Below are 453,536 nucleotides of genomic sequence, written 5' to 3'. Positions count from 1 at the left end.
AGCTCCGTCACGCGATTGGCGATTTCTGCGATTTCGTCGTCCTCGGCATCGACGCCGTGTTCCTCGAGCGTCGCCGCGACGCCCGCACGGCCGGTGTGTTTCCCGAGCGCGAGTCGGCGCTCCCGCCCGACGGTCTCGGGCGCGTAGGGTTCGTACATCTTGTCGTCCTTGAGCGTTCCGTCCGTGTGGATGCCGCTCTCGTGGGTGAAGGCGTTCTCGCCGATGACGGCCTTGTTCGGCGGGAGCTGAACCCCCGTCGCTCGAGCGACGGTCTGTGCGAGCTCGTACAGCTCCTCGAGTTCGAGCGTCTCGAGCTCGTAGACGTGTGAGAGGGCGATCGCAACCTCTTCGAGGGCGACGTTGCCGGCGCGTTCGCCGAGCCCGTCGACCGTACAGTGGACGAGATCGGCGCCGGCCGAGACGGCCGCGAGCGCGTTGGTCACGCCCAGCCCGAGGTCGTCGTGGGTGTGGGCGCTGACCGGACCGAGTTCGGCGAGCCGGGAGACCGCCTCGTGGGTGTGTTCCGGCCCGGTGTGGCCGACGGTGTCGGCGAAACAGAACCGATCTGCGCCGGCGTCGAGGGACGTTTCGGCCAGCTCCTCGAGGTAGTCGAGATCGGCCCGGGAGCCGTCCTCGCCGATGACCTCGACCCAGAGGTCGTTCTCTTTGGCGTAGGCGACGAGCTCGGCGGTCTTCTCGAGGTTGTCCTCGCGGGAGGTGCCGACCTTGCCCTCGACGTGGCGGTCGCTCGCGGGGACGACGATATGGACGCCGTCGACGTCGCACTCGAGCGCGAGGTCGATGTCGCCTTTCATTCCGCGACAGAAGCTGGTGACGCGCGCGTCGAGATCGAGATCGGTCACCCGCGAGATCGCCTGTCGTTCACCCGCTCCCGTACAGGCGCTGCCGGCTTCGATAACGGAGACGCCGGCGCGCTCGAGCGAGCGGGCGATCTCGACTTTCTCGTCGGGAGACAGCGAGACGCCCGGGGCTTGTTCGCCGTCGCGAAGCGTCGTGTCGAGAAGGCGTACTGTACGGTCCGATGCGATCGTCTGTTCGGGAGAGTGAGTTACAGGCAAGAGTGGTGAACTACGGGTACTGCGGTTACGTTCGTGGGAGAATTTCGCATCCAGCCGGGTCGCCCCGACTTCCTCTATCCTCGTCGTGCGGCGTTGAGACGGAATCTCGTGCCATTGTACTGTGGGCTAACGTATCATGCTGACTTAAATCCGCCGGTCACGGCTCGGTGCCGTCTTCGAGGTGGAGTTCGCGGAAGGGATCGACCGTCACTGGTCAATCCTGCAGTTCGCGACCCCGGTTACGACCGTCTCACTCCTCGAGGACGAGCCGATCGCCGGGGTCGACGTCGGCTGCGGTACCGGCCGGAAGCTCGACGATCAGGTCCGCGTCCTCGCGAGCGAACCCTCGCCACGGGCGGAGGGTTTCGACGCGCTGGACGACGCCGTCGACGACCCAGACCGTGTCGATCGGGAAGAAGACGAACAGCATGTGAAGGTCGCGGGTTTTGATCGAATCGAACTGGAACGCCAGCGCGTAGTCGTCCGGTATGGACCGGCGGAACATGAGTCCCAGCGTCTGGCTCACGAGCGAATCCGCGAGGTCGACCGTCGTCGCCAGCGTCTCGCGGTCCCGTTTCGCACTCGAGTCGTCGTCCGTACTGGGGTGGTGGACGAGTCGCACGCCCCCGAATCGGTGCGGCGAGGGCAAAAGCGTTCTCGCCGGTGGCCGGCCCGACTCGGCGTCGGGTAAATCCGGGACGATTCGTATCCGTGTCACAGTCAGAGAAGCGCAACGGCGACGATGCTGGCCGAAGAGATCGTATTGAGCAGGACGTGTGTCACCGTGCTGCTCGCAGTGCCCCACCGGTGACGAACGATACCGAAGAGAACCGCGAGCGTCAGCAGCGACGTGAGACGGACGATCGACAGATCGACGATCACGTGTTTGAGAGCGAATAGGACTGCTGTTACCCCGATGCCGGCGGCAACACCCCGGTCGTCGACGAGCTCCGTCTGGACGATTCCCCGCCAGACTTGCTCTTCCGCGATCGGGGCGACGATCCCGTTCCCGACGAGGAAGAGCACCGCGAGCGCAGGCGTGGCTTCGAACGCGCCCGTCAGTTCCTCGGCGAAGGCCCCACTCGTTTCCTCGAGTCCGAACAGCGCCGCGTCGATCTGGGCAGCGCCGGCGAGCAAGCCGAATCCCACGACCGCAGCGAGAACGCCCATCCCGAGGGATCGGAGTCCCCACTCCCATCCCCACGAGTTGCGGGTCTGCCCGTGCCCGAGGGCGTACCGGCTAAGGACCGCCGCGATGAGCGGAAATCCGATCGCGAGAACCAGATAATCCGCCAACAGCGGTTCGACCCCGACGGCAGCGGCGGCCGAAACGAGTCCGCGCCGAAGCAGGAACTCGAGGACGATCCAGCCGGCGACGACGACCCCCGCGATTTCGACCGATTTCGATCGAGCCATACGATGACATCAAGGTCATCATATATTTATTTTTCAATTTCAATCGAAGCTAGGAAATCGGCCCACCACGGGCCGTGCTCCGGAGCGACACTCCGGGGATCGACGGCCCGATGAGTACGGCACCGCCAGGTGCCGTTAGTCTTCCTCGGCGGGTTCGATATCGACTCGAGGACCCGGTTATTCCCCGAACGAAAACGCCGAGCCGTCGGCGTCCGTCTCGCTCGGATCGAAGTCGTCGTCCGTCGGGTCTGAGCCGGCACTGTCGGCTGCGGCGTCGATCGTCTCCGGAAGCGAGTCGACGGCCGCCCCACTCCCATCGGCGTCGGTGTCGAACCGATCGAGCGCCTCCGAGAGCGCCACTGCCTGCTGTGAGAGGTCGCCCGCCGATTCGGATACCGCCGTCAGTGCGGACGTCTGTTCTTCGGCCGAGGCGGCGACGGTTTCGGCTTCGGCGGTCGTCTCTTCGGCGATCGTCGCGACCTCGTCCACCATTGCGACGACTTCCTGCGTCGATGACGCCTGTTCTTCGGTCGCCGTCGAGATCGACTGGACGCCGTCGTTCGTCTCCTGGGCGTACTCGGCGATTTCCTCGAGCGAGGAGACGGTGTCCGTGACGAGGTCGTGAACGCGTTCGATTTCCTGACTCGTTCGGTCGACCTCCTCCGCCGACTGTTCCGTCTGATCCTGGATCCGTTCGAGCCTGGACCCGATCTCGTCGGTCGCGTCTTTGACGTCCTGCGAGAGCTCCTTGACTTCGGCGGCGACCGCGGCGAACCCGCCATCGTCGCCGTCCGCCGACGCGGATCTGGACGCTTCGATGTTGGCGTTGAGCGCGAGCATGTTGGTCTGCTCGGCGATGTCGGCGATGCTATCGGTCAGATCGTCGATCTGCGCGACTTCCTCGCGAAGCTGTTCGAACTCCTCGACGACCGCGTCTCGCTCCGTCTCGAGGTGTTCACAGGCATCGATCGCTTCCTGCGCGGCGTCGTGCCCCTCGCGACTGGTCCGTGCGGTTCGTTCCGCGGCGGTTGCGACCTCGTTCGACGTGGCGGCGATCTCTTCGGTCGTCGTCGAAAGCGTGTTCATCTCCGCGTCGACCGAGCGGAGCGATTCGTACTGGTTGTCCGCACCGTTGGAAATCTCCTGAATCGACTCGCTCACCTGTTCGCTCGCGGATTTGACTTCCTCGCTCGAGGCGGTGACCTGTTCGCTGGCGGTCGCGACGTCGGTGGCGAACCGACTGATCTGTTCGACGGTTCCCTCGAGTTCGGTGAGCATCTCGTTGAAGTCGGTCGCGATGGCCTGCATAGTCTCGTTTTCCGACGTCCCCGAATCCATCCGAACGGTGAGATCACCGTCCGCGGCCGCTTCCATCACGTCGCAGTACGAGGCCGCCGCCTCCTGGAGATCCTCGTTGATCTCCTCGACGCGCTCGCGTTCGCGTTCGGCGTCCGCCCGCGCCGCTTCGGCTTCGGTGATCTTCTGTTTCAGTTCGTCTCGCATCGAGGCGAATCCGTCGTACAGCCGACCGATGTTGTCGATCCGCTCGGTTTCGACCGCGACGTCGAGGTTTCCATCCTCCATCTCACCGACGGCTCGAGTCAGCCGATCGATCGATCGCGCCGTGGTCCGACCCAGTACGGCACCGAGCAGGCCGATCAGGAGGACGCCGCCGAGCGTGATTCCGGTACCGAACCGGTTGACCGCGTTGACGAAGCCGAACGCGTCCGACTCGGCGGTATGGACGAGGACCGTCCACCCGTCAGCGGTCGTGTGATAGCCGACAACGTAGCCGTCGGGGGCGAAGTTATACGGCTCTTCGTGAAGTATCTCCGGGGGCTTTCCGTCGATTTTCGTCGCGCCCGGTCCCTCCCGTGCAGATTCGAGGAGGGCGTCGTTACCCTCGTAGGGTTCGAAGAACGTCACTGCTTCCCGGCCGTCTTCGTAGCCGAGGTAGGCGTCATCGCCGACGATTCTGCCCTCTTCGTCGACGACCGTCATGACGGTATCCGAGTCCGTACTCGAGAGCACGTTCGACGACCGGTCCGCGAGGTTGAACGTAATGACGAGCGCTCGATTCTCGCCGACGCCGACGTAGTACGAGACGACGGGGCGGGTGTCGAACGCCAGTCCCGACTCGTCGGGCATCGCGTACGGGTCAGTCCGCTGGATACTGTGTTGCGAGAGATCACCCTCGAGCTCCTCACTGGCGGGGAACTGTAACTCCTCGAGGGTCGCGGCGTCGGTGTCGACGCCCTCCCGAATCTCACCTGTGGACGTATCGACGTACATCGCGTTCATCCGGGCTTCCGGGAAGTCAGAATAACTATCCTGTAGGTACGCTTCGATCGCTGCGTCGTCGCCCGTGCCGAAAACGGGAGCGTGGGACGTCGATGCGACGAGTTGTGCGTTCCGATCGTCCCAGTTATCGATCGCCTGGGCCTCCCGTACTGCAGTATCTTGCTGGTCGTCGAGCGTCGTCGTTTCGACGCTGTCGGTGAGCGTAGCCGTCGCGACCAGCCCCAGTGAGCCGACCGAGATCGCCATGACGAGCAACACGATTCCGAATTTTAGCGCGTAACTCCTCCGGATAGGTGCGGGTACGACGTTCCGTAGGTCCCCCATCATAACTGATGACTCCCGCCACTGTTCTTATTCTTTACGAATTATTACATCATACATTACTCTGCTGGTAAGGGCCGAGACGCTCGGAGCATTCAAATCGATTCGAGTCGAACCCGGAAACCGGTATGGAGAAAACGCCACGGGGAACGTCCGTCGGCGTCGACGACCCCTACGAGTTCGCGGGCCTCTGTGACTATCTCACCGGCGAGGGCCAGTGTCGGTACGCACTCGAACACTACCAGCAGGACCCTCAATTCGCCAGCGAGCGCGCGGACGGCGACTACGAGTGCCCCGTCGTCGACCCCGAATCGGACTGGTCGTGGGCCGACTGTCCCCACTTCCGCTCGCGCAACCGCGACCGCGAGTGCGTTCGCTGCGGGCTCGAGGAAAAGCGGATGGCTCACGACGACGAACGACCGCTGCTCGAGGAACACCACCTCTCCTACGATCGCGGCGGCGAAACCCTCTCCCACGAGATCACGATTTACCTCTGTCGGTGGTGCCACGCCAAAGTCCACAACTCGTGGGCGCGGATCACCGACGATGCCGCGCCGGACCCCGACGCGATCGCGGCGCTCGAGGAGCGGCGCAGCCAGGAACAGTCGGAACTGGGGTTCGAGTCGGCAGCCGAGCGGTACGACGACGACCGGTACTCGGGGTAGAGCGGAACGGTTCAACGGTCAGGCCAGTTTTCGCGCGAGCCCGTAGACTGCATCGCGCAGCCGATCCGGGAGATAGCGAGCGTACAGTCCGTATTGGGCGAGCGGCCCGACCGGATACCGCGCCGGCGGATCGGGACTGGTCGCCGAATCGAGGATCGCGTCGGCGACGTCTTCGGGTTCGGAGGCGAAGGGACCGCCGCTCCCGCCGCCGATCAACTGAGCGTCGTCGTAGAGTTCGTACAGCGATTCGTAGGCCGGGGTCCGTTCGTCTCCGGGGAGCTCCTCGTCGACGCGGTCGGTGAACTCGGTCTCGACCGGACCGGGTTCGATCAGGACGACGTCGATGTCGAACTCGTCGACCTCGGCGCGGAGGGAATCGCTCATCGCCTCGAGAGCGTGTTTCGACCCCGAGTACGCGCCCGAGCCGGGGAAGGAAATCCGCCCGGCGACGCTCGAGACGTTGATGATTCGACCCTCGCCCTGGGCGCGCATGTGTGGCAGTGCGGCGCGGGTGAGCCGATGGGGGCCGTAGACGTTGACGTCGAACTGCCGGTGGAGGTCGACCGTCGCGACGTCCTCGAGCGGCCCCATCTGGGCGTACCCGGCGTTATTGACGACGCAGTCGATGGAGCCGGCGACGTCGACGGTCTCCTCGACGACCGACGCGACCTGTTCCGGATCGGTGACGTCCAACTCGAGGGTGTCGCAGCCGGCCTCCCCGAGGGCTTCGATGTCGTCGACGTTGCGCGCCGTCGCGAACACCTGCCAGTTCTCCTCGAGGAAGGCGCGGGCGGTCGCGCGGCCGATCCCGGACGAGCAGCCGGTGATGAGGACCGACTGCTTGCGTGTATAGCGGTTGTCGCCGGTCCCGGCAGTGCTCTCGCGACTGCGGTCGTCCTCGACGACGGAGCCCTCCGGCTCGTCGTCTGCTGTCCCTTCGACGTCCTCAGCGGTGGCCATGTGTGACCGGTTCGAGAGACGATACCTAAGTATCGACGGTTTGTCGCGCTGATCGTAATTTTCGTGTATCAGTACGATCGCTCCGAGTCAATTACCGGAGTGGAGCGGCAACAACCTCGAAAGCATCCGGCTGGCTCGAGTCGTCTGCCGACGTGCGCTCCCCGGCCCAGCCGGTCCCATTCGTTCCCACCCGCCGCGGGCGGATGGTCGTCTGGCTGGAGACGGCGGCTGGTCTACTCGGTGAGGCTCTTCTTGGCTTCGTTGGCGTACTGATCCGCCAGTCGAACCGGCTCGGGGAGTTTGTACGACGAGGCGAGCTCGAGAACGACGTCGGCCGCCGTCTCGGGCCCGACGCGGTGGCCCGGGCTGACGTAGAGCGGGTTGATGTACCGGTTCGGCGAATCGTACTGGCGCGTCTGGACGGCGTAGCCCAGCAGCGTGCCGTCTGGCGCGTCGACTCGAGCGTTCGATTCGATGCCGATTAACGACCCTTCCGGCAGATCGTCGGTGTCTTCGAGGGGGGTACCACAGAGCAGGCTCTTCGCGACCCCGATGCTCGGTACGTCTCTCACGACGCCCATGTGGGTCGCGATTCCGGCCTGCCGGAAGTGAATGCGACCGCTGCCGTCGAACAGGAGCAGATCCGGGTCGGCGGACAGCTCCTCGAGCGCGGCGAGGATCGGCGCTCCTTCGCGAAAGGAGAGGAGGCCGGGGATGTAGGGGATCTCGAGCGACGTCACCGCGTGCACGCGCTCGATCACTTCCCCGCCGCGCATCGCGACGACGGCGCTCAGGGCGCGGTCCTGATCGCCCTCGTCGTTCGTGAGAAACGACTGGTCGATGCCGACGACGACAGACGGTTCGGCTCCGCTCGCGGCCGCCTCGAGCGGGTTCGAAAGACCTCCGAGATCGAACGAGAAGTCGTCCTCGAAGACGGCGACGTCGGCGATCTCGCGTTGGAGGTCCTCCATCTCCTCTCGCGAGAGGGCCGCGTCGGGTGCGAGGTCGGGACGGGGCTGGGTCATCGATTGGGCGGTGATAGGCACCGCGTGAAAATCAGTTACGGGGTTTCGGGAATCCTCGGACTCAGAACCGACCGCGTCCGGGACCGCCGGGGCCGCCCGGACCGCCCGGACCGCCACCGCCGCCGAACTCGAGGCGGTTCGGCGCGCTGACGTTCCGGTTCTGTTTGACGTACTGCCCGTAGGCGAGCCCGATCACGAGGCCGACGAGGTGGGCCATGTGTGCGATACCGCCGCCGCCGGTGGCACCCGTGAGGAAGAAGATGCTAATGAAGGCGTAACCGGCAGTGAGCAACCAGATCGGGACCGGGATGAGGAACCAGAGGTACACCTTGAGATCGGGGTTCAGGATCGTCAGCACGCCCATGATAGCGAGTGCAGCGCCGCTGGCTCCGAGAACGGCGGTCGCGTCGCCCTGTGCGGCCGAGATCCCGACCTGTCCGAGTCCGGCGAGGACGCCGCTGACGATGAATAGGATCGCGAATTTCTTCGAGCCGACGTACCGCTCGACGAGCGGCCCGAAGAAGAATATCACGATGCTGTTACCGACAATATGCATGAAATTGACAGGGCTATGAGCGAAGATCGACGTAACCCACGTCCAGACATACTCGATATTCGACGAGCTGAGCACGAACAGCGATTGGTGGAGAGACTGACCGCCGACCAACAGCGTGATCCATTGCCCGAGGAACGTGAGCCATATCAACGCGAGGAACGTGTACGTCGCGTTCCCGCGGAAGTACGCTAACGGTCCGCCCGGGCCGGTATCGATCGGGACCTTGTCGGCGAGGCTCGAGGCCCGAGACGTACTCCCGCCCGAATTCACGTCGTCGTCGAAGCCGCTGTCGAAGACGCCCTGGGGGTCGTTCCAGTTTTGCAGCCCCGAGCAGTCGTGGTTCTCGGGGAGCCGATGGTCGGCACAGTAGGTGCCGCCGCAGTGCCGACAGTTGTACGGCATGTTTTCGTCCTTCCCACACACGTCGCACTTGGCCATTGACCGGGGGTATGTGCGGCGTCGCTAAGGGATTTGGGATTTTTCGCGAGATTTTTTCGGATCGGTCGACCCACTCAGTAGTGGTGGTAGCGTGTCATCGAACGCGTTCCCCGTCTGCTCGACCGCCACCAGGGACTGTACATTTTTGCCTCCCCGTCCCTCACACTCGAGTGTGCAGGAGTACGAGCGCAAGCAACTGCTCGAGCGCGTCGAGCGCGAGGGTGCAACCGTCGGCGCGGACATTCCGGAGACGATCGTGATTCAGGGGGAGGAGATCGACCTCCGGACGTTCGTCTTCGAGATCAAGCGCCGCGAGACGGTGCCCTCCGGGGAACGCGAGCGCGTCGAGCAGGCCAAAAAGAACCTGCGACGCGAGCGCCTCGACCGACTCGAGCGGATCGAGGAGGGCGATATCACCCGCGAGGAAGGCGAAGAGATCGTCCAGAGCATTATCGGGATCGACCGAGCGCTGAACGCCCTCGAGAGTCTCGGGCCGACGGACCTCGAGCGCGAACAGCAGGTTCAGAAAGCGCAGGATCGGAAGCGCTGGATGTCGTTCCTGAAGAAGGCGCTGGGTCAGGAAGACGACGCCAGCGCACGGAGGGGGCGCTGATGGCGACGAACGCCGAAATCGCCGGCCGCTTCGAGGAGTTCGCCGACCTGCTCGAGGCCGACGACGTCGAGTACAAGCCCCGCGCGTACCGCCGCGCGGCCGAGAACATCCGGTCGTACCCGTCGCCGATCGCCGACCGGATCGAGGCCGGCGACCGCGAGGCCGTCGAGAACATCGACGGCGTGGGCGACGCCATCTCATCGAAGATCGTCGAGTACGTCGAGACCGGGACGATCGAGGAGCTCGAAGAGCTCCGCGCCGAACTCCCCATCGACATCGCGGACATCACGCGGATCGAGGGTGTCGGCCCCAAGACCGCGGGCACACTCTATCGCGAACTCGGCGTGCAGACGCTAGACGACCTCGAGGAGGCCGCGGAGGCCGGCGAGATTCAGGACGTGAAGGGGTTCGGACCCAAGACGGAGCAGAACATCCTCGAGAACCTCGAGTTCGCTCGGACCGTCGGGCAGCGCCAACTACTCGGCGAGGCGCGACCGCTCGCCGACGACGTGCTGGCGTTCCTCGAGTCGATCGACGCGGTCGAGCGCTGCGAGGTGGCGGGCTCGATCCGCCGGTGGCGCGAGACGATCGGCGACGTGGACGTCCTCGCGGCGACCGACGCGGGCGAAGACGTGATCGAGCGGTTCGTCGCGTGGGACTCGGTCGACGACGAGATCGAATCCGGCCCCGAGAAGGCCAGCATCCGCGTGGGCGAAATCCGCGTGGACCTGCGCGTGGTCGTTCCCGAGGAGTTCGGCTCGGCGCTGCAGTACTTTACGGGGAGCAAGGATCACAACGTCGCCCTGCGCAACTACGCGATCGACCGCGACATGAAGTTGAACGAGTACGGTGCCTTCGACGTGAGCGAAGTCCCGGATGCGGAGGCCGGCCAGCGCGTCGGCGACCGCGTCGCGGGCGAAACCGAGACCGGAATGTACGAAGCGCTCGGCTTGCCCTGGATTCCGCCGGAACTCCGAACGGATCGCGGTGAGATCGCCGCCGCGGAAAACGGGGCGTTGCCGGATCTCGTTGGGCACGACGACATCCGCGGCGATCTCCACACACACACCGAGTGGTCGGACGGGAACACTACTATCGAGGCGATGGTCGAGGCCGCCGCGGATCGGGGCTACGACTACTTCGGGATCGCGGACCACGCGGAAGGCCCCGGTATCGTCGGCGGGATGGGGCTCTCCGACGCCGAGATCCTCGAGCAAGTCGAGGCGATCCGCGAAGTCGCCGCGACGGCCGAGATCGAGGTCTTCGCGGGAATCGAGGCCAACGTGGACGCCGACGGTGAGATCGGCCTCTCCGAGGACGTGATCGAGGCCTTGGACGTGATCGTCGCCTCGACGCACAGCGCGCTCGATCAGGACGCGGAGACCGCCACCGAGCGGCTCGTTCACGCCGTCGAGAACCCGGCGATCGACGTGCTCGGCCACCCCAGCGGCCGCATGCTCAACGAGCGGTCCGGGCTCGACTTCGACGCGACCGCGCTCGGGAAGGCCGCCGCGGAACACGACACCGCACTCGAGGTCAATAGCAACCCTCGCCGGCTGGATCTCTGGGGGAGCGCCGTCCAGGCCGCCCTCGAGGAGGGTGCCGCGATCGCGGTCAACACCGACTCACACCAGCCGTCGACGCTCGAGTACATGCGCTGGGGCGTCCACACTGCGCGTCGCGGCTGGGCCGAACCCGCCGACGTGATCAACACGTGGGAGCTCGCGGAGCTGCGCGAGTTCCTCCACTGACCGGCTTGGGATTGCCTCATGCGACTCCTCATCGACGTCATGTGCGGCGGGCTCGTCTCATACCTTCGAATGTGCAACCACGACACCGTCTACGCCGGGGACCGCGGGCTCGAGGCTGACGACGACCTGCTCGCCGCTGCTCGGGCCGAACACCGGGCGGTCGTCACGCGAGACGTCGAGCTCGCGAGTCGCGCAGACGAGTCGATCCTCCTCGAGTCACGCGACGTCGAAGCCCAACTCGCGACGCTCGACGCGGCGGGGCTCGACCTCTCGCTGGCGGCCGTGCCAGCGTTCTGTGGCCGGTGTAACGGTGCACTCGAGGGCGTCGATCGGGAAGAATCGACGCCGGAGTACGCGCCCGATCCCGGAGCGGATGAGACGTGGTGCTGCCGAGACTGTGGACAGTACTTCTGGCGCGGGAGTCACTGGGATCGGGTCGCGGAAACGCTCTCCGGGATTCGAACGCGGGGCGGGGAGTCGACGGACGAATCGTAGCTCAGTCGAAGCCGTCAGTTCCGGGTAGCAGGTGTTCCTCGAGGACTTCCTCGTCCAGTTCGATGCCCAGCCCCGGCTCGGTCGGGACGTCGATGTAGCCGTCGTCGATCAGCGGCTCGTCGCGCGCGAGCAGGTCGTCCCACCAGTCGACCTCGAGCGCGTGATATTCCAGCACGTCGGCGTTGGGAACGGCCGCACAGAGGTGAACGCAGGCCACTGTCCCGACGGGGCTACAGACGTTGTGCGGCGAGAACGGGATGTAGCGCTCCTCGGCGCGTTGGGCGATGCGTTTGGACTCCGCGAGTCCGCCACAGGTGGTCGGATCCGGTGTGATCACGTCCACCGCGTACTCGTCGATCAGTTCGCTTAGCTCGTGGATGCGAAATCGGTTTTCGCCGGTGGCGAGCGGCGTGTCGGTCCGCCGGGCGACCTCGCGTTGGGCCTTCGTTTCCTCCGGGGGAACGACGTCCTCGAGCCACATGAGGTCGTAGGGCTCGAGTTTCCGTGCGAGGCGGGTCGCGCTCTCGACCGTGTAGTCCCAGTGGCAGTCGAAGGCGAGGTCGATCTCGTTACCGATCGCTTCGCGAACGGCGGCGACCACCTCGACTTTGTGAGCCAGCGCGGCGTTCGTCAGCCGGCCGTTGTAGGGGTCCGGGTCGTTGTCCCGCTCCATGTCGAGATCGAACTTGATCGCGTCGAACCCCATGTCGACGACGCGCTCGGCCTCCGCGGCGTAGGCCTCGGGCGTGTACGCCTCGGCGTCGGCGTACTCGGTAAAGCCCCCGTCGTCGACCGCGTACGCTTCGCCGGCGTGGCAATCGCAGTAGATTCGGATCCGGTCGCGGTAGCGGGAGCCAAGAAGCTGATACACTGGTAGGTCCAGAATCTTGCCGGCGGCGTCCCACAGCGCGATTTCGATGCCCGAGGCGGCGGTGACGACCTTGCCCGTCGTCCCGCCGTGTCCCGACATCTCCTGGACCATGTACCGGAACAGCCGCTCGACGTCGAGTGGGTTTTCACCGACGAGAAACCGGTTCGCGTACTCGACGAGTTCCGGGACGCCACCGCCGCGATACGCCTCGCCGAGCCCCGTTACGCCCGCGTCGGTGTGGACCGCCACGAGGTTCCACTCGAAGTTCCCCTCGACGACGGCCGATTCGATCCCAGTGATTTCGACGTCGTGGCCGCCAGGCCGATCCGTCGCGTGAGTCGAGAAGTCTCTCACTGCCGATCAACTCTGCGGCGAGTTCCGTCGGTGATACCAGTAAACGCGTTCGCGGGGAGATGGGGAGTCGAACTCATAGTTACAGGTAGTGCCATTCGTTACCACGTGTATCTTCCGATCGGGAGGCAGTCAGCTCGCTCCCTCGGGATCGGCAGCAATCACTCGAGAGATCAGACGTCGCGTTTCAGAACAACAGCCTCGGACCGTCTTCAGTACACGGCCACGTCATCGAATCGACCGTCGTAGGCGATGTGGTGGGGATGGGTCGGCTCCGTCCCCGAGAGAAAGAGGCGATCGACCTTTTTCCAGGTGTTTTCGTAGACGAGGTGGCTGAGCTCCGCGACGGTCGTCCCCCACCGCTCGAGGCCGTTGTCGTAGACGATTCGACGGGCGACGCCGTTCTCGAACGCAGTCAAGAGGTCCGACTCGCCGTCGATCCGCGACTCGAAGACGGTGTGAGCGATGCCGACGGATCGCGGGAGGTGTGCGTACGAGGACGTAAACGGCGGGATCGAGAGGGTGTCGGCGAGTTCGCGCGCACGACGATTGTTCGATGGAAAGTGACGAGGATTGAAAATTTCGATCGCGTCGATCGTTTCCGCGTAGGTCCGGAGGTCCCGTTCGGAGAGGCTCACGTTCGCGAACTCCGGATGCGGGACCAGCACGGTCGCGTCCTGGCGATCGAACTCGGCCATCGCCGCCTCGAGCGATATGAAGTCCGGGACGGGATCCTCGAGGCCGATCGCGAGGACGTGTTTGCGATTGCGCCACGTGCCGGTGAACACCTCGCGGCCGGGGATCACCAGCAGGTCTTCGTCGGAGTACGACGCCGCTCGGTCGCGGATCTCCGGGAAACGAACGAAGTGAGGTGCGTACACGAGCGCGTCGAGGTCGGCCTGCTTGGCCCGTTCGACGATCGTGTCGTTGAGCACCTTCACGTGACAGTCGACTCGGAACGTCACTCCATCGGTCACGAGAGTTCCTTTTGCGACACCCGAGTTATGAATTCTGATTTGGTGGCCACTCGATGGTCGCCTTGATCGCGTCGACGATCGGAACGACGGGTTCGTCGGGCTCGATCGCGATGAAGAGCCCGTCGTCGCCGATGTACACCCGGAGAACCTTCAGGAAGTCCATCGCAGTGGTGATGTACTCGACGCGCTCTGCCTCCGGAAACAGCGTATTCTTGAAGAGTTTGCTCTGCATGAAGTCCATGTGGACGTTCGTGTGGATCCGCTCGAAGTGCTCGAGCATCGCGTCCCGACTGTCGTACATCGAGATCGTCCGATCGTCGACGTAGAGCGGACGAAAGGACTCCGTATCGTACTCACAGAACGTAAACAGCGGCCCGGAAACCGTGTCCTGAACCGTCTTTCGGACTCGATCGGCATCGAATTCGGTCAGTTTCGACCTGTTTGTCGCGGGCATGCTGCAGACGGAGGGAGGCGGCGACTAAACGGTACCGGGCACGTGTGTTCTGGCTGATAGACGTTGCTGCGAAAAGATCATTAGGGCGGCCGTTCGAGTGACAGTATCGAATGGCCTGGGAATGCGGGATCGACGGCTGTGGAGCGGTCTTCGAGGACGTCGAGTCTGCCGTCGTCCATCAGGCGACGGAGCACCAGCGACGCGAGTGCGAAGTCTGTGGTACCGTCGTCCCCGACGGCTATCTCGCGATCCGCCACGCCTTCACTGAGCACAGCCGCGCCGAATACGTCCGTGCGTACGGTGCCAGCTCCGAGGAAGTTCGCGAACGCGAAGAACTGCTCGAGGAGGTCGCGTCAGTCGCGGACATGCAGGCGATCGCGACGGAACTGAAACGGTAGCGTTCGGTCGGCGGTACCGCTATCGACGCCGGTATCTCTCTCGGGGTATTCCCCGATCCCGGCACTACTGGCGGCCGCTCGCGGAGCTCAGTAGTTGTCGACGATTTTCGCCACGCAGCCCGAACTCTCCTTGTACGCCGAGTGGCCCGACACCGAATCGCTCACGTCGACGTCGTCGTAGTTGTCCGGACGGGTGTCGTCGCAGTACCAGCCGCTGCAGTCGGCCGGTCCGCCGCCGAGTTTCGCGATCCAGTCGTTGGTCGAGTAGTAGTTGTGTACCTCGCCGGCGGAGTCCCGAATCGCATCGTAGAAGTCACCGCATTCGCAGGGAGCGTCCGAGTCTTCGTAGGAGCCGATACTGTCGGCCGTGTCGATGGTAAACGCGCCGTCGATCGCCGCCAGCGTTTCCATCTGGACGATCCCACCCATGGAGTGACCGAGGATGCGGATCGTCGTGTCCGGATTCGCGTTCGTGTACTCCTCGAGCCACCCGGCGAACAGGTCGCCGGTCTCTCGGGCGCTATCTTCGGCCGACCACGGGAGCCCGCCATCGTCCCAGGTGACTGCGGTTACGGTTTCGGTGTACCCGACGCTCCTGGCCGTCTGCTGGAACGTTTCCGCCCCGGCGACGCTGTCGGACGACCCCGTGTAGCCGTGGACGACGAACACGACCTCGTCTTCTCCCTGTGGCGCGTCCGAAATCGGTGGTACTCCGTCACGGAAGTCGACTTCCATGATTTCGTCGGTGTCGGCCGCTACCGATCCCGACGCGACGCTCAGTCCAGTGGCTGCGACGACCGCCGTTGTCGTGGTCCGGAGGAGCCCTCGTCTCGAGATGTCGTTCGTGGTATCGCTGTTCCCCGCAGCCGAATCACGTTGTCTGTCGAATGTCATCGGTTGTCGTTCGCTTCGTGATAGCGAACATCACGTTATTTCGTGCGGACATATAAATTTCTTTCATGTTGTAAGCCAGTTGTTTTATAAACGATCTGGGGCGCGTTCAGCCGAAACTCGTCGTTCGTGAAACGAAGTGAGAAACCCTCCGGAGAACGGACGCTTAGTGGTCGTTACAGTCTGTTCGCGGGCTGCGGGACGGTTTCACCTCCCGACAGTCGCGGCGCAATGCGCCGCACGGCGGCCCTTCACACGGTCTGACGAACTACCGTTCGTCACTATCCAGCACGCGAATCTGGTCCCCTCGCACCGTCACGGGGATCGGGACCGTCGCCTCGTACAGTTCGACCGTCACCTGATCTTTGCCCTCGTCGATCCGCTGGACCTGCGCTTTCTCACCCTTGAACGGGCCCGCGATAAGTTCGACGATGTCTCCCTCGGCGATCCCCTCGACGTCGGGTTTCGGCGAGAGGAAATGCTCGACCTCGGAGATGTCCGATTCGCCGGGAACGATGCTCCGCGCGTGCGGAATGTCCTCGAGAACGCGATTGAGAACGGCGTCGCCTTCGGCTTCGACCATCACGTAGGAGGTCAGCGAGTCGGGAGCGAGCGCGGCGTGAATCTCCGCCTCCTCGCGGTTGATGATCATGTCCGCGACGGTGCGCTCCTGGCTCGCCGTCGTTTTGACAGCGAAGATGCCCATTAGATGCCACCACCGCTCGTCAGGAACAGCATAATCGCGCCGATCAGGAATCCAATCAGACCAACCAGAAGGACCCCTGCACCGGCAATTTTCGACACCTGGAGGAACTCCTCAGTAGTGGGTGTCGTCGCCATTTTCAACACCCGGATGTACGAGGTGAGGTCGTACGGAACGTCCATGTCTGTCTATTCACAGCGTAGGGTCTTTTATCTGTCTTTCGTGTCCCCGTAACGACGACCGCCGGAACGGTGGTCCGCTTCGGGCTCTCCGTACTCGACGAATCCGGGCTCCGTCGTCAGGCGCTGATTACGGTCCGATCGGCGGTCCCTGGCCCGGTTCGCCGCCGATCGGCGGCTGCGGCTGCTCGAATTCCTGCCGTGCGGCGAGCGTCAACTCGACGGTTTGCCGTTCGCCGTCCCGGACGACCTCGAGTTCGATCGTATCGCCGGGCGAGGTCTGGAGAGCGAGGTACGACTGGAGCTGTGCCTGAGTCGTCACCGCCTGCCCGTCGATGGCGACGATCACGTCACCGCTCGACGGTTGGCCGCGCTGGGCGGGTCGGAGGACGCCGTCCGCCGGTGCGTTCGGAACGACCTCCCCGACCAGCACGCCGATCGCTTCTTCGAGGCCGATCGCGTCAGCGATATCCGGGCCGACGGGAATCACGCCCACACCCATATACGGGTGTTCGTACGAGCCGTCCTCGAGTAGCGCGGAGACGACCCGGTTCGCGAGGCGGGCTGAGATCGCGAATCCGATCGTCTGGTCGGCACCTGCGAAGACGACGCCGATCACCTCTCCCTCGAGGTTTACTAACGGACCGCCGCTGTTCCCCGGATTGATCGGCGCGTCCGTCTGGATAGTGGCCGGGATCGATGTCCCGGCGGGACTGGGCAGTACCCGATCGACGCCGCTGACGATTCCCTGCGAGACCGAGGCGTTGAGTCCGAGGGGGTTACCGATCGCGAGCACCTCCTGGCCGATGGCGGGTTCGGAGTCGACGAGGGAGAGTCCGGCGGCGATGTCGGGCATGTCCTCGACCCGCAGGACGGCGAGGTCGCTGTATGCGTCCGCCCCGACGACCGACGCGGTCCGCCACTCCTGATTGTTGAACTGGATTTCGATACCGCCCTCGCTGGCACCCTGAACGACGTGGTTGTTAGTGACGATGTGCTGTTCGTCGATGACGAATCCGGAACCGAGTCCCCCGCCGCCGCGACCGATACCCGTCGGAGCGACGGTGACCAGTACGACGGAGTCGATCGTGTTGCGATACGTCTCCGTGTACGGGCTATCGAGGGCGTCACCATCGGCCTCTCCGGTCTGACCGGCGTCACTCGAACCGTCGGTTTCGTTCTGTGCCGTGCCGACTCCGGCCCCGCCGATCCCGAGCGCCGTGACGGCTCCGGCGGCGCGCAGTACGCGTCTCCGAGTACATCGATCTGAGTCTGCCATTACGCTCCACTCCCACCCCGACGAACGGGATAAAACGAGTACCGGCAACAGTCGGGTATACTCCGTCCGGTTAGGTGGCCGCTCGTAGGAGTCACGTGTATTCTCGTGGGAAAGACTTCGTGTCGGGAGATTTCACTCCTCGAGTTCCCGAATCGTGACCGACTCCGCCTCGTAGTCCTCGAGGAACGCGCCGGTGCCGCCGATGGTGTAGCGCTCGCCGTCGACCTCGAGTTCGAACGCGTTCTCGATCGGTAGCGTCGACGTGACCGGTCGGACGAGACTCTGGCGGACGTCGACGACCTCGCCGGAGAGCGAGGACGGGAGGTCGCGTTCGCCGACCGCGGAGCCAGTAATCGACGCTTCGATCCGCGTATCCGTCGCCCGATGGAGAGCGATCTGGAAGACCGCGTTTCGGAATCCCTCGTAGGAACAGGGGAGGTCGCGAGGCGTGGTAACGTATCGCTCTTCAGCGGTCGGCCAGTAGTTCGCCAGGAAGGACCCGGCGAGAACGGGCACTAACTGATCCTGGGAGAGTGAAATCGCCCGCGTATCGCTCGTGGACGTCGTCAGTATCTGACTCGGGGCGAGCAGTCCGTGCCGCCCGTCGACCGTCAGCATCGTCGGCACGAGCGCGTCCCACGTGCGGACCGTGCTGGCCGTTCCGGCCAGCGATGCGATGTCCTGATCGCCCTCGGTTGCGCCGAGCAGGAGGAGGACGAGGACGCCCCGATCGACCGTCTCCTCGAGCGTCGATCGTATTCGCGGGAGGATCTCCGCCGGCAGGGAGAGGGTCACTTCCGTTTCGGCGTTCGAGAGCAGCGTCTCGATTCGCTTGAGTACAGTCTGACGGGACTTTATCACCTCGAACTGCTCGCCCGAGCGCTCGGTCGTCGTGTACCGCGATTGCAGCTCCGGTTCGATCTCCTCGACGCTGTCCGTGAGTCGCTCGATCACGGTCTCGGGCTCGACCGGTCGAATCAGCGTCGGTACCGAGTGATCGTCGACTTCCGCGAACCCGCGTTCTTCCAGTTCCTCGCTGATGCTGTAGACGTACCGTTTGGATACGTCGGCGGCGTCGGCGATCGTGCTGGCTTTCGATTCCCCGTGTTCGAGGATCGCGAGGTAGGTGTCGGTTTCTTTCTCCGACAGTCCGAATCGCTTGAGCAACCCGGCAAGCTCGTCGTCGTCCATAGATGGTCAGTACGTGACTGATTGAGCGGTCGTTGTAAAATATGCTCGGTCCGATCAGCCCTCGAACTGACGGGGATCCGACTTGGTACGACGAGTAGCGACCTCGGAGGGGTGGACGAAAAAGTAGGAATAAATTTTTCAACAAAGTTTATTGCCCCGGGCCTGATCTGAGAGAACGATGGAACTACACGGTGCCCTCAACGACTTCAAGCGCTCGCAGGGGGATCCACAGCGATTTCCCGGCGAGCGACGGTCGACGACGGGACTCTTTTCCGGCCTCGACGAGCGGCTCGTCCACGTTTCGCGCGACGGCTCGGTCAGGGACTACTCCTATCCCCTCTCCGGTCTGACCGGCATCGAACGCTCCCGGTTCGGACTCGAGCGGGACGGTGACGTTCACTGGTTCGATAGCGACGGGACTGACCAGCGCTACGTCGGACCGACGGCGGTCGTCGAGACGACCCACACCGTCGGCGAGTCGACCTGCGTCCAGTACGATCTCACGATCGGGCGACTCCACCTGACTCACTTCGCGCTCGAGGAGGGAGCGGGGGCCGAGGACGTCAGCCTGCACGCCTGCCTCGGATTCGCTCCGGAGGGGCGGGCAGGCCGGATTGGACAGCTCTGGCACGGCAATGCCGTCGAGATTCACCACGACACCGAACACGACTTCCTCGCTGCCTCCGCCGAACTCTCCGTGACCGGGCAGGTCCCCGAGCGATTCGCGGAGTTACTCGCGACGGAGCCGGCCGACTTTCCGCGGTCACCGACCGACGACCGCTACGAGGAGGCCCGCCTCAGTCCGATCGTACTGGGCGAAGTCGAACTGACGGAATCGTCCCCAGATGCAACTATCGTGACGCTACTCTCCGACGGCGGCGACCGGGCCGACGCGCTCGAGCGGGTGCGAACCGCTGCGGCCGAGTACGCCGATCGGGAGGCGATACTCGAGGCGGGCCGCGAGCAGGCCCGGGACAAGCTTCCCGACCCAGATCACGATATCGAGGGGGGAGTTGCTGATCTCCGTGCGCTCGCGCTGTTGCGCGCGCCGACGGGAGCCCGGATGGCGGGCCCCGAGTTCGATCCGTTCTATCGGTACTCCGGCGGCTACGGCTACACCTGGTTCCGCGACGACGCCGAAATCTCCCGATTCCTGCTCGACGCGGATCGGCGGCTCGGACTCGGGCTCGAGGACTGGCACGCGAAGAGTGCCCGGTTTTATGCCGAAACGCAGTTGTCGGACGGGACCTGGCCCCACCGAGTGTGGCCGTCTAACGGCGACCTCGCTCCCGGGTGGGCTCACGGCCGAGTCGAGGAAGGAGACTCCGAGGAGTATCAGGCCGACCAGACCGCGAGCGTCGCGGCCTATCTGGCCGCGTCTCTCCGTCACGTCGATCCGACCGACGAGCGGGTGCGGGAAACGCTCGCGGCCGCCCTCGACGGACTGAACGACTCCCTCGCGGCCGACGGCCTGCCCGTACGGGTCCAGAACGCCTGGGAGAACATGACCGGCCGATTCGCACACACCGCGGCGACGTTCCTCGAGGCGTACGCCGCGATCGCTCGAGCACCGGTCGACGACGCGCTCGCAGCGCGGGCGCTCGAGAACGCCCGATCAGTCTACGAGAGCCTGGACGACCTCTGGCTCCCCGAACGCGGAATCTACGCCATGCGGACGGCAGACGGCGACGTGGACGACCGAATCGACGGGAGCACGCTCGCGCTGGTTTCGGCGCACCGCGAGTACGATGCGCTCGAGGACGTCGACGACGAGCGGCTCGACCGGGTGGTCTCTCACGTCGAGACGACGCTCGACGAACTCTATCGGAACCCGGAGGGACCGGTCGAGGGACTCGCTCGGTTCGAGGGTGATCCCTGGCGAGTCCGCGACCAGGGCGCGGCAAAGATCTGGACGGTAACGACGGCCTGGGGAGCCAATGCCGCCATCACGCTGAGTGAGCTACTGGCTGCACACGGTCGGCACGAGGAGGCGCAGGCGTTCGAAGAGCGCGGTCGGACGCTGCTGGCACTCGTCAGTCCCGGCGGAGCGCTCCGTCGGTCGGGTGGATATCTCCCCGAGCAAGTGTTCGACGACGGCACGGCCGACAGCGCGACGCCCCTCGGGTGGCCCCATGCGATCCGACTCGCAACGGCGAGCGCGCTGGACTCGGCGGACTCGTCACCGCTCGCGGACACTGAAACTCCTCCGCAATCTCACGAGTAACGACGGAACAGCGCCGTTGCTTGGCCACAGGTTCTCTCGGTACGATAGAAGCGGACGATAGCGGCAGTTCGAGAGCGCAACCTCGCTCAGTCAGACGTGACTGCCCGTGCATCGGGCTCCTCCTCGAGGACGTTCCGGCCCGTTTCCGGATCGAACAGGTGGACGTCGGACTCGTCGAACGTGAGCGTCACCTGATCGCCCGGCTCGAGGTCGACGTCCGAGTCGACGCGGGCGATGAATTCGCTGCTCACGTCCAGGTGGAGGAAGTTGTCGGAGCCGACGGGCTCGACCACGTCGATAGCCGCCGTGATCGTATTGGCCGCCCCCCTGTCTGCGATCCGTACGTTCTCCGGACGGATGCCGAGCGTGTACTGACTCGCGTCGAGCCCATCTTCGTGGCGTCCGACGTACGCCCCCGAAAGCTCGAACTCGAACCCGCCGTCGGGACCGGTCAGGCGAAGTCGATCACCCGCCGGTTCGACGGCGACGTCGACGAAATTCATCGACGGCGAACCGACGAAGCCGGCGACGAATTCGTTAACCGGGTTCTCGTAGACTTCGGTCGGCTTCCCCTGTTGCTGGAGTTCGCCGCCGTCGAGGATGACGATTCGGTCGCCCATCGTCATCGCCTCGTGTTGGTCGTGCGTGACGTAGACGGCGGTGATCCCGAGCTCGTTCTGGAGGCGCTGGATCTCGGCGCGCATACTCGTCCGGAGTTTTGCATCGAGATTGCTGAGCGGTTCGTCGAACAGGAACAGGTCGGGTTCCCTGACGATCGCGCGGCCGAGCGCGACCCGCTGTTTCTGGCCACCGGAGAGCTCGTCGGGTTTGTCCTCGAGCAGCTCCTCGATGTCCATCATCTCGGCCGTCTCGACGACCCGCTGCTCTCGTTCGGACTCGGTCAAATCGGTGCTCATCCGGAGCCCGAACGCCATGTTCTCGAAGACCGTTTTGTGGGGATAGAGTGCGTAGTTCTGGAACACCATCGCGACGTTCCGGTTCTTCGCGTGGACGTCCGTGACGTCGTCATCACCGATTTCGATCCGTCCGGACGTGGGTTTCTCGAGGCCGGCCAGCATCCGCAGCGTCGTCGTTTTGCCGCAGCCTGACGGCCCGACGACGGTCACGAACTCGCCGTCCTCGATCTCGAGGTCGAGGTCGTTGACGGCGATGACGGAGCCGGCGTCGTATTCCCTCCGCAGCGATTCGACCGTTACTCGTGCCATTTCACTGGTCGTTCGGAGAGGGGGCGTAAAACCTTTTCCCAAATAGTGGAATTTAAGAAGTAATATTACACCAAATATCTCCATCCCTCGTCGGTTGCACCCAGAGCGGAGAATCATTTGACCAGATCCGCCGTTACATAGATGTATCTCAAGTATAGTTAGGTGATAAAACTCGATACAGACCGGCGAAAGAGTCGATACAGTGGGCAAAAAGCCGCGTTCGTCCAGTATGGAGCGCGCCAGCGAGTCGCCATCCTAACAATTAAATATATGAAGATATTATTCATCACTGATTGCCCATGACACTGCATCGCAGGAACGTACTGGCGGGGATCGGCGGGGTTGCATCACTGACAACAGCGGGATGTCTCGGCGGAGCGCTCGGCGGAAGCTCCCAGGAGACGACGCTCTGGAACCAGTTCACGGGGAGCGAGCAGGACAGCCTCGAGACGCACCTCGAAACGTTCAACGAGGGACGGGACGATCCGATGGTCTCCGAGAACCTCTCGGACGTCAAAAAGCAACTCAAAACGGCGATCCCGGCAGGAAACGGGCCCCACACCTTCCCGTGGGCCCACGACCGCATCGGCAAGTATCAGAGTCAAGACTTCCTCTACGACGGGAGCGGCGATCTCGAGCTCGACCTCGAAGCGACGTTCACCGAAAACGCCGCCTCCGCAGTTCAGTGGGAGGACGGCGTGTACGGACTCCCCTACGCGTCCGAAACGGTGTCGCTCATGTACAACCCCGATCTGGTGGACGAACCACCGGAGACCCTCTCGGAGATGGTCTCCATCATGGAAGACCACCACGATCCCGAGAACAGCACGTGGGGGCTCTCGTGTCCACCGAAGACGGCGTACTTCGTCAGCGCGTTCTTGCACGCCTTTGGCGGGCGGATCTACAACGAGGAGAGCCGCGAACTCGGTATCGAAACCGACGAGTTCCTCGAGGGAGTCGAACTCCTCCAGGATTCCATCTGGCCGTACGTCGCGGACGATACCACGTACAACGGACAGATGCCGCCGTTCGCCGACGGCAACGCACCATTCGCGATCAACGGCCCGTGGCAACTCGGTAGCTTCCGCGACAGCGGCGTCGACGCGACCGTCGCACCGCTTCCCGACGTCGACGGTGGTAGCCCAACGCCGTACACGGGCGTACAGACGTGGTACTTCACGGCACAGCTTGACGGGGCGGACGAGGCGTCGCTCGACACGACGCTGGAGTGGGCCGAGTGGTACACGACCAACGAAGACGTGATCACCGGTAACGCACGGAATCACGGTTTGATCCCCGTTCACTCGGATTACGTCGACTCCGACGAGCTCGGCGACGACGTCCCGATGTTCGCTGAAACCGTCGATATGGGGACTCCGATGCCAGCCGATCAGCGTATGGATACTGTGTGGACGCCGTTCGAAAACGCCCTCGAGCGAGTATTCAACGATCAGGCGGAGCCCGACGTGGCGATGAAATCGGCTGCCGACGAGATCCGCAGCCGCTGGGAGTAACTGACTGCGCTCACTACGCAACTTTATGTCAACATCGTCATTCCTCAGCCGTGTGTCAAAGCGGGGTCAGCAACCGCTTTCAGGTACCCTGGACGATCTGTTCGGGCTCCTCCTCGTATTTCCCGGTGCCGTCCTCTTTGGCTCGTTTATGCTGTTCCCGATCACGTTCCTGATTTACCTGTCGCTGACCGACGCGACCCACGCGGGGACGGTCATCGGTGGCGGGTCGAACGTAGTCGGCCTCGAGAACTACAGGGCGCTCTACACGGACATCCAGTTCTGGAATTCGTTAGCCATCACCTGGCTGTTCGTCGTGGTGAGTCTGGTGATCAAGATCGCGCTCTCGATCGGACTCGCGATGGTGCTCACGCACGCCCGCGTCGTGGGCAAGCGGTTCATGCGGGCCATCGTCATCGTTCCGATGGGATTCCCGACGATCTTTACGATCACGGTCTGGAAGGGGCTGTTCAGTAGCGCCCGGTTCGGTCCGCTGAACCAGTTACTCGACTACTACAACGGTGTCGTCACTGGCCTCGTAAGCGCAGTGGATGCGGTCGTCGTCTTCGCGACGATCAACGCCCCCGAACTACTGCTTGCCGACGTCCCTGTTTCGTGGCTCAGCGGTGGCCGATGGAGCGCCTTCTTCGCGTACGTCACGACGGAAGTGTGGCTGGCGTATCCGTTCATGGTCATCATCATCGTGAGCGCGCTGCAGGACGTTCCGGGCGAACTCCACGACGCGGCGAAGGTCGACGGCGCGGGGTTTCTCCATCGGTTCCGTCACGTCACGCTCCCATCGATCAAACGACCGGTCATGTTCGGCGCGATCCTGACGGCGGCGACGTCGTTTCAGCAGTTCCTCGTCCCGTGGATCTTCAATCAGGGCGGTCCCTCGCGGCAGAACGAACTCCTCCTCGTCTACGGCTACCGTGAGGCGACCGCTCTCAACGAGTACGCGTTCGGCTCCGCGATCATGGTGACTGCCATCGCGTTCATCGGCATGTTCATGTGGCTCGCAGTGCGGAAAGGCGACCTCGCCGAGGGGGTGAACTCGTAATGACGCCATCCGAATCTGAGACGCAGGCCGACGACCGGCTCAGGAATCGACTCCGGAATCCGTGGGACACCGCCAAGACGGTCGCCGGGACCGGCGGTGCCATCGGCATTCTGCTGGTCCTCATGTTCCCCGTCTACTGGGTCCTCAGCGCATCGCTTTCCCAGGGTTCGGGCCTAATGAGCACCGAAGGGATATTCGCCGATCCGTCCACCTACAACCTCGAGGCTTACCGGTGGGTGCTCTTCGAGTCGGCGTTCCGAGACGCACTCGTCAACAGCCTGGTCGTGGTGACCGTCACCGTCCTCGTCTCGATGTCGGTCGTCATTCCGGGCGCGTACGCGCTCTCGCGGCGGAAATTCATCGGTCGCGAGAAGATCCTCTACGGCTACGTCCTGTTTACGCAGGTCGGCGCCGGCCTCTCGATCGCGACGCTGATCGCGCTGTACGCGCTGTTCGTCAATCTCGGACTGAGTAACAACCTTCTCGTGCTGGGGCTGTTCTACGCGGCCGGAGCGATCCCGTTCAACACGTGGTTGCTCAAGACCTTCATGGACAACATTCCGGTCTCCTACGAGGAGGCCGCGATCGTCGACGGTGCCGGCCGATGGGACGTCATCCGCGAGGTGATCCTGCCGCTGTCGAAACCCGGCATCGCCGTCGTGCTGGTCTTTACGTTCCTGGCGGGGTGGAACGAGTTCATCATCGCACAGACGTTGCTCCGACCGAACAACTACACGCTCGCGGTCGAACTGTTTTCGCTCGCCCAGTCCGGCCGGTTCGAGACGCCGTGGACCCAGTTCTCGGCGTTCGCGATCCTGTTCGCATCCCCGGTCGCGATCATCTACTTCTTCGCTCAGAATTACGTCGAGAGCGGCCTCTCCTTCGGCGGGATGGAAGGCTGAGGCGGCTCTCGAACGACCGTTTCGTTCGCAGTCGATTCGTTACCGCAACTACTCAACTATGTAGATACGATCGTCTCGATCTCAACCGTTCGGCGGTCGCGAAGCGGGGCTCAATTGCTCTCCTCGCACTCGAGGACGACTACGGTTTCGACCGAGAGTGTCCGATCTCTATCGATACCGCCACCGACGTTCGCCCCGGTTAGGAGATCGGTTTCACCGACCGGTTCGTCGACCTCGACCGTTGCAGACCCCGTTCCGAAGTGGAGTACCACGACGACGCGGCGACCGCTTTCGGAGTCCGTCCGAGCGAAGGCGACGGCGGCGTCGGTGTCCGAGTCGTACCCGATGCGCTCGAGGTCCGCGCCGGCTTGTAACGCCGGATGCGATTTCCGAAGGTCGATCAATCGCTCGTAGTGCTCGAGCAGGCCCTCGTCGAACGCGTCCCAGTTCATCGGGTCGCGCCGTCCCGTCACGCCGGTTTCCTGCCCGTAGTAGAGCATCGGCGAGCCGGGGAGCGTGAACGTCGACGCGCCGGCTGCCAGTTGCGCGTCCCGCCCGTACTCGGTGAGATATCGGTCGGTGTCGTGGTTCTCCACGTACAGCAACCACTCCGAGTCGGGGTGGGCACCGCGGCGCTGCCGGTCCTCGATCGCCTCGAGGATCGCGTCGGCGGTCGTCGTGTCCAGCCCGGCCGCGGAATCGGTGAACTCGTCCGCGACCGCGTTGTCTTCGTCTTTCGTCCCCTTCTCGTCGGACTCGCCGGTTCCGTGGTCCGTGATCGACTCGCCCAACTGCTCGAGCGTGTCGTGGAGGACGTCGTCGTGGTGCATGTGGAACCGGCCGCCCCCCATCTCGGTATCGGAGGGGAGCGTCTCGTCCAGCAGGAAAAAGTCGCTGTCCGTGCCCGCCAGTCGATCGGACACTTCGGTCCAGAAGCTCAGGGGGACGCCCCACGCGACGTCGGCCCGAAAGCCGTCGACTTTGTCGGCCCAGAAGTCCACGACCTCGAGCAGGTACTCCCGGACTTCCGGGTTACCGTAGTTCAGGTTGGGGATGCCGTCCCAGCCGAAGTAGGTGTCCGCGTCCCGCTCGTCGAAATCGACCCAGCGATACCAGTCGCGGTAGCGCTCGTGATCTGGGTGGGCCTCGTCGACGGCGGCCTCGTAGAACGGATGCGTGTCGGCCGTGTGGTTGATCACGAGATCGAAGACGACCTTGAGATCCCGGTCGTGACAGGCGTCGACCAGCGCCTCGAAGTCGGCTATCGTGCCGAGGTCGGAATCGACCCGGAAGTAGTCCCGCGTGTTGTAGCCGTGGGGGCCACCGAACTCCATCGGCGTCCCGAACCCGCTCTCGGCCTCGAGAAACGGCGTCAACCAGAGGACGTCGATCCCGAGGCGCTCGAGATGGTCGAGTCGCTCCGCGATCCTCTCGAACGTGGGATCGTCCTGATCCGGGAATCGGCGCGTGAAGATCTCGTATACGATCGCGTCGACGGCCCACTCGGGCGGTTCGAACGGATTGTCGATGCTGACGGCTGGTTGGCCCGGCCGGTCCGCATCGGGAACCAACTCGATCGCGTCCGGCACCGAATGTCGTTCGTCTACGGCCACCGCGTAGACGCGAGTCGGTTCGTCGATCGCGCTGACGGGAATCGTGCCGTCGGCCTCGAGTACGTCCTCGTTCCGGTCGTCGACGTAGAACTCGATATCGGGGTCGCCGTCACCGACGACGTTGGCCGTCGCAGAGAGCTGAATCCGATCGTCCTCGAGCGTCGCGTCGAGTTCGACCTGCGGTCGCGGCGCGTCTTCGTCCGCCTCGGGAAACGCGCGGACCGTCAGCTCGTGCGTTCCGTCGGGTGCCTCGAGCGCGAGCGTGTACTCGCCCGGCACGTCCGGTTCGAACTCGGCGACCGGGCCGTCTGTCGGTGCAGCGTTCGAACCAGCCGGTGACTCGAGGACTCGCCAGTCGTACGCGCCCTCGGTGCCCGGGTTCCACGGGGCCAGCGAGTCGCGCGTCTCCATTTCGTTCCCGTTCGGGTCGACGATTCCCTCACCGACAGTGACGAAACGGGGCGGGCCGGGATGGGACGACCCGTCGCCGCTCTCGAACGCGTCGGATTCCGTTTTGCCGCCGTCCATCCGTATCCGCTGGCTGTCCATAGAGTACCTTCCAGTATCGAGCGTAAATCTGTGTTGAAATAGTACATATATTTTGCGCCAGTCGACTCGTTGACGACCGATTCACACTCGAACACGTGGGGCCCTTCCGTCGAGCGGAGAAATCGTGATCTTATTCGTGAGGTGATGGTTCTCGATAAATGATGACTGACCAAGGGTTCGATATACTCGAAGTAGTTCCTGAAGGACACCCTCGCCCCCAGGTGTTCCACGAAATCGAGCAGGAAATGGAAGTGTGGATAGGCGCAGACTCGTCCGGTCACGACCTCGATCACGCCAGACGCGTGTTCACTATGGGCGTTCGGTTGGCCGATCGGAAGGTCGCCGATGTCGATATCGTCGGAGCCGCAGCCCTCACTCACGATATCCACCGGTCTATGGGTGCAGACGGCGAGTACGTTCATCCCAACGAGTCACTATCAGCGGTGAAGTCCGTACTCGAGGCGACGTCGTTCCCGGACGAGAAGCTTCCGTCGGTAGTCCACTGTGTCGAGGTTCACGAAGAGTACGAATTCGAGGGCGACGAGAATCCGGCCGAAACGATGGAGGCCCGCATCGTACAGGACGCGGACAACCTAGATGCGATGGGAGCGGTCGGTATCGCGAGGAACTTTGCGTTTACCGGCGTGGTCGGTAACCGGCTCTGGGCTCCGGATGCCGAGGAGAACTCCGGACTCGGTCACTTTACCGATAAACTACTGCATCTCAAAGCGGAGATGAACACCGACGAAGCGAGGGAGATCGCCGAGGAACGCCACCAGTTCCTGGAGGAGTTCAGCGATCGCTTCAAAAGGGAATGGCAAGGGAAACTATGAGAGCGTGGTTCTGCGACTACGACCGGGCGTCGAATACGGGATAATCCCATCGGAACCGCCGATAACTGGTGTGGTCGAATACCGTCCGAAATCGGAGATCAGGGGCGGTGGTTACGCTTCGTCGAACAGCTCTTCGCCGTCGACCATGTGTTCCTCGACGGTATCCATATCGAGCGTCACGCCGAGGCCCGGCTCTTCCGGAATCTCGATGTAGCCGTCCTCGATGACGTCCTCCTCGACGAGGTCCTCCCACCAGCCGAGCTCGTAGGAGTGGTACTCGACTGCCAGCGAGTTCGAGATCGCCGCGCCGACGTGGGCGCTGGCGACCGTCGCCACCGGCGAGGCGACGTTGTGCATCGCAACCGGCATGTAGTACATATCGGCCAGGTCGGCGATCTTCCTCGTCTCGCGCATGCCGCCGACCTTGGGCATGTCCGGCGCGATCATGTCGACGGCCTGCTCCTCGATCAGGCGGCGCTGGCCGTGCTTCCGGTAGACGTTCTCGCCGACGGTGATCGGCGTCGACGTCGACTGCGTGACTTCCCGCTGGACGTCGTGGTTCTCCGGCGGGACGGGGTCCTCGAGCCACCAGACGTCGTAGTCCTCCAGGCGCTTCGCGAGACGTTTCGCGCTGCCGCCGGAGAAGGTCCAGTGACAGTCGAAGGCGACGTCGGCTCGCGAGCCGACGCGTTCGGTGACCGCTTCGACGATCGAGACCTTGTGGTCGATTTCGGGACCGCGGAGGTGTCGGTTCGCGCGGTCCTTCTCGTGGCCGCTGGGCACGTCGAGGTCGAACTTCAGGGCGTCGTATCCCAGCTCCTCGACGACCCGCTCGGCCTCGTCGGCGCAGGCGATCGGATCGGCTTCCTCCTCGGTGTGGCAGTCACAGTAGACCCGCATCTCGTCGCGGTACTTGCCCCCCAGCAGCTGGTAGGCCGGCACGTCGAGGATCTTGCCGGCGAGGTCGTGGAGCGCGACCTCGATGCCGGAGATCGCGGTGACGGTGACGCCGCCGATCGAGCCCTCGCCGGACATCTTCTGGACGAGGTGCTCGGTGAGTCGGTCGATGTCCAGCGGATTCTCCCCCTGCAGGAACGGCGTCATCCGTTCGATCAGTTCCGGCGCCCCGGCACCCCAGTAGGCCTCGCCGGTGCCGACGACTCCCGCGTCGGTGTAGATGCGGACGAGCGTCCACGGGAAGTTCCCGTCGACCATCGTCGTCTGGATGTCGGTAATTTCGACGTCCCGTCCGCCGCCGCGCTCGCGCGTGACCCCCATCGTCTCCGAAGAGAGGTCTCGCATCGTGTACTCTGCGTTCGGATCGTGTAAATCTGAGTAGTCGACTCCCATGGATGGATATTCACTCCGAAGATAGTAATAGTTTCTACCTTCTCTCGGCAAGGTTTCGGACGCGGACTCGATCGGCGGGCGACTCGCTTCGGTGACACCATACGGACCGAGGATCCTGAACTCACTGCTTGCAACGGGGCCGGTGACCCTCGATCGAGACTCAGCGACTACGGGCAGCTCTCACGCGTTCGAGTTCGTCGGTTACGTCCTCCAGCTCGACGTCCAGCGCCGCAGACGCGGCGAGTGCGGCCCGTTTTTCGGCCGTCCGGTGATCGATCGCCTGCGGTCCGACGGCGAATTCGATTCGGATCACGCCGTCGGTCGGCCTCGAGCGGCCGAGCACGGTCACGGGGCCGACCTCCCGAGTGTTCCGAACGTGGGTACCGCCGCAGGCCGTGACGTCCCATGGATCGGCCGAGCCGTTCATATTGGAGAGTCGGTTCCGATTGCGGTTGTCGTTCTCGTCTTCGATCGTGACGACGCGAACTCGTCCCTTCTCGACGGCGGCGGCGTCGAGTTCGGCATCGACGGTGATCCCGTCGCGCTCGCGTGCCCTCGAGAGCGGCATATCGTCCCACGATACCGGTCGCGATTCCCAGACCACGCGGTTGACCAGTTCGTCCAGTTCGATCAGCGTCTCGTCGTCGAGGGTCGCGCTCGTCTCGAGGTCGACACTGGCGGTTTGCGCCCCGATATCGAGTCCGACGCACGTCGGTTCCTCGAGCAGTCGCCGCGCTGCACCGGCGAGGATGTGACTGGCCGTGTGGGCCCGCATGCAGTACATCCGGAACGACCAGTCGACCGAACAGAGGACGCGGTGGCCCGTCCGAAACGACGGCTCCTCGGCCAGCACGTGAACTTGCTCGCCGTCGGCGTACTGGACGTCCGTGACGGCGATGTCTCCGATGGTCCCGCGGTCGGCCGGCTGCCCGCCGCTCGCCCCGAAGAAGTGGCTGCGCTCGAGCCAGACCCGTCGGCCGTCGATCGACGTTACCTCGGTTTCGAACCGCGTGGCGTACGGTTCCGCTGCCGCCCGTTGCCCGGTCATCGGTTGAAATGTGTCGTCAGCGGTTAAAAGTCTGCTCGCCGATACTGTCACCGGAGACGAACGAGCCGTCGCCTACTCCGCGAGCGTCACGTCGAGTCGGTCCTCAAGGGCCTCGATCAGGCCGCCACCGATGCCGGCCTGCGCTGCCCGCCCCTGTTCGACCGCGAGGACGTCTTTCTCCGACGCATCGAGTTCCGCCGCGAGCTCCTCGCGCTGGAGCCCGGCGTCCTGTCGGGCCTCGACGAGCGCGTCGCCGTAGTCCGAAACCAGGTACGGCAGCGGGTCGTCGTCGTAGTTCGTTCCCTCGCTCTCCCAGTGTTCGGAGTCACCGTCCCAGACCGGGTTCGCTTTCGCGACGTTCTGGGCCGCCTTTCGTTTACGGCTCGGTCCGTCGTCGGCGCCCGCGTCCTGCTCGCTCCGGTTCTCGGTTCGGTCTTGGCCGCGCGCTTTGGAATCGTCGTGTGGCGCACAGTCCGGACAGACCTCGAGTTCGGCTCCGGCGACCGATGCGAGCGTGAGCGAACTACTCTCGGCACCACAGAGTTCGCAGTTCGTCCCGCCACCGCTACCGGACGAACCGGTCGAGTATTTGGCCATGCGAGTGTTTGGCATCTGTCGCATTTCAACTAATCGGTAGCGCGGACCTCGATGACGAGTCCCACTCACACGGTCGATAGTGTCGGACTCGGCTCGTCTCCTCCGAGCGACGGACCACGCCGCGCCATCGCGGCAGTGAGACCGGTCAGAGAGCCGGACCGAAATCGTTCATCACCGCGCGAACGAGTTTCGCCTCCGCTTTCTGAAGGTGACCGCTGGCCGTCGCAGGAGCGCATTCGAGTTCCGCAGCGATGTCCTCGTGGGTCACCCGACGGGGCCGTTCGTAGTATCCCATCTCGAAGGCGACCGAAAGCGCCTCGCGTTGTCTGTCGCTGAGCGCTCGCACCGGGTCGTCGAGTTCACCCCTGAATTCTCCGATTTCGTCGACCCGAATCTCCATCACGTCGGACGATTCCTCGAGTGCTGCCTGAATCTGCTGCGGGTCGCCGACCCCGCTGCCGTACATCTTGCCGTCCCGGTAGATGATCGGCGTCCGAACGATCAGCTCGAGGCGGGAACTCGCTCGCAGGATGCTGTCGTACATCGGCATCTCCAGCGAGCGCGCGACGACGAGTGCGTAGGTGCGGCCACGGCTCGATTCGGACAGCCGTACCGACTCGAGACCGTCGATCTCGGACGCTCGCTCCGCGAGGACGGTCGCATCGCCATCGATCGAGAACAGGTAATTGTCGACGCCGTCCAGCGTCGTGTTCACCTCGAGAACGCGCGCTTCCTCGATCGCAGGCGTATTGGCGAGGAGATTGAAAAACGCCGGTGCCCTGTCGGGGTCCACACGAACGGTGACTCGGAGCCGTTTCATACGTCATCTCGTCCGGTGACGTCCCATAAATCCCGCTTCTATACGTGGCCGAATCCTCTCGATAAATGGACGGCTTCCATACGATGATGCGAACGAACCCGCCAACGGTACCGGCTGACACGATCCGGTGGAGAGGCGACGAGACGCAGCGGAGCAGTGTCCACTCGTCGATCGATCGACCCGGAAACTCGAGCGTGAACGGGATATCAAAGAGGGTGCGTGGCCTCCGGATCGATCCAGTGTCCGACCGGCGACTCGGGCCGAGCGAGGAGGTGAGATCGTGATGTCGTGGATCGATCGCATCGCGACGGTGGTCACCGAATATAGCTGGATCGTCATCGCCGTGATGGTGCTGACGACGGCTGCCGTCGGCGCAGGAACGGGCGCGATGGAAGAGTCATCGTCAGTAACCGGACTCCCGGACGATTCGGAGGTCTCGAGGGCGTACGACGACGTCAGGGCCGACTTCTCTCCCCGGGAGGCCAACACGACGACGTCGGTGATCGCGATCAGCAACGAGAGCGGGAACGCGCTCTCGAAGGCGACGCTCGTGCGGACGCTTCGATACCAACAGAAGCTCCGGGAAAACGGGACGCTCAACGCCACGCTGGTGGACGACCGGCCGACCGTCAGCGTGGCGAACCTCGTTGCGACGGCAGCGATCGCGAGCGACCGTCGGTACGCTGACCGGAACGCCACACCCGCGACGACCGGGCGGGGGACTTCCCCGCCGCTCGAGGAGCAGATCGCACGACTAGAGTCGATGGACGACGCCGAGGTGGCGGCCGTCGTGCGACGGGTACTGGACCCCGAGCGTCCCACGGCCGCGAGTCGGACGGCATCGCGGCTGCTGCCACGGACGTACGAGCCGGGATCCGCGACGGCCGCGAGTCACCTCCTCGTGCTCACGCAGGACACCGACGGGGCAGTGCAGGTCGACGTGGCGCTTTCGAAACCGGTCTCGGACGGGCAACGGGCGGCCTGCTCGCTGGCCGCGACCCAGCCCGGACCCGAGACGTACTACGTGTTCGGCGGCGGCCTCGTGAGCGGCCAGCAGAGCGCTGCGATATCCGATAGTCTCGCGATGCTGGGGCCGCTGGCGCTGGCTTTCGTCCTCATTTCGCTATCGGTCGCCTACCGTGACCCGATCGACGTGGTGCTCGGGTTGGTCGGTGTCGTCGCCGTGTTGGTCTGGACGTTCGGCGCGACGGGCTGGCTCGGTATCGCGTTCAATCAGACGATGATCGCCGTCCCGATCCTGCTGATCGGGCTCTCGGTCGACTACGCGCTGCACGTATTCATGCGGTATCGAGAGGAACGCGCCGCGGACGAGATCGGGGCGAGAACCGCAATGGCCCGGGCGCTGGGACGCGTGGGCCCGGCCCTCGTGGTAGTCACGGTGACGACGGCGATCGGGTTCCTCGCGAACCTCACGAGTCCCATGGGTGATATTCGCTCGTTCGGGCTCGTCGCCGCCATCGGAATCACTGCGACCCTGATCGTCTTCGGGCTGTTCGTGCCGGCCCTCAAATCCGCGATCTCCTCGCGTCTGGGTCGGTTGGGATGGGATCGGACCCCGTCGCCGCCGGGATCGGCCGGGCGCCTCCGGCGAGCGCTCGGCGCGAGCGCGTCGATCGCCAGCGCTGCACCGCTGGCAGTGGTCGTGTTCGCCCTCGTCCTCAGCGCGGGTGCCGCGTACGGGGCGACGGGGGTCGACGTTGCCAGCCCGGACGAGGCCTTCATGGCCGACGATCCGCCGGAGTGGACCGCTACCCTCCCGGATGCGGTCCAGCCCGGCGAATTCTACCTCAAGGAAAATCGCCGCTATATCGACTCACGCTTCCAGACGCCCGATACGCAAGGCTACGTTCTCGTCGAGGGGAACGTAACCGATCCGGAGACGCTCGAGCGAGTCGCCGCCGCCGAACGAACGACGAGGCGATCCGAGGCCGTCGCGACTGGCCCGAACGGAGCGGAGACGTTCGTGACGCCGCTGTCGGCGATGGAGCGGGCTGCGGCGCAAAATCGGACGTTCAACGAGACGTTCCACGCCGCCGATACCGACGGCGACGGCGTCCCCGACGCCGATCTCCGAACGCTCTACGACGAGTTCTACGCGGCGACGCCGGACCTCGCAGCACGGACGATCCACCGCACGGACGAAGATCGGCACGCGTCGGAAGACGGTGCGAGCGGGAGATACACTGCAGTTCGGCTCCGGATGGCCCTCGACAGAGACGTCGACCGGGCGACTGCCGTTGCACCGCTCCGCGATAGCGCAGCCGCGTTCGACGATACCGACGGTGTCGACGCGACTGCGACCGGTCAGCCGGTCATCGCGAAGGAGCTGAACGACCGCCTCGCGATGACGTTGCTCGAGAGTCTGGGGCTCACCCTCGTCGTCGTCCTCGGATTCCTGCTGACCAGCTTCCGGCTGCGAGAGGGAACTGCCTCGCTCGGAGCCGTTACGCTCGTCCCGGTCGCGTTCAGCGTCAGCTGGCTGCTCGGAACGATGGCGCTGCTCGATATCCCGATCGGACTCGTCACCGCTCTCGTCGGGAGTATCTCCGTCGGGCTCGGCGTCGACTACGCGATTCACGTCAGCGAACGATTCGCGGAGGAGTATGGCACTCATGGCGATGCGGAGGCGGCCCTCGCGAAGACCGTGACGGGGACCGGTGGTGCGCTATCGAGCAGTGCCGTCACCACGGCCGCTGGGTTCGGCGTGCTGTCGTTCTCGCTGTTGCCCGCGCTTCGCCAGTTCGGGTTCATCCTCGCGGTCGGGATCGGGTACTCGTTCCTGGCGAGCGTATTCATCCAGCCGAGTCTGCTGCTGCTCTGGACGCGCTACGGCTCTGGATCGACCGTGGCAGAGAACGTAGACGGCAGGACGGCTGAGAACGCCTCCCATCGATAGGTCCACCGCAGACCCGAATCGTCCCCGAACTGACACTCCCGATCGGTTCGGCGCTGTTTTGTTCCCGTGAGAGGCCGTTACCAGCCGACGTGTTTCTTGAGCGTTGCCCGCAACGGGAGCGCTACTCCACCGCCGATCGGGAGGAGCACGAACGCGACGAGATCGACGGGCAGCGTACCATAGCTGGCCGCGGACAACCCCACCCCAGCGAGCGGTACGAGCACCGGAAGCACGTACAGATACGACGGCGTCCAGCCCGGTCCGCGCCTGGTGTGGCGGACGACGACGCCGAACAGCAACGGCATGAGCAGGGCGCCCGCGAGCAGCGGGCCGCCGACGAGCGTCGCGGTGACACCCACTGCGAGCGCGACGACGATGGTCTCGTCGATCGTCACCGGCCCCCAGCTGTGCTCCCGAGCGACGACGCGGACGACGAGCAACGCACCGACCGCGACCGCCACGACGCCCGCGAGCGCACCGTACCACAGCGTCTGCTCCAGCGGCGGCGCCACGATTTCGACGCCCCGGAGAAACGCGACCGAGGTCTCGAGTCCGTGCCGGCCCTCGGTAAGCAGGGCCCAGATCCCGGCCGGATCGGCACCCACTGCACGGAGCTCGGCCCAGAGCGATTCCAGTGGTCCCCGATTTTCGATTCCGAACTGGCCGAGGCCGGCGGCGTAGACGAGTACCGAGAGCCAGAGCAGCGGCAGCGAGAAGTTCTGTCGCCGCCACCAGCGGGCGAGGGCGTTATCTCCGGTACCGGATCGCGTTGCCGTTCGACCGGATCGACCAGTACTCGAGGTGGTCGCGCCGCTCGTACTGCCGGTTCGACTGGTCGTCGCCGAGCCGCTACCTCCGGTCGCACTCGAGGCGCCACCGGCGGTTCCGGCCGAGGCCGATGCCGCGCCAGCAGCCGCCTTCGACCCGCTCGAGCCCGTTGCGGACGACGATCGGCCGGCGGTCGTCGATCCCGACGCCGTCGAGGCGGCCGCCGCCGACGTGGTCGCCGACGCGTCGTCGCTTTGCCAGACGTCGGGGGAGGGGAGGCCGCTGGTTCGCTTCGCGACGTAGTCTTCGTGGCCGAGACGGTCGTAGGCCTGTCGTTCGACCGGATCGCCGAGGATGTCGTAGGCGGTCTTGACCGCGGTGAACTGGGCCTGTGCGCGGTCGTCGTCGTTCAGGTCGGGGTGGTAGACCCGGACCTGATCGCGGTAGGCGTCCTTGATCTCGTCTTGGGAGGCGTCGGGCGAGATTTCCAGCAGGTCGTAAAAGTCCTCAGTCATGTGAGCATAGGGCGATTGGTTTGCTACGGTGATTGTCGGGGCGGGGTTATAATTTCGGTGTTCTGTCCGGTTCGGTTGCGTATCGTCGTCGCTCGAGGATTGTGGGTATTTCGGCCGTTCGGCTGCGGTTCCGCGAGACCCGTTCCCCTCAGGAGAAGTCCGTGAGTGACGACTGACCGGCCGCTCGGTCGTCACGGTCCGGGTTTGCGCCCGGATCGGAGTCGTCGGTCACCTCCTCGTCTGCCCCTGTTTCGGTACCGGTCGCGTCGCCTTCCCACCCGTCGAGGCTCGCCTGATCGGCGGCCGCGAACTCGAGGTTGGCCACCCGGACGCCGAGTTTGCGGACGGGCTCGGTTTCGAACTCGGTGAACAGATCGCGAGCGATTCGGTCGACGAGGTCGGGGTCGTCGACCGGACCGGGCAGGGACCGTTCGCGCGTGTTGACGTCGTACGGCGGCGTCACGGCTTTAACGCCGATGGTCCGGTAGAGTGCGCCCTCCCGCCGTGCGCGGTCAGCCACGGCCGCCGCGAGCGTTTCGATCAGCTCGTATTTCGGTGACGGGTCCTCGACCGGGTCGGCGAAGGCCGACTCGCGGGAGAAGCTCTTCGGATCGCCTTTCGGCTCGACCCGGCGGTCGTCCTCGCCGCGCGCGCGGCCGTACAGTTCTCGGCCCCGTTCGCCGAAGCGTTCGACCAGCGGCTCCGGGTCCGTTTCGGCGACGTCACCCGCGGTCTCCAGACCCATTTCCCGGAGTTCGCGGGCGGTCACGGGTCCGACGCCGTGAAGCAGCTCCACCTCGAGCGGCGCGAGAAACTCGCGGATCTCGCCGGGCTCGACGACGGTGAGCCCGTCGGGTTTGTCGAAGTCGCTGGCGATCTTGGCCGTGCTCATCGTCGGGGCGACGCCGACGCTGACCGTGACGCCGACTTCCCGTCGGATACGGTCCCGGATGTGGCGAGCGAAGCCGTCGGCGACGTCCCAGGCGGTCCTGTCGGTCACGTCGAGGTAGGCCTCGTCGATGCTCACCTCGCGGACGACGTCGGCACAGTCGTGGAGGATCTCTCGGACGTCGGCTGCGACCGATTCGTAGTAATCCATGTCCACCGGCCGGTAGTAGCCGGTTTCCCCGCGCTCGAGGTCCGATTCGTCGAGCTCACCGTTTTCGAACGCCGCGCGTCGGGGGAGTCGCTCGAGCGCCGTCGAGATCGCCTGTGCGCTCTCGACCCCGAACTCGCGGGCCTCGTAACTGGCGGTGGCGACCGCGCCGTTGGTCGCTCCCGCCTCGTACCCCATCCCGACGACGAGCGGTTCGTCGCGAAGTTCCGGCTCGCGCAGTCGCTCGCAGGAGGCGTAGAAGCAGTCGGCGTCGACGTGGCAGACGATCCGGTCTTCCTCGTCCGCTTCGTCGACGCCCGGTAGCCGCGGCCCGTCGGACATTCGTCTATCGGTCGATTCGTCCGGACCGACGTGAACGTTGCGCCCGGCGGCGGCTGTCACGAACCCCCTAGGCCCAGTCAGTTGTACTCTCGCCAGCGGTATCCGCAGTCGGTACACTTGAAAAAGCGCGTCGGCGGTTCGTCGGCCGACGCGGTCTGTTTGAGCGTGTACCACGCCTCTTCGGCACCGCACTCGTCGCAGATGACGTCCGTCGCCTTCGGTTTCCCTTCGAAGTTCGCCTCCTCGCTGGACTCGATCACGTCGTCGTCGGTCTGGGATTCCGTCGTGACGAACGCGTCCTCCTGCTCGCGGTCCCGTTCGTTCGAGGCTCCGCAATCGTCGTTCGTACAGACCATGCGCTCGCCCTGAGCTTTCATCATCGAGCCGCAGTCGTCACAGAACTGCATATCCGTCGTGTACGGACTCGGCACGCAAAAATACACCACTTGACGGCACGACACCCGAGTGGACGCGTTAGCGCTCTCGCTCAAGCGCCTCGTCCTCGAGCACGAACGGACAGTCCGCGACTCGGAACGTCGTCACCGTCGGGATCGAGAGGATGTCGGCCCCCTCGTGACCGCAGGCGACGTTCGGCGGCTCGGAGAAGTGTTCACAGTCCTGGCAGTACGATCGCTTCTCGACCTCCCGGATTTCGCGCTCCGCCGACCGGGGCTGCTCGCCCAGTTCGTCGCCCTCGAGTCGTTCCCAGAGGCGATCGCCGTCGATCTCGGTCGTCTCCTGGCGGTCGAACAGGTCGTCGAAGTCGGGCGTGCTCGACTGCGAGCCATCCGAGCCGTCCGTCTCCTCGACGGTCGCGGCAAGCTCTCCGAGCGGGGCGGACCGATCCGGCGTCTCCGGAGATCGGCCGGCGTCGGCATCGGCCGGTGAGTCCCGGCCCTCGTCGTGAGTGAACTCGGTACCGTCGGTGTCGTCGCTCGGGTTCGATCGGTCAGTCATTAGGTGTCGCCTCCGGAATCGGGGTGCGTCGACCCGTCAGGATCGGTATCCTCGGGTTCGGCGTCCGCTTCGACGGCATCGAAAATCGCGTCCGGTGACGACTCGTCCGACGGTTCGATCCGTCCCTCGAGCGCCGGCTGATCGCCGGTGAGGAGTCGATTCGAACCGAAGAGGGACGAGTTCTTCTCGACGTCGATAACGCCGCTCGCACAGTGGGGACATTCGGGCGCGGTCAGCAGTGCGATATCGACGCTCGAGCCACAGTCCGTACAGGTCGCCGTTCTGATCCCGAGTCGGTTGGCGGCCAGTTTGAGATCGTCGGCGGCCGCCCGATTGCGGTTCCGTGCCGTGAATTCGTCCCGTCGATCTCTGAGGTCGACTACGGCCCGAGCCAGGAGCGTCGACCGCTCGGCGAGTTCGTCGGTCTCCGCGAGGAGGTCCTCGAGGACGGTTTCGAAGTTATCGAAGCCGCTTTCGACGGTGTTCTCGAGTGCGGTGAGTTCGTCGCGAATCGACTCGAGGTCGTCGTCGGACGGATACTCCGGATGGTCGTGCTCCGCCGGTGCCTTCGCGTCGGTCTCGCGTTTGACCTGTACCACTCGGGACCGGACGTCCTCGAGCAGCTCGTCGAACTCCTCGCGCTGGGCCTCGAGTCGATCCTGTACGTCGACGAGTTCGTCGCGATCGGCGAGGTCGAGGTCGTCGTCCGTCGCGACGGTCCGTGCGGCAGTCACCAGACGACGACAGATATCCTCACGAGTCTCCCCTCGTCGGGTCGCTTCCTCGGCCAGCCAGTCGTCGACGTCGGCGGGCAGTGTGAACGAAACGCCGCCGTCGTCGTGGTCCTGGCTCGACATCTGCCTCTAGTTGGGATATCAGCCGTATAAGCGTTGGTCCAAACTCAGCTGCTGAGTCCGACGATCGAGTCGCGGTTCGCTACCTTACCGGATCTTGCGGACGTTGCTGATATCGAACCCGCCGTCGTGGATCTCCGTTTCGAACCGAACGATGTCCTCGTCCTCGAGCCGGGAGAGCACGCCGCGGAACTGTTCGACGACGAGCGTGCGGGCTCGCTCCGAGCCGCCGCTCTCCCACTCGAACAGCAGTGTCCCGTCGGTGGCCTCCTTGAGCTGCCCGAGCTCCGTCGGACCGAGTAGCTCCGCGTTGACGAGCAGGAGTATCACGCCGCCCCAGCGATGGGATGCGCGTTTGAGTCCCTTCAGCAGCACGGTCAGGTCCGACCAGCCGAGCCGGTCGTCGGCCGCCGCGACCAGATCCGTTATCGAGTCGATCACGACGAGGTTCCCCGTCGCGTGCTCCGTCAGGTACTCTCCGAGGGCCTCGAGGACGTCCGTGCGGTCGTTGTGACTGCCGAGTTCGGTGATATCGGCCATGCCGTCGGCGTACCAGTTCGTCGGAACCGGCGTCAGCTGGAAGTACTCCTCGGCCAACTCGACGAACCGAACGTCGTCCATCCCGGCACCGACGAGTTCGTCGTCCATGACGAACTCCATCTCGCTGACGACGGCGCTCCGTTCGTCGGTAAACGAGACGTAGTGGACGGCCTCGGGGACCGTCACCTCCGGCTCCAGGTCGCCGTAGTAGAGGTCGAACAGGTCGGGATCCGCGTCGACGAGTCCGTTCATCGCGGCGCTCGTGTAGCAGAACTCCCGTGCGCCGGCACCGGATTCGCCCGCGAGGAGGACGACGCTGCCGGCGGGCGCGCCGCCGCCGATCATCCGATCGAGCCGTGAGATTCCGAGCGGCATCCGCTCCATAGGGATTCGTTCGGTCGGACCCGTTTACCTGTTGTGGCAGTAGTCGAAATCGAATACGTGGAGATCGTAGCTGTCAACGGTTGAACTGCTCATCTCAGTCTCGTTACTGTCGGTCGGTATCGGTCCGAACTCGAGCCCCGTTCTCCGCCGTCCCCGTGAGAATAACACGTCCCTCGAGCCCGCGATCCGCGAGCGCGTCTTCGGCGGCGGCTTCGGCTTCCGGCGCATGCGCGATATCGGTCACGCCGTAGACGACCGGCCCCCACGACGACTGGCCGATGCCGGAGAGGACCTGACAGTCCTCGAGCGCTTCGACGAGTTCGCCCGCCGGCGGTCGGAAGACGCCCCCCTGCGCGTCGGCGTACCACGCGCCGTTCTTGCGGCCGATTTCGGCGATCGCCTCGCCGAAGGACTCGAGGCGGCCGGCGGCGGCGGCCGGCAGCAGTTTGCGGGTGACGACGCCGGCGATCTCGTCGGCGATCGCGGGATCGGCGCGTTCGACGACCGCGCGCATGCTCGCGTCCTCGTCGTCGCCGCTGCGACCGGGGTCGGCCTCGGGGACGACGACCAGAAACCGCCACTCCGATGGGAGGGAGTGTCGCGCGACGACCGGCGGCACAGTCCAGTCGCCCTCCGCCGGGGGCTCGGTGGTAAACCGGTTCGTCGGATGGCCCGCGTCCACGACGAACCCGCCGTCCTCGAAGGTAGCGACGCCGACGCCGCTCCGCCCGCCCCGTCCCATCGCCGGCGCGTAGTCCCGAATCCGCGGCTCGATTCCGTGTGCCCGCGCCGTGGCCGTCAGCACGGCGAGCGCGAGCTGGGTCCCGCTACCGAGGCCGACGTGTCGCGGCAGGGATTCCTCGAGCGTGACCGCGACACCGGAGACGTCGAGAACCTCGACGGCCCGGCTCGCGTAGGTCCGGACCAGCGGATCGTCGGCCTCGACGCTCGCGGCGGGTTCGGCGGTAACGGTGACGCGCGGTTCCGCGAGTCCGACGCCGATGCCGCCGTAGAGTCGCTCGCGGGCGAGCGAGAGGTTCTGGAAGCCGACGTGGAGACGCGCACCCGCGCTGACGGTCGCCATGTCGCGGCATAGGGGAAGCGCCGTCAAGGGGATTTCGACGGTGGCAAGGAGACGGACATGCGCAGGATCGGGAAGCGACGACACCGTTTCCCGGCATCGATCACCGGTCGCGGGAATCAGTACGGGGCGTAGAACACCCACCCCTCGGGCGGAACCGATATTTCGACCCAGCCGTCGCCGTTGACCTGTACGTCCTCGGTCGTGCCGCTGTAATCGTTGAGGGTTTCGTCCCGCCAGGTCGTGTACACCCACTCGCTGCGCCACTCGTCGGTATCGTTGTTCAAGCCGACGAGCAAGTTGTTCTCCCGCTCGTAGATCGCGAGGTCGGAATCCGCGTGCCGCCAGTGGGTGGGACCACCGGCGAGGGTCGTCTTGACCCACACCATGTTGGTGATCGCGTCGTCATCGAGGATCTCGTCCGGATACAGGTTGTACACCATCGGCGTCCCCTCGAGCGTGAGGACGTGGGTGTGTGCCAGGTGGTACTGCGGCGGCGCGCCCTCGTCGTGATTCCCGACGAAGGGCCAGGCGTGCCACGGGTCCTGTGCCGTGAGGCCCGCTCCCTCGAGTCGACTCATGTCGCCGTAGTCGAAGACGTCGTTCATCACGAAGTACAGCGGATAGTCGAAGGCGTCCATGCCGGTGTCGACGTAGTTCTGTACGTAGTCGACGCTGCCGTCGAACACCTCGCCGACGCGGTTCATGTCGAACTCGTCGGCCCAGGGGTTGGCGTACTGATCCCAGAACTCGGCCTCGACGTGCTTGACCGCGTCGTACCGGTAGCCGTCCGCGCCGAAACTCGCGATCTTTTCCATGTAGCGGTACAGTTGCTCGCGGACGTACGGTGCAGTGTCCTCGTGGCCGTGGGTCTCGAGCTGCGCGAGGTCTTTCAACCCGAGGAGATTCCCGTGTTCGACCTGGTGCTCGTCGTCCCAGTCGTCGATCGACCCGACGTCGGTGTGGAAGTGTTCCTCGTCGAAGCGCGGGAAATCGTACCCGCGATTCGCCGCCATGTGATTCATGACGCAGTCGACGTACACCTCGAGGCCGTTTTCGTGGGCGGTATCGATGAGCCGCTGCAGTTCCGCCTCGGTGCCGAACTCGCTGTCGAACGATCGGTAGTCGACGGGCTGGTAGCCGAGCGGCGGGTCGTTTCGACCGTCCTGGTCGTCCCACGTCAACTCGCTCTCCTGGGGCGCCTGGATCCAGATCCCGTCGTAGCCGCGGTCGGCGACCCGCGAGAGGTCGTCCGTAATCGTCGGCCACGTTTCGTGAAAGTACTGGAAGAACACCCGCTCACCGGCGGCCGTCGCGGTCGAAGCGGCCCCCGCACCGGCGAGAGAGAGCCCGGCTATCGCGGCGCCGCGGACGAAGGTGCGTCTACTGACCGTTCCGTGGGTTCGGGTGTGGGACGATTGTGTGGTGTCATCTGTCATACAGGCCCGATGTATTATTTCCTCATTCATATAACCAGTGTATATAATTTTTATACATAAAGTTTGTATGTATCTGGCCAAACTGCGGTAAAACCGCCGTATTCCCGTTCGATCGTACCAGTAGCGGCCATCGGAAACCGATTCGGGTCACGCCGGCATCGTGCACGTTTCGTGTGAGTCCACGGAGATTCGAGGACGCTCGACTGGACACAGCGGTTATGTTACTCCCGCCATCAGTCTCCGACGATGTCGGATCCCGACGCCTCGGTCGTCGTCCCAGCCCGTGACGAGGGACGGCGCCTCGAGCGAACGCTGGAGTCCCTCGCCGCCCAAACGTTCGACGGACGTCTCGAGGTGATCGTCGTCGCCAGCGGCGCACGAACGGTGGCCGTCGCTCGAGCGCGTTCGATCGTCGATCAGGTCGTGATCGACGACCGGCAGGAGGGCCCCGGTCCGGCGAGAAATCGGGGTTCGAGTGCGGCAGATGGGGAGGTCCTGCTCTTCACTGATGCCGACACCGTCGTTCCGCCGTCGTGGGTCCGCCGACACTGCCGTCACTACGCCACCCCCGACGTCGTCGGCGTCGGCGGCCCGCTCCGGCCGCTCGAGGACGGACTCCGACACCGCGTCCTCTTTCGGCTCCTCTCGGACTGGTGGTATCGCGCGTGCTGGCCGGTCGGCTTCGTCCAGCAACCCGGCTGTAATTGCAGCGTGCGTCGAACGGCCTTCGAGGCGGTCGACGGGTTCGACGACTCGCTCGGCTTTCTCGAAGACACCGACCTCTCCTTGCGACTGCGCCGCGAGGGGACCCTCGTGTACGATCACGCCTGCCCCGTCGACACCTCGAATCGGCGGCAAGAACGCGTCGGATACATGCGGCTCTGCTGGATCTATCTCGTCGGCTACCTCGAGTACGTCCTGCCCGGCCGGTCGCCGACGCGGGAGTACTTTTGACACGTCGACGATGACGGATCGACTATCCGCCTTCTGAGACGAAGATGTTCGCGTCGCAGGGGCCCACACGAACGATTGACCGAGAAAGGACGACTTATACGGGTTCCGAGTCAAGGGACGGGCATGAGTAGCGACGACCAGTTCGACTACGGGAAAGACGAGCAGTTGCGGAGCCGCGAAGTAACGGAGGGGCCGGACAAGGCACCACACCGCGCGATGTTCCGCGCGATGGGGTTCGACGACGAGGACTTCGGATCGCCGATGATTGGCGTCCCCAATCCAGCGGCAGACATCACGCCGTGTAACGTCCACCTCGACGACGTCGCCGAATCGGCCCTCGGGGGGGTCGACGAGGCCGGCGGCATGCCCATCGAGTTCGGCACGATCACGATCTCCGACGCCATCTCGATGGGGACCGAGGGGATGAAGGCGTCGCTGATCTCTCGGGAACTCATCGCCGACTCCGTCGAACTGGTTTCGTTCGGCGAGCGCATGGACGGACTGGTCACCATCGGCGGCTGTGACAAGAACATGCCGGGGATGATGATGGCGTCCATTCGGACGGACCTTCCCTCCGTCTTCCTCTACGGCGGCTCCATCATGCCCGGCGAACACGAGGGGCGAGAAGTCACCGTACAGAACCTCTTCGAGGGCGTCGGTGCCGTCGCTGACGGCGAGATGTCCGGCGAGGAACTCGACGAGATGGAGCGCAACGCCTGCCCCGGCGCGGGCTCCTGCGGTGGCATGTTCACCGCCAACACGATGGCCTCGATCTCTGAGGCGCTCGGCTTCGCGCCGCTGGGCAGCGCCAGTCCGCCCGCCGAGGACGAATCGCGCTACGACGTCGCCCGGAAGGCCGGCGAACTCGCCGTCGAGGCCGTCGAAGCACAGCGCAAGCCCTCCGACTTCCTCAGCAAGGAATCCTTCGAGAACGCCATCGCCCTGCAAGTCGCCGTCGGCGGCTCGACCAACGCCGTCCTCCACCTGCTGGCGATGGCCGCCGAAGCCGGCGTCGACCTCTCCATCGAGGAGTTCGACGAGATCAGCCAGCGCACCCCCAAGATCGCCGACCTCCAGCCCGGCGGGTCGCGAGTGATGAACGACCTCCACGAGGTCGGCGGCGTCCCGGTCGTTCTGAACGCCCTCTACGAGGCCGATCTCCTCCACGGCGACGCACTGACCGTGACGGGCAACACGATCGGCGAAGAGCTCCAGCGAATCGATCCGCCGGCGATCGAAGACCTCGACGTCGACTTCCTCTACACCGTCGACGAGCCGAAAAACGAGCAGGGGGCCATCCGCATCCTGACGGGCAACCTCGCGCCCGGCGGCTCGGTTCTCAAGGTTACCGGCGACGACGAACTCCACCACGAAGGCCCCGTCCGGGTCTTCGAAGAGGAGGAGAACGCGATGGCGTACGTCCAGGAAGGACACGTCGAGAGCGGCGACGTGATCGTCATCCGCAACGAGGGGCCACAGGGCGGCCCCGGAATGCGCGAGATGCTCGGCGTCACGAGCGCGGTCGCCGGTCAGGGCCACGCCGAAGACGTCGCACTCATCACCGACGGTCGCTTCTCCGGCGCGACGCGCGGATTCTCGATCGGCCACGTCGCCCCCGAGGCGTTCGCCGGCGGCCCCATCGGTCTCATCGAGGACGGCGACGTGATCACGATCGACATCGCCGAGCGCACCCTCGAGGTCGACCTCGACGACGAGGAACTCGCGGCCCGACGCGAGGAGTGGGACCAGCCCGAACCCAACTACGAGAACGGCGTGCTGGCGAAGTTCGGCCACGCTTTCGGGTCGGCAGCCAACGGTGCCGTGACCAACCCCGGCGTCAAGGAAGAGTAAGCGACCGGTCGAACGGGACCGGTACACTCGATTCTTACGCGCTCACCGAATCGACCCCTTCGATTTCCTGCACGAGTCTTTCCCGCCTTTGTGACCGACTACCAGTTAGAGCGACGTATGTGTAAATACTGTCTCGAATGCGACTGGCAACTCAGCACTGCCGACGGCTACACCGAAAAGGAGGTCTCGGAGAAGGCCATCGAACACTTCGTCGAGACGGGACACACGGTCGATTCGCTGCGACTGCCGCCCCCGGTCGTCCTCGAGAACTGATCGGGCCCAACCGAGAACGCGCTCTAGCGACCTCTCATCCCCGGCGCTCGAGGATTCGATCGATGATCAGCCGCGTCGACAACAGCTGCGCGTCGTCGTCCGTCTCACGTGCGCTCGCCCGGCGAACCTCGCAATCGATCCCGCGGCGATCCAGTTCGGCCTGGATCGCCTCGTCGTCGTGGTGTTGATCGTGGCCGAGCGCGATCACGTCCGGATCGATCTCCTCGATCGGGACGAAGATGTCCTCCTCGTGGCCCAGCAGGGCCTCGTCGACCGCCTCGAGCGCGCCGACCACGTCGCGGCGCTGTGTGGCCGGACAGATCGGTTGCTCCTTGTGGTCGACATTGGTCGAGCGGGCGACGATAACGGACAGTTCGTCGCCCATCGCGGCGGCCTCCTCGAGGTAGTGAACGTGGCCGGGGTGGAGGATGTCGAACGTTCCCTGAGCGATGACCCGCCGCGTCATGTGTGCCTCGCCGTCGATCCTGCCGCGTGCGGTTTCCGTGGCGATCCCGTCGTCGGTCGTGCGGTAGTCACTGGTGCCATCGTCTCGAGTAGCGAAGCGCTCATCGTCGCAGTTCCTCGTCGATATCCGCCTGCGTGAAGTCGAAGAAGTCCTCGGTGTCGGGCAGGTCGACGTCGACCACGTTCAGCGTGGTCGGCTGCCCCTGTGAGTCGAACGCCTTCCAGTCCGTCCGCCGGTAGGGCGCGCCGATGATGATGTGGACGCTCCCTCGACCGAACGTGTCCAGATCCGCATTACTGGGCTTGATGACGCCGTTTGGATGGGAGTGAATGCTCCCTAACGCTTTCACGTCGTTCGGAATCTGGTTCGTCTTGACGGTCGCGCTGACGCTGTTGGTCTCGGTGCCGGGTACCACGAGAATGTCCGTGATTACCAGGCCCTCCCGGTCCAGATCCAGGCGATCGGCCTCGGTCCCCCGGAGGAATCCCATGTACTCGTTCGGATGGGTCTCTTCGGAGGACTCGAGGGCGAACTCGAGGGTCTCCTCGGCGATGCCGAGAATCTCGCTCGAGCGAAACAGCGCGTCGAACAGCCCCATACACCCCTCTGGGGCCTTGCGGTTGCTAAACGTTCCGATGGGCGGCCCGTTGACTCCGAGAAGCGACGCTACTCGTCGTCGGGAACCGCACTTTTCGGAATGAGGCCGTCGATTTCGGCTCGCAGTACGTTCTCGTCGTCCTCGTTCGTACAGACCGCCGAGCACTCCACGTCGTAGTAGTCGTCGCGTTCGGTCACCGACTCGAGGCGACAGGTGCAGGAGATCCGCTCGCCGGTGTGAACGGGCTGGTGGAACTCGAATTCCATACTGCGAGCGATGTAGTTGAGATCGCCGCCGATCTTGGTCGGCAGGGTCGCGGTGAGCAGTCCTTGGACGGTCAGCCGACCTGCCTCATCTGGCTCGGTGTGGATCGGCTGCTGGTCGCCGGACAGCTCGCCGAACTCGCGTACGTCCTCGTGATCGAAGGTTCGTTCGAAAACGTACTCGTCGCCTTCCGCAGGCGGATGTGAGACGTCCATATACGGACATCCCGCCGATGTCGTTTGTAGCTATTGCTCGAGTGGGCAGGGATCGTTCGGGTTCCCGTACAGTTCGGACCTGATCAGGCCGGTACGTATCAGCCACATCGATATCGCTGCAGGTCACGACACGATCGTACCGGAGATCATCCTCCTGTCGGTCACTCGATACGGACATCGCGGGGGTAGTCGCCACGAAGTCGGCGCATCGGCTCGAGCATCGTCTCGTCACTGGTGGCACTCCCGCGGTACGTTTCGAACGGATCATCACCATCCACAGATATATCTTCGTTTCGCGACAGACGGAACGGCGATTGTCGAATGTACCGCATGATAGCTGAGTAGCATTTCCATCGAGACGGTACCAGCGAGAGCCATACCACCACATTGTCAGCACGAAACGGTCACGAATGAGAGACTGGCCCAGAACAGCGCCTCGAGTCGCCAGCACGTCTTGACAAGGGTTATACGCGACCGTCTCGAACAGCGAATCAAGATGACGCGTGACTCCGCCGGGGAACCCGGCGCAGACGACGGGGATTCCGTCGTTTACGATCTCGCTTCCGATTGTACCGCTGACGACGTCGAACAAGGCCAGTCCTATCTCGCCGAAATTAACGGCATCGTCGACTACGGCGTCTTCGTAGATCTCTCCGATTCCGTCTCCGGACTCGTCCACGAATCCGTCCTCGAGGGCACCTTCGCCGTCGGCGACGAACTCGTCGTCGAACTCGAGAGCGTCCGCGAGAACGGCGATCTCGCCTTCGAACCCGTCGATATCGAGGACTACACGGTCGAGGAGGTCGGCCACGACTACTCGCTGACCGGCACGGACCGCCTCGAGAGCGCCATCGGCGAGCAAATCCACGTCGAGGGAACGGTCACCCAGGTCAAACAGACCGGCGGCCCGACGATCTTCCACGTCTCCGACGAGTACGGCGTCGTCCCCTGTGCCGCCTTCGAGGAGGCCGGCGTCCGCGCCTACCCCACCATCGAGGTCGGCGACGTCGTCCGCGTCACCGGGACGCCGGAACACCGCGAGGGATCGGTCCAGATCGAGGTCGACGGCCTCTCGAAACTCGAGGGCGAGGACGCCGAGGGGGCCCGCGAGCGACTCGAGGACGCCCTCGAGGAGCGCGCCGAGCCCCACGACGTCGAGCCGCTGATCGACTGGCCGGCCTTCGAAAAACTGCAGCCGAACCTCGAGGAAGTCGCCCGACTGCTCCGTCGGACGGTCCTCGAGGGACGTCCGATCCGCGTGCGTCACCACGCCGACGGTGACGGCATGTGCGCCGCCGTCCCCGTCCAGATCGCCCTCCAACGGTTCATCGCCGACGTTCACGAGGACGAGAACGCACCCCGCCACCTCATCAAGCGGCTGCCGGCGAAGGCGCCGTTCTACGAGATGGAAGACGCGACCCGTGACCTCAACTTCGCGCTCGAGGATCGCGAGAAACACGGCCAGCAACTGCCGCTCCTCCTGATGCTGGACAACGGCTCGACGGCCGAGGACGTGCCGGCCTACGAGACGCTGGCCCACTACGACATCCCGATCGCTGTCGTCGACCACCACCACCCCGACCCCGACGCCGTCGAGGATCTGCTCGACGCCCACGTGAACCCCTACCTTCACGACGAGGACTACCGGATCACGACGGGGATGCTCTGCGTTGAGCTCGCGCGGATGATCTACCCCGAGCTGGGCGACGAACTCCGTCACGTCCCCGCCGTCGCCGGCCTCTCGGACCGCTCGAAGGCCGACGCGATGGACGACTACCTCGCGCTCGCCGCGGAGGAGGGGTACGACGAGGATCGCGTCCAGGACGTCAGCGAAGCGCTGGACTACGCCGCCTTCTGGCTGCGCTACAACTCCGGCGACCAGTTGATTCAGGACCTGCTCCAGGTCGACAGCGACGACGAGGAGCGCCACCGCGACCTCGTCGAGTTCTTCGCCGACCGCGGCCGCGAGGAAGTCGACGAGCAACTCGAGGACGCGATGCCCCACCTCGAGCACGAGACGCTCGAGAACGGCGCGCACCTCTACCGGATCGACGTGGAAAACTACGCCCACCGCTTTACCTACCCCGCGCCGGGGAAGACGACGGGCGAGATCCACGACCGGAAAATCGAGGAGACCGGCGATCCGGTCATCACGGTCGGCTACGGGCCAGACTTCGCCGTGCTCCGCAGTGACGGCGTCCGACTCGACATTCCGAACATGGTCACGGAACTCGAGGCCGAAATCGCGGGCGGCGGCGTCTCCGGCGGCGGCCACCTCGTCGTCGGCTCGATCAAGTTCGTCTCCGGCAAGCGCGAGGAAGTGATCGACGCCTTAGTCGAGAAGATGGCCGAGGCCGACATCGACGAAGCGCTCTCGAGTGCGGCACCGATCGACGACTGACCGCCGGGCTGCCGTTCGATTTTGGGTTTCGACGATACAACTCGAGGAGTGGCTACAGCGATTCGATCCTCGATAAAAAAACGGGGTCCGTCGCACCCCAACCCTTCCCTTAGTCGGAGCCGGGCCCGGTTTTCTCGAGCAGGCTGCCGGAGACCGGACAGCCACAGGGCGTGGCCCTGTGGGTCGTCGGGCCGTAGCTCACGACCACCGCGACCGGTGTGTCACACCGCGGGCACGGAACCGGCTGTCGCCGTCGCGACGAATTGTCGGCGGCGATCGAATCGGCGTCCATCGTCAGTTCGTCGTCGGGGGACGGCTCGTCATCGGCGCTCATCGATCGCTCCGAGTCCGTGTCCGTCGATGGCGGTGCCACTCGAGCGATCGTCGTTCGATGACGGCCGATAGTCGATCGACTGCGTCCGATACTCGTCTGCGATACCGTCGTCGTGCGAGACGTTTATGTCTCGGTGGGAGTAAGTGAAACATGGCTTCGAGCCGTTGCGGTTGGAAGCCAGTCTCGGGTGTCTCAGCACCCGGGGCGTTTCGACGCACGCCCCCGCTGGAGCTGACTTCCAGCTATTCATACGAGAAAGTTAAACTTATATCTATTGGAATTTATTCGCAGATAGAATGCTGTTCGTCTGAGAGGGAGGCCGCGACTGCTCTCTGTAACGGTCTGAGTCAACGGACGCGCTTTCGAACCTGTTAGATGATCCTCACTCGATCATTGACTCCTACTATTTATCGTAGTAAATTTTTAGTGACTGTATCGGCATGTATGAGATGGCATGGTTGATGAGAAATCACACCAAACATTGGAGACGTACGGGCGACGCGGGGTACTCGGCGGCATGGCATCGCTGCTCGCGGCGTCGGCGTATTCGCTGAACGTATCCGCGGAGGCCGCATCGCCGGTCTGGGAGGGCGACGATTCGTCGACTCGAGTCGTCCCCTCGCCCGACGGGAGGGTGCTGGTCGTCATCGACGTGGAGGACGGCACGCCGACGTACAGCGTCCGGTTCGACGGGCGAACCGTCGTCGATTCATCGCGGATCGGGTTCGAGTTCCAGAACCAGCCCGCCTTCGGCGTCGGCAGCGACGCGGCCGACCTCGAGGTCACGGGCAGCGAGTGGGACCGGGTCGATAGCACGTGGGAACCGGTCTGGGATCAGTACGACGAGATCGAGGAGCGCTACACCGAGCTCCGGATCGGCCTCGAGGAGACCGAGGGACCGGGCCGGGGCGGCACCCTCGAGATCCGAGTGTTCGAGGACGGCTTCGGGTTCCGGTTCCTCTTCGACGAGCGCTTCGGCGAGGAGTTCGTCATCACCTCGGAGCGAACGGAGTACTCCTTCGCGGGCGATTACGACTCGTGGTGGGTCCCCGGCGATTACAACAGCTTCGAGTACGAGTACGAAGCGACACCCCTCAGCGAAATCGGCTCGACGCTCGAGTCGGAATTCGGCGGTTCGTTCGACGGCGTTCACACGCCGATGACGATGCGGACCGACGACGACCACTACGTCAGCGTCCACGAGGCGAACCTCGACGACTACGCGTCGCTGGCGATCACACCGCAGGAGGACGGCTCCACCGATTTCGAGGCGGCGCTGGCCCCGCTTCCGGACGGCACGAAGGTGTCGGCCTCCGCGCCCCACGTCACCCCGTGGCGGACGATCCAGCTCGGCAGGCGGCCGGGCGATCTCATCGAGTCGAACCTCATCGTCAACCTCAACGAGGACTACAGCGACGACGTGTTCACGCGGGGAACCGACTGGATCGAGCCCCAGAAGTTCATCGGGGTCTGGTGGCTGATGATCACCGGTCGCGCAGACTGGGAGTACCAGGGGCCACAGACCGGCAACCACGGCGCGCAGACTGGCCGCGCGAAGCAGTACATGGACTTCGCGAGCGAGCACGACATTCCGGGCGTGCTCGTCGAGGGCTGGAACCAGGGCTGGTCGAGCTACCCGGGCGATGGCAGCGAGTTCAGCTTCACGGAGTCGTATCCCGACTTCGATCTCGAAGGGGTGACGGACTACGGGTCGAGTCTCGAGCCGTCGACGCAGATGACGATGCACAACGAGACGGCGGGGGACTTCCGGAACTACGAGTCACAACTGGACGAGGCGTTCGGGCTGTACGACGACCTCGGCATCCGGACGATCAAGAACGGGTACGTCTCCGACAGCGGTGATCTCTCCGGGGAGGGATACAGCCACCACAATCAGGTGCTGGTCAACCACCACACGCTGGTCGCGGAGACGGCGGCGGCCAACCGGCAGATGCTCGACGTGCACGAGCCGATTCACCCGACCGGTCGCCGGCGAACGTATCCTAACCTGATGACCCGCGAGGGCGTGAAAGGACAGGAGTACGACGCCTTCGGGAACGTCAGCCCGGACCACCACGTCACGTTCCCGTTCACGCGCATGCTCGGCGGCCCCGTCGAGTACACGCCGGGAATCTTCGACATGGAGTCGGGCTCCGGCGGCATCGAGACGACGCGGGCCAAACAGCTCGCGATGTATCCGACCTACTTCAGCGGCCTCCAGATGGCCGCGGACTTACCGAGTTCGTACCTGGCCGACCAGCCCGCCACGCTGGGCGTGGGCGAAGTCGCGCAAGCCCAGCACGCCGACCTCGACGGGTTCGCCACCCAGTCGGAGTGGGCCAACGCACAGGGTGAGGCGTACGTTCCCTTCGACGCCAACAGCGTCGACAGCGGGTCGACGGCCACCTGGACGCTCGAAGACGCCCCCGCCGGCGAGTACGACGTCCACCTTCGAGCGGCCAACTACGAAGCCGACAACGGGCTCGGCTTCGAGGTCGACGCAACGGCTACACTCCAGATCGACGGGGAACCGGTCGAACAGCTATCGATCCCCGGAACGGACTACTGGGACGTCTGGACCGCCACGGCGACGACGGTCTCGCTCGAGTCCGGCGATACCGAACTCTCCCTCGCGCTCACGGACGAGGACACCGGCGGCTTCAACCTCGATGCGATCGCCGTCACGGAGCCCGGCGCGTCGATGCCCGAGCCCGACGAGCCGCCGATCACCGGGCCGACCGTCCCCGCGTTCCAGTTCATCGAAGACGTCCCGGCGGCGGGCTGGGACGACACGCGCGTTCTGGATGCGTCGATCGGCGACTACATGATCACCGCCCGGCAGAAGGGCGACGAGTGGTACGTCGGTGCGATGACCGACGAGAACGGCCGCGCGCTCGAGATTCCCCTCGACTTCCTCGACTCCGACTCCGGTCACTGGTGGGAGGACGGCGACCACGGCTGGTGGGACGATGACGACGACCGCGGCTGGTGGGACGACGACGATGATCACGACTGGGGAGAGGATGACGGCCCCGGATGGTGGGATAACGACGACCGTGGCTGGGGTCGAGGTCACGGAAACGGAACCGGCAACGGTCATCAGAAGGGCCGCGGCAAGGGCCACGAGAAGGGACGTGGCAACGGTCACCGAGAGGAACGCGCTCGCGGCCAACGAAACGGACGCGGGCAGCATCGAGGCCGTGGACACGGGAAAGACAAGTACGTCGCGGAGATCTACTCCGACGGCGTCGATGCCGACTACGACGGCAATCTCGAGGACGTGCGCATCGACGAGGCAATCGTCGACGCATCCACGACGCTGCTGGCCTCGATGGTCGGTTCCGGCGGCACCGCCGTTCGGCTCCGACCGGCAACGGAGGAGGACCTCGAACAGCTCCCGAATTACGAACGGCCCACCCAGGAGGTCGACGTATCGATCGACGGCGAAACCTTCGTGCGGGAGCCGTTCGTTTCGGCGACCGGCTCCAACGACGGCGACTACATCGGCGGGACGACCGTCGAGCTCGTCGTCGACGGCGACGTCCGAAGCCTCGAAAACGTCCGGTTCGGGCCGGGTGCGACCAACGAGTCGTTCGGGTTCGGAACGGCGATCGACACTGCAGGAACGTACGACGTGACCGTCCGAACCCCCGACGGCGAAACCCTCGCCAGCCGGACCGTGACGGTGACGCCGCCGGAGACCGTCGCATCGTTCACCGACTCGAGCGGCGACGATTACGGCCCAGGGGAGTACACGTACCCGACCGCCGGCGCGTTCGAGGACGGCGTCTTCGACCTCCAGTCGTTCGAAGTCACGCGGACCTCGAGCACCGTCCAGTTCTCCTTCGCGGTCGAGACCTTGAACAACGCCTTCGGAAGCGATCGCGGCTTCTCGCCACACATGTTCGTCCTGTGGCTCCGCGATCCGACCGAAGACGGCGGGAGTACGACCGAGGTCGGCGACCTCGGGCTGGCTGCGGAGTTCGAGTCGGATTGGCACTACCGCCTCGAGGTCAGTGGCTTCACGAAGAGCGCGGTCGACGCGGGCGGGAATCCGCTGACCGACACCGACGGCAACGAGATCAGCGTTCGGGACGACGTAGACACCGAGGCGAACACCGTGGCGCTCTCGGTCGATCAGGCCGCGTTCGGTGGAGCCGATATTTCGGACCTGGAAGTCGTGGCGATGGTCCAGTCCGAGGACCGCGGGACGCTCCGTCCCGTCGCCGAAGACGCGGCGGACTACGTGTTCGGCGGTGCAATCCCCGGCGCGGCCGAGAACGCGCCGCGCATCATGGACGTGGTGACGCCGGACGACACCAGCCAGGCCGACGCGCTGGCCTACTCGGCCGATCAACCGGCGATGCTACCGTTCGTCCCGCTGGGCGACGGCTGATCGTCGCTCCGTGATCGCAACGACCGCCCCTCGGCGACGGTCGCAGCCGATCACGTTCTCACGGGCGTTACAGTAACGGAAATACGCGCCTGACCGGGCTGGTTCGAATCGGTACGAGAAATTCGAGAGCGGAAGTCGTTCGATCAGTCCGCGCCGTGACGCGGCGTGTACCCGCAGTCGTTGCAGGCGAGCGACTCGTATCGAGTCGACAGCGGACCCGAGCATTCGGGGCAGTGGTAATCTGTTTCGAGGGAATGTTGATTGATAGTCATGTAGGTGACGAGGGTACGAGCGAGCTTAAGCTCACCTATTATGAAGTTAGAAGTGTCCATTGTGACTAGAACACGTATGGATATCGCTGTCGGAACGAAACGAGGACGCGATATCTCGTCGGTTGAAGAACACCGATCCCGTGGTCGTTAAAACTGGTAGCGTCGCTCGTCGTCCATCGACGGGTACTGATCCGCACCGGTCATCTCCTCGAAGGTCATGCCCGACAGGTATTCGTCGTAGGTCACGTCGTAGGCCGACCGGAGCTGGAAGTCGAGCTTCCCCGTGTCGACGGTCGACTGAAAGAGCATGTGAATGGCCCGCCGGACGAGTTCGTCCGTTTCCTCGGGCTCGAGCGCCGTCTCGAGCAAGGCCAGTTCGTTCCGCGTCTCGCGGTCGAGCGAGACGGTGAGGTCGTCGCCGATGTCCGTGTACGACTCCGTCACCTCGTCGTTGAGGTCGTCGAGGCTCATACGGGAGGGGACTCGAGCGGGTCGGATAGGCCTTTCGTGGTCGCCTCGAGTCGACGGCGTCGAGATCGGTCGTCGACTCAGCGGTCTGTCCCACAATAGGCGCAGGTCGGAGCGCGGTCATCGATACGCTTCCCGCAGTTGTCACAGTTCGTCCACGTTCTGTGACCGGATCCGTCCGAGCGAGTCTTCTCAAACAGGGTGATGAGGGAACCGACACCGATCAGCAAGAAGCCGAGGATCATCCACCCGGTCGGTCCGATCGCTCGGAGAAACAGGACGACGAACGGGCCTACGAGGATCGCGAATCCAGCGACGATCAGCCAGGATCCGATCGAGTGTGAGCCCATAGTAAACAGCACACATTATTCTGCGATAAAATCTATTGTGATTCGTATCGCCCGGCCGTCGCCGACGGACCGCCGATTCCGTCTGGGTAGGTGGTAGCAATCGTGAGCGCCACCGTCGTCGAACCGCCGAATTGCGACACTGACTTACAGCCGACCGCGTAACGTCCGTCGATGACAGCAGAGGCCGAGGAGTGGGCGTTGCCGGCCGACCGCGAGGCCGTTCGCGAGGCGTTGATCGAGTGGTACGAGGACGACCACCGTGAGTTTCCGTGGCGACGGACCGACGATCCCTACGAGATCCTCGTCAGCGAGGTGATGAGCCAGCAGACGCAGCTCGGTCGCGTCGTCGAGGCCTGGGAGGAATTCCTCGAGCGCTGGCCGACCACCGCTGCGCTGGCCGACACCGACCGCGCCGACGTCGTGGGATTCTGGACGGACCACAGCCTGGGGTACAACAACCGGGCGAAGTACCTCCACGAGGCGGCCCAGCAGGTTCAGGAGGAGTACGACGGGGACTTCCCCGAGCATCCCGACGAACTCCAAGAGCTGATGGGCGTCGGCCCGTACACGGCCAATGCGGTCGCGAGCTTCGCGTTCAACGACGGCGACGCGGTCGTCGACACGAACGTCAAACGGGTGCTCTACCGCGCCTTCGACGTACCGGACGACGACGGGGCCTTCGAAACGGCGGCGAGCGAACTCATGCCGGCGGGGCAGTCTCGAGTCTGGAACAACGCGATCATGGAACTGGGCGGCGTCGCCTGCGAGCAGACGCCACACTGCGACGAGGCCGGCTGTCCGTGGCGGGAATGGTGTGGCGCGTACGCAAGCGGTGATTTCACCGCTCCCGACGTTCCTACCCAACCGAGCTTCGAGGGTAGTCGCCGGCAGTTCCGAGGCCGGATCGTCCGGACGCTCAAGGAGTACGACGAACTCGAGCTCGACGCGCTCGGGCATCGCATTCGCGTCGACTACGCACCCGACGGCGAGTACGGCCGAGCGTGGCTCGAGGGCCTCCTCGACGATCTCGAGTCGGACGGACTGGTCGATCTCGAACGCGACCATACCGACGGCCCCGTGGCGCGGTTACAGCGGTAGCGACAGTCGGTCGTTCCCGAACACTCGACTATCGAGTACAAAATATCTCGGACGTCTCCCTGCCCCGTCAGAGACTATCGACTCGAGAAATCGATCCAGGAGACTCGACCGGCATTATCGACGACGCCGTTCGCGAGAACGACGGACGGCGGTCGTCGTGCATTCCCTGTCGGCCAGTGCTCGTCGATGGCCACTCGAACGGAGGCGGCGTGGATACTTGTAGCTGGTCGGGAGTTACAGGGACTGAAAATACGATCGACTGAGCCAGTGAACCGTTCTCGTCGCTCGCAAAGAAATGTCGGAGATAAGCCACAACGAGCAGAACAATCGAATTGCGATAGCAAAGATCGGCACGATCGTAGTACAGGGGCCTCGCGGACCGACATATAATTAACCGACACCCTCGAGCAAAAGTGACAGTCATCGGAATTGGGTGGCGGGAAAGGCTACCGGAAACACAATCCGTGTATACGTCTTTGTGGTGGCTTTCGATGATGACCACAGTCGTCGAACTCGGGATCCCGACCGATCGACTCGGATTCGCTCGCACGTTCGATCGAGTGTCGACGTTCGAGTTCCAGGTCGGCGGCATGATCGGTGGTTCACCGCCGCTCGTCTGGACGAGCGGGCCGGACCGGGACTCGGTTCGGCGGGCGCTCGAGGACGATCCGTCCGTCGACGTGATCGCGAGCGTCGCCGACGACGCAGAGGGATCTACGACGGACGACGAGACCGCTGTCGGCCCGAACGACCGCTGGCTGTTTCGGCTCGCGTTCGGTGACGGCGTCAAGCTATTCGAGGAGATCGTCACGGAAAACGACGGTGCGATACTGACCGCTCAGGGCCGAGAGGAACGCTGGATGGTGAAATTACTCTTCCACGACCGGGAGTCGGTCTCGGCGTGTCACGAGTTACTCGAACAGTACGACTTCGCAGCGGACGTCTGCCGAATCAGTGGCGTCAACGACCTCGCGACCGCGCGGACTCCCCTGACCGAAACCCAGTACGAGACGATCTGTAAGGCCCACGAACTCGGCTATTTCGACGTGCCCAGAGGGGTGACGCTCAAGGAACTGGCCACGGAACTGGGTATCTCACATCAGGCGCTATCCGAACGGCTCCGTCGGAGCCACGCTGCGCTCGTCAGTGCGGAGCTCTCCGATCGAAGCGCACCGATGGAGATCGATCCCTGAGTATGCCGACAGTCGTCCCCTCGAGCCAAACAGATCGGCAAATCGAACGACCGACACCACCGATATCTGCGCTTATATGTGTAAACAGCCATATTACTACCAGTATGTGGGGAAAGTTAGTCGATTTATGATTTGTTGATCCAATAGATAGCTTTATTATCGAACAAGACAACAGTTGAGTGTCGGCGTGGTCCGACCACCCGACGCGCTAGCATCGCTGTCAACGCCGGTGGATCACCCGTGCTCAATCACCGATCCGCGGTCATTCGTGGCTGTGTGACCGCCTCGATGCCGGACTGCTGATGGGTCGTCTACCGACCCTCCTCCTCTCTTCCTTGCCGACGGGGAATTGCGATCGGGACCAGCCCGTAGTTTTATATATCCAACATGAATACGATCCGGAAGAGTCGACGTGTTCGGACGTAGTCGGACGACCGCCACTAACGAACCGACTCGAGACCCCGAGACAGTCGATGGTTCGTCGGAGTTGTCACTGGACGATGTCCATCACTTGCTTCAGACGAAACGGCGTCGGGACGTGCTCCGATACCTCCGTGAGGCAGAGGAACCCGTTCGGTTACGTGAACTCGCGGAACAGGTCGCAGCCTGGGAACAGGGAACGACCGTCGACGAACTCACCTCGGACGAGCGCCAGCGCGTGTATATCTCGTTGTATCAATCCCACCTTCCGAAGCTCGACAATCACGGAATCGTCGACTACGACAAGGACCGCGGGCGGGTCGAACCGACGTCACGGACGTCGCTACTCGATTCGTATCTCGAGCCGCCCACCGGATCCGACTCGTCCGACCGGTGGCCACGACGGTACGCCGGGACGGTCGTTTGCTGTACACTGCTGATCGGAGCGATCGCGACGGGACTCCTCCCGATATCGGATCTCGTCGGTGCGGGGTTCGTTCTCGCCGCGTTTGCTATCGTTACGAGCGCACACGTCTGGTCGACCGGTGCCTATCGTCAGTAGTCCCTCGAGAGAGCGGCCCGACCGAACCCGGGAGCCAATCGACGACCGTCAGTCGGCGCGGGAAGCGAGTGTCGCGGTCGATTCGGCGGACCGCTCGAGGAGTCGGCGGGCGTGAAACGCGACCGAAAAGTCCTGCGGGCTCGGGAGGGCACAGGCGAGCCAGCCGATCGCCGCCGCAGCGACGACCGGTGTTTCGGTCGTCACGTGGCCAGCGACCCCCAGTCCGAAGACGGGAACCGCGAGCGAGAGGGGTGCGAGCGCCGCAAGGCGGAGAACCCAGGCGGGCTCGTTGCCGGTCGGGCGGGGAGAGACGGCAGCCCAGGGACGGGTCAGGAGGAGCGCGATGACTCCGTCGGAACGGCCAGGGAAATAGGAGACGGAGTACTCGACCCGCGCGAATCGCAGGACGATCGCGTGTGTCCACTCGTGGGCCACCAGTCCGACCGCTACCGCGAGGACCAAGGCACAGCCAGCAACCACCACGTTCGATCCGATCATGCGGAACGCGAGACGCACACTGTCAGATGCCAATCGGGTGGGACAGCGCTCATCTCACGCACTCGAGTCGATACCCCGCTGGTGGAAGGTCCTCCGCCTGTACCAGTTGTCCGCTTAAGTACCAGACGTCCGTTCGAGCCCCCCTGTGACTGACGGAGAACGGCGTTGGTCTCGGCTCGAGCGGGCACTCACTCGCGAACCCCCATACCGTGAGTGACATCGGTCGATGTGTACGGCCCGTTTCGACGTGGCTTTCGACCGGACAAGGATTAAGTAATGTTTCGTGGTAGCAGTTATCATGTCGTCAACTGATACGCTCGAGTTCGGCCACGCGGACCGCAAGGAGATCTACGAGTACGTCGAGCGACACGGGGCGGTCGACCCGGACGAGACCCAGGAACACCTCAATCTCGATCCGAGCGGGTTCCGACACCACGTCGCGATCCTCAAACGTGACGGCCGGATCGAGGAACAGGACGGCACGCTCAGAGTGACGATCGATGCAGGTGCCGAAGAGGAGTACGTCTCCGAGGCCCTCGAGTTCCACATCCGTCCGGCGCGTCAGGAGGACCTGACGGGCATCGTCGGCGCGATCCGACAGGTCGCGGAAGAGAAGACGTACATCGAGGCCGAGAGCGTCGCCGACGAGATCGATCACGAAGACGCGTTGCTCCGGCACAACGAACTCGAGTCCAGGATGTTCTTCGTCGCCACGGTCGAGGACGACGTCGTCGGCTGGGTTCACCTCCACGCGCCGGAACTGGAGAAGTTGAGTCACACCGCCGAGCTCACCGTCGGCGTGCTCGAAGAGTACCGCGGCCACGGCGTCGGCTCGCACCTCCTCTCGCGGGGCCTCGAGTGGGCCGGCTCCAACGGCTACGAGAAGGTCTACCAGAGCGTCCCGTCGACCAACGAGGAGGCGATCGCGTTCCTCGAGGAACACGACTGGGAGACCGAGGCGATCCGGGAGGACCACTACAAACTCAACGGCCATTACGTCGATGAGGTGATGATGGCCGTCGAGCTGTAGCCACGTTCAGATCGGTGAACGTGTCGGACCGCGATCAGTCCGTTTTATACGACAGTCCGTGGAACCGAGAGGCATGCGTTTCGCTACCCCCGTACAGTACCGGTGGGAGGGATGGGGGGAATCGACCGCTGCCATCGTCGCGATGGGGCTCGCACTGGCGGTCGCCGGAATCGTCCGGACGCTCGAGACGCCGGTCTCGCAACCTGCCCTCGCGTTCGAACTGTTCGTTTCGCTGCTCGTCCCGACGGGGCTGGCAACGGGCGGCGTCTGGCTAGCCCGTCGTGACGTTCCGTCCGACGCGCGCGACAGGGTCGCGACTCGCGTTTCGATCGGGATCGTCGCCGCCTGCGCGCTCGCTCTCTGGCTCGTCGGCTACGTGACACTCGAGGGCGGCGCGGTCCGCGACCCGATCGCGCTGGTGACGATCCTCACCGCGGTCGGCGGCGCGACCGGCTTCGCGACCGCCGTTGGGACGTCGCTCGAGGCCACCAGCGTGGACTCGGCCGACGCGCGGGAACACCCGCCGGACGAAGACACCGAATCGTCGTCGGCGACGACACCGGAGGCGGCACCGCCCGCCGATCGGCCGACCGAGACGCCCGCCGGAGTAACCGAGTTGATCGGTCCAGCGGTCGCCGACACACCGACGTCAGCCCGTGCCGCGGCCACTGGCGGAGAAACGGCGACCACGAGCGCGTCGACGACGGCACCGGCGTCGCACCCTCGTCCGTCGCCGAACGCCGAGGCGGGCCCCCGTTCCGGAGATTCCGCAAGGTCCCCGTCGACTACCACGACCGTCTCGACGGCGACTCGGGAACCGGGCGTCGATACCGTCGCGTCGGTCCCCGCGACCGCGAACGAGGTCCTCGCCGTGCTCCGGAACGAACGCGCCCGAATCGCCCTCGCCGTTCTCTACCACGAATGGGACGACGAGACGCGATCCGTGGACGATCTCGCCCGCGCCGTCTCGTATCACGTCGACGATTCAGCCGACGCCGTCGAGGCCGGCCTGCGGCACGCGACGCTTCCCCGACTCCGAGCGATCCGGGCCGTCGACTGGGATCCCCACGCGAATCGCGTCTCGGCGTCGGACCACGCCGTCTTCGAAGAAGGGGTCCGAGAGGCGTCGGTCCTCCTCGAGTCGTTCGAGCCGGGAACCAGATAGCAATCCGCCGGGACCGCTCCCCCGAGCGGTCCGCGGCCCATACCGGGCGATGAAACGGCCCGTCGTCGTCACCGATCCGGAGTTGTGGAATCGAAAGGTAGTTTTCCCGGACCCTGCTACCCTGAGCCATGCTTTCGATCGCGCTTGCCGGGAAACCGAACGCCGGCAAGTCCACGTTTTACACCGCGGCGACGATGGCGGAGGTAGACGTCGCCAATTATCCCTTCACGACGATCGACGCCAACCGCGGCGTGAGCTACGCCCGGACCGAGTGTCCCTGCCTCGAGCGCGACGAGCGCTGTAACGCAGACAACTGCGAGGACGGCAAGCGCTACGTCCCGATCGAACTCCTGGACGTCGCGGGACTCGTTCCCGGTGCCCACGAGGGGAAAGGCCTCGGCAACCAGTTCCTCGACGAACTCACGAACGCGGACGTGATCGTCAACGTCGTCGACGCCTCCGGCGGGACCAACGAGAAGGGCGAACCCGTCGACATCGGCGACCACGACCCGCTCGAGGACATCGACTTCATCGAGGAGGAGATGGACCTCTGGCTGGCGGGCATCGTCGAGCGAAACTGGGAATCAGTAGAACGCAAGTCCCGCTCGCCCGACTTCGACATCGACGACGCGCTCGCGGACATGCTCTCGGGCTTCGGTGCATCACCGAAACAGATCGCGATGGTCCTCCGGGACCTCGACTATCCCGACGACCCCATCCAGTGGGAGGACGACCACCGCGAAGCGCTCGCTCGGGACGTTCGCCAGCGAACCAAGCCGATCGTCGTCGCGGCGAACAAGATCGACGTCGCACCCGAGGAGAACGTCGAACGACTGCTCGAGCTCGACAAGCCCGTGATCCCCACGACGGCGGAGGGAGAACTCGCGCTCCGCCGGGCGGCCGACAACGACCTGATCGAGTACGACCCCGGCGACGAGACGATCGAGATCGGCGACGGCGTCACCGACGCACAGCGCGGGGCGCTCGAGGACCTCGCTGACACGATGGCCGAGTGGGGCGGGACGGGCGTTCAGGCGGCGCTCGATCACGCGGTGTACGACCTTCTCGACCACCTCACCGCTTACCCGGTCGAGGACGCCTCGAAGTGGTCCGACGGCAGCGGCAACGTCCTCCCCGACGCGTTCCTGCTGCCCCAGGGGTCGACGCCCATCGATCTGGCCTACAGCGTCCACTCCGATATCGGCGACGGCTATCTGCACGCGGTCAACGCGAAATCGAACCGGGAGATCGGCGAGGAGTACGAACTCGAGGAAGGCGACGTGATCAAGATCGTTTCGACCGCCTCTTGACGAAGAAACGTGAGTCGGAGTTCGTCCAGTACTGCACCGAGTCGTCACGAGGGACGGAAGCCGATTCGCAGAGGGGTTCTCTCGTCCTCGAGCGCCCCCCAATTCAGCAGGCGTACGATTTATTTGAGGGTTCGTGGTGAGAGCCATCCATGGCCGAAAAGCAACTCTCCGAGGAACAGCTCACTCGTGACGAGGCCGCCGACCGACTGCGAGCGCTGGCCGACGAGCTCGAGGGTGATGGATCGGCGCAGGTCCAGACCGGGAACAAGACGACCGAACTTCGACCGCCGGCCACGATCGCCTACGAAGTGGGAATTCGCGAGCGGTCGTCGATCCTGCGCGGGGGGCGTGAGACGGTGACGATCAAGATGGACTGGAAGCCAGCGAACGTCTCCGAGGAGTCTGCAGAGTCGGAGGAAGAGTAGCGGTCGGCACTGTGAGAACCCCTGCCGAATTCTATAGATTTCCGCAGTATCACGGCTTCTATCGGGTAGAGATGCAGTTTTACTCGCTGGCGTTCTATCCCTACTATGACTCCCCGTCCCACCCGCGTTTCCCGTCCCCTGCGCGAACGAGACACCGCGTCGCAGTTGGCCGCCCTCAGCGACCGTCTTGAGGCCGCTGAGCGCCGACAGCGCCAGCTACAGAACACCATCGCCGCGGTCGGCCGGGAGGCCGGCGTCTCAGTCGGCTGCCTGTGTGGTCACTGCGAGGAGAGCTTCACGCTCATCAAAGCCGGGAGCATGTTCTGTCCGCGGTGCGGACACCGCCGGTCGCTGTAGCACCACCTCGAGCGGCTCCGTTTCGGGCGATCGCTCTTCGAGCGCAGTAGTGATCACACCAGCCGACCGATCGGATCGAACCGAACGGCGGCGACGAGCACGGCGAGGAAGACGTACGAGCCGCGGATGAGCAACATGGTCGCCAGTTCGGGGTCGGCTCGCCGCGCGATACCGGCGACCGCGGCGAACGCGAGGGCCGCCACAAGCGCCGTCAGCGGGAAGATGCGAGCGGCCGCGAAGGCGACGACGGCCACTAACGCGACGGTCATCAGGCCGTAGGCGATGTCGTAGGCGCGATCGGGACCGAACGCCACTGCGACGGTCCGCTTCTCGATCGACCGGTCGTACGCGTAGTCCTGGGCGTCGTCGATCACCTTGATCCCCGAGAGGAGCGTGAGGAAGACGAGCGCGAATCCGAGGGGGACAGCGGTGATCGTCCCCGCCTGCACGTAGAATCCGCCGAGCACCGACAGGGCGATGCCGAGCGGATACCCGGTCGTCGCCGTCAGGGGATTCGTGTCGAGCTGCGGGGCGTGGTGGTAGGCGATCAGCCACGTCGGAAGCGTCACCGCGACCGCGATGCGATCGACGAGGACGCCGAGGGCGAGACAACACAGCGCGAACGTCGCCGTCGACAAGGCGAGCGCGAGTCGACATCCCGTTTCGGTCAACGGGTGGTCGTCGTCCTCGCCGCGGATGTGAAAATCGACGTACCCGTCCTTCACGTGGGCCGTGTAGACCGCCGCGAACATCGCGACGACGTGAACCGCCGCGAGGACCGGATCGACGTTGCCGGCGAGGATCGCGCCGAACAGCGACGCGGCCAGCGGCGGCGTCATGAAGACCGGATGGACCTGCGACCAGACGGCTCGAGCCGTCGGACCGACGCCGGTGCCGTCTCTCGCGATAGCCATACTCCGGTCGACAACGAACTGACGTATAATACTCCGGTCGGGGCCGCACGCGCTGGGATCGAACTTCCGAGACACACAGTTTGATGTGCCGTGCAGTACCACGAAAAAGCATGACAGATGGTTACACCGGTGCGGATCTCTTCACTGACGCCCTCGAGTCCTACGGGGTCGACTACGTCTTCGGCAATCCGGGGACGACGGAACTGCCGATCATGCAAGCGATCGGCGAGAGCGACCTCGAGTACAGGCTCGGGCTCCACGAGGACATCGCGGTCGGGATGGCCGGCGGCTACGCCCAGCGGCGGCGGTATCACGCCCACCACGACGACTCGATCACGCCGGTCGGCGTGGCGAACCTCCACATCGCTCCGGGGCTGGCTCACGGGCTGGGCAACCTCTACGCGGCCAAGATCGCCGGAGCGCCACTGGTCGTGACGGCGGGCAACCACAGCACGGATTTCCGCCACGAGGAGCCGATTCTCTCGGGCGATCTGGTCGACATGGCCGACCAGTTCTGCAAGTGGTCCGACGAGGTACTCGACGTCTCGGCGCTGCCGACGATGCTCCGGCGGGCCTTCCGCGTCGCGATGACGCCCCCGACCGGGCCGGTCTTCCTCGGACTGCCCCTCGACGTCATGCTGAGCGAAACCGACGCCGAACCCGAACGACTCGGCTCGATTCCGAACGCGGGGAGCGGCGATCCCGTCCAGCTCGAGCGCGCGGCTGAGCTGCTGGCCGAGGCCGACGATCCGGTGATGGTCGTGGGCGACCACATCGCCAGATCCGGGGCGGACGCCGTCGCCGCGGCGGTCGACCTCGCGGAGGCGACGGGGGCACGGGTTCACGGCGAGATCCTCTCGTGTGAGGTCGACTTCCCGACGGACCACGAGCAGTGGGTGTCCTACCTCCCGACCAGCGAGGACCTCGCCGCGATGTTGATGGACACCGACACCATCCTCTTTGCGGGCTGTTCGACGAACACGACGCTGACCCGCCACGAGGAGGCGCTGGTCGACGACGACACGACCTGCATCCACCTGAGCGACGACACCTGGCAGATCGGCAAGAACCAGCCCGCTGACGCGGCCGTGATCGGGGATCCCGGACTCGTCATGGAGGGGATCACCGAGCGCGTCCAGGGGAAGCTCTCGGACGACATCGTGACCGACCGACTCGACGCGGTCGCGGACGTCAAAGAGATGGTCGAGGCCAAGATGGCGGGCTACGGCGAGGGCAGTGCGGCGGACGACCCGCGCTCCTCGAAGGCCGAACTGGTCGACGCCATGGAACGCGTCGCGGGCGATGCCGCAATCGTCGACGAGGGCGTCACCTCGAAGTACGCCATGCTGACCCGGTGGGACCTCGCCCCCGAACAGTACATCTCGAACAAGGGCGGCGGCCTCGGATACGGACTCCCGGCAGCGGTCGGTGCCGCCGTCGCCGAGGAACAACGCGACGACCCTCGCGACGTCGTCGGCTTCATCGGGGACGGCTCCTACCAGTACTACCCCCACTCGATTTACAGCGCAGCTCGCTACGATCTGGACCTGACGGTCGTCATTTCGGACAACCGCAACTACCGCATCCTGAAGGACAACACGCTCAACATCATGGGCGGCGAGGAGGACGACTACGAGTTCGTCGGGATGGACTTCGACCCCGCCGTCGACCTCGTCAAAAACGCCGAGAGTCACGGCGCACGCGCCGAACTCGTCGAAACGCCCGACGAGATCGAGGGAACACTCGAGGACGCGCTCGGTCGCGAGGGAACGGACGTGCTGGACGTCTTGGTTCAGGACTGACGGTCGCCGGACGATGCTGCCGACGACCGCGAGGCCGCCTCACTCGGCGACCTCGAGCGCCCGTCCGAGCGCGACGGCCGTTGCCTCGTCGTACCAGTCGGTCACGAGTTGACAGCCGACCGGATCACCGCCGTCGCCCACCGTCGCGACCGGGACCGAGAGCGCCGGGTGGCCGGTGAGGTTGAACGGACCGGTGTTGGCGATCGTCCGCAAGAGGTCCGCGTCCTCGCTGATCTCGCCGGAGTCGGGCGCGGTCATCGGCGTCGTCGGCAGCACCAGCGCGTCGTAGTCCGCGAGGCGATCGTCGACGACCGATTCGAACGCTCGACGGACGTTTCGTGCGGCGACGTAGCCCGCGCCGTCGTCGGCCGCGTTCAGGGCTCGCCCGACGACGAGCCGTGCGCGCACGTTTTCGCCGAGTTCGTCCGCGTCCATCTCAGCCACCGCCTCGCGCCAGGGCTCGCTGTAGCCGGTCCCGACGCCGTAGTCCTGCCCCGCCTGCGCGACCAGCGTCGTGAACTCCGCGGCGGTGACGGCGGCGTTGACCAGCGACTGCGTCTCGAAGCCGGGGAGTGACACCGGTTCGACGGTCGCGCCCGCTGCCGCCAGTCGGTCGGCCGCTCGCTCGACGGCCGCAGCGACCTCGTCGTCGGCTCCCTCCTGGGCCTCGGTGACGAGTCCGACCGTCAGTCCGTTGATCGCGCGATCCAATCCGTCCGTGGGGTTGGGTTCTCGCATGCCGACCGACGACGGATCGCGCCGGTCGGGGCCGTTGATTGCCTCGAGGACGGTGGCCGCCGTCTCCACGTCGGGCGCGAGCGGGCCGACGTGGTCGAGCGAGGTCGCCAGGTCCGCGAAGCCGAACCGCGGCACGGTCCGGAACGTCGGTTTGAACCCGACCACGCCGCAGAAGGAGGCGGGGATGCGGATGGAGCCGCCGGTGTCGGTGCCCAGCGCCGCGTCGACCAGCCCGGCGGCGACGGCCGCCCCGCTCCCGCTCGAGGAGCCGCCCGGCACGCCCTCGGCGCCCGGATTCTCGACGGGCCCGTGCGCGCAGGTCTCGCTCGTGGTGAAGTAGGCGAACTCGTCCATGTTCGTCGTTCCGACGAGGTCCGCGCCCGCCGCGAGCAGCCGCTCGGTGACGGCAGCGTGATACTCGGGCTCGAAGGCGAGCGCAGCCGAGCCACACGTCATCGGTACGCCGGCGACCGCGATGTTGTCCTTGACCGCGAGTTCGATCCCCGCGAGCGGGCCCGACTCGGCACCGGATAGCTCGCATCGATACAGGAAGGCGTTGTACTCGTCGGCGGCCTCCCTAACGCTCGCCGCGGGATCGGCGTCGGCAGCCGCTGGCTCGAGATCGTCCAGCAGTGCGGCGGTCGCCTCTGCCCCGGCCGCGTACTCCTCCCGCTCGGCCTCGGTGAGGGAGAGCCCGTAAGTCGTTGCCGCCGCCTCGATCGCCTCGAGAATGGTATCGTCTATCACGGTGAATGCTGACAGTACCCGCGTATTAACGATTGGGTCGCCGGCAGAGCGCGGGGCCGTCAGGAGCGCCAGTAGGCCGGCGTCAGGATTACCAGCACGGAGAGGATCTCGAGCCGGCCGATCCACATGAGAAAGACCATGTACAGCTTCGCGGCCCCCGAAAACGGCTCGTAGCTGTTCATCGGGCCGACGACGCCGACGCCCGGCCCGACGTTTCCGAGCGTCGCGATGGTGGCGCTGATCGCCTCGAGCGCCGACAGCGAGAGGCCGGGGGTTCGATAGGCGTCCAGGAAGAGCAGGACGGTCGAGACGGCGAACAGCGAGAGGAAGAGCAGGATGAAGACGAAGATGCTGTGAATCGCGTCCTCGTCGATGACGTCTCCCGACGTACCCATTCGGACCGGACTGACCGCCTGCGGATGGACGACCCGGAACAGTTCACGCCGAATCGACTTCCCGACGACGTACCAGCGGATGATCTTGATCGAGCCGGCAGCGGACCCAGCCGATCCCCCCAGAAACATCGCGAACAGCAAAATCACCTGCGTCGACTCGCTCCACGTGTTGAAGTCCATGCTGGCGTAGCCGGTCGTCGTCACGATCGCCAGCGTCTGGAAGAGCCCGTGGCGCAGCGATCGCTCGAGGCTCCCCGGAATTACGCCGACGTTTTCGGGGACCGCGGCGAAGCCGATCCCGAGGAACAACAGGACTGAGAGGAGCCCGCCGACGATCCCCATCGACAGGATGTACGACCTGAACTCGGCGTTGTCGGTCAGGCGCCTGGGCTCGCCGCGCCAGGCGTACCAGTAGAGTGCGAAGTTCGTTCCGGCGACGATCATGAAAGGCATGATCGCCCACTGGACGATCGGTGAGAAGGCCTCGATGCTGCGGCCTTCCGGCGAGAAGCCGCCGGTCGGCAGCGTCGTGAGCGCGTGGGCGACGGCGTTGTAGAACGTCATGTTCTCGGCCAGTCCGAGCAGCTGGAGCCCGTAGTAGACGACCACCGCGGCGAGCGTGAACCAGGCGTAGATCAGCCAGAGGGCTCGCGCCGTCTGTCTGATTCGGGGCGTCAACTTCTCGACCTGAATCCCCGGCGATTCCTCCCGAATGAGCTGTGTCCCACCGACGGAGAGCTCCGAGAGGATCGCGACCATGAGCACGAGGATCCCCATCCCGCCGAGCCACTGGGTCAGCTGTCTCCACATCATGATCGATCGCGAGTGCGTCTCGACGGAGATCTCGCCCATCACCGTCGCGCCGGTCGTCGTGAACCCGCTCATGCTCTCGAAGAAGGCGTTGACGGGATAGGCGATCGTCCCCGTCCCCGCGACGAGGTACGGGATCATTCCGACGAGGGGGACGGCGAGCCACGTCAGCGCCACCATGAGGAACGCCTCGCGGTGCTCGAGCGAGGGATCCGGCTCGAGACGCTCGAGGCCGATCCCGACGGTGACAGCGACGACGAGGGCGACGAGAAACGGCAGCGGACTCTCCCGGTAGTACAGCGCGACGACGGTCGGAAAAAGTAGCGTCAGGGAGAGATACTTCAGTACGGTTCCGACGAGGCTACAACTGGACCGGACGTCGACGTGAATCCTGCGTGTCATAGGTATCTGGGTTCGCAGCGGAGCGCGAACTCATCGCTTTCTCGACCGGCGTGGTTATTTGGTCGGAACCGCGGAAACTCAATAAAAACTGCGTTACGAACGGGTCGCACCACACAGAATGACGGCCAGCGATCCAGTGCGATTCTATCAGTCGGGACCGCGGACCCGGTCGCCGTCGGCCGTCTCCGGGAATACCTTCCCCGGATTGAGCGTGTCGTTCGGGTCGAGCGCTCGCTTGATCGTTCGCATGGCCTCGACCGCGCCGGCGCCGTGTTCCGGCTCGAGGTACGCCTGTTTCCCCTGGCCGATACCGTGCTCACCAGTCGCGGTTCCGCCCATCTCGATCGCGAGTTCGACGAGCCGCCGATAGAGTTCCTCGCCGCGTTCGACCTGATCGGGGTCGTCGGGATCGACGAGCACGCTGTAGTGGAGGTTGCCGTCGCCCGCGTGGCCGAAGCACGGCACGAGGAGGTCGTACTCGTCGGCGAGCCGCTTCGCTTCGTGAACGGTTTCGGGATAGGAACTGATCGGCACCGTGACGTCGCCGGGGTGGAGCGACTCGAGGTCGGGATCGTAGCTCGCGACGGCGAAGGCGAGCTCCCGGCGCGCCTCCCAGAGCTCGTCCATCCCCTCGTCGTCGTCGCTCATCTCGAATCGGACGACGTCGTGATCCTCGAAGATCGCCCGGCAGAGCTCGATCTCCTCCTCGACGCCGTGGTTGGCGTGGAACTCGAGGAAGACCATCGGCGCGTCGGGCAAGTCGCTGCCGAGGTAGTCGTTGGCCATCGTCGCGCTCAGCCCGTCGACGAGTTCGATCCGGGCGACGCCGACGTCGGTCCGGACCGCGTCGAAGACCGCCTCCGCCGCGTCGTCGAGCGTCTCGAAGATCGCCCGTCCGCCGCGGATCTGTTCGGGCCGACCGGCGAGTTCCAGCGTGGCTTCGGTGACCACCGCGAGGGTCCCTTCGCTGCCGACGACGAGATCGGTCAGGTTGTAGCCGCTCGAGGTCTTGATCGCCCGCGATCCCGTCTGCACGACGGTGCCGTCGGCGAGCACCGCCTCGAGGCCGAGCACCCAGTCTGCGATCTCGCCGTAGCGGACGGTCTGCATTCCGCTGGCGTCGGTCGCGATCATTCCGCCGATCGTCGAGATGTCGCCCGAGGAGGGCAGCGGCGGGAAGAAGAGGCCGTCACCGGCGACGTACTCGTCGACGTCCGAGCCGATGATTCCCGGACCGACGTCGATCTGGAAGTCGTCGGGCCGGTAGTCGACGACGTCGTCCATCCGCGTGCAATCGAGACTGATTCCGCCGTGGGCGGGAACGGCGTTCCCCTCGAGTCCGGTCCCCGCAGCGTAAGGTGTAACCGGAACACCGCGGTCGTTTGCGGCGGCGAGCACTGCCGACACGTCGGCCGTATTCTCGGGCCAGACGACGGCGTCCGGCAGCACGCCGCCGCCCTCGTTTTGCTCCGTCCCCCAGTCGGCCGCGTGCGATTCCCGGCGTCCGTCCGCGAACGATAGCTGATCGTCCGCGAGGTCGAGGTCCTCGAGGAACGAACAGTCGTGTGCCATACGACCACGTTAGTCACTGGCAGTATCAACGTTTCCCACCGGTTCGAACGGTGAGGGAACGCCCGACGCTCAGGACCGGGTCGGCAGCGGAAACCGTCACGGTGCTCGCGACCGAACGCACGACTGTGAGCGACGACTCATCACCCGCTTCGGCCGGCGATGATGTATCCGCGTCCCTCGAGGCGCAGACCCGCGCGCTCTCCCGCCACCTCGAGGCGACGGCCGAACTCCCGATCGATCGACGGACGAACCGCTGGCTCGGCGAGGCCGAGGCGGTCGCTCGCGACCTCGCGACGAGTGAACTCGATAGTGAAACCACCGTCGAGCGCCTCGAAACGGTCCGACGCCTGCTCGCAGAGGTCGACGACACTGGCCACCCGGGCGCTGACGATCACCTCGAGGCGGCGACACGGGTCTGTATGGAGATTCTCGAGGGCATCGAGCAGGAGGACCCGACGAGTTCCTGACCCCGGCCGTCGCTCGAGGGCGGCCGTGGGCATTGGTCTCCGCGCGTCGGTCAGCGCAGACAACACATGTCGAAACTCCCGCTGGCGGGGACTGGAATCGAGCGCGACGGCTACTCGTGACTGGATGGAAACGCTACAATTTTATGTGAATGCATGACGCGGTCATGGATGATGACACATCGAGACGCGACGCGAGCGCCGACGCGGAGGGGAGCACAGTGAACGCCGAACTGGACCTGCTGGTCAGGCTGGGCGACTACGACCGGCCGCAGGGCGTCGCCGATCGCGCCGTGCAGGCCGAGGACCTGGGCTTCGACCGGATCACGGTCGGGGAGACGACGGGCTGGAACATCGTCCCACCGCTGACGCTGGCGGCCGATCGAACCGAGGATCTCGGCATCTCCAACGACGTCATTTCGCCGTACGGTCGAACGCCGTCGATGCTCGCCCAGACGGCGCTGACGATGCAGGCCGCCGCCGACGGCCGGTTCCGATTCGGAATCGGCCCGAGTTCGCCCGCGATCACGGAGCGCTGGCACGGCCAGGAGTTCGACCGGCCGCTCCGACGCACGCGCGAAGTGATCGAGATCATGCGGGCGGTCTACGAGGAGGGCAATCCCGCGTACGATGGCGAGATCTTCGATATTCCCGGGCTGGACTACGAGCGCGGCCCGAGCGAGAACCCGCCGCCGATCGACGTCGGTACGCTCGGCCCCAAGGCCACCGAAATGGCCGGCCGCTTCGGCGACGGCTGGGCACCCCAGCTGTTCACGAGAGACGGGCTTCGGGATCGACTCGAGGACCTGGAGCACGGTGCCGAACTCGGCGGGAAAGACCTCTCGGATCTGCGAGTGGCCCCGATCGTCCGCGGTATCGCATCGGAGGACCGCGAAACAGCACGTGCGAAAGCCCGTAGCACCGTCGCCTTCCTGCTCGGGGCGTACGGCCCGTATTACGGGAACTCGGTCGCTGAGCAGGGCTATCCCGACGTCGTCGACGAGATCCGGGCCGCCTGGGAGGAGCGGGACACCGACGCGATGGCGGCGGCCCTCCCCGAAGACGTACTCGACGAACTGGCTCCGGCGGGCACGCCAGACGAGGTCCGCGAGTGGGTCGAAGAATACAGCGAGATCGAGGGCGTCGACGCCGTTCGGCTGGGGTTCGTCAACGGGATGGACGAGGAAGACAAACGGACGACGATGGAAGCGGTCGCCGAGCTGTCCTGACTTCGCCCCGTTCCTCCCCTCGCGCTTCTTGCGGTATCCCACGGGCTCGATGATCGACGCGACGAGTCCCGACAATGACAACGGGAGGTAGTGTTTCGATCAGACTCACACGTTGTATATATACGAACCGAGGCTTACCGTCCGTATGATCCCACTACTGAACTCACCCGAAAGCCTCACTGCGTTCGGTGATACGCGTGCCGACGCCGTGGATACGGCGCTGGATCTGTTGGCGAATCAGCGACGACGCGAGGTGTTGGAATACCTCGAGGAGACTGGCGGCTCCGCTACCCTCACGGAACTCGCAGTCGAGGTCGCTACCCGGGAGGCGGGCGCGGAGCCGAACGCGATTTCGGATCACGGTGACGTTTCCGCGAGGGATCGTCGCGCCGTCCGTATCTCGCTGCACCACACCCACATTCCGATGCTGGCGAACGCGGACGTGGTCGACTACGACACCGAGACGGAGACTGTCACGCTCCACGACCGCGGACGGGCGCTGCTCGACCAGCGGGATGCCCTTTCCGAGCCACGTCAGTGAGACCGCAGTGAGGCGACGGTCCTGACGACCGCTACGGCTCGATGACGAGTTTTCCGAGGAAGCTGTCGTTCATGACGGCGCGCTGTGCGTCAGCGGCGTCTTCGAGATCGTAGCGCCGCGCCACGTCGATCGAGAGCTCCCCGGCGTCCATGAGGTGAGCGGCACCCCGGAGCGGGACGCGCAGATCCGGCGTGTTGAACATACTCATGAACTGGTAGGAGACGTCCTTCGACCGGGCAGCCCCGTCGTTCGTAAAGCCCGGATCGGGGCTGTTCTCTCCGATTCCGACGACGCGCCCGCCAGTCGCCGCGACGTCCGCGTCGAACTGGAGGTAGTCGTCCAGCCGGTGATCGAGGATCGCATCGACGCCGCCGTCGGAGGCCTCGAGGACGGCGTCCGCCAGGTCGTCGCGGCTATAGTCCAGTACCGTTTCGGCCCCGTAGTCGGAGATCGCGTCGTGGTATGCCTCGGACGCGGTGGTGATCACTCGGGCACTAACGGCGGCCCCAATCTGGACGGCTGCGTGGCCGACGCCGCCGGAGCCACCGTGGATCAGACAGTACTCCGCCGGCTCGAGGTCGGCGTGGTCGATCAGCGCGCGCCAGGCGGTGACGGCGGCGACGCCCGCGGCGCCCGCTTCGGTCACGTCGGCACCGTCGGGAAGGCGGACGACGCGGTCGGTCGGAACCGTGGCGAACTCGGCATAGGATCCCTGGAATCCACCGTTTCCGATACCGGTCCCGTAGACGCGATCGCCCGCTTCGAACTCCTCGACGGCGTCGCCCATCTCCACGACGGTGCCCGCGAAGTCGACGCCCGGCGTGAACGGCACGTCGACCGGCGCGTACGATCCGTCTCGGAAGTACGTATCGACCGGGTTGACGCCCGCGGACGCGACCTCGATCAGGAGTTCGTCCTCGGCCGGGTCCGGTCGATCGATCTCGTCTACCTGCAGGACGTCGGCGTCGCCGTGCTCGTGAAGGCGGACAGCTCGCATGATACTCGAGACGATGGAACGAGACCGTATAATGGTACACGTGTCGGCAGCCGGAGCCGCGAGCGGTCCGCGCCGACTCCGTCACTGGCGGCTCGGCTGTTGCACCGGCAAGTAGAACCCTTGTATACGCGACTAGCCTCGCCTTCGGCATGAGTGACGCAGACAGCCAGCGGCTCGCGGACACCACGGTCGGGATCTTTCTCGCGCCCGAAGGCACGGAGGAGATCGAGTTCACCGAACCGAAGACGACCGTCGCCGACGCCGGTGCCACCGTCGACGTGCTCGGCAGCGAGACGGGAGAGGCGCGGACCGTGAACGACGACCTCGAGGAAAGCGAGAGCTACGAGATCGAGAAGACCTTCGCGGAGGTCTCCGGGGACGACTACGACGCGCTGATCGTCCCGGGCGGGACCGTGGGCGCGGACACGCTCCGCACCGATGAAGACGGCGTGGAACTCCTGCGACGACACCTCGAGGACGGGAAGCCGGCGGCCGTGATCTGTCACGGCCCGTGGACGCTGATCGAAGCGGACGTCGTCGACGGGCGAACGCTGACCTCCTACCACAGCCTGCAGACCGACGTCCGCAACGCCGGCGGCGAGTGGGTCGACGAGGAAGTCGTCGTCGACGACGGACTCGTGACGAGTCGGAACCCGGACGATCTCGAGGCCTTTTGCGAGACGATTCTCGAGGAGTTCGCGTCCGAACAGCGCTAAAAGCTGCTACTGACGGGCGTTTGCTGTGGCGCACGCTGAGCCGCGGTGAACGTGTGAACCGCGGCTCGACATCGTGCGAGGGATGAGCGAACGCCGTGAGGCGTGAGCGAATCGGCTGGGGAGGGCGTGGCAAATCCGTGTTGCCAGCGTGAGCAGCGCTCTGCTCGCCATTCTAACTCAGATATTCTGCCAATCGTGGCGGCACGGATTCGCCACGTCCTCCCCAGCCGATTGCGGTCCTCGCTCCCAGCGGTCGCTGCGGTCCTCATCCCTCGCACGGTGTCATCAGCCGCCCTCGTTAGCACTCGGTCGGCTGGTAGCGCGCGCCACCACGCGCCCATCTGTTGGTACGAAATGGAAGCGCGAATCAGAAACGCTATCGAACTGCCCGCGTCGCGTCGGCCATGATCTCGAGCGCCTCTTTCAACTCCTCCGTCCCCGTCGCGTACGAGAGTCGCGCGTAGCCCTCACCGTTCGCGCCGAAGGCGTCGCCGGGGACGACGACGACGCCGCGCTCGAGCACTTCTTCACACCAGCCGTCGGGGACCTTCGGCATCGCGTAGAACGCCCCCTCGGGCGTGGGGACCTCGAGGCCGGCGTCCGTTAGCCCGTCCAGTACGAGGTCGCGCCGCTCCTCGAAGGTATCGACCATCTCCTGCACTCGATCCTGCGGCCCGGTCAGGGCGGCCTCCGCGGCGTACTGTGCTGGTGCGGAGGCGCAGGCCTGCCCGTACTGGTGGACCCGGAGCATGCGTTCGATGCGACGATTGGAGCCGACGACCCAGCCGAGTCGCCACCCCGTCATCGAGTAGGTCTTCGAGCAGGCGCTGACGACGACGACGTTGTCCGTCTCGGCGAACTCGAGCGGCGAGTGATGCTCGCCCTCGAAGACGATGTGTTCGTAGACCTCGTCTGAGATGCAGAGCACGTCGTGCTCGTCGGCGATGCGGGCGAACTCGCGCATGTCGGCCTCGCTCTGGACGGCTCCCGTGGGATTCGCGGGACTGTTGACGACGAACGCCGCCGTCTCGTCGGTGATCGCGTCCTCGACCGTCGCGGGATCGAGCGTGAGGTCTTCCCGGAGGCCGACCGGTTTCGGCGTGCCGCTGGCGATGTGGGTCAGCGCGTCGTAGGAGACGAAACCGGGATCGGGGAAGATGACCTCCTCGCCCGGGTCAACGTGGGCCTCGAGCGCGAGGTGCAAGGCTTCGCTACCGCCCGAGGTCGCGATCACGTCCGCCGGATCGACCTCGAGTCCGTAGTCTCGGTCGTACTTCGCCGAAATCGCCTCCCGGAGCTGCGGGGTTCCCTTGTTCGACGTGTAGGCGTCGGCCTGCCCGGCCTCGATGGCCTCGATCGCGCCGCGGCGGGCGTGGGCGGGCGTCGGAAAGTCCGGTTGTCCGAGTCCGAGGTTGATCGCGTCGTCACCGGCAGCCTCGAACACTTCGCGAATGCCGCTGATCGACACCTGCTCGACTCTGTCTGCGAATTCGGTCATGACTAAGTGGGAGGGGGCGATCCCGATAACTCTTGATAAAGTTGCGAGCGCATACCCCCGTCTTTAGGCGCGGGAGGAGGTCAAGTGTTCGTCAGTCTCGATTCAGCACCGACTGTCACGGATTCCTGACGCTCTTGTCTACGAAACGGAAGATGCCACAAGGAATATACCGCTCGTACGGCATTCTCGGACAATGACACCCTCTCGACGATCGCTGCTTGCCGCAGGCGCGACAGGGACGGTCGCACTGACCGCCGGCTGTCTCGGGTTCGTCCTCGGCAACGAGCCGCTCGAGTTCGACGCCGACCGCGTAGCGCCTACTGACCAGAAACTCGACGAAACGGGCTACGAAGAGCAAGAAGTCAACGAAGAGACGATAGAGCGGTCCGAAGAGATCGGCGGCGTCGAACGCGATTTCAAAGCGTCGCTCTGGACGTCGGTCTACACGAAGACGGTCGAGTACGCCGGCCAGGAGCGCGAGGGAAGCGCGTTCGCCGCCGTCTCGATACCCGGGATGACGGTCGCCGGCCGATCCGTCAATCCGCTCGCGGACATGTCGAACAAGGAACTGCTCGAGGAGTTCCTGAGTCAGCTCGAGGGAGAGAACGGCAGTATCGACGATATCCAGCACGACGAGACGTTCTCGCTCGATATCCTCGGTGAGAGCCGCGACGTCGACGCCTTCACGGGCGAAACGGAGATGGACGGGCAGACGATCGAGATCGAGATCAAGGTCACGTCGTTCGACCACGAGGACGACCTGCTCGTCTTGCTCGGGGTCTACCCGAAACGACTCACCGAGGAGTCGGCGAACGTCGAGGAACTCATGGAGTCCGCCGAACACCCGCTCGATAGCTGATTCTGACGCCTCGCTGGCTTCGCTCGAGATAGCGCGTTTCGGCGGCCTACCGTTCGTTCAGCATCCCCATCGCTGCTCGCACGCTGAAAAACGAAAAATCCGTGGTCGGAAGACCGCGGTTAGTAGAACTCGCGGACGAGGTCCATCGCGTCGTCGGGCGCGCCGTCGGGGATCTCGGACATGTCCTCGGTGACGCCGTGTTCTTCGTGGTACGGGACCGAGTTTTCGTTCTGGTACATGACTCCCTGATATTCCTTGTCGGAGTCAAGGATGACTCCCTTGGCGGCCTCGTAGTCGTTCGGATCGTGGTCCTCGTCCTGGAGGTCCACGAGGTTGTCGCGGAAGTAGTCGTACGTGTCGACGTCGTTGAACGTGACACACGGGCTGAAGACGTTGACGAAGCCGAAGCCGTCGTGCTCGATGGCTTTCTCGATGATCTCGGCGTGGCGCATCGCGTCCGAACTGAACGACTGAGCGATGAAGCTCGCTCCGGAAGCGAGTGCGAGTGCGAGCGGGTTGACCGGCGGCTGCTTCGGCCCTTCGGGGGTCGTGCTGGTCTCGAAGTCCGACCGCGAGGTCGGCGAGGCCTGTCCCTTCGTCAGGCCGTAGATGCGGTTGTCCATGACCACGTAGGTCATGTCGACGTTCCGGCGGACGGCGTGGACGAAGTGACCGGCACCGATCGAGTAGCCGTCACCGTCGCCGCCGGCGACCATGACCTCGATGTCGGGACGGGCCATCTTGACGCCGGTGCCGACCGGGAGCGCACGGCCGTGGACCCCGTGGAGGGCGTAGCTGTGCATGTAGGTCCCGATCTTGCCGGAACAGCCGATCCCGGCGACCACGAAGGTGTTGTCGGGATCGTTGCCGGTGTTCGCGAGGGCTTTCATCATACCGTTCATCGTCCCGAAGTCGCCGCATCCGGGACACCACGTCGGCTGCTTGTCGGACTTGAAGTCGGTGAATCGTACGTCGGAGCTCATTATGCTGGTACCTCCTCGGAGAGTTTCTCGGTAATCGCGTCTGCGAGTTCGTCCGCCTTGAATCGGACGCCTGTATACTTGTTAATGCGCTTTACACGGGTAAGCACGTCGCGTTCGATCACGTCCGCGAACTGCCCGGTCGCGTTACACTCGACGACGATCGTGTCGTCGGCGGCCTCGATCTCCTCTGTCAGGTCCGGCCGCGGATAGATGTAGGGCACCGAGATGACGCGGACGTCGATCCCGTCGTCCTCGAGGTAGTCGAGCGCTTCGACGAGCGCGCCTTCGTTCGAGCCCCACGAGATGATGAGGTTCTCGGCGTCGGCGTTTCCGAACTCCCGGTAGTCCCAGTCCTCTTGCTCTCGGGCAGTCTCGACCTTGCGATACCGCTTGTCGACCTGATGAACCCGTTCGTCTTCCTCCTCCGTCCGGCGGCCGAGCTCGTCGTGCTCGAGGCCGGTGGACATGTGGGCGGCGTCGGTCGTACCGGGGATGGCTCGCGGGCTGACGCCGTCCTCGGTGACGGCGTGGGCCCGGAAGTGGCCCTGGGCGTCGAGCCACTCGTCGACCTCGTCTTCGTCGACGAGCTTGCCGCGGTCGATCTCGACTTCGTCCATGTCGAACGCTTCCGGCGGGAACGTCTGTTCCGTGACCGACATCGCCAGGTCGGAGACCAGGAAGACGGGCGTCTGGTACTTCTCGGCGAGGTTGAACGCCTCGACGGTCTTCCAGAAACACTCGGTGATCGACGTGGGGGCGACGACGAACCGCGGAACCTCACCGTGGCCGCCGTACAGCGCCATGTTGAGGTCGCCCTGTTCCTGCTTCGTCGGCATCCCGGTCGAGGGGCCGGAGCGCTGGACGTCGGTGATGACCAGCGGCGTCTCGCTGGTCGCGACCAGACCGAACGTTTCGGTCATGAGGTCGATCCCCGCGCCCGACGTCGCGGTCATCGATCGGGCACCGGATCGTGCGGCACCGAGTGCCATATTGATCGCCGACAGCTCGTCTTCGGCCTGCACGACGTGGCCGCCGTAGTCGTCGATACGGCCCGTCAGGTACTCCATGATCGACGTCGCGGGCGTGATGGGGTAGCCGGCGTAGAACCGACAGCCGGCCGCGAGTGCGCCCATCCCGATCGCCTCGTTCCCGTTGAGCAGCACGTAGTCGTTGTCCGTCGTCTCGATGTTGTAGCCGAGGTGGTCCAGATCGTAGTTCTCTCGGACGTACTCCTGCCCTACTCGGGCGGCTTCCTTGTTGTTCTCGACGATCTTCGAGCCCTTGCCGCCGAAGCGCTTCTCGAGGGCCTCGTCGAGGTACTCGACGTCGAACCCGGTGATCTCGCAAGCGGCACCGAGCGCGACGATGTTGCGCATGATCGCGCCGCCGGCCTCCTCGGCCAGCGACTTCAGCGGTACGTCGACGGCGGTCATCTCGTCGGGAATCTCGGCCTCCCAGGAGCGTTCGCCGTCGTAGATGATGGCGCTGCCCTCGTGGAGCTCGTCGAGGTTCTCGTCGATCGTCCGCTGGGTGAGCGCGACCAGAATATCGAGCCGGTCGACGACGCTCTGAACCTGATCGACGGAGGTGCGGATCTTGTAGGAGGTGTAGCCGCCACGGATCCGCGACGCGAAGTCTTTGGAGGTGAATACGTGCCGTCCGGCTCGGGAAAGGGCCTGAGCGAAGATTTTCCCCGTGGAGTCGATACCGTCCCCGGCCTCGCCTCCAACCGCCCAGTTGAGATCCTCTGCCATGTTGTGCTGAGACTTGCCCCCCATAAATGAAAAGGCTTCTGAAACCCCAGTCGGACGGCCGCAACAGCGGGAAATATGTTCGATAGCGGGGGACAGTTCCATTAACCAGTATAGATTTCGGCGATAACGTTTCGCGGCGGAAAAACTGACAACTCCGTGTGCGTGTATTCTCATAGTCCAGGATATTTCACGGTCCAGATTCGTAACTGCTGTCACCGCGAGGTCGCGGAGGGAACAGAACGTCTTTTCAACCGGCCGCCGAACCAGTTCGATATGGAAGGGACGCCAGTCAGCATCGAATCGGTCACCGAAGTCGGTCCCGATACGGTCACGCTCGAGCTGGAGACGCCCGATGGGTTCGACGCCCTGCCGGGGCAGTTCGTCTTGCTCCGAGCGAAACCGGACGACGAGGTACTCTCCCGCCACTACACGCTCTCCTCGCCGTCCGTGGGGGAGACGTTCGAACTCACCGTGGGCGTCGATCCCGACGGCGATCTCTCGCCGTGGCTCGCCGACCTCGATACCGGCGAAACCGTCCACATCGACGGACCGTTCGGCCGGATCACCTACGAGGGCGAGAGCGATATCGTCGCAGTCGCCGGAGGCCCGGGAATCGGCCCATCGGTTGCGGTCGCCGAAGCAGCCCACGATGCGGGCCACGAGGCCGTCGTGATCTATCAGGCGGACGAGCCAGCACACACCGCTCGACTCGACGCGCTCGAGGACGCGGGCGCGACGGTCATCATTGTCGCCGGTGATAGGACGGACGAACTGGCCGATACGATCGCGAGACACCGCGATGCAGGCCAGCTGTACGCCTTCGGGTTCGACGACTTCGTCACGTTCGTCGCCGACGCGATCGAGGACGCCGGCGGCGACTCGGACGACGCGCTGATCGAAAACTTCGGCTAACGACCGGCGGGAATCTCGGTCGATCTCCCTCGAGTCACCGACGCGACGGACTCACTCCTCGGGCGCTTCGGACAGTCCCAGTTTCAGGAACGCGAGCGCCGCCCCGAGCAGCGCGGTGTTCTTGGCGAAGTGGAAGAACTCCTGTTGTCGCATCTCGGGATCGTCCATCTCCCAGAAATCGTGCATCATCGGGGTGGTTCCGGCGAAGAACGCCGCCACCGCAGCGGCTGACGCGACGGGCACCCGCCACAGCGCCACGCCGAGACCGCCGAACAGGAGCCCCCCGCTCGCCGCCGGGACCGAAAGCGACGGGACCGGCGCGCCCTTCGACTCGGCGTACTGAATTCGGCCCTCGAGGTTCCGGAAGTTGTCCGTCGCCATGACGGCGAGAACGGCACCGAACAGGACGCGTCCGAGTCGAAACAGTCCGCTCTCGCCGATCGAGTCGGCCGTCGAGTCGGACTGACGGAGCGGCGTTCGCTCGCTGGTCCCCGTCTCACGGTGTATCAGGCTACGCATGGATCGGACTAGACGCGCGACGGCTTTCAGTCCGACCGTGACATGTGCCTGTCTCGGGAATGCTGACTTCCGGGCGAGAAAATAGGTTAGAACGCCTGACAAAGGTGTTTATCCCTCATCGTGGTCGAATCAGGTATGCGACGGCGAACCCTCCTCGCTGGGACGACCGGCGTACTCTGCGGATTGGCCGGGTGCACGAGTTCCGAGTTCGAGCGACTCAGTGCAGCGAGCGATATCGACGGAGACGAGATAGACGGGAACTCGAGCAACGAATCCGACCGGAGCGATACGGATTCCGAATCGGACACGCCGATCGAGGTCGGGAACCCCGACGACGTTCCGTTCCCAGCTGCACACCCGCCACACGAAGTCGTCCTCCGGAATCCAGGTGACACCGAACGAGCGATTTCGGTAGTGATCGCGACCGACAGTGACGAGCAATCCGATGGAAGCATCGATGATACCAGTGATGACGGCAGCGGCGATGACGATCCGCTACTCGAGCGCGAGTTCGACCTGCCGGCAGGAGAACGGATCGCGTTCGCCCTCGTCGAACCGCGTTCGTACGCGATCACCGTTCGAACCGACAGCGACGATGGGACGGGCGAGTCGACCGTGACTAACGGGATCGACCGGCAGCCGTTCGATTGCGTCCGATCGCGAACGACGATAACGCTCCGCGAAACCGGCGTTCGGACCGAGTCGACCTCGACGTCCGCTCCCTGTCCGGTACCGGCGGTCGCGGACGCGTCGCTCGAGATCGACGATCGGACGTGTGCGGGCCGGATGGACGGCCATCAGGCGGTCGTCGAGTTTGCGGACGAGGCCGTGATCGTCGACGGTGATATCACGCTTCCAACGCCCTGTCACGGCGTCTCGGTGACGGAGACGGCGTACGACGAGCGCCGCGACGTCCTCGCGATCACCGTCGCCGTCGGCGATCGGGACGCGGGCACCTGTATCGACTGTCTCGGCGTCGCCGACTACGAGGCCCGAATCGACCTCGACGGCCGCTATCCCGGCCGGGTCACGGTTTCCCACGAAACCGCCTCCGAAACGAAGGAAATCACGGCGGTCGACTATCCGGGAGACGTGTGACGAGCATCGATCGACGGTCGGTTTCGGAACTCTCGAACTCGGGACAGCCGCCGTCCGATTCGGTCAGTGTTCGACGAGTTCGATCAGGATGCCGCCAGTGTCTTTCGGGTGCAGGAACGCCACCGAGTGGCCCCACGCGCCCGGTCGCGGCTCCTCGTCGATCAACGCCACCTCGTGATCGCGGACCGTCTCGAGGGCCCCCTCGATGTCGTCGGTCGCGAGCGCGAGGTGGTGAATTCCCGCGCCGTTGTCCTCGAGATACCGCGAAACCGTCCCTTCTTCGAGCGGCTCGAGCAGTTCGAAATAGCCGTCGCCACACTCGAGGAAGACGACGCGGAGCCCGTCGAACTCCTCCTCGTGGGCGACCTCGAGGCCGAAGAGGTCGCCGTACAGTTCCGCAAGCGCCTGTGCGTCGTCGGTCGCGATCCCGGCGTGATCGAAGTGCATGTGATTGTACTGTTCGGGGTGTCCGTGTTACTGTTATGATTTTTCGTCGGAGACGACCGGGCCTCGCGGTGACGGACCGGTGGCCTCGCGATCGTCAGTTATCTGGGCGGTATCGACGCGTTGCGACAGCGCAGAAAAGGGTGATCGCGAGGGCGACCTACTCGTCGCTCGAATCGCTACTCGTCGGTCGTCAGATTACCGTCGGTCTCGTTCGCAGCCGTCACGTTACCGTCGGTCTCGTTCGCAGCCGTCACGTTACCGTCGGTCTCGTTCGCAGCCGTCACGTTACCGTCGGTCTCGTTCGCAGCCGTTTCGTTCCCGCCCTCCATGTCAGCACTCTCCTGCGGCGGTGAGAGGGACTCGCCTTCCTCGGGCGGAACGATCTCGAGGACCCGACCGGTATCACCTTCGGGGACACCGACCTGGTTCACGAGGACGTAGACGTTGCCGTCGTCGTCCTGCCCGAACTGTCGGACGAAGAAGGGGAAGGTGTCGCCTTCGATGCCCGCGACCTGGAGTTCTTCCATCTCCCAGAGCTCGTCTCGCGGGACGACCTGCTCCTGACCGTCACCGTCGGCGGTCGGCATGTCGCCACCGGCAGTCTCGTTGGTGGCGTTCGTCTCGTTCTCGAGGCCTTCCTGTTCGACATCCGGGACGTCGGTCGCGTTGGTGGCGTTGGTGTCGTTAGTCTCGTTCACGAAGCCTTCCTGTTCGATTTCCGGGACGTCGGTCGCGTTAGTAGCGTTGGTCGCGTTAGTCTCGTTGCCGCCGGCCTCGTCGGGCATCTGTCCGGCACCGTCTTCCGGCTCCGAGGCGGCGAGGAGTCGCCCCGCTGGGGACTGGCGCGCCGGGTCCGCCGTCCAGTCGCCGAAGATGTACTTCCCGTTCAGCTCCTGCACGGCGTCGGCCTCGTAGACGTGACCGCCGACGATCGCGATGCCGACGACTTGCTCCTGATAGACGTGGGGGTACTCGACGATCGGGTCCTGGAACTCCTGCCCGTCGTACGGCGGCTCATCGGGGGCCGAGTCCGGACACTCCTCCGGCGGCTGGCCGGGCGTCTCCGGGCTGAAGCAGTGGGTCCCCTCCTTGACGTTCCAGCCGTAGTTCCCGCCCGACTCGATGATGTCGATTTCCTCGAAGAGGTCCTGCCCGAGGTCGGCGACGAACAGCCGGTCGTCGCTGTCGAACGAGATGCCGAACGGGTTCCGGAGGCCCCAGGCGTAGTGTTCGGGGAGGGCGTTCTCGGCGTCGACCAGCGGGTTGTCGTCCGGAATACCGTACGGTCGATCGTCGCCCTCAGTGTCCACGTCGATCCGGAGGACGCTGCCGAGCAGGTTCTCGCTGACGTCCTGCCCGTTCCCGCCCTCGTTGTCGCTGTACCAGTCGTCGACGTGACCCAGCATGGCGTCGTTGGCACCACCGCCGTCGCCCATCGGGACGTACAGGTAGCCGTCTGGCCCGAACGCCATCGGTCCCGAGTTGTGATTGTACTGGGGCTTCTGGAACTCCATGATTACCCGCTCCGACTCGGGATCCGCCGCGGTCATGTCATCGTTGGCCTGGAACTCGGAAACGACCTCGACGTGGCTCCAGCCGTCCGGCGTCTCGTCGTTCGGCGGCGCACTGTAGTGGACGAACAAGCGCCCGTTCTCCGAGAAGTCGGGATGGGGGTCCACGCCGAGCAGCCCTCGTTCGTCGTACTCCGAGTTCGGATCCGCGTAGTCGCCCTGGAAAGTTCCCAGCTCGACCATCCGATCGCTCACGTCGAGGAACGGCTCGTCCTGCAGTCCGTCGTCGGTGACGACCCAGAGTTCGCCGGTCTGGTCGGTGACGAAATAGCGGCCCTCGTCGGCGACCGCCATGTCCGTCGGCGCGGTCATGCCCTCCGCGATCGTCTGGACGCCGATCTCGGTTCCCGACTGGAAGAAGCCCTCCATCTGGCCGGCCGCCTCCTGCTGGCCACCGCCGCCGCTACTGAGTTCGATGCTCCCCCGCATCGTGTTGGGGTGGACGACACAGTAGTACTCGGCCATTTCGCTCGTCGCCTCGAACTCGAGTGTCTGCGTTTCTCCCTCGCCGGAGATGATCTCGGTGCTCTCGAGTTCGTTCCCCTCGGAGTCGAGGATGGCGATGTTGTGGGCCGCGCCGTCGACGTTCTCCCAGGTGATCTCGTAGGTCGTTCCCTCCTCTAACTCGAGGGTCGGGTTCGTCTCATCCTCGATATCCGAAGGAGACCGTCCTATCCAGCCGCTCGTCTCGCCACCGAGTTCGATCGTCTCGGTGTCCTGACCGACGGCGACGCCGCCCAGCGCGGCGACGCCACCTGCGGCCGCTGCCGCTCGCAGCACGCGGCGGCGGGACGGATAGTTGTCAGCGGACTCCGTTACAGGGGTCGATCGCTCGTCGGGTTGCTCGCTCATGTTGCGCTCACGACAGCGCCGTCGCCCGATATGAGGATAAACAGAACCGACCGTTCCCCCGAATTCCCCGCTCAACTGGGGGTTATCTTCGAACCGCCGGACGGGAGCGGGTGTAAAACGGTATTACTCGAGACACATCTCCGGCATTACTCGGCTCCAATTCGATATTCAACCGGTCACATCGCGCCACCGGGCTGGTACTCCCCGAACTCGTCGCGCATGACGTTACAGATCTCGCCGACCGTGGCGTACGTCTTGACCGCGTCGATGATGTAGGGCATCAGGTTCTGGTCGCTCCGCGCGGCATCCCGCAGCGCCTCGAGCGCTGCGTCGACGGCCTCGTCGTCGCGGTCCTCGCGGACGGCAGCGAGGTTGTCGATCTGGCGCTGCTGGTCCTCTTCGGTGACCTCTTCGACGTCCATCGCGGGGTCTTCGTCGACTTCGAACTCGTTGACGCCGACGATAATCCGCTCTTTCTCCTCGATCTCCTTCTGGCGGTCGAAGGCCGTATCCTGAATCTGGCGCTGGACCCACTGTTGCTCGACGGCCTCGAGCATCCCGCCGCGGTCGTCGACCTCGTCTAAGATCTCGTAGGCTTCCTCCTCGACCTCGTCGGTGAGGGATTCGACGTAGTAGCTGCCCGCCAGCGGGTCGATGGTGTCGGCCGCGCCGGACTCGTGAGCGAGGATCTGCTGGGTTCGCAGCGCCGTGCGGACGGATTCCTCGGTCGGCAGGGCGAGCGCCTCGTCCTTGCCGTTCGTGTGGAGACTCTGGGTACCACCGAGAACCGCCGCGAGGGCCTGATAGGCGACGCGAACGACGTTGTTCTCGATCTGCTGGGCGGTCAGCATCGAGCCCGCGGTCTGGGTGTGGAATTTGAGCTGTTTGGACTTGGGATCGTCCGCGTCGAAGCGCTCGTCGATGATGTCGTGCCACATGCGGCGGGCCGCGCGGAACTTGGCGACCTCCTCGAAGATGTTGTTGTGGCCGTTGAAGAAGAAAGAGAGCTGCGGCGCGAAGTCGTCGACGTCGAGGCCGGCCTCGATCGCCGTCTCGACGTATTCGATCCCGTCGCCCAGCGTGAACGCGAGCTCCTGTGCGGCCGTCGATCCGGCCTCGCGGATGTGATACCCCGAGATCGAGATGGTGTTGAACTTGGGCGTTTCCTCGGCGCAGAACTCGAAGATGTCCGTGATGATCCGCATCGACGCCTCCGGCGGGTAGATGTAGGTGTTTCGCGCGATGTACTCCTTCAGGATGTCGTTTTGAATCGTCCCCCGAAGCTCCTCGCGGTCGACGCCCTGCTGGTCCCCGACCGCGATGTACATCGCCAGCAGCACCGACGCCGGCGCGTTGATCGTCATCGACGTCGAGACCTCGTCGAGCGGGATGCCGTCGAAGACGGTCTCCATGTCGTCCAGCGAGTCGATCGCGACGCCGGCCTTCCCCACCTCGCCCGCGGCCATGGACGCGTCGGAGTCGTACCCCATCTGGGTCGGCAGGTCGAAAGCCATCGAGAGTCCCGTCTGCCCTTCGTCGAGCAAGTAGTGATAGCGCTCGTTGGTGTCTTCCGGCGTCGAGAACCCGGCGTACTGGCGCATCGTCCAGAGCCGACCGCGGTACCCGGTCGAGTACACCCCGCGCGTGTACGGCGGTTCGCCCGGGTTCCCCAGATCCTCCTCGTAGTCGAGATCGCCGGTGTCCGCAGGCGTGTAGAGCCGATCGACCTCCTGGCCGCCCGTATCAGTCGTGAACGTTTCCTTTCGCTCGCCGAAGCGCTCGAGGACCGGTTCGACCTCCGCCTCGTGCCACTCCTCCTTGCTGGCCCGGATCTCCTCGAGTTCGTCGGGATCGAACATTATGATTATCGTGGGTACGGCGGGGCTTGAACTTTGATGAACACGTCAAGTTTCCGCGCCGCGGTCGCGGCCCGGGACGCCAGTCCTCCTAGACGCTGTCGTCCGGGTCGTGTCGGGCCGCCATTCGCGACGCTTCCTCGGCGTACCGCTCCCGCGTCGCGGGGTCGTCGACGGTCCCGAGCGCGTCGGGCGAGACGAGCAATCCGGCTTTCGTCTCTCGAGCGGGGCCGGTGAAACTCGTGAGCGCCCGCTCTCGGCGGTGGTACCGCCGGCCGTCATCGGTCGCGTACACGAGGATGACGATGTTGAGTTCGTCGTCCCCGTACGTTCGCTCGACGAGCCAGACGCGGGTCTCGTCGCGCTCGGTCTCGGAATCGGTGCTCCCGGTCGTCGAATCGGAATCCTTCGCGTTCATGACTGTCGTTCGTATCGGCACGGCCGCTTATGTCTCGAGGCATCGATACACCGCGCATGTCCAAGGACCCGGCCGGGCCGTCGATGCCGACCGACGACGCGGGCGACCGCCGTCGCGCTGCCCGGTACGTGCTGCCGCTCCTCGTGATCGGCGTCGCGAACCTCGCGCTCTTGCTCCGGTGGGGTCTGGACCCGCTCTGGGCGTTCGCTATCCTGCCGCCGATGGCGTTCCTCTCCGGTATCGGCTGGATCGCGTTTCGATACGGCTTCGACGAGCGACCCGCCGGCTCGAAATCGAACCGATGAGACGCATCGAGTCGGTGCCACCACTACCACCCCTCTACCGACCGGTATCGTACTTGTACGTCGCCGACTCCGGATCGATACCGAAGTCCTCCGGGGAGTCGTCGTCGTCCACCTCCCCGCGCCCTTCCGGAGCCCGCTTGAACGCTTCTCGGAGGGCCTCTGGCATCCGAAACTCACCGACGTCGATCGTCAACGGCACCGCCTCGGGATCGGACCCCTCGCGTTTGTCCTCGAGTCGCTCCTGCAGGACGGCCGGCAGATCGGACTCACCGATCCGCTGGAACCCGAACTGGGCGAGATAGGAACCCTCGCCGGTCAGGACGTAGACCGTGTCGAACCCCTCGTCGCTGGCGTACTCCACGAGTCGTTCGACGACGTGTGCGCCGACGCCCTGTTCCCGCCAGCCCTCGAGGACGCCGATACTGGTCAGTTCACAGACGGCGCCGTCCGAGTCCTCGTCGGTCTTGTGGATACGAATGCGGCCGAATCCGGCTTTTTCACCGGATTCCTCGTCGATCGCGACGACGTAGTCACGGGAGCGAAACGCCGTCTCGTCGAGCCCCATCGACTCGATGTGATCCAGCAGCCAGACCTCCTCCCTGTTTTTCGCGTCCCGCACGTACATGATTCGACGTAGGAGGTGTGCAGCCAAAAGCGTTTGTGGGCTGCCAGTATCGCGCAGTCACCGTTTCGCGGTTCCCCCGTTCCGACTCGTCATCCCTAATGATCAACCTACTATAACTAGGAGTTGGAAGCCACTACCTGTCAACTAATCAGATGGCTCGACCGCGAGCCGAGCCGTTCCGTCGGCTGACGGCGTCGATTCGAACCCGTCCCTAACAGCGTAGCCCGGGCACACAATCGGGTAGCTGACTAATCACTGATAATGAACGTCACCACCGAGTCGCTGGCCGACTGCATCGACCGAATCGAAACCGACCGGAAGACGATCCGGGTGTGCAACCCCGCCGACGACGCGGACGTATCGCTCCTCGAGTCGTTTTTCGACCCGCACGACGTCGACGTCGAAATCGTCGACGCGCCCGGTCGCCCGGCGAGCGTCGTCGATCTCCGCGCGGACGGTCGGCGCATCGCCTCGAGTCCGCTCGACGACGTTCGACGCTACGCCCGGGCCTGGGAAGAGTCGATGACCGTCGGGCTGCGGGCCGACCGGCCGGCAGTGGTCACCGAGTTGGCGGACAACTACTTCGAATCGTACGACAAACAGCGGATGATCATGGCCTCGCGGATCGTCGAATTCAGGGCCTGGAACGTCGGTGGGGGCGAGCTCCACGCGGGCTTCCAACAGTTATCCAAACTCGACCATCAGCCCGAAGTCTACCGAAACCTCGCGTCGTCGAGCGTCGACACCCACGTCTACGGCGAACCCGACCGAGAGCCGCTCCCGGAACTCGAGCTGACGGTTCACGGGGGTGAGAGCGAGGAACTCCGCCGTCACTGGTGGGTCGCCTACGACGGGAACGGCGATGACGAGGAAAAAGTCGTCCTCCTCGCACAGGAACGAGGTCCCAACCAGTTCTACGGGTTCTGGACCGAACGACCGGCCGTCGTCGACGACGTCATCGCTCGCATGGAATTCCTCGCCTGAGTCGCGTCGCGGCTCGATCACTGCCGAGGCGGACTCCCAGCGACTACCAGTCCGACGGCCCGACGTCCGAGAGCCGGGTTCGGAGTCGACTCAAACGCGCCACTCGCGCCCAGAGGGCATATCCGCCGATCGCACCGAGCGAGGTGAGGAGCAGAAACGAGCAGAAGTACCACGGCTTCGACTGAACCACGACCAGTCCCTTCGCGGGAGCGGGTACGACGCCGAGCGCCAGCAGGTAGAACGCGGTGAGGAGCGCGAGCGAAGACCGGCGGTAGCCGTGCCAGTAGAGGATCCCCACGAGCACGCCCGAGAGCAATCCGAGTTGACCGGAGTGAAGCTCGGGAATCGTGCTAAAAATCGACGATAAGACAGTCTCGACTGTGGCCATGAATGCGTTGCTTCGCCGGAGACCCCGTATGCGTACCCCTGCACCGATCCATGTACTATAACGGCGACCGAACGCGGGTTTCGACGGAACACCGATCGCTCTATTCGCGGGGAATCCTCGACTGTCAGCGCCTCCTCGAACGATCGCGCAGTTGACACACCTCTCGAGCGATCACCCGGTGGACAGTGACTCCTCGAGCCGGTCCTCGATGGCGTCCAGTTCCTCGCGCAGGGCCTCGCCCTCCTCCCCCTCGAGGTCGTCGATGCGGTCGGCGATCCCCTGCAGTCGCGAGTACTTTTCGCCCTCGTCGACGCCGGTCTTCTGGACGTAGACGTCCTCGTCGACGTCGTAAACTGCCTCGTCCTCGAGCGCGGTGACGGCAAGGACGACGTCCAGCTTGTCCCGATCGATGCCCGTGACCCACTCGCGCGGGATGCCGTGTTCGTCGAGCGCGTCGAAGACCGTCTCCTCGTCTTTGGGTCGCTGGCGCTCCCTGGTCGTCCGTCGGACGGTCCCGTACCGTCCGTGGAGTTCCTGCTCGGGGCCGAGTCGCTCGAGCAGGGGGTCCCTCGCGGACCGGCGCAACCGATCGGCACCGTGTTGCACGTCGGACGCGAGCACGTAGAGGTCCGTCAGCGAGTCGGTATCGAGCGCCGAGGGATCGTCGGCGTCGAGGCGCTCGAGCAGTGCCGCGAGCACCATCGCGTCGTCGTGGACCCGCTCGGGCGGCTCCCGCGCGTCCGCCGCCGAAACGAGAAACGGGCTCTCCCCGCCGACGCCGTCGGGATCGTAGCTGATCTCGTCGTCGGAAACGCTGTACTCGTCTCCGATCGTCACGATGCTGGCGTAGGGCTCGACCCCCGGTTGGAGGTGTTCGACCGAGACCGTTCCTTCGTCGAGTTGCTCGAGGAAGACGACGAACTGCTCGCGCCAGAGCGGGCGGGTCTCGCCGCTGTCGCCGAAGCGGACGACGATCCGGTCGTCGTCGGTCCGTTCGATCTCGAACGGACGGCCGGAGACCGGGGTCACGAGTTCGGCACCCGGCTCGAGGTCCTCGCAGTGCGTTCGGAGGGTCGTCCAGGTGTCGTCGGGTTCCATAGCCTGAGTACGACGAGCGAGCGCAAAAAGCGCGGCCACGAATCTGCCACCACAGTCTCGCTCGCCGGACGGTGGCGTCGTCAAAATTCCGGTCGAGCGGGCGGCTCGAGCGGGTGCTCACCGCCGACCGTGAGAGGCGTCCGACTACTGGAGAATCGAGGGGAGTTTCGAGAGGGACGGGATGTGATAGGTCGGCGTCACGTCGGTCTCGTCTCGGCCGCTCTCTGCGGACCGCGAGAGCAACGCCGAATCGATCCCGGCGTTGTCCGCCGCCTGCACGTCGACCGGCCGATCGCCGACGTACAGCGCGGATTCAGCCTCGAGAGAATCCATCGCGGCCTCGATATTCGTCGAATCGGGTTTGCGCCGATCGAGCCCGTCGGGAGTCAGCGGACAGCCGTAAACGGTCTCGAACAGCGATCGGAGCCCGAACCGATCGAGCAGCGTCGAGACGACGGTCGGATGGTTGTCGCTGACGATTCCGAGCGGGTGCTCGAGCGACCGCACAACAGCGACGTCGTCGTAGGCCGAGCGCAGTCCGCGCTCGACCTCCTCGCGCTGGGTCCGAACCATCTCGCGGGCGGCCTGCGCACAGAAGACGTCGGTCTCGATGCCGAGGGTGTGGCACCGCCTGGCGATGGATTCGAAGTCCCCGCGCACGAGTTCCTGGAGCGTCTCGGCCGCCGGCCCGGACCGACCGAGTTTCTCGTACGTCCGTCCGAGGGCGTCGGAGAGCCGCTCGGGCGGGGGTGTTTCGACCACGACCCCGTCGAAGTCGAACAGGACCGCGTCGTATTGCATTGTCAGCTGGACGTTTGGTTTCCGGAACAATAATTGTATCTGATATGTATGGGCCGAGTTATCACGTTTCGTTCATGGTGTCGACGAAACGGAAAGCTAAGACCCTTGGAATGGTAGTGTGACTCATGCTTCACGCGGACGGGCCACTACTCACCGTCGACGTCGGTGAGCGAACTGCGACCGAGACGACCATCGACGAAACGCTCGAGGCGGCCGTCGGCGGGCGGGCAGTCGCGACCGCCCTCGCCCACGAACGGATCCCGTTCGACGCGGACCCGTTCGGCCCCGAGAACCGGGCGTACCTCGCCACCGGACCACTCCAGCAGTCCCAGATGTCATTTACCGGTCGGATGAACATGACAGCTCTCTCGCCCCTGACAGACGGCCTGGTCTCGACCAACGCCGGCGGCTATCTCTCCCGGAATTTCGTCGAGACGGGGATCAGCGTCCTCGAGGTCGCCGGCGAGAGCGACGAGTTGCTGGCCGTCCACGTCACCGATCAGGGTGTCGAGTTCGAGGAAGTGCCCGAACTCGAAGGGGCCACGGTGCCCGAGACCTCCGACTACGCGGCCGAGCACCACGACCTCGGCCCGGAAAACTGCGTCGCGATCGGGCCGGCCGGCGAGAACGAAGTACGGTTCGCCTCGGTGATGACCTTCGACTCACGAGCGTTCGGTCGCGGCGGGCTCGGGGCCGTCCTGGGATCGAAGAACGTCAAGTGCGTCACCTTCGAGGGGGACAATGCACCGACCGTCGAGATTCCGGACCCGCCGGAAACGGACGTCCACCGGGAAGCGGCCCAGTCGGACGACCGGATGCGACGGCAGGGAACGACGGGCGGCACCGAGTTCATCAACGACAACTTCTCGCTTCCGACGCGCTATTTCAACGAGTACGGATTCGAGCACGCCGATCGGATCGGCGGCAACGCCGTCGAGGAGAAAAAGTACAAGAAAGGCGCCTGTTCGGCCTGCGCCTACGCGTGCAAACTTCCGACTCGAGACGAAGAAACCGGCGTCGAAACCGAAGGGCCGGAGTTCGAGACCGTCTACGCCTTCGGTTCGAGCCAGGGCGTGGGCGACATCGTCGACGTCATGCGGGCGAACGAGCTCTGTGACAGCCTCGGCATGGACACGATCTCCGCGGGCGTCACCGTCGCGGCCTACCTCGCGAGCGAAGACGAGTTCGGAAACGCGGAACTCGCACGGGAGATCACCGAGAAAATAGCGCGCCGCGAGGGGATCGGCGACGCGCTCGCGGAGGGCGTCGCCCGCTGTCACGACGACCTCGGCGTCGACGACTACACCGTCAAGGGAATGGAGTTCGCCGCCCACGACGGACGCGTCCTCCACGGCCAGGGGCTCTCCTACGCGCTCGCGAACCGGGGTGCGGACCACATGTACGCCGGGATGTTGACACTCGAGTACAGCGGCGAACTGGATCCGGAGGGCACCCTTGGAAAGGCCGAGCGGCTCGTGCACGAGGAGAACGCCGCGGCGTTCCGGGATACGGGTATCGTCTGCGCGTTCGGCAGCGATTACGTCACTGAAGACCGGCTGGAAACCCTGTTCGACGCCGACTACGAGGATCTCATGGAGATCGGGGCCCGAACCGTTCGTCTCGAGCGCCACTTCAACAACCGCCGCGGGTTCGACCGAAGCGACGACGGATTACCCTACGAGATTCCCGACCTCGAGACCGCGATCGACGAATATTACGCGACGCGGGGCTGGACCGACGACGGGATCGTCCCGGACGCGGCGCTCGAGTCGATCGCACCCGCGCCGTCGGCGGATTGAGGATTCCGGGCGTCGACTCGTCGCGACCGGTCAGCCCCCGTAGACCGACGGCACCAGCCGGATCACCGCGTCCTCATCGAGATCCGTCTCGAGGCCATCGATGTGGACGACGTTCTTTCCGTCTCGGGTAACGACTGTGTCCCCCGCCAGCCCGCCGTCGGCCACGAGTTCGCCCTCGAGTCCCGGGTGCGTCGCCTCGAGATCGACAAGTAGTTCGCCGACGGTTTCGGCGTCCGTTTCGAAACGAACGGTCTTCTCGCCGACCGCGTCGCGAAAGGGGCCGAAGAAGACGCACTCGAGTTGCACGGCGTGATGTTCGTCGCGAGAGCCCTTGTAGCCGACGGCCTGACGCACCCGTGCGGACCACCGTCAGGAGTCCGGTCGCTGCTGTCGGATACTGAGCCTCGACAGTGCTCCGTCCCACGAGTTACGGGACGTCGTCCGGCACGTCGAAATCGTGGAAGTGCTCCCCTTTCTCCTTGCTGAGGATATCGAGCGCCGCCGACGCGCCGTCGCCCGCGGCGATGACAGCCTGCCACTCCTCGTCCCGGACCATCGCGCCCGTCGCGTACAGGTCGTCGATGCTCGTCTCCGTATCGAGGTCGACGTCGACGGTGCCATCGTCGTCGAACTCGACCCCCAGCTCCTTCGCCATCGAGCGATCCGCGCCGGTCGCCAACACGAGGTAGTCGGCGTCGTACTCGCCGTCTTCGGTGTCGACCCGGAAGCCGCCGTCGCCGGGGTCGACGTCGGCGACTTCCTCGCCGACACGGACGTCCGCACCGCGATCTCGGACCTGGCCGCGCGTGAGTTCCATGAATTCATCGCCGCTGATGCTCCGAATGCCTGGATAGTTGAACAGGTGGGCCTTGTGCATCCACGTCTCGTCGGTATCGAAGACGACGGTCTCGAGCCCGTTCTTCGCGGTGAAGAGCGCTGCGCTCAGGCCGGCGGGGCCACCGCCGACGATTACAACGTCTGGCATGGCCGATCCGACCACGAACGGCAAAATAAACGATTTCACCGGCCTGCGTGACTGTCACGAGCGCTGGCATACCCGACGCCGACACCGTCCGTCTCCGCTCGCTGCAGTCTCGAGCGGAGACCTCCAGGAGAACGACCGATCCGCCGCGACCGCAATCCTGTTGATATTCCTCGCCCGAGGCGAACCCAGTGGCAACCGCGACGGAGCTTCGGCGGTCCCTCTGGGTGCTGGTCGGGGCAGCGACGCTGACGGTCATGGCGGGGGCGATCCTCGGACCGATCGTCCCGCAGATCCAGCGCGAACTCGGCGTCTCCGGCTCCGCGGCCGGCCTCATCATCACGACCCACGGCGGCGTAATCGTGCTCGCGAGCCCGCTCGTGGGATCGCTCGTCGATCGAATCGGTCCGCGCCGCCCCTTCGTCGTCGGCCTGCTCGTCTACGGCCTGGGCGGTGGCGCGGGACTGGTCGTCGACTCGTTCTATCCGCTCCTGGCCTCTCGAGTCGTCCTCGGGCTCGGTACCGCCGCGGTGTACACGTCGGTCACGGTGCTCATCTACGAGCTCTACGAGGGGCAGGCGATGGAACGCGCGCTCGGCTATCGGAGCAGCGCGAACAGCGCCGGTGCCGCGGTGTGGCCGCTGATCGGCGGCGCCGCCGGTGCCCTCGCGTGGAACGCCCCGTTCGGCGTCTATCTCGTCGCGCTCCCGCTGGGCGCCCTCGCCTCGGCGACGATCCCCGAAACGCGTTCCTCGAGCGACGCTGACAATGCAGCCGCAGATGGGAGCGGGAGGAGCGACGAGACTCCCGGCGGTATCACCGAGATCCTCGCCGTGTTCCGCGATCGGCCCGCGCTTCCGCTCGTGTACGTGCTGTACTTCGGTGCGAACGCGCTGCTGTACGTGATCGTCGTCTTTTACCCGCAATTTCTCGCCGGGATCGGCGTGACTGCATCCCTGGATATCAGCCTCTATCTGGCGGCGAACGGTGCCGCGGGCGGCGTCTCGGCTCTCGCGTACGATCGGCTGCTTCGGTACGTCGACCGCTCGACGCTCGTGAGTGTGGCGTTCGTCCTCTGGACGGCCGGATTCGGGATTGCGACGGTGGTGGGAACCGCCGTCGGTGCAGCGCTCCCGGTGATACTGTTCGGCCTCGGTCTCGGGCTGGTGTTCCCGTCGACGTTCGCGTGGATCGAAGCGTTCGCACCGCCGGATCGACAGGGCCAGTTCAGCTCCTACGTCGCCTCGTTCGGCTACACGGGACAGTTCCTCTCGCCGGTACTGTTCGGCGCGCTCGTTCCGATCGCGGGCGTCGGGGACGTGTTCGTCGCCGCCGCTGTCGTCGCCGGCATCGCCGCAGTCGGGCTCGGGACACGGCGATTCCACAGCGGCTAGAATCCGAATCGACGCCTCCCGTAGGGTGGACCAGCGCTCGAGCGAGCACTCTCACCCCTGATCCCTTTTTCACCGGGTGTGGATAGCACGAGTCGGTGATCCCAGTGTCGGACGATATCGAACCCGCATCCGAAGCCCCGCGACCGGAGTCGCTCTGGTTGGCCACGACCCCGACGACCGACTACGACCCCTTCGAGGGCGACCTCGACGTCGACGTGGCAGTCGTCGGCGGCGGCATCACCGGGTTGAGCGCGGCGATCAACCTGAAAGAGACCGGTCGAAGCGTCGCGGTCCTCGAGTCGGATCGAATCGTCGAGAGTACCACCGGCCACACGACGGCGAAGCTGACCTCCCAGCACGGGCTGTACTACGAGACGCTCGTTTCTCGGTTCGGTGAGGAGAAAGCCAGGCAGTACGCGAACGCCAACGAGGCGGCGATCGAGGAAGTCGAACGCCGAGTCGACGACGGGGACATCGACTGTGACTTTCAGCGAACGGACGCGTACACCTACGCGGCCTCGGCCGACGATCTCGAGCAGGTTCGCGACGAGGTCGACGCGGCCCAGCGGCTGGGCCTGCCGGCCTCGTACGTCGAGGAGACGCCGCTCCCGTTCGACGTCGACGGGGCGGTCCGCTTCGACGACCAGGCCCAGTTCCACCCGCGGAAGTATCTGCTCGCCATCGCCGAACAGGTCCACGGGGACGGCAGCTACGTCTTCGAGGAGACACGGGCGCTCGATATCGATCCCGGAACGCCGTGCCGCGTCGAGACGGAGCACGGTGACGTCGTCGCCGGCGACGTGGTCGTCGCGACGCACTATCCGGTCGTCGATCGCGCCGGGTACTTCGCGCGGATGCACCCTCACCGCGCGTATCTGCTCGCGGTTCGAATCGACGGAACGCCGCCCGAGGGGATGTTCTACAACACCGCATCGCCGCCGGCGACGATGCGGCCGTATTCGGTCGCCGACGATGCGGAACCCGCGGGTGACGAGACCAGTGAGCTCCTGATCGTCGGCGGCCAGAGCCACAAGCCGGGGCTCGACGGACCGCCGACGTCCGAGCGGTACCGGCGCTGCGAAGCCTTCGCCCGCGAGCATTTCGACGTCGAGTCGGTCGAGTACCGCTGGTCGACGATGGACTACTACCCGGTCGATCAGGTGCCCTTCATCGGACCGATCGATCCGCTGTCGGAGCACGTCTACGTCGGAACGGGGTTCAAAGGCTGGGGAATGACGAACGGCACCGCCGCGGGGATGATCCTCGCCGATCTGATCACCGAGGGATCGAACCCCTGGGCCGACGTGTTCGACCCGCAGCGACTGACGCCCGGAGCCTCCGCGAAGCGCTTCCTCGAGGAGAACGCGAAAGTCGGCGGCAGTTTCGTGGGCGACCGAATCAAGTCGCTGCTCGCGTCGCTCGGAGCCGACGGCGCGGCCGACATTCCGCCCGGCGACGCCCGCGTCGTTCGGCGGACGAGCCAGCCCGTCGGACTCTACCGCGACGACTCGGGGACGACGCACGCCGTTTCGGCGACCTGTCCCCACATGGGGTGTCTGGTCCGGTGGAACGACGCCGAGCGGACCTGGGACTGTCCCTGTCACGGCTCGCGGTTCACTCACGAGGGCGAGGTCCTGTCCGGACCAGCCGTCGAGGGATTGCTGTACCGAGAACTGTAAGCGGGCTGTGAGAGCCGCTCGCACCTATCGGAAGGAGACCGCCTCGAGATCGATCCGGTTCGGCTCCGGAACTGACTCGCTCGAGACGGCGTAGCTCCCCCGCTCGTCCGCAGTCCCAGTCTCGTCGCCCGGAAGCACGATGACACCCTTGGCCAGCAGCGGCGCGATCACGCCGGCCACGACGGTCCGGGGATCCGACAGCGGCGCACGGACGACGACACGATCGTCCGCCCCGAGGTCGTATTCCTCGAGAATTTCGCGTACGGCCTCGAGTACCTGCCCGTGAGTGACGGTCCGTTCGCCGTCGGTCAAGATGGTTGTCTCGGGATCGATCGAGAGCGGCGGGAACGATGGGTTCTCGCTCCAGAGGCCCGCGTCGAAGTGGTGGACGCCCGGTGCGTCGGGTTCGTCACCGTAGCCGACTCGCTGCGCGCCGCGGGGGAGCTCGTAGTCCGCGAGCCGGTCGACGGGCGCGACGAGCGTTCGGAAGTCGTCCTCGTCCGTGAGATCTCTCGGTGGGTCGAACCGGGTGGTTCCCTCGAGCAGCGTCGTTCCGAAAAAGGCCAGCAGTGCGAGGGGACCGTTGCCGACGACGCCGACGGAGACCCCGTCGCGAACCCCCGCGTGCCGCAGGAAGTTGCCGGCCTTCCACGAGGTCGTACACAGCCAGTGGTAGTCGTACTCCCGGCCCGTCGCGTCGACGAGCGCGATGGTGTCGTCGCGGAGCTCGCGGGTGAGCAAGTCGTCGACCGTCCCAGCGTTCATACCGAACTCTCTGTACCGGGGCGGAAAAAGCGCGCCGACTCACTATGACGGCAGCCCCGTTTTATACCCCCATACGACGGGACTCGTCGGCAACGCCTGGTGCCGGCGTTACTCAGTCGTCTGCAGCAGCCGGCTCGGCGTGATCGATATCGGTTCCGAGACACTCGAGGAATTGGGCGAGCCACTCGGGATGGTCCGGCCACGCCTGCCCCGTCACGAGATTCCCGTCTCGCGTCACGCCCTCAGCCCAGTCGCCGCCGGCGGTTCGGACGTCCGTCTCGAGCGCCGGATAGCCGGTACAGGTCCGGCCGTCGAGGACGTCCGCCGCGGCGAGGAGCTGAACGCCGTGACACAGGCAGGCGACGGGTTTGTCCGCCTCGAAGAAGTGTCGGACGTGCTCGAGGACCGCGTCGTAGGTCCGGAGGTATTCGGGTGCGCGGCCGCCGGGGACGACCAGCGCGTCGTACTCGGACGGCTCGACGGCGTCGAAGTCGTGATTCAGTTCGAACTGATGGCCCGGCTTCTCGGTATAGGTCTGGTCGCCCTCGAAGTCGTGGATCGCCGTCGGACAGGTATCACCGCTCTCCTTGTCCGGACAGACGGCGTGGACTTCGTGGCCGACCATCTCGAGCGCCTGAAACGGCACCATTACCTCGTAGTCCTCGACGAAATCGCCGGCGAGAAGCAGGATTCGTTGTGATGACATGTGCGTTCGGTACTTCGGTCGCACCGACCATAATCCATGGTGAATGATACCGTGACACTCTCCTCGGAGGACGGATACCAGTCAACAGGGTCGCGTCCCGCGGCTATCGGGCGAGCGTTCTATGTGCCCGGTGCTCCTTGCGTATCACATGGAACTCGTCTCGACACCGACGTTGGAATGTTCGGCGTGTGGCGACCAGATCGAAGATACCGGCTACCTACCGGCCACCGAACGCGACGACGGATACGAACCGCTGGCCGACGGGGCGGTCTGTGAGGCGTGTGGATTCAGCGAGATCGGATTGATGGGATGTGCGCCCGAACTCGATGACGTGGTCGATAGCGGTCCCGACGATATTCTCCTGTACGTCCGCACGACGGACGACGGGATCGACGTGGTGAGCACGAAGGGGTAGTCAGTTACCATTCGAAGAGAGCAACGACGACCGACGAGATGTTAGGGTCCGGATCGGTAGTCACCTATCGACGCGTTCTGTACTACACTGTTGTACTCAGGCCGCATTATCGTCTAGAACGGGCTGGAATTCGTGAAGCGAGAAAACCGGGTGCTGAGACAAGGTTAATTGAATGCACCACGAGTCTCGACGTACGCTGACAACACCTCGGCGGATCCCAATAATGCTCACCCCGACAGTAATCACGGAGTTCGACAGGCAAGTGCCGCCGAATACAGCGACAGCGACGTTCGGGCTCGGCTGTTTCTGGGGCCCCGACGCAACGTTCGGTGCGATGGACGGTGTCGTGCGGACGCGGGTCGGGTACGCCGGTGGGACGAAGCCCGACCCTTCCTACGAGGTCATCGGGGATCATTCCGAAGTCGTGCAACTCGAGTACGATCCCGAGCAGCTCTCGTTCGACGAGTTGCTCGATCGGGCGTTCGAGGAACACGACCCGTACCAGCAGCCCGGGAAACGCCAGTACCAGAATATACTCTTCACCGAGACGGCCGAGCAACACGGACGGTTGCGATCGTATCTAGACGAAAGCGAGTTCGATCCGGAGAGAATCACCACGCGCCTCGAAGAGCTCGACCGATTTCACGTCGCGGAAGACTATCATCAGAAGTTCTCCCTTCGCGGAAAACGATGGATCACCGATGCGTTCGCCGAAGCGGACTACGACAACGAGGCGATCAGAGAGTCCCCAGCAGCGGCGAAACTGAACGCCCACGTCGCAGGCCACGAGGTCGATGTTCCGTTCATCGAACAGTCACGTGACCCGAAGCGAAAGGAAGAGAGGAGTTAGAACCGCTCGCAGAAGGCGTACGGAGATCACTATTCCGACGCCCTCGAACGCGAGTCGTTTTGGCACCGGTATCGTCGTTGGTACACGAATCCCTATACAGACGGCAGTATCGTATCCGAGAAGATTATGTAACCGGTATCGTAACGGAGATGAATATCACCGAGTACATTACAGCAATCGGAGGCGATAACAGTCGTGTTACCACACTATGTGGGGAACAGAGTTAGATATCAACGAACCCGAGAGTGTAGTGGCGAGAAACGACGGACCTGATCGCATAGTCGCTCTCAGATCCGCTCCGAGACATCATCAGACTCTCGCCATCCGGAATCGATCCACCGAAGTCAATTGCCATATTGCCACCGGTTTCGGACCACTCGCCCCCACCGAACACCCATTGGCAGGGGGCGCCAACGCTGGCCCTCCCCGTCAGCGTTTCTCCGTAGCAACGATACGTCTCTGGAGCAACCGAACCACTCGGTACGAACCGGCACGGTAATGATTTCCTCACCGCCGTCGGCCGAACTCAGTGTTCGTACCGACGGCAGAGACCGATAGTAGCCACCGGAAGTCAACGCACATCTAATCGCACGGTTGCGTCGAGAGGTTCCAGTGGCCACTACAGTCCACAGTTAGCTACGGGCTCGTAGCAACTCGCGGTCAGCTGCCCCAACGAACGAACGGATACCGAACCTCGCGACTCGGGTCCATACTGGGTTCGTCCGCTAAATACTGTAATCCGGGAAACGGGACCGGATACATGCCCCGGCCTAGAACGCCCGCTTGATCTTCTCGAAGAAGCCTTCCTTCACTTCGATCTCGTCGCCGCCGGCTTCCGCGAACTCCTCGAGCGCCTCGCGCTGATCCTCGTTGAGGCTCTCGGGGGTGACGACCTGGACTTTCACGTAGAGATCGCCCTGTCCGCGGCCGCGCAGGCGCGGCATGCCCTTCCCCTCGAGGCGGAACGTCTCGCCGCTCTGGGTGCCATCCGGGATCTCGAACTCGGCACCGCCCTCGAGCGTGGGGACGTTGACGGTGTCGCCGAAGGTGGCCTGCGGGAACGAAATCGGGAGCCGGTAGCGCAGGTCGTCGCCCTCGCGTTCGAACTCCTCGTGCTCCCGAACCGACACGTCGATCAGCAGGTCGCCATGGGGGCCGCCTTCGGGGCTCGGCGCGCCCTCACCTTCCATTCGGAGGGTCTGGCCCTCCTGAATCCCGGCCGGCACCTCGACGGTCAGCGTCGCCTCGTTGCGGACGTAGCCCTCGCCGCGACACTCGTCGCAGGTTTCGGAGTACAGCGTCCCCTCGCCTTCACAGCGGGGACAGGTGGTCGTCTGCTGGACCCGGCCCAGGGGCGTCTGCTGGACTTGCGTCACCTGCCCGCGACCCTGACACTGCGAACAGGTTTCCGCGTCGGCCTCGGCCGGATGCCCCTCGCCCTCGCAGACGTCGCACTCCTCCGGCCGCTCGACAGTGAACTGCTTTTCCGCGCCCTCGTAGGCCTCCTCGAGGTCGATCTCGAGTTCAGTTCGAAGGTCTCGGCCTTTGCGCGGTCGACGGCGGCCGCGACCGCCGCCACCACCGCCGCCGAAGACCTGTTCGAAGAGGTCGCCGAGGCCGCCGCCACCCATGCCACCGCCGCCCATTCCGCCACCGCCCATGCCGCCGAACGGGCCGCCGCCCATGCCGCCGGCACCGCCGGACTCGCTGGCATCGAAGCCGTGCTTCTCGGCCTGTTCGTAGCGCTCGTGGCCCATCTGATCGTAGGCCTCGCGCTTCTCCTCGTCGGTCAGAACCTGCTTCGCCTTCTGGATTTTCTTGAATTTCTCCTCGGCATCGGGGTCGTCGCTGACGTCCGGATGGTACTCGGTTGCCTTCGACCGATACGCCTGTTTGATCTCCTCGGTAGACGCGTCGGAGCTCACGCCGAGAACATCGTAGAAGTCCTCGCTCATTGGTTGTTCCACCGTTACTCGGTTGAGACACTTGAAACGAACGTTCCAGCATAACCTTTTGCTCTACGCTCCCTCGCATTCGCTCGGTCGCTCGGCAAAAGGTTGATCAAAAGCACGGCGTCACCCCCTCAGCCGCGCCAACGGCGCGGCTTCGAGGGTTCCTTGGCCCGCTCGCTCACTCCGTTCGCTCGCGGTAAGTCTTCCTTCGCTCTTCACGTTTCGAAACGCCGGTACATACACCTCGTTCGTCTAATAGTCTCTGAAAACAACTCGTCCTTGTCAACAGCGAAGATAAAACTGTGTCTGACGGACTGATGAAGGCTCGTTACTCGTCGTCTTCGTCGTCGTCGAAGTCGACGTCCTCGAAGTCCGCGTCGACGAACTCCTCGTCCTCTCCGCCGGCAGCGCCGGATTCGGGGCCGGGGTTCGGGCCGCCGCCCATGCCGCCGGGACCTGCGCCTGCGGCACCGCCAGCGCCCGCTGCGCCACCCGCGGCACCGCCAGCAGCGCCGGCGTCGGCTTCCTGGTAGATCTGCTTGCCGATCTCCTGCAGCTCCTCGCTCAGGGCTTCGGTTGCGGACTCGATATCGTCCGCGTCGGCGTCGTCGTCGTCGATCGTCTCCTCGAGGTCCTCGATCGCGCCCTCGATGTCGGCGCGGAGGTCGTCGTCGACCTGCTCGTCGTTCTCCTCGAGCAGCGTTTCGGCGCGCTGGATCGTGGCTTCCGCCGTGTTGCGGGCCTCGATACGCTGGCGCTTTTGCTGGTCCTCCTCGGCGTGTTTCTCGGCCTCGCGCTGCATCTTCTCGATCTGCTCGTCGGAGAGGCCAGCACCGCCCTCGATGGTGATCTCCTCGGTGGTGCCGCTGCCTTTGTCCTCGGCCGAGACGTTGACGATGCCGTTCTCGTCGATCGAGAACGTGACTTCGATCTGGGGGGTTCCAGCGGGGGCCGGCGGGATGCCGGTCAGGTGGAACTCGCCGAGCATCTCGTTTTCTTCGGCCAGCTCGCGCTCACCCTGGAAGACCCGGACCTGTACCGTGGTCTGGTTGTCCGCCGCGGTCGTGAAGATCTTCGACTCCTCGGTCGGAATCGTCGTATTCTTCTCGATGAGTCGCTCGAAGAGGCCGCCCTTGACCTCGATCCCGAGCGAGAGCGGCGTCACGTCGAGCAGCACGATGTCGTCGACCTCGCCGCCGAGCACGCCGCCCTGAATCGCTGCGCCCAGCGCGACGGCCTCGTCGGGGTTGACGTTCTTCTGGGGTTCCTTGCCGGTCAGCTCCTCGACCTTCTCCGCGACCTGCGGCATCCGGGTCGAGCCACCGACCAGCAGGACTTCGTCGATCTCGTCCTCGTCGTAGCCCGCGTCCTCGAGCGCCTGCTCGGTCGGCTCGACGGTGCGGTCGATCAGATCCTGCGTGAGCGACTCGAACTTGGCGCGAGTCATCGACTCCTCGAGGTGGATCGGTCCGTCGTCGGTCGCCGTAATGAAGGGCAGGTTGATTTCGGTCTCCTTGCGCGAGGAGAGTTCGATCTTGGCCTCCTCGGCGGCGTCCTTGAGCCGCTGGAGGGCCTGCCGGTCGTCGCGCAGGTCGATGCCGTGTTCGTCCTCGAACTCGTCTGCGAGCCAGTCGATGATCGCCTCGTCCCAGTCGTCGCCACCGAGGTCGTTGTCACCGTTGGTCGCGACGACTTCGTAGACGCCGCCGCCGAGATCGAGAATAGAGACGTCGAAGGTGCCGCCACCGAGGTCGTAGACGAGGACGGTCTGATCCTGATCGTCCTCGAGGCCGTAGGCCATGGACGCGGCCGTCGGCTCGTTGATGATTCGTTCGACCTCGAAGCCGGCGATCTCGCCGGCGTCTTTGGTCGCCTGGCGCTGTCGATCGGAGAAGTACGCGGGGACCGTGATGACGGCTTTCTCGACGTCGTCGCCGAGGTAGTCCTCGGCGTCGCGTTTGATCTTCTGGAGGATCATCGCCGAGATCTCCTCGGGCGTATACTCCTCGCCCTCGATCTCTACTGTGTAGTCCTCTTCGCCGATATGGCGCTTGATCGACGCGATCGTCTTCTCCGGATTCTGGATCGCCTGGTTCTTCGCCGGTTTGCCGACGAGTCGTTCGTCGTCGGTAAAGGCGACGACGGAGGGCGTCGTTCGCTCGCCTTCCGCGTTGACGATGATTTCCGGGTCGCCGCCTTCCATCACCGCGAACGCGCTGTTCGTCGTCCCGAGGTCGATTCCGAGAATCTTGTTGCTGGCCATCGTGGGCGGGTATTGTGCGCACTTTGTTTTAAAGGTTACTAGGAACGAGCGGGGTCCGAATTAAACGCGTCTGAGTGGGTTCAAACCGCTAATGTTCGTACTTTGGCCGCAGTAAAAACGGCTGTAACAGCCGGCGCGCCCCGATCGATCGAGAAATATAGTAGCCACTGACAGTCACTGTACACCGAATCGGACGACTACACTGGAGTAGTGTGTAACTAGCTTCAGTGGTGACGATAGTCAGCGCCGTCTTCGCTCACGACTCGTCCGCGTCGGCGCTCGTATCGTCGCTGTCGTCCGCGGCGACTTCGCCGCCGAGTTCGATTGCATCGTCCCCGTCGTTGGGTTCGGAACCGTCTTCGCTCTCAGTCTCGGCTAAATCGTCGGCGTCCGAAGACTCGCCATCGACCGCCTCGGCACCGTCGCCGTCGCTGGATTTCTCGTCGGACCCGTCCACTATCTCAGCGTCGCCACCGTCGTCAGCGAGTTCCCCGTTCGAAACGGTCACCTGAGCGTTCTGAATGACCTTGTCGCCCATCTCGTAGCCGGGCGTGTACACGTCGGCGACGGTCCCCTCGGGCTGATCGCTGTCGACTCGCATCATGACCTCGTGGCGCTGCGGATCGGTGTCCGTCCCCGGCTCGGGATCGATCTCCGCGACGTTTTCGTCCTCGAGGATGCGGTCGAACTCGCGCAGCGTCATCTCGACGCCGTCCCGGAGGCTCTCCGCGTCGCCGCTGTCCTCCTCGAGCGCGCGCTTGAGGTTGTCGCGGACGCCGATGAGCCGCTCGACGAGGTCTTCGGCGGCGCGGTCTTTGATCTGCTGTTGGCGCTTTTTCGCTCGTTTCTTGTAGTTCTGGAAGTCGGCTTGCTTGCGCTTCAGTCGACTCTTCAAATCCTCGATTTCTTCCTCGGACGACTCGAGTTCGTCCTGTAACTCGCCGATGGTCTCGGCCTGGGAGTCGATCCGTTCGGTGAGATCCTCGAGTTCCTCGCGCTGGTGTTTGACGGTTCCGTTGAGATCGCGAGCCTCTTCGACGATGGCCTTGACCTTGCGCGCGAGGTCCTCGTCGTACTCGGACGCCTGATCGAGGATTTCCTGGACGTCCGTGCTCGTCTCGGGTCCGTCCGCGGACGCGTCGTCCGCGTCCGTACTTGTCTCGGTCCCGGCGGCTGCGTCGATCTCACTGTCGGTCGCTTCGCCACTCGAGTCGGCGTCTGCAGCCGCAGGGTCCGATTCCGAGTCGGGAGTCGGTTCCGCTTCCCCATCCGACGACGCCCCAGACTCCACGTCGGCCGTCTCACCGTCGTCGGATTCCTCCTCGGACGGGACACCCTGGGCGGACGAATTCGTGCCCTCGTCTTCGCTCATGTCCCAGTCAACGAACACCGGTAATAAAAGGGTTGAGGTACCCGGCTCGTCGGCGGCGAACCGAAATGGAGTCGCTGGTAACGTGCGTAGGACGACAGCGATTTCGAGGGGGTCGAACACCCGACCGTATATGTACGCTCTTCCCCGATTGTGTTCTGTGACGCGGAGTGCAGCCGAACCGACCGTGATCGAACTCCGGTACGAGGACGGCACGATCCGAATCGACGGCCTCGAGGAGTCGTCAGTGTCCCCCTCGTCGATCCGGACGGCCGTTCCCGACTTCGAGTCCGATCAGCGGACGGGCTGTTGGCGGGTCCCAGCTGGCAGATACGCCGACCTCCGAGCGGCGCTGGCGCGAACGGACGCGGGAGTCGACGATCGCGTCCTCGATCTCGCGTCCGTCTCGGACCTCCACTCGGCGTACGAACTCCGCGACTATCAGGAAACGGCACTCGAGGCCTGGCTCGAAACCGACCGCTGGGCCGAAACGGGCCTCGAGACGGTCCCCGGAGCGCCCGCCGGTGTCCTCGAACTGCCGACCGGGAGCGGGAAAACGGTCATCGCCCTGAAGGCGATCGAACGGCTCTCGGTGCCGACGCTCGTCGTCGTTCCGACCATCGATCTGCTCGAGCAGTGGGTGCGGGAACTCGAACGGGAGTTCGGGAGTCCGATCGGTCGATTCGGCGGGGGCGAGCAGCGACTCGAGCCGATCACGGTTTCGACGTACGACTCTGCGTACCTGAAAGCCGATTCGGTGGGCGACCGATTCGGGTTCGTCGTCTTCGACGAGGCCCATCACCTCGGCGGCGAGGGGTATCGGGAGATCGCGCGGCTGTTGGCCGCCCCCGCGCGACTCGGCCTGACGGCCACATTCGAGCGACCCGACGGCGCACACGAGGTCATCAAAGACGTCGTCGGACCGCTCGTCCACCGCGTCGACGTGGACGAACTCGCCGGTGACCACCTCGCGAACTACGACGTCAAGCGACTCGCGGTCCCGCTCACCCCCGACGAGCGCGAGGAATACGAGCGGAATCAGGAGGTCTTCACGGACTACCTCGCAAAGTCGACCATCGACATGCGAAGCGGCTCGGACTATCAGGAACTCGTCAAGCGCTCCGGCACCGATCCCGAAGCGCGCAAGGCCCTGCTCGCACGCCAGCGGGCTCGAGAGATCATGTTCGGCAGCGAGGCCAAACTCGAGGCCCTCGCGGAGATTCTGGACGATCACCGGGGCGAGCGCACGATCGTGTTCACCGCCCACAACGACCTCGCGTACGACGTCAGCGAGCGATTCCTGATCCCGACGATCACACACCAGACCGGTGCCGCGGAGCGACGGGAGATCTTGGAGCGGTTCCGGGAGGGGACCTACACCCGGATCGCGACCTCGAACGTCCTCGACGAGGGGGTCGACGTCCCCGACGCGTCCGTCGCAGTAGTGTTGTCCGGCAGCGGCAGCGAACGGGAGTTCGTCCAGCGACTCGGGCGGATCCTCCGTCCGAAAGCGGACGGCGGGCGAGCGATTCTCTACGAGGTCATATCCGACGATACCAGCGAGGAACGGATCGCGGGTCGTCGTCGTGACTAATCCACTGGGGGCGCAGTCCGACGAATAGTAGACGTATTCTGGGTCGACTGCGACCTCGAGTGCTCGGCCGAGAGCCGCGACGATCCACCACAGCAGACGGGGGGAGTGGACGGCCGAAAACTACGGAGACGCCATCGGTACTACTACGCGAACGTGAAGCGCCGCCGTTCGGCTGGTCGACGGATCGGTCGATGCAGTCCCGGGTTCCCGACCACGCGATCACCGACGAGGCGCGATCTCGAGGAAGAAGGGAATTTCTGCCCGCGCATCGTAGCACCGCGGAGATGGTACGAACCGCGATTCAGTTGTATACGCTACGCGACCTCGACGGTGGGGTACCGACGCACCTCCGTCGCGTCGGCGAGACCGCGTTCGACGGCGTCGAATTCGCCGGGTTCGGGGAGACGTCGCCGCGGGAAGCCGCCGACGTGCTCGAGACTGTCGGACTGGACGCTGCGAGCGCCCACGTCGGAATCGACGCGCTCGAGGACGATCTCGACGACGTGTGTGATACGTGTGACGCACTCGACTGCGAGCGCGTCGTCGTTCCGTACCTCGACGAGGGCCACTTCGAAACCGCACAGGACATCCGGGAAACGGCGACCCGACTTTCGGACCTCGCCGCCCGGCTCGCGGACCGCGGCCTCGAACTCGGCTACCACAACCACGATCACGAGTTCGTCGACCTCCCCGACGACGATCGGAGCGCGTTCGAGTTGCTGATCGACGAAACCGACGACGCCCTGCTGATCGAACTCGACGTCGGATGGACGGCTGCCGCGGGGCACGATCCCGTCGCGCTGCTCGAACGACTCGAGGGGCGCGTCCCGCTCGTTCACCTCAAAGACGTGGCCGACGGCCGGCCGGTCGAGCTCGGCGACGGTGAGGTGGATATCGACGCGTGCGCCGCGGCCGCTCGCGGTTCTGGTGCCGAGTGGCTCGTCTACGAGCACGACGACCCGGCGGATTCCGCCGCTTCGCTCGAACACGGCGCGGGGGTGCTCGAAACGCTCCGGGACTGACTCGTCGCCTGCCGGCTCAGAGCAGTGGCGGTGGCTGTGGTCGTCTTCGGCAGATGGTCCGGATTGCCGTAGCGCACAGTGATCTGATAGCGAAAGGCGGCGAAGGCGTCTGTACGACCGCTCTCGAACCCGCCGAGGGATCACCGCGACGGATTGCACGTGTTAGTCGCCGTTTTACCCTGCAATCGCCGACATCCTCGAGCGATGGCGCTACAACAGATCGACGGTGAAGGTGGGAGGAGATGGATTCGAAAACTCGTGGCAATCGACGCGACCGAGAGTCGGCACCCGGCCACGTCCGGCCCGGTGTACTTGGGAATCCGCCTCGTTCGATCCCCTGATGACTGGTGGCGACGCGAATCCGGGAGACGGGCCGGGCGAGAACGCACGTCGACTGATCCTCAATCCGACGAGCGGGGACGAGGATCACGTCGAACGAGTTCGTCGGCTGGCCGCAGACTACGGCTTTCGGACAGTCGAGACCGAACGCGCGGGCCACGCGGTCGACCTCGCGAGGCAGGCCGCGGTCGACGGCGTCGACCAGCTCGCGGCCTGCGGCGGGGACGGAACCGTCCACGAAGTCGTCCGGGGGCTCGTCGCGGTCGACGCGCTCGAGGACGTGACCCTCTGTATCGTCCCGGCGGGAACGGCGAACATCGCCGCGTCGGCGCTGGGAATCGACGGCCTCGAGGAGGGGTTCACGGCCGCGATGCTGGGCGAGACGAAGCGACTCGATCTGGGGACGGCCGACGGCGAACCGTTCGTGCTGTCGGCCATCGCGGGGCTCCCGGCGGTAGCGAGTACGGCCACCTCCGGCAATCTCAAGGAACGGCTCGGTACGTTCGCGTTCGTGATCGAAGGCCTGCAGACGGCCCGGGAGTTCGACGGCCTCGAGGTCGCGGTCGACGCCGGCGCGGGCGACGAGGATCACGCATGGCGGGGCGAAGCGCTGTGTCTGCTGATCGGCACGCTCCGTCGGTTCGTCGCCGAAAACGAACCGTCGAACGCTGAAGACGGCCGCCTCGAGGTGACGGTCGTCGATCGAGTTCCGCCGACGGACGCGATAGCCGAGGCCGTCGAACGACGGTTCTTCGACCGGGAGACACCCCACGTCACGACGATCGAGACGTCCGCACTCGAGGTCGTCGCCCTCGAGGGCGAGCCGGTGCAGTTTAGCCTCGACGGCGAGCGCCGGGAGTACGATCGAGTCGAAATCGGCGTTCGACCGCGAGCGCTCCGGGTCTGCGTGGGGGCGGAGTACGCGACGCGAGCGTGAGGATTCGCGCCGCTCGCCCGCTCAATCGGCGGCGGTCTCGGCGTCGTGATCGACGTACGGGATCTCCTCCTCGAGGACGTCGCGCTCGAAGTAGAGCAGTTCCGCCGCGAACACCGCGACCGCGATGAGCAACACGGCGTAGAACGTCCCTCGTTCGGCGGTGTAGAGGTGATAGAACATGAGGACGAACGAGAGTCCGCCGCCGAGCGCGCCGACGGCCGGCGGGGCCGCGGCGATCCGGTCGGTGTCCCGCTGGCCGAGCGCGAGCGCGCACATCGCACCGAAAACGATGATAAAGGAGAGCGAGGCGAACGCGGTGATCGCCGAGAGGCTCCCGTAGGCGGTGAACGCCGCCGTCACGACCCCCAGGATGAGAAGCGTGCGAGTGGGGACGCCGCTGACGCTCGCGTCGCCCGCGCGGTCGGGCAACAGATCGTCGGTGAGCATTCCCTTGGCGAAGTACCCCGCCGAGAACAGCGTCGCGTTGATCGCGCTCCCCGTCGAGAACAGCGCCGACAGCGAGATGACGATCCCAGCCGCACTCGCCAGCCCGACCGCGCCACCGATCGTCGAGGCGGCGTTGACCAGCGCGGTGTGGGGGTTGTGCTGAATGGCACTCGGCGCGAGGTTGTAGGTCACCAGCGCCACCAGCATGTAGATCACCACCGCAACCGGGATGGAGAGGTAGATCGCCTTCGGGATCGTCTCGAGCGGGTCGGCGATACTCTCCTGATCGTAGAACAGCAACTGCCACCCCTGGAAGGCCACGAACGAGACGGCGGCCGCCATGATCGGGCTGAACGACGTGAGCCTGGACGTTCCGAACGCGACGGATTCGGACGAGACGAACAGTGCATAGACGACCCCCGCGAGGCCGAAGGCGACGAGGACGAGGACCTTCACTGAGGTGAGGACGTTCTCCGCCGAGCCGGTCGCACGGGTGCCGAGCAGGTTCAGCCCGACGAACCCGGCGATCACGAGGACGGAGATACCCGGCCGCAGCGGGAGCCCGCCGATCGACGACGGGACCCCCGGAAGTGAGATGGTGAATTCCGCGAACGCGAAGGCGTACATCGCCATCGATCCGACGTACCCGAACAGCAGCGTCCAACCGATCATCCCGGCCAGCGTCGAGTTGCCGGTAAACGACTGGACGAACGTCACCGATCCGCCGCCGCTATCGTCGTCGCCGTCGTCCGTCGCAAGTTCGTTCAACCCGACGTAGGAATAGGCAGCGCAAATAGCGAAGATGCCGGCGAGGAGGAACGCGAACCACGTCGCGGCGCGCGCGATTCCGGTCACGACGCCGAGGACGGCGTAGATTCCACCGCCGATCATTCCACCGAGTGCCATCGATACGGCTTCGGTGAGGCCGAAGCTGCCGTCGCCCATGATCGGTCGTAGGCCGTTCCCGCGGCTAATAGTATCGCGTGCAATTGCAACGGGCGCGAGCGGGTCCCTGGTCGCTGACTCGTTCGAACGGGGAGCGCGGTAGACGAGACGGACTCAGGCCGTCGATCCGACACCTCCCACCGGTAAGTTGCGGTTCGAGGTTCAGGACGCTGGCGGCAACGTACTGGCCGTCGAGCAGTTCAGCTTCGAGTGCGCCTGACAGGCGCACCCGTCGTGAGTTATCCGACTGTCCGCCGTTCCGGTCGCGGATCGACGCGTCCGGGCGACTTTTGACCCCGACGCGCCGAGTGAGAGTGGATGCTGACGAAGAACCTGCTCCGCGTCTCGCGAGCCGGGGGCGGCTACCATCCCCAGTTCGCCGACCGCGAGCACCGCCCGCTCGCCGCTCGCGTGATCGGCACCTATCAGGGTCACGTCGGCGAATCGCGCGCGGAGCTCGAGGCCGCGCTCACTGCGCTCGAACGCGGGACGCAGGCCGTCCCGGATACCTCGAGCGGGTCACCGCGAGAGCGAGAGGTCGACGATTTCAAACTCGTGCGCGGCCTCTCGGCGCTCCTCGAGCGGGAGGCGACCTTCGAGACGGATGCCGAGATCGAGCCCGAACGGGCCCGCAGAGCCGCATTCGAGGCGGCCGAAGCGGTCGGCGTCGTCACAGAAGACGAACGCACGACGGCGCTCGTTCGGGCGAGTGACTCGCTCGACGTCTCGGCGGACGAACTCGAGACCGCCCTCTACGCGGACCTCGAGGAGCGGCAGATCCTGACCGCGGTCGAGCCGCGCTGGGAACCAGACGAGCTGATCGCCCAGTACAACCTCTCGCTCGCACAGACGGCGCTGTTCGACGCGACCGAGGTTCGGGTGCGCTCGAGCGATCCGAAGGCCCTGATTTCGACGATCAAGCGCCTGCGACTGATGTACGAGATTCGACGACTCGACGGCGAGTCCACCGAGTCCGCGGACGGAAGGTCGGCCGTCTCCGAACGCGAGGTCGTCGTGACCGGACCGTCGCGCCTCTTTCGGGCGACCCGGCGGTACGGAACGCGGTTCGCGCGCCTGTTGCGGACCGTCGCGAAGAGCGAGCGGTGGTCTCTCGAGGCGACGATCGACGATCGGGGGACCGAACGCACGCTCTCGCTCTCCGACGAGGATCCGATTCGAGTCCCCGACGCCGAGCCGATCGCGGACGTGACGTTCGATAGCAGCGTCGAAGCCGATTTCGCCGCCCGGTTCTCGAATCTGGACCTCGACTGGACCCTCGTCCGCGAACCGGAGCCCCTCGCGACGGGAACGCGGGTGATGATCCCGGATTTCGCCTTCGAGTACGATCCGACCGGAACCGCCCGTAGCGACTCGGGAGCGGACGGTCACGGCGACTTCCGCCTCTACTTCGAGATCATGGGCTTTTGGACGCCCGAGTACGTCGCGAAGAAGCTCTCCCAGCTCGGCGACCTCGAGGACGTCGACATGCTCGTCGCCGTCGACGAATCGCTGGGCGTCGGCGAGGAGATCGCGGCCCGCGACCACCGGGCGATTCCCTACTCGGAAACGGTTCGAGTGAAAGACGTCGCCGACGTCCTTCGGGAGTACGAACGCCAGCTGGTTGCCGAGAGCGCGGCCCGACTCCCCGACGAGTTACGCCCGGACGAGGCCGTGATCTCGCTCGAGACGCTCGCCGCGACCCACGGCGTGAGCACGGACGCCCTCGCGGACGCGGCCACGCCCGAGCACGAACGGGTCGGGCGGACGCTGATTCGCCCGACAGTCATCGAATCGCTCGCCGAGGAGATCGAGCCGGGAATGGATCTCGCGGAGGCCGAGGCGGTGCTCGAGGAGTACGATATCGCCGACTCGAGTGCGGTACTCTCCCGGCTCGGCTATCGAGTCGAATGGGACGGGCTGGCTGGCGGTGTTCTCGCCGACCGGGAGTAGTCGATGCGGGGAACGGCCGGCACGGCCCGGGTAACCGGACGACGAACTGGGTACCAACGTACGTTGTACTTACTCTTAAGAACGTAAAGCCCCAGATATTGGGTAGTGCCCCAGTCCTCCTCCAACGACCCCGTCTCTCTCCTCCTCGTCGAGGACAACCCCGGCGACGTCCGGCTCATAAAGGAAGCCTTCAAATCCGCCGGGTTCGCGACGACGTTTCACACGGTCTCCGACGGCGATGCCGCGCTCGAGTTCCTTCGAGAGCGCGCGGCGACCGAAATAGGCCCCGACCTGATACTTTTGGACCTGAACCTCCCGAAAACGAGCGGGTTCGAGGTCCTCGAGGGGGTCAGGGACGATCCGAAACTGCCGTCGGTGCCGGTGCTCGTCCTCACGAGTTCGGCGGCGACCGAGGACGTCGTCAAGAGTTACGAACTGTGCGCGAACGCCTATCTCACCAAGCCGACCGATCCGGACGAGTTCGCCGATATCGGTCGGGCGGTCGAAGCGTTCTGGATCGACGAGGCGACGCTGCCGCCGCTCTCACCGTAAGATCGGCCCCTCATCGAGGACAGTGGGGCCAGGTCGTTCAGCAGGAGTGCGACGGAGTCACGCTACGACTCGAGGTCCCGCTGTCGCCCCTTCGGTACCATCGAACGGAGTTCGCCGTGGACGTAGAGGCCGACGCCGAGCGGTACGAGCTCGCTTCCATCGACGGCGTCGCCGTCTCGTACCGGTCGGCCCTCCGGCCCGACCCCGACCTCGTGAGCGGCGATGAGATACCCCCAGTCGCCGTCCCACCACTCGAGTTCCTGATCCTCACCGGTCGCAAAGCGCCGCGCCTGCTCGCGATCGAGCTCGATCACGCACTCGGTCGCGTGGTGCCCGAATCGCTGGACGAAGTCCGTCGTGGGCTTCCAGTGTTCCTGCCGAGTGCGCAGGCAAGTCATCCCGATCGCTTCGATCCGGAGCGGCGTCGGTGCCTCGCCGCCGTAGATCCAGATCTTGCCCGCGCCCTTCTCCCAGAACGTGTAGTCGTCGAAGGTCTCGGGCGGAATCCCGAACCGGTCCGCGAAGAGGTCGACGACCTCCTCGCGCGTCGCCCGACCATCGACCGTGCGTTCGGCGTCGGTCGCCGGCAACCGATCGAACCGCTGGCCGTCGTTCGTCTCGCGCTCGTCGCTCTCGCGTCCGTCGCTCATTCGGCGGTCACCTCCAGTTTCGCGACGAAGAAGCCGCCGGTGTCGTTCTGATGCGGGTAGATTCGGGCGGCGTTCTCGAGACTCGAGTCGAACGCGTCGCCGTCCCACGCTGTCAGTCCCGGCGAGTGCTCGAGGGCGAGATCGAAGTCGACGACGCGGCAGCCCTCCTCGTCCAGCGCGTGCTGGACGACGGCCTCGTTCTCCTCGGGCGCGAAGGTACACGTCGAGTAGACCACCGTGCCGCCCTCGCGAGTGGCCTGGATCGCCCGGCGGATGATCCCCTTCTGGATGCCCGCGACGGAGGAGATGTGCCCCTCGGACCAGTTGTCCAGCGCGTCGGGGTTCTTCCGGATCGTCCCCTCGCAGGAACAGGGGGCGTCGACGAGGGTCCGATCGAAGCGGTCGAAGTCGAACCGCTCGAGCGAGTAGTTGCGCGCGTCGTCGTTGGTCACCGCGAGACTGGTCGCGCCGAGGCGCTCGGCGTTGAACCGCAGCGCCGAGATACGGCCGAGGTTGTTGTCGTTCGCGACGACCGTCCCGCGGTCGTCCATCAGCGCCGCGATCTGGGTCGCCTTGCTCCCGGGGGCGGCACAGCAGTCCCAGACTCGCTCGCCGGGTTCGGGGTCGAGAACGATCGGCGGCACCGCCGAGACCTCCTCCTGGCCGGTGGTAAAGCCGTGGAACGAGGTCCACGTCGATCCCGGCGAGTCAGTCTCGAGGCGCAGCACGCGCGGGTTCCAGTCGGCCTGCTCGTAGGCGACGCCCTCCTCCGCGAGGGCCGCGAGCGTTCGCTCGACCGAGGCCTTGATCGTGTTCACGCGGACGGCGTTGCCCAGCGATCGCTCGCAGGCCGCCAGAAACGCGTCGAAATCGTCGATAATCGGTCGATACCGCTCGAGTGGCTCCATCGAGCGCGGATTCGAGCGGGTAGCGCTTGTGGCTTTCGAAGCGTACGGGAGCAGACGGGACGTCGATCCGCCGCGCGTCCGCCGCCCTCGATTTTATGCCGTTGACGGTGGATATCGGAATATGACAGGAATCCGCGTTCAGGGACCGGAAGCCGAACTCGAGAATCCGACCCTCGTCGAGGGGTTTCCGGGCGTCGGCCTCGTCGGGAAGATCGCGACCGACCACCTCGTCGACCGGCTCGACATGCGGTACTACGCCAGCGTTCACTGCGAGGGGCTCCCCAGAATCGGCGTCTACCGTAGCGGTGATCGGACGGCGCGCCCGCCGGTCCGACTCTACGTCAGCGAGGAGCACGACCTGCTCGCGCTCCAGAGCGACGCGCCGATCAGTTCCAGCGCCGTCGACAGCGTCGCCGACTGTCTGACTGGGTGGATCGTCGACCAGAACGCGACGCCGCTCTATCTCAGCGGGCTCCCTGCAGAACGCGAGACCGAGGACCGACCCGACATCTACGGGATCGCGACCGGGGACGCCGGCGACCGGCTCGAGGCGACCGACATCCCGGTTCCGCCCGAGGACGGCGTCATCACCGGGCCGACGGGGGCGCTCATCAACCGCGCCGCACACGAGAACTACGGGAGCGTCGGCCTCGTCGTCGAGTGCGACCACCAGTTCCCGGATCCCGAGGCCGCGAGCGTCCTGCTCGAGGACGGGATCGGGCAGGTCGCGGATATCGAGGTGGACGTCCAGGAGCTCGTCGACCGCGCGGAGGAGATCCGCGCGAAACGCGAGGAGTTAGCCCAGCAGATGCAGGCGATCGGACAGGACGAGAGTTCGCAGGCCCAGCCGCTACGGATGTACCAGTAACGGATTCGGACGGTTTTGCAGCCGTTTTCGAGCGATTCGGATCGGTATCGGTCCCGGCGATTTCTCCGTCCGACCGACGGCCGGATTCACGCCCGATAGCGTCGAAAATCGAGCTAACATATATCGTACTTCGTGTGGGAGTTATGGTATGTCACGCGAGACGGAACTCACGGGGCTTTCCGCGACGGACCTCGCGGCCCGGATCCGAACCGGCGACGTCACGGCGACCGAAGCCGTCGAGGCTCACCTCGAGCGAATCGACTCCAGAGACGGCGAGATCAACGCGTTCGTCACCGTCTGCGAGGACGAAGCGCTCGAGGCCGCAGCCGAGGCAGACCGGGCACTGGAAGACGGAGCAGACGTCGGTCCGCTCCACGGCGTCCCCCTCGCACTGAAGGACCTCGGTTCGTTGAAGGAGGGCGTCCGCCACACGTACGGCTCCGCGCTCTTCGCGGACCACGTCGCCGATCGGACCTCGGCGATCGTCGAGCGACTCGAGGACGCCGGCGCGATCGTGATCGGGAAGACGAACACGCCGGAGTTGGGCCACAAGGGGACGACGGATAACGAACTGATCGGGGCGACGGCGTCGCCGATCGACACCGACCTGAACGCGGGCGGCTCCTCCGGCGGCTCGGCCGCGGCGCTCGCAGCGGGTATGACGCCCATCGCGACGGGCAGCGACGCGGGCGGCTCGCTGCGCATTCCGGCCGCCGCCTGCGGCGTCTACGGATTCAAACCGACCTTCGGCCTGATACCGGACGACGGCAGGCCGAGCGCCTTCGGCCGGGAACTCCAGCACACCACGAAGGGGCCCATGACCCGAACCGTCGAGGACGCCGCGCTCTTGCTTTCGCTGATGGACGGGCCCCACCCCGACGATCCGAACAGCGTCCCCGTCGATATCGACTACCGCGACGCGGTCGAGCGGTCGATCGACGACTACCGGATCGCGTACAGTCCCGACCTCGACGCCTTCCCGATCGACGACGAGGTGCGTGCGGTCGTCGACGACGCGGTCACCGCGTTCGCGGATGCGGGTGCGACGGTCGACACGGTTACGCTCGACCACGGCTATTCGATGGCCGAGCTGAGCGAGGCCGCGATGCCGGCGTACACGACCTCCGTCCTCGAGAGCGCGACGGTCATCGAGGAGGCACACGGCGTCGACTTTCTGGAGCGGTCCGACGAGGTCTCCGACAGTCTCCTCGCAATGTTGCACGTCGGGGAGGAGTACGGCCCCGAAGACGTCGCTCGGTCCGGCATCGTCCGGACGGGAGTCTACGACGCGGTTCAGGACCTGTTCACCGACTACGACCTGCTCGTGGCACCGACGCTCTCGCGGGCCGATCTCGGCCTCCACGCCGACCTCGGCGCCGAAGCCTGGGAGTGGCCGCTGACCTGGCCCTTCAACTGGACCGGTCACCCCGTCGCGTCCGCACCGGCCGGACTGACCGACCGCGGTCACCCCGTCGGTCTCCAGCTCGTCGGCCGTCGGTTCGCGGACGACGATATCCTCGCGGCGAGCGCGGCGCTCGAGCGCGAGCGGCCCTGGAACCACCTCTACGAGTAGCGGTCGATCGAATCACGGTTACCGTTCACAGCCCTCGTTCGGCCGTTTCGCGGGGTATTCCGCTGTCGCAAGGCGAACCGATGACCGGTACCCAAACCCATTTTCGCGTCCTGGGCGTTCGGTCGGGCATGGGAACTCACGACGCCGAAGCGATCGCACCGGAGACGTGTCCGACCGCGAACGGCATGCCGATGCTCGGCCTCGGCACCTGGCAGAACGACGATCCCGAGCAGTGCGCCGAGAGCGTCCGGACGGCTCTCGAGATGGGGTACCGACACATCGACACGGCTCAGGCCTACGACAACGAGGAAGCCGTCGGCGAGGGCATCGCGGCCGCCGACATCGACCGCGACGAGATCTTCCTGGCGACCAAGATCTGGATCTCGAACCTCGCACACGACGACATCCTCGAGACGGCTCGCGCGAGCCTGGATCGGCTCGGCGTCGACTACGTCGACCTGCTGTACGTCCACTGGCCGGCTGGGGAGTACGACGCCGAGGGGACCCTCTCGGCCCTCTCGGAACTGTACGAGGAGGGGCTGATCGAGAACGTCGGCGTCAGTAACTTCCGGCCCGAAGACCTCGAGGTCGCCGTCGACGTCTGCGACGCGCCGATCTTCGCGAATCAGGTCGAACTGCATCCGCTGCTTCCTCAGGAAGCGATTCGGGAGGCCTGCGACAACTACGACGTCGAGGTCGTCGGCTACTCGCCGCTGGCCCGCGGACAGGTGTTCAACCAGCCCGAGATCAAGGAGGTCGCCGCGAAACACGACGCCAGCGAGGCACAGGTTAGCCTCGCCTGGGCGCGCGAGAAGGGCGTCACGACGATTCCGAAGGCGACGGGCGAAGACCACATCGGTGACAACTGGGAATCGCTGACGGTCGACCTCGATCGGGAGGACCTCAATACGATCGACGCGATCGACGAGACGAATCGCGCGGTCGACCCCGACTTCGCGCCCTGGAACTGATCGGCGCGGCGACTGCGGTTTCCGTCCGATTCTATCGGGATCGTCCCTTCGGTTATCGTCCCTGCTATTCGGTGTCCGAGATCGGAGACGCTACCGACTCGCTGTCGACGTATCACCGCGGAAGAAAAAGCAGGAAAGTTTACGGTACATCGGCTTTTTGGCTCGCGTATGTCTACCCGCTCACGAAGCGGTGGCGGTGGGTTCGTCGGCGCGGTCAGAGCCGACATTCAGCGGCTCCACGGGGCCTGGATGGAGATCGTCTTCCCCCGGCAACGCGGCCGCGGCCACTCCGTCATGGGCAAGTGGAAACCCGAGACGCTTCCGCAGAAGATCGGCTATCACGGCTGGAGCGTCCTCGGGATCATCGGCCTGTTCGCCCTCTATCCGCTTACCGTCCTCGGCCTCGGTACCCGCTACTACGCGGCGAAACTCGACTCGACCAGAACCAGACTGGGGATCGTCGGCGTCACGGGCGTCGCGCTACTCGGCTGGGGACTGTTAACGCTCGCCTGGGGCGCGATGTCGTACATGGAGCAGGTCGCCATCCCCACCGATTCCGTCCTCGCAGTCGCAGCGGCGAGCGGCGTCGCGACGGTATCGACCGCACTCGCCGCGACGACTGCGAAGGTCGGCGGCCGCGGCACGACAGTTGGTTTCGCCTACCCGTTCGCGATGACGGCGCTGTTCCTGCCACCCGTCGTCGCCGCGCTCGTCACCCCGTCGCTGCATCCCTACGTCCTCGACCCCAGCTACGAGTTCGCCGTCTGGGTTCTCGACAACGTCTTGTTCGTCGGCGGCGTCAGCGAGTATCTCCGGTCGAACTACACCCTCGAGGGAGTCGCCTATGCCGGGATGTGGGTGGGTATCTCCTTCCCGCTTGGCTGGTTCCTCGGAGGCGTCGTCACGCTGGCGAATCTCGTTCGACCCTCGGAGTAATCCCGTCGCTGCGTTTCCCTTTCGGTCAAGGCTCGTGAACGGACTGCCGATTCCCGATACCATTAGGAGCCTCCTTCCTAACGGCCGCATATGGAGTTCGACCTTCCGAAGACGGCAGCCGTGTTCGTCGTCGTAATCGCCCTCGGCGTCGGCGGATTGCTGGCCGCACCGATGATGGGGATGAGTACCGTCCTGATGATGGTCGCGCCGTCGATGATCGCCTTCGGGCTGCTCATGCTCGCACTCGGCGTCAAACACGGCGAGTATCGCGCAGCGGGCCGGTAGTAACGGGCAGGTACCGGCTCTCTAAGTTAACTGATTTCGAACCGCTGGGATCGTGACGATCGCGTCAGCACTGCCGCTTCTTTGAGCGAACGGAAGAGAAAATCGCTACTGAGCGTCTCGAACAGTCCTCGACCGCGGCCTTCCTACATGTAACCGAGGTCGCGCAGACGCTCCATCAGGTCTTCCTTGTCCTGGGCGCGGCCCGCGCGTTCGGTGGTTCCCTCGAGGTCCTGCAGCCAGGCGGGATCCTCGGTGTTCTTTTCGGTGCTGATCTCACTGCCGAGCGAGCGGAAGCCGGCGAAGTACTTCGGCGAGATCGGGACGTCGTCCTGTTCGACGCCCTCGGGGAGGTCGTCGTCGGCTTCGGGGACGTAGCCCTCTTCGGGGAAGTTCTCGACGGTGTCCGGCACCACGAAGTTCCAAAAGGCCTCCCACACTGCGGCCTCGTCGAACTGCAGGATGGGCTGGATGCGGTCGTGGGGTGGGTAGATGTCGGGGTCGTGGCGCGGCGAGAAGAACGTCTCGTCGGCGCGAGCTTCCTGCTCGTCCCAGCGGACGCCGGAGATGACGCCGTCGATGTCGTACTCTTCGAGCGCGTCGTTGAGCGCGACGGTCTTCAGCAGGTGGTTGCCGACGTAGGTGTCGAGCAGGAACGGGAACGTGTCCTCCTCGTACTCGAGGATCTCGCGGACGTGGTGCTGATTGTGCTCGGAGAGCTCCGAGATGTCGATGTCGTCGCCGGGCTCGAGGCCGTGTTCGTCGACGTATTCGCCGACGTCCTCGTTGCGCGCGTAGATTACCTCGAGGTCCCACTCGTCGGCCCAGTGGTCGACGAAGTCGTGGATCTCGTCGAAGTGCTGGTAGTGGTCGATGAACACTGCGGGGGGCACCTCGAGATCGAAGCGGTCGGCGACCTCCTTGATGAAGTACAGCGTGAGCGTCGAGTCCTTGCCGCCGGTCCACATGACCGCCGGGTTCTCGTACTCCTCTAGGCCCTCGCGGGTGACCTCGATCGCCTTCTCGATCTTGTCCTGAATGTGCTGGTAATCGACGGGGTCTTCACCGGTACCGTCGTCGTAGTCGACGTCGACGTACTCTGGGAAGTTCTCGGTCATCTCGTAATTATATCTAATTAGGAGCTGTAAATCCTTTGGGTCGGCGGAAAGGCCTGTCGGCATCTCCGACCGCTCAGCGTCCGTCTTCGGACCTGCGTCTCCCCCGTGGCCCCACCCTGCAGCGTCGCTGGCGACGGTACCGAGTGAGCGGCTACATTCGAGTTGCTCGAGTCTCCTCTCTGATCCCACGACAGGGGCGCGTGGAACGGGCAGCGTCGACGGTGTCGGCAAATATTTCGAGCAGCAGGCGGACTGTCTGTGAACTGGGAGGGGAACCCCGATTCCAGGGGCGACAAACGAACGTATTACTTCCTGCGTCACGACTGTCACCACATGACGAATCTAGACGACGAGACGATCATCGTCACCGGTGCGAGTAAGGGACTGGGTCGGTCGATGGCGCTTCACCTCTCCGAGCTCGGTGCGAACGTCGTCCTCGTAGCCCGAAGCGAAGACGAACTCGAGGCCGTCGCTGCGGAAGCGGAGGGCGAGACGCTGGTCGCGCCGGCTGACGTTCGCGATTCCGATGCGGTCGACCGGGTCGTCCGGTCGACGATCGATCGGTTCGATGGCGTCGACACGCTGATCAACAACGCCGGGATCCCGGGCGAGCACTTCGGCGACGAGCGCGGGTCCCTCCTCAATACGGACGAAGACGAGTGGGATCGCATCATGGCGGTCAACCTCAAGGGGGTCTACCTGTTCACGAAGCGCGTCCTCGAGGCGATGCTCGAGACCGGCCAGGAGTCGGGGAACGTCCTCAACGTCTCCTCGGGCCTCGGGAGATACGCGGTCCCCAACGCGTCGCCCTACATTACGTCCAAATGGGGACTCGAGGGATTCACTCGGGCGATCGCGCTCGAGGTCGAAGACGACGGGATCAACGTCAACGCGATCGATCCCGGCGGCCGGGTCAACACGCAGATCTGGGAGCACCTGCCCGAGGACGAACGCGCGGAGATCCTCCAGCCCGACGTGATGGACGACGCCGCTGCGTCGCTCGCAGCACAGGGAGCCGACGGCGTGACCGGCGAATCGAAGACCACCGAGGAGTGGGAAGCGCACTTCGAGTGACGGCACCGCCGTCGGACTCGAGCGGGGAGCGGACGTCGATCGCGTCAATCGAGCCGGGCCGCTGAACGCGCGAGCCGTCAGGGCGATCCGAGCCGCCCCTGGCACCCGTGACAAAACCTCACATCCGCCCGATTGTGCGTTCCACACGCCGGACAGCGGACGGTCGACGACTCGTTGGTCTGGATTCCGATCCCGCTTGCCAGTACTGCGAGCACATCGTCCTGTTCGGTAACGTCGTCGGCCCCACGAGTCCGCGCCCACTCGTTGATCAGATCGTCGTCGCGTAACCGCTCGAGTCCCCTGACCAGTCCAAGAAAGCAAAGCGTCGGGGCAATCATCACGAAGGCAGCCACGGCGAGCCGGCCGAGGAGTTCGAACGTGCCCAGGTCGTTCATAGGCACGGTTCGCCGCGAGGAGTACAAACGTTTACCGCCGACAGGTCGGTCGTCGCCGTGCTCGAGTACGGGGACCGATTTTCGCGTGCGCCAACGGCAGCAGTCACGCGGCGGGGACCACGCGATAGACCCCACCGCCGTCGACACCGGTCCCGAGTACGTAGAGCTCTCCCTCCTCGTCGCGGCCGAACGAGAGGAGTCGCTCGAGTCGCTTCCCGTTCGCGACCTCGATGACGGTGGTCGGCCACAGGTCGTTCTCGTTTTCGGGGCGGGTGGCAGCGAACAACCGTCCCGACGCCAGGAAGTCGCCGAAGACGTACGCGTCCGCCAGTGACGGTACTATTTCACCGTCGTATACGTAGCCGCCGATGACCGAGACGCCCGCCACGCCCGTTTCCGAATCCTCACGCGGATATTCGATAATCGGATCGCGCAGCGGCTCGCCACCGCGGACGTCTGCCGGCGTCTCGTCCGGACACTCGTCGGCGTTGTAGCAGTGAGTCCCCTCCTTGATGTTCCAGCCGTAGTTCCCGCCCTTCTCCACGAGGTTGACTTCCTCGTAGTCGTTCTCGCCGACGTCTGCGACGAAGAGGTCGTCGTCGTCGAACGACAGCCGCCACGGGTTCCGAAAGCCCCACGCGTAGTACTCGTCGAGTCCCGGGCGACCCACCAGCGGATTGTCGTCAGGCACCGCGTACCCCTTCTCCCCCTGTCGTTCGTCGACGTCGAGACGCAAGATGCTGCCCAGGAAATCCGTGGTCACGTCCTGTCCGCCCCCGCCGCCGCCCCCGCCGGCTCCGACGGCGACGTAGCAATAGCCGTCCGGCCCGAACGCGATATCGCCGCCGTTGTGGTAGTTCTTCGGTTGCGGAATCTCGAGGATCACTCGCTCGGAGCCCGGTTTCGCCCGCCTGCCGTCGTCAGTGGCCTCGAACGCGGCGAGGACGCCCGTGTGATCGAAGTCCGCCGGCGTTCCGGATCGAGACGGCGAACTGTAGTGGACGAACAGGCGGCGGTTCTCGGCGAAATCGGGATGCAGGGCGAGTCCCAGCAGGCCTCGTTCGCCACCGGTCACGACCGTTTCGCGCAGGTCCAGAAACGGTTCGTCGCGCCGGCCGTCCGACTCGTGAGCGTAGATACGGCCGTCCCGTTCCGCGACGTATCGTCGATCGCCATCGGCCGCGAATTCGACGGCCACGGGCGCCTCCAGTCCGCCGATGACTCTCTCGAGGCCCACCGTCTCCGGCAGCCGGTCGATACTCGCGGGCGACTCGGGGTCAGTGATGGACGATCCGATCGATGACCCGACGAGTCCCGTCGCACCGACGGCTGCCATCGACAGGAAGCGCCGTCGGCCAGTGGGAGATACCATAGCGCTCGTCGTACGACTTCGAGATGCAAATAGCCGTGTGGGATCGAGAGCGGCCGCTGTCGGAAGACGACGCGTCCCAACTGAACGTCCCCGATGGAGTTCAGTCAGTGATGAACTTGTTATCTCGCCAGTTGACGCCGCCCTGTCCCGAGCCGTGGTCGCGTGGCCCTTCGACGACCTCGATGTCGGCCGGTCGCGGTTCGCCGTCGACGATGCGGGTCGCCTCGAGATCGCCGTCGCGTTCCGAGATCGCCGTCAGGGTCCCTTTCTCGGCGGCTTCGGCGATCCCACAGAGGACGAGGAACATCTGGTACTGCAACAGCGAGTTCTGGAGGACGGTCTCGCGGTCGCCCTTGAACGCGGCGAACTCGACGAGTTCCGACTCGATCTCCTCTTCCTCTTCCTCGTCCCAGCTGAAGGACTTCTGTCGGCGCTCGTCGGGGTCTTCCTCGTAGACCCGGTTTTCCGTGACGCTGGCCTTGAGCTGGGCCGTCGGGGTGTACTTGCTGACCGACTGATCCTCGGCGACGGCCTTCAGAATCAGCGTGTTGTTCCGCCGCGTGATCTCGACGTCGGTGATTCCTTCGGGAAAGGTCGCATCGTCGATATGCTCGCGAAGGTCTTCGAGGGGCAATTCGAGCGTCGAATGGAGCCGATAAACGTGTCTGGATTCCTCTGTTGACATTGTGGGAAGGTGTGTACGGCGATACTCGTGATATGCTAGTACGAGCGCGTGACTTATATGACCTGCTATTAGATCCGTGACGTTTCGGGACAGATAAATCAACGCAGCGGTCGCGACAATTATGCGCTCGTGAGCGTCTCCTCGAGCTCGCCGCGTTCGTCGAGTTCCTCGAGCACGTCGGAGCCGCCGACGAACTCGCCGTCGACGAACGTCTGAGGGATCGTCTCCCAGTCGCTTCGGTCCGACAGCGCCGCTCGGAACTCGTCGAGCGACTCGAGGACGTCGACGGTCTCGTAGTCGTCGCGATACTGGTCGATCAGGCCGAGCGCCTTGCGGGAGTAGCCACACTGCGGCATCAGTTCCGTCCCCTTCATGAAGAGAACGACCTCGTTCTCCTCGATGGCTTCGGCGACCTGTTCGTCGACTTCGTCCTGGTCGAGACCCTGGTTCGGTGGGAACTCCATATCCACCGATACGGCCGTGACGGGCATATGCCTTGCGTCATCGGCACTCGGGAAGCCAGACTCGAATCCCGGCCGACGCTGGGTCCGAAACGAGAGGGGGCTACTGCTGGAAGAATGCCGGAAAAATACTGGACCCGGTGGATCCGTCAGTCCGCCGCGGTCGGCGTCTCGAGGACCTCGAGTTTCTCCGCGGCGTAGCCGAAGACGTTCCGATAGCCGTTCGACGACATGAGAACCGGGTAGAACGGTTCGTCGGCGATCTGCTCGTCGCCGTCGGCGGCAGCGAAGGGCGCGCCCGCTTCGACTTCGGTGAAGTTCTCGACGAAAACTTCGTAGCTGTCGGCGTCGCCCTTGTCGATGACGTCGGTGAGCCGGTAGACCGGCAGGTCGTTGTAGATCGTATCGCCCGGCAAGGCGTCGACTGCGGTGAGAAACGCGCGAGTCAGCCGATCGGCGTTCTGCGCGGCCGTCTCCGAACCCTGCAGTCCGCACTCGACTTCGACGGTGTCGACAGCCGAGAAGAGCCGCCCCTCCGCGAAGTTGCTCGTCTCGACCATCGCCGTCACGGGGAGTTGTGGGACGATCTCTTTGGCCGTCTCGCTGACGCCGTTGACGATCGCGAACGGATCGGCGTGACTCTGTGTCGAGTGCATCGAGAAGGTCAGACACCCCTCGAGTTCCGCGACGAGTTCGTTCGCGAGCCTACCCTCGTGTGTCTTCGCGTTCGGATCGCCGGGGAACGCACGGTTGAGGTCTTCGTCGATGAAGCGAACCCGTCGTTCCAGCGCCTCTTCGTTGGCGATGATGAGTTTGACGGGCCGTTTGACGGTCGGGCGTTCGTCGAGCAGTCGCTCGACGGCCCGGACGCCACAGGGTTCGTCCCCATGAACGCCCGCGACGACTGCGACTTCCGGCGTCCCCGACCCAATCTGTGCGACTTTCATTACCTATTACTTGGGCTGAGACGGGAAAGGCGATTCGGTCTCTCACAACCCGAACCGGTCAACCGTCGCGAACGATCGACGGATACCGTGCCAACGTCACTCATTAATCACCTGCTTCCCGATCCGATCGGGGTCGACCTGTCACGTGCGACGATCGACGACGGCAGTCGATCAGTCCTCGAGCGACTCGGCGTACTCGTAGTCCGCGGCGCTGGCGATCGGCCGCTCGCCGTCGAACTGGATCCGCCAGCCGTCGATTTGCGCGGGGTCCTCGAGCGCGTTGGTAAGTGCGGTTCGGACCGCGAGCACGTCGACACCGTAGTAGTCGTTCGGGACGCCGTGCAGGTACTGGAGTGCGGTCTCGAAGAGGCTCCGCATTCCGTCGTCGTTCTCGAAGTCGACGTGTTTGTAGGCACCTGCCGCGACCTGCACCATTCCGTGGCAGTACTTGCTCTCGGTGGAGCCGTTGCCGTAGTTGTACCACTCGTCTTCGAAGCAGTCGTGTGACTCGTGGAACGCACCGTCGTTGAACAGTCGAACGCCGTGTCCCGTCGCACGGCGGAGCGTCGCGTGCTCCCACCGACCCGCGGACGGCTGCCACCCCGTCGGGTTGCCGGCGGGAGCCTCGACGGTGGAGTCGCGGGTATGGTCGTCCATGATCGTACGGAGGAGCGCCGAGCGGGTAATTTCGTCGGTTCCGTGCCCCCGATCGCGCGGAGGCACCGGTTTTATTTCACTCCGCCCGATACATGAACCAGATGGCTCAACCGTATGGCCGGTGCCCTCACTGTGGTGAGCGCCTCTACGCCCACATCGAGGGGGGCTACCAGTGTCTGAACTGCGATCGGCGGTACACCGAGGCGGAGCTCGACGAACGAATGGCTTGACATCCGCCCACGACTGAAGTCGTGGGATTCCTCTCGCGGGAGTCTCAGTCGTTTGAGTCCCCGAGAGCGATATTCTCGCGTGTAGCGGTACTTTGGTTTGTGTATTCCTCGTTGGCTGTTGTCTCCACCGCGATGGAGGGCGGGCTATGGTCTTCCCGCCAGTTGTGATTGGTCCACTTGAGGTACACAGGCCGTGCCATCGGCCTCACTCCACTATTTTGCCGTCTCAGGAACGATTCCGAAGCCACGAGGTCAGCGTGCCCTTCGAACCCGCACGGACACGTCAACGAGTCTCCGTGGCGAACCGTGTCCTCGCGTTCTCCGCATTCCGGACATGTTTGGCTCGTCCACGCTTCGGATTCCTCTTCGACCGTGATGCCGTACTCTTCGCAGACGCATTCGAGGCGATTGATGAACCGACGGTACGCCCAGAAGTTGTGCGTCTTCTCGTTCACACGCGGCGACCAGTGCGTATCGAGAACCCCCTTGATGTCCCCGACGTACAACGTTGAGACGCCCTCGTCGTAGAGACGTTCCACGAGGTCGCGGACGAGCGCGTCTTGGGCGTGGTCACGCCGATTTGTTCGCTTGCGGTACAATCGGTCGATGCGGTTGCTTGACTTGCGCTGGTCTTCGAGGAGCGACTGATAGTACGCAATTCGCTCTGTGATTGACCAGAACTCCTCGAACAGGTCGCGTCCTCCGTACAGATACTGGGAGCCGGTTGAAACGGTGCAGGCGACGAGGTTGTTCGCTCCCACGTCCAGAGCGGCCTCTTCGGAGGCCAGTGGTGAATCCAGTCGAGAATCGTCAATGGTGACTGGTTGATAAGCCCTGAACGTGTCCGTGAGTTCGTCGTACACGATTTCGAGCCGATTCTGCTCGCCGTGCCACTTCGGGTCACCCGCAACCTCAATGCGAAGGCGTTGGTTCCGATTCAATCCGAGTTCGTCTTTGAGTTCGGAACCGATGGGGAGTTCGAGTCGGGAGCGTTTCCCGAACTTGATGGTGTACTGGTCGTTGCGAACGTACGTACGGAGGATGCGTCCGTCTTCTTCGTTGCCCCAGTAGCCGGGTAGTGACGGTTTCTCGTTGAGTTTTCCAGCGTGGTATTTCTCGTTGAGGCTGAAGAACGACCGCCATGCTTCGCTGTTCTTGCGGATTACTTGCTGAGCGACACTACTACTGAGGACGCCTTTGTACTTGCCTTCGAGTTTACCAGTATCGACACTCCAAACAGATTCGTCGTTGAAGAACTTTTGACGGCGAGCGTAGTTGGTTTCGTTCCAGAGACTGGCAGAAGCGTCCAACCAGCGTATGATTACCCGACGCTTCTTCTGCGAAGCAGGGCGGACGCTAAACTCGTTGGAACGCTTCATCACATTTGGATCCGGGACGAGTATATGTAAAATTATTGTTTGACGTGGGAGACTCAGCCTTCTGTCTCTCGTGGATTGTGTCGTCCTTCGTCGGATTCATCCCACGACTAAAGTCGTGGGCTTTCTCCTTGCCTTCGTGTAATCCGGTGGGGATCGGCCGTCCCGACCGGTCCGGTTCTCGGCCGCTCCCGGCGATCCCTCGAGTCCGGCCCGGGGAACGCTTAGGAGGCCGCGCACTGAGGCAGAGATATGCTACCGGATTTCGTCTGGGACCGCCACTCGAACCCGAAAAGCGGGTGGACCCGCCTGCTCGCGTATCCCGTATTGATCGCCGCCGGCTTCACACGGCGATGGCGGCTACTCGGGCTGACGGTGGTGTTTCTCGTCTGCAATCCGTTCCTGTTTCCCGAACCTGATTCCGAGTCCGACGACTGGATGCACACCGTCGTCCGCGCCGAACAGCAGTGGAGCGATCGCGGACGGCCGTTCATCGGGGTCGGATTTCCGCAGATACTGAACCTGCTCCAGCTTCCGGTCTTCGCGTCTAATATGTACGCAGTGTACAGACGACGACCCGTCGCGACGGTCGTCACGACCGCGGCGACGATGGGGCTGAAACTGTGGTTCGTCGCCGAACTGGTTCGCCGATACGATCCCGCAGACGGGTCGACCTCGTGAGTTCCTTGCCGACGCGGTCGAGCGGTGTGGCGGCGTCCGCTCGAGCGGTGAATCGCACGATTTAACCGCGATGAGAGTCGAGTTACGACTGCGTGCGAGGGTAGCCAAGCGGTCAACGGCGGCGGACTCAAGATCCGCTCTCGTAGGAGTTCGTGGGTTCGATCCCCTCCCCTCGCACTCACCATAGTGCGCGGCAAGACGGAGCGTCTTGCCCTCGCAAACTTCTGCCGACGACTGATATAGGAGAACAGCGACTGGTTCGTCGATACGTGGTGGGTTTCCGTCCGCGCTCGACGAACGGACACGTTGCGCGCTCGCTCGTGCGCGGGAGCGAGGAACTCGAGACGCCGAGGGTCGGTGCTACAGCATACCGACGTACCGCTGCCTGTTGAACAGGTAGATACCCGACGTGAAACAGAGTGCGATCGCGAATCCGTACGCGCCGACCGCGGAGGGAGGCGCCGACGACCGCAGCGTGACCGCCAGATAGACGAGCCCGTACGCGGCGAGCGGGACGCCGACGTAGAACCACACTCGCGGGACCCAGTCCGTCTCCGCATCGCGGGGAGCGGTCACGTCGACGAAAAGCGCGACGACCGTAACGTACGAGAGCAGTACTACCCCGATCATCGAGACTGCGGAGACGCCCAGACCGATACCGCTGTCGGGTCGCAAAACGCGGTGCCCAGTACTATCGGCGTCGCCAGTACGTAGACGCCGACGGGTTTCCACCACTTCGACTCGGCGGTGTTCTGACTGACGACGTCCCGTGGGCTCGAGACTCGACGCTCCCGATCGAGTCGCTCCGTCACCCACCCGGTGACCGCGGCAGTGGCCATCACGACCAGGACCGTGAGTCCGACGCCGATGGCAAGCAGAATCGACGTCGAGACGACGGCAATCACGGCCAGTCGCGACGACACGGTCCCGATCGTCGCGACCGTGTTGGCGACGGTTACGATCGCCATCCCGATCGCGCCGACGAGTCCCGTCCACATCCCGGCGCGGGAAGTCTCCGTCTCCCGCCCGCTGTAGCGATAGCCGACGATCGCACCGGCAAGAAGCAGGGCTTCTCCCGAAATGGATCCTCCGAGGACCATCCCCTCGCTCGACACCGACACCGAATCCCAGGAGAGGGCGACGGTGAACGGAATCGTAGCCAACCCGGCGAGGATCGCAAACCGGAACGAATCGTCACTCACCTCAGCCCGGAGTTCGCGAAGCGCAGCCACAGTATTCTTCTGTTTGGGATCGGCGGTAATATACTTCCCACATTAGACATGAAATTACGAGCTACGTGGCCGATGGCTTCTTCCGGTACCAGTTCGATACCAGATGAGAGACGTTCTCCGAGTCGATCGCGAACGGTCTACGTTCGATCGAATAGTCGCACTCAGAGAGGATACAGACGGCGCTCGATTTCTCGAGTACAGAAGGGCGCTCTGGCACCGGAACCGGACCGCACTGACTACGACCACTTTTCAGCACGGATCACCGAGGGAGGACGATGAGTGATGTCACAGCGAACTCGAATCGCGCGATCGTCGCGGCTCGCGCCGCCGCCGACGGTGCCGCCGTCGCGGCGGGCTCGTTTCGGACCGATCTCGCAGTCGAGGAGAAAGACGGAAAGACGGACGTCGTGACGCAGGTCGATCGCGAAGCACAGGAGGCCGTCATCGAGACCATCCGCGAGGAGTTCCCCGACGATCCGATCGTCGGCGAGGAAGCCGACGCGCTCAAGGAGGTCCCCGAGACGGGCCCGGCCTGGATCGTCGATCCCATCGACGGAACGAACAACTACGTCAACGGCTCGCGCGCGTTCGGGACAGCCGTCGCGGCCGTCGTTGACGGCGAACCGGTCGGCGCGGCGTTCGACTGTCCCGCGCTCTCGGATACGTACAGCGTCGGTCCCGAGGGCGCGTCTCGGAACGACGACCCGCTGTCGGTCAGCGACTGCAGCGACCCGGAAGCCGCCACCGTCTGTCCGACCTTCTGGTGGGATTTCGACCAGCGCGACCAGTACGCCGCGGCCACCCGCGCAGTCGTCGAGCGATTCGGCGACATGCGCCGGTACGGCTGCGCGCAACTCGAGCTCGCGATGGTCGCCTCGGGTGCGCTCGAGGGGACGATGACGAACCTGCGAGTGAACCCGTGGGACACCGTCGCCGGCGTCGGGCTGATCCGCGAGGCCGGCGGCGTCGTGACCGACCTCGAGGGTGACCGCTGGCGACACGACAGTACGGGGCTGGTGGCCTCGAATGGGCGGATCCACGACGAATTGCTCGCGGCTGCCCGCGAGATCGAGGCGTGAGCCGACACGCGTTCGCGGTCACCCAGCCGGACAGTCTGTCGCATTGAAACCGGAAACGGTAAGCGGCCCCCACTACCCGATTCGGGTATGGACGACTTCATCGAGCGGTTCGGGGCCGAGCGGGTATGGGCCGCGACCGTCGCGACGCTCGTCGCCATCGTCGGACTCGGCGCGCTCCTCTTCCCCCAGCAGGTGTACGTCGAGTTCATCTGGCAGTACTACTGGGGGCCGGTCGTCGCCGACGCCCACAGCTGGAACTGCGTCGCCTGGGCCGACGGGCAGCAACTATCCTGCGAGGAGGTTGGCACCACTGGAGTCGGCCCGACGGCCGAGCCCGGCTACACGTTCGTCTCCTACGCCGGATACGTCCCGACGCTGGTCCTGTTGCTGGTCGGGATCATCTTCCTCCTCCGGCGTCTCGGGATCGAACGGTTCCGGAGAGCCTTCTTCGCCCTGTTCCCGTTCATGCTCTTCGGCGGGGCGCTGCGGGTCGTCGAGGACGCCAACGCCGCCGCCTTCGCGACGACCGGCGAGATGGCGATCCAGCTCCCGTGGTCGGGGCTCATCATCAGCCCGCTGATCTACTTCACCGTCTTCTTCATCGCCCTCTTCGCGCTCGTCGCTTCCATCTGGCTCGATCGCAAGGGCTACGTCTCGGGGTACGAGTATCCGCTGGCTGGATTCGGGACGGCCCTGTTGACGCTCACAATCGCGTATCTCGCCTACGTCGCGGCAACGGAGCCGTACGCACAGTTCTATCCCCTCATTCCGCTGGTCATCCTCGTGGGCGCGACCCTGACGACGGCGATCACGTGGGCCGCGATCGGTCGCTACGCTCCCGAACTGAACCGCGGCACCGAGTCGATGGGGATCGTCGTCATCTGGGCCCACGCGGTGGACGGGGTCGCGAACGTCATCGGTCTCGACTGGGCGACCTCGCTCGGGCTCCCGGCCAACCTCGTCCCGAAGCACCCGATCAACAGGGCGATCGCCGAGACGACCGCCGACGTGCTCCCCGCCGATATCGTCTCGCTCACGGGGTCGGCCTGGCCGTTCCTGCTCGTGAAGATCGCCGCGGCCGTCTTCATCATCTGGATCTTCGACGAGACGGTCTTCGAGGACAGTCCGCGCTACGCGATCTTGCTCATGATCACCGTCGTCGCCGTCGGCCTCGGTCCGGGAACCCGCGACATGCTGCGGGCGACGTTCGGCGTCTGATCGGCTCGGTTCGGTTTTTTCGGCGGTTCAGTCCCTGTAACCACTACCGAGTTCGATCGTCTCGAAGCTGACGAACCGTCGAAACGAATGTACGTTCGAGAATATCGCGGCGTCGGTCGATTCACCGACGACCGACCGTTACAGGTCGTCGGCCACAATGTTGTCGTCGGTGATACGATCGTACCGAACAGTCGGCCCCAATGCCGAAGACGTCTCGAAGGCAGTTGAGGGACTCGAGAGACCACGAGCGCCGAACCTGACCCGTTCTCGCGCTCGAAAGTGCCGTTCGTGTCGACCGAACTGTTGCACCGTCCTCCCGAGGTGTGGTCGTTTCCGACGCGTTTCGGTTGGCACGGCGTCCGCGGTTACCCGAGGTAGACCACAGTGATCCGCCGTTTCTCGAATAGCGTTCGATCGCCAGCGGTTGGTGTCTCCCCCGTCTATCCGTCCGAGTCGACCGCCGAATCGTGGCTGATGTCGAGCAGGTCGAACACGTCGTCAACACTCATGTCGGTTCCTTCGTCGCCGCTCGTATCGTCGACAGCCGACATAACTCCCGTTTCGAGTTCCTCGAGTCGGTCCGTGACTTTTTCCAAATTGAGAATCCGGGGGGCAAGCGTGAGATACGTCGTCCCGTTTTGTTCGTAGAGGTCGTCACTGGTCATTTTCGGTAACCGGCCTTCAGAGTCGTCTTCGACTTCGATTTCTCCCAGCGCGGCTACCTCAACGGGCGTTGGGAGCTCGAGCGTCCCGTCAACAATCGCCTGTGGGAGCACCAGTGTAGTCCTGTCGAGACGAGTCTCTCCTTGGCCACGGACGGTGTAACAGAGCGAATCCTCGACAGTGAGTGAGCGCTCAGCAGTCGCAATGCCGAGGACGATGCAATTCTCGAGAATAACCTCGCTTCCGACGACGTTCCCCCTGACGACACAATCGATTAACCGGACGCGCTTCCCAGTAACGGTGCCGTCGATCCGGGAGCCGGTCGCAACGATCTTACCGGGACTGCCGAGTTCGCCTCCGATATGGCTCTCATCGAGTTCAGCGGACTCGGCCGCCATCACGGATCCCTGGACCGAAGCGTTCGGATCTCCTTCAACTGTCCCTCCATAGATACTCCCCTTGACCGTCGCGGATTCGCGTATCCGTACTGGACGGTCGATCTCCGCCTTCTCAGTCGGGAAGATTCGACCATCATACGTCTCCGATGCCTCTACGACTGCCCGCGTAGCTTCCATGTCTGCCATCAGTCGTCCACCTCGTGTTCGACGGTGACGTCTTCTTTCGGAATCGTTTCGGCTACTGCATCGGTATAGGAGATCCCGAGCGGTGACTGCTCACCGTACTCCTCGAGTGAGTCGCGAACCTGCTCTCTCGAGAGCCTCTCCTTCCGCTCCGGATCGCTCACACGACCGGCGCCAGCGATTAGTTCGTCGCTTCCGGGGATCGACTCCAGCGAGACGGAACACCAGTCGGTGCCGCCATCGGACAGTCGCGACGGAACGATCGTCTTCCGTGTCTGCACACCGTCGTGCTCGTATTCGATTACGTAGTACGGTACCTGCAATGGCGTGGCTTCTTCGCTCGGCAGCGACCGGTCCAATGGATCGAGTCGGTGATCATCGATCTGTTCCAGCAGTTGATCCTGTCGATCGATATAATCGTGAATCGTTTGAACGGTCTCGCTCGTTGTCTCCCTGACGGCCGTCGAACGCTCTTCACCCACCGCGGCATTGTGACCTTGCAGTACCTGCCAAGAGGTGGTGACTTGTTTCGTGAACGGGCGCTCGATACCCTCCTCGAACTGCTCTTCGTCAATCTCGAAAATGTGCGAGCCAAGATTGCGAATCCGCTCCTGAGCGGTCTCGTCGAGATCTCGATGTTTTTCGGCGTAGCGGTCGTTGATCGCCTGTAGCCGTTCGTCCAACTCGGAGCGTTCGGTACGGATCTGTTCGTGCTCCGCCTCGATTTGCGGTTTCACGGACTTTACCTCCATTACGTATTCCATCAGCTTCAGTTCCGCCTGTGCCTGAATATTCTCGTGTATCGCGTCCCGAATGCTCTGTGCAGCTTCAGTCACCGCCGTTTTGATTTTCTCGACTTCTCCAGTCAGCTTCTGGACATCTTCCCGAAGCCGAGCTATGGTCTGGTTGATCGCTTTGAGCGGCTTGAGAAGGTCCTCGTTCGGCATTACTTCTCACCCCCGTGGGTGCGGGCGGAGGCACCCAACAGCCGATCCTTCTTCATCCGATACCTGTTGACGGCACCGGAGAACGATGTCCGACCGCGTGTTTCCAGCATCCAATCCTCGCGGTGGTGTTGCTTCTCGACCGCGATTTCGTCGTCGTGAAGGCGCTGTTCGTGTTCCATCTGAGCCGCAACGCGCGCGTCCTCCCGCTCTTGCGCGGCGACGAATTTCTCGACCTCGCGGCGTCGTTTTTCTTCGCGCATGATCTCCGCCTTCTCTTTTGCAGCCTGTTCGGCGTTCTCGATGCGTTCTTGCTCCTCGTTGCGCGTTTCCTCCAGGATGCGGTCCGTCTTCGCGTCGATTTCGGAGAACGACGCTTCCACTTCCTGCTCGAACTCGCTTTTGCGCTGTTCGTTGAGTCGCTCGTATTTGACCATCAGATCGCCAATTTCCGAAACTTTGCCCTCTGCCGCCTTTGCTTCCGTCTTCAGGTCACGTATCCGGGACCGGAGATCGCGGATTCGGTCGGTGGTCGTCCGTATTTCCTCACTGCGTTGCTCGAACTCGCGCTCGTGGAGTTCGGACTTCTGGTCCTCGATGTTCTCGTACAGTTCACGCCGTTGATCGTCCTTCTCGACCCACAACTGGTCCCAGACGGGATTGACGATATCGTCTTTGATCCGATGGCGGGGGACGACCGCGTCCGTTCCGTGGGTAGTCCGACAGGTTTCACAGTACCAGTCACCGGCCTGTGGATCCGAAAGTTCGACCGTGGATTCGATATCGTCCGTCTGGCAGTCCGGGCAGTAGAAGTTGTAGCTCACCATCCCGAATGCGTCGGCAGCCATGCTGATGTGGTCGTTGAGGAGGTCGATCGCCGTGTCCTGTAGTCCCGACAACTCGCCGGCCAACTCGCGGCTCGTATCGGAAAGCGACTCCAGATCAGCCTCAGCACCGTCTTCCGTGGCCATCTGCTCTAACTCATCTAACTCTTCGATAGCCGACTCCGCTTTCTCGACGCTTACGTCGACGGGAGCCGAGACACTGTCCCCAGCGTTGGCCATCGAAGCAAACGTCTCAACGGCATCAGCTTCCGGGTCTGACCCCGCAACGATCGGCGCTTCGACGGTGTATTGTTCGGCGTTCTCGATCTGTGATTGGACGTGATCGAGCGTATTCGTAACTGTCACCTCGATCGGGTCGTCCCGATTCATTACCACCGGGAGGTCCTCGATGTCCGTCAGCTGTTCATACGCATCGGTAACGGCGCTTTCGTCGCGAAGACTCTCGAGTTCGAAGGCGGTTGTCTCCAGCGAGTTCGTCGCATCGTAGACGACCGTGCCATCCTGAACTGGGAGACAGTGCCCCGTCCAATACCCCTTCTGGACCGACTTGACGGTGATATCGGGGTCCTGAGAGGTGAGATATTTGTAGCCACCGCCACCGATTGCGATCCCGGCGATCACGAGCCCACCGCCGATAGCGGCCCCCACACTCGCGAGGAACGCTCCGATACCCGCCACTACTGCGGCAGCGCTCACTCCGACCACGTACCGCAGCCGGGTTCGTTGTTGCTCGAGTTGCTCCGAGAGGGGTTCTCGCAGCACCTCGTTAATTGCGAGTGCCTGTGCATCCGTTTGATCGACGCCGTCGTCTCCTTCGTAGAGAACACTACTGACGCGCACAGGTGTCACCCCCGTCGAGCCGGAACGACACGTGTTCTCGGGATTTCCCGTCCGATACCACTGGTGTGGAAACGGTTCTGATTGATCGAGTCATTTCAATTGACGAAGTGCGCGGCTTGCTGCACGACTCACCTCTCTGTCGGGATCGATACGGAGATCACGGAGGGACGATTTCGCCTGGCTAATCTCGAGCCGTCCGATCGCGTCACAGGCGGCGACGCGGACGTCCGCGTCCGGGTCGTCGAGACGAGCGGTTATCGCGTCAGCTGCGGGTCCGGTTGGAATGGCGTTTTCACTGACGCCGTCCGCGAGTTCCTCGACGGCAGCCTTCCGAGTCGACGGCTGGTCGTCGTTGAGCTTCGCCTCGAGACCATCGAGCGCATCCGGAGTGCCACCGTGAGAGCCCGGCTCGGTGTCCACGCTGTCCTCTCGTTCGGCGGCGTCTGCTGCTACCGCCCGGACGTCCTCGTCGGCCACTGGCGAATCGGTCGTCGAGGTAGCTCCGTCATCATCCGCGGACGCGACGGTTTGCTGCGTATTGGCTGTCACCGACGATGAGGGAGCAGTCGGCTCCGGTTCGGTATCGGCAGCGGCTGACGGGCCACCACCGGTACTCTCAGAATTCGACGACTGGTCGAGTGGCGATGTCGTGGCATCGGTCCTCGACTCGGCAGTCGAGTCTGCGACGGCGACGCCCTGCTTCGGGTCGAGTTCCGCTTGTTCCTCGGTTCGGGGCGTTTCTGAATCGGTCGTCAACCCGGCGCCGTAGACCCGCGAGAGTGCGGGCCGTCCGGTGTAACCGAGATAGCACAGTCCCCCAAACAGGATCACTGTCACGAGCCCTGCCGGGAAGGCGAACAGCGAGACAACGGTATTGAACCCGCAAACGAGCATTCCCAGGTACCACGACGGCGTTGCTAGCCGGGATAACCCGATACCGGCGATCAAGGGGACGAGCGCCACGATGACAAGTACTAACAGGAATACAGCCAGTTGGGGAAAGCCCAATCCGGCTGGCCTACTGAACGCCGCGAACACGCTAAGTGTTCCCAACCCGAGTTGGAGTGCACCGATAGCGATCAGCCCCTTCCGGAACCAGCGGATATTCCGTTCGCTTCTGCTCCTTCCCTCCGAGGCTGTCCCGGCATCGTCTGCCGATACGCCGGTCGGTTTCTCTCCGCTCTCTCCTGCTGGCGATGAGTCCGTCTCGGCGCGGAGGCCGTCCTCGAGCCGATCCGTCGAGGAGAACTGTTTCCCGGCAGCCCTCCAAACCAGCTTGAACGGAAACAGGACGACTTTGAATACGAGCCCGAACAGGAATCGAACGATTTTCAGGGTGAAGTACATTTCTCCCTCCCTTCGACGTGTGTAATACCGATTGCGTCTCGTTGCAATCGCGGCCCCATCACCGGTTTCGGGCAGGGCTCGTTCCCGGTACCATCTCGATAGTTCGTTCGCTTTATCACGGTTATTCGTGATACCCCCAGGTAATGTCAGCAATTGCCAAATTATAAGTTTTTGTCTGGTTTTAGACGGCGTATTCGGTTTATCTAACCCTATCAGGTAGGTAAGTTTCTTGATGGGTAGAACGAAACACGATTCGGAGCGAAGCGATCGACCGAACGAACTGTATTCGCGGCCCCCTGCAAAGGGCGGACACGACGGTTCGACGCTGAAATCCTCGAATGATCGGTCGATATTCGAAAGCTCATTTATAAGCCGGGCGTCTAACGTCGATAGATGACTACCGAACCGTCGGACTCCGCCTGGTTCCGCGACGTCGATCCCGGTGACAGAGATGCAGCCCGCGACGCCATCGACCAGGGAAACGCGAACCGACCGGCAGACTGGCCCGCGCAAGCGGTTGATGCTGGCTTCGCGGACGACAAAGACGACTACTACGACCGACTGCACGAGGCGACGATGGCCGCGACTCGAGCGGAGGTGCGCGAGCGCGAGCGGGCGGACGATCAGCAGCTGGTTCACGCGATCAGGGCGATGGACGACTGCAGTCGGACGGCGAACGAACTCGCCGAGCGCCTGGCGGAGTGGGCCGGCACCGTCGATCCCGACGCCGGGACCGGCGTCGAGTACGCGCGAACGCTGGCTCGCGGCGAGAGCGAGGACGGACTCGAGGAGCCCGCGATCCGCTCGCTCGCCGAACGGGTGGCCGGCCTCGCGGACGAGGCCGACGAGCTCCGGGAGTTCGTCGAGCGTCAGACGCCGGCCGTCGCGCCGAACCTCTCGGCGCTGGCGGAGCCGGTCCTCGCGGCGCGGCTGATCTCCCTCGCCGGGGGGCTCGAGGCGCTCGCGAAGAAGCCAAGCGGGACCGTGCAGGTGCTCGGCGCGGAGGACGCGCTGTTCGCCCACCTGCGCGGACACGCGCCGTCGCCCAAGCACGGGATCATCTACACGCACGACGCGGTACGGGGGACCCACCCCGAGAATCGGGGCTCGGCGGCGCGTGCGGTGGCCGGGAAACTCTCGATCGCGGCCCGCGTCGATCACTACTCGGGCGAGTTGAAGCCCGAACTCGAGGCCGAACTGGCCGAACGAATCGAGACGATTCAGGCCCGGACGACGGACGAAGACGCCGGGACCGACGGAGGTGCGGACGATGAGTGAGGGGCTTCCGGCGGGAGTCCAGCGCCGCGAATTCGACGGGACCGAGCGACTTGCAACTCGAGGGGAGCCGGTCTACGGCGAGCCCACCGACGGCGAGTGGCGGGCGTGGAACCCTCACCGGTCGAAGTTGGGTGCCATGCTCGAGCTGGGGATGGACACCGCCCTCTCGGGGGGCGAAACGGTCCTCTATCTGGGTGCGGCGAGCGGGACGACCGTGAGCCACGTCGCGGATTTCGCCGGGCCGACCTACGCGGTGGAGTTCGCCCCGCGGCCGGTCCGGGACCTGCTCGAGGCCGCGGACTCGCGCGAGCGGCTCTTTCCGCTCCTGAAGGACGCCCGGAAGCCAGAGACTTACGCCCACGTCGTCGAGTCGGACGTGGACGTGATCGTGCAGGACGTGGCGACGCGGGGGCAGGCGCGGGTCGCGCTCGAGAACCGGCAGTTCCTGGCCGACGACGGGCGGTTGTTGTTGGCGGTGAAGGCGCGGAGTGAAGACGTGATTCGAGAGCCTGCGGCCGTGTTCGAGGACGTTCGCGAGGATCTGTCGGAGGGGTACGAGGTTCTAGAGGCGCGGGGGCTCGAGGAGTATCACGCGGATCATCTGGGGATTGTTGCGCGGCCGCGGTGAGTTTGGTAGAATAACTAGCATATTGGTCTCCGTGACTGCGCCAAAAACAGGAAATAGACTCATCCAAAGAATGTGCGGATTTACAGTCACTGATGCAGTCTTCCAGTTGAAATAATTATCCTAAGGTCAAACTGTCGAACTAACGCGTGCTTCTGCATCAGAGTGAGAGAAAAGAGAGCCACAACGCATATTTATCCTACATGTTTCAACGACACTAATGTCCTCAGAATTGATTTCTGATGTTGCGCCAAACTTAGATCGATATAGTATCATTTTTGCCATTTTAGTATTCGTTCTCGCAATTTCAGGAACTCTTCTGCTGAATGGGTCGGCTGCGATCGCGTTAGTTAGTGCTGTTACTGCGTCTGTAGCAATCTATCAGCTACGTCGACCAGACAAGACTACACGACCGTCTGTGAGACAATCGTTTACTACTAATGGATCAGGTTCTACAGATTTTGGTCTGCAGAATTATGGACCTGGACCTGCGCTTTACCTTCAGCTTGAAGTAACGATCGCCAGTACTGGGAGATCAATTCTTACTATTGGGCCGCGTGATCCACCCATACATTTGTCTGAAGAGGAATTTATTGGGTTTCTTTCTAATGAGAGAATAGATAATGACGAATTTGTTAACCTGATCAGTGATATCGAAAATACCGAAGTAAAGTCAGATGAGATGATAGATCTCTACTATAGTTACGTATCCTCAACAGGAATGCGAGAACCAGAAGCACTAAATGTTAAAGAAATCAGAGATGATGAAGATATACTCCAACTGCTTAAGGATGAAAGTCAAAATCCACGAAGAATGGAAATATCGAAAATACGGTCATATTGTACCAACGCAGAACAAGATCACCCGTCCGCCGACTTAATGACGACAAAATAGGTATTTTTATTCATAAGAATTGATGGTTGAATATTATCTGAAACGAGATCTATTTTGGCTAACCCACTTCGACACAGAACGTTAGACCGACGTGGACCCACTAGTAGTCTAAGACATTTATTTATAATATGAACCAAGACATGATTCGTGTGTATATGAATCCGAATTGACGATGACTTCCTGATGAACACCAGAATGTAGTTTGTTTAGTTGGAAATTGTAGTTCATGTTCGAGTCCGTATTTTGCTTACATCCAATTCCCCGTCCAAGTACGAAGCTCCGTCCTCAGTGATCGCATACACGCCATTTCCGAGGTTTTTCACAAGACCATGCGGACCGAGGTAGTCTCGACATCTTCTGCCGATATATTCTGCACCGAATTTGATTCTCTCGTCGTTCTCCATCTTAGAGGGGGGGTGAGGACCTTCTTCGCTGAGAAATTCCAAGATCCGGTCGTCAGCTCTGACCATCCAGTCCGCATCCAGTCTCATTAACCCAAATACCGTTCAAAATGGCCTATATCCCTCGATTAGTCACCTTTTGTTTAATATGACCTACTGTGATAGTAGTTTGAACAAACTATTAGTAGTTGAAGGTCACTAAATATTTGATAGGGGCTGCGTGCAGATTCGACTCTCACAGTCTGAAATCAGCGGCCCGGTGCTGCAGACACCGGACCGCAAGCAGCCTCCGAAACTCACCCCGGAAGCCATGTCCGACAACGATTCGCGGGGCCTTCAAAACCCCGCTCGAGCAGACGAATCACCCCCAACCACCGACTGGCCCCGGTCTGACGGCAGAGATCCGAGCGAAACGAACCGATCCGCGTCAGACCTCCGTGCTGACGGGAGCACCACCTGGATCGGCCTCACCGCCTTCCAGCGCGACTGTCTCGAGGCAGTCGCGCGCTGCGAGCACACCAGCGACACCACGGACGAACGGGCGATCACGTATGCCCTCGAGTACGCCTATCCCTACATCGACTACGCCCAGCTCCAATCGAATCTGGCCACGCTCGTCGCACACGAGCTGGTCACCAGCCGGCGGGTCGACGAAGGGACGAGCGAGTACACCCCCACTGATGCGGGGCGCGCGCTGCTGGCACGACGTGCCACCCAGCTCGCGGCCGCCTGCGGCGTCGTGATCGAGGACCGCTCCGCCGCGGACCTCGAGGCGCTCGAGGACGCAGCCGCCCCACCGAAATGCGAACGGGACGGATGATGAGGGCTCGACCCGAGGATCCGATACGCTGCCCCGACTGCGGCGCAACGATTTCCGAACGCGACCCGCTGATCGGCTGGTGGCTCTGTGACGACTGCGGGCTCGCGGTCGCCGACGACGGGACGCGGGTCACCTGAGGCGATCGCTCGAGACGTACGAACTGGCGCAAAAAACGGACGGCGGTCGCTACGGCTCCGACTAGTCCATCGTATCGTCGTCCATCGTCTCGTTGTCCATCATATCGTCGTCCATCGTCTCGTTATCTGTCGTCTCGTTCATCTCCTCCTCGAACGTGATCAGCGCGTCGTCGGTCACCGGCTCGCCGTCAGTGACGTAGGGATCGTCGGCCTCGGGGAAGTCGTACGTCTCGTTGCCGTTCGTGTCCTGATGGGCCATCGCGATCAGGACGTGGGCCACCTCACCGGACTCGTTGAACTCGAGGCTCTCCTGGAAGGACTCGTTGAGCTCGACGGTCACGTTCTCGTGCTCGCCGGGGTCGAGGTAGGTGGAGTTACCCAGGACTTCGCCCGCCTCGTACTCCTCGGACATGTTCGTCGCGGTCTCGTTCTCAGAGGCGTTGTCTGTGAGCGCGGCCGCGTGGATGGCGATGAAGCCACCCTCGGGCAGCGTCGTGTTGTTGACCATGACCGCGGTCCCGTTCGAGGTCTGGTTCTCGAACGTTACGTTGGCTGTTTCGTTGGCCGTTTCGTTCTCGGTCTCGTTCTCCTGTGTCGCGACGCCGGCGTCGGTCGCGGCGAACGCGAAGCTCGCCCCTGAGAGGAGAACGAGCGTCGCGACGACTGCGACACCGATGGATCTTGCGCGGTACATTGCGTCACGTAGAACTGCCGTAGCTCGGCAAAAATCAGAAGATTCGTTCGACCGTTTCGGGGCCAGAAACCCTCTCATTCGGTAGCGGGCGCGAGCGAGGTAATCGAGTTATTCCGATTGTTAGTGTCGAAATCATATTCGTAATATCATTTTCTGTGGTGAAATCGTCTACAGAGACGTCCGAACTCGCAGTAGCGGTGCGGGAGATCCGTCGAGCCTCGACCGACTGCTCTTTCGTTCGATCACACCCGCAGCCCGTCGATCGGTCCCGTCGTGGTCGATACGGGGTGTCGTCGGAACGCCTCGAAATCACTGTGCGACGCGACCGAACCCCGTCCGAACTGGTCTCGAGGCCCGACGACTGGGGGTTCCCGGCCGACGACGGAGTAGCTGGCGCCGCTCGCTACTTCGGGGCCCGGAAGGCTCATAAGAGTCGGCCCCTCACCCCGACATCACTATGGACCGATATGCGGATCGACAGTGCCCGGAATGCAACGGAAAGCAGATCGCGCGGGCCGACGGATCGATCTGGTGTCCGAACTGCGCCCTGTTTAGCCCCGAGAAATCGAGCCCGTGAGCAGATCGATCGGGCGATTACACGGAAATCGGTCAGTCGCCGTAGTACCGACTCCGGCAGATCGCCACCCACGGGAGGAGACGCTGTCGGCGACCGCTCGAGCGCGCTAGTCCGGTCGCGATGACGGACGACAATCGTATCGGATAAAAAATATAAGGTACTTCGTCGTACAGAGCCATGGTATGTCAGAACATCCCACGATAGGAGACACGCTCGAGCAGACGGTCGATCGCCACCCCGAGCGCGACGCGATCGTCTATCCGCGGAAGGACCAGCGATGGACCTACGCCGAGTTCGACAAACGAGTCAATCGGCTGGCGAACGCCTTTCTCGAGGTCGGAATCGAAAAGGGAGATCGGGTCGCGACGGTGTTGTACAACGGGTCGGAGATGGCGCTTACCGTCTACGCGTGCGCCAAAATCGGGGCCGTCTTCACGCCGCTAAACTTCCGGCTGCCGGCGGGCGAGATCGAGTACATCGTCGACGATGCGGCGGCCGAGATGGTACTCTTCGAGTCCGCGACGCGGGAGGCGGTCGAGGGCGCGCGACCGAACCTCGAGACCGTCGACGACTACGTCTTCATCGACGACGACCGCGAGGGCATCCCCGAATACGCGAGCGGGTTCTACGACCTGCTCGAGTCGGGGTCCGTTGCCCGACCCGACGTCCGCGTCGCGGAAGACGACGTCTACGCCTTCATCTACACGTCGGGGACGACGGGGCGTCCGAAGGGGGTCGTCCACGAGCACCGGAACATGGTCGAACACAACCTCCTGTGTATCGCTGAGGGGAAAATGACCCGCGACGACGTCGGGCTGTCGATGATGCCGCTGTATCACTGCGCCGAACTCCACTGCAACCTCTTCCCGCGGGTTCACCGCGGCGCGACCAGTGTCATCCACCACGAGTTCGAACCCCAGGCTGCCCTCGAGGCGATCGAGGATCACGACGTCACGCTGGTCTTCGCGGCACCGACCGCGTGGAACGCGCTGTCGATGACCGCCGCCGAACTGGACGTCGACACGTCCTCGCTCCGGCTGGGACTGTACGGCGCGGCCCCGATGCCGGAACAGGTGCTCGAGAACTGCATGAATCACCTCTGCGAGGACTACCTGCAGGCCTACGGGATGACCGAGATCGGCCCCGCCGGCGTCTTTCAACCACCGGAGGACCAGCTCTCCAAACAGGGGACGGCCGGCCTGCCCGCGCTCAATCACGAACTGCGCATCGTCGAGCCCGACGCCCCTCCGGATCGGAAAGTCGACCGGGGCGAGATCGGCGAAATTCTGATCGCCAGCCCGTGTACGATGCGCGAGTACTGGAACCGGCCCGAGGCGACCGAGCGGTCGCTGCGCGAGGCCGACGGCACGACGTGGTACTACACCGGCGACCTGGGATACCGCGACGACGACGGCTACCTCACCGTCGTCGACCGGAAGGACGACATGATCGTCTCCGGCGGCGAGAACATCTATCCCGCCGAGGTCGAGGACGTGCTGTTCGCACACGACGGGGTCGACGAAGCGGCCGTCGTCGGCGAGCCCGACGACGAGTGGGGGGAGCTCGTCACCGCCTACGTCGTCGCCGACGAGGGCGTCGACGCGGCCGCGCTCGACTCGTTCCTCCTCGAGAGCGACCGGCTCGCCGATTTCAAGCGACCGCGGGCGTACTACTTCGTCGACGACCTCCCCAAGAATCCCAGCGGCAAGATCCAGAAGTTCAAACTCCGCGAGGACGAGGCGGGGCTCGAGCCCGAGGCCGAAACCGTCACGTCCTGAGTATCACTGCCGGGATACCGGCCCGACGCTCCGACTCCAAACCGTATTTACTATCGGGGCCGAAAGCTGGGCACGATGGAACGCGGGTCCCGAGAATCGTTTACGCGCATGGGTACGTTGGGGATCGAGGAGGAGTGCTTCGTCGTCGACGAGGACGGCCGCCCCACCAGCGGGACCGACGAACTCGTCTACGAACACGATCCGCCGGAGATCCTCGAGGGACGGCTGGACCACGAGCTGTTCAAGTTCGTGATCGAAACCCAGACGCCGCTGATCGAGGAGCCCGGCGACGCCCGCGACTCGCTGCTGGCGATCCGCCGGGCATTAGTCGACCACGCCGAAAACCACGGCTTCCGAATCGCCGCCGCCGGCCTCCACCCGCTCGCGAAGTGGCAAGAACTCGAGCACGCGGAGAAACCCCGCTATCGCTCGCAACTCGACCGCATTCAGTATCCACAACATCGGAACACGACGGCGGGCGTCCACGTTCACGTCGGCGTCGACGACGCGGACAAGGCGGTCTGGATCGCCAACGAACTGCGCTGGTACGTGCCGATCATGCTCGCGCTGTCGGCGAACTCGCCGTACTGGAACGGATTCGACACGGGCCTCCAGTCCGCCCGCGCGAAAATTTTCGAGGCGCTGCCCAACACCGGGATGCCCACCCACTTCGAAGATTTCGAGGCGTTCGACCGGTTCGAACGCCGGATGCTCGAGACCGAGTCGATCAACGACCGGGGCGAACTCTGGTACGACGTGCGTCCCCACACGGCCCACGGTACGGTCGAACTCCGAACGCCGGACGGACAGGCCGATCCCGAAATCGTGCTGGCGTTCGTCGAGTACGCCCACGCGCTCGTCGAGGCGCTGGCCGAGGCCTACGAGGACGGCACGAGCGGGCACCGTCACCGCCGGGAACTGCTCGACGAGAACAAGTGGCGGGCCATCCGCTACGGACAGGACGCCTCCTTCATCGACCGCGAGCTCGAAGGAACCGTCGACCTGGGCGAACTCGTCGACCGCGAGTGCGAGCGGCTGGGAATCGACGGCATCAAGCGCGTCTACGAGCGCGAGAGCGGCGCGGATCGACAGCGCCGGTTGCTCGAGGAGGAAGGGGCGGACGCGCTGTGCGAATCGCTGTTCCTGCGAGACGAGGTGTAGTCCCGCCAGTCGATCGGTCCCGGGCGATAGGTGGAGGCGGAGCGCGTTTCGGTTCCGGTTCCCGGAAAACCACCGCTTCCCGCCCGGATACGTCGACGCGCGGGCTCTCCGATGGATAGTTCGATCGGAACCGTTACTCGAAACGGCGGCGTTGAGCCACCCGCTTCGGTCCGCCACCGCGATACCCTCGGCCCCCGCAAAGGTTTAACTCCGCGCGAAGCCTCATCCTGTACGAGCAGACACATGAGTTCCGACGACACTGACGAGCACCCGGTCGACGGTGCGAACGACGGAGACGAATCGCTCGAGCGGTCAACCGACGTCGTCGACCACGAGGGGGAGGAATTCGGCCGAAACCCCACGGTCGAGGAACTCGATCAGCGAATCGTCGACTTGCTGTCGTGGATCCTGGACACGGAAACGCGCGCGAAGATCTACGTGTTCCTGTTGGCTAACCCCGGAAGCACCTCCGAGGAGGTCGCGAAGGGGACCGGGCTCTATCCCAGTACCGTCCGCGAAGCGCTGGCGGAGCTCCACGACGAAGAGCGCGTCACGCGAGAGAAACGCGCCAACGAGGGGGCCGGGAACAACCCCTACGAGTACACGGCGATCCAGCCGAGCGACCTCGTCGGCGGCGTCGTCGATCAGGTCCAGCGGGAGCTGAATACCATCTTCACCCTCGATCGAGTCCTCGACCGGGAGGAGGAACGCGAGCCCAGCATTGACCCCGGAGACGATGTCGAACCGGTGACGATCACCGTCGACGACACGGCGCCGATGCCGCCCGACGAATCGGAACTTGACGACGATTCCGACGCCGGGGCCGGCACCGACGTCGTCGAGTTCGAAGACGACGACATCGACGACGGCGAAGACGACTAGGCCGTCGTTCGAATCGTCACTCCGCCTCGAGATCGAGGATCTCGGGTCGCTCGAGTTCGAGCTCCCGATCGACCGCCTCGACGGTCGTCGTCGGCCAGCGGTCCGTCGCCGTCAGAATCTCGAGTTCGTCGTCGGTGACGAGGACCGTATCCTCGCTTTTCGCGCCCTGAACCGTCGGGTTCCACGCGTAGGCCATCGGCGTTTCGACGGTCGCATCGTGATCTGGGGTGGCGATCCACTCCCGACCGGCGAAGCCGGCGGCCCCGCCCTGATGGTGGTGCTCCCACTCGCCTTCGTAGCCGACGGCGTCGTAGGCGTTCTGAATGGCAGCGAAGACGTCGCCTGCGGTGCCGTCGCTCCCGTCCCCACGCCGTTCGTTCGTCGCCTCCGCCTGGGTCGCTGCTAGCGCCGTCGCCTCGACGCGAGCGGCGGCCTCGTGGCGCTCAGCGAGCCACGACGGCGGATCGAAAGCGACGGTTCGAGTACAGCTCGCGTGAAGCCCGGCCCGCTGGGCGGTCACGGAGACGAGCGCGTAGTCGCCGAGTTCGGCCTCGGTCGGCGTGTAGTGGCGGTACTGCTGTGCGCGTTCCGACCCGCCGACGAGCACGACGGGGGCTTCGATGTCCCGCGCCGAGAGGGCGATCCGCAGGGCGGACGCCACTTCGTGTTCCGTATCCCCCGATTGGAGCTCCCGGCAGACAGCCTCGACGGCCGATGCCGTCTGCTCGCCGAGTTCGCGATACCGCTCTCGGTCCCGCTCGGTCAACGGTTGGCGAAGCGCGGTCGGATCGACGCGTTCGAAGCCGGGGACGTCGACGTCCGCTACGGCCTGGTCCTCGTTCGCGACGGCGTCCTCGATCGCATCCGTCAGGGACGACGCGTACCAGGGAAACTGCTCGACGGAAACCTCGTCGGACTCGAGGTCCGGGAGCTCTTCGGCCACGATGCGATCGGCTTCGATGTTGTTCGTCACGAGGGTGACGCCGTCGCCGTCGTACCCGACTGCAGCGACGCCGGTATCGCCCTCGCGGTCGATCACGCTGTTCCCGCCGGTGAGCCACGCAAACGAGTTCGGCCGAGCGAACCAGACCGAGTCGAGATCGTGGGACTCGAGGAAGGCCTCGAGTCGCTCGCGTTTGTCCATGTCAGGTGCTGGCGAGGGCGACTCTTGAATGCGGCGAACACTGAGCCATCGAACTCTCATCCGGACCCCCGCACCCGTCGGCACGCGGCTCGAGGTTCCGGGTCGGACGCCGATACGCGACTTCCGATCGCGGTGATTCGAGGCGGGTCGGTAAAACCGGACAGTTGCAGGAAATTACCGATCACCGACACGATACGAGTTGATTCTCGATTCGGCTCTCACCTTCTGTTCCATCGAAACAACTCGTTCGGATCCGCGATCAGGGTCGGTTTGGCCGATCATGAAGCCCTTAATTGAAGTGTATCTTTTAGTTATTACCATGATAAAATTCAAGTAACGGGGAATGGAATCCACGACATCGAGATGCGGGCATCATATCAAAACGCAAACATTCACGGAGGGAACGAGTCGACGCTCCTCCGATTTACGACCGAGGATGGAACGCAAGCCTGCATTCTCGTTGACGCCGGTGACGGCGTCGATCTCGATTCGTTGCTCGCGGACGACGAATATCTAACTGCAGTTCTTCTCACGCACGCACACATCGACCACTACCGGACACTCGCCAGAAACGTTCGACACAGCGCGCCAATCTATGCGACGCCGGCGACGGCAACCGTTCTCGAGCACGCACTGCCGGAGGCACGGAAGGACAACGACCTCGGCGACGTCTCCGCCGCTCTCGATGCACTCGAGCCGATCGACGACTGGACGTCGATCCTCCACGATCTCGAGGTGCGACCGGTCAGTGCCGGCCACACACCCGGTGGGGCAGGTTTCGTAATTCGCTTTTACGACGAGGACGGAGGGAATGAACTCCTGAACGGCGAACGGCACGTTCTGATAACGGGGGATTTCACGACGCGCCCCTGCGCGGGGTTTCCGGGACTGGAATCGAACTACCCGTTCGATATCGATACCGTGTTTCTGAACGTATCGACCGACGACTCCTATACAACTGCGCTCAACGATTCGATACAGACGATTCTCGAGCGGGCGTACGCCGGCTCCCGAGTCGTCGTCGCCACGAGCTCGTTGACCGGCGTTCAGTACGCGACGCTGTTGGGACACGTCACGGCGGCGCTGGATCGCGACCTTCCGATCACGCTCGTCGGACAGGCGGCCAAACTCCACAACGGACTCGAGTTGGATATTCCCGGTATCGACACGCGGGAAGTGTTCGACCGACCCGCGGCAGTACTCGAGAGCGGCCGCGTGACGATCTGCGGACCGGATACGCCGACGCGAGGAAGCGCGTCTCGACTCCTGGGTGCGATCGAGGACGACCCCGCCGGGGTCTTTCTCCAGATTGCGACTGGAAGCGCCGAGACGGTTTCGAACGTGCGCTGTACGACGCGGTACGTCGAACTCCGGAACCACCCCTCCGCGGAAACGATCGACGAGTTCGTCCGCGATCTCGCTCCGAGGCACGTCGTGGTCAAGCACGCGAGGGGAGAGACGCTCAAGCGATTCCAGCGTCGCTTCGATCACTGTTTCACGTGGGGGACGAACGACGAGGAGATCCACCGTTTCTACCGGGACGGAGAGTGGCTCGCTCCCGGATGGATCGCCGAGACCACTGCGAGGCAGATCCGAACGAGCCGACGGGACCTCGTCCAGGACCGGCCGTTCGATGCCGACGGCACGCTCCCGCCCGTTCGGCGGGGACCGGTCGACCTCGACGCGGAAGGCATCGATCTCGACCCGCTCGAGAACGCCTTTAGTAGCGCATCGAAAGACCCCTACGCGGCTTCGGATACGGATGCAACACCCGCGGATATCGAGGCTACGGCCACGCCCGCCGATACCGACGTAGAGACGGCAGCTGCCGATCCAGCGGTGAATCGGGGAGGACGTGACGGCGACGGGTCGGTCGAGGCGGAACTCCTCGGGCGGCTCGAGGATATCGAAGCGAAACTGGATTCCTCAGAGGAAACAGTTCGAGCGCGCGTCCTCACTGACGGGGACAGCGAGCAGTTCCTGCGGCTACTGGAACGGGCCAACGTCGACGCGGGAGACGTAGTCGAGATCACGATCTCTCGACCGGGAACCGAGTCCGAGTAGTCGAACCGATCTGGGTTCGTCCGTTGCGGTCGATACCCTACGCGGACACAGATCGCACGGTACACGTGTGACCGAGCGCTGGCTTCCAGTAGTCCCAGAACGCCGTTCGATGCCACCCATCGAAAAACGGAACGTCCCGTTTTCCGACGCGGATTCGGCGATCCCGTCGGATCGGAGGACTCGGTCAACATAAGTACGGTCCGTCCTAACCCACGATTGAACGCCCGTGTCGTACGATACTCACACGCCCGACTCGAGACTTCGATCGGCGATCGACCGGTTCGGCTTTCCGCACGTGGTGACCGCGACGCTCGTGCTGGTCGCGGCGACGATTCTGCTGGGGATCGCGGCGAAGGCGACCGGCTCAGGGCTCGCCTGCGAGGCCAACTGGCCCCAGTGTGACGCCGGTCCCTACAACCTGTTCCCGGGGAGCCTGCCGAGTTTCTACGAGTGGTTCCACCGGTTCGTCGCGATGTTCGCCGGCTTCGCCATCATCGGCTCCGCGCTCGCGGCGTGGCGGCTCCCCGACGTCGACCGGCGCGTGACCGGCCTGCTCGTCCTCGGGATGGCCCTGACGCCGGTACAGGTCGCACTCGGCCGCGAAACCGTCCAGCAGTACACGATAAACATCCTCTCGTTGCACTTCTGGACCGCCGTCGTGATCTTCACGCTGTTCCTCGTCGCGACCGTCCTGGTCTGGGAATCGCGGCTGACGGGGTCCCACGTCACCGGTGCGCTCGCGATCGGTATCGTGGCGCTCCCCGCACACGTCGTGCTCAGCCCCGTCGTCGGGTCGGCGATCTCCTCGTACTCGCCGACGATGCAGATGACCCAGTACGGCGTGACCCTCACACTATTGGGCGCAGCCGTCGTTGCGATGATGATCGGTCGCCGCCGCTTCACCGGCCGCTCCGTCGTCCCGCTGCTGGCGGCACCCCCGCTCGTGATCGTCGTCCTCTTCATCGGCCGACAGGCGGTCAATCCGGCCCTCGAGGTTCCCTATCTGATCGCCGCCGCCGTGCTCTTCGTCACCTTCGTGGCGGGACTCGTGCTCACTCGCGGCGACACCGGTGCGACGAACGCGTCCGACGCGCTCTCGCGGTAGGTGCGTATCGAGCTCGACGGCGTTTTTCAGACGTCTTAGCCAACAGAGACGGCGATAGCGGTCCCGGCGAGTGCGGCACCAACGCCGAGTCCCAACAGCGCGTAGTTGGCGATCGGGTTCGCGGCGGTCGTGACGTCCAGCGAGTACCGACGGCGGGAAACCGGCCAGAACGGACGAATCCCCATCGGCGTCAGAGCGTCGACGATGAGGTGAGAACCGATCGAGACGAGTCCGACGAGAAACCCGAAGGAGACGAATCCGGCGTCGGCAAACGCCGAGAACGCATCGACGAGGACGGCGGTCAGCGCGGCGAGTCCGGCACTCACGAGCAGCGCGAACGCGATCGTGTGCGTGGGGCCGCGATGGTCGATCAGCGGAAGTCGATGATCGTAGTCGGGAAGCGTCGCGAGTGCGACACAGACCAGACCGCCGACCAGCGCGACCTCCGCGTGACCCCCCAGCGAGACGACGGTGCCGAGCGGCGCGTACGCCAGCAATGCACCGCCGTAGTGTCCCACCTGGTACATGTCCGACGGGAACGGACGAACGGATGATAAATCCACCGTCGTTTGGCCAGTCGTCCCTGTTCGGAGTAGCTCCGAGAGCCCTCTCGGACCGCTGGCGTGATCGCTGGGGTTTTGATCTCCGATCGCCTCCTCACGTTCGTGAAAAACGTCACCGATAGGACGAGCAACCCGTTCGGACTCCGACCACCCTTCGACAGGTCCGACCCCGAGGACCGGACGGCCGTCTTCGGCTACGGTGACGCCAACGCCGACTTCCACGTCGTCGGCGACTTCCCCGGCGTCCACGGCGGCGAAACGACCGGCGTCCCCTTCACCGAGACCGAAGACGGACTCGCGATCCAGGAAATCCTCCGCGAGACCGGCTTCGCGAGCGGCCCGCGAGACGAACCCGTCCTCGAGAACTGCTTCTGCAGCTACGTCCACATGTGTAGCCTCCCGGAGGGGGAGGTACCGACGGAGACGGATTACGCCGACCTCGAGCGCTTCTTCGACGCCGAGCTTCGCGCGATCAACGCCCACATCCTCCTCCCTGTCGGTGCCCGCCCGACCGACCACGTCCTCCGGGAGTATACGACCCAGCGCCACCGATTCGAGCTCGACATGGCGTCGCTGCACGCTCGCGACATTCGCGGACGCGGCTTCATGGTCGTCCCGATCCAGGAGCCGGTCGAGTGGGTCGACGGCGACCGCGAGGCGATCGTCTCGAAACTCGAGGCGATACTGGCGAGCGATTACCGCCAGACGAAAGGCGTCGCGACGACGGTCGGCTGAGAAGGGGCGGGGGCGATCCCTACGACTCGTCTTTCGGCGCGAAGACGACCAGCGCCGTACTGTCGTCGACCGCGTAGGGTGACACGTCCTGATCGCCGTCGAACTGGACGAGATCGCCCGGCTCGAGGTCGTATACGTCGTCACCGAGCGTGAGTTCGACGGCACCGCTGAGGACGTGCAAGACGACGTTCGATTCCGGATGGCGGTGTTTGGGAACGCGCTCGTCCGCAGCGAGTTGCAGGCGAACGGTTCGCGGGGACTGTTCGTCGAATACCTCTGCGTGAGGCGCTTTCTCGAGGGACTCGAGCGACGTGACGTCGGGCATAGACGAGACGAGACGGCCGAGCGACTTGTCTTCGTGTGCGAATACGTTCGGACGATTATGCTGGCGTATCGCGGCAGATCCGAACGAACGGGTTCGATCGACCCCTGCCCGTCCGCCTGTTTCAATACCGAGAGGGGAGAACGATGATCGTCCGGCGATCGGCCACGTCCCGTCCGTGGGTACCGGCGGCTCGCACCTTCGTTTAAATACTATAGGAGAACATGTTCTCGGGACTTCCCGCTCCGTAAGAACCGGCTTCCCCCGTTATACGTCGGTCCTTCTTACGTCCAGTTGTTATGAGCGATCGAATCGGCGCGCCCGGACTGGGGCTATCGCGACGCGAATTCGTTGCTGCGACAGGCGGCGTGGCCGCACTGACCGGACTCTCCGGCTGCATGAGCCAGGGAGCCACGCAAGAGTCCGTGTCGGCGAACTCGAGCGAGGAGTCCACCGGCTCGTCCGGACCCGATCTTCCGTGGACGAGTTCGCCGGAGGTCGTGCAGGTAGACGAGCAAGGCGGCAGCGTGACGCTACAGTCCGTGACTGCCCAGCACGCCGTCCACCCGATGGATTCGATGGGCGGCCCGGTGGAACTCCCGCAGGTCTGGGCGTTCAAGGCCGACGACGGGAAGCCGAGCGTGCCGGGGCCGATCCTCCGAACGACGGAGGGCAACGACATGGAAGTGACACTCGACAACACGGGTAACGACCACCCGCACACGCTCCACTTCCACGGCGCGAAGAAGACCTGGAAGAACGACGGGGTGCCGACGACGACCGGCGTTCGGGTCGACCCGGGCGAGAAACACACCTACACTATCCCCGCAAACGTCCCGGGAACCCACCTCTACCACTGCCACTATCAGACCCATCGCCACATCGATATGGGGATGTACGGCATCTTCCGCGTCGATCCGAAGGGGTACGAACCCGCGGACAAGGAGTACTTCTTCACGCTGAAGGACTGGGACTCGCGCGTGAACCGCCAGTTGGCCGGCGAGGACGTCGACTACAGTGCACGCAATCGCAACCCCGACGTGTTCACGATCAACGGCAAGAGCCTCCCGCGGACGCTCCACCCCGAGGAAGGCTCGCCGATCATCGTCGACCACGGCGACACCGTCCGCCTCCACATGGTCAACGCGGGCTACATGTCCCACCCGATGCACACGCACAATCACCGGTTCCGTCTCGTGGAGAAAGACGGCGGGCAGATACCCGACGCGGCCCAGTACGAGCAGGACATCACCAATATCGCGCCCGCGGAACGCCACACGATCGAGTTCGAGGCCGACGCCGATCCCGGCATCTACCTCATGCACTGCCACAAGGTCGACCACGCCATGAACGGCGATTCCTACCCCGGCGGGATGGTCAACGGAATCGTCTACCGCGACGCGATGGATACCGACATCTTCGCGAACCTCATGGAGTACGCGGGCTACGAGGGGTAATCGCTCGAGACGAACCCTGATGAACCGAGCCGAAAAAACCGCGTTACGTCCGACTTTCCGTCTCCGTTCGAACGTCCGATCCGCTGGTGGCCGGCCCCACGTCGGCCAACTGTCGGCGACCTGACGCGGTGATCTCGTACCGCCGGCCTCCGATAGAACGAATAGCACCGTCCGCCTGCAGGCGCTCACACGCCTGCTCGACCGTGATCGGATGATCCTTTACCTCCGCGGCGAGATCGACGACGTAGGACGGATCGTCGACCAGTGCGTCGAGGACGCGTCTCTCGAGGGCTCTCCGGAACGTCATCCGTCACGAGCCTCGCCGTACGCGTCGAGCAGTTCCCGATACCGGTTCCGAACCGTGACCGAACTCACGCCCGTTTCCTCGCCGACCGTTTCCTGCGTCAGTCCGTCGTTGGTGAGCCGAGCGGCCCCGTAAATCGCCGACGCAGCGAGCCCCGCGGGGCTCCGCCCGCTGTGGAGGTCTCGCGCTTTGGCCGCCTCGAGGATCTCTCGGGCGAGATGTTCGGTATCGTCGCTGACCTCGAGCGCGGACGCGTACTGCGGAAGGTAGTGAATCGGGTCGGCGGGCTCGATTTGCAACCCGAGTTCGCTGGCGAGGTAGCGATAGGCCCGCTGGATCGGGAGTTTATCGACGCGACTCACCGAGGCGAACGCGACCAGCGTGCGCGGCGTTCCGTGCTGTCGAGCGGCCGCGTAGAGGCAGGCCGTCGCCATCGCCTCGATCGATCGTCCAGGGAGCAAGCTCTCTTCGACGGCGCGCCGGTACAGCACGCCGGCGGTTTCCCGACACGGATCCGGCAGTCCGAGCGCGGACGCCATGCGCTCGATCTCGCCGAAGGCCTGTTTCAGGTTCCGCTCCGCGGCGTTCTTCGAGGTGAATCGCTCGTTCCACGTCCGCAATCGCTTGAGCTGTTCGCGCTTTCGCCCCGAAAGACGGTTGCCGTACGCGTCCTCGTCCTGCCAGCCGATCGTCGTACTGAGACCCTTGTCGTGTCTGAGCGGCGAGACCGGTGCGCCGACCCGGGTTCGGTCGTCGGCGTCGTGGTCGAAGCTTCGCCACTCCGGGCCGTAATCGATCGCGTCGGAATCGAGGACGAGCCCGCAGTCAGAACACGTTCGCTCGCCGTGTTCCTCGTCGTGGCGGATCGATCCGGCACATTCCGGACATTCCGACTCCCGCCGCTCGGGAGTGGGCTCGCGCTCGCGGTTGCGGGTCGATCCCCCGTCAGCCGTATCGACGATCGTCTGAGTCATGGGCACTGTGTCCACCGAGGTCCGTTCCCCGGTCGCGTGTGACGTCTTCGCTTGGATTGCAGTGGAGCGACAGTATCAACGATCGGTGGATTCCCAGCACGTGGGAACGGCACCCGCGTTCGTCGTTCCGGAGTGGATGATAACCGGATTCGAGAGGAACAACGTTTATTCGCTCCGAGACGACAGCACAGACCAATGAATCGCGACGGAGGCCAGACCGAGAACGACAGCGAGGAGGGCGTCGACCCGACTCTCGAGGCGGACGACGACCGCGTCGAACTCGGTCTGGCACTGCTCGCCCGGCTCGAGCACGAATCGCTCCCGCTCGCCGATGCCGTCGACCGAATCGAGACGGTCACGACCGATCCGACGGTGACGCGAACGATCCTCGACGAGGCCGAACTCCGCGGACTAATCGATCGTGACGATGGCATTATCCGTCCGAAGAGCCGGCAGTACGTCCGTTTCGAGCAGGACGTCATCACGAAGGAGGGAGAGTTCACCTGTCGACGCTGTGGCTCCGGCCTCTCGACCGGCCACTTCATCGATCTCGAGGCCGGCGAACTCGGTCCCTTCGGCTCCTCGTGTATCCGAAAAGTGACTGGACGGGAGTAGCGTTACCGGCCCTGCCGGAGTTCCGCGATCAACTGCTCGATCGTCTCCTGTTGTTGCTCGATAACCTCCGTCTGGCGCTCGACGGCGACTTCGAGCGTCTCGATGCGCTCGAGGAGTTCGGGATCGGTTTTCGGTGTGGCTGTCCCGGAGTCGCTGTTCGCCGCTTCGATCGCGGCCTCGGCAGCCGAGGTGTCCGTCTCGACTGCGTCCTCGAAGATCGAGCCGGTCTCCGCCTCCGGGGGTTTCGTCTCGGAATCGCGGTCGACAGTCCGGTCGTTCGGGGTCGATTCTCCCGGCGTCGCCGACTGTGATCGCTGACTCTCGCTCCCGAGGGAATCCGTCGTCGGCTCCGCGCTCGCACCGACGTCAGCTCCCGCGTCGGCGAGCGGGTCCGTCGATCCGGACCGCTCCGCCTCGGCCGTCCCCTCGTCGATTACATCGCGATCGTCGGGCTCGGGCGGGTCGGCATCGAGCGGATCCACGCCGCCGCCGAAGTCGACCGACCCCTCGTTACTGGTCGTCTCCTCGTCCTCGTCGCCGATCGCTTCGTTGAGTTCCTCGAGCGAACCGACGTCGTGATAGTCGAACAGCGCCCGCTGGAGGCGTTCGCGGAGATCGTTCGCTTCCTCGTTCGGCGCCTTGATCCGCTGGGGGCGGCCGTTGGCCACCAGCACGATCTGGGTGGCGACGCTGCCGTCCTCGAACGAGAGGTTGGTCACGTCTCCGAAGTGGTACTCCTCGTAGTCGCCGTCCCAGACCGCGCCGCCGATGTGTTTGACGAGCCGGTCGCTCGTGATGATCAGGGTGAGTTCGCTGAAGCGATACGTCTTGACGACCGTCTCGCCGGCGTCGGTGATGTCATTGCCGTTCAACACGCCCGCGAGGACCGGGTGGAGCACGTCGTCGGTCTTCCCCGACGGCACGGTAAACGACCGTTCGCCGTCGAGGGCGTACTCGAGGGTGAACTTGGTCTTGCGCCGACCTTCGGAGATGGTCAGCCGGTCGGCATCGTGGGGGAATTCCTTTGCCGATTCGTCGCTCAGGAGGCCGTCAGCGCGGTACACGATCGTCCTCGTGGGGGTGATGAAGAGCTCGTCGTCGCTGCCAAGAGAGACGCGCGCCGCGATCTCCTCGCCATCGAGGGCAGAGTGGACGATACCGGGAACGCTCATGCAGCGGAGTTCGTAACAACATGTGATAAATCCGTGGGTAATCCGTGGGTCCGCGTTGCACGGCGGTGTCGAATGGGAAGGTTAAAGAAACGGACCGCACTACTCGTAACCGAGCCCGGGTGGCTTAGCTGGACATAGCGCCGCACTCATAGGGTTCAGAGATTCGGTGCGGTTTCGCCTTGGAAGCCTCCGTGTCCCTCGAGGACTGCCGAGCCTCGAACCTGGGACATGCGGAGATCGAGGGTTCGGAGCCCTCCCCGGGCACTCATCAAATTCTTCATATGCCCGCGTAAGAACCCCCTCTCGAGGGAGTGGGCGACTCAATTACAACAGTTCCGATACTGGAGCCGATGACCTACATCCCGCGATATCGACTTCTAACAGAGGTATCGAGGCTTGAGCTTTGCTACCGACGGATTCGGCCCGTACTGTGAGTGCCTCAGCTGCACTGACGATGCCGACGTCGTCATCGATTACAGCGGTAGCAAGGCGAAAGCCCACCCCTTCAGGGGAGGGATGAAGTCGACAACTGGGAACCAAACCCCGGGCGACGACTGGCCAGATATTCCCACGTTTTAATACGTTCTACACAGATACATTACAACTGTAATCGTGGTCACGACGGCCGTCACCACGACGTTCCACAACCCATCCCGAGAGCGCCGCAAGGAGTGGCAACGCGCCACCCACCTGTACCGTGATACGAAGCAATTCTGCATCGACGGGTGGGAGGCCGACGAGTTTGGCATCAGCGTGACCACGGCCAGCATCGACAACTCGCTCTACTCGGCCATTCAGAATCAGGCCATCCGCGAAGCCAAGTCCGACTACAAGAAAGACGGTATCGTGGAATACCACGCCAGCCAGCCGTTCGCGGTCAACAACCAGAACTGGGAGATTGACCGAACCGAGAGCGGGTCGGTCGTCGTCGGATTTCCCTGTATCTCGGGGTGGTGGTATACCCCTATTGACGTGTACGATAATATAGCCGACGACGTTGCTCAACTCGTGGACGGCGAGGCCGACAAGTCCCGGTTGCAGGTGTACCGCCGTAGCGACGACTGGTACTGTACGTTCACCGTCGAATACGACGGCGAGACGGGTGACGAGACGGCAATCGGGGTGGACATCGGCCATAATCACCTGCTGGCGGCGGATGCCGAGAGCGGCGAGTCAATGCTGCTATCCGGTCGTGAGGCGAAATACGTCCGGCGCAAATATCGTTCCCTGCGCGAGTCGCTTCAACAAGCGAGTGCGCTTCGCGCACGTAACCGTGTGGGTAACAAAGAAAAGCGCCGGATTCGTGACCTCAACCACAACGCCTCCCGTCGTCTCATCGACTGGGCACAACAGTTCGAGAATCCCGTGCTGAAAATCGAGGACTTGGATGGCATCAGAGAAGGGAGCGACTGGCGTGGCGTCCACTCGTGGCACTTCCACCAGTTGCAGGAGTTCATCATCTGCAAAGTCGAGCAAGCCGGGATTCGTGTCAAAGAAGTTGACCCGTTCAAGACGAGTCAACGCTGTTCGGCCTGCGGTGCCGAGGGCACACGAGACGGCGATCGCTTCGCGTGTCCCGAGTGTGGTCGAGGACGGCACGCAGACCTGAACGCCGCCGAGAACATCCGTCAACGGGAGGGAGAACCATGCACGGCCTAACAGTTCGGCTGAGGCGAACCGTGCGGCCTCGTGGATCGAATACTCCACCGTCTGTTTGGCAGACGCTCGGCGTGACCGGGGAGGAAGGCCGCTTTGACCCGGCTGTACGCGCTGGAACGCACGTCCGGGGTCGTAACCGGACGGCGACCGTTGACGCCCCACGCGAAAGCGTACTTGCGGGCCGAGGAAACGCGCAACCTGAATATCCCCTTCGGGGAATCCCACCCCTTTAGGGGTGGGAGGAGGTCAACCGAAGCACGGTGAGCTGACCAATCTACAATACCTGCAGCAAGGGTCACCCGGTGATGCGACCGTCTGAGTAGCCCGACTGTCCCGGAAGCTGCTCTTCAGTTCGCTCAGTGAGCGCTCAACACGGTGAACGACCTCGAGGACGAGTACGCCGACGGTGTTCCGCGAGATCACGTTGTCGAGTACATGACCGAGGATAACGACCTTCGACAGATCCCAGATTCGTTCAAGTCGAATGAAGTATTATACTACTAACCTATATACATACGTGACGTATAATCTCGTTAATGTATAAGAAACGTCGCGAGAATGTCGAATCGGTGGATAATTCCGGTAGTCCACCTCTGGCAAAGCGCCGAACGGTCCTCGCAGCGGGTGGCGCTGTTGTACTCGGGAGCCTCGCCGGCTGTACTGCGCTCGATGGACTGCGAAACCGGGCCAGTGAGGAGGTAGTAGCGAACAGGACTGCCTCGCCGGCCGGGTTCTACGCCGGCGGCGATACCGACCGTGTGACGGCGTATAGAAGCGGTCCGGTCGACGTGCGGTTCGTTCCGCCGACACTGGGGGCCGACTCGCGACGCATCGAGATCGACGGCTGGAGCACCAGCACGACCACGAAGGCACAGGACTACAACTCCTCGCGCTCGAACAAACCAGGAGGCTCGATCTGGGTGCCCGATCCCCACGACGAGGATTCCGACGACGATGGTATCCTGACGCTCGCCACTGTTCTGGACATCGAGCGTGCACTGTTGATCTACATCGACGCCGGCATCGCGGACGTGGACGACCGGTCGACCGACGACGCGAAGGCGTCACTCGACGCGTTCATCAACGCGACCACCGAGGTCCGGGCAGAACTCGAGGGCTGTTCCTCGGAGACCTGCACGAGCGTCCGGGAGAACGCCGACAGCCGCAAGGGTCTCGCCCGGGACGCGAGCGACGCCGTGGACGCAGGCGAGTGGGACAGCGCGAGGAAGTCCCTCCAGCAGGCCCGCCGCATCGTCCAGGGCGATATCGACGATATCTTCAGGGACATCGATAGCGACGGCGACGGAATCAGTGACGGCATGGAATCCCTCTATGACTACCTCGACGGGGAGCCGACGATCGGCGAGCACTCCGTCGTCAGCCTCCCCGACGCCCGCGTGCGGGTCGACGGCCCGGCGCTTGCGGACGAACTCACGCCCGAGCGAGTGCTCGAGTACTTCACCGGCGAACGAAACGCCGAGAGCTGTGGGGAAAGCGACGGGGCCGTCGCGATACACCGTGATCTGGCGTGCCGTGACCTCCTCACTTCGACACTCGAACTCGGTGGCGACATCGACCTCAGTCAGTCTCGTGGCATCGACAAGAAGGACATTCGCCGCGGCGTCGCCGCATTCGGAACCTCGGGCGGTGTCGTCGTCACGGGTGCGACGCCAGCGGCCGAGGTCGCGGAACCATTGGTGCGCGTCTCGAGTCAATGCTGCACCACTCCGACTCTCTGTTGTGACATTCTCGAATCCTGGGGAGAGGAGACCACCTCCGGGGAGGCCGCCGTGTCCGAGACGTTCGTCGTTCCCGTGGTCACGACGCCGGCGGACTGTCCGTGCCCGATGCCCGCGCTGTTCCACGTGCGTCGGATCCGTCACGACGACCAGCTGCTCTACGTGGGCGGGTGGCACCTCGACGACGGCGCACTCTACGAGAACTCCGCAGCCCTACTGGTCGCCGACGGCCCGAACGTCGTCGCCGGCGTGACGCGCTCGGACGTCGAGGACGGCGGGATCGATCTCCGGTCGCGCGTCGAGGGGCGGAAAAAGCCCGGCCGGACGACCTACGCGAACATCACGCTCGCCCGCGAGTACGACCCGAACCACGACTCCCTCCCTTCGGGTGCTCACCAGGTGTGCAGGGACGACGGCGAGTTATACTGCTGGGGGGTCCAGTCTCGGGAAGGGGTCGCCAGGCACGAGACTGGCGGCTGTCCCGGCAGGGATGGCGACGCTCCCGCGTGGTCGGTCGTGACGGCGCTCGATGCACCGGTCCTTCATCTCGCTGGAGCGGCCGACGCATCGAACGACGTGAAGTTCAAAGCAGGGGCGGAACTGTCGAAAGCGGTCAACTGAGCGCGTCAGCGTTTGCTGCCGTGACTTCCGCTACATTCAGAGCTATCAGTTCAGGATCGGGTTGTCGGTATCGTACTGTACGCCCTGTATCTCTAGTACGATTCGGGGAGCATCACCATCAGCTGATGGAATACCAGGAATGTCTCGACACGTCTACCGAGCGAGTGCTACAGGAGAACAACCAGGGAAACAAATACCGATACTCTGCGTAACATACGCTCTGGGTCTTGTTTAATAGAACGGATAGCTATATCAAACATTTTCACGTATGGAATCATGATGGTGGAAATAAATCCAAGCTGGAGAGATATAATTTTATTGGATATATTATTGCTTATTTGGATGCATTTTATGTATCATAGTTTAGTGCATCAAAGCCCCAGGTCGTTTAAGATAATTTATATAAACCAGTATTCTTTTACAGAGATCTCGATCATAGTAGTCTATCTGGTTGCAGTAACTTCCCTCTTGATCCTAAACGCGCTTTCATTGAAAACGTATCTGCAACAGAGTGACCCTGTATGAACGCGTTATTTCACGGGTGTGAGTCCTCGATGGTGCGTTCGATGTTGCGGACAGCGGATTTCATGACGAACTCACGGGATCGCCCGAATCAGGTTCTTGACCAGAGCATATCGCCGTATCTACGTCGGAGCCCAAAACACCGACTCAGCGTTCGAGCGAGGGTTATACGCACAATACTTGATAAGCAAATTTCTCGCCCACCCCCGTATTCCAGGATTTCGCTGCGGAATCAGCGGCGTGATACTTTCCGCACGCAACCTCGTGCGAGGCTCTTACCAGTCGCAGCCCTTATCGGCAGCGACAGTGGCCAAATAGTCGAGATTCCGCATTAATACCTGCCAGCCAACTTGTGTATCGTGCGGTTGTTTCATCGAAAAATATATGTCGAAAATAGTACTGGTTTCACAATCAATGAGCAGCGTCGTCTTCACTGCCTCGAACGTGTAGTCCGTCTATTTTGCGTAGTGCTGGCTGGCCTGGACGCGATCGACACCGATTGCGTCGATCGCCTGCATATCACCGAGAACAAACAGTTCGACAGACTGATCGAAGATCGCTTGCCGCCTCTTCATCGGGATCGCCTGCTTTCGCGCACACACGGTCGGGGAGTGTGGGACCGGTTCAGGCGTCAATTCGAGTGATTCCGTCACTCCCGGCATCTCGCAGAGGACGTCTATCAGCTTCCGGCACGGATGGCCGAGGTACTCTTTCAACCCTGAACAGCGAGAATTACCCAGTCAGCGTAGCCTTCTTTTCCCGGACGGGAAGCCGGAGCTGGCGTGCCAACGACGGCTTTTCCGCGAGCGATACAACCATCTCCGTGAAGCAGGAGGTCTTCCTGTGCACAACGAACCCGTCCGCTTCACTTCCTAGTAGATTTGGTCTTTACCCTAAGCAACTAACATGACGATACGAGTTCGATCGACTCTACACTGCTAAGATTTGAGCGTCTAAACAAGGCCTACGCTCTGTATTCAGCGCACTTCTCTTGCCAGTTAGTAGAAAGATTGGCGATTCAATAGTTATCCTGTTCGGTGAACGTTATCGTCCAATTGCTCGCCTCGGTCAGTGCGGTGTCGGCAATCGTCCAATCGGTCGTCTCAGTCACGACTGGACGTGTGACCAGTGTTCGGGGCGTCGTCATTGCCGACAGCGGGGGCCGGGCATCGTCCAGAAACCCGAACCGGCGGCGAACCGACGTCGCGAACGTCGGCGGTGCCAGAATCGCATCGGCATGGGCGTACTCCGTAACGATTGCCGAGGACAGCGCGGCCAGTGCGGAATCCGTGGGTTTCGGGGGAACCAGATCAGTGATCCGTACCGTCTCCCCGTCGTCGGGCATCGCGACGACGGCTGCTGCTATAGCGGTACTGTCCTTCCGCGCAACGTAGGTCCGGTACGACCACTGCGGATTCCCGTACCGCCATCGAACGTAGTCGTCATCACGGACGGCGTGGATCCCCGACGGTGATGCCCCTTCGTACAGCGACGCCAGCAACGTCGTTGGGATAGTATCGTGACGACGGATCGAAATGCCGCCCCCGGACGGTGCAGTTGCATCGACGATTCTCGTTCCGACGGCCGCCGCAGCGTCCGCAACGGGTTCGATCGCTCGTCCGAGCAATCCGTTCGTCTCGAGCCACGTGCTGGGCTGCTGGATGCGATAGTACGTCGACACCGGACCGACCGTGCGCCAGCCGAGTTTCATGTATCCCGGACGCGACTTCGAATTGGGGAAGTTGAAAAACAGCGCCGCCTCGTGATCGCGATACCGGTCGATCGTTCGCTCAGTCATCCGCGTAAACAGGCCTCGTCTCCGGTGATCGGGATGGACCATCGTATCGCCCGGTTGGAGTGCGAGCACTCGTTCTCCAGCGATCCCTAGCGGGACGACGAATAGCGGGCGCGCGCCGACTAGATTGTCGCGGTCATCGACCACGACCATAACCGGAACGTGATCGACGTACGGATTGGAACGGTACTTCCACTCGAACCACGGTTCGGACCGGCGCTCACCCCAGACCGCCTCGAAGAGATCGAGAATGCCCTCCGTATCGCCCGGCTCAAACGGACGAACGTGATACTGGTTGGTTCCAGCCGAACCGGATGCGTGGTCGATCTGTTCAGGCATAGATTTGTTCTTCGGGTTCCGGCTCGGAGGTCGTCTCCGAACGGATCTGCTCGTTCAGTCCCTTCATCGTCTCGACGTCAATCGCTCCCTCCCGTTCGAGTTCGCCGAGCGTTTCAAGGAACGATTCGATCGGCGGCAACTGGTACTCGCGGTTGAGGTCGAAGAGGTGACACCAGAGGTGGAGATGGGAATCCCGTTCGACCGCGAGTTCCGTCGCGGTCCGGAGGTAGCGCTCGTGCAGCCGCTGCCCCATGCGAATGGGCACCCAGCGAAACGCGGAGTGGGGCGGAGACCGCCCGGACGGTAACGAGGGTGCCGTCAGGTTCGGGTGTCGTGTACAGTATGTTTCCACGGGACCATCGCTGAACTCGGGCGACCGAACGAGCGGCGGCCCGAACAGTAGCTCCCGGAACCGGTGGACCGGATTCGATGCTGGCTCGTCGTCCTGAACTCGGACGATCTCGATCCCATGGTCGTTCAGGGCGTCAAGCGACGGACAAACGTGGCGCGGTGGGACGAGTGACTCGGTTTGATTACCCGTGACTCTTTCGTGGAGACGTTGGGCGTGCTCCAGTTCTTGTTTCTGAACGTCCGGCGGCATCGTATCACACACCGCATGAGAGAACGTGTGTGTGCAGATTTCGTGGTCCGTCCGACGTCGCATGATCTCCGCAGCGATATCGGGTGCGTAGAATAGTGGATCGCTCTCCATATCTGTCCCAGGGTCTTCGTCGAACCACCCATCGGGATAGGGACCGGAATGGGTTCCCTCGCAGCTGTGGAGCAACAGGTGGCCGACGATGTCGAACGATATCGGTATCCCGTAGTCGTCGCACGCGTCGAGAAGTCGGTAGAGGCATCGTCGCTCTACGCGTCCGTCGTCGCTGAGATGGTCGTACTGCTGTCGGTCGTGTATTCCCCATCCGAGTTCGATTTCGATACTGATGGTTACTGTCCCTACCATACGTAGCTCAGCGCAGTTCGACCACTTTGTTACCGAGCGACTTACGAAAGACGGAGAGACAGTATTCCGAGTATGAAATCCTTACCTCGGCCACATTCTCTCTCGAGATACTTACGCTCGTTCCGGTACATTGTTCGGAGAGTCTAGTAAGTCCGGCAGCTCTCCGTTCCGGCTTCCAAGAGAAACACCGAAGATAATCCACTCCATCCCCCCTCGATCGAGGCAATCGATCCGCTCTCTCCGCAGAGAGTGTGCCGTACCGGGCCAGTGGAAGGCTCCGGTCCCCAGCTCGGTCAGGCGTCGGTGGCCGTCTCGTCCCAGTCAGTAAAACAATCCTCCGGCTGGACGTCCCGTATCGCATCAGTTCCCGCCTCCGGAATGTGTTTGAAACAGCGCGGTTCGTCCTCCGCCTCCGCGATCCACGCGGCTTCGTCACCGCATTCCGCACACCGAGGAGCGCCGCCGAATCGAAGCGCGTACCACCAGCGAAGCCGCTCGAGCCGGTCCCGAAGCCCGGCCGGAAGTCTCGATTGAATACCCGAAAGACGACCGTCGGTCACGATCGATCGGCCTCCGCGAATCGGTCACTGCCGTCGTCTCCCATAGCCATCGATGGCGTGCCGCGAGAGTTACGTCTTCGGATCCGATACCGGATTCGCGAGAACGACGGGATGGCCGGTCACCGAGTCCCTGCCGCGGGGAGGGTAAACGAAAACGTCGAGCCCTCGCCGGGCTCGGAGTCGACCCAGATCTCGCCGCCGTGACGTTCGACGATGCGCTGGCAGAGGGCGAGTCCGATCCCGGTTCCGTCGTATTCCTCGCGGCTGTGTAGCCGGTCGAAGACCGTGAACACGCGATCGTAGTTATCCGGGTCGATCCCGATCCCCTCGTCTCGAACCGAAAGCACCCACTCGTCGCCCCGCCGTTCGGCACCGACGTGAACCCGCGGCGGGTCGTCACCGCTGTAGGTGAGCGCGTTCGAGAGGAGGTTCTGGAGGACCTGCCGTAACTGGTTGCCGTCGCCCGATACGTCGGGGAGGTCCTCAGTAGTAATTTCGGCGTCGCTCTCCTCGATCTGTATCTGCAGGTTCTCGAGGACGTCCTCGAGAATTGCGTTCAGGTCCGTCGGTTCGAACGGATCGCCCCGCGTCTCGACCCGCGAGTACTCGAGCAGCCCGTCGATCATCTCGCGCATCCGCTCGGCACCGTCGACGGCGTACGCGAGGAATTCCTCGCCGTCCTCGTCGAAGGCGTCACCGTACCGGTTCTCGAGCAGCCGGAGGTAGCTCGTGACCATCCGGAGGGGCTCCTGCAGGTCGTGGGACGCGGCGTAGGCGAACTGCTCGAGGCGTTCGTTCGATTCCTCGAGTTTGCGTTGATACTCCGTTCGCTCGGTGATGTCGGTGAGGGTGACGACCGCGCGACTCACCTCGCCGTTCGCGTCCCGAACGGGCATCCCGTGGTTCAGAACGGTGCGGCGCTCGCCGTCGAAGCCTTCGATCTCGATCACGTCCGGGTCGGTGACCTCTTCGCCTCGAAGCGCCCGCGCGAGCGCCCACTCCTCCGGTTCGACGCGTTCACCGGTGTCGGCCCACCAGCCGTCGTACCGTTCGTATTCGGCGACGGACCGCGACTCGGCGATCTCTCCGCCCCAGATCTCCTCGGCGGCCTCGTTCCACTTGACGATGCGGCCGTCGGCTTCGGCGACGAACACGGCGACCGGAAGCAAGTCGATGAGCGTCCGGAGCTGATTCCTGCTCTCCTGGAGCGCCTGCTCGCGCTGTTTGCGCTCCGTGATGTCTCGGTCCGAGACGACGATCGACACCACCTCGCCGTCGTCGTTCGTGACGGGTCTGAAGACGCCTTCGAGCGTGTACTGCCGCCCGTCCGGCCGGGTGAGATCCGCCTCGAAGTCCACGTACTCGCCGTCCGCCGCTCGATCGACCCACTCTCTGACGGCGGACCGAATACCGGCGGCGTCGTCGCCTGATGGTTGCCCCACGCTCTGAGAGGACGTCGCGGCCTCACCGTCACGAACGACGTCGCTCCCCTCATCGGCGTTTTCCTCCCACCACGGCGTTTCCCAGAACGGTTCGCCGATCACTGCCTGGAGATCGGCGTCGACGTACTCCATCGCTGTCCCGTTGACGTCCAGCACCGTTCCGTCGGTATCGAGCAGCCCTACGAGGATGTTCGGGTCCTCGAAGATCGCTTCGAAGCGGCGTTCCGTTCGCTCGAGTTCCCGTTCGCGCTCTCTGCGTTCCGTAACGTCCCGAAAGTACACCGAGATACCGGTCTCGGAGGGATAGAGGTTCGCCTCGACCCAGAAATCGAGCGTGTCGTAGTAGAGTTCGTAGCTGGTGGGTTCCTGCGTTTCCAGCGCGGTGTGGAACGCGTCCCAGACCTCGTCGAACTCGACGAGATCCGGAAACATCTCCCAGAGCGATTTTCCGAGCAGTTCCGCCTCGGTGTGCTGGAGGAGTTCCGCCGCCCGGTCGTTGACGTGGGTGAACCGGAACTCGTCGTCGACCGCGTAGAACGCGTCCGAGATCCTGCCCAGAATCCGCTCGAGTTCGGTCTCGAGTTCCCGTTTGCGTTCCCAGCGGTCCGTCATGTCACGCGTTACCTTCAGAAACCCCCGATGGGTACCGTCGTCGTCCCGAATCGGCGTGATCGTTACGTTCGCCCAGAACTCCGTGCCGTCCTTTCTGCGGCGCCAGCCTTCGTCTTCGACGGAGCCGTTTTCGAGTGCGGCCTCGAGGTTTCGCTCGGGAACGCCGTCCGATCGATCCGCTGCGGTGTAAAACGTGGAGAAGTGTTCGCCGAGGATCTCGTCGCGATCGTAGCCTTTGATCTGCCGTGCGCCTTCGTTCCAACTGACGACGTGGCCGTCCGTATCTAACCGAAAGATCGCGTACTCCTCGACGGCGTCGACCAGCGAGTGAAACGCTTCCGTGCGCACCCGTAGCGCTCCTTCAGAGCGCTTTTTGTCCGTGATATCGGAGTAGAACTCGACGCGTCCCCCCGCGTACTCTCCCGACTCGATCGGCTTGCTGTAATGCTCGAGCCAGCGCTCGTCGCGGTCGTCGTCCTCGCCGGTGAGTACCTGACACTCGAACCGTTCCGTGTCGTTGTTGTCATCGTACGTCGCCAGAACGGTCTCGCTGAACGACTCGGAGTCGGCAACGGTCTCTCGAATGTCTTGTTCGAGTACGTCGCGTTTGTCCCGACCGATGACCGACGCGCGATCGAGGCCGAAGTACTCCTCGATCGTTTCGTCGATCCATTCGATTTGGAACTCGTCGTCGAGGACGAAGACGCCGATGTTCGCCGCGTCGAGGACGTCGGTGATCGATTCGTACGACGCCTGAGCCGACTCGAGCGTCCGTAGTTGCCGCGTTCGCTCGGTGCGGTCGCGAACGACGCCGAGCGTCCCCTGAAACTCGTCTCCCTCGACGAGCGTGCTGATGCGGAGCTCGCAGGGGACGCTGTTCCCGTCGGCGGTTCGGAGGACGAGGTGGAACGGATCGATACCGTCGCCCGTCTCGATGTCGGTCGCGATTTCGCGTTCGATGGGTGGAACGTCGTCCTCGTGAACGACGGACGTGACGTGTTCGCCGAGGAGTTCGTTGCGAGAATAGCCGATCAGCTCGACCAGTTCGTCGTTGACCGCGACGAAGTTGCCGTCGACATCGAGCTGGTAAATCCCGTCATCGAGCGTGTCGACGAGTGTCCGATATCGCTGCAGTGCGACACCGGCGTCGGCTTCCTCCCAGAATGCCTCGCCGTTTGCGCTCGATCGAGTACTCATGCTACTGTAATCGCCGGTGACGAAGATAAGTCTCTTGCCGATCGTGGCAGACGGTCCTTTCCCGCTCGAGTCCGAAGGGCGGCCATGAACGTGATCGACGTCCTGCCGAAAGACGTGATTCCGAGCATCGACGGGCCGTCGTTCGGAAGCGAGTATGGGGACGATCCGGACGACGACGTCCTCGTCGTCGACGGCGACCCCCGCAGGACCCGTTTTCCGGCGTCGATTCAGGCGATTGAACTATCCTTGTCCGACGCGGCCGCGAGGTGCTCTTTCCCCCACGCCTGCATCTCCTCGATGACGGGCTCGAGCGATTCGCCGACCTCGGTCAGGGAGTACTCGACGCGAACCGGTTTCTCGTTGACGATCTCCCGGTTGACGAGCCGTTTCTCCTCGAGGTCGTCGAGCACGTCGGAGAGGACCTTGCTCGAAATTCCGCCGATCTCCTCCTGAAGCGCGTTGAAACCGAGCGGCCCGTTGGCGAGCAGTCGGTGAATGACGACGGTGTGCCACTTCTTGCCGATTAGCGTGGCGGTGGAGGTGATCGAACACCAGTCCTCGCCCGCACACCAGACTTCCAGTTGATGATTCGGTTCGTCCATGCTCGGTTCTAGACCGCGGGTTCCCTTATAGTTACGTGCTGTAACTTAGTTACCTAGTATAACTGTCCTCTGACGGGCGAGCTGTACCGGGCAGTCGCGTCGACTAGACGGGAGGGCCACCCGGCGTCCGCGAGTACCGACCCGGCGTGAGAACTGTCACTCGTGTCGACGGAGTTTCCGCGCCGCCGTTCGCGCCGAATAGGCGAGCCACTCCCCGCCGTAACAGAAGAGACAGCCCCGAAACTGCGGCCGCGACCTCGAGTCGTCGTCGCCGTCGTCGGACGATGCTGTCATACCAGTGGACGGTAGTCTATCGCCTAGTATAATTCCTTCGCGAGTGTGTCCGACCGATGCCAGATCGTCACTTACTGGATCGTAACCGGGTAACTGTCCCGTTGGCTGATGTTTATGACTATGCAATTGTAACCAAGTTACTATGAGTGACCAAGGAAGCAGGACCCGCGACGAAACGGAAGCCGATCACCGGTACGAGGTCGTCGTCGTCGGCGGCGGCCCGGCCGGGCTGACGACCGCACTGTACGCGGCGCGACTCGGCCACGAGACCGCCGTCTTCGACCGCGGCGGCGGCCGAGCCGCGATGATGCAGGACACCCACAACGTCATCGGCGTTCCCGAATCGGTGTCGGGCAACGAATTCCTCTCGACGGCCGTCGAGCAGATCGAGTCCTACGGCGCCGACTACCGCCGAGAGTTCGTGACGGACGTCGAGCGCGTCGACGACGGGTTCGCGCTCGAGACGACGGACGGCTCCGCCGTCGCGGACAACGTCGTCCTCGCGACCGGCTTTTCGGACGAACGTCCCGAACCGCCGCTGCCTCGAACCGGGCGCGGACTCCACTACTGTCTCCACTGCGACGCCTACATGTTCATCGACGAGCCGGTGTACGTGATGGGCCACGGCGAGAGCGCGGCCCACGTCGCGATGATCATGCTCAACTTCACCGACGATGTCGACCTGCTGCTCCGCGGCGACGAGCCGACCTGGAGCGACGAGACGGAACGGCTGCTCGAGGGCCACCCCGTCGACATCGTTCACGAGGACGTCACCGGCGTCCGAAACGGCGACGACGGCTGGCTCGAGGCCCTGGAGTTCGAAGACGGAACGGTTCGCGACTATACCGGCGGCTTCGCGATGTACGGGAGCGAGTACAACAACGGAGTCGCGACGTCCCTCGGCGCGGAGCTGACGGACGACGGCACGGTCGCCGTCGACGATCACGGCCGAACCTCGGTCGACGGGCTGTACGCGGTCGGCGATCTGACGCCGGGCCACAATCAGGTCTCCGTCGCGATGGGACAGGGCGCGAAGGCGGGGATCGCGATCCACAAGGAACGCCGGGAGTTCCCGAAGTCCCTCGCGGAACTCGAGGCCGAGGGAGCCGTCGCTGCGAGCGACGTTCCCGCGATGCCCGACGGGCTTCGCAGTCAGGCGAGCGGGCACTCGTCGGCGGAAGGCGACTGAGGGGCGCTGAAAACGGGTACGCTGCGGTGTCTGTCTCTCTCGACGACACTCGCTCTTTTTCCGATCGGCGTCAAACTATCGCCCACACCATGCGTTCGCACATGTCCCGCGTCCGTAGGCGAGCACCTCGCGGTCGCGATTCGAACCGGTCGCGATGACTGTCTCCGAGTACAACCCGATCGAGTCCTACGGCATCGTCGGCAACCTCGAGACGGCGGCGCTGGTCGGGCGGGACGGATCGGTCGACTGGTTCCCGTTCCCTCACCTGGAGTCGCCCACGATCCTCGCCGGCATCCTCGATCCGGACCGCGGCGGTCGGTTTCGTATCGGACCGGCGGCGTCGATCGACGGGACACAGCGGTACGTCGGGAAGACGAACGTGCTCGAGACGACGTTCGAAACCCCGGCGTGGACGGCGACGGTGACGGACTTTTTACCGCCCGCCGAGCGGGTCGATCATCCGAAGAAGATCCTCTACCGCAAGGTCGCCTGCTCGGACGGCTCGGCCGACCTCGAGATCGAGTACGAACCGCGGTTCGATTACGGGCGGGCGGACGCGACGTTCGCGTGGACGGAGACGGGACTCCGCGCGGAGGGCCGCGAGGAACGGACGGTACTCGAAACTCCCGTCGACCTCGAGGTCGACGGTGATCGCGCGACGGGCGAATTCCGCCTCGAGGCGGGCGGCTCCGTCTGGTTCGCACTTCGATGTACGGGTGCGGAAGACGCGAACTCCGAACCGGCGGAGGCTCTGTCGGACACGGTCCAGTTCTGGACGGACTGGGCTCACACCTGTGACGGAGCCGACGACTGCGTCTTCGCCGGTCCGTGGCACGACCTCGCGGTCCGATCGGGTCTCGTCCTCAAGTTGCTCACCCACGCCGAGGTGGGCACGATCGCCGCCGCCCCGACCGCGTCGCTCCCCGAAGACATCGGCGGCGTCCGAAACTGGGATTACCGCTACAACTGGCTGCGCGATGCCGGGTTCACCGTCCAGGCCCTGATGAATCTCGGCCACGTCTCGGAGGCGGTCGACTACTTCGACTGGTTCATGGACCGCTGTCGGACCGACGACCCCGCCCAACTCCAGCCCCTCTACGGCCTTCACGGCGACACGGACCTCGAGGAACGGGAGCTCGACCACCTCGCGGGCTACCGGGACTCCCGACCGGTCCGGATCGGTAACGGCGCGGCCGAGCAGACCCAACTCGACATCTACGGCGAGCTCCTGCTCGCGGTCGACGAGATGCTGGAGCACGGCCGGACCCTGGACGACGGGGAGTGGGACACGATCCGCGGTATCGTCGAGTACGTCCGCGACGTGTGGGACGAACCCGACGCTGGCATCTGGGAGGTCAGGGACGGCCCGAAACAGTTCGTCTACTCGAAAGTGATGTGCTGGGTCGCCCTCGACCGAGGGATCGCGATCGCGGTCGACCGCGACCGCGACGCGCCGCTCGAGTCGTGGCGGGACACTCGTCGAACGATCAAAGCCGACGTTCTCGAGAACGGCTACGACGAGGACGTCGGCGCGTTCGTCCAGGCCTACGGAACGGACGCGCTCGACGCGACGGGGCTGTTGCTTCCCGTCGTCGGCTTCCTCCCGTTCGACGACGAACGGATTCGCGGGACGATCGAAGCGACCGAGGAGACGCTCGTCGAAGACGACGTGCTCGTCGAGCGGTACGACGGCGACGACGGCCTTCCGGGTGAGGAAGGAGCGTTCGTGCTCTGCTCGTGCTGGCTGGTCGACGCGCTCGCGCTCTCGGGCCGCGCCGACGAGGCCCGCGAGCGCTTCGAGGCGCTCCTCGAGAACGTAAATCCACTCGGACTCGTCGCCGAAGAGCTGGAGGCGGACACCGGCGCGCATCTCGGTAATTTCCCGCAGGCGTTCAGCCACGTCGGGATCATCAACAGTTCGTTGTACGTCGGATACGCGACCGGTCACGAGTCGGCCGGGCCGGCGCCCATGGGGATCCGCCTCGGCGATCCGGTCGGTCTGGACGATCGGTGAGCGACTCGCGGCGGACTACTCGAGCTTCCCCGACAGCACCTTCGCCGCGACCAGGATCGGATCCCACGTGCTGTTGAACGGCGGCGCGTACGCGAGGTCGTAGTTTTCGACGTCGGCGACGGTGGCCTCCTCCGAGAGCGCCGCGACGACCGCGTGACTGCGGTGGACTGCGCCCTCGCCGTACTCGCTGACGAGGCTCGCCCCGAGGACGCGTTCGGAGTCGCGGTCGGCGGTCAGGGTGATCGTGACGTTCCCGTCTTCGGGATAGTAGCCCGCACGCGATTTTGCCGTCACAGTCTCGGTCACCGGATCGAACCCGGCTTCACGGGCTTCTTCGGGGTCCAGAATGCCAGTACGTGCAGCTTCGACGTCGAAGGCTTTGACCGCCGCCGTGCCGGCGATATCGCCCCCCTCGGTCGGCGTGCCTGTAACCGTCTGGCCGACCGCGCGACCGTGTCGATTCGCGGTCAGCGCCAGCGGAACGTACGCCGGTTCGCCGGTGACGACGTGGGTCGCCTCGGCGCAGTCACCCGCCGCGTAGACGTCCGGTGCGCTCGTTTCGCGATAGGCGTCAGTTGCGATCGCGCCGGTCTCGCCGAGTTCGATGCCGGCGTCCTCGGCGAGGTCCGTCCGAGGGCGAACACCGGTCCCGATCAGCACCATCTCGACCTCGACCCGGTCGTCGGCGGTGACGACGGCCTCGACGCGGTCGCCGCCGGTCAATTCCTGCACTTCGGCACCGAGGTGGAGCGCGACGTCCTCGTCCCGGAGATGGTCGGCGACGTGCTCGCTCGTTTCGTCGCTGAAGCCCTTCAGCACGCGATCACCGCGCTGGAACAGGTTCACTTCGAACCCGTTCGCCGCCAGCGCCTCCGCCATCTCGATGCCGATGTAGCCGCCGCCGACGACGCCCACGGGGCCGGTACAGTCCTCGAGGTACCGACAGGCCGGCCCCCGATCGGGCTGCTGGAGGTCCTCGCCGTCGCGGGCTCGAGCGACGTACTCGCGCAGTTCCTTCCCGTCGCTCATCGAGCCGAGCGTGTACACGCCCTCGCGGTCGATGCCGTCGATCGGCGGCACGATCGACTCCGACCCGGTCGCGATCAGGAGGTTTCCATACGGCTGAACGACGGTTCCGGCGTCACCCTCCGCAGTGACCGTCCGCTCGTCGGTATCGATCTCGACGACCTCGTGGCCCGTCCGGAGGTCGATGTCGCGTTCCTCGCGGAACTCCTCGGGCGTGACCGAGACGAGATCCTCGAGGGACTGTATATCACCTTTGATATAGTAGGGAAGTCCGCACGCGCCGTAAGACACCCACTGCCCTTTTTCGAAGACGACGATGTCGCGATCCGGATCGTCGCGTCTCGCCTTGCTCGCTGCGGACATTCCCGCTGCGTCACCGCCGACGACGACGAATGGGTCGCTCATACCGACAATAGAGAGTGCGAGACATATAATCCCTCACTGCCCGTGTGCGAATTTCCCTGAAGCGTCGATCGTCCGCGATTCGACGCGGGACCCACCGAACCGGATCGCGCTATCGTCGACGGCGCACGACCGCGACACCGATCGCGAGGACGCCGATCGCACCGACGGCGACGACAGTGCCGCCGCCGGATCCGATACCGGACAGACGGGTCTGATTCCCGTCCGCGCTGGAGGTCGATGTATCGTTCGTCTCCGAGTCGGTATCGGGGTACTCGAGTTCCGCACGGTCCCGTACCTCCGTCTCGAAGTGCGTGTGGACGTCGGAGGCGTCGATGTTCCCTTCCAGGTGGACGACGTAGTCGCCGGACTCCGTGAAGACGACCGGGGCCTCGTAGACGCCGGGTTCGCCGTGCTTCTCGCTGATCTCGAGGGCCGTCTTTTCGTGGTCCCCCGTCTGGACGGACGCTGTCAGGTTTTCGGAGAGATTTTCGACCGGGTCGCCCGACTCCGCGTCGACGATGTCGAACTCGAGCCACATCCGCTCGCCGGTGATCAGCGGCTCGTCGGCCCCGCCGAAGGTCACCTCGTTTCCGTCGAGATCCTGCGTCTCGTGGGCGACGGCCGGGCCGACCGCGCCGAGGAGCACTACCGCGATCGTTCCGACGACGAGCAGTCGTTTGGCGAATTGCATCGCGTAGTATACCGACGTATCCTAAAGAAGCCGTTCTGGTTCGATTCACGAAGCCACGTGCATCGGCGAAGACACGTTCCGATCCCTTCCGAACCTCCCCGACCGAATTCCGCTCGCGACGATACGCTCGATGTCACTCCCGTCTGTTCGAGCTCACTGCGACTCGCCACGAGTCACGGCATCGAAACCCATCTACCCGACAGCGGGATGGTTCGATGTGAGAAGATCGCTCGAGAGAGCAGAGAAGAACGGAAGAAGGGAACAAGGGAGGAGGTACCCAAAGCGGGCGCGGATCAGTCGCCCTGCGTTCGCTCTTCCTCGGAGAATCCCCACGGCGTCTCGACCTCCGCCGGAGCCTCGTCTTTCGAGAGGGGCACGTTGTGGTACAACTGGTCGAGGTGATCCATGGTGTACCCGACCGAGTAGCGTTCGACGGCCGCTCTGGTCTCGCGGTCGGTCGCCAGACACGTTTCGATGGCTTCCACCATCGAATCGAGATCGCCGTACGCGAACCGCTCGCCGTTGTCAGGCCCGATCGTTCGGTCGAACGGCGGCGCGTCGGTGGCCGCGACGGGCGTCCCGCAGGCGTTCGCCTCGAGCGTCGAGAGGCCGAGCGTGTCGGCGGTCGACGCGGTGACGAACGCGTCGATCGACGAGTAAAACGTCGGTAACTCCTCCCGAGGGAGGAAATCGCGGAGTTCGACGTTGTCGGGTGCCTTGCGTTCGAGGGAGTCGCGGTAGGGGCCCTCGCCGACGACGACGAAGTCGTACGCCGGCAGCTCCTCGGCGGCCCGCAGGATCTCGCTGACGTTCTTCTCCATGCTGAGACGGCCGCTGTAGCCGATCACCGTCCGATCGGGGTACCAGTCTTCCGCGGTCGGCTGGAAGAAGTCCATGTCGATTCCGACCGGGAGTTGGACGTGCTCGACGTCTCGTTCGATCCGTTCCGTCGACGCGGTCACCACGTCGAAGCTCCGGAGGAAGGCGTTCTCGACCGGCACGTAGCAATTCGAGAGCAGTCCCGCGACCGACTCGAGTTTGATGCTCTGGTGGAAGTACTCCTCGAGGGGCGTGTGGTGCGTATAGATCGTCGGCAGGTCGTGCTTCCAGGCGTAGTACCGACCCAGGATGCCGATCGGGGCGGGGCCGTGGCAGTGGACGACGTCGAGTTCGGGGAGGGTCGAGGTGCGTCTTGTGAGGGGAATCCGATATCCGGCATAGAACGGGTTCGGAAGCGATCGCACCGGGAACTCGCGGTCGCCGGGTTCGTAGTCGCCGTCGGGGTAAATGACGTACACCTCGTGTCCCTTCCGTTCTAACTCCTCGCGCCAGAGCTTGATCGTATACGTTACGCCGTCGATTTCGGGGAAATAACTGTCAGTGAAGAATCCGATCTTCATTCAGACCACCTCCTCGTAGAGCGACTGATACCGATCCGCGACCGTCTCGAGCGAGAATTCCTCGCTCCGTCGCCTCGCGTTCGTTCCGAGCCGGTTCCGGAGCTCCGGATCCGCGAGTCGCTCCAGCGCGTCCGCGAATCCGCTCACGCCGGATCCGGCCACCTTGAGGCTGTCCTCGCCGTCCGCGAGCCACGAGAACGTCTCGATGTCCCGAACGAGGACCGGCTTCCCGGCGCTCATCGCCTCGAGCAGCGCGATTCCCTCGTTCTCCTCATGCGTCGGGAAACAGAAGATGTCGCCCGCCGCGTAGGCACCGCGAATGTCGTCGACGTAGCCGGTGAACGTGCAGTTCTCGGGGGCACCCTCGATCAGTTTCGTCGTCTCCCGTCCCTTCAGCGAGAGATCGAGCGGCCCGAACCACGCGAAGTCAAGCTCCGGCAGCCGGCGAGCGAGCTCGACGAACGTCTCGAGGCCCTTGCGCTTGATGACGTGGCCGACGAGGAAGACGGTCGGCGGGTCGAGGTCGTACCGATCGCGGTACTCCGCCTCGAGCGACTCGAACCCCTCGAGTTTCTCGCGGTCGACGCCGTTCGAGACGACCCTCGTTGGCGTGTCGGTGTAGGTCTCGATGAGCCGCTGGTTGTACTCGGACGGACAGACGAGGGCGTCGGCCAGTCCGTACGCCCATCGGAGGTACGGTTTCAGCGGTTTGGCGAGGGCGTTGGTGAAGCGAAAACTGTCCCCGAAGTCCTCAGCCGTCACGTGCGTGTTCGCGACGACGGGAATACCGCGAGACCGGGCCCGTCTGGCGTACCAGACCGACCGAGGCCCCATGAGGTTGCAGTGGAGTACGTCGGCCTCGAGGGTCGGCTCGACCGTGTACTCCAGATCCAACCGATCCAGCATCTTCCGCTGGTGGACGACGGATTCGCGGATGCCGCCGGTGACGTGGTCCTCGAATTCGAAGTAGTGGCTGATTTTCATCCGGATCCCCCCTGACTGTGGTGTCGTCGGTGGTCGAGATGGCGAGACGAGTCGACAGCGGCTGTTCGCGGGCGAGTCGGTTTCACGTTAGTGAACTTCGAGCCACGGGACCTCCATCAGCGGCGGAATGTGCGTCTCGATGTGGTGCTCCCAGACGCCTTCCTCGCCGAAGGCCTCCCCGTGATCGGCGGTCACGACGACGCGCCCGTCGAGTTCGTCGACCAGTTCGGCAACGGACTCGAGCGCGATCCGAAGGTTCTCTTCGTACAGTTCCATCGCCGCCTCTCGCGTCCCGTTCTTGACCAGATCCGTCGGGTCGAGTTCGAGCCAGAGGCCTGCCTTCTGTGCGAGTTCGCTCCCTTCGAGCGTGTTCTCGACTTTCGGGCGGATCGTGTCGCTGAGCGACGAGAGCGGGCCGCCGTCGTCGTCGGCGTTTTCCGCCTCCTCCTGTTTGCGGATCCCCTTCTGGATCTGTTTGAGTTTCTGCCCCTTGCCGCGGGAGAGGTAGGGCGCGTGGGGCTGCATGTAGTGGAGCACCGTCCGATCGGCCTGCTCGACGGCGTCGGGGTGATCGTGGAACGCCTCCGCGAGGCTGTCCGGCGGCACCGTTCCGAGGTCGTCGTCCCAGCCGGATTTCCAGACGTCGAAGACGTTACTGATGTGATCGGACGCCGTCCACTCGTAGTCGCAACTCGCCCCCCACTTGAGTTCGTTCAGCGGAATACCGAGATCGTTGATGAAGGGGTTCCCGGAGAAGTACGCGATATCGTGTTCCTCGGTAAAGGTCCGGTAGGCCCACTCCGGCGTCGACGATCCCGTACTCCAGCGCTTTTCCAGCGTCCCGTCGAGATACTCGTCGTAGATCTCGCTGAACACGTCGTACCGACACGCATCCAGCACGAGACAGTAATCCCACTCCGACTCGAGGAAGTGCTGGTCGTCCATTAGTTGCGGCTATCTTTCGATTCGACCACTGTATTCTTATTGGTTCCTGAAAGTCAGCGCGACCGAACACATTTCGCCGGTAGACGCCGCAGTAGGCCGCGTTTCGCCGGCCGACCGACGGGGCATGTCACTCGAGATACCCGAGTTCGCGCAGCCGATCTCGAGTCGCGTCGTCGGCGTCGGCCACGGCGTCGACGTCGTCAGTGTCCGTCTCGCTCGGCTCCGTCCACGCGCCGCCGACGGCGTCCTCGAACCGGGCGAGCGCTCGCTCGGTCGCCGCGACGACGGGGTCGTCCGCCGGATCGACGGGGGACTGCTCGTCCGGATCGGTATCCAGCCGGAATCCCTCGTCGGGAACGAGATCCGCGCGGACGTATTTTCCGTCGGTGCTTCGAGCCGCTCGCAGCCGCGAGTAGGCCCGGTGGTCCGCTGGGAGCGTGACACCGGCCTCGCTCGCCGTCCGCTCGAGGTGGTGCAGTTCGATCACCGGCTGGGCGTACTCCACGAACGCGTAATCGGCGTCGCCGTCTCCCTCGAGGACGGCTCGCTGGCCGGGATCGGGATCCCGAACGTCGTCGAACGTTCGATACTCGCTCGAGAGCAGCGACCGCGTCGGATCGCGAGGGACGGGGCCGTCGCCCGCAGTAGCGCCAACCACGGCATCGGGGTCGACGGCCAGCGCGTCGAGGGTCGTGTGATAGAGATCCAGCAGTTCGACGAGGTCGTCGCGTCGGCCGGCCTCGAGATCGGGGTGTTTCACCAGCAGCGGAACGTTGATCAGTTCGTCGTAGAGGGCGAACTCGTGGCCGTAGAGCCCGTGCTCGCCGTGGAGTTCGCCGTGGTCCGCGCAAACGACGACGGTCGTGTCCTCCCACTGCCCGGTTGCGCGGAGCCAGTCCAACAGGCGACCGAGTTCGGCGTCCATGTGGGCGATCTCGGCGTCGTAGAGGCCCCGAATGTCGTCCCACTCGTCGCCATCGACGTCCCGGACGCCGGCATTGTACACCTTCGAATTCTGGCACACGTCGTCCGGGTCGACGCCCGGTACGAACGTCTCGCGGTACTCCGCCGGCGGATAGTACGGCAGGTGGGCGTCCATCAGATTCACGAACGCGAACCAGCCACGGTCGCTCTCGCTGTCATCGATGAACGACCTCGTCCGATCGATGACCGACGGCGTCTTCGTGTCCGCCCCCTCGCCGCTGGCCAGTCGCTCGTGGGCCATCGCCCCGAATCTGACGATCTTCGCCGCCATTTCCCGGAGGTAGTCGTTGTCGTTGAGCGCCTGCCACGCGCTGGCCAGCGGTCCGGAGAGCACGTCTCGAGGAAGCACTTCGAAGAACGAATCGTGCTCGTCGAACCCGTCGGTGAGGTTGGTGTAGGGTGTGATCCAGGCGTTCGAGGAGTAACACGCCGTGTCGTAGCCGGCGGCCGACAGGACCGACGCGAGGGTCGTCGCGTCCTCGAGGTACGGACTCTCCTGGTCGGCCCCGTGCTGGCTCGGATAGAGACCGGTGAACAACGAGGCGTGAACCGGCAGGGTCCAGGGCGCGGGCGCGACCGCCGAATCGAAGACGGTCGCTTCGTCGGCGAAGGCCGAGAGTTCGGGCGTCGTCTCCCGTTCGTACCCGTAGGGACCGAGGTGGTCCGCCCGGACCGTATCCAGCACGACGAAGAGAACGTTCGACGGGCGCGTCCCGTCGCTCCTCGAGCCGGCGGCTCCGGTCCCTCGAGCAGTCCGCAGCGAATACGCGGCGTCGCTGTCGCGAATGGACGGCACTGACGGGACGGTCGGGGAGGACATGTGACGTACTGCCCTGACTCGGGGGTGTCTCAATTTGTTATGAAGCCGATACAGTACCGAAACGGCCCGGAAACTGTCGTAGTGAGGTATTGATCGGCAGTAGCGTGGTGCAATGACAAGGGTGGTGGACGTGACAGTCCCGACGGACCGACGTCGACGGGCAATCGAGTTCGCCCGTCGATATCGATCAGACGTTTCAAGTCAACTGACGATTCATACCAGCCATGGACGAGCGAAGCCGGCGCGCGTTTCTCATCGGTGCCTTCGGGGCGATCGCAGTCCTCGCCGTCCTGTTCTTCATCGTCGGTGCGCGCCCGATCCTCGACTCGTTGCTCTCGGCGGAGCCGTCGCTCGTCGCGGTGACGTTCGCGCTCGCGCTCTGCTGGCTGGCCGCCTGGAGCCTGATGCTCAGAACCGTCCTCGGTACGCTCGGCGTCGAGATCCCCCTCGTCAAGTCGTTTTTCGTCTACGCCGGTGCCGTCTTCGCCAACAATGTCACGCCGTTCGGGCAAGCCGGGGGCGAACCGATCGCCGCGTTGCTCATCTCGAAAGTCTCCGACTCGCGCTACGAAACCGGGCTCGTCGGGATCGCGAGCGTCGACCTCCTCAACGTCATTCCCTCGATCTCGCTCGTCTTCGTCGGCGTCGGCTACTACGCGACCACTGCCGCCATCGGCGAGCGCCTCGAGACGGCCGTCGGCTCGGCCGTCGTCCTGATTGGGGCGATCGTACTCGCCATGGCGCTGGTCTGGCGCTACCGGGACACGATCATCGATCGGCTGCCCGCCATCATCGCGCCTCGTATCGGCCGACTCGGCTTCGACCGGTTCGATTCCGAGACCCTCGAGGACGACCTCACGGATCGGATGGGGCGGTTCTTCGAAAACATCGAGCGGATCGCGACGAGCAGGTGGCGACTCGGGGCGATCATCGGGCTCTCGCTGTGCGGCTGGCTCTTTCAGACCGCGGCACTGCTGGCCGCCTTCGCCGCGCTCGGGTACAGCGTTCCGGTGTACGTCCTGCTGTTCGCGATCCCGCTCGCGAACATCGCGGGCGCGGCCCCGCTCCCCGGCGGACTCGGCGGGATCGAGGCCGCGTTCGTCACGCTGCTGGTCCCGACGACGGGCATCGAGGCGTCGGCCGTCACCGCGGCCGTCCTGATCTTCCGGGGCGCCGTCTACTGGATGCCGATACTCGTCGGCGGCGCGTCGGTCTCGGCGTTCGGGATTCGGACCCTCCAGTGAGCCGAATTGGGCCCCGTCCCAGCAGTTAAGTCGCCGGGCACCGGAGGGGTATCGACCACCCCAACGCGATGTACCGAGACGGCCACGCCGGATTCAACGCGCTCGTCTACGCGCCGTTCGTCCCCATCGTGAGCGCTCGCTACTCCCTCGAGCTGGCCCTCTGGGGAGCGGTGCTCGCGCTCGCCACGGCGACGCTCCCGGACTTCGATCAGGGGCTCCCGTGGATCGACCACCGCGGTCCGACCCACACCGTCTGGTTCGCCCTCCTGGTCGGACTGGGGGCGGGCGTCGGGACGGTGCTCGTCGCCCGCTCGAGTTTCGGCGCCGGCGGCGGGTTCAGCTTCGGGTTCGGGTTCGCCGTCGGGACGTGTGGCATCCTCGCTCACCTCGCGGGAGACGTCGTGACGCCGATGGGAATCAGCCCGCTGGCTCCCGTCTCGCGGGCCCATCTGACGCTCGACTGGTTCAAATCGAAGAACGGACGGATCAACAGAGCGTTTCTGGTTGCCGGTTCGGTCGCGTTGCTGGGGTCGTTACTACTGGCGATCTACCGGCCGGTTCTGGTGGTTCCCGCCGGGTAATTCGACTACCCGTGTGAGCCGCCACCGTCTCGAGACAGCCACCGTCCGAATTCGTCCAGATCGTCCGTTCGCCACGCGAGGAGGCCGAGCGAGAGCGACCAGAGCAGTATCGTTCCGGTCGCGCCGTGGACGTCGAGGCCGGGACTCCAGGTCGTCTCGATCGGGTACAGCCACTGAATCCCCATCGGTGACAGCGAGTCGATCAGGAGGTGGGAACTGATCGCGAACCCAACAGCGAGCGCGGTAGCACGGGTCCGACGAATCCCGTACACGCCGGTGACGACCGCCAGCGCGAACAGCGGCGAGTGGGTTATCCCGCGATGGACGAACGGCCACCCCCAGGCCGCCGGAAAGAAGAAGTCGGCGTCCGGAAGGAGGCCGAAGACGACGCCCAGCCACGTCCCCGTCCGCGGATCGACGGTCGTGAATCCGCGAACGAGCGCGAGTCCGACCACGGCGTGTGTCGCGAACGCGACGATAAGAAAGAGGACTCGTCCCGGTTCCATACTGCCAACTCTCGAACGGAACTGTCGTATGTATTGTGGGACCCGACGTGTCGATCACCGATACGCGCCCGGTCGTGGCCCGAGCACACCCGATACTTACGCAGGCTGCAGTCGCAAGCCAACGGCTTCTGTCGCCGAGCGAAGTCACTGTCGAGACGGACTACGATCGGCAATGGACCCGCTGCAACGCGCTGACGTCCCCTCCTGGCTCGAGTCACTGTTCGCCTCGGAGGTCGGACTCGCGATCCTGTTCGGTCTCTGCATCCTCGAGGGAGCGATGTTGCTGCGGTTCATGCCGAGCGAACTCGTCGTGCCGGCCGCACTGGCACTGATCGGCTCGTCGATCGTCGAGGCGATCGCCATCGTCGTCCTCGCGGTCGTCGGGACGACGATCGGGCAACTCCTCCTGTTCGGTCTCGTCCGCCGTGCCGGCCGGGAGTACGTCATGCAGACGCGGTGGGTCCCGATTTCCGAGTCGCGACTCGAGCGCTTCGACGGCTGGTTCGACCGCTGGGGACCCGTCGCCGTTCCGGTGAGTAATACGATGTTGTTCGTCCGGGGACTGCTCACCGTTCCCGCCGGGTTGTCAGAGATGAACAGGCGGTCGTTCCTCGTGCTGTCGGCCGCCGGGTCGCTGTCCTTCCAGACGATTCTCGCCGCGCTCTACCTGTTCGGCGGCCACCTGCTGGCCTGAGACGGCTCATCGAATCGCAGTCCGCTCCGTCACTATGCCCCTGTCGACGTTCGGTTCCGGAAGCGGGCAGGCTACTTTCGACCGACGGGGTGTTCGAATTTGCCGCCGTCCCACCCCCGCAGACGGGAGCGAACGAGCAGCTCGAGAACTGCGACGATCCCAAATACGATCGCCGAGGCACCCAGAAGTGGGATGTGGAGTCCGCTGTCGGGCGCGGTGAACGCTTCCGTCTGCAACGTGGCCGTGACGATCCAGCTGTACAGCACGAACGGGGAGACGATTCCGTGGGAGAGCAACACCGCGAGCGGGACTGCGGTAGCGACGGCGGCCGCGACGAAGCCGATTGCGTACCCGGGGACCGTATCCCACAGGTTCCCTCGAACGAGAAGGATCATCGTCGCGAAACCCACCGCAACGCTACAGGCGGTCACGACGAGCCACAGGTCGGTTCGGGAAAGCGGGAGGGCCGGGAGGTTTCGGAGCCGAGCGTCCCCGAGACCGTACCCCCGTCGAACCGCGAACTCGGCGACGCCGGCGACGAGCAAGAGCGCGAGCCAGACGTACCACGTCTCGGCGTAGGACAGCGCGTGGAACGACCCCTCGACGATCAGACCGTCACCGCGTTCGACGACTGCCCACGGAGCGTCAGTCGTCAGTTCGGCGTACACCACGGTCGTCAGGAGCGCCGCGAATCCGCCGCCGGGGGAGACGAGCCTTGTGTGAGCCGAAACCGCAACCGTCACGAACCCGAGCACGAACGCCCCCGGGAGGAGCATCCACAACTCGCTTGCCGATGTGACGACGTCGTAGTCGAAATACGAGAGCAAAGCTCCGACGACGACGACGCTCGCGATCCCCCCGCCGGTCCCAATCGCTATCGATGTCACACTGGAGCGAGTCATTGGCGGGGGACCCCCACGGGGACGTCCGTCCGGACGGCCGTCACTGAAACGCCTCGCGCGGTAGGGTATCTCGATCTCGGCGGTCGACTGTATCGTACTGGAGGATCTCGATGGAGGACGTACCGGACCGTATCCATGTTATTATTAGGTCTATCTCAAAGAACCCTGATTAAATATGTCAGGTAAACTTATATAAGATTTACTATTATCGCATTTAGTATTCATACATGAGTGTGAATATAAATTTCCATCATATACCGCGGTGGTCGATACAGGGAACGCAGTTCCCGCTGGACCGGCCCACGAACGCGGCACTCGGGAGCGGTCGAGTGGTGAGTGAGCGCAGCGAGCTACCCCCGAGGGGAGGGAGACGTTCGCACGCCGATAGTCTGGTACGGACGGCGAAATCGCCGGTCCGACGGGATCAGTCGCCCCGCCGGTACACGGGCAGCCGGAACCTGACGCCCGCGTCCCGGAGCCGCCACCTGAGCTCGAGGCCGGCCCAGATCACGCCGGTCAGGAGCGCGACTCCGATAGCGACGAACTCGGTGGCCCCCATCCAGACGGGAGCCACGAAGAACAGGGCGTTGTAGATCCGGTGTGGCAGGAGCGTTTCGATGAGATTCGTGACGACGCCCACGGGATCGACGCCGAGCGGACCGCCGTCGTCGCCGTCGTCGCTCTCGGCCGCCGTGCGGGACTCGAGGCCGAGCGCCTGCGCGCTCCGTCCGCCCTCGCTCTCGGCCCCGGTCTCGAGGCGCTCGGCCTCGTAGGGGAGCGTCGATTCGACCTGCCAGACGATCTCCCCCGACTGATTGACCTCGATGACGCGATTGCCGTGAGTGTCCGTGATGAGCGTGTTGCCGTTGGGGAGCCGGTCGGCGTCTCGCGGCCACTGCATCCGGTCGTCGGACCACTCCCAGGTGCGGGTCCACTCGCCGTCCTCGCGCTGGAACTCCTGGACGCGGCCGTTCTCGGAGTCGGCGACGACGACGGCCGGACCGCCTCGGCTCTCGGGGATGTAATCGGGGTTGTGCTGTTCGTACTGGGTATCGTAGTCGTCCTCCGCACCGAGCGTCCAGTTCTCGAGCAGCCCCTGCTGTCGATCGAGGAAGACCACCTGATCCTGATTCCGCAGGCTGGCCATGATCCGCCCCTCCATCTCGCCCTCCTCGATGTACTCGACGTCGTTGATGTGCGCCCAGTCCTCCGGATACGGACCGCCCTCCTCGACGGGGAACTCGCTCTGAGCGTCCCAGAGCCACTCGACGACTTCCGTCTCGGTGTTCACGACGAACACCTGATCCGCGACGATGTCGGCGACGACGACGTGGGTTTCGTTGATGCGGTCCGCGTCGTGCCACTCGCCGGCGGTCTCCTTGTAGTCGTAGCGCTCGTAGACCACCTCGACCTCGCCGGTCTCGAGGTCGACGCGCTCGATGACGTTCAGCGCACACGGCGGCTCCGAACAGGTCGGTCCCTCAGTGTGAATCGTGTCCGTGGCTGTGTACTCGACCGTCAGCGGATCGCCCGCGACGGGATCGGCGTCGAAGTACTTCGTCCGCGTGTTGTTGTAGTACAGCACCTCGCCGTCGGGAGCGTACGCGGTTATCGTTCCCGCTCGCCCGGATTCGGTGACGACCGTGTGATTCTCCGTCGGCGGCGCATCGGGAACGGCCGCTCTCGAGGCCGTCGAAATCTCGTCCGACGAGGCGGTGGCGACGACGGCCGCCGAGAGGACGAGAACGACGACGAAGGCGACCCGAAGTCGGTTCCGCGAGAGGAGCGATCGAACGGGGTCGAGCGATGAACGTGGTCGGTCAGGCATCGGTCACTGTCGAGTACTGTGAGGCCATCAGGGGAACCGTTATGCTTCGTTCGCAGTTCGTGACAGTCGGCGGTCGAACGCTGCTTCGAGCGGTGTACTGCGATGCGACGGTCAACGGCCAGTCACTCCAGCTCGTCGCCTCGTCTCGTGGTGAGGACCGGAACCGGCGACGTTCGGATCACGCGGTCGGTGAAGCTCCCGAGCAGGTGACGGTCGAGTCCGGTGTGCCCGTGGGTCCCCATGACGACGAGATCGATCCCCTCCGCCTCGGCGTAGGACGTGATCTCTCTCGAGACCGATCCGGCCGTCACGGCCGTCGTGACGTTCTCGACTCCTGCGCGCTTTGCGGTCGATTCGGCGTCGTCGAGGAGTTCCTGAACGTTCTCCTCGAGTTGTGACGACAGTTCGGTCGATTCCGTATCGATCACTTCCGGAAGTTCGTCGACGACGGAGAGCAAGTGCAAGGTCGCGCCGTGTCGCTCGGCCACCGTCGTTCCCAGTTCCAGCGCGGCCGTCGCGTGGTCGCTGCCGTCCGTCGGAACGAGCACGTCGTCGTAGGGGTACGCCCGCGTCGCATCCTCGGCGGCACGAACCGTCAACACCGGGATCTCGCTTCGGTTGACGACGCAGTCCGTGACGCTCCCGAGGACGTAGTCGCCGATGCCACGGCGTCCGTGGGCACCCATCACGATGAAGTCGAACTCGTCGCCGGTGGCGTATTCGGTGAGCACGGTTCTCGGGTCCCCCTGAACGACGTCCGTCGTCACGGAGACGCCGCTGTCTTCGGCCAGCGCGGCGGCCTCGTTGGCGATCTCGTCGCCCTCCTGTTCGAGCACGTCGACGACGTCGCCGCCGAGCCGCGTCAGGCTCGGTTCCTTCGTGTCCGCGACGTAGACGACCTGAATCGTCCCATCCTGATCTGCCGCGATGTCTATCGCGTGCTCGAGGGCTGCCGTCGCAGGGTCGCTCCCGTCGGTCGGAACGAGTAGTCGAGTAGTCACGAGCGGTTGTTCGACCCCGACCGGCTTAGTTTGTGGGACCACTGAAGCCGAGGAGAACGCTGTTCGCACTGGGAACAGACCGAGTGCGATCGCGGGCAGCGTCCGGTCGAAACCGAATCTCAGACGGACTCGACGCGAATCTCGCCGTTCGCAGTGACGGTCACCAGACAGTCGCTGTACTCGAACGTGACGGAACCACCGGGCCGCAGCCCGTTCGCGCGCGGTTCGAACAACCGCTCGAGTGCGTCGGCGTTGATCGAGTAGTGGAGCGGCTCGAGATCGGTAATACTCGTATTACGAAACGTTGCGACGGCGTCCGCGACGGCAACGCTGAGCGGTTCGTCGTCGAGCCGATCGTACTGTACGGAATAACAATCCCCCATTGCAGTGGACGGAGATTCTGAACTCATTTCGGTCATTGGTAGTACGTACCCCCCAGTACGTCCGTGGGAAGTCATTCGTCAGTTCACGAGGTCCTGCAAAGAGCCTGATCGTTAACTGTGTAATGGCTCCAAAAAAAGATGGTTAATCAATTAACCTCCACGGCAGTCGACCCCTCGAACAGCGCCGCGAACAGCTTCCGTTCCGCCGATCGGACGTGTTTGTGGAACGCCGGCGGGGAGATGTCCTGTGAGGCCGCAATCTCCTCGCCGTTCGCCCGTCGCGGCCACTCGAAGAACCCCCCGTGATACGCCGCCTGGACCACCTCCCGCTGTCGATCGGTGAACGTCTCGAGCAAATCGTTGCGCGCCGACGCGCTGACCGTCGACGAGTCGTCCGTGGTCTGTTCGCGCCGAGCGATCATCGACACCGACGGGCCGCTCCGGGTGATGCCGGAGAGCACTTCCCGAATTTCGACCGCATCCGGAACGTCGATGATCGCACGCCCGCCCGACTCGTCGGCGACGAACTCCCGAAGTTGGACGCCGTGCGTATCCACGATGGACCCGAGGAACGGATCGGTCAGATGTACCTGGAGTAACGTCTCGTCTTCGTGTTCGGCGATCGTCGAGAGCTCGCTGACTCCGTCGATCGCCGTCAGGTCGAACGCGTCGGTCGGATCGTCGATCCGTCCCTCGACCGCGACGAAGGCGATCTGCAGGCCGTCGGTTCGGGTCGTCGCACCCTCGTAGGTAACGCTGTCACCGAGCTCCGATGCGAGCTGACACAGCGTCGCATCCGCTGCGACCGCGAGCTCCACTTCGGTTCGGTCGTCGCCCACCAGCGCGTTCTTTCGTTTGACCGCGTCGATCGCGTACGCGATCGTCTCGCCGAGTTCCGCCAGCGTGGTGCGAAGCGTTTCGTCGAACGCGTCCCGTTCTTCGCTGTAGATCGACAGCACGCCGTAGAGGAATTCGTCGTAGACCAGCGGGACCGCGTAGACGGACTGGAAGTTTCTCGAGAGCGCATCTCCTCGCCAGTCGCCGTCGTGAACCGACTCCGCGACGTTCTCGACGTAAACCGGAGACCGCGTGCGGGCCGCTCGACCCGCCGGTTCGGCGGCCGATTCGTCGACCGTCGTTACCGATACCGCATCGAGATAACCGCGCTCGAGTCCGGCGTCGGATCGCGACTGGAGCCGGTTGCCGCTCGGATCCGGTTCGCCGATCCAGGCCAGCGAACACGCCTCCAGATCGGCGAGCAGGTCGGGGATTCCGCGTTCGATTTCGGTCCGGGATTCGGCCAGCAAGAGGTGCTGTTCGATCTCCTGACGGATCTCGTTGGCGGCGTTGAGTCGCTCGAGGTGCCGGTTCTGTTGCTTGAGTTCCCGCTCGCGATCGTGGAGCCGCCGAGTCCGACCGATCCGATCGAGGGCGGCTTCGGCCGTCGTCGCGAACAGCTGAGCGAGTTCCACGGTATCGTCGTCGTACTCTCCGGGCGTCGTCGAGAGCGCGACGAGCACGCCGTGTTCGCCCAGCGGTACGTAGAGGCCGCTGCGAGCGCCGGTCGACTCGTCGTAGACGGTGGTCGCGTTCCTGACGTCGTCGTAGACGGACGGCTCACCCGTCACGAACGTCTCCCAGGAGATGCTCCCGTTGGGGCCGAGCCGCGGCGGCGTACCGAACGCCGACTCGAGGGCCGTCGAATACGCCGCCGGGACCAGTTCGTTCAGCTGGTCGTCGAACTGGTAGACGACGCTGTCCAGATCGAGGACGTCCGTCGCAACGTCGACGATATACTCGCAGGCATCGTCCTTCGAATCGACGCTCAGCAGGTGATTGGTCGCTTCGTGTAACGCGTTGAGCGCCTCCTGATACTGGACCCGCTCGGTGACGTCGTTTGCGACGCCGATGACGCGGTCGATGACACCGTCGTCCGTGATCGGGCGGTACCACGTTTCGAAGACGCGATCCCCCAGCCGTCGACGCGAGTTGACTTCCGTTCCCTCGAGGGCCGTCCTCGCATCGGCACAGACCTCGGGATAGTCCTCGAGGAGGTCGAAAAACGAGTTCCCGACGATCTCCTCGGAGTCGAAGCTGAGGTTCGCGAGCCCTCGTCCGTCGGCGAGCGTGAAGGTTCCGTCCTCGCTGAGAACGAATAATACGACGGGGACGTTCTCGACCAGCGTCTGGAGCCGCTCCGTCCGTTCGGTCAGGTCGCGGTTGCGCTCGACGCGGTCGGTCACGTCCCGCCAGTACACGGAGATACCGGACTGGGACGGGTAGATTCGCGCTTCGATCCACGCGTCGTAGGCCTCGAAGTGCGCTTCGACGGTGCGCGGTTCCTGTCGGTCCATCGCCTCGATGGCCTCGCGCTGGAACGGCGAGTCCTCCATCTCCGGGAAGACGTCGAGAATCCGCCGCCCGAGCAGGTCGGAGCGATCGATGTCGAGGTTCTCGATCGTACGATCGTTGACGTACGTGAACCGCCAGTCCGCATCGAGCGCGTAGAAGGCGTCCGTCACGCGTTCGAAGGACTCGCTCAACTCCTGTGCGATACGGTGGTGTTCCGTGACGTCCTGGATCGATGCGACGACGCCGTCCACGATGCCGTCGTCGCATCGGTTCGTGAGTATCGCCTTGTGAACGTACCAGGTGCCGTCGGCGTGCTTGCACGTGTATTCGACGGTCCGCGTCGCTCCGGTCTCGGCACTGCGAACGGCCTCGAAGCCGTCCACTACCGTCTGTCGATCGTCCGGATGGACGTAATCGAGCATGTGAGTGCCGTACATTTCGTCCGAATCGAACCCCCCCACGCGTTCGACCGCCGGACTGACGTAGGTGACTATCCCCTCCTCGTCGACGATCACCAGCAGGTCCGACGACTGGTCGATCAGGATCTCGTACCACTCCTCCTCGCGGCGACCCTCCCGTTGCAACGCGGTGAATTCGACCGTCCGCCGGAGCCGGTGGGCCAGCAGCGGCGGCTCCTGAATCGTCGTCTTGGCGATCACCTCGGCGGCACCATCTGCTCGGAGTTGCGCGACCGAATCATCCGCTGCCGGATCGCTGGCGTACACGATCGGACACTCGCCGTCCGTGGCAGCCAGCACCGCTCTGTCGTCGGTCAGAATACAGTTCGCCGGGCCGATCTGGTCGGCCGTGAATTCGGACGGGCTTGAGACGGTTCCCGTAACGGTGATCGACTCGTCCGCGAGCCCCGCCGTCGCCGTCCGAATCCAATCCGACGTACCGACAGCGAGGAGACGTATCGGGGTCGCCTCGACGTCCTCGAGACCGCGAGCCATATCGCTGCGTAGACCGGCACGAATAAAAAGTTCGCGTCGATTTTCGTTTCAAGAATTTAATACCCGATTGCGACGCCGTCTTTGCGCGGCTCGGTCGCACCGGCGAGGGTGCCATCGCGCCGGCGAACGAGCTGAGCCCCGCCGAACATGACTGGCGGGAGAACGCGGACGTCGTGGCCCCGTCGCGCGAGCGCCGACGCGTTCGAGAGCCGCTCCTCGACGCCCAAGCACCCGTCCTCGCGGTACCGCCAGCGTGGGGCGTCGAGCGCCGCCTGCGGCGACAGTCCGTAGTCGACGACGTTCGAGAGGACCTGCACGTGTCCCTGTGGCTGCATGTAGCCGCCCATGACGCCGAACGCCATCCAGTCGTCCTCGTCGAGTCTCGCGATCGCAGGGACGAGCGTGTGGAAGGGGCGCTTGCCCGCCTCGAGGCTGTTCGGATGGTCGGGATCGAGCGAGAACGACGCCCCGCGGTTCTGGAGCGCGATGCCGGTGTCGCCGGCGACCAGGCCGCTGCCGAAGCCGGCGAAGCGCGAGTTGATGTAGGAAACGAGGTTGCCTTCTTCGTCGCCGACGGTCAGGAGCACGGTGTCCGCGTCCTCGGCGGTCGCGTTCGGAACCCCGATCTCGGGGTCGCGTATCGGCTCCGAGCCGATCGCGCGCGCTCGCTCTCGAGCGTACGACTTCGACGCGAGCGGCGGGATCGACTCGTAGTCCGGGTCCGCGACGTACTGGTGGCCGTCGACGAACGCGAGCTTCGTCGCCTCGGCGAAGGCGTGGACCCGTTCCGGCGAGTCGTAATCGTGGTCCCCCGCACCGATCTCCTCGGCGATGTTCAGCGCCTCGAGCGCGATCAGTCCCTGATTGTTCGGGGGCAGTTCGTACACTTCAGCACCGTTGTACGTCGTGCTCACCGGGCCGACGAACTCGGGTTCGAATCCCGCGAGGTCGTCTCGCGTCATGAGGCCGCCGGCTGCTCGAACTTCGGAGACGATCTCGTCGGCGATCGCGCCCTCGTAGACGACGTCGGCCCCCTGCTCGGCGATCGTTCGCAGCGAGTTGCCGAGTTTCGGCAATCGAACCGTCTGCCCCGGCTCCGGGCTCTCGCCGTCGAAGAGGTACGCCTCGCGAGCGTGGGCGTCCGTGAACAGCTCCTCGGCCCCCGTCCAGTGGTGGGCGATCACCGGCGAGACGGGATACCCTTCGGTCGCGTACTCGATCGCGGGCTCGAGGACCGTCCCCAGCGATTTCCGACCCAGCCGCTCGACCGTCGCCTCCCAACCCCGCGCGGTTCCGGGTACCGTCACCGCGTGCGGCCCGAGGAAGGGCATTCCGAGGTCGTCGCCGCTCGCGTCGCCGTCGACGGCGTACCCGCGCGATTCGGGGTAGTAGCGCTCGCGGTCGTCGTCGGCCTCGAGCGCGCTCCTGACGGCGTCGATCGTCGCGTCGGCCGGGGCACCGCCGCAAGCGCGCATCGCACCGACCTCGCCGTCGGCGGTCCGATAGAGCGCGAAGACGTCCCCGCCCAGCCCCGTCGATGTGGGTTCGACGACGTTCAGGGCGGCCGCCGTCGCGACCGCTGCGTCGAAGGCGTTCCCGCCGTCGCGGAGGATCGAGACGCCGGCCTGCGCCGCGAGCGGTTGGCTCGTCGCGACCATCCCGCGAGACGCGTAGACGGTCGACCGCCGCGAGTCGAACCGGTCGAGATCCGCAGTGTCGTCCATACCCATAGAGACGATCCGACGGTCAAAATACTAGCGTCCCGACAGTCGCGACGCCTCACTCGAGCGCGAGCGGCGCGTGATCGACCCGGTAGCCGTCGTCGATCTCGTCGATACGGCTCACTTCGCGCAGTCGGAGGCCGCGTTCCATCTTCGTCACGACCGGCGTCTCGTAGTAGTCGGCCTCGTACTCGAACCCCTTGCCGTCGTCGCGGCGGCGCTCGACGAACTCCTCGTGGCGCTCGAGGCGCGCCCGTCCGATCGATCGCGACAGCGCCGGGACGTCGTCGACGTGATCGTCGAAGACCTCGAGGAAGGCCGCCTCGAGTTCCGAACCGACCGAGTTCCGGCCGGCACACATCGCCGCGAGCGTCGTCGTACCGGTCCCCCAGAAGGGGTCGAGCACGGTATCGCCGTAGGCCGAGTACATGCAGATCAGCCGATAGGGGATCTCGAGGGGGTAGGCCGCCGACCGTTCTCGCAGGTCGTCGTCCGCGGACTCGTCGATCGCCTGTAGCTCGCCCCTGACCTCGGTCCAGACGTCGGTAAACCAGCGGTTGCGCTCCTCCCAGAAGTAGGCCGCCTCGTACCGCTGGTCGGCTTTCGGCTCGAACTCGCGGCTCTCTGCCCCCTTTCGAAACACCAGGATGTACTCGTGTTCCAGCGTGACGTAGGCGTTCGGCGGAATCATCCCGCTGCCCATGAACTTGGCCGCGCTGTTGGCCGGCTTGCGCCAGAGCACGTCCGGCAGGGGCTCGAATCCGCGGTCCTCGAAGGCCTCGAGCACGCGAGCGTGATTCGGGTAGACCCGAAAGCTTCCGTCGACCGACCGGGTCGCGTCCCCGACGTTGATACAGGCGATCCCGCTGTCGACCAGCACCCGCTCGATTTCGTCCCAGACGCGACCGAGCTGGGCGTGCATCGCCTCGAACGCGTCGTAGCCGTCGCCGGCCGCCAGCGCGTCGTCGATCGCGGGATCGAGCTCCGTGAAGAGGTCGTCCCACATTTCGATCATCGGATACGGCGGGGACGTGACGACGAGCTCGACGGACTCGTCGGCGACCGCCGAGAGATCGCGAGAATCGCCGACGAACACGCGGTGGGTCGTCTCCATTGGATTCACACTGTCGGCGTGGCTCCCTTATCTCCTTCGTCAGGGCGGTGACGTGATTTCAGCACCAAAAACGGTATGTCGGATAGCACCCGCACGAATGTGATCGATGGAAAGGCGTCGCTACTCCTCGGTTTCCTCTTCCATCCCTTCGCCTTCCTCCTCCATTTCTTCCCCGCTCTCCTCGTCGGGTTCGCCGCTCGTCGCCGGTTCGAACTCCTCGATCGGCTCCCACTCCTCTTCCTCGCCCGCCGAGAGACGACGCCGGAGTACCACTGCCCCGGCGGCGGCACCGAGGACGAGCAGCAGTCGCGGCAGACGCGACCCCGACCCGCCCCCGCTCTCGTCGGCGTCGCTCGTCAGCTCTGGCGTCGTCTCGGTGGTCTCTTCGACGGTTTCCATCACGTCTTCGATGATCTCCGGCTCCTCGATGTCCTCGATCGGCGACTCCTCGAGCGTGGGTGATTCCCGCCCCACCAGAAATCCGACGACTGCACCGAGGCCGAACAGGGCTCCCGCCAGCGGGAGCCGGCCGCCGGACCGGCCGCCCTCCGACTCCTCGACGGCCTCGAGAATCGACTCGCGCATCGGCGACTCCATCCCTCTGTTGACCGCTTCTTTGACGATGAGCTCGGACAGCGTCTTGTCTTGTTGTTCCATCTCGGGCATAATCCGCCACGACCACACCACCGTACATAGTTCTATCCACCGTTTCCGTCACCGGATCCGTCTCCACGTGCGTTATTCAGTGCTTAATCCGCCCCGAGGTACACTATATCCGAACCGTACTGTTGTTACGGATATCTAACGACAAGGTAAGGGTGCGCTCTAGCGCTGAGTACCGATCTGCGCCGCACCGAAGGAAACGTCCCACCGGGCCCGGAAACGAGAGTGGTCAACCGTTCAACCAGAACCTGACCGAGGAGTGCCGTCCGAACCCAATTGCTAACCCGTGCGTACGCACGGCCGTGGCGATGCGGCTCGAGCATCGAGCCGCGACGGTCACCAGTGCGGCCGCTCGGGACGGTACCGCAATTGATCAATCGGAAGCTGCCTGTCGTATAAAATCGTATCGACGGGAAGAGTCCCCCGGTTTGCCCTCGAGAATGCCTCTCATAACGAAAGGGGTTCCACTGTAAGCGCTCAGGTATGAGCGTCATTCGGCAACCGGAGGTCCTCGGCCGGACGACACAGCGCCGCGTCGTCGGCGTCGCTGCCGCGCTCTCGGCTGCGGCCGTCGAAACGCTCGCGGTCGGCCTCTGGTTCGGTATCGTCGTCGGCCCGCGGACCGCGTCGACCGCGCTCGCAGGACTCGGGATTCTCTTCTGTGGCTCCCTCCTCAGAACGGTGGTGCTCGGTGCAACGGTCCACAACCTCGGAAACCTCCTGGAACCCCACCAGCTCGGTTCGGCGGTCGTCCTGACGACCGGCTGGATCGTCTGGCTGCTCGTCGCCGAACTGATCGGCGGCGGGTCCGGTATCGTCGTCGCAACGACCCTCCTCGCTGGACTGTTGACGACGCAGTTCGTCCTCGAGCGGCGCGCGTTCGGACTGCCGTCGATCGGCGGCGTGGCGGTCCGACCGCTGGTTCCGGGTGTCCTGCTGGCGGCCGGTGCGGCGACGCTGCTCGCGACGGCCTGGTTTACAGACTGGACGGTTTCCTCACCGCCGCTCTCCGTCGGCTTCGCGACGGCCACCGTCCAAATCGTGGCCCTCCATATCGGCGTCGTCGTCTTCGGTATCTTCGCGTTTCTCGCTCACCAGCGCCGGTTTCAGCGAATTCTCAACCCCTGACTCGGCGGGCCGGCGGCGACTGTCGGCCGTCGTCGCGGATTACTTCCCCTCGGCACCCACGTTCTGATCGCTCTCGAAGGAATCCGGGTCCGGCTCGATCGTGGCGTACTGCACCGCCCGCCGACCCAGCGTGCGAACCCGTTTCTCGAGTTTCGGATCGACGAATTCGCCGTCTTCCAGGGCGGCACTCGCGTTCGGAATCGCCGCCTCGTGGGGGATCACCCACGCGTTCAGCGCCCGACAGACCGAGCGCATGTGCTCGAGCGCCGTGACGGGGAAGGCTCCGCCCGAAACTGCGAGGAGTCCGACGGTCGTGTCCTCGAATTCGTCGAAGCCGCAGTAATCCAGCGCTGTCTTCAGCGGGGAGGCGTACGAGCCGTGGTACATCGGCGACCCGAGGATGACGGTGTCGGCTTTACGGACGCGCTCGGACAGCTCTTCGGCGTCACCCGCCGCCTCGCGGTCGCGATCAGCGTCGAAAATCGGCAGTTCGTACTCCCGGAGATCGAGCAGCTCCGTGGTCGCGCCCGCCTCCGCTGCGGCCGAGAGGGCAGTCTCCAGTGCGCTGCGGGTATGGCTCCCGTCGCGCAGACTGCCACAGAGTGCAGCCACGTGGGGTGTGTCGTCGCTCATGCCTGTCCGGACGGGAGGGAGCGTCAAAAGCCACCCGAATGTAGTGACAGATGACAGGAGTCAGATTCCGGGGAGCAGTCGGTCGGTCTCGCCGCATCCGACGCCCCTATAGTATCGGAATTCGAACGCGTCGTCGTGCAGTCGGTCCTCTCCGTCCTGCTGAACGAGGCGCTCCCGCGTGTACTGACGATCACGCTCCTGATCGGCGCCGGTGTCGGTCTGGCCAACCTCGCGGTAGAGTACGGGCTCGTCACAGTCATCGCCCGCGCGGGTCGTTACCTCACGGAGCCGGCGAACCTGCCGCCGGAGGTCGGAACTGCCGTTCTCACGAACACGGTCTCAGTGACGGCGGGCTACGGGATGCTCGCCGAATTCCGCGAGGAGGCGCTCCTCGACGACCGCGCCACGCTGATCGCCGTGGTCATCAACACCTTCTTCGGCTTCGTCCAGCACATCTTCACCTACTACGGCCCGGTTCTCGTGCCGATTCTGGGGCTACAGGTCGGACTCATGTACGTCGGCGCTCGCGCCGGCATCTCGCTGGCCATTACGGGCGTCGGGCTGCTCGCCGGTTCCCTCCTCCTCCGCGGCTACGAGTACGACAGCGCCGCTCTCGAGCCCGAGACACCGGACGAGGAATCCCGGACGAACCGCGAGAAGTTCCACAGCGCGGGGGAGAGTGCCCTCGAGCGGCTCCGGTCGATCGTTCCGCGCCTCGCCATCGTCTACTCGCTGGTCTTCGTCGCGCTCGAGTACTCCGACCGGATTCTCGCAGGATTCGCGTCAGTCGGGGTCGACGATCCCGGGGGCGTTCTCGAGCCGATCGCCGGGCTGTTGGGTCTTCCGGGGGCAGCGGTACCAGTCATTCTCGTCTCGCTGGTCGATCCGACGACGGGCGCGATCACCGTCGCACCGCTGATCGGTGACGTCCTGACGCCAGACGAGGCGGTGATCACGTTGCTCGTGGGCAGTCTCGTCTCGTTGACGATCGGGACGGTCAAGCGCTCGATCCCGTTCCAGTTCGGTATCTGGGGGGCGGAGTTCGGGACGAAAGTGATCGTCGTCAACGTCTGCCTCAAAGCCGTCTTCATCCTCGTCGCGATCGCGGCCTTCTTCGTCGTCTAGCGTCGGTCGCCGGAGGGGAGTATCGGAGTCTCCGATCCACGGTGCACCGACGAGAGAACGGCCACGACCGCTGATCGGGGCCAGAACTACGCGCTCGTCGCAGTAGCGTTCGACGTCTGGACGGTCCCGTATACCCCGGCGAGTGACAGGATCACGATCAATACCCCAGAGACGCCGTTGATCCCCAGTACCAGTTCACGCTGGACGTCGAACAGCAGTCTCGGTGCGATCGCGATCCAGATCCCGAGCACGGCGAGCACTACCGGGAAGGCGATACTGAACGACCCCTGCTCATCCGTCCGATAGGCCTGGACCGAGGCGACGAAGGCAGTTATCGCTCCCACGATGACATTGTGGATACCCATCGTGTCCGTGATCGTGAAGACGGCCGTCGAGATCATCACGAACGCGCCGAGTGCCGCCGTCAGTCCGGCCGTTCGGACGACCAACGCTGCCTTTTCGTCGGCTGATCGGCTCATAGTAGAACGGTAGCGACTGCCAGATATTTCATGGTGTCGATATAGAAGATATCTGTTACGTGTGGTTGCTCGTCGAGACGATCCCTCGATATCGACGGCGGTCACTCCAGGAGGGACTGAATCTCGGAGAATTTCACAACCGGTCGAACGTGTGGTTGCGCCCTCGCGGTGGGCTCCGATCCGTTTCCGGAAACGAGTTGCCTCCACTCCACAATAGCCGCAGCGAGTGGGAGGGTGTGAGGAAGTCTCCCACGCGTCTGCGCGTAGATTTACGGATACCGTGGTTGCAGGTGGGTGCCTAATCCGTGGTGTGACGACGTAACGTACAGTATCCTGTGCTCCTGTCCGGTCTGGTACCGCCATTTCGCCCCCAACGGGAGCGGATTTACGGCGGTGGGAAAGATTTGGATCGAACAATAATTAACTTTCTTCCTCACCAGTTTGGATGGCGACTTGGGGTCCGATTCAGGCGTGTCGGAAGCGCCCACGAGCGACCTCCGTTCGGACCACGTCGAGCAGCGCTGGGCTGTGCCGACGGGACGATCGCTCGATCAGATCTCTCGAAGCAGTTCGGGGATGTCCGAGAAGCCGAATCGGCCGTTTTCGTCGAAGTCGAAGGGGTCTGGATTGTTCTGAACGCCATCGGCGTCCCGGTTCTCGAAGAGGGCATTGACGTCGCCGTGGGTGGTCGTCTCGTCTCCGTTGACGTCCTCGTAGCGGCCGTCATCATCCGGATCCCGTGCCTCGTAGTCGCCGACAAAGATCGTATCGGGGCCGGCGTCACCGTCGTTTTCGTCGCCGACCTCTACTTCTACGGCCTTCCGGCGGAGCCACTCGCGCAGTCCGGATTCGGGAACCTCCAGGGTGTGCGTGGTGCCTCCGTGGTCAGGGTACCCACCCGCTTCCGCCGCACTGTCGGGAATGTCCGAGAATCCGGCATTGTCTCGATTCGGATCCACGTCCAGGTCGCCCCACCGGTCGCGGATCTGCCGGACGACCTTCTCCTCCTGTCCGATCCGATCGGCCGGCCGCGCGCCGGCGAAGGTGAGATTATGGCTCTCGACGTCGCCAGCGGGCATCGCCTCGAGTCCGTCCGGCCACAGCGGCGGCGACTCCAGTTCGGTCCCGACGTTCTGGAACGGCCGCCCGTTCAGGGGCGGATCCGCGACGTAGTTGTCCTCGAAATAGACGCTCCCGTCACCGAAGACGAGCGGGTCTCTGAAGCTGAAGCGGTGGATGTAGGCGTTGCCGACGACGGCCGCCTCGGCACCACCATCGATCCAGATGGCCTTGTCGTGGTAAAAGTTGAGTCCGTTGACCACGACGGTTTCCGTGTCGGCTTTCAGACGCGGGTTTCGGTCGTTGTTCTTCGCGTAAACGGTCCCCATGATCGCGACGTTCTTCGCGCCGTTACCGACCAGCGTCCCGTTGGAGTTCTCCTCGGGATCCTCGAGCCCCTCCGCGATCAGACAGTTCGCGAAGGTGGTCCGGTCGGAATCGTACCCGACCGAGAGGTTCTCGTCGCGACCCCAGAAGGATGTGCAGTGACTGAAAATCACGTTCGCCGTCCCATCGGCGCTGTTCATCGGGTCCGTCCCTTCGCCTCCGCTCTGGTCCCCACGCAGGACGCGGATGTGCTCGACCACGACGTCGTCGGCGTCGACCTGAACGAACCCGTCGATGAAGGTGACGCCCGGCGACGGCGCCGTCTGCCCGGCGACCCAGCAGTTAGGCTCCGTGATCTCGAGTTGCGCACTATCCATGTCGAGGACGCCGCTCGCTTCGAAGACGATCAGGCGCGGTCCCTCAGTCTGGAACGCTTCCTGGATAACGTCCAGATCCAGTTCCTGTATCCTGATGACCTGGACCTCGTCGTCGAACCAGTCAACGTCCGCGAACCCGTCCTCGGGATCGAAGTACGACCCGGCGTCGGTGTCGACGCCCGAGTCGGTTCGGACCGTTACCGTGGAACCGATGTCGGTATCGCCGTCGTCGGCTTCGACCGTCGCGCGGAACTCGTAGTCCGTCGCGGGCGAGAGTCCGTAGACGGTCTGCTCGAACTCGCCCGGTTCCGAGCGCGTCAGGCTTCCCGAGGATTGCCACTCGTCGCCGTCGACTTCCCGATACTCGAACGAAACCAGCGCGGAACTGGCCTGGCCGCCGATCGACTCGAGGGTCCCGGAGAGGGTCGCCGTCGAGGCGCTCTGCTCAGTCGCCGGGCCGGTACTGATCGACGGATCGGTATCGCGACGGAGCGTCGTGACCGTCGCCGTCGATCCCACGACCCGGTCGCCGTCACCGTCGACCGCCACTGCGCGGTACTCGTACTCGGTATTCGTGGACAGATCGGAGACGTCCCGACTGAACTCGCCACGCGAGGAGATCGTTTCCGCGTCCGTCCGAGACCAGGACGAGGCGCCGCGCTCGCGGTACTCGAAAGCCACCTGGATCGAGGCGTCGGTGCCGAGGTGATCGAGCGACCCGCTCAGAGTCATCGAGGATTCCGTCAGCGCCGACGCCGGTCCCGTCGCTGCGAGCGGCCCGTCGTTGATCGAGGCGCCGTTCCAACTGGCGCTTCCGTCAACGTCGACGTCGCCGACGTCCCGACTGTGGGTCGGCGTCGTGCCGCTCAGTTCGGAGAATGCCGCCGTACACGGCGTGCCCGTACTGTGACTCGTGACGGCTAGTCCGATGTAGCCCGTTTCGGGCAGGTCGTGGTCCGCTTCCGAAAGCTGGACCATTCGGGTCCAGTCGGTCCCGTCGGATGAGCCGTACGCCGTGACGGTGTCGCCACGGCGGACGAGTCGTTGGTACCGGCCCTCCATCGTGCCACCCGAGACCTCGCTCAAATCTTCGCCCAGGTCGGACGTGAGACTGCCAGCCTCGCTACCCGTTTCCGGCCGCCACTGAACGGTGGTGTGGTCCGGAGCCCTGCGGACCATCACGTTCGCAGCGTCGGCCGCCAGTGACTCGCGAAGCATGAGTCCCGCCTTTGCGTACGGATCCGTTTCTTCGAGACTGTCTACCCGTACCGTAACGTCGAAATCGCCGCTGACGTCGGTAAAGAGGTAGTGGAACTCGTCGGTCCGGTTCCAGATGTCCGCACCGCCGGCCGTGACCGATCCGTCACTCGACGCCGCGGCCGAGCCGGGCCCCGTCGCCGCTATACCGACCCCGCTCGCGCCGACCAATCGTAGGAACGTCCGCCTATCGTGATCTGTCATGAAGACTCGGAATACTATACGCCCATATTATAAAAACAATTCTTCAAAATGATAATTTTTCCTCTTCTTAAAAGTTAAATAAATATACAGGCCGAACACTCAAGAGACCATTAGTTCGATTGCCAACAGTTCCAGTCCACAGATCGCTCGACCGCTAAATCGTTCGACGAACGACTCGTCGACTGCGTTCTCGAGAAGATGGCCGGCTTTAGTCGAGTCACGTCACCACGGTCCCACGACGGACCGTCGATCAGATCTCTCGGAGCAGTTCGAGGACGTCCGCGAACCCGACGCGGCCGTTGCCGTCGAAGTCGAATTTCTCGGGGTTCTTCCGGACGCCGTCGGACTCGAGGTGTTCGAAGAAGGCGTTGACGTCCGCGTGGGTGGTCGTCCCGTCGCCGGTGACGTCCTCGTAGCGACCGTCGTCGTCAAGGTCGCGGGCCTCGTAGTCGCCGACTGCAACAGTGTCGCCGTCGCCGGTATCGCCACACCGGTCCGCGCCTGCCGGGGGAACCGACCACTCGGCGCTCGGCGTTCCATCGTCGCCAACGATCGGCCACCCGTCGTCGTCCCACCGAATCGGATCGACCATGAGCGCGCGCACTTCTCGGTCCGCGGTGGCTTCGACGTGGTACACCATCCACCAGTCGCCTTCGTCGTCCTGGATCGCCGTGTTGTGGCCCGGCCCGACGAACTCCTCGGTTCCCGAAAGCACGGCGACGCCTTCGTGATGGGCGTTCAACTCGCGGAGATCCTCCCCGCGCTGGTTCTCGTAGGGGCCGAAAAACGACTCCGAACGGCCGACTGCGACCTCGTACGTGCTGTCGGCACCGTCACAGCAGTGTCCCGTCGAATAGAATAGGTAGTAATACCCGTTCTCCTCGAGTATCATCGGCCCTTCCTTCTTGTCACCGGCCATGTGGAACGCCGTCCCGGGAACGTAGTCCGCGGCGTCGGGGGTCAACTCGACGCCGTAGATGCCGTACCAGCTTCCCCAGACCATATACGGCGTGTCGTCGACGACCACCAGCTCGCCGTCGATGGCGTTCGTCATCCCGAGGTCCGCAGCGCGGAACACCGACCCCCGATCGGTGAACGGTCCCTCGGGATCCGACGCGGTCGCGAGCCCGATCCCGGGATTGTCCTGGCTCCCCCAGGTCGAGTAGGAGTAGTACAAGTGGTACTCACCGTCGTACTCGGCGACCGACGGTGCCCACACCCCCGCGTCGGGATCGTCCCGCCAGTCCGGGTGCCGCTCGAGTGCCGACCCGACGTAGGTCCAGTTCACGAGATCCGTCGATCTGGCGATCGGGACCACGTCCTCGGGCGTTTCCGTTCCGTACGCGTAGTAGGTGCCGTCGCAGGTCCGGACGACGCTCACGTCGCCGAACCCGATCGGTCCCGTCGGATTCCGGTAGCTGTCCTCCTGCTCGGCCGCGCGTCCCGTCTCGCTGACGCCGATTGGACTCGCGGTGGCTACCGTACCAGCGCCGACCAACCGTAACACATCCCGTCTGTCTACGTTCGTTCGAGTATCGCGCATCGTATCGTACTCCACCCAGCGCCGCATCCCCATATAATTTTTCCAAATGTAGTATAATATTTATCCACGATTATAGTTTTAGATGGTGCCGATCCCTGCGGTGACGGTTCGGTTCGCAGGTGGTACCGCGGGATCGGTGGGTCTCACTCGGAACAGACAGTCGACATATGGAACGCCAACAGTTCGGAGATGACCGTCAGTCCGACTGCGACTCCAGAATCGCGTCCAACTGCGCCACGAGGTGCTGCCTCCGTTCGGTGGACAGCCCGGTGACGAATTCGGTCTCCGAGAGCTCCGACAGGGTCGCGCCGGTTTCGAGCATTCGAAGTCCCTCCGCGACGGCCGCTCGATTCCCAACCCTCGCGACGCGGTTGCGCGAGGTCCAGAGGTCGACGTTCTGCCGCCGAGCGTCCCGCCGACTGACGCTCGGCAGGACGTATCCCTCGCAGCCCTCGATCGGCGCGAGCACAGCCTCCGGACCGCCGGTCACGTCCCGTCGGAGCTTCACCACCTGTCCTTCCGCGACGAACGTCTGCCAGTCCCCGTCGCTCCCGACGGTCGGCGGCTCCGACAGCGCGCTCGCGTCGGCTACGTCGACTCTCGCGAGGTCGGCGCGACGCCACGCCGAAACCACCGGGACGTCGCTGTCCCGGAGCACGCGCCGTTCGAACGCCGGCGTGCGGTACGCGACCGCATCCTCGTCGACCGACACCGTTCCGACCCGACGGGCCGTCTCGAGCAGGTCGCGACGCTGCTCGGCCGCCGACGGACGGACGAGCGGCGGAAACAACACGAACTGAACCCGCCCGCCGGGGCGAACGTGCTGGCAGGCCCGGTAGAGCCACGCTTCCGTGTGTTCGGGATACCACGGCGGATCGAAGAACGCGACCGAAAACGTCGACTCGAAGTCCAGCGGTTCGTGGACGTCGCCCCGAACGAATCGGAGCGACTCCAGGTCGGTCGCGAATCGCTTTTCGACCCGGCCGCTCCGATCGACGAGCGTCACGGGGACCCCCCGCCGAGCGAGGTGGACGGCGACCGTCGGCGCACCGAGACAGAGGATCGGTTCGCCACCCTCGAGAAGGGTGTCGGCGACGGCAGTCGTCGTCTCCGCGGTGAAATACCACTCGTAGTCGAGGGGGTGAAGTTCCGGCGTGTGGACGGCGTCCGTTTCGCCATCCGACTCGAGGCTGCCGATCGGAAGCGCGTCGGCGACGCCCCGTTCCAGTAACCGGTCGTAGACGAGGGTCGGGAACGCGCCGCGGGCGTTCCGAATCACGTCCGCGACGGTCGCGTCGGGAGCCGTTGCGAGGGTCGTCACTCTGTCGTCGAGGCGTCGCTGGTACGTCGTCTGGGGGGCGGACTGTTCAGACATTGGTCGTGTGTTGTCCAAGGGAGTTCGGTCGGCGGTACTGGTTCGATTCGTCGGGATCGTCGGCAGGACAACGAGGGTCGCTCTGCGCCGGCCGTGTCATACAGGTACGTATCAATTGAGGTGAATTTAAAGTTTCATCCGAGTGACGTGTAGTGATACCGAATTGCCCCGGAGTACCGCGACGAGCCGATACCGGTCCCGAATCGAACACCTGTTCGTCTTTCGAGCGGTGAGACGGTTCCCGGGATACTGATTCGAGCGAGTAGCCGCCGACCAGGAAATTGACGACGGCTCCGCGGAGTCGGCACATGCGACCGGCTCACGTAAGAGGGACGCACTCCCAAAAGAGTAGCGAACAGACCTACTGTATTTACGTACTAAGAGCGTGTATATTTCGGCCACATGGCGGATATCGTCCTGTCGCTGGTCGTCACCGTCTTCTTCGTTCAATATTCGCTCTGGCTGTTCCTCCACGTCGATATTCGACGGAACGGATACACCGACCCGGAAATAACGGGGCTCCCGATGTTGACGTCACGTCTTCCACTGCTCGGTATCGTCGTCCCACTCTGGTACCTCTATCATCGGAGCGGGTTCTGCTCCGAGGAGTGATCGGGAGGTCGAATCGGGTCGCCTCGAGACAGTCGCGCTGGAAGGCGGTGAGGCCGATCCAGGTTTTGCTACCCTCAGTACACCCACCGCCGTCCGTTATATATTGTTTCGATGGTGATGCATCTGCTCGAGCGGGGTTTTCAAGGTCCAGCGAATCGTCGTTGAACATGGCTTCCGGAGGCTGGTTACGGGAGCTGTTTGGGGATCCGGTGTTCCAAGCACCGGACCGCATCTTCAATAGAGACTCACCGAATAATCGAATCCATCGAGGCCCCCTTCGCTTACTCACTGGCCTACCACAATAAATTCTTCTGCGATATAGTTGAACTTTTTCTACGATATCGTCTAACAGTACTATCGTTCCGAACGATGTAAGAACCCGGTCAGAAACGGATAAACGATGAGAAAACCCGGTGATTGGATGCAGAATCCAACAGACGAGCGGATTCTAGAGGTCCTAAATACCGGGTTAGAGTTAGGTCCGACGGCGATCGGACGAAACATCGACCGCGACAGGACTGGCGTGAGCCGGCGGCTCTCGGAGTTAGTCGAGTACGGGCTCGTCGATCGTGTCGACGACGGATACTACGCGATCACTGATCTCGGAGAGCAGTATCTCGCCGGAGAACTCGATGCGGGCGAGCTAGAGCCGAACTAACGCCGAAATCCGAATATATTTGTCACGATACCGGGAGTGGGAGGTATGTCGAGGGAGCGATCACGTCTTGCGACCGGAGTAGGATTGGGGATGTTCCTTGCCGGGATCGTCGTGCTCGCGCTGGCGATCCCGACGAGAAGTGGACCCGGACTGTTATTGCTCGTCGAGTCACCGTCCGCGGGCGCGTAAGCGGCGTGTCTCATCGGTGGGCCGGCGATCGGGCTCGCCGGGGCAGTCGTCGGAATCCGATACGGGAACTTCGAACGCTATCACAGCCGCTACAACGCCGAGACGGGTCGCATCGAGGACCACTGGTTCGCCGCCGTCGCGGAACTCGCCTCGGAGATCTACCACGAGACGGCCGACGGCGCAACCCCGCCGGAGCGCTACGTCCCGTCGCGGCTGGAAGCTGCTGCGATTCTCGTCCTCCCCATAGCCGCCATCTACGCGTATCTCCTGTTCACCGCCACCGCCATCCTGGGATGGACGTGGCTCTTCTTCATCGGTGCCTTCCTCGCGATCTGTACCCTCGCCCTGTTCCTCGTCTCGGATCTGGTCCTCCAGTCGCTCGAAGAAGACTATCCGCGGCGCTGAACACGACATCAGCAGCCACTCTCAGTTCGGAAACTGATACCTGCCTCCCTCGGATACGGCAGTCACAAGTGCGAGCTAATCTCGAGCGAGCGGGCGCGATCGACATCAGTCGAGGGCGATTCCCGACCGGTATTCGGGAACCCCGGACACGTCGACGTCCGGGACCCGGAAGAGTGCCCCCGCACCGTCACCTTCGGTCTCCCGATCGCCGTCGTCGAGGGCGGTTGTCAGGTAGAGATCGCTGTACTCCGGGCCGCCGAACGTGACGGAGGAGACCTTTCGCGCCGGGAGCTCGATCTCGTCGAGTTGCTCTCCGTCTGGGGAGTATCGAACGACCCGCCCGCCGTTCCACCGCGCGGACCAGATGCAGCCCTCCTCGTCGACGGTCATCCCGTCCGGGACGGCGCCGTCCGCAGGCATCTCGATGACCGTCCGTTCGTTCGACAGATCGCCTGTCGCCCGATCGTAATCGTAGGCGTAAACCCGGCGTGCCTCGGATTCGGTGAAGTAGAACGTCTCGCCGGAAAATCCCATCCCGTTGGCGATGTCGACGTCCTCGATCGCGACCGTCGACGTGCCGTCCCGCTCGAGGCGATAGAGATCGCCGAGCGTCTCCTCCCCGGGCATCGTCCCGCAGAAGACCCGTCCGTTGGGACCGGCGATAACGTCGTTGAATCGCGTGTCGGCGTCGATCGAAGCGACGGGCTCGGCGTCGTCGTCTCCGGGTGCCCACCGACTGATGGTCCCGTGGGTGAACAGGAGCAACGCGCCGTCAGCTTCGATCGTGTACCCGCCGAGGGGAGCCCCGTCGGTTTCGTACGCGATCTCGTGGTCGTCGGTCGCGGGATCGTACCGATAGAGTCGGCCGGCCGGAATATCGACCCAGTACAATTGCTGGTCGTTGGGGTGCCACAACGGACCTTCACCAGTATGCGCGTGGATGTCAGCAACGCGTTCGACACGAACCATGCTACCCGATTTGAGGGATACCCCTTAAATCGTCTAGTTTGTGGTACTATATTCCACGATTATAGTGTTGAATGGTGATGGATCGAGAATTATCTCTGGCTTCAAACATATATTCTCAACTAGTATTTGCCACTTTCATACGTTGGTAGACATATAATGAATGCTGAATTTCCCTGCTGATCGCCCCATGGGTCGTCACAGTCAATAGGAGATATACCCGATCCGAATCATCCCAGAAACGAAAATCGAGGGTATAGACGGGAAGGACCCTCGATAATCCCCGCTGAGAACAGACGATACTCGTCCAGCGGACGCGCGCTACGATTCTTTCAATCTATTTTAGTAATAGTGTGTTATATGTGGATGGTCCATGACTATATTCGCGGATACGTACTTGAATTTGGTTTTCCAAAAGACGATCAATTAGTAAGAAACTGCATTCGCGTTTCGAGAGACTCGATGATGCATCACCGCTCGGTTCCTCGTATCTGTTTCGGTTATAATACAATATTTTTATACTTTGGTGAATTATTCTACATCAGACTATTACCCGGACTGGGTTCGCTCGTGCGACACGAAATCGGAGAGTGAACGTTCCAGCAATCAGGAACCCGATCCTTCAAAAGAAGTCATGTTGAGTATATTTATAATCGCCGGGGGTAATCCTTACCCACGCATGAGACAAGTCACACAGCTGGGTGAGCAGTCCCTGATTTCGTCTAGGGGATCGGCTCCCGACAATGTACTGAATATCCGATGCAGTGCCCTCCCGATAACCGGCACGAGCAACTACTGATATATGTCCGAGATCGTTGATTACGACCTGTACGAAGTACCGCCCCGCTGGTTGTTCCTTCGCATCGAAACGAGCGATGGGGTCGTCGGGTGGGGCGAACCAGTCGTCGAAGGGCGAGCGGCGACGGTTCGAACCGCAGTCGAGGAGCTCATGGACAACTACCTGGTTCGGAAAGATCCCGCGAGGATCGAGGACCACTGGCAAACGATGTACCGCGGCGGGTTCTACCGCGGCGGGCCGATCCTCATGAGCGCCATCGCCGGAATCGATCAGGCGCTCTGGGACATTAAAGGAAAGCAGTTCGATGCGCCCGTCTACGAGCTTCTGGGCGGCCGTGCTCGGGACCGAATCCGCGTCTACCAGTGGATCGGCGGTGATCGACCGTCGGAGGTCGGTGACGCGGCCGCCGAAAAAGTCGCGAACGGGTTCACCGCGCTGAAAATGAACGCCACCTCGGAACTTCGCCGGGTGGACAATCCGGCGGCGATCGAGAACGCCGTCGATCGGCTCAGAGAGGTCCGGGAACGCGTCGGACCCGAAATCGACATCGGCGTCGACTTTCACGGCCGCGTGTCCAAACCGATGGCCAAGCGACTCGCCAAAGCGCTCGAGCCGTACGATCCGATGTTCATCGAGGAACCGGTCCTGTCTGATCACAATGACGAACTCCACACCCTCGCCCAGCATACGACGATCCCGATCGCGACGGGCGAGCGGATGTACTCCCGATGGGACTTCAAAGAGATCTTCGAGAGCGGTGCGGTAGACGTGATTCAGCCGGATCTCTCCCACGCGGGCGGGATCACCGAGGTCAAGAAGATCGCTGCCATGGCGGAGGCGTACGACGTCGCACTCGCCCCGCACTGTCCGCTCGGACCGATCGCGCTGGCCTCCTGCGTTCACGTCGATACGATCTCGCCCAACGCCCTGATTCAGGAACAGAGTCTGAACATCCACTACAACGAATCGAGCGACATTCTGGATTACCTCGGGAATCAGGACGTCTTCCAGTACGACGACGGCTACATCGAGGTTCCCACTGAGCCCGGGTTGGGGATCAGTATCAGCGAGGACTACGTCGAGAAGCAGGCCGAAAAGACCGTCAACTGGCATAATCCGGTGTGGCGAAACGAAGACGGGAGCGTCGCAGAGTGGTAGCTCATGCCAACAACGAACCATTCCGCCAAGAACGGGACCGTGACGAACGGAACGCCGTCCCGCCTCGCCGGTCAGACTGCGATCGTCACTGGTTCCGAGCACGGAATCGGAGCTTGAATCGCGCGTCGATTGGCCAGCGGGGGCAAACGTGGTCGGTTCCAATCTCAGTGACACCACTGGCGAAGTGGTTGCTCGAGAAATGACGACCGCATCGACGCCCGGTGAGGCGACGTTCGTCGGAGCAGATATGGCCGATCCCGACGGTTGGATCACCAGATAAAAAGACGAGTTCAGTTCTTCTGTCAGTTACCGGGACCGAGCCGATTCGACGGCCTCGACGAACGAGGCGGCAGTCTCGCGAACCTGCCCCATGTCGTCGGCCTCGATGGCGTCGTAGTCGACGATCGCGCTGCCGGCACCGACCGCAACGGCACCGGCCTCGAAGAAGTCGTCGACGTTCTCGGGCGAAATGCCGCCGGTCGGCATGATATCGACATCGCCGAGCGGGCCCTGTAGCGCGCCGATGTGGTCAGGGCCGACCGTCGTCGCCGGGAACATCTTGAGCATATCCGCGCCGGCCTCCATGCCCGTAACGGCCTCCGTCGGCGTCATCACGCCCGGAACCGAAACGACACCCTGCCGGTTACAGGTTCGGATCATCTCGGGGTTACAGTCCGGCGCGAGGACGAACTCCGCACCGGCGTCGATAACGGACTGCGCCGTCGGGGCATCGAGCACCGTTCCAGCACCGACGACGGCATCAGTATCCGCCAGTTCCCGATCCACCGCGGCGATCTTGTCGCTCGCGCGTTTGCCGTCGGCAGTTACCTCGATCGCGGTGACGCCCGCCTCGTGAATCGCTCGAGCGACCGACGCGATCTGTGCCTCGTCTATGCTGCGAAGGACTGCCACAACGCCACTGTCGATGATTCGGTCCCGAACGTCGGTTTCATTTGCCATACCCTCGTTTAGCGGAGCGGTCTCTTTAACGTAATGACTTCCGCGATCGACGTATCCAGTCGGTATTCGAGTTGCCTGGCCGTTCTCCATCCAGTATCCCGATCGTTCATAGGCGACGGACAGTTCGCAGCGACTCATCAGCGACGATTCAGCGATACGAGCGGGGCGGTAAAGACACCACGTGACCGTGATGGGAATTCGCAATGAGAAATCCGAACGGCGAGGATACCAGTCTTCCCGAACGACCGACCGAATGACGGCGTTACACGGTTCGATCGATTACCGGTGTCGGAATCGACACCCTCGGTCAGCCCGTGCTTCGAGGAAGCCGGCGCTCGAAATCGTTCGCCGGTCAGGAACACAGTACTTCCGGATTCACTCACCGGACGAGATCGTGTTCGGCGAGGAACTCGTCGACGATCTCGACACAGAGCGATGGGCGATCTCGAAAGATCGTATGCCCCGCTCCGTCGACGTTGTGGACCGTCGTCTTCCCGTTTGCCCACTCTCGGTCCCGTTCGGGATCCGTGTAGGAAGCGACGGCGGGATCGGGGCGGAGCAGGAGCGTCGGACAGGGCGAGTTCGGGAGCGCGAGGTCTAGCGGTTCGAATCCGCGCTTCGTAATTCCCAGCACGTGTGGTCGCACTTGTTTCCGAGCGGTTGCCAGTAGGTCGGCGAAGCGGGGGTATTGCGGTTCGAACCGCTCGCGCAGCGATGCGTGCGTCGCGGTACTCCACCGGTCGAGCTGGTCGCGCTTGTTCGACAAGTGATCCTGGCCGAGCGCCGCGAAGAGCTGTGCCGGATGATCCTCCAAAACGAGCGCTCGAGGCTGCAGCCCTGCCCGTCCGGCGACACGAGCGACCGAATCCGCTCCGAGCGAATGCCCGTACAGGATGGGGTTCTCGACGGTCAGTGTTTCACAGAGTCCGTAGAGATCGTCCGCCATCGTTTCCGCATCGTACCCCGCGTCCGGGGCTTCGCTCAACCCGTGACCCCGGGCATCGTAGAGTATCACGTCGTGGTCGTCGACGAACCGTGCGGCGAGCAGAGTGAGGCACTGCCAGTTGTCCGTGAACCCGTGTGCGAGCAGCACGGTCGGTCCGTCTTTCGTCCCCGATCTCACGTACCGGTGTCGACAACCGTTTGCCGTAACGTAGTCCGACGACCAGCTCGATTGCAGGTCTAATTCCGACGGCGGTGTGATCCGGCTCATTTCGCCAGTCAGTTCCCCTTTTCTATCATCTCTTTACCGGTAGAACCCAGTCCGTCCAACGTTCCGTCCAATACGTTCCGTCCGGCACAGTCGATGCGATCCGAGGCGACGAGTAATATTTACATACATATGGATGTAATCACGAGCGTGGTGCTCCCCGAGGTCCCGATCCGGTCATCCGGCTCGCATCGTTCGCCCAGCGGACGTTCTATTTTCGGCTTATGACGGAGAAACCCCCATGTTTCGGCGGCCGTCTGACATCGGTTGTGTGCTCATCGTTCGAGTAGTAACGACAGATGTAACTAATTATAAATTTGCCCCGCTATATCGTGGTTTTAAATGTCGAGTCGACTACCGTTCCCCGTCGAGTTCGTACCCGTTGTGACCGTATCCAGCGTTTCGACTACATTCGTTCTCGGGAGTGGCTGTCTCTAGCCCGACCAGAATAATATCACTAACTCTAGATAAACTTTTTACATGATGATTTAGTACTACGAGTATGGCGTATAGTTACAGGCCACACCATTTCGAAGACTTCGAGCCGGGGCAGGAGTTTCAGAGCGTCGGTCGGACGGTCACTGAGACCGATTTCGTGATGCATTCGGCGCTGAGCGGCGATTGGACGGAACTCCACACGAACGAGGAGTACGCGGCAGAACAGGACTTCGACGAGCGCATCGCTCACGGACCGATGACGTTCGTCCAGGCGACGGGATTCGTGTATCGAACGGGCATCGTCGAACGGACCGCGTACGCGTTCCTCGGAATGAATTACATGGACCTGCCGGAACCGGTCCACATCGGCGACACGGTATCGCTCGAGATCGTCGTCGACGAAAAGAAAGAGATCGGGGACCGCGACGACGTCGGTCTCGTCGTTCTCGACACGGAAATGACCAACCAAGAGGGAACCGTCGTTTTCCAGGGAGACATGAAGTTTCTGATCAAAACGAAGGAGTAACAGCGTCTTTCAGCGGTGGTCGCACGCCATCGCGTAGCGGTTATTGTATCGGACGAACCGACCGGTCCGGTTCGAGCGGCCGCGATCACTAGCGCTCCTGCCGAACGGAACCCGGTGGTTCACTGGCCACGGACTGCATCGCTTCCAGTGTTCGGTATTGACCGTCTGGCGGAAACGTGCGTCCCCAACTCGGAGAGAAGAGAATCGAAGGCTACCCGTCCCCTACCGTTTCAGGAGAATCGTTCGAACGGCTGCTGACAACTCTCGCAGAAGTACATCGACCGACAGAGCGAGGGACCTTTGGGATGGTCGCGTTTCGTTTCCGTCGATCCACAGTAGGGGCAGGTAGCGTCGGCTTCTTCCGTCGTCGCCGCGCTTGGATCCTCTTTTGTCATACGCTGAGCCCGAAGTCTCGAAGCCTGTCTTTCCCTTCGTCGGTCACCATGGTCACGTTCCATTCCGGCGTGTACCGGAGAGTGACGGTCGCTTCAGTGATACCCGCCACCGTTTCGGCCGCACACGCGACATCGTTCAGCAGGATATCCCGAGCGGGACACCCCGTGTAGGTCAGCGTCATCTCGACGACGCAGCGATCGCCCTCGACGCACACGTCGTAGATGAGACCGAGATCGACGATACTGACGGGCATTTCGGGATCTTCGACCTCGTACAGTGCCTTCCACACCTCGGCTTCGATGCCCGCTGCATCCGCACCGGTTTTCGGATACTCACTGGGCGGGTCACCGTCACTGAATTCGGTGAAAGTGCAGGCGTCGGAATCCATCGGTTCGTTCGTCCGCATTGTCACTCCTCCGTTGTGCGGAGCGTGGCGGGCGTTTCGAACTCGAGCTCGTGATACGTCGCCGTGAACTCGTCGTAGAGCTCGGTCCACGCATCGGTATGCGTTCCGTCGCGACCGCGTTCGTCGACACTCACCACCTCGTCGGGCTCGGGCACGGTCAGATCCAGCGACTCCAGGAACGGACTGACCGTTTCGAGCCACTCGGTACGCATCTCCGCGACCGTTTCCGTCCGGAAGCCGAATTCGACGATACCCTCCTCGCGCGGCCCGGGGTGGAACAGCGACAGCGCATAGGGGAACAGCTCGTCGAGCGCGTTCTGCATCCGAGCACGCCCGTCGTCGTCCGCAGTCAATCGTTCCAGCCAGTTCACGGCATGCTCTCGGTGGTAGTCCTCTTCCTCGAGGACCTTCCCGACGCGGTCCGCCAGCGGTGCGTAGCTCGTGTCAGCCATCGCCTCGAGGCGGATACGCTCCGCGACGTCGTAGAGATAGCCGCGGAGAACGGCGTCAGCCCAGTCACCGTCTTCGAAAGGACGCTCGACGAGGAGACTGTGGATCCACTCGGTCGGATCTCGCTCCCAGAGACACTCCGGTTCCGTGTACCCGAGCTGCTTGAGGAGGTCGTACCACAGTCGTGCGTGCCCGAACTCGTCCTGTGCGATGTTAGCGATCGCGAGGTCCGACTCGAGCGTCGGCGCATAGATCTGCCACTCGGTCAAGCGCTCGGCGTGAACGAACTCGTCGTCGGCCAGGCGGAAGAGTAACTCCTCGAGCGCGACCTGCTGTTCGGCGGAGAGATCGGCTCGACCGATGCGTTCGGATTGCGGAGTCCCACTCATGCTTCGTTCCCCTCGTCTCGGAGCGCCTCTCGGCGCTTCCGAGCGGCTTCGCGTTGTTCGGATTCGCTGTCAGCGACCTCCTCGGCGAAGGAGGCGTCGATCTCGTTGTACGTCATCGCCCACCGGTAGGACTTGTCAGTTCGGCTGCCAAACGCGGCGTCCTCGGCGCTGACCTCACCGATCTCCTCCCGCGGTGTGACCCACAGGGAATTCGTTTGCATTCGCCGGGCGTGCTGAATCCGAGCGAATAATTTCGCCATGTCTCGATCCGGAGCGTGGACGTTGCCGACGTGCTCGTGGTAGTCGCCTGGGGCCTCCTGTCTGAATACTTCCCAGATCATCGTTCTAATCGGCCGCCTGTGGGGTAGTTCCGGCACTGGACTCCCACGCGTCCAGCGATTTGCGGACCCATTCGACCGCCTCCTGCCGTCGGCGTCGCGAGCCGATCTGTTCGGCCGATCCCTCGTATTCGTTCCTCGAGATGGTCCAGAACTCGTCCCAGTCGAGGTCGTCCTCGCGAACGGCCATCGTCCCGTCATCGCGCTCGTAAATACGCGGGTACTCCGGTATCTCTAACCCGTGTTTTTCCGCTTTCGGGATGTACATATTCAGGAACGAATTCCGGAGTTCGTCGTTCGTCACCGTTTTGAGACCGACGGCTCGGCCGAAGTCGTCGTGAACGCTCTCGTCGTTCGTCGGCCCGAAGAACTGGAGGATGCGAGGCCACCACTCCTCGAACGTCTCCTGCGTGCGCTCCTGCGTGGCTTTCGACCCGTTCATCAGCTCGCGAAGGATCGATTCGCCGTGTTTGACGTGGAACCCTTCCTCGAAGCAGATCTTATCCATCGCATGTGCGTACGGCGTCCAGCTCGTCGATTTCAACGTCGCCTGCCGACGCATCGCACCGCCGTCGACGAAGAAGTCGATCATCGGTGCCTCGTACCACGAATCGACGGGATAGTGGAAACAGTTCAGGAACTTTCCCTCGCCGTTCGCGAGCTCCTCGAGCATCTCCGTCCGAGTTTTCACACCCAACGTCTCGGCAGCTCTGTACAGCAGCTGTGCGTGGCCGATTTCGTCCTGCACTTTCGCCGTGTTCGCCAGTTTCCGATCAAGCGACGGTGCCTTTCGGGTAAACGTTTTGTCGAGGTAGCCGCCCATGACCTCGCTGTTCGCGTGAAACTGGATCATTCGGGTCGCCGCGGTGCGATATCGTTCCGGCATATCGTCCTCGGGACCGAACTCCCGTGGCCCCGTGCGTTTTTTGACCGTCTCGAGATCCATATCCGCCGGTTCATCGTATAGTTCCTTACCGATTGACCCGCCTATGTGGGGGATTTATATTTCGATTTCGAATAGACGCCGGTAATGATCAGTGACTGTCTGATCGTCGATTTCCGCATTACGGGCGATGACTGCCCGCTTTCTGAGGCGACACGGCTGACGGGGACGGACGTTACTGCACAGCCGCCACAGCTCCGAGACGACGGGAACGTTCTCCTTCAGTTCAGCACGCCATCGACGGACGAATTCGCCGACACACTCGACCGTGATGACCGAATCCGCTACCTGCACCGATCGCAAACGGTCGACCGTGATAACTACCGCTGTCTCTCGAAACACCCCTGCGTTATCCATCAGCTCATCAGTGCCGGACTACTGGTCGACGCCATCGAATACCGTGACGGGGAAGCACTGTTGACCGGAGCGGTCGTCGGCCGAGACGTACTCACGGGCGTCATGGAAACTGCGGGCGAAACCGTCGGGGTTCGACTGGAACGCATCTATCGGCTTCACGAGGAGGACGACGAACCGGTTGCCAGTCGGTGGGACCTCACGCCCGCTCAAATCGAGAGCGTTCAGTGCGCCCTCGAGATGAATTACTTCACCGTTCCGCGGGAAGCGACCGCGAGCGACGTCGCCGACGAGATGGGCATCAGCAAGTCGGCATTCCTCGAGCGGCTCCGACGAGCACAGGCCTCTCTATTCACAGACCTCTTCAGCTGACCCCGCGTCGAACGCACTCGCCACCCAATCGAGGGACGGGTCCAGGTCGAGCGAGTTGGAGTCGAGTCGCGGGAACCCCTCGCCGCATGCGGCACATCGCCGGAATCCACCGTGACGTCTCCGGTCGGAACGCCCGGTCCGAATTCAGGCGACCGTCCCGGTAAGGGTTTTTTATCGGGTAGTCGTTCCGTAGAGTTTCGTCGGGACGTACTCGACGCGCTGACGGAAGTGGAACCGTCCTCGTTGCGAGTGATCCGCGAGGAGTATTATTTCGACGTCCGTCGACGATACCGACATCGGTTTCGTCGTGATCGACATCCACGATAGATCCTCGAAAGCGTCATGGGGACCATCGTTCGAAACGCCGGCACGCCGGTTTGCGTCCCGATGATCGAAGACGAAAAGACGCGAGCCCGGGTCTCGATTGGTGGGACCTGACACGGTGTTATATACGACTACCGGCTGTAGATTCGATCATGACGGCGTCAACGAACGGTGACGACCTCGAAGACGAACTAATTAGCGTCTGCCGGACGGCGATCGGTGATGGACTCCGAAGTATCACCTACTTCACCGCCGATGACTACGAGCAGCTGTACCTCCGTGACGATCTCGAACGAGACGCCGACATAGAACGGTTCGTCGCGAACGAGCGACTCGGGTTCACGTCCCAGCAGACGTACGGCGACTCCGAGCTCGGTGACTACGGGTTCACGATTCGCTCCTTCGAGTGGGGATACGTCACTCGGGTTATTGACGGCGAACACGGTGTCTATGTGACGACTGATTCACTCAACATGAACGAGTTCGACGAAGTGGCGACGGCCATCAGGTCGGTGCTGGAAGAGACCGCTCCGTGATAGCGGGCCGAAGACGGACAGGGGACGACTCCGGAACCCTCGCCGGACAGGAGGTATGCTCGGGACACCGCCCGATCGACGGATGGGATCGAGATAGCGCTCGAGGCTCGCGCTGATATCCGTCGCAACACCCCAGAACGCAGCCGATTCTACCGCGTGAGACGCAGCTATCGATAGTCGCCCGCCGACCCGGTGAAATTTCCGAGAAGGTGATCGCCGAGGACGAGTACGATAACGGCACCGACGAGATTGAAAACGAGGTCGTAGAACGTGTCGGTCTTCCCGTAGGTGACGAGTACCGGCTCGAAGCCGATTCGGTTGGCCGTCGCGTGAATCGTGTACTCGACGAGTTCCCAGAGGATCCCGGCACAGGCGACGACAGCAATAACCCGAGGACGGGGATCGCGCCCGCGGCGACGGGCCGCTGCGAAAGTAAGTCCGCCGAGAATCGTCGCCGAATGGGTGTGGGTCAGGTGGTCCCACCACCAGACGTCGTCGTACTGACCGAGCATGCCGACGGCGTGCGTAAGCATGGCGGTCTCGAGATAGACGCGCTGCCACGGTCGGAACTCCATGTCGTATCGCCGTTCGATAACGTGCGGAAGGGAGATTCCAACGAACCCGAAGATCGCGTTTACCGCTGCACCGGGATCCCGGCGGCGAACGCCGATGGCGAGCACCGTCAAGAGTCCGTACCGAGTCCCGCGTTCTATCTCTCGAACGATCGACGGTTGCATATCCCCCGGTACAGGCGTCTGTCAGATAAAGATGGAGTATCGTCTGTCACGTCCGCAGCCCTGACGGGTATCCGTTGAAGCGGCGAAAGAGTCGTCGGGCACGGAGGGCGACAGAATTCGGTCATCGTCCGAGGATCTCCTGTGGATACCGATACCATCGATCTCGAAGCCGATCCCCCTCGTCGGCTGTCCTCGTGAGTCGGAGGGGCTTCTCCTCGACGACGTGGAGAACGTCGACAGTCGTACCGAAAGCCCGGGCAAACTCGAGACCGCGTTTCGCCGCCCGTCTGGCTTCGTCACTCCCGTCGACCGGGAGCAGGGTATGATCATATATCGTCCCGGGACTCGACACGCACGACCTTCAGTACTAGTCACTACTTCGAGGTCATCTACTCGAGTTGCTCGCGTGTAAGCGGAACGTTTCTATGACACGGGAACTGAGGATGCTTTGATAGGACGGGCCGACGAAATGCGGATCTAATGGACCCCCTCGAAATCGGCCTCCGGTTGATCGCCGGCATCGGCCTGATCCTCGCGAACGCCTTCTTCGTCGCGATCGAGTTCGCGCTCACGCGCGTCCGCCAGTACCCCGAGTCGGCGTTCGACAAACCGGGACTTCGCCGCGCGTGGGAAATGACGGACGATCTCGAGATCTATCTCACCAGTTGCCAGGTCGGGATCAGCGCGACGAGCATCGCCATCGGAATCATCGCCGAACCGGCCCTCGCGACGATCATCGGACCGATCTTCGCAAATACTGCGCTCGCATCTGCGGGGGCCGGGGCACTCCTCGCGTTCGTGATTATCAACCTCCTCCACCTCACGCACGGCGAACAGACGCCGACCTACCTCGGGGTGGAGCGAACGAAGTTCGTCGCCAGATACGGTGCGACGCCGCTGTACTGGTTCGCGTGGCTGCTCTCGCCCGTGATCTGGTTCGGCGACGCCGTCGCGAAGTGGACGCTCCGACAGTTCGGAATCGAGATGACCGGCGCGTGGCTCGAGACCGAAACGGAAATCATCGAGACGCGAGCCGACCTCCGGAATCGGCTCACGTCCGTCCTCGAGCAGGGCGACCTCCCGACCGACCGGCGAGAAGAGATCATCAACGCGTTTACCGTCGGCGAACGACCGATCGAAGACGCGATGACCGATATCGAGGATGCCGTCTTTCTCTCGACGAACGCGTCAGTCGACGAAAACCTCGAGCGTATCGGCTCGACCCCCCACACTCGATTTCCACTGATCGAGGAGACGCCCGCCGAGTTCGTCGGTATCGTCTACGTTCCAACGGTTGTCGACCGAATCGACGAACTTCGTGGCGGTGACCTAACGTTCGTGGACCTCGCGACCCCACCGAACACGCTCCCTGCAGACACGTTGATTAGCGACGCTATCGACGAACTCCAGGCGGCTCACCAGGAACTCGCACTCGTTGCGGACGACGGCGATATCGTCGGATTGCTCACGGCCACGGACGCCCTCGAGGAGTTGGTCGGTGCGTTCGAGGATCCACTCGACACGGTGGACTTCGTCCCGGATCGGTCCTGACGAACACGGGTCTCGGCGTGCGGTGCGAACCGAATTCGAGGGGGTGCCCCACCAGCCGTCGAACCGTCGCTGCCCGTTTCGTACTCGGTGCGAAGACAGTACCGCACTCAGTCGGTCGAACGAAATTCGGGACTCGATCTCGGTCTCGATTCCGTCGATGGTAGCGAGCCGTCGACCGCTGCGCTCGAGTGCTCGCGAGATCGCGTACGACCACGGAGCGTCCGTTCAGATGCGCTTCATTTCCGCCACCAACTGGACGAGTCTCACTCGATACGAGATGGCCGGTATCGACTTTCTCGATCGAGAAGGAGGGGTGTCTTCTCGGACAGTCGAAACAATCGACTAGCAGATAGTAGCCTCGTGGACGGCATCTATGGGCTAGCCTCGAGGTCCGGACGATTGGCACTGCGGAGAACAACGTATCGCCGAGAGAACGTCGCCGAAGAGGAACGAGACGCACCGAGCGCTGTTAGGCGTGTAGACCAGCGTATACCGAAGGGGATTATAGACAGGACAGTGCTCAGAGCAGCTGGTTCCGGTATGTACGCGGTTCCGTTGCCTCGTTTCTGCGGTTGCTGGATCAGGGCGTCCGAAACAATTATCAAACTGGTAGGTATCCCTAACTATATTATAAATTATATATCTAACAAGGATTCGACTTCGTGTTTTTTCGTACCGGAATCGAAACTCGGGATGATGGAGTGTGGCTTCGAACGGTGGAGCTGAATCGACGACAAACACCGTCTCTTCGATGTCGCGTTTCTTCCCGAGTTCACACGAGGATTGCAGACAGTACGGTTGTACGTACTAAATAAAGCCTGAGATCGATCGATCCGGTGTGTTGGTGTCGGAAATAACTCGCGGCCAGCACCATCTGTTGTCGAGTAGATCACAGTCTCGTCGAACGTAACGCGATCTGATCGTTCCCCAGTTGGCGGCTGTAAATCGATTTTCGATATCGAATTTCCATCAGTGATCGTACCCGAACGGAGTCGAAACTATACAACGTGGAAATAGTATGTGAAATTAGTAATTCTGCTACAGACGTGTGGTTGCTCAATCGCATCGGCTCGCACAGTGTCGCCTCGCACTTCACACCAGCTAGCTCGATACCAACCGGAATCGACGATGCGAAGTCACTCCGACAGAAACACCGAAAATTCCGATCCGACCGTTCAGATTTTCATACTGGACTGAGATCGGAAGAAGCCGTTACTCGAGCAAGCCGAGGTCCCCGAGGCGTTCGACGATCACGTCGACGGCCCGTTCGGCGTCTTCGACCTTCTTTCCGCCGGTGATCACCAGTTTCCCGGACCCGAAGAGGAGGGCAACGACTTCGGGGTCGTCGAGCCGATACACCAGTCCGGGGAACTGTTCCGGTTCGTATTCGATATTCTCGAGTCCGAGCCCGATTGCGATCGCGTTCAGGTTGAGGTCGTGGCTGAGATCGGCACTGCTGACGATGTTTTGGACGATGATCTCCGGGTCGTCCTCGACCTGAATGTGGAGATCGCGGAGTTCATCGAAGACGAGATCCAAACTCTCGTGGACCGCGTCAGTGCTTTTCGCGCCGGTACAGACGATCTTCCCCGACCGAAAGATCAGTGCCGCGGACTTGGGATTTTGGGTCCGGTAAACGAGACCGGGGAACTGTTCGGGGTCGTAGTCGGCCCCCTCGAGGTCCATCGCGACGCTCTGGAGGTCGAGTTCCTGTCCGATACCAGTCGACGCGACGACGTTCTCGATGGAGATAGATTCCTTCGGGTCGGGCATAAGTCACTAAAAGAGACGCATTTAAGACTTATAAACCTCCGGTCCTACCCCGCGTGTCGATCGGAGTTGCGAGCCACCGACTGCCGTTATGGAGAAAGTATATCCGCCGCAAGCCCTTCGTATTCGTCACTTGACAGTGTTCTATGAATAACGATATGAACGACGACCCTCCCGACGACGCTCCGGGCACTGCTCCCGACGAGGAGGCTGACGACCTCGAAACCGTTGAAGACCTCGGAAGTGACGTCGAGGTCGATTCGGACCTCGAAATCGACGAGGAGATCGCCGAAGACGACCTCCTCGGCGGCCTCGTGATCGACTCTACCGAGGAGATCGAGGTTCCGGAACGGCTCGTCGATCAGGTCATCGGTCAGGAAGAAGCGCGCGAGATCATCATCAAGGCGGCCAAGCAGCGCCGTCACGTCATGATGATCGGCTCGCCGGGGACCGGGAAGTCGATGCTGGCGAAGGCGATGAGTCAGCTGCTTCCCCAGGAAGATCTGCAGGACGTCCTGGTCTATCCCAACCCGGACGACGACAACGAACCGAAGGTACGGACCGTCCCCGCCGGCAAGGGCGATCAGATCGTCGACGCCCACAGAGAGGAAGCCGACAAGCGTAACCGGATGCGCTCGATCGTGATGTGGATCGCCATCGCAGCGATCCTCGCCTATACGATTCTGTCGGGGGCCTCCCTTCTGCTGGGACTCCTCGCAGCAGGGGTCATCTGGTTCATCTTTCGGACGCTGGGGCGGGGTTCGGACGCGATGGTGCCGAACTTGCTGGTCAACAACGGCGATCAGCGCGTCGCGCCCTTCGAGGACGCGACCGGTGCCCACGCCGGTGCGCTGCTGGGCGACGTCCGTCACGACCCCTTCCAGTCCGGCGGTATGGGGACCCCGAGCCACGAGCGGGTCGAACCCGGTTCGATCCATCAGTCCAACAAGGGCGTGCTGTTCCTCGACGAGATCAACACCCTCGATATCCAGACCCAGCAGAAGCTGATGACGGCCATCCAGGAGGGCGAATTCTCGATCACGGGTCAGTCCGAGCGCTCCTCGGGCGCGATGGTCCAGACCGAGCCCGTCCCCTGTGACTTCATCATGGTCGCTGCGGGCAATCTCGACGCCATGGAGAACATGCACCCCGCGCTCCGCAACCGGATCAAGGGGTACGGCTACGAGGTCTACATGGAGGATACCATCGAGGACACTCCCGAGATGCGGCGCAAATACGCCCGCTTCGTCGCCCAGGAAGTCGAACGGGACGGCCGCCTACCACACTTTACCGACGATGCCCTCGAGGAACTCATCCTCGAAGCCAAGCGTCGCTCGGGCCGCAAGAACCACCTCACGCTGCACTTCCGTACCCTCGGCGGGCTGGTCCGCGTCGCGGGCGACATCGCCCGCGCCGAGGATCGGGAGTTCACGACCCGCGACGACGTTCTGCGGGCCAAAGACCGCTCGCGCTCGATCGAGCAACAGCTCGCCGACGACTACATCGAGCGCCGCAAGGACTACGAGTTGCAGGTCAACGAGGGCGGCGTCGAGGGCCGCGTCAACGGCCTCGCCGTGATGGGCGAGGACTCGGGCATCATGCTCCCGGTCATGGCCGAGATCGCCCCCGCACAGGGCGGCGGGCAGGTGATCGCCACCGGCCAGCTCAAGGAGATGGCCGAGGAGTCCGTCCAGAACGTCTCCGCGATCATCAAGAAGTTCTCCGACGTCGATCTCTCGGAGAAGGACATCCACATCCAGTTCGTTCAGGCCGGCGAAGGCGGCGTCGACGGCGACTCCGCCTCCATCACGGTAGCGACCGCCGTCATCAGCGCACTGGAGAACATCCCGGTCGATCAATCGGTCGCGATGACCGGATCGCTCTCGGTGCGCGGTGACGTGCTCCCGATCGGTGGGGTCACCCACAAGATCGAAGCCGCCGCGAAGGCCGGCTGTACGAAGGTCATCATCCCCGAGGCGAACGAACAGGACGTGATGATCGAAGAGGAGTACGAGGAGATGATCGAGATCATCCCCTGTGCGAACATCAGCGAAGTCCTCGACGTCGCCCTGATGGGCGAACCGAAGAAGGACTCGCTCGTCGATCGGCTCAAGTCGATCACTGGGACGACGTTCGATCAGAGCACCGTCGGCTCGAACCCGAGCGTCCAGTAGCGGACTCGATCACACGATCGGTCCGCTCGCTGCCATCAGGTGAGGTCGTACTGGTCGGCCTATCCTGCAAACTGCGTCACTCGATATCGGACTCGAACGTCACCTGGTGAGCGAATTATCGGAGCGGATACCCGGATAGGAGCAGTCAGTCACCCAGCTGCAGGTGGGTCTGCAGGTCGGTCGTCGTACTGTAGACGTTTCCGTGGACGCGGACTTCGTCGCGTCCGAGCGACCGATCTCCTGCGGGCGTCTTCCTCGTAGATCGGGTAAGCCGCCAGAGTGGCCGGATATTGCAGAGCGCGAATCCGACGACGATGAGCGCGAAGCCGGCGACGGTCGCCGCGGTAATTTCCTCACCGAGGAGCGTCGCACCGAAGATCGTCGCAACGACGGGTGAGGCGTAGTTGATGAGGCTGACGTTCGTTGCGCCGATTCGGGTCAGTAAGGTGAAGTAGAGGAGGAATCCGCCCGCCGTAGCGAAGACGCCGAGGTATACGAGTGCGGCGACCGCTGACGGCGTCCACGTCACGTGTCGAAGCGACGCGCCCGAATAGACGGCGGCTGTGGCGTGGAGGAATACCGCACCGGTAATCATCGACCACGCGTGAAGTGACATCGTGGGGAGCACTCCCGTCCAGCGTTCCGTGAGGACTGACCCGAGCGCGAAGACGACCGCGGAGGCGAGGATGAGTGCGACGCCGATGAGTTGCCCGTCGAAGGACCCGCCGGCAGTTGCGATTGCGATTACGCCAGCCAATCCTGTGCACAGTCCGATGACGTCCGTCCCGTAGACGCGTTCCGTTGCGAGGAGCCGAATAGCGATGACGGGGGTGATGATCGGAGTGAAACTGAGGACGATCGCGGCGACGCCGCTCGTGACGTGACTCTGCCCGATGAAGGAGAACGCGAAGTGCGCTCCGATGACGAGAATCCCGTTCGAGAGGATGAGAGCGACGTCTGCTTTCGTCCGAGGGAGCCACTCGATCCGGCTGAGGAGAACGGCTCCGATGAAAATGAACGCGGCGATATCTAATCGGGCCGCTGCGAAGAGGAGCGGGGGAAGGGTTTCGAGTCCGATTTCGATCGCCGTGAACGCCGTGCCCCAGACGAACGCGAGTGCACCGAACAACAGCACGTCTTCTGTATTCGTCATGTTATCATTGCATAATATGTGGTGGGTTCGAAGTCGATAAACTGTCTATACGGGCCGTAACTAAACGATTTGCGGGGACCGTGATAACACGGTTCAACGGGGACATACCCATGTTAGTCGTTCAACAGACACGCGGTTTCGAAAAGAGCGAGACCGCTCGATGACCGTCTCGTGATCGGCGTCCTCCGAGAACGTATCACTCGGGTTCGCCCTGAGACACACCTTTCGGACTCTACAGTCACCGTTCGATCATGGTCGGATGCGCCACGTCGATGATGTCCGATCAGCCGGGGCCGTGACAGTGGTCGAGAGCCGCCGTTGCTTCGTCGCATCACCGAGGAGACCCAGCGTGCAGCGGTCGACATCGTCGCGGCCGATGAGGGATTCTCTCACTGGCTTCCGGCTGCTTGGGCCCTGGGCGGTCACGTTCGGGTAACCGACTAACCGGGACGTTAGATTACCGCTTATACCGTTGCAGACTAACGGTCTATCCGGAGGCACTCCCCGTACCACGCTCCGTACTCGAGTCACTCGTGACTCGACAACTGCACCACCCGCGTTCCCCGGTCGTCATCGCTCTGGGACATATCATCGCGATTCGACGCCGCGGGACGCGTTCGAGCGGGTCACAGCTACCGAGACACACCACGACGGTGCCTCCACTTTCTGTCGAACGGACGGCTTCGATACGCGATTGATAGGGAACCCGCCGAGTCGGTAGCTCGCAGATTTCCCGCCACGCCTCGAGTGGTGCGTCGTCGACGTTCACCGGCCACGACGGAACTCCGCAGCCCGTTGCTCACCAAGCTCCATCAGCTCCCGAACGAACGACGGACTTCGGTCGACCTTCGTCGAGGTGTGATACTCTCTCCCCATCGCGATCCGGTGAATCTCCGTCCTCGAAAAATCGCTCTCGGGGAGGTGTCCCTCGTCGATCCACTTGTTAACGCGTTCGATCACACCCAGCTCCTGGTTCAACGAGATGTTCCCCGACAGTTCGTTTCGCCGATCGGCGATCTCCGCGAGGGTCGTGGGTTCGCCCTCCCGTTCCTGAGAATTGATTTGAATCACCCACAGCTCCTCGGGCTTGCGGTCGGCGTCGACGGTCATCAGGTCGTCGATCGGCGGGTTCTGCGAGAACAGGCCGTCCCAGTGATAGTGGCCGTTGATCTCGACGGCCTCGAACAGCGCTGGCACGGCTGCGGACGCGAGGATCGCCTTCGGTGTCACCTCCTCGTTGGTGAACGTCTCGAAGACGCCGGCGTTGATATCGACCGTTCCGACGACGAGTTCGGGCGTCTCCCGTCCGCACAGATCCGAAACGGCGTCGAAGTCGATGTGTCGCTCGAGCGTTTCACGGAGCTCGTCTTTGCCGATTTCCTGACCGGGGATTTGGTACGGGCTGAGCTCGAGCATCGGAACCCCGGCGCTCTCGAGGCGGGACAGTCCGACGAGAACGTTGTTCAGAAACCGATCGGAAAGGTCGGATGCCGACAGGTCGTCCCAGATGGCGTCGAGGAGGTCGATCGCTCTGTCCTCGTCGGCGGTGACCAGCCCGTACCACGCCGCGAGCGCGTTGAACGCACCGCCGGAGGTCCCGCTGATGCCGACCAGTTCGTATTCGTCGTCCCACTCGCGGAGGAGTCCTTTCAAAACGCCGGCCGTGAAAGCCGTATGACTCCCCCCGCCCTGACAGGCGATCGCCACTCTCGTGGGGTCGCCGTCGCCCTCCATCACAGAATTACTCATGTGTCATGATGTCGTTGCCGTCGCAGGATAAGTCACGGCGGTCTCGGTCCGTTGGAGTGCTGGTTGGGTCGAACGGGTCGCATGAGATTCGGCGACGGCGAGCGCGCTCCAGGCGGGCCTGCGTTTGCGGGTACCGCTACCAAACGGATGCTCGATAAACGTTATGAGAGAGACGTAATGATGCGAACCGTTTTCGCACGGGCTGATCCGCCGTGTTCGAACCGATCGCGGGACCGATGGTCGCCGCCGGGTCGACGACCCTGGCGTCCACGAAACGATCAGTCGCACGCGTCGGAGGTGAGTATCCCGTGTCCACGGACCAACGAGGTGTGACGGAGCGAGAGCCGCTTCACGGCCCAAATTCCGAGTCCTCGAGAGGATCGCTCGAACGGGGCGGCCGGATCGCTGCGGCGACCGTCGGCGGAGCGATCGTGGCGCTCGGCATCAAGCGTCGGTCGCTCGGCGGTGCGGCGGCGGCGCTCGCCGGCGGCTGGCTGCTCTACCGGGGACTCGTCGGCGGGCGCTCCGGCGACGAATCGTTCGACACGGACTCGGCCAGCGGGGACGGTCGATTGGACGCGGTGGACGCGTCCGACGCGGTGGAAACGACCCGCTCAACTACGATCGGCGCGTCACCGGACGAGGTATACGAGCGCTGGCGTGAACCAGAGACGATGTCGCGCCTCTACGGCGGACTCTTCGACGTGACGGCTCGAGACGAGGACCGCTGGCACTGGACCGCGAGCGGGCCGCTCGGAGCGACCGTCTCGTGGGACACGCAGGTCGTCGAAGACCGTCCCGGCGACTGCCTCCGCTGGGAATCCCACGAAAACGCGCCCGTCTCCAACGAGGGGCAGGTCCGCTTCCGGGAGGCACCGGCTGGCCGCGGGACGGAACTGACGTTTCGATTTCGGTTCGAGCCGCCGGGGGGCTCCGTCGGTGCCGCGGTGACGAAGCGCCTCGAGATCGTCCCCGAGTCGCTCGCGGCCGTCGTGCTCGATCGCTTCAAGAGCCTCGTCGAAACGGGCGAGATACCGACGCTCGAGCGGAACCCGTCCGCCCGCGGCGCGGGTGATCTGCTATGAGGGCCCTCTGCTGGCACGGCGAGGAGGACGTCCGCGTCGACGAGGTGCCCGACCCCGAGCTCGTCAACCCCCACGACGCGATCGTCGAGATCACCGCCACGGCCATCTGCGGCTCCGACCTCCACCTGTACGACGGGTACGTCCCGACGATGCGCGAGGGCGACGTGCTCGGTCACGAGCCGATGGGCGAGGTCGTCGACGTCGGCAGCGCCGTGGAAACCCTCGAGGAGGGCGACCGCGTGGTCGTCCCCTTCACCATCAGCTGTGGCTCGTGTTGGTTCTGCGAGGAGGAGCTGTACTCGCTGTGTGACAACTCCAACCCGAACGCCGAGGTGGCCCGCAAGGTGATGGGGCAGTCGCCCGCCGGGCTGTTCGGCTACTCGCACATGCTGGGCGGCTACGCCGGTGGACAGGCGGAGTACCTGCGAGTGCCCTTCGCTGACGTCGGCCCGCTGAAAGTCGAGTCGGACCTGCCCGACGAGCAGGTGCTGCTCCTCTCGGACGTCTTCCCGACGGGGTACATGGCCGCCGAGAACGCCGAGATCGAAGAAGACGATACGGTCGCAGTCTGGGGTTGTGGCCCGGTCGGCCAGTTCGCGATCCAGAGCGCCTGGATGCTCGGCGCCGGCCGCGTCGTCGCGATCGACCGCGTCCCCGAGCGCCTCGCAATGGCCCGCGAGCACGGGGACGCCGAGACGATCCACTTCGAGGAGGAGGACGTCTACGACCGGTTGATGGCCATGACCGGCGGCCGCGGCCCGGACCGGTGCATCGACGCGGTCGGGACCGAGGCCCACGGCACCGGCCTCATGGGCCTCACGGACAAGGCGAAACAGCAGGTGAACCTCGAGGCCGATCGACCCCACGTCCTCCGGCAGGCGATCAAGTGCTGTCGGAAGGGCGGGACGCTCTCGGTCCCCGGCGTCTACGTCGGCCACGCGGACAACGTCCCGGTCGGTCCGCTGATGAACAAGGCGCTGACGGTCAACACCGGCCAGACCCACGTCCAGCGGTATCTCGATCCGCTGCTCGAGAAAATCGAGGACGGCGACATCGACCCGTCGTTCGTCGTCACGCACCGGGAACCGCTGGAGCGGGGCCCGGAAATGTACGAGACGTTCCGCGACAAGGAAGACGGCTGCGTCAAGGTGGTACTCACTCCGTGAGCGTGGCTGTCCGTGTCGAACGGTCTGGACCACCGGTACTTGCTGAGGATGCCGGTCCGTTCGTCGTCGATCCCCGTCGGTGGGCGGGTGACCTCGACGAAAAGCGTTCGTGGAGGAACCCGACGATATCGAGGCCGAGCGCTTCGGGCGGACCGACACTCGCTCTCGAGCGCGGTGAGAGGAACGCGAACGAGATCGGCCAGAATCGTCCACCGTCGTCCGGTTGATAGACTCTCTGAGCCTTGGCAGTCCACTGGTCAGCCACGGGTGCAATCGACGGGGAGTATGCACCGCCGCGATCGAGTGCTTGAAATACGGACAACGGGGGGTTCCATCGAGCGACCGTACCCGAGAATAGCACAACAATCGAGGAACTCACCCGAATCGTTCGAGACGTCTCCGTCGAACCCGATATACAAACGTCTATTGCGCTGATTTTCGACAAAATATATTTCGGTCGACATCTAATATCCCAGCCACTGTAGACACAGATGTCGTGGACAGCAGGTGAATGACAACCCTTAATCGTGGCCCACAAGTACGAACATGTAGCGGGATGGGATAGCCAGGAGATTCCGGCGGGCTCATAACCCGCAGATCGGTAGTTCAAATCTACCTCCCGCTACTTTTCAGGGATTCAACGACGAACGACGAGCACGGCGGGGAGTGGGTGCTGACCGGCCTCGTCGATTCGATGCGGTCCACTATCACTCTATTACCCCTCCCCGTTCTCCGAAAGACAGAGATTTATGAGAATTGGTACCTTCTCACATTTCGATGCTAGAATTGTATCAGTTTGAAGGATGTCCCCACTGCGAAAAAGTTCGAGAAAAACTCTCAGAACTCGGCATATCGTACGTGAATCACAACCCGCGTCTGGGGAAGTCCCACGACCAGGAAGTAACCAATCAGCAAACGCACGAGGAATTGGTGGAGATGGGGGGCATGGATCAGGTTCCCTATCTCGTCGACACACAACGTGAAACGTCCCTCTACGAAAGTGACGATATCGTCGAGCACCTCGAGACCTATTACGGGTAGGCAAGACCGCTCAGTAGAACTGTTCTCCGGATAAATAGCGTCGGTCAAGACCGCTCGAGGGCAGTCGGGAGACGTCTTTCGTGTCGGTAAATCGCTCGTTCAGGGCGGGCAGTACCACAACTCCGTAGTCTAGTTGCGGACGGTCGGACTCGAATCGGTTTCGTATGGTCGATCATCCGTTTCGCGACTCGTCTTTCGCGTCCGAATCCTTCCAGTCGCCTTCCCCTCCTTTGCGGAATTCGCCCTTCGCCTGGCGTTCTTGCGGCCACAGCGCGATCGCGAGCAGCGCAACGTAGAACGCGACGACGACCGCGATCACGACCAGTCCCTGGATTTGAGCGATCGCGGCGGTTTCGACCCAGTCTTCACGCGGTGCGAACGCGGACACTCTGAAGATCCACGCGACGAGGAGGACACCGAGCAGCCCGAGATACACGCGTCGCAGGCGATTCGCGAGGGCCTCCTGCATCGATACTTTCACCGTGGGCTCACGGTAGTCCTGACTCAATTCTACTCGCCAGTCAGTGCGTTCGACGTCCCGTGACGGGTCCAGGGCAGTTGCGAGCAGATTTTCCTGAATCATCCGAACGCGCGACCGAAAGACATCGTAGTCCCGGTACCGCCGCGCTTCGATACTGAGGAAGACCGTGACGACCACGATTCCGATCAACAGGATATAGTGAGGGTTGTCGGGACTCGAGAACGCCCACGTCAGGATCACCGCCATCACGGTCACCGCCCACGTCGTCGTCTGATCGAGGCGCTGTCGCCACGTATCCACCCGCCCGAGCTCGCCTCGGTACGCGTGGGCCATCACCGAGCCGAGGCCTGTGCTCTCGTCGACCATTTCGCGGCCGACCTCTCGCTGTTCGGGCGACGTCGGGTCGATCGTATCGTCGTTCGAATCTGCCATACGAAACGGACACCGTCCCGTCTGATAAGCGAATGCGGCGTCCGCGTGAAACGTGCACGTCCTGGACCGAGCGGCCGATATTGAGTTGCCAGGTGATCGAGCCACGACGGACTGGATGTGGCGACGTCGACGATGGACACTTGCTGCTGTCCTGCTGTTCAGTCCACTGGCAGTTGTGACGCTCCTTCCCGTGCGGGCACGATTTCCGAACACACGGGAGCGTCGCCTGATAGATCCAGTTCGTGATCGTGCTCTTCACCGGGCGGCCGCGAGCGCTGGCGAACAGTGGGCGACGGCCGTGCTCGTCGTGTCTCTCGCTGCGATCGCGCTCGAGGTACTCCTCGAGGATTCGATTCGGCGTCTCCGCGAGGACGACCTTTCGCTGATGGGCATCGCCCCGCTTGAGCCGAGTCCCGGTCTTCGGACGATTCAGAAACGTCAACGTCCGCGCTTCAGGGTCGTAGTCGTCGGAAAACCGCGATGTAAGGGCATCGCGGTGTCGGGCGCTGAGCGCCTTCAGGAGCTAGTGAACTCCAATGTCAAGTAAGAACGTCTTCGGTAATGAGGTTTCGGTCAATGAACAGGCATCCGAAAAAGTGGACGAAGCAGCGGTCGATGAAGATGGCTTTGAGGTGGTCGATGAGACGCCGGAGTTCCAGGCGACGGTACAGATGGAGGTGCAGGCAAAGGTCGATGCAAACCACCCGGACGGGATGGTTGAGACCACCGAAGAGCGAATCCACGGTGCGACCCTCGAACAGGAAGAGCGCATTCGGGCGCGAGAGGCCGAGCTGGAGCGCATCAGAGCCCAGGCGGAGCTGGGGACGCAAGAAGGGCGGGAGAAGCGGACGCGAGATATCGCGGCGAAGCGGAGCGCTGAGCGGCGTGCTGAGTTCCAGAAGCGGGCGGCGAGCGTGGACCCGTGGGCGGACCCAGAGCGGAACGATCCTCGTGCAGAACTCACGCAGGAGCAGTTGGCAGCGGTGAACAAGCAATCGATGCGGCTGTCCGGGAAACTGGATGGGTGGTCGCGAGCGGCGATTGGTCGGCGGCTGGGTGAAGCCGTGGTCGGTGGGAAAGACCTGATGAGCGCGGTCGTCGCGGTGTACGAGGAACTGGAGACGGCGCCGGGACAGGTGGTTCTCATCGGGAAACTTGAGGGCGTCAATCGCAAAGAGGTGAGCATCGAAGGTACTGTGACGCAACTGTGGGAGCTGTCAAGTCCGAGCATTGCTCAGGTCGGTCTCATCGAAGATGAGAGCGGGCGCACGAAGTTCACGAGCTGGAAAGTGTCCGATGCCCCGTGGATCGAAGAGGGCGAACGAGTTCGCATTCACGGAGCGGCGAAGAACTGGTACAACGGGCGCGTCTCGGTGGCTCTGACCGGCTGGACCACAGTCCACTTCCCCGAGTGCGGTTGGTGGTGGGAAGTGTAGCCAGCGTACGCAGCCTTCTTTTTTGTTGTATGCCGGACCGACCCAGACCCCACCTCCCTACCTCTGCTCCGTGCTCGCTTCGCTGCGCGCGAAGCCACGACCTCACCATTCGATTGCTACGCCGATCGATACGGGGAAATTTTCTCCTGAACAAGAAAAATACACTCTCATCGAACAACCATTCATTTGTCTATATTATGGTATAAATATATTTAAGACCCTAATTTGATATACGATCAAAAATATGCCTAACTATTAGGTAAATAGGCATAGTATAAACAATTAGTAGTATAGGAATCACAATTATAATCGGGCCATTCACGTTCCCAAATTCATAGATAATTACTGCTAAGAGGTATACAATCAATCCCAGAAACCACTCAATGTGATCCATATTTTGGCTAAATGGCGATTGGTTATAAATATTATTATATTAATCTAAATAAACTAGGCCTATTTTGTGTTCTAGTAGGTTATAAAACTATCTATTATTTAGTCTAATACTATAAACTTAGCTTAGAAAATTATTTATGGTTGAGTCTAATAGTGGGTAGTATGCCGAATAGACGGCAGTTCATTCGAGGTGTAACGGCAACGGCTGCACTTAGCGGAATTGGTGTAGTTGGCGCTTCAAAGTCAGAAGAAGAAGATCTCGCCTCCAAGATATTTGACGCATACGTCAAAGGGGGTCCAGACCAGGTTGGGAAATTATTAGATAAGGATGGAATATCGTACACCCAGACAACTAAAAAAGTGGGGTCATCCAACTCTGAGAAGGATGATTCTCAGATCGGACCAGCTGCTAACCATTATACCGAGAGTGATTCTGAAATGAATGTAATTCTCAGTGAGCTGCCTGAACATAATAGAATACTTTGCTCAGCAAATATGATGTTAGAGGGGCTTGAGGATAGTTTCAGAAGTCCAACTTTTGTGCCTGATATTATTGGTGTGGGTTTTGATGATAATGTATGGACAACAATTGGAACCCCCACCGTAAGAGCCATGGCTGATGAAAAAGATGGTTACCACGAAGCCGAATTCTGGCCAGGGACCATTGATGGCGGAGGTGTCGCTGCAGAAGTTAATCTTGATTGGGGACCAAATGGAGGAGGTTTCCCACCTTCGAGTTATATTTCATTGCAGTGTGAACTCGCTACTGATGGGACTCCGGGAACTATCTGGGGGTCCTACAAACATACATGGTCTTGGGACCCGGTTAGTGGGGCGATAGATAATATTACCGGTGGAGGACCTATCGGGGTTATGCTCGACACAGGGACGTCGGTTTTATGGGACGAAATGATTCCTAAAGATTCAGAACCTGCCCTTCCCTGAAGGGTCTACAAAAGGATAAAAATAACCCATTCTCTTAGTTGATAATAGTAAGATAACTGATAATTGATGCGATAATCCGGACTTGAGTGATAGAATCACTCAAATCCGAATTACACGCGTATGGCGCTTCGTGGGACATTCTCTGTTGCGCAGACAACTTTTTATCGCTATCGCCGGTTTGATGCTAATCGTTGGTCTATTCCGCAAGTAGAGTTGAGTGAATTTGGCTATCAGTTGCTTACTAACAAAATAGGTTAAGGTATCCTTTAGCTTATTATAAAAAACAATGTAATTCAGTCTCTTTGACTTCCAGTGTAGGTACTTAGTCTGGAAGAGTTTGTCGTCTCCTCGATGAGTTAGGGTCTCACCAAGATAGTAAGTTACCAGTATAACAGTGAAAAGATAGCAATCAGAGACATCCACGAATCTTGCTTCGACGAAGACGACCAGACAGAATCGGATCAACCAGATGCCAGCGTGTACGAGGCGTGCCGATGCACTGGGCGTTCGCGGTTACCGGGCAAGATCAGCGAGATGGCCCGTGTCGCGGAGTCACGAGTCACGAATGCCTACAAAATCGAGGGGCTCGAAGAGGAAGTTCGCCCGGAGCTCGTGTACCTGGGGATCGATCAGCGGGCGCCCGTCACGTCGGAACTTCGGTGAACCTTCCTCACAGCGGTCCTCCGAGTGATGCCGTCGTTCGGCGACGACCGTCCGAAACTCGCTCTGGCAGAACCGACACGCAGAGCGGGCCTCCGGTTCGTCGACGTCGCGATCTTCGTCGAACTCGAGTTCGGTGCCACCGTCGACCTCGTCACCGCCAGCCGTCGGCGTCTCCTGTTCGATCGAGGCCTCGATCTCATCGTCGACGCCGTCGACCGGTCGACCGGCGTCGAGCAAGTCGAACGCTTCGTCGGCGGCCTCCTCGAGGTCGTCCCGATCGGACTTACGCGTCATCACCATCACCGGCGTCGGAATCGATCGCCGTGGCTACGTCGTCGACCGACTTGTCGTCGGAAATCGAAATCGACGCCCTAGTCCGGACTCGTTCAGTGAGCTGTGAATTTGCGGGTTCGCTCACAGCAAGTCACCCCGAACACGGCGGATTTCACGAAAGCAGTCGGGGCACAGCGGTCGGGTCGCAGGGACGGTCGCCTCGCATTGCGGGCACTCGTCACGTTCGGCGAACCGGGTCACACTGGATCACCGCCAGTTGCCTCGATCACCTCACTGACGTCGCTGATCGACCGGGTCACTGGGTGATCTTTTGGCCTCCCACTCTCGACGTCGAATAGCCGACTCGCTGGGACGAACCCCATCATCGCTGCACCTCCTCGCCGTCGGTGAGTGACGGACAGACTCGGTTCGAGCCCGTTCGCTCGAGGCGACGAGAACACCCTCGTTTGTGACCCGCTTCCGACTGGCCGTCGAGGAGGACGGTACACCGAGCACCGCACTCGGAACAGCGAAACTCGCGGCTTTTCGTCGGCAGGGGTGCGATCCCCCGATTGATTCGGAGACGCTTCGCTTCCGTTTCGGAAAGCGTCACGCCGACCACCCCGTCAGGTATAGATTCTTTCTGACAGGTTTAATCCGTACGAAACCGCAATAATTAAGATCAGAGTGGGGTCGGAGGGCGCACCTCTCCTGAACCACGCGATACTAAGAGGGCTTTACGACGCTGATTTCGGATGTTTGAATCACTCATGGGTGTCCTGAATGTCAAGTTTCAGAGTTACGTCTGCTCGCAGCTCTTCAAACTCCTCGTGAAGACCGGCTTTGTAGTAGTGCCGTCGGATCGTCTCCGGACGAGCGTTCACGCGCTTTGCGACCGTCTCGATGTCGAGACCTTGGAGCAATTGCCAGGTGATCGAACCCGTGCGAACGGCGTGGAGCGCGCGGCTGCTCGGGCACTTGCTCGCGAAGTTCCGCCGTGTGTAGTCACACGTCTCCCGTCGCTTCGAATGCGGACAGTTCGTGATCAAACACGGCTGGGTACCCTGATAGCACCAGGCTCGAAACGTCGAGTTTGACGGGCGACCCTGACGGGCACAAAACAGCGGTTCGCGTCCGTTCTTGTCGCGTTTCTCAACGCGCTCTCTGGCAATGTACGTATCTAGCGCTTCGACCACCTGCTCGGATATCCCGACGACGCGTTCGCCCTGCTCCTTGTTTTTGAGACCGGTAAACGGTGGCCGGTGCCGGAACTCGAGCGTCTGGTCGTCCGGATCGTAGTCGCGGAGATCCAGCGCCCGTAGCCCGCTCATTCGACATCCTACGTGCCAAGCGACCTCGAGTACGGCGTGCTCTGGTTGACCCCACCACTTTCTCGACGACCGGTAGAAATCAATCAACTTCTCGGCATCGTCGTGGGCGAGCTGCTGGTCGCTCGATTCTTCGGACCGCGTGACCGTCGGCACGTTCACCTTGTCGGCAAACCCATCGTCGACGATCTCGACGGACTCGCAGTAATCGAGTAGTTGTTTCAGAGCGACCATCGACCCGCGTAAGGTCGTTGGGGCAATGTCCGCGGCTTCCCGATTAGCCCGGAACTCGTCTAAGTCCCACCCAGAGAGTTCGGACATACGGCTAATGTCCCGTTCTTCACAGAACTCGACGAACCGCGTGAGGCGGTTCTCGTATGTGCGGAGGGTTCGGTCGGTATTCTCAGTTTTTCGTCTCGAGAGAAACCGGTCACGGGCTTTTCGCGGGGAGAGATCCCGGCTCACTATCGATCACCGTGCCGATCCGAGTTACGGCGAGCCTCGTCGAGAATATCATTCATCTCCGCCATATCCGCGTGAATCCGATCGAAGACATCCTCGGCGACCTCGGCGAACTCAACCATTACGTCGTCGGTGATCCCGACCTCGACGGTCTTGCTGTCCCCAACGAATTGCACGATCTTCACGTCTTCCGCGCTATCGTAGACCTCTATCTCGCGAACGTACGGAATCGATTCGTCTGGTTGCAGACCGCTGTCATCGCTCATCGGCCCACCTCGAGCGTCTCGCTGTAGTTACAGTATCCGGTACTCTTACTGTCGTAGCGTGCCAGTTCGGTCATGGTCTCACTGTTGTGGGACCGCGGACGAACCGCGCGCGCCGCTTGTTGGACCTTGGGGCGCGCGCGGCTGCCGTCCGTCGGTTGACTACAACGACTGTACCCGACTCTCTTAGTCGTCGGAGTATGGTTTCCGAATTTCCGACAAGTCACGGAACGATGAATTACCGGCGCTCGAGATCCTCGAGAGCTGTTTCGATTAATTCCGAAACCGATTCCGATACTATTCGAGTCGGCTGTAGGCTGTGGGCCGTGGGCCGATCGATGCGGTCTATCGGGGACTTTATCCCCCGTTGCGTCGCGTGAATGCATGCTTCCGTAGCTTGGTTACGGAAGCCAGGCGGGCCGGTGCCCCTAACACCGGGTCCGCATTTCTCTCGAGGACCCGACCGGGCAGCGGCGGGTCCGTCTGGCCTCCGTTGTTCTCACCAAAACACGTAGAATACTTATATTTAATCCATCGTTTGTATCCCTATGGTCATGTATTTGTATTCTCAAGAGAACGTTATCGGCATGACTATGATTCTCGTATCGGTTAGGTCAGGCAAATGCGAAGACCGAGGGTTTCGTGGATGACACAGGGGGATGATCGAATTCTCGAAACCCTCGAGTATAGCGGTCTTGCGCTTTCTCCGTCAGTTATCGCCTATAACACGGATTATTCACGGAACTACGTTAACAAACGTATCCGAAAGCTCAGGGAATCTAGTTTAGTTGATCGTCCAGACGAAGGATATTATCGAATCACCGATCGAGGGCGTGCGTATCTCGAGGGAGAACTTTCTGCGGAGGATTTAGAAGAATAACGTCAAAAATTGCCACAGCTATTCACGCACTGCCTTCAGTCTCGGTTCTCGAGATAGCTACAGACGATTGTTGTTCGTCAATGAGCTTCAGACTGGTTTGCTTGGTCATTGTTTTATCGAGCATATGTACAGGAAGCTGCTTCGCGTCACCCCAGAATAAACGACTAACTGGTACAAACACAAGGCCTCCACCTATATTGAGATGCAACCCTGAGAACACATAATCCAGTCCATTATAGCTTCTGGAATAATCACCACTAGAATCGCGGCATGCCTTCTCCGGATTCTCCCTTTGCTATTTTAATGTCAATTCGGTAGTTGTAGACATGCGTTCGACAGAAAATGCCCCCTTTGATCACGGAGATCAGTCGCCAGGTTCAGATATATCTAACAGATTTTTAGCCCTCATCGGTGGCATCGTATTACTATTTCTTCTTCTGGTTGCTGGGATATGGTACTCGTCGTGGAGAGGAGGTAATCCATCCCAACCAAGATTAAACTTAGAAGCTCTTGGTATAGCTATCAATATAATTCTTTCAGGTAGTCTAATTTATATATATGGCCAGATGGCTCGAACGCAGGAAGAGGAACGAAATTTGCTTGCGCGCCAAGCAAACATCAATGCGCAACAAACAGACATTCAATCTGAACAAAGTTCGATCATGAAACTCGCCTATGATCCGCTTGTTCTTGATGAGGGGTGGACGCTTGACGAAGGAGATCTAACAGTAACACTAAGCAACGTCGGTAACGGCGTCGCAAAGAATCTTAGAATTAGACCTATATTGGTCCCTCTAGATACAAACCAAAATCTCTCTGATGTCTATGCTTTATTTATGCCTCGTTCTCTTCACAGAGTCCACAACTACGCAGGCGAGATGGTTAAAGAACAATCCTTCCGACGTTTGGAAGGGGGAATACTGCGGGCCAACGAAGTTGGAGAACCCTTTGAGCCAACTACTTTCAGCCCAATTTTAGAGGTAATAATCGGTCTTTCTCAAGCCAATACTCGAAGCTTCTCAGGGCTGTTATCTGAGCTCCAAGAAGATGGTTACCACTACGCTCTCTGTCAACTTGTTCTCCGATATGAAAACGGAATAGATGAAACGAAGAGTGAATCTCTTACTACAGCGATATTCGAACTTGATTCGGTAACTACAGCAGAAGAAGTATTTACTAAAACTGGAGCTGAGGTGCCGTATTCTGACATTTTGATTGATGAGGATATTATCGATCAATCGGCCATAGATACCAATAATTTGAAAGATGAGGGAATAAATCCTGAATATTATCTCAAATAACACAGATCTGGCCTAATCATTTCTTAAACCACTCTTCTTCTTGTAAGATGGATTCTCGATATTGTCGGGCAGCATCAAGATCGGTTATCCAAATTTTTGTTCCAGTATCTTCTTGCTTTTTTACTGGCGATTCATCATCGTTACATAAATCTCTAATAGCTATCTTGACAAGGTCATGCTCCAGTCCAAGGAACCACTGTTCAATTCTTTCAATTTTAACCGACTGAGACGGAGAGATGCACTCTTTAATAATAAGTCGCTGTAGAAGATCGGCTTCAACCCGCCAGCGGCTTCGAGCATCCCGCCGCGCCATTACAACAGTCGACTTCCATGACGAGGTTCATTACTGTTAGGTGGTACACCTTGCTATATTATGGTATTAAATTCTACTATTTGCATTGATGAAAATCAATTTCGATTGGTGAAAAGCTTATTGCACTTCAGAGCTATTTACCACTAAGTGAGGGTGATGGCTGGCCAATATCAGGAGGAAGAGAGCAACGATGGATCATATACCAGCAATAGTGCCTTCATCAAACTTCTCAGCCGACCTGGACGGGTGAAAATGCTTGATGTTTTTCTTGGAAAGCCAAATATAGAGCTAACAGCTAGTGAAATAGCTAGACTCGCCGATATTAGTCCAAGTACCGTCACCAGAAATATTGACGAGCTAGTATCGATGGGCATCATTGAAGAAACACAAAAGGTCGGCACCTCCCAACTCTATATACTGAACACAAAGCATCCAATCTCCAAGGCTCTCGGCCAACTCCAGCATGAAGTGATGTCACATGTCGAAACTCTCGATGAATCCCAGAAGACACCAGACAATATTCAAGACTGCCCCGAGTGTGAATCGGATAATCTCGTTAAGGACTCCGACCGGGGTGAGCTCATCTGTGAAGACTGTGGGCTCGTCGTGGAGGAAGAACAGATCGATCCTGGCCCGGAGTGGCGGGCGTTCAATCACCAGGAACGACAGGAGAAGTCCCGCGTCGGCGCGCCGACGACGCAGACGATGCACGACAAGGGACTGACGACGACGATCGACTGGAAGGACAAAGACGCCTACGGACGCTCGATTTCTTCGAAAAAGCGCAGCCAGATGCATCGGCTGCGTAAGTGGCAGGAACGCATCCGGACCAAAGACGCCGGCGAACGGAATCTACAGTTCGCGCTCAGCGAGATCGATCGGATGGCTTCCGCGCTCGGTATGCCGCGGCCGGTCCGCGAGGTCGCGTCGGTGATCTACCGCCGCGCGCTCAAGGAAGATCTCATCCGCGGCCATTCGATCGAAGGCGTCGCAACATCGGCGCTGTACGCCGCCTGTCGAAAGGAGGGAATCCCGCGAAGCCTTGAGGAAATCTCGGAAGTCTCCCGTGTTGAACGCGAAGAGATCGGTCGTACGTATCGATACATCTCACAGGAACTCGGCCTCGAGATGCGTCCCATCGACCCGAAAAAGTACGTCCCCCGATTCTGTTCCGAACTCGAACTGTCCGAAGAGGTCCAGACCAAGGCCAACGAGATCATCGAGAAGACGGCCGAGGAAGGGCTGCTCTCCGGGAAGTCACCGACCGGGTACGCCGCGGCCGCGATCTACGCTGCGTCCCTGCTCTGCAACGAGAAGAAGACCCAGCGAGAAGTCGCCGATGTTGCACAGGTGACCGAGGTAACGCTCCGGAACCGATACCAGGAGCAGATCGAAGCGATGGGGATCCACGGTTAGGCTGTCCGCTCACCGATCTATTATTCCAGTCCCTATGTAGGACTCCAAATATTGGCTTAACAGTCATAATATCTCTGTCGAGTCAAACCTACTATGAGTCAGTCGAGACAAACATCTAACCTAGAGAGACAGAACTAATATACTCGTTCAACTCATATAACCAAACCACCAGGGATCATACGTCGCCAAAATTTGATTCCCGATTTTGCACATCTTTCTCTATAGACATCATTGGAACTGAATACCTGTAGAGATAGGAATTCAGTTACTTCTATTGCATGAGGATATTATGTCTGAGATATGACTGAGCCGACCAATATTTTCCTTGCACCTTGTAGTCGAGAACAGAAACAGGGGACGTACAGACACTTTCAGAATACCGTATTGGACGGTGTTGACCCGAGTAAGTACGCTGAGATCCCAGATTCTAATCTCAAGTCTATAGCAGTATGGGGTGTCGTAAGCGGAAATAAATCAGCATGGGATGTGATGGAACCCGGAGATAGAGTGCTCTTCTACACGAAGAGGAAGGTCTACACGCACGCAGCGACTGTCGTTGAGAAGCAACAGAGCGACACGCTCGCTGAGAAGCTCTGGACGCCTTATGATGAAGGGCGGCGCGTTGCTGATGTGTCCGAGGGATGGCCGTACGTCTTCTACTTGACCGATGTGGAGCGTGTCGACATCTCCTCGGAAGCCTTCCACGCAGATATCGGATGGTCAACTTTCTATCCACAGAGTTTCACTCGCGTGATCGACAAGCGCCGAAAGCTATTGCTAGACAAGTACGGAAGCCTCACCGAAGCACTTCGCCAGCACCGAAAGCAAGAGCTCGGTACGGCACCCGAAGCCATCGAAGAGGAAACGGAAACTATTCTCGAGGAATCCTCAATTGAACCGCCGGAATTGACGGAGTCAGAGGTAGAATTCACTGAGGCGGAGCGGCGTGTACGATCATCTGCTTTCCGACAAGCAGTCCGTGAGGCGTACAACGAGACTTGTGCTATTTGTGGCTCACAGCGGCGATCTCCAGCAGGTAACCCAGAGGTGGAAGCTGCCCACATCTATCCGAAAAGTGAAGGGGGGAGTGACGACGTTCGAAATGGACTTGCACTCTGTAAGTTGCATCACTGGGCATTCGACACCGGGTGGGTTTCAGTGACTGACGATCACCAGATCATAGTGCGCGACAAACCCGGATCTGAATGCCATGGTGATCTAATCGAATTCGACAGCGAGTACCTCTATCTGCCTGACCAAGAGGAGAACCATCCCCATCCAATTTTTCTAGAAGAGCATCGGAAACGCCACGGGTTTGAGGAGTACTGAATCCGGTTCTCTACTCCGTAAACTTTCATTTGATTGGAGAAAAGTATTGGAAGCGATGAACGAAGATCTCACTGAGCTCCAAGACAGACAGCAGCAGTTTATCGACGAACGTGATTGGGAGAAGTTTCATACCCCAAAGAGCCTCGCAATGGCTATTTCAGTTGAAGCGAGTGAACTCGTAGAAGTATTCCAATGGCACGACAATCTACCTGCTGAGGAATACGAACAGGATGCCGAGATCGAAAATGCGGTAGAAGAGGAACTCGCCGATATCGTGATTTATTGTCTTAGCATGGCAGCCGAGTTCGATATCGATCTCGAGACAGCAGTAGCACACAAGTTAACGGAAAACGAGAATAGATTCAATCGGGAGACATCAGAAGCGATCCGACGGAATCTGCAAGAGTGGAATGAGTAGTTTAGATGGGCCAGATCCCAGACGTGGTCAACCCAACACCCTTAGAGACTGAATGTTGACGAAATCCAATCTCCGATTTTGTACATTGATCTCAAGCCAGCTCGTTCGTTGCGCTGGTCATACCGATTTTTAGCTCCAATTGGCCGCTTTTTACTATACGCGAAATTTTCAAGCTGTTTCGAGATGATTCACGTGAATCAAGAGAGAGCAGCTAACAAGTCAATCACCCACGGAAAAATCTCAATCAACACGAGAACAATCGTTAACCCAGTCAGTACGATAGTGAGCCATGCTATTCGTTTTTGTAGGGTTATGTTTTCATCTGTTTCCGCTAGTCGTGTTCGGCTCTCGATCGACGAGACGAGTGACTCAACTTTCTGTGTGATTCTCGTATAGAGCTGGTCAACCTGTTCAAATGTCTTCTCAGAACTCTCCTCGAAATATTCAACGACCGAATTCGATTGGTCGTCTGGCCGGTCAACGAATTCTGGTTCATTCGGGCTAGGCAGAGGTATATCGTACGGCATGCCGAATCTATCAGCTTTCTCGTCGGCTCGCTCACTAAATTGGTCTTGTAGTGATTGATATTCGGCATCGTATCGAGTTCGGAATTCAGTGTAGTCTGCCTGTAGAGCCTGAATCTGCTCCGAAACCGGTAGCACCTCATCAATATCGGTCTGGGTAGATGACAGAGACGATAGGGCGTCGCGGGCATCGTTTGTTTCTGTATCAAATTCTTGCAGTCTACCCCACCGTGAGTTCGCCCACGTATGTAACCGATAGTAGCGTTTTAATCCGGACACCTCTGCATACCAGGGAGGTGGTGTGATGAGCTCGTCAAAGGGCTCTGCCTGGGGGTGAGAATCCTTGCGAACCGCTGTAAGACCGTTATATGGGTTCATCGTCGCCATTGGATTGACAAAAATATTACCACGGATAAGCGATAAATTTCCTCCAGTTTGAAACCCGAACGAATAGAGTTGAGGGTGTACTTCTGTGAGTCTGTCTAGTATTTCGTTTACACCAGAATCATCTGCTTCTGGGAGTAGATCTTGTTTCCCATTCCACTCAGCATAGAATACACCACTGTGACCCGGCTTTTCATGATCTACCAGAGTTGGTAATGTTCCGACGTAGTCTGATAGTGTCGATTGTAATTGTTGAATGTCGTTTCGATTGTCGCTGTTGAGGACCATCTCGATTTGATCTTCGGAAAGTACAGCGAATGTCGTGACATCTAAAATACCTCGAGTATTCGATTCTACCAGGGTACGTACCGATGCGAACTCCTCTGTTGTTTCAATCTCATTAGTGTCGTTTCCAGCAACCCGATTATGCCACCCGCCGCCGCCACCCATATATGGGCCTTGGTATTCATCGATGTCATCCCCGTACAACTCTGAGAGTGACGATAGTAGCTCTTCATCGTCCGTTTCGTCAACGAAATCCCAGAAGATAATCGCTGCAAATTCGACCTCTGTTTGATTTGATTGACTTGTCATGTTTTCTGCGTGAAGTCATCCAATGGAACGCGGGACTACTGAAACAATCCACTCAGCCCATTTCGTATTTCCGGTAAATCAGTTAGAATTTGGAGAACAGAGCAGTGATGAGCGTTTCACTGCCATAGTGATTTAGAGATAATTCTAACTCCCACCCCAAGCGCTTGCACGTCGACAAAATCCGATCTCCGATTTTGCACATCAGTTTCGAGCCGGGGTGTGTAAAATCGACCTCGAGTTGAGCCAGTTGTCGTACCGATCACGCCGGCCACCTTCCCCGACCGGCCGCTCTTTATATAGGCTCGCGGTTTGAGTGACCGAAAATTCCTAGGATTTTGAGGGGGTTGTGCAAATTACGATGCGAATCCAGAAAACCGACACTCGAGAGCGGAAGTGGAAGTATCTAAAAGAAGCGACCGGCGAGAGTACCGTCTCGGGCGCACTGGATGCAGCCGCGGACTACTACCTCAAGATGTGTGGGGACACGACCGCCCAGCCGAACGGATGCGTCCCCAAACTGATTCAGCATGCCAACCAGAAGGGGTCGCTCACTGCAGCAGAGATCGTCAAAATCCTCGACACCGATGAACTCCCGCTTGAGTACCAGTCAACATGGACTATCGGTGAGTAGTGGGTCGCACACCCACAATAAATGAGGATATTTTTACTTCAACATTCTCCTAAGGATCCAGAAGAACTTGAAGCAGAAGAGCTGGAGTAGTCCGATATCAAAATTACTACCTACAGAGGCATATCCTCAAAGGACTCACTTTCGCTGAGGATTTCCCGAACAGACTCTGAAAGATCTAAGACCTCAAATTCTTGGTCAATTCCACGTGCTTCTCTCCAACTGTCTAAACTTCGATTCATCATATTACCCGCTTCAACGATTGCAAATGGTAGTTTTGGTAGTGGTTGGAATTGTGGAATCTGGTGGAACTGATGCAACGGATTATGGCATTTAACTAAGTAGTTCTGTTGGATGAAATCCCAGGAGCCATGAACAGCGGGATTATGCTGTTGGAATCTCAAGTCGTAGAGATCCTTACAGTCCGCTTCTTTAGCAAGTTGTCTTGTATTTTTATCCGCCCAGTGGCCAACATCAACAGGTATCAAGTGCTTGTACCGCTGCGCTTCCAAACGGTCTTCCATTCTTTCCAGTCCTACCCCTATCTCATTAGGAACATCAATCTCATCCTGTAATCGTTGGTAATGTTCCAGCATCAACTTTTCTTGACCCAATCCATAGTCAATAAATGACTTGTAGTCTTCTTTGTCGCCGTTCTGGTTGAACCATTCAAGCGTTATTTGGTTTTCTACCATGCATCTTATAATAATGCCTGCTATGTCTGTATTCCAGAGAGAAGGTGAAGTAGCTAAATTTGAAACCAGACTAACTTGTCTCATAAGAAGTCCATCTAAAACCTCGTTTTTCCCTGTGAATTCTGGATCTTTTGGCGCTTCAAACCACAAGTCAATAATCGTATGTTTTAAACTTTCCTCATATTCAAATCCAAATGATGCTAACTTCTCAAAAAGTTCTTCGTCTGGCTGTTTTATATTCGCTTCCTGATCGGCCTCTTCTCGATTACTCTCTTCATCTAACTCATGTGGGAAAATACATTCTGTTAATTCGAAACCTCTCTCCCAAAATTTTGTTGCCCAATCGGACCGTTCATCATCAGAGGATCTTATACCCTGAAATGAGGAGACTGCTGCCCGGACTGCTGATCCTGCTTTCCGAGATTCTGGTGTATCTGGATAGTCAAATACTTCATTTATATCTACAAATTCGACACCCTTTGAAATTTTTAATTCACCAGTCATTAACATAGTCCCAACATAGATCCCTTGAGCATACATAGACAATTTGGACCTCCTGTCTGATAGCTCAGTCACTAACTCTGCAATCTGCGATAGTTCTTGATCATCTATTTCCTCATCCTGTAGTGGGTCGTCTTCCTGTTGATCACCTATTAGCCCTGTCTGAGGATGATCTGGATAATGCTTTACCAGAGGTTGGAGTGACGATTCAATCTTTTCTAGATGGTCACTCTTGAGATCTGCTCTTAGCTCTTCAAAATCAGATTCGGTGAGATCACTATAATCACTTGATAGAATGTATGTTCCATTTGAGAATTTACTTTTAGCTTTATCGGCGCAGGCTATTACAATATCTGCTGTTAACTCTGGTCCATATTGTTCTAAAATCGTTCCAATCCACAATATTTCAGGGACCATCTCCGTTTTCCAACGGACATACTCTAGGTTATCACCAAGCGAGTCAACGAATGGTGGGACCAGAGTAGTCCGTTTCCAACGGTGATCGCCTAATATTTCATCATCACTCATTCCTCCGCCACCTCATTACCGAAATGACAGGCCATTAATGGTAGCAGCATGTGTTACCCTAAAAACCTAACTGTATCTGGATTAGTTGCTAATTTCCTGTATTTCCGACACCTACTTGTTGACTGAGTATTATTCTGTCATATGAATATTAATCAATTCACGCTATGGGACATTACAGTAAATGTAGTTCCAGGGATTTTGACTGTATTGCTTATTGTTTTACTCTTTCCGCTGTCAATATTTAACCAATTTATAGATTTTGCAACAGAAAGTGGTGTCCTTGCTGTATCTATTTTTTTGGTGGTAAGCTATGTAGTCGGTCGGGCTTTTCAGGAAGGAATATCTAGAAAAGTCGATTCTTACATCTCTGAACTGTCTGATTCCGACACTTATCAATCATCTGTTTTATATTTTATAGATGAGATGAATATGGCTAGAGATGATAATCAGCCGAGGGTACGAAAAATCTTCTTAGAAGAGGCACAGGTTAAGTTCGCTAGCAAAGATGCAGAATCAATTGATGAAGTGAACCAGCGTCTTGATGATTTTGACATTTTCAAACTCAGTCAAGAGTATGTAATCGGAAATGACCTGGGAAGAGCGAACCGATTTATGATACTCTCACGATTTCACCGTAGTATCTATGTCCTGTCATTGTTTGGTGTTTTCGGCCATATATTTGTCCAGGTTGCATGGCCAATCTTAGGATATGAAATTGTGTTAACCCAGCTTCAGAGTGCCATATTGATTTTATCTCTAATCGTCATAGGCGCTGTATCATTTAAAGAAAGATGGTTTTTTGAGTACAAATTTGTTGACTCTCTCATATACGGCTTTTGTGCAGACACAAGAGAATCATAGGTGAATGTATGCACAGAGGTTAATGCACGTCGATTGCGGATGAATAACAGGTCTGTTCTTTAAGCAGGTGGATTTAGAGGCCAGAATGATCGGCACAGTAGCCAGTCTGGTTATTCTCAATTCTATGCACTTCGCGAGTCCATCGTCTAGGACGAAGTGCATACATCGAGCCTTCTGTATACATCTAAGCGCAACCACACAGGGTCAAGTCTGAGAACCTGATTTCACGACTCTCCTTCACGTTTCGATCTCCTCAACAAGCTCAAGCGTCCATTCTCCTTCGTCGACGTGACGGATATGGACGTGGTGGTCTCCGTCGAGTTGCCCGCTCTCGTTAAGCAGGCCCTCAACGCGCATATCGTCTTTCGGGAGTGTGATGCCGACCGAATCACGATCCAACTGTCGAATCTTGTTTAGCGCCATACTCGGCGGGCAACCCCCCTTCTCATAAAACTTGGTGACCATCGGATTTTCCGGGGGTATTCCGGACCCTTTCGGGAGGGCGGGTGCGACGGGTGTGCGTTGTATTATGGCAACTGCAACCCTGAGCGGAATGAAAAATACGGAGGGCGTTGACCTGATCGACGCCATCCTTGCACCGTTGTTCGTGGCCGCGACGCTCTCGCTGTCCGGCCTCGGAACCATCGGAATCGACAACCCGATCAGCTTCTACCTCGGTGACGTGCTCTACAGCGCGGCCGGGACGGAGATCACCTGGGCGTTCGTCTTCACGGTGATCACGCTCGGGATCGCGTGGTTCTCGAACGAAGCGCGCGACTGGTCGGACTTCTCGCAAGAGCAAGCTGCGCTCGTCGGTGGGATGGTCATCCTGAATCTGTTCTCGGCGATCGTGCCGGCCGTCGCGGCGGCACTGGCGACGTACTGGTACGTCGGCGTCCTGCTGCTGATGGTCAACGGAGCTGGCTACTACCTCATCAGCTACTACTAACGGAGTTCCATCATGAGTTTTTCAAACCAAACCAAGACGATTATCGGAATCGCCTTCCTGACGGTCGCTCTCGCGGCGATGGCGGCGGTTGGGATGGCGGCAGTGACGGACATGGCGAACGAACAAGTGCAGTTCGACAACGAATCGAACCTGACGGTCGGCGTCACCTGGAACGAGTCGGCTGCTTCGGACGCGACCGCCGACGTGACGGTTCAGTACGAAGACGCGTACGTGATCGACAACGACACGGTGACCGACTCGCACCTGAACAGTACGACCCTGAGCGGAACGACCGCCGAGTTCGACACGGCCAACGTGACGGACGGCACCAGCTACGATGTCGAGCTCGACTCGAGCGCGACGACGGTGACCGTCCCGGCCTCGGAGATCAACGAGACCGACGGCACCGTTGACCTGTCGCAACACACGTCCGACTCGCTCACTTCCGACGATACGATTCTCTCGGCAACGGTCATGGCCGACGACGTGATTAGCGACTCGTTCACTGCTAATCCGGGCAACGAAACGAACGCGACCTACACCGAGGACGACAACCTGACCGACGGGACGATGTACCGAGTCATCGTCTCCGCCGACGACACGGAAGCCGATTCCGTCACCGTCGACGACGGCTCGATCGGGGGCATCTTCGGCGGGTCCGACGGCTCGCCCGGCTTCGGGGTCGGCGTCGCGATCGCGGCGATCGGGACGGCCGGCGCGGTCGCTCGTCGCAAGAGCGGAGGGTCGTAGATGACGGAAAGCGGCCCACAGCCCACAGCCCAACAGATCGCCACCGAGTGCAAGATGACGCGACGGCGGGCGCTCCAATCGGTCGGCCTCGCGGCCGGTGCCACTGCTACGGGGGTAACTTTCGGCACCGATACCGCGACCGCGGCCGAAGGCATCGTCGACGGCGTGGTCTCTGCGATCCCCGGTGTCGCCTCCGGGGAAGGCGTCGCGTACATGGTCGCTGCGACGAACCCGGTCAGTATGTCGGTGTTCGTCGGCCTCGCTGCCGTCGACAAGCTCGACGCGGCGATCAACGACGCCCCGTCGGCCGACCAAGCGATTCTGCACAACACGGCAACAGCGGAGTACGAAAACCTCACGCAACACGAGACGCTGATGAACAACCGTCTGACCGACGCGAAGTCGGTTGCGTCCATCGAGGCGCGCCACGGCCTCGCGTCGACGTGGGAGGACGGCGAATCGTCGACGACTGCCTACGACCGCGCTATGCAGCGGATTCGGCAGTATTACGAAGTGCCGGAGTTCAACCACTACCACGTCTTCGCGAAGTCGTTGCTACAACTCGGCTACGTGGGCGACGCTGCTGTCGAAACTGGCAACGACGCGTTCGTCGCTGATGTCGGCACTGACGGCAGCGGTAACAACGTGCAACTCCGATTCCGTGCGAACCCGACGGAGGTCTCGGTCACGCTCCACGACGGCACGGCGATCGAGAACGTCAACTCCGACGAAGCGGATGACGTGGCTCGATCGGACGGCTCTGCGAAACTGAAGGTGCCTCAAATCCACCTGCAAGACACGACCAACGGCACGGACCTCGGTACGGTGCCGGCGCTCGATCAGTCCGTCGTCGACTCGTGGGACGCCTCGAACGAGGAAATTACGTTCACCGCCGATGACGGGACGCAAGTCACGACTGACGGCGTGTTCGTGATTCCGAGCGTGAACGACCTGAACAGTGCTCGCGTACTCGATTACGCGGAGTTCTTCAAGATCCTTGACGAGATTCACAGCCAGAGCGACACGGTGACGGGCAACTACGACCAGTCGTTCGTCGACGACGTGTACGCCGAGCTTGACGCTGGCAACCTGTCGCCACAGTCGGTCCGATCGCCGGAAGGGATCGCGCGATTCCTCTCCGGCAACGAGGACCAAACGTCCGCTCGCTTCCGGCTCGCGATGATGCAGCAGTTCGGCATGGCACAGCCGGACTTCTCGCGAATCGCGTCGATGGAGGCGACGTATACCGGCTTCACCGAGGAACGGGTCGACCCCGACCCGAACCTCAACAGCCGTGTGACGTACCCGTCCGGCCTCGTCGAAGACAAACAGGTCACGGGCGCACTGTTCGGCAATTCGCCGCCTGCCGGTGGCTTCCAGCCCGAAGAAAGCTACCTCGTACAACCCACCGTCTTCTACGGGGACACCAGCGATAACAAACTGCGTGCCCGTGCTCGAGACGGCTCGCTAAAGTGGGACATCAGTCCCGGCGATGCAGTCTATGGCGTCGGCGTTCACCCGTCTGGCGACATCGTGTACTGCTCTGTAGGCTCTGCTGTCCATGCCTACGACACGACTGACCCCGACAACCAACTGTGGTCGCAAGGCTTCGTCAACACCGTCCGCGACATCGAGGTGGCACCTGACGGCTCTGCTGTCGTTTGCCCTGTCGACAACGGCAACGACCCTTCCCAGTTCCACTACCTCGACCCTGAGACGGGCGAGTCGATCTGGTCGGACTCTCGAGGCACCTACTCGGCCTCTGTTGGCACTGCGACCGACGGCAGTCAGGTGTACTTCGGTGACGGCTCCACGCTCGTCGCCTACGACACTGAGGGCAACCAACTGTGGGAAAACGGCCCTGCCGCTGAGTCCATCGACGCCAGCCCGACCGACGACGTGATCGTCGTCGGGACTTCTGGCGGCTCGACACAGGCACGCGACCCGTCTGACGGTTCGCTGGTCAACGAGTACACCGGCAACGGTGCCACTGTCACCGGCGTCGCCTGCACTGAGAATTACGTCTACACGGCTGACGAAGGCCCTCAAGTCACCAAGATCGACCGCTCCGACTGGTCGCAGGTCTGGACCATGACGCCGCCTGCGGAGTTCACGGGCGACATCGAGGCCGTGACTGGCGACGATCGTGTGTTCTTCTCGGGCTACAACAACCAGTTCGTGCTCGACGCTGAAGACGGCTCGACGATCTGGCAAACGGCGATCGACTTCAACGAGGGTGTTGCAACCCTGAATCCTGAAGAACAGGTCAGCGGAGTCGTCGGACCTGCCATGCTGTTCGACGAAACCACCGACCCACCGTCCGAGCTACAACTGTCTGAGGGCGTCATCACTGTCGGTGAAATGCTCGATCGCGACGGCAACACGGTCACCCACGTCACCGACCAAACGATCTCCGATCTCGAAGGGCTGTCGGCAACGCCGGACAGCATCGACACAATCGTCGACGAGATTGATCAGTTCGACAGCAAGTCGGACATTAAGTATCAGAAACACGTCCTCGACATCCTCGAGCACTACGATGCCGAGGATCAAGAGGATCAGGTCTCGACCGACGAGCCTGACTACCAAGACCCGAAGTACGACTCGTACAACTCGACTGAGTACGCTGAGTACATGGAACAGTCGCTTGCGACCTATGAGGAGATGCTTGCGGAGGAGGAGGAGAGTAGCAGCACCAGTGACAGTGACAGTGACGAGCCGCTGTTCGGTGGCCTGTTCTCAAGTCAGAACGGTGGCCAACTCGCTGGACTCGCTATCGTCGCGCTCATCGTGATGGGAATCGTCAGCGCGGCGATCAACAAGATTCCGCTGGTGGGGAAATAACGATGAGGCGGTTTTTCATTGTTGCCACGGTGGTAGCGGTGACGCTGGCGATGGGCATGGGCGCGGTCGCGCCGATCGCCGCGCAGGAAGATACGAACGAGAGCGACGAAGGGGTACTCCCCGGCGAGCAGGGACCGGTCAGTCCGAACGGAAGTGACGACGACCAGGAGGCGAGCGGCGGCAACGAGTCGACCGTCTCAGCCGGCGGCGACTACCTCCAGCCGATCGACACCGACACCCGAATCACAGACTGGGAGTACAGGCCCGGAATGTTCACAATAACGCTAAAAGCGAACAAAACGACGAAAGTCTCGATGACCGAAGCCGGCGACTTCGAGGAAGGCACCGGCTCGTTCAACTACAAGGAAATCACCGTTCAGGAGGGAACGAACACCGTGACGATGCCCGTCACCGACCGGCAGGGCGCGGGAGTCGCGCTGGCAACGCAGGCCAGCCTCGAGCAAGGGACCGGCGCGTTCGTGTCGGTCGGACAGGTCCAGAAGAACCCGTTCAAGAACTTCGGCGGTGAGACCGGACTGTTCACCGGCGTCGGTCTCTCGGTCTCGCTGGCGGCGCTCGGAGCGGCCTACGTCGTCCGCTCTGAAGACACCGGAGTGATCGAAGCATGAGCGAGACGAGCACCACCTTCGGGAGCTGGCGCGACCGCGTGACCTACGTGCTGGCCGAGGCCCAGCTGCTCGTCGCCGGCGCGGCGATGTCGATCGCCATCCTGCTGTTGTGGTTCCGGCCCGAACTTCCGGGTATCCCGCCGATTGTTCACGGCTGGATCGCCGCGCTCATGCTACTCGGCCCGCCGCTGCTGGGGCTGTTCATCACTGGGGCCCGGAAGCTCCGGAATCGGAACATGGTCGAAGTCTACCACATCAACGGCGTCACTGACACACGCCGGAAGCTCTACGTCGAGCCCGGCGTCTGGGAGAACAAGACCGTCGAAGGACCGTCTCCGTACCGCTGCAACGACAACGGGTCGTTCGAGGTACGCGAGTTCGACTGGCACCCGGATCAGGGAGAGAACGGGACGCTCATCGTCACCGGCTGCTACTTCAGCCAGATGGCCGACTCGAAGCTGATCACGGTGAAGGCCATGCTCGAGGACATCCACGGCGAGTTGATCGAAACGGCGATCGCCTACAACAAGCTCCGCGCTCGAATCTCGCGGATGGGCGTCGAGATCGAACGCGACACGATCAACTTCCAAGCCGAGGCCGACGAGCGTGGGCTGATGGGCGCGAAGACGAGCGTCAAAGAGCGATTCGAGGCAGCCGAAGAAGAGTCTGAGGAATGGTCGACGGACGAAATCAGCGACCTCGGTGACTACGAGCACGACTTCGACCCGGCCGCAGCCGAACAGGGAATCACGATCGACCAGGGCGGCCAGCAGGCCGCCGCCACCGACGGAGGAAGCGACCAATGAGCGATGACGGACAAGCGGATCAGCAAGCACTCTACACGACCGCAGCAGCGCGCGAACATCAAGAAGGCTACAGCGACCGGGAGAAGCGGGAGATAGCCGACCACGGTGGCATTGTGCGCGACGAGAAAGTATCTCGAGCACTCGCAGTCCGGTCGATTCACTACGATCCGACGGCCGCCGATCGGCCCGACAAGATGCCCGGCCGCGTGAAGGACCTCGAAAAACACGAGCAAATCCGGCTGATGGAAGGGACTGAAACCTTCCGGAGAGCCATGGAGAACGGCGATATGCCGACTATCAAGCACATGGTCGGCGACACCAGCCAGCGAGCGGACGTGTCTGGGCTGAAGGCAATCGGGAAAATCGACGAACTTGTCAACGGGCCAGCTCCGGTGATCGTTGTGCTGGGTGAGATGGGCGCGGGGAAGACGGACTTCGCGTGCTTGCTCGCACAGCGCTGGCGAGCACTCCACCAGGAGAACTCGCTACTCGGGACGAACATCCAGTCGCTCGAGGAAAAGAATCGGTGGGTCGACGACGACGGCGACGTACAAGACGGCTGGATTCCCGACTACGGGACGCTCATGGAGTGGGTCCAGCAAGACGGCGACCCGCTCGAGCACAGCCAGCGCGACAAGCTCTTCATCGGTGACGAGTTCTCGAGCGCGGCGAGCGGGAGCGGTGCCCAGGGGTACGAAACCCGGCAGAAGATGGCCCCGCTCGTGTACAAGATCCGGAAGTACGGCGGCGCGCTGATCTACATCGCTCACGGCGAGCGGTCGATTCATCCGATGCTGTGGCGCGTCGGGACGATCGTCAAGAAGGTCTCGCAAAAGAAGGCCGTCATCGCCGACTCGATTCGCAACGCCCAGCTGGCAGACATCGAGGGAGAGGTTGAGGGAGTCCCACCGACGGACCTCCGATACAACACGAAGGAAGCAAGCGACTGGTCGTGGTCGTCCTACGGCGATGAAACGGATGATATGGAGCCGGACGAGGCGGTTCGGCAGACTGCGATTTGGACCGTGATCCGATGCAAAGAGGAAGGCATGACGAATCGTGAAACCGCCGAGTTCGTGCCGTACAGCCACGGATGGGTGGGATCGCGCTGGCGCGAATACAAGCAAGAAGGAAAGCACGCAGAGACCGTATCCAAAGTGAACGAGGTAATCGCATGACTGCGCGGGGTTGGATAGCTGGATACAGATACCGACTCCCCTTTAGTATACGAGGAGGCCCATCACGCGCTCTGCTCCGAGGGAGCGGAGCGACCGATGGGCTGTGCGGATACCTCGCGGAGGTTATATATATCGGCGCGCGACGAGCGCGTGAGAGAACCGTCCGGAGGGTGGTATGATGGACCTCCGTCGACGGCTCTCGCGACACTCGGCGGATGTCGTAATCGGTCTCCTGCTCGCGATTGTCTCCGGGCTGGGAGAACTACCGGCGATCATGCTCGCGCTCAAACTGAACGTGTTCGCCCTTCCGCTCGCACTGGTCGGTGTGCTCGAGTTCCCGCTGTGGGTCTGGTACTGTATCGCCGTCATGTGGTCGTCGCAACTCCTGTACTACACAGGAACAGACGTTGCAAACGCGGTTGAACAGATCCGAGAGGTGACGGCCTCCGTCCTGATCGGGGCGAAGACCCAGCCCATCGAAACCGAGACACATGAATCGGAGTAAACGAGCGAACCACTTCGGGACCGCCTGTGAGAAACGGATGGCGAAAAAGCGTCGGTTCACCCTCGAGCGTGCCAGCTGGCACGACGCGAGATTTGGGATCGGCACGCCGGTCGAAATCAAGAGCACGATGCTCAAGCACAGCGACGGGCAGCCGGGGAATTTCAAAGTCTACAGGACATATCACGACAAGCTACGGAGTCACAACGGCTGGTATTGTTTCGTCGTCTACCGGCCGCACGGACGCTCTGGCTGTACGATCCTCAAGGATAAGATGTGCAAAGCATCGTCGTTGCCCCTGCTTCGGTGGCATGGCGGCGGCGATCACCGAGGAACCAAGCAGGCAAAGATCGCCATCGAGGATATTTTCTAATCTGCTCTGCTGAACTCCTCCACAAGTGACAGAGCTGACGTGCTGAATATAGAGGCTCGGTCCAGAAATAATCCGATAGCATGCCCCATGTTGATGTAGAACACTCTTTCACCCAATGAACAGGATATTACTACTAAGACACTTAAAAGAAAGTCATAGACACAATATATCGGCTGGAGATCTACAAAATGCTAACCTCAAATCAACTTAGACGGATGATGCAAGACGCAAAGGCAGGCGCAACAAACCTTACCTGCCCACAATGTGAAACTCCTATAGATTTCCTCGATATCCAGCGAAACAATCTACAAGATATCCACCCCAATCGGTTGTTCCCATGTCCTCACTGCCCCACAGGATTCTGGCCAGAAAACGGGTTCCTCTATCAACTCCATGGAGATATCGGTGAACAAACCTACTTCGGTAGTCCTCTCTCCCTTGGCGGTGCAACTACAGGGAATTACACAGACGTCAAAGTCGGCCACTCAAAAGAATACGGCCAACACAACCTTGACCGTGGATACCATATTGAAACAATCACGATCAGAAGTGCAAAACTCGCTGATAGCGACGAAGAACTCACTCCACAATCACTCGACGGAGCATTCACACGAGCTTCACTGGGGGACAGTGTACTACTTACAATCACTCCGACCGACAGCGTATCCGTCGCAATCAATGCCACACTTCGCGATGGGGCCGAAGAAGGAAACCCAGTCAGTACTGGCGACCAAATCGACGTCCAGTACAGATACGTGAAAGCACCAACTTCCGGGAAAAACCCACCATGGATTGACTTGCTTCGGGAGGCTGAACACGTTATTCGACGGAAAAACACGCTCGCTATGTATCCACTACTGGTCTCGTCAATGGATAATTTTCTGGTGCGACAAATGCTCTTGTACTACCGGTGGCAAGGTCAGACACTCGACGACGCAGAGGCTACGCTTGACTCCTATGGAGGTAGGAACGGCCCGAATCGGTATCAAATCGTAGAGAACGTCTTCAGTGACACACACAGTGAGGAATTGACGGACAGTTGCTATGATGGGGAGTGGGAATGGTTCTGTGAGATGAATCGAACAAGAAACAAGATTGTTCACCCTGACGCAGAATCGATGGAATCCGTGTCCCGTGATGAAGCAATTGAGTGCTTCAACAAGACATTGGACTTGATGGTCAAGATTTTCGATTTCATCTGGTTCGACGCTGAGTACGGAAAATAGGTCCCTTAGACGAAGACTTAATGATTGAACTCTGGCTGATAAGTGCTGTGTATTCAGCATAGCCGCTGAGACCTATCATCGACTGTGAGTTTCAACACAGCCTCTACTCTCGGTGGGCGTTCACTGACTGCTCTATTTCGAAGGTCACAGCTCGAGTAGAGAGTGTCTCCGCAATCTCCCGACGCTGCTCGAGCGTAAGGTCGTCCCGCTCGAGGACTTGGCGTGCGGCGGCAACCAATTTCGGCACATCGTCACACGCTGAGACGATGGCTTTCGTTTTGTTACAGCTGTAGAAGTCCGCTGCTCGGTCGATCGCGTCGTTCCGGTAGGCGTAATCGCCGTCGGTTCGGATTCGCATACTCGTACACACGAACCCCTGAATCCTAGTTTTTTCGTCTATCTCGAGCGGCCCATAGCCTATGAAACGGGAGTATCTTGTCACTCAACCCAACTCGTTGCGGGCTCGGTTGGGGCGATCGTCGCTCAATATGCACACGAGGTTCATCGTCTCGTGTGCATATTCGGGAATCGGATTCTGTCGACGTGCAACCCCAGGGGGCCGGGGGGAACAAAGACGATACGATGATTGATCACGACGATTATCACTGTGTTCTTCGTGAGTTTAGAAGATCATCGCGTCACTTTGCGACCAAGGCTGAAAACAAGTAGGGCAAGTAGGAAAGATCCAAGAAGAGACTCTATACCCGTTAATATTTGAGCTATAGGGCCAACGGGTCGATAGTTATTCCCAAGGGTAGTGAACGTGACTAAACTGAAATATAAGTTTTGCCAAAGAACCTCAACTAAATTATGGCTATTACTTCCGACTACCGATAGGGAAAGACGATCTTCTCCGTTTGTTATTCCCCCAGCGAGAGGGAAAATCAGGCCAAAGTTAATTATTGTCAGAAGAGAATACAACACTACAACCCCAAGTCGTTCTCCGTACCCGCTTGTGAATTCTAAGAAAGAATTAACAAACCATCTGTATCCTGGTTTGAGCGGATTTTTTGGGTTTGACGACTTTTCATCTGAGACATACGGAAATGTCGAGATTAGGCCTGAAGTTGCAACTTTGAATTCTTGTTTGTGTCGCTTCTTCCTATATTTCATCTCTCGAATAAAGAATTCAGATGCAGATTTGCTGTCTCCAACCTTCTGAGCGCCATTTTTCGCTTTCAAATACGTTGAACCCAATATGTCTGGATTAGACATATCAATGCTAAAACTTAGAACCTCAGGTCCATCATGTTCCTTGTCATCTGACGGATCTACTTCTAGTCTATATCGGAGATTGTCAAATTCCCGTCCAGACATAGTATGAAGAACCCAACCAGTTTCTTCTAGTTCTCTATGATATCTACTGAAATCTAGCCCATTAAAACCTGTATTCAAAAAGTAGTAGTACTGAAGCAAATCTGTACTTGACTCGGAAGATAATCCACCGGTGAGACGATCAAGAAGTGAGAAAGAGGTGGATGTTCCGGGCTTTAAGTCAATATCTCCTACTTCTGCCTCGTTAAATAAGTACATAATATACCCCTGTGAGGGCTGGTGAAGCGATCCACTAGATAATTCAGCATTCTCAAAGTCTATATTACAATGGGAGTCATGTAGATCTATATTTGTTATTTCTATTGGTCCAGAAATTGTCGCTGACTGAAATCTAAGACCCTCACTGAGGGTACTTCTGCTAATATCTACTTCCCCATAGCTTACCATTTCTGAAAAGTCCCCGAAAGATAGGAATTCTACATTAATAAGATTCACTCCTTCACTACACGTAGTGGACTTGAAATTTAATGGGTGTTCAAACGTACTATGTGGGAACCGGAGTTCGCCATCAAAATGCGCTTTCCAGAAGTTCATGCCCCAATTTTCTGGCCATTTATCTAATCCACCAGTAACAGTAGAGCTACTGAAGCTAGTCTCTCCTCTGAATTTGGACATTTGAAAAGAGGCACCCTGCTGAATTGTCCAGTCTGAAAAATCAGCCTTCTCTAGGAATTCAGACTGGGTAAAGTATGCAGTTGGTTCTACTGTAGTATTGCTAAAGTTGATATTTTCGTAGAAGACGCAATCATGGAAGCTAAGAACATCATCTGAGCTTGTTTCAAAGCACGCATTGGAAAATGATACATTCGACGTGAAGTCGACTCCATCAAACATAAGTGAGCTCTCAAAATTCGCGCCATCAAAGAGAAGCGAAGGGTGAAATGAGACATCCTTCCACTGGATCTCCCCAGAGATATGCGCATGGCGTAGGTCTAGAGTGTCTGTATTTTCATCTAAAATATCAATTTTTCCTATGTCAAATTCTCCAAAGCGTGCTCCAATTAGCTGAAGTGTTTGCTTTCTGTATGTGGGAGTTTCCGATTTTCCAGATGGTTGCTCAATTTCCTCAACTAATGATTCGAGGACCTCGTCATCATTCTTTTTATCGACTGGGAGATGAAATATACACTTAGAGTGGCCTTCTTTTCGTTTATGGGGACATCTCCAAACATTCCCTTCATTTAATTCTTGATCATATAGTTGGGCATCATTATCATGCGTTTCTTCCCAAGCACCTGGGTCGAATTCGTACTCGCAACGTTCCTCTTGCTCGGTTTCTCTCCCTCTATTATATTTTATAATCGAATCTACCCGATGAAATACTACTTTTGTCATATTTAATATGTATATCGATTATCCGCGAAGTATGTAGTGAAATCCATCTAGGGTGTCAGAAACTATATTGATTTATTTATTTCTGACGATGGAACTGTATTTGGCGAGTTAATTGCCTCCGCTTCACGTGCTTCAATGGGAATTCTGCATAAGGTGAAGAGGGTAAGATGATGTGATTTTTGTCGGTATCTACTTAGCGACACGATCTATTTGATCTGGCGAATTGCATCGCTTACTGCGAGCCCATGTTGATCCGCAATCTCGGCTGCCAAATTCAAAGCCCGTTCTTCTTCGGCGTTCCTCTATGCTCTTGGGCAAGCATTGACTGTGCATAGACGATCAACAGGTCATCTTGTGGGTGTCGCATGACGCTCCCGTTTGGCTGTGCCTTCACTAATAAACCCTCGTAGGTGTAGTCGACAATCATAGTTATCGAGGTCTCGTTTCGTCCTATCAGCGAGGCAGTTCGGCTGTAGTGTCCAATATCCGCCGACTCAATTTTTGCGAGCGCGGCGCGCGCGCTGCGCAATTGCCCTGCCCCCTTAGGGGCATTGGGAATATATACTGCCAACATTATATCATCTAACATGGAAGATTCGAGGACTAATATATTACATTCAAGGGTACTACTTATTGCTACAACGATCACAGCTGCATTTGTTGCAGTGATTGGTGGAGCAATGCTGTATGCTTCTTATCAGGCAATAATAGAGGGCCGTCCTAATCTTGCGAGTAATATTGCAACAGTTGCAAATGGAGTTACTTCCATAGGTGTTGTTGTTCTCACATTAGTATATGTGATTTATACATATGGTTTGGTGAGATCCTCGAATAATGCGCGCAAAGAAGAAAAAAGGCGAGAAAAAGAAAAGGAAAAGCGATCTAAAGAGAATTTACGAAAAGCTCTCTACTCTGAGATTACTGCTGTAAACGGAATTGAACGAGCAGAGGGCCGGGGCGCGAATGCAGCGATTCCTACAGACTTCTTTCCTACAAATGTATATGAGCCAAATGCTGATAAACTCGGTAGCTTAACTGAAGAGGAAGCAGAAAAGATTGTTCAGTACTATACAGCGGTAGATTCCTTAGATTCATGGCTCGAAATGGCTAGAAGCTATGATTTAGATAACCCTGAAAAAGTAGACGATATGATAAATTACTATATAAAAACGACATCTGTCAATAAGAGAATAGTTGTCAATGTCCTTAAGGATAATATGGAGGATACAACAGAGAAGCAGCGTAACCAGACTTCTAATGACATAAACAAACAGGAATATTCTAAAGAGAGACAGATACAGTAAAGATGGACCTCCATTTCCTGTGCTTCAACTGGAGATTTTCGCGCGAAGGTGAGGGTGGGGCGCTGTAATTTTTTGGCGCAGTCCCCTTGGGGACACCCGCCAAGGGGGCTTTCGCGCGAAGCGCGAAACGACCCCGCAGCTGTCACGGTGCGATCGCCGTGACGACCCCACCTTCGAGGCGCTGGCTCCAACCAGATTTGTCTAAGCAGGGCTGTTATTCAAGCAGACTTGTAGAAAAGAGGGAAACCGGTAGTGTTGCCACTATGCAGGCCGGTTCAGCGGTCGGCGACTGCGCCGACGAATCCGGTTTCAGTGCCACCGCCGGGCGTCTTCCAGGTGAACTCGACGCCACGGAGTTCGGTCGGATCATTCCCCGATCGGGACCACTTCTCGAGGGCTTCGCTGGCGATTGTCGCGACGTTCTCGAAGCTGTCCGACTTCAGCCGGGAGAGGATCGTATCGATCCGCATCTGCCGGGGTTCGCCATGTTCGTCGAACTCGAGGTCGGCACCGTTCTTCGCGAGCCACTCCTGGAAGGGCGACGACTCGGCGACGTGATCGGCCAAGCCCATGAGATGCTGCATCCGATCGGCGTAGCTCTCGATCGCGTACTCGGCCGACTCGACGAGCGCACGGAGTTCCTCGCGATACTTCCGGGCTCGGAACGAGATATCGCCGTGGTCAAGTTCGAGGATCTCGCCGAGGTCGTTGATCGCCCGATAGATCGTCGCAGGGTGCTTCCCAAGCTGGTCGGCGAGACCGTCGACGGTCGCACCACCGTCGGTCGCGACCGTTTCCGACACATCGCGAGCGGTCTCGCCCATGTCTCGAAGCGTCGTCATCAACAGGTGGTCTGACTTCGCCTCGAGGCGCGGTGTCGGGTCTTCGTAGAGTTCGACCGGCTGGTCTCGAGCGACCGCATCGAAGTGATCGTCGGCTATGTAGACGCCATTTCCGTCGGGACCGAGCGGGATATCTTCCCAGTGGAGCGCATTCAATAGCGTCTCCTCTATCTGCTCGGTCACTTCGTGGCGATCGGCCCACGCCCATGCCTCATTGTCGTTCATCGACTTGTTGACCAAGACTTCCACCTTCGGATGGTACGACGGGTGATCTTTCGAGACCGCATCGGGGTCCTTCAGCTGGTAGATCTCGAACTTCCGTCCGTAGGTATGGCCCGGCAAGAGTTCGCTGGCCGACGTGGGGTTCAGAAACAGCCGATTCTGGTGGTTGATGATCTCCTGATTGTCAATGTGGAGCTCGGCTTTCACGCCCTCAAGGTCAGACAGGTAGTGTGCAACCTTCTGCAGTACACCGGCCGACGAGAGTTTCTCAGCCCATTCGCGACGAATCCGAACGTACCGCTCGTACGCCCACATCCGACTCGCTTCGTGCGGTTCAGTGCGGAAGTACTCGGGATGAACCCGCTCGTTGGCGTGATCGAAGATCGCCGTGAAGAACTCCGGCAGCAGCTCAAGGCCGCGCTCGGGTTCAATGTTGCTCGTGTGGAATTCGACATCGACGCCGTCGACTTCGCCGACCTGATTCTCCCATGGGAGTTGCAACCGCTCGCCGCTCTCCCAGTGGCGCATGTTCGGGAACCGCGGGCCGATGTTGTACGATGCCTTTCGTTCGCCGTGCCCACGGCCCACGATATCCCACTCGTAGAGCCGCTCGGCGTTGATACCGTCCGACAGCCGCGGCGCGAATCCCGATTTGCTGTAGCTCACTTCGAGGTACCAGGGTTCGCCATCGATTTCGGTAGTGATCTCGAGGTACCCTTCGAAGGGAGGACCGAGCATCACCGACGACAGCGCGTCGTACGGCCCACGACCCCAATCGGGCCACTTCCAGCGACCTTCGATCTCGTGGGGCGTCGTCTCGACCTGCGACACGCCTACTCACCCCGGTCCCGCTCGCTCTCGAGCAAGCCGATAAGGATCGCCACAGGATTCCACCACGTCGCACCCTGACAGGGATAGCAGACGTGCTTGAACGACGTGCAGTCCGACGCCTCAAGGGACGTTGGATCAACCTGCGGATGCTGGTCCATCTCCTCGAGGCTCGCCCGCTTGACGCGAGTTCGGCCACAGCCTACGCAGACTGCATCGACGGGAACCCCGAACTGACCTGCCGCCGGGCTCGCCAGCTCGGCCTCGAGGTTGCGGTCGTCCCGATCGGCATCGACGCTCACTCCGAACCACCTACTGTTGCCGTCGGATCTACGCCCGCCGGATCGATCACGTGCGACCACGCGAGTTTTGCGACCTCCTGTTCCGAGCGCGAGCCGCCGACTTCGTACCACCGGCCGGCCAGCAACTCGTCGACGAGCGTCGCCGGCACGATCGCCCGGGCAACCTGCGGGAGCCCCGGCCGCGGAAGGTAGACGACGAGCAGGTACATTCCGGCCGCCTCGAGCAGTTGCTCGTGGGCTGCTCGTTTGATGTAGAACCGACCGCGGGTCGACCGACTGCCGTTACTCGTCTCTATCTGACAGCCTTTGATCTCGACCGGAACGTTCGGCTCGACGAGGACGATCCCGTAGAATGGCAGCGATCGACTCGCCTCCAGGACAGTTGTCGTCTGCGCGTCGTGCCACGTGGCGGTGTGATCGCTCACGTACTCGAGCGGATCGATCGACTGCACGATCTCGGCCTCGAGGGCGTCACCGCTGGCCTTCGAACTCTCGAGTTCCGACGCTCGAGAACTCATAGCGGGCCCTCCCGCGCGTTCCGAACTACGCGTGTACACTCCGGACAGAGCCGGCGAAGCGCGTCGACCCGGTCACCGCATCGTTCACATTCGTCGGATTCGACGAGGCGGCTCATCGCGGAACACCACCCTTCTGGCCAATCAGCCTGCTCAGTCGGCGATTGCCTAACGATGATTGGGGAGAGACAAAACTGAATTGTCGGAAGATATTATTGTTTGATCTGTATTTGATGGAGTATGCCGAAATCCGGCAAATGTCCTGCCTGCGAAAAGCAAGTAGAGTACCCTGAACCGGGAGAGAAATGTCCCAGCGAGAATTGTAACTACGATCTAGGTGACTGGGCCGAGAATTGGAGAGAGGGAGTAGCCGAGTCGTTTGGATTAGACCCTGAAGATGTAGTGTAGTATCAGCAACCGGTGTCTGATATAATTCATCACGACTCTCCAACTGGATCCTCACGCCGACTCACCTCGCGGCTCGAGAGATCGACGAACGTCCTCATCGGTCGCCTGATTGGCTGGATGAGTGATGGGCGTCTGACTCTCGACATCGTACAGCCGACTCGCTCGGACGAACCCATTACGCATCAGCCTCACCTCCGTGACGGCCGGGTGACGTCTCCGGGTCCGGAATCGCAACGTCGATGCCGGCTGCAGAGCCACGGCTCAGTCGTGCATAGGTATCGCAGTTGCCACAACGATGGGCTCGATTGTCGTCATCACCGAAAACGCGACGGAACCGGTCCGTAACGTGGTCTTCGCAATGAAGACACGTCGAGTGATCGACCGACTGCCACGGTGTGACCGTCACGCCGACCACCCCCTGTTCAGACTATGTCGAGAATGCGAGAAAAGCCTCTCAGGGCTTTTTATTTCAAATGGGGTCGGAGGGATTTGAACCCCCGATCTACTGATATCTCCGGTGCGCCTCGGAACTCCAGAGGGTCATCACACGGACACTGATCAGGTGTCCGATCAGTATATCAGTCTGGAGTGTCGTCCCGGGCGCCGTAGCCTCTGGAGTCAGCCGCCATGCCTGGCTTGGCCACGACCCCTCGAGTCTTCGTTGGAGTATCGAACCTAAAGTGGTTTCGATTCAGAATCGCCCTACAGCCACGGGGCCCGCCCCGCGGTGTCCGTCCCGTCGTCACCGTGATACGGATCGGGTTCCTCCTCGTGGTCCGGAGTCACCGGGTCGCTCGAGTCCTCGGCATCGCCGCCGTCCGCAACCGCACCCATCTGCGCTGCCGCGCTATCCGGGTCGGGGTCCGGTGCGGAACTCGAGTCCTCCTCGGACCCGCGGAACGGGAAGTCGACGGCGAAGAGGGCGGCGACGATAAGGGCAGCGAGCGGGGCTTGCCCAAAGGCCATCCCGAGCAGCGATAGCGGGAGCAGGCCGAGCGCAACGGCACTTCCGAATCGGAACCGGTCGATATCCATGTACTCCCGCAGGTACGGACCGGTGAGCGCGATCACGAGGGCGAACCCGACCCCGACGGCGGCCGCCAGCGTCCCGTGGGCGACGAGGACGGGATCGGTCATCACCGAGAACGTCGCCCCGGAGGGGTCGATGCTCGCGACCAGTCCCAGCCCGATAATCACGACGGGGTTGGGGAGGTACTCCCCGATCGTCGCGCTGGCGGTCTTGGCCGCGATGGCGAGGATGACCAGCGCCGCGAATCGGGTAATGATGACGTCGTCGAGGACGCTGCCGATCGCCGGTGCGAGCGCAGCCTGCACTGCCGCGAGGAGTATCAGCGGAACGCCGACGAGCAGGACGACTCTCGCCTGTTCGCGGGGCGTACCGTCCATCTCCGCCAGGATAACGGCGACCGTTGCGCTCCCGCCGAAGATCAACAGGCCGACCTGGATCGCGCCCAGCGGTTCGTCGAGCGCACCCGCCAGAATGAGGGCGGGGAATACACCGTCGACTAACGGCAGCATCATCACCAGCGCCAGGAGTCTGGCGTCACCCCCGACGATACGCTCCATTTGGAGCGCGACCGGGTGTTGTGACGTACTCATCGGTCAGGGTCGATGGCCGTGACCCGAGGCCGGTGGGCGATAGGACGGACGGTCCCGTACCAACTGGTCCGCACACCAGTCGATCGCATTCGGATTGGGGCCTCGTGCTGTGAGATTCGGTGTAAAATTCCCGACGGTGGCGACGAAGTCGAAGCTCGTCCGGCCAGCGGTTCGGGATTCGGCTGCACTCACAGCGAACATGCGCGGATAAACGGGAGGATTGTCAATAAACGTTGCGTGAGATAGGGTTCCACGACTCGACGTGTTTTGCGGCAGTACTGGGCAGATTCGTGCGGAAATGCACAGAGATGGAGCGCATTTGGCCAGCCTGTACGGAGACTCGCTCGAGTCGGGTCGAGCGGTCGGACTCGATCCGACTCGGAACCCGGTGACGAAAGAGGATAGGGTACTGATGGCCGGTCGCACACGCCGAATCGGACGACCAGTGCTCGAGACGGACTGTAATCGAGACGAGACGAATCTCCCGCTGAGTGGCTCGTTACCCGTTGACAATCGATTTTATCTCGCAACGCTTTTGGCCCGGGGCTCCCGACGGCTTACATGGCGAACGACGTTCCCGAGCACGAGCCCTATTCTTCGAAACTCCAGGTACCGGAAGCGCTAACGTTCGACGACGTCCTTCTCCGCCCGAAGGAGAGCCGTGTCGAACCCGACGACGCCGACCTCACGTCCCGCGTCTCGAAAAACGTCGAGGTCTCCGTCCCGATTCTCTCGGCGGCGATGGACACCGTCACCGAGAGCGGCATGGCCATCGCGATGGCACGTCACGGCGGCCTCGGTGTCCTCCACCGCAACATGAACATCGACGAGATGGTCGAGGAGATCGGCCGCGTCAAGAGCGCCGACGAACTCATCATTCCCCTCGACTCGGTCGTCACCGCCGACCCCGAGATGTCCGTCCGAGAGGTCGACGAACGGATGGCTCGACAAGGCGTCGGCGGCGCACCCGTCGTCAACACTAACGGGGAAGTCCTGGGGATCATCTCGAGTACGGACATCCGGCCCCACCTCGAGGTCAACGAGGACGACCCGGTCACCGAAGCGATGACCGACGAGGTCATCACTGCTCCCGAGGACATCGACGCCCGCGACGCGTTCGAGTTGATGTACGAACACAAGATCGAGCGGGTCCCGGTCGTCGACGACGAGAACCTCCTCGTGGGCCTCGTGACGATGCAGGGAATCCTCCAGCGCCGCGAGTATCAGGAGGCAGTCCGCGACGAGGACGGACGCCTCCGCTGTGGCGTCGCGGTCAGCCCGTTCGAGCAGGACCGCGCGGAGGCCGCAGACGAGGCGGGCGCGGACGTGCTCTTCATCGATACCGCGCACGCGCACAATCTGAACGTTATCGACGGCGCACGTGAGATCAAGGAGTCCGTGGACGCGGACGTCGTCGTGGGCAACATCGGCACGCGAGAGGCGGCCGAGGACCTCGTCGACTTCGCGGACGGCCTGAAGGTCGGAATCGGCCCGGGTTCGATCTGTACCACCCGCATCGTCTCCGGGTCGGGCATGCCACAGATCACGGCCGTCGCGCAGGTCGCCGACGTGGCCGCAGCGCACGACGTGCCGGTGATCGCCGACGGCGGCATTCGGTACTCCGGTGACGCGATCAAGGCGATCGCTGCTGGCGCCGACGCGGTCATGCTCGGCTCGTACTTCGCCGGCACCGACGAGGCACCCGGTCGCGTCGTCACCATGAACGGCAAGAAGTACAAGCAGTACCGCGGGATGGGGTCGGTCGGGGCGATGAAGTCCGGCGACAGCGACCGATACCTCAAGGACGAACCCGAGGAAGAAGACGAGTACGTCCCCGAAGGTGTTGAGGCCGCAACGCCCTACAAGGGTACGCTCAAGTCCGAACTTCATCAACTCGCAGGTGGGATGCAGTCGGGCATGGGCTACGTCGGCGCGGAAACTATCCCCGCGTTCAAGGACCGCTCGGAGTTCGTCCGCGTTTCCTCGGCCGGCCAGGCCGAGAGTCACGCCCACGACGTCGTCATCACCGACGAAGCGCCGAACTACTCGCCCGACAGCGAGTAACGACCGCGACCCCCTCGAGCGACGCGCCCCTTATTCGCAGCAGCATCTAGCCTCTAGCACACACGAACCCACGGACACCTATTTGGAAAATTCGGCAGCAAGACAGCTGTACGGCAGTAATGTTCGTCTTACCAACGGTTCCGACGTCATCGTATCCCCCGGTTCAGTATACAGCTACTCGAGGTCGATTGAGGACAATTGCAAGCGGAGAGTCCGCGTCGACCGCGACGGCTAGATGTCTATCGGTGGCGTAGTGAACGACCCCTCGTCCCGCTCTGGGTCGTACTCTTCGATCGCGGTTCGAACGAGATTGAATACGCCGGTTTTGCTCCAGCGCGCGGTGTTGATGTGCAGGTCGTAGAACGACCGGTCACCGATGTCGATCTCGTAGTACGACTGATACCGGCCGGCTTCGCTGACCTCGCGGACTCGCATCTCGGCGTCGCTTTCGCTGCGATCGTCGATTCGGGCGAGCCGGACGTCCTCCGGTGCGTCGAGCCAGATCCGCAGGTCTGCACGTTCGCCGGCGAGCCAGCCTGCCAGCCGAGACTCGAGGATGAACGGTTTGTTGGCCATCCCCCATTTCTCGGCGATTTGCTGGAGTCGCTGGTCGAGCGCGCGGTCGAGCTCGTCGGACTCGTCGGCTTTCGCGATGAGCTGGTTGAGATTCATGTCTCGATCCTCGGCGAGTTCGCGGAAGATGTCGCCGCCCGAGACGTACGGGCACCCCATCGCGTCGGCGAGGCGTTCGCAGAGGGTGGTCGCACCACAGCCCGGTGGTCCGGAGATGGTCACGAACAGCGTCGTGTCGATCTCTACGTCTGAACTGCCTTGGACGGACATACGTGTACCCACTCAGTCACTCCTGAAAAGGTTCCGGCTACGAATCGCCGGTCGGCTCTCCCGGCTGCTCGACCGGGACGAGAGAGTCCTGCCGATCGAGCGCGACCGATAGTAGTCACTCCAACTATTTACACACTGATCGCACAGCTATCGTGCGATCAGGTGTGCATTGACTTGCAGTAACTACTAGAGTTACCCGAGCGTGAACGCGTTTTCGCATCCGGTACAGGTCAGCCGGAACGCACCCTCGTCGGTGAGCGCGAGGTCGTGTCCGATCTCTTCCTCGCACTCCTGGCAGTAGACCATCGACTCGAGCTGGTCCCAGTCGTGTTTGGATTTGGGCGCGCCGAAGGCGAATCCGATAACTCGCTCGTCGCTATCGTTGTAGCCGGTCTGGAAATCGCCGGGCTCGAACCGGATTACTTCGCCCTCGTCGACGACGACCTCGCCGTCCTCCGTGTCGAACGTCGCGGTCCCCTCCTGGATATAGAAGACCTCCTCCTGATCGTGGTGCGTGTGCATCCCGCCCGAAAAGGACTCCTCGGGCTCGAGTTCGAAGTAGTTCATCGCGAAGTCCGTGAAGCCGAGCGCGTCCGAGATCGGCCGCCGAACCGAATGGACCTCCATCGGGTTGATTTCGATGTCGACGTCGTCGATCGCAACTTTCTCCATGATCCTACATTCGCCGTTCGATTCAAAAACCCAATGGATGAGGATATTTGAACGATCGAGGGGGAAACGAGTCGGCGGGCCGTCGCCGGTCCGTTGCCGGGAAGAGTAACGCATACGGTCGTCCGACCCTGAGTGCCGACCGTGAACCGCCGTACGGTACTTCGAACGGCCGGCGTGGCCGCCACCGTCGGGCTATCGGGCTGTATCGACGCCTTCGAGGAGCACTATCAGGGCAGTTTTCAGGGGCTGATCCCGATCGAGATCCACAGCGAGACCAGTCGCCACTACGACCTCCGAATGGAGGCGTACGATAGCGAATCGAACCGCCAGACCTACGACGAGAGCTACACCGTCACGGCCGATCAGTCGGTCACGCCGCCCCATCTCTCCGCGACCGAGCAGTTCTTCCGCGTGACCAAGTTCGGCGAGGACGACGAAGTCCAGTCAGTCGAGGAGACGCTGGTCACGGAGAACACGAAGCTCGTGACGATCCGACTCACCGACGACGATCTGGCCCTCGAGATCGATCGCGACGAGAACGGGGCGGACGGTCCGTCCCCCGAGCCGCCCACGAACGATTCCGGGACGAACGGATCCACGCCGGACGACGGCTCGAACGACACGACGACCGAGTCGGCGGAATAGGGCTCCCTGCCGGTCGCAATCGAGTCCGACGAGCGACCGTTTCGAAGCGAGATCACTGCGTCCTCTCCGGAGACGAACCGCAACGACCGGTCAGGGGTACGGATGAAACGCCCGCTCGAGGCGCGGCTCGAACCCGAGTTCCGACGGGACCGACCGTGCTCGCTCGCCGAAGAAGGGGGAACCGGTGAACAGCGGTTGTGCGCCGGGAACCAGTACCCGGACCGCCTCGAAACCGATTCCTTCGACGTCACGGGTCGTCAGCCGCGCCGCGTACGGCGTCAATCCGGTGTCGGCAATCCGCGAGCACAGCGCCTCGAGTCGATCGACGCCCGTCGGCACGGGATCGGGGCCGACGCTCGCCGCCGGTACCGTCCGCTCGGTGTCGACGAACTCCCGGACGGGAGCCGGGAACGAGGCGTACTCGCCGATCTCGCCGCCCGCATCGCCGGCGTCGTCCGGTCCGAGATTCCGGAGCTCCATCCAGTTCTGGAGGGCCTCCGCTAGCGCCGACGTCGCGGCCGCCGCGGCGTCGAGTCCGGCCGCCGAGCCGACCGCGAACGCCGGCCACGAATCGTCGGCTGGCCCGACCCGCTCGTCTTCCTCGAGCGCGTCCGGCTCGCGATGGACGGCCACGGCGACCACGGGGACGTCGATATCCTGCGTGACGAGCAGCGGCGTCACCGACAGCCCCTCGCTCCGGGTGCGGCGCTCGAGCGTCGCGAAGGCGTCCGTTTCGACGGACAGTCCGAGCGGCTCGAACGTCGAGTACCACGCGAGCATCGTCGCGTCCCGCTCGATCACTTCCGTCAGCCCCGATATCAGCGCGTCGACCGTCGAGGAACCGAGTCCCAGTCCGGTCGTGATCGCCGGAACCAGCGATTCGCCGGGCTGGGGGAACTGGACCGCCGCAGCGGGCAACTGTGCAACTTCCCCGGTAGCGAGGTTCTCGCCCGCCACCCAGCGGTGTTCCTCGTCCGGTTCGTACGCCGGTGCGTCGTCCGGTCGGACCAGTTCCGTCGGAGAAACCGCGTTCTCGAGGTCGGCCTCGCTCGCGTGCACGAAGTCGTCCTCGCGGTAGACGCCGGCGCAGTATCGCTCGAGTCCCTCGCCGACGGCTTTCATCAGCGCCGCGTTCCAGTCGTCGGCGACGCCGGCCGCCTGTCGCGGGGCGCTCGCGTCGCTGTACGCGGTGGTGTCCGCGACCGTCGACAGATAGTACGGTGCCGGGAACGACTCGATCTCGCCGATGCTCGTGATCGGGCCAACGCGCTCGTCGATCGCCCGTTCGGCGGCCGCGACGGCCGCGTCGAGGTCGAGCGCCTCGGCATCGCGTGCGAGCCCGCGATCATGGTCACCACTCGCACACTCACAGCCGGGCACGGGCAGGAATCCCCGTCGGGCGTGGGGAACCTCGAGTACCTGCCCCATGATCGATCCCTGCTCGCCCGAGAGGACGCGGACGCACTCACGACCGGCGATCGCGCCTGCGAACCGCGCCGCGCTGCGATCGGCCTGCGGAGCGTCGGCCCGTTCCTCGAGGTTCGACGCGACGCGAGCGCGAAGACAGTCGAAACAGCCCGTTTCGGCCGCGAATCCCGAGACCGATGCGTCGACGTCCGGCAGGGGCTGGCCGCCGATCCCGCCGATCTCCACAGCGATCCAGGGCGTCCCGCCGTCGCGAGCGGCCTCGTTTGCACGTTCGAACGTCGCCGAGCCGGCGACGTCGCTGACGACCGCGAAGCGAGCGTCGGTCAGGTCCGCCGGAGCGGCGTCGCGGACACCGACGTCGACATCATCGAGCGCGGTGACGACCGCCTCCCGGACGGGATCGTCACCGACGACGGAGACTTGCATACCCCTATCTGCTGGCGCGGGCGGCAAAAGCGCCCCGCTCGAGCCTCGCCGTGAGGGGACCGGGCCGTGTCGAGCGGGTGCCGGCTCGACTGACGAGTCAGTCCTCCGTCGGCACCCCGGAATCGACGTAGACGAGTTCGTCCGCGCTCTCGAGCAGCCGGACACCCCAGGTGACGGTCACGGGAACGAGCGCGGTCGTGAAGACGGCGATGAAGACGAGGATCGAGAACATCGACTGGTCGATGACGTCGGCCTCGAGCGCGACTCTGGCGATGATGATCTCGACGGTCCCGCGGCCGTTCATGCCGAAACCGACAACCAAACCCTCGAGGGAGGTGAGCGACGTCGGCAGCGAGAACAGCCACGAGCCGATGATCTTGCCGAGGAACGCGATGACGACGAGCACGGCGAGGATCCCCGGCGTGTCGAAGAACACGTCGAAGGTAATCTGGAACCCGACGGTAACGAAGAAGACGGGCGCGAAGAACCCCATCGCGAGATCGTACATCACCGTGTGCATGTGCTCGTAGAGATCGGGTTCGACGTCGGCCTGCCGGAGGAACATGCCCGCCATGAAGCCGCCGACGATCATGTGCAGTTCCGCGAGGGTCGCGAGGTAGGCGAACAGCAGGGAGACGAGCAGGGCGAACGTGAACGCCGTCGTTCGGTCGACGAACCCGTACCGCTCGCGCTGGCGCTCGATGTACCGCCAGGCGACCGGCAGAAAGCGATACCCGAGCACGAGCGTGACCGCGAAGAAGCCGACCGCCTGCAGGAGGATCGTCCCGATCTCGCTCGGATCGAACGTCCCCACCGTCACGTAGCTGTCGACGCCCGCGAACGCGATGAGTACGCCGACGTCCGACGCGAGCGCGCCGCCGAGTAACACGTTCGCGATCCGGGTGTCGAGCAACTCGAGGTCCGCGAGGATCCGGGACTTCGTGGCCAGCGACGTCGCGGCCATCGCGAGACCGAGAAAGAGCGCCGCCCCCGTCGAAATCGCGAGCCAGACGCCGGCCGCGTAGCCCATGCCAAAGGGAATGACGAAGGCCCCGAAGGCGATCAATAGCGACTGCGGGCCCAGCTCGAACAGCTCACGGAGGTCCACCTCCATCCCGACGTAGACCATCAGGAGGAACACGCCGAGTTCGGACAGCACGGAGAGCAGTTCCGACGGTCGTAGGAGTCCGATCAGCGCCGGTCCGAACGCAATGCCGGCGAACAGCTCCCCCATCATCGTCGGGTAGCCCAGGCGCTCCGCGAGGGCGCCGAACACCCACGCGACCGACAGGACGAGCAGGAGGCTCAGGATGTCGATGTCGACGGCTTCGACCATCGGTCACCCCTGCGGAGCGCGACTGGACCGCTCGCGGCGCTGTTCCCCTCCGTCGATCCGACGGCGGGGGCTGTTACACGGTTGTTTCATTGTGACTACTCCCGGTCGATTACGTCGACTCACGGGTACTTCACTGGGGTGGGTACTCCACCCTTCTGTAGTGACAGTCCGCTCAGTCGTCGGTTCCGGCCTCACTGACCTCGAGATCGTCGCTCAACTTCGGTGCCCCGTCGTCGGTGAGGTCGACGTCGCGCCACGTCCCGCGTCGATACCAGCCGTACGCGAGCCCGGCACCGACGGCGTTCGAGACGGCGAATGCGATCCAGATCCCGCGGTAGTCGATGGCCTCTGCGAGGACGTACGCCATCGGGAGGCGAACGAGGCCGTAGATCACGAGGACGATCGCCGCCGCGGTGAGCGTCTTTCCGGTACCGCGGAAGCTCCCGTTGTAGGCCCGCATTACGCCGATGAAGCCGAAGGAGGGGGCGACGTACTTGAGGAACGAGACCCCGGCCTCGATGACCTGTGGATCGTTCGTAAAGATGGCCGTAATGGGTCGCGCACCGAGCCACGCCACGACGCCCAGCGCGCCGAGGACGACGAACATCGTTCTGGCAGCGAAGTCAGCAGTCGCTTCCGCTCGCTCGGGTTTGCCCGCGCCGACGTTCTGGCCGGTCATCGTCTCGACGCCCCGAGCGACCGCGATCGCCGGGAGGAAGATGACTGAGAACACGCGCGTGCCGATCCCGTAGGCGGCGACGACCGTGTCCGGGAAGAAGGCGACGATCACGAGCAGGAGGTTGATCGACAGCGCTCGCCCCATCCCCTCGATCGACGCCGGAAACCCGATCGAAACGAGCTTGTTCGCGAAGGAGAGGTCCGGTCTCATCTGTTCGAGTCGAATGCGGACGCCTCGAGTCCCGCGGAACATGATCACCAGTCCGACGGCGAGCGCGAGACTGCGCGAGATGACCGTCGCGATCGCCGCTCCCTCGATCCCGAGTTCGGGGAACACCCACCAGCCGAAGATCAGGAACGGGTCGAGGACGACGTTGAGCAGGACCGAGCCGAACATCACGAGCATCGGCGTGATCGTGTCGCCGTAGCCCCGCATCAGCGCGATGAAGACGAAGAAACCGAACATGAAGGGCATACCGAGCGAGATGACCTGCATGTACTCGGTCGCCAGCGGCAACACGTCCGGCGACGCACCGAGCAGTCCGAGCAGGTCCTCCACGAACACGAAACCGACGAGTCCGAGGATCATCGCCGCGAGCAGCGACAGGGCGACGGTCTGGGAGGCCGCGTACTCCGCTTTGGCCTCTTCCTCCGCGCCGATGTGCTGGGCGACGAGAACGCTGCCGGCGACCGACAGCCCCAGCCCGACCGAGATGAGCAGGAAGACCATCGGGAACGCGAAGCTGATCGCCGCGAGCGCCTCGGTGCTGTACTGCCCCAGCCAGAACGTATCGATGAGGTTGTAGGCCGTCTGCAACAGGTTCGTCACCACGATCGGGAGGGAGAGGTAGAACAGCGGTTTCGCGATGCCGCCCGAGGTGAGATCGAACTCGTCGCGGCTCTTGAACAGCCCGGTGACTCGGTCGAGCCGAGCGCGGAGCCAGCCGACGAGCCGATCCAGCAGCGTCATTCGTCGGCCTCCGTGTCTTCCTCCACCACGGTGCTCACACCGCTCGAGCCGTCTGCCCGAAGGAATTCGTCGATGTACTCGTGGACGTGTCGCTTGGTACGCTCCGGCGATCGATCGACCGCGGCCGCCCGCGCCTCAGCGCCGTTGAAGACGGTGACGAGGAAGTCCGCAGTTTCGTCCGGATCGACGTCTGCGCGGAACTCCCCCACCTCGAGCCCGTCCGCGACGAGACCGGCGATCCGATCCCGCAACGCGCGGTCGAACTCGCGCAGCTGCTCCCGGTAGGCCTCGTTGTACGGCGACTGAGCCTTGATCTCGAGGATCGCCGTCCGGAACTCCTCGGCGGAGTCGGGGTCCGAGGGCGTCAGGAGTTCGTCGAAGAACGCGCGGAGCCGTTCGTCAGGCGTCTCGCCGGGCACGGTTTCGGTTCGGTCCTCGAACCTGTCCAGCAGGTACTCCAGGAACGACTCGAGGAGGTCCTGTTTCCCCTCGAAGTGATAGTGTAGCGTCCCTTTGGTCTTGCTCGACTCCTCGGCGATGTCCTGCATCGTCAGCTCCGCGTAGCCGTGTTTGCAGAGCGCGCGGTACGTCGCATCCATCAGGTCATCGATCGTATCGTCCGTCATTCGGGGAGGGTCTACACGAACTTACTGACTGGTCAGTCAAAAGCCCTCGGTAACGGACCGGTTACCGGTCGCGATCGAGGGCGATGGGACCATACGGTACGCGCTGTCGACACTCGATTCGGAAATCGGTCGGGAGAGGATCGTGAAGGAGGAGTCGTTACTCCTGCTCGCGCAGTCGCTCGAGGACTTCTTCGGCGTTCTCGACGGCCTGTTCTTTCTTCGCCGGATACGCCTCGACTTTCCCGCGGAAGGTGATGCCGTCGCCGAGTCGGACGTCGCCTCCGAAGGCCGCCTGTTTGTCGAGTCGCAGGAAGAGTTCGGTGTTCTCGGTGACCCGCTCGTCGAGTTCGTCGATCAGGTCGTCGAAGGACTCGAGATCGGCCAGCCGCGAGAGGACGTGCCGGACGTCGTCGGCGTTCTCGACGCGCGCCGAGAGGACGAGGATCCGGTCGCCGTAGTGGCCTTCGCTCTCGGTGCGCTCGAGCTCGAACGGCTCGTCGTCGCCGTCGGGGAGGAAGGTTCGGAGCGCCTCCTCGACGCGTTTTTCGTCCTCGGTGGCGTAGCAGAACGTCCGTAAATCGACGTAGTGAAGCGGTATCTGTGGCATCTGCGATTCGAATGTCGGGATGGTGTGCGGGCGCGGTGATGATGCTCGGTACCGGGACTCGAGGGAAAACCGGCCCGCGAGCGGTGGTTATTCGTCGTCGGTGTCGTCAGCGTCGTCGGCCGCCTCGAGGTCGTCCTCGGGGACGCCGGCCTCCTGGCCGTCGTCGAAGCTGATGGTGTAGGTGACGTCGCCGAACATCGATTCCATGGTCTGGGTCACGGTGCCGGTCTCGCCGTCGTACTCGCTGTGCTCGTCGTGCAGGACGACGCGGTCGTCTTCCTCGAAGCTCATAGCGTGTAATTTCCCGTCTGCGTGTAAAAAGGGACTGATTCGCGGCAGGTGATCGAACGCTGCTCGAGCGGGAGTGGAAAGCCTCCGCGAGGTGGGTTCGATAGAGACGGTGACGGTGGACGTCCCGTTCAGGCGGCTGCTATCGTGATTTCCACACCCTCCCCAACCGATTTACTCGCGCATAGTTACACGGCGGTTCGCCGGTGGCTCACCGCCGTCCAGCGCGCGCCATCGCACTGTCGGGTGCTACAGATCGAGAGGTGGGCTAGTTCAGGTCGGCCCGTTCGAAGCGTCGATAGCCGATCGCGATCGGGACCACGATCCAGGCCAGCAACACGACGGGGGCGAACCACTCCGACAGGTAGAACGGCACGTCTCCGGCGACGCGGTTCGACGTCAGGAGCGTGGCTTCCTGGAACGACCCCGCTGGCACGTCCTCGACGATGTTTTCCCAGCCGACCAGCGCCGGCACGTACGCGTCGATCATCGAGGCGATCGCCTGCCGGTAAGACTCGAGCGGGTTCAGCCGGAGGGCGAAGAGGTACCACGCCGGTGCCTCGACGCCGACGAGTTCCCCCTCGAGCGCGTAGTGGAGACCGGCGATCAGCGGATGCCACAGCATCGTAAACAGAATGTAGCTGCCGATCGCACCGCCCATCGCGCCCATTCGGGTGTCAGTCATCGCCGAGACGCCGACCGCGATGGCGGTGAAGGCGGCCCCGAGCAGGAGCGTCAGGGCGACGAACCCCAGCACCGTGGGGACGGGCAGCGAGCCGAACAGGGCGAACATCAGGGCGGCGGCGAACGCACAGGCCGCGAGCGTCGCGACGACGATGACGCCGGTTCGACTCGCGAGTTTGCCGACGAGGACGTCGCGGCGGTTGTGAGAGAGGCCGAAGAGGATCCGGAGGCTGCCGGACTGGCGTTCACCGACGATCGCCATGTAGCCGACGACCAGCGCGATGATCGGGACGAACAGTTGCCCGCCGATATTGGTGAAGAAGAAAATCACGTCCGTCGCGCTCGCATCGTCGATCTGTGACGACGCTCCGAGCGTCACGATCCCCATCAGGAGCAGGAAGACTGCGGTGATTCCCCAGACCATCCGCGAGCGCACGACGTCCTCGAAGTCCTTGCGCGCTATCGCGGTCCAGGTCATCGGTCTCCCTCCTCGGTGTCCGCTTCGAGTGAGCCTTCGTCTTCGATCACCACGTCCCCCGCAGGGCCCGACTCGGTCGTTGACTCCGAATCGGGATCGGCGATGGTTCCCGTCCCGGTAAACGCCGCGAACAGGTCTTCGAGCGTGGCCTCCTCGATATCGAAATCGAGGACCGCCGTTTCGGATTCGACGAGGCGGTGGACGACCGTCGCCTTGGCGCGCGGATCGGTGTAGGAGACGTACAGGCCGTCAGCGTCTCGAGTGACGTCGGTAACGCCCTCGATCCTGGGTAGATCGTCGACCGGCGCTTCGGGTTCGCCGGCCGTTTCGAGGACGAGTCGCGACCCGACGCCGGCCGATTCCCGGAGCCCCTCGATGGTATCGACGGTGACCAGTTCGCCGTCGTCGAGGATGCCGACCCGGTCACAGACTGCAGCCACCTGCCCGAGGATGTGACTCGAGAAGAAGACGGTCGTCCCGGTTTCGGCTTCCTCGCGAACGATTTCCTGCATCGTCCTGATCCCGTGCGGGTCGAGACCGCCCGACGGTTCGTCGAGGACGAGCACCGCCGGATCTCCCGCGAGCGCCATCGCCATGGCGAGTCGCTGGAGCATTCCCTTGGAGTAGTCGCCGACCGGCCGCCGCCCGTCGGTCCGGTCGAGTCCGACCCGCTCCAGGAGGGCATCGGGATCGGCGTCGCCGTTCTGGGACTCGATCGCGAACTCGAGGTGGCGGTAGCCCGACGAGCGGTGCCAGAGATCGAACCCCTCCGGGAGGACGCCCACGCGATCGCGGACTGCGTCCGTCTCTTCTTGCGTATCGTAACCGAGGACGGTCGCGGCTCCCTCGGTCGGTCGAACGAAGTCCAGTAGCAGGTCGATCGTCGTCGTTTTGCCGGCCCCGTTCGGCCCGAGAAAGCCGAACACTTCGCCTTCGGCGACCTCGAGGTCGAGATCCTCGAGCGCCACGACGGCGTCGTCGCCGGACCCGTAGCGTTTCGTGAGTCCCCGCGTTCGTATTGCCGTCATGTGGTGCGCCCAACACGACCAGATAGAAATAGCATTCGGGACGTCACATTTCTGAAATGAAGAGACACCGGAAACGAGCGCTCAGACGGACGCCGACGAGGAGCTTGCCGCCGGACGAAGGCGGCCCGTAGATGCAGTCTCTCGTCAGATAGCGACGTCCGTTCGTGGTGCGGGACGAACGAATCGAAGAGCCGCGATCGGAACCGAATCGATCCGCCGTCAGATCAGGCTTCGGCCTCGATGCCGAGTTCCTCGAGCAGCGTGTCGGCCGCTGCGCTCGAGGAGCCGGGGCCGCGCGCGGTGATGAGGTCGCCGTCGACGGTGACGCTGGTGGCGGCGTCGAGTTCGGCGTCCCAGTTCCCGCCGGCCGCTTTCACTTCCTCCTCGGTCCAGTAGGGCAGTTTGCGGCCGTCGGGCATGCGGTCGGCCTCGTCGACGATGCCTTCCTCCCACTCGTTGGGGAAGCCGGTCACGTCGCGACCGTTGACGATGAACGCGCCGTGGCTGTCCCGGGCGAACCCGAGGACACCGACGGCGTGGCAGACGACGAGCGCCTTGCCGTCGCCTTCGACGATATCGCGGAGCAGCTGGCGGACGTGTTTGTCCTGATTGATGTCCCAGGCGGTGCCGTGACCGCCGGGGAGGACGACGGCGTCGTACCCCTCGGCGTCAGCTTGTGCGACCGGAATCGGATCGTTCAGCCGCTCGTCGTTCTCGTGAGCGTCCCGGACGCGTTCGATGGTCTCCTCGTCGACCTGCTCGGGGTCGAGCGATCGCTCGTCGATCACCGGCGGACTCCCCGACGGCGTCGCGACCGTGATCTCGACGCCAGCGTCCGACAGCGTCTCGAGCGGCTCGACGCATTCTTCTCCCCAATACCCCTCTTCGCTGACTACGAATAGTGCGTCAGTCACGCTCGGTCCTACGAGCGGGAGCGTAAAAACGACCAGCCTTTCACCCAGTACTGCCGGAAATTTACGCTCGAACGGATTAGTATGACGGATCGTCAGTCCGACGGGGAGTGGCCTTTTTCGCTATCGACGCCGTATGTCCGGTAGGTGATAGCATGGCAGACCGCCCCCGTCCGTTCGACGGTATCGACGAACTACTCGACAGACTGAACCGCCAGATCGAAACGGCGGCCCGGTCGTGGGAAACGCAAGTCGACAATCGGAGCCAACTCGATCTCTCGATGGGTGGTTCGGAGACGAGCCTGGACCTCGCGGACGAAGGCGACGAGTTCGTCGTCACGATCGACGTTCCCGGGTACGAAAGCGACGATCTCGAGTTGCGGCTCCGCGGCGACACGCTGGCCGTTTCGGGCGAACGAGAGCACGAGCAGGAGGGCGGCGACGAGGAGAACTACATCCGCCGCGAGCGGAAGACGCAATCGTTCAGCCGCCAACTTCGGCTGCCGGACCCCGTCGACGTCGACGAGGTGGCGGCCAGCGTCAACAACGGGATTCTGACGATCCACCTCCCAAAACGCGAGTCGAGCGAGGAGGCGCGCTCGATCGACATCGAGTAGCGAGCCCTCTGTCGCGCCGGTCGATCGAGTCCGCGCTCAATCGTCGAGGTTCAGCGCGTCGAAGAAGCGACGAGTGATCCTCCCCCCGATGAACGTGAGCAGTTCGTCGTCGTCGTCGCCGTGGTCCGCGAAGAGGCCGAGTTCGATCCGGCCGCCGGCCATGTCGTGGTGGCCGCCGACTGGGCCGAGTTCGTCGAAGCCCTCTTCGAGCGTTTCGCCCATGTTGACCCGCGGGTCGATCGAGCGACCGCTGAGACGGATGGCGTCTTCGACGATCCCGTAGACCAACACCGTGTCAACGCCCTCCAGGTTGAGCAGGTAGTCCGCAGCCTGGGGAAGCGCGTCCGTCTCCCCGGTCTCGCCGACGCTCGCGACGAGCGACGAGCCCCGGCGCTGCCGGCTGGCGATCGCGCGGCCGATCGCGTCGAGCGTCCCCGGGGAAAACGCGCTGCCGTACAGTTGCTCGAGGATCTCGAGTTCCGCGTCGGGGTAGACCGCGAGCGCGGCCTCGTACTCGCGACGCGTGGGTTCGCGAACGAAGTCCAGACGCTCGCGATGGAGCGCGAAGAGCAACGCGGAGGCGAGTCGCGTCGTCAGATCGACATCGAGTTCCTGGAGATACTCGATGAAGATGGTCGCCGTCGCGCCGTACCCGTCGCGAACGTCCTCGAACGCTGCGTTAGCCGACTCGCCGGGATGGTGATCGACGACGACGTCGGGGGTAATACTCGCCGGCACTTCGGTGTTCGCCCCCGGTCTGGTGTGGTCCACGAACCCCACGCTGTCGTAGTCCTCGATCGTCGTTTTCGATAGCGTCTGGAGACTGATCTCGAGCAAGTTGACGAACGCGCGGTTTTGCTGGTGGGAGATCTCGCCGCCGTAGGTTATCGTCACGTCCTCGACCTCGTACTCGCGGGCGATCGCCTCGAGTGCGAGCGCGCTGGCGAGACAGTCCGGATCGGGGTTGTCGTGGCAGACGATCGCCAGCGAGTCGGTCCGCTCGAGAACGGACACGAGTTCGTCCGCACGTGACATACCCGAGATACGCGGACGAGCCGCTTGAATCCCGCGTCGTATCTCAGTAGCGCTGAATGTCGTCGCGGTCGGTCGCGGTACTGACCAGTTCCGGTCGCGCTCGGTCCCCGTTCCGGACCGCTGTCGGCATCTCGGTCGCCGTCGAGTTAGCGATCTGCAATGAACGATCGTTATCGAGTGTACAGTTATTTCACACCGGCCATCCGAGGGGAGAGTATGCGAGACGCCTATCTCGTCGGTGCGGGACAGTCGGATTACGGGGCGTTCCCGTCGGAGAGCTACCGGTCACTGTTCCGCACGGCGTTCGAAGCGGCGACGGACAGCGTTCCGAACGGACTCGAGGCCGCGGACGTCGACGAAGCGTTCGTCGGCAACCTCGGCGTCGGCGGCCGGCAACTCGGCCTCTCCGGGCCGGCAGTAACCGAACACGTCGGTCTCGACGGCGTCCCCTGTACTCGGGTCGAAAACGCCTGTGCGGCCAGCGGGTTCGCCGTCAGACAGGCCGTCCAGGCCGTCAAATCCGGGATGGCCGACGTCGTCCTCGCGGGCGGCTTCGAGATTATGTCCGACATGAGCTCGGACGCGACGAAGTACTGGCTCGGCGTCTCCGGAGAGACCGAGTGGGAGCGGCTCTCCGGGACCACGTTCTCGGGCGTCTACGCCCAGATGGCCAGCGTCCACATGGAACGGTACGGCACGACGCGCGAGCACCTCTCTCGAGTCGCCGTCAAGAACCACGCGAACGGCGCGAAAAACCCCCACGCGCAGCTCGGGTTCGAGTGTTCGCTCGAGGACGCGCAGTCCGCTCCGGTCGTCGCGGACCCGCTCAACCTCTATCACTGCTGTCCGACCTCCGACGGCGCGGCCTGTGCGCTGATCGTCAGCGAGGACGTCGTCGACGACTACACGGACGATCCGATCCGGATCGCCGGCGTCGGCGCCGGCAGCGACACCGTCGGCCTCTTCCAGCGCGACACCTACACCGGCGTCCCCGCGAGCCAGCGTGCGGCCGAGTCCGCCTACGAGATGGCCGACGTCGAACCCGACGAACTGGACTTCGCGGAGGTCCACGACTGCTTCGCCATCGCGGAACTGCTGGCGTACGAGGATCTCGGCTTCTGCGAGAGAGGCGAAGCCGGTGACCTCATCGAATCGGGTGCGACCGAATTGGGCGGCGAGCTCCCGGTCAACACCTCCGGCGGGCTCAAGTCCAAGGGCCACCCCATCGGCGCGACGGGTGCCGGCCAGGTCGTCGAGACCTACAAACAGCTTTCCGGCAAGGCGGGCGAGCGACAGGTCGAGGCCCCAACGCGCGGGCTGACACACAACGTGGGTGGCAGCGGTGGTGCCGCCGTCGTTCATATTTTCGAGAAGGAATCGGGGGTGGACGCATGAGCGCGATCACCGGCGTCGGCGCGTACGCGCCCCGGTTCCGTATCAGCGCAGAGGCGTTCGAAGAGGCGTGGGGCCAGTTCCACGCCGCCGGCGTGACCGAGAAGGCCGTTCCCTCGGCCGACGAAGACACCCTGACGATGGGCTACGAAGCGGCGACCCGCGCGCTCGAGGCGGCGGAAACCGAGCCCACCGAAATCGACTGGGTCGCGTTCGCGTCCTCGCGACCGCCGGAGGCCGAGGAGGACCCCACGGCCAGACTGGGCGCGATGCTCGCCCTCTCGGAGTCGGCTACCCGACAGGTCTTCGCGGGCAGTACGCGCGCCGGGACACGCGCGCTCTGGGCCGGGCTGGACGCGCTCGAGGCCGACTCGACGACCGCGCTCGTCGTCGCGGCCGACGCGCCGAAGGGCGACCCCGACGACGGAATGGACCACGCCGCCGGCGCGGGTGCCGCGGCGTTCGTCCTCGAGCGCGAGGGGGCGGCCGAAATCACTGACCGCGCCGAGTACGCGGCACCGTATCCGGGGACTCGATTCCGGACCACCGGCGAGGACGAGACGCAGGGACTGGGCGTCACTCAGTACGACCGGCAGGCGTTCACCGAGACGATTGGCGGGGCGGTCGACGGTCTCGAGGTCGAACCCGACCCCGAAGCCGTCGCAATTCAGGCCCCCGATGGTAAGCTCCCGTACCGCGCAGCGGGCGCTGCCGGCGTCGGCACCGACGAAATTCAGGCGGCCGCGACGGTCCACGAACTGGGCGATCTCGGCGCCGCGAGCGTGCCACTGTCGCTCGCGCGGGCACTGGCAGACGGCTACGACTCCGTCCTCGGCGTTTCCCACGGCAGCGGCGCGGGTGCCGACGCACTGGTCATCGAGTCCGACGGCGACGTGCCGACGGAGACCGCACTCGAAGGCGACGACCCGCTTTCCTACGCCGAGTACCTGCGCCAGCGTGGCGTCGTGACCACGGGTCCGCCCTCGGGTGGTGGCGCGTACGTCAGCGTCCCCTCCTGGCGGCGCTCGATTCCCCAGCGCTACCGGCTCGAGGCCGGGCGGTGTTCCGAGTGCGGTACCCTCTCGTTTCCGCCGGAAGGTGCCTGCGACGAGTGCGGCGCGCTCACGGAGTACGAGCCCGTCGAACTCGCGGGCGAGGGAACGATCGAGGCCGTCACGACGATCTCGCAGGGCGGCGCGCCGCCGGAGTTCGCCGAGCAGCAGGCCCGATCTGGCGACTACGCGGCAGCCATCGTCGCGCTCGAAACCGACGACGGCGACGAGACCGTCAGCGCCCCCGCGATGGGAACCGACGCGGATCCCGCCGACTTCGGCGTGGGCGACCGGATCGAGACGACGATCCGCCGGATCTACACCCAGGAAGGCGTCACGCGGTACGGGTTCAAGGTCCGGCCCGTGAGCGAGTAGCGGGCTCGAGTCCGAGCCGTCGGAAACGGGTTTTCAGCACCGCGACGATTGAGACTCGTCTCGGAGTGAAATCATTGGATACACCACGATCGTATCGGCCACTGGCCGACCATCCATTGCGAACCCGTTCGTCGACTCCCGTCGATACCGGGCGAGCACAGTTACGGCGTGAAATGCGGCCACCGCTTTTCGGGAATCAACTCGGTGTCGCCACAGCACCCACACGTTGCGGGTGCTTCGTACTGGTGACCGCTATCGGTCCGTACGGAGACCGTACCGGCGTGCATCGTCTGACAGGCCGTACAGACGTACTTCTCCGGCATCTCTGGGGAATGAGCCATGGAAACAGCTACCCCTGCTAGCGATATATGCTGGCGATACCTCTCCCGGACGGCGTCGACGTATTCGGCCGGAGTCGCGAGGTCGGCGACGGCGTCACTGGACAGGAATAGGGTGTCAGTCACGGCGGATAGCACGAATCGGAGACGGCAAAAGGAACCGAAAGCAGGGATCGAAGGGGAGGACTGGCGATCAGTCGGCGTTCATCGGCGGCCGCGCGGACCGAGGCTCGTCGGCGGTGTCTGCTGGCGTATTGACGAACATCGCGTGACCGATGATTCCCATCGCGACGAGCGAACCGAGCGGTACCGCCGCAGTCAGCGAGATTCCCACGGTCATCAGGGCTGCGGTGATACCGATCAGTGCGACTGGGATGAGGCCGAGAACAATGTCGTAATATCCAGTCATAATCTAACCTATAGTAGGAGGAATTCCCATATAAGTGTTTCCCATAATCGGCTCGTGGTAGATGAGTTTCTAACTGATATCCTATCCAATTGATTCTCATAACTTATGAGAGAGATGTTTTGCTACGGAAAGCGATATTTTTCGTTCTGAATCGTCAGGTCGACTGAGATCTAGGTGGTATCAATCGGTTTGGGTGTCGTTAATCGCCAAACGGGAGAACCGCGCCCAAATAAAACATTTCGTATGAGTCAGAACCAGTATGCGTTCCGGTTTCGATCGGCGGCGAGACGGGTTACTCCGTCGCGGAGAAGAGCAACGAATAGCAGAGTCGCCATCCCACCAGTACGACCAGAACGGAGGCGGTTATGACGACCGGGAACGGCCACGTCGTCCCGCCGACGAACAACGGTGATCCCCTGATCATGAGTCCGACGTTGGCAGCCGCGATCCAGGCAACGACCGTCAGGCGAAGGCCGTGACCGCTCAGTGGACTGTCGAGCGTGTACACTCCCGCGAGCAGTGCAACGGCGAGCCAGCCGACGACGAACGGTACGATCGTCTCGAGGGATCCGAGCGGATCGGCGATCGGATCGCCTCCGTGGTCGATGTACCCGTAGAGGACCATCCCAGCAACGAGGACGACGTCGACGATCCCGGCGGCGACACGATGACTGTCGGGCACGCTGTCACGGACCCCGGTCTGAACTGCGGTGTCCATACCCGACCCTCGGTACGGGGGTCCTATTGATGTCTCGGTTCTGCCCGATCAGTGGGAACGAGATCGACCAGTGACGAGCCGTGGTCCGCGTCGACAACCGCACGTCTCACGTTCCATCGTCCGAGAGGGAACCACACACCGGTCCGTATTCGATTGCCATCGCGGGAGCCACGATACGAATCGCTCCACGACTGTCAGAAGAAGAACTAATATACGACCACCTCGAACCGAACGCGTGATGGCTGTGGTCAGCGAACATCGTGTCGACTGCGACGGGTGCGGCCGAATGGTTGCGTTCGAGGAGCTGACACCAGTGACGATGCCGGACGGCGAACAGGTCGTGTGCTGTCCGGACTGTGAGCCCCACGCCAGAGCGACCGCGCGGAACGAGAACTCGCTCGACCAGCGGCGGGACGCCTGCGACGGCTGTACCGGCACCTATCTCACGGAAGAACTCGAGGACGTGGTGCTCGAAGACGGGACCGTACTGACCTGTTGTCCGGAGTGTGCAGCCGAAGCCCCGGCTGGTGACGGTGACGACGCGGCCGCCGGAGACAGTACAGCAGGTGCTGCTACCGGTTCGAACGCGACGCGCGACTCCGACCGGACCGCTACCAGATGGACCGCGACGGACGAGTCGAACCACTCCGCCACTCCCGACACTGACGCGGACAAAACCCTCTGTGGCCAGTGTCGGGAGTGGGTCTCCGAGGAACTCTTTCGGATCACCACGATCGACGAACGGACGGAGAAGCTCTGCTCCGACTGCAAGGCCGACGCCGAAGAGAAGGGAATCGTCGCCGACGTGGCCATGCGAGAGACGCGAGCCCGCGAGGTACTCGGCGTCGATGCGAACGCGAGCGACGGCGCGATCCGCGAGGCGTTTCACGAGCAAGTGAAACGCGCCCATCCGGACCGGGAAAGCGGGAGCAAATCGGCGTTCAAACTCGTAAATAAGGCCTACGAGCGGCTCCGAGAGGACGACTGAGCGGTCACGCCGTCCTCGCGGCCGACAAAGCCGATCGTCGCCGGGTTGAAGTAGTACCTCGAGCCACAGACCGCACACGACGTCGTCAGGTGTTTGCCGTGGCTGTGGAGTTTCCAGAGTTTCGTCTGTCCCTGCTCGAGTTCGAGCGTCACCGGCTGGTCACAGTCGGGGACCGTACACGGGAATCGAATGTACCAGTTCGGGACCGACAGTGCGCCCAGCGGGGCGAGCTCGCTCCGGAGTCGACACAGCAGGTTGAAAATCGTAAACGTGAGATTGTTTCGATCGATCGCTACGCCCTCGACGTCGCCGATGAACCCGCGGCGGTTGCGATCCTCGTCGTGAAGCGGCAAGACGGGGATGCCCTTGGCCACCGCGTATCCGATCTCCTGATTGATCCACCGGTTGTCGGCCGCGTCTTCCGTTAGCACTGCGACGACGACGTCACTGTTGGCGAGTCGCCCCTCGAGTCGCGTTCGCGACCGGCCGGACTCGATCTCCTCGAGGGCGATGTGGACGCCGAACGGGAAGTTCTTGACCGTCGAGAACAGATCCTGGACGAGTTCGAGGTCGCCGGGCGCGTGAGAAACGTACACCTGTTCTCCGGTCATTGAGTCGTCTACGATAAGCAGGTTTGTGAGCCATTATTAATCTACCTCTCTTTCGTATTTATTGCCGCTCTCATTCGCTCTGGTGATGTTTTACGGTTGTCAGAACGCGTTCGGAAAATTCGACCTGCGAGAGGTCGTCACCGAGCCGGTCGAACCACTCGCGTTCGACGTACCACCAGCCCCGGACGTCGCCGTCGGTCGTTACCGACGTCACTTCGAGTCGACCGGGCGTCCACTCCCGTTCCTCGCCGATCCCCAACAGCGTTCGGAGGACGGCTCCGACCTCGTTGCTCGTCACACCCGGCGCGTCCGTGACGGCTTCGTACTCGAGTTCGATTCCGGCCCCGTCTTCGGGTGTCACTCCGCGCTGTTCGGTCTCCGCTACGGTTCCGTCCCCGGTCGTCTCGGCTGCCTCGTCGTCCATCCAGGTGAACGACGTGACGTAGTAGCCGTGGCTCATCAGCCTGTTCTCGAGCGCGACGCCCACGGGTCGCTCCTCCGCGTCGGTCCCGCCGTCGACGTCGGTCTCGCTCTCAGTATCGGCCCCTTCGTCAGTCATACGGTCACGTTCGACGGGAACCGAGAAAAGTCGGTCGGCACGACGTCCGCACCGTCGGTCGGCGTCGGTACCCGGCTCAGAGCGGTTCGACCAGGTCCTCGAGTGCCGCTTTCGGGTCGTCCGCCTTCGCGACGCCGCTGGCGAGCAGAACGCCCTCGGCGCCGAGTTCGCCGGCCGCGACGACGTCGTCCCCCGTACTGATACCGGCGCCACAGAGGACCGACACCTCGGAGTCGACGTTCGACGCTGCTTCGACGGCGCCTTCGACGACCTCCGGGTCGGCCTGGCTCACCGGCGTTCCGGTTCCGATGAGTGCCGGCGGTTCGACGGCGACGGCATCGGGGCCCAGCGCCGCGGCCGCACCGATCTGGGCCGGGTTGTTCGCACAGACGACCGTCTCGAGATCCGCCCGTTCGGCCGCCCGGACTGCGCCGTCGATGTCGGCCAGTTTCAGCCGTCGCTCGGAGTGATTGATGAGTGTTCCGGCCGCGCCAGCGTCCGCGACGCTCTCGGCAAGGGTGTGGCCGGTGTTGCTCCCGTGCTCGATCGAGTCGACGTGCTGGGCCCAGGTCTCCGCACCCGTCTCGGCGACGCGCTCTATGTGTGCCGCCTGCGGCGCGACGGCCAGACGGGCGTCAGTGGTTTCGTTGACGTCGCGGACGGCGGCCGCAACGTCGACTGGATCACACGGATACGTCTTCAGGTTAACGAGGACGAACATATCGGCAACCCCACTCGCAGGTAAGAAATAGCTTGCGAGTCGGGGACGCTATCGAGGACGGACCCGACGATCGGCCTCAGTCCTTGCGCTTGACCACGTCACCGAGCGTGTAACTCCCGGACGAGGAGCCACCCGACCACTCCGAATCGTCGCCGGAGCTTCCCTCGGCGCTCAGGGAAATCTCGAGGAAGTTCTCGAGTTTGGACTGGACCTCGTCGCTCGGGAGCGTATCTCCGCGTTCGATCTTGCGGATCAGACTGGCCTTCTCGTTGAGTTCGTTCGCGAGATCCGACTGACTGAGGCCCTCGTTCTCGCGGGCGTTGCGGACGCGGTCGTCGTAATCGGTCGCGAGCTCGTCCATGTCGTCGAACATGTCCGAGCGGCGCTGGCTCGAGCCGCCCGAACTCGATGAACTCGCACTCGATCCCGACGACTGGCCGCCCCCACCGGACGAGGACGAACTCGAGCCGGTCGAGTACTTCGTCGACCCGCTCGAACTCGACGTGTCTTTGACTTCAGTGCCGAAATCCGTGCAATTCGAACACACGTCTAGCTTCGCGCCCTCGACTTTGATGGTGTTCGGGGACGACGTCTCGGCCCCACACATCTCGCACTGAACCATGTCGATTCCTATATCGCGGTGAGGGATAAAGTATGCGGCGTGGTTTCAGCCCGTAGAAACCCCCAGTTAGCGGACGGAAACGGGGATTACTCGAGGGCTGCCCAGGAGTAATAGAAGCGCTGGAGCGCGGTCAGATGGCCGACGACCGCGAGGAAGACGAGCAGCCAGCCCACGAGCGAGAATCCGCCCGGCGTCGTTCCCGCCAGCGGGTACGCCAGGAAGCCGGCGACGCCGATGATCGCGAGGCGGTCCGCCCGGCCGACGAGCCCGCCGTAGACTCGATCGAGGCCGACCGCCTGGGCCTGCGTGCCCAGATACGACGTCATCACGACGCCCGTGACGGCGAGAAATCCGAGCAGGTAGTCCTCGACCCCCGCGGCCAGCCCCGCGATGACGACGATGTCCGCGTACCGGTCGAGGACGTGATCGAGCAGGTCGCCGCCGGCCGAGGCGACCTCTTGCTCGCGTGCGAGCGCGCCGTCGACGATATCCAGCCAGCCGTTCAGGAAGACGAGCACCGCCGCCGCGACGTACCAGATCGGGTCCTCGAGCCCGCCGAGTGCGAACGCCACCGCGGCCAGAACGGCCATCCCGAACGCGATCACGCTCACGCCATTCGGCGTCATGCCGACGCGGTCGAAGCCCTTGACGAACGGGTCGAGGAACCGCGAGACGTACGGCCGGAACTTGTCGAGCGTCACGTGAGATACCCCACGAAGTCGACCTCGCCAGCGCTCGGGTCGCGCTCGCCCGCGGCGACCGCTTCGAGTTCGTCGGCGACCGCTTCGGGATCGCGGTCGGTCGTGTCGACCTCGTAGACCGACTCGAGGCCGTGTTCCTCGACCGCCTCCGAGAGGATCACGTCCAGCGCTTCGCTCTCGGCGTTCTCCCTCGCTTTCGCTACCGTCTCGCCGCGCTCGAGCAGCCGCTCCTCGAGCGTCGCCGGGTGACACCGCAACACGACGACCCGGTCGGCGTCGAAGTGGTGGGCGAGGTGCGATTCGATCAGGACGTCATCCCGTCCTGCAAGCCAGTCGCTCAGGGCCTCGAGGTCGGCGACCTTGCTCTCACGGTCGGCGTCGACTTCGGTGTAGAGTTCTTCGTCTTCGAGCACCCGATTGAGATGGATCACCTCGAGATCCGGGGTGGGCTCATCGTCCACCGTCCCGTCTGCGGCCGTCGAGTGAGTCTCGAAATAGTCGGTCGCGGTCGTCTTTCCAGTGCCCGGGGTACCGGTGACGGCGACTCTCATGAATCGGCGACCTCCGCGTCCGGATCCTCGAACCCGTCCATCGGTTCCGTCTCGAGGTCGAGGTCCTCGAGGACGGCGTTGAGCGTTGCAACGGCGCGTTCGGTCTCGTCTTCGGTCCCGCAGGTGATGCGGATACAGCCCGGCAGGCCGAAACTCGAGCAGTCCCGAACGATGACCCCGCGCTCCTGCATTTCCTCGGCGACGGCCGAGGCGTCCCCGACGGCGGCGAGGACGAAGTTACCCTCGCTCTGCCAGACATGGGCGTCGATGTTCTCGCGCATGTACGCTCGTGACTCGCGGGTCGTCTCGACGGTTCGCACGACGTGTTCGTCGTCGTCGACGGCCGCGAGGCCGGCCCGGCAGGCGAGTTCGCTCGCCGCGAACGGCGTGTTCACGCGGGTGTAGGCCTCGCTCCACTCCGCGGGGACGACGGCGTAGCCGAGTCGAACGCCGGCGAGCCCGTAGGCTTTCGAGAACGTCCGGAGGATCGCGACGTCGTCGCGGGCCTCGAACCCGTCGCGCCCCTCGACGAGCGCGATGGCGCTGTCGCGGTCGGCGAACTCGCCGTAGGCCTCGTCGACGGCGATCAGCGTCTCGTCGCCGGTTTCGTCGGCGAGTCGCTCGAGCTCCGCCAGCGGCATCGTCGAGCCGGTCGGGTTGTGCGGGCTGGTGATCCAGATCACCCGCTCGCCGTCGTAGGCCTCGAGCACCATCTCTGCGTCTTGCTCGAAGTCCTCGTCTCGGGAAAGGGAGTACCCCCGAACGTCGCCGTGGTGGAAGCGGGAACTCATTCCGTAATAGGCGAAGCCGGGCGATGGGACGAGCACGTCGTCCCCCGGCTCGAGGGCCGCTCGGTGGAGGTAATCGATCGCCCCGTCGCCGCCGTTGGCCAGCCAGACTTGCTCGTCGACGACTCCCCAGCGGTCGGCGACGGCGCTCGTGAGGTCGGCGTGAGCCGCTTTCGGATAGGAATTTACGCTCGAGGCCGTCTCGCGGATGGCCACCGCCGCGGCCGGTGAGGGGCCGTGCGGGTTCTCGTTCGAGGCGAGTTTGATGAACTCCGAGGGGTCGCGCCCGAGTTCGCGGGCGACCTCCTCGATGCCTCGACCCGCCTCGTATGCGACGTGATCGGACAGGTCGCGCGGTTGCATACGCGAATCCTGTTCCCCGTGGCTCTTAAGGGTGCTTACATATGGTGAGTCGCTCGAAGCTGACCGTCAACCTGCGGTGGCGCACGCGGAGCCGTGACGAGCAAACAGCGAGTCTCGGCTCGAAATCGTGCGAGGGACGAGCGAGGGAACGACGTGACCGAGTGAGTCGGCTGGGGAGGGCGTGGAAATCCCTAGTGTCCGCGATAGCAGAACGCTTTTCCGTGGAATCCTCGAGACAGCACCAGTCGAGTCGACGGCCCCCGCGTCACTGATTTCGTAATCCCTCGAGACACCTGCCACTACCCTGTCACTCGGGCGACTCGAAACGACTCGAGACGGTTTACGAACCCCGTCGCAGATCGCAGTCGTCGTCGACGGCAGAACACAGCACCCTCATTTACAGGGTCCGAACCTCAATACCGCGACCAATGGTTTACATCCACGCCCGCCACGAAGTCGAAGACTACGAGCGGTGGGAACGACACCACGAGGCCAACGCCGAGACGCGTGCGGCCCACGGCTCGCTCGGTACGCGGGTGTTTCGCGTGGACGAGGAGCCGACGACGCTCGTCCTCGTACAGGAGGTCGCGGACGATCGGCTCGAGGAGCTGTTGGCCTACTACGAGTCGGACGAGTTCGAAGCGCTCCTCGAGAAGGCGGGCGTGATCGACATGGGTGCGACCGTCGCAGATCTGGTCCACGAACAGGATGCCTGAATTCGGTCCAACGTCCTGACCGAAACTCTTCACGATTAGTTGCTCTGCAGTCGTTCCAGCCGCTCGAGCGAATCCGCATCCGCCGGATCCTTGTCAGGCCGAACGCCCACGAAGCGCGGGAACCGCAGCGCGTAGCCCGAGGAGTACGTCGGCGACGACTGGATTTCCTCGTAGCCGACCTCGAAGACGATCTCGGGCTCGAGCTCGACCTCCTGTCCGTCCTCGGCGGCGATGTGGGGCTCGAGTAGCTCGGTCAATTCCGCCAGTTTCTCGTCGGTGATCCCGGTCGCGACCTTGCCGACGGTTTCGAGATCCTCGCCCGCGCGCACGGCGAGTTCGAACGTGCCGAGGAAGGTCGCGCGTCTCCCCTCGCCCCACTCCGCACCCGTCACGACGCAGTCTATCGTCTCCACGTCGGGTTTCCGTTTTCGCCAGTGCTTCCCGCGCCGGCCCGGCGAGTAGGTCGAGCCGGGGTTCTTGAGCATGATCCCCTCGTGGCCCGCCTCGAGGGCCTCGGCGTCGATCGCCTCGATCTCGTCGGGGTCGTCGGTCCGCCAGAGCAGCGATAAGCCCTCGATATCGCCATCGTCGACGGAATCGGCGTCAGCGTCGGCGTCGACAAGCACCGACCGAAGCCGGTCGTGGCGCGTCGTCAGCGGCTCCGCGAGCAAGTCGTCCCCGTCGGCGTGCAGACAGTCGAAGAAGACCGGCCGGACCGTGACGTCCTCTCGGGCCTTCGCGACGTCGTGTTTGCGCCGGAACCGCTTGAGAACCTCCTGGAACGGTAACGGCGCCCCCTCTGCGTCGATCGCGACGACTTCGCCGTCGAGGATCGCGGATTCCTCGAGGTGGGCCTCGGCGAACTCGACCACTTCGGGGAGGGCGTCGGTGACTTCCTCCATGTTTCGCGAGAAGACGCGGGCCTCAGCCATCGACTCGCCGGAATCGACCGGATCGTAATGCAACTGCACCCGTGCTCCGTCGTACTTCCACTCGACGGCGGCTTCGTCCCACTCCTCGAGCGCGTCCGTCACCGTCCCCGCCTGGGCGAGCATCGCCTGAACCGGACGGCCCACTTCGAGATTCATCGCGTCCAGCCCCTCGAGCCCATCGTCGCGGGCGATTCGTGCGACCTGCCCGTAGTCGTTCGAGACCTGCAGGGCGCGCTCGACCCGATCCTTGGGGACGTCGAATGCGTCGGCGATGGCATCCCGAACGGTCCCTTCTCCCACGCCGATACGCATCTCCGAGAGGACGATGCGCGCGAGGTAGCGCGCTTCCTCGCTCGAGCAGCGGTTGAACAGCCCGAACAGCAGGTCGACCTTGCGGTCTTGACTACCCGACCCCTCGGCAGCCGCGAGGTCCTCGAGCGTTTTGTAGACCTCGCGAACGGTGAGATCGCCGCCGTTGCCGTCGCTTCCACCCCCAGTTCCACCCGTGCCACCGCCGGTGAAGGCACCCAGCCCCTGCTGGCCGCCGAAGTCGTAGCTCGCAGCCACGTCGCCGATCTCCCCGACCTCGGCGAGTCGATCCTCGACGTCGTCGGCGCTCACGTTCGTCCCCGCGGCGCGGGCGATCGCCTCGTAACACGCGCTCGGCCCGATATCCAGCGTCGTCGAATCCCAGGCCGGAAACACTCGCCCTTGAACGAAGCGCGCTGCGACCTCGAGGTCGGAACCGGCGTCCGCGAGTAGGTCCCGAACGTGAGCGATGACTTCGAGGTCGGCGGGTTCGGCCTCGATCGTCCCGGCGCGGTCGGCGAACGTGGCAAACTCCATCGGCGACGTGTATCGTCGCGGGGGGTAAAACGGTTCTGAGACCACTCGCGGATCCCCACTCAAGTGACGTGCTTTAAAGACAGTCGGCCACTCACTCGGAGGTATGCCAGAAGAGGAACTCGCCGCACGGGTTGCGGACGTGTTGGGGGTCGACGCCGTCGACTTTCGCGAGCGAGCCGAGGCGGACGCCGAGGTGATCAAAGACGCCGTCGAGGAGGGGGTCTTCGACAACCCGCAAGCCATCATCGGCCTCGAGTACGAGTTCTACGCGGTCAAGGCCGACGACTGTACGCTGCGGCGGGTCCCGCGCAGACTGCTCGAATTGATCGGGTTCGAGAAGGAACTGGGGCTGCACAACGCGGAGATGACGACGAGTCCGCAGCCACTGAACGCCCACGGGCTGACGGCGCAGGAGTCGGAGGTCAAGGCGCGCCTGCGGACAGCGCTCAACGTCACCGATTCCGAACGGATGCGATTAGTAAGCGACGCCCTCTGGACGATTCCGCCCGAGGGAGAGGACGCTGGCACCTACCTCACCGACAGCGTCGAGCGGACGGCGACCACTCCGGAGGGCGACGACCGGATGATCCGGATCGCGACGAACATGAGCGACTCCGCGCGCTATCACGCGATGGCCAACACCGATCAGGCCGAGTCCGCGGGAATGCGCATCGAAGCGCCGCACGTCTCGCTACAGGGCGATACCGTGATGCCCGAGAGTCTCATCACGTCGATTCAGCCCCACTATCAGGTCGCCCACGCCCCCGATCTACCCGACTACTTCAACTACGCGCTGCGGATCGCGGGTCCGCTCCTCGCGCTCGGTGTCAACTCCCCGTTCTTCCCCGCCGACCTCTACGACGATGACGCGAGCGCCGACGAGATCCTCCGGGACGCCTGGATGGAACACCGCATCAGCGTCTTCGAAACCGTACTCAACGACCCCACCACGGGCGAAGGGAAGGTCCGCTTCCCGCACGATCTCGAGACCGTTGACGAGGCGATCGACCGAATCGCCGGCGACGATACCATCGTCCCCATGCCGGTCGACGGGGGCGAACGGTTCGACGACCAGTTCCCCCACTTCAGCCGCAAACACGGCACCTACTGGCGGTGGGTTCGACCGGTCTTCGGCGGTCCCACCCGCTCCGCGGCCAACGCTCGCATCGAGTTCCGGCCGATCCCCGCTCAGCCCACGGTCCGCGATTCCGTCGCCTTCCTCGCCGCCTTCGCCGGCCTGATGGAGAGCCTGACCCGCCTCGAGCACCCCGTCGTCGAACTCGACTGGCAGATCGCGCGAGAAAACTTCTACGCCGCGATGGTCGACGGACTGGAGGCCGATATGACCTGGATTACCAACGACGGGAAGGAGACTACCGACAGCCTCGCGCTCTACGAGGACCTGCTGGCCCACGCCGAGGACGGCTTGACCAATCGCGGGCTGAGCGAAGAGGACGCCGCGAAGTACCTCTACCCGCTCCGGCGGCGCGTCCGGCAGGTGGTGACACCCGCGAGCTGGAAACACGAACAGGTACGGGAGGCCATCGAGGACGGTGCGGACCTCGAGGAGGCGATCGCGACGATGCAACGCGAGTACGTCAGTCGGCAGTCGGAGACGTTGCTCGAGGGGAGCTTCGCTGACTGGATCGGTGACTGGCGGGCCGAAGACGAGTAACAACGGCCGAAATCGGAATTACCGGGCGGGGGCGACGTTCTGGTTCATCCGGAACAGGTTTTCCGGATCGTACTCGGCTTTGATCTCCGCCAGCCGATCTCGATTCTCCCCGTAGGCGAGTGTCTCCTCGCCTTCTTCCTCGCTGATGAAGTTTACGTAGACGCCGCCGGTGGCGTAGGGAGCCATCGCGTCGAAGAACTCCCGGGACCAGGCGATACATTCGTCGTCCATCGCGGGGTCCTCCCAGCGCGTGTGGACGTTCATCGCGTATTCGGCGTCGCGGTGTGGGTACGCCGTCGCGTCCGACGGAACGCGCGCCATCTCGCCGCCGATCTGTCCGAAGAAGATCTCGGACAGCGGCGACGGGAGTTCGGCCGCGTACTCGACCGCGGTATCGATGGCGTCGTCAGAGAGCTCGCTGAAGTTGTGCGATTTCCAGTAGTTCCGGGCCCCTTCCGTGAGAAGCGGGTCGAACGCCTGCTGGAACGCCGCGTACTGGTGTGGGCCGACGGCGTCGGCGATCGGATCCCCGTACTCTCGGATCGGGGCCAACACCTCCTCCCCCTCATCCATGTCGCCGGCGTAGAACGTCACGACGAGTACGACACCGACGCCGTGGACGTTCTCGGGAAGGAACGGAAGCGGCGGTGCCTTCCGGAGGACGACCCAGACCGCGGACTCGTCCGGTGCATCCTCGTTGAAGTCCCGGACGTGTCGGATAACGTCCCTCGCATCATCGCCCGCGTAGACGATCGGTCCGGAGAGTATCTCGGGACCGACCTCGTGGAGGTCGAACTCGAACGAGGTAACGACGCCGAAGTTGCCACTGCCGCCCCGTATTCCCCAGAAGAGGTCCGGGTTTTCGTCTTCGCTCGCGTGACGCAGTTCGCCGTTCGCGGTGACGATATCGACGGAGCGCAGGTTGTCCACCGTCATTCCGTACCTCCGGGTCAGCCAGCCAAAGCCGCCCCCGAGCGTGAGCCCCGCGACGCCGGTCGTCGAGTTGATCCCGAGCGGCGTCGCCAGTCCGAACGCCTGCGCCTCGTGGTCGACGTCGGCGAGGGTCGCCCCCGCCTCGACTCGAGCCGTTCGTTCCTCTGGATCGACGCGAACCGAACGCATCATCGAGAGGTCGAGCATCAGCCCGTCGTCACAGACCGCGTTCCCCGCGATGTTGTGTCCGGCACCGTGAACTGCGAGCAACAGCTTCTGCTCACGGGCGAAGTTCACCGCCGCGATCACGTCCGAAACGCCCATCGCTCGGACGATGAGTGCCGGGCGGCGATCGACCATCCCGTTCCAGACGGCTCGCGCCTCGTCGTAGTTCGGATCCCCGGGGCGGAGCAACTCGCCGTGAAGCCCCTCGCCGAATCCATCCATTGCACCCTCGTCTACGGGTGTAGTTGTTACTGCCATGATTACTCAGCATTCATACGCTTCGTGCGGAGATATAGTTATGCATGATTAATAATTAAGATAGGTCCAGAGGCAAGAGAGACTCGAGAACGGGGGTGACAGGACGCAACTCGTGGGAAGCTATCTTCGAATGCCAGTGATCTGAGACGGCAACTCGGAGCGCGACGAGTCCGCCGCGTCTCGTACCAGGGATCGACGTGCTCGGAGCGGCCGAAAGCGATTAAGTACCCACGCTCGAGAGGTGTAGGTATGGTAACCTTCCTCTCCGGGGGCACCGGAACGCCGAAGCTGCTAGACGGTGCAGCCGCCGCGTTCTCGCCGGAGGAAACCACGGTCGTCGCCAATACGGGCGACGACATCGAGCTCGGCGGGCTCTTCGTCTCGCCGGACGTCGATACGCTGCTGTTTCAGGGCGGTGGGATCCTCGACCGAGAGACGTGGTGGGGAATCAAAGGCGACACGCACAGAACCAACTCGGCGCTGATGGACATCGCCGCGGCCGCGGACCTCCCCGAGGGTCCACAGTACCTGCCTACAGGAAAACAGACCGAGAGCCGTGAGCTCGCGAACTGGCGGCGCTTTTCCGGCATCGCCGAGTTCATGACGATCGGCGATCGCGATCGCGCCGTCCACATCACGCGGACGAGCCTCCTCGACGAGGGCTACACGCTGAGCGAGGCGACCCAGCGGCTCGCCGACGCGTTCGGGCTGACCATCGATCTGCTGCCGATGAGCGACGATCCCATCGCGAGCCTCGTCCACACGGACCAGGGACTCATGCACTTCCAGGAGTACTGGGTCGGTCACGGCGGCGAACCGACCGTCGACACGGTCGAGTTCCGCGGCTCTTCGAAGGCCGAACCCGGGTCGGGCGTTCTCGAGGCCCTCGAAGACCCCGTCGTCATCGGCCCCTCGAACCCGGTCACCAGCATCGGACCGATGCTCGCGCTGCCGGGCGTCGCGGACGCGCTCGCACAGACGACGGTCGTCGCCGTTTCGCCGTTTCTCGGCGACGATGCCTTCTCCGGACCCGCAGCCGCCCTCATGGAAGCCGTCAACGCGGATCCGAGCACGGAAGGGCTGGCGACCGCGTATCCGTTCGCGGACGCCTTCGTGATCGACGAGAACGACGACGCCGAGTTCGACCGTCCGGTCGTCAAGACGGACATCGCGATCGACTCCCGAGATGACGCCAAACGGATCATTCGCGCGATCGACCACGCGATCGAGAACCTGCCCTGAGATGGACTCGACGCTTCCGTTCGCGCCGCCGCTCGCGCTCGCGAGTCTGAGCGGCGAGGCCGACGCCGACTGGGCCCGTTCCGGGGCAACATACGCCGGTGCCGCGTTCCTCGGCGGTATCGCCCTCGACGCGGACTCGAGAGCCGCCGCGCGCGAACTCGTCGACCGGGATCGCACCGAGTTCCTGCCCGACGATCCGCTCGCGTTCGTCGACCGCGAACTCGAGGCGCTCGCGGACGTCCCCATCCAGCCGGCGTTCAACGTCCGGAGCGCGACCGTCGATCCGATCCCAGCGGCGGCCGACATCTGCCGGGATCGAAACGCTCTCCTCGAGATCAACGCCCACTGCCGACAGGACGAGCTCTGCGCCGTCGGCTGCGGCGAGACGCTCCTGCGGGACGGGGAGCGCCTCGCTGGATACGTCGAACGGGCCGCCGAGACCGGAGCCACCGTCGGCGTGAAAGTTCGGGCGGAGGTCCCCGGTGTGGACCTGCCGACGCTGGCTCGCAGCCTCGAGCGTGCGGGCGCGGATTTCGTTCACGTCGACGCGATGGACACCGAATCCGTCGTCGCCGACGTGGTCGACGCGACCGACCTGTTCGTGATCGCCAACAACGGTGTCCGCGACGACGAGACCGTCCGCGAGTACGTCGAATACGGCGCCGACGCAGTCAGCGTCGGTCGGCCCAGCGACGATCCCGTCGTGCTCGAGCGGGTCGCCGATGCGGTCGAGCGACACCTCGGAGCCGCGGCGCGTCGGTAGTCGTGAGACAGGTCGGTTTCGGTCGTTTCACGGCCGCTTCCGTAGTTGAGTACCGACTCATAGTCGGGCCGACGACAGTTTTTTGGTAATATCGGGAGACGTGAACGTATGGTCCGCGAAACCACGAGGCGGCGGTTCCTCACGGCGACAGGCGCGACAGTTGCGACAACAGGTATCGTCGGAACGGCCAGCGGAGCCGGTCGCGGGACGTCGGAGCGGAAACCCGATCCCACGCGGTACGCGGCGTTCAACGTTATCGAACTCGAGACCGAGCAGGTCCAGGAGCCGGGCGACGAGCAGGCGGAAGCCGCGGCCCGGATCGTCCAGGAGGTTCGCCCGGACGTGCTGGTCATAAACGAACTCACGAACAACATGCAGGAGGGGAAGCGAACGGATCGGACGAACATCGACGCGTTCGTCGAGAACTACCTCTCCGTCCCCCAGCGCGATGATCTCGAGGGAATCGACTACCCGCACACCCTACAGCCCGAGAGCAATACTGGCGTTCTTCCCGACGAGGAGTACGACTTCAACAAGGACGGCGAAGCGGGCCAGCGGCCGGGAGACGCGTTCGGTTTCGGGGTGTATCCGGGCCACTACGCGTTCGCGATCGCCAGTCGGCACCCGATCGAGGAAAACCGGATCCGCTCGTTCCAGGAGTTCCGCTGGGACGACATGCCGAACAACCTGATCGTCACCGAGGAGGAGGCCGACGACGACGCCGAACTCTACCTCACGCCCGAGGAACGGGACGTGTATCGGCTTTCCTCGAAGACCCACATCGATGTGCCGATCGACGTCGACGGCGACGTCGTCCACGGCCTGTTCGCCCATCCGACGCCCCCGGGCTTCGACGGTTCCGAGAACTTCAACGGGCAGTGGAACCACGACGAGGTCCGCTTCTTCGCCGACTATGTCGCGGGCGCGGAGTACATCTACGACGACAGCGGTGAAACCGGCGGGATCGCGGACGACGCCTCTTACGTCCTGATGGGAGACATGAACGCAGGGCCCCGGACCGACCGTCCGCTCGACCCCGCGACGAAGTACCTCTTCGACAACGACGATTTCAACACTCGCCGGCTACCCACGAGCCCCGGCGGTGCCCAGCGCGGCAACCCCTACGCGACCCGCTTCGGCGGTGACTTCGAGGGAGTCGTCGAACAGATCGACTACGTGCTTCCGTCACCCGACCTGTCGCTGCAAGGGTCGTCCGTCGTCTGGCCGAGCCGAAACGCGAGCAAGCGGGGACTCGGCGACGACGTCTCGACGGCCTCCGATCACCGGCTCGTCTGGGCCGACATCGACGCGTAGCGTCGCTATCTACCCCGATTCTTTCAAAACAAGTCGAACGGTAGTAAGCCCCCGCCGGTCACTGACGATCGAAACCGATCGTCGCTACAGCGGTGCCCCGATCAGAACGAGTTTCGCCCGTTCGTCGCCACGGTTGTGTATCTGGCGCGTTTCGTCGGGATCCAGTCGAATCAGCTCGTCCGCCTCGAGGGACACGGTTTCGCCGCCGGAGAGATCGACCTCGATCGACCCCTCGACCACGTAGTAGACTTCCTCCTGACCGGTCTCCGCTTCGTCGTGTTCCATCCCCTTGCCGCCGGGCTCGAGCTCGAGGATCGAAATACCGAGTTTCTCGGCGTCGAGATCCTCCTTGAGGAACCACATGCCGCCCCACACCTCGTCGACGACTGACTCGGGATCGGTCTTCGCAGCAGTGTCGTAACCCATACGTGATAGTTTTCGGTTCGAGACTTAAATCGGGCGGACGGTGACCCCGTCTCCGGTCCGTCTCGAGCCACAACCCCCACCCCTAAGCCGTCCCGGCACGCAGGGGAACGTATATGCGATCACCGGCAGGGAACGCGGAACTGGCGTTGCTCCTCGAGGTCGCGGGGACCCCGAAACCGGGGAACGTCGACCGCCACCGAGACCTCGCCGACCTTCGGTTCGAGCACTTCCTCGCCGGGGCGGTGGGGGCTCGCGAGGGACTCGAGGTCGCGGCCGACGGCGCGGCGATCGGGCCGGCGTTCGAACGAGCCGTCGAGGGGATGGCCGCACAGGAGGGCGGCAACACCCAGTTCGGGGCGCTCCTGTTGCTCGTCCCGCTCGTCCGAGCCGCCCGCGAGGACCTCGCACCGCCCGTCGCGGAGTCCGTCGTCCGGGAGACGACCGTCGGCGACGCGGCGGCGTTCTACCGCGCGTTCGAACACGTCGACGTCGCCGTGGCAGACCCGCCCGACGACATGGCGGCACTCGACGTGCGCCGCGGTGCTGACGCGGTTCCGGCGCTCGAAGCCCGCGGGCTAACGCTCTTCGATATTATGGACCGGAGCGTTCCCGGCGACGACGTCGCTCGGGAGTGGACCACGGGATTCGACCGCTCGTTCGCGGCGGCCGAGCGGCTTGCCGAGTTCGACGGCCCGATTCCCGATCGAACCGCGGCCGTCTTCCTCTCCGCGCTCGCCGACCGACCGGACACGCTCGTCGCGACGCGTCACGGCGAGGCGACCGCCCGAGACGTGACCGAGCGCGCCGCGGAACTGGTCGCCGACGATGCGCTCGAGCGGGACCGGGACGCGGTCGAAACCTTCGCCGACGAACTCGTCGACCGGGGTATCAATCCGGGAACGACGGCGGACATCGTCGCGGCTGGGCTGTTCGTCGCGCTCGAGCACGAGGCGATCGAGCTATGAATCGCGACGGAGCCGCGGCGACCGCGGAGTGGCCAGTCACGCTCGCCGGCGTCACCGAGTCGGTCGTGACGACCATGGGACCGAACGGGCTGTGGAACGTCGCCGCGCTCGGCCTCCACGCCGGCGATCCCGTCACCGCTCGGACGTGGGGGAACACCCGCACCCGCCGGAACTTCCACCGGCAGGGGGAGGGGTACGTCCAGTTCGTCGACGACCCGGTCGCGTTCGCCGACGCCGCCCTCTCGATCGTCGAACGCGAGGAACCGATCCTCGAGTCCGCGACCGCCTGGGCGCGCGCGACCGTCGAACGGGTCGATGCCGGGACCGACGGCGAGACGGACTGGGAGGAGTGGACGCTTCGGCCCGTCGAGGCGGCGATCGAGCGCGAAACGGTCCCGACGATCGACCGCGGGTTCGGTGCGGTCGTCGAGGCGACCATCGCCGCGTCGCGACTCGAGGTCGACGAGTACGACGAGCGCGAGCTCCGGGACCGGCTCGCGTACTGTGCGTCCGTCGTCGATCGCGCCGGCGGGCCGCGAGAGCGCGACGCGATCGATCGCGTGCGCGAGCATTCGACGTGGTAACGGTCGATATCGGTGAGATTCGCTTTCGAACATCGGTATATGCTGCCCGTCGGATCGCGATCGCTCGCGTCGGTGCGGCGGAATTGGGGTTCCGGAGCAGCAAAGAGAAAGGGATTAAGAGCCTCTGGACGGAAACACTCGATATGGCAATCAAACCGGCCTACGTCAAGAAGACCGGGAACCTCCTGCTCGAGCGGTACCCGGAGGCATTCACGACCGATTTCGAACAGAACAAAGACAGCGTCACGAAGCTCACGAACGTCGAATCCAAGGGCGTCCGCAACCGCATCGCGGGCTACGTGACCCGGAAGAAAGGCGCCGAAGTCCCTGCGTAAGTCGATATTTTCACCTCGATCGATAGCTGAAATGGCCGATACCAGCGGCGGCCATGCTCGACGGATAGCGACGGTCCTTACACTGGTGTGTCCGACTGGACCGTGTACGTCTTCGCCTTCTCGTAGCGTTTGTACAAGTAGATTACCGGAAACGGAACGAGAAGCATTGTCAGTAGGTACCTGCCGCGGGCAGCGGTGAATCCGACGAGTACAGTCGCCATCAGAATCGACACATGGCCGTAAATCCAGAGCCACCGCTTCATCGATTCCCACTCGCCGTACAGATACGAATAATAGAACGATTCGATGCTGTCGATCATACCGACGCAACGAAGAGCGGGGATTTGAATTTCCGGGAAACGAACCGGACCCGTACTGCGATAGAATCCGGTTCCATCGGACCGCGTCTGATACCCGACTCGAAAGCAGTCCCACCGTGTTCGTCCGATACCCGAGTTGAGGGAAGTGCCGAGGGCCGGCAGGAACGGTCACGGACCGTCCGGCTGGTGATCCGCGGCGTTACTCGTCGAACCCGGGTTCCATGTAGACCGCGGCGATGGCCGCGACGAGAGCGATACCGAGTGCGAACAGCAGTCCGACGACGCCGGTCAAGATGGACAGATCCAGACCGATTACCGGGAGCGATCCGTCGTTGTACCCCGTCCAGGCGAAGACGACGCCCAGCAACACCGCGATCGCTGCGATCGCCGCGGCACCCATGCTAAAGCGGGTCTCGAGCAGTCCTCGATCGCTCGTATTCGCGGTCGAACTCGTCATCGGGACCACCTCTGGCCTGCGGCCTCGAGTCGATCCTGTCGGTAATGCATCGATCGATAGCTGGCGCTCCCGTTTCTTAACATCTTCTATCCGTTCACAGCAGCTGCGAGTGACGACCCGTCAGAACGCGTCGTCCGATCGGGAACCCGTTCGGTAACTTCGTCGATTGACACCTGCTACCGAAAACCCAAACGGTTTTGCGGACACGACTCGGAGTGGCGGAAAATGGCAGTACGAGTAGGCGTACTCGGTGCGACCGGCGCTGTTGGACAGCGACTGATTCAGCTTCTCGACCCCCATCCGGAGTTCGAGATCGCGGCACTGACCGCGAGCGACTCCAGCGCCGGCAAGACGTATCGACAGGCCGCGAAGTGGCGCGTCGACAGCCCGATCCCGACGGACGTCGCGGAGATGACCGTCACGGCGACCGATCCCGACGAGGTGCCCAACGACGTCGACATGCTGTTCTCGTCGCTCCCCTCGAGCGTCGGCGCGAAAGTCGAACCGGGGTTCTGCGAGGAGGGCTACGTCGTCTCCTCGAACTCCTCGAACGGCCGCATGGACGACGACATCCCCCTCGTGATTCCCGAGGTCAACGCCGAACACGTCGACCTGCTCGAGGTCCAGCGCGACGAGCGCGGCTGGGACGGCGCACTCCTCAAGAACCCCAACTGCTCGACGATCACGTTCGTTCCCACGCTCGCGGCCCTGACCGACTACGGCCTCGAGAACGTCCACGTCTCGACCCTGCAGGCCGTCTCCGGCGCGGGCTACGACGGCGTCAGCTCGATGGAGATCATCGACAACGCCATCCCCTTCATCGGCAGCGAAGAGGACAAGCTCGAGACCGAGTCCCGAAAGCTGCTGGGCGAGTTCGACGGTGCCGAGCTGACTCACAACAGCATGGACGTCGCGGCCTCCTGTAACCGCATCCCGACCATCGACGGGCACCTCGAGAACGTCTGGGTCGAGACCGAGGAGGAACTCACCGTCGACGCCGCCGCCGATGCCATGCGGGAGTTCCCGTCGCTCGATCTGCGGTCCTCGCCCGACCCGCTGATCCACGTCTTCGAAGAGCCCGATCGGCCACAGCCCCGACTCGACCGGACGCTCGGTGACGGAATGGCCATCGCCGCGGGCGGGATTCAGGAATCGCCCTTCGGCCTGCAGTACAACTGTCTGGCACACAACACGATCCGCGGTGCTGCCGGCGCGAGCGTCCTCAACGGCGAACTCCTGCTCGAGAACGGCTACATTTAGAGCCGACGGGATCGGTCGGCGATTTCTCAGTGGACGATACGGCTCGAATTCTACCTGTACGGGACAGGGGCCCGGCTCGTCGAGATCGGTCATTCGACGAGGAGAGTCAGTTTTCCGCGTCTCTCACCTCGGCCGTCGGTGTAGTATACAAGTATCGGACTCGTAAGCGAAGCGAGTGAGTCGCCTATGTCCCTGATCGTCGAGTTCGAAATAGCGACGCCGATCCTTCGGCGGACGGTCGAGGCTGCCTCCCGGATCGACATCGAAGAGATCTACCAGTCCGAGACGGGCGAAACGAAGCTGCTCTGCTGGGCCTACGGTGACTCCCTCGCGGATATCGATGCGGCGATCGACGACGACGATACCGTACGGACGTACACGCTCATCGAGGAGCCCGGCGACCGCCGGCTATACAGCGTCACGCTGTCTGAACTGGGGGAAAATCATCTGACATATCCGACGGCAGCGGAGTACGACATCGGATACCATGATGTCACGGTCACGACGGATACGAAGATTCGTGCCCGCGTTCCGTCGCGGGAAGCCCTGTTCGCCTATCGCGACGTCTGTCGCGAAAAGGACATTCCGTTTCGAATCCAGCGAATATTCCAGGAATCGAATCGAGCGAGCGATCGCTACGGCATCACCGACAGCCAACGGGAAGCGCTGCTGGCCGCCCTCGAGAAGGGATACTTCGACGTACCCCGTCAGACGACGCTAACCGCGGTCGCCGCGCAACTGGATATCTCCGACCAAGCACTGTCCGCCCGGCTTCGGCGAGGACACGCCAACCTCCTTCGCAGCACGGTCGCATGACGATCCCCGATTTAAAACGTTGACCATCCAATCGTGTTCGCTTCCCGCGTCGGTCCGATAGGGGAGGTATGGAAACTGACTCTTCGACCGGCGGGCCGCGACTGCAAAACGAGACCACCATGTACCAGTCCGATCCAGATCAGCCGCTCAGTGAAGCAGTCCTCGACGCGATCGCGTCGGAATCGGGGCTGGACGTCCTCGAGCTCGCGGACGAGTTCGGCCCGCTGTACGATGCGATCGACCCGAACGCGCTCGATTCGTTGTTTCAGTCGACTGCGACCGCGGAGCGGTCCGTCGGCTCCGTCACGTTCGAGTACGCTACCTATCAGGTCACGGTCGACCAGACGGGCTGTGTGGAACTCTCGGACCAGCAGTAAGGATCGGGCTCGGACGACCGATACCAAGTCGAAGAACCGAGGCCGGCAACGGACTGATTCCGTTTCGAGTCGTATTCGTACAGAATCGTCCGTTTAGCCGTCATTTCGTGGCAACGCGACCACCGGAACCGAGGCCTCCTTCACCAGTCGACGAGCCGTATCACCGGTGAGCAGTTCCACGAACCGGCTTCCTTTGCGAGGTTCGAAGACGACGGCGTCGACGTCCCGCTCGAGCGCCGCCTCGAAAATCGTCTCGACGACGTCGGTACCGAAGAGGATCGCCGTCTCGACGGTTCCGGCCCGTCCCTCGAGCGGTCCGCGGGTGCGCTCGAAGATTTCTTGGGCGTACTCCTCGCGCTGCTCCACCGACGCCTTGTCGGGCGCGCCGCCGGCCTTCTCGATCACGTTGACGACCAGCACCGTACTCGAGGGGGAGAGATACGGTGCGAGTGACCTCGCGGTCTGCTCCCCGTCTTCGGGATCGGCGACGGGGACGAGAACCGTTCCGTCGAACGTCAGCGACATGGATCGCCTCCGGGCGCTACGTCGCGTCCTCCTCGAGCGGTTCTATCGGTCAGTGATAGGTCCATACTCGTGATTCGTCGCAGGGAGTCAAAAAGGTGCGTCGAACGCCTCGGCGGACTCGAGCGGCTGCCGGCGGGAGCAAACGTGGATCGGACGTGGGTACCGATCAGGGCAGCACCTGATTCTCGAGAGTGGCGTCCGATCCCGACTCGTCGAATCGGCGGACGTTTTCGGCGACGATGTCGGCCAGCCGGCTGTAGTAGTTCGGCGTGTGGCCCGCGTTGTGGGGGGTGATCTGGACGTTCTCGAAGTTCCACAGCGGATGCTCTTCGGGCAAAGGCTCGGGATCGGTGACGTCCAGCGATGCACCGCGGATCCAGTTCGAGCGCAGCGCCGCGACGAGCGCGTCCGTGTCGACGACCGGCCCGCGGGCGATATTGATCAGTACCGACTCGGGATCCATCGTGACGAACGCTTCCTCGTCGATCAGTCCGCGCGTCGTCTCCGTCAGCGGACACGCGAGCACGAGGTAATCCGTCCGCGCGAGCGCATCGTCGAACGCCTCGTCCCCGAACCCGATCACCTCGTCCGTCGGCCCGCCCTTCTCGGGTGTGTAGCGCACCCCGATCGTGTCGACGCCGAAGGGCTCGAGGCGGTCGCAGACGGACTGTCCGATCGCTCCGAGACCGACGACGGTGACCGTCGATCCCTGTAGTTCGGTGGCCTTGTAGTGGCGCCACTCGCGGCGGCGCTGCCGCCGCGCGCCGACGTGGAACCGGCGCGTGAAGTGCAAGATTGCCCCGAGCACGTGCTCGCCGATGTTCGGCCCGTGGACCCCCGAGGCGTTCGTCACTGCGACGCCTCGATCCGCGAGTTCGTCGAGGGGGAGATGTCCGGTGCCCGCGTAGGCACACGCGAAGACTTCGAGGCTGTTTGCGGCCTCGAGCAAGTCGTCCTCGAGCGTCATGCCGGTGACGAAGCGGGCGTCCCGAATCGCCGCGCGCTCTTCGGCGGGCGTGCGCGCGAGTTCGACGGTGTGGTCCGGCAGCCGGTCCCGGATCGCGTCGGCGTACTGTTCGATCGGCGTCCCGTGAGTGCCCTTCCGAAGGACGAGTACGTCCGGCGCGTCGTCGTCAGTCATGTCCGGAGCGTCGGTCGGTGCGATCAAAAGGGTTCGTCTCGCGGCAGCGGGATCGGATCGATCGCGGAGACATTCGCCTCGCAGTTTTTATAATGGCTCAATGAGTCTCCACGGCGTATGGAACGCGTAGACGTCGCGATCGTCGGCGGGGGTCCCGCTGGTGCATCCGCGGCCGAACGGGCCGCCGCCCACGGCGCAGAGACGGTCCTCTTCGAGCAGGGGGTGCCTCGAGAGGATCGCGAGGGGCCGGGGCCGGATTCGACCGACGCCGCCGGGATGCTCGACTACTGGATCGACATCATGGGGTTCGACTATCGGGAGATTCCCGACGAGGTCATCCACCGGGAACTCGAGGCGACCGAGTTCGTCGGACCGAACAGCCGCGTCGAATTGACCTCGACCGGCATGGAGGCCACCTATCCCAAGTTCGGATACACCTTCCACCGCGCGCGCATGGACGACTGGCTCCACGAGCGCGCGGCCGACGCGGGCGCCGACCTGCGCATCGGCACCGGCGTGAAGGACCTCGAGACCGACCTGCGGGCCTCGAGTTCGAAGGGACCGACCCACACGCTGACGCTCTCGAACGGCGACCGGCTCGAGGCGCAGTACGTCGTCCTCGCGGACGGGCCACAGCGCCGAATCACGCTCGACGCCCTCGATCAGTTCACCGGCCCCGGCCGGAGCGTCTCGGATCACCTCTCGCCCCCGAAGGCGAACCACATCGCCTATCAGGAGTACCGGGAGTTCCCGGAAGAGCTCTTCGAGGAGTTCGAGGACCGACTCAAGTTCTGGTGGGGGTATATGCCCGGCGAGACGGCCTATCCCTGGGTCTTCCCGAACGACGGCACGGTCGCCCGCGTCGGGCTGACGATGCCCATCGGGATGACCCTCGAGGACGTGGACGACCCCGGTTCTTACAAGCTCCTTCGGCCGGACGACGAGCGGATCCCCTCGGGTGCGGAGTACATTACGCGCCTCCTCGAGCAGGAGTACGGCGACGAGTACGACGTCGAGGAAGACATTCCGCGCGTCGAGGATCGCGGCAAGTCGAAGGGGACCGAGACCTATCCGATCTCCTCGACGCGACCGATCGAGTCGCCCGTCGGCGCGAACATCGCCGTCGCCGGCGGTGCGATGGGGACGACTTCCGCCTTCCACGAGGGTGGCTACCACGTCGCCGTCCGTACCGGCAAGATCGCCGGCCGCCTGGCCGCGACGGACTCGCTTGCAAACTACAACGACGTCTGGAAGCGCGCGATCGGCGACGAGATCCTGCGCAACGTCGCCTTCGCCGATATCGTCGCCGACTACGGCCCCGACGACTGGGACTGGGCGTTCGACACCATCAACGACATGCAGGGTAACGGGTCGGACAACGCGCTGGTCAGCAAGAAGTTCTCCGCCGGCCTCGATGCTGCCAAGATCATGGCGACGTACAAACGCCAGAAGTTCAAGTACCGCGGCGGCGGGTACGTCCAGCTTACGGAGGACGACTACTTCTACTGAGCCGCCCGTTCGCCGGTTCCTCGGGGTTCGGACGGCAGTTCATCGAGTCCGCGACCGCGTGTCGCCGGTGGCGCTATCGCTGTACCGGCAGTCTAATTGCCTGTACGCGGTGGTCCTTTTTCCGGTTCGACGTGGAAGCAGGGGTATGGGCTCTGGTGGACACACCGATTCGCCCGACGAGAACGTCCCTCGAGCCGACGGGTCCGATCACCGCGTTCCCGGGGGACAGGCACCCGAAGAGTACGGCGACCACCGCGGCCGCGGCGATCACGACGATCACGAGCACGACCACCGGAGCCGCTGGCCGCTGATCGCCGCCGCCGGGGCCGCCGGGCTCTACGGCGGAGCCGCCGTCTCCATCCTCGGACGCGAGACCGGACTCCTCCCGCCACTGCTCGGCGTCGGCCTCGCCGTCGTCGGGACCGTCGTCCTGCTGGCCGGCGTCGCCGGCTGGCTCGAGCAGGCGTTTGTAGCACCCGCTCGAGAGACGCTCGGAGCACCCAAGTCCCGCGAATCGTACGTCTCGACGACGCTCCTCTTCCTCGCGACCGACGTCTCGACGTTCGGCGCGCTGTTCATTTACTACGCCTTCGTCAGAATCGGGAGCTGGCCGCCCGACGAGCTGCCGCCGCTTCTGGGCTCGCTCGTGCTCGTCAACACCGCCATTCTGGTCGCCAGCAGCGTCACCTTCCACTACGCACACGAGGCGCTCGAGGGCGGCGACCGGCGGCGATTCCTCGGGCTCCTCGTGACGACGCTCGGACTCGGCCTGATCTTTCTCGTCGGCCAGGTCTACGAGTACTACGAGTTCGTCACCGCGGAAGGATTCACGCTCGCGAGCGGGGTCTTCGGGACCGCCTTCTTCGGCCTGACCGGTCTCCACGGGTTTCACGTCGCCCTCGGCGTCGCCGGTATCGCCGTTCTCACCTGGCGAGCGCTCCGAGGTCAGTACGGCCCGGATCGCGACACGTCAGTCGCGACCGTCTCGCTGTACTGGCACTTCGTCGACGCCGTCTGGCTCGTCCTCGTCCTCGTCCTCTACGTTGGCGCGTCGGTGTGACGGAATCGGGTGTGCCCGTTCGATCTCTCAGTGGCCGTCGATCGCCGCGTCGACGTGTCCCGTCGCTTCTCACGCGGGCGGTTCGGCGTAGGGATCCTCGACCGCTCGCGCCCACTGCGCCAACCACTCCCGAAGCCCGGTGTCGGGAACCGACAGCGAGTGTGCGGTTTCCCCGAGCGTCGGATAGCCGCCGACTTCCTCCTGGCTGTCGATGATTGCTCCCGACTGCTGCTGAACGTCGTCGATGAGTCGCTGATCGTGGGGCGTCCGATCGGCCGGACGCGCCCCCGCGTTCACGACGGCGTGATCGAGCACGTACCGGTTCGGCATGGCGTCCACGCCCTCGGGCCACAGCGGCCGGGACTCGAGTTCCGTCACGTCTCCGGTGAGCGGCCCGTTCACGTCGGAGGTGTTGTCCGCGAGGTACGCGCGACCGTGCTGGATGACGTAGTCCTCCGAGGAGTACGGTGTTCGACGGTATGCGTTGCCGACGATGCTAGTGACGGCGTCGTCGTCCAAATTCGTGACCTCGTTGCCGGCGGCGATCACGTTGTTGACCACGACGCTTCTGGTTCCGGACTTCAATCGCGGCTGTCGGTTGTCGCTCTGGGCCCAGACGTTCCCCAAGAGGGCGACGTCCGTCGCGTCGTCACCGACGAGCGTCCCGGCAGAGTGTGGATATTCCCCGCTGGCGTCGTGGAGCCCCTCCGCGATGAGGTTGTTCGAGAGCGTCGTCCGGTCGGTCCGGTAGCCGATCGACATGACCTCGTCGACGCTCCAGGCCGCAGTGCAGTGGTCGATGACGTTGTTCGAGGTCCCGTGACCGGTGTTGATCGCGTCGGGAGTCCAGTCGCGCTCGTTACCGGCGTCGCCCGGCTTCGACCGGATGTGCTGGACGACGCAGTCGTTCGCGTCGATGGAGAACTGTCCCTGGACGAGGGTGATTCCCGGCGATGGAGCCGTCTGGCCGGCCAGGAACAATTTATCGTTTTCGACGGAGAGCCACTGTTCTTCCAGGTCGATGACGCCGCCGACCTCGAAGACGACCACGCGCGGCCCGCTGGCGTTGACGGCCTTCGCCAACGCCTCCCGGGTCAACTCAGTGACCCTGATAACGCGCGTGTCGTCGTCCAGCCACTCGGCCGCTGTCGCGAACCCGTCGTCGGGTGCGAAGTAAGACGGTGCGAAGTGAGATCCCGGTTCCGCCGCCGACCCCGAGTCATCACCGCCGTCCGAAACCTGCGTAAACCGGAAGCGCTGGTTGGCACTATCCCCCCAGCCCCACTGCTGGAGCGACGCGCCGTGATCCGTTGACCCACCTGTCACGTCGAGAACGAGCCCGCTACCGACGTTTTCGATGCGGTATTGGTCACCGGTAACGTGTTCAATGCGGAACCGCTGCCTGGGCCGATCCAACCAGTCCCACTGCTCGACCGCTGCGCCGTGGCCGTCCGTCCCCTCGTCGATCGTCAGCGCCTTGCCAGTGTAGTCGTTGATGAGACGGTATTCGTCACCGTCACCGACCCGTTGGACGTGCCATTTCTGGTTTTCTCCCCGCCACCATCCCCACTGTTGGACGGCCCCGCCGTTCGCCGTCGATCCTCCCTCGACGTCGAGGACTAGCCCCGAATGGACGGCCTCGATCCGGTACGTCTCCCCGGCCAACCGATCTTTCGTCTCCGTACTTGACGAACCGGTGACACTCCCGGCCGTGCCGCCCAATACCCCGATCGATGCAACTGCCGCGAGATACGATCTGCGTGTTTCGTGTCTGTCTCCCATCTTCCTTTCCCCTGAACTGCGACGGCTACCGTCGGTGTCTCTCCGCAGCAGCGCCGCGACCGTAATGGGTTGTTTATACTACTTGAACCTGTTGTAATTTGCTATATAACAGATATATACTAGCAACTATACGTGACGGAAACTATCCGCAAACTCTTGACTACCCTACTGAAAGCCGAAAATCGGTCACCGAAGACGGCTGCGGACAACGCTCCCCGTCTGCACCAATCCGCCTACATAGTGACGAGAAATCGTCGCTCGTCGGCCCTCGAGACGTGGGAGCGACACCTGCCAACAGGACAGTACGAGACCCTCGGTAGTGGCCACGCATCGCACGGCCGTCCCACGGACGGCCTTCACAGTCGAGCTCGCGGACTCGATCACTCGAGATCGCTCTCGAGGACGTGTAGCCTCGGCGAGTTACACTCACAGAAAGTCGACTGACCGACGGGCTGTAGACTGCCATCGGGCCGGATCTGGACGATGCCGATCTCCTCGCAACGGTCACATCTGGCGGCCACTCGTTGGTTGTCGTCGTTGTCGCCCACCGGACTCACCTCGGGAACGGATCGTACCACAGCGACCGACGAAAAACCCCGGTGGTCGCCCGATTACAGGGGACGGTGATACGAATGTTCAATTCAGGTGAGTCGGCAACCCATCGACGAACTCCGCGGCTCTCGAGGTGACACGCTATCGGTACCCAGATACCGGTCGTCCCATCATACCTATCGTCAGCACCGACCGATCTCGCTCGAACTAGTACCAGCCAGTCTAACGTTCACTGCCGTCCACGACAGTGGTTTATCTCGCTGGTTGTGGGCAGGGATGAGTGGATGTTCTACCAAGAACCGGAGCTACAGTACGAGGTCACCGTCGAACAACCGGACCCACACTTCGCGAAGCTCCTCCAGCAAGCGATCGGTGGACAGGAAGGCGAGATGCGCGTCGCCCTTCAGTATATGTTCCAGGCCTGGGCAGTTCCGGAGGACCACGCCGAATACCGGACCCTGTTGATGGAGACCGCCGCCGAGGAACTCGGTCACATCGAAATGCTCGCCTCAGCAGTCACGAAGAACCTCCGCGGCTCGTCGAAGAGTATGAGCGACGAGGTCCGAGAAACCGCGGAGACGGCCGAGGCGATGACCGCACAGGGTCCACGTCAGTTCCTCTCCGCTGGCGAATCGGCGATGCCGGTCGACAGCAACGGCGTCCCCTTCACCGGCAACTACATCGTCGCGTCGGGTAACCTCGCCGGCGACCTTTACGCGAACGTGATGGCGGAGGCGACCGGGCGTACCCTCGCGACCCGACTCTGGGAGTACACCGACGATCCCGGCATGAAGGACATGCTCTCATACTTGATCGCCCGCGACACCCAACACCAGAATCAGTGGCTTCAAGCCCTGGAGACGCTGGACGATCCGGTACCGGTCCCAGCGAGCTTCCCGCAGGAACAGGAAAACCAGGAGTACAACTACACGTTCATGTCGACGAGGCGTAACGAACAGCCCGATCCCGAGATGCCGTGGACCCAGGGGAGTTCCCCGGACGGCAAGGGAGAGTTCTCCTACGCACCGGACCAACCAGGTGACGGAGAGGTCATCGCGCCCGACCCGGACCCGATGACGAACGACGAGGCGAACAGGACCGACGACTAAATTGGGCGCACCGTCTCCCGATGGCCCCAATCTCGACCCCTCACTCCGTCCGTTCGCCCTGAATCCGTTCCTCGAAACCAGCCATCTTTCGGTATATCGGCGGCGTCAGGACACCGACAACTCCCATGAGAATCCCGATCACTCCGATCGGGAACAGCAACGGTGCGACTTCGAGACAGGAATTTTGCGACGTGATCTGCACGTAGAAGCGATCGCCCTCGTACTCGACGAGCACCCCCTCGAGCAACGCCCCCCGGTTCGCCAACTCGCCGTCGACTTTCGCCTCCTGGAGGGGACTCTCGATGGCCTCCTCGAGGGCCGCTCGTTCGGCCGGCGAGAGTTCCCCCGCGGGCAGCGTTTCGATAGTCGCCGGCGGCGTCTCACCGTCGGCCACGGGCTCGGCCGTGATACTGGGGGACCCACAGAGGCCGATCCCGTCCTGAACGACGACGTAGCCCCCCGCGATCGCGAGGGGGAGACCGGCGGCGATCAGGAGGACGCCCAGAAAGGGTGCGAAATACGTTAACACCAACGATTCGGAGGACGTCGTCGGCTCGATCGGACCGGTACTATCGGTCGCAGGCGGTTCGGTCGCGTCGGGTGATGAGTCCTCATCGCCGCTCATCGATATTCGTCCTCCCCCGTCGACGGACGACGCCGACGGCCGCCGAGATACGCGATCGTTCCCGCGAGACCCAGCCCGTAGATCCAGTGTGCGAGCAAGACGAAGAGCAGGTACGCAACCAATTCGAGCCCGGTCTGACCGGTATAGAACGCGATCGCGAATCCGGAGGCGATCACCGTCGCGTACCACAGGCCGGTGACGAGAGTGAGTTCGCCCGGCAGGTACTCGCCCAGCGACAGAAACAGCAGGGACCAGACCGTCATCCCACCGACGAGGAACAGGCCGTATCCGAGGGCGAGATTCGCCGGCAACCCGACGAGCGTCGCCAGATTCGCGAACGACTCGAGGTCGAACACCCCCAACGCCACTGCCAAGATGAGCACGGCGGTCATGAGCATCGTCCCGACGAAGCCACCGGCTGCGCCGATCCCGGCGTCGTTCGCGACGGTTCGCGCGACGGGCTCGATCCGACCGTAAAGCGACGGCGGGCGCTCCTCCTGTGCGGGTACGTACGACGGGCGGACCGTCTCGGGTTCAGTCGGCGCGATTCCGCGCTCGCGCTCGAGTCGGTCCTCGAACCACTGCCACTCGGGCGTGAACTGCTCGGTCGCCTTCAGCTCCCAGGGGTCGCTCGTCTCGATCGGCGTCCCCTGAAAGTACGACCAGAGCATGTTGTAGAGCCACATGAGGACGCTAATGCCGATGATGAACGCGCCGACCGTCGCGGCGACCTGTAGCCCCGAGTACCCCGGCGGATAGGTCGCGTATCGGCGAGGGAGCTCGAGAAAGCCGAGCGCCATCAGCGTCATGAACGTGAGCGCCGACCCGATAACCAGCAGCGACGACTGGAAAATCGCGAGCCGTCGATCGTACATCCGGCCGGTAAGCATGGGATACCAGTAGTAGCTCGCGGCGAACATCATGAGCGGGATGATTCCCATGAGGATGAGGTGGAAGTGGCCGACGACGTAGTAGGTCCCGTGATACATCACGTCGACGGGGATGACGGCGAGGAAGATCCCCGTGACGCCACCGACGATGAACAGACCGATCGAGCCGATACAGAGGATCGTCGGTGCGGCGAGCCTCACGTCGCCGTTCCACATGGTGGTGATCCAGTTGAATACCTTGATCGCACTCGGGACGGCGATGGCGATCGAGGTTGCCATGAAACTCGCTCGAACGCGGGGATCGACGCCGGTTACGAACATATGGTGCGCCCAGACGCCGAACGAGAGCACCCCGATAGCGATCGTCGAGTAGACGATGAATTTGAATCCGAACAGCTTGCGGCCGACGAACTTCGGGAGGATCAGGCTCATCAGCCCGGTCGCCGGCAGGAAAATGATGTAGACTTCCGGATGGCCCCAGAACCAGAGTAGATGTTGCCAGAGAATCGGGCCGCCGCCCTCGACCGCGAAGAAGGTCGTCCCGAAGTTGCGATCGAACAGGAGCATGAGCAGGGCCGTCCCGAGCAGCGGGAACGCGAAGACGATGATCGCGCTCGTGACGAGCATGTTCCACGAGAAGATGTCGAGGTTGGCCCAGCCGATCGACTCGTCGCGTTCGTAAATGATTGTCGTGATGAAATTGATCGCCCCGATCGTGGTAGCGATGCCACTCAAGTGGAGCCCCAGAAGAAGGAAGTTCGTCTGTGGGTTCGGCGCCAAGGATAACGGCGGATACATCGTCCACCCGATCGCCGGCTCCTGAAACGCCAGCAGGACCGAGATCCAGTCGGTCGGCACGACGACCGCGAGGACCGCACCCGTCACTTCGGCGATTATTCCCAACCTAGAAAGCAAGAGCGCGGGCGGTAACAACCAGAACCCGACCGCGTTGAGCCGCGGAAACGCCATGTCGTCGGCGCCGATCAGCAACGGCAGGAAGTAGTTCCCGATCCCGAAGAACACCGGCGTGACGAAGAAGATCAGCATCGTCAGCCCGTGCATCGTGAACAGCTCGTTGTACGTCTGCTCGGTCCAGATATTCGCCTCCGGGGTCAACAGATGCGTCCGAATCATCATCGCGTCGATCCCGCCCCAGATAGCCGCGACGGTCCCGAAAGCGATGTAGAGCATCCCGATCTCGCGGTGATTCGTCGTCGTCGTCCAGCGAACGGCCGCCACCTTCGCGTCACTGAGGGTGACCCGTCCGTAGCGGCCCACCGCGTAGCCGCCGTCCGGCGCTGGCTCCGCTCGTAACCGCTGTGCGGAAAAAACTACCAGTAAACAGCTGACGACGACGGCACCGAATACCGAAACCTCAACGAGTGCACGGTTCACCGTCGCCCGTCACCTCCGCTGGCCCGAGCGTACTGCCCGTCGCCGCACATAGCGATGGACTCACCATCGCCCCCAATAAAGATGAACTGACAATTACGTGAGTGTCGTCATCGTTGATGCATCATTCAGTCCGTATCTGCGAACTACGACCAGTATACTGTTGTGACAGTAACTCGAGCTATGACGGACATATATTACGCCGACCGTCGAAGCCACGGCAATGAGTCGCCGTCGACGCACCTTCGTCTCAGTCGTCGTCGCTGGATTCTCGAGCCTTCTCGTACTAACTGCATCCGTCGCCGCGCAGTCGGAAAACCGCGACCTCATCGATGGGCTCGAGTACCAGCTTCTCTACGTCGCTCTCCCCCTGACGTTGTTCGTCCTCGTGATCCTGGTCTACGCGGCCGTCAAGTTCCACGACAACGACGATCCACAGCCGACCACCGAGGACCCCGCCCTCGAAATCACCTGGACCGCCGCGACGGCGATCATCCTGCTTTTCGTCGGCCTCTCTGGCTACAGCGTCCTCGTCAGCCCATACGTGTCTCCGTCACAGGCCCTCGACGCCGACAACCGCAGTCAGGAGGGAATCGGATCGTTCGAAGAACTTCCCGACACGGGCGACGAGGAGATCCACGTTCGCGGATACCAGTGGGAGTGGCAAGCGACCTATCCCGAATCGAACGCCACGACCGAGAACGAAATCGTGATCCCGGCCGATCGAAACGTCACCGTCTGGCTTACCAGTGACGACGTCATTCACTCGTTGTTCGTGCCGGATCTGGCCATCAAACAGGACGCGTTCCCCGGCCGCTATACCCGCGCCCGAACGATCGTCTCCGAACCCGGCCGCTACAACGCTGTCTGCGCCGAATTCTGCGGCGCCGGCCACTCGCGGATGGACGCTACGATCGTCGTCGTCGAACCCGACACCTACGATCAGTGGCTCGCGGAGACCGAAGGGGAAAACATCACTGAGCCGCCTGAGCCGAACTGAGAACCGACACTGTTCGCTCACTCGAATCGTCTCACGTCGAATCGGTCGCAAGAACGGGGACGAACCGATATGAACGGGTCGAGCCTGCAAGAGTTAAACCAGCCCCGTTCCTAGAACGGGTGCGTGCCTTTAGTCCCCGTCCGAGCAAACCCATTCGGGTGCGATGACAGCACGGCGAACCCGGGCACGCAACAGTAGTACCGGGGAGCTCCCACGAGGTCCCCCGCCCGGCACGAGGGTTAGCCAGCCGACGCGGCACGCCGCCACGGGATGAGGCTGGACGTTAGTGTTCCGGGTGACATTTTCACGCAGTAGCAGATTAGGGAACAGAATTCCGTTGCTACTCGACGGAACGGATCAACACTGGCTATTCGAGAACGTCGTCAGTGAATCGCTGGAGAATGATTCTACGTCGGGTGGGAGCGTGACGGAACCATTGTCGGTGTCTGATTCGGGCTCGATCGCTCTGTATCGTCGTGACGGTTCGTATATCGGTACCGAATTCAGTTTAGCCACTGGAAGCAGCGGTATATACGCAGAAAACCCCACAGGGCCACTGCAATGCAGTGGCTCTGTAGGGTTGTGAGTATGAATGGTGGCGGCGAAACGAATTTCCCAGAGGGTCGCCCACTCCAGTACTGATCGTAACGCAGGCGAGCTTATCTTCCGTGTTCGGGATGGGTACGGGAGGAACCTCGCCGCTGTGGCCGCCGTAATGCCGATCAACGGGATCGAACCGTTGTGATACCAATATCGGTCGGTGTGTCCAAGACCGTAGTATACGTGTAGTCCAGTTTGCGTCCGGACCCGTTCTCGCGTCACGGATCCAATGCGATGTAGTATGAATGTGTGGCTCGATCGATTAGTGCTCGCGGGCTCAACACCTCGTTGCCTTGGTGCGTACACCCCGAGTCTATCGAACTCGTCTTCTACGAGTGATCTCAGTGGTATCTCTTTTTCAGGTGGGTTTCGAGCTTAGATGCGTTCAGCTCTTACCCCGTGGTGCGTCGCTGCCCAGCACGTGCCCTTCCGGACAGCTGGTACACGAGTGGCACCCATTCGTAGTTCCTCTCGTACTATACGAACGTTCCCGTCAGATACCGTAACACCCCCAATAGATAGCAGCCGACCTGTCTCACGACGGTCTAAACCCAGCTCACGACCTCCTTTAATAGGCGAACAACCTCACCCTTGCCCGCTTCTGCACGGGCAGGATGGAGGGAACCGACATCGAGGTAGCAAGCCACTCGGTCGATATGTGCTCTTGCGAGTGACGACTCTGTTATCCCTAAGGTAGCTTTTCTGTCAGCAATTGGCCGCATCAAGCAGCCTAATTGGTTCGCTAGACCACGCCTTCGCGTCAGCGTCCGTCGTTGTGCCGGACACTGTCAGACTTCCTTTTGCTCTTGCGCTCTTCCTCGGGTCTCCGACCCGAGTGAGGAAATCTTGGGGCGCGCCCGATATCTTTTCAGGCGCGTACCGCCCCAGTCAAACTGCCCGGCTACCAGTGTCCTCCGCCAGGAGTGAGAGTCGCAGTCACCATCGGGTAGTATTTCAATGTTGGCTCGGTGGCCCGCTAGCGCGGGTACCTGTGTAACGCCTCCTACCTATGCTGCACAATGGCGACCACGTCTCAGTGACAGCCTGCAGTAAAGCTCTATAGGGTCTTCGCTTCCCCTTGGGGGTCTCCAGACTCCGCACTGGAACGTACAGTTCACCGGGCCCAACGTTGGGACAGTGGCGCTCTCGTTGATCCATTCATGCAAGCCGCTACTGAAGCGGCAAGGTACTACGCTACCTTAAGAGGGTCATAGTTACCCCCGCCGTTAACAGGTCCTTCGTCCCCTTGTACGGGGTGTTCAGATACCTGCACTGGGCAGGATTCAGTGACCGTACGAGTCCTTGCGGATTTGCGGTCACCTATGTTGTTACTAGACAGTCGGAGCGCCCGAGTCACTGCGACCTGCCTCTTCGCGAGGCAGGCATCCCTTATTGCGAACGTACGGGACTAACTTGCCGAATTCCCTAACGTCGGTTGATCCCGACAGACCTTGGCTTTCGCCGCCATGAGTACCTGTGTCGGATCTCGGTACGGACAGTGTGCTCGCTTTTTCACGGGCTCTGGGTAGACCTGACTTGCGCGATCCTGCCATTCGAACGCTTCGTGCCATTACGGCTTCCACGCTCTTCGACAGTTCGACCGGGCGAAAGCCCGGCTCAGGCGGCCCCAAAGCGTCAGCTTTGAGTGCACACTGGCATAGGAATATTAACCTATTTCCCTGTTGTCTGCGTCGACTTACGGGCAGACTTAGGACCGGCTAACCCTCAGCTGATCAGCATTGCTGAGGAACCCTTACTCGTTCGGCCGTCGGGGTTCTAACCCGACTAACGCTGCTACTATGACCAGGATTTTCGTTACTGAACGGTCCACACGAAATCTCTTCCGTGCTTCCACCCGAACAGAACGCCAACCTACAAGATTGCGGTGTGAACCGCACTGCTAGGTCTCGGTGGTAGACTTGAGCCCCGATCATTTTGGGCGCCTCAAACCTCGGCCGGTAAGCTGTTACGCTTTTCTTAGAGGGTAGCTGCTTCTAAGCTCACCTCCCGGCTGTCTAGGGCTTGAGACCACCTTCGATCGCACTTAGTCTACACTTGGGGACCTTAACCCAGCTCTGGGTTGTCTCCCTCACGGTACACAGGCTTACCCCGTGCACCGGACTCCCTGCGTCAAACGACGTTTGTAGGTTCGGAGTTGGACAGGGGGGCGCACTCCTCTCGGAGTGCGGTCCCCCAATCCGTTGCTCTACCCCACAAACTATCTCGGCAGAGGTCATGCTTCGACATGTTTCGGTTGGAACCAGCTGTTTCCGGACTCGATGGGCCTTTCACCCCTAGACGTAGGTCACGAGAGGGTATTGTAGGACACCAACTCTAACAGACTTCCACGTGCCTTTCGGCACGCTTCATCTTGCCCACGCCTAGATCGTCCGGTTTCGGGTCGTACCCGTTTGACTCCCCGCGCTTGAACACGGTGGTCCTGGTGCAAAGCACTGCGACCATATCGGTTTCCCTACGCCTTCCCAGATGATCTGGTTAGACTCGTCAAACAGGCACACTCCCTGGTTCGTTTTTCAAAACGTACGACAGAACACCGGCTTCCCAAACTTCTTACTACAGGTTCGCACCTGATTCATTTTGTCCGGGACCTTGTGTGCCCTGTCGCTCCATCGCCAACTGATTTCACGCCCTATTGCACCTCCCTTCGTGGGGTGCTTTTCAGCGTTCGCTCACGCTACTTGTTCGCTATCGGTCTTGAGGAGTGTTTAGTCTTCGCGGTCGATGCCCGCGATATTCACGAGGGATATCCAACCCCCGCTACTCTGGAACTGACTCGTCTCTTACTCGTCGACAATACGGGACTGTCACCCTGTTTCGTGCTCTATTCCAAGAGACTTCCTGTCGGCTTCCGGAGAGTGATTGTCAGTCCGAACACCACATTGCCCGTGAAGGCTTCGGTTTGGACTGTGTCGCGTTTATTCGCCATTACTAACGACATCGCGTTTGCTTTCTTTTCCTGTCGATACTAAGATGTTTCAATTCTCGACGTTCCCCATTGCGCGAAGCAATTGCGGTGGGGATTCCCATTCGGAGATCCTGAGTTCTTCGCCTCCGTGCGGCTCCCTCAGGCTTATCGCAGCTTGGCACGTCCTTCGTCAGCTCTCAAGCCGAGCGATCCACCAGCTGGCACAGTAGCCACGTTCATCGGATCGGCAGTCGTAACGGATGTTACGACCACGTAGTGACCCGGGAACGGGTCCAGTGGACGCCTGGACTACACGTACACACGGTCTCATCTGCACGCCGTAGACGCGGCATGCATTAACCCTTCCCACCCGCGTTTACACGGGGTGGTGCATCGGTTCGTTCGGATTCAATCGTCGGGCCGTCTCCCACTTAAGGGGCACGATCCGAGATTTCCTCCGAGACATGGACCCACAGGGATTCGAACCCTGGGCATCCTCCTTGCAAAGGAGGCACTCTACCACTGAGCTATGGGCCCACGTCCGCCCACGATGGGCGGACAGAGCGTATTGTGTTAGCCTCGGTAGTTCAAAGGTGCCCGATCGGCCGAACGCTGGTCGATCGAACGTGGACTGCGTGGCGCAAAGCGCCACGAGTCAAGGTGGGTCAGGCACGACGGCCTGATCCCGGTCTGTGGAGGTGATCCAGCCGCAGATTCCCCTACGGCTACCTTGTTACGACTTAAGCCCCCTTGCGGAGCCCAGATTCGACCAGCGTTGCACTGGCCTCATCCGGACCCCACTCGGGTGCTTTGACGGGCGGTGTGTGCAAGGAGCAGGGACGTATTCACCGCGCCCTTCTGAGGCGCGATTACTACCGAATCCAGCTTCATGAGGGCGAGTTTCAGCCCTCAATCCGAACTACGACCGAGTTTCGGAGATTAGCGCCCCCTTTCGGGGTTGCATCCCACTGTCTCGGCCATTGTAGCCCGCGTGTCGCCCAGCACATTCGGGGCATACTGACCTACCGTTGCCCGTTCCTTCCTCCAGTTTGGCACTGGCAGTCCTCCTAATGTACCCAACCACCACAAGGGTGTTGCTGGCAATTAGGAGTGCGGGTCTCGCTCGTTGCCTGACTTAACAGGACGCCTCACGGTACGAGCTGACGGCGGCCATGCACCTCCTCTCAATGGCTCCAGTAAGATCATCAATCTGACCTTCACTGCACATTGTCGATGCTGGTGAGATGTCCGGCGTTGAGTCCAATTAAACCGCAGGCTCCTCCGGTTGTAGTGCTCCCCCGCCAATTCCTTTAAGTTTCATCCTTGCGGACGTACTTCCCAGGCGGTCTGCTTCACGGCTTCCCTACGGCACAGCACAGGCTCGTAGCCTGTGCCACACCTAGCAGACATCGTTTACAGCTCGGACTACCCGGGTATCTAATCCGGTTCGTGACCCGAGCTTTCGTCCCTCACCGTCGGATCCGTCTTCCAGAGGCGCTTTCGCCACCGGTGGTCCGTCCAGGATTACGGGATTTCACTCCTACCCCGGACGTACCCCTCTGGTCTTCCGGTCCCAAGCCACACAGTTTTCACCGGACGCCCGCGCGTTGAGCGCGCGGATTTCCCGATAAACTTGCGTGGCCAGCTACGGACGCTTTAGGCCCAATAATAGCGGTCATCACTCGTGCTGCCGGTATTACCGCGGCGGCTGGCACCGGTCTTGCCCAGCACTTATTCTACGACCACCTTACGGTCGTGAAAAGCGAGGGCTATATGCCCTCGCACTCGGAGTCCCCTTATCGCACTATCGTGCAGTGTAAAGGTTTCGCGCCTGCTGCGCCCCGTAGGGCCCGGTATCTTGTCTCAGATACCGTCTCCGGGCTCTTGCTCTCACAACCCGTACCGATTATGGGCACGGTGGGCCGTTACCCCACCGTCTACCTAATCGGCCGCAGCCACATCCTATGGCGCCGTAACGTTTCGCGTTCACACCACTCTAGGTGTTGAACGGTATTCCGGATTAGCCTCAGTTTCCCGAGGTTATCCGGATCCATAGGGCAGTTTGGCCACGTGTTACTGAGCTATCTGCTACGAGTCTGAACTCGTGCAACTAGCATGGCTAAATCGGACTCCAATAGCAATGACCTCCGGCAGGATCAACCGGAATGCTATATGTTACTCCCCGTGAGGGGAGGGTCTGTTGGCGGTGAATGTTGATACACACTCACACATAATGGTCCACGTTCGATGACACGTTGATCGTCGACCGATCGGGCGTCACCGAACTACCAAGGCTAACATCAGATCCCATCTGTACGGCGGACCGCAGGGGTGGAATCCTCATCTCTTGCGGATGTATTCGTAGTCTGTCTGGGGTACATAACCCCTTCGGACTCGAGCCATCCGAGATGACGGGACGAGTTGAACGTCCCGTCGATCACGTCTTCTTTCGCGTTCATATCCAACTGCCCTCGTACATATAAGGGCATCGGATCACAACCGCGCCGGAAACCGCATCCGGCACGGACTTTCACGCGTGTGATAATACGATTCCGATTATATAAGGAATCGCACCGTGACACCGTCGATTCGGTGTCGATCACGATGATCCGAGTGCCCTCGAGAGAGGAGAGAACGGACAGAACCGTTTCCTCGACGAGAGCGGATATGATGCCTACCTCCGTGCCGGGTCGCGGCCGGAGGGAACGCGGCGGCGAGCGCCACGTCGTTCGCATTACGTTCGAATGCCGGGTGAACAGATAAGGCCGTCGTCTCGGTCGTTCATTGTCCTGCGTTGGGCATTCACGAGGGGTATGTACTCACACGAAGTTGGGTCCGAGCAGCGACACACTCAACGAACGGTACGGAGACGTCTCTCGAGACGAATTCTCTGCCGTAGGGCACAGTTCCTTTACTCGTCGGACGGGACCTGTCGGTATGGACGGGCGACGAGCGGGCGACCGAGACTACTGTGAATCGACGTCGACTACGGAGCCGATCGATCCGTTTGCCGGCGGTATCGATCGGCGACGGCTCCTCGAGTCGTCGGCAACGGTAGGTGCAGCAGTGGCCGTGTCGGGCTGTCTCTCGGAGGAACGCACCGAGCGCGCACTGACGGTGTACGTGTTCAACAACGGCGATCGGACGGTCAGCGTCATCGACGCCGAAACGGACGAGCTCCTCGAGAGTCCGTTCATCGATACGACGGCGTCGTTTCCCGCAAATCAGTACGGGACGAGTGCGGAGTCGTCGTACGACGCGTGCTGGCTCAACGTCAGCGGGGGCGTTCGCGCGTTCGACCAGCACACGCTGGACGGGATCGGCAGCGTCGAGACGGGCTACGGGGCGAACTATCCGAACCTGACGCCGGACGAGGAGCATCTGGTGGTCGCGTCGGGCGGGACGACGACGCTCGATCCTGATCCGGACGAGCCTGAAACACACACCATCAGTCGGATCGGTGCGAACCGCGAGCGCAACGAGTTCGCATCGGTCACTGGCGAGATCGAGACCGAGTACACGGGCCCCTGCGACGTCACCCTCGCGCCGGACGGCGAATACGCGTTCGTGCCGGAGATCGCGAACGAGACGCTGGCCGTCGTCTCGATCGACCCGTTCGAGGTCGTTACGCGAGTCGACGTCGGTGAGCCCGCCGGCGACGGGAAGGTATTGCCGTTCATGGCGACGGCCTCGTTCGATGGGGAGCTCCTGATCGTCGAAAACGGTGAGGGAGAGCTCGGTTCGAACCCGTCAGTACCGCGCGAGGGATCGGAAAGTGTCTGGGACGTGTCGGATCCGACGGAGCCGGTCGAGCGTGAGCGAATCACGCGAGACGACGGGTTGCCTGCGGCCCCGATTACGAGCGAAATCGGGCCCGACAGCGAGGTGGCATATCTCTTTACGCCCGACGCCGAGAGCGTGACGGTGATCGACCTCGAGGCGGGAGCCGTCGATCGCGAGCTCGACGTTGGCGGGCGGTCGATCTCGGGCGCGTGGGGCCCGCGTCGCGAGAAGCTCTACGTTCCGGTGCAGACGGCGAATCAGGTCGCGGTGATCGATCACGCGAACCGAACGGTCGCTACGACGATCGATGCGGGTGAATCGCCGACGGGCGCGATCGCCGGAAGCGTCCGTCCCGATACCGACGCGAGCCAGCAGTTCCTCGGCTCGCTCTCGTCGCTCGGTGTCGACGTCGGTGAGCAAGAAATGGCGCACTGTCCGGACGGCAACTGTTACTGCGGGTAAGAGGGCGCGGACGAGAGCGATCGAATCGATAGCGGCCGCCTCGGATTATCCGTCCCGTTCCGACCCGTTCCGAACGAGCACGAGCCGCTGACATCCCGACAGGAACTCGCGGAGAACGGGCACGCCATCGTAGAGCCAGAGAAGGAACGCGAACGCGGCAAGCCCGAACTGGAGCCGGACGTACGTGGAGACGTCACCGGCGAGTATCTCCTGGAGATATCGACCGAACAGCATCGCGAACGACTCGAGGAACCCCTGACTGGGAGAGCTCGACGGGACGGTCGCGACCGGCCAGAGTACGATTTCGAGATAAACCACACCCTCGCTGAGATAGGTGTACAGGAGATCACCCAGCGGGTGCAAGAGGGACCCGATCGCGAGGGCGACTCCCGTTCGTGGACGGCCGGCCGCGTGCGTGATCGTACCGACGGCGATCGAGAGCGGGACGAGGAAAAACAGCGAGTGTCCGAGCGCGTAGCCGGCGTCGAAGACGCCGAACTCCCACGCGAGCGGTTTGTCGATCAAATCCGGGAGAACCGACGCGAAGACGACCGTGAACGCGTCGAGTCCGCCGGGAGAGTCCCGGAAGACGACGTGGCTGAGCAGTGAATAGACGACATAGCCGACGATCGCGTGTTCCCACGGCCACATAGGTGCGTGGTGTGGTGGGCATAGAATAGTTATGCAGCGCTTGCAGACGGGGGACAGACACGGGAAAATCGGACGAGTTACGACACGATCTCACGGCTCACAGACGGGGAAAGCCGGTGGGTTCGTCCGAACACCGATCAACCAGACGGGCCGGTTGTCGCGGGCGATCGACCGGTAGTCGATCGAGACGGGTTCGAACGTCCGTCGCTCGAGTAACCGCCCCGAGTCGGACGAGGGTGTCGATCGTGGGCTCCGCGCCGACGGTCGGGAAGTCGCCCTGGTTCAGTATCTCGAGTCCGGGTAGGACTACGGCTCGCAGCAGTGCAAAATCACCCGGTGCGTGGCTGAATCGGTCGACGATAGGGCAGCTGAGGGGATCGGTCGTCCCAGTAACGAGAGCGTACGTCTCTGGAGAGCATCCACGAGCGCCATCGAGTGCGATCTCGAGCCGGTCGAGGAGTAGTGGCAGTCGGTCGGATTGGCGGTATCGGTTCGACGATCGCTCGCGTTTCGAAGGTGTACCGTGAGTTCGAACTCACACGTATTTCCCCGTCCTCGTCCTACTACGACCGTGACCGACTACGCTATCGAGGCCCGCGACGTGGCGGTGACGTACGCGGACGGAACCGAGGCCGTCCGTGACGTCGACCTCCTCGTGGAGCGGGGAGAGTTCTTCGGCTTCCTGGGGCCGAACGGGGCGGGGAAGACGACGATGATCAAGACGCTCGTGACGTTACTGCGACCGACCGCCGGCTCGGTGACGGTGAACGGCTTCGACGCCGTCGCGGAGCCGCGGAGCGTGCGGGCCACGGTCGGATACATGGCACAGGAGACGAGCGTCGATCCGGAGCTGACGGCTCGAGAAAACCTCCGGTTCGCCTGCGACGCATACGGAGTTCCGCGGGCCGAGCGGGGCGGCCGGATCGACGAGTTGCTCGAGCTCGTCGAGTTGACGGAGGTCGCGAACAAGGTGGCCGACGACTTCTCCGGCGGGATGAAAAAGCGCCTCGACGCGGCGACCGCGCTGGTTCACCGGCCGCCGCTGGTGTTTCTCGACGAGCCGACGACCGGGCTCGATCCGGCGGCACGAAACCGGCTCTGGGCGTACTTCCGGCGGATCAACGACGAGGGAACGACGGTCTTCTTGACGACGCAGTACCTGGAAGAGGCGGACCAGCTGTGCGACCGATTGGCAGTCATTCAGAACGGGTCGGTCGTCGCGGACGGGACGCCGGACGCGCTGAAGCGTCGCGTCGGGGGAGAGGTTCTCGCCGTCGAACTGGCCGACGGCGACGAAAGCGACCGCGCAGTCTCGATCGCACGCGGGGAAGGCGTGTTCGCCGACGGTGCGACGATAGAACCGACCGCGAACGGACTCACGGTGACCGCGCGCGACGCGCGGACGCGCGGGACGGATCTGTTGGTCGCCCTTCGCGACGCCGGAATCGGCGTCGTGGGATTCGACGTCCGGGCACCGACGCTCGACGACGTGTTCCTCGCGGTGACCGACGAGGGGGCCGACGGCGAGCAGGCGAGCGAAACCGGATCGTCTCCGACCCACGCTACCCCGTCCGAGACGGTCGGGGATGGCGGCCGGGACTCGAGCGAGACGGAACCCAGTGGCGAGGACGGAACTACCGAAAACGGGGTCGACCGATGAGTACGCCCAGCGTCGACCGCCACGGGGGAAGTTTCGCGAGCGACGTGTGGGTGACGTTCGTCCGGTGGACGATCAAGTCGGTTCGGAACCCCTTCGTGCTCGTCGTCTCGCTCGTCCAGCCGATCATCTTCCTCGTGTTGTTCACCCAGGTGTTCGGCGGCGTCGCGACGAGCGCGCTCGAGGGGATCACCTACGAGACGTACCTCGTCCCGGCGATCGTGATCCAGGTGGCGCTGGTGGCGGCCGCGACGTCGGGCATCGGGCTGGTCAACGACATCGAGAACGGCATGTTCGAGAAGACGCTCGTGAGTCCGATGAACCGTAGCGCCGTCTTTTTGGGCAAGACGCTGGCCGAGGTCGTCCGAATCGTTGCCCAGGTTGTAATCGTGCTCGGACTAGGCGTCCTGCTCGGTGCCGAGGTCGCGACCGGGATCGTCGGTGCGGTCGGAATCGTCGGCATTTGCGTCCTGTTCTCGGTCTGGTTCACCGCGTTCTCGAACGTCCTGGCCGTGGTAACCCGCGACGAGGAGTCGACGATCATCGGGGCGAACCTGCTCCAGCTCCCCTTGCTGTTCGTCTCGAGTGCCTTCCTCCCGCTCCCGGCGCTACCGGGGTGGATCCGGACGGTCGCGACGTTCAATCCGATCACCTACGGCGTCGACGCCGCCCGCGCGGTGATGCTCGGCGAGGACACCATGACGGTCGTCGAGGTCACTCGCTTCGATGGGATGTGGAACACGCTCGTTCCGGCACTGGTCGTCCTGCTGGTGCTCGCGGTACTCTTCGGCTCGGTTGCCGTCTACGCGATCGGACGCGCTGCCAGTGCGGACGTGCGGTGACGAGTCGCGCGGGGTCGACCGGGACGTAACCGATACGATTTAGCGATCGCGGGCGTAGAACGAGACATGGACCGATCGGGCTTCGTCAAACTCGCGATCGTCGCGTTCGGGCTCGTGATCCTGAGCTTCTTCGTGCGCGGGACCAGCCGACTCGTTCTCGGCGCGGACACCGCCGAACTGCTCCAGGCACCGATCGCGGTCGTCGGCTTCGCCCTCCTCGTCTACCTCTTCGTGCGGGCGACCCTCGACGCCGCGGGGATCTGGGAGGTCGAGAATCCCGATACCGACACGTGAGCGGAAGGAAACCGTTTTTCGCCCGCCGCCCGAACCGATCCGCATGACAATGGATGTAGCTGCGGTCGCGGACCTCGGACCGGACGACCGCGCGGCCTTCTTCGAGCGCGACGCCGGGATCGAGTCCGTCAGGGGAGACGTCGAAGAGATCGTCGAGCGAGTGCGCAAGGAGGGAGACGTCGCCGTCCGGGAGTTCACGAGCGACTTTGACGGCGTCGAGGTCGGAAACATCGAGATCACCGACGAGTGCGAGCGCGCGTACGACGAAATCGACGACGAAACCCGGGACGCGATCGAGACGGCTGCGGCGAACGTTCGCGAGTTCCACGAGGCCCAGCTCCCCGAGGACTGGCAGCGGGAGTTCGATACCGGCCGAGAGCTCGGTCGGCGCTTCCGACCGCTCGAGCGCGTCGGCGTCTACGTCCCCGGCGGCTCGGCGGCGTATCCCTCGAGCGCGATCATGGGGGTCGTGCCGGCGGTCGTCGCGGGCGTCGACCACGTCTCGGTCGTCACCCCGCCGGCCGACGACCCGAGCCCGGTGACCCTGGCGGCGATTCACGCCGCGGGGGCGGACGCGGTCTTCAGCGTCGGTGGCGCACAGGCGATCGCCGGGCTCGCCTATGGAACGGAGACGATCACGCGGGTACAGAAGATCGTCGGGCCCGGAAACAAGTGGGTGACGGCGGCCAAGGCCATCGTTCGGGGAGACGTCGAGATCGACTTTCTCGCGGGGCCGAGCGAAGTGGTCGTGATCGCCGACGAAACCGCCGATCCCGAGATCGTCGCCGCGGAGCTGGTCGCACAGGCCGAACACGATCCCAACGCCTCGGTCGTGGCCGTTACCGACGACGAGGCCACCGCCGACGCGGTGGCTGCGGCCGTCGACGAACAGGCTGGCAAACGCGAGCGAGAAGACGTGATCAGAGCGGCGTTAGAGAACGACGCGAGCGGCGTCCTCCGCGCCCGATCGATGAGCGAGGCGATCCTCTTCACCGAGGAGTACGCCCCCGAGCACCTCTCGATCGTCGCCGAGGACGACGACTCCCTCCTCGCACGCATCGACAGCGCGGGCAGCGTCTTCCTCGGGTCGAACACCCCAGTCGCGGCCGGCGACTACGCCAGCGGTACCAACCACGTACTGCCGACCAACGGCGGCGCTCGCGTCACCGGCGGTCTCTCCGTCGAAACGTTCCTTCGATCGACGACGGTGCAGCGACTCTCGAGACACGGCCTCGCCGAGCTGGGCGAGACGATCACCACGCTCGCGGAGGCCGAAGGGCTCGAGGCCCACGCTGAGAGCGTCCGGATTCGACTCGCAGACGACGAGGGCGAACGGTAGTTACCGGTAGACCGCCAGTTGAAGGGAGTTTCAGGTTTTCACGTCGCAAACTGGTTTTACGTAGCTGGAGGGTGGAGTAGCCGGTGAGATGGAACCGCGTGTGAACCCGATGGACGGGCGCGTCCTCGAGCGCAACTACGATTACGCACAGCGGAACGTGCGGCTCCTCTCGATGTGGTACGACTGCGAGCTCGAGCGAATGCTCGAACTCCTGGCGAAACACGACATCGAGCTCTCCCGGAACGACGAACGGCAGTTCGGAACGTACTACTGGTCGCTCCGACGGCGACCGAGTCGCTACGGCGAGTAGGGGGGCACTCGGCCAGGACGGCGCGTAACCGGATTCAGCTAGCTCGTTCGTCGGTGAAGGGCGTCACAGTTAACATCGTCGCGCCGGAATGGAGTGGTATGAGCACGGACAGTATGGACGGCGGGGACGCGGACACGCGGCCGAAGATCGAAGTAACCGAAGACGCTGCCGAGCAGGCTCTCTCCCTGCTCGAGGGCGAGGACCTCGACGTGACGGAAGCCGGCCTTCGGCTGTTCGTCCAGCAGGGCGGTTGTGCGGGCCTCTCCTACGGGATGCGTTTCGACGACGCGCCGGACGAGGACGACACGATCTACGAGCACCACGAGCTCCGCGTGTTCGTCGACCCGGCGAGCCTGAAGTACATCGAGGGGAGCGTCCTCGACTACGAGGACGGCCTCCAGGCCGAGGGGTTCCACGTGGACAACCCCAACGTCGTCAGCGAGTGTGGCTGCGGCGAGTCGTTCCGGACGTAATTCGAGACCAGACCTGACCGTCCCACCGAGTCACGTGCGACTCGAGGTCGCACGCGTCAGATCGCCGTCACCGATCTTTCTGCGTCGAGTTTCCGATCGGCAGTCGTAACTCGCGGGAGCGATGCGGCCAAAAAAGAGCGTGTCTCGACTGCAACCGGCTCGCCGCGCCGGCCGTTACTCCTCGAGTTCGAACGCGACGGTGACCTCGGCCTGGTACTCGCGGTCGTCGGCGCTGGCGATTTCGACGCCCAGTTCGTCGACTTCGATCCAGTGGACGTTCTGCAGGGTCGCTTCCGCGCGGTCGATGGCGTCGTCGGCTGCGGCGTCGAAGCTCTCGGGGCTGGTGCCGATGAGCGTGATTTTTTTGAATACCATAGCCCGAGTACCTACAGCCCGTGTTGATGTAAAACACGGCGTCCGTTCGAGGCGAGTCGGACCGTCTGCGTCGCCGATGCGACGGTCAGTCGGCCCGGCTCTCGAAGCGGTCGCGGATCGCCCCGGAAACGTCCGTGAGGTAGGCCCCGCCCCACAGTGCGACGATGATGGCCCCGATGGAGTTGAACACGAAGTCGAGCATCGTATCGCCGAGGCCGTACTGAGTGAGCACGGCTCTGGTTCCCATGGCGTCGGCCGCGAGCGCGATGGCGAACTCGAGGATCTCCCAGAGGACCCCGAAGGCGATGACGAACAGGAGGATGAACACGGCGACGAACTTCTGCGGCAGGTGGACGCCCTCGGCGTGCTCGTCGAACGCGCGGACGGTCGCGTATCCTGCGCCCGCGACGAGCGACGCCGACAGCGCGTGAGTCATGTGGTCCCACCACCAGACCTGGCTGTAGAGCGTTCTGGTGGCCCCCGGCAGTCCGACGGTGCCGAAGGCGTGGAGGAACACCGCGGTGGTGATCCACAGCGTGAGACGCGGGTCCATCGGAATTTCGTAGTCGCGCTCGAGCAGCGGCGGGAGCTGGGTGACGGCCAGCGCCACGGCGGTATTGACGACGATCCCGCCGTTGCCGCGTTCGATGCCGACGAACAGCATCCCGATCAGCCCGACTTCCATGAGGTAGGTGAGCTGGCGCTGGCGGTGCTGGGACGGCAATCGACTCGCGAGGTTACGCATCGTCACCCTCCGCGACCGGTCGGACGTCCGCCGGAAGGCGTCGTTCGGGGCGGACGTACCGTCTGAAGTACAGTTCGAAGACCACACCGGCGCCGAAACCCGCGACGGCCGAGTACACGAATTCCCACATCACCTCGTCGTGATCCAGGAGAAACGGGATACCGAGGAGCTGGTCCGCGCTCCATCTGAGGAGGGCCCACAGCCCCGCCGCCGCCATCGTCGCGACGACGACGAGGACGATGGCGAAGGTCGGCGTCATCCGCACCGACGTAAACGACTGGAGTTCGACGACGATGACGAGCGCGATCGCCGCGACCGAGAGGTACGCCGCGAAGTGGCCGGTGAGCCGGTCGGCTCCGACGGCCATCCCGAGGACGGGCAGGGCCGCCAAAAGCAAGACCTCCCAGGGGAGCATTACCAGCGACGACCGAAAGGCGATCGGCGGGAGCAAGGCGAGAGCGACGAGCACTGCCGCGAAGGTCGCCCACAGGAACCCGCTGCCCGTCGCGAGTTCGCCGACGCCGATCGCCCCGATCGCGGCGACCAACAGCCACGCGATCGCCGCGTTGGTTCGGTCGTCCCCGATCAGTTTCTCGAGTGACGTCTGAGACACAGTGACTGATACTGACCGTTCTCACTAAAACATATGTAGTCGTCTCCGGGTTCCGGCGAGGGGACCGAGACGTGCCGGCGGTCACGCCGGACCGACGACGGAGACGTAGACCGTGACGTAGGAGACGAGCGCGACGGTCACAGCCGCCAGCGCCGTCAGTACCACCTCGAGAACGCCGTCGGTCGAGGGCAGGCCGCGATCGATCGCGCGGGGACGGATCAGCGACGGCGTATCCCGAACGACGCCACAGAGGACGCCGAGGCCGAGGATCGAGAAGACGAAATGGTAGGACACCGCGAGGGTCGGCGGCGCTGCTGCGAGCGGGGCGACGCCGTACGCGACGCTGACCGCGGCCCGACGGTCGACGGTCGCGAGGATCGAACGATCGGTGAGGCGACATATTACCGCCAGGGCGAGCCAGATGGTGGCGAGTTCGATCGCGAACGCGCCGAGCAGGTGCAGTGTCGGATCGGCACTGAGGACGAGCCGGGACTCGAGGATGGGGGAGGGGAAGGGGAAAAACCAGTCCGGCGGCGAGCCGGTGACGAGGTCGCCCCACGGGTGTGACCAGAGTCCCCAGAGCGCGGCGACGGCGACCGTCGGCGGCGAGAACGTCGAAACGCGAGCGACCGCGCGGGCGACGAGCAGGCCGCTCGCGACGAACAAGCCCGTGACGAGCGCGGCGATCGGGCCGCCCCAGGCGAGCGCGATCACGACGAGAGCGACGAGGAGCGCCGACCCGGCGGTGTGAGCGACTCGAGCACGACCGGAGTGGACGCGATCGGAACTGCTGCGGGCGGCGAGCAGGCCGAACGCCGGTGCGGCGACCGCACCGACGACCAGCGAGTGGGTGACCGAGCGGTGGACGCCCCGGCTCGCGTCCCAGAAGGCCGCCGGCGCACCGACCGCACCGTCCGCCGCTTGCCACTCGAGGAGGCCCACGAGCGCGTACGCGACGTCGACGTCCGGAATCGTCGCGAACACACCGGCCAGCGCACCGACGAGGAGGGCCCGTCGGGTCTCCCAGCCTCGCCAGTCGGCGACGAACGCCGCAACGGCAAACGCGAGGAGACCATGGCCGATGAACACGATGTATCGGTTATGTGTTGCGTCGGCTTAAACGGCTCGCAGCCGTGGCAAGAGCCATCGATCGACACGTATCGACTGGGATCGGAGGTATTCGACCGGACCAAACCGGAAGACCGGTCGGCGGATCGGTCGATCGTGGGGCTGTAATTCGCCGCTGCCGGTAGGTCTTTGCAAGTGGCACTCGAGCACACGCCCATGGCTCAGGAAGCGTCGAACGAGACGGCTCGCGCGCCATCCGTCGGCGAACTCACACCCCCGGATCGGACCCTGATGGGGCCCGGACCGAGCGAGGTCAATCCGCGCGTGCTTCGCGCGATGAGTACGCCGCTCGTCGGTCATCTCGATCCCTCGTTCATCGAGATCATGGACGAGGTCCAGGAGCTGTTGCGGTACACGTTCCGGACGGACAATCAGTGGACCATTCCGGTTTCCGGAACCGGGTCCGCCGCGATGGAGGCTGCGATCGGCAACGTCGTCGAACCGGGCGACACGATGCTCGTACCGACGAACGGCTACTTCGGGGGTCGAATGGCCTCGATGGCGCGTCGAGCGGGCGGCGACGTCGTCGAAGTCGATGCGCCGTGGGGCGAACCGCTCGACCCCGACGACGTCGCGGACGCGCTGGCCGAACACGACCCGGACGTCTTCGGCTTCGTTCACGCCGAGACGAGTACCGGTGTCCTCCAGCCCGACGTGCCGGAGCTCACCGCCGCGGCCCACGACCACGACGCGCTCGTGATCGCCGACAGCGTCACCTCGCTGGGCGGCGTCGAGCTGCGAGTCGACGAGTGGGACATCGACGTGGCGTACTCGGGCCCGCAGAAGTGTCTCTCCTGTCCGCCCGGCGCGAGTCCGCTCACCCTCTCGGACGGTGCGATGGAGAAGGTCCTCTCGCGAGAGGAAGAGCCCCGCTCGTGGTACCTCGACCTCTCCCTGCTCGAAGGGTACTGGGGCGACGAACGCGCGTACCACCACACGGCACCGATCACGAACGTCTACGCGATCCGCGAGGCGCTGCGACTCGTCGCCGAGGAAGGCATCGAGGAACGCTGGGCGCGCCACGAGCGACTGGCGGGCGCGCTGAAAGCCGGCGCCGAGGCGATGGGGCTAGAGATGAACGCCCCCGACGAGTACTGGCTGCCGAGTCTGAACGCAGTCCGCGTCCCCGACGGGATCGACGACGGCGAGGTCTGTGACGCGCTGCTCGAGCAGTACGACCTCGAGATCGCCGGCGGACTGGGCGACCTCGCCGGCGAGATCTTCCGGATCGGCTGTATGGGCCACTCGGCGCGGCCGGAGAACGTGATCTACGTCGTGACGGCGCTGGGCGACGTCCTCGAGTCGATGGGCGCGGACGTCGATCCGGGCGCCGGTGTGACTGCGACGCGACGCGCACTCGGAAAATAAGCGACGGGCGGTTGTTTTCGCGATTCGACGGTTCTACGCCGATACTCGCGGTCCTGGTGGCGCTCGTTCGACCTGATAGTCCTCCCCGTCGACGACCATGATCGCCCACTCGTAGTTCGGGTTCGCTCCCTCGAGTCGCGCCTCGAGGTCGTCCGCGTCCTCGGGTTCGGCGACGAAACAGTGGAACTGTCCCGACGACGATGTCGGGAGCTCCCCCGCCTCGAGAACGGTATTGACGTGGACGACTTTCCACGCTCGTTCGGCGCGGAACTCGGGGCCGTTGCCTTCGACGGTGTAACCCAGCTCAGCGAAGATCGACCTGGCCTGCTCGACGAGTCGCATGTTAACAGGACCCATTCGTTACCACCTACGTCGGCATCCATCATAAATGTTAGTACGTAACACGAATGGACAGTAACCTCGTCACACACTCACTCTATTCCGATATTTCGTACCGACTGTCTCGTCGTCGTGTGGATTGGTAGTCAGTAATGATCTGTTGACGAGTCCGTCCGAGTATCGACTTTGTCGACGGTCCGTCGACAGTCGGCTCTCGGCGTCCGGCGAGAATTATTCGTGAGCGGCGTCCCACTCGGTCGGCTTCCGGAAGTTCCCGCATTCGTTGCACTTGATCCGTCCCATCGAGTCCATCGCGTTGTCGAGGCTTTCGCAGTTCGCACAGAACCAGCCGTACCGACGCTCCGTATCGCGGGATTCGTAGGCGACCAGAAACGGTCCTTTCGATCCCCTATCGCCGTCCGTCTCGGAAATATAGACGGTATCGCCACCGTCGGTCGACCAGGTTTGCATGGTCACCTGTAATCTCGCACTCGGTAAATGAGTGTCTTTCCGTGCCGCGTTCGCCGCCTCGGCGAGGAACAGGCCACTGAAATCGATCGGACCGATGAGATGGTACCACTCGACGTATGGGATTAGTTCGCAGTATAGACAGTCCGTACTGAAAGGTTTACACCCCCGGGAATCCTTCGATTGTCTAATGTCGCTGGTCGTGGTTCCCGTTCGGTATCCATTGTCGAAGCACTCGCGGCGAACGCTCGAGCGGGCGATCGAGATCGCACGCGAGCGAGACGCCGCGTTGACGATTCTCCACGTCGACCTCTACCAGAACGGGAAGAAAGTAACGCGTATCGACCTGAAAAACGCCGTCGAGGCGACGTTCGGACGGCTCGAGAGCGCTCGGTACGTCGTCCGAACCGGCTTTCTCGTCGAGGAGAGCATTCTCGACGAGGTCGCGGCCGAGGAGGCAGACGCGGTCGTCATCGGGACGAAACAGGCGAGCAGGCTCCGACGACTCTTCCAGCGCTTTACCGACAACCCGGACATCGACAGCTATCTGCGGAGTCACCTCGACTGCGAAGTGATCACGGTCGAGAGCGTCCGCAACTGATCTCGGACCGCGACGACCCCGTCACTCGCCGTTGCCCGCGTTTCGGACGACGAACACCGGAATCGAGGCGTTATCGACGACTCGCTCCGAGACGCTTCCCAGCGACGTCACCTTCTCGCGGGGGCTCTTCCCCCGCGTCCCGATGACGATCAAGTCGATCCCTTTCTCCTCGACGTACTCGAGGATGGTCTTCGCCGGGGTCCCTTGCCGTACCTCGCTTACGGTATCGAGTCCCTCGGCCGCCGCCCGGTCTTCGACGGCAGCGACGGCCTCTCGGCCCTCCGTCTCGAGCGCTCGCTCGAGATCCGTACTGGTGTCTTCGTCGGCGGCAGTGGTGACGCGGCTGTCGACGACGTACAGCGAGTGGACCGTCGCATCGTTGTTCGTCGCGATCGGCAGGCCGTGGTCGAGCGTTTCGGGAACCGTATCGCTTCCGTCCGTGGGAATGAGAATGTCGTCGTACATCTGTCTGGTAACTGTGATTTGAGTCGGACATAGCATAAATCACCCCCACGATATCGGCCGAACGGCGGACGCGGGAGGAGTCGTTCGAAACCGGGTCGGGGTTACCGATCGGTCTGGTCGGCAGGACTTTCGCCCGGATTCCCCCCCTTGGCCGGTTCGACGGGCGAGTCCGCAGCCGATCGCTCGGCGCTGGACTCGTCGACGGACAGGCGCGCGACGCCGCTGGTCTCGTCGAAGACGTGGTGGCGGTGCGGGTAGGCGAACTCGACGTCGAGGTCCGCGAAGCGGTCGCCGATCGCGTCCTGGACTGCCGACCGGACGACGGTCTGCTTGTAGGGGTGTTTCATCCAGAAGAACAGCTCGAGGGCGATCCCGTGATCGCCGTACTCGGCGATGTAGCAGGACGGTGCGGCGGCGTACCGGGCGCTCCCGATCCGGATGTCCGGGCCGCCGGAGATGACGTCGTCGACGCCCCGTGCAGCCCGCTCGGCTTCCTTGCGCGCCGCCTCGAGATCGCTCTCGTACGTGATGTCGAACCCGACCGAGACCCGCGTCCGCTCGTCCTCGGCGGAGTAATTGACGACGTCGCGCGCGTGAATTTCGGAGTTCGGAATGACGATGAAGGTGTTCTGAAGGGTGAAGATTTTCGTATAGCGGATCGTAATATCCTCGACGAACCCGCGGTGGCCGGCGTCGGAAACTTCGATCATGTCGCCGATCTCGTAGGGGCGATCGGCGAGGACGTAGAGACCGTTGATGAGGCTGCCGGCTAACGGTGCGAGGACGATCGCGATCACGGCCGAAATGACGGTCACCGACAGGAGGATCTGCGTGTCGCCAACGCCGACGATGCCGGCGGCGATACCGGCCGCCCAGAGGAAGACGGCAACTCTCACGCCCCGTAGAACGGTTCTGGTGACGCTCGGCCGTTCGATCTTGCGGGCGACCGTCCGACCGGCGATCCGAACCGCGAGCTTCGAGAGATACCAGCCGGCGGCGAGGACGATGAGCGCGAGGAAGATCTCGACCGCCTGTTGCGGAACCCGTCCGGGAAGCTGGTTCGAGATGGCCTCGGCCATCGATTCGCCGTTCCCCTGTAAGACCGCGCGCATACCAACACGCTCTGGCCCGGCGTGGTTAAGCGTTCTGACCCTTCGGTTCGACCCTCGAGGGAAAAACAACCCAATTTCGAAAACGGGTGCTACTCGGAATATAATAAATCATTTAGCGGCCGGGAGTGTAGGGACCGATATGGCACCAGACGAACTTCGCTCGACCGTCGAGCGAGTCGGGGACCGGTTCAACCTCGGCGAGTACGAGATCGACGCCTATCTCACCGTGTTAGAGCAGGGCCAACTCACGGCGAGCGAGATCGCGGACCGAACGGACATTCCCCAGCCGCGCGTCTACGACACGGTTCGCAGCCTCAGCGACCGCGGACTGGTCGAACTGCGCGAGTCCCGTCCGATGAAAGTCGTCGCGATCGATCCCGGCGAGGCGTTCGACGACGTCCAGACCTCCTTCGAGCAAATGATCGAGGAACTCGAGGCCCGCTACACCGCGCCGGCCCGCGATACGGAGGCCGTCTCGCTGGTCAAGTCCAGATCGACGATTCTCCGCTACCTCGAGGAGGTCATCGACGCCGCGGAGTTCGAACTCGCGCTCTCGTTGACGCCGGATCTGCTGACCCGCTTCGAGGCGGAACTGCGAGCGGCGGTCGACGACGGCGTCAGCGTCGACCTGATCGTGACGCCCGCGAGCGAGGCCCCGGACCCGTCGGAGTTCGCGTACGGCGAGGTCGCGACGACGGCCCGTGCCCGCCGGGGGATCACGACGCCGGTCGTCGCCGTCGCCGACGGCAACTACTCGGTTTACGCCACGCAGGACGCCCTGCGCGACGATCAGGACCGGTACGGCGTGATTTTCAATCGATCGGCGCTCGGCTTCCTCATCTCCGGCTTCTTCGGGACCGTCCTCTGGACGACCGCCGAACAGACGCTCGGTGAGGACGGCACTGCGCGCCCCTATCCCCGAACGTACGCCTCCATCCGCCGGTGTGTCAAGGACCTCATCGACGAGGGCGGCGAGTTCTACGCGACCATCGACGGCCGGGACGTCGAGGTCGGTGGTCAGCGTATCGTCCGCGGCCGGGTCCGCGACATCGACTTCGAGGTCAGCGAGGAGGTCGCTAGTCTCACCATAGAAACCGAAGACGGCGACGCGGTCTCCGTCGGCGGCCGGGTGGCCGCCCTCGAAGACGTCGAAGCCCACGAGATCCACATCGGTCGGAACGAGCCGCCGACGCTCGAGGAGCGCTAATTGCGCCATCGGACTACGATCAGTGCCATTGTAGTCCATCGGCTGGCACCTGCCGACCGTCCGTCGGCAATACGAGATTAGGGGGTTCCTGACGACGGTCACTCCCAGTCGTCGATAACTGGATCGACTGCTCGGTGTTCGTAACCGAACCCATATCCGAACACTCACATTTTATTACCATATTTATAGCTAACAATTAAGTCGGTGAACGTGGTCCGTTTCTTCGCATGGGACACGATACCGCCGGTCAAAGTGACCGCTCCCGTCTCGGGCGGCGATCGTTCCTGAAAGCCGCATCGGTGTCGACGGCGGGAGCGGTCGCCGTCACCGGCTGTCTGGGTCGGGGGCGCGAAGCGAACACCGTGGTGATGACCGCCGACTCGGGTGTCGCAGGGATCATACACAGCGACGGCGACGGACCCTCGGTCCAGCAGGCGCTCTGGGACGCCGGGCTCGACGAGGAGATCCGCATCGATATCCAGACCGTCGTCAGCGACTCCGCATCGCGGATGCAGACCGCTCAATCAGCGCTCGAGGCGGGTCGCGCTCCGCCGGACATTCACATGATGGACAGCGGCTGGACGGTTCCCTTCATCCTCAGGAACCAGACGGTCAACCTGACCGAAGAGCTCTCGGACGACGTCCTCGAGCGCGTCAACAGTAACTACCTCGAGGCCATCCTCGAAACCGCGCGTCATCCCCAGACCGGAGATCTCCACGCCCTGCCGTTCTTTCCGGACCTGGGGTTCACGCTGTACCGCGAGGATCTGATCGAAGACGCCGGCTACGACACCGGCAACTGGCCGTCGGCGCCGCCGTCCTGGGAGGAGTTCTCAGGGGCGGTTCGCGATGCGCGTGACCAGGCCGGACTCGACTACGGGTTCACGACGCAGGCGGCCGCCTACGAGGGGCTGTCTTGCTGTACGTTCAACGAGGTGATGACGTCCTGGGGCGGGGCGTATTACGGCGGGGCGGACAACCTCTTCACCGCGGGCGACCGGCCGATCACCGTCGACGGGGACCGGGTCATCGATGCGATCCGAATGATGCGCTCGTTCATCGAAGGTGAGGAGGAAAACACCATGGACGGCTACGCCCAGATCTGTCCGTCGGCGATCGTCCAGTGGACCGAACAGCAGTCGCTCAACCCGTTCGCGGCCGGCAACGCCGTCTCGAACCGGAACTGGTCGTACGCGATCGCAGAGACGGGTACCGAGGACGCGTTCGGCGAGAACCTCGGCGTGATGACGCGGCCGTACGCGGTCTCCCAGCAGGAGGCCGAGTACGAGGGCACCGGCGGCACCGTCGCGGCGCTGGGGGGCTGGAATCTCGCCGTGAGCCCGTTTTCGGAGCGCCAGGACCAAGCGCTCCAGGTCCTCGAGGCGTTCGCCACCGAGGAGGTCATGCTCACGGTCTTCGAGCTCGGGGGCTACTTACCGCCGAACCTCGATCTGGTCGCGGAGGCCGATCCGGACGATGTCGGTCCCGTCGCTCGCTACGGCGACGTGGTCCAGCGGGCCAGCGAGAACGCGATCCCGCGGCCGGCGACCGACCTCTGGCCGGAACAGTCCGCGCTGATCTATCAATCGGTCAACGCGGCATATCGCGGCGAGCAATCCCCCGAGGCCGCGATGAACGACCTCGCGAACGAACTCGAGCAGAGCGAAGCGGAGGTGGAAACGAATGGCAACTGACACGGATACGGACGGGTTGATCGGCGGCGAGTCCGGACGGGAAGGAGATCGTGAGCGGTCCGGCAACGCCGTCGTCAACTGGATGGAGGGCCTGAGCGAGGCGGCATACGCGTACCTGCTGTTACTACCGGCGTTCGCGTTGTTGACGCTGATCGCGTTCTACCCAATGATACGGACGTTCGTCATGTCGCTTCGTGCCAACCAGACGCGGGGGCTCGACCCGCTCGGTGGCTTCGTCGGCATCGAGAACTACGTCGACATCCTCACCGGGAACGCACGACTGGCCCGGCAGTTCCTCGACGTCGGACTGACGTCGTCGTTCCCCTTTATCGAACTCGGCACTCCGTTCTTCCAGCAGGCGCTGTTCGTCACGCTCGCCTTCGCGGTCATCAGCGTCATCTTCGAGACGGTGATCGGGTTCGGCCAGGCGTACGTGCTCGACCAGGAGTTCACGGGGCGTCGCTGGGTCCGCGTGGCGATCATCCTCCCGTGGGCGGTGCCGATCGTCATTCAGGGGATGATCTTCTTCCTGCTGTTCCAGCCGACGGTCGGGTTCGGCTCCGACCTCATGCAGAGCATCGGGGTCTTCAGCGGGACGCCGCTGGCCAACAGCCGGGACGCGTTCATCATCATCCTCGTGGCCGACATCTGGAAATCGTCGGCGTTCATGGCCCTGCTGATACTCGCGGGACTCCAGAGCGTCGACCGAAACTTGTACGATGTCGCGCGCGTGGCCGGGGCCTCGCCGTGGCAGCGATTCAAGATGATCACGCTCCCGCTCGTGATGCCGGCCCTGCTGGTCGCGATGCTGTTTCGAACCATGGACGCAATGCGCGTCTTCGGCCTGATCGAGTCGACTGCCGGCTGTACGACCGTTCCCTCGCTGAGCTGTCTCGTCGTCGAAGCGATGTTCGGCGGGACCCGCATCTACGCGACGGCCGCCGCCGTGGCCTTCGCCACGGCCCTCGTGATCGGCCTGATCATCGGCGGCTACGTGCTACTCTTCCGCGACACCGAAGGAGGGATGTACTGATGTCAGATCCAAGGGATTCCACCGATCCGAACGACACCGGAGGTACCGACGACGCTGGCGACGGACCGCCGCGAGACCCGACCCTCCGCCGACCCGACGGCGGCACGTCCGTCCTCGAAGACGACCGCGACGCCGAACTCGACCGCGGTCCATTCCAGCGGTGGGTGGCGAACTCCATCTCCCACCCCGAGCGGGTGTACCGGGCGATGTTCTACGTCGCGGCGATCTTCTTCCTCGTGACGACGCTGTTCCCGTTCTACTGGCTGCTCATGGTCGCACTGACGCCGGAAGGGCAGCTTCAGGACATCGTCTTCACTCCCAACGGGTTCAATCCGGGCGCGTTCGTCGAGGTATTCCAGGTCATCCCCTTCCACGTCTACATGTTCAACAGCTTCGTGATCGCGCTGGCCTCGACGGTCGTCGTCCTCGTCATCGCCAGCCTCGCCGGCTACGCCTTCGGCCGCCTCGAGTTCCCCGGCCGAACGCCGCTCATGCTACTGGTGTTGATCATTTCGTTCTTCCCGCCGGCCGCCTTCTTCATCCCGCTGAACGACCTCTTCAACACCTCGTTCGTGTTCCTCGAGCCGATCACCGGCGACGGCACGCTCTACAACACGCCGTTCGCCCTCGTGACCCCGCTGTCAGCGATCTTCATGCCGCTCGCTATCTTTATTCTCACGACGTTCTACGGACAGATTCCGGACGGCCTGGAGGACGCGGCCCGCGTCGAGGGGACGACCCGTCTCGGTGCGCTGTTCCGGGTCATCATCCCGCTGTCGGCACCCGGCGTCGCGACGGCCGGCGTGTTGACCTTCATCGCCGTCTACAACGAGTTCTTCTTCTCGTTCCTGATGACGGACGGCCAGCCGGAGAACTGGGCACCGATCCTCGACGGGATCCTCGCGTATCAGGGACAGTACGAGGTGTTGTACAACCTCATGGCCGCCGCGAGCATCCTCGGGGTGATCCCCGTCGCGATCCTCGTGGTCATCGCACAGGAGAAGATCGTCAGCGGACTCACCGCAGGAGCACTCAAGGAGTAACACAATGTCACGAGTACGACTCGAAAACATCACGAAACGATACGGAGACGAAACGGCGGTCGACGACATCAGCCTCGAGGTCGAGGACGGCGAGTTCGTCACGTTCGTCGGCCCCTCGGGCTGTGGGAAGTCGACGACGATGGAGACGGTTGCCGGGTTGACCCAGCCGACCGAGGGGCGCGTCTACATCGGCGACGACGATGTCACCGATCTCGCGCCGAAGGATCGGGGCGTCGCGATGGTCTTCCAGAACATCGCCCTGTTTCCGCACATGGACGTCTACGAGAACATCTCCTTCGGGCTGCGGCTGCGGAAGTACGACGACGAGGAAGTTCGGCGACGTGTCGAACAGGCGGCCGATATCGTCCAGCTCGAGGGGATGTTAGACCGGATGCCAAAGGAGATGTCCGGCGGCCAGCAACAGCGGGTCGGCATCGCCCGCGCGATCGTTCGCAACCCGGACGTGTTCCTGATGGACGAGCCGCTGGCCAACCTCGACGCGAAACTGCGGGTCCACATGCGAACCGAACTCCAGCGGCTCCACCGGGAGCTGGACGCGACGGTCATCTACGTCACCCACGATCAGGCCGAGGCGATGACGATGTCGAATCGGATCGCGGTGCTAAACGACGGCAAACTCCAGCAGATCGCGGCACCGCTAGTCTGCTACAACGAACCTACGAACCTGTTCGTGGCGGGCTTCATCGGCTCGCCGTCGATGAACTTCGTGGAAGGTAAACTCGTCGAGAGCGGTCTCGAGACGACCAACTTCGACGTCGAGTTCGACCCCTCCCGCGTTCCGGACGTGACCGTCGGCGACGACGTCACGCTCGGTATCCGGCCGGAAGACGTCCACCTGACCGAGTACGCCGACTCGCTCGCCTCGTCGACGGATCCGATCGACGCTCGAACCGACGTCCTCGAGCCGATGGGCGACGAGGTCTTCGTCTACCTGTTGCTCTCCGAGGCCACGACGGGATCGATGGAACAAGATCCGGCCACGTCACCGAATCAGTTGCTGATGAGCGTCACGCCGGACACGGATATCGAGGCGAATCAGGACGTCGATGTCGTGTTAGACCGGTCGAAGATCCACCTCTTCGATACGGCAACCGGTAACGCGCTCGTCCACGGCCTCACCGATCTCCCCGAGCGAGAGCCCGGCACGACGCCGACGGAAGCGGACAGCTGAACCGCCCCGTCGTGATGAGAGGTCGGTTCTCGATCGGACTCGCGTATCCGCGTGCGTCACCCCCTCGTTTGGCGACGGACGGAAGTCGCTCGAGTCGAAAGATTAGATATAGCGGATACCGGTGTATCGGACTGAAACGAGACGACCGCCGGCAGCACCAGATTACAGGGAAATGACACTCGATCGATCGAACATCGAAACCGGGATCGTCGGTCTCGGCAACATCGGCCAGTACCACGCGGAGCGACTCGTAGACCTCGGGGTGACGCTTACCGGTGGGATGGACATCGCCGCCGAGGCGAGAACGCGCTTTGCCAGACGGTACGACGTGGACGTTTACGACGACCACCGTGAGTTGTACGACACCGTCGACGCAGTGATCATCACGACGCCGAACAAGTATCACGAGGAGTACGCCATCGATGCCTTCGAACGGGACCTCCACGTGCTCCTCGAGAAGCCACTCGCCCACTCGATCGAGAGTGCCGAGCGGATCGCCGACGCGGCGGCCGACTCCGAGGGCCACGCCACGGTCGGATTCAACAACCGGTTCGCGAACACGGTCCGGATCGTGAAAGATCGGATCGATCGGGGGAATCTCGGCGATGTCTCGCACGTCGAGGCGAACTACGTCCGTCGGCGAGGCATCCCCGGGCGCGGGTCGTGGTTTACCCGTCACCAGATCGCGGGTGGCGGTGCGCTCATCGACCTCGGGGTCCACGCGATCGATCTCGCCCTCTATCTCCTCGGCTATCCCGATCTTTGGGAGGTCAGCGGCGTCGCCCGCAGCGAGTTCGGCCACCGCGAAGAGTACGCCTACCTCGACATGTGGGCCGACGACGCGGGGCCCGAAGGGTTCGACGTCGACGACTCGGCCAGCGCGTTCATTCGCTGTGACGGAAACCGAACTGTCTCGCTCGAGGTCGCGTGGGCGACCAACCGACCAGCGACCCACGAGTTCGTCGTCCGCGGCACCGAGGCCGCCGCCCGGTTCGACCTCCTCGACGGCGATCTCAGCGTTCACTCGGCGAGCAACGACGGCCCCGATCACCTCGAGGATACGACCATCGAAACGCGACAGAACGACACCCACTCGGACGAGCAGAAGGCGTTTTTCGACCGTATCGTCGGCGACGAAGATCACGACAACAGCGTCAGGGAGGCGCTCGAAGTCCAGCGAGTCATCGAGAGTATCTACCGCTCGAGCAACGAGGGTCGAACGATCGCGTTCGACGAGTGATCCTCTTCCGGCACCGGGGACGTGCCGGCCCCCGTTTTATCTTTCCGGCAGTGGTCACACGCCGTATGGAAATCGGCGTCCACACGCCACCGCTGGCCGACGAACCGCTCGAGAAGGCGCTCCCCTATCTCGACGGGCTCGGCGTCGACGCGATCGAACCCGGCGTCGGCGGCCATCCGGGACAGGCCCACTTGACGCGCGAAGAGTACCTGGACGACGATACCGAGCAGGCCGAGCTCCGCGACTTGCTCGACGAGTACGACATGCGGATCAGCGCGCTCGCGACGCACAACAACCCCCTGCATCCCGACGAGGATCGCGCCGAGACGGCCGATACCGAACTCCGCGAGGCGATTCAGTTGGCCGCGCAACTGGACGTCGGGACCGTCACCTGTTTCTCGGGACTCCCGGCCGGCGGCCCGGACGACGACGTTCCGAACTGGATCACGGCACCCTGGCCGCCGGAACACGCCGCAGCCCTCGAGTACCAGTGGGAACGAGCCGTCGACTACTGGGACGATATCGCCGACGAGGCCGCCGATCACGGGGTCGATATCGCGATCGAGATGCATCCCAACATGCTGGTGTACGAACCCCACGGCATGGCACGGCTCCGCGAGGAGACCGGCGATCGGATCGGCGCGAACTTCGATCCCTCGCACCTCTACTGGCAAGGGATCACGATCACCGACGCGATCCGGTATCTGGGCGAGCGCGACGCGATCCACCATTTCCACGCCAAAGACACCAAGATCTACGATGCACAGGCCCGCGAAAAGGGCGTGCTGGACACGACGGCGTACGACGACGAGCCGAATCGATCGTGGCTGTTTCGGTCGGTCGGTTACGGACACGACGAAACTCACTGGAAGGACATCGTCTCGACGCTCCGGATGGTCGGTTACGACGGCGCGCTGAGCATCGAGCACGAGGACTCGCTGACCAGTTCGCGGGAGGGACTCGAGAAGGCGATCGATCTGCTCGCTCGCGCAGTCTTCGAAACCCAACCAGGAGAGGCCTACTGGGCCGAGTGAACTCGACTCGGCCGTCAGTCCCCGAACGAACTGTCGATCGAGTTAGTGGAATCGAGGTCGCGAACGTCGACGTCACTGCCCGGACGGACGAGGACCTCGTACCCCTCGTACTCCAGACGAACCTCCACGTTGGTCGCGAGACCGGCAGTGGTGTGGAACAGATCGTCGAGGGCTTCCGGATTGACGACGGTAAACAGCGGGTCGTAGGCCGGGGGTTCGACGTCAGTGATATCGACGCCCTCGTGCTCGGCGATAGCCTCGATGATGGCCTGCGTTGGCGACACCGAACCATCGGGCGTCGAGGTTCCGTCCGGGGAGGACATAATAGCGGCTAAGAGAGTCATTCGGAAAAGGATGATGGCAAATATAGTTATTCGCATCACCTACATATTACAACAATAGCTATCGATTTTACGTTCAATCGGTACGAGGGAACGTGAACGCGGTACCTCACTAATCTGATGACTCGCCGCGCGCCCGTTCGAACAATTCGATCGCCTGTTCTCGCCGGTCCGCGTGGTCGACTATCGGAGCCGGATAGTCGGGGGCGATTCGCTCTCGCTGTGCCGGCTCGAGCTCGTGCCAGCCGTGGATCTCGTCGGCGGTCGCGTCGGCGAGTTCGGGTACGTGTTCGCGGATGTACTCGGCGTCAGGATCGTACTCTCGCCCCTGTTTCATCGGGTTGAAGACCCGGAAATACGGCTGGGCGTCGGTGCCGGTCGAGCCCGCCCACTGCCAGCCGCCGACGTCGTTTGCGGTGTCGTGATCCGCGAGACGCCGCTGAAACCAGTCGTAGCCCGCTCGCCAGTCGAGCATGAGATCCTTCGTCAGAAACGAGGCCACGAGCATCCGCACGCGATTGTGCATCCATCCCTCGGCCAGCAGCTGGCGCATTCCCGCGTCGACGATCGGATAGCCCGTCTCCCCGGCTCGCCAGGCCTCGAGGGCGTCCGGGTCGTCGCGCCACTCGATCTCGTGTTCGTACCCGCTGAAATCCTCGGTAATCGTCTCGGGGTTGAACGCGAGGACGTGTGCGTAAAACTCCCGCCAGGCGAGCTGGCGCTGGAACTCTCGAACGCTCTCGCGGTCGTCGGCGGTCGAGGCTCCATCGGCGGCGCGCTCGGTCGCCGCGAACAGTTCGCGCGGCCCGATCGTGCCCCATTTGAGATGTGGAGAGAGCCGGGACGTCCCGCTGGCCGCGGGATAATCGCGCTGGTCGGCGTAGTCGTAGATCGGTCCCGAACAGAAGTCGGCGACCCGCTCTCGAGCCGCCGCCATCGTCACCGTCGGCGGCGTCGCCTCGGGCTCGTCGAACCCGAGCTCGGCGAGCGAGGGGATCGGCTCGCCGGACACGTCGGCGAGATCGTCCGCAACCGGTTCCGCGACCGCCGCTCGCTTGTCGCGATCGCGCCACTTCTTCCAGAAGTACGAAAACACCGAGTAGTGCTCGCCCTGATTCGGCGTGATCGACCCCGGTTCGTGGTGGATCGCGTCGTGGACCGACTCGGCAGCGATACCCGCTTCCTCGAGCGCCGCCCGCACTGCCCGATCGCGGTCCCGTGCGAGGCCGCTGTAATCCTCGTTCCAGACGACCCTCGTCGCGTCGTGGGCCGCCGCCACCTGTGGAACGACCCCGCTCGCCTCGCCGCGAGCGACGAGCAGGTCGCTCCCCCGGTCCCGGTACCACGTCCGAAGGTCGGCGAGAGACTCGAGCAAGCACGCGACGCGGACCGGCGACGCGTGCTCGAGGACGGTCGGATCGAGGACGAACAGCGGGACGACCGGCTCCTCGGTCGACGCAGCGCGTGCCAGCCCCCGATTGTCGGTCGTCCGGAGGTCCCGGCGGTGCCAGTGAACGATCACACTCGGTCTGACGACTCGAGCACGGAAAACGTGGGGTTGTCGGTGATCCGTGCGGTCGCGGAGTCGGTTGGATGGGTGTAACCCCTCAGTTCGGCTACCGCAATCAACACTCATCGGTCGATGAAAGTTCGGATTAGAAGAGAGTAGTGAGACGATGACATACTTTGTATCGACTATACGGCGCGCATAACAATGCCCGGAAGTGGCGTCTCGGGAGACGTGGAACCCGTTCCAATCCCGGCGGACCGCCGGTCCCCACAGAGCGGTCGCGGTCGCGCCGGGGAACGGCCACGATAGACAGCTATGAAACTCGCACTCATCGGCTTCGGTCAGGCAGGCGGGAAGGTAGTCGACGAGTTCCTGTCGTTCGACGACGCGATCGGCGGCGGCTTCATCGAATCGGCGATCGCGGTCAACTCCGCGACGACGGACCTCAAAGGACTCGAGCGAATAACGGACGAGAACCGCATCCTCATCGGTCAGGCGCGCGTGAAGGGCCACGGCGTCGGTGCCGACAACGAACTCGGCGCGGAAGTCGCCGAGGCGGACATCGACGAGATACAGGGCGCGATCGATCGGATCCCCGTCCACGAGATCGACGCCTTCCTCATCGTCGCCGGGATGGGCGGCGGCACCGGGTCGGGCGGCGCACCCGTCCTCGCGAAACACCTCAAGCGGATCTACACGCAGCCCGTCTACGGGCTCGGCATCCTCCCCGGCACGGACGAAGGGGGGATCTACACGCTCAACGCCGCTCGATCGTTCCAGACCTTCGTCGACGAGGTCGACAACCTGCTCGTCTTCGACAACGACGTCTGGCGCAGCGCCGGCGAATCCGTCGAAGGCGGCTACGACCGCATCAACCGCGAGATCGTCGAGCGGTTCGGCCTCCTCTTCGCCGCCGGCGAGGTCGAGCAGGGCGATCACGTCGCCGAGAGCGTCGTCGACTCGAGCGAGATCATCAACACGCTCTCGAACGGCATCTCGACGATCGGCTACGCGCGCGAGGTGGTCGACGCGGACACGGGACTGCTCTCGTCCCTGACCGGTGACGACGAGTTCGACGACGGTGCCGCGACGAACCGAATGACCAGCCTCGTCCGCAAGGCCGCTCTCGGACGACTCACGCTCCCCTGTGACGTCTCGAGCGCGGATCGCGGGCTGGTCGTCGCCACCGGCCCGCCGTCCCACCTCAACCGCAAGGGCGTCGAGCGCGGCCGCCAGTGGCTCGAGGACGAGACCGCGAGCATGGAGATCCGCGGCGGCGATTATCCGATCCCGAGCCGAGACGAGGTCGGCGCGATCGTCCTGCTGTCGGGCGTGACGGACGTGCCGCGGATCGAACAGCTCCAGCAGGTGGCGATCGAGGCCCAGGAAACCACCGAGGACGTCCGGGCGAGCGCCGACGAGGAGTTCGCCTCACTGATGGACACCGGCGGCGAGCTCGACGCGCTGTTCTGACGATCGAGAGTGTCGCCGCCCTGCTGGTGTTGACTCCCAGAGAACGAGTCGTCCGTTTTTCGTCACCGAGCGTACGAAACCGCCGGCGAGCTACGGGGAAATCGATCCAGATCCGGTACCGTTCACCGCATACGGTGCCTCGAGTACCGTCGGTTAGGTGCCCAGTGTGGTGAATACGTCCGGCGTCACGAACGGAGAGAGATAGCGTTTCGGTGCGCTCGTCGGCTTCGTCACACGCTCGCGGATGGGTGTGAGTTCCGATTTCAGCTCACCGTCGGCTGATTCACCTCACCCGGATTCGTCGCCTGCTGCCGGTTCTTCGCCGCGAGGACGACGAACAGCACGAGTCCGATGCCACGAAGCGTGAGATCGAGCGCGAGCGCGTCGACCGAGGCAGTCACGCCGACGACTCCGAGCAGGTCGAATACCGACGTCGAGAGCATCCCCGGTGCCATGAGCAGCAGCGAACTGAGCGCGAAGCCGGATCGCTCGAGGCGGTTCGCGCTCGTGTACAGCGTTCCGATGACGGTCGCACCGAGGGCGATCACGCCGAGGAAGACGCCGGCGACGGGGATCAGGATCTCCGGAATCGAGTAGGAGAGTTCCATTAGATCGGAGACGCCCACGACGCGGTACTGCTCGCGAATCGGCAACTCCGCGGCGTTCTCCTTCTCGCGAAGGAGGATGATTCCGGGGACGAAGACGAACGCGAACGGCACGATCGCCTTGTTCAGCGACAGCGAGAACGCCTTCACACCGGTCTCGAACGGATTCGACTTGGCGACCCCGCTCGCGGCGTAGGCGGCGACGGCCACCGGCGGCGTGATGTCGGCGATGACGCCGAAGTAGAGGATATACAGGTGGGCGGCGAGCAGCGGGAGACCGAACTCGACTAGCGGCGTCGCGAGCATCGAGATGAGGATGATGTAGGTGACCGTCGTCGGCATCCCCATCCCGAGGATGATGCTGGCCACGGCAGTCACGAGCAGCATGATCACGAGCGACCCGCCCGACAGCGTGAGCAACAGCGACGTGAGGTTCGGGCCGAGCCCGGAGACGCTGATGACGCCCGGAATGATACCGGCGGCCGCGACGGCGATCACGACCGGAACGGCCGTCCGCGCGCCCTCGTCCATCGACTTGACGACGAACGTTCCGAGACGGAACGGCTGATTATCGCCCAAGTCGCGACCGGTCCGATCGCCGATCGAGTCGGCCGTCTCCCCGACCGCCGGGTTGAGATCGAGCAACGGTGCGTCGAGGTTCGGACGAGACAGCAACGTCAGCGCACCGGCCAGCATCGCGTACCATTCGATCCGGGAGACGACGCGGTCGAGCGCTTCCCCGACGGGCAATCCGGCGCTGCTGGCTCCAGTGACGAGGCCGGTAACGGGGACGCCGCCGACCGCGTAGCTCGCCAGTTCGACGCCGACGATAGCCGCGAAAACGCCGAGGAGCCGCCCGCGCGTCTCCTCACTGTACGCCGAGACGAGCGCGATCAACCCCACGAGCGCGACGAGAGTGAACCACGCCGACCGCGAGACGGAGAGCCGCTCGATGATGAGGTAGTACAAGAGCAAGCCGATCGGAACGAGGTAGAACCACCCGCGCTTGAGGTGAGCCCCGATCGGGACGGTGTCGGCGTCCTCGACGCCGCCGATCCCCTGTTCGACCGCCTTGAGGTGGACCATCACCCAGACGCCGAAGAAGAAGACGATCGCCGGAATCGTCGCGACGATGATAATGTCCGCGAACGGCGTCGCGGTGTACTGGACCATCAGGAACGCGGCGGCCCCCATCACCGGCGGCAGAATCTGACCGCCCGAAGAGGCCGAGGACTCGACCGCACCGGAGAACTCCGGCGAGTATCCCGAGCGCTTCATCAGCGGAATCGTGAACGCGCCGGTGGTGACCGTGTTGGCGATCGACGATCCCGAAATCGTCCCCATGAAGCCGCTCGCGAGGATGCTCGCCTTCGCCGGGCCACCTTTGCGATTTCCAGTGACCGCGTACGCGAGGTCGATGAACCACTGGCCGGCGCCGCTCATCTCGAGGAACGACCCGAAGAGGATGAAGATGTAAATAAAGCTCACCGATACCGTCACCGGGATGCCGAAGACGCCGTTTTCGGTGTTGTACCAGAGGTTCTGAACGATGTCCGGCCAGGTCAGCTCCGGAATCGCGAGCAGGCCGATAAATGGCGTCCCGCTGCTGATGAGGTAGCCCCAGCGCGCGTAGACGATGAAGGTCGCGACGATGATCATCAGCGGGAGCCCGAGCGTTCTGCGGGTGGCCTCGAGCACTAACAGGACGCCGACCACGCCGAGTATCATCGCGTAGGAGTACTCGCTGACAAACGGAACGCCGCCGAGGAGGGGCTGGAGGAACGCGTACACTTCGGTGATCGGCCGCCCGGACTGAAGGCCGAACACCCGCATGTTCTGAATTTCGGAGAACTCCGTCAGGAAGTAGCCCGCCGACAGTATCGACGCTCCGATACAGAGGAGATCGAACGGCGTCACGCGCTCCCGGTCGGGGTCGAGGAACGCCCACCGGGACGCGGCTCGAGCGCTCTCGAGAAGCCGCGTGAGGGGGTTTCGATCCCCGAGATTGCTGGACGCGGTGGGGACGATCCGCCCCAGGTTTCGTGCGACGATCCCGTCGCCCATACTCGCTGGGAACAGCAGGAATGTCAGCACGAGGGCGAACGAGACGTGTATCGCGTTCGCCTGCAAGAGTTGTAGTGAGACCTGCCAGTTATCGACGATCGGGAGCCAGATCGTGAACGAAAAGCTACGCGCGGCCAGGAACAGCTGGAAGACCGAAAACAGGATGCCGATCGCAGCGACCGCCACTGCGGCACCCCCCTGTAGCGACCGTCGGCGCTCGATCTCCTGGATCAATTCCTCGGCCTCCTCGTGGGAGACCGCGTCGGTCGGTTCGTCGTCAGACCCCTCCCGATCGTCGGTCGGAGTGTCAGTACCGCCGTCAGATTGGTCGTTCGTATTCATAGAATCATCTCGATTAGCGATCGTCGTTCGACGCGAATGCGAACGTCGTTGGCGTTCGTCATCGCGACCAGGTCGTATCGTCGATCGTCGACGATCAGCGTGTGGCCGGCGATCCGTCCGGGCGATACGGAAAGCGTTCGAAGTTCCGCGATCGGCTCGGACGGCTCGTACACGAGCGTCCCGTTCACGTTCGTCACATCGACTCGAGCGGGCAGCCCCCAGCCGTAGGACTCGAACTCCATTCGGGTGTTGACCAGAGTTCGATCGTCGACGCGATACTCGTCGTACACCCGGGATTTCTCCACGCTATGCGTGTACTCGAGGGCCACAGTGCTGCCGTCGGAGACCGGCTCGGTGAGGTACTGCTCGCCGGTTTCGACGTCCTCGACGACGAGCACCGTTTCGGCCGGGGCCGTCGCGGTAACGGCGACGAGGACCAGTACCGTCGCTACGAGGATCGCGACGAGGACGTTCGGACGGGAGACACGGCCCATTCTTACGTGTAATTCGATGAAACCGATGTCAGCGCGCCGGACGGGTTCCGTAGCGGCGGAACCGATCAGGCGTCGAAGTACGCTGCTGCTCCTTCGTGGAGTTCGATGGACATCCCGTCCTGTGCGCTATCGACCGAGATGAAGTCGGTCTTGATCGAGAGTTCGCCGAGGTTGTCGAAGATGGCCGCGGTGACCGTCTCGACCGTGTCGGCCGGCACGTCGGAGTGCGTGGCGATCATCGCCTGCACGGCGACGGTCTCGACGTCGTTGTCGACGCCGCTGTAGGTTCCACCGGGGATGGTGTCGTCGGCGAACCAGGTGGCGTCCTCTTTGATCGTCTCGCGGTTGTCGCCCGCGATCGGGACGATCTCGATGTCGTTCGTGTTCGCGAGATCCTCGATCGCACCGACCGGCCAGCCACCGACGACGAAGGCTGCGTCGATGTCGCCGTTGGCGAGCTGTTCGGACGCCTGGGAGAAGCCGGCGTTCTGTTCGTCGAAGTCTGTGATCCCGACCGATTCCAGGATCTGAAGCGCGTTGACCTGGGTGCCCGAACCGAGGTCGCCGGTGTTGATCGACGCGCCGCTGAGATCCTCGACCGAGGAAATGTCGTTCTCGGCGAGCGTGACGAGCGTAATCGTCTCCGGGTACAGCGTCGCGACACCCTGCAGGGTGTCGATCTGATTGTCCTGGAATGCGTCGATTCCGGTGCCGTTCTTCGCGAAGGACGCGATATCGTTCTGGATGAGCGCGAAGTCCGCGGAGCCGTCCGCGAGGCTGCCGACGTTCTCGACGCTCGCGCCCGTCGACTGGACGTTCAGCGAGAAGTCGGTGTTGGCCTCGACGACGGTCTTGAACTCGTTCGAGAGCGGGTAGTACGTGCCACCGGTACCGCCGGCGTGCCAGGTCAGGCGGTTGCCGCCACCGTTTCCGTCTCCGTTACCGTTTCCGTTACCGCCGCCACTACAGCCGGCGAGTGCGGCTACACCGGTCGCACCAGTCAGTTCGAGAAATCGACGTCGGTTCGTATCGAGTGACATCTATATTCGACACATACTATGTAGCTTTATATATCTGATTATTGAAAATAAATTCATAATTATATTAATACACCTTGCTCGCGTGTAAATCGTGTTTGTAAGCATTATTCGATAAGATAGCGGATACCAGCCCACGTAACGGACCGTTCTCGGCAACGATCCGCCATTTCAGCGGCCCGCCTCAACACTAGATCGAGTCTCCCGACGAGAGAAGGGAGGCCGCATGATCGCTGTTTCGATCAGTTCCGCGCGTCCGACGGACCCACAAGTCGGTGGATTGCCGATCGGAATCCCGGGCTCTCGCGGTACCACAGCCAACAGCCCACGCCGGCGGTCAACAGCGAGCCTGCGATGAGGCCCACGGTTCCAGCGAGAAGCGCTGTCGCGCCGGTTCCAGAGACCGCGAAGACGTTCGCCGGGTTGTCGTGAATGAAAAAGAAGTAGGTGACGAACCAGGCGTTGGTGAGCATCGTCGAGACGAGAACTGGCGCACCGTACGAGTAATTTTGCGCCCAGATCAACCCGATCGCGACGAGCGGCCCGACCAGGCCGACGGTGGCGATAAACGCCGGTTGGCCCTGAGTGAGGGGGGCATCGGCCGTCGACAGGGCGATCCCGAACAACCCACAGAGTGCCAGATAGAGTATAAACGGCGTCGTTGCGATGAGTCGTTGATCCACGTCGTATCGTGATCACCTAATCGTCTTAACCGTTATTACCAACATTTTTTCATTATGTGCTCCACGACGGCGGTTTTCGGAGGTGACGGTCTAAGGCAAAGGGGACCGGGACAGCGGCGAAATACCCGACAGTCGTCTCAGGTCGACATCGCAGTTCGTCGACCCCGGTCGATACGGACCCTTCGCGACACAGCCCAGAAGTAGTAACTCGAAGGCCGTAGGCACTGATTACTTCGTTTCGGGGATCAACGCTACCGTGACTGTGCGTATAACTAGACAATAACGAATTGTGATATCCGAGACTGAACGAGCATGCAGAGCCAGGAAAACGGTACTACGACGCGGTCACCGATACGAAAAGCGCTCGCGGCCGTTCTCGGCCGAGTAAACGATCGATCCATCATCGAGGAGTGTCGTCGATGTGGGATGACCCTCGAGTCAGCGACGACGTGTCCGGCCTGTGGCGGCACCGACATCGTCGAATACCGAATCGAGTGACTGCGGCGTGAGGTGTCATCGAGTCGGCGCTACTCGATCGGGAGGACACCGGTGTCGATCGCGTCACGTCGTCCGTCGAGTACCGCGAACCGTTCGGTCCGGCGCGACTCGAGCCAGGCGAGGAGGCGCTCGGCCCACTCGAGTTTGCGCGCTTTCGGCGTATCGACCCCGGGATCGTCGAAATCCCAGCCGACGAAGGTCAGTCGGCCGGCCCCGAGATGATCGGCGAGGAACGCCGCCCGATCTCCGTCGGTAAACCCGCCGAAGTTCCGAACCGGTCCGCGCGGTGCGGCCTGCGTCGTCGGGAGCACGTACGCATCGTCACAGTTCGGGACGACGTCGCGTATCGCCTCGAGATTGTCCCCGTGGCCGTGAACCGCGACCGGAACGTCGTCCGCCGTGAGTCGTTCGACCGTCTCCGGGTTCTTGTCGAGGTCGGTCACCATGCAGTCGGCGTCGATACCGTGGCTCGCGAGGGTATCCACGGCTGTCGACGCGGCGACGACCACGTCGGCCTCGCGAGCCCGCTCGAGGTTCGCTTCGGTCTCGAGGGACGGACCGGCACCGGCGATGGCGACGGTCGTGTCGGGGTCGATCGGCAGTTCGGTCGGGTCGAACGACTCCTCGAGGCGGGCTGCGAGGAGATCACGTCCCCGCTCGTCGCCGGCTCGGTCGTAGCCGAAATCTCGAAGGATCGCGTCGTAAACCGGCTCCCACTCGTCGAACTCCATGTCGCTATCCGTGCTCGTCGCTCTACGGATTTGGGTGTTCGGTATCGACAGCCGGCCCGATCGATGGCGACGGCAGCGCCCATACCTATATGATCCGTGTCACTACCGGGCGAAGGACCTGGTCGTCACTGGGCAACGTAGCACCACAATAATTCCGTGTTATGGGCCGGGGGTCGCCTCCAAAGTACCCCTACCCGGGAGGCCGCCCGGCGTCCACTCCCCCCTTTCGAAGCATCCGGCATAAGCTTTCTCTTAACGCAGCAGTGTTGACAGCTTCTCCCCGAGACGACCGAGACGTCCGTTTTCTTCACTCAGGCGTCCTGATACATCGGAAACGGATCCCGTCGATCCCATGAGAATAAGTCGCACGTCAGACGCGCGTTGGACGTCCACGCCGTGCTCGGTCGCGATCGAAATCAATCGCTCGCTGGCGTCGGCGTCGAGACCCTCGACCTCGAGGAGTTGGGTCTGCCAGTCGTCGGCGAACGCGGGATCGATCCCACGCTCTCTGAGCTGGGCCCGAAACTCGCGAGTCGAGCGAACGTCCAGTTGCGAAACCGTGACTCCCTCGGCGGTAGCGCTCGACCGCTCGGTGAAGGCCTTTCCGATCAGTGCTGCGTCCCTGGTTTCGGCAACGTCGTGTGTTCGGATCACGTGTGCGCCGCGCTCGACGGCCATCGAGGTCGCCGCGAGGCTGACCGGGAGTCGCTCCTCGGTCTCGCGGTCCGCGATCTCCCCGAGGAAGTTCTTCCGGTTGATCGAAACCAGCATCGGCCGATCGAGGGCCCGGAACTCCCGAAGTCGGCGGAAGGTCTCGCGGTCGTCCGCGACCGTTTGCGCCTCGCTCCACCCGCCGAACGCGGGGTCGATAATCGTCTTGTCCGTCAGCCCGTTCTGTTTCAGTGCCTCGTAGACCTGATCGACGTAGTCTGCCTGCGACGCCCACTCCGGTGACTTCCGCGCCGCCCAGTCCGTCTCCTCGACCGCACCCGGCCGTTCGATATCCGGCGGACTCGCCATCTTCGCGACCGCGACATCGTGGTCCTCACAGACCGCGGGCATCTCCGGATCGGCGAACCCGCAGATGTCGTTGACCATGTCGAACCCCTGCGAAAGCGCCTCGTCGGCCACGTCCGCGTAGCGCGTCTCGATCGAGAAGATCGCGTCTCCGGAGACGCTCTCGATGGTTTCGAGCGCGACGTGAAGCCGCTCGAGTTCCTCCTCGGCCGAGAGCACGTCGAAGCGCTTGTTCGCCGACTCGAGGCCGATGTCCACGATATCGGCGCCCTCACCGATCAGGTCCTCGTCGACGTAGCGGGCCGCCTCGCCGGGGTCGTCGAAGACGCTCGGGTCGTAGGGGGACTCTTCGCTAACGTTCAACACGCCCATGATTCGAGGCGGGTGGTCGTCCCCGATTCCCAGTCCGGCGGCATCGACGGTGTTCATATCCGGTCTGAGGAAGCGAGGCAAAAAGGTATCGCGGTTCCGGCGAACTCGAGTGCAGCGTGTAGTGGCCGACGAGGATTTACTCCTCGTCCTCGAGCACGGCCAGTCGCGAGTCCCGCAGGAGCACCTTCTTGACGATCGAGGGGTTCTCGAGGAGGCGGTGTTTGGCGTGTGCGCCGCGACCGCGGCCGCGGCCTTCGCGCTCGGACTGGATGACGTTGAGGAAGTTCTGTTCCTGAAGTATTTCCTGCACGCGGCGCTCGGAGAGGACGTCGAAGTCGAGCCGCCGGGCAACCTCCTTGTACTGGTTGTAGATGATCTTCGTCGGGAACTCCTTCTCCGAACTGTTTTCGGTCAGCAGGGTGAGCGAGTAGAGGATCGCTTTCGCCTGCTGGGGAGAGCCCTCGATCAACTCGTTGAAGCGGTCGGCCTCGGTCTTCTCCTTGGCGTCGCGGACGTGATCCGCGGTGACTCGCGTTTCGTTTCGCTTCTTCGCGATGCGACCCGCGTTCCGGAGGATGTCGATGGCCTTGCGGGCGTCGCCGTGTTCCTGCGCCGCGAGGGCGGCCGTCAGGGGAATGACGTCGTCGGAGAGGACGCCGTCGTGAAACGCGTCGCGGCGTTTCTCGAGGATCTCGACGAGCTGGTTGGCGTCGTAGGGCGAGAAGACCAGTTCGTCCCGCGAGAGGCTCGACTTGACGCGTTCGGAGAGGTGATCCGGGAAGTCGATCTTGTTCGAGATGCCGATGATGCCGATACTCGAGTCGGAGATGCGTCGGTTCTCGCCTGCTCGAGAGAGCTTTCGGAGGACCTCGTCGTCCTCGAGCATGTCGATCTCGTCGAGGATGACGATGGTAACGTCGGTACAGTGATCGATGGCCTGCCAGAGGCGCTTGTAGTAGTCGCCGGTGCCGAGGCCGCGGTCGGGAACGGTGACGCCGCTCGCGTCCGGTTCGTTGACGATCTGGGCGATCGTCTTGACGATGGACGCCTCCGTATTTTGCTCGCCGCAGTCGATGAACGCGTACCGGACCGTGATGTCGTCGTGTTCGGCCTCGGTGATCACTCGCTGGGTGACCGACCGCGAAATGAGCGATTTGCCAGTGCCGGTCTTGCCGAAGATGAACAGATGGTTGGGTTCGCTCCCGAAGATCGCCGGGTTCAGGGCGTCCGCAACCCGTTGCATCTGCTCGTCGCGACCGACGATCCGATCCGGGCCGGGCAGGTGCGTGATCTCGAGCAGGCGCTCGTCGGCGAAGACCGGATCGTCGTACCGAAAGAGCGGGTCTCGATCGTCGTTGGCGGACATTGCGATGTGCCGTCCCTTTCAACTGGATTGAAATAAAGATGTGGGGATCGATCGCGGATGTAAACCGTCCGGTTGAGGGACTCGAACGGGTATTCTCGGCCGCATGGCTGAGCGACTTACGGGTCGCCGCCCTCGCGCTTCTAATAGCGTTCGATACCGGAAATCGGGGCGGACACCCCCATCGCGTATGTAAAGATTAGTTTTTCTACCGTATAAGGGGCGTTATAGCCGATCTCTGAGAGCGAATCCCGCTTTTCGGTCGCGAACGGGATACCGACATTGCGGCCCGAAATCGACTCGGACGGAGACCGAACGAACAGTTCGATGATTCACCACGGGGGGCACACCCCCCTCGCGTTTGTAACGGCAATAGTGTGGGGCCGGAGAGAATTATCTCGGGATATCCAGAATTAGAGCCCTTTTTCCAGGAGAATTTACATCCGCGGCACTGGTGTGTTCCAACACAGGACTCCCACACCTAGATACGCTTACAAACGCGAGGGGGGTGTGTCCCTCTCTCACTGTTCGCCGACATGATCGGCGAATACAAGAAACGGACCGCGCCACGATACGTCGCTCACGCTGATCTCAGGCCGGATCGCATCTGATTCTAAATTACTGTTCTAGATTGTAGAAGGCTAGTTCTAGCTAGTTCTTATTCGAAGAAGGAGAAAGAAGGAGAAGAAAGGCGAAAAGAAAACCAGCTACTGTCACTATCTCCGGTTTCTCCACCGAGCCATCGAACGAGCGGACAACGCGCTCCTTTTTGTCTTCCCGTTCGGAACTCCGGGTATGAATGTGGCCACCGTGACAGCGTCTCCGTCGAGAGTCGCTCTTGTCGAAGCTACTGTGAGAGAACTAGTACCGAGCATCGCTCACCGTACGTTCCGCCGATCGACGAACCGATGAGCGACGATACGTCCGATACGGATGCGGGTCGGACCGTCCCGGCCGTCGCCGTCGTCGACGCTCAATCACCCGGCAACGTCGGCACCATCGCTCGAGCGATGAAGAACTTCGGCTTCGAGGAGCTCCTGCTCGTCGATCCGCCAGACCTCGACCCCGATGGCGAAGCGTACGGCTTCGCGGGACACGCTCGAGAGGACGTGCTCCCGAACGCCGAGGAGATCAGTTTCGATCACCTCGTCGAGACCTATCACACGATCGGGTGTACGGCAGTGACCAACGAGGACGACCGGAGTCACATGCGGTTCCCCTATTCGACGCCCGCCGAGTTGGCCGACCGATTGCCCACCGTCGAGGCACCGACCGCCCTCGTCTTCGGTCGCGAACGCGTCGGCCTGACGAACGAGGAACTCGCCCGGATCGACGAAATCTGCTCGATCCCGGCGAACGCCGACTACCCCGTGCTCAATCTCGGGCAGGCCGCCACGATCACGCTCTACGAACTCCGGTCGCTCGCCCTCGAGGAGACGCAGCTCCCCGACCTCGAGCGCGTCCGGGCCCCCGAGCCGACTATCGACCGGCTCTACGACCAGTGGGCGGCACTACTCGAGGAGATCAATCACCCCGAGGAGAAACGCGACAAGACGATGCGGATGCTCCGACGGGTGTACGGACGGGCCGACCTCACGGAACGGGAGGCGAACACGCTGCTCGGTCTCCTTCGACGAGCAACGGAGCGGCCTGCCGAAAACTGATCGACCGATACAGACCTGTCAAACCGCTCAAAACAGCCCCGTTCGGTGGCCAGTACAGTAATACGTTCCCAGTAACCAGCAACATGGGATGACCGACCTTCACCGACGGAAGGCGCTGAGTTTACTCGGCGGCGGAATGGCGCTCCTCGCCGGGTGCTCGGAGTCGTCCGATGGAAACGGCAACGGTACCGACGACGATGACGACGGCGACCAGCCCGTCGGCGACCTCCCGTCGTACGCCTCGGTACTCCCGACGAACGATCGCTCGGCGTACTTTTACGGGGCGATCGGCGTCAGTACGATGAATACCCTGCTCAACGACGAGGGTGCCGAGGCGGGGCAGGAACCGACGGACCTGCTCGTCGCTAACCCCGTCGTCGTCGCACTCCTCTGCTCGTTCGGGATCCAACAGCTCAGCACCTCTGCCGGCCGTGACGCGTATCTCGGAAACAACGAGACGGCCGATGGCGAGGAACAGTTCGTCTACGCCGACGGCGTCTACGCGCTCGTCGGCTCGTACGACCGCGACGGCCTCGCGACGGATCTCGAGTCGGCCGGCTATACGGTCGAAAGCGAGGGAGACGCGTACGTCGTCTACAGTGACGGCGAGAGCGACGAGATCATCGGCGTCTCCGGCGACGTGTACGCGTATTCCTACTCGAGGGGAAGCGAGTCCGACTTCGATCCGGTCGCAGCCGTCGAGCGAACGGTCGCGACGGCGGCGGGCGATCGAGAGCCGAAACACGAGGCCGACGAGGAGTTCGATCGCCTGCTCCGCGCCGGCGAAAACGGCGGGATCGCCTGCTGTCTATACACCGACAGCGACGAGTTCGCGTCCGAGACGCTCGCGGACGACCAGGCGAGCGACAACGATAGTCTCCAGTTCGAATTCGGCTCCTTCGAGGGGTCTTACGGCGTCCACCAGCAACTCGCGGTAACCGGAGTCGACTCCGCTGCGACCGCCAACGCGGTCGTCACGTACAGCAGCGAGGATCGGGTCGACCAGGAGCGCCTCAAGTCGGCGCTCGGAACGGAGGCGGAAACGGTCGATTTCGTCACGACCGGGTCGACGGTCGAAATCGACGCCGAGTACGGCGCGGAGTTCGCTACCGAGTAGCAGACGAGTTCCGTCCGGTCCCGACCGGTTCGCCGCTTTCTCGGTTACTGCTTATCGCGTTTCGACGACCGGTGACTCGCTGTCCCGTGCGTGCTGATTCGACCGCGACTCGCGTCGGCCGGACTGGGTGACGGTCCCGACCCACCCGCAATCGCTACAGCCGAACAGCCCTTGCCCGTCGATCAGCGTACCGCCGCAGTCGGGGCAGTTCGTCGACGTCGTCGACTCGAATTCCTCCGCTGCAGGCTCCCTCGAGCCGAGCGGCGTCGGAAGTTCGCCGGTTCGGAGCGTGGCGATCGCTTCGTCGGTGGTGTACGTCTCGTCGGTCGTCTCGTCGGAGTGGGGGAACACGCCGAGCAACTCGTCGTCGGCGTAGAGTTCAAGACAGAGCAGCGGCGTCACGAGGAGGTCTCGCGTCTTCCCAGTCACCTGAGAGGTCGTCGAGCGCTCCCTGAACGGCGGCCGGACCGTCACGCCGCGCTCGTCGGCCCACTGTGTGAGCGTCTCGTAGTTCGTGAAGACTTCCTGATGGGGACTTTCCTCCGACAGTGCGACTTCCTTGGGCCAGCTCCGGATCAGCAGGTCGTCGATCGCGCCCTCCGATTCGCAGGCCTGGAGCGTCTCGATCTGTTCGTCGATCGGCTCGAGCAACAGCGGCGCACGCACGTGACACACCGTAGTGAGATCCACTGATTCCGTCTCTCTGGTCTGAGTCATAGGTCACGTGATCGGGCAATGTGTGTGCCAATAAATGTTTTCGACGATGCAGATATCCGAGAGTACCAGGCCCGGAAGACGATCTCCGCCGACGGAAACTCGGACGGACTGCTCGAACAAAACGGTGTACTGAAGGGGACCTCGTCGGTCGGTCAGGCCCGCTTCTGGATCTCCTCGCGGAGGAGTTCGCTCACGAGGTCGCCGTCCGCCTTCCCTCGCAGCGCACCCATGCACTCGCCCATGAGCCCCGAGAAGGCTTGCATTCCCTCCTCTTCGACCTGTCCCTCGTTTCGTTCCACGACCTCGACGACTGCCTCGCGGACCTCGTCCTCCTCGGCGCCGCCGAGGCCGGCTTCTTCGGCCGCCTCTTCGGCCGTTCGATCCGGCTCCTCGGCCAGCGCCGCGAGCAGGTCCGGTACCCCCTCGTTCGGGAGGTCGCCGTCCTCGACCATGCGGAGGACGCCCTCGAGGTGATCCCGGGTCAGGTTCTCGACGGGCGCGCCGTCCCGGCGGACTTCGGTCAGCGTCGACTCGAGCGTCGTCGCGGCCAGTGTCGGATCGACACCGTCGGTCACGACGTCCTCGAACAGCGGCATGTACTCGCCGTAGGCCACCTGCTCGGCCAGCCCCTCGCCGAGGCCGTACTCGTCCTGATAGCGATCGACCTTTTCGGTCAGCAGCTCCGGTTCCGGAACCTCGCTCGGATCCGGCTCGACCGGCGGCACGTCCGTTTCGGGGTACATCCGCGCCGCGCCGGGCAGCGGTCGCAGGTACCGGGTCGTCCCGTCGTCGTTCGCGCCGCGAGTCTCCTCGGGGACGCCCTCGAGTGCGGTTCGTGCACGCTCTGCGGCGGCTTCGATGGCCGATTCCGCGATCTCCGTGTCGGCGGCGACGATCGCGACTGCGTCCTCTGGCCCTGCCCCGACTGCGTCTCGAAGCGCCGCGACTTCGTCTTCGGTGACCCCGTATGCGGGTAGTTCGTCGGTGTGGAAGATTCCGCCCGCGCCGTGGCGTTTCGCGTGGTCCGAGAGCTCGGTTCCGAGCCGGCGATCGGGCGCGATCTCGCGACCCACGATCCCGTCGAATCCGTAGAGCGGGACCGCCGTGACGGACCCGCCCGAATTCAGTGCTCCCGCAATGACGCCGCTGTCAGTGTCCTCGAAGACCCCGGTCACGTCCCGTACGTCACCCACCGACGCGTTGCGATCCGCGAGTTCGTCCCGAATCTCGACGAGTTCGGCCTGTCGGGCGACCTCGTTGCGCACGATATCGTCGATGTCGTCGAGGCTCTGGACGCCCTTGATCTCGACGCGAGCGCCCTCCTCGATGGAGACGTTGACGTCCTGGCGGATCGTCCCCAGTCCGCGCTTGACTTTCCCCGTCGAGCGGAGCAACATCCCGATCCGTTCGGCGGCCTCGAGCGCCTGCTCGGGCGAGGCGATGTCCGGACTCGTCCCGATCTCGACCAGCGGGATCCCGAGGCGATCGAGGCTGTAGCGGACCCCGTCGTCGGTCTCTTCGACGCGCTGGGCGCTCTCCTCCTCGAGCAGCATGTCCTCGATCCCGACGGCCCCCTCGCTGGTCTCGATCTCGCCGTCGGTGGCGATCAGCGACGAGCGCTGGAAGCCCGTCGTGTTGGAGCCGTCGACGACGATCTTGCGCATGACGTGGGCCTGATCGACCGGCTTCATGTCCATCAACTGGGCGACCTCGAGGGTCGTCTCGAGGGCCTCCTCGTCGAGCCGGTGGGGCGGTTCGTCGTCTTCCTCGACGAGACAGGTCGTGTCGTAGGCGAGGTACTCGAACTCGCGTTCGACCTTGCTCTCCTCGACGGCGGCGTCGTCGAGTTCGCCCAGTTCGCTCCGGGTCGGATGGAGGTAGCGCGTAAAGGTTCGCGTCGACGCCTCGGGTTCGCGGAGATCGGTCGGACACTGGCAGAACAGCTTCGTCGCCGTATCGAGTTGCTGGTGGATTTCCAGCCCGGCGACGAGTCCGAGATCCTCGTAATCGTACTCGGTCATTGGCCGCCACTCGGTGGCGGAGGGGTAAAAAACCGTCCAGTCCGGCTCGCCGAACCCGGTTCCGTCGGTACCGACGCGCTCGGCAATCTCGGCACCCGTTAATCGTCGTCCGAATCGATCGGCACCGACGACTGCTGTCCGGATCGGTTCCCGTCGGCCGCCGTGACTGCCTCGAGCACGCGACTCACTGGCACCTCGAGCGCTCGCTCGCGATATCGCTCGTAACGGTTTCGAGCCCCATCCCCGGCGAAGTTCCGCTCGGCGAACAGCCGCGTTTCGATCACGACGAGCGAGTCCGACTCGTCGACGGTCTCGAGGATGCTCCGATTGCCGGACCCCACGACGAAATCGGCGAGCACCGTCGCATCGGCGTCTCGAACGAACGTTGCGACGGTCGCTCGCTGCGCAGCGGAGATCGGTTCGAACGGATCGGTTTCGACGGTCTCGACGCCGAGGGACCGCGCCGTTTCGGCCGCGGCGTCGCCCGACGAAACTGGCCCGAGCGAGACGGAGATTCCCACGGCCTCGAGTCGGGCGACGGCCCCGGCAGCGGCGGACCCGGACCCGAGCACGTGTACCCGATCCGGGAGACGCTCTGGCTCCCGGTCGGCCGCGAACGCAGTCACCGCCTCGGTCCCCGTCACCGGGTTCGGCGTTACGACGGCGTTCGCATCGAACGCATCCGCGAGCGCGCCGCTGGTCAGAACGCTCGAGGGAGGTCCATTCCGGGCGACCGAGCCGTCGGCGAGCAACACGAGTCGATCGCAGTACCGTGCGGCCAGGTCCAGATCGTGAATCGCCGCGATCACGGTCTTGCCGTCCTCGACCAGCTCGCGAACCAGCTCGAGGGTTTCGACCTGATGGTTGATATCGAGACTCGCCGTCGGCTCGTCGAGCAACATCACCGGCGTTTCCTGCGCGATCGCCCGCGCGAGCACGACCCGCTGGCGCTGACCACCGCTGATCTCGTCGATCGGCCGGTCGGCGAGTTCGGCCGTGCGGGTCCGTTCGAGGGCGTGCTCGACCGCCGCGCGGTCGTCGGGTCCAGGCGACGAGAACCGCGAGCGGTGTGGATGTCGCCCCATTTCGACGACGTCGCGAACCGGGAAGGAGAACGAGAGCGAGGTGTCCTGCGGAACGACGGCGACGAGTCGGCTCGAGGCCCGCGAGGGAACACCGTGGACGTCGACACCGCCGACCGTAACTGAACCCGAACCGGGCTCGAGCGCGCCGCTGATCGCACGGAGTAACGTCGTCTTCCCGGCTCCGTTCGGGCCGACGAGGCCGACGAACTCCCCGGGCTCGATCGAGAGAGATACCGCCTCGAGTACGGAGAGCTCGCCGAACGACAGCGAGCAGTCGTCGACGCTGATCGCCACCGGATCCGGGTTCGGTTCGGGACCGGGTTTCGACTCGGCGGGGACGCCGGATTCCGACCCGGAGCCGATGCCAAACCGTTTCGTGAGTCGATCGAAGTCGATCACAGCGATTGCACCTCCCGGCGAGTGAGCAAGAACAGGAAGAACGGCGCCCCGAGCGCCGCCGTGATGATGCCGACCGGGACGACGGCAGGTCCCGCTCGAGCGATCGTATCGGTGGCGACGAGGAACGATGCGCCCGCGAGCGCGCTGGTCGGCAACAGGATCCGGTGATCCGGGCCGACGATCAGTCGCATGATGTGGGGGACGACGAGACCGACGAATCCGATGACGCCTGCGACCGCAACGCCGGCGGCGGTGACGATGCTCGCGAGCGCGAGCAAGAGCAGTTTCGTTCGCTCGACCTCGATGCCGAGGTGGTGGGCGTCCTCCTCGCCGAGCAAGAGGACGTTCAGTTCCCGACGGAACGTACAGAGGACGAGGACGCCGACGAGCGTGATCGGCAGCGCGAACGCGACGTCGCTCCACTGGCTGTTGTTGAGATGGCCCATCATCCAGACGACGGCCTCCCTGAGCGAGTCGCCGCTGTGGACGAGCATGTAGGAAATCATCGCGCCGAGGAAGGCCTGGACCGCGACGCCCGCGAGCAACAGCGTCGCGACGGGCGTTCGCCCGCCCTCGGTAGCGATCCCGTAGACGAGAAAGGCAGTTCCGAGCGCGCCGACGAACGCCGAGAGATGGAGTCCGCCGAACGGAATCACTGCGGGAAAGGCGATCGCGGCGACGGCACCTGCCGCGGCACCGGAGGATACTCCGATGACCGACGGATCCGCCAGCGGGTTCCGAAAGAATCCCTGCATCACCGTCCCCGCAGCGGCGAGTGCGAGCCCGACCGTCGCCGCGAGTGCGATCCGGGGTAACCGTACATCCGCGACGATGATCTGACGCGTCGCCGGCACGTCGAAGGAAAAGATCGGGGCGTACTCGAGTCCGAGAACGGGAACCGAGACGCCGAGGATGGGGACCGACCAACTGCCGACCGTCACGCTCGTCGGCACCACGATCGCGTTCAACATCGCCATCGCGACCGTGAGAACGTCGATTCTGACCGGACCGAGTGCGGCACTGCTAAGGACGACGGCGACCAGCACGACGAGAAGCCCCGCCGACCACGCCATCGTTCGGGCCGGTCGATACATACACAGCAACCAATCTTGCAGTAGGCAAATATTTGTTGAAGTGGTGAAGAGGTAGTACAGATGCGACGATACCTACCCGTTTTCTTGGCAGTCTTGCTCGCCGTCTCGGCGTTCGCTCCCGTCGGCGCCGCACAGTCGAACGGCGGATCTGACTCGACCGTGGCGTGTGAGTTTCCGCTCGAGGTGACCGACGCAACAGGTGAACCGATCGCGCTCGACGAACGACCGGAATCGGTCGTGGCGCTCCAGCCCAGCGACGCCCAGACGATGTTCGAAATCGGTGCCGAGGACCGCCTCGTAGGAATGCCCGACAATCCGGCGACGAGCGACCTCGAACTGGGTAACCGGACGGCCGTGACCGACAATTACCAGCTCGTCCCCGAGCGGGTGATCGACCTCGATCCCGACCTGGTCCTGGCTGCCAACGCGACGGAGAAGGAGTCCATCGAGCAACTCCGCAACGCCGGACTCACGGTCTATCACTTCGAAACGGCCGAATCGATCGACGACGTCCGTGCCAACGTCGTAACGACCGGCGAACTCACCGGCGAGTGCGACGGTGCTCGAGCGACCGTCGACTGGATGGACCGGCAACTCGCGGTCGTCGATCGGGCCCTCGAGAACGTGGATCGACCCCTGGCGTACTACGCGATGGGCGACGGCTATACCGCCGGATCGGGTACGTTCATTCACGAGGCGATGACGACAGCAGGCGTCGAAAACGTGGCCGATCGTGCCGGCATTCAGGGGTACGGACAGATCAATCCCGAAACGGTCGTCGACGAGAACCCCGACTGGATCATCTACCCCGACGACAGATCGGAACCGCCGATTCACCAGTCGGTCGAGGCGACGACGGCGTTTCAGAACGACAACGTCCTCGCAGTTAACGCGAATCAGATGAGCCAGCCGGCCCCCCAGATCGTCTACGCGATCGTCGATATCGTCGAAACTGTTCACTCGGATGCCTACGAGCAGGCGAGCGACGACCTCGACGGTACGAACGAGAGCGATACCGACGCGACCGGCGGCGAACCCAACGAGAGTCCGATTCCCGGATTCGGCGTCGTTGCGACACTGGTCGCCCTGCTGGCCGCCGTCGGATTCGTCTCGAGGCGGCGCTAACTGTAGACGATTCTCGGTGTCGTCACTCCGTTCGGACGGCACCGCTCGACGTATCGTTTTGAAAAGGGTTTACTCGCCTGACCTCGCAGGAACGCGCATGGTCGAGAACGTCATCTGGCCCGCCTATCTGGATGCGGACCTTTCACGGGCCGAGGGACGGCGCGTGTCCGAGGATCTGGCGGTCGAGGAACCCACCGTCGACGAGATCGCGAAAGCCGTCCAGCAGATCGGGTACGACGCCACGATCGAGCGGGACAAAGCCTACTCCCGAGAGCACTGGGCCGACCGCGGCCGAGTCGTGGTCCGCGGGGCCGACGACTCGACGAAGAACGACCTCGTCCAGGCCGTCGCGGCCTACGTCGTCGCGATGCGTGAGTAACATGCATCGGGTTGGCACGGTCGTCCGCACCGCACAGGGGCTTGCGATCCTGCGAGCAGACGAGGTCGACGGCGGCGAGAGCACCACCGCTATTGACGGCCACCGCGACGACATCGGGACGATGGTCATCGACGACGACCTCGAGGAGGTCGGCCGCGTGGTCGATGTCTTCGGTCCCGTCTCGAGGCCCTATCTGGCGGTGACGCCGGACGACGCCGTTCACCTCCCGTCGCTGGTTGGATCGACGTTGTACGCGCGGTAGCGGTACTGTCGGTCGAACTCCTCCCCGCTTCTGCCTCGGATTGCATACGTCTTCGTCGCGAATCCGGAGTGGAAAAACCAATACGAGCGGGGTGCGAACGCCGCGCCATGAACGACCGGACCCGGATCCTCGCTGCCGTCGGGATGACGGTACTGCTGTTCCTCGCCATTCAACTCGGTGCACTGGCACTGCTCGAGCCGTTCACCGAGTCGGGCCGTCAGGCCGTCGAGGATCCCGAAAATCCGATCAACAGTATCCTCTACGTTGGCGTCATGCTGGTCGCGACCGGGCTCATGCTCGCAGCGTTCAGATACGACCTCGACTGGCTCATCAGGCTCTTGCTCGTCGGGGTCAGCGTGATGATCTCGTGGTACGTCTTCGCTGAGCTCGTCCCGACAGTCGTTTCGCCCTTCGTCTCCGACGGCGTCGCGAGCGGCCTCGCGATCGTCGCCTCGCTGGCCGTCGGGGCGGCGCTACTGTGGTATCCCGAGTGGTACGTCATCGACGGTGCGGGGGTCGTGATGGGTGCCGGTGCCGCCGCCCTGTTCGGAATCAGTTTCGGCCTGCTCCCCGCCCTCGTGTTGCTCTCGGTGCTCGCGGTCTACGATGCCATCAGCGTCTACGGCACCGAACACATGCTGGACCTCGCCGAGGGCGTCATGGACCTCAAGATCCCCGTCGTCCTCGTCGTCCCGATGACCCTCTCTTACTCCTATCTCGCAGCCGGCGGTACCGACGACGTCCTCGAGAACGGCGGGGCTGAGACCGTGGCCGACGGCGAAGCGACCGACGGAGGTGCGTTCGAGAACGAGGCCGAACCCGACGCTGGCGCCCTCGATCGCGACGCGCTTTTCATCGGCCTCGGCGACGCCGTTATCCCGACGATTCTCGTCGCCAGCGCGGCCGCCTTCCTCGACGTCGACGCGCTCTCGGTTCCCGGTATCGCGCTCAACCTGCCGGCGCTCGGCGCGTCGCTCGGCACGATCGCCGGCCTGCTCGTGCTCATGTACATGGTCCTCGAGGGGCGGGCCCACGCCGGATTACCGCTCCTCAACGGCGGCGCGATCGGCGGCTACCTGCTCGGCGCCCTCGCGAGCGGGCTCTCGATCGCGACCGCGATCGGCCTCTGACTGCGGGAGCATTCACCGCTCACATCGACTCAGCGCCGCGAAACCGGGCTATAGACTTCCCGTTTCGATTCCCCTCATCGCAGCCCGAATCGTCTGCGACGAGATCGTGGCAATGCTCGAGATTCTGACCCGTCGTGCAAACCACCCGTTCTCCGGCGGGCGACGAAGCGACTATCGCGGTGTAGTCTCCACTTCCAAATCACTGTTTGTGTGGCTGCTCGGACCGTCTAGAGTTCGACGACCGAGACGTCTCTGATCTCGAATCTGGCTCCGCCGTCGCGACCCGTCCTCACCGAAACCGACCAGCCGTGTGCGTCAGCGACTTCCGCGACGATCGCGAGGCCGAAGCCCGACCCGTCGTCGCTCGAGTAGCCCGATTCGAACACCTGCTCGCGCAGGTCGGCCGGAATCCCTGGGCCGTCGTCTTCGACGTAAAATCCATCGAATGCGGCCAAGTCGGCCGTCCAGTCGATCTCGGCTCCCTCGTGGTCGTCACCGCTAGCCGCCGAATCGCGGCCTTCGTCGTTTTGAGTGTCCCTTTCCAGGGCGCCGACCTCGACACGAACGCCGTTGGCGGGCTCGACGGTATCCTGCTGAGCCAGCGAAGCAGGATCCGTGGAACCGTGTTCCACGGCATTCTGACGAGCGTGCGAGTCAGGGTTCGTCGAGCTATGCTCGACAGCATTTCGGAACAGGTTCTCGAAGAGGTGACTGACGAGCGAGGCGTTCACGCGGATCGCGATGTCGTCGACCACCGAAACCGTCGCGGAATCCGTTGAAACGTTGTCCCACGCGGTCTCGACCACCGTCGCGAGCGGAACGAGTTCGGTTTCCTCTACGGTCTCGATCGCGACCAGCGCCAGTGCGTCGTCGATGATCGCTTCCATTCGCTCGAGGGACGACCGCAGCGGCGTTCGATCACTCCCCTCGCCGCTGAGGTCGATCTCGTCGTCCAACTCGAGCATCTCGGCGTGGGCCAGCGCGACCGACAACGGATTTCGAAGGTCGTGTGAGAGCAACTTCGCGAACGATTCCATTCGCTCGGCCTGTTCGGCGGTCCGTTGCTCGAGCAGTCGCCGATCGGTGATGTCCACGTGCATCGCCAGTACGAAGCGCTCACCCTCGATCTCGTAGGGTTTCACCTGCAGCATGAACCAGCCGTCCTCCTCGGGTGTGTGGCAGGGATACTCGAGGGAGAACTCCGCGCACTCGCCGCTTACGACCGCCCGGATCCCGCGTGCCGCCTCGGTCGCGTTCGCGTCGTCGCTGGCGTCGCAGACTGCGAGGTAGTTGTTGCCGACCCCACCGGCCCCCTCGGCCAGCCCCTGATCGACGCCGAAGGAATCCCACGACTCGTTCGTGTAGACGATTTCCCCGTCGGCGTCGAGAATCGCGACGCGTGCCGGCAGGGAATCGAAGCCGGCAGCGACAACCGAGCCTGTTCCACTCATACCGCCCCTAGGGTTGCGACGTACTTGAGGCGTGTCGATAGACCCGATCCGTGAGAACTGCCCGATCGAACAGTCGATTACTCCCCCGACGGCAGTCGATACGTCGAGCCGTCGTCCGTATCCTGCACTTCGATCCCGAGCGCCTCGAGTTCGTCGCGCAACTCGTCGGCCCGCTCGTAGTTGCCTGCCTCGCGTTCCCGCTCGCGGACGTCGAGCACGAGGTCGACGACGTCGCCCGCGAGTTCCGCGGAGCCCGTCGTCTCGCCGGTAAAGGAGAGGCCGAGGATGCGACCCAGTTCCTCGAGGGTCTCGACGGCCTGCCGGAGGCCGCGGTAATCGTAGCCCGCACCTTCGTCACCGTCCCCGCTGCTCTCCTCGAGGTGCCGGTTGATCGCCGTCGACACGGAGAGGAGCGCGGACTGGGCCTCCCGCGTGTTGAAGTCGTCGTTCATCGCGGTCGCGAACGCTTCGCGCGCGCCGTCGACCTCGTCGCGGAGCGACTCGTCCGCGACCTTCGAACTCGCCGCCGGCGAGTCGAGGGCGTCGACGGCCGCCTCGTAGCCGCGCTCGAGTTGCTCCCATCGCTCCTGAGCTTCGGCAATCGTCTCGTCCGAGTAGAGCTGTTTGCTGTTGTAGGAGCCGGCGGTCAGGAACGTCCGCATGACGTTCGTCCCCCAGCGGTCGATCGCCTCGTCGACCGTGACGAAGTTGCCCAGACTCGAGGACATCTTCTCCTCGTCCATCTGGAACAGTTCGCAGTGGAGCCAGTAGTTCGCGAACTGCCGGTCCGTCGCGGCTTCCGACTGTGCGATCTCGTTTTCGTGGTGGGGGAAGACCAGATCGCGACCGCCGACGTGGACGTCCAGCGTCTCGTCGAGGTGGGTCATGCTCATCGCCGAGCACTCGATGTGCCAGCCCGGTCGGCCCTCGCTCCACGGCGACTCCCAGGTCAGTCCCTCGGGCGGGTCGCCGCCGTGGTCGACGCCCTCGTGGCGGTGCTCTTCGACCGCGTCGGGATCGACACCGCCGGCCTTCCAGAGCGCGAAATCCGCCGGATTGCGCTTTTCGGTGCGCTCGTCGGGGTCGCCCTGGGACTCGATCTCGTCGAGTTCCTGGTTCGAGAGCTTGCCGTACTCGTCGAAACTGCTCACGTCGAAGTAGACCGACCCGTTCGACTCGTAGGCGTAGCCCTTCTCGATCAGCGTCTCGACGAGGTCGATGATCTCGGGGACGTGTTCGGATACTCGCGGATAGACCTCCGCGCGCAGGAGGTTCAGCGAGCGCATGTCGTCGATCGTCCGCTGGATGTAGGTCTCCGCGACGTCGCCCTCGCTCTCGCCGAGGTCGTCCTCGCCGACGCGGGCGACGATCTTCTCGTTGACGTCGGTGAAGTTCTCGACGTGACGCACGTCGTACGAGAGGTGCTCGAGCCAGCGGTGCATGACGTCGACGTGGACCCACGACCGCGCGTGGCCCAGGTGTGGCGGATCCGAGACCGTCAGGCCACAGTAGTAGAGGAGAACGTTCTCGGGATCCTGTGGCTCGAACGGCTCTTTTTCGCCCGTCAACGTGTTCGTCACGTGCAGGGTCATTACCGGCACTTCCCCCGGCCGAAAGTTAAACAGTGTGATGCCACCCGAACGCGGCGCGTTTTCGAGCCGGACCGATACCGACGAGTTCGGCGGCCGCATTCGTCGGCTTCTCTCGAGGGTCGGCGGGACCGTCACAGCCGGTCGGCTATTCGGCGGGTGCTTCGACCCGCGATTCGCTCGCGGCGCTCGATTCGTTCGTCCACTTCTTCTCGACGTCGCGGTTCGCGAGGACGACCAGAGTCCCGTCGTCGGCCCGGATTCGCGTCTTCCGGAGGTCGATCTGCGTGACCGTTCCGGTCACCGAGGCCGTGTTGACGGTGTCGCCGACCTCGAAGTCCGGATCGCGGAGCAGGTAGATACCGGCGACCGTATCGGCGATCATTTCCTTGAGCGCGAACGCCACGCCCAACCCGATGAACCCGCCGGCGGTCCCCAAACTGGCCGCCACGTCACCCAGCCCGACGATCTTCAGGAAGGCGAGCGCAGCGCCGAACCAGAGGAACACGCCCACGATCGTCACGGAGAGATCCACGATGAGCCGCTGCTCGTCGGGATGCATTCGCTCGAGGACGGACCGAGTGACCCACAGTGCGATCTTGATCAGGAGGTAGGCGACCACCAGGAAGAGAACGCCCGAGATTACTTTGGGCAGCGCGGTGATCGTGTCGGCGATCAGTTCGGAGAGGATCGCTCTGGGAACCGGCTCGTCCGTCGGTTCCGAGACGGCCTGAATCAGCATACAGTACCGTTGGCCATGAGTCACAAATCAGTTGTGCTCGGCTGACTGTCGTACTGAGCTGCTTTCCAGCAAATTAGACTGATACGATCTCAATCATTCATCACAGGAGTCGAACTGGGCTCGGACCAATGGCAACCTAATGTCTCACCTACCGAACGCGCACTCGCTCGAGCGCGTCCTCGACCGCGCGAAGCGCGTTCGCACCCGCGAGTCGATCGACCACGAGCACCATCGTTTCGTCGGCAACGCCTGCCGCCTCGGGCGAAATCTCTTCGGTCGAAAGGCGTGCGAGCACGTCGGTGAGCGCACCCGTATCGACGTCGCCCGTCGCGACGATAGCCGTGCGTTCGCCACCGCAGGGGCCAAATGCCGCGCCGCCGACGGTGACGAGCGCGTCCGTGTCCCCGTCGGTATCCTCGAGCGGCCCGATTCCGCTTTCCATCCGGACCCGGACCTCGCGGGCGTCCGTCTCGTACGTCGGCAGTTCGTCGGCGTACCGGCGCAGTGCCGTCGCGATCGCGTCGGGTTCGCCGTCGACCTCAAGAAAGCGGGCGGCGGCGCTGTAGTTGACGATATCTGCCCGGAGGGCGGTCAGCAGAAACGGGTGGCGTTCGACCGCGCGGCGCGTCTCGGCTGCCAGTGACATATCCCACCCGGCGTCTCGAGTCGATATAAAATCGCGCTATTTCGGCCGCGGTGGTTCACAGGTATCCGATCGGCGGGAGTTTCGGACTCAAGCCGAGAACCGGTTCGCCCGACAGTATATACCGCTTCAGTCCCTCGTCTCTCACATGAGCGAGTCCGAAACGGAGCAGTCCCCCGAGGACGCCATCCGCGAAGACGTGTCGCTGTTCCTCCGACGGAACTTCCCGCAGATCGAAAGCCACGGCGGCGAGTTCGCGATCACCGAGGTCGATCTCGAGGAGCGTCGCGTCTCGATCAATCTCACCGGTGCCTGTAGCGGTTGTGGGGTCAGTCCGATGACGACGCAGGCGATCCAGCGGCGACTCCCGTCCGATATCGACGCCGTCGATCACGTCTCCGTCACCACCGGATTCGACGGGCTGGGCGACGGCAACTCGTCAGGAAAAGACGTCCCCTCCGACGTGCCGTTCTGAGAGAGCGGTACTCCCTCTCACTGGCCGGGACCGCGGCGTTTTTGCCTCGAGCGGTGCACGTTCTTTCTATGCAACCAGCAGCCGTCGAGGAACTCATCGAATCGAACCTCGCAGACGCCGACGCGACGGTCACGTACGCACGCGACGAACACGACGAGGACCACCTCGCCGCGACCGTCGTCTCGCCGGTCTTCGAGGACCTGCCGCTCGTCCAGCAACATCAAGAAGTGTACGACGCGCTCGGCGACCACATGACGACCGATATCCACGCCCTCGAGCTGTCGACGTACACGCCCGCTGAGTACGAGGACCTCGAGGCGAACCAGTAGCGGGGTTACGACACCCTGCCCTCTTTATCAGGACGACCGTCCTCCTCGCAGCAGTGGTGGGAAAACTGACTCTCGTGTTTCCTTTCAGTGCGGGAGTTTCGCCTCCCGTGTCGATCCGTCGACCGCCTCGAGGACGTCTACACGTTCGGAACCGTGGTTTTATTTATTAGTATTGACACGATACGGGTATGGAGTCGCTACATCCCCGCATTCGGTTGCTCTGGATCGCTCGCGGTGCCCTCGCGGCGGTCGTCCTCGCCGTCGCCCTCGCTGCCGTCGACCAGTGGCTCGTTACCGTGCCGGGAGTCGCCGTCGTGGCCGCATCCGTACTCGCACTGCTCCTCGGAATCGTCTACGCCGTCCGCCTCTACCGGGTCTGGCGGTTCGAACTGCAGGACGACGCCCTCTACCTCGAGCGAGGTGTCGTCACGTTCGTCGAGACTGCTGTCCCGTTCGTTCGGGTCCAGCACGTCGACACCCAGTTCGGTCCCGTCGAGCGGCTGCTCGGCCTCTCGAGCGTCGTGGTCTACACGGCCGGCACCCGGAACGCGGACGTTCGGATCCCGGGATTGACGCCGGAACGCGCCCGACGGCTGCAGGAGACGCTTCGCGGATTGGCCGTCGAAAGCGAAGCTGACGACGCCGTCTAACATGAACCGACTCCATCCACTCAGCGCGGTGTCGATGGCCCTCCAGCGCGGCGTCACCGGATTCTCGATGCCGTTTTTCCTCGTCATGATCCTCTCGAGTATCTTCGAGTTCGTGGACGTCGGCTGGATCTTCGTGCTGGCACCGATCGGACTCGTCGCCGGCGTCGCCTACGGCATCGCGTACTACTATCGGTTCACCTACGCCGTCACCGCGGACACGTTCGACGTCACCTCGGGCGTGTTCTCCCGGCGCTCGCGCGAGATTCCGTATCGGCGCATTCAGAACGTAGACGTCGCGCAGGGCGTCTTCCAGCGCGTGCTCGGACTCGCCGTCGTCTCGATCGAAACCGCCGGCGGCGGCGACACCGAGGCGTCGCTCCAGTTCGTCAGCGAGGCGGACGCGACGCGATTACAGCGCGATATCCGCCGTCGAACTGCCGAGGTAAGAGAGCCCCGGCGCGACCCGGACGAGACCGGTAGCGAATCGGAATCCACCGATACCGCCGTCAATACCGACGACTCGAGCGCCGGCACACCGGATACTCGATCGCGTTCGGAACCCGGATCGACGCCGTCCGCGGAACGAGCGCCCGCTGACCGACCCCGTCGACGGCAGTTGTTCGCCCTCGAGCCGCGAGAATTGCTCCTGTACTCGCTGTCCTCGTTCCGACCCGCGGCCGGCGCGGGGCTTCTGTTCCTCTTCTTCCTCGCGAACGATGCGATCCTCGAGTACCTCATTGCCGTTGCCCGGCCGTTCGGTGGGCCGGCGGATCTCCAGAGCGGCTCGGTCGGGAGTTACGGGATCCTGACGCTGGTGTCGCTCGTCAACGGGGTCATCGTCACGTACGTCCTGAACGTCGGTTACACGTTCGTGGCGTACTACGACTTCCGGCTGGGGCGGGCCGGCGAGGACTTCGTCTACGAACGAGGGCTCGCCCAGCGCTACAGCGGGTCGATCCCCGCCGACAAGATTCAGGCGGTATCGATCACCGACAACCCGGTCCAGCGGCTGCTCGGCTACGCCGGCCTCTGGGTCGAGACCGCCGGCTACGGACCCGATAGTAGCAGCGGGAGCCAGTCGGCCGTTCCCCTTGCCGACGCGTCCCGAGTCAGACAGTTCGCTGCGAACCTCACCGGCCTCGAGTCGGCGGCGTTCCGGAGCCCGCCGACGCTGGCCCGTCGACGATACCTCGTCCGGTACGCCCTGATAGCAACCGTCATCGTCGCCGCCGCGTTCGGGCTCGCGGCGGTCACCGCGCTCGAGCGGTGGTATCTCACCGCGATCGTCTTCGCCGCAGTGCCGCCCGCGGCGCACCTGAAGTACGTTCATCTGGGGTACGTCGTAGGCGACGACCACCTCGTCGTCCGAAGCGGGTTCTGGAAACGGCGGACGACGGTCGTTCCGTACTACCGGATCCAGACGATCTCGACCCGCCGATCGGTCTTCCAGCGTCGGCTCGGGCTGGCGTCGCTGGTCGTCGATACCGCCAGCTCGCGGACCTTCGCCTGGGGGACGCCGACGATCTACGATATCGACCTCGAGACGGCCCGCGGTATACAGGACACCGGCCGGGACCGGCTCCAGTCTGCGCTGCGCGAGCGCGCTCGCGCGGACGATATCGGCCTTTCGGTGGATTTTACCTGACTGGAGCCGAGGCTCCGCGTATGGCAGACGGAGACGACTACCGAATCGAGGAGGACAGCCTCGGCGAGATGCAGGTGCCAGCGGACGCGTATTGGGGCGCACAGACCCAACGTGCCATTCAGAACTTCCCCATCTCGGGGATCACGTTCAGCCGTCGGTTCGTCCGCGGACTGGGCGTCGTCAAGAAGGCCGCCGCACAGGCCAACCGCGACCTCGGCCTGGTCGACGACGACGTCGCCGAGGCGATCATCGAGGCCGCCGACGAGGTCATCGCCGGCGAACACGACGACCAGTTCCCGGTCGACGTCTTCCAGACCGGCTCCGGGACGTCCTCGAACATGAACGCCAACGAGGTCATCGCCAACCGTGCCGCCGAAATCATGGGCAGCGAGATCGGCGACCGCGTCGTCCACCCCAACGACCACGTCAACTACGGCCAGTCGTCCAACGACGTCATCCCGACCGCGATGCACGTCGCCTCCCTCGAGGCCGTCGAGAAGGACGTCATCCCGGCGCTCGATACCCTCCGCGAGGCCCTCGAGGAGAAAGAGGAGGAGTTCGACGACGTCGTCAAGACCGGTCGCACGCACCTGCAGGACGCGACGCCGGTCACGCTCGGACAGGAGTTTTCGGGCTACCGGACCCAGGTCGAGAAGGGGCTGGCCCGCGTCGATCAGGTACGGGACCACCTCGGCGAACTGGCACTCGGCGGTACCGCGACCGGAACCGGTCTCAACACCCACGAGGAGTTCCCCGGCCGCGCGGCCGAGTACATCACGAAGGAGACCGGCGTCCAGTTCCGCGAGGCCGACAACCACTTCGAGGCCCAGGCCGCCCACGACGCGATGAGCGAGGCCCACGGCGCGCTCCGGACCGTCGCCGGCTCGCTGAACAAGATCGCGAACGACCTCCGACTGCTCGCTTCCGGCCCGCGTAACGGACTCGGAGAGATCGAACAGCCCGAGAACCAGCCCGGCTCCTCGATCATGCCCGGGAAGATCAACCCGGTCGTCGCCGAGGCCGTCAATCAGGTCCACAAGCAGGTCGTCGGCAACGACGCCGCGGTCTCCGCCGGCGCTGCGGAGGGCCAGATCGACCTCAACCTCTACAAGCCCGTGCTGGCACACAACTTCCTCGAGTCGGCCGAACTCATCTCGAACGCGAGCCAGGTCTTCGGCGAGCGGTTCGTTCGTAAACTCGAGGCCAACGAGAGGTACTGCGAGGACCGCGTCGAACAGTCGATGGCGATGGCAACCTCGCTGAACGTCCACATCGGCTACGACAAGGCCAGCGAGGTCGCCAAGACCGCGCTCAAGGAGGACAAGACCGTTCGCGAGGTCGTCCTCGAGAAGGGCTATCTCACCGAGGAGGAGGCCGACGAGGTGCTCGATCCCCGGAAGATGACCGAGCGCGGTATTCTCGGACAGGACGACTGAACCGCCGACGACTACCGTACCAGTAGTTCGATAAATTCAGCGATTCCATAACCAGTGCTTTCGAGGGGCGATCACCCGAGATGAGAGTAGAACGGTAACTGTTAGCCAACGCTCACCCTCGTGCTGAGAGTCACTCAACGAACGGAACCACTCGAGGACTGATCGCCACTGGATCGTTCGCCACTGCAGTTGGGTTCCGACAGTGGTGCCGTACATCGGTCGGGCCGACTACTGTACTCGTATCTACTCTACTTCGATGTCGATAAAGATGAAGCGTCGAGAGTCGGATTAGTTCTCGTACCCGTTGAGCTGGAACTCTGCCTGCGCGACGTAGCCGGTGACGCCCGCCGGGTGGGGCACCTCGTCCATCGAGGCCTCCATGATGAGCCAGAAGATGACCCGCTGGTCCTGGATGCTTTCGTCGTCGACGTACTGGGCGGGATGGTAGAACTCGCTTTCGACCTCCCTGTCCATCGTCCGGGTCACCTGGTCCTGCGCGGGACCGATTTCGTCGGAGTTGGGCCGGACGACGACGACCTCGAGGTTGCGGTTCAGCGGCACGTCGATTTGCTCGCTCCCGTCGGGGTTGGAGAACCGGACCTTCTGGCCGGGTTCGCCGACGAGGTAGAATTCGTTCTCGGGGGTGACCCACTCCTCTCCGTCGAAGACTTGCGTCCGGACGCCGCCGTCGGTCGTTCCGGGCGTTGGCTCCAGGGCCGTGAGATGGAGGTACTGCTGGACGACGGTCTCCTCGCCCTCCCAGTCCTCGGGGACGCCGTAGTTACGCAGCGCCTCGACCACGTAGCCTGGCCCGTGACGGCGCCAGATGGGGACGATGCGCCCGTCCTCGAAGAACTCGTAGGAGATGTTGTAGTTGTACGGCCCGAACTGCGCCCCGGTGTGGAAGTCGACGCTCCCGCGGCCCTGTGCCCCCGTGTGGTAGTGGGTCCGGAACTGGAAGCCCGAAGGATGCCCGCGGCGTGCGGGGTAGTCTATCTTCGCCAACTGGCCGGGTCCGCCGAAGGGGATGCTGTGGATGTCCCAGAAGATGTGGTGGCCGTTGATGACCGGCTCGTTGTCCGGGAAGTACCACTCTCGGGTGTTGCGGCCCTCGCGCGGCGGGAGCCCGTAGGCCGTCGGTGTCGCCATCGCGTTCATCGTGCTGAACACGGGCTTGCCGTTGTACTCGCCCCAGAAGGTCACGCCCTGCGTCTCGGGCGGTTCCCACCTGATGTCCCAGTTGTCCTGCTGGAACTGCTGTTCAGGCAGGGTTTCGAACCGATGGAATCCGTTGTTGGCGGTCTTCATCGGCCGTTTCTCCACGGGCACGTTCGGAACCTGCCCGAGGACCGACTCGTCGTTCGTGGCGGTTTCCCGCGCCATCTGCTGGACCGGATACCGGATGAAGTCGTCGACGATGTACGCCGTCAGGAACTCGGGGTTGCCCTCTTCGCGCACGTCGATGAACCCGGAGACGACGCTGACGTTCTCCTCGTCGACGGCGTAGAGGATGACCACCGAAATCTCGTAGTGCGCGAGGCCGCGGCCGCTCGTGATGCTTTCGGCCACTTTTATCATCGGCCAGTAGTCCTTGCCTTGCAGGTACTGCTGTATCTCTTGCTGGTCCAGCAAGAGCTGAACCCGACGTGTCTGCTCCTGCTCGTACTCCTCGGTCCACTGGACGTCGGTGGGCTCCTCGATCTGCAGCGCGACGATCTCGTTCCGTCGCCGGTCGATCAGCCCGTAGATCGTCTGCCGGTCGACCGCCGTGACGTCGAACGTCCCCGATTCGAGGCTCCCGTCGACGGTGTAATCCGTCGGCCCCTGGATGCTGATCGCGTCGAGGTGGTTCGTCAGCGCCTCGTAACTGATGAAGTGGGCGATCCAGTCGCTCGCGACCCGGTTGACCTCCGGGTCACGCAACAGCGTCTGAACCGCCTCCTTGCGGCGGTGGACGTTGATTATCTCGTAGTTCTCCTCGTGGAAGTCTCGCGGACCGACCCGTTCGGCCAGGTCGATGCGCTGTTGTGCGTCCGGTAGCTCCGGTTGCTCGTCCGTGGTGACGACCTCGCCGCCTTGACCGTTCTCCTGCGCTCCGACGATGCTTGCTTGCAACCCGAGTACAGTGGCCGCTCCGGTCGCTTTCATGAACCCACGCCGATACCATTCCTCCCCATAGTGCATGCCATTGTATGACATGGTGAGCTCTACCCCCCTCTGAATCTTAATGACACAGTACACATGAAAGAATAAATATACAATTTCTGGGTAATCACGTCAGGGGGCGATTATCGTAGTCTTTGATACCACCGCGACATTGTTACTGTCGCGATTAGAAAGAGATGATTCGTTGTATTCACCTAATCGGCGTCCGAGGAGTGTAGGATACTACTACTCTAGTTCAACGAATTTTACTTCCCATCGCCGGTGAGTGACTCCTCGGATAGCGATCCGATAAGCAGTTGGGACACGGTTAGGCCCGTGCGATCAGCACAGAAGTATCGACCGTGCGCACGACGCGATCAGTCGTGCTCCCGAGGAGGCGTTCTTTCATCCCCGATCGACCGCTCGCGCCCATGACGACGAGATCGATCTCGTGGTCGGCGCTGTACGCTGCGATCACCTCGTGGGGATCGCCCTCCCGAGTGACTTGGTCGTACGCGATGCCCGTTTCCTCGGCCCGGCTCGCTGCATCGTCGAGGGCCGACTCGGCTTCGTCCTCGAGCGTCTCGGTGAGCTGTGGCGCGATGGACCCGGACGCGCTCGCCGACATCTCCGTCCCCACGTCCACGACGTGGAGGAAGTGAACCGTCGCCGCCTCCCCGTCCGCGATCGCGACGGCCTGCTCGACCGCCGCCGTACTCGAGTCGCTCCCGTCGGTCGGCACGAGGATATCGTCGTACACGGCCATTGCATTCACCGCCACACGAAAAAATCAGACGCACGCAGCAGCCTGCCGGTGTGACCGTCCGCGACCGATCACCGATCGACCGGATCGAGCTCTGCTTGATCGAGGGGATCCTCGATATCACCCATCACCGCCTCGAGCAGGTCGGTCACGGTGACGAGCCCGACGGCCTCGCCGTCTTCGATCACCAGCGCGAGCTCCTGACTCTCCGTCTGGAACTGATCGACTGCGTCGCTGACGTCCGTATCCGGCGAGAGCGTCATCGGCGGGGCCGCGAGCTCCTCGAAGTCGATGGACCCGTCGGCCAGCTCCTGCCGATGCCGGACGAACACCGGCGTGTAGACGATCCCGCGGAAATCGGTCAACTCCTCGCCGACCAGCGGATACCGGGTCTGTGGCCGTTCCTCCATCTTTCGGAAGTTCTCCTCGGGGTCGGCCGTCGTCGACAGCGCGACGATCTCCTCGGGAGACACCATCAGATCCCGGATCGACTGATCGCCGATATTGAACGCGTTCAACACCTCTTCACGGCGCTCCTCCGGGAGGTCGCCCTCCTCGAGGACCGACCCGAGTCGGTTCCGGAGGTCCGCTCGCGATTCGATGACGTCCTCCTCGGTCTCGAGCCACGCGCCGGTCATCTCGATCCCGAAGAGTTTGAGCGTCAGTTTCGCAATGCCGTCCCCGAGCGTGATGATCGGCGAGATGATCCAGTAGAACCAGTACAGCGGCGTCGCGCCGTACCGACAGACCAGCCGCGACCGCTCGACGCCGAGATACGTCGGCGTCTGTTCCCCGTGGGTCAGGTGGACGAGGTTGATGATCAGGAAGGCGAGGATCGCTCCGCTCCCGATCGTGGCCAAAACGGTGTTTTCGAACAGCGGCTCGAAGATGGCCGCGAGCGCCGGCTCGGCGACGATCCCGACGGCGATGCTCGAGGCCGTAATTCCCACCTGGCACGTCGTGAGATACAGTTCGAGGTCGTCGGTCATCTCCCAGGCCCGCTCCAATTTGGGATTCCCGTCGACGAACTCGTCCTCGGTAAACTGTCGAGCACGGGTCAACGCGAACTCGATGGCGACGAAGAAGGCGTTCGCCAGGATGAGCAACACCCCTGCGAACAACCGCCCGCCGATTACGAATGAGTTCATCACGACAACGTTGGAGCGCCAGACACAAATTCGGCGCGGATTTTGACCGAATGAAATCTGCCGATCGACGGACGGAGTGACACGATATCGACACCTTCGCGAAGGGTCCCGACGGGAGAAACTGGGGTCGGTCGAACTACCAGCTACCGGAATACTCGGTGACGAGTAAACACGGATTCGGGTCGTTCTTTATTCCCGATCGGTCAACAGTAAATCGGGTCAGCGACGGCGAATCAGCGCGTTATGGGGCGTAATAAAAGAACCCAAGCAGTTTTTGCGGATGCTCGCGTCTGGCGAAATATGCACACCTGTCGTAACTGCAACCAGTCGTTCCAGACCGAACTCGCCCTCGAGTTACACCGAGATACGTGTAAAAAGGGACAGCTCTTCTGCCAGGTATGCGGGGAGCGGTTCCGAGAGGGAACTGCGACTCAGGACGGCTGGCACTACGAATGCCCGAGCGAGGACTGTGACGGAAACGGACTGAAAGACGACCTGTATCGCGTCGAGGACGTTCGGACCGCGACGCAGTAGCCCTCGAGACGCTTTCTTCGTACCGAGTGCCCCACAGCGCGCCGACGAAATGACCAGCGATACCCGAAACTCGAGTCGTCCGGGACGACTGATCGGTTATACTTGCCACTGAACGTCACTGCACACCGAATCGCACGAGTACATTGTGAGTAGTGTGTGATCCGTATCAGTAGCTACTATTGTGTACTACGAGAGGGCGTACCTCGTCTCGAGGTGTGCGATCAGGTCGCCGACGATCGTCGGATCGAACGTCCAGAACCCGTAGTACTGTCCGTTGCCTCGTTCTTCGGCGATCAGCGCACAGTTTTGGGAACCGCTCTCGCCGTCGTCATAGATCAGGAACCAGAACGCGCCGAGTTCGCCGTTAGAGTCCGCAACGACCCTCACGTCATCAGCGAGGGGGACGTTACAGTCTCCCTCTAGAAACACCGTGACGGCGACCGACTTGCGAGTTACGAGTCGATCGTAGAGGTCGGTCTGTGCCCGGAGCGCGTCCGGCCGCTGGAACCCCGCGTACAACCGCCCGGTGCCGACTCGCCACGCCCGCTCCTCGATTTCGCGCGACGTCGCGAGCATCTGTCGGCGATTGTACGACGAGAACAGCGTGTTCTCGAGGAAGCTGAACAGTTCCGCCTGATCGTACTCGGTGTCGGCGAGTTCCCACGGCGGATGGATCTCGGGCGACAGGACGGCCTCGAACTGGTCGAGTCCCAGCGCACCCCGGAACTCACCGTCGCTGTCCCGGATGAGTACGAACCCCGTTTCGTCGATCGATCCCAGTTGCCGGTGAGTCACGTCGACGTTTCGGGTGTCGAACTGCCGTCGGAGCTCGCTAATAACGGACTCCTCGTCGGTGTGTACCTCGAGGGTTTTCCGCCGTTGGCCGACGGTCTCGAGGATGTCTCGAAGCGAGTGCATGCCAGTCAGTCGTTGACTCCCAGAGCGGCGACGACCGCGTCGGGGATCCGCGTCTCGGTGACGGTGTTCGTCTCGCTATCGAACTCGATGAAGTCCAGATCGGCGAGTCGCGGGAGGATATCGTGGTGCAACCGGATCAGAATCCGGTTCCGATCGGACGGCGTCGCGATCGTTTCGTCGGCACTGGCAGCCGCGGCGGTGAGGGCATCGGCGAGTTCGTCGAGCGTCGCTGTGGGGTGATCGTGGAGATAAACCACCGCGTTCCGCGCGTGGACGTTCGCGAGGAGGCGAATCACCTCGTCGACCGGAACCGAATCGGACGCTGTCTGGAGGGCAAACAACTCGAGAGTATCGTTATCGTTGCCCATCAAACAGGATGTACGCTAACTGTTCACATATATCTGTGCATTGCCGACTGACACGCGGTCTCCGACCCAGCCCGGAATCGCCGATACCAGTCCGTAGAGTGCTTCTATCTGGAAGCTGGGTATTCGGACGACGAGTTCGTCCGCCGCCGTCGACGCCGCCGGCGGCACCGACTCGATTCGGGTTCTCCGGGTCTCGGACACCCTCGAAGTCCACAGGCGTGGGGATCTCCATTCAGGCTGTGAGAACCGCCGCCGCTTTCCCACCATTTAATCGGATCGTCCCCTCACGGTACGTATGGAACGGCTCACTCCGCGAGTGCGAGTCGTCTGGCTCGGCCTCGCGCTCGCTCGAGCCGCGATTTTCGGCGGGATCATCGTCGGCGCGGCGATCGGACTCACGCGCACGGATTTCTGGGAATCGGCGCCCGACGTCCTCGTCCCGGCCGCCGTGTCGATCGCCGTCGGTCTCGCGTTCTTGCGCGTCTTCGTGGCCTGGCGACGCTACGGGGTCTGGCGATTCGAACTCCGGGACGACGATCTGTACATCGAGCGCGGCGTCTTCACGCGCGTCAAGACCGTCGTCCCCTACGTCCGGGTCCAGCACGTCGACTCCCGGCGGTCGCCGCTCGAGCGAACGACCGGGCTCGCGACCGTCGTGATCTACACGGCCGGCTCCCGGAGCTCGGACGTGTCGATCCCAGGACTGACACCGACCCGTGCGGAGGACTTACAGGAGTCGCTTCGGGAACTCGCGATCGAAAGCGCGGGTGAAGACGCCGTATGAAAACGCTCCATCCCGCATCGGTCGCGGTCAGATCCCTCTCGCGAAGCCTCAATACCGGTTTTCTGTTCTTCGTCGTCGGTATCGTCGCCTCACCCGGCGGGAACGGGACCGACCTGCTGTCCGTGTTCGGACTGGTCGCGATCGGGATCGTCGTCGGCATCGTCTACGAGTTCGCCTACTACCGGCGTTTCCGGTACGAACTCACCGGCGACACGTTCGACGTCACCTCCGGCGTGCTCGCGCGCAGGGACCGCGAACTGCCCCTCGGACGGGTCCAGAACGTCGACATCAGGCAGAACGTCGTCGGTCGCGTGCTCGGTATCGCCGCCGTCCACATCGAAACCGCCGGCGGCGGCCAGACCGAAGTCAGCCTGCAGTACGTGGCCGAAGCAGAGGCTCACCGGCTCAGGCGACAGCTTCGACGCGGCGGGAGCGCTACCGGGGCCGAATCGGCCGACGAACGCGCTCGCGACGCCGACGACGAGGACGAGTTCGAGCCGACGACCGACGAGGACGTCCTGTTCGAGATCCAGCCGCACGAACTTGCGATCCTAAGTGTCTTCACGATCGACCCGGGGGCGAGTCTGCTGGGAGGGATCGCTCTCTCCTTCGCCAGCGGACTCGATCCGACGGCACTCGTCCCCACGGATCGCTTCACGTGGCTTCCCGGGCCGGAGTCGGGGCTGTTCACGCTCATCTGGGGCATCCTGCTCTTCCTGCTCGCCGCCTGGCTCATCAGCGCCGCCCTCACGTTTACCAGATACTACGGCTTCCGGCTCACCCGCGTCGACGACGAACTCTACTACGAGCGCGGCCTCCTCCAGCGCTACAGCGGGACGATTCCCCTCGAGAAGGTCCAGACGCTGACGATTTCGGAATCGATCCCGTTCCGGTGGTTCGGCTACGCGGCACTGAGCGTCGAAACGGCCGGCTACGCGCCGGGACAGTCCGATTCCCGCGGGACGGAATCCGCGATCCCCCTCGCCGATGCCGACCGCGTCAGGGAACTCGCGCGGGCGATCGAACCGTTCGGGCCGATCGACCTCGAGTCCCCGCCGCGACGTGCACGCGAACGGTACGCCGTCCGGTACCTGCTGGTCGTCGCTGGTGTGGTCGGCATCGCATACGCACTGGCCCGATATACCTCGCTCGTCCACCGATGGTACGTCCTCGCGGTCCTTGCAGTCCTCGTCCCCTTGGCTGCCCACCTGAAGTGGTCGAGCCGGGGCTACCGGATCGACGGCCGGTACTTCCTCACCCGCACCGGATTCTGGCGGCGGACGACGAAAGTCGTCCCCTATTATCGAGTTCAGGCCGTCATCCATTCGGCCACGATCTTCCAGCGTCGGCGGCGACTCGCCAGCGTGACGGCCGACACCGCCAGCTCCGCGACGCTTCTCGGCCGAGCCGCGACCGCGTACGACGTGGATTCGGACCGCGGCCTCGAGATGCAGGCCGACATCGAAGAGCGGTTACAGGACCGGCTTCGAGCGCGGCAACGCCAGCGGACGGTCGATCGGTGGGTTCGGGACTCGAGCGACGCGACGGACGACAATTCCACAGCTGAAAACGACGATATGTCGTAAGCTACCTGCGAGTGCAGTGCTGGTCGACGGAGATGGGGAGCTACTGGGTTCCGTAGTAGAAACCCCTCGGAGTGATCGACGAACCGACGAAGATCCGTGACGCACGCTGCGAGGCTCAGTAGGTCAGGCTCATCCCGCCCTCGTGAGTCATGTCGCCGCCGTTGAGGTGCTTGCTGTGGTTCGAACAGCCCATCACGAACAGGTTCGCGACCTCGTAGGGCTCCATCATCTCCTTGACCCGCGTGTGCTCTAGCATCACGTTTTCTACGACCTCGTCGACGGTCATGTCGCGACGATCCGCCGTATCGGGAAGCTGTTTCGCGACGAGCGCCGTCTTCACGTAGGCCGTGCTGACGGTAAATGCTCGCACCTTCCCATCACCCTCGGCGGCGATCGACTGCGTCAGCCCGCGGAGCCCGAACTTCGTCGTGTTGTACGCGACCTTGTCCTGCGTCACGATGTGGCCGTGGACCGAGCACATGTTCCCGACGACGCCCCTGCCGTCTTCATTGTCGCGGAAATGTGGCAAGCAGTGTTTCGCGAGTACCATCGGGGCACGCTGCATGACGTCGTGCATCAGATCGTACTTCTCGAGCGGGAACGACTCGATGGGTGCGACGGTCTGAATCCCGGCGATGTTCACCAGATATCGGACGTTGCCCTGCTCGGCGGCTTCGTCGACGATCCGTTCGAGCGCCGGGTCGTTAGTAAGGTCGGCGACCACGGTAACGAGCTCTCCTGGCAGGGACAGCTCCTCGGCCTGCGTCCTCGTTTCGGCGAGTCCGTCCTCGTCGTGGTCCGTCGCGAGGACGGTCAGTCCGTTCGCCGCGAACGCCAGCGCGGTCGCCTGCCCGATACCCGAGCCGGCACCGGTCACGATCGCGACGTTCTCCGTGGTGTAGTTGGGATCCTCGAGCACCAGCAGATCGTCGCGCGTGAGTTCCGACGGTCCGTACTTCTCCATCGCTTCCTCGACAGTCATATCGGCCATAGCGGTGTGGATGGTCACCAACGGGGAATAACTACCGACGAGGAGATCACGTGGCTCTCCAGAGATGGGATATTCGAGGAAAGATTGAAACCCGTTTCAGAACAGAGCCATCAGTTCGAACCGCGTGGCCGTCTATTCAATTTGCTTAGCCTCGGCGCTGGGGGCGTCTCCTTGTCGCTCTCGAGATCGCCTCGAGCCGGGGCAATTCGGCCGTTTGGGCGGCCCAGTTTGAAACGGAAAACCGTGGGCGAAGCCAACGCGATGTAGTAGCGGTTGGCACCAATATCGATATAGCAATATATGATTTATTAGATCGCTTTCGGACGCCGCGTCAGTTCATTCACCCGAATTTCGACCAACGAGCGACACGACGGGTAGGATAGCACGATGCGGTCGATCCTCTTGAACCCGCTCAATGGCTCTCTGAGTGGGTTCTCTCTGTCGATGTATGATCTTCTGACGAATTAGTATAAGGCGAAGAGCACGTCGAATAGGGGTGCGTATGGGGCCCGTAACTCGGACCTGCCGAGTACCTCGAAATCGTCAGACCGGGGTGGCCGTCGGAACGGTTCCACTCTCCTACCGCTTGCAGGCAGGTCCGTTCTCCGTCATTCGCCACTAGCAGCGATCGGCACCGAGTCGTGCGACCGACCGGTAGAAGAGAGCTGTCTCGTTCCAGTGACATCCCAGCGTCGACACTTGGAGAAGACCGATCCTGCGGTTCGAGTCAGGTAACGACAGTGTGCCGACGAGCGTGCTTGTCCCGAAACGTGGGTCCGAATCACTGTCGGAGAGGTCGTGACACAGGCGTCGTTGAGTGCTGACCATCGGACCGAATCGCGTCACAGCTGTAGTCTCGGTTCGTTTCGCTTCAGCGCCGATCTCTGAGCGCAGGGACTGGCGATCCGAACCGGAGCGTGTTTCATTCCGAAAAGCGACGGCTACTGACTCGATCGAGGCCGAAATCGCTCCCCAGCGGGGATGAGCCAACGATTCGCGTGTCAAACGTGGCGAACTCAGATCCGTAGCCGACAGACATTCAAAGCATCGCGATGGCAATTCTGGAGGGCACTTGCTGCACACGGAGCGATATCCGTCTCGATCGAACGCGATCCGCAGTGAGTGGTGGCTACCGCTTTCCGCTCCAGCGGTTCCGGTCTTCTCGGCTCGCGTAGGGAAGCCCAATCCGGGCCACGATGCGGAGTTCAAATCGTCTCCGTGATCGACCGGAATCGACGACCCGACGCTCCGAGTGAGGGAGGAAATCGAACGGCTCGATCGAATCGTCGATAATAATATCCCAAATTGTATCACTAGAAGCCGAAGATACGCATCCGAGACTGTGTCACCGTATATGGCTATTATCCCCATTTCTGATCCTAGTACTCTGGCAATAGGGGTTCTGTAATATGAGATAAACTCACTTAGCTCGAATAATGGGTAGATTGAATATCATCGCGTCTGATGGATGGCGTATGAGCGATTCGGCGGACACATCTAGAACAGCTGTCAAAACGTACGTGCCTGCCTACCAGAAATCCGAGTGGGAGTCCCACGCCGCCGAGCTCGACATGAGCCAGAGCGAGTTCGTCCGAACGATGGTGCAGGCGGGGCGACGGGGGTTCGAATCCGGCTCTGCGGAACCCGATTCTACCGGCCCAGACCCCGGGGGTAGCGACCTCGAAACACAGGTCCTCAATTTACTCTCAACTGACACGTACTCGTGGGACGAGCTCCTCGAGGCAGTCTCCCAGGATATCGAGTCACAGTTAGACGAGACACTCGAGGAGCTCCAGTCGACCAACCGGATTCGATACAGCGGTCGCCACGGCGGGTACACGACTGTCGACGGTGGTGGCGATGGCGACTGAACCCGGGACCGACGCCCCCGAGGACGTGACGGATCCGATCTCGTACTTCCTCGACGACCAGCGGTATCACGGCAAGAGCGAACGGACGCTCGAGGCCTACGAGCGCGTGCTCCGACGGTTCGAGGCGTTCCTCCGCGAGCGATTCGATATCGATGCGGTCGGAGCGGCCCAGCGCCGGGAGTGTATGGCCTGGATCCACTCGCTGCGCGGGGCGTTCGAATCCAGCACGATCGCCACCTACGCCTCTTATCTCAACCGGTTCTACGACTACATGACTCGGGTCGGCGTCTTCGACGACAATCCGATGGCCCTCGTCATGGAGGAGATGTCCGAATCGATCGACACGAACCCCACCCGACGAGATATCTCGGTCGACGAAATGCGATCGTTCGTCGAGGCGATCGCACACCCCCTCGAGCGGGCCGTCGTCGTCACCCTGTTGAAGACCGGAATGCGCGTCGGTGAACTCTGTAACCTCGATCTCCGGGATCTTTACCTCGAGATACCGGAACTCGACCTCGAGTGGACGCCCCGGGTCGGGCTCGAGCGGCGTCCGTCGTCCGTTTTCATCTCCTCGGAACCGGCCCGTGGCACGGGTATCAACGGCGAAGAACGGACGGCATCGAACAAGCGAAAGCGGGACACGGTGGTTCCGGTGGACGGCGAGCTTCGTCGCGCACTACTCGAGTGGCTGGCGATCCGTCCGGACGCCGTCTCGTCGGCGCGGCCGCTCTTTCTCGATACTCGCGATTCGTGGGGCGAGCGGCTCACTCCCTCGGACGTTCGCTATATCGTCGAGAAACACGCTCGAGAGCGCGGTTGGTACCGGACCGGCGGCGGAACGCAAGAGAACGTCACGCCACACTATTTCCGACACTTCTTCACCACCCACCTCCGGGATCGAACTGGCGATCGGGGTATCGTCCAGTACCTCCGGGGCGACGTCGCCGGCGACGTGATCGATACCTACACCCACAACTGGGGGGATCGGGTCCGCGAGACCTACCTCGGGTGTATCTATACCGTAACTGGACAACGAAAATAAGCGACAAGACTGTTTCTGGCCGCGATTCCGCTGCTGGCGTCCCTCTATCGAATCGTTCCGGCAGGAACAATTCATATTGTTTACGCAATTACGACAACTGAACTCGATTGTGGCGTCCGAGGAGCGACTTGTAAATCACATATGGCTATACGAATGTGGTCGTCAGGGTGGTTGCTACGAGATTGGATATAGAAGGGCTAGGATGCGGAATATCACGAGAATCAGTGAGCAGATACTGTTTCAGATTGCCTTTCGAGTACTACTTTTGTCGTAATGAAACCTATCTCGACGGTTTCACGAGATTGCCAGCAGTGGTATCACTCGGAGACGAGAGCCACATGGTCACAGTCCGAGATCACTTTTTGATGTTGTTTCGGTCGGAGTGGACGCCAACCACTCAATTTATGGCGTGCGAGGGATGTCAGGTACCACCAGCATAGACAAAATTCCGAAACAAAAATGTCATTCCGAAACATATTTACAGTATCACATATATTAATTATTTGTGGTGGGAATGGGAAGCTACATTGGGCCGTTAGTCCGTGATTTGTCACAGTATCATTTTCAAAACAGCGCTGTCCGACGGGAGACAACGAACCCGTCGAGAGAGACCGTCTAGGTAGGAATGACGGTCCACATCAAACTTTACGGAGAGAAAGGGGACCGATTCACAGAGATTAAAGACGAGCTGACAGACCAGCTCGGGTACGAGCCGAGCAATCCCGAAGTTATCGGAATACTCATGGCTCAATTCAACACCGGTGATGGAGTGATAGAAAGCTTTACTGAAAAGTGAATTGACTCGGGGTTCAGATGTCTCGATAAACTTCGGGCGTACCGGTGGCTTAGTCACTCGTCAAACAGCGAGAAAATCTCGGTCCTCCGGACCGGACGTGAATCGCGGAAAACTGGGTGTCGGCACTACCGAAATCATACGATAAAGCCTCCAAACCGTAGTATCACAGCAAGACTAATTTGTACACAGGTTCCGCCAGCCTCCGGTGGCTGAGACTGAAGAGCCCACAGTAGCCCCTGCAGGACAATGTATACCTGATCGTACGACAGCCGTGCGACCAGTGTGTGAATAATTGCAATGACGACTAAAATCGATCCACTCACGTCTGCGCCGTTCCGCGAGCCCGACAACAATAGATAACAGAACCAGCAGATCGACCGTGTGGTTCGACCACCGAGGTGAGAGCGACGTCGAGAAACCGCGGAACAATGAGTTGTCGGCGGATTGGGGCACCCATGACAGAGCCAGGGGATGCTCCTGAGCGAGGGTCGAAATCCACGCCACCGTCGTCGGACGACGCCCGACTATCTGAGGCACCGTCGGTTCTTCTCCGATTACGGCGCGGAGGGTCTCACTCTGATGTGAACGTGGATGAGCTGACGGCTAGTTCTCTTTCACCTCGTTAATCCCGGATCTGAAGTGTTGTTTGAGCTTCTTTTGCGTTTTCCGCAGTCGTCGATACGCCATGACCAGAATCAGTCCGGCGGCGATCAGGAGGATGATTGTGTCCATTGTTACTCTGTGCACGAGGCAGTTACCGCACGATTTTCCCGGCGTCCAGCCGGGGAAAGACCGATACACGTGACGTCTCGCTCTCCGTCTTCCTCACAACGGAGGGGCTGGAGGGAACGCGATCGACTCGATGGTCTCAGCTCGATGGCCGCTGGCGGAGACTGGATTGACACCGTCTGCATTGTCATAGCTCGGTATCCTCCAGGAGGGAACCACAGGAATCGCACTCGAAGCCCGATTCTCCCTCGTCGGCTGCGTCCGTTACGCTCCACATGCTCGCATCGCCGGCTGGAGCGCTTTTCTGTCCGCAATCGGTACAGCTGAGGAACTGCGTCCGACCGACCGTCCCCTCAGACCGTGATGTGGACGGACCGCTGTGAACGTGATCGTCAAGATCTGAACGCCTACTGTTACCACGGCCATTTCCGTTGCCACGGCCGTTTCCACCGCTGTTTCCATTGCCACGGCCGTTACCGTTGCCACGGCCGTTTCCACCGCTGTTTCCATTGCCACGGCCGTTACCGTTGCCACGGCCGTTTCCACCGTCGTTTCCGTTACCACGACCGTTACCGTTGCCACGGCCGTTTCCACCGTCGTTTCCGTTACCACGACCGTTACCGTTGCCACGGCCGTTTCCACCGTCGTTTCCGTTACCACGACCGTTTCCGCCGCCATCGTTTCCATTGCCATTCCCGCCGTTTCCGTTACCACCGCCGTTCCCGTTACCACGACCGTTTCCGTAACCGTTCTGGGCCTTTTCGGCGTCGTGGACAGCTTTGAGGGTGTTCTTGGTGGTATTTTTCAGGAAGCGACGCTCGGGCGTGTCGGCCGGGTTTGCGATTGCGTCGACCGCCGGGGTTCCCGCAGGGACAGTGATCTCTTTGCCGGATGCCGTTCCGATGGCGAGTACCGGCGCGTTTCCGTTGCCCCGTCTATCGACGGTCGTACCGAGACCTTGTCCGGGCCTGCTCCCAAGCAACGTCAAGTCGGCATTGGACAGTTCGTCGACGGGCCCCGAATGGTCTTCGAAGATGTACACTGCGCCGGCGTTTTTCCCACCGACGTCGCTCTCAGGAATGCCGATCACCAAGTCGTCGATCCCGTTCCGCGTGATGTCTTCGTGGAACACGTTCCAGTTCGGACGCTGCTTCGGGTCGACGGGGTTGTCCAGATCGGGAAGCGGCTGTACCGGATTCGGGAAGTCGCTGGGCGTGTTCCGCACCCGGAAAATTCCCCAGAGACCCGACTCGAGGCGTCGGCGCTGCTTGGTCTCCTGGAAGATGTAGTCACCGGTCGCTTGCTGGTGACCGCCAGCGTCGCTGGTCAGCCCCAGCCTGACGCCCTTACCCGGGCTGAGGCGGTCCTCAACGCCGATAACTGGCGATTCGGGGATGCCGCGATAGCGCTGCCACTGGTGACCCGACAGGTGGAACGACGTGCCACGGGCCTTGTCGGCCGGCTGGTGGACCAGGAACTTCACCGGATCACCGGTGAGTGCTCGGTACACCGGCGTCGCCGGATCACCGTGGACGTCCGAGTCGAAGACCTTGTGCTGTGCCGGGTCGGTCTGGAATCGACGGACGAACGGTTCGGAACGGTTGTTGATCGCGCCGTGGCCGCTGTCTTCGAACCCGCCGATCGTGTTACAGTCCGCGTTGCCGTCCTCCGGACCGCCGGGGACCACACACGAGTCCGGATCGTCGCTGTTGAGGACGTATCGACCATCGCTCAGCGACAGCGTGTACTCGCGGACCGATTGCCGTCCTGGTCGCTTGACGATCGCATCGACGCCCTCCGGTAACGCTTCGCCGGTCGAGGAATCGAGCCAGACGGCATCGGACGGTTCGATGACGAGGTTGCCGTACGCACCGTGGTGACGGTGCCCGCGGACGTCGGCCTCGTCGGTGAGCACCATGTTGTCGTACAGATCGTCGGCGTACCACCGGTAGGTTATCGTCTCACCCGGTGCGACAGTCTGGTCGTAATTGAACCCAACCGTCGCGCCGTCCGAGCCGTTGGGGCCGTAGGTGATTCGCTGCGGGTGTAACGAAACGCGATTCGACGGCTCCCACTCGGTGTCCAGCGTCTCCTCGACCCGCATCGGCGGGTCCACGTGAGAGTCGTTCAGATCGGCCGGCAGTTCGTTTTGCAGGCGCACTTCGATGCAATCTCCCTGGTTGGCACGAATCGTAAGCGGATCGGGGTGCCGGGTCCCGTCTGCCACTTCGTCGGCGTACTCGTCGAGCGAGAAGACGATACCGTGCGGGTCGTGGTCACCGTGGTCGTTGAAGTGGATGTCCACCTGCTGGGCAACAACGTCGTACTGGCGATCGGGCGCGTCGTCTCCGCAGGGTTGGCCCGGTGACGGCGGCTTCGGCGGCTTCTGACCGACGTTCGGATTCTTCCGGTCGGCGGTATCCGGCGTGAGGGTTCGGTCGTCGCCGGCTTCGTACAGCAGCCGGGCTTGCTGACCCAGGTTCTTCAGCCGGTCGATGCCGACGAACGGTGCCGAATGGCCCATCTGCTCGAGTTGGTTCTCGGTGACCTTGCCCGCCGGCGTCCCGCGGTCGGGGAGCGGCTCGAGGTGCGGTGCCGCCGCATCAAACACGCGGTGGATGCCCCACATGCCGGTGAACCGGTCGTCGGTAATGCCCGACCCGTACATGTAGTCCTGGATCGGAAGCCCCGACGGGTTCGGCATGCGGTCGAAGGTAGGGGTGTCCGGCGAGTCGTAAGGGTCGATCATGAACGTGAACGCTTCCGAGGGGCTGATGAGCTGGGACACCGTGTCCTGTTCGTCGAGGCCTTCGGGCTCGATCTGGCGACCGTGGAGCTGGAAGTTGTGCTGGTCCTCGAACGCACCCTGAAACAGCCGAATGCGAACCGGGTCGTTCGAGTAGGCCTCGAGCAGTGGGGTCGCCGGGTCCCCGTTGACCGCCGAACTGTGGACGTACGCTGCGCCGTCGTCGTCTCGATGGTAGTACGGCGCGTTCCGGTTGTTGATGGCGGTCGTCCCGAGATTCAGGTTGTGCTCGCGCTGCTGGTTGACGTATTCACCCGTTTCTCTGTCGCGCAGCGGGACGAAGTCGTTGTAGTGGAGGCCGAACTCGCGGAAGTCGGTCCCGTCGGGAACCTCGATGATGGCCTGGGCACCGCTTTCGATCGGCTCCCCGCTGTAGGGGTCCAGGTGTCGAGAGCCTTCGGGTTCGACGATGAGACCGGCAAACGTGCCGTGCTGGGCCTCTTCTGCACCGACCGCGTGGTCGTGGAAGTAGATCGGGCCTTCCTCGTCGGCGTACCAGCGGTAGGTCCGTTCCTCCCCCGGTTCGACGCTTTGCTCGGTCTGGTACCCGATAGACGGGGTCGAGTCGGTGCCCTGATTGTCGAACCCGACGAAGTGGGGATGGATCGATATCGGGAACTCCGACTCGTTCACGAGGGTCATGTTCACCGCCTCGCCGACGTTCGCGCGGATGAACAGCGGTTCGGGGTTCAGGTCGCCGTTCTTCGCGGCCTGGACGTCGTCCTCGTGGACGTACACCAGGCTCTCGGGATCGTAATCTCCGGCGTCGTTGTACACGATGTCCCCGAGGTGCTTCCCCTGAAGGACGTGGATCGTGTGGTTCCGCTCCGGTGCGTTCTCGTCCACGACCGGGTCCTGGTACGGTGCACCGTCGACGTCCGTCGTAAAGCCGGCCTTCCGTTCGGCCGCGGTCGGAGCGCGCGGGTTCGTCGTCCCGGACGACCCCGCCACGGGCTTGGGCGGGAACTCGCCTTTCGTCCCGGGGACGTAATCGGGGAACCCGGGAATATTCGTTCCCGATCCGAGGATCCCGTCATTGAGCGGCAGGTCGACCGACGACGGGTTGGTAACGATGTTCGTGTTCGGGAGCGGCTGGAGGTCGGCGCGTTCCTTGTCGTGGACGCGCATAAACGCCCACATCCCCTCCGCGTAGTGGGGGAACAGGTGGCAGTGGAACAGAATGTCCCCGGCACCGCCGTGGACGTAGCCGGCACCGCCCCTGTCGAAGGCCTCCCTGTACGTCATGCTCTGGCGGACGCTTTGCTCCGCATCGTGAACCGCGGTTCCCCTGTTCGAACCGTGCGCCGCGATCAGATACTCGGGGTACGACGTACCGAGACCGAGCGTCTGGGCGTCGATCGTGTCCGAATCGGTTCGACCGGGGACGGTCTTCCACCGGCTGTTGTGGAGGTGGTGAACGTGGTTCTCCTCGAGCGAGGCGCCGACGGGCACGAATTTGATGGAGTCACCCTTGTACGCGTTGAAAACGTTGTCACCGCCACCGGGATCACCGTTGATCCACGAGGAGTAGAACAGTCGTTTGAGGGAGTGGGGCTGGAGCTGGGCCTCGGTCTGGTTGACGCGGGGACCAGTCCCGTCAGCCCGGTAGTTGATACCGTGTGTCGTTTGCTTGGTACTATCTTTCGGCCATTTCTTCTCGGTGCCGTTCGGGAGGTACACCCCCGACGGTGTGTGGTAGTGCGGGACGAACTCACGGTAGCTCGTTCCCATGTGGTTCGGGTCGTGGATGTCGGCCTTCGTCCCGCTCCGGAGGGGGCCGCCGGTGACCGGATCGGTCCACGTCGCGCCTTCTGGCTCGACGACCAGCGTCCCGAACAGCCCACGGGAGAGGTGATTGACCGTTGCAGGTTCCTCGTCGGGGCTGTTGAATCCCTGGTGGGCGCCGTCGTAGAAGAAGTGCCCACCAAGGTGGGTTGCCTCCCACCGATACGTGACCGTTTCGCCGGGCTGAGCGACCGTACTCGGGTTGTACCCGACGTTCATCCCGTCAGAATCCTTCGGATCCTGCGGGAGCCCGGTCTGGTGCATCGAGGCCGGCTGGTCGAGATGATTGACGAACTCGATTTCGACGGTTTCGCCCTTGTTCGCCCGGATCGTCAGCGGCTCGATGACCGATGTGTCGACGTCGTCGCCGCCACTCTCATCCGATATCAGATCGAACCCGTCACCGGGGGCGACACCCGAGGCCTTCCTCGCAGCCTCGAGATTCTCCTCGAGCACGTACATCGCGCCGTTTGGCTGATGCAACCCGAATCGATTGTAGACGATGTCGACCTGGATCGCGTGGACGGTGAACTTGCGAACACCGTTTTGTCCCCTGTTGTTCCCGTTTCCGGAGAACGCCCAGCTGTTACCCACCATCGAATTCGCGATCGTCGCCGCGCCGGCACCCTTGAGAAACGTCCGTCGAGTAGACGAATCGAACCCACCAATATCGTCTATGTCGACGGTAGCGTCGTTTCCAGTATCGTCGGGTACTTCGCCATCAGTCATCGGTCGGCCCCCGACTGTGAGTCTCGACTCGATATCCCATCAGCCGCGTCAACTGACGCTGAGCAAACGGGACCCTGTTCGTTTTTCTGTGTCTGATCGCCGCTGATACGCCCCACCGTTTTCCGTCTCCCTGCACTGGCCATGTCTGTCTGACCAGCAAGCAGTATGCTTGCAGGCATGCGATACTCTCGTCAAATCATTCACAGTTAAACACTGGTTGTAGTAAAGGGAAGAATTGTAGAAAGAAGCAGTCAGACCGGGTAGAAACCTCTCCATACCTGTTAACACAGTCCACTGCAACAGCCGAAATCGGCCGCTTGAGTAGATGACTATTGGTTTTGAAAAGTCTGAAATACGTTGTAACAGTCTAAAAATGGCTGCAAATTACGCGAATTATCTTCCGACGGAGAGGGAGCTCCGCCTGGAAGCCGGGCGGGAATCGTGGATGACCCTGGCGACCGATCACAACAATCCCAGCGTTCACAAGGGGCGGAGGTGAAGAGCGGCGCTACAACTGACCAAATGGGGCCACCAACAGTCGGTGGATACCCGAACGAGATCCATTTAAGAACAACTGCGAGCCGTGTACTCGACGTTCGCAGGGAGAGTCGAACGACAGAACCATGCCAAGACGGGCGGTTTCCTAGCTCGCCGGAGAACACCTCGAGGGACGGTCGTGACTCGACTTGCCGTAGTGTGGGCAGCCGATCTCCGAGCAAAAAAGACGGTGTCTGTTCTGCGCCGGGTCGAATCCCCCGAAGACACCAGCGACGAGCTCCGGATGTCGGGATGCGTCGTGGCCGATCGGTTCTCGGCCACGTCCGTCAGGGAAGCGGCGGATCGACGGTTGCCCGCGTGAGAATCAACAGCCCGACGATCGTGTAGAAGACCATGACGGCCGTCATCGGCAACTGACTCTTTATCGCGCTCCGGCGCTCCTCGAAGACGTCCATCGCAACGTGGTGGGCGACCCAGACGGCGACGACGTGGCCGGCGACGACGAGTGCGGTCTGCGTAAGCCAGACAGCCTGCACGGTGAGAAGCGGTATTTCGTGGACCGGCTCGAACTCGGCGAGCCCGAGCGGATTCCATCCGAGTCCCAAGGGGTCCAGCAGGGTCAACACGAGGTACTGTCCCCGGAGCAGGAGGGACGGGAAGAAATGCGAGATCTGATACGCGATCGCGATCGGCAACAGCGTGAGGGCGAACCGACGAGCGAGGTATCCCTCGTCGGGTGCGACGTCACCCACGAACCGCTTCATTACCCAGGCGACGGTACCGAAGACTTCGACGAACAGCACGAAGCCCACGAGCATCAGGAGCGTCGACGTGAGATACGGGATGGGGGGCGCCGGGACCCCGTTAGCGATCACCGCCCAATCGGGCGTCCCGAGGAAGCCGTCGAACGTGACCGTGTACAAGATCGCGACGAAGAACGCGAGCGCGCCCGGCTTCCACAATCCCTCGTCATCGTCGATCAGGCCGACCCCGTACATCCGAACCTCGGCGTCCAACCCGAACGACAGCGGTGCGAACCGACCCAGATAGTCGAACAACAGCGTGAACGGGTCGGCGTTCCGCAGCCAGGTCTCCGTCCCGAACACGAACATCCCGCCCCAGAGGTACATCGAATACGTGAGAACGATCCCGGCCATCCAGCGCGGCGACGCCGAGAACGGGGAGATCACCTCGAGCCAGGCGAACCCGAGAAACAACGCCACAGCCGGTTGGTGCCCCCAGTTGTAGGAGCGTTCCAACGAAAGTTCCCGACCGAGGAGGCTCGTTACCCACTCGTAACACGTCTTCCACGGATTGAGCGTTGGCCAGGTGTTCCCGACTAGAGCGACCGAAAACGTGTAGCCGATCCACCACCCGACCCAGACGAGGTTCGTCAGCAGGTTCGCGTCCGAGGACTGGGGGCCCAGAAACCCGGCGAATACGCTCACGACGAGCAGGCCGACGGCGACGAACCGAGCGGCCCCGACCACCGAAGACGACTGGAACACCCGAAGCGGCGTCGCCGACAGACGCCGGGACCGATACGAAAAGGCCTCGTCACTGCCTCCGGACAGAATGCTCACAGCGACGAACGAGATGACCACCGCGGCACCGCCGGCAAGAAGGAACAGCGACTGTGGAATACCCAATTCGTACCTGGCGCCCGACCCGTGGGCTGCCACCATTCCCGGAAGCACTGCCAGAACCGTTCCAAACACAACGACGCCCCTGTAGACTGAAATCTCCGAACGCGTTCTCGACTCTCGTCCGAGGTCTAGTTCCACACTGTCTTTCTCCACTCTTTCCATCATATTATTTTATAGACTAAAAATATAAGAGTAAATTGATTTTCCTGTACCGATCGCGAAAAGCCAATCGACGGTGTCCTCACCCGATGTCCTGGAGTCGGTGGATCGGAGGGAGCAACACGAGAAAAGAGTCGGTTCGTCACCGTTCGGTACGGATCGAAGTACGAATCGATCGATTTCGAGATCGGGTAGTCCTAGTGGCCGACCGCGAGTTCCGTCTCGAGGTCGCCGCCGTTCAACAGCGATCGAACGAATTCGATGGTTTCGGTCGTCTCCGCTGCATTCTCGAGCAATACAGTCTCGCTGGGGAACAGCTGTTCACCGAGCAGAAGACCGTGGTCGCGCGCGGTCGACCCGGTGACGGTCAGGTAGACGCCCAGCCCCGCGTCGGCGATCGCCGCCTCCTCCTCGCGGCCCTCTTTGGGGTACCGAAACTCGATCCCCTCGAGCGCCCGCGTACCGAGCACCGCCTGGACGAGCCGTTCGTATCGCGGTTCGATACAGAGCGGGCCCTCGTAGGTCTCGAGGAAGTCGCGATCGAGCGAGCCCGAGGAGGGTGCGACCTCGGGCGTCGCCAGTAGCGTGTGGTAGACTGTATCGCCAAGTCCCGTGACGACCTGGACGTCGGTATCGGAGGGGTTGATCCGGGCGTTGACGTCGGCAATTCGGTCGAGCGGCTCCGGTCGGAGTTCGACGACTTCCTCGAGAACCAGATCGGCGCTGTCGAAGCCGAGCCCGAATTCGTGCGTCCGAAGGGCGCGGAACGGTTCCTCGCGGCCCACGAGCTGAATCGCCGCTCCCTCAGGGGCACCGTCGATGCCCCCGAGCGGGATCGTAACGCTATCGAAGACGATCCGCCTCGGTTTCCCGGCGCGGTCGTCCCGCAGGAGCGTGTACTCGGGTTCGGTCGGATCGGCGACGGTGCTGTAGTCGGCGAGACGATGGTAGACGTTCTCCTCGTCGGGATCGAGTGTCCCCTTCGTGAGTGCCTTTTCGTGGCGGAGCGTCGAGGTAATGTCGTCCGCGAGTTCGGGAACGTCGAGGCGCTCCGCGATCCGCTCGAGCACCGACTCGAGCGGTCGCCCCTTGCGTGGAACGGCGATCGGTATCGTCTCACCCATCGATCGATCCTCTACCGGCGACGGATAAACGAGTTGCGTTTCCGGACTATACGACGATGGCGGCCGGTTCCACGAACCGACTTACTCCGAGAACATCGACCCGAGCTGGTCGCGCCACTCCTGAATGTCGGTCACGTCCTCCTGTACCGACTCGAGTTCGTCCTCGACCGTCTCGAGATCTCCTTCGACGGTTTCCAGGTCGTCCTCGACCGTCTCGAGGTCCTCCGACACCGTCGTGACGTCGTCGTCGACCGAATCGATGTCTCCCGCCAGTTCGTCGACCTCTCCCTCGAGTTCGTCGACGGCGTCGTCGATCTCGTTCAGGTCGGCCTCGAGATCACCGTTCCAGTCGGTGAGATCGGTGACGTCCTCCTCGAGTTCCTCGAGATCCGTTTGCAGGTCCTCGATGAGCTGTGCGCCGGTTCCGTTCTCCTCGAGGAACGTCTCGAGCGCGTCGGTGTAGGAGGCGACCTCCTCGACGCGGCTCTGGAGGTGCTCGACCTTCGCGATGTCGGGGCCCGACGGCTCGAGGTCGAGTGCGGACTGAATGGCGTCGAGATCGTCGTCGTCGACCTCCCCGTCGCGGATCTCGGTCGCGAGACGGGCCGCGATCGATCCGCCGAACTCGGGGCCGGTATTCGGTCCCGTCTCGGCCGATGTGGCCGATCCGTCGGTGCTGTCGGCCGTGGCCGCCGCGGCCGCAGCTTCGACGCCGGTCGTTCCGGGTTCGTCGTCTCCGGCGTCCGGTTCGTCGATCTCGGTCGGCTCATCCGACTCAGATTCGACCTCGGACTCGGCGTCGAGTTCCGGCTCGGCTTCGGTTTCGTCGGACGCGGGCTCCGACTCGTCGTCCGAATCTGCCGCCTCGACGGCGTCGGACTCTTCGGCCGCTTCGTCGTCTTCCTCGACGGACGCCGCCGATTCCTCGAGATCGAGATCGATCTCGGGGTCGGTTTCGGCAGACTCGTCGTCGGCCTCGGCCGATTCGGTGTCGTCCGTGTCGGTTCCGAGATCGAGTTCGACGGTTGGCTCGTCGTCCTCGTCGTCACCGTCGGGAGAGTCGGTGTCGGTGTCCGGCTCCGGGATCTCCTCTTCCTCGAATCCGAGGTCGATGTCGGGCGTGTCGTCCTCCTCGGCGTCGTCCGCGTCGGCGTCGACCGGCTCTGGGTCGGGATCAACATCACCGAGATCGAGGTCGAGGCCGCCGGAGTCGTCCGTAGCGTCGTCCTCGGTTCCGGCAGCGTCGTCTTCCGCGCCGGAGCCGGCCGACGCCTCGTCGGACTCGTCGGTCTCGAGCCCCGGCACGGAGTCCGATGCGCCGGAGATCATGTCTTTGACGGCCTGGTTCTGATCGTCGGAAACGATGTTTCCGATGACCTCGTCGTCGACTTCGTCGGCATCCGAATCGTCGTCGGTGCCGTCGCGTTCGACGATCGTCGGCTCGACGAGGAACTCGGCGGCTCGACTCTCGTCGTCGATCTGGATGCCGTAGACCGTCTCGAGGCGCTCGCCGGGCTCGAGCGTCGCGGTGAACTCGACGTGGTGGTCCTGGAACGCCGTCCAGTCGTCGCTGTGAAAATCAGGGTGGAACCCGACTTTGTCCATCGGGAACGATTCGGGGATGTCCTCGGAGAGCTGGAACGTTACAGGGTCGGACCGATCCGACTCGATCTCGAATCGGATCGCAGGGACGGGAAACTCGTCCGCCGCGAACGTCTTTCGGACGGAGAGTCCGTCGGTATTGACCTCGATCACGTCGTCCGTGTCGGCGGTGCTACTCATATGAACCGAACGTTACCATACCATTACCATAAATTGTACGGACGGACTCATGTCCGAACTGGAATATTTTTACAGCTCGACGCGGTCACCGATCTCGACGACCGCGAGTCGCTGCGGATGATCGAACCCCTTCGCGTGGTGGTGAAGCGCCGTCGGATCGGCGGTGAGCCCCTTCCACATGTCCCAGTGACTCGGGAGGAGTCGATCGCACTGGAGGGCGGCGGCGCACTCGACGATCTGGTTCTCGTCGTTGTACCAGCGGGTTCGCTTCGGTTCGCGGGTCTGTTTGTCGGGAATCCGACCAACGGTCCCGAAGGCGAGCGCCGCGAGGTCGATGTCGTACTCGTCGCCGATCCGGTCGAACTCGCCGCTCGGCTTCGTGTCCCCGCCGTGGAAGAAGGTCCCCGCGTCGTGTTCGAACACGTAACTCACCGGGTGGGTCGCGTCGGGGTCGTTCGCCTCCTCGACGTGAATCGTGAACTCGCCGAGCTCAAGCGTGTCGCCTTCGGTGACTTCGGACAGCTGGTCGTCCGTGACGGCCCACTCGTCGGTCCAGACCTCGTCGTCGCGGGCGACTGCGAGGCTGTCGTCGGGTGCGTAGAAGGTCGCGCCCGTGTTCGCGAGGATCGGTGCCTGGCTCGGTCCGTGGACGTGGTCCGTGTGTTCGTGCGTCGCGAGGACGGCGTCGGCTTCCTCGACGTCGGTCGGGTCGAACGGGACGGGAATCATCCGGACCGTCCGGGGTGGATCGCCCAGCCCGAGATACGGGTCGATGTAGATCGTCGTTCCCTCGGTCCCCTTGAGAACGAAGCCGTTACAGCCGAGATACCAGACCGCGACGCCGTCCGGATTCGCGTCCTCGACATCGCGGACGAGCCAGTCTCCCCAGTCGCTTTGAATCATACCGCAGAGTGCGGTGACCGACTGGGTAAATATTGTCATCTCGCACTCGACGACGGTAACGACCAGTACGCGGTATGCGACGGTGATAGCGGGTACGACGAGTCGCGATCAGACCGAGAGAAAAGCGATGACAGCGAGCGGACGGGCGATCACGGGCTACAGAGAGAACTGGAGGACGCGATCGTCGTTCCGTGCACTGAGTCCGTCGATCCGTGCGTCGAGCATCTGACGCATGAGGACGACGAGTCCGTTACGCGGCCCGTCGCCCAGAATCGCCGTTTCGACGATCTCGTCGCCGTCCGGCGTCGGCTGTGCGAACGTGCCCAGCATCACGGCTTCGCGGTCGGCGAACACGAGCCGCCCGACCGATTCGCCCTCCTGCGGCAGGTTGAGCCAGTCCGTCTGGGGCTCCCAGAGGACGACTCCGGGCACCCGCTCCCGGACGAGGTCGCGAACGCGCTGGTCCCGCGAGCCGAGGTAGACGTCGACGCCGCGATCCACCGCATCCTCGATCCGTCGGAAACATCCTTCCTCGAGCATCCCCGTCGTCGTGAACATGAGGAAGAGCTCGTCGTCGGCCCGCTCACAGAGGGACTGACCGGTCGCGACGATGGACTCTCGCCCCTCGAGCGTCCGGACGTCGGTCCCTTCGGTGACGGTCTCGGCGGTGTCGTCAGTGGTCGCGACATCGGGGGCGGGCTGAACCCATTCGGTGCGAACGGCGGGATGGCCCTCGTAGGAAACCCGGTGGCCGTCAGCGTCGTAGCCGACGAGGGCAGCGTCGGACAGCAACGGGAGGTGGACGTGAACGAGCGACGTCAGCACCTCGTCGACGCGCTCCTGAGAAACCTCGCGCTCGGTCGCGTCGGCCTCGCGGGCCGCGACGTCGCGAGCGAGCGTTTCGGTCGCGATCTGGTGGTACTGGTTACTGAGAACGCCGAGGACCGTTCGGCGACGCTCGTCGGCCAGCGCTTCGAAGACGGCGTCCAGCTCGGCCGGATCGTCGCCGCGTCCGGCCGAGATGGCTGCCTCGAGCCCAGCCGCGTCGAACGCCCCGTGCTCGGTCGTTCGGACCGCGCCGTCGACTTCCTCGAGGAAACCGGCGTCGGTCAGGCGGGGCAGCAGCGTGTGGTGAAGCTCGATGCGCGCCCGCTGGTGGTCGTCGTCGGTGACCGCAGCGAGTCGTTTGTCCGTCATTACTGCCGCGAACTGGAACGCAAGATCGTCTTTCTCGATTCCCAGGGGCGATCGCTCGTGGACGAGACGAACGACGGCCCGTCGGCGGCCGTCGGCGAGGGCGTCGAAGAGATCGTCGCGTCCACCGGCCGTGGATCCGCTCGAAGCTGAGTTACTCATCGACTACTGGTCAGGGGCTTAGGTGCAAAAGGACTCCTCCAAACCACTTTGGAATAAGCACCTCATTACTCATCTATAGCGCAACTTTCAAACAAAAACGAGTATTCCTGTCTGAATGTAGCATCGGATTTCTATCCATTCAAAGAAACATTCATTCTATGATGGCGGTCGCTGTCCGGTAACACCCGCCAGTGAGAAACGGTAATATCGGCAAACCGGCGCGCCGACGGCGCTACCAGGTCCCGTGGAACGTGTCGAACGAGAGACTGTCGAGTGGCTCGTCGCCGACGGCGATCCGGTACTCGCCGGGTGTGAGCATCGGTTTGTGGAACTGCGGCCCGTCGTCGGTCGTGATCCGCGGACAGCCGGTGTTGACGAACGCGTCCATGTCGAAGTTCCGGAGTCGATCCGGCGTCACTTCGTCCATCGTGATGAGGTAGGCGTTGTCGTTGTCGTCGAGGATATTTTGGGCCATCTCCCAGCGACCCTGGCCGATCTTGGTACAGAAGATGACGCCCCACTTCTCGGCGTCCATCGCGCGGTGGATGGCGCCGTAGCGCTGTTTCATGAACTTGTCCGTGTCCGCGACGGTGACGACGTTGTTGACCGGGTCAGCGATGACGACGTGTTTGTCGGGGTGTTCCATCGCCAGCCCGAGCGGGTGGAACTTCCCGCCGCCGACGTACAGGACCTGGTCCGCGGGCACGTCCGCGCTCGCGTAGTTGCACCCGAGCACCTGTCCCTCGTGAGTGAGCCGTTCGTCACCGCGACGGCTGTGGACCTCGTAGCCCCGCTCCTCGAGAAAGGCCTTCATTTCGTCGTAGCGGTTCATGTGCTGGGCCGTCGTGACGAGACCGACGCCCTCGGTCTCCTCGGGCGGCTCGAGCGTCTCGAGGGACTCCTCCATGATCGGCGTGACCTCGACGTTGGAGAACAGCGGCACGTAGATCACCTTGTCCGTGTCCTTCATCGGCGAGTGGCCGAAGTGAACGAACACGTCGGTGCGTTTCATCAGATAGGTGTCGAGGTCGCAGGCGCCGTAACACGGCTGTCCCGAGAGCATGAACGTCACGTCGTCGTCGGCCAGCTCCCGGAGGTCGTCGGCGACAGCCGGCCCGCGTCGTTTCAGTCCCTCGGGGAACTGCAGTCCGACTTTCGTCGCGTCGCGCTCCTCGATCGCGTCGACGATCTCCTCGAGTTCGTAGTCCCACTCCCGATCGTGCTTCAGACTCATTCCGGTGTTCCGGAGGTCCCCCTCGGTGTACTCCGACTCCTGACTCATTGGCCGTCCTAACGCCCACGGACGTATATACTGCACGTTGTTCCGAGAAACGATCGTCCGTCCCGAAATCGGCACGGGACGCGGTGTCGTCGCCGGTCAGGAACGTTCGTCGGCCCGCTGGGGTCCGGACGTTTCTTCGACCGTACACGTCTCGAAGGCGGCCCGAAAGTCCTCGCCGTCGAAGCTCCTCAGCAGGTCGTCCAGCTCCGAAAACAACTCCTCGAGCCGGTGCTGTGCCGCCACGTATTCCCCCTCGAACTCGAGTGCAGATCGTCCGCCCGTCCGTGCCTCGAGCGCGCCGCATTTGGCCGCGAGCATCGCGCATTCGGAGACGAGTTCGTCGTATCGACCGCGACGCAGCAGTCGATCGACGGTCTCGAAGAGGGTGGCTCTCGAGACGGGTCTCACGAGACCGTCGTCGATATCGCAGTGCCGGGCACCCCCGTGACAGTCGTGAACGATTGACGTGGTCCGTACGGCCGGTCGCCCCTCGAGCTCGTCGACGACGGAGGTCCCGGCTGCCGTCCGGAATTCGCAGTCGACCAGTACGGCATCTGCCTCCTCGATCGCCGAAAGGACGCCGTCGCCGTTCGTCGTCGTCTCGACACGGTAGTCGCGAGTGAGCCACGACTGGAACCTGGCACGCACGTCGGGGTCGTCGACTGCGACGAGCACAGTCGGTACGTTACCGGACACCATTTGAATTGGAAACCGATTTTGACCGGATCATTATCAAACTATGGACTATGGTAACACATCCAATATTTTCGGTGTCGGTCGCCTATTCTGGCGGAGCCCTGCGATCGGATCGTTTCGGCAGGACAGACTGAGACACCGCGGTCGAATCGCGACGGTGGCGATATCAACGGGGCGATGCGGCGGTCTCGAGAGACGGGGCGGGCGGGTTCGTTTTCCGTCCAAACAGTCATAGTACTGGAGTATAAATTGAGACCAAATGGCAGCGGAACAGGCCGTAGACGGCTATCTATTCGACATCTATCGTCGATACATCGGTGAACCGGACGATCGGACCGACGTTTACGTCGGATTCGGTCTGTTTCTGGGCGGAATCGGGCTGGCGATCGTCGGGCTCGTACTCTTCGTCTGGGGTAGTACGTTCGAGGCACGCACCGCCGACTACTTCGCGTGGGTCGGTCCCGCATACGGAGTAGCAATGGGGTCGCTCCCCGTTACGATGCTGGGGATCGTGGTCCTGCTCCCGTCGGAACGGCGAATGCTGTACACGTCGATCGCCGGCGTCGCGATCACGATCGCCGCGATCGTCGGTTTCCTCGTCGTCTATCCCCAGGACTGGAACGGCTACGGGGCCGATTACACCGTACAGGTGATCGCAGTGTACGCCATCGGACTCGCGGGCATCACCGCCTCGACGGGTGCCGCACTGATCGCCCACTACCTCGATATGGCGCAGCAGGCCGAGGTGGTCACGACCGATACCGACACCGACGAGGACGACGACCCGGAACTCTCCGACGCGGAGATCCAACGGGACATCGACGACGCGATGGAGGGCGTCGAGCTCTCCTGGGGCGGCGTCGAACAGACCGAACACAAGCGACTGAACTTCTCGAGCAACGACCTCGACGACGTCGAGATCGATACCGACGCCGGCACCACGACCACTCGTTCGTCGGGCGTCGACCAGCAGGTCGCCGGCCTCAAGGGGCTCAAAGGCGGCGAGACGAAGCAAACGACCTCGAGTTCGACGGTCGACGATCAGACGGCGAAGCTCAAAGAACTGCGCGAACAGCAGCGAGCCGAGGAACAAGCGACGGCCGAGGACGACGGTGGAGCCGTCGAAACCGTGACGAAACCCGTTGGAACCCTGTTCGAACGATTCCGGGATCTCGTAAAGAGGAATTAACGGCCGGCGACCGAAAGTAATAGCCTCTTGTGTCGTAGTATCAGATCCGAAATTAAGGCACATAGATTTATAATCCGTCGGTTGCCTTGCCCACACATGGCCAAAGGCCTGGACGTCGGAACGATGAACATCCTGTCAGCACAACAGGATGGGAACGACACGGTATTCGTGCAACAGCGTAACTCATTCGTCGAGATCGAGTACTCGGATATGGCCGAGCAGATGCTCTCACGAAGTGAAGTGCTCCACATTCGCAAGGACGACAAGGTCTACGTCGTCGGCGACGACGCGCTGAATTTCGCGAACATCTTCAACAAGGAAACTCGCCGCCCGATGAAACACGGGATCCTCTCGAACGACGAGCAGAGCGCGATCCCGATGATGAAGCTCATCATCGAGCAGGTCGTCGGCGAGCCCGCCTATCCCGACGAGAAACTCTACTTCTCGTCCCCCGCAGATCCGATCGACTCGGATCTCTCCACGCTGTACCACCAGAAAACGATCGAGTCGTTCCTCGACGATATGGGATACGACTCCGAACCGATCAACGAGGGGATGTCCGTCATCTACAGCGAACTCGCGGATAACAACTTCACGGGACTGGGCATCAGTTTCGGTGCCGGGATGACGAACGTCTGTCTCTCCTACTACGCGGTACCCGTCATGAAGTTCTCCGTCGCCCGCGGTGGCGACTGGGTCGACGAACAGGCCGCGCGCGCGACCGGGACGCCCGTCGACAAGGTCACCTCCATCAAGGAAGACGACTTCGAGCTGGACTTCACGACCGACGTCGGCGGCGTCGAAGGTGCCCTCTCGATCTACTACGAGAACCTGCTCGATTACGTCATCGAGAACATCGTCAAGGAAGTCGACGAGGAAGACGTCGAGGAAGGACTGGACGTCCCCGTCGTCGTCACCGGCGGAACCTCCAGCCCCAGCGGCTTCGAGGCCCTGTTCCGCGACCACCTCGAGGACGCGAATATTCCGTTCTCGATCAGCGACGTCACGCACGCGAACGAACCGCTGTACAGCGTCGCCCGCGGTGGCCTCGTCGCGGCTCGGTCCGACGAGGACGCGGAGCATCAACAGGAGGAAGAGGACGCGGAAGCGGCGGCCGCAAACGAGTAAGCCTCGCGCTGCGGGGTTCGTTTTCTCGGGGAACGTACTACCGGTCGATGACGCACGCAGCCCTGCTCATTCCTTGTAAAATCGGTTGAACGCATCCCGCCACGATTCGGGATCCTCGCCGTCGGGTTGGTGTTCGACGGGGACGTCGGCGAACCCACAGTGGGGGCACGTGACCGTCGACACGTCCCCCAACGAGAGTTCTTCGACGGCACCCTGACACCGCGGACACTGCTCCATACCTGTTACTTCCCCGGGGAATCCTTAACTCTATTCGAAACTGTCGTGGAACTGTGACTTTGAGGGTTCCATGGCCCGTCGTTCGTAGTCGAGGACCGCGCGAGGACGACTCGATATATTACTACTACGTATTTAACAAGCTTTTTGTATGCAAGTCATGTATGGCACGACAATGAGTACGACCCCGTCCCACCAGTCAGCGATCGACCGTTGTCGACCGGCCGACGCCACGCCGGTCGCCCTCGAGGCCGCTGCACTCGAGTCGACCGCGCCGGAATATCTGCGCGATTTCAAGCGCGACCTCACCGAGGAAGGACTCGTCCCCGCCGAGTTGACGATCAGTGCGTGTTTCGAGGAAGACTGTTCTCTCGCGACGCAGGAGGAAATCGACCGCATTCGAGGGTACGTTCGCGCGGGCTCGTTCCTCGGTGTCGGTACCGTGACCGTCACCGTTGATACCGTCGCAGACCCCCAAAAGGTCCGTCCCGCGCTCGCGGCCTGTGCCGAGCGGGCCGACCGAGAGGGGCTCGCGTTCGACCTCGAGGGACCGATCGCCGTCGACGACTGAGGGATGGCCGGCCCCTCACGCCGCACGCTCGCCCGCCGACTCGAGTCGGTCGCGGACTTCTCCGATCCGGACGCGAGCCTCGAGCAGTACCTGACGCCGGCGGAGCTGGCGGCTCACATCTGTCACCTGGCCAGGTTGCAAGACGACCTCGAGGGACGGGTCGTCGATCTCGGAACCGGCACCGGGATGCTCGCGATCGCCGCCTCGATCGCCGGTGCCGACAGCGTCGTCGGAATCGACGTCGACCGCGACGCGCTCGAGCTGGCTCGCGGGAACGAGCAAACGGTCGCGGCGGCTGCCAGTGGCGGTACCGACCGCACGCTCGAGTGGCTCCGCGGCGACGTCACTCGGCATCCGTTTTCGACGACCGACGCGACCGTGGTCTCCAATCCGCCGTTCGGTGCCCAACGCGGAAACCGACACGCGGATCGGGAGTTTCTCGAAACGGCCAGCGAGATCGCGGCCGTCTCGTACACGATCCACAACGAGGGGAGTCAGGAGTTCGTCGAATCCTTCGCCGGAGACGAGGGCGGCGACGTGACGCACGCGTTCCGGGCCGAGCTCCCCATCGCGAAGCAGTTCGACTTTCACACCGAAACCGAGGAGACGCTCGAGGCCGAGGTCTTTCGGATCGAATGGACGCATCGAGAATAGCGGATTTTGTCGGGATGTGACCGTCTGCTGGCTCTGTGTTCGTCGAGTGAGGAGGAGGTTTCGAGTGGTCCCCTACTGCAGTCACTGTGGAGGTACCACCCCCTCCAACCGATTCGCTCGCACGGCTTCGAGTCGCGGTTCGCCACTGGTGAACCGCGCCCCAGCGCGCCACCGCACCTCGTTCAATAGCCGTTGTACGTCTCCTCGCTCGCGATCGCGACTCGCGTTCCGTCGGCGGCCGCGTAGACCGTCTCGTCTTCGCGCTCGAACGATAGTCCACCCGCCGAACTCGTCTCGTTGACATCCGGAATCGGCGTCGTCGCAGCCGCGCCCGTCCCGTTCGAGTCGACCTCGAGGAGGAACTCGCCGTCCTCGGAGCTGATCGTCACGTTCCGCCCCGCGATCCGGGCCTCGGCTCGTGACTCGTTGGACTCGTGTGAGAGTCGTCGATCCTCGCTGTCCTCCCAGAGCCAGACCTGATAGACGGTGTCGTTGCCGACCGGTTCCCAGCCGGTGCGCTCGACGTGGACCGTTTCGCGCCACCCGGGTCCACCGACGGTGACCGTCTCCTCGCCGGTAACGGCGAGCCGCTGGGTACTGACCGCCTCGAGCCAGATCTCCCGCTGGTCGCTCGCGACGATCACCCCGCTGGACTCGAGACCCTCGTCGCTCTCGAGGGCCTCGATACCGATGCCGGTGACCAGTTCGTTCTGGACCCCCTCCGCGTATTCGACGGTGTAGTCCTCGATCTGGATCGCCTCTTCGGTGGACGCCGTCGCATCGTCGACGACGAGGAAATTAGTGGGAATAGCGACGCCGGCGAGCAAGGCGAGGACGATGACGACGGCCGTGAACGCGGCTTGTTTGCGGGTCAGATCCAACAGCGAACCCGAGTCGCTGACCCGCCTTCGCGCGCCGCTGGCGATTTCCCGAACGCGATCGATGCGGGCAGTAACGACTGCGTCGACCTGTCCGGCCACCGCTAACTCGAGCGACCGGTCGATCGACGAGCTGCTGTCGCCCAGCCTCGGAGTCGGCCGGTTCGATCGAGTGAGCAGCCCCTCGAGGCGCGGTGGAACGATACGCGTCTCCGAGGCGGTCATCGAGAGCGTGACCACGAGCGCGAGCACGGCGACGACGGCGACGCCGGGACCCTGGAAGAGGACGTACGTGTTCTCGCCGCCGAACCAGTAGATCGCCCAGAGCCGTTTCGAGAAGCCAAAGAGGAGGACGGAGAGCCAGAGGTGCAACGGGTCGGGGCGGGCTCCTCGCCGCTCGAGGAGCGCGATGCCGAGGACGAAGCCGACGAAGAGGCCGAGCGCGTGGCCCTGGATGGCGATACCGGCCCAGGACGGCGGCGACGGGGGACTCGGTTGGGCGGTGTAGACGTTGATCGGGTCCTGAAGCGCATAATAGAGTCGCAGGATGACGCCCTGGACGCCGAGCGTGCCGACGATCGTTGCGATCGGATAGTGGACGATCGCGAAGCCGGCGAAGGCGAAGACGACGCCCGAGAAGCCGATCACGGGGCCGAGCGCAAACAGGCTCGAGAGCAGGCCGATCCCGATGACGAGGAGTGGAAAGAGGACGAACGCCCGGAGTCGCGGGTTCGTTCGCCACGAGTCGGTTCGGAGGGGATCGCGTTCGTCGGGATAGTGACCCCACGCGTACTCGGCGAGCGGTGCGACCACGATCGTTCCGGCCAGGTTCCCCACGAGGTGTCCGGGGCCCGCGTGGGAGAACGACGCGGTCGCCATCCCGAGCGGGTAGAAGTACGACCACGTCCGATACGGGATCGTCACGGGATCGTCGAAGTTCGTGATGCCGTCCTGAACGAAGAGATAGACGCAGAGCACGAACGCGATGACGACGATCGAGCCCCACGGGACGCCGTACACGAGCCGCTCCCGGAGGACGTCGCGCCAGCGTCGCGCCGGCCGGTGAACCAGTCTCACGACTGCGATCGACCCCACCAGCGCCGCGGCGACGACGACCGGCAACAGGGTCGCAAACGAGAGCATGTCCCGTGGTTCGAACGGACGCATTTAGTGATTTGCCATCAGCGACCCCCGACGAGCGGCGGCTTCGAAAGGTACAAGCAGCCGACGACCGGAGACTCTGTCATGGAACTGCGGGTCACCGAGAGCACCGAGAACGAACTCTCGATCGAGATCGCCGGCGAGGATCACACCTTCATGAACGTGCTCAAGGGCGCGCTGCTCGAGCACGACGACGTGAGCGCAGCGACCTACGACGTCAACCCCGAACAGTCGGGTGGCCAGACCGAGCCCATCCTGACGATCAAGACCGAAGGCGGCGCGGACCCCCTCGAGGCGCTCGAGGAGGCGGCCGCGACCGTCCGCGAGAAGGCGAACTCGTTCAAGGACGCGTTCGAAGCGGCCGCATAACGTCAGTCCGGACGGCAGTCGCAGGGCTCTCGTTTTCTATCCAACTCCAAGCGATTCTCGCAGTCGTTCGGTTCTCGAACGAACGGATAGTCTCGAGTTCGTCGAGAAATCCGTCAGCACGTCGCGTAAAAGACGTAGATATCCCCGTTCGGTGCGACGTGAACGTCGACGCCCTCGGCGTCGAACCCGGTCCGAATGCCGTCACTGTATATAGAGAGGAGTTCCGCGACGACGCCGTCCGCGAGTTCCGCCTCGTCGGGGTAGTCCTCGACAGAGACTCCAGTGACGACTGCTGGTCCCTCCTGTGGTCTCGTGTCACCACACCGGTGATCGAACGCGTCGGAATTCGGCTCGTCGGGTGTCTCGTTGGCGAAATCGCTCAAGACGCGGAGACGATTCTGGTACTCCGCATACGCCGCGAGTCCGGTGCCGTACGTTCGACTCTCTGACGGCTCTCGTTCCTCTTCGAGTCGGTCATGAATCGCTCTCTCCGTCGCCTCGAGATCGATTCCGGCTTCTACGGACCCGTTACCCGGCGCGTCGGGCGGTGACGGTTGTCCAATCCCAGGGAGTATCGACGGCGAGACGATACCGGTCGCGAACAGCGCGATGACGATCGCGATACCGGCGAAGACGGGAAGATAGGGTTTCGCGACCTCGAACCAGCTCGGCGTGGCGAGGTCGCGCTCGAGTCCCTCGTACGTCCGCTCGACCCGGTCGAGGTCGGGGTTCCCGCAGCGAGAACACGGCGGCGTGTTCCGGACGTGCTCGCGGCCGCAGTTCGTGCAAGCCCAGACGTATTCCGGGCCGGTTTCGACGGTTCCGGACGGTATCGGCTCGCTACCGGTATCGCTCTGGGCGTCGATCTCGTCCACCCGGACGATCGCCTTCTCGAAGGCGTTGTGACCGCACTCGTCACAGGGTGGGTCGTTTTCCGCGTGCGGTTTGCCACACCGCGTACACCGCCATTTCACTGATCGAAACGCAGGACCCGGACGGAATAAACGTATTGGATGGCCAACCCGACGGGGGCCGAGTCGTCGATCGACGACTCGAGCGCGAACGCGGCGTCTCTGCCGAGAACTCGCAACCCCGGCGACTCAGAGACGGACGGGGACGCCGCGTTCGTCGAGGTAGGCCTTCGTGTCCTCGATGGAGTACTCGTCGAAGTGAAAGATAGATGCCGCGAGACCGGCGTCCGCGCCGGCTTCGGTGAAGACGTCGTACATGTCCTCGGGGCCCCCACAGCCCGAGGAGGCGATGACCGGCGTGTCGACGGTGTCACAGACTGCCTTCGTCAGGGGGAGGTCGTAGCCGTCTTTCGTGCCGTCCTTGTCGATGGAGTTGACGAAGAGTTCGCCCGCACCGCGGGACTCGGCCTCCGCGGCCCACTCGAGGACGTCGATGCCGGTTCCCTCGCGGCCGCCCTTCTTCGTACACTCGAACCAGCAGGATTCGCCGTCGATCTCGACGTAGTGCTCGCCCCCTTCGTCGAAGCGCCGTCGGGCATCGACGCTGATGACGATACACTGGTTGCCGAAGGCCCGCGCGCCCTCGTTGATGAGTTCGGGCCGCTCGAGCGCGCCGGTGGTGATCGAGACCTTGTCCGCGCCGGCCCGCAGCGTCTCCTTGATGTCCTCGGTGGTTCGGATGCCCCCGCCCACGGTCAGCGGGATGAAGACCTCGTCGGCGACGCGTTCGACGACGTCGAGCATCGTCTCGCGCCCCTCCGCGGAGGCGGTGATGTCGAGGAAGACGAACTCGTCCGCGCCCGCCCGGTTGTACGCGCGGGCCATCTCGACCGGATCGCCGGTGTACTTCAGGTCCTCGAAGTTGACGCCGGTGTAGACCGCCGGGTTCCCGTCCTCGTCGAGATCCACGTCGATACACGGGATGACTCGCTTTGTCAGTACCATGTGGTTGTTAGGCGAGCCTTCGCACCGGGGATAGTAAAGGGGTCTGGATCGGGCAACGGCTCCGACCGTCGTGACGAGGGCCGCGCTATCCCTCGAGCACGCGCGACCGAAACGCGTCGACCGCCTCCGGAAGCGCCTCGAGCGATGCGCGAACGCGCACGTAGTCGCCGTACTCGCCGGTCAGCGAGGTGACGGCGTCGGAGTCGGCGTCGGAAAGTCGTCGCACGGACTGGTCGGCCCACTCGAGTCGCTGAACGGTTTCCGAAAGCGCCAACGCCCCGGGCGACGGGCCGGTGACGTCGTCTCGAGCGGTCTCGGCCGCGTCGATCGCGGCCTCCCGTTCGCCGCGGACGTCGGCGAGCGTTTCGGGGAGGGCGATCGAACCGTCCGCGATTCGGTCGCGAACGATCTCGAACGCGCGGAACGCCTGTTCGAACCGAACGGCGTGGTAGAGCCCCGTTCCGAGGTCCCCGCTGGTTTCCGCGTCCCGCAGCCGCTCTCGCTCGTCCGTCACGGCATCACCGGTCCGCCACAGGATGTGCTCGAGGTACGTCTCGTCGATATCGCCGACGCCGATCTCGTCGAGCCAGTCGTCGTCCTGTGCGGGAAAGGCGACGCCGTCGGCGTGGTCGACGCATCGCTCGAGTCCGCCGCGCAGTATCGGCTCGAGGTCGATCGGCTCGTCGAGCGTCGCCTCGTACCGATCGGCACAGTGCTCCCAGACGGCAGCCGTCGCCGCCGCGGACTCCAGGTCGGCGGCGGCCTCGCCGACGTCGATGACGGACGCGCTCTCGTCGATCTCCCACGGTCGGAGGGACTCGATCGCCCGGTCGAGGGCCGACTCGAGCCGGGAGTAGTACAGCGCCGAGCGGAGCAGCTCGTCGTCGGTGGCGTTTCCGCGATAGGCGAGCGACGCGCGCTGATCGCGGACCCGCGGCTGGAGTTCGCCGTGTTCGTCCTCGAGGTCGTCGACCACCGTCTCGTCGTCGATGGCCGACCACGTCGTCACTGCCTGTCGAGCGTCGGCGCGGGCCCCTCGGAGATCGCGAAGCGCGTGATACAGCCCCGGCCCCGTCGCATCGGCCGCCTCGGTCCGGATCTCGCGGGCCTCGTCCCGCGCGTCGGTGATCGATTCCCGGACGACTCCGTTCGGAACGGACTCCGCCGTGAGCGGGTCCGGGACCGGTGCCAGCAGTTCGTCGATCCGCTCGAGCGCGGTTTCGATCGCACTCGCGTCGGGCCGTACCGGAACCGGCTCGTCGATCCGCGGAGCGGACGGTGAGAGGACGCTGGCGACTTCCGAGACGGGGAACGACCTGCCGGTTTCGTCGTCGGTCCACGGGAGGCTACTGCAGCCGGCGATGGCGATTCCGGACACCGCGGTGAGCCCGGCGAGGAACCGCCGTCGGTCGGCCGATCCACGGTTCGACGCGGTCATTCGCGATCCCCTCCCTCGCCGTCGGTCTCGTTCTGATCGTGGGAATCGGTCGCGTTCGAGTCGGCAGCGTCGGTCCCGTTCGAGCCCGGCTCGGATCCGTTCGTTCCCACGATGATCGGGCCTCGACACGACGCACTCTCGGAACTCGAGTGACTCGACGGCGCGTCCTCGTACGGTCGCTGGATCCGGAAGACGACGGCCTCCATCACGTCGGTATCGGCCTCGCAGGGCGTCATCGGGTCTTTCAGCGTGCGGCAGTACTGTCGATGAAAATCGTCGTCCATCGCCTGGACGCTCAGGACGCGCCTGTGATAGCAGTCGCCGATCGGACGCTGATCGACGACGATCGATTCGGTCCCGAAATCGGTGTCTGCGACGAACTCGCGTATCTCGGTCGCCTCCTCGGCGTTCTCTTCGAAGTCGATCCGGAGCGCATCGGCACCGTCCTCGTCGATCACGAAAAACGACCGGGTATGTCGCGGCGGCCGATCCTCGTCTTCCTCCCGCTGGGCCGCCGCATCGTCGGGATAGATGAACGGTTCATTGTCGGCCGCGCGCACGAACAGTACGTCGTACTCGTGGGTCGACTCGAACGCCCGGCCCGTGTCGCGAGCGGTCCCGCTTTCGGTGGTCGATCCGCCGGTCCCGGAACAGCCCGCGACCGCGGCCGAGAGACAACTGCCGCCGGTCGCGAGTAACCGCCTGCGAGAGAGCGTCGTGGAGGGCATCGTCCTCGGATGGTTACTCGAGCGATATATATTTCCCGGTGACACGACGGGCAGTGCGGCGCTCCACTGACGCACTGCTGTAGATGTCTTTAAGGGAGTGAACTGAGAATGGAGACCTATGACAGACGACACTGCGACCCCCGACGATGACGATTCCGGAGCCGATGTCGGTCACGATCTCGACGCCGAACGAACGACCGCACCGATGAGCGACTACTCGTCACGAGCCGTCCTGGTCGGTGCCCTCGTCGCACTGGTCGGTGCAGCGATCGCGTTCGGAATCCCGTTGCTCGCGGTTGGGGTATAAGCTAGAAGACGTACTCGTCGTCGTGCCCCATCATGCCGTCGTCTTCGAAGCCGGTCCCGCCGGTTCCCGCCCCATCCTCCTCGTCCGTCGGTCCGCTGGTCTTGTAGGCCTTGATGCCCGTCGAAAGGAGGTCCTCGATCGCCTCCTCGCGGTTGACGAACTCCCCGCGTTCGACCATCTGGGCGATCTGCATCTCGAGGTGCTCCGGTATGGTGATCTCTACTTTCGGCATCTGATTCGGCTTTCGGTGAGGGGGTATTTAGGTTTGACGGGGACCCAACACCGACGGGACGTCGCAGTCGTCGAACGGAGATGTCGCTCTCGAGCGACGGCCGAAAACGACGGCAGGTGTTCGAGGACGAGACGTCGATCGCGCCGTCGACCTACCGGTTGCCCATCATCGAGTCGATCGCGTCTCGCAGTTTCGTTCCGGGCTGGGTCAGGGTCTCGAGCTGTTGGCGCATCTTTCGCTGGTTGAAATAACTCGCGAACGCGAGGATGGTCGGCGGCCAGAGGCCGACGAACGTGCCCAGTTCGCGCTCTCCCTGAATGAAGAAGTAGTAGAGCGCGAGGCCGACCGACGCGGCCGACGCGACGAACGCAGGCCCCATCGCCTGTTCGCCGACCTCTGCCGTTGACTGTCCTGTCATTTCCCGATCCGTAAGCTGTTCTGTGCTAGCCATGCATCGATATCTCTCGCCGAGACCGTACTAAGGGATGGCGAGGGTTTCGCGGGAAACAACCGAGTTGTGGCCGGATCGCGACCGTTTCCGTCGGTTTCGACCCCGTCCCCGTCGTGGTAATCGATTGTTTCTCGCATGCCGATTCCCCGGTCGCCGCGATACGAACGGGCGATCGGTCGGCAGCTCCGATCGTATCGACGTCGTCGCGTCGACTCCAGTGCCGGCCGGCGGTACAGCGATCGACCGCATCGGTTGGCGATGGGGGCCGAGGCGTCACACCTACGTCCATCGGGACGTACGCACGAGTATGGATACAACGGACGTCACGGACCTGTATCGGGAGTTCGGCGAGGAGCGGCTGCCACCGGGCCAGCGCGAAACGTCCGAGTTTCCCGTCCTCTCGAAGAGCGGGACGCCCGAGTGGGATCCCGAGACGTGGGAGTTTACCGTCACCGGCGCGGTCGACGAGGAACTGACCCTGTCGTGGGACGAGTTTCGAGACCTGCCGGCCGTCACGCAGCGGCAGGATTTCCACTGCGTGACCGGCTGGAGCAAGTTCGACTGCGAGTTTACCGGCGTTCAGTTCACAGAACTCGCCGAGCGGGCCGGCGTTCGCGACGACGCGGTCCACGTCATGTTCTCCGGAATGGACGACTACACGACGGACTTGCCGCTCGAGGAGTGCATGCGCGAGGAAGTCCTGCTCGCGTGGGGGTTCGACGGTGACTCCCTCCCCGAGGATCACGGCGGTCCGCTCCGTGTCGTGACGCCCCACAGGTACGCCTACAAGGGCGCGAAATGGGTCGACGGCATCGAGTTCCTCACGGAACCCGAGCGGGGCTACTGGGAGCGGCGGGGCTACTCGCAGACGGCGGACCCGTGGCAGGAAGAGCGGTACAGCTAGTCCGGTCTTTCCCGTCGGTCAACGAATAGTTAGGCTGAAGGTCGGGCGGTCCCGACGTGCGGTCGATGGATCGATCGTCGGGCGATGGCCGACTGGCGACGGGTTCGGAGTCGGGTGAGGGCGCTGTCGACCTCGTGAGTCGGAGCCGGGAACTCGAGGGAATCTCGTTCAGCGCGATTCTGGACGGCAGCGCCGAGTCGCGGGTCCAGTGGGCCACGCCCGACGGTCTCGAACTCGTCGGTCGGGGCGTCGCCGCTCGGTTTACCGCCGACGGAACCGACCGATTCGATCGGATTCGAACGCAAGCGAGGCGGGCGTTCGACGGCCTCGCACACGACGGACCCGCCGCGGCTCGACCGCGGGCGTTCGGAGGCTTTTCGTTTCACGACGGTCACGAGCCGACCCCGCCCTGGATCGGGTTCGACGGGGCGTCGTTCGTCGTTCCCCAGGTACTCGTCACGCGGACGGACGACGGAACGTGGCTGACCGTGGTCGGAAACCGACGCGACGAGACGGCGGACCGACTCGAGCGCTGGCACGACCGACTGACGGCGCTGCCGGCCATGCGACCGAGCGGGTCGACCCCCGGCGTCGCCGCGACGCGGCGGACGACCTCGCCCGCCGAGTGGACGAGTCAGGTCGAGACTGCGCTCGAGCGGATCGTCGACGGGCGGTTGCGAAAAGTCGTCCTCGCACAGGCGCTGTCGGTCGAACTCGAGGGGCCGATCGACGTCCCCGCGACGCTCGAACGGCTGCGCCGCCAGTACCCGAACTGTTATCGCTTCCTGGTCGGTCACGAGGCCAGGGGCACGTTCTTCGGTGCGCCACCCGAGCGGCTGGTTTCGAAACGCGGCGAACGCGTCGAGACGGAGGCGCTCGCCGGCTCGGTCCCGCGCGGCGAGACGCCGGCGGAGGACGAAGAGCACGTCGAGCGGATGCGGGCCGACGCGAAGTTCCAGCACGAACACGAACTCGTCGTGGACGCGATCCGCGATCAGCTCGTTCCCTTCGCTCGCGACCTCACCGTCAGCGAGCAGACGATCCGCCGGCTGGCGACCATTCAGCACCTCCAGACGCCGATCGAAGCGATCCTCGAGAGCGATCGGCACGTCCTCGAGATCGTCGAGGCGTTGCACCCGACGCCCGCGGTAGGTGGGGTTCCACCCGATGCGGCCTGGGAGACGATTCGCGAGACGGAGACGTTCGATCGGGGCTGGTACGCCGCGCCGGTCGGCTGGTTCGACGCCGACGGCGACGGCGAGTTCGCCGTCGCCATTCGCTCCGGTATCGCGACCGACGGCACGGTGACGCTCTTCGCCGGCAACGGCATCGTCGCCGACAGCGATCCCGAAGAAGAGTGGGACGAAGTACAGCTGAAGTACCGACCGATCCTCGATGAACTCCGGTGACACCTGACCCGATGAACGCACCGAACCGCGCGACCCTGTGGGGTCGCGTCCTCGCCGACGAACTGGCGAAGAGCGGCCTCGAGGCGGCCTGTATCGCGCCCGGAAGTCGGTCGACGCCGCTGACGGTCGCGTTCGCCGAACACGCGGACATAGACGTCTACTCGCACCTCGACGAGCGGTCGGCGGCCTACTTCGCGCTCGGGCGCGCCCGTCGGACCGGCGAGCCGACGGCGCTGATCTGTACCTCCGGAACGGCGGCGGCGAACTTCCATCCGGCAGTGATGGAGGCGGACCGGGCTCGCGTCCCGCTGCTCGTTCTCACGGCGGATCGGCCGCCCGAGCTCCGTGACAGCGGCGCGAACCAGACCGTCGATCAGGTCAAACTCTACGGCGACGCGGTGCGCTGGGACGCGGAACTCCCCGAACCCGAAGCCGACGAGCGAAAAGTGCGGAGCCTCCGGACGACCGCCGCGCGAGCGCTCGCCGAGACGACCGGCGTCCAGCCGGGTCCCGTCCACCTGAACTGTCCGTTTCGTAAACCACTCGAGCCGACCGAGGTGCCGGGCGACGTGCCCGACTCGTTCGCCGAGACGACGGCAGCGCGGGGCCGGGACGGCCCGTTCGTGGAAACTACTGGCGGGACGCGACGGCTCTCCGCCGAGGAGTGCCGGCCGATCGCTCGAGCGCTCGAGACCGCCGACCGACCGCTGATCGTCGCGGGGCCCGCCGACCCGACGGTGCTCTTCGGGCTCGAGCCCGCGGTCGTCACCGAACTGGCCGACCGACTCGGCGCGCCGGTTCTCGCGGATCCACTGTCCGGACTCCGGTTCGGCCCGCACGTCGAGGGCGAGCGTGGGGACGAGGGCGGGAACCCCGAGGGACCGCGTTCGATCTACGGCGGCTACGACACGTATATCGGCCACATGCCGACTCCGGACGCCGTCCTCCGGTTCGGTGCCTCGCCGACCTCGAAACCGCTCCGGCACTGGCTCCGGGACGCCGGAGCCAAGCAGTTTCTCATCGATCCCGCGGGCGCGTGGCGCGAGGCGACCTTCACGGCGACCGACCTGGTGGCCGCCGAGCCCGCCGCCGTCGTCGACGGGATTCTCGAGGCGCTCGGAGAGCGTGATGGGCACGCGGACGAGTGGCTCGGCCGGTTCGACGAGGCCGAACGACACCACTGGGCGGTTCGCGATCGAGCGCTAAACGCGGACGCGCTCGAAACGGAGCCCTTCGAGGGAGCGATCCTCGCATCGGTGCTCTCGAACGCGCCGGACCCGGCGACCGTGTTCGTCTCTAACAGCATGCCGATCCGGGACGCCGACCGGTTCGGGCGGCCGCGAGCGGCCGATCTCACTGTCCTCGCGAACCGCGGGGCGAGCGGGATCGACGGCATCGCGAGCACGGCACTCGGCGCGGGGAGCGCGACCGACGACCCGGTCGTGATCGTGACCGGCGATCTGGCCTTCTATCACGACTCGAACGGCCTGATCGCGGTCGATCGGTGCGACGTGGACGCCACGATCGTCCTGCTCGACAACGACGGGGGCGGCATCTTCCACGAACTGCCAATCGAATCGTTCGATCCGCCGTTCACCGAGCAGTTCAAAACGCCCCACGGCCTCGAGTTCGATGCGCTGGGAGACCTGTACGGTCTCGAGTTCGAACGCGTGTCTCCCGTGGACTTTTCGGACGCGTACCGCCGATCGCTCGAGCGGGCGGGCACGCAGGTTCTCTCGGTCGAGTTCGACTCGGCGGGGAGTCACCGGCGGCGTGACGCGCTCGCCGAGCGCGTGACGGACGACGTCGAAACGCGGAGCGACTCGTAATCGAGTCTCGCCGTGTCACTCGCCGAATCGAGGAGGGTATCGGAATCGATCAGGACCGAATCAGTATCGGATTCCGAGTGGTCTAGCGACTCCACAGCCGCGAGGAGCATTTCGGAACGGGAATCGGACGTGCGCTCTGTCAGCGGATCGTCGAGCACCAGCAGAGAGAGGGAGAGATCCGGGCCGAGTCCGAGCTCGGTGCTGGAGCCACGGCTTTGGTAACGCTACCAGAAGCGGATGATGCCTGAATCACGAGTCGCTGACCCGGTCTCCCGAACGCCGGTGGTCAGGGGCGAAGCACCCACCAGAGCGCAACGGCGTAGCCGAGGGGTACCCAGACGAACGCGAGTGCGAGCACCCCGAGTATCGAGATCGGATCGATCGGCGAGAATTGCAGGATGCCGATCGAAAAAAGGACGCTCCAGCCGCCGAACGCCGCCATCGCGATCCGGGGCATGGTCAACAGATATCCCACCAGCACGAACGTGCACCCGGCGATGATCGCGTTGACCGGGAACGAAAACATCGGCGTCAGACTGCCACCGACGAACAGCGGGTAGAGAACGGCCACGGAGCCGACGGACACCGCCGTGGCCTGATCGAATTGGTGCCCGTCCCACCCGAGGTCGACCTCGCCGTCCCAGTCGTGAACGGAGTACTCGAATCCGCCGTCGTCGTCCGCCGTTGCCGTCGCACGGGCTTCTTGACGGGTTTTCGTCCCGCCGTTCCCAGCCGTCTCGTCGGTGTCGAACGGCCAGTTCCCCGCCGCCCGTTGCTTCGCCCGTTTCTGACGCCGTTTGGATCGCTGCCGAGCGTGGTGGCTTCGCGTCCGACCGGTGTGGTCGGTCTCGGTTCGTGTCGACTCCTTTCCCTCGTTTATCCACCACTCAGCCACCTCCTGCCACTTGGTGTTCTCTTCGGGCGTGCTCGTCTCCGTCCCACTGGTCGTGTTCTGTTCGGATGCGTTCGTCTCCGCGCCAGTAGCCGTCGTGTCCGTACCGGTTGTCGTCTCGTCCGTACCAGTCGACTCCGTGTTCCCCGCCGATCGACCCGTGCCCGTTCGGGCCCCTGCGTTCGAATCCGATTGGGCGGCCGAATCGGAGCTTTCGGCCGAACCGGCACCGTTTTCATCGGACTCGTCATCGTCCACACTCGAGTCGGAACCGGCCGACGCTCCCTGAGCGAGTCCGACGTACGCATCGTGGCCCAGGCGGTCGTAGCGCGCGCGTTCCGTCCCGTCGGTGAGCACTGACCTCGCGGTCGTGACCTGCTTGAACTGCTCGGCCGCGTCGGGATCGTCGGAGTGGTCGGGGTGGGTATCGAGGACTCGTTCGCGATAGGCGGACTCGATCTCGTCGTGAGTCGCGTCCGGATCGATCTCGAGCACCTCGTAATACGTCTCCCCCATCACATTGGTGATTGAACGGGTGAGTAAAAAACTGCTCGGGCGAGACGACTGTCGTCGAGACCGACAGTTCTGTCGGCTTGCTGGAGGGAGGCGGCTGGTATCTACCAAATAAACCCATGAATGCTATACAAAATCTCCCTCAGCGACGCGACTCCGGTCGGCGACGCGAACCTATTTCACCTATCGACGACGAAATTCGAGCAAATGGTTTCGGAACTCTTCGATGCGGACCGGTGGGAGCCGGTCGACCCCCTCGATCGCGAGTTTCAGGACATCACCTACCACCGCGCGGTCGACTCCGGCACGGTTCGGATCGCGTTCGATCGACCGGACGTTCGCAACGCCTTCCGGCCGGGGACCGTCGACGAGCTGTACGACGCGCTGGATCACGCCAAGCGCCAGACCGACGTGGGTTGCATCCTGCTCACGGGGAACGGCCCGTCCTCGAAGGACGGCGGCTGGGCGTTCTGTTCCGGCGGCGACCAGACGGTTCGGGGCGAAGACGGGTATCAGTACGAAGGTGACGAGGAGAGCGAGGCGCAACGCGCCTCGGACAATGCGAGCGGACAAAGTCCGCGAACACGCACGTCCGAGCAGGGCCGACTGCACATTCTCGAGGTCCAGCGCCTGATCCGCCATATCCCGAAGGTGGTCGTCGCCGTCGTGCCGGGCTGGGCCGTCGGCGGCGGCCACTCGCTGCACGTCGTTTGCGACCTCACGCTCGCGAGCGAAGAGCACGCGAAGTTCCTCCAGACGGATCCCGACGTGGCGAGCTACGACGCCGGCTTCGGCTCGGCGTATCTCGCCAAACAGATCGGCCAGAAGAAGGCCCGCGAGGTGTTCTTCCTCGGGAAGACCTACGACGCCGAGGAAGCCGCGGAAATGGGAATGGTCAACGAGGCCGTTCCCCACGGGGAACTCGAGGAGACCGCCCTCGAGTGGGGGCAGCGCATCAACTCGAAGAGCCCGACGGCGATGCGGATGCTCAAGTACGCGTTCAACATGACCGACGACGGGATGGTCGGCCAGCAGGTCTTCGCCGGCGAGGCCACGCGGCTGGGCTACATGACCGACGAAGCGGCGGAAGGTCGGGATGCCTTCGTCGAGGGTCGCGATCCAGACTTCGACGACTTCCCGTGGCACTACTGACGAACGACTGACCGAGGGAGATCGAGGCGACAGGAGATATGGACCGACGAACGTTCCTCCGGCGGACGACTGCGGTTCCGGTCGGGCTCGCCGTCGCGGGCTGTGGAGCGCCCAGCGGCGAGTCCGGCGAGGCGACCGACGATGCCGAGAGCGGGAACGGAGCGGACACCGGCGACGAGACCGGCGGGGGAACCGCGCCGGTTCCGCGGATCGAGGATCCACCAGCGGCGGTCTATCTCCCGGGACATCGGAAATCGATGCGGATCCTCGAGCCGATCGAGGCCGGTGACTACGCGCTGGCACCGTTGCTCACGTACCCGCATCCGTTCTGGGTCGTCACCGGGTCCTATCGACGGATCGTCGAGCCCCCTGCCGGTCGCGGCGTTCATCTCATGCTCGTCTGCTGGGATCCGGAGACCGGACTCGTCCTTCCCGGCGATGCCGAACCGAGAGTGACGGTCTCGCGGAACGGCGACGAGATCACGTCGCGGTCGCTGTGGCCCATGCTCTCACAGGAGATGGGCGTCCATTTCGGCGACAACGTCGCCCTGCCGGACGACGGCACGTACACCGTCGGGGTCGACCTGCCGCCGCTTCCGACGCGTCGAACCGGCTCCCTCGCGAGACGGTTCACCGAGGGTGGGACCGCGACGTTCGAACTCACCTACGATCGGGCGTTCCGCGAGGAAATCGTCGACGGCCTCGAGTTACTGGAGCAGGAGCGCTGGGGAGAACGGGGAGCGCTCGAGCCGATGACTCGCCGTACCGACGGCGGTGCGAACGGAGGGGGTGCCGACGTTCCGTACTCCGCACTCCCACCGGCGGACGACTATCCGGGAACTCGTCTCGTCGATTCGGACGCGGATACGGACGCGAACGCCGACCCTGGCCTTCCGAGAAGCGGTGACGCGGCGTTCGTCGTCACGCTCCTCGAGGCCGGCTCGCGCCTGGCCGACGGCGAGGAGCGATACCTGCTCGTCTCCCCGCGGACGCCGTACAACCGCGTTCCGCTGGTGAATATGTCGATGCGGGCCGTTATCGGACGCAACGGGTCGACGGTCGTCGACCGGCAACTCGAGGGAACGCTCGACGCCGCGTTCGGCCTGTCGTACGGTCGATCGATTCCGGACGTTCGGCCGGGCGATTCGGTGCGGATCGTGATCGAATCGTCGCCGCAAGCGGCACGCCATCAGGGGTACGAGACGGCGTTTTTCGATATGGGGTCCCTCGAGGTGGCGATCCCGCCGACGTAGACGAGCCCCGGAACCCCGACCCGCAATGCCAACGTTGACACTCTCTCGAGTGGCACATTCGAACAATGAGTTCGGCCGAGGTCGAAATCTCACGGACGAAGGCGTGGCTGATGGCGGCCCGCCCCCAGACCTTGCCCGCGGCTGCGGCCCCCATTATCGTGGGGACGGGACTCGCGGTCCACGAGGGGGTGTTCGCGCCGCTGCCGGCACTGTTCGCCTTCGTCGGTGCGGCACTGATACAGATCGGGACGAATTTCGCGAACGACTACTACGACGCGATCAAGGGCGCCGATACGGAGGATCGGGAGGGATTCACCCGCGTCACCCAGTCGGGACTCATCTCGCCCGAGCAGGTCAAACTCGCCACGTTCGTCACCTTCGGGCTGGCGATCATCACCGGCACCTATCTCGTTTATATCGGGGGCCTCCCGATCCTGATCGTCGGGCTCGTGAGCGTCTTCTGCGGGTGGGCGTACACGGGCGGCCCCTATCCGCTGGGCTACCACGGACTGGGCGACCTCTTCGTATTCGTCTTCTTCGGTCTCGTCGCCGTCACGGGGACGTACTACGTGCAAGCCGCAGCTGTTCTCGCGGAACCGCTGACGACGGCCATCCCCGTCGGAACGCTCACCCGAGACGCCGTCGCGGCGAGCCTGCCGGTCGCCGGCATCTCGACGGCCATCCTCGTGGTGAACAACATTCGCGACAAGGAGACTGACGCCGGGACCGGCAAGCGAACCCTCGCAGTCCGGCTCGGCTACCGGTGGAGCCGTCTCGAGTACGTCTCCCTGCTCGCGCTCGCCTACGTCGTTCCTCTCTGGTTCTGGGCGGCGGCGGGCCTCGGTCCCGGCGTGTTGCTCCCGCTCGTCACGCTGCCCTACGCTGCGATGATCGCGCGAACGGTCTGTACGCGAACGGACGGCGAGGCGCTCAACCCGGCCCTCGAGGGGACGGGCAAGCTGCTCGCGATATACGCGGTCTGTTTCGCCGGAGGGCTGGTGATCCTATGAACGCGACCGGCTCCCTTTCCCTCGAGTACCGGCCGTTCTCGCTCGAGCTCACCGAGGCGCTCGAGACGGCCGACGGGACGATCGACTCCCGTGACGGCTTTCTGGTCCGGCTGTTCGACGAAGACGGGACGGCCGACGCTCGCTCTCGATCGGCCGTCGGCTACGGCGAAGCGACGCCGCTCCCCGGCTGGACCGAGTCCCACGCCGACTGCGAACGGGCGCTCGAGCGGGCACAGGACGCGATTCGGACGGACGGGCCGAGCGGGGCACTCGAGGCCGTCGACCGGCAGGTCGCGGCCCGACACGCGCTCTCGCTGGCGCTGGCCGACCTGCAGGCGTCTCGCGAGCCGACGCCGCTGTACCGCTACCTCGGACAGGGACCGATGGTCGGTCGGGTTCCCGTCAACGCGACCATCGGCGACGGGTCGCCGTCCGAAACCGCCGACGAGGCACAGCGAGCCGTCGACCGCGGGTTCGACTGCTGTAAGCTGAAAGTCGGTCTCCGCAGCGTCGAGGAAGACGTAGAACGCGTCCGCCGCGTACGTGAGACCGTCGGATCGACCGTCGAACTGCGCGCCGACGCCAACGAGGCGTGGACCTACGAGGAAGCGGAATCGGCGCTCGATGCGTTTTCGGACCTCGGGCTCTCGATCCTCGAGCAGCCGTTGCCCGCGGGGGCGCTCGAAGGGCACGCGGACCTCCGAGCCAGGAGCGGCGGCGTCTCGATCGCGCTCGACGAAGGGTTACTCGAGCACGGCGTCGATGCGATCTGCGACGCCGATGCGGCGGACGTCGCCGTCCTGAAACCGATGGCGCTCGGCGGGATCGACGTCGCCCGCAAGGTCGCGGCCTGGGTGACGGAAGTCGACATCACGCCGCTGGTGACGACCACCATCGACGGTGTCGTCGCGCGGACGGGTGCCGTCCACCTCGCGGCGGCGATCCCCGACGTTCCGGCCTGCGGGCTGGCCACGGGCGAACTGCTCGCGACCGATCTGGGTCGCGATCCCGTCCTGCTCGAGAAGGGGTCGGCGGTCGTCCCGCAAGCCAAGGGGCTCGGCGTCTCGGACGTGTGGGATCCATGATGGGCGAGCCGACCGACTGGCCGACTCGAGACCTCGTCGCACACCGGACGGCGGCGACGCCACAGCGGACGGCGCTGGTCGATACCGAGACGGGATTCGAGTGGAGCTTCCGCGAGTTCGATCGGCGAGTCGACCGCGTCGCGTCGGCCCTCGAGGCCGTGACTGCCGGCGAATCCGACGGTGGGGGCGATGACGGCCAGCGGATCGCCCTTCTCATGCCGACCAGACCCGCCTTCGCGACGATCTTCTTCGCCGCGATGCGAACCGGCACGACCGTGCTCCCGCTGAACGTCCGCGAGACGATCGGCGAACTCGCGGCGAAGGTCGAGCGAACCGACCCGACCACGCTCGTCTGCGACGGGAGCACCGAGGACGCCGCTCGCGAGGTCGCGGCCGAAATCGAGCCGATCGATTCGGCAGATACCGATTCCATCGATCTCCGGTCGGTGGACGATCCCGGCTGTGAACGAGTCCGATCGCTGCTCCCGTCGGACTCGAGCGGAGCGAGCGACGCCGATCGCGAGTGGTCTCGAGCGGTCGAGCCGGTCCCCCTCGAGCGCGACGACACGCAACTGATCATGTTCACGTCCGGGACGTCGGGCGAGCCGAAGGCCGTCCGACTGACGGTCGGCAATCTCGTCGCGAGTGCCACGGCCTCCGCGTTTCGGCTCGGTGTGACGCCGACCGATCGGTGGCTGTGTTGCCTTCCGATGTACCACATGGGCGGACTGGCACCCGTGATCCGATCGGTGCTGTACGGCACGACGGTCGTGATTCAGCGCGAGTTCGACGCGGAATCGACGTCTCGGGTCCTCGAAACGTACGACGTGACCGGCGTCTCGTTCGTCCCGACGATGTGCAAGCGGCTGCTGGATGCCGGCTGGGAGCCGGCCGACGCGTTGCGATTCGTGCTACTCGGCGGCGCGCCGGCCTCGAGCGAGTTGCTCGAGCGGTTCCGAGACGCGGGTGTTCCGGTCCATCCGACCTACGGCATGACCGAGACCGCGTCCCAGATCGCGACGGCGACGCCGGCGGAGACCGGGACCCACGAGGGAACCGTCGGCCAGCCGTTGCTCTTCACCGACGTGTCCGTCGTCGACGAGACCGGCGCGACGGTCGATCCCGGCCAGCAAGGGGAGCTCGTGGTTTCGGGGCCGACGGTGACACCCGGCTATCTCGACGACGAGAAGACTGCGGCGGCCATCGACGAACGCGGCTTACACACCGGGGACGTCGGCTACGAGGACGACGACGGACGCCTGTGGGTTCTCAACCGTCGGAGTGACCGCATCGTGACCGGCGGCGAGAACGTCGATCCCGGCGACGTCGTCGCTGCGCTCCGAGCCCATCCCCGCGTCGAGGACGCCGCGGTCGTCGGACTCGCGGACGAGGAGTGGGGCGAGCGGGTTGGTGCGCTCGTCGTTCCCGGCCCGGCATCGGAATCGGCCAGCGACGACTCGCTCGAGCCCCGATCGATCCGCGCCCACTGTGACGACCGCCTCGCCGGATTCAAGCGACCGAAGACGATCGGTATCGCCGACGCGCTTCCCCGGACGACGTCGGGGACCGTCGACCGCGAGCGGGTTCGCGATCGACTGCTCGAGGCGGGGACGGACGTGACCGAGTCGGCGTGACTCCCATCGATCGCCGGTGGTACCGATCGGACTGCCGCTGGAACCGAAGTTAAGACGCTGGCGTTCCTATTCAGTTGCGTGTGTACGCTCACGCTCGCCTGGCAGGTCTTCGACGAGGCACCGGTGGCAGTCGCCGCGAATCGTGACGAGGCGCTGGGACGGGAGTCAGTTCCGCCCGCCGTCTACGACGAGGAGCCGCTGGTCGTCGCACCCAGGGACGCCGAGGCCGGCGGGACCTGGATCGGCTACAACGAGCACGGCGTCTTCGCGGGGATCACGAACAAGTGGACCGACGCCGACCTCGCCGGTGACCGCTCGCGGGGATTGCTCGTCGCCGACGTGCTCGAGGCGCGGTCCGCCGCCGACGCGAAATCGATCGTCGAGGATGCGGTCGAGGACGACGAGTACAGCGGTTTCTACCTCGTCGTCGCTGACGCGGCGGACGCGTTCTGTTTCCAGTGGGACGGGGCGCTCTCCCTGACGACGTTCGATCCCGGCGTTCACGTCGTCGTCAACGTCGCGGTCGACGACGTCGACGCTCCCCCGGCTCGGTCCGACATCGGGGAGGAACAGGCGGCGAACGCCCGAGCGGTGCGGGACGCGCTCGCGACAGATCCGGACGAGACCGTACTGGACTGGCTCGAGCGAGCGGGCGACGTGCTCGGCGATCACGAGTACGGGGTCTGCATCCACCGGGACGGGTTCGGGACGAAATCGTCCTCGCTGATTGCACTCGGCCCCGAGACGGAGCAGTACGCCTTCGCACCCGGCCCGCCCTGTCGGACGAGCTACGACGACGTCAGACTCGCCGACGACGCGCTCGAGACGGGTCTCGAGGGAAGTACACGGGCCGAGTGACGGCCGCGATCGCGGCCGTCGCGGGGATCGAGAACGAAGCGGCAACCGAAGGCGGTGCCGATAATCGGTGCTCGACGGGGAAGGGCACATTTAAGCGGCTCGCTCCATCTCGTATGGATATGGACGCACTCCTGCCTGTAGCCGCGCGCACGGCGAGGTGGTCACCGTGAGCGTTTCGGCGGCCGAAGCCGAGCTCTCCGAGGACGAGCGGGCCGGCCTCGAGCTCGTTCGCGAGTCCGGGGGGATTCACCAGAGCGATTTCTGGAAGGAACTGGACGTCTCCTCGCGGAAGGGCAGCCGGATCGTCGAATCGCTCGTCGAGAAGGAACTCGTCGACCGCGAGGAAACCGTCTACGACGGGCACAACACATACTACATCTCGCCGACCGCTCGAGACCTCGATTTCACCCTGTTGATGGCCGGCGACATGCTCTCGCCGTTCATCGGTGAGGAAGAGGTCGATCCCAACAGCGACGCCTTCTCGCAGTGGATCATGAACCTCGCGTACGAGGAGTGAGCCGCCCGGTCTGACGGTCGAGCCGGATTCGGCCCCCGATCGTCCCCGATTCGTCGCGCCGAGAGCGCCTCGAGCGTTCGATACCGCGACCCCATTTTCGGTGATTCATCGGTTCGTCGACGGCGAACCGGCCATCTAGTCCGGTTTCGCCGGAGTCAGCCGTTCGATTCCGTTGCACCGTGTACCTGTGCGACGTGCGTGAACGTGACCAGTCCGATTCCGCCGACGAGGTTCCCCGCGGTCGCGATGACGACGGTCTCGACCAGCGATCCGTAGCTGACGCCGGCGCCGAAGAGAAGCCCGAAAAAGACGTGGATGGCAGTGACGATCACGTGATCGAAGGGGCCCAGAGCCAGCAGGAATCCGACGACGTACGCCATCGTGATGCGACTGCCGACGCTGTTGACGGCCTCCAAGAGGAACGACAGGAGGCTCACGAGCGCGCCCCCGATGATGGCGCTCGCGAACATTCCTCGTATCGGTCGATTGACGATCCCCTCGGCGGTCCGGGACAGGGCGTGTGCCGACCCCGACGGAAGGACGCCGTCGACAGCGAAAACGAGTGCAAAGAGGAATCCGCCGACGAGGTTGACGACGAGGGTGACGATCCACAGACGAAAGAGCGGCCAGAGCAGCCACGAATCGTCCGCATCGACCGCCTTCGCGGCCGGATCGAAGAAGTTCTCGTTGAACAGTTCCGACCGCCCGACGACGAGGAAGACGACGCCGATCCCGAAGGTGAGCGCACCCGCGACGTGTGCGACCTCACCGAACTGGGGTTCGACCAGTGCGTCGACGACGCCCAGCGTGGCGATGCCGAAGACGATGGTAAACCCCGCGATAAAGCTCGTCGCCGTGAGCTCGAGGAGCGACTGGTCGAGCCGCCGTTCGCCTTCCGCGACCGCCCGCTCGAATATTTCGTCGGGATCCGGCGCAACGGACACAGCGCAAGTACTGTTCGCTGACGAATAAGTGCCGGACATGAATACGCTGTGGCCGCGACAGCGACGACACACCGGTACGGAACAGCACGACTCGATCGCCGTCCTGCCGCCGGGCGTTACTCGTAGGGATCGAATCGCTCGATGAGAACGAACGGATCCCGTTCGCGGTTATAGTACGAAACGTCGCCGTCGAGGGCCTCGATGAGCCGTCGGTGGACCTCCCGTGCGGCTCGTCCCTCGTTGGGTTCGAGGTGGTGTTGCCCGCGCATATCGGTCCAGAACCCGCCGTCGAGCCAGAGGAGGGTCTCGGTGTTCGACTGGTAGACGACCTCGCCCTGTCGGGTCAGCCCGTCGATCGTGAACTGGCGTCCCGAGAGCTGTGCGCGAGCGAGAACGGCGATGAGCTGTCGACGCGACACGGGTGCGTGCAACGCGACGTCGTCGATTGTGTCGCCGAAATACGCCTCGACGAGGTCACACGCCCTCGAGAACTCGTCGAACTCGACTTCCTGGTTCTGTGCGATCTTCATGACATTCTAACCCAACCACTGGTTGATTACGACTATTGTTAGCGAAATTGGTATAAAAATCTATGCCCAATGAGTTGTGTTGCCCCATCGATATCGGATCGGTCTCCCGTCGATTCGTCAGGCGAGCGCGCTCGCGGCGCGGATCAACCGCTCCTCGCCGAAGGCAGGACCGACCAACTGGAGGCCGACGGGGAGCCCGTCGGTCTCGCCTGCCGGGATCGAGATCGCCGGCAGATCCGCGAGGTTGACCGGCACCGTGTTCGCGTCGGCGAGGTACAACTTGAGGGGATCGTCCAGACTCTCGCCGAGTTCGAACGGCGGGACCGGCATCGTCGGCGACGCGAGCACGTCGGCCTCCGACAGCGCCTCGTCGAAGTCCTGCTTGACCCACGCCCGGGCGTCCTGTGCCTTCTTGTAGTACTTGTCGTGGTAGCCCGCCGAGAGCGCGTAGGTCCCGAGCAGGATCCGGCGCTTGACCTCGTCGCCGAAGCCCTCCTCGCGGGCTTTCGCGAAGGCCTCGTTCCAGTTGCCGTCGTAGCCGCCCGAACGCCCGTAGCGAACCCCGTCGAACCGCGCGAGGTTCGAGGAGGCCTCCGACATCGCGATCACGTAATAGGCTTCGACCGCGTGCTCGACGGAGGGGAGGGAGACCTCGTGGTACTCGGCGCCGCGGTCCTCGAGCTCGTCGATAGCGTCCCAGAAAGTCTCGACGACGCCCTCGTCGGCCCCCTCGAGTAGCTCCGTGGGAACGCCAATCGAGAGTCCGTCGACGTCGCCCGTGGCGGCGGCGGCGTAGCTCGAGTCGTCGCCCTCACTACGAGTGGTTGCATCCCGTTCGTCGCTCCCGGCGATCACGTCGAGCAGCGCCGCGGCGTCCTCGACGGTCTCGCCGAAGGGCCCGATCTGCTCGAGGCTGTTGCCGTAGGCGACGAGGCCGTACCGCGAGACCAGGCCGTACGTGGGCTTGATGCCGACGACGCCGCAGAACGCGGCGGGACAGCGGACGGAGCCGCCGGTGTCGGATCCCAGCGCGAGATCCGCCTCGCCGGCGGCGACGGCGGCCGCGGACCCACCGGAAGACCCGCCCGGGACGTGGCCCGGTGCGGCGGGGTTGTCCGTCTCGCCGAAGTACGACGTTTCGGTGGTCGTTCCCATGCCGAACTCGTCCATGTTGGCCTTGCCGACGATCGTCGCGCCGGCGTCCGTGAGCCGTTCGACGACCGTCGCGTCGTAGGGCGGGACGTAGTCCTCGAGCATCTTCGACCCGCAGGTCGTTCGAACGCCCTCGGTCGAGATGTTGTCCTTGACTGCCACAGTCCTGCCGGCGAGGGGGCCGTCCTCGGCGCCCTCGATCCGTTCCTCGGTGATGAAAATGTTGTCCGACATGGTTACGAGACGTTCGGTCCTTTGAAGTAGCCGTCCTCGGTCTCCGGCGCGTTCCGAAGCGCTTCCTCGCTGTCGAGGGAGGCGCGTTCCTCGTCCGGCCGCATTACGTTCGCGAGGTCGGCGTCCCGATCGACTTCCGGCACCTCATCTAGCGTCTCGAAGTACTCGAGGATGTCCGCGAACTGCTCGGTGAACCGGTCGACCTCGTCGTCGTCGAGGTCGACGCGGGCCAGATCCGCGACGTGGCGGACCTCCTCGGGGCTGACGGCGTCGTCGCTCATACGTGTTCGCACCGGCCTCCGGAGAGTAAGGGTTTCGATACCGGTGGCGCATCGATGGGTGCGCCCTCCGTGTCGACCGGTCGACCGCGTCTTCGGTTCGGTACTCCCGGTTGCAACCCCAGCGTTTAAGTGACAGCAATCCGTTACACTAGGTTGAAAGACAGTTTTCCAGCGACAGGTTCACGATTCGGCGACAATGACTGATATTCCCATACGAACGCGGACTGACGAGCGAGACCAGACCGAGTCCGAAGCTGAGAGCGACGCCGCGGTCGAGAGCACACAGCAGCGAGAGGAGTGTCCGGAGTGTAGTGGTCGACTCGTCGCCGACGACGAGCACGCCGAAACGGTCTGTACGGACTGTGGGCTGGTCGTCGACGAAGACGAGATCGACCGCGGCCCCGAGTGGCGGGCGTTCGACGCCGCCGAGAAGGACGAGAAGTCCCGCGTCGGCGCGCCGACGACCAACATGATGCACGACCAGGGACTCTCGACGAACATCGGCTGGCAGGACAAGGACGCCTACGGGAAATCCCTGAGCTCCCGCCAGCGCGAGAAGATGCAGCGCCTGCGAACGTGGAACGAACGGTTCCGGACTCGCAACTCCAAAGAGCGCAACCTCAAGCAGGCGCTGGGCGAAATCGATCGGATGGCCTCCGCGCTCGGCCTCCCCGACACGGTCCGGGAAACCGCCAGCGTCGTGTACCGACGCGCGCTCGAGGACGACTTGCTTCCGGGACGATCGATCGAAGGCGTCGCGACCGCCGCGTTGTACGCCGCCGCCCGTCAGGCCGGGACACCACGGAGCCTGGACGAGATTTCGGCCGTCTCACGCGTCGGCAAGGACGAAGTCGCCCGCACGTACCGCTACGTCGTCCGCGAACTCGGGCTCGAGATTCAGCCGGCCGATCCGGAAAGTTACGTGCCTCGCTTCGCCAGCGAGCTCGAGCTCTCCGACGAAACCGAACTGCGCGCTCGCGGGCTGCTGTCGACGGCCAAAGAGAAGGGCATCCACAGCGGCAAGTCTCCCGTCGGCCTCGCCGCGGCCGCAGTGTACGCCGCCGCGCTCCTGACAAACGAACAGGTCACGCAAAACGCCGTCGGCGAGGTCGCGAACATCTCCGAAGTGACGATCCGGAACCGGTATCACGAACTGCTCGAGGCCGAGGACGGGGCGACGGTCTGAGTCGCTCGTCGAACCGCCCGTCGGATCGACTGTTCAATAGATGATTACCGACTCGTAATTCAGTACTACCGGGACGGCCGTTCGCGCCCGATCGATTTAATCGATCTATACTCAAGGTCGATCTCCTCGAGTCGTCGAGTATGCACTGCGATAACTGCGACGCCGACGAGGTTGCATACACGTTAACGACCTACGTCGAACCGGCAAGGCAAGATCACGTCCAGCTTCACTTCTGTTCGACCGACTGCCTCCGCGTCTGGACGTGACTGCGCGCGGCGATCAGCAGTGGGTGGTCGAGTGACGAGCCACGAACCGGTTCGCTCGGCAGTCGATATTGTCAGCGGTCGGGTCATCCGGCTCTTCTCGAGCGGATTCGAGCGAAACAAGTCGTACGCTACGGGTTGCGGACGGTCCCGAACGAAAAAGTGAGTCAACAGTCGGCCGATCCCGCTCACGGATCCTCGTCGTAGAGGTCTTCGGTCGGTTCGCCCTCGACGTTGACGACGCCGAGTGCGCCCCGGCGAGCGGCGCGCGTCAGCGCGTGGTCGACGATCTTGACCGGGCCGGGGACGGGGAACTCCATTTCGGCCGCGGTGGTCGTCCCGGGGGCGACGGGCGCGGTCTCGATGTTCAGGTCGGGTTCGCTCAGGAGGTCGCCGTCGCGGTAGTAGCGGCTCCAGACGTTCCCGATGGGGTGGAGCGAGCTCAGCAGGTTCGGCCCGCCGTTGGCGAAGTACACCCGCGCAGTTTCGCCGGTGTTGGCCTGCATCGGCTGGCCGCCGTCGGGGGCGAAGCCGTAGGCCTGGCCGTTGAACACGACGTAGGTCGGCGATTCCTCGAGCATGGCGTCGAAGTCGAAGCTGTGGTGGCCCTCCTCGCCGACGTCGCCGTCGGTGTAGATCTCGTGCTGGCCGAGGTAGTACTCGTGGTCGACCTCGGGGAGGCCCTCTTCGGGCTCGACGAGGATCGAACCGAACATGCCGCTGCTGATGTGCTGGTCCATGTTCGGGATCGCACAGTGGTAGATGAACACCCCCGCGTAGTCGGCCGTGAAGCTGATCTGGGTCGGGTCGTCGCCGGGCGCGATCGTGGTCGCGTCGGCCCCGCCGCCGGGCCCGTAGACCGCGTGGAAGTCCATGTTGTGCGCGGCCGCGTTCAGGTCTTCCGGGACATCGAACGTGAGGTTCACCCGATCGCCGCGGCGCACGCGGACCATCGGGCCGGGAACCTGCCCCTCGAAGGTCATGTACTCGAACGTGACCCCGGGTTCGATCTCGGCCGTCTGCCGAACCGTCTCGATCGTGATGTCGTGTTCGCGCGGCTCGTCCCAATCGACCGGCGCGGGAACGTCCGTCGGGTCCCGCGCGATCCGGTCGACGTCGACCGCCTTCGCTTCCGGCAGTCCCTCCTCGCCCGCCGGCTCGTCGGTTTCCGCGCTGTTCCCCTGCGTATCGCCATCGAGACAGCCGGCCACCGCCAGCGCGCCGGTCGCCCCGATCGCCTGCACCACCTGCCGTCGGTTGAATTGGGTTTCGGTCATCGTCCTATCTATAGATAACGGTGGACGTATGATCAAGTATAGAGATGATTCTCGGCAGATAGTAATCGGATCGGCCGATCCCGCTATACCGTGGGCAGTTAAGTACCCTCTCGCAGCCCATCGTGATCGGAGCGGGTTCTGACCACCGTCGCCCGCTCGCCCCCGATCGTCGCTGCGTTTCTTGCTGGTAGTCGTCCACAACCGGTATGCCGTCTCGCGGTCCAGTCCGAAACATGAGAACGGACCCGCGAGCAACGATCGCTGGTTCGGACGTCGAGGCGGTCGTTTCGTCGGTCGGGCTTGACTCGCACCGACGAACCGTCAACGGGATCGAGTTACACACCGTCGCCGCCGGTGACGAAACGAACCCGCTGATCGTCCTTCTCCACGGCTTTCCCGAGTTCTGGTACGCCTGGCGTGCCCAGATTCCGCCGCTCGTCGAGGCCGGGTATCGCGTATTAATTCCCGACCTGCGCGGATACAACCTGAGCGAAAAACCCGGTGGAGTGAAATCGTACCGGGTCCGGGAATCCGCTCGAGACGTCGTCGACCTGATCGCGACGGAGAACCGTGAGGTCGCACACGTCGTCGGACACGACTGGGGTGGCATGGTCGCCTGGGACCTCGGGCTCCGACACCCGGGGGCGGTCGACCGGCTCGCCGTCGTCAACGCCCCGCACCCAACCGCCTATCTACGGCAGGTCACCGCAAACCCCGAGCAACTGTCCCGGAGCCTGTACGCCGTCTTCTTTCAGCTTCCGTGGCTACCCGAGCGCGTCTTGCAGTACGACGAGTACCGCATCCTCGAGCGAGGGCTACGCGAAACGGCTGCACCGGAGACGTTTCGCGACGACGAGCTGGCTCGCTATCGTCGTGCCTGGAGTCGGGACGGGGCACTCACTGGAATGCTCAACTGGTATCGGGCAGCCGCTCGGTATCCGCCGATTCCGCGATCCGAGCGGGTCGATGTCCCGACACTCATCGTCTGGGGAGAAGACGACACCGCACTCGTCCCCGCGCTGGCCGTCGACAGCGCGGACCGGTGTGAGGAGAGTCGACTCGAGCTACTGCCGGAGACGAGCCACTGGGTGCCACGCGAGACACCGGCGCGGTTGACGTCGTTGCTCCTCGAGCACATCGATCGGGAGTGACGGCGTGGTATTCGGTTCCTCGAGTCGAGATTCGGACTGTCGCTTGCGACCCGCAGTGATCGCGGGCCGTCGCTGGCGATCGCACCGTCGGTGAATCCGGATCGATTCCGTCGCTCGAGAATAGCACCCCGAACGGGTTCGGGGGTAGGGCTACCCGCCGCGTGGACGACAATCGATCGTGGAATGAGTTCCTGCTCGCTCTGTGGACTCCCGATCCCCGACCGACCGGTGACGGCGGCGGACGTCGAGGGAACCTTCTGTTGTCGCGGCTGTCTCGAGGTGAGCGCGAGCCTTGCGGACGTCGACGATCTCGACCGGGAGGCGGTCGTCGACCGCGCGACGGAACGCGGTGATCGCGAGGTGCCCGATGGGAGCGAGGAGACGTTTCTCGCGGTCGAGGGGATGCACTGTTCGACCTGCGAGGGGTTCCTTTCCCTGCTCGGCGAACGGGAGCCCGGAATCCGGACGGTCGAGGCGAGTTACGCGACCGACACTGTCCGCGTCGTCTACGACCCGGACCGGCTGGACGAGGCGGAGCTCCCCGAGGCGCTCTCCGGGTACGGCTACGAGGCCCGGTTCCGCGATGACGACGGCGGGACCGCCCGCGCCGACGAGGAACTGGTCCAGCGGCTGCTGGCCGGCGGGTTCCTGGCGATGCTCGTCATGCCGTGGTACCTGTTCTACCTCTACCCGAGCTACGTCGGGATCGAGACGGGAATTCTGACCGTCGACGCGACCTCACCCGTCGGCGTCTACTTGCCGATGGCGATGATCGGGGTGTTGACGAGCGGCGTGTTGTTCTACACCGGCTATCCGGTCCTGCGGGGGGCGTACGTCAGTCTCCGAGTGAGACGACCGAACATGGACTTGTTGATCGCGATCGCAGCCGTCTCGGCGTACGCGTACAGTACCGTCGCGCTGGCGATGGGGAGTACGCACCTCTACTACGACGTGACCGTCGCCGTGATCCTGATCGTCTCGCTCGGAACCTACTACGAGCGCCGGGTCAAACGCCGGGCGACAGATCTGCTCGCCGACGTCACCGCCGCACGGGTTCGCGAGGCGACCCGCCGAACGTCGGCGGGGGCGGAAACGGTTCCGGTCGATCAGCTCGTCGCGGGCGACGAGGTTCTCGTCAGGCCCGGCGAACGGGTTCCGATCGACGGCGCGGTCCTCGAGGGAACGGCGGCCGTCGACGAGTCCGTCCTCACCGGCGAGTCGTTGCCGGTCACGAAACGACCAGGGGATCGGGTCGTCGGCGGGTCGATCGTGACCGACAGCGCGCTCGTCGTCGAGGTCGGCGAGGACGCCGAGAGCACGCTCGACCACATCGCGACGCTCATGTGGGAGATTCAGAGCGCGACGCCGGGCGTCCAGCGACTGGCGGACAGACTCGCGACGATCTTCGTTCCGTTCGTGCTGACGCTCGCGCTCGTCGTGACGGGCTGGCGCCTCACCACGGGAACGGCCGTGGGAGACGCGGTACTCACGGGGCTGACGGTACTCGTGGTCTCCTGTCCCTGTGCGATGGGGCTGGCGACGCCGCTAGCGGTCGCTTCGGGGCTGCGCGACGCCCTGGAGCGCGGGATCGTCGTCGCGAACGCGACGGTGTTCGAGTCGGCAGCGACCGTCGAGACGGTCGTCTTCGACAAGACGGGGACGCTGACGGCGGGCGAGATGACGGTCCTCGAGGTCCACGGAGACGACGAGGCGGTCGATCTCGCCGCGGCCGTCGAGCGCCGTTCGGAACACCCCGTTGCCGATGCCATCGTCGCCCGCGCCGCGGCGAAAAAAGCGGACGGATCGGACGGAGCGGAGACCGACGCACGCGTCGCGTCCGACGGCGGCCGCCTCGAGTCGGAGACGGACGACGAGTCGAGCGCCGGAATCGAAGTGCGTGACTTCGACCGGCATCCCGGCGAGGGCGTCAGCGCGACGGTCGAGGTCGAGGGAGCAGTGTCGTCCGCCATCGGCCCGGATCGCGGCGACGAGAGGCAAGACGGTGAGCGGGTAGTCGTCGGCACGCCGGGGCTCGTCGAGCGGCTGATCGGCCCGGTGCCGGCCGAGCTCGAGGCGGCTATCGACGATGCTCGAGATCGGGGTCGACTCCCCGCGGTCGTCGGCTACGGCGGGCGGGCGAGGGCCGTCGCCGTCGTCGGCGATCGGACGCGCACCGAGTGGAGCGATGTCCTCGAATCGTTCGCCGACCGTGAGGTGGTCGTACTGACGGGCGACGACGCGGCCGCGACCGAGACGTTTCGTGACCATCCCTCGGTCGATCGCGTCTTCGCGGGCGTCCCGCCGGACGGGAAAGTCGAGACCGTTCGGCGACTCTCCAGCGAGGGCGTGACCGCGATGGTCGGCGACGGGACGAACGACGCGCCTGCGCTGGCCGCGGCGGACGTCGGGATCGCGCTCGGTGACGGGACCGCCCGCGCGACCGACGCCGCCGACGCGGTCGTCACCTCGAGTGACCTCCGCGCCGTCCGTTCGGTGTTCGATCTCGCGGAGGCCACCCGGCGGCGCATTCGCGAGAACGTCTGCTGGGCGCTGCTGTACAACGCCGTCGCGATCCCGCTGGCCGCGATGGGACTGATAAACCCGCTTTTCGCGGCCGTTGCGATGGCGACCAGCAGCGCCATCGTCGTCGTCAACTCCTCGCGGGCGGTACTCGACGACGAGCGGTGACCTCGTGTGGGGACGATTCGTCTCATCGGCACGTCGATCGGTTTCGGGTATGGCGTCGTGAGAACGCAGGTGAGTCCGTTCCGCATCTGGAACGTAATTCGCCCCGTATACTTATCGACGAGTAGTGGTAACACTATACATGGATAGAAGACGATTCCTCGAGTCGTCTGCGGCCCTCATCTCGGTCGTACTCGCCGGCTGTGGCGGGCCGGAAGACGAGACCGACGATGGAGGCGGCGGTGGTGGATACGCGCTCGACGAGTCGACGCAGTTGGGGCCTCGAAACCGCACGTGAATGCTGGGCCGACTGCTGCCTCTCGGAGGATTCCCTCTTGAAATTCCGACGAGCGCCCGGAGCCGTGCCCCGGAAACGGCGTATCTTCTCTCGATCCCTGCGACCCGAATCACGCTGTGGGGACATCGTACCGGGATCGGCCAGCGGTCGTTCGGATGCTGCTGGCTGCCCTCTGTGGATTCCTACGACTGTCGATCCGAGAGCCACGCAGTACCGTCGTTCGAGGGACGAACGGCCGAACGGAAGGTCGAGCGAACGCGCCCGATACTCGAGGGTGATCACGCTCCGGCTACCAAAATCGAGTCTACGCTTCCGGAACTGAGGCGACGGACCGACGGTACCGTCGCAGGGTGTCGTCGTCCTCGTCGCGGAGTTCGACGACGAACTCCTTCTGGCCGACCACCTCCTCGAGTTCGTCCTCGCGGAACGTGAACTCGAACGGCGGCTCCTCGACGCGAGTGACCTGATTGTTCCCGCTGATCACGACGACGCTGTCGACCCCTTCGGACTCGGAGAGTTCACAGGAGACGACGCCGTCCGACCGGGTACAGGAGAGATCCGGATTGACGTCCGAGCCCGAATCGTTCTCGAGCGTCGACTGGAAGTCGAGCAGCATGGGAGAGATGGGGGCCGTCCCGAGGATCAGGACGATGGCCAGAAAGACCGAGAGGTTGATTTTCGACCCGTTCCGGGCGATCGCCCGCACCACCGGGTGCTCGGCGGTCCGTCGAAGCCGGATCACGAGCGGGACGATCACGGCGTGGGTCAACGGCCCCCAGAGGATGAGGACGAACCCGTAGGCCCTCGTGTACTCGAGGATCGTCCAGTCGATTCCGTAGGAGAGGACGAGACTCGAGGCGGACCAGCAGAAGAACCCGAAGAAGAGCAGTCCGGCGCTCTTGAACAGTCGCCAGATCGGCGTGTTCGCGTAGTAGACGCTCAGCAAGTCCCGCCACGCCTGTCGGAGGAGATGCTTCACGGACTCGAGCGGCGATGCGGTCGTGTCGGCGTCGGAGTGTGATGGCATGGGTGGTGATCAGCGAAACGGATGGTCGATCAGGCGCCGATCGACCAGAGCTGGGTCAGCAGATACCAGTTCAGCAGATAGGTTATCGCGAACGCGGCGAGGAAGACCAGACAGAGGACGAACGTGCCGCGCATTTCGTAGGCGTGGACGGGATCGTCCGGGTCCTGGGCCATCGCGAGACCACCGTCGGCGACGAGATCCGCGTTGTCGTCCCCGTTCTCGACCCGGTCGCCGAAGACGAGCGAGCCGACCGCCACGACGACGAAGAGGACCCCGCCCGCGATTGCGAGGAGGGCGAAGATCCCGAAGATAGCGAACAGCGGCGCCGCGGCCGAGAGGCTGAACTCGGTCCCGGGGATGTTCTCGACGACTTCGGCGGTTCGGCGCGGGACGCCGTAGAGAATGCCGACGTACATCATCATCAGGACGGCGACACCCATCGCGGCCGAGTAGAAGAACGGCTGGATGGACGCGAGCCGTTCGGAGATGTACTGGCGCATGAACATCGTCCGGATCACGAAGAAGGCCAGGCCCATGAACGCGACCGTCGTCCCGAGGACGACCGTGGCGTGGAAGTGGCCGACCGTCGCGAACGTGTTGTGCCAGGTCATGTTGAGCTGGAGCTGCCCCATCATGACGCCCGTGATCCCGCCGAGGAATCCGAAGAGGATGATCGAGAAGATCGTCGAGGAGAACACCGGGTTCGACCAGGGGGCGGACGTCAGCCAGCCGAAGAGGCCGCCGCCTTTCCCGCGCTTGCGCCGCCCGGCCTCGATCCCCGCCGGGATGGCGAACGCGTGGATCAGACTCGCGAACGTCGCCCCGTAGAACGCATAAGACGTGTTCCAGAGCCGCCAGCCGGTCGACACCGCGGGATCGGACAGCAGGTGGTGTGCCGCCCCGAGGTTGATGAAGAAGAGGTAGAGAATGAAGGCCGTCCGCGAGACTTTCTCGCTGACGACCTCTGCGCCGGCGACGACGTGGGTCAGGAAGTACCAGACAGCAATCATCGCCACGAGGTTGATCTGCTGGGTCCCGTGGCCGATGATCCAGTACATCTGGCGGTACCAGGCCGCGTCCCACCACTCGATCAGCTCGAGTCGCCAGAACAGGGTGGGAACGAACGCGAACAGGCCGCCGACCAGCGCCTCGACGGCGATGATCGACGTGACGAACGCGGCGAAGCTGACGAGCGGGAGCGTCTTCCCCGGATTCTCGCGCTTCTCGTACCACATCGTCACGAAGAAGGGCAGCGCCGCGACGACGGTGCCCAGGATGAAGACGATCGCGCCCGCGTAGAACAACGGTGAGACGGGCATCGGGACGTAGGCGGTCAACAGCGGTGCCTCGTTGGGGGGTTCGGTGGTCCAGATAGCGTAGTTGACCAGTACGGCCCCCCCGACCATGACGGCCCATCCCGCCTTCGCGACCGTCGTGATCGGGAGCCGTCTGCCGAGCACCATCGGGCCGCCGACGTAGAGGATGGCGATCTCCATGAACACCATCCAGAAGATCAGCAGGTTCCACGCGTGCATGCTGAGGTGCGTGTAGAAGTCGGCGGGCTCGAGCAACCCGATCACTTCCCAGCGGGTCATCGCGACGGTAAAGGCGAAGATGCCGCCGAACAGCAGGGCGACGACTGCGGTGAGGCCGAACAGTTTGACGTAGTTGTCGACGGAGCGGTGGACCTCGAGTCCCGTCACGGAACAGGTCCGGAAGCCGTCGTCGCGATACTCGTTGTCGAACAGGCCGAGAACGTCGAGCGTGTGTGCCATCGTTATCCCTCCTCCACGACGATTGTGCCGTGCATACTCCTGTGCCCCTGGCCGCAGAACTCGTTACAGATGATGTGGTAGGTCCCGGGTTCGTCGAAGGTCATCGGGACAACCCACTCGTAGCCCGGCAGCACCTGCAGGTTGATCTGTTTGCTGAGGGCGTCCTCCGGTCGGAGGGAAAAGCCGTGCTGAACGTCGAAGGAGTTCAGGTGAATGTCGTACTCCGTCCCCGTTTCGAGCACGACCGGCGCGCCGTCCCACTGGAAGCGCATCGCTTGCAGGTACACGTCTCGATCCGGCGGGACGAGGCCGTCGTCGGTCTCGGTCGCCCGTTCCTTGTAGTCGGACAGCTTCTCGCGGTAGTCCTCGGCATCGATCCGGAACGTCTCGCCGATGGGGTTCTGGTCGCCCACGCGCGTCCAGGCACTCATCCAGCCGAAGAGGATGAGCGACCAGCCGACCCCGAGCCCGAGCCAGATAGATTCGCGTCTGTTGACCGGTTGATCCCACCAGTTTCCGTCCGGGGGTTTGATCGGTGACGTCATCGAATCATCCCAGTGGAACGGAGAACACGTCTATCCAGCCCCACGCGACGTACGACAGGGCGAAGAACGCCAGCGCTGCCGCCGCGAGTAACCAGATGCGGTCGTACAATCGTTGCATCACCGGCGCCGATTCGCTCGAAGGTGGTTCAGTCATCGTTTCGTTCAGCCGGAACTCGTTTTGATATCTGCATATCCGTTGTCCCGCACATATTCCCGTGAAAACGCGGATCGCGCTGGCTCGAGTGGAACGTCGCGGCTCGTCGGCCCGGTCAGGTGGCGACGACGAGCGTCTCGAGGACGATCGCGAGGAGAATCGCTCCGAGGTAGTAGTTCGAGACGTAGAACGAGCGGAGCGCGACCTCGTCGGTCGGCGTGCGGTACTGGCGGATCACCGACCGCAGGAAGACGCTACCCAGCGCGATGGACGTGACCGCGTAAACCCAGCCCAGTCCGGCAATCCACCCGAGAACGCTCGCGGCCAGCAACGTCGCACCCAGGTAGAACGCGACGTGTCGACGCGCCGCCGGGACGCCTTCGACGACGGGGTACATCGGAAAGCCGCCGCGCGCGTAATCGTCCCGAAACGCGATCGCGAGGCTGTAGAAGTGTGCGGGGGTCCACAGGAAGATCACCGCCGCGAGGGCGAGCCCGGGCGCGCCGACGGTTCCGGTGACGGCGGCCCACCCGATAACTGCAGGGAGTGCCCCGGCACCGCCGCCGAGAACCGTGTTCCAGGCGGTGTTGGGTTTCAACAGGACCGTGTAGAGGACGGCGTAGTAGACGATCGCCGCGAAGGTGAGCGCCGCTGCCAGCGCGTTCACCCACGTCACGAGCACGATCATCGACGTCACCACGAGAGCGAGCCCGAACGCGAAGGCGTTCCGGGCGGGAACGAGCTCGTGGACCAGCGGCCGGTCGTGCGTTCGGTTCATCCGCCGATCGCGGTCGCGTTCGTAAACGTGATTGAACGTTCCGCTCGCGCCGATGGCGAGGACGCCGCCGGCGAGCGTCGCGATCGCAGTCGTCGGTTCGAGCGGCGCGCCGGTGAGCGTCGCCAACCCCATCCCCGCGAGTGCGACGAGACAGAGCAGCCACATCAGCCGCGGCTTGGTGAGCGTCAGGTACGCGCCGCCCGTCCGCCGGAGCCGGGCGAACGATCCCTTCGGTCGCTCGTTCGATCTCGCCGTCCCCTCGATATCGTCGTGGTTGGCCGCCGAAACGGGTTCCGACTGGTTCCCCGCGCTCGAGGCGACCGTGTCCCCGTTCGGGGGTATCTCCTCGCGGGGGTTCTCCTCGAGCGTCCCGACGAGCGCGACGAGGAGGCAAGCGAAGATGGGCATCGCGAGTGCGAGGTGAACCGTACTCGCGATGGCGGGGCTCCCGACGAGGATAGCGGCTCCGATCGCGACCTGGACGGGAAAGAGGACGACGACACAGCCGACGAGCCGGGCCACGCGACGATCGACAGCGGTTCGCCTGACGGCGAGTCCGGACGCGACGACGAGGATGCCGGTGACGAGGGCCGCGAGACGGTGGCCCCAGAAGAGCAGGACCTCGCCGGAAAGCGAGAGGAACGCCGGATCGGACGAACACCGCAGGAACCTCGAACAGTTCGTCGCGCTATCGGTCGTCGAGACCGCGGTCCCGAGTGCGACGAGAACGTACGCTGCGACGGTCGTCGTTGCAAGGAGGTCCGCAAATCGTCGTCGGTCTGTGATATCTATCATCTGTCAGCGGTCGCTACACTCGCGGCTATCCTGCGAACTGACGGTTCGGGACGGGTTGCTGATCGGATCGGCAAACGGGAATCGTCGCTAGTCACGCCAGATGACGGTCACGACGTCGTCGTCCCGCTCGACCGTCTCGTAGCGATAGCCCCGATCGTCCAGTTTCGGGAACAGAAACTGGGGAACGCGATCGTTGCGCTGGACCAGCACCGTCTCGTCGGGCAGTTCGACGAGCAACTCGAGGGTCTGCTGGAGGGGGTTCGGCGGCCCGAGCGATCGAACGTCGAGGGTCTCCCGCGGCCGATCGCGCGGTGCATCGGTGCGGTCGACGACGGCGGTGGGTGATGACATACGTGCTGATTCGGCTCCGCGGTAGCTATCTTTCTCCCCGTACGTGTTCGGCCGTAGTCCGACTGTGCGAGACGCGACGAGGCGTCCTCGTCCTGGACGCTATGCGTCTACTTTCGGGAACGTCGCGACGAACTCGTCGGGCGCGACCTGTTCGACCTCGTAGCCGTCGGCGTCGAAGCTCTCAACTTCGGCCTCGAACTCGTAGAACAACGGCTTGGGCTCGTGGTCGTTGACGATCGTCAGCGACTCGCCCGGCTCGAGCGCGTCGAATTCGTCGTGGATCTTCGGATGGCGGTTCACCGGTGGAATGTCCCTGACGTCGAGTCGTGTCATGCAATTCGTAGTCGGAGCGAGCCCCGCATCGACTTTTGTACGAACATGTTCGAGATCGATTCGGATCGTTACGCGTGTTCGATGAGCACGTGCCAGACACCGCCGTCGCGTTCCTCGCTCTCGTGGACGAACCCGCGGTCGTCGAGCACTTCGTAAAGGGGTTCCGGCTCGAACGGGGCGATCAATCGCAGTCGCTGGTCGGGTTCGAGGTCCGCCAGTGCGGCCATGATGTCGTCGAACGGGGGACCGTCGATTTCTCTGACGTCGAGCGTTCGTTCGGTGGATTCGGTTGCCATCGAATCCATCTTCGATTCACGAGCGATTGGACGTTCGGGCGAACGTGTTCGTCACTCTCCGTCTTCCCACCGGTTGGGAAATTGCCGAACATATTCGTAACTACCCGTATATAGTTTCGACCGGAACACGTTCGTATGGCCCAAGCAACCCTGTCCCTCACGATGCCGGAAGAGGTCTGGATCCAACAGATATCGACGGACTACCCCGAGGCGACCTTTCGGGTCCTCGCGGCCGTCCCCGGGTCGGAGTCCGGTTTCGCCCTCGTTCGGATCGCCGGTCCGGTCGTCCCCGAAGTGGTGGACGCGATGAACGACCACCCCCAGCTCACCGAAATCACGCTCGCCCAGTGGAGCGACAACGAAGCGACGGTCCACTTCGAGACGACGGCACCGCTCCTGCTGTTCTCCTCCCGAGAGTCGGGAATGCCGATCGAACTCCCGGTCGAGATCCAGGACGGCGAGGCGTCGATCGAGGTCACGGGCTCCCGAGAGCGACTCGCCGAACTCGCCGAACAACTCGAGCACTTCGGCCTGCAGTACCGGATCGAACACGTCCGCGAGCGGCTCCACGAGAGCCAACTCCTCTCGGAGCGCCAGCTCGAGGTGGTCGCCGCGGCCGTCGACGAAGGGTACTACGATACGCCGCGCCAGTCCTCGCTGACCGAACTGGCCGACCACCTGGATATCGCCAAGTCGACCTGTAGCGAGACGCTTCACCGCGCCGAGGAAGCGATCATCAAGCGATTCGTCGAAGATCTCCCGAGCCTCGACGGCGAAGAGGCGCTCGAGGAGGAGCTCGCACGTACTTAAACCAGGGCCGTCGAACCGAGACCGGCGACCGGACGGCATCGATCCGCGGCAACCTATTTGTACGTCCGAACATATTCGCCTCGATTCTCACGAAGTGGAAATCGACTCAGTACTTCATCCGAGTACGGTTGTGAGACGGGGAATGAGGACACACAAATGAACGATTTCAAGTGCATGCCGTCCAGTACCTCCGGCATGACACCAGCGTCATATACAGAGGTGTTCTGATCTAATGAGTACGGACGATGAATCATTCCACCCGCTCGGGGACGAGTGGGAGGACGAACTCGAGACGATGCTCGACGATACCGAGTACGACAGCGATCTCGGTATGGAAATGGCCCAGGACGCGATGCGGGTCACGAAGGGCGAACTCTCCGAAGCCGAATTCCACGAACGCTATCACGAGGACGTGATGGAAGAGTTCGGCGAGGACGAGCGCCCGACGAAGGAGGCCTACGAGGCGGCACAGGAGGAGGCGAGCGGAACCGTCTCCAACATGCTCGGTGCCTTCGACGGCGACGGGGACGAGACCCGTCGCGAGACGATGAAGAAGATGGGCGTCGGCGCGGCGGCCGTCGGGCTCGGTGCCTTCGGGACCGCCAGCGACGGACCCGAAGAGAACATCGCCGCTGAAGGGGGACACAACGAACCCCGCCAGGAGACGACCGAAGAACGCGATACCCAGTGGGGGATGACGATCGACCTCGAGCGCTGTGACGGCTGTCTGACGTGCATGACGGCCTGTACGCAGGAGAACGACCTCGACGAGGGCGTCAACTGGATGTACGTCATGGCCTGGGAGGACGAACTTCACGGTGGGCCGGGAGAAGACGGCAACACCGACGTCTACACCGACTTCAACATGGGGAGTGACTTCAACATGCTCGTGCGACCGTGCCAGCACTGCACGGACGCTCCCTGCGAGAAGGTCTGTCCGACGACGGCCCGTCACACTCGCGACAAGGACGGTCTCGTCCTGACCGACTACGACGTCTGTATCGGCTGTCGGTACTGTCAGGTCGCCTGTCCCTACGGCGTCAACTACTTCCAGTGGGACGAGCCCAGCGTGGACTACGAGGACATCGACGGGAACGAGGATCCGGAGAACCCCGACCAGATCACCCACGCGGAGTACGAGTACGGCGAGCGATGGGTCGACAGCCGCGCACCTCGCGGCGTCATGAGCAAGTGTACGATGTGTCCGTCCATGCAGGACGGCAAACAGGGAGAAGAAAAGGTCGGGACGTCCGCCTGTGAGACCGCCTGTCCGCCGGGCGCGATCCAGTTCGGGAACGTCAAAGACGAGCGGAGCGACCCGTCCCAGCACCGCGAGCACCCGGTCAAGAGTCGCGCGATCGTTCACCTGACGAACAGCATCGAAAGCACCAAAACCGCTCCGTCGCCGGACCAGATCAACAGCGCCCTCAGCGACGGCGACGACCTCGAGACCGCGATCGAGGCGCTCGACGGTCTCACCGAGAGCATCCTCGCGATCATGAAGTCGATCGAAATCGTCAGCGAGGGTACCGAGCCCGGCGACGAGGAGAACAACAGCATTCTCCGGAACGAACAGGAGATCGTCGCGTCCGTCGAGGCCTTCGAGCAGTACGTCGACCTCGAGAGCGAAGCGGCCCTCGAGGCGCTGGAACTCGGCGAGGGCAGCGAGCAGGACGCGCAGTTCCGCCTCGAACAGTACACGGGCGATCCGAGTTCGTTCCAGCTACTCGAGGACATCGGAACGAACCCGAACGTCACTTACCTCGGGCAGGAGCCCGGACCGGAAGCCCACCAGGTCGAGGGACCGACCAAGTACGAGGACGTCGATCTGCTTGACGAGCGGCAGGAGGCTCTCGATAACGAGACCGTCGGCGGCATCGACGGGGTGTCGCTATGAGCACGAAGGAGCCAACCGAGGCGGACATCCTCCGCCCGATCAACACGCTCACGAGTAAATATTTCATCTTGTACGGGGCCGCAGCACTGGGACTCGTCGCGTTCCTCGTCGCCTGGGCCTACCAGCTTCAGCAGGGGCTGATCGTTACCGGCCTCGGCGACTGGGGGAGCGGTGGCGGCTCGACGTGGGGACTGTACATCGGCGCGTTCATCTGGTGGGTCGGTGTCGCACACGGCGGCATCATCCTCTCGGCCGCCGTCCGCCTGCTCGGCATGGACCGGTACATGCCGGTCGCCCGACTCGCGGAGATGACCACGATCGGTGGCCTCTCCGCCGCCGGCTTCTACATTCTGGTCCACATGGGCCGTCCGGACCGGATGGTCACGAGCGTCATCGGCCACTACCACATCACGGTCAACAACTCGCCGCTGGTGTGGGACGTGACCGTCATCACGGCCTATTTCGTGCTGTCGGCGACCTATCTCGGCCTGACGCTGCGCTACGACGTCAACCGGCTGCGCGACGATCTGCCGGACATGTTCGAGCCGGTCTACAAGATCATGACGATCGGTTACACCAAGAAGGAAGACCAGGTCATCGATCGGATGGTCTGGTGGCTCGCCGCCGCAGTCATCATCATGGCCCCGCTCTTGCTCCACGGTGGCGTCATCCCGTGGCTGTTCGCGCTCCTGCCGGCGATGCCCGGCTGGACCGGCGCGATTCAGGGGCCGATGTTCCTGAGCATCGCGCTGATGTCGGCGATCAGCGGCATCATGATTATCTCCTATGCGTTCCGTCGCGCCTACGACTGGGACCACATCATCACTGACGACATCTTCCGCGGGCTGCTCCTGTGGCTCGGGTTCTTCACCCTGCTGTTCCTGTGGTTCCAGCTCCAGACGATCATCAACGGCGTCTTCCTCGGACCGACCAACAAGGCGGTCGCGATCGAGGCGAAGATCGCCCACCCGGTCTACCAGGTTGCGATGACGATGATCTTCGGCACGCTCGTGTACATCTTCCTGCAGGGGATCCGTCCGGCCCTGTTCAGCAAGAAGCGAGCGCTCCTCGCCAGCGGCATCATCCTCACCGGGACCCTGACCGAGAAGATCCTCTTCGTCGTCGAAGGGTTCCTGCACCCGACGTTCGACATCTACGCCAACACGCCCGGGACCTACTTCCCGAGCGCGATCGAGTGGCTCTCGCTCGTCGGAACGACTGCGCTGGTTGCACTTTTATTCCTCAACCTCTCGAAGCTCGTCCCGGTGGTCGAACTCCACGCGATCGAACACCTGCGCGGCGACCACGAGCACAGTGAGGAAGCGACCGAACCGGAGGTGGAAGCATGAGTGCATCACTGACAACCGTTCCGTTGGAACTGCTCTACCACGGCTACGACGGTACCGCCGGCTTCACCGGATTCGCCAACGAGGGGACCTGGATCATCTTCGCCGTCATCCTGGTTCCGGTCTACATCATGCTCGCGGCCTGGTTCCTCGGTGAACCCCGCGACACGAAGTCCGGACTGCTCGGCGTGGGCTACCTCGTCGGTCTGACGACGTCGATGTGGGTCGGGATGTTCATCCTGACCGTCCTGATCGGCATCGTCTTCTATGGCGGCCCACCGGAGCCGTTCAGCGCCGTCGGCCCGCCGTAACCGAACCCGTATCGTCTCCGACCAGCGCTTCATTTTTCGCGACGACGACCGCTATGTTCCAGCCTGCAGTCTCTCTTCACTCGCGTACCGAACCATCACACGTATGCCGTTCCGCGCCCTTCATTCGGCTAGTAGATCGACACTATGAGCATCACAGAACACGAGCTCGAAATCAAACTCGAGGGGGTCGAGGATCCGGAGCTCGGCGACGACATCATCTCGCTGGGACTGGTCAACGACGTCACGATCGACGACGAAACGGCCCGGATCTCGCTCGCGTTTAACGCGCCGTACGCGCCCTCGGAGCTGGAACTGGGGAACCGCATCCGCGAGGTCATTCAGGAGGCCGGTCTCGAGGCCGACCTGCGGGCACACGTCGGCGAGGACCACGGCTTCGACGAGGACGTCCTCCCGCGCGTTCGGAACGTCATCGCCGTCTCCTCCGGGAAGGGCGGCGTCGGGAAAACGACCGTCGCGGCGAATCTCGCTGCCGGACTCGACAAGCGCGGCGCGAACGTCGGATTGCTCGACGCCGACATTCACGGTCCCAACGTCCCGCAGATACTCCCTCCCGAGAGCGATCCCGGCGTCACGCCGAACGAGGAGATCGTGCCGCCCCGCTCGGACGGCGTCCGCATCATCAGCATGGGCATGATGATGGAGGACGACGACGACCCCGCGATCCTGCGCGGGCCGATGGTCAACAAGTTCATGATGAAGTTCCTCGAGGGCGTCGAGTGGGGTCGGCTCGACTACCTCATCGTAGACCTGCCGCCGGGGACCGGCGACGCGACGCTGAACCTGCTGCAGTCGATGCCGGTGACCGGATCGGTCGTCGTCACGACGCCCCAGGAGATGGCGTTAGACGACACCAGAAAGGGGATTCAGATGTTCAACAAACACGACACCCCGGTACTGGGCGTGGTCGAGAACATGAGCTCGTTCGTCTGCCCGTCCTGTGGCGACCAGCACGGGCTGTTCGGGACCGGCGGCGCGGACACCATCGTCGACAAGTACGACGTGCCGCTGCTGGGTCGAATTCCGATCCACCCCGACTTCGGGGCCGACGGCAGCGAGGGCGCACTCGTCAAGGACGACGACAGCGAGGTCCAGAGTCACCTCGAGGACGTCGTCGGCGAGGTCGCCGATCGGATCGGCGAACAGAACCGCCGAACGGTCTCCGAAAACGTGACGTACGAACCCACGAACAAGCTGCCGACCGAGACCGAAGACTGAGCGGGTACCGACTCGAAAAGCGCTAGTTGGGTGTACCCACGTTTTCACGCCAGTCACGATCGGAGAGCGACGCGTCCCTCTCGTCGAGCCCTCCTCTCCGGTACCCCTGCCGTTAAACCGCGCCCGAGCGAATCGAGCCGTATGCTCGATACGTATGCCGAGTCGATCGCCGACCTCGAGCCGGCCGACGGCGAGGTCGAGACCGCGGAACTGGTCGTCACCGACGACGTGCTCGTGAAGGCGTTCGCCCTCGGGTCGGGTGCGGAACTCGAGGCCCACGACCACGCCGACAGCACGAACGTCTTCCACGTTCTCGAGGGGACGGTGACGGTTGTACAGGGCGACGAAAGCGAACGGATCGACGCGCCCGGCGTCGTCCACCACGAACGTGGCGTCGACCACGGCGCGAGAAACGAAACCGACGAGACGGCGATTTTCACCGCGAGCCTCTGTCCGCTCCCGTCCTGAGATGGGAACGGTCGTGGGTCACTCGCGCTGAGTCGTGCCGTCTTCGAGCAGCGCGGCGACGTACTTCGTGACGTGATCGTCGATCCGGCGCTTGTAGCCCGCCTGCCGAGCCAGCCGGTCGAGTTCGCGGGCCACGAGGCTGCCGTACTGGACTGCTTTCTTGTCCCGCGCAGCGACCTCGTCGGGCAGATATTCGGCAGCCACTCGTCGGAACCCCCGCTTTCGCTCGTCGTCGTCGGCCAGCAACTCGTCCGGCAACCGGAGCGCCGCATCGACGACGGCGTCGTGGAGGAAGGGAGCGACCGGCTCGAGGCCCGTCGCTTCGATCGTCAGGACGTCACGCGGGAGCTGGTCGGGCAGGCTGCGGATCCCCTCTCGGACGGCACCGCGAGTGGTCTCGGCGTCGACCCGGTGGTCGAGCCGGACGACCTTCTCGTAGCCGCCGAACAGTTCGTCGGCACCCTGACCGACGGCGAGGGCGTCGAACCCGTCCGCTGCGACGCGTTCGCCTACTAGGTACAGAGGCAACGCAATCTGGACGTCCATCGCGTTCGTGCGACCGGTCGCGCGGGCGACCTCGGGCACGGCGCGCTCGAGGTCGGTCGGCTCGAGTTCGACGACGGTGAGATCGCGGCCCATCGCGTCGGCGGCCGTGCGCGCGGCGTCGACGTCGTGACTGTCCGGGAAGCCGACGACGTACAGCGGCGCGTCGAGCAGCTCGGCGACCAGCGCCGAGTCGACGCCACCCGAAAAGGCGACGGCGATATCGCGGTCCTCTCCCCGGACGGCGTTCGTCGCCGTTTCGATCGCGTTCTCGAGGCCCTCGAGTGCGGACTCGGGGTCGAGCGGGTCGGGATCCGGCAGCGGCCAGTGAGATTCCGGCTCCGGGAGTGGGTCGGCCGGGGTTGCAACTGCACCAGCCGGAAAGAGCACGGGGTCCTCGAGTGTGGTCGGCTCGAACGACCACGACCGATCCGCGGTCGCGGTCTCGGAGCCGTCGACGAACAGCGGTACCCGCCCGAGCACGTCGCGAACGAGTCGGCCGTCGATTTCTCCGGCGAAGCCCGCCGTCCCCGGGAGGGGATCGTTGCGCTCGAGGGCGTCTCGAACGGTCGGTGGCTCGGCACCGCGAAGCGTCGCGTCGGTCATCGTGACTGAATACCCGTCATCTG

General features: G+C 63.2%; 424 protein-coding genes, 5 tRNA genes, 3 rRNA genes and 6 pseudogenes (2 of these 438 only partly in view). 194 read left to right on the top strand and 244 right to left on the bottom strand.

Annotated elements, in window-relative coordinates; translation table 11 throughout:
- The 4 genes from LDB05_RS05045 to LDB05_RS05030 all read right to left on the bottom strand — a co-directional run.
- Window positions 1–1,079: the 5' portion of a 2-isopropylmalate synthase gene (locus tag LDB05_RS05045; protein ID WP_226006836.1), read on the bottom strand. Its footprint begins 454 nt before the window's first position; the window shows 1,079 of its 1,533 coding nt (coding positions 1–1,079); the start codon lies at window positions 1,077–1,079; the stop codon falls past the left edge of the window.
- A gap of 250 nt (window positions 1,080–1,329) precedes the next feature.
- Window positions 1,330–1,701 carry a DUF192 domain-containing protein gene (locus LDB05_RS05040; protein ID WP_226006835.1) on the bottom strand — a complete coding sequence of 124 codons (372 nt, stop codon included), beginning with the start codon at window positions 1,699–1,701 and terminating at the stop codon, window positions 1,330–1,332.
- 98 nt (window positions 1,702–1,799) lie between these two features.
- On the bottom strand, window positions 1,800–2,495 hold the full coding sequence (locus tag LDB05_RS05035) for a CPBP family intramembrane glutamic endopeptidase (RefSeq protein WP_226006834.1): 696 nt from the start codon (window positions 2,493–2,495) through the stop codon (window positions 1,800–1,802).
- Window positions 2,496–2,672: 177 nt separating this feature from the next.
- Window positions 2,673–5,123, bottom strand: coding sequence for a methyl-accepting chemotaxis protein (locus LDB05_RS05030; protein WP_226006833.1), 2,451 nt, complete (start codon window positions 5,121–5,123; stop codon window positions 2,673–2,675).
- 122 nt (window positions 5,124–5,245) lie between these two features.
- Here LDB05_RS05030 and LDB05_RS05025 point away from each other — a divergent pair, with 122 nt between their 5' ends.
- The gene (locus LDB05_RS05025; RefSeq protein WP_226006832.1) at window positions 5,246–5,782 is read left to right on the top strand and encodes a DUF7097 family protein; all 537 of its coding nucleotides are present in this window, start codon (window positions 5,246–5,248) and stop codon (window positions 5,780–5,782) included.
- Window positions 5,783–5,800: 18 nt separating this feature from the next.
- Here LDB05_RS05025 and LDB05_RS05020 read toward each other — a convergent pair whose 3' ends face one another.
- From LDB05_RS05020 to LDB05_RS05010, 3 genes are all read right to left on the bottom strand, one after another.
- A complete protein-coding gene (locus LDB05_RS05020; protein ID WP_226006831.1) occupies window positions 5,801–6,742 on the bottom strand; it encodes an SDR family oxidoreductase in 942 nt (313 codons plus the stop codon).
- 233 nt (window positions 6,743–6,975) lie between these two features.
- A complete protein-coding gene (locus LDB05_RS05015) occupies window positions 6,976–7,767 on the bottom strand; it encodes an endonuclease V (RefSeq protein WP_226006830.1) in 792 nt (263 codons plus the stop codon).
- Window positions 7,768–7,828: 61 nt separating this feature from the next.
- Window positions 7,829–8,761, bottom strand: coding sequence for a rhomboid family intramembrane serine protease (locus tag LDB05_RS05010; protein WP_226006829.1), 933 nt, complete (start codon window positions 8,759–8,761; stop codon window positions 7,829–7,831).
- A gap of 172 nt (window positions 8,762–8,933) precedes the next feature.
- On the opposite strand from LDB05_RS05010, the gene LDB05_RS05005 reads away from it, so the two are divergent.
- From LDB05_RS05005 to LDB05_RS04995, 3 genes are read left to right on the top strand one after another with little or no spacing between them, the layout of a single operon-like run.
- Window positions 8,934–9,374, top strand: a complete 441-nt coding sequence (locus LDB05_RS05005) for a DUF5788 family protein (RefSeq protein ID WP_226006828.1) — start codon at window positions 8,934–8,936, stop codon at window positions 9,372–9,374.
- Complete coding sequence (gene polX, locus LDB05_RS05000; protein ID WP_226006827.1) at window positions 9,374–11,125, top strand: DNA polymerase/3'-5' exonuclease PolX; 1,752 nt, start codon at window positions 9,374–9,376, stop codon at window positions 11,123–11,125. The genes LDB05_RS05005 and polX overlap by 1 nt, the downstream gene beginning before the upstream one ends.
- An 18-nt stretch (window positions 11,126–11,143) precedes the next feature.
- Entirely contained in the window at window positions 11,144–11,620 is a 477-nt protein-coding gene (locus LDB05_RS04995) for a Mut7-C RNAse domain-containing protein (RefSeq protein ID WP_226006826.1), read from the top strand.
- Window position 11,621: 1 nt separating this feature from the next.
- Here the strand turns inward: LDB05_RS04995 and LDB05_RS04990 are convergent, their stop codons facing one another.
- From LDB05_RS04990 to LDB05_RS04980, 3 genes are all read right to left on the bottom strand, one after another.
- Window positions 11,622–12,845 (bottom strand): mandelate racemase/muconate lactonizing enzyme family protein, encoded by a 1,224-nt coding sequence (locus tag LDB05_RS04990; protein WP_226006825.1) that lies wholly within the window; start codon window positions 12,843–12,845, stop codon window positions 11,622–11,624.
- A 209-nt stretch (window positions 12,846–13,054) separates the two neighbouring features.
- Window positions 13,055–13,807, bottom strand: coding sequence for a PHP domain-containing protein (locus LDB05_RS04985; protein WP_226007871.1), 753 nt, complete (start codon window positions 13,805–13,807; stop codon window positions 13,055–13,057).
- Between the two features lie 37 nt (window positions 13,808–13,844).
- On the bottom strand, window positions 13,845–14,273 hold the full coding sequence (locus LDB05_RS04980; protein ID WP_226006824.1) for a hypothetical protein: 429 nt from the start codon (window positions 14,271–14,273) through the stop codon (window positions 13,845–13,847).
- 110 nt (window positions 14,274–14,383) lie between these two features.
- On the opposite strand from LDB05_RS04980, the gene LDB05_RS04975 reads away from it, so the two are divergent.
- Window positions 14,384–14,671, top strand: coding sequence for a DUF7565 family protein (locus LDB05_RS04975; protein ID WP_226006823.1), 288 nt, complete (start codon window positions 14,384–14,386; stop codon window positions 14,669–14,671).
- 87 nt (window positions 14,672–14,758) lie between these two features.
- Here the strand turns inward: LDB05_RS04975 and LDB05_RS04970 are convergent, their stop codons facing one another.
- The 5 genes from LDB05_RS04970 to LDB05_RS04950 all read right to left on the bottom strand — a co-directional run bounded on the left by LDB05_RS04970 (window position 14,759) and on the right by LDB05_RS04950 (window position 18,914).
- Window positions 14,759–15,565, bottom strand: a complete 807-nt coding sequence (locus tag LDB05_RS04970; RefSeq protein ID WP_226006822.1) for an alpha/beta hydrolase — start codon at window positions 15,563–15,565, stop codon at window positions 14,759–14,761.
- Window positions 15,566–15,830: 265 nt separating this feature from the next.
- Window positions 15,831–16,268: a transcription elongation factor Spt5 gene (locus LDB05_RS04965; protein WP_226006821.1), complete on the bottom strand. Its 438-nt coding sequence runs from the start codon at window positions 16,266–16,268 to the stop codon at window positions 15,831–15,833.
- Window positions 16,268–16,447, bottom strand: coding sequence for a protein translocase SEC61 complex subunit gamma (locus tag LDB05_RS04960; protein ID WP_226006820.1), 180 nt, complete (start codon window positions 16,445–16,447; stop codon window positions 16,268–16,270). The genes LDB05_RS04965 and LDB05_RS04960 overlap by 1 nt, the downstream gene beginning before the upstream one ends.
- A 127-nt stretch (window positions 16,448–16,574) precedes the next feature.
- Window positions 16,575–17,723 (bottom strand): S1C family serine protease, encoded by a 1,149-nt coding sequence (locus LDB05_RS04955; RefSeq protein WP_226006819.1) that lies wholly within the window; start codon window positions 17,721–17,723, stop codon window positions 16,575–16,577.
- A 132-nt stretch (window positions 17,724–17,855) separates the two neighbouring features.
- Window positions 17,856–18,914: a TrmB family transcriptional regulator gene (locus LDB05_RS04950; RefSeq protein WP_226006818.1), complete on the bottom strand. Its 1,059-nt coding sequence runs from the start codon at window positions 18,912–18,914 to the stop codon at window positions 17,856–17,858.
- Between the two features lie 178 nt (window positions 18,915–19,092).
- Here LDB05_RS04950 and LDB05_RS04945 point away from each other — a divergent pair, with 178 nt between their 5' ends.
- Window positions 19,093–21,138, top strand: a complete 2,046-nt coding sequence (locus tag LDB05_RS04945) for a DUF7997 domain-containing protein (RefSeq protein ID WP_226006817.1) — start codon at window positions 19,093–19,095, stop codon at window positions 21,136–21,138.
- 86 nt (window positions 21,139–21,224) lie between these two features.
- Here LDB05_RS04945 and LDB05_RS04940 read toward each other — a convergent pair whose 3' ends face one another.
- Window positions 21,225–22,364: an ABC transporter ATP-binding protein gene (locus LDB05_RS04940; RefSeq protein ID WP_226006816.1), complete on the bottom strand. Its 1,140-nt coding sequence runs from the start codon at window positions 22,362–22,364 to the stop codon at window positions 21,225–21,227.
- A 299-nt stretch (window positions 22,365–22,663) separates the two neighbouring features.
- On the opposite strand from LDB05_RS04940, the gene LDB05_RS04935 reads away from it, so the two are divergent.
- From LDB05_RS04935 to LDB05_RS04925, 3 genes are read left to right on the top strand one after another with little or no spacing between them, the layout of a single operon-like run.
- Window positions 22,664–23,878, top strand: coding sequence for an extracellular solute-binding protein (locus LDB05_RS04935; protein WP_226006815.1), 1,215 nt, complete (start codon window positions 22,664–22,666; stop codon window positions 23,876–23,878).
- 25 nt (window positions 23,879–23,903) lie between these two features.
- Window positions 23,904–24,935, top strand: a complete 1,032-nt coding sequence (locus LDB05_RS04930) for a carbohydrate ABC transporter permease (RefSeq protein WP_226006814.1) — start codon at window positions 23,904–23,906, stop codon at window positions 24,933–24,935.
- Window positions 24,935–25,837 (top strand): sugar ABC transporter permease, encoded by a 903-nt coding sequence (locus tag LDB05_RS04925; RefSeq protein ID WP_226006813.1) that lies wholly within the window; start codon window positions 24,935–24,937, stop codon window positions 25,835–25,837. Before LDB05_RS04930 ends, LDB05_RS04925 begins: the two co-directional genes overlap by 1 nt.
- 110 nt (window positions 25,838–25,947) lie before the next feature.
- Here the strand turns inward: LDB05_RS04925 and LDB05_RS23575 are convergent, their stop codons facing one another.
- A complete protein-coding gene (locus LDB05_RS23575) occupies window positions 25,948–27,312 on the bottom strand; it encodes an alpha-amylase family glycosyl hydrolase (protein ID WP_484549599.1) in 1,365 nt (454 codons plus the stop codon).
- A 932-nt stretch (window positions 27,313–28,244) separates the two neighbouring features.
- Between LDB05_RS23575 and LDB05_RS04915 the strand changes: the two genes are divergently transcribed.
- Entirely contained in the window at window positions 28,245–28,832 is a 588-nt protein-coding gene (locus LDB05_RS04915; RefSeq protein ID WP_226006811.1) for an HD domain-containing protein, read from the top strand.
- Between the two features lie 111 nt (window positions 28,833–28,943).
- Here LDB05_RS04915 and LDB05_RS04910 read toward each other — a convergent pair whose 3' ends face one another.
- The 4 genes from LDB05_RS04910 to LDB05_RS04895 form a co-directional block, all read right to left on the bottom strand.
- Window positions 28,944–30,182 (bottom strand): mandelate racemase/muconate lactonizing enzyme family protein, encoded by a 1,239-nt coding sequence (locus tag LDB05_RS04910; protein ID WP_226006810.1) that lies wholly within the window; start codon window positions 30,180–30,182, stop codon window positions 28,944–28,946.
- Between the two features lie 160 nt (window positions 30,183–30,342).
- Entirely contained in the window at window positions 30,343–31,230 is an 888-nt protein-coding gene (locus LDB05_RS04905; protein ID WP_226006809.1) for an alanyl-tRNA editing protein, read from the bottom strand.
- Between the two features lie 72 nt (window positions 31,231–31,302).
- A complete protein-coding gene (locus LDB05_RS04900; RefSeq protein ID WP_226006808.1) occupies window positions 31,303–31,827 on the bottom strand; it encodes a helix-turn-helix domain-containing protein in 525 nt (174 codons plus the stop codon).
- Between the two features lie 145 nt (window positions 31,828–31,972).
- Window positions 31,973–32,647 carry a helix-turn-helix domain-containing protein gene (locus tag LDB05_RS04895; protein WP_226006807.1) on the bottom strand — a complete coding sequence of 225 codons (675 nt, stop codon included), beginning with the start codon at window positions 32,645–32,647 and terminating at the stop codon, window positions 31,973–31,975.
- A gap of 283 nt (window positions 32,648–32,930) precedes the next feature.
- Here LDB05_RS04895 and LDB05_RS04890 point away from each other — a divergent pair, with 283 nt between their 5' ends.
- Window positions 32,931–35,564: an efflux RND transporter permease subunit gene (locus LDB05_RS04890; RefSeq protein WP_226006806.1), complete on the top strand. Its 2,634-nt coding sequence runs from the start codon at window positions 32,931–32,933 to the stop codon at window positions 35,562–35,564.
- A gap of 77 nt (window positions 35,565–35,641) precedes the next feature.
- Here the strand turns inward: LDB05_RS04890 and LDB05_RS04885 are convergent, their stop codons facing one another.
- The 8 genes from LDB05_RS04885 to LDB05_RS04850 all read right to left on the bottom strand — a co-directional run bounded on the left by LDB05_RS04885 (window position 35,642) and on the right by LDB05_RS04850 (window position 43,540).
- Window positions 35,642–36,847 carry a J domain-containing protein gene (locus LDB05_RS04885; protein ID WP_226006805.1) on the bottom strand — a complete coding sequence of 402 codons (1,206 nt, stop codon included), beginning with the start codon at window positions 36,845–36,847 and terminating at the stop codon, window positions 35,642–35,644.
- A 148-nt stretch (window positions 36,848–36,995) separates the two neighbouring features.
- Entirely contained in the window at window positions 36,996–38,285 is a 1,290-nt protein-coding gene (gene dinB, locus LDB05_RS04880) for a DNA polymerase IV (RefSeq protein ID WP_226006804.1), read from the bottom strand.
- Window positions 38,286–38,362: 77 nt separating this feature from the next.
- Window positions 38,363–38,692, bottom strand: coding sequence for a transcription factor S (locus LDB05_RS04875; protein WP_226006803.1), 330 nt, complete (start codon window positions 38,690–38,692; stop codon window positions 38,363–38,365).
- A gap of 67 nt (window positions 38,693–38,759) precedes the next feature.
- Complete coding sequence (locus tag LDB05_RS04870) at window positions 38,760–39,242, bottom strand: DUF8135 domain-containing protein (protein WP_226006802.1); 483 nt, start codon at window positions 39,240–39,242, stop codon at window positions 38,760–38,762.
- Window positions 39,242–40,099: a hypothetical protein gene (locus LDB05_RS04865; protein ID WP_226006801.1), complete on the bottom strand. Its 858-nt coding sequence runs from the start codon at window positions 40,097–40,099 to the stop codon at window positions 39,242–39,244. The genes LDB05_RS04870 and LDB05_RS04865 overlap by 1 nt, the downstream gene beginning before the upstream one ends.
- An 84-nt stretch (window positions 40,100–40,183) precedes the next feature.
- The gene (locus LDB05_RS04860) at window positions 40,184–41,020 is read right to left on the bottom strand and encodes an RAD55 family ATPase (protein ID WP_226006800.1); all 837 of its coding nucleotides are present in this window, start codon (window positions 41,018–41,020) and stop codon (window positions 40,184–40,186) included.
- A 103-nt stretch (window positions 41,021–41,123) separates the two neighbouring features.
- Window positions 41,124–42,104: a beta-ribofuranosylaminobenzene 5'-phosphate synthase family protein gene (locus tag LDB05_RS04855; protein ID WP_226006799.1), complete on the bottom strand. Its 981-nt coding sequence runs from the start codon at window positions 42,102–42,104 to the stop codon at window positions 41,124–41,126.
- Between the two features lie 116 nt (window positions 42,105–42,220).
- On the bottom strand, window positions 42,221–43,540 hold the full coding sequence (locus LDB05_RS04850) for an alpha-amylase domain-containing protein (protein WP_226006798.1): 1,320 nt from the start codon (window positions 43,538–43,540) through the stop codon (window positions 42,221–42,223).
- Between the two features lie 246 nt (window positions 43,541–43,786).
- On the opposite strand from LDB05_RS04850, the gene LDB05_RS04845 reads away from it, so the two are divergent.
- The 3 genes from LDB05_RS04845 to LDB05_RS04835 all read left to right on the top strand — a co-directional run bounded on the left by LDB05_RS04845 (window position 43,787) and on the right by LDB05_RS04835 (window position 46,618).
- On the top strand, window positions 43,787–44,494 hold the full coding sequence (locus tag LDB05_RS04845) for a glycosyltransferase family 2 protein (protein WP_226006797.1): 708 nt from the start codon (window positions 43,787–43,789) through the stop codon (window positions 44,492–44,494).
- Between the two features lie 123 nt (window positions 44,495–44,617).
- Window positions 44,618–46,345, top strand: coding sequence for a dihydroxy-acid dehydratase (gene ilvD, locus LDB05_RS04840; protein WP_226006796.1), 1,728 nt, complete (start codon window positions 44,618–44,620; stop codon window positions 46,343–46,345).
- 117 nt (window positions 46,346–46,462) lie between these two features.
- Window positions 46,463–46,618 (top strand): hypothetical protein, encoded by a 156-nt coding sequence (locus tag LDB05_RS04835; protein ID WP_226006795.1) that lies wholly within the window; start codon window positions 46,463–46,465, stop codon window positions 46,616–46,618.
- 34 nt (window positions 46,619–46,652) lie between these two features.
- On the opposite strand, the gene LDB05_RS04830 is transcribed toward LDB05_RS04835, so the two are convergent.
- The 4 genes and pseudogenes from LDB05_RS04830 to LDB05_RS23570 form a co-directional block, all read right to left on the bottom strand.
- Window positions 46,653–47,084, bottom strand: coding sequence for an FAD synthase family protein (locus tag LDB05_RS04830; protein WP_226006794.1), 432 nt, complete (start codon window positions 47,082–47,084; stop codon window positions 46,653–46,655).
- 100 nt (window positions 47,085–47,184) lie between these two features.
- Window positions 47,185–47,682, bottom strand: a complete 498-nt coding sequence (locus LDB05_RS04825; RefSeq protein ID WP_226006793.1) for a Mov34/MPN/PAD-1 family protein — start codon at window positions 47,680–47,682, stop codon at window positions 47,185–47,187.
- 68 nt (window positions 47,683–47,750) lie between these two features.
- Window positions 47,751–48,161 (bottom strand): FAS1-like dehydratase domain-containing protein, encoded by a 411-nt coding sequence (locus LDB05_RS04820; protein WP_226006792.1) that lies wholly within the window; start codon window positions 48,159–48,161, stop codon window positions 47,751–47,753.
- A 161-nt stretch (window positions 48,162–48,322) separates the two neighbouring features.
- Window positions 48,323–48,436: pseudogene (locus LDB05_RS23570) on the bottom strand (AbrB/MazE/SpoVT family DNA-binding domain-containing protein); the annotation flags it as partial.
- A 221-nt stretch (window positions 48,437–48,657) separates the two neighbouring features.
- Here LDB05_RS23570 and han point away from each other — a divergent pair.
- Window positions 48,658–50,562, top strand: coding sequence for a Hef-associated nuclease (gene han / locus LDB05_RS04815; protein ID WP_226006791.1), 1,905 nt, complete (start codon window positions 48,658–48,660; stop codon window positions 50,560–50,562).
- A gap of 109 nt (window positions 50,563–50,671) precedes the next feature.
- Here han and LDB05_RS04810 read toward each other — a convergent pair whose 3' ends face one another.
- Window positions 50,672–50,896: a hypothetical protein gene (locus tag LDB05_RS04810; RefSeq protein WP_226006790.1), complete on the bottom strand. Its 225-nt coding sequence runs from the start codon at window positions 50,894–50,896 to the stop codon at window positions 50,672–50,674.
- Between the two features lie 454 nt (window positions 50,897–51,350).
- Between LDB05_RS04810 and LDB05_RS04805 the strand changes: the two genes are divergently transcribed.
- Window positions 51,351–55,292 (top strand): glycoside hydrolase family 97 N-terminal domain-containing protein, encoded by a 3,942-nt coding sequence (locus LDB05_RS04805; RefSeq protein WP_226006789.1) that lies wholly within the window; start codon window positions 51,351–51,353, stop codon window positions 55,290–55,292.
- 419 nt (window positions 55,293–55,711) lie between these two features.
- Here LDB05_RS04805 and LDB05_RS04800 read toward each other — a convergent pair whose 3' ends face one another.
- Both LDB05_RS04800 and LDB05_RS23565 read right to left on the bottom strand, forming a co-directional pair.
- Window positions 55,712–56,035 carry a ribbon-helix-helix protein gene (locus tag LDB05_RS04800; protein WP_226006788.1) on the bottom strand — a complete coding sequence of 108 codons (324 nt, stop codon included), beginning with the start codon at window positions 56,033–56,035 and terminating at the stop codon, window positions 55,712–55,714.
- A gap of 77 nt (window positions 56,036–56,112) precedes the next feature.
- A complete protein-coding gene (locus LDB05_RS23565) occupies window positions 56,113–56,262 on the bottom strand; it encodes a zinc ribbon domain-containing protein (protein WP_226007870.1) in 150 nt (49 codons plus the stop codon).
- Between LDB05_RS23565 and LDB05_RS04790 the strand changes: the two genes are divergently transcribed.
- The 4 genes from LDB05_RS04790 to LDB05_RS04775 all read left to right on the top strand — a co-directional run bounded on the left by LDB05_RS04790 (window position 56,197) and on the right by LDB05_RS04775 (window position 59,655).
- Window positions 56,197–56,376, top strand: a complete 180-nt coding sequence (locus LDB05_RS04790) for a hypothetical protein (protein ID WP_226007953.1) — start codon at window positions 56,197–56,199, stop codon at window positions 56,374–56,376. The genes LDB05_RS23565 and LDB05_RS04790 overlap by 66 nt on opposite strands.
- A gap of 177 nt (window positions 56,377–56,553) precedes the next feature.
- Window positions 56,554–57,480, top strand: coding sequence for an HhH-GPD family protein (locus tag LDB05_RS04785; protein ID WP_226006787.1), 927 nt, complete (start codon window positions 56,554–56,556; stop codon window positions 57,478–57,480).
- A gap of 494 nt (window positions 57,481–57,974) precedes the next feature.
- On the top strand, window positions 57,975–58,673 hold the full coding sequence (locus LDB05_RS04780) for a helix-turn-helix domain-containing protein (RefSeq protein ID WP_226006786.1): 699 nt from the start codon (window positions 57,975–57,977) through the stop codon (window positions 58,671–58,673).
- 412 nt (window positions 58,674–59,085) lie between these two features.
- Window positions 59,086–59,655 carry a DUF7344 domain-containing protein gene (locus LDB05_RS04775; protein ID WP_226006785.1) on the top strand — a complete coding sequence of 190 codons (570 nt, stop codon included), beginning with the start codon at window positions 59,086–59,088 and terminating at the stop codon, window positions 59,653–59,655.
- Window positions 59,656–59,703: 48 nt separating this feature from the next.
- Here the strand turns inward: LDB05_RS04775 and LDB05_RS04770 are convergent, their stop codons facing one another.
- Window positions 59,704–60,153 (bottom strand): hypothetical protein, encoded by a 450-nt coding sequence (locus tag LDB05_RS04770; protein ID WP_226006784.1) that lies wholly within the window; start codon window positions 60,151–60,153, stop codon window positions 59,704–59,706.
- A gap of 298 nt (window positions 60,154–60,451) precedes the next feature.
- On the opposite strand from LDB05_RS04770, the gene LDB05_RS04765 reads away from it, so the two are divergent.
- From LDB05_RS04765 to LDB05_RS04745, 5 genes are all read left to right on the top strand, one after another.
- Window positions 60,452–61,183 (top strand): GNAT family N-acetyltransferase, encoded by a 732-nt coding sequence (locus LDB05_RS04765; RefSeq protein ID WP_226006783.1) that lies wholly within the window; start codon window positions 60,452–60,454, stop codon window positions 61,181–61,183.
- Window positions 61,184–61,256: 73 nt separating this feature from the next.
- Window positions 61,257–62,348: a hypothetical protein gene (locus LDB05_RS04760; RefSeq protein WP_226006782.1), complete on the top strand. Its 1,092-nt coding sequence runs from the start codon at window positions 61,257–61,259 to the stop codon at window positions 62,346–62,348.
- 128 nt (window positions 62,349–62,476) lie between these two features.
- On the top strand, window positions 62,477–63,658 hold the full coding sequence (locus tag LDB05_RS04755) for a redox-regulated ATPase YchF (RefSeq protein ID WP_226006781.1): 1,182 nt from the start codon (window positions 62,477–62,479) through the stop codon (window positions 63,656–63,658).
- A gap of 149 nt (window positions 63,659–63,807) precedes the next feature.
- Window positions 63,808–64,083: an amphi-Trp domain-containing protein gene (locus tag LDB05_RS04750; protein ID WP_226006780.1), complete on the top strand. Its 276-nt coding sequence runs from the start codon at window positions 63,808–63,810 to the stop codon at window positions 64,081–64,083.
- A 105-nt stretch (window positions 64,084–64,188) separates the two neighbouring features.
- Window positions 64,189–64,440, top strand: a complete 252-nt coding sequence (locus LDB05_RS04745; RefSeq protein WP_226006779.1) for a hypothetical protein — start codon at window positions 64,189–64,191, stop codon at window positions 64,438–64,440.
- Between the two features lie 53 nt (window positions 64,441–64,493).
- On the opposite strand, the gene LDB05_RS04740 is transcribed toward LDB05_RS04745, so the two are convergent.
- Complete coding sequence (locus LDB05_RS04740; protein ID WP_226006778.1) at window positions 64,494–65,354, bottom strand: UbiA family prenyltransferase; 861 nt, start codon at window positions 65,352–65,354, stop codon at window positions 64,494–64,496.
- Window positions 65,355–65,464: 110 nt separating this feature from the next.
- Here LDB05_RS04740 and LDB05_RS04735 point away from each other — a divergent pair, with 110 nt between their 5' ends.
- Window positions 65,465–67,156, top strand: a complete 1,692-nt coding sequence (locus tag LDB05_RS04735) for a thiamine pyrophosphate-binding protein (protein ID WP_226006777.1) — start codon at window positions 65,465–65,467, stop codon at window positions 67,154–67,156.
- A gap of 39 nt (window positions 67,157–67,195) precedes the next feature.
- Here the strand turns inward: LDB05_RS04735 and LDB05_RS04730 are convergent, their stop codons facing one another.
- The 3 genes from LDB05_RS04730 to LDB05_RS04720 form a co-directional block, all read right to left on the bottom strand.
- Complete coding sequence (locus LDB05_RS04730; protein WP_226006776.1) at window positions 67,196–68,641, bottom strand: amidase; 1,446 nt, start codon at window positions 68,639–68,641, stop codon at window positions 67,196–67,198.
- A 59-nt stretch (window positions 68,642–68,700) separates the two neighbouring features.
- Window positions 68,701–70,248, bottom strand: a complete 1,548-nt coding sequence (locus LDB05_RS04725) for a TrkH family potassium uptake protein (RefSeq protein ID WP_226006775.1) — start codon at window positions 70,246–70,248, stop codon at window positions 68,701–68,703.
- A 147-nt stretch (window positions 70,249–70,395) separates the two neighbouring features.
- Window positions 70,396–71,820 carry an FAD-binding oxidoreductase gene (locus tag LDB05_RS04720; RefSeq protein WP_226006774.1) on the bottom strand — a complete coding sequence of 475 codons (1,425 nt, stop codon included), beginning with the start codon at window positions 71,818–71,820 and terminating at the stop codon, window positions 70,396–70,398.
- A gap of 125 nt (window positions 71,821–71,945) precedes the next feature.
- Here LDB05_RS04720 and LDB05_RS04715 point away from each other — a divergent pair, with 125 nt between their 5' ends.
- The 3 genes from LDB05_RS04715 to LDB05_RS04705 all read left to right on the top strand — a co-directional run bounded on the left by LDB05_RS04715 (window position 71,946) and on the right by LDB05_RS04705 (window position 74,054).
- Entirely contained in the window at window positions 71,946–72,287 is a 342-nt protein-coding gene (locus LDB05_RS04715; RefSeq protein WP_226006773.1) for a DUF8152 family protein, read from the top strand.
- 218 nt (window positions 72,288–72,505) lie between these two features.
- A complete protein-coding gene (locus tag LDB05_RS04710) occupies window positions 72,506–73,513 on the top strand; it encodes a TIGR04024 family LLM class F420-dependent oxidoreductase (RefSeq protein WP_226007869.1) in 1,008 nt (335 codons plus the stop codon).
- 145 nt (window positions 73,514–73,658) lie between these two features.
- Complete coding sequence (locus tag LDB05_RS04705; RefSeq protein ID WP_226006772.1) at window positions 73,659–74,054, top strand: DUF7344 domain-containing protein; 396 nt, start codon at window positions 73,659–73,661, stop codon at window positions 74,052–74,054.
- A 31-nt stretch (window positions 74,055–74,085) separates the two neighbouring features.
- Here the strand turns inward: LDB05_RS04705 and LDB05_RS04700 are convergent, their stop codons facing one another.
- The gene (locus LDB05_RS04700) at window positions 74,086–75,051 is read right to left on the bottom strand and encodes an NADPH:quinone reductase (protein WP_226006771.1); all 966 of its coding nucleotides are present in this window, start codon (window positions 75,049–75,051) and stop codon (window positions 74,086–74,088) included.
- A gap of 149 nt (window positions 75,052–75,200) precedes the next feature.
- On the opposite strand from LDB05_RS04700, the gene LDB05_RS04695 reads away from it, so the two are divergent.
- The gene (locus tag LDB05_RS04695; RefSeq protein ID WP_226006770.1) at window positions 75,201–75,767 is read left to right on the top strand and encodes a type 1 glutamine amidotransferase domain-containing protein; all 567 of its coding nucleotides are present in this window, start codon (window positions 75,201–75,203) and stop codon (window positions 75,765–75,767) included.
- 376 nt (window positions 75,768–76,143) lie between these two features.
- Here the strand turns inward: LDB05_RS04695 and LDB05_RS04690 are convergent, their stop codons facing one another.
- Window positions 76,144–77,265: a pyridoxal phosphate-dependent aminotransferase gene (locus tag LDB05_RS04690; protein ID WP_226006769.1), complete on the bottom strand. Its 1,122-nt coding sequence runs from the start codon at window positions 77,263–77,265 to the stop codon at window positions 76,144–76,146.
- A 193-nt stretch (window positions 77,266–77,458) separates the two neighbouring features.
- Here LDB05_RS04690 and LDB05_RS04685 point away from each other — a divergent pair, with 193 nt between their 5' ends.
- Window positions 77,459–78,124 carry a DUF6517 family protein gene (locus LDB05_RS04685; protein WP_226006768.1) on the top strand — a complete coding sequence of 222 codons (666 nt, stop codon included), beginning with the start codon at window positions 77,459–77,461 and terminating at the stop codon, window positions 78,122–78,124.
- A gap of 119 nt (window positions 78,125–78,243) precedes the next feature.
- On the opposite strand, the gene LDB05_RS04680 is transcribed toward LDB05_RS04685, so the two are convergent.
- Both LDB05_RS04680 and LDB05_RS04675 read right to left on the bottom strand, forming a co-directional pair.
- A complete protein-coding gene (locus tag LDB05_RS04680) occupies window positions 78,244–79,107 on the bottom strand; it encodes a 2-oxoacid:ferredoxin oxidoreductase subunit beta (protein WP_226006767.1) in 864 nt (287 codons plus the stop codon).
- A complete protein-coding gene (locus LDB05_RS04675) occupies window positions 79,107–80,861 on the bottom strand; it encodes a 2-oxoacid:acceptor oxidoreductase subunit alpha (RefSeq protein ID WP_226006766.1) in 1,755 nt (584 codons plus the stop codon). The genes LDB05_RS04680 and LDB05_RS04675 overlap by 1 nt, the downstream gene beginning before the upstream one ends.
- Window positions 80,862–81,134: 273 nt before the next feature.
- Between LDB05_RS04675 and LDB05_RS04670 the strand changes: the two genes are divergently transcribed.
- Window positions 81,135–81,773, top strand: a complete 639-nt coding sequence (locus LDB05_RS04670; RefSeq protein ID WP_226006765.1) for an FAD-dependent oxidoreductase — start codon at window positions 81,135–81,137, stop codon at window positions 81,771–81,773.
- Between the two features lie 51 nt (window positions 81,774–81,824).
- On the opposite strand, the gene LDB05_RS04665 is transcribed toward LDB05_RS04670, so the two are convergent.
- Window positions 81,825–82,292 carry a DoxX family membrane protein gene (locus LDB05_RS04665; protein WP_226006764.1) on the bottom strand — a complete coding sequence of 156 codons (468 nt, stop codon included), beginning with the start codon at window positions 82,290–82,292 and terminating at the stop codon, window positions 81,825–81,827.
- Between the two features lie 135 nt (window positions 82,293–82,427).
- Between LDB05_RS04665 and LDB05_RS04660 the strand changes: the two genes are divergently transcribed.
- Window positions 82,428–83,390 (top strand): hypothetical protein, encoded by a 963-nt coding sequence (locus tag LDB05_RS04660; protein ID WP_226006763.1) that lies wholly within the window; start codon window positions 82,428–82,430, stop codon window positions 83,388–83,390.
- A 63-nt stretch (window positions 83,391–83,453) separates the two neighbouring features.
- Here the strand turns inward: LDB05_RS04660 and mce are convergent, their stop codons facing one another.
- The 4 genes from mce to LDB05_RS04640 form a co-directional block, all read right to left on the bottom strand.
- Window positions 83,454–83,837: a methylmalonyl-CoA epimerase gene (gene mce, locus LDB05_RS04655; protein WP_226006762.1), complete on the bottom strand. Its 384-nt coding sequence runs from the start codon at window positions 83,835–83,837 to the stop codon at window positions 83,454–83,456.
- Between the two features lie 176 nt (window positions 83,838–84,013).
- The gene (locus tag LDB05_RS04650; RefSeq protein WP_226006761.1) at window positions 84,014–86,260 is read right to left on the bottom strand and encodes a PQQ-dependent sugar dehydrogenase; all 2,247 of its coding nucleotides are present in this window, start codon (window positions 86,258–86,260) and stop codon (window positions 84,014–84,016) included.
- Between the two features lie 176 nt (window positions 86,261–86,436).
- A complete protein-coding gene (locus LDB05_RS04645) occupies window positions 86,437–88,119 on the bottom strand; it encodes an acyl-CoA mutase large subunit family protein (protein ID WP_226006760.1) in 1,683 nt (560 codons plus the stop codon).
- An 88-nt stretch (window positions 88,120–88,207) separates the two neighbouring features.
- On the bottom strand, window positions 88,208–88,534 hold the full coding sequence (locus LDB05_RS04640) for a DUF7967 family protein (protein ID WP_226006759.1): 327 nt from the start codon (window positions 88,532–88,534) through the stop codon (window positions 88,208–88,210).
- A gap of 56 nt (window positions 88,535–88,590) precedes the next feature.
- Here LDB05_RS04640 and LDB05_RS04635 point away from each other — a divergent pair, with 56 nt between their 5' ends.
- The gene (locus tag LDB05_RS04635; RefSeq protein WP_226006758.1) at window positions 88,591–88,839 is read left to right on the top strand and encodes a DUF8142 family protein; all 249 of its coding nucleotides are present in this window, start codon (window positions 88,591–88,593) and stop codon (window positions 88,837–88,839) included.
- Window positions 88,840–88,873: 34 nt separating this feature from the next.
- On the opposite strand, the gene LDB05_RS04630 is transcribed toward LDB05_RS04635, so the two are convergent.
- Entirely contained in the window at window positions 88,874–89,464 is a 591-nt protein-coding gene (locus tag LDB05_RS04630) for a GNAT family N-acetyltransferase (protein WP_226006757.1), read from the bottom strand.
- Window positions 89,465–89,725: 261 nt separating this feature from the next.
- On the opposite strand from LDB05_RS04630, the gene LDB05_RS04625 reads away from it, so the two are divergent.
- Entirely contained in the window at window positions 89,726–90,448 is a 723-nt protein-coding gene (locus LDB05_RS04625) for a DICT sensory domain-containing protein (protein ID WP_226006756.1), read from the top strand.
- A 43-nt stretch (window positions 90,449–90,491) separates the two neighbouring features.
- Here LDB05_RS04625 and LDB05_RS04620 read toward each other — a convergent pair whose 3' ends face one another.
- The 3 genes from LDB05_RS04620 to LDB05_RS04610 all read right to left on the bottom strand — a co-directional run bounded on the left by LDB05_RS04620 (window position 90,492) and on the right by LDB05_RS04610 (window position 92,735).
- Complete coding sequence (locus LDB05_RS04620) at window positions 90,492–90,836, bottom strand: hypothetical protein (RefSeq protein WP_226006755.1); 345 nt, start codon at window positions 90,834–90,836, stop codon at window positions 90,492–90,494.
- A 171-nt stretch (window positions 90,837–91,007) separates the two neighbouring features.
- Complete coding sequence (locus LDB05_RS04615) at window positions 91,008–91,934, bottom strand: DUF7983 family protein (RefSeq protein ID WP_226006754.1); 927 nt, start codon at window positions 91,932–91,934, stop codon at window positions 91,008–91,010.
- Between the two features lie 144 nt (window positions 91,935–92,078).
- Window positions 92,079–92,735, bottom strand: a complete 657-nt coding sequence (locus LDB05_RS04610; protein WP_226006753.1) for an HAD family hydrolase — start codon at window positions 92,733–92,735, stop codon at window positions 92,079–92,081.
- A 125-nt stretch (window positions 92,736–92,860) separates the two neighbouring features.
- On the opposite strand from LDB05_RS04610, the gene LDB05_RS04605 reads away from it, so the two are divergent.
- Window positions 92,861–94,534, top strand: a complete 1,674-nt coding sequence (locus LDB05_RS04605) for an aldehyde ferredoxin oxidoreductase C-terminal domain-containing protein (protein WP_226006752.1) — start codon at window positions 92,861–92,863, stop codon at window positions 94,532–94,534.
- A 30-nt stretch (window positions 94,535–94,564) separates the two neighbouring features.
- Here the strand turns inward: LDB05_RS04605 and LDB05_RS04600 are convergent, their stop codons facing one another.
- Together LDB05_RS04600 and LDB05_RS04595 are read right to left on the bottom strand one after the other, a co-directional pair.
- A complete protein-coding gene (locus LDB05_RS04600; protein WP_226007868.1) occupies window positions 94,565–94,840 on the bottom strand; it encodes a ubiquitin-like small modifier protein 1 in 276 nt (91 codons plus the stop codon).
- Between the two features lie 121 nt (window positions 94,841–94,961).
- Entirely contained in the window at window positions 94,962–95,519 is a 558-nt protein-coding gene (locus LDB05_RS04595; protein ID WP_226006751.1) for an NAD(P)/FAD-dependent oxidoreductase, read from the bottom strand.
- Between the two features lie 188 nt (window positions 95,520–95,707).
- Here LDB05_RS04595 and LDB05_RS04590 point away from each other — a divergent pair, with 188 nt between their 5' ends.
- Complete coding sequence (locus LDB05_RS04590; RefSeq protein WP_226006750.1) at window positions 95,708–96,910, top strand: MFS transporter; 1,203 nt, start codon at window positions 95,708–95,710, stop codon at window positions 96,908–96,910.
- Window positions 96,911–97,014: 104 nt separating this feature from the next.
- Window positions 97,015–98,589, top strand: a complete 1,575-nt coding sequence (locus tag LDB05_RS04585) for an FAD-dependent oxidoreductase (protein ID WP_226007867.1) — start codon at window positions 97,015–97,017, stop codon at window positions 98,587–98,589.
- A 24-nt stretch (window positions 98,590–98,613) separates the two neighbouring features.
- Here the strand turns inward: LDB05_RS04585 and LDB05_RS04580 are convergent, their stop codons facing one another.
- On the bottom strand, window positions 98,614–99,354 hold the full coding sequence (locus tag LDB05_RS04580) for a hypothetical protein (protein ID WP_226006749.1): 741 nt from the start codon (window positions 99,352–99,354) through the stop codon (window positions 98,614–98,616).
- Between the two features lie 112 nt (window positions 99,355–99,466).
- Window positions 99,467–100,060 (bottom strand): DJ-1/PfpI family protein, encoded by a 594-nt coding sequence (locus LDB05_RS04575; protein ID WP_226006748.1) that lies wholly within the window; start codon window positions 100,058–100,060, stop codon window positions 99,467–99,469.
- Between the two features lie 148 nt (window positions 100,061–100,208).
- Here LDB05_RS04575 and LDB05_RS04570 point away from each other — a divergent pair, with 148 nt between their 5' ends.
- On the top strand, window positions 100,209–100,475 hold the full coding sequence (locus LDB05_RS04570) for a hypothetical protein (RefSeq protein WP_226006747.1): 267 nt from the start codon (window positions 100,209–100,211) through the stop codon (window positions 100,473–100,475).
- Window positions 100,476–100,695: 220 nt separating this feature from the next.
- The gene (locus LDB05_RS04565; protein ID WP_425498602.1) at window positions 100,696–101,325 is read left to right on the top strand and encodes a peptide-methionine (S)-S-oxide reductase MsrA; all 630 of its coding nucleotides are present in this window, start codon (window positions 100,696–100,698) and stop codon (window positions 101,323–101,325) included.
- 770 nt (window positions 101,326–102,095) lie between these two features.
- Here LDB05_RS04565 and dnaJ read toward each other — a convergent pair.
- The 3 genes from dnaJ to LDB05_RS04550 form a co-directional block, all read right to left on the bottom strand.
- On the bottom strand, window positions 102,096–103,280 hold the full coding sequence (gene dnaJ / locus LDB05_RS04560; RefSeq protein WP_226006745.1) for a molecular chaperone DnaJ: 1,185 nt from the start codon (window positions 103,278–103,280) through the stop codon (window positions 102,096–102,098).
- Between the two features lie 325 nt (window positions 103,281–103,605).
- Window positions 103,606–105,540 carry a molecular chaperone DnaK gene (gene dnaK / locus LDB05_RS04555; protein WP_226006744.1) on the bottom strand — a complete coding sequence of 645 codons (1,935 nt, stop codon included), beginning with the start codon at window positions 105,538–105,540 and terminating at the stop codon, window positions 103,606–103,608.
- Window positions 105,541–105,796: 256 nt separating this feature from the next.
- Window positions 105,797–106,912, bottom strand: a complete 1,116-nt coding sequence (locus LDB05_RS04550; protein WP_226006743.1) for a nucleotide exchange factor GrpE — start codon at window positions 106,910–106,912, stop codon at window positions 105,797–105,799.
- A 130-nt stretch (window positions 106,913–107,042) separates the two neighbouring features.
- Here LDB05_RS04550 and LDB05_RS04545 point away from each other — a divergent pair, with 130 nt between their 5' ends.
- The 3 genes from LDB05_RS04545 to LDB05_RS04535 all read left to right on the top strand — a co-directional run bounded on the left by LDB05_RS04545 (window position 107,043) and on the right by LDB05_RS04535 (window position 110,801).
- Window positions 107,043–108,503, top strand: a complete 1,461-nt coding sequence (locus LDB05_RS04545) for a DEAD/DEAH box helicase family protein (RefSeq protein WP_226006742.1) — start codon at window positions 107,043–107,045, stop codon at window positions 108,501–108,503.
- A 284-nt stretch (window positions 108,504–108,787) separates the two neighbouring features.
- Window positions 108,788–109,525, top strand: coding sequence for a sugar phosphate isomerase/epimerase family protein (locus LDB05_RS04540; protein WP_226006741.1), 738 nt, complete (start codon window positions 108,788–108,790; stop codon window positions 109,523–109,525).
- 340 nt (window positions 109,526–109,865) lie between these two features.
- Complete coding sequence (locus LDB05_RS04535; protein WP_226006740.1) at window positions 109,866–110,801, top strand: diacylglycerol/lipid kinase family protein; 936 nt, start codon at window positions 109,866–109,868, stop codon at window positions 110,799–110,801.
- Window positions 110,802–110,822: 21 nt separating this feature from the next.
- On the opposite strand, the gene LDB05_RS04530 is transcribed toward LDB05_RS04535, so the two are convergent.
- Entirely contained in the window at window positions 110,823–112,193 is a 1,371-nt protein-coding gene (locus LDB05_RS04530) for an APC family permease (RefSeq protein WP_226006739.1), read from the bottom strand.
- A 318-nt stretch (window positions 112,194–112,511) separates the two neighbouring features.
- Between LDB05_RS04530 and LDB05_RS04525 the strand changes: the two genes are divergently transcribed.
- The gene (locus LDB05_RS04525; protein WP_226006738.1) at window positions 112,512–114,143 is read left to right on the top strand and encodes a DUF790 family protein; all 1,632 of its coding nucleotides are present in this window, start codon (window positions 112,512–112,514) and stop codon (window positions 114,141–114,143) included.
- Between the two features lie 105 nt (window positions 114,144–114,248).
- Window positions 114,249–114,695 carry a response regulator gene (locus LDB05_RS04520; protein WP_226006737.1) on the top strand — a complete coding sequence of 149 codons (447 nt, stop codon included), beginning with the start codon at window positions 114,249–114,251 and terminating at the stop codon, window positions 114,693–114,695.
- Between the two features lie 62 nt (window positions 114,696–114,757).
- Here LDB05_RS04520 and LDB05_RS04515 read toward each other — a convergent pair whose 3' ends face one another.
- The gene (locus LDB05_RS04515) at window positions 114,758–115,345 is read right to left on the bottom strand and encodes a DUF7122 family protein (protein ID WP_226006736.1); all 588 of its coding nucleotides are present in this window, start codon (window positions 115,343–115,345) and stop codon (window positions 114,758–114,760) included.
- Window positions 115,342–116,253: an RsmB/NOP family class I SAM-dependent RNA methyltransferase gene (locus tag LDB05_RS04510; RefSeq protein WP_226006735.1), complete on the bottom strand. Its 912-nt coding sequence runs from the start codon at window positions 116,251–116,253 to the stop codon at window positions 115,342–115,344. Before LDB05_RS04510 ends, LDB05_RS04515 begins: the two co-directional genes overlap by 4 nt.
- A 121-nt stretch (window positions 116,254–116,374) precedes the next feature.
- Between LDB05_RS04510 and LDB05_RS04505 the strand changes: the two genes are divergently transcribed.
- From LDB05_RS04505 to LDB05_RS04485, 5 genes are all read left to right on the top strand, one after another.
- A complete protein-coding gene (locus tag LDB05_RS04505) occupies window positions 116,375–117,121 on the top strand; it encodes a proteasome assembly chaperone family protein (protein ID WP_226006734.1) in 747 nt (248 codons plus the stop codon).
- Between the two features lie 148 nt (window positions 117,122–117,269).
- On the top strand, window positions 117,270–118,694 hold the full coding sequence (locus LDB05_RS04500; RefSeq protein ID WP_226006733.1) for an amidase: 1,425 nt from the start codon (window positions 117,270–117,272) through the stop codon (window positions 118,692–118,694).
- Window positions 118,695–118,822: 128 nt separating this feature from the next.
- A complete protein-coding gene (locus LDB05_RS04495; protein WP_226006732.1) occupies window positions 118,823–119,665 on the top strand; it encodes an aldo/keto reductase in 843 nt (280 codons plus the stop codon).
- Window positions 119,666–119,833: 168 nt separating this feature from the next.
- Window positions 119,834–120,601 carry a hypothetical protein gene (locus LDB05_RS04490; protein WP_226006731.1) on the top strand — a complete coding sequence of 256 codons (768 nt, stop codon included), beginning with the start codon at window positions 119,834–119,836 and terminating at the stop codon, window positions 120,599–120,601.
- A 90-nt stretch (window positions 120,602–120,691) separates the two neighbouring features.
- Window positions 120,692–120,886, top strand: a complete 195-nt coding sequence (locus LDB05_RS04485; RefSeq protein ID WP_226006730.1) for a DUF7333 family protein — start codon at window positions 120,692–120,694, stop codon at window positions 120,884–120,886.
- 143 nt (window positions 120,887–121,029) lie between these two features.
- Here the strand turns inward: LDB05_RS04485 and LDB05_RS04480 are convergent, their stop codons facing one another.
- The gene (locus tag LDB05_RS04480; protein ID WP_226006729.1) at window positions 121,030–122,001 is read right to left on the bottom strand and encodes a phosphoadenosine phosphosulfate reductase family protein; all 972 of its coding nucleotides are present in this window, start codon (window positions 121,999–122,001) and stop codon (window positions 121,030–121,032) included.
- Between the two features lie 333 nt (window positions 122,002–122,334).
- Here LDB05_RS04480 and LDB05_RS04475 point away from each other — a divergent pair, with 333 nt between their 5' ends.
- Complete coding sequence (locus LDB05_RS04475; protein WP_226006728.1) at window positions 122,335–123,075, top strand: SDR family NAD(P)-dependent oxidoreductase; 741 nt, start codon at window positions 122,335–122,337, stop codon at window positions 123,073–123,075.
- 77 nt (window positions 123,076–123,152) lie between these two features.
- Here the strand turns inward: LDB05_RS04475 and LDB05_RS04470 are convergent, their stop codons facing one another.
- From LDB05_RS04470 to LDB05_RS04445, 6 genes are all read right to left on the bottom strand, one after another.
- Window positions 123,153–123,470, bottom strand: coding sequence for a zinc ribbon domain-containing protein (locus LDB05_RS04470; RefSeq protein WP_226006727.1), 318 nt, complete (start codon window positions 123,468–123,470; stop codon window positions 123,153–123,155).
- A gap of 103 nt (window positions 123,471–123,573) precedes the next feature.
- Window positions 123,574–124,842, bottom strand: a complete 1,269-nt coding sequence (locus tag LDB05_RS04465) for a PQQ-dependent sugar dehydrogenase (RefSeq protein ID WP_226006726.1) — start codon at window positions 124,840–124,842, stop codon at window positions 123,574–123,576.
- A gap of 100 nt (window positions 124,843–124,942) precedes the next feature.
- Entirely contained in the window at window positions 124,943–125,527 is a 585-nt protein-coding gene (locus tag LDB05_RS04460; protein ID WP_226006725.1) for a DUF7110 family protein, read from the bottom strand.
- Between the two features lie 119 nt (window positions 125,528–125,646).
- On the bottom strand, window positions 125,647–125,991 hold the full coding sequence (locus LDB05_RS04455; protein WP_226006724.1) for a glutaredoxin family protein: 345 nt from the start codon (window positions 125,989–125,991) through the stop codon (window positions 125,647–125,649).
- 146 nt (window positions 125,992–126,137) lie between these two features.
- Window positions 126,138–126,935, bottom strand: coding sequence for a M14 family metallopeptidase (locus LDB05_RS04450; protein ID WP_226006723.1), 798 nt, complete (start codon window positions 126,933–126,935; stop codon window positions 126,138–126,140).
- A gap of 171 nt (window positions 126,936–127,106) precedes the next feature.
- The gene (locus LDB05_RS04445) at window positions 127,107–127,592 is read right to left on the bottom strand and encodes a DUF309 domain-containing protein (protein ID WP_226006722.1); all 486 of its coding nucleotides are present in this window, start codon (window positions 127,590–127,592) and stop codon (window positions 127,107–127,109) included.
- Window positions 127,593–127,693: 101 nt separating this feature from the next.
- On the opposite strand from LDB05_RS04445, the gene LDB05_RS23375 reads away from it, so the two are divergent.
- A complete protein-coding gene (locus LDB05_RS23375; protein ID WP_284145787.1) occupies window positions 127,694–127,822 on the top strand; it encodes a hypothetical protein in 129 nt (42 codons plus the stop codon).
- Window positions 127,823–127,866: 44 nt separating this feature from the next.
- Here LDB05_RS23375 and LDB05_RS04440 read toward each other — a convergent pair whose 3' ends face one another.
- Entirely contained in the window at window positions 127,867–129,201 is a 1,335-nt protein-coding gene (locus tag LDB05_RS04440; protein ID WP_226006721.1) for an RNA-guided endonuclease InsQ/TnpB family protein, read from the bottom strand.
- 249 nt (window positions 129,202–129,450) lie between these two features.
- Here LDB05_RS04440 and LDB05_RS04435 point away from each other — a divergent pair, with 249 nt between their 5' ends.
- The gene (locus LDB05_RS04435) at window positions 129,451–129,879 is read left to right on the top strand and encodes a DUF6653 family protein (protein WP_226006720.1); all 429 of its coding nucleotides are present in this window, start codon (window positions 129,451–129,453) and stop codon (window positions 129,877–129,879) included.
- Between the two features lie 94 nt (window positions 129,880–129,973).
- Window positions 129,974–130,056 (top strand) — tRNA-Leu (locus tag LDB05_RS04430).
- A gap of 183 nt (window positions 130,057–130,239) precedes the next feature.
- On the opposite strand, the gene LDB05_RS04425 is transcribed toward LDB05_RS04430, so the two are convergent.
- Both LDB05_RS04425 and LDB05_RS04420 read right to left on the bottom strand, forming a co-directional pair.
- Entirely contained in the window at window positions 130,240–130,509 is a 270-nt protein-coding gene (locus LDB05_RS04425; protein ID WP_226006719.1) for a hypothetical protein, read from the bottom strand.
- Complete coding sequence (locus tag LDB05_RS04420; protein ID WP_226006718.1) at window positions 130,506–131,111, bottom strand: DUF5518 domain-containing protein; 606 nt, start codon at window positions 131,109–131,111, stop codon at window positions 130,506–130,508. The genes LDB05_RS04425 and LDB05_RS04420 overlap by 4 nt, the downstream gene beginning before the upstream one ends.
- 275 nt (window positions 131,112–131,386) lie before the next feature.
- Here LDB05_RS04420 and LDB05_RS04415 point away from each other — a divergent pair, with 275 nt between their 5' ends.
- Together LDB05_RS04415 and LDB05_RS04410 are read left to right on the top strand one after the other, a co-directional pair.
- Window positions 131,387–132,190 (top strand): inositol monophosphatase family protein, encoded by an 804-nt coding sequence (locus LDB05_RS04415; protein ID WP_226006717.1) that lies wholly within the window; start codon window positions 131,387–131,389, stop codon window positions 132,188–132,190.
- 87 nt (window positions 132,191–132,277) lie between these two features.
- Complete coding sequence (locus LDB05_RS04410; protein WP_226006716.1) at window positions 132,278–133,408, top strand: DUF63 family protein; 1,131 nt, start codon at window positions 132,278–132,280, stop codon at window positions 133,406–133,408.
- Window positions 133,409–133,848: 440 nt separating this feature from the next.
- On the opposite strand, the gene LDB05_RS04405 is transcribed toward LDB05_RS04410, so the two are convergent.
- The 4 genes from LDB05_RS04405 to LDB05_RS04390 form a co-directional block, all read right to left on the bottom strand.
- Window positions 133,849–134,655 carry a hypothetical protein gene (locus tag LDB05_RS04405; RefSeq protein ID WP_226006715.1) on the bottom strand — a complete coding sequence of 269 codons (807 nt, stop codon included), beginning with the start codon at window positions 134,653–134,655 and terminating at the stop codon, window positions 133,849–133,851.
- Window positions 134,655–135,599, bottom strand: a complete 945-nt coding sequence (locus tag LDB05_RS04400) for a hypothetical protein (protein ID WP_226006714.1) — start codon at window positions 135,597–135,599, stop codon at window positions 134,655–134,657. Before LDB05_RS04400 ends, LDB05_RS04405 begins: the two co-directional genes overlap by 1 nt.
- Window positions 135,599–137,281, bottom strand: a complete 1,683-nt coding sequence (locus LDB05_RS04395; protein ID WP_226006713.1) for a hypothetical protein — start codon at window positions 137,279–137,281, stop codon at window positions 135,599–135,601. Before LDB05_RS04395 ends, LDB05_RS04400 begins: the two co-directional genes overlap by 1 nt.
- 90 nt (window positions 137,282–137,371) lie before the next feature.
- Window positions 137,372–138,628, bottom strand: coding sequence for a HEAT repeat domain-containing protein (locus LDB05_RS04390; protein WP_226006712.1), 1,257 nt, complete (start codon window positions 138,626–138,628; stop codon window positions 137,372–137,374).
- Window positions 138,629–139,021: 393 nt separating this feature from the next.
- Here LDB05_RS04390 and LDB05_RS04385 point away from each other — a divergent pair, with 393 nt between their 5' ends.
- From LDB05_RS04385 to LDB05_RS04375, 3 genes are all read left to right on the top strand, one after another.
- A complete protein-coding gene (locus LDB05_RS04385) occupies window positions 139,022–139,906 on the top strand; it encodes an NOP5/NOP56 family protein (RefSeq protein WP_226006711.1) in 885 nt (294 codons plus the stop codon).
- Window positions 139,899–140,534 carry a fibrillarin-like rRNA/tRNA 2'-O-methyltransferase gene (locus LDB05_RS04380; protein WP_226006710.1) on the top strand — a complete coding sequence of 212 codons (636 nt, stop codon included), beginning with the start codon at window positions 139,899–139,901 and terminating at the stop codon, window positions 140,532–140,534. Before LDB05_RS04385 ends, LDB05_RS04380 begins: the two co-directional genes overlap by 8 nt.
- A 217-nt stretch (window positions 140,535–140,751) precedes the next feature.
- A complete protein-coding gene (locus tag LDB05_RS04375; protein ID WP_226006709.1) occupies window positions 140,752–141,426 on the top strand; it encodes a hypothetical protein in 675 nt (224 codons plus the stop codon).
- 224 nt (window positions 141,427–141,650) lie between these two features.
- Here the strand turns inward: LDB05_RS04375 and LDB05_RS04370 are convergent, their stop codons facing one another.
- Complete coding sequence (locus LDB05_RS04370) at window positions 141,651–141,917, bottom strand: MarR family transcriptional regulator (protein WP_226006708.1); 267 nt, start codon at window positions 141,915–141,917, stop codon at window positions 141,651–141,653.
- Between the two features lie 220 nt (window positions 141,918–142,137).
- Between LDB05_RS04370 and LDB05_RS04365 the strand changes: the two genes are divergently transcribed.
- Window positions 142,138–142,647 carry a PadR family transcriptional regulator gene (locus LDB05_RS04365; RefSeq protein WP_226006707.1) on the top strand — a complete coding sequence of 170 codons (510 nt, stop codon included), beginning with the start codon at window positions 142,138–142,140 and terminating at the stop codon, window positions 142,645–142,647.
- Window positions 142,647–142,784: a hypothetical protein gene (locus LDB05_RS04360; protein WP_226006706.1), complete on the top strand. Its 138-nt coding sequence runs from the start codon at window positions 142,647–142,649 to the stop codon at window positions 142,782–142,784. The genes LDB05_RS04365 and LDB05_RS04360 overlap by 1 nt, the downstream gene beginning before the upstream one ends.
- Before the next feature lie 61 nt (window positions 142,785–142,845).
- Here the strand turns inward: LDB05_RS04360 and LDB05_RS04355 are convergent, their stop codons facing one another.
- Window positions 142,846–143,478, bottom strand: a complete 633-nt coding sequence (locus tag LDB05_RS04355) for a DUF7282 domain-containing protein (RefSeq protein ID WP_226006705.1) — start codon at window positions 143,476–143,478, stop codon at window positions 142,846–142,848.
- A 759-nt stretch (window positions 143,479–144,237) separates the two neighbouring features.
- Between LDB05_RS04355 and LDB05_RS04350 the strand changes: the two genes are divergently transcribed.
- The 3 genes from LDB05_RS04350 (at window position 144,238) to LDB05_RS04340 (ending at window position 147,876) form a co-directional block, all read left to right on the top strand.
- Window positions 144,238–145,833, top strand: a complete 1,596-nt coding sequence (locus LDB05_RS04350) for a fatty acid--CoA ligase (protein ID WP_226006704.1) — start codon at window positions 144,238–144,240, stop codon at window positions 145,831–145,833.
- Between the two features lie 75 nt (window positions 145,834–145,908).
- Window positions 145,909–146,994 (top strand): glutamate--cysteine ligase, encoded by a 1,086-nt coding sequence (locus LDB05_RS04345; protein WP_226006703.1) that lies wholly within the window; start codon window positions 145,909–145,911, stop codon window positions 146,992–146,994.
- Between the two features lie 243 nt (window positions 146,995–147,237).
- Entirely contained in the window at window positions 147,238–147,876 is a 639-nt protein-coding gene (locus tag LDB05_RS04340) for a helix-turn-helix domain-containing protein (RefSeq protein WP_226006702.1), read from the top strand.
- Window positions 147,877–147,892: 16 nt separating this feature from the next.
- Here the strand turns inward: LDB05_RS04340 and LDB05_RS04335 are convergent, their stop codons facing one another.
- Window positions 147,893–149,020 (bottom strand): M24 family metallopeptidase, encoded by a 1,128-nt coding sequence (locus tag LDB05_RS04335; protein WP_226006701.1) that lies wholly within the window; start codon window positions 149,018–149,020, stop codon window positions 147,893–147,895.
- 363 nt (window positions 149,021–149,383) lie between these two features.
- Between LDB05_RS04335 and LDB05_RS04330 the strand changes: the two genes are divergently transcribed.
- Entirely contained in the window at window positions 149,384–151,084 is a 1,701-nt protein-coding gene (locus tag LDB05_RS04330; protein ID WP_226006700.1) for an MBL fold metallo-hydrolase, read from the top strand.
- Window positions 151,085–151,310: 226 nt separating this feature from the next.
- Window positions 151,311–152,189, top strand: a complete 879-nt coding sequence (locus LDB05_RS04325) for a COX15/CtaA family protein (RefSeq protein ID WP_226006699.1) — start codon at window positions 151,311–151,313, stop codon at window positions 152,187–152,189.
- A gap of 35 nt (window positions 152,190–152,224) precedes the next feature.
- On the opposite strand, the gene LDB05_RS04320 is transcribed toward LDB05_RS04325, so the two are convergent.
- The gene (locus LDB05_RS04320; protein WP_226006698.1) at window positions 152,225–152,716 is read right to left on the bottom strand and encodes a metal-dependent hydrolase; all 492 of its coding nucleotides are present in this window, start codon (window positions 152,714–152,716) and stop codon (window positions 152,225–152,227) included.
- Between the two features lie 138 nt (window positions 152,717–152,854).
- Here LDB05_RS04320 and LDB05_RS04315 point away from each other — a divergent pair, with 138 nt between their 5' ends.
- Entirely contained in the window at window positions 152,855–153,487 is a 633-nt protein-coding gene (locus LDB05_RS04315; RefSeq protein WP_226006697.1) for a uracil-DNA glycosylase family protein, read from the top strand.
- Window positions 153,488–153,506: 19 nt separating this feature from the next.
- Here LDB05_RS04315 and LDB05_RS04310 read toward each other — a convergent pair whose 3' ends face one another.
- Window positions 153,507–153,812 carry a cupin domain-containing protein gene (locus tag LDB05_RS04310; RefSeq protein ID WP_226006696.1) on the bottom strand — a complete coding sequence of 102 codons (306 nt, stop codon included), beginning with the start codon at window positions 153,810–153,812 and terminating at the stop codon, window positions 153,507–153,509.
- Between the two features lie 296 nt (window positions 153,813–154,108).
- Between LDB05_RS04310 and LDB05_RS04305 the strand changes: the two genes are divergently transcribed.
- Window positions 154,109–155,266 carry a multicopper oxidase domain-containing protein gene (locus LDB05_RS04305; protein WP_226006695.1) on the top strand — a complete coding sequence of 386 codons (1,158 nt, stop codon included), beginning with the start codon at window positions 154,109–154,111 and terminating at the stop codon, window positions 155,264–155,266.
- Between the two features lie 43 nt (window positions 155,267–155,309).
- Here the strand turns inward: LDB05_RS04305 and LDB05_RS04300 are convergent, their stop codons facing one another.
- Together LDB05_RS04300 and LDB05_RS04295 are read right to left on the bottom strand one after the other, a co-directional pair.
- Window positions 155,310–155,573, bottom strand: a complete 264-nt coding sequence (locus LDB05_RS04300) for a MarR family transcriptional regulator (protein WP_226006694.1) — start codon at window positions 155,571–155,573, stop codon at window positions 155,310–155,312.
- Complete coding sequence (locus tag LDB05_RS04295) at window positions 155,570–156,544, bottom strand: transcription initiation factor IIB (RefSeq protein WP_226006693.1); 975 nt, start codon at window positions 156,542–156,544, stop codon at window positions 155,570–155,572. Before LDB05_RS04295 ends, LDB05_RS04300 begins: the two co-directional genes overlap by 4 nt.
- A gap of 195 nt (window positions 156,545–156,739) precedes the next feature.
- On the opposite strand from LDB05_RS04295, the gene LDB05_RS04290 reads away from it, so the two are divergent.
- The gene (locus tag LDB05_RS04290) at window positions 156,740–157,159 is read left to right on the top strand and encodes a DUF5830 family protein (protein WP_226006692.1); all 420 of its coding nucleotides are present in this window, start codon (window positions 156,740–156,742) and stop codon (window positions 157,157–157,159) included.
- Between the two features lie 2 nt (window positions 157,160–157,161).
- Here the strand turns inward: LDB05_RS04290 and LDB05_RS04285 are convergent, their stop codons facing one another.
- A complete protein-coding gene (locus tag LDB05_RS04285; RefSeq protein WP_226006691.1) occupies window positions 157,162–158,331 on the bottom strand; it encodes a DUF7115 domain-containing protein in 1,170 nt (389 codons plus the stop codon).
- A 113-nt stretch (window positions 158,332–158,444) separates the two neighbouring features.
- Here LDB05_RS04285 and LDB05_RS04280 point away from each other — a divergent pair.
- The 3 genes from LDB05_RS04280 to LDB05_RS04270 all read left to right on the top strand — a co-directional run bounded on the left by LDB05_RS04280 (window position 158,445) and on the right by LDB05_RS04270 (window position 162,350).
- Window positions 158,445–158,595, top strand: a tRNA-Met gene (locus LDB05_RS04280).
- 348 nt (window positions 158,596–158,943) lie between these two features.
- Window positions 158,944–159,990 (top strand): RNA-guided endonuclease InsQ/TnpB family protein, encoded by a 1,047-nt coding sequence (locus tag LDB05_RS04275; RefSeq protein WP_226006690.1) that lies wholly within the window; start codon window positions 158,944–158,946, stop codon window positions 159,988–159,990.
- Between the two features lie 569 nt (window positions 159,991–160,559).
- On the top strand, window positions 160,560–162,350 hold the full coding sequence (locus LDB05_RS04270; protein ID WP_226006689.1) for a hypothetical protein: 1,791 nt from the start codon (window positions 160,560–160,562) through the stop codon (window positions 162,348–162,350).
- Window positions 162,351–162,885: 535 nt separating this feature from the next.
- On the opposite strand, the pseudogene LDB05_RS04265 reads toward LDB05_RS04270, so the two are convergent.
- The 7 genes and pseudogenes from LDB05_RS04265 to LDB05_RS04235 form a co-directional block, all read right to left on the bottom strand.
- Window positions 162,886–163,691: pseudogene (locus LDB05_RS04265) on the bottom strand (transposase).
- Window positions 163,692–163,890: 199 nt separating this feature from the next.
- Complete coding sequence (locus LDB05_RS04260; RefSeq protein WP_226006688.1) at window positions 163,891–165,006, bottom strand: GNAT family N-acetyltransferase; 1,116 nt, start codon at window positions 165,004–165,006, stop codon at window positions 163,891–163,893.
- Window positions 164,999–165,970 (bottom strand): polysaccharide deacetylase family protein, encoded by a 972-nt coding sequence (locus tag LDB05_RS04255; RefSeq protein ID WP_226006687.1) that lies wholly within the window; start codon window positions 165,968–165,970, stop codon window positions 164,999–165,001. The genes LDB05_RS04260 and LDB05_RS04255 overlap by 8 nt, the downstream gene beginning before the upstream one ends.
- 293 nt (window positions 165,971–166,263) lie before the next feature.
- Complete coding sequence (locus LDB05_RS04250; RefSeq protein ID WP_226006686.1) at window positions 166,264–166,530, bottom strand: hypothetical protein; 267 nt, start codon at window positions 166,528–166,530, stop codon at window positions 166,264–166,266.
- 119 nt (window positions 166,531–166,649) lie between these two features.
- Window positions 166,650–169,781 carry a PAS domain-containing sensor histidine kinase gene (locus LDB05_RS04245; protein ID WP_226006685.1) on the bottom strand — a complete coding sequence of 1,044 codons (3,132 nt, stop codon included), beginning with the start codon at window positions 169,779–169,781 and terminating at the stop codon, window positions 166,650–166,652.
- A gap of 227 nt (window positions 169,782–170,008) precedes the next feature.
- Entirely contained in the window at window positions 170,009–170,383 is a 375-nt protein-coding gene (locus LDB05_RS04240) for a winged helix-turn-helix transcriptional regulator (RefSeq protein ID WP_226006684.1), read from the bottom strand.
- A gap of 156 nt (window positions 170,384–170,539) precedes the next feature.
- On the bottom strand, window positions 170,540–170,677 hold the full coding sequence (locus tag LDB05_RS04235) for a hypothetical protein (protein ID WP_226006683.1): 138 nt from the start codon (window positions 170,675–170,677) through the stop codon (window positions 170,540–170,542).
- 142 nt (window positions 170,678–170,819) lie between these two features.
- Between LDB05_RS04235 and LDB05_RS04230 the strand changes: the two genes are divergently transcribed.
- Window positions 170,820–171,866 (top strand): NAD(P)/FAD-dependent oxidoreductase, encoded by a 1,047-nt coding sequence (locus tag LDB05_RS04230; protein ID WP_226006682.1) that lies wholly within the window; start codon window positions 170,820–170,822, stop codon window positions 171,864–171,866.
- Window positions 171,867–172,020: 154 nt separating this feature from the next.
- Window positions 172,021–173,880 (top strand): glycoside hydrolase family 15 protein, encoded by a 1,860-nt coding sequence (locus LDB05_RS04225; protein WP_226006681.1) that lies wholly within the window; start codon window positions 172,021–172,023, stop codon window positions 173,878–173,880.
- A 15-nt stretch (window positions 173,881–173,895) separates the two neighbouring features.
- Here the strand turns inward: LDB05_RS04225 and LDB05_RS04220 are convergent, their stop codons facing one another.
- From LDB05_RS04220 to LDB05_RS04195, 6 genes are all read right to left on the bottom strand, one after another.
- On the bottom strand, window positions 173,896–175,311 hold the full coding sequence (locus tag LDB05_RS04220; protein ID WP_226006680.1) for an FAD-dependent oxidoreductase: 1,416 nt from the start codon (window positions 175,309–175,311) through the stop codon (window positions 173,896–173,898).
- 109 nt (window positions 175,312–175,420) lie between these two features.
- On the bottom strand, window positions 175,421–176,002 hold the full coding sequence (locus tag LDB05_RS04215) for a FixH family protein (RefSeq protein ID WP_226006679.1): 582 nt from the start codon (window positions 176,000–176,002) through the stop codon (window positions 175,421–175,423).
- A 293-nt stretch (window positions 176,003–176,295) separates the two neighbouring features.
- Window positions 176,296–177,402 carry a glycosyltransferase gene (locus LDB05_RS04210; RefSeq protein WP_226006678.1) on the bottom strand — a complete coding sequence of 369 codons (1,107 nt, stop codon included), beginning with the start codon at window positions 177,400–177,402 and terminating at the stop codon, window positions 176,296–176,298.
- Window positions 177,403–178,386 (bottom strand): glycosyltransferase family 4 protein, encoded by a 984-nt coding sequence (locus LDB05_RS04205; RefSeq protein ID WP_226006677.1) that lies wholly within the window; start codon window positions 178,384–178,386, stop codon window positions 177,403–177,405. It lies immediately after the preceding gene.
- 87 nt (window positions 178,387–178,473) lie between these two features.
- Window positions 178,474–179,331, bottom strand: a complete 858-nt coding sequence (locus LDB05_RS04200; protein ID WP_226006676.1) for a hypothetical protein — start codon at window positions 179,329–179,331, stop codon at window positions 178,474–178,476.
- A gap of 127 nt (window positions 179,332–179,458) precedes the next feature.
- Complete coding sequence (locus tag LDB05_RS04195; protein WP_226006675.1) at window positions 179,459–181,135, bottom strand: sulfatase; 1,677 nt, start codon at window positions 181,133–181,135, stop codon at window positions 179,459–179,461.
- A 224-nt stretch (window positions 181,136–181,359) separates the two neighbouring features.
- Here LDB05_RS04195 and LDB05_RS04190 point away from each other — a divergent pair, with 224 nt between their 5' ends.
- On the top strand, window positions 181,360–182,379 hold the full coding sequence (locus LDB05_RS04190) for a lysylphosphatidylglycerol synthase transmembrane domain-containing protein (RefSeq protein ID WP_226006674.1): 1,020 nt from the start codon (window positions 181,360–181,362) through the stop codon (window positions 182,377–182,379).
- A 68-nt stretch (window positions 182,380–182,447) separates the two neighbouring features.
- Window positions 182,448–182,960 (top strand): metal-dependent hydrolase, encoded by a 513-nt coding sequence (locus LDB05_RS04185; protein WP_226006673.1) that lies wholly within the window; start codon window positions 182,448–182,450, stop codon window positions 182,958–182,960.
- Window positions 182,961–182,965: 5 nt separating this feature from the next.
- On the opposite strand, the gene LDB05_RS04180 is transcribed toward LDB05_RS04185, so the two are convergent.
- Window positions 182,966–183,466 carry a metal-dependent hydrolase gene (locus LDB05_RS04180; protein WP_226006672.1) on the bottom strand — a complete coding sequence of 167 codons (501 nt, stop codon included), beginning with the start codon at window positions 183,464–183,466 and terminating at the stop codon, window positions 182,966–182,968.
- Between the two features lie 172 nt (window positions 183,467–183,638).
- On the opposite strand from LDB05_RS04180, the gene LDB05_RS04175 reads away from it, so the two are divergent.
- The gene (locus tag LDB05_RS04175) at window positions 183,639–184,160 is read left to right on the top strand and encodes a DedA family protein (protein ID WP_226006671.1); all 522 of its coding nucleotides are present in this window, start codon (window positions 183,639–183,641) and stop codon (window positions 184,158–184,160) included.
- A 71-nt stretch (window positions 184,161–184,231) separates the two neighbouring features.
- On the opposite strand, the gene LDB05_RS04170 is transcribed toward LDB05_RS04175, so the two are convergent.
- The 8 genes from LDB05_RS04170 to LDB05_RS04135 all read right to left on the bottom strand — a co-directional run bounded on the left by LDB05_RS04170 (window position 184,232) and on the right by LDB05_RS04135 (window position 195,080).
- Window positions 184,232–185,062: a hypothetical protein gene (locus LDB05_RS04170; protein ID WP_226006670.1), complete on the bottom strand. Its 831-nt coding sequence runs from the start codon at window positions 185,060–185,062 to the stop codon at window positions 184,232–184,234.
- Window positions 185,063–185,486: 424 nt separating this feature from the next.
- The gene (locus LDB05_RS04165) at window positions 185,487–186,890 is read right to left on the bottom strand and encodes an aryl-sulfate sulfotransferase (RefSeq protein ID WP_226006669.1); all 1,404 of its coding nucleotides are present in this window, start codon (window positions 186,888–186,890) and stop codon (window positions 185,487–185,489) included.
- Window positions 186,891–187,012: 122 nt separating this feature from the next.
- Window positions 187,013–187,891 (bottom strand): universal stress protein, encoded by an 879-nt coding sequence (locus LDB05_RS04160; protein ID WP_226006668.1) that lies wholly within the window; start codon window positions 187,889–187,891, stop codon window positions 187,013–187,015.
- Between the two features lie 119 nt (window positions 187,892–188,010).
- Window positions 188,011–188,274: a HalOD1 output domain-containing protein gene (locus tag LDB05_RS04155; protein WP_226006667.1), complete on the bottom strand. Its 264-nt coding sequence runs from the start codon at window positions 188,272–188,274 to the stop codon at window positions 188,011–188,013.
- A gap of 146 nt (window positions 188,275–188,420) precedes the next feature.
- Window positions 188,421–191,579, bottom strand: coding sequence for a PAS domain S-box protein (locus LDB05_RS04150; RefSeq protein ID WP_226006666.1), 3,159 nt, complete (start codon window positions 191,577–191,579; stop codon window positions 188,421–188,423).
- A 56-nt stretch (window positions 191,580–191,635) separates the two neighbouring features.
- The gene (locus LDB05_RS04145; RefSeq protein ID WP_226006665.1) at window positions 191,636–193,303 is read right to left on the bottom strand and encodes a gamma-glutamyltransferase family protein; all 1,668 of its coding nucleotides are present in this window, start codon (window positions 193,301–193,303) and stop codon (window positions 191,636–191,638) included.
- 55 nt (window positions 193,304–193,358) lie between these two features.
- Complete coding sequence (locus tag LDB05_RS04140; protein WP_226006664.1) at window positions 193,359–194,414, bottom strand: DNA-methyltransferase; 1,056 nt, start codon at window positions 194,412–194,414, stop codon at window positions 193,359–193,361.
- A gap of 120 nt (window positions 194,415–194,534) precedes the next feature.
- The gene (locus tag LDB05_RS04135) at window positions 194,535–195,080 is read right to left on the bottom strand and encodes a hypothetical protein (protein WP_226006663.1); all 546 of its coding nucleotides are present in this window, start codon (window positions 195,078–195,080) and stop codon (window positions 194,535–194,537) included.
- A gap of 480 nt (window positions 195,081–195,560) precedes the next feature.
- On the opposite strand from LDB05_RS04135, the gene LDB05_RS04130 reads away from it, so the two are divergent.
- Window positions 195,561–196,205, top strand: coding sequence for a hypothetical protein (locus LDB05_RS04130; protein WP_226006662.1), 645 nt, complete (start codon window positions 195,561–195,563; stop codon window positions 196,203–196,205).
- 39 nt (window positions 196,206–196,244) lie between these two features.
- On the opposite strand, the gene LDB05_RS04125 is transcribed toward LDB05_RS04130, so the two are convergent.
- Window positions 196,245–196,838 carry an NADPH-dependent FMN reductase gene (locus LDB05_RS04125; RefSeq protein ID WP_226006661.1) on the bottom strand — a complete coding sequence of 198 codons (594 nt, stop codon included), beginning with the start codon at window positions 196,836–196,838 and terminating at the stop codon, window positions 196,245–196,247.
- A gap of 135 nt (window positions 196,839–196,973) precedes the next feature.
- On the opposite strand from LDB05_RS04125, the gene LDB05_RS04120 reads away from it, so the two are divergent.
- Window positions 196,974–197,963, top strand: a complete 990-nt coding sequence (locus LDB05_RS04120) for a nucleoside recognition protein (protein ID WP_226006660.1) — start codon at window positions 196,974–196,976, stop codon at window positions 197,961–197,963.
- A gap of 86 nt (window positions 197,964–198,049) precedes the next feature.
- Here LDB05_RS04120 and LDB05_RS04115 read toward each other — a convergent pair whose 3' ends face one another.
- From LDB05_RS04115 to LDB05_RS04100, 4 genes are all read right to left on the bottom strand, one after another.
- Window positions 198,050–198,442: an SPW repeat domain-containing protein gene (locus tag LDB05_RS04115; RefSeq protein ID WP_226006659.1), complete on the bottom strand. Its 393-nt coding sequence runs from the start codon at window positions 198,440–198,442 to the stop codon at window positions 198,050–198,052.
- Between the two features lie 551 nt (window positions 198,443–198,993).
- Window positions 198,994–201,666, bottom strand: a complete 2,673-nt coding sequence (locus LDB05_RS04110; protein ID WP_226006658.1) for a hypothetical protein — start codon at window positions 201,664–201,666, stop codon at window positions 198,994–198,996.
- A gap of 250 nt (window positions 201,667–201,916) precedes the next feature.
- Window positions 201,917–203,209 (bottom strand): family 43 glycosylhydrolase, encoded by a 1,293-nt coding sequence (locus LDB05_RS04105; RefSeq protein ID WP_226006657.1) that lies wholly within the window; start codon window positions 203,207–203,209, stop codon window positions 201,917–201,919.
- Between the two features lie 196 nt (window positions 203,210–203,405).
- On the bottom strand, window positions 203,406–204,584 hold the full coding sequence (locus LDB05_RS04100) for a protein-lysine N-methyltransferase (RefSeq protein ID WP_226006656.1): 1,179 nt from the start codon (window positions 204,582–204,584) through the stop codon (window positions 203,406–203,408).
- Window positions 204,585–204,986: 402 nt separating this feature from the next.
- Between LDB05_RS04100 and LDB05_RS04095 the strand changes: the two genes are divergently transcribed.
- Window positions 204,987–205,196: a hypothetical protein gene (locus tag LDB05_RS04095; protein ID WP_226006655.1), complete on the top strand. Its 210-nt coding sequence runs from the start codon at window positions 204,987–204,989 to the stop codon at window positions 205,194–205,196.
- 400 nt (window positions 205,197–205,596) lie between these two features.
- Entirely contained in the window at window positions 205,597–205,854 is a 258-nt protein-coding gene (locus LDB05_RS04090; RefSeq protein WP_226006654.1) for a winged helix-turn-helix domain-containing protein, read from the top strand.
- A 168-nt stretch (window positions 205,855–206,022) separates the two neighbouring features.
- On the opposite strand, the gene LDB05_RS04085 is transcribed toward LDB05_RS04090, so the two are convergent.
- Together LDB05_RS04085 and LDB05_RS04080 are read right to left on the bottom strand one after the other, a co-directional pair.
- Window positions 206,023–206,457, bottom strand: a complete 435-nt coding sequence (locus tag LDB05_RS04085) for a hypothetical protein (protein ID WP_226006653.1) — start codon at window positions 206,455–206,457, stop codon at window positions 206,023–206,025.
- Window positions 206,458–206,553: 96 nt separating this feature from the next.
- Window positions 206,554–207,417, bottom strand: coding sequence for an SMP-30/gluconolactonase/LRE family protein (locus LDB05_RS04080; RefSeq protein WP_226006652.1), 864 nt, complete (start codon window positions 207,415–207,417; stop codon window positions 206,554–206,556).
- Window positions 207,418–208,216: 799 nt separating this feature from the next.
- Here LDB05_RS04080 and dgoD point away from each other — a divergent pair.
- On the top strand, window positions 208,217–209,371 hold the full coding sequence (dgoD, locus tag LDB05_RS04075) for a galactonate dehydratase (RefSeq protein WP_226006651.1): 1,155 nt from the start codon (window positions 208,217–208,219) through the stop codon (window positions 209,369–209,371).
- Between the two features lie 306 nt (window positions 209,372–209,677).
- Here dgoD and LDB05_RS04070 read toward each other — a convergent pair whose 3' ends face one another.
- Together LDB05_RS04070 and LDB05_RS04065 are read right to left on the bottom strand one after the other, a co-directional pair.
- Window positions 209,678–210,331, bottom strand: a complete 654-nt coding sequence (locus LDB05_RS04070; protein ID WP_226006650.1) for a bifunctional 4-hydroxy-2-oxoglutarate aldolase/2-dehydro-3-deoxy-phosphogluconate aldolase — start codon at window positions 210,329–210,331, stop codon at window positions 209,678–209,680.
- Window positions 210,332–210,710: 379 nt separating this feature from the next.
- A complete protein-coding gene (locus LDB05_RS04065; protein WP_226006649.1) occupies window positions 210,711–211,454 on the bottom strand; it encodes an alpha/beta fold hydrolase in 744 nt (247 codons plus the stop codon).
- A 589-nt stretch (window positions 211,455–212,043) separates the two neighbouring features.
- On the opposite strand from LDB05_RS04065, the gene LDB05_RS04060 reads away from it, so the two are divergent.
- Window positions 212,044–212,505, top strand: coding sequence for a MaoC/PaaZ C-terminal domain-containing protein (locus LDB05_RS04060; RefSeq protein ID WP_226006648.1), 462 nt, complete (start codon window positions 212,044–212,046; stop codon window positions 212,503–212,505).
- A 230-nt stretch (window positions 212,506–212,735) separates the two neighbouring features.
- On the opposite strand, the gene paaE is transcribed toward LDB05_RS04060, so the two are convergent.
- From paaE to LDB05_RS04035, 5 genes are read right to left on the bottom strand one after another with little or no spacing between them, the layout of a single operon-like run.
- Window positions 212,736–212,900 carry a 1,2-phenylacetyl-CoA epoxidase subunit PaaE gene (gene paaE, locus LDB05_RS04055; protein WP_226006647.1) on the bottom strand — a complete coding sequence of 55 codons (165 nt, stop codon included), beginning with the start codon at window positions 212,898–212,900 and terminating at the stop codon, window positions 212,736–212,738.
- A complete protein-coding gene (gene paaD / locus LDB05_RS04050) occupies window positions 212,897–213,307 on the bottom strand; it encodes a 1,2-phenylacetyl-CoA epoxidase subunit PaaD (protein ID WP_226006646.1) in 411 nt (136 codons plus the stop codon). Before paaD ends, paaE begins: the two co-directional genes overlap by 4 nt.
- A gap of 2 nt (window positions 213,308–213,309) precedes the next feature.
- Window positions 213,310–214,146 (bottom strand): 1,2-phenylacetyl-CoA epoxidase subunit PaaC, encoded by an 837-nt coding sequence (gene paaC, locus LDB05_RS04045; protein ID WP_226006645.1) that lies wholly within the window; start codon window positions 214,144–214,146, stop codon window positions 213,310–213,312.
- A complete protein-coding gene (gene paaB / locus LDB05_RS04040; protein WP_226006644.1) occupies window positions 214,143–214,487 on the bottom strand; it encodes a 1,2-phenylacetyl-CoA epoxidase subunit PaaB in 345 nt (114 codons plus the stop codon). The genes paaC and paaB overlap by 4 nt, the downstream gene beginning before the upstream one ends.
- Window positions 214,488–214,491: 4 nt before the next feature.
- The gene (locus tag LDB05_RS04035) at window positions 214,492–215,430 is read right to left on the bottom strand and encodes a Phenylacetic acid catabolic protein (protein WP_226006643.1); all 939 of its coding nucleotides are present in this window, start codon (window positions 215,428–215,430) and stop codon (window positions 214,492–214,494) included.
- 84 nt (window positions 215,431–215,514) lie between these two features.
- Between LDB05_RS04035 and LDB05_RS04030 the strand changes: the two genes are divergently transcribed.
- A complete protein-coding gene (locus LDB05_RS04030; protein ID WP_226006642.1) occupies window positions 215,515–216,153 on the top strand; it encodes a helix-turn-helix domain-containing protein in 639 nt (212 codons plus the stop codon).
- Between the two features lie 476 nt (window positions 216,154–216,629).
- Complete coding sequence (locus tag LDB05_RS04025) at window positions 216,630–217,013, top strand: DUF7522 family protein (protein ID WP_226006641.1); 384 nt, start codon at window positions 216,630–216,632, stop codon at window positions 217,011–217,013.
- A gap of 167 nt (window positions 217,014–217,180) precedes the next feature.
- On the opposite strand, the gene LDB05_RS04020 is transcribed toward LDB05_RS04025, so the two are convergent.
- On the bottom strand, window positions 217,181–217,750 hold the full coding sequence (locus LDB05_RS04020; protein WP_226006640.1) for a DUF2238 domain-containing protein: 570 nt from the start codon (window positions 217,748–217,750) through the stop codon (window positions 217,181–217,183).
- A gap of 121 nt (window positions 217,751–217,871) precedes the next feature.
- Window positions 217,872–218,102 (bottom strand): universal stress protein, encoded by a 231-nt coding sequence (locus tag LDB05_RS04015; protein ID WP_425498589.1) that lies wholly within the window; start codon window positions 218,100–218,102, stop codon window positions 217,872–217,874.
- A gap of 128 nt (window positions 218,103–218,230) precedes the next feature.
- On the opposite strand from LDB05_RS04015, the gene LDB05_RS04010 reads away from it, so the two are divergent.
- Window positions 218,231–219,301 (top strand): CNNM domain-containing protein, encoded by a 1,071-nt coding sequence (locus LDB05_RS04010; RefSeq protein WP_226006639.1) that lies wholly within the window; start codon window positions 218,231–218,233, stop codon window positions 219,299–219,301.
- 1,212 nt (window positions 219,302–220,513) lie between these two features.
- Here the strand turns inward: LDB05_RS04010 and LDB05_RS04005 are convergent.
- The gene (locus LDB05_RS04005; protein ID WP_226006638.1) at window positions 220,514–221,074 is read right to left on the bottom strand and encodes a TATA-box-binding protein; all 561 of its coding nucleotides are present in this window, start codon (window positions 221,072–221,074) and stop codon (window positions 220,514–220,516) included.
- Between the two features lie 143 nt (window positions 221,075–221,217).
- Here LDB05_RS04005 and lonB point away from each other — a divergent pair, with 143 nt between their 5' ends.
- The gene (gene lonB / locus LDB05_RS04000; RefSeq protein WP_226006637.1) at window positions 221,218–223,245 is read left to right on the top strand and encodes an ATP-dependent protease LonB; all 2,028 of its coding nucleotides are present in this window, start codon (window positions 221,218–221,220) and stop codon (window positions 223,243–223,245) included.
- 145 nt (window positions 223,246–223,390) lie between these two features.
- On the opposite strand, the gene LDB05_RS03995 is transcribed toward lonB, so the two are convergent.
- Together LDB05_RS03995 and LDB05_RS03990 are read right to left on the bottom strand one after the other, a co-directional pair.
- Window positions 223,391–224,398, bottom strand: coding sequence for a DMT family transporter (locus LDB05_RS03995; RefSeq protein WP_226006636.1), 1,008 nt, complete (start codon window positions 224,396–224,398; stop codon window positions 223,391–223,393).
- A gap of 765 nt (window positions 224,399–225,163) precedes the next feature.
- Complete coding sequence (locus tag LDB05_RS03990) at window positions 225,164–226,147, bottom strand: patatin-like phospholipase family protein (RefSeq protein WP_226006635.1); 984 nt, start codon at window positions 226,145–226,147, stop codon at window positions 225,164–225,166.
- Between the two features lie 308 nt (window positions 226,148–226,455).
- On the opposite strand from LDB05_RS03990, the gene LDB05_RS03985 reads away from it, so the two are divergent.
- The 4 genes from LDB05_RS03985 (at window position 226,456) to LDB05_RS03970 (ending at window position 229,439) form a co-directional block, all read left to right on the top strand.
- Window positions 226,456–227,232, top strand: coding sequence for an SRPBCC family protein (locus LDB05_RS03985; RefSeq protein WP_226006634.1), 777 nt, complete (start codon window positions 226,456–226,458; stop codon window positions 227,230–227,232).
- Window positions 227,229–228,398: a zinc-dependent alcohol dehydrogenase gene (locus LDB05_RS03980; protein WP_226006633.1), complete on the top strand. Its 1,170-nt coding sequence runs from the start codon at window positions 227,229–227,231 to the stop codon at window positions 228,396–228,398. Before LDB05_RS03985 ends, LDB05_RS03980 begins: the two co-directional genes overlap by 4 nt.
- Before the next feature lie 550 nt (window positions 228,399–228,948).
- A tRNA-Met gene (locus tag LDB05_RS03975) sits at window positions 228,949–229,023 on the top strand.
- 152 nt (window positions 229,024–229,175) lie between these two features.
- Complete coding sequence (locus LDB05_RS03970) at window positions 229,176–229,439, top strand: glutathione S-transferase N-terminal domain-containing protein (protein ID WP_226006632.1); 264 nt, start codon at window positions 229,176–229,178, stop codon at window positions 229,437–229,439.
- 172 nt (window positions 229,440–229,611) lie between these two features.
- On the opposite strand, the gene LDB05_RS03965 is transcribed toward LDB05_RS03970, so the two are convergent.
- Window positions 229,612–230,352 (bottom strand): DUF2270 domain-containing protein, encoded by a 741-nt coding sequence (locus LDB05_RS03965; protein WP_226006631.1) that lies wholly within the window; start codon window positions 230,350–230,352, stop codon window positions 229,612–229,614.
- Window positions 230,353–230,404: 52 nt separating this feature from the next.
- Here LDB05_RS03965 and LDB05_RS03960 point away from each other — a divergent pair, with 52 nt between their 5' ends.
- The 4 genes and pseudogenes from LDB05_RS03960 to LDB05_RS03945 all read left to right on the top strand — a co-directional run.
- Window positions 230,405–230,899: a hypothetical protein gene (locus LDB05_RS03960; RefSeq protein ID WP_226006630.1), complete on the top strand. Its 495-nt coding sequence runs from the start codon at window positions 230,405–230,407 to the stop codon at window positions 230,897–230,899.
- On the top strand, window positions 230,889–231,788 hold the full coding sequence (locus LDB05_RS03955; RefSeq protein ID WP_226006629.1) for a DNA-binding protein: 900 nt from the start codon (window positions 230,889–230,891) through the stop codon (window positions 231,786–231,788). The genes LDB05_RS03960 and LDB05_RS03955 overlap by 11 nt, the downstream gene beginning before the upstream one ends.
- A 555-nt stretch (window positions 231,789–232,343) precedes the next feature.
- Complete coding sequence (locus LDB05_RS03950; protein WP_226006628.1) at window positions 232,344–233,126, top strand: twin-arginine translocation signal domain-containing protein; 783 nt, start codon at window positions 232,344–232,346, stop codon at window positions 233,124–233,126.
- A gap of 471 nt (window positions 233,127–233,597) precedes the next feature.
- Window positions 233,598–233,726: pseudogene (locus tag LDB05_RS03945) on the top strand (transcription initiation factor IIB family protein); the annotation flags it as partial.
- Here LDB05_RS03945 and LDB05_RS03940 read toward each other — a convergent pair.
- From LDB05_RS03940 to LDB05_RS03930, 3 genes are all read right to left on the bottom strand, one after another.
- A complete protein-coding gene (locus LDB05_RS03940) occupies window positions 233,679–234,083 on the bottom strand; it encodes a hypothetical protein (protein WP_226006627.1) in 405 nt (134 codons plus the stop codon). The pseudogene LDB05_RS03945 and the gene LDB05_RS03940 sit on opposite strands and share 48 nt — an antisense overlap.
- Window positions 234,084–234,826: 743 nt before the next feature.
- Window positions 234,827–235,855, bottom strand: a complete 1,029-nt coding sequence (locus LDB05_RS03935; protein WP_226006626.1) for a tyrosine-type recombinase/integrase — start codon at window positions 235,853–235,855, stop codon at window positions 234,827–234,829.
- Window positions 235,855–236,118: a hypothetical protein gene (locus LDB05_RS03930; protein WP_226006625.1), complete on the bottom strand. Its 264-nt coding sequence runs from the start codon at window positions 236,116–236,118 to the stop codon at window positions 235,855–235,857. The genes LDB05_RS03935 and LDB05_RS03930 overlap by 1 nt, the downstream gene beginning before the upstream one ends.
- A 1,203-nt stretch (window positions 236,119–237,321) precedes the next feature.
- Between LDB05_RS03930 and LDB05_RS03920 the strand changes: the two genes are divergently transcribed.
- Entirely contained in the window at window positions 237,322–238,296 is a 975-nt protein-coding gene (locus LDB05_RS03920; protein ID WP_226006623.1) for a hypothetical protein, read from the top strand.
- Window positions 238,297–238,312: 16 nt separating this feature from the next.
- Here LDB05_RS03920 and LDB05_RS03915 read toward each other — a convergent pair whose 3' ends face one another.
- Window positions 238,313–238,609 carry a hypothetical protein gene (locus LDB05_RS03915; protein WP_226006622.1) on the bottom strand — a complete coding sequence of 99 codons (297 nt, stop codon included), beginning with the start codon at window positions 238,607–238,609 and terminating at the stop codon, window positions 238,313–238,315.
- Window positions 238,610–238,765: 156 nt separating this feature from the next.
- Here LDB05_RS03915 and LDB05_RS23560 point away from each other — a divergent pair.
- The 4 genes and pseudogenes from LDB05_RS23560 to LDB05_RS03895 form a co-directional block, all read left to right on the top strand.
- Window positions 238,766–238,981 (top strand): annotated as a pseudogene (locus LDB05_RS23560) (winged helix-turn-helix domain-containing protein); the annotation flags it as partial.
- A 99-nt stretch (window positions 238,982–239,080) separates the two neighbouring features.
- Window positions 239,081–240,025, top strand: a complete 945-nt coding sequence (locus tag LDB05_RS03905) for a transcription initiation factor IIB (RefSeq protein WP_226007866.1) — start codon at window positions 239,081–239,083, stop codon at window positions 240,023–240,025.
- A gap of 300 nt (window positions 240,026–240,325) precedes the next feature.
- A complete protein-coding gene (locus tag LDB05_RS03900; RefSeq protein WP_226006621.1) occupies window positions 240,326–241,354 on the top strand; it encodes an HNH endonuclease in 1,029 nt (342 codons plus the stop codon).
- Between the two features lie 55 nt (window positions 241,355–241,409).
- Window positions 241,410–241,772: a nucleotide pyrophosphohydrolase gene (locus tag LDB05_RS03895; protein ID WP_226006620.1), complete on the top strand. Its 363-nt coding sequence runs from the start codon at window positions 241,410–241,412 to the stop codon at window positions 241,770–241,772.
- Window positions 241,773–241,969: 197 nt separating this feature from the next.
- Here LDB05_RS03895 and LDB05_RS03890 read toward each other — a convergent pair whose 3' ends face one another.
- Complete coding sequence (locus LDB05_RS03890) at window positions 241,970–243,274, bottom strand: AAA family ATPase (RefSeq protein ID WP_226006619.1); 1,305 nt, start codon at window positions 243,272–243,274, stop codon at window positions 241,970–241,972.
- 358 nt (window positions 243,275–243,632) lie between these two features.
- Here LDB05_RS03890 and LDB05_RS03885 point away from each other — a divergent pair, with 358 nt between their 5' ends.
- Complete coding sequence (locus LDB05_RS03885; protein ID WP_226006618.1) at window positions 243,633–243,905, top strand: hypothetical protein; 273 nt, start codon at window positions 243,633–243,635, stop codon at window positions 243,903–243,905.
- A 110-nt stretch (window positions 243,906–244,015) separates the two neighbouring features.
- Here the strand turns inward: LDB05_RS03885 and LDB05_RS03880 are convergent, their stop codons facing one another.
- Complete coding sequence (locus LDB05_RS03880) at window positions 244,016–245,626, bottom strand: DUF5677 domain-containing protein (RefSeq protein WP_226006617.1); 1,611 nt, start codon at window positions 245,624–245,626, stop codon at window positions 244,016–244,018.
- A 141-nt stretch (window positions 245,627–245,767) separates the two neighbouring features.
- On the opposite strand from LDB05_RS03880, the gene LDB05_RS03875 reads away from it, so the two are divergent.
- A complete protein-coding gene (locus LDB05_RS03875) occupies window positions 245,768–246,487 on the top strand; it encodes a hypothetical protein (protein ID WP_226006616.1) in 720 nt (239 codons plus the stop codon).
- A 237-nt stretch (window positions 246,488–246,724) separates the two neighbouring features.
- Here the strand turns inward: LDB05_RS03875 and LDB05_RS03870 are convergent, their stop codons facing one another.
- Window positions 246,725–246,910, bottom strand: coding sequence for a DUF8053 family protein (locus LDB05_RS03870; protein ID WP_226006615.1), 186 nt, complete (start codon window positions 246,908–246,910; stop codon window positions 246,725–246,727).
- A gap of 106 nt (window positions 246,911–247,016) precedes the next feature.
- Between LDB05_RS03870 and LDB05_RS03865 the strand changes: the two genes are divergently transcribed.
- From LDB05_RS03865 to LDB05_RS03825, 9 genes are all read left to right on the top strand, one after another.
- Window positions 247,017–247,436 carry a DUF8023 family protein gene (locus LDB05_RS03865; RefSeq protein ID WP_226006614.1) on the top strand — a complete coding sequence of 140 codons (420 nt, stop codon included), beginning with the start codon at window positions 247,017–247,019 and terminating at the stop codon, window positions 247,434–247,436.
- A gap of 12 nt (window positions 247,437–247,448) precedes the next feature.
- Window positions 247,449–248,186: a PGF-CTERM sorting domain-containing protein gene (locus LDB05_RS03860; protein WP_226006613.1), complete on the top strand. Its 738-nt coding sequence runs from the start codon at window positions 247,449–247,451 to the stop codon at window positions 248,184–248,186.
- On the top strand, window positions 248,187–251,030 hold the full coding sequence (locus LDB05_RS03855) for an Env/VP5 family phage fusion protein (RefSeq protein ID WP_226006612.1): 2,844 nt from the start codon (window positions 248,187–248,189) through the stop codon (window positions 251,028–251,030). It abuts the gene before it with no gap.
- A gap of 2 nt (window positions 251,031–251,032) precedes the next feature.
- The gene (locus LDB05_RS03850) at window positions 251,033–251,659 is read left to right on the top strand and encodes a DUF8063 family protein (RefSeq protein WP_226006611.1); all 627 of its coding nucleotides are present in this window, start codon (window positions 251,033–251,035) and stop codon (window positions 251,657–251,659) included.
- Window positions 251,656–252,465, top strand: a complete 810-nt coding sequence (locus tag LDB05_RS03845) for a hypothetical protein (protein WP_226006610.1) — start codon at window positions 251,656–251,658, stop codon at window positions 252,463–252,465. The genes LDB05_RS03850 and LDB05_RS03845 overlap by 4 nt, the downstream gene beginning before the upstream one ends.
- Window positions 252,462–253,643, top strand: coding sequence for a hypothetical protein (locus LDB05_RS03840; protein ID WP_226006609.1), 1,182 nt, complete (start codon window positions 252,462–252,464; stop codon window positions 253,641–253,643). The genes LDB05_RS03845 and LDB05_RS03840 overlap by 4 nt, the downstream gene beginning before the upstream one ends.
- 175 nt (window positions 253,644–253,818) lie before the next feature.
- Complete coding sequence (locus LDB05_RS03835; protein ID WP_226006608.1) at window positions 253,819–254,148, top strand: hypothetical protein; 330 nt, start codon at window positions 253,819–253,821, stop codon at window positions 254,146–254,148.
- Window positions 254,135–254,518, top strand: coding sequence for a PD-(D/E)XK family putative nuclease (locus LDB05_RS03830; protein ID WP_226006607.1), 384 nt, complete (start codon window positions 254,135–254,137; stop codon window positions 254,516–254,518). The genes LDB05_RS03835 and LDB05_RS03830 overlap by 14 nt, the downstream gene beginning before the upstream one ends.
- A gap of 218 nt (window positions 254,519–254,736) precedes the next feature.
- On the top strand, window positions 254,737–255,744 hold the full coding sequence (locus tag LDB05_RS03825) for a hypothetical protein (protein ID WP_226006606.1): 1,008 nt from the start codon (window positions 254,737–254,739) through the stop codon (window positions 255,742–255,744).
- A 103-nt stretch (window positions 255,745–255,847) separates the two neighbouring features.
- On the opposite strand, the gene LDB05_RS03820 is transcribed toward LDB05_RS03825, so the two are convergent.
- Window positions 255,848–256,102, bottom strand: coding sequence for a DUF7692 domain-containing protein (locus tag LDB05_RS03820; protein WP_226006605.1), 255 nt, complete (start codon window positions 256,100–256,102; stop codon window positions 255,848–255,850).
- A 272-nt stretch (window positions 256,103–256,374) separates the two neighbouring features.
- Window positions 256,375–258,414 (bottom strand): pentapeptide repeat-containing protein, encoded by a 2,040-nt coding sequence (locus LDB05_RS03815; protein ID WP_226006604.1) that lies wholly within the window; start codon window positions 258,412–258,414, stop codon window positions 256,375–256,377.
- Window positions 258,415–259,001: 587 nt separating this feature from the next.
- On the opposite strand from LDB05_RS03815, the gene LDB05_RS03810 reads away from it, so the two are divergent.
- Window positions 259,002–259,718, top strand: a complete 717-nt coding sequence (locus LDB05_RS03810; protein ID WP_226006603.1) for a hypothetical protein — start codon at window positions 259,002–259,004, stop codon at window positions 259,716–259,718.
- 275 nt (window positions 259,719–259,993) lie between these two features.
- Here the strand turns inward: LDB05_RS03810 and LDB05_RS03805 are convergent, their stop codons facing one another.
- The 6 genes from LDB05_RS03805 to LDB05_RS03780 all read right to left on the bottom strand — a co-directional run bounded on the left by LDB05_RS03805 (window position 259,994) and on the right by LDB05_RS03780 (window position 264,455).
- Window positions 259,994–261,613 carry a DUF7845 domain-containing protein gene (locus tag LDB05_RS03805; protein ID WP_226006602.1) on the bottom strand — a complete coding sequence of 540 codons (1,620 nt, stop codon included), beginning with the start codon at window positions 261,611–261,613 and terminating at the stop codon, window positions 259,994–259,996.
- A gap of 2 nt (window positions 261,614–261,615) precedes the next feature.
- Window positions 261,616–261,912, bottom strand: a complete 297-nt coding sequence (locus tag LDB05_RS03800) for a hypothetical protein (protein ID WP_226006601.1) — start codon at window positions 261,910–261,912, stop codon at window positions 261,616–261,618.
- Window positions 261,909–262,430 carry a PD-(D/E)XK family putative nuclease gene (locus tag LDB05_RS03795; protein WP_226006600.1) on the bottom strand — a complete coding sequence of 174 codons (522 nt, stop codon included), beginning with the start codon at window positions 262,428–262,430 and terminating at the stop codon, window positions 261,909–261,911. Before LDB05_RS03795 ends, LDB05_RS03800 begins: the two co-directional genes overlap by 4 nt.
- Window positions 262,431–263,010: 580 nt before the next feature.
- On the bottom strand, window positions 263,011–263,250 hold the full coding sequence (locus LDB05_RS03790; RefSeq protein ID WP_226006599.1) for a DUF7563 family protein: 240 nt from the start codon (window positions 263,248–263,250) through the stop codon (window positions 263,011–263,013).
- Between the two features lie 59 nt (window positions 263,251–263,309).
- Window positions 263,310–263,485: transfer RNA gene (locus LDB05_RS03785), tRNA-Trp, on the bottom strand.
- Between the two features lie 52 nt (window positions 263,486–263,537).
- The gene (locus tag LDB05_RS03780; RefSeq protein WP_226006598.1) at window positions 263,538–264,455 is read right to left on the bottom strand and encodes a DUF5794 domain-containing protein; all 918 of its coding nucleotides are present in this window, start codon (window positions 264,453–264,455) and stop codon (window positions 263,538–263,540) included.
- Window positions 264,456–265,016: 561 nt separating this feature from the next.
- Between LDB05_RS03780 and guaB the strand changes: the two genes are divergently transcribed.
- Entirely contained in the window at window positions 265,017–266,519 is a 1,503-nt protein-coding gene (gene guaB / locus LDB05_RS03775; RefSeq protein ID WP_226006597.1) for an IMP dehydrogenase, read from the top strand.
- Window positions 266,520–266,750: 231 nt separating this feature from the next.
- On the opposite strand, the gene cmk is transcribed toward guaB, so the two are convergent.
- Together cmk and LDB05_RS03765 are read right to left on the bottom strand one after the other, a co-directional pair.
- A complete protein-coding gene (gene cmk / locus LDB05_RS03770; RefSeq protein ID WP_226006596.1) occupies window positions 266,751–267,362 on the bottom strand; it encodes a (d)CMP kinase in 612 nt (203 codons plus the stop codon).
- 192 nt (window positions 267,363–267,554) lie between these two features.
- On the bottom strand, window positions 267,555–268,034 hold the full coding sequence (locus tag LDB05_RS03765; RefSeq protein ID WP_226006595.1) for a cupin domain-containing protein: 480 nt from the start codon (window positions 268,032–268,034) through the stop codon (window positions 267,555–267,557).
- Window positions 268,035–268,175: 141 nt separating this feature from the next.
- Between LDB05_RS03765 and LDB05_RS03760 the strand changes: the two genes are divergently transcribed.
- Window positions 268,176–268,679, top strand: a complete 504-nt coding sequence (locus LDB05_RS03760; RefSeq protein WP_226006594.1) for a hypothetical protein — start codon at window positions 268,176–268,178, stop codon at window positions 268,677–268,679.
- Window positions 268,680–268,769: 90 nt separating this feature from the next.
- On the opposite strand, the gene LDB05_RS03755 is transcribed toward LDB05_RS03760, so the two are convergent.
- From LDB05_RS03755 to LDB05_RS03715, 9 genes are all read right to left on the bottom strand, one after another.
- Entirely contained in the window at window positions 268,770–270,533 is a 1,764-nt protein-coding gene (locus tag LDB05_RS03755; RefSeq protein WP_226006593.1) for a YcaO-like family protein, read from the bottom strand.
- A gap of 97 nt (window positions 270,534–270,630) precedes the next feature.
- Window positions 270,631–271,869 (bottom strand): cation:proton antiporter, encoded by a 1,239-nt coding sequence (locus tag LDB05_RS03750; protein ID WP_226006592.1) that lies wholly within the window; start codon window positions 271,867–271,869, stop codon window positions 270,631–270,633.
- A 172-nt stretch (window positions 271,870–272,041) separates the two neighbouring features.
- The gene (locus LDB05_RS03745) at window positions 272,042–273,517 is read right to left on the bottom strand and encodes an MATE family efflux transporter (protein ID WP_226006591.1); all 1,476 of its coding nucleotides are present in this window, start codon (window positions 273,515–273,517) and stop codon (window positions 272,042–272,044) included.
- Window positions 273,514–274,143, bottom strand: a complete 630-nt coding sequence (locus LDB05_RS03740) for a TetR/AcrR family transcriptional regulator (protein ID WP_226006590.1) — start codon at window positions 274,141–274,143, stop codon at window positions 273,514–273,516. Before LDB05_RS03740 ends, LDB05_RS03745 begins: the two co-directional genes overlap by 4 nt.
- Window positions 274,144–274,300: 157 nt before the next feature.
- Window positions 274,301–274,750, bottom strand: a complete 450-nt coding sequence (locus tag LDB05_RS03735; RefSeq protein ID WP_226006589.1) for an RNA-binding protein — start codon at window positions 274,748–274,750, stop codon at window positions 274,301–274,303.
- Window positions 274,751–274,837: 87 nt separating this feature from the next.
- Window positions 274,838–275,041, bottom strand: coding sequence for a DUF1918 domain-containing protein (locus LDB05_RS03730; protein WP_226006588.1), 204 nt, complete (start codon window positions 275,039–275,041; stop codon window positions 274,838–274,840).
- 265 nt (window positions 275,042–275,306) lie between these two features.
- Window positions 275,307–276,200: an ABC transporter permease subunit gene (locus LDB05_RS03725; protein WP_226006587.1), complete on the bottom strand. Its 894-nt coding sequence runs from the start codon at window positions 276,198–276,200 to the stop codon at window positions 275,307–275,309.
- Window positions 276,197–277,228, bottom strand: a complete 1,032-nt coding sequence (locus tag LDB05_RS03720; RefSeq protein WP_226006586.1) for an ABC transporter ATP-binding protein — start codon at window positions 277,226–277,228, stop codon at window positions 276,197–276,199. The genes LDB05_RS03725 and LDB05_RS03720 overlap by 4 nt, the downstream gene beginning before the upstream one ends.
- 224 nt (window positions 277,229–277,452) lie before the next feature.
- Window positions 277,453–278,142 carry a type 1 glutamine amidotransferase domain-containing protein gene (locus LDB05_RS03715; protein WP_226006585.1) on the bottom strand — a complete coding sequence of 230 codons (690 nt, stop codon included), beginning with the start codon at window positions 278,140–278,142 and terminating at the stop codon, window positions 277,453–277,455.
- 152 nt (window positions 278,143–278,294) lie between these two features.
- Here LDB05_RS03715 and LDB05_RS03710 point away from each other — a divergent pair, with 152 nt between their 5' ends.
- On the top strand, window positions 278,295–278,756 hold the full coding sequence (locus LDB05_RS03710) for an Hsp20/alpha crystallin family protein (protein WP_226006584.1): 462 nt from the start codon (window positions 278,295–278,297) through the stop codon (window positions 278,754–278,756).
- Between the two features lie 36 nt (window positions 278,757–278,792).
- On the opposite strand, the gene LDB05_RS03705 is transcribed toward LDB05_RS03710, so the two are convergent.
- The gene (locus tag LDB05_RS03705) at window positions 278,793–279,791 is read right to left on the bottom strand and encodes a DHH family phosphoesterase (protein ID WP_226006583.1); all 999 of its coding nucleotides are present in this window, start codon (window positions 279,789–279,791) and stop codon (window positions 278,793–278,795) included.
- 216 nt (window positions 279,792–280,007) lie between these two features.
- On the opposite strand from LDB05_RS03705, the gene LDB05_RS03700 reads away from it, so the two are divergent.
- Entirely contained in the window at window positions 280,008–281,186 is a 1,179-nt protein-coding gene (locus LDB05_RS03700; RefSeq protein WP_226006582.1) for a thiolase domain-containing protein, read from the top strand.
- A complete protein-coding gene (locus tag LDB05_RS03695) occupies window positions 281,183–282,610 on the top strand; it encodes a zinc ribbon domain-containing protein (RefSeq protein ID WP_226006581.1) in 1,428 nt (475 codons plus the stop codon). Before LDB05_RS03700 ends, LDB05_RS03695 begins: the two co-directional genes overlap by 4 nt.
- A 161-nt stretch (window positions 282,611–282,771) precedes the next feature.
- Here the strand turns inward: LDB05_RS03695 and LDB05_RS03690 are convergent, their stop codons facing one another.
- From LDB05_RS03690 to LDB05_RS03680, 3 genes are all read right to left on the bottom strand, one after another.
- Window positions 282,772–282,951: a hypothetical protein gene (locus LDB05_RS03690; protein ID WP_226006580.1), complete on the bottom strand. Its 180-nt coding sequence runs from the start codon at window positions 282,949–282,951 to the stop codon at window positions 282,772–282,774.
- Window positions 282,952–283,141: 190 nt separating this feature from the next.
- Window positions 283,142–283,357, bottom strand: a complete 216-nt coding sequence (locus LDB05_RS03685; protein ID WP_226006579.1) for a DUF8015 family protein — start codon at window positions 283,355–283,357, stop codon at window positions 283,142–283,144.
- A 292-nt stretch (window positions 283,358–283,649) separates the two neighbouring features.
- On the bottom strand, window positions 283,650–284,075 hold the full coding sequence (locus LDB05_RS03680) for a DUF3054 domain-containing protein (protein ID WP_226006578.1): 426 nt from the start codon (window positions 284,073–284,075) through the stop codon (window positions 283,650–283,652).
- A gap of 238 nt (window positions 284,076–284,313) precedes the next feature.
- On the opposite strand from LDB05_RS03680, the gene LDB05_RS03675 reads away from it, so the two are divergent.
- Entirely contained in the window at window positions 284,314–285,063 is a 750-nt protein-coding gene (locus tag LDB05_RS03675; RefSeq protein ID WP_226006577.1) for a J domain-containing protein, read from the top strand.
- Here LDB05_RS03675 and LDB05_RS03670 read toward each other — a convergent pair.
- From LDB05_RS03670 to hisC, 7 genes are all read right to left on the bottom strand, one after another.
- Window positions 285,036–285,674, bottom strand: coding sequence for a toll/interleukin-1 receptor domain-containing protein (locus LDB05_RS03670; RefSeq protein WP_226006576.1), 639 nt, complete (start codon window positions 285,672–285,674; stop codon window positions 285,036–285,038). The genes LDB05_RS03675 and LDB05_RS03670 overlap by 28 nt on opposite strands.
- 70 nt (window positions 285,675–285,744) lie before the next feature.
- Window positions 285,745–286,233: a DUF8159 domain-containing protein gene (locus tag LDB05_RS03665; RefSeq protein ID WP_226006575.1), complete on the bottom strand. Its 489-nt coding sequence runs from the start codon at window positions 286,231–286,233 to the stop codon at window positions 285,745–285,747.
- Between the two features lie 76 nt (window positions 286,234–286,309).
- Window positions 286,310–286,954: a triose-phosphate isomerase gene (tpiA, locus tag LDB05_RS03660; protein WP_226006574.1), complete on the bottom strand. Its 645-nt coding sequence runs from the start codon at window positions 286,952–286,954 to the stop codon at window positions 286,310–286,312.
- A gap of 76 nt (window positions 286,955–287,030) precedes the next feature.
- Window positions 287,031–287,576, bottom strand: a complete 546-nt coding sequence (locus LDB05_RS03655; RefSeq protein WP_226006573.1) for a multiprotein bridging factor aMBF1 — start codon at window positions 287,574–287,576, stop codon at window positions 287,031–287,033.
- Window positions 287,577–287,662: 86 nt separating this feature from the next.
- Window positions 287,663–288,277, bottom strand: coding sequence for a CDP-alcohol phosphatidyltransferase family protein (locus LDB05_RS03650; RefSeq protein ID WP_226006572.1), 615 nt, complete (start codon window positions 288,275–288,277; stop codon window positions 287,663–287,665).
- Entirely contained in the window at window positions 288,274–288,828 is a 555-nt protein-coding gene (locus LDB05_RS03645) for an adenylate kinase family protein (protein ID WP_226006571.1), read from the bottom strand. Before LDB05_RS03645 ends, LDB05_RS03650 begins: the two co-directional genes overlap by 4 nt.
- Window positions 288,825–289,979 carry a histidinol-phosphate transaminase gene (gene hisC, locus LDB05_RS03640; RefSeq protein WP_226006570.1) on the bottom strand — a complete coding sequence of 385 codons (1,155 nt, stop codon included), beginning with the start codon at window positions 289,977–289,979 and terminating at the stop codon, window positions 288,825–288,827. Before hisC ends, LDB05_RS03645 begins: the two co-directional genes overlap by 4 nt.
- 428 nt (window positions 289,980–290,407) lie before the next feature.
- Between hisC and LDB05_RS03635 the strand changes: the two genes are divergently transcribed.
- On the top strand, window positions 290,408–290,695 hold the full coding sequence (locus tag LDB05_RS03635) for a cyclase (protein ID WP_226006569.1): 288 nt from the start codon (window positions 290,408–290,410) through the stop codon (window positions 290,693–290,695).
- A gap of 35 nt (window positions 290,696–290,730) precedes the next feature.
- Here the strand turns inward: LDB05_RS03635 and ligA are convergent, their stop codons facing one another.
- On the bottom strand, window positions 290,731–292,473 hold the full coding sequence (gene ligA, locus LDB05_RS03630; protein WP_226006568.1) for an ATP-dependent DNA ligase LigA: 1,743 nt from the start codon (window positions 292,471–292,473) through the stop codon (window positions 290,731–290,733).
- A gap of 103 nt (window positions 292,474–292,576) precedes the next feature.
- Between ligA and LDB05_RS03625 the strand changes: the two genes are divergently transcribed.
- Window positions 292,577–294,148, top strand: coding sequence for a glutamate-cysteine ligase family protein (locus tag LDB05_RS03625; protein ID WP_226006567.1), 1,572 nt, complete (start codon window positions 292,577–292,579; stop codon window positions 294,146–294,148).
- 18 nt (window positions 294,149–294,166) lie between these two features.
- Here LDB05_RS03625 and LDB05_RS03620 read toward each other — a convergent pair whose 3' ends face one another.
- A complete protein-coding gene (locus LDB05_RS03620) occupies window positions 294,167–295,564 on the bottom strand; it encodes an FAD-binding oxidoreductase (RefSeq protein WP_425498588.1) in 1,398 nt (465 codons plus the stop codon).
- Window positions 295,565–295,813: 249 nt separating this feature from the next.
- Here LDB05_RS03620 and cofD point away from each other — a divergent pair, with 249 nt between their 5' ends.
- The 3 genes from cofD to LDB05_RS03605 all read left to right on the top strand — a co-directional run bounded on the left by cofD (window position 295,814) and on the right by LDB05_RS03605 (window position 298,883).
- A complete protein-coding gene (gene cofD, locus LDB05_RS03615; protein ID WP_226006565.1) occupies window positions 295,814–296,806 on the top strand; it encodes a 2-phospho-L-lactate transferase in 993 nt (330 codons plus the stop codon).
- Between the two features lies 1 nt (window position 296,807).
- On the top strand, window positions 296,808–297,569 hold the full coding sequence (locus LDB05_RS03610; RefSeq protein WP_226006564.1) for a beta/alpha barrel domain-containing protein: 762 nt from the start codon (window positions 296,808–296,810) through the stop codon (window positions 297,567–297,569).
- A 108-nt stretch (window positions 297,570–297,677) separates the two neighbouring features.
- Window positions 297,678–298,883 carry an endonuclease/exonuclease/phosphatase family protein gene (locus LDB05_RS03605; RefSeq protein WP_226006563.1) on the top strand — a complete coding sequence of 402 codons (1,206 nt, stop codon included), beginning with the start codon at window positions 297,678–297,680 and terminating at the stop codon, window positions 298,881–298,883.
- 84 nt (window positions 298,884–298,967) lie between these two features.
- Here the strand turns inward: LDB05_RS03605 and LDB05_RS03600 are convergent, their stop codons facing one another.
- On the bottom strand, window positions 298,968–299,309 hold the full coding sequence (locus LDB05_RS03600; protein WP_226006562.1) for a cupin domain-containing protein: 342 nt from the start codon (window positions 299,307–299,309) through the stop codon (window positions 298,968–298,970).
- A 113-nt stretch (window positions 299,310–299,422) separates the two neighbouring features.
- On the opposite strand from LDB05_RS03600, the gene LDB05_RS03595 reads away from it, so the two are divergent.
- From LDB05_RS03595 to LDB05_RS03585, 3 genes are all read left to right on the top strand, one after another.
- Complete coding sequence (locus LDB05_RS03595; RefSeq protein WP_226006561.1) at window positions 299,423–300,274, top strand: triphosphoribosyl-dephospho-CoA synthase; 852 nt, start codon at window positions 299,423–299,425, stop codon at window positions 300,272–300,274.
- Entirely contained in the window at window positions 300,271–300,858 is a 588-nt protein-coding gene (locus tag LDB05_RS03590) for a DUF447 domain-containing protein (RefSeq protein WP_226006560.1), read from the top strand. The genes LDB05_RS03595 and LDB05_RS03590 overlap by 4 nt, the downstream gene beginning before the upstream one ends.
- Before the next feature lie 143 nt (window positions 300,859–301,001).
- Window positions 301,002–301,193: a 30S ribosomal protein S17e gene (locus LDB05_RS03585; protein ID WP_005559773.1), complete on the top strand. Its 192-nt coding sequence runs from the start codon at window positions 301,002–301,004 to the stop codon at window positions 301,191–301,193.
- 77 nt (window positions 301,194–301,270) lie between these two features.
- Here LDB05_RS03585 and LDB05_RS03580 read toward each other — a convergent pair whose 3' ends face one another.
- Window positions 301,271–301,513: a hypothetical protein gene (locus LDB05_RS03580; protein ID WP_226006559.1), complete on the bottom strand. Its 243-nt coding sequence runs from the start codon at window positions 301,511–301,513 to the stop codon at window positions 301,271–301,273.
- A gap of 199 nt (window positions 301,514–301,712) precedes the next feature.
- Window positions 301,713–301,979, bottom strand: coding sequence for a hypothetical protein (locus LDB05_RS03575; RefSeq protein ID WP_226006558.1), 267 nt, complete (start codon window positions 301,977–301,979; stop codon window positions 301,713–301,715).
- A 216-nt stretch (window positions 301,980–302,195) separates the two neighbouring features.
- On the opposite strand from LDB05_RS03575, the gene asd reads away from it, so the two are divergent.
- The 3 genes from asd (at window position 302,196) to LDB05_RS03560 (ending at window position 304,423) form a co-directional block, all read left to right on the top strand.
- The gene (gene asd / locus LDB05_RS03570) at window positions 302,196–303,230 is read left to right on the top strand and encodes an aspartate-semialdehyde dehydrogenase (protein WP_226006557.1); all 1,035 of its coding nucleotides are present in this window, start codon (window positions 302,196–302,198) and stop codon (window positions 303,228–303,230) included.
- A gap of 186 nt (window positions 303,231–303,416) precedes the next feature.
- Window positions 303,417–304,046 carry a helix-turn-helix domain-containing protein gene (locus LDB05_RS03565; protein WP_226006556.1) on the top strand — a complete coding sequence of 210 codons (630 nt, stop codon included), beginning with the start codon at window positions 303,417–303,419 and terminating at the stop codon, window positions 304,044–304,046.
- 68 nt (window positions 304,047–304,114) lie between these two features.
- Window positions 304,115–304,423 carry a HalOD1 output domain-containing protein gene (locus LDB05_RS03560; RefSeq protein WP_226006555.1) on the top strand — a complete coding sequence of 103 codons (309 nt, stop codon included), beginning with the start codon at window positions 304,115–304,117 and terminating at the stop codon, window positions 304,421–304,423.
- A gap of 93 nt (window positions 304,424–304,516) precedes the next feature.
- Here LDB05_RS03560 and LDB05_RS03555 read toward each other — a convergent pair whose 3' ends face one another.
- Window positions 304,517–304,948, bottom strand: a complete 432-nt coding sequence (locus LDB05_RS03555; RefSeq protein ID WP_226006554.1) for a universal stress protein — start codon at window positions 304,946–304,948, stop codon at window positions 304,517–304,519.
- A 166-nt stretch (window positions 304,949–305,114) separates the two neighbouring features.
- The gene (locus LDB05_RS03550) at window positions 305,115–306,089 is read right to left on the bottom strand and encodes a D-2-hydroxyacid dehydrogenase (RefSeq protein ID WP_226006553.1); all 975 of its coding nucleotides are present in this window, start codon (window positions 306,087–306,089) and stop codon (window positions 305,115–305,117) included.
- Between the two features lie 117 nt (window positions 306,090–306,206).
- Between LDB05_RS03550 and LDB05_RS03545 the strand changes: the two genes are divergently transcribed.
- Both LDB05_RS03545 and LDB05_RS03540 read left to right on the top strand, forming a co-directional pair.
- Window positions 306,207–307,598: an NAD(P)/FAD-dependent oxidoreductase gene (locus tag LDB05_RS03545; RefSeq protein WP_226006552.1), complete on the top strand. Its 1,392-nt coding sequence runs from the start codon at window positions 306,207–306,209 to the stop codon at window positions 307,596–307,598.
- A 145-nt stretch (window positions 307,599–307,743) separates the two neighbouring features.
- Entirely contained in the window at window positions 307,744–308,658 is a 915-nt protein-coding gene (locus tag LDB05_RS03540) for a cytochrome c oxidase subunit 3 (RefSeq protein ID WP_226006551.1), read from the top strand.
- A gap of 69 nt (window positions 308,659–308,727) precedes the next feature.
- Here the strand turns inward: LDB05_RS03540 and LDB05_RS03535 are convergent, their stop codons facing one another.
- Window positions 308,728–310,440 (bottom strand): RICIN domain-containing protein, encoded by a 1,713-nt coding sequence (locus LDB05_RS03535; RefSeq protein ID WP_226006550.1) that lies wholly within the window; start codon window positions 310,438–310,440, stop codon window positions 308,728–308,730.
- 836 nt (window positions 310,441–311,276) lie between these two features.
- Between LDB05_RS03535 and LDB05_RS03530 the strand changes: the two genes are divergently transcribed.
- Entirely contained in the window at window positions 311,277–312,101 is an 825-nt protein-coding gene (locus tag LDB05_RS03530) for a manganese catalase family protein (RefSeq protein ID WP_226006549.1), read from the top strand.
- A gap of 40 nt (window positions 312,102–312,141) precedes the next feature.
- On the opposite strand, the gene LDB05_RS03525 is transcribed toward LDB05_RS03530, so the two are convergent.
- Window positions 312,142–312,726, bottom strand: coding sequence for a DUF7979 domain-containing protein (locus LDB05_RS03525; RefSeq protein WP_226006548.1), 585 nt, complete (start codon window positions 312,724–312,726; stop codon window positions 312,142–312,144).
- Window positions 312,723–315,011, bottom strand: a complete 2,289-nt coding sequence (locus LDB05_RS03520) for a DUF6789 family protein (protein WP_226006547.1) — start codon at window positions 315,009–315,011, stop codon at window positions 312,723–312,725. The genes LDB05_RS03525 and LDB05_RS03520 overlap by 4 nt, the downstream gene beginning before the upstream one ends.
- A gap of 220 nt (window positions 315,012–315,231) precedes the next feature.
- Between LDB05_RS03520 and coxB the strand changes: the two genes are divergently transcribed.
- Window positions 315,232–316,008, top strand: a complete 777-nt coding sequence (coxB, locus tag LDB05_RS03515; RefSeq protein WP_226006546.1) for a cytochrome c oxidase subunit II — start codon at window positions 315,232–315,234, stop codon at window positions 316,006–316,008.
- 593 nt (window positions 316,009–316,601) lie between these two features.
- Here coxB and rrf read toward each other — a convergent pair.
- The 4 genes from rrf to LDB05_RS03495 form a co-directional block, all read right to left on the bottom strand.
- Window positions 316,602–316,723, bottom strand: a 5S ribosomal RNA gene (gene rrf / locus LDB05_RS03510).
- Window positions 316,724–316,852: 129 nt separating this feature from the next.
- Window positions 316,853–319,773 (bottom strand): 23S ribosomal RNA (locus LDB05_RS03505).
- Between the two features lie 226 nt (window positions 319,774–319,999).
- Window positions 320,000–320,071 (bottom strand) — tRNA-Ala (locus LDB05_RS03500).
- Between the two features lie 156 nt (window positions 320,072–320,227).
- A 16S ribosomal RNA gene (locus LDB05_RS03495) occupies window positions 320,228–321,701 on the bottom strand.
- The 16S, 23S and 5S rRNA genes sit together here with 1 tRNA gene alongside, the layout of an rRNA operon.
- A gap of 770 nt (window positions 321,702–322,471) precedes the next feature.
- Between LDB05_RS03495 and LDB05_RS03490 the strand changes: the two genes are divergently transcribed.
- A complete protein-coding gene (locus LDB05_RS03490; RefSeq protein WP_226006545.1) occupies window positions 322,472–323,779 on the top strand; it encodes a YncE family protein in 1,308 nt (435 codons plus the stop codon).
- A gap of 45 nt (window positions 323,780–323,824) precedes the next feature.
- Here LDB05_RS03490 and LDB05_RS03485 read toward each other — a convergent pair whose 3' ends face one another.
- Window positions 323,825–324,430, bottom strand: a complete 606-nt coding sequence (locus LDB05_RS03485) for a metal-dependent hydrolase (protein ID WP_226006544.1) — start codon at window positions 324,428–324,430, stop codon at window positions 323,825–323,827.
- Between the two features lie 571 nt (window positions 324,431–325,001).
- Here LDB05_RS03485 and LDB05_RS03480 point away from each other — a divergent pair.
- From LDB05_RS03480 to LDB05_RS03455, 6 genes are all read left to right on the top strand, one after another.
- A complete protein-coding gene (locus LDB05_RS03480) occupies window positions 325,002–326,090 on the top strand; it encodes an ABC transporter ATP-binding protein (RefSeq protein WP_226006543.1) in 1,089 nt (362 codons plus the stop codon).
- Window positions 326,087–326,929 carry an ABC transporter permease gene (locus LDB05_RS03475; RefSeq protein ID WP_226006542.1) on the top strand — a complete coding sequence of 281 codons (843 nt, stop codon included), beginning with the start codon at window positions 326,087–326,089 and terminating at the stop codon, window positions 326,927–326,929. Before LDB05_RS03480 ends, LDB05_RS03475 begins: the two co-directional genes overlap by 4 nt.
- A 66-nt stretch (window positions 326,930–326,995) precedes the next feature.
- The gene (locus LDB05_RS03470) at window positions 326,996–327,223 is read left to right on the top strand and encodes a hypothetical protein (RefSeq protein ID WP_226006541.1); all 228 of its coding nucleotides are present in this window, start codon (window positions 326,996–326,998) and stop codon (window positions 327,221–327,223) included.
- A gap of 43 nt (window positions 327,224–327,266) precedes the next feature.
- Window positions 327,267–328,562 (top strand): histidinol dehydrogenase, encoded by a 1,296-nt coding sequence (hisD, locus tag LDB05_RS03465; protein WP_226006540.1) that lies wholly within the window; start codon window positions 327,267–327,269, stop codon window positions 328,560–328,562.
- A gap of 88 nt (window positions 328,563–328,650) precedes the next feature.
- The gene (locus LDB05_RS03460) at window positions 328,651–328,872 is read left to right on the top strand and encodes a hypothetical protein (RefSeq protein WP_226006539.1); all 222 of its coding nucleotides are present in this window, start codon (window positions 328,651–328,653) and stop codon (window positions 328,870–328,872) included.
- A 98-nt stretch (window positions 328,873–328,970) separates the two neighbouring features.
- A complete protein-coding gene (locus LDB05_RS03455) occupies window positions 328,971–329,345 on the top strand; it encodes a HesB/IscA family protein (protein ID WP_226006538.1) in 375 nt (124 codons plus the stop codon).
- Between the two features lie 174 nt (window positions 329,346–329,519).
- Here LDB05_RS03455 and LDB05_RS03450 read toward each other — a convergent pair whose 3' ends face one another.
- The 4 genes from LDB05_RS03450 to LDB05_RS03435 form a co-directional block, all read right to left on the bottom strand.
- On the bottom strand, window positions 329,520–329,720 hold the full coding sequence (locus LDB05_RS03450) for a dodecin (protein ID WP_226006537.1): 201 nt from the start codon (window positions 329,718–329,720) through the stop codon (window positions 329,520–329,522).
- 85 nt (window positions 329,721–329,805) lie between these two features.
- Window positions 329,806–330,465, bottom strand: a complete 660-nt coding sequence (locus LDB05_RS03445) for a DUF2238 domain-containing protein (protein WP_226006536.1) — start codon at window positions 330,463–330,465, stop codon at window positions 329,806–329,808.
- Window positions 330,458–331,078 carry a hypothetical protein gene (locus LDB05_RS03440; protein ID WP_226006535.1) on the bottom strand — a complete coding sequence of 207 codons (621 nt, stop codon included), beginning with the start codon at window positions 331,076–331,078 and terminating at the stop codon, window positions 330,458–330,460. Before LDB05_RS03440 ends, LDB05_RS03445 begins: the two co-directional genes overlap by 8 nt.
- 81 nt (window positions 331,079–331,159) lie before the next feature.
- Window positions 331,160–332,167, bottom strand: a complete 1,008-nt coding sequence (locus tag LDB05_RS03435; RefSeq protein ID WP_226006534.1) for a metal-dependent hydrolase — start codon at window positions 332,165–332,167, stop codon at window positions 331,160–331,162.
- Window positions 332,168–332,362: 195 nt separating this feature from the next.
- Here LDB05_RS03435 and LDB05_RS03430 point away from each other — a divergent pair, with 195 nt between their 5' ends.
- Complete coding sequence (locus LDB05_RS03430; protein ID WP_226006533.1) at window positions 332,363–333,574, top strand: pyridoxal-phosphate-dependent aminotransferase family protein; 1,212 nt, start codon at window positions 332,363–332,365, stop codon at window positions 333,572–333,574.
- A 33-nt stretch (window positions 333,575–333,607) separates the two neighbouring features.
- On the opposite strand, the gene LDB05_RS03425 is transcribed toward LDB05_RS03430, so the two are convergent.
- Both LDB05_RS03425 and LDB05_RS03420 read right to left on the bottom strand, forming a co-directional pair.
- A complete protein-coding gene (locus LDB05_RS03425; protein WP_226007865.1) occupies window positions 333,608–333,916 on the bottom strand; it encodes a DUF7116 family protein in 309 nt (102 codons plus the stop codon).
- A 228-nt stretch (window positions 333,917–334,144) separates the two neighbouring features.
- Entirely contained in the window at window positions 334,145–334,384 is a 240-nt protein-coding gene (locus tag LDB05_RS03420) for a DUF5816 domain-containing protein (protein ID WP_226006532.1), read from the bottom strand.
- Window positions 334,385–334,571: 187 nt separating this feature from the next.
- Here LDB05_RS03420 and LDB05_RS03415 point away from each other — a divergent pair, with 187 nt between their 5' ends.
- Window positions 334,572–334,982, top strand: coding sequence for a universal stress protein (locus LDB05_RS03415; RefSeq protein WP_226006531.1), 411 nt, complete (start codon window positions 334,572–334,574; stop codon window positions 334,980–334,982).
- 21 nt (window positions 334,983–335,003) lie between these two features.
- Here the strand turns inward: LDB05_RS03415 and LDB05_RS03410 are convergent, their stop codons facing one another.
- A complete protein-coding gene (locus tag LDB05_RS03410; RefSeq protein ID WP_226006530.1) occupies window positions 335,004–335,447 on the bottom strand; it encodes a universal stress protein in 444 nt (147 codons plus the stop codon).
- Between the two features lie 101 nt (window positions 335,448–335,548).
- Window positions 335,549–336,559, bottom strand: a complete 1,011-nt coding sequence (locus LDB05_RS03405) for a mechanosensitive ion channel family protein (RefSeq protein WP_226006529.1) — start codon at window positions 336,557–336,559, stop codon at window positions 335,549–335,551.
- A gap of 139 nt (window positions 336,560–336,698) precedes the next feature.
- Between LDB05_RS03405 and trmB the strand changes: the two genes are divergently transcribed.
- The 7 genes from trmB to LDB05_RS03370 all read left to right on the top strand — a co-directional run bounded on the left by trmB (window position 336,699) and on the right by LDB05_RS03370 (window position 345,002).
- Entirely contained in the window at window positions 336,699–337,766 is a 1,068-nt protein-coding gene (gene trmB / locus LDB05_RS03400) for an HTH-type sugar sensing transcriptional regulator TrmB (RefSeq protein ID WP_226006528.1), read from the top strand.
- 227 nt (window positions 337,767–337,993) lie between these two features.
- Entirely contained in the window at window positions 337,994–339,460 is a 1,467-nt protein-coding gene (locus LDB05_RS03395) for an extracellular solute-binding protein (RefSeq protein ID WP_226006527.1), read from the top strand.
- A complete protein-coding gene (locus LDB05_RS03390; protein ID WP_226006526.1) occupies window positions 339,450–340,493 on the top strand; it encodes a carbohydrate ABC transporter permease in 1,044 nt (347 codons plus the stop codon). The genes LDB05_RS03395 and LDB05_RS03390 overlap by 11 nt, the downstream gene beginning before the upstream one ends.
- Window positions 340,493–341,536 carry a carbohydrate ABC transporter permease gene (locus tag LDB05_RS03385; protein WP_226006525.1) on the top strand — a complete coding sequence of 348 codons (1,044 nt, stop codon included), beginning with the start codon at window positions 340,493–340,495 and terminating at the stop codon, window positions 341,534–341,536. The genes LDB05_RS03390 and LDB05_RS03385 overlap by 1 nt, the downstream gene beginning before the upstream one ends.
- A gap of 4 nt (window positions 341,537–341,540) precedes the next feature.
- The gene (locus tag LDB05_RS03380; RefSeq protein WP_226006524.1) at window positions 341,541–342,728 is read left to right on the top strand and encodes an ABC transporter ATP-binding protein; all 1,188 of its coding nucleotides are present in this window, start codon (window positions 341,541–341,543) and stop codon (window positions 342,726–342,728) included.
- A 172-nt stretch (window positions 342,729–342,900) separates the two neighbouring features.
- Window positions 342,901–343,968, top strand: a complete 1,068-nt coding sequence (locus tag LDB05_RS03375; RefSeq protein ID WP_226006523.1) for a Gfo/Idh/MocA family protein — start codon at window positions 342,901–342,903, stop codon at window positions 343,966–343,968.
- 65 nt (window positions 343,969–344,033) lie between these two features.
- Complete coding sequence (locus LDB05_RS03370) at window positions 344,034–345,002, top strand: sugar phosphate isomerase/epimerase family protein (protein ID WP_226006522.1); 969 nt, start codon at window positions 344,034–344,036, stop codon at window positions 345,000–345,002.
- Between the two features lie 14 nt (window positions 345,003–345,016).
- Here LDB05_RS03370 and LDB05_RS03365 read toward each other — a convergent pair whose 3' ends face one another.
- Window positions 345,017–345,325 (bottom strand): HalOD1 output domain-containing protein, encoded by a 309-nt coding sequence (locus LDB05_RS03365; RefSeq protein ID WP_226006521.1) that lies wholly within the window; start codon window positions 345,323–345,325, stop codon window positions 345,017–345,019.
- Between the two features lie 130 nt (window positions 345,326–345,455).
- Window positions 345,456–346,865, bottom strand: a complete 1,410-nt coding sequence (locus LDB05_RS03360; protein WP_226006520.1) for a cryptochrome/photolyase family protein — start codon at window positions 346,863–346,865, stop codon at window positions 345,456–345,458.
- Between the two features lie 303 nt (window positions 346,866–347,168).
- On the opposite strand from LDB05_RS03360, the gene LDB05_RS03355 reads away from it, so the two are divergent.
- Window positions 347,169–348,326, top strand: coding sequence for a tubulin/FtsZ family protein (locus LDB05_RS03355; protein WP_226006519.1), 1,158 nt, complete (start codon window positions 347,169–347,171; stop codon window positions 348,324–348,326).
- A gap of 263 nt (window positions 348,327–348,589) precedes the next feature.
- Here the strand turns inward: LDB05_RS03355 and LDB05_RS03350 are convergent, their stop codons facing one another.
- From LDB05_RS03350 to LDB05_RS03315, 7 genes are all read right to left on the bottom strand, one after another.
- A complete protein-coding gene (locus LDB05_RS03350; RefSeq protein ID WP_226006518.1) occupies window positions 348,590–351,337 on the bottom strand; it encodes a TRAP transporter permease in 2,748 nt (915 codons plus the stop codon).
- Complete coding sequence (locus LDB05_RS03345) at window positions 351,334–351,831, bottom strand: DUF1850 domain-containing protein (RefSeq protein ID WP_226006517.1); 498 nt, start codon at window positions 351,829–351,831, stop codon at window positions 351,334–351,336. The genes LDB05_RS03350 and LDB05_RS03345 overlap by 4 nt, the downstream gene beginning before the upstream one ends.
- A 65-nt stretch (window positions 351,832–351,896) precedes the next feature.
- The gene (locus LDB05_RS03340) at window positions 351,897–352,871 is read right to left on the bottom strand and encodes a TAXI family TRAP transporter solute-binding subunit (protein ID WP_226006516.1); all 975 of its coding nucleotides are present in this window, start codon (window positions 352,869–352,871) and stop codon (window positions 351,897–351,899) included.
- Between the two features lie 239 nt (window positions 352,872–353,110).
- Window positions 353,111–353,551, bottom strand: a complete 441-nt coding sequence (locus tag LDB05_RS03335) for a hypothetical protein (RefSeq protein WP_226006515.1) — start codon at window positions 353,549–353,551, stop codon at window positions 353,111–353,113.
- A gap of 527 nt (window positions 353,552–354,078) precedes the next feature.
- Window positions 354,079–354,780, bottom strand: a complete 702-nt coding sequence (locus LDB05_RS03325; RefSeq protein ID WP_226006513.1) for a 6-hydroxymethylpterin diphosphokinase MptE-like protein — start codon at window positions 354,778–354,780, stop codon at window positions 354,079–354,081.
- 252 nt (window positions 354,781–355,032) lie between these two features.
- The gene (folP, locus tag LDB05_RS03320; RefSeq protein WP_226006512.1) at window positions 355,033–356,226 is read right to left on the bottom strand and encodes a dihydropteroate synthase; all 1,194 of its coding nucleotides are present in this window, start codon (window positions 356,224–356,226) and stop codon (window positions 355,033–355,035) included.
- A 79-nt stretch (window positions 356,227–356,305) separates the two neighbouring features.
- The gene (locus LDB05_RS03315; protein WP_226006511.1) at window positions 356,306–357,535 is read right to left on the bottom strand and encodes a Cdc6/Cdc18 family protein; all 1,230 of its coding nucleotides are present in this window, start codon (window positions 357,533–357,535) and stop codon (window positions 356,306–356,308) included.
- 905 nt (window positions 357,536–358,440) lie between these two features.
- On the opposite strand from LDB05_RS03315, the gene LDB05_RS03310 reads away from it, so the two are divergent.
- Together LDB05_RS03310 and LDB05_RS03305 are read left to right on the top strand one after the other, a co-directional pair.
- A complete protein-coding gene (locus tag LDB05_RS03310; RefSeq protein WP_226006510.1) occupies window positions 358,441–359,196 on the top strand; it encodes an RNA methyltransferase in 756 nt (251 codons plus the stop codon).
- A gap of 88 nt (window positions 359,197–359,284) precedes the next feature.
- Window positions 359,285–360,313: a hypothetical protein gene (locus tag LDB05_RS03305; protein ID WP_226006509.1), complete on the top strand. Its 1,029-nt coding sequence runs from the start codon at window positions 359,285–359,287 to the stop codon at window positions 360,311–360,313.
- 51 nt (window positions 360,314–360,364) lie between these two features.
- On the opposite strand, the gene LDB05_RS03300 is transcribed toward LDB05_RS03305, so the two are convergent.
- The 4 genes and pseudogenes from LDB05_RS03300 to btuC all read right to left on the bottom strand — a co-directional run bounded on the left by LDB05_RS03300 (window position 360,365) and on the right by btuC (window position 365,629).
- Window positions 360,365–361,030 carry an HTH domain-containing protein gene (locus LDB05_RS03300; protein WP_226006508.1) on the bottom strand — a complete coding sequence of 222 codons (666 nt, stop codon included), beginning with the start codon at window positions 361,028–361,030 and terminating at the stop codon, window positions 360,365–360,367.
- 152 nt (window positions 361,031–361,182) lie between these two features.
- Window positions 361,183–363,051 carry a Glu-tRNA(Gln) amidotransferase subunit GatE gene (gene gatE, locus LDB05_RS03295; protein WP_226006507.1) on the bottom strand — a complete coding sequence of 623 codons (1,869 nt, stop codon included), beginning with the start codon at window positions 363,049–363,051 and terminating at the stop codon, window positions 361,183–361,185.
- Between the two features lie 98 nt (window positions 363,052–363,149).
- A pseudogene (locus LDB05_RS03290) lies at window positions 363,150–364,367 on the bottom strand (ATP-binding cassette domain-containing protein); the annotation flags it as partial.
- 164 nt (window positions 364,368–364,531) lie between these two features.
- Entirely contained in the window at window positions 364,532–365,629 is a 1,098-nt protein-coding gene (gene btuC, locus LDB05_RS03285; RefSeq protein WP_226006506.1) for a vitamin B12 ABC transporter permease BtuC, read from the bottom strand.
- Window positions 365,630–365,689: 60 nt separating this feature from the next.
- On the opposite strand from btuC, the gene LDB05_RS03280 reads away from it, so the two are divergent.
- From LDB05_RS03280 to LDB05_RS03265, 4 genes are all read left to right on the top strand, one after another.
- Window positions 365,690–366,754 (top strand): PGF-CTERM-anchored ABC transporter substrate-binding protein, encoded by a 1,065-nt coding sequence (locus tag LDB05_RS03280; RefSeq protein WP_226006505.1) that lies wholly within the window; start codon window positions 365,690–365,692, stop codon window positions 366,752–366,754.
- A gap of 97 nt (window positions 366,755–366,851) precedes the next feature.
- Window positions 366,852–367,133 (top strand): signal recognition particle subunit SRP19, encoded by a 282-nt coding sequence (gene srp19, locus LDB05_RS03275; protein WP_226006504.1) that lies wholly within the window; start codon window positions 366,852–366,854, stop codon window positions 367,131–367,133.
- Window position 367,134: 1 nt separating this feature from the next.
- Window positions 367,135–367,395 (top strand): H/ACA ribonucleoprotein complex subunit GAR1, encoded by a 261-nt coding sequence (locus LDB05_RS03270; protein WP_226006503.1) that lies wholly within the window; start codon window positions 367,135–367,137, stop codon window positions 367,393–367,395.
- A gap of 107 nt (window positions 367,396–367,502) precedes the next feature.
- A complete protein-coding gene (locus tag LDB05_RS03265) occupies window positions 367,503–368,525 on the top strand; it encodes a presenilin family intramembrane aspartyl protease PSH (protein ID WP_226006502.1) in 1,023 nt (340 codons plus the stop codon).
- Window positions 368,526–368,752: 227 nt separating this feature from the next.
- Here the strand turns inward: LDB05_RS03265 and LDB05_RS03260 are convergent, their stop codons facing one another.
- From LDB05_RS03260 to LDB05_RS03245, 4 genes are all read right to left on the bottom strand, one after another.
- Window positions 368,753–369,976, bottom strand: coding sequence for a PAS domain-containing sensor histidine kinase (locus LDB05_RS03260; RefSeq protein WP_226006501.1), 1,224 nt, complete (start codon window positions 369,974–369,976; stop codon window positions 368,753–368,755).
- 77 nt (window positions 369,977–370,053) lie between these two features.
- The gene (gene cysS, locus LDB05_RS03255) at window positions 370,054–371,568 is read right to left on the bottom strand and encodes a cysteine--tRNA ligase (RefSeq protein WP_226006500.1); all 1,515 of its coding nucleotides are present in this window, start codon (window positions 371,566–371,568) and stop codon (window positions 370,054–370,056) included.
- Window positions 371,569–371,713: 145 nt separating this feature from the next.
- A complete protein-coding gene (locus LDB05_RS03250; RefSeq protein ID WP_226006499.1) occupies window positions 371,714–372,307 on the bottom strand; it encodes a mechanosensitive ion channel domain-containing protein in 594 nt (197 codons plus the stop codon).
- A gap of 148 nt (window positions 372,308–372,455) precedes the next feature.
- Window positions 372,456–372,953 carry a DUF7523 family protein gene (locus LDB05_RS03245; protein WP_226006498.1) on the bottom strand — a complete coding sequence of 166 codons (498 nt, stop codon included), beginning with the start codon at window positions 372,951–372,953 and terminating at the stop codon, window positions 372,456–372,458.
- A gap of 145 nt (window positions 372,954–373,098) precedes the next feature.
- Here LDB05_RS03245 and LDB05_RS03240 point away from each other — a divergent pair, with 145 nt between their 5' ends.
- The 5 genes from LDB05_RS03240 (at window position 373,099) to LDB05_RS03220 (ending at window position 377,485) form a co-directional block, all read left to right on the top strand.
- A complete protein-coding gene (locus LDB05_RS03240) occupies window positions 373,099–373,425 on the top strand; it encodes a NifU family protein (protein ID WP_226006497.1) in 327 nt (108 codons plus the stop codon).
- 68 nt (window positions 373,426–373,493) lie between these two features.
- On the top strand, window positions 373,494–373,754 hold the full coding sequence (locus LDB05_RS03235) for a BolA family protein (protein ID WP_226006496.1): 261 nt from the start codon (window positions 373,494–373,496) through the stop codon (window positions 373,752–373,754).
- 188 nt (window positions 373,755–373,942) lie between these two features.
- A complete protein-coding gene (locus LDB05_RS03230; RefSeq protein ID WP_226006495.1) occupies window positions 373,943–374,404 on the top strand; it encodes a PH domain-containing protein in 462 nt (153 codons plus the stop codon).
- A gap of 1 nt (window position 374,405) precedes the next feature.
- Complete coding sequence (locus tag LDB05_RS03225; protein ID WP_226006494.1) at window positions 374,406–376,049, top strand: PH domain-containing protein; 1,644 nt, start codon at window positions 374,406–374,408, stop codon at window positions 376,047–376,049.
- A 20-nt stretch (window positions 376,050–376,069) separates the two neighbouring features.
- Window positions 376,070–377,485: a class II fumarate hydratase gene (locus LDB05_RS03220; protein WP_226006493.1), complete on the top strand. Its 1,416-nt coding sequence runs from the start codon at window positions 376,070–376,072 to the stop codon at window positions 377,483–377,485.
- 288 nt (window positions 377,486–377,773) lie between these two features.
- Here the strand turns inward: LDB05_RS03220 and LDB05_RS03215 are convergent, their stop codons facing one another.
- The 3 genes from LDB05_RS03215 to LDB05_RS03205 form a co-directional block, all read right to left on the bottom strand.
- The gene (locus LDB05_RS03215; RefSeq protein WP_226006492.1) at window positions 377,774–379,633 is read right to left on the bottom strand and encodes a hypothetical protein; all 1,860 of its coding nucleotides are present in this window, start codon (window positions 379,631–379,633) and stop codon (window positions 377,774–377,776) included.
- 325 nt (window positions 379,634–379,958) lie between these two features.
- On the bottom strand, window positions 379,959–380,390 hold the full coding sequence (locus LDB05_RS03210) for a universal stress protein (RefSeq protein WP_226007863.1): 432 nt from the start codon (window positions 380,388–380,390) through the stop codon (window positions 379,959–379,961).
- Between the two features lie 74 nt (window positions 380,391–380,464).
- Entirely contained in the window at window positions 380,465–381,541 is a 1,077-nt protein-coding gene (locus tag LDB05_RS03205) for a hemolysin family protein (protein ID WP_226006491.1), read from the bottom strand.
- Between the two features lie 300 nt (window positions 381,542–381,841).
- Here LDB05_RS03205 and LDB05_RS03200 point away from each other — a divergent pair, with 300 nt between their 5' ends.
- Window positions 381,842–382,075 carry an HVO_2901 family zinc finger protein gene (locus LDB05_RS03200; RefSeq protein WP_226006490.1) on the top strand — a complete coding sequence of 78 codons (234 nt, stop codon included), beginning with the start codon at window positions 381,842–381,844 and terminating at the stop codon, window positions 382,073–382,075.
- A 186-nt stretch (window positions 382,076–382,261) separates the two neighbouring features.
- Here LDB05_RS03200 and LDB05_RS03195 read toward each other — a convergent pair whose 3' ends face one another.
- Together LDB05_RS03195 and LDB05_RS03190 are read right to left on the bottom strand one after the other, a co-directional pair.
- The gene (locus tag LDB05_RS03195; protein WP_226006489.1) at window positions 382,262–382,993 is read right to left on the bottom strand and encodes a DICT sensory domain-containing protein; all 732 of its coding nucleotides are present in this window, start codon (window positions 382,991–382,993) and stop codon (window positions 382,262–382,264) included.
- Between the two features lie 5 nt (window positions 382,994–382,998).
- The gene (locus LDB05_RS03190) at window positions 382,999–383,361 is read right to left on the bottom strand and encodes a DUF7344 domain-containing protein (RefSeq protein ID WP_226006488.1); all 363 of its coding nucleotides are present in this window, start codon (window positions 383,359–383,361) and stop codon (window positions 382,999–383,001) included.
- A 295-nt stretch (window positions 383,362–383,656) separates the two neighbouring features.
- Here LDB05_RS03190 and LDB05_RS03185 point away from each other — a divergent pair, with 295 nt between their 5' ends.
- Both LDB05_RS03185 and LDB05_RS03180 read left to right on the top strand, forming a co-directional pair.
- Window positions 383,657–384,145, top strand: a complete 489-nt coding sequence (locus LDB05_RS03185) for a PH domain-containing protein (RefSeq protein ID WP_226006487.1) — start codon at window positions 383,657–383,659, stop codon at window positions 384,143–384,145.
- A complete protein-coding gene (locus LDB05_RS03180) occupies window positions 384,142–385,731 on the top strand; it encodes a PH domain-containing protein (RefSeq protein WP_226006486.1) in 1,590 nt (529 codons plus the stop codon). The genes LDB05_RS03185 and LDB05_RS03180 overlap by 4 nt, the downstream gene beginning before the upstream one ends.
- A 115-nt stretch (window positions 385,732–385,846) precedes the next feature.
- Here the strand turns inward: LDB05_RS03180 and LDB05_RS03175 are convergent, their stop codons facing one another.
- A complete protein-coding gene (locus LDB05_RS03175) occupies window positions 385,847–386,713 on the bottom strand; it encodes an SDR family NAD(P)-dependent oxidoreductase (protein ID WP_226007862.1) in 867 nt (288 codons plus the stop codon).
- A gap of 1,484 nt (window positions 386,714–388,197) precedes the next feature.
- Between LDB05_RS03175 and LDB05_RS03170 the strand changes: the two genes are divergently transcribed.
- The 3 genes from LDB05_RS03170 (at window position 388,198) to LDB05_RS03160 (ending at window position 390,434) form a co-directional block, all read left to right on the top strand.
- Window positions 388,198–388,593 carry a DUF5805 domain-containing protein gene (locus LDB05_RS03170; RefSeq protein ID WP_226006485.1) on the top strand — a complete coding sequence of 132 codons (396 nt, stop codon included), beginning with the start codon at window positions 388,198–388,200 and terminating at the stop codon, window positions 388,591–388,593.
- On the top strand, window positions 388,583–389,638 hold the full coding sequence (locus LDB05_RS03165; protein WP_226006484.1) for a tyrosine-type recombinase/integrase: 1,056 nt from the start codon (window positions 388,583–388,585) through the stop codon (window positions 389,636–389,638). The genes LDB05_RS03170 and LDB05_RS03165 overlap by 11 nt, the downstream gene beginning before the upstream one ends.
- 625 nt (window positions 389,639–390,263) lie before the next feature.
- Complete coding sequence (locus LDB05_RS03160; RefSeq protein WP_226006483.1) at window positions 390,264–390,434, top strand: hypothetical protein; 171 nt, start codon at window positions 390,264–390,266, stop codon at window positions 390,432–390,434.
- 603 nt (window positions 390,435–391,037) lie between these two features.
- On the opposite strand, the gene LDB05_RS23370 is transcribed toward LDB05_RS03160, so the two are convergent.
- From LDB05_RS23370 to LDB05_RS03120, 9 genes are all read right to left on the bottom strand, one after another.
- Window positions 391,038–391,166 (bottom strand): hypothetical protein, encoded by a 129-nt coding sequence (locus tag LDB05_RS23370; RefSeq protein ID WP_284145786.1) that lies wholly within the window; start codon window positions 391,164–391,166, stop codon window positions 391,038–391,040.
- A 184-nt stretch (window positions 391,167–391,350) separates the two neighbouring features.
- Entirely contained in the window at window positions 391,351–396,483 is a 5,133-nt protein-coding gene (locus tag LDB05_RS03155; protein WP_226006482.1) for a multicopper oxidase domain-containing protein, read from the bottom strand.
- 824 nt (window positions 396,484–397,307) lie between these two features.
- Window positions 397,308–398,666, bottom strand: coding sequence for a hypothetical protein (locus tag LDB05_RS03150; protein WP_226006481.1), 1,359 nt, complete (start codon window positions 398,664–398,666; stop codon window positions 397,308–397,310).
- A gap of 317 nt (window positions 398,667–398,983) precedes the next feature.
- Entirely contained in the window at window positions 398,984–399,910 is a 927-nt protein-coding gene (locus tag LDB05_RS03145) for a phosphoribosyltransferase HisG-related protein (protein WP_226006480.1), read from the bottom strand.
- A gap of 81 nt (window positions 399,911–399,991) precedes the next feature.
- Complete coding sequence (locus LDB05_RS03140; RefSeq protein ID WP_226006479.1) at window positions 399,992–401,692, bottom strand: AAA family ATPase; 1,701 nt, start codon at window positions 401,690–401,692, stop codon at window positions 399,992–399,994.
- Window positions 401,693–401,761: 69 nt separating this feature from the next.
- The gene (locus LDB05_RS03135) at window positions 401,762–402,595 is read right to left on the bottom strand and encodes an MBL fold metallo-hydrolase (RefSeq protein ID WP_226006478.1); all 834 of its coding nucleotides are present in this window, start codon (window positions 402,593–402,595) and stop codon (window positions 401,762–401,764) included.
- A gap of 156 nt (window positions 402,596–402,751) precedes the next feature.
- The gene (locus LDB05_RS03130; RefSeq protein ID WP_226006477.1) at window positions 402,752–403,951 is read right to left on the bottom strand and encodes a DUF7344 domain-containing protein; all 1,200 of its coding nucleotides are present in this window, start codon (window positions 403,949–403,951) and stop codon (window positions 402,752–402,754) included.
- Window positions 403,952–404,183: 232 nt separating this feature from the next.
- Window positions 404,184–405,233: a diphthamide biosynthesis enzyme Dph2 gene (gene dph2 / locus LDB05_RS03125; protein WP_226006476.1), complete on the bottom strand. Its 1,050-nt coding sequence runs from the start codon at window positions 405,231–405,233 to the stop codon at window positions 404,184–404,186.
- A 96-nt stretch (window positions 405,234–405,329) separates the two neighbouring features.
- Window positions 405,330–405,932 (bottom strand): HalX domain-containing protein, encoded by a 603-nt coding sequence (locus tag LDB05_RS03120; protein WP_226006475.1) that lies wholly within the window; start codon window positions 405,930–405,932, stop codon window positions 405,330–405,332.
- A gap of 256 nt (window positions 405,933–406,188) precedes the next feature.
- Between LDB05_RS03120 and LDB05_RS03115 the strand changes: the two genes are divergently transcribed.
- Both LDB05_RS03115 and LDB05_RS03110 read left to right on the top strand, forming a co-directional pair.
- Window positions 406,189–407,118 (top strand): cell division protein CdpA domain-containing protein, encoded by a 930-nt coding sequence (locus LDB05_RS03115; RefSeq protein ID WP_226006474.1) that lies wholly within the window; start codon window positions 406,189–406,191, stop codon window positions 407,116–407,118.
- A gap of 96 nt (window positions 407,119–407,214) precedes the next feature.
- Window positions 407,215–408,246 (top strand): disk-shape morphogenesis protein volactin, encoded by a 1,032-nt coding sequence (locus tag LDB05_RS03110; protein ID WP_226006473.1) that lies wholly within the window; start codon window positions 407,215–407,217, stop codon window positions 408,244–408,246.
- Window positions 408,247–408,312: 66 nt separating this feature from the next.
- Here the strand turns inward: LDB05_RS03110 and LDB05_RS03105 are convergent, their stop codons facing one another.
- Window positions 408,313–408,483, bottom strand: a complete 171-nt coding sequence (locus LDB05_RS03105; RefSeq protein WP_226006472.1) for a zf-TFIIB domain-containing protein — start codon at window positions 408,481–408,483, stop codon at window positions 408,313–408,315.
- 172 nt (window positions 408,484–408,655) lie between these two features.
- Between LDB05_RS03105 and LDB05_RS03100 the strand changes: the two genes are divergently transcribed.
- Together LDB05_RS03100 and LDB05_RS03095 are read left to right on the top strand one after the other, a co-directional pair.
- Entirely contained in the window at window positions 408,656–409,051 is a 396-nt protein-coding gene (locus LDB05_RS03100) for a DUF7961 family protein (RefSeq protein ID WP_226006471.1), read from the top strand.
- A gap of 3 nt (window positions 409,052–409,054) precedes the next feature.
- A complete protein-coding gene (locus LDB05_RS03095) occupies window positions 409,055–409,705 on the top strand; it encodes an METTL5 family protein (RefSeq protein WP_226006470.1) in 651 nt (216 codons plus the stop codon).
- 182 nt (window positions 409,706–409,887) lie between these two features.
- Here the strand turns inward: LDB05_RS03095 and LDB05_RS03090 are convergent, their stop codons facing one another.
- Complete coding sequence (locus tag LDB05_RS03090) at window positions 409,888–411,726, bottom strand: rhomboid family intramembrane serine protease (protein ID WP_226006469.1); 1,839 nt, start codon at window positions 411,724–411,726, stop codon at window positions 409,888–409,890.
- 102 nt (window positions 411,727–411,828) lie between these two features.
- Here LDB05_RS03090 and LDB05_RS03085 point away from each other — a divergent pair, with 102 nt between their 5' ends.
- On the top strand, window positions 411,829–412,113 hold the full coding sequence (locus LDB05_RS03085; protein WP_226006468.1) for a DNA-directed RNA polymerase subunit L: 285 nt from the start codon (window positions 411,829–411,831) through the stop codon (window positions 412,111–412,113).
- A gap of 113 nt (window positions 412,114–412,226) precedes the next feature.
- Here the strand turns inward: LDB05_RS03085 and LDB05_RS03080 are convergent, their stop codons facing one another.
- The 4 genes from LDB05_RS03080 to LDB05_RS03065 form a co-directional block, all read right to left on the bottom strand.
- On the bottom strand, window positions 412,227–413,087 hold the full coding sequence (locus LDB05_RS03080) for a hypothetical protein (protein ID WP_226006467.1): 861 nt from the start codon (window positions 413,085–413,087) through the stop codon (window positions 412,227–412,229).
- Window positions 413,088–413,213: 126 nt separating this feature from the next.
- Entirely contained in the window at window positions 413,214–414,029 is an 816-nt protein-coding gene (gene hisF, locus LDB05_RS03075; RefSeq protein ID WP_226006466.1) for an imidazole glycerol phosphate synthase subunit HisF, read from the bottom strand.
- Between the two features lie 85 nt (window positions 414,030–414,114).
- Complete coding sequence (locus tag LDB05_RS03070; protein ID WP_226006465.1) at window positions 414,115–415,467, bottom strand: hypothetical protein; 1,353 nt, start codon at window positions 415,465–415,467, stop codon at window positions 414,115–414,117.
- Complete coding sequence (locus LDB05_RS03065; protein WP_226006464.1) at window positions 415,464–416,195, bottom strand: hypothetical protein; 732 nt, start codon at window positions 416,193–416,195, stop codon at window positions 415,464–415,466. The genes LDB05_RS03070 and LDB05_RS03065 overlap by 4 nt, the downstream gene beginning before the upstream one ends.
- Window positions 416,196–416,313: 118 nt before the next feature.
- Between LDB05_RS03065 and LDB05_RS03060 the strand changes: the two genes are divergently transcribed.
- Window positions 416,314–416,502, top strand: coding sequence for a DUF7550 family protein (locus LDB05_RS03060; RefSeq protein ID WP_226006463.1), 189 nt, complete (start codon window positions 416,314–416,316; stop codon window positions 416,500–416,502).
- Between the two features lies 1 nt (window position 416,503).
- Here the strand turns inward: LDB05_RS03060 and LDB05_RS03055 are convergent, their stop codons facing one another.
- Window positions 416,504–416,734, bottom strand: a complete 231-nt coding sequence (locus tag LDB05_RS03055; RefSeq protein ID WP_226006462.1) for a ribbon-helix-helix domain-containing protein — start codon at window positions 416,732–416,734, stop codon at window positions 416,504–416,506.
- 151 nt (window positions 416,735–416,885) lie between these two features.
- Entirely contained in the window at window positions 416,886–417,185 is a 300-nt protein-coding gene (locus LDB05_RS03050; protein ID WP_226006461.1) for a hypothetical protein, read from the bottom strand.
- Between the two features lie 307 nt (window positions 417,186–417,492).
- On the opposite strand from LDB05_RS03050, the gene LDB05_RS03045 reads away from it, so the two are divergent.
- The 4 genes and pseudogenes from LDB05_RS03045 to LDB05_RS23555 all read left to right on the top strand — a co-directional run.
- Window positions 417,493–418,089, top strand: coding sequence for a sulfite oxidase-like oxidoreductase (locus tag LDB05_RS03045; protein ID WP_226006460.1), 597 nt, complete (start codon window positions 417,493–417,495; stop codon window positions 418,087–418,089).
- 65 nt (window positions 418,090–418,154) lie between these two features.
- Window positions 418,155–419,498 carry an isochorismate synthase gene (locus LDB05_RS03040; RefSeq protein ID WP_226006459.1) on the top strand — a complete coding sequence of 448 codons (1,344 nt, stop codon included), beginning with the start codon at window positions 418,155–418,157 and terminating at the stop codon, window positions 419,496–419,498.
- 11 nt (window positions 419,499–419,509) lie between these two features.
- Window positions 419,510–421,327, top strand: a complete 1,818-nt coding sequence (menD, locus tag LDB05_RS03035) for a 2-succinyl-5-enolpyruvyl-6-hydroxy-3-cyclohexene-1-carboxylic-acid synthase (RefSeq protein ID WP_226006458.1) — start codon at window positions 419,510–419,512, stop codon at window positions 421,325–421,327.
- Window positions 421,328–421,356: 29 nt separating this feature from the next.
- Window positions 421,357–421,575, top strand: a pseudogene (locus LDB05_RS23555) (ATP-binding protein); the annotation flags it as partial.
- A 38-nt stretch (window positions 421,576–421,613) separates the two neighbouring features.
- Here the strand turns inward: LDB05_RS23555 and LDB05_RS03030 are convergent.
- The gene (locus LDB05_RS03030; protein WP_226006457.1) at window positions 421,614–422,735 is read right to left on the bottom strand and encodes a J domain-containing protein; all 1,122 of its coding nucleotides are present in this window, start codon (window positions 422,733–422,735) and stop codon (window positions 421,614–421,616) included.
- A gap of 204 nt (window positions 422,736–422,939) precedes the next feature.
- Between LDB05_RS03030 and LDB05_RS03025 the strand changes: the two genes are divergently transcribed.
- From LDB05_RS03025 to LDB05_RS02995, 7 genes are all read left to right on the top strand, one after another.
- The gene (locus tag LDB05_RS03025) at window positions 422,940–423,884 is read left to right on the top strand and encodes a 1,4-dihydroxy-2-naphthoyl-CoA synthase (protein ID WP_226006456.1); all 945 of its coding nucleotides are present in this window, start codon (window positions 422,940–422,942) and stop codon (window positions 423,882–423,884) included.
- Window positions 423,885–423,922: 38 nt separating this feature from the next.
- On the top strand, window positions 423,923–425,137 hold the full coding sequence (locus LDB05_RS03020) for an iron transporter (protein ID WP_226006455.1): 1,215 nt from the start codon (window positions 423,923–423,925) through the stop codon (window positions 425,135–425,137).
- A gap of 65 nt (window positions 425,138–425,202) precedes the next feature.
- Window positions 425,203–426,147 carry a 1,4-dihydroxy-2-naphthoate polyprenyltransferase gene (locus LDB05_RS03015; protein WP_226006454.1) on the top strand — a complete coding sequence of 315 codons (945 nt, stop codon included), beginning with the start codon at window positions 425,203–425,205 and terminating at the stop codon, window positions 426,145–426,147.
- Complete coding sequence (locus LDB05_RS03010) at window positions 426,144–427,232, top strand: mandelate racemase/muconate lactonizing enzyme family protein (protein ID WP_226006453.1); 1,089 nt, start codon at window positions 426,144–426,146, stop codon at window positions 427,230–427,232. Before LDB05_RS03015 ends, LDB05_RS03010 begins: the two co-directional genes overlap by 4 nt.
- Window positions 427,232–428,866: a class I adenylate-forming enzyme family protein gene (locus LDB05_RS03005; protein WP_226007861.1), complete on the top strand. Its 1,635-nt coding sequence runs from the start codon at window positions 427,232–427,234 to the stop codon at window positions 428,864–428,866. Before LDB05_RS03010 ends, LDB05_RS03005 begins: the two co-directional genes overlap by 1 nt.
- Before the next feature lie 78 nt (window positions 428,867–428,944).
- Window positions 428,945–429,724 carry an NRDE family protein gene (locus tag LDB05_RS03000; RefSeq protein WP_226006452.1) on the top strand — a complete coding sequence of 260 codons (780 nt, stop codon included), beginning with the start codon at window positions 428,945–428,947 and terminating at the stop codon, window positions 429,722–429,724.
- Between the two features lie 166 nt (window positions 429,725–429,890).
- Window positions 429,891–430,241, top strand: coding sequence for a helix-turn-helix transcriptional regulator (locus LDB05_RS02995; RefSeq protein WP_226006451.1), 351 nt, complete (start codon window positions 429,891–429,893; stop codon window positions 430,239–430,241).
- Window positions 430,242–430,396: 155 nt separating this feature from the next.
- Here the strand turns inward: LDB05_RS02995 and LDB05_RS02990 are convergent, their stop codons facing one another.
- The 4 genes from LDB05_RS02990 to gatC all read right to left on the bottom strand — a co-directional run bounded on the left by LDB05_RS02990 (window position 430,397) and on the right by gatC (window position 433,382).
- Window positions 430,397–431,185: a formate/nitrite transporter family protein gene (locus tag LDB05_RS02990; RefSeq protein ID WP_226006450.1), complete on the bottom strand. Its 789-nt coding sequence runs from the start codon at window positions 431,183–431,185 to the stop codon at window positions 430,397–430,399.
- Between the two features lie 116 nt (window positions 431,186–431,301).
- On the bottom strand, window positions 431,302–431,715 hold the full coding sequence (locus LDB05_RS02985; protein ID WP_226006449.1) for a DUF8048 family protein: 414 nt from the start codon (window positions 431,713–431,715) through the stop codon (window positions 431,302–431,304).
- Between the two features lie 117 nt (window positions 431,716–431,832).
- The gene (gene gatA, locus LDB05_RS02980) at window positions 431,833–433,101 is read right to left on the bottom strand and encodes an Asp-tRNA(Asn)/Glu-tRNA(Gln) amidotransferase subunit GatA (protein ID WP_226006448.1); all 1,269 of its coding nucleotides are present in this window, start codon (window positions 433,099–433,101) and stop codon (window positions 431,833–431,835) included.
- 2 nt (window positions 433,102–433,103) lie between these two features.
- Window positions 433,104–433,382, bottom strand: a complete 279-nt coding sequence (gatC, locus tag LDB05_RS02975; protein ID WP_226006447.1) for an Asp-tRNA(Asn)/Glu-tRNA(Gln) amidotransferase subunit GatC — start codon at window positions 433,380–433,382, stop codon at window positions 433,104–433,106.
- A gap of 196 nt (window positions 433,383–433,578) precedes the next feature.
- Between gatC and LDB05_RS02970 the strand changes: the two genes are divergently transcribed.
- Window positions 433,579–434,568, top strand: coding sequence for a transcription initiation factor IIB (locus LDB05_RS02970; protein ID WP_226006446.1), 990 nt, complete (start codon window positions 433,579–433,581; stop codon window positions 434,566–434,568).
- A 451-nt stretch (window positions 434,569–435,019) separates the two neighbouring features.
- On the opposite strand, the gene nirK is transcribed toward LDB05_RS02970, so the two are convergent.
- Complete coding sequence (gene nirK, locus LDB05_RS02965; RefSeq protein WP_226006445.1) at window positions 435,020–436,108, bottom strand: copper-containing nitrite reductase; 1,089 nt, start codon at window positions 436,106–436,108, stop codon at window positions 435,020–435,022.
- A 233-nt stretch (window positions 436,109–436,341) separates the two neighbouring features.
- On the opposite strand from nirK, the gene LDB05_RS02960 reads away from it, so the two are divergent.
- From LDB05_RS02960 to LDB05_RS02950, 3 genes are all read left to right on the top strand, one after another.
- Window positions 436,342–437,259, top strand: a complete 918-nt coding sequence (locus LDB05_RS02960; RefSeq protein ID WP_226006444.1) for an alpha/beta fold hydrolase — start codon at window positions 436,342–436,344, stop codon at window positions 437,257–437,259.
- 183 nt (window positions 437,260–437,442) lie between these two features.
- Window positions 437,443–439,947: a heavy metal translocating P-type ATPase gene (locus LDB05_RS02955; RefSeq protein WP_226006443.1), complete on the top strand. Its 2,505-nt coding sequence runs from the start codon at window positions 437,443–437,445 to the stop codon at window positions 439,945–439,947.
- A gap of 139 nt (window positions 439,948–440,086) precedes the next feature.
- A complete protein-coding gene (locus tag LDB05_RS02950; RefSeq protein ID WP_226006442.1) occupies window positions 440,087–440,242 on the top strand; it encodes a hypothetical protein in 156 nt (51 codons plus the stop codon).
- Between the two features lie 304 nt (window positions 440,243–440,546).
- Here LDB05_RS02950 and LDB05_RS02945 read toward each other — a convergent pair whose 3' ends face one another.
- The 8 genes from LDB05_RS02945 to LDB05_RS02910 all read right to left on the bottom strand — a co-directional run bounded on the left by LDB05_RS02945 (window position 440,547) and on the right by LDB05_RS02910 (window position 446,296).
- A complete protein-coding gene (locus LDB05_RS02945) occupies window positions 440,547–441,269 on the bottom strand; it encodes an aldo-keto reductase family protein (RefSeq protein ID WP_226006441.1) in 723 nt (240 codons plus the stop codon).
- A gap of 29 nt (window positions 441,270–441,298) precedes the next feature.
- Window positions 441,299–443,044 carry a cytochrome c oxidase subunit I gene (locus tag LDB05_RS02940; RefSeq protein ID WP_226006440.1) on the bottom strand — a complete coding sequence of 582 codons (1,746 nt, stop codon included), beginning with the start codon at window positions 443,042–443,044 and terminating at the stop codon, window positions 441,299–441,301.
- 2 nt (window positions 443,045–443,046) lie between these two features.
- Window positions 443,047–443,589 carry a cupredoxin domain-containing protein gene (locus tag LDB05_RS02935; RefSeq protein ID WP_226006439.1) on the bottom strand — a complete coding sequence of 181 codons (543 nt, stop codon included), beginning with the start codon at window positions 443,587–443,589 and terminating at the stop codon, window positions 443,047–443,049.
- A gap of 4 nt (window positions 443,590–443,593) precedes the next feature.
- Entirely contained in the window at window positions 443,594–443,743 is a 150-nt protein-coding gene (locus LDB05_RS02930) for a hypothetical protein (RefSeq protein ID WP_226006438.1), read from the bottom strand.
- Window positions 443,744–443,858: 115 nt separating this feature from the next.
- Window positions 443,859–445,316 carry a heme o synthase gene (cyoE, locus tag LDB05_RS02925; protein ID WP_226006437.1) on the bottom strand — a complete coding sequence of 486 codons (1,458 nt, stop codon included), beginning with the start codon at window positions 445,314–445,316 and terminating at the stop codon, window positions 443,859–443,861.
- Between the two features lie 87 nt (window positions 445,317–445,403).
- Window positions 445,404–445,667 (bottom strand): DUF2249 domain-containing protein, encoded by a 264-nt coding sequence (locus LDB05_RS02920; RefSeq protein WP_226006436.1) that lies wholly within the window; start codon window positions 445,665–445,667, stop codon window positions 445,404–445,406.
- Window positions 445,668–445,766: 99 nt separating this feature from the next.
- The gene (locus tag LDB05_RS02915; protein WP_226006435.1) at window positions 445,767–446,000 is read right to left on the bottom strand and encodes a DUF2249 domain-containing protein; all 234 of its coding nucleotides are present in this window, start codon (window positions 445,998–446,000) and stop codon (window positions 445,767–445,769) included.
- A gap of 68 nt (window positions 446,001–446,068) precedes the next feature.
- The gene (locus tag LDB05_RS02910; RefSeq protein WP_226006434.1) at window positions 446,069–446,296 is read right to left on the bottom strand and encodes a DUF2249 domain-containing protein; all 228 of its coding nucleotides are present in this window, start codon (window positions 446,294–446,296) and stop codon (window positions 446,069–446,071) included.
- Window positions 446,297–446,431: 135 nt separating this feature from the next.
- Here LDB05_RS02910 and LDB05_RS02905 point away from each other — a divergent pair, with 135 nt between their 5' ends.
- From LDB05_RS02905 to LDB05_RS02880, 6 genes are all read left to right on the top strand, one after another.
- The gene (locus LDB05_RS02905) at window positions 446,432–447,106 is read left to right on the top strand and encodes a helix-turn-helix domain-containing protein (protein WP_226006433.1); all 675 of its coding nucleotides are present in this window, start codon (window positions 446,432–446,434) and stop codon (window positions 447,104–447,106) included.
- 232 nt (window positions 447,107–447,338) lie between these two features.
- Entirely contained in the window at window positions 447,339–449,003 is a 1,665-nt protein-coding gene (locus LDB05_RS02900) for a 4Fe-4S ferredoxin N-terminal domain-containing protein (RefSeq protein WP_226006432.1), read from the top strand.
- Window positions 449,000–450,352, top strand: a complete 1,353-nt coding sequence (nrfD, locus tag LDB05_RS02895; RefSeq protein ID WP_226006431.1) for an NrfD/PsrC family molybdoenzyme membrane anchor subunit — start codon at window positions 449,000–449,002, stop codon at window positions 450,350–450,352. Before LDB05_RS02900 ends, nrfD begins: the two co-directional genes overlap by 4 nt.
- Window positions 450,349–450,660, top strand: a complete 312-nt coding sequence (locus LDB05_RS02890) for a hypothetical protein (protein ID WP_226006430.1) — start codon at window positions 450,349–450,351, stop codon at window positions 450,658–450,660. Before nrfD ends, LDB05_RS02890 begins: the two co-directional genes overlap by 4 nt.
- Window positions 450,661–450,804: 144 nt before the next feature.
- On the top strand, window positions 450,805–451,896 hold the full coding sequence (locus LDB05_RS02885) for an Mrp/NBP35 family ATP-binding protein (RefSeq protein ID WP_226006429.1): 1,092 nt from the start codon (window positions 450,805–450,807) through the stop codon (window positions 451,894–451,896).
- A gap of 141 nt (window positions 451,897–452,037) precedes the next feature.
- A complete protein-coding gene (locus LDB05_RS02880) occupies window positions 452,038–452,364 on the top strand; it encodes a cupin domain-containing protein (protein ID WP_226006428.1) in 327 nt (108 codons plus the stop codon).
- A gap of 18 nt (window positions 452,365–452,382) precedes the next feature.
- On the opposite strand, the gene LDB05_RS02875 is transcribed toward LDB05_RS02880, so the two are convergent.
- Together LDB05_RS02875 and LDB05_RS02870 are read right to left on the bottom strand one after the other, a co-directional pair.
- The gene (locus LDB05_RS02875) at window positions 452,383–453,513 is read right to left on the bottom strand and encodes an asparagine synthase C-terminal domain-containing protein (RefSeq protein WP_226006427.1); all 1,131 of its coding nucleotides are present in this window, start codon (window positions 453,511–453,513) and stop codon (window positions 452,383–452,385) included.
- A gap of 16 nt (window positions 453,514–453,529) precedes the next feature.
- Window positions 453,530–453,536, bottom strand: the end of a protein-coding gene (locus tag LDB05_RS02870; protein ID WP_226006426.1) for a PHP domain-containing protein. Its footprint extends 677 nt past the window's final position; the window shows 7 of its 684 coding nt (coding positions 678–684); its start codon lies off the right edge, out of view — the gene reads right to left on this strand; it ends in the stop codon at window positions 453,530–453,532.

The sequence above is a fragment of the Natrinema salinisoli genome (assembly GCF_020405205.1).
GTDB lineage: Archaea > Halobacteriota > Halobacteria > Halobacteriales > Natrialbaceae > Natrinema > Natrinema salinisoli.
Note: the sequence above shows the minus strand (reverse complement) of the source record. Positions and strands in the feature narration are given on the sequence as shown.

What these genes read in the sequence shown, in the direction of transcription:
- LDB05_RS05035 (WP_226006834.1), bottom strand. Translation starts at nt 2,495, where the DNA reads ATGGCTCGATCGAAATCGGTCGAAATCGCGGGGGTCGTCGTCGCCGGC.
- LDB05_RS05030 (WP_226006833.1), bottom strand. Translation starts at nt 5,123, where the DNA reads ATGATGGGGGACCTACGGAACGTCGTACCCGCACCTATCCGGAGGAGT.
- LDB05_RS05025 (WP_226006832.1), top strand. Translation starts at nt 5,246, where the DNA reads ATGGAGAAAACGCCACGGGGAACGTCCGTCGGCGTCGACGACCCCTAC.
- LDB05_RS05020 (WP_226006831.1), bottom strand. Translation starts at nt 6,742, where the DNA reads ATGGCCACCGCTGAGGACGTCGAAGGGACAGCAGACGACGAGCCGGAG.
- LDB05_RS05015 (WP_226006830.1), bottom strand. Translation starts at nt 7,767, where the DNA reads ATGACCCAGCCCCGTCCCGACCTCGCACCCGACGCGGCCCTCTCGCGA.
- LDB05_RS05010 (WP_226006829.1), bottom strand. Translation starts at nt 8,761, where the DNA reads ATGGCCAAGTGCGACGTGTGTGGGAAGGACGAAAACATGCCGTACAAC.
- polX (WP_226006827.1), top strand. Translation starts at nt 9,374, where the DNA reads ATGGCGACGAACGCCGAAATCGCCGGCCGCTTCGAGGAGTTCGCCGAC.
- LDB05_RS04995 (WP_226006826.1), top strand. Translation starts at nt 11,144, where the DNA reads ATGCGACTCCTCATCGACGTCATGTGCGGCGGGCTCGTCTCATACCTT.
- LDB05_RS04980 (WP_226006824.1), bottom strand. Translation starts at nt 14,273, where the DNA reads ATGCCCGCGACAAACAGGTCGAAACTGACCGAATTCGATGCCGATCGA.
- LDB05_RS04975 (WP_226006823.1), top strand. Translation starts at nt 14,384, where the DNA reads ATGGCCTGGGAATGCGGGATCGACGGCTGTGGAGCGGTCTTCGAGGAC.
- LDB05_RS04970 (WP_226006822.1), bottom strand. Translation starts at nt 15,565, where the DNA reads ATGACATTCGACAGACAACGTGATTCGGCTGCGGGGAACAGCGATACC.
- LDB05_RS04965 (WP_226006821.1), bottom strand. Translation starts at nt 16,268, where the DNA reads ATGGGCATCTTCGCTGTCAAAACGACGGCGAGCCAGGAGCGCACCGTC.
- LDB05_RS04960 (WP_226006820.1), bottom strand. Translation starts at nt 16,447, where the DNA reads ATGGACGTTCCGTACGACCTCACCTCGTACATCCGGGTGTTGAAAATG.
- LDB05_RS04955 (WP_226006819.1), bottom strand. Translation starts at nt 17,723, where the DNA reads ATGGCAGACTCAGATCGATGTACTCGGAGACGCGTACTGCGCGCCGCC.
- LDB05_RS04950 (WP_226006818.1), bottom strand. Translation starts at nt 18,914, where the DNA reads ATGGACGACGACGAGCTTGCCGGGTTGCTCAAGCGATTCGGACTGTCG.
- LDB05_RS04945 (WP_226006817.1), top strand. Translation starts at nt 19,093, where the DNA reads ATGGAACTACACGGTGCCCTCAACGACTTCAAGCGCTCGCAGGGGGAT.
- LDB05_RS04940 (WP_226006816.1), bottom strand. Translation starts at nt 22,364, where the DNA reads ATGGCACGAGTAACGGTCGAATCGCTGCGGAGGGAATACGACGCCGGC.
- LDB05_RS04935 (WP_226006815.1), top strand. Translation starts at nt 22,664, where the DNA reads ATGACACTGCATCGCAGGAACGTACTGGCGGGGATCGGCGGGGTTGCA.
- LDB05_RS04930 (WP_226006814.1), top strand. Translation starts at nt 23,904, where the DNA reads ATGTCAACATCGTCATTCCTCAGCCGTGTGTCAAAGCGGGGTCAGCAA.
- LDB05_RS04925 (WP_226006813.1), top strand. Translation starts at nt 24,935, where the DNA reads ATGACGCCATCCGAATCTGAGACGCAGGCCGACGACCGGCTCAGGAAT.
- LDB05_RS04915 (WP_226006811.1), top strand. Translation starts at nt 28,245, where the DNA reads ATGGAAGTGTGGATAGGCGCAGACTCGTCCGGTCACGACCTCGATCAC.
- LDB05_RS04910 (WP_226006810.1), bottom strand. Translation starts at nt 30,182, where the DNA reads ATGGGAGTCGACTACTCAGATTTACACGATCCGAACGCAGAGTACACG.
- LDB05_RS04905 (WP_226006809.1), bottom strand. Translation starts at nt 31,230, where the DNA reads ATGACCGGGCAACGGGCGGCAGCGGAACCGTACGCCACGCGGTTCGAA.
- LDB05_RS04900 (WP_226006808.1), bottom strand. Translation starts at nt 31,827, where the DNA reads ATGGCCAAATACTCGACCGGTTCGTCCGGTAGCGGTGGCGGGACGAAC.
- LDB05_RS04895 (WP_226006807.1), bottom strand. Translation starts at nt 32,647, where the DNA reads ATGAAACGGCTCCGAGTCACCGTTCGTGTGGACCCCGACAGGGCACCG.
- LDB05_RS04890 (WP_226006806.1), top strand. Translation starts at nt 32,931, where the DNA reads ATGTCGTGGATCGATCGCATCGCGACGGTGGTCACCGAATATAGCTGG.
- LDB05_RS04885 (WP_226006805.1), bottom strand. Translation starts at nt 36,847, where the DNA reads ATGACTGAGGACTTTTACGACCTGCTGGAAATCTCGCCCGACGCCTCC.
- dinB (WP_226006804.1), bottom strand. Translation starts at nt 38,285, where the DNA reads ATGTCCGACGGGCCGCGGCTACCGGGCGTCGACGAAGCGGACGAGGAA.
- LDB05_RS04875 (WP_226006803.1), bottom strand. Translation starts at nt 38,692, where the DNA reads ATGCAGTTCTGTGACGACTGCGGCTCGATGATGAAAGCTCAGGGCGAG.
- LDB05_RS04870 (WP_226006802.1), bottom strand. Translation starts at nt 39,242, where the DNA reads ATGACTGACCGATCGAACCCGAGCGACGACACCGACGGTACCGAGTTC.
- LDB05_RS04865 (WP_226006801.1), bottom strand. Translation starts at nt 40,099, where the DNA reads ATGTCGAGCCAGGACCACGACGACGGCGGCGTTTCGTTCACACTGCCC.
- LDB05_RS04860 (WP_226006800.1), bottom strand. Translation starts at nt 41,020, where the DNA reads ATGGAGCGGATGCCGCTCGGAATCTCACGGCTCGATCGGATGATCGGC.
- LDB05_RS04855 (WP_226006799.1), bottom strand. Translation starts at nt 42,104, where the DNA reads ATGGCGACCGTCAGCGCGGGTGCGCGTCTCCACGTCGGCTTCCAGAAC.
- LDB05_RS04850 (WP_226006798.1), bottom strand. Translation starts at nt 43,540, where the DNA reads ATGACAGATGACACCACACAATCGTCCCACACCCGAACCCACGGAACG.
- LDB05_RS04845 (WP_226006797.1), top strand. Translation starts at nt 43,787, where the DNA reads ATGTCGGATCCCGACGCCTCGGTCGTCGTCCCAGCCCGTGACGAGGGA.
- ilvD (WP_226006796.1), top strand. Translation starts at nt 44,618, where the DNA reads ATGAGTAGCGACGACCAGTTCGACTACGGGAAAGACGAGCAGTTGCGG.
- LDB05_RS04835 (WP_226006795.1), top strand. Translation starts at nt 46,463, where the DNA reads ATGTGTAAATACTGTCTCGAATGCGACTGGCAACTCAGCACTGCCGAC.
- LDB05_RS04830 (WP_226006794.1), bottom strand. Translation starts at nt 47,084, where the DNA reads ATGACGCGGCGGGTCATCGCTCAGGGAACGTTCGACATCCTCCACCCC.
- LDB05_RS04825 (WP_226006793.1), bottom strand. Translation starts at nt 47,682, where the DNA reads ATGGGGCTGTTCGACGCGCTGTTTCGCTCGAGCGAGATTCTCGGCATC.
- LDB05_RS04820 (WP_226006792.1), bottom strand. Translation starts at nt 48,161, where the DNA reads ATGGACGTCTCACATCCGCCTGCGGAAGGCGACGAGTACGTTTTCGAA.
- han (WP_226006791.1), top strand. Translation starts at nt 48,658, where the DNA reads ATGACGCGTGACTCCGCCGGGGAACCCGGCGCAGACGACGGGGATTCC.
- LDB05_RS04810 (WP_226006790.1), bottom strand. Translation starts at nt 50,896, where the DNA reads ATGAGCGCCGATGACGAGCCGTCCCCCGACGACGAACTGACGATGGAC.
- LDB05_RS04805 (WP_226006789.1), top strand. Translation starts at nt 51,351, where the DNA reads ATGGTTGATGAGAAATCACACCAAACATTGGAGACGTACGGGCGACGC.
- LDB05_RS04800 (WP_226006788.1), bottom strand. Translation starts at nt 56,035, where the DNA reads ATGAGCCTCGACGACCTCAACGACGAGGTGACGGAGTCGTACACGGAC.
- LDB05_RS04785 (WP_226006787.1), top strand. Translation starts at nt 56,554, where the DNA reads ATGACAGCAGAGGCCGAGGAGTGGGCGTTGCCGGCCGACCGCGAGGCC.
- LDB05_RS04780 (WP_226006786.1), top strand. Translation starts at nt 57,975, where the DNA reads ATGACCACAGTCGTCGAACTCGGGATCCCGACCGATCGACTCGGATTC.
- LDB05_RS04770 (WP_226006784.1), bottom strand. Translation starts at nt 60,153, where the DNA reads ATGATCGGATCGAACGTGGTGGTTGCTGGCTGTGCCTTGGTCCTCGCG.
- LDB05_RS04765 (WP_226006783.1), top strand. Translation starts at nt 60,452, where the DNA reads ATGTCGTCAACTGATACGCTCGAGTTCGGCCACGCGGACCGCAAGGAG.
- LDB05_RS04760 (WP_226006782.1), top strand. Translation starts at nt 61,257, where the DNA reads ATGCGTTTCGCTACCCCCGTACAGTACCGGTGGGAGGGATGGGGGGAA.
- LDB05_RS04755 (WP_226006781.1), top strand. Translation starts at nt 62,477, where the DNA reads ATGCTTTCGATCGCGCTTGCCGGGAAACCGAACGCCGGCAAGTCCACG.
- LDB05_RS04750 (WP_226006780.1), top strand. Translation starts at nt 63,808, where the DNA reads ATGGCCGAAAAGCAACTCTCCGAGGAACAGCTCACTCGTGACGAGGCC.
- LDB05_RS04745 (WP_226006779.1), top strand. Translation starts at nt 64,189, where the DNA reads ATGACTCCCCGTCCCACCCGCGTTTCCCGTCCCCTGCGCGAACGAGAC.
- LDB05_RS04740 (WP_226006778.1), bottom strand. Translation starts at nt 65,354, where the DNA reads ATGGCTATCGCGAGAGACGGCACCGGCGTCGGTCCGACGGCTCGAGCC.
- LDB05_RS04735 (WP_226006777.1), top strand. Translation starts at nt 65,465, where the DNA reads ATGACAGATGGTTACACCGGTGCGGATCTCTTCACTGACGCCCTCGAG.
- LDB05_RS04725 (WP_226006775.1), bottom strand. Translation starts at nt 70,248, where the DNA reads ATGACACGCAGGATTCACGTCGACGTCCGGTCCAGTTGTAGCCTCGTC.
- LDB05_RS04720 (WP_226006774.1), bottom strand. Translation starts at nt 71,820, where the DNA reads ATGGCACACGACTGTTCGTTCCTCGAGGACCTCGACCTCGCGGACGAT.
- LDB05_RS04705 (WP_226006772.1), top strand. Translation starts at nt 73,659, where the DNA reads ATGATCCCACTACTGAACTCACCCGAAAGCCTCACTGCGTTCGGTGAT.
- LDB05_RS04700 (WP_226006771.1), bottom strand. Translation starts at nt 75,051, where the DNA reads ATGCGAGCTGTCCGCCTTCACGAGCACGGCGACGCCGACGTCCTGCAG.
- LDB05_RS04695 (WP_226006770.1), top strand. Translation starts at nt 75,201, where the DNA reads ATGAGTGACGCAGACAGCCAGCGGCTCGCGGACACCACGGTCGGGATC.
- LDB05_RS04690 (WP_226006769.1), bottom strand. Translation starts at nt 77,265, where the DNA reads ATGACCGAATTCGCAGACAGAGTCGAGCAGGTGTCGATCAGCGGCATT.
- LDB05_RS04685 (WP_226006768.1), top strand. Translation starts at nt 77,459, where the DNA reads ATGACACCCTCTCGACGATCGCTGCTTGCCGCAGGCGCGACAGGGACG.
- LDB05_RS04680 (WP_226006767.1), bottom strand. Translation starts at nt 79,107, where the DNA reads ATGAGCTCCGACGTACGATTCACCGACTTCAAGTCCGACAAGCAGCCG.
- LDB05_RS04675 (WP_226006766.1), bottom strand. Translation starts at nt 80,861, where the DNA reads ATGGCAGAGGATCTCAACTGGGCGGTTGGAGGCGAGGCCGGGGACGGT.
- LDB05_RS04670 (WP_226006765.1), top strand. Translation starts at nt 81,135, where the DNA reads ATGGAAGGGACGCCAGTCAGCATCGAATCGGTCACCGAAGTCGGTCCC.
- LDB05_RS04665 (WP_226006764.1), bottom strand. Translation starts at nt 82,292, where the DNA reads ATGCGTAGCCTGATACACCGTGAGACGGGGACCAGCGAGCGAACGCCG.
- LDB05_RS04660 (WP_226006763.1), top strand. Translation starts at nt 82,428, where the DNA reads ATGCGACGGCGAACCCTCCTCGCTGGGACGACCGGCGTACTCTGCGGA.
- mce (WP_226006762.1), bottom strand. Translation starts at nt 83,837, where the DNA reads ATGCACTTCGATCACGCCGGGATCGCGACCGACGACGCACAGGCGCTT.
- LDB05_RS04650 (WP_226006761.1), bottom strand. Translation starts at nt 86,260, where the DNA reads ATGAGCGAGCAACCCGACGAGCGATCGACCCCTGTAACGGAGTCCGCT.
- LDB05_RS04645 (WP_226006760.1), bottom strand. Translation starts at nt 88,119, where the DNA reads ATGTTCGATCCCGACGAACTCGAGGAGATCCGGGCCAGCAAGGAGGAG.
- LDB05_RS04640 (WP_226006759.1), bottom strand. Translation starts at nt 88,534, where the DNA reads ATGAACGCGAAGGATTCCGATTCGACGACCGGGAGCACCGATTCCGAG.
- LDB05_RS04635 (WP_226006758.1), top strand. Translation starts at nt 88,591, where the DNA reads ATGTCCAAGGACCCGGCCGGGCCGTCGATGCCGACCGACGACGCGGGC.
- LDB05_RS04630 (WP_226006757.1), bottom strand. Translation starts at nt 89,464, where the DNA reads ATGTACGTGCGGGACGCGAAAAACAGGGAGGAGGTCTGGCTGCTGGAT.
- LDB05_RS04625 (WP_226006756.1), top strand. Translation starts at nt 89,726, where the DNA reads ATGAACGTCACCACCGAGTCGCTGGCCGACTGCATCGACCGAATCGAA.
- LDB05_RS04620 (WP_226006755.1), bottom strand. Translation starts at nt 90,836, where the DNA reads ATGGCCACAGTCGAGACTGTCTTATCGTCGATTTTTAGCACGATTCCC.
- LDB05_RS04615 (WP_226006754.1), bottom strand. Translation starts at nt 91,934, where the DNA reads ATGGAACCCGACGACACCTGGACGACCCTCCGAACGCACTGCGAGGAC.
- LDB05_RS04610 (WP_226006753.1), bottom strand. Translation starts at nt 92,735, where the DNA reads ATGCAATACGACGCGGTCCTGTTCGACTTCGACGGGGTCGTGGTCGAA.
- LDB05_RS04605 (WP_226006752.1), top strand. Translation starts at nt 92,861, where the DNA reads ATGCTTCACGCGGACGGGCCACTACTCACCGTCGACGTCGGTGAGCGA.
- LDB05_RS04595 (WP_226006751.1), bottom strand. Translation starts at nt 95,519, where the DNA reads ATGCCAGACGTTGTAATCGTCGGCGGTGGCCCCGCCGGCCTGAGCGCA.
- LDB05_RS04580 (WP_226006749.1), bottom strand. Translation starts at nt 99,354, where the DNA reads ATGAACGCTGGGACGGTCGACGACTTGCTCACCCGCGAGCTCCGCGAC.
- LDB05_RS04575 (WP_226006748.1), bottom strand. Translation starts at nt 100,060, where the DNA reads ATGTCATCACAACGAATCCTGCTTCTCGCCGGCGATTTCGTCGAGGAC.
- LDB05_RS04570 (WP_226006747.1), top strand. Translation starts at nt 100,209, where the DNA reads ATGGAACTCGTCTCGACACCGACGTTGGAATGTTCGGCGTGTGGCGAC.
- dnaJ (WP_226006745.1), bottom strand. Translation starts at nt 103,280, where the DNA reads ATGAGCGAGGACTTCTACGATGTTCTCGGCGTGAGCTCCGACGCGTCT.
- dnaK (WP_226006744.1), bottom strand. Translation starts at nt 105,540, where the DNA reads ATGGCCAGCAACAAGATTCTCGGAATCGACCTCGGGACGACGAACAGC.
- LDB05_RS04550 (WP_226006743.1), bottom strand. Translation starts at nt 106,912, where the DNA reads ATGAGCGAAGACGAGGGCACGAATTCGTCCGCCCAGGGTGTCCCGTCC.
- LDB05_RS04545 (WP_226006742.1), top strand. Translation starts at nt 107,043, where the DNA reads ATGTACGCTCTTCCCCGATTGTGTTCTGTGACGCGGAGTGCAGCCGAA.
- LDB05_RS04540 (WP_226006741.1), top strand. Translation starts at nt 108,788, where the DNA reads ATGGTACGAACCGCGATTCAGTTGTATACGCTACGCGACCTCGACGGT.
- LDB05_RS04535 (WP_226006740.1), top strand. Translation starts at nt 109,866, where the DNA reads ATGACTGGTGGCGACGCGAATCCGGGAGACGGGCCGGGCGAGAACGCA.
- LDB05_RS04530 (WP_226006739.1), bottom strand. Translation starts at nt 112,193, where the DNA reads ATGGGCGACGGCAGCTTCGGCCTCACCGAAGCCGTATCGATGGCACTC.
- LDB05_RS04525 (WP_226006738.1), top strand. Translation starts at nt 112,512, where the DNA reads ATGCTGACGAAGAACCTGCTCCGCGTCTCGCGAGCCGGGGGCGGCTAC.
- LDB05_RS04515 (WP_226006736.1), bottom strand. Translation starts at nt 115,345, where the DNA reads ATGAGCGACGGACGCGAGAGCGACGAGCGCGAGACGAACGACGGCCAG.
- LDB05_RS04510 (WP_226006735.1), bottom strand. Translation starts at nt 116,253, where the DNA reads ATGGAGCCACTCGAGCGGTATCGACCGATTATCGACGATTTCGACGCG.
- LDB05_RS04505 (WP_226006734.1), top strand. Translation starts at nt 116,375, where the DNA reads ATGACAGGAATCCGCGTTCAGGGACCGGAAGCCGAACTCGAGAATCCG.
- LDB05_RS04500 (WP_226006733.1), top strand. Translation starts at nt 117,270, where the DNA reads ATGTCACGCGAGACGGAACTCACGGGGCTTTCCGCGACGGACCTCGCG.
- LDB05_RS04495 (WP_226006732.1), top strand. Translation starts at nt 118,823, where the DNA reads ATGGGAACTCACGACGCCGAAGCGATCGCACCGGAGACGTGTCCGACC.
- LDB05_RS04490 (WP_226006731.1), top strand. Translation starts at nt 119,834, where the DNA reads ATGTCTACCCGCTCACGAAGCGGTGGCGGTGGGTTCGTCGGCGCGGTC.
- LDB05_RS04485 (WP_226006730.1), top strand. Translation starts at nt 120,692, where the DNA reads ATGGAGTTCGACCTTCCGAAGACGGCAGCCGTGTTCGTCGTCGTAATC.
- LDB05_RS04480 (WP_226006729.1), bottom strand. Translation starts at nt 122,001, where the DNA reads ATGACCGAGAACTTCCCAGAGTACGTCGACGTCGACTACGACGACGGT.
- LDB05_RS04475 (WP_226006728.1), top strand. Translation starts at nt 122,335, where the DNA reads ATGACGAATCTAGACGACGAGACGATCATCGTCACCGGTGCGAGTAAG.
- LDB05_RS04470 (WP_226006727.1), bottom strand. Translation starts at nt 123,470, where the DNA reads ATGAACGACCTGGGCACGTTCGAACTCCTCGGCCGGCTCGCCGTGGCT.
- LDB05_RS04465 (WP_226006726.1), bottom strand. Translation starts at nt 124,842, where the DNA reads ATGGTATCTCCCACTGGCCGACGGCGCTTCCTGTCGATGGCAGCCGTC.
- LDB05_RS04460 (WP_226006725.1), bottom strand. Translation starts at nt 125,527, where the DNA reads ATGTCAACAGAGGAATCCAGACACGTTTATCGGCTCCATTCGACGCTC.
- LDB05_RS04455 (WP_226006724.1), bottom strand. Translation starts at nt 125,991, where the DNA reads ATGGAGTTCCCACCGAACCAGGGTCTCGACCAGGACGAAGTCGACGAA.
- LDB05_RS04450 (WP_226006723.1), bottom strand. Translation starts at nt 126,935, where the DNA reads ATGAAAGTCGCACAGATTGGGTCGGGGACGCCGGAAGTCGCAGTCGTC.
- LDB05_RS04445 (WP_226006722.1), bottom strand. Translation starts at nt 127,592, where the DNA reads ATGGACGACCATACCCGCGACTCCACCGTCGAGGCTCCCGCCGGCAAC.
- LDB05_RS23375 (WP_284145787.1), top strand. Translation starts at nt 127,694, where the DNA reads ATGGCTCAACCGTATGGCCGGTGCCCTCACTGTGGTGAGCGCCTCTAC.
- LDB05_RS04440 (WP_226006721.1), bottom strand. Translation starts at nt 129,201, where the DNA reads ATGAAGCGTTCCAACGAGTTTAGCGTCCGCCCTGCTTCGCAGAAGAAG.
- LDB05_RS04435 (WP_226006720.1), top strand. Translation starts at nt 129,451, where the DNA reads ATGCTACCGGATTTCGTCTGGGACCGCCACTCGAACCCGAAAAGCGGG.
- LDB05_RS04425 (WP_226006719.1), bottom strand. Translation starts at nt 130,509, where the DNA reads ATGATCGGGGTAGTACTGCTCTCGTACGTTACGGTCGTCGCGCTTTTC.
- LDB05_RS04415 (WP_226006717.1), top strand. Translation starts at nt 131,387, where the DNA reads ATGAGTGATGTCACAGCGAACTCGAATCGCGCGATCGTCGCGGCTCGC.
- LDB05_RS04410 (WP_226006716.1), top strand. Translation starts at nt 132,278, where the DNA reads ATGGACGACTTCATCGAGCGGTTCGGGGCCGAGCGGGTATGGGCCGCG.
- LDB05_RS04405 (WP_226006715.1), bottom strand. Translation starts at nt 134,655, where the DNA reads ATGGCAGACATGGAAGCTACGCGGGCAGTCGTAGAGGCATCGGAGACG.
- LDB05_RS04400 (WP_226006714.1), bottom strand. Translation starts at nt 135,599, where the DNA reads ATGCCGAACGAGGACCTTCTCAAGCCGCTCAAAGCGATCAACCAGACC.
- LDB05_RS04390 (WP_226006712.1), bottom strand. Translation starts at nt 138,628, where the DNA reads ATGTACTTCACCCTGAAAATCGTTCGATTCCTGTTCGGGCTCGTATTC.
- LDB05_RS04385 (WP_226006711.1), top strand. Translation starts at nt 139,022, where the DNA reads ATGACTACCGAACCGTCGGACTCCGCCTGGTTCCGCGACGTCGATCCC.
- LDB05_RS04380 (WP_226006710.1), top strand. Translation starts at nt 139,899, where the DNA reads ATGAGTGAGGGGCTTCCGGCGGGAGTCCAGCGCCGCGAATTCGACGGG.
- LDB05_RS04375 (WP_226006709.1), top strand. Translation starts at nt 140,752, where the DNA reads ATGTCCTCAGAATTGATTTCTGATGTTGCGCCAAACTTAGATCGATAT.
- LDB05_RS04370 (WP_226006708.1), bottom strand. Translation starts at nt 141,917, where the DNA reads ATGAGACTGGATGCGGACTGGATGGTCAGAGCTGACGACCGGATCTTG.
- LDB05_RS04365 (WP_226006707.1), top strand. Translation starts at nt 142,138, where the DNA reads ATGTCCGACAACGATTCGCGGGGCCTTCAAAACCCCGCTCGAGCAGAC.
- LDB05_RS04360 (WP_226006706.1), top strand. Translation starts at nt 142,647, where the DNA reads ATGAGGGCTCGACCCGAGGATCCGATACGCTGCCCCGACTGCGGCGCA.
- LDB05_RS04355 (WP_226006705.1), bottom strand. Translation starts at nt 143,478, where the DNA reads ATGTACCGCGCAAGATCCATCGGTGTCGCAGTCGTCGCGACGCTCGTT.
- LDB05_RS04350 (WP_226006704.1), top strand. Translation starts at nt 144,238, where the DNA reads ATGTCAGAACATCCCACGATAGGAGACACGCTCGAGCAGACGGTCGAT.
- LDB05_RS04345 (WP_226006703.1), top strand. Translation starts at nt 145,909, where the DNA reads ATGGAACGCGGGTCCCGAGAATCGTTTACGCGCATGGGTACGTTGGGG.
- LDB05_RS04340 (WP_226006702.1), top strand. Translation starts at nt 147,238, where the DNA reads ATGAGTTCCGACGACACTGACGAGCACCCGGTCGACGGTGCGAACGAC.
- LDB05_RS04335 (WP_226006701.1), bottom strand. Translation starts at nt 149,020, where the DNA reads ATGGACAAACGCGAGCGACTCGAGGCCTTCCTCGAGTCCCACGATCTC.
- LDB05_RS04330 (WP_226006700.1), top strand. Translation starts at nt 149,384, where the DNA reads ATGCGGGCATCATATCAAAACGCAAACATTCACGGAGGGAACGAGTCG.
- LDB05_RS04320 (WP_226006698.1), bottom strand. Translation starts at nt 152,716, where the DNA reads ATGTACCAGGTGGGACACTACGGCGGTGCATTGCTGGCGTACGCGCCG.
- LDB05_RS04310 (WP_226006696.1), bottom strand. Translation starts at nt 153,812, where the DNA reads ATGCCCGACGTCACGTCGCTCGAGTCCCTCGAGAAAGCGCCTCACGCA.
- LDB05_RS04305 (WP_226006695.1), top strand. Translation starts at nt 154,109, where the DNA reads ATGAGCGATCGAATCGGCGCGCCCGGACTGGGGCTATCGCGACGCGAA.
- LDB05_RS04300 (WP_226006694.1), bottom strand. Translation starts at nt 155,573, where the DNA reads ATGACGTTCCGGAGAGCCCTCGAGAGACGCGTCCTCGACGCACTGGTC.
- LDB05_RS04295 (WP_226006693.1), bottom strand. Translation starts at nt 156,544, where the DNA reads ATGACTCAGACGATCGTCGATACGGCTGACGGGGGATCGACCCGCAAC.
- LDB05_RS04290 (WP_226006692.1), top strand. Translation starts at nt 156,740, where the DNA reads ATGAATCGCGACGGAGGCCAGACCGAGAACGACAGCGAGGAGGGCGTC.
- LDB05_RS04285 (WP_226006691.1), bottom strand. Translation starts at nt 158,331, where the DNA reads ATGAGCGTTCCCGGTATCGTCCACTCTGCCCTCGATGGCGAGGAGATC.
- LDB05_RS04260 (WP_226006688.1), bottom strand. Translation starts at nt 165,006, where the DNA reads ATGCCTGAACAGATCGACCACGCATCCGGTTCGGCTGGAACCAACCAG.
- LDB05_RS04255 (WP_226006687.1), bottom strand. Translation starts at nt 165,970, where the DNA reads ATGGTAGGGACAGTAACCATCAGTATCGAAATCGAACTCGGATGGGGA.
- LDB05_RS04245 (WP_226006685.1), bottom strand. Translation starts at nt 169,781, where the DNA reads ATGAGTACTCGATCGAGCGCAAACGGCGAGGCATTCTGGGAGGAAGCC.
- LDB05_RS04240 (WP_226006684.1), bottom strand. Translation starts at nt 170,383, where the DNA reads ATGGACGAACCGAATCATCAACTGGAAGTCTGGTGTGCGGGCGAGGAC.
- LDB05_RS04235 (WP_226006683.1), bottom strand. Translation starts at nt 170,677, where the DNA reads ATGACAGCATCGTCCGACGACGGCGACGACGACTCGAGGTCGCGGCCG.
- LDB05_RS04230 (WP_226006682.1), top strand. Translation starts at nt 170,820, where the DNA reads ATGAGTGACCAAGGAAGCAGGACCCGCGACGAAACGGAAGCCGATCAC.
- LDB05_RS04225 (WP_226006681.1), top strand. Translation starts at nt 172,021, where the DNA reads ATGACTGTCTCCGAGTACAACCCGATCGAGTCCTACGGCATCGTCGGC.
- LDB05_RS04220 (WP_226006680.1), bottom strand. Translation starts at nt 175,311, where the DNA reads ATGAGCGACCCATTCGTCGTCGTCGGCGGTGACGCAGCGGGAATGTCC.
- LDB05_RS04215 (WP_226006679.1), bottom strand. Translation starts at nt 176,002, where the DNA reads ATGCAATTCGCCAAACGACTGCTCGTCGTCGGAACGATCGCGGTAGTG.
- LDB05_RS04210 (WP_226006678.1), bottom strand. Translation starts at nt 177,402, where the DNA reads ATGAAGATCGGATTCTTCACTGACAGTTATTTCCCCGAAATCGACGGC.
- LDB05_RS04205 (WP_226006677.1), bottom strand. Translation starts at nt 178,386, where the DNA reads ATGAAAATCAGCCACTACTTCGAATTCGAGGACCACGTCACCGGCGGC.
- LDB05_RS04200 (WP_226006676.1), bottom strand. Translation starts at nt 179,331, where the DNA reads ATGGACGACCAGCACTTCCTCGAGTCGGAGTGGGATTACTGTCTCGTG.
- LDB05_RS04195 (WP_226006675.1), bottom strand. Translation starts at nt 181,135, where the DNA reads ATGTCCTCCCCGACCGTCCCGTCAGTGCCGTCCATTCGCGACAGCGAC.
- LDB05_RS04190 (WP_226006674.1), top strand. Translation starts at nt 181,360, where the DNA reads ATGGACGAGCGAAGCCGGCGCGCGTTTCTCATCGGTGCCTTCGGGGCG.
- LDB05_RS04185 (WP_226006673.1), top strand. Translation starts at nt 182,448, where the DNA reads ATGTACCGAGACGGCCACGCCGGATTCAACGCGCTCGTCTACGCGCCG.
- LDB05_RS04180 (WP_226006672.1), bottom strand. Translation starts at nt 183,466, where the DNA reads ATGGAACCGGGACGAGTCCTCTTTCTTATCGTCGCGTTCGCGACACAC.
- LDB05_RS04175 (WP_226006671.1), top strand. Translation starts at nt 183,639, where the DNA reads ATGGACCCGCTGCAACGCGCTGACGTCCCCTCCTGGCTCGAGTCACTG.
- LDB05_RS04170 (WP_226006670.1), bottom strand. Translation starts at nt 185,062, where the DNA reads ATGACTCGCTCCAGTGTGACATCGATAGCGATTGGGACCGGCGGGGGG.
- LDB05_RS04165 (WP_226006669.1), bottom strand. Translation starts at nt 186,890, where the DNA reads ATGCCTGACCGACCACGTTCATCGCTCGACCCCGTTCGATCGCTCCTC.
- LDB05_RS04155 (WP_226006667.1), bottom strand. Translation starts at nt 188,274, where the DNA reads ATGGGGGATTGTTATTCCGTACAGTACGATCGGCTCGACGACGAACCG.
- LDB05_RS04150 (WP_226006666.1), bottom strand. Translation starts at nt 191,579, where the DNA reads ATGGCTCGCGGTCTCGAGGACGTCGAGGCGACCCCGATACGTCTCCTC.
- LDB05_RS04145 (WP_226006665.1), bottom strand. Translation starts at nt 193,303, where the DNA reads ATGGACGACACTGCGGATCTCGACCGGTTCGACTCGCGGCGGTCGACC.
- LDB05_RS04140 (WP_226006664.1), bottom strand. Translation starts at nt 194,414, where the DNA reads ATGGAGACGACCCACCGCGTGTTCGTCGGCGATTCTCGCGATCTCTCG.
- LDB05_RS04135 (WP_226006663.1), bottom strand. Translation starts at nt 195,080, where the DNA reads ATGCCCGAGATGGAACAACAAGACAAGACGCTGTCCGAGCTCATCGTC.
- LDB05_RS04130 (WP_226006662.1), top strand. Translation starts at nt 195,561, where the DNA reads ATGAGCGTCATTCGGCAACCGGAGGTCCTCGGCCGGACGACACAGCGC.
- LDB05_RS04125 (WP_226006661.1), bottom strand. Translation starts at nt 196,838, where the DNA reads ATGAGCGACGACACACCCCACGTGGCTGCACTCTGTGGCAGTCTGCGC.
- LDB05_RS04115 (WP_226006659.1), bottom strand. Translation starts at nt 198,442, where the DNA reads ATGAGCCGATCAGCCGACGAAAAGGCAGCGTTGGTCGTCCGAACGGCC.
- LDB05_RS04110 (WP_226006658.1), bottom strand. Translation starts at nt 201,666, where the DNA reads ATGACAGATCACGATAGGCGGACGTTCCTACGATTGGTCGGCGCGAGC.
- LDB05_RS04105 (WP_226006657.1), bottom strand. Translation starts at nt 203,209, where the DNA reads ATGCGCGATACTCGAACGAACGTAGACAGACGGGATGTGTTACGGTTG.
- LDB05_RS04100 (WP_226006656.1), bottom strand. Translation starts at nt 204,584, where the DNA reads ATGTCTGAACAGTCCGCCCCCCAGACGACGTACCAGCGACGCCTCGAC.
- LDB05_RS04095 (WP_226006655.1), top strand. Translation starts at nt 204,987, where the DNA reads ATGGCGGATATCGTCCTGTCGCTGGTCGTCACCGTCTTCTTCGTTCAA.
- LDB05_RS04090 (WP_226006654.1), top strand. Translation starts at nt 205,597, where the DNA reads ATGAGAAAACCCGGTGATTGGATGCAGAATCCAACAGACGAGCGGATT.
- LDB05_RS04085 (WP_226006653.1), bottom strand. Translation starts at nt 206,457, where the DNA reads ATGTCGTGTTCAGCGCCGCGGATAGTCTTCTTCGAGCGACTGGAGGAC.
- LDB05_RS04080 (WP_226006652.1), bottom strand. Translation starts at nt 207,417, where the DNA reads ATGGTTCGTGTCGAACGCGTTGCTGACATCCACGCGCATACTGGTGAA.
- dgoD (WP_226006651.1), top strand. Translation starts at nt 208,217, where the DNA reads ATGTCCGAGATCGTTGATTACGACCTGTACGAAGTACCGCCCCGCTGG.
- LDB05_RS04070 (WP_226006650.1), bottom strand. Translation starts at nt 210,331, where the DNA reads ATGGCAAATGAAACCGACGTTCGGGACCGAATCATCGACAGTGGCGTT.
- LDB05_RS04060 (WP_226006648.1), top strand. Translation starts at nt 212,044, where the DNA reads ATGGCGTATAGTTACAGGCCACACCATTTCGAAGACTTCGAGCCGGGG.
- paaE (WP_226006647.1), bottom strand. Translation starts at nt 212,900, where the DNA reads ATGACAAAAGAGGATCCAAGCGCGGCGACGACGGAAGAAGCCGACGCT.
- paaD (WP_226006646.1), bottom strand. Translation starts at nt 213,307, where the DNA reads ATGCGGACGAACGAACCGATGGATTCCGACGCCTGCACTTTCACCGAA.
- paaC (WP_226006645.1), bottom strand. Translation starts at nt 214,146, where the DNA reads ATGAGTGGGACTCCGCAATCCGAACGCATCGGTCGAGCCGATCTCTCC.
- paaB (WP_226006644.1), bottom strand. Translation starts at nt 214,487, where the DNA reads ATGATCTGGGAAGTATTCAGACAGGAGGCCCCAGGCGACTACCACGAG.
- LDB05_RS04035 (WP_226006643.1), bottom strand. Translation starts at nt 215,430, where the DNA reads ATGGATCTCGAGACGGTCAAAAAACGCACGGGGCCACGGGAGTTCGGT.
- LDB05_RS04030 (WP_226006642.1), top strand. Translation starts at nt 215,515, where the DNA reads ATGATCAGTGACTGTCTGATCGTCGATTTCCGCATTACGGGCGATGAC.
- LDB05_RS04025 (WP_226006641.1), top strand. Translation starts at nt 216,630, where the DNA reads ATGACGGCGTCAACGAACGGTGACGACCTCGAAGACGAACTAATTAGC.
- LDB05_RS04020 (WP_226006640.1), bottom strand. Translation starts at nt 217,750, where the DNA reads ATGCAACCGTCGATCGTTCGAGAGATAGAACGCGGGACTCGGTACGGA.
- LDB05_RS04010 (WP_226006639.1), top strand. Translation starts at nt 218,231, where the DNA reads ATGGACCCCCTCGAAATCGGCCTCCGGTTGATCGCCGGCATCGGCCTG.
- LDB05_RS04005 (WP_226006638.1), bottom strand. Translation starts at nt 221,074, where the DNA reads ATGCCCGACCCGAAGGAATCTATCTCCATCGAGAACGTCGTCGCGTCG.
- lonB (WP_226006637.1), top strand. Translation starts at nt 221,218, where the DNA reads ATGAATAACGATATGAACGACGACCCTCCCGACGACGCTCCGGGCACT.
- LDB05_RS03995 (WP_226006636.1), bottom strand. Translation starts at nt 224,398, where the DNA reads ATGACGAATACAGAAGACGTGCTGTTGTTCGGTGCACTCGCGTTCGTC.
- LDB05_RS03990 (WP_226006635.1), bottom strand. Translation starts at nt 226,147, where the DNA reads ATGAGTAATTCTGTGATGGAGGGCGACGGCGACCCCACGAGAGTGGCG.
- LDB05_RS03980 (WP_226006633.1), top strand. Translation starts at nt 227,229, where the DNA reads ATGAGGGCCCTCTGCTGGCACGGCGAGGAGGACGTCCGCGTCGACGAG.
- LDB05_RS03970 (WP_226006632.1), top strand. Translation starts at nt 229,176, where the DNA reads ATGCTAGAATTGTATCAGTTTGAAGGATGTCCCCACTGCGAAAAAGTT.
- LDB05_RS03965 (WP_226006631.1), bottom strand. Translation starts at nt 230,352, where the DNA reads ATGGCAGATTCGAACGACGATACGATCGACCCGACGTCGCCCGAACAG.
- LDB05_RS03955 (WP_226006629.1), top strand. Translation starts at nt 230,889, where the DNA reads ATGTCAAGTAAGAACGTCTTCGGTAATGAGGTTTCGGTCAATGAACAG.
- LDB05_RS03950 (WP_226006628.1), top strand. Translation starts at nt 232,344, where the DNA reads ATGCCGAATAGACGGCAGTTCATTCGAGGTGTAACGGCAACGGCTGCA.
- LDB05_RS03940 (WP_226006627.1), bottom strand. Translation starts at nt 234,083, where the DNA reads ATGACGCGTAAGTCCGATCGGGACGACCTCGAGGAGGCCGCCGACGAA.
- LDB05_RS03930 (WP_226006625.1), bottom strand. Translation starts at nt 236,118, where the DNA reads ATGAGCGATGACAGCGGTCTGCAACCAGACGAATCGATTCCGTACGTT.
- LDB05_RS03920 (WP_226006623.1), top strand. Translation starts at nt 237,322, where the DNA reads ATGCGTTCGACAGAAAATGCCCCCTTTGATCACGGAGATCAGTCGCCA.
- LDB05_RS03915 (WP_226006622.1), bottom strand. Translation starts at nt 238,609, where the DNA reads ATGGCGCGGCGGGATGCTCGAAGCCGCTGGCGGGTTGAAGCCGATCTT.
- LDB05_RS03905 (WP_226007866.1), top strand. Translation starts at nt 239,081, where the DNA reads ATGTCACATGTCGAAACTCTCGATGAATCCCAGAAGACACCAGACAAT.
- LDB05_RS03900 (WP_226006621.1), top strand. Translation starts at nt 240,326, where the DNA reads ATGACTGAGCCGACCAATATTTTCCTTGCACCTTGTAGTCGAGAACAG.
- LDB05_RS03895 (WP_226006620.1), top strand. Translation starts at nt 241,410, where the DNA reads ATGAACGAAGATCTCACTGAGCTCCAAGACAGACAGCAGCAGTTTATC.
- LDB05_RS03890 (WP_226006619.1), bottom strand. Translation starts at nt 243,274, where the DNA reads ATGACAAGTCAATCAAATCAAACAGAGGTCGAATTTGCAGCGATTATC.
- LDB05_RS03885 (WP_226006618.1), top strand. Translation starts at nt 243,633, where the DNA reads ATGCGAATCCAGAAAACCGACACTCGAGAGCGGAAGTGGAAGTATCTA.
- LDB05_RS03880 (WP_226006617.1), bottom strand. Translation starts at nt 245,626, where the DNA reads ATGAGTGATGATGAAATATTAGGCGATCACCGTTGGAAACGGACTACT.
- LDB05_RS03875 (WP_226006616.1), top strand. Translation starts at nt 245,768, where the DNA reads ATGAATATTAATCAATTCACGCTATGGGACATTACAGTAAATGTAGTT.
- LDB05_RS03870 (WP_226006615.1), bottom strand. Translation starts at nt 246,910, where the DNA reads ATGGCGCTAAACAAGATTCGACAGTTGGATCGTGATTCGGTCGGCATC.
- LDB05_RS03865 (WP_226006614.1), top strand. Translation starts at nt 247,017, where the DNA reads ATGGCAACTGCAACCCTGAGCGGAATGAAAAATACGGAGGGCGTTGAC.
- LDB05_RS03860 (WP_226006613.1), top strand. Translation starts at nt 247,449, where the DNA reads ATGAGTTTTTCAAACCAAACCAAGACGATTATCGGAATCGCCTTCCTG.
- LDB05_RS03855 (WP_226006612.1), top strand. Translation starts at nt 248,187, where the DNA reads ATGACGGAAAGCGGCCCACAGCCCACAGCCCAACAGATCGCCACCGAG.
- LDB05_RS03850 (WP_226006611.1), top strand. Translation starts at nt 251,033, where the DNA reads ATGAGGCGGTTTTTCATTGTTGCCACGGTGGTAGCGGTGACGCTGGCG.
- LDB05_RS03845 (WP_226006610.1), top strand. Translation starts at nt 251,656, where the DNA reads ATGAGCGAGACGAGCACCACCTTCGGGAGCTGGCGCGACCGCGTGACC.
- LDB05_RS03840 (WP_226006609.1), top strand. Translation starts at nt 252,462, where the DNA reads ATGAGCGATGACGGACAAGCGGATCAGCAAGCACTCTACACGACCGCA.
- LDB05_RS03835 (WP_226006608.1), top strand. Translation starts at nt 253,819, where the DNA reads ATGATGGACCTCCGTCGACGGCTCTCGCGACACTCGGCGGATGTCGTA.
- LDB05_RS03830 (WP_226006607.1), top strand. Translation starts at nt 254,135, where the DNA reads ATGAATCGGAGTAAACGAGCGAACCACTTCGGGACCGCCTGTGAGAAA.
- LDB05_RS03825 (WP_226006606.1), top strand. Translation starts at nt 254,737, where the DNA reads ATGCAAGACGCAAAGGCAGGCGCAACAAACCTTACCTGCCCACAATGT.
- LDB05_RS03820 (WP_226006605.1), bottom strand. Translation starts at nt 256,102, where the DNA reads ATGCGAATCCGAACCGACGGCGATTACGCCTACCGGAACGACGCGATC.
- LDB05_RS03815 (WP_226006604.1), bottom strand. Translation starts at nt 258,414, where the DNA reads ATGACAAAAGTAGTATTTCATCGGGTAGATTCGATTATAAAATATAAT.
- LDB05_RS03810 (WP_226006603.1), top strand. Translation starts at nt 259,002, where the DNA reads ATGGAAGATTCGAGGACTAATATATTACATTCAAGGGTACTACTTATT.
- LDB05_RS03795 (WP_226006600.1), bottom strand. Translation starts at nt 262,430, where the DNA reads ATGAGTTCTCGAGCGTCGGAACTCGAGAGTTCGAAGGCCAGCGGTGAC.
- LDB05_RS03780 (WP_226006598.1), bottom strand. Translation starts at nt 264,455, where the DNA reads ATGAGTACGTCACAACACCCGGTCGCGCTCCAAATGGAGCGTATCGTC.
- guaB (WP_226006597.1), top strand. Translation starts at nt 265,017, where the DNA reads ATGGCGAACGACGTTCCCGAGCACGAGCCCTATTCTTCGAAACTCCAG.
- cmk (WP_226006596.1), bottom strand. Translation starts at nt 267,362, where the DNA reads ATGTCCGTCCAAGGCAGTTCAGACGTAGAGATCGACACGACGCTGTTC.
- LDB05_RS03765 (WP_226006595.1), bottom strand. Translation starts at nt 268,034, where the DNA reads ATGGAGAAAGTTGCGATCGACGACGTCGACATCGAAATCAACCCGATG.
- LDB05_RS03755 (WP_226006593.1), bottom strand. Translation starts at nt 270,533, where the DNA reads ATGCAAGTCTCCGTCGTCGGTGACGATCCCGTCCGGGAGGCGGTCGTC.
- LDB05_RS03750 (WP_226006592.1), bottom strand. Translation starts at nt 271,869, where the DNA reads ATGGTCGAAGCCGTCGACATCGACATCCTGAGCCTCCTGCTCGTCCTG.
- LDB05_RS03745 (WP_226006591.1), bottom strand. Translation starts at nt 273,517, where the DNA reads ATGACGCTGCTGGATCGGCTCGTCGGCTGGCTCCGCGCTCGGCTCGAC.
- LDB05_RS03740 (WP_226006590.1), bottom strand. Translation starts at nt 274,143, where the DNA reads ATGACGGACGATACGATCGATGACCTGATGGATGCGACGTACCGCGCG.
- LDB05_RS03735 (WP_226006589.1), bottom strand. Translation starts at nt 274,750, where the DNA reads ATGCCACAGATACCGCTTCACTACGTCGATTTACGGACGTTCTGCTAC.
- LDB05_RS03730 (WP_226006588.1), bottom strand. Translation starts at nt 275,041, where the DNA reads ATGAGCTTCGAGGAAGACGACCGCGTCGTCCTGCACGACGAGCACAGC.
- LDB05_RS03725 (WP_226006587.1), bottom strand. Translation starts at nt 276,200, where the DNA reads ATGACCTGGACCGCGATAGCGCGCAAGGACTTCGAGGACGTCGTGCGC.
- LDB05_RS03720 (WP_226006586.1), bottom strand. Translation starts at nt 277,228, where the DNA reads ATGACGGCAATACGAACGCGGGGACTCACGAAACGCTACGGGTCCGGC.
- LDB05_RS03710 (WP_226006584.1), top strand. Translation starts at nt 278,295, where the DNA reads ATGGCAGACCGCCCCCGTCCGTTCGACGGTATCGACGAACTACTCGAC.
- LDB05_RS03705 (WP_226006583.1), bottom strand. Translation starts at nt 279,791, where the DNA reads ATGTCACGTGCGGACGAACTCGTGTCCGTTCTCGAGCGGACCGACTCG.
- LDB05_RS03700 (WP_226006582.1), top strand. Translation starts at nt 280,008, where the DNA reads ATGCGAGACGCCTATCTCGTCGGTGCGGGACAGTCGGATTACGGGGCG.
- LDB05_RS03695 (WP_226006581.1), top strand. Translation starts at nt 281,183, where the DNA reads ATGAGCGCGATCACCGGCGTCGGCGCGTACGCGCCCCGGTTCCGTATC.
- LDB05_RS03690 (WP_226006580.1), bottom strand. Translation starts at nt 282,951, where the DNA reads ATGGCTCATTCCCCAGAGATGCCGGAGAAGTACGTCTGTACGGCCTGT.
- LDB05_RS03685 (WP_226006579.1), bottom strand. Translation starts at nt 283,357, where the DNA reads ATGACTGGATATTACGACATTGTTCTCGGCCTCATCCCAGTCGCACTG.
- LDB05_RS03680 (WP_226006578.1), bottom strand. Translation starts at nt 284,075, where the DNA reads ATGGACACCGCAGTTCAGACCGGGGTCCGTGACAGCGTGCCCGACAGT.
- LDB05_RS03675 (WP_226006577.1), top strand. Translation starts at nt 284,314, where the DNA reads ATGGCTGTGGTCAGCGAACATCGTGTCGACTGCGACGGGTGCGGCCGA.
- LDB05_RS03670 (WP_226006576.1), bottom strand. Translation starts at nt 285,674, where the DNA reads ATGACCGGAGAACAGGTGTACGTTTCTCACGCGCCCGGCGACCTCGAA.
- LDB05_RS03665 (WP_226006575.1), bottom strand. Translation starts at nt 286,233, where the DNA reads ATGACTGACGAAGGGGCCGATACTGAGAGCGAGACCGACGTCGACGGC.
- tpiA (WP_226006574.1), bottom strand. Translation starts at nt 286,954, where the DNA reads ATGTTCGTCCTCGTTAACCTGAAGACGTATCCGTGTGATCCAGTCGAC.
- LDB05_RS03655 (WP_226006573.1), bottom strand. Translation starts at nt 287,576, where the DNA reads ATGGTTCAGTGCGAGATGTGTGGGGCCGAGACGTCGTCCCCGAACACC.
- LDB05_RS03645 (WP_226006571.1), bottom strand. Translation starts at nt 288,828, where the DNA reads ATGAGAGTCGCCGTCACCGGTACCCCGGGCACTGGAAAGACGACCGCG.
- hisC (WP_226006570.1), bottom strand. Translation starts at nt 289,979, where the DNA reads ATGCAACCGCGCGACCTGTCCGATCACGTCGCATACGAGGCGGGTCGA.
- LDB05_RS03635 (WP_226006569.1), top strand. Translation starts at nt 290,408, where the DNA reads ATGGTTTACATCCACGCCCGCCACGAAGTCGAAGACTACGAGCGGTGG.
- ligA (WP_226006568.1), bottom strand. Translation starts at nt 292,473, where the DNA reads ATGGAGTTTGCCACGTTCGCCGACCGCGCCGGGACGATCGAGGCCGAA.
- LDB05_RS03625 (WP_226006567.1), top strand. Translation starts at nt 292,577, where the DNA reads ATGCCAGAAGAGGAACTCGCCGCACGGGTTGCGGACGTGTTGGGGGTC.
- LDB05_RS03620 (WP_425498588.1), bottom strand. Translation starts at nt 295,564, where the DNA reads ATGGCAGTAACAACTACACCCGTAGACGAGGGTGCAATGGATGGATTC.
- cofD (WP_226006565.1), top strand. Translation starts at nt 295,814, where the DNA reads ATGGTAACCTTCCTCTCCGGGGGCACCGGAACGCCGAAGCTGCTAGAC.
- LDB05_RS03610 (WP_226006564.1), top strand. Translation starts at nt 296,808, where the DNA reads ATGGACTCGACGCTTCCGTTCGCGCCGCCGCTCGCGCTCGCGAGTCTG.
- LDB05_RS03605 (WP_226006563.1), top strand. Translation starts at nt 297,678, where the DNA reads ATGGTCCGCGAAACCACGAGGCGGCGGTTCCTCACGGCGACAGGCGCG.
- LDB05_RS03600 (WP_226006562.1), bottom strand. Translation starts at nt 299,309, where the DNA reads ATGGGTTACGACACTGCTGCGAAGACCGATCCCGAGTCAGTCGTCGAC.
- LDB05_RS03595 (WP_226006561.1), top strand. Translation starts at nt 299,423, where the DNA reads ATGCGATCACCGGCAGGGAACGCGGAACTGGCGTTGCTCCTCGAGGTC.
- LDB05_RS03590 (WP_226006560.1), top strand. Translation starts at nt 300,271, where the DNA reads ATGAATCGCGACGGAGCCGCGGCGACCGCGGAGTGGCCAGTCACGCTC.
- LDB05_RS03585 (WP_005559773.1), top strand. Translation starts at nt 301,002, where the DNA reads ATGGCAATCAAACCGGCCTACGTCAAGAAGACCGGGAACCTCCTGCTC.
- LDB05_RS03580 (WP_226006559.1), bottom strand. Translation starts at nt 301,513, where the DNA reads ATGATCGACAGCATCGAATCGTTCTATTATTCGTATCTGTACGGCGAG.
- asd (WP_226006557.1), top strand. Translation starts at nt 302,196, where the DNA reads ATGGCAGTACGAGTAGGCGTACTCGGTGCGACCGGCGCTGTTGGACAG.
- LDB05_RS03565 (WP_226006556.1), top strand. Translation starts at nt 303,417, where the DNA reads ATGTCCCTGATCGTCGAGTTCGAAATAGCGACGCCGATCCTTCGGCGG.
- LDB05_RS03560 (WP_226006555.1), top strand. Translation starts at nt 304,115, where the DNA reads ATGGAAACTGACTCTTCGACCGGCGGGCCGCGACTGCAAAACGAGACC.
- LDB05_RS03555 (WP_226006554.1), bottom strand. Translation starts at nt 304,948, where the DNA reads ATGTCGCTGACGTTCGACGGAACGGTTCTCGTCCCCGTCGCCGATCCC.
- LDB05_RS03550 (WP_226006553.1), bottom strand. Translation starts at nt 306,089, where the DNA reads ATGACTGACGACGACGCGCCGGACGTACTCGTCCTTCGGAAGGGCACT.
- LDB05_RS03545 (WP_226006552.1), top strand. Translation starts at nt 306,207, where the DNA reads ATGGAACGCGTAGACGTCGCGATCGTCGGCGGGGGTCCCGCTGGTGCA.
- LDB05_RS03540 (WP_226006551.1), top strand. Translation starts at nt 307,744, where the DNA reads ATGGGCTCTGGTGGACACACCGATTCGCCCGACGAGAACGTCCCTCGA.
- LDB05_RS03535 (WP_226006550.1), bottom strand. Translation starts at nt 310,440, where the DNA reads ATGGGAGACAGACACGAAACACGCAGATCGTATCTCGCGGCAGTTGCA.
- LDB05_RS03530 (WP_226006549.1), top strand. Translation starts at nt 311,277, where the DNA reads ATGTTCTACCAAGAACCGGAGCTACAGTACGAGGTCACCGTCGAACAA.
- LDB05_RS03525 (WP_226006548.1), bottom strand. Translation starts at nt 312,726, where the DNA reads ATGAGCGGCGATGAGGACTCATCACCCGACGCGACCGAACCGCCTGCG.
- coxB (WP_226006546.1), top strand. Translation starts at nt 315,232, where the DNA reads ATGAGTCGCCGTCGACGCACCTTCGTCTCAGTCGTCGTCGCTGGATTC.
- LDB05_RS03490 (WP_226006545.1), top strand. Translation starts at nt 322,472, where the DNA reads ATGGACGGGCGACGAGCGGGCGACCGAGACTACTGTGAATCGACGTCG.
- LDB05_RS03485 (WP_226006544.1), bottom strand. Translation starts at nt 324,430, where the DNA reads ATGTGGCCGTGGGAACACGCGATCGTCGGCTATGTCGTCTATTCACTG.
- LDB05_RS03475 (WP_226006542.1), top strand. Translation starts at nt 326,087, where the DNA reads ATGAGTACGCCCAGCGTCGACCGCCACGGGGGAAGTTTCGCGAGCGAC.
- LDB05_RS03470 (WP_226006541.1), top strand. Translation starts at nt 326,996, where the DNA reads ATGGACCGATCGGGCTTCGTCAAACTCGCGATCGTCGCGTTCGGGCTC.
- hisD (WP_226006540.1), top strand. Translation starts at nt 327,267, where the DNA reads ATGACAATGGATGTAGCTGCGGTCGCGGACCTCGGACCGGACGACCGC.
- LDB05_RS03460 (WP_226006539.1), top strand. Translation starts at nt 328,651, where the DNA reads ATGGAACCGCGTGTGAACCCGATGGACGGGCGCGTCCTCGAGCGCAAC.
- LDB05_RS03455 (WP_226006538.1), top strand. Translation starts at nt 328,971, where the DNA reads ATGAGCACGGACAGTATGGACGGCGGGGACGCGGACACGCGGCCGAAG.
- LDB05_RS03450 (WP_226006537.1), bottom strand. Translation starts at nt 329,720, where the DNA reads ATGGTATTCAAAAAAATCACGCTCATCGGCACCAGCCCCGAGAGCTTC.
- LDB05_RS03445 (WP_226006536.1), bottom strand. Translation starts at nt 330,465, where the DNA reads ATGCGTAACCTCGCGAGTCGATTGCCGTCCCAGCACCGCCAGCGCCAG.
- LDB05_RS03430 (WP_226006533.1), top strand. Translation starts at nt 332,363, where the DNA reads ATGGCTCAGGAAGCGTCGAACGAGACGGCTCGCGCGCCATCCGTCGGC.
- LDB05_RS03425 (WP_226007865.1), bottom strand. Translation starts at nt 333,916, where the DNA reads ATGCGACTCGTCGAGCAGGCCAGGTCGATCTTCGCTGAGCTGGGTTAC.
- LDB05_RS03420 (WP_226006532.1), bottom strand. Translation starts at nt 334,384, where the DNA reads ATGCAAACCTGGTCGACCGACGGTGGCGATACCGTCTATATTTCCGAG.
- LDB05_RS03415 (WP_226006531.1), top strand. Translation starts at nt 334,572, where the DNA reads ATGTCGCTGGTCGTGGTTCCCGTTCGGTATCCATTGTCGAAGCACTCG.
- LDB05_RS03410 (WP_226006530.1), bottom strand. Translation starts at nt 335,447, where the DNA reads ATGTACGACGACATTCTCATTCCCACGGACGGAAGCGATACGGTTCCC.
- LDB05_RS03405 (WP_226006529.1), bottom strand. Translation starts at nt 336,559, where the DNA reads ATGCGCGCGGTCTTACAGGGGAACGGCGAATCGATGGCCGAGGCCATC.
- trmB (WP_226006528.1), top strand. Translation starts at nt 336,699, where the DNA reads ATGGCACCAGACGAACTTCGCTCGACCGTCGAGCGAGTCGGGGACCGG.
- LDB05_RS03395 (WP_226006527.1), top strand. Translation starts at nt 337,994, where the DNA reads ATGGGACACGATACCGCCGGTCAAAGTGACCGCTCCCGTCTCGGGCGG.
- LDB05_RS03390 (WP_226006526.1), top strand. Translation starts at nt 339,450, where the DNA reads ATGGCAACTGACACGGATACGGACGGGTTGATCGGCGGCGAGTCCGGA.
- LDB05_RS03385 (WP_226006525.1), top strand. Translation starts at nt 340,493, where the DNA reads ATGTCAGATCCAAGGGATTCCACCGATCCGAACGACACCGGAGGTACC.
- LDB05_RS03380 (WP_226006524.1), top strand. Translation starts at nt 341,541, where the DNA reads ATGTCACGAGTACGACTCGAAAACATCACGAAACGATACGGAGACGAA.
- LDB05_RS03375 (WP_226006523.1), top strand. Translation starts at nt 342,901, where the DNA reads ATGACACTCGATCGATCGAACATCGAAACCGGGATCGTCGGTCTCGGC.
- LDB05_RS03370 (WP_226006522.1), top strand. Translation starts at nt 344,034, where the DNA reads ATGGAAATCGGCGTCCACACGCCACCGCTGGCCGACGAACCGCTCGAG.
- LDB05_RS03365 (WP_226006521.1), bottom strand. Translation starts at nt 345,325, where the DNA reads ATGTCCTCCCCGGACGGAACCTCGACGCCCGATGGTTCGGTGTCGCCA.
- LDB05_RS03355 (WP_226006519.1), top strand. Translation starts at nt 347,169, where the DNA reads ATGAAACTCGCACTCATCGGCTTCGGTCAGGCAGGCGGGAAGGTAGTC.
- LDB05_RS03350 (WP_226006518.1), bottom strand. Translation starts at nt 351,337, where the DNA reads ATGAATACGAACGACCAATCTGACGGCGGTACTGACACTCCGACCGAC.
- LDB05_RS03345 (WP_226006517.1), bottom strand. Translation starts at nt 351,831, where the DNA reads ATGGGCCGTGTCTCCCGTCCGAACGTCCTCGTCGCGATCCTCGTAGCG.
- LDB05_RS03340 (WP_226006516.1), bottom strand. Translation starts at nt 352,871, where the DNA reads ATGTCACTCGATACGAACCGACGTCGATTTCTCGAACTGACTGGTGCG.
- LDB05_RS03325 (WP_226006513.1), bottom strand. Translation starts at nt 354,780, where the DNA reads ATGGAGTTCGACGAGTGGGAGCCGGTTTACGACGCGATCCTTCGAGAT.
- folP (WP_226006512.1), bottom strand. Translation starts at nt 356,226, where the DNA reads ATGAACACCGTCGATGCCGCCGGACTGGGAATCGGGGACGACCACCCG.
- LDB05_RS03315 (WP_226006511.1), bottom strand. Translation starts at nt 357,535, where the DNA reads ATGTCCGCCAACGACGATCGAGACCCGCTCTTTCGGTACGACGATCCG.
- LDB05_RS03310 (WP_226006510.1), top strand. Translation starts at nt 358,441, where the DNA reads ATGAGCGACGATACGTCCGATACGGATGCGGGTCGGACCGTCCCGGCC.
- LDB05_RS03305 (WP_226006509.1), top strand. Translation starts at nt 359,285, where the DNA reads ATGACCGACCTTCACCGACGGAAGGCGCTGAGTTTACTCGGCGGCGGA.
- LDB05_RS03300 (WP_226006508.1), bottom strand. Translation starts at nt 361,030, where the DNA reads ATGACTCAGACCAGAGAGACGGAATCAGTGGATCTCACTACGGTGTGT.
- gatE (WP_226006507.1), bottom strand. Translation starts at nt 363,051, where the DNA reads ATGACCGAGTACGATTACGAGGATCTCGGACTCGTCGCCGGGCTGGAA.
- btuC (WP_226006506.1), bottom strand. Translation starts at nt 365,629, where the DNA reads ATGTATCGACCGGCCCGAACGATGGCGTGGTCGGCGGGGCTTCTCGTC.
- LDB05_RS03280 (WP_226006505.1), top strand. Translation starts at nt 365,690, where the DNA reads ATGCGACGATACCTACCCGTTTTCTTGGCAGTCTTGCTCGCCGTCTCG.
- srp19 (WP_226006504.1), top strand. Translation starts at nt 366,852, where the DNA reads ATGGTCGAGAACGTCATCTGGCCCGCCTATCTGGATGCGGACCTTTCA.
- LDB05_RS03270 (WP_226006503.1), top strand. Translation starts at nt 367,135, where the DNA reads ATGCATCGGGTTGGCACGGTCGTCCGCACCGCACAGGGGCTTGCGATC.
- LDB05_RS03265 (WP_226006502.1), top strand. Translation starts at nt 367,503, where the DNA reads ATGAACGACCGGACCCGGATCCTCGCTGCCGTCGGGATGACGGTACTG.
- LDB05_RS03260 (WP_226006501.1), bottom strand. Translation starts at nt 369,976, where the DNA reads ATGAGTGGAACAGGCTCGGTTGTCGCTGCCGGCTTCGATTCCCTGCCG.
- cysS (WP_226006500.1), bottom strand. Translation starts at nt 371,568, where the DNA reads ATGACCCTGCACGTGACGAACACGTTGACGGGCGAAAAAGAGCCGTTC.
- LDB05_RS03250 (WP_226006499.1), bottom strand. Translation starts at nt 372,307, where the DNA reads ATGCTGATTCAGGCCGTCTCGGAACCGACGGACGAGCCGGTTCCCAGA.
- LDB05_RS03245 (WP_226006498.1), bottom strand. Translation starts at nt 372,953, where the DNA reads ATGTCACTGGCAGCCGAGACGCGCCGCGCGGTCGAACGCCACCCGTTT.
- LDB05_RS03240 (WP_226006497.1), top strand. Translation starts at nt 373,099, where the DNA reads ATGAGCGAGTCCGAAACGGAGCAGTCCCCCGAGGACGCCATCCGCGAA.
- LDB05_RS03235 (WP_226006496.1), top strand. Translation starts at nt 373,494, where the DNA reads ATGCAACCAGCAGCCGTCGAGGAACTCATCGAATCGAACCTCGCAGAC.
- LDB05_RS03230 (WP_226006495.1), top strand. Translation starts at nt 373,943, where the DNA reads ATGGAGTCGCTACATCCCCGCATTCGGTTGCTCTGGATCGCTCGCGGT.
- LDB05_RS03225 (WP_226006494.1), top strand. Translation starts at nt 374,406, where the DNA reads ATGAACCGACTCCATCCACTCAGCGCGGTGTCGATGGCCCTCCAGCGC.
- LDB05_RS03220 (WP_226006493.1), top strand. Translation starts at nt 376,070, where the DNA reads ATGGCAGACGGAGACGACTACCGAATCGAGGAGGACAGCCTCGGCGAG.
- LDB05_RS03215 (WP_226006492.1), bottom strand. Translation starts at nt 379,633, where the DNA reads ATGAAAGCGACCGGAGCGGCCACTGTACTCGGGTTGCAAGCAAGCATC.
- LDB05_RS03205 (WP_226006491.1), bottom strand. Translation starts at nt 381,541, where the DNA reads ATGAACTCATTCGTAATCGGCGGGCGGTTGTTCGCAGGGGTGTTGCTC.
- LDB05_RS03200 (WP_226006490.1), top strand. Translation starts at nt 381,842, where the DNA reads ATGCACACCTGTCGTAACTGCAACCAGTCGTTCCAGACCGAACTCGCC.
- LDB05_RS03195 (WP_226006489.1), bottom strand. Translation starts at nt 382,993, where the DNA reads ATGCACTCGCTTCGAGACATCCTCGAGACCGTCGGCCAACGGCGGAAA.
- LDB05_RS03190 (WP_226006488.1), bottom strand. Translation starts at nt 383,361, where the DNA reads ATGGGCAACGATAACGATACTCTCGAGTTGTTTGCCCTCCAGACAGCG.
- LDB05_RS03185 (WP_226006487.1), top strand. Translation starts at nt 383,657, where the DNA reads ATGGAACGGCTCACTCCGCGAGTGCGAGTCGTCTGGCTCGGCCTCGCG.
- LDB05_RS03180 (WP_226006486.1), top strand. Translation starts at nt 384,142, where the DNA reads ATGAAAACGCTCCATCCCGCATCGGTCGCGGTCAGATCCCTCTCGCGA.
- LDB05_RS03175 (WP_226007862.1), bottom strand. Translation starts at nt 386,713, where the DNA reads ATGACTGTCGAGGAAGCGATGGAGAAGTACGGACCGTCGGAACTCACG.
- LDB05_RS03170 (WP_226006485.1), top strand. Translation starts at nt 388,198, where the DNA reads ATGAGCGATTCGGCGGACACATCTAGAACAGCTGTCAAAACGTACGTG.
- LDB05_RS03165 (WP_226006484.1), top strand. Translation starts at nt 388,583, where the DNA reads ATGGCGACTGAACCCGGGACCGACGCCCCCGAGGACGTGACGGATCCG.
- LDB05_RS03160 (WP_226006483.1), top strand. Translation starts at nt 390,264, where the DNA reads ATGACGGTCCACATCAAACTTTACGGAGAGAAAGGGGACCGATTCACA.
- LDB05_RS23370 (WP_284145786.1), bottom strand. Translation starts at nt 391,166, where the DNA reads ATGGACACAATCATCCTCCTGATCGCCGCCGGACTGATTCTGGTCATG.
- LDB05_RS03155 (WP_226006482.1), bottom strand. Translation starts at nt 396,483, where the DNA reads ATGACTGATGGCGAAGTACCCGACGATACTGGAAACGACGCTACCGTC.
- LDB05_RS03150 (WP_226006481.1), bottom strand. Translation starts at nt 398,666, where the DNA reads ATGGTGGCAGCCCACGGGTCGGGCGCCAGGTACGAATTGGGTATTCCA.
- LDB05_RS03145 (WP_226006480.1), bottom strand. Translation starts at nt 399,910, where the DNA reads ATGGGTGAGACGATACCGATCGCCGTTCCACGCAAGGGGCGACCGCTC.
- LDB05_RS03140 (WP_226006479.1), bottom strand. Translation starts at nt 401,692, where the DNA reads ATGAGTAGCACCGCCGACACGGACGACGTGATCGAGGTCAATACCGAC.
- LDB05_RS03135 (WP_226006478.1), bottom strand. Translation starts at nt 402,595, where the DNA reads ATGATTCAAAGCGACTGGGGAGACTGGCTCGTCCGCGATGTCGAGGAC.
- LDB05_RS03130 (WP_226006477.1), bottom strand. Translation starts at nt 403,951, where the DNA reads ATGAGTAACTCAGCTTCGAGCGGATCCACGGCCGGTGGACGCGACGAT.
- dph2 (WP_226006476.1), bottom strand. Translation starts at nt 405,233, where the DNA reads ATGAGTCAGGAGTCGGAGTACACCGAGGGGGACCTCCGGAACACCGGA.
- LDB05_RS03120 (WP_226006475.1), bottom strand. Translation starts at nt 405,932, where the DNA reads ATGGTGTCCGGTAACGTACCGACTGTGCTCGTCGCAGTCGACGACCCC.
- LDB05_RS03115 (WP_226006474.1), top strand. Translation starts at nt 406,189, where the DNA reads ATGGCAGCGGAACAGGCCGTAGACGGCTATCTATTCGACATCTATCGT.
- LDB05_RS03110 (WP_226006473.1), top strand. Translation starts at nt 407,215, where the DNA reads ATGGCCAAAGGCCTGGACGTCGGAACGATGAACATCCTGTCAGCACAA.
- LDB05_RS03105 (WP_226006472.1), bottom strand. Translation starts at nt 408,483, where the DNA reads ATGGAGCAGTGTCCGCGGTGTCAGGGTGCCGTCGAAGAACTCTCGTTG.
- LDB05_RS03100 (WP_226006471.1), top strand. Translation starts at nt 408,656, where the DNA reads ATGAGTACGACCCCGTCCCACCAGTCAGCGATCGACCGTTGTCGACCG.
- LDB05_RS03095 (WP_226006470.1), top strand. Translation starts at nt 409,055, where the DNA reads ATGGCCGGCCCCTCACGCCGCACGCTCGCCCGCCGACTCGAGTCGGTC.
- LDB05_RS03090 (WP_226006469.1), bottom strand. Translation starts at nt 411,726, where the DNA reads ATGCTCTCGTTTGCGACCCTGTTGCCGGTCGTCGTCGCCGCGGCGCTG.
- LDB05_RS03085 (WP_226006468.1), top strand. Translation starts at nt 411,829, where the DNA reads ATGGAACTGCGGGTCACCGAGAGCACCGAGAACGAACTCTCGATCGAG.
- hisF (WP_226006466.1), bottom strand. Translation starts at nt 414,029, where the DNA reads ATGGTACTGACAAAGCGAGTCATCCCGTGTATCGACGTGGATCTCGAC.
- LDB05_RS03070 (WP_226006465.1), bottom strand. Translation starts at nt 415,467, where the DNA reads ATGACCGCGTCGAACCGTGGATCGGCCGACCGACGGCGGTTCCTCGCC.
- LDB05_RS03065 (WP_226006464.1), bottom strand. Translation starts at nt 416,195, where the DNA reads ATGCCCTCCACGACGCTCTCTCGCAGGCGGTTACTCGCGACCGGCGGC.
- LDB05_RS03060 (WP_226006463.1), top strand. Translation starts at nt 416,314, where the DNA reads ATGACAGACGACACTGCGACCCCCGACGATGACGATTCCGGAGCCGAT.
- LDB05_RS03055 (WP_226006462.1), bottom strand. Translation starts at nt 416,734, where the DNA reads ATGCCGAAAGTAGAGATCACCATACCGGAGCACCTCGAGATGCAGATC.
- LDB05_RS03050 (WP_226006461.1), bottom strand. Translation starts at nt 417,185, where the DNA reads ATGGCTAGCACAGAACAGCTTACGGATCGGGAAATGACAGGACAGTCA.
- LDB05_RS03045 (WP_226006460.1), top strand. Translation starts at nt 417,493, where the DNA reads ATGGATACAACGGACGTCACGGACCTGTATCGGGAGTTCGGCGAGGAG.
- LDB05_RS03040 (WP_226006459.1), top strand. Translation starts at nt 418,155, where the DNA reads ATGGATCGATCGTCGGGCGATGGCCGACTGGCGACGGGTTCGGAGTCG.
- menD (WP_226006458.1), top strand. Translation starts at nt 419,510, where the DNA reads ATGAACGCACCGAACCGCGCGACCCTGTGGGGTCGCGTCCTCGCCGAC.
- LDB05_RS03030 (WP_226006457.1), bottom strand. Translation starts at nt 422,735, where the DNA reads ATGGGGGAGACGTATTACGAGGTGCTCGAGATCGATCCGGACGCGACT.
- LDB05_RS03025 (WP_226006456.1), top strand. Translation starts at nt 422,940, where the DNA reads ATGGTTTCGGAACTCTTCGATGCGGACCGGTGGGAGCCGGTCGACCCC.
- LDB05_RS03020 (WP_226006455.1), top strand. Translation starts at nt 423,923, where the DNA reads ATGGACCGACGAACGTTCCTCCGGCGGACGACTGCGGTTCCGGTCGGG.
- LDB05_RS03015 (WP_226006454.1), top strand. Translation starts at nt 425,203, where the DNA reads ATGAGTTCGGCCGAGGTCGAAATCTCACGGACGAAGGCGTGGCTGATG.
- LDB05_RS03010 (WP_226006453.1), top strand. Translation starts at nt 426,144, where the DNA reads ATGAACGCGACCGGCTCCCTTTCCCTCGAGTACCGGCCGTTCTCGCTC.
- LDB05_RS03005 (WP_226007861.1), top strand. Translation starts at nt 427,232, where the DNA reads ATGGGCGAGCCGACCGACTGGCCGACTCGAGACCTCGTCGCACACCGG.
- LDB05_RS02985 (WP_226006449.1), bottom strand. Translation starts at nt 431,715, where the DNA reads ATGAAGATCGCACAGAACCAGGAAGTCGAGTTCGACGAGTTCTCGAGG.
- gatA (WP_226006448.1), bottom strand. Translation starts at nt 433,101, where the DNA reads ATGTCGGACAACATTTTCATCACCGAGGAACGGATCGAGGGCGCCGAG.
- gatC (WP_226006447.1), bottom strand. Translation starts at nt 433,382, where the DNA reads ATGAGCGACGACGCCGTCAGCCCCGAGGAGGTCCGCCACGTCGCGGAT.
- LDB05_RS02970 (WP_226006446.1), top strand. Translation starts at nt 433,579, where the DNA reads ATGACTGATATTCCCATACGAACGCGGACTGACGAGCGAGACCAGACC.
- nirK (WP_226006445.1), bottom strand. Translation starts at nt 436,108, where the DNA reads ATGACCGAAACCCAATTCAACCGACGGCAGGTGGTGCAGGCGATCGGG.
- LDB05_RS02960 (WP_226006444.1), top strand. Translation starts at nt 436,342, where the DNA reads ATGAGAACGGACCCGCGAGCAACGATCGCTGGTTCGGACGTCGAGGCG.
- LDB05_RS02955 (WP_226006443.1), top strand. Translation starts at nt 437,443, where the DNA reads ATGAGTTCCTGCTCGCTCTGTGGACTCCCGATCCCCGACCGACCGGTG.
- LDB05_RS02950 (WP_226006442.1), top strand. Translation starts at nt 440,087, where the DNA reads ATGGATAGAAGACGATTCCTCGAGTCGTCTGCGGCCCTCATCTCGGTC.
- LDB05_RS02945 (WP_226006441.1), bottom strand. Translation starts at nt 441,269, where the DNA reads ATGCCATCACACTCCGACGCCGACACGACCGCATCGCCGCTCGAGTCC.
- LDB05_RS02940 (WP_226006440.1), bottom strand. Translation starts at nt 443,044, where the DNA reads ATGGCACACACGCTCGACGTTCTCGGCCTGTTCGACAACGAGTATCGC.
- LDB05_RS02935 (WP_226006439.1), bottom strand. Translation starts at nt 443,589, where the DNA reads ATGACGTCACCGATCAAACCCCCGGACGGAAACTGGTGGGATCAACCG.
- LDB05_RS02930 (WP_226006438.1), bottom strand. Translation starts at nt 443,743, where the DNA reads ATGACTGAACCACCTTCGAGCGAATCGGCGCCGGTGATGCAACGATTG.
- cyoE (WP_226006437.1), bottom strand. Translation starts at nt 445,316, where the DNA reads ATGATAGATATCACAGACCGACGACGATTTGCGGACCTCCTTGCAACG.
- LDB05_RS02920 (WP_226006436.1), bottom strand. Translation starts at nt 445,667, where the DNA reads ATGTCATCACCCACCGCCGTCGTCGACCGCACCGATGCACCGCGCGAT.
- LDB05_RS02915 (WP_226006435.1), bottom strand. Translation starts at nt 446,000, where the DNA reads ATGACACGACTCGACGTCAGGGACATTCCACCGGTGAACCGCCATCCG.
- LDB05_RS02910 (WP_226006434.1), bottom strand. Translation starts at nt 446,296, where the DNA reads ATGGCAACCGAATCCACCGAACGAACGCTCGACGTCAGAGAAATCGAC.
- LDB05_RS02905 (WP_226006433.1), top strand. Translation starts at nt 446,432, where the DNA reads ATGGCCCAAGCAACCCTGTCCCTCACGATGCCGGAAGAGGTCTGGATC.
- LDB05_RS02900 (WP_226006432.1), top strand. Translation starts at nt 447,339, where the DNA reads ATGAGTACGGACGATGAATCATTCCACCCGCTCGGGGACGAGTGGGAG.
- nrfD (WP_226006431.1), top strand. Translation starts at nt 449,000, where the DNA reads ATGAGCACGAAGGAGCCAACCGAGGCGGACATCCTCCGCCCGATCAAC.
- LDB05_RS02890 (WP_226006430.1), top strand. Translation starts at nt 450,349, where the DNA reads ATGAGTGCATCACTGACAACCGTTCCGTTGGAACTGCTCTACCACGGC.
- LDB05_RS02885 (WP_226006429.1), top strand. Translation starts at nt 450,805, where the DNA reads ATGAGCATCACAGAACACGAGCTCGAAATCAAACTCGAGGGGGTCGAG.
- LDB05_RS02880 (WP_226006428.1), top strand. Translation starts at nt 452,038, where the DNA reads ATGCTCGATACGTATGCCGAGTCGATCGCCGACCTCGAGCCGGCCGAC.
- LDB05_RS02875 (WP_226006427.1), bottom strand. Translation starts at nt 453,513, where the DNA reads ATGACCGACGCGACGCTTCGCGGTGCCGAGCCACCGACCGTTCGAGAC.